Source organism: Neorickettsia sp. 179522 (assembly GCF_001593535.1).
Lineage (GTDB): Bacteria > Pseudomonadota > Alphaproteobacteria > Rickettsiales > Anaplasmataceae > Neorickettsia > Neorickettsia findlayensis.
The window spans coordinates 64,167-525,539 of record NZ_LNGI01000001.1 but is presented as its reverse complement, the minus strand read 5'-3'; the positions used below and the strand labels follow the sequence as shown (position 1 = coordinate 525,539).

Below are 461,373 nucleotides of genomic sequence, written 5' to 3'. Positions count from 1 at the left end.
GATACGATGACTTGGAATGTTTCCAGCAGTGAACTTATTGCACTTTGTATGTCTCTTTCAGGATCATTTGCCGTGCCTATTTCTGCGCTAAACTCCCTGTTGAATAAATTTTCTGCTTCTTGCAATTGCAGCGCCATGGATTTTAGTTTCGCTTGTTGCTCTTTTAGAGGCAGATTTAGTTCAAGTATTGTATCCAAGGCGCAAATATCAGTTTGGATGAGGGTTTCTACAAGATTTTTAAATTTATGGTCCAGCATATGTAGATAAGTATATACAAGGATATTATCTATATCTTTTAATTAGAATATTATTAAATATCTATATTAAATATAGCAAATATACTTATCATGTACTAGCCAATAGAAAGAACTTACTTCATTGGTAAAATTATTAAGGAATCTGGGGGCTCGAGTTTTACAAGCTTGAGTTCAGGTGAGTGAATCGAGAAGAGCTGGAGTGGCCTTTAGGAGGTGAATCTTCAGAAATTGCTAGATATGGTGGCAATAATAAAAGAGTCCAGATCGCCATCAAGAATTGAGGTGATGTTTCCTACCTCATGTCCAGTACGAAGGTCTTTTATCATCTGATACGGGTGTAGTACGTATGATCTGATCTGGTAGCCCCACCCAATGGAATCTTCTACATTACGTGCAGCGTTGAGTTTCTCTTCTTTTTTACGAAGCTCTATCTCATATAGTCTGGACTTTAGCATTTGCATTGCTTCCGCCTTGTTCTGGTGCTGTGACCTGCTGCTCTGTGATTGTACAACTATTTTACTCGGCAAATGAGTAATTCTGACGGCGCTTTCAGTTTTATTTACATGCTGTCCACCTGCCCCGGAAGCTCTGTAAGTGTCAATCTTGAGATCTTTTTCATCTATATTGATGTTTATTTCACCTTCAATGCACGGCGAAACAAAAACTTTAGCAAAACTTGTGTGGCGCTTCGCATTCGCGTCAAACGGGGAAATTCTTACCAACCTATGTACTCCAGTTTCTGTTCTAGCCCAGCCGTAAGCATTCTTTCCCATTACCTTAAGCGTGCAGGATTTTATTCCAGTCTCCTCTCCTTCAACTTTATCTACAATCTGTACCTGAAATTTGTGGTAAATTTCTGCCCATCTCGTATACATTCTCAGCAACATCATTGCCCAATCGTTACTCTCTGTTCCACCTGCGCCGGATTGTATTTCCAAAAGGCAATCATTACCGTCTGCCTCGCCCGAAAAAAGGCACTCTATTTCTTTTTTTTGTATTTTTTCTTTGAGTGACAGAAGATCTCTTTCGAGATCTTTCATTGCTCCCTCTTCACCCTCTTTCGACGCGAGCTCAATCATCTCAATGAGATCATCAAGCTGAATTGAGAGTTCTTTGAATTCTTTTAGGCTTGTTTCTATTTGTGATTTCTCTTTTAGTAAGAGTTGCGCACTGGATTGATCTTCCCAGAGTGTAGGGGAATCAACGAGAGCTTGAATCTCTTCCAAGCGAGCATGCTTCTTTTCGATGTCAAAGCTGCCTCCTGATTACCTCGATGGACTTCTTTAAATTATGCAGTACTACTTGTGTTTCAAAATCCATTGTTTTTTTTATCGTACGAAACGATTGTACTTCAGGTGTTTCTCAAGTCAAAGGGTGGTTTTGTTGTGTGTTGTTTTATCCGAAATACCTTATCCTAGAAGATGATACTTTACAGCAGTTACCTATTTTTGTTTCCTATACATGCCGTTAAGTCACGAGTTTTGCATTTGAAAGAAAGAGCTTTTGCTCAAGAATATGGAAAATTCTCGTGTTATTCTGAGCGTATTCAGTTAGTTGTGGAAGAGGGTGATTTAATAGTTCTCCTTTCTTGGATAACATGAAAGAAAGAGAGGCAAATTCAGGGTGATGGCAAAGCTGGCAAATAGGTATAACTTTTCTCAGATCGAATGTGACTGTAAGACGAGATGGAAGGAAAAACAGATATACAAGTTTTCTCCGCAATGTAAGGATATTTTCTCAATAGATACACCTCCACCTACCATTTCTGGCTCTCTACATATTGGGCATGTGTTTAGCTATTGTCATACCGATTTTATAGCTCGATACCAGAGAATGCGGGGCAAAAATGTCTTTTACTCTTTGGGATTCGATAATAATGGTCTTCCAACGGAGAGACTTGTTGAAAAGTCCTGCAAAGTCAAAGCTTATAAGTCTGATAGAACGGAATTTATAGGTCTGTGTGAGACCATCTCAGTAGAAAAGATTAAAGAATTCAAAGAGCTTTTTGATAGCATAGGCTTAAGTATTGATTGGGATTTTAGTTATCAAACAAACAGTGAAGACTGTAAGCGTCTATCACAAGAGTCCTTTCTGTATCTATATGGGAAAGGCTTGCTCTACAGAAAGAAGATGCCAATACTTTGGGATGTAATAGATCAGACAGCAATTGCGCAAGCCGAAGTTGAGGAGAAAGAATTTGACTCCAAGATGAACTACATTCTTTTCCTGTGTGAGGAGAATGGAGACGTTAACATAGAATCCGATATTCATAGTAAGTGCGAGGTTGCAATTAAAACTTCGGAGAAGACAAGTGGTAATGTTTCCGCTGTCGTTGGTAACCCTGATGACAATGCTTTAGAAGTCAATGAGGCGTGCAAAGGTGATTTTACCCGAGCCAATTCCCATGAGCAGAGATGCTCCAGTATGCTGTCATCCTGTACAAATTCGAGAAAACTTGAGGTTGGTACAACAAGACCAGAACTTCTTCCTGCATGTGTAGCGCTTCTCTATAATCCTTCTGACGAGCGCTATAAAAATCTCGAAGGCAAGTATGCTATTACTCCAATCTTCAACAAAAGAGTTCCTATTATCCCTGATCCAGACGTTATAGTTGAAAAGGGAACGGGTCTTGTAATGTGCTGCACTTTTGGTGACGAAATGGATATCAAGTGGTGGCAAAAATATGACCTTCCTTTAGTCGAGGTAATTGATAGATACGGTAGAATAGACCTACTTGATGGTAAAAAAGTCGAAGATGCACGTGAGTATGTCTTGGAAAAGTTAATGGAAGAAGGTCTTTTAACAAGACAGGAAGACATCACTCATCGTGTGAAGTGTGCAGAAAGATCGGGTGGAAAGTTGGAGATTATCTCGACATATCAATGGTACATTGAAATCCTAAAGCATAAGGAAGAGCTGAAAAATAAGGTCCAAGAGATTGATTGGTTACCTGAGAAAATGCGAATCAAAATAGAGCAGTGGATTGAGGGGCTCAAATGGGATTGGTGTATTTCCAGGCAAAGGTATCTTGGTGTGCGGGTTCCAGTTTATTACGAAAAAGAAACAGGCAGTATCCTGCTACCTGAATTCTCTGAATTACCTGTGGAGAGTGATGTAATTTTTAGGGATGGAAAAACGTATATACAGGATAAAGATGTCTTAGATACGTGGGCAACTAGCTCTCTTTCGCCGCAAATTAATTACTCGCTACTTATGAAGAGTATGCGTAACTCAAGAGGAGTAAACCAAATGAATACTGTTCCAGTAACAGAGGTGTGCTCAACATTACTGGACGAAAAACGACCACAGTTTCACCCCATGTCACTGAGGCCGCAGGCACATGAAATAATACGTACTTGGGCCTTCTATACAATTCTCCGATCATTTCTAGAGTATCGAACAGTTCCATGGAGAAGAGTCATGGTCAGTGGTTGGTGCCTTGCAAGCGACAAAAGCAAAATGAGTAAGTCGAAGGGTAATGCGCTTGATCCAGTAAAGCTTATCGCTGAGCATGGTGCTGACGTTGTTCGGTACTGGAGTGCTAGTGCAGGACTCGGCTGTGATACATGTTTTAGTGAGAACGTCTTCCTTATAGGTAAAAAGCTTGTTAATAAGATATGGAGCGCTGCTAGGTTCATCGAGCAGTTCCTTGTAAGTGATCCAGAACTGTTCAAGGTAAGTTACGTAACTGATTTATGGATTCTTAGTAGGTTATCCGAGGTAGTAAAGGGTGTCGAGCTCGCGCTTGAAAGCTGTGATTATTTCCACGCAAAAGCCCTAATAGAAAGGTTCTTCTTGCACGAGTACTGTGATAATTACTTGGAGCTTGTCAAATCTCGGGCATATAATGATGTCCTTGGGCGGGAAAGCGTTCTGCATGCACTAAGTATATCTCTGGCAGTGATTTTAAAACTTTTTGCGCCTTTTCTCCCATATGTGACAGATGCAATATATTCGACACTCTTTCCAGGTGCTGTATCCTTACATAGCGGTTTTACTTGGCCTGATGAAATCTCTTTAGGTCGTAAGATAACTTTTGCTGGTAGTGATTTTATAAAAATTCTTGCGAAAGTCAGAGAATTTAAATCAGAACACTCCATTTCTATGAAGAAAGAGGTTAGCTTGGTCGAGATAAAAACCGCTGCAGTTGAGATGATGGAAGCAGAATACGACATTAAGGCAGCCACGAATAGCGCGCGTATTGCATGGATAATAGATGATGTGCCAAATGGATTGGAAGTGAAAATTTTTCTATAGTCTGCTTTGCTATCTTTTGTGCAGCTTGGGGAATAGTGTATTTCACAGACTGTAGACCATTGTCTGTGATGTTTATGAGGGTTACTGGTACAGTTTGTTGTTATGGTCACGCGGATTTTATGTATTAATCACAACCCAGATCGTGTGCAGTAGATTTCTTATGTCTTTTTGAGGCTGGGTTGCAAGTTGATTCTCCTACGTAAGGTGCTCGAGTAATGTGTTATTAGCGGATTCTATTAAGTACAGATGAGGTCTTATATCAAGAATTTTATTAGGGAACAGGGATCCATCTCATTCTCAAAATTCATTGAGCTGAGCATGTATCATCCAACCAAAGGATACTATATGACAAGAAACCCAATAGGTAAAAATGGGGATTACATTACTGCGCCAGAAATCTCGTCTCTTTTTGGAAAGACGGTGGCAGTATGGCTACTTGAGCAGTGGGAAAAGCTGGGGAAACCACGTGACATAGCACTCGTGGAATTGGGTCCTGGGAGCGGAATGATGATGTTTGATATTCTTAATACTATAAGAGGTATCAAGCCTTTTTATGATGCAGTTACTGTTTACATGGTAGAGATAAGTCCGTTTCTCAGAAGTATACAGATGGAAAAATTATCTTCTCATATCTGTAAGATTCGTTGGTGTAGTAGTATAGATGAGATCCCGAAAGGTGAAATAGTGATTTTGGCGAATGAGTTCTTTGATGCACTTCCGATAGATCAATTTATTTTTTCAGGGGGAAATTTTTTTGAACGAAAAATAACTGAGGATTTTCAAATAGATGAAGAAGAAACTCAAAAAGAATTTAGTGGTGAATTTAGTGATGGCGATATAATAGAGATAAGTTCCCTCGGGAGACAGATTGCCTCATCAATACTTGCTAGAATTGCAAAATATGGTGGAAGTGGTTTAGTAATCGATTACGGACATGCAACTTGTACGCGAAGGAACACAGTCCAAGCAGTAAAGGGGCATAGATTTATTGATATTTTCGAAAACATAGGCGAATCAGACATAACCCATGAAGTTGATTTTTCTTCTTTATTTCCCAGCTTCAAACTGATAACACAAGGAGATTTTTTATCCCTCTACGGTATATTTGAAATTGCAAAGAGGTCTTACATTACCGATACTGCTGTAGTTGAGCAAACGCTTTCCAGGCTTATAGACCAAGACAAAATGGGCAGATTGTTTAAGTGTGCAATCATTTAAATTGACATCAATCAGCCTCACTTAAGCTGAGATTTGCTAGTCACAATTGCTCTGAGAGAGTAGGTATAAGAAAGACTCGAGCACAGAGTTCATCGCGAGTCAAAATAGGAGGCCTATCATGAGCCAGAACACAAGCCAACTGAGCTCTCAATGTTTTAAGGTTTTAGCAGGTTGCGCACCTTATTGAACCGGGTATTTAGTGCTTTTGTTCCAAAAAAGACTCTCTGAGTACATGTTTCAGTATATTGCCAACCTTTATATAATTCATCTCCTTTTCTGTTGTAACCATCAGGGTAAGGGCTAAGCGCCGTGTTAGAGCTGCTTTATTGGTAATTTTGCACACCATCTCGCACATTGGTGAAGGGTTGCCTTCCAATTCTATACTGACGATTTCCTCGCCGGTGAGTGCTAAGCGACTGTATTCTTCAGGATCGGAATAAACAAGCGGAAGAACACCCATGCCAACCAGATTGCTTCTGTGGATGCGTTCGAAACTTTCTGCTATCACTGCCTCGACGCCAAGCAGGTATGTGCCCTTTGCTGCCCAATCACGACTTGAGCCGGTACCATATTCCTTGCCTGCAAAAATAACAAGACTGGTTCCAGAGGATTTGTAGCGCATCGCTGCTTCGTAGATGCTAACCATCTCTCCTTTGTTATTAGAATCGAAATGAAGAGTATATCCTCCCTCGATATTCTTGAGCATCTTGTTTTTGATCCTTGTGTTCGCAAAGGTGCCACGTATCATGATTTCGTGATTACCTCGTCTTGCCCCATAAGAATTGAATTGCTGCGGAGTTACGCCTAATGCCTTTAGGTACTCCCCCGCGGGGCTTCTTACTGGAATCGTCCCAGCCGGAGAGATGTGATCAGTTGTGATACTATCCCCGAAGACAGCAAGTATTCGTGCAGCACTTACCGATATATCAAATGTTGCAGAGTGGTGATCTGCTTTTTCATCGATTTTAGGAGGCATATCATGAAAACTGACCTGGTCATCACTACCAAAAAATGGCGGCCTTTTGATGTAGGTACAGTTTTGATCCCATTTATACGTGACGGAGCTGGTACACTCCAATTCTTGCCAGTTCCTGTCACCTAAGAAAACATCCTGATATTTTGATAAGAATATCTCCTTTCTGAGAAAGCGACGAACATAAGTATCAATTTCATCATCTGAAGGGGTGATATCTCTTAGATATATTTCCTTACCGGTTTTGTCGTGTCCAATAGGTTGAGATTCTAGGTTTACGTTTATGTTTCCGGCAATGCTATAAGCAACCACAAGCATGGGTGAAGCGAGGTAATTTGCTTTTACTTTTGGATGAATTCTTCCTTCAAAGTTACGGTTACCTGACAGGACGGATACTACTATCAGGTCTTTTTTATCAATTTCTTCAGAGATTTCCTCTTTTAATTCACCTGAATTACCTATACAAGTTGTGCAACCAAAGCCTACTATATTAAAACCCAGCTGGTCGAGATACTCTTGTAGTCCAGACTGCTTTAAATATTCCGAGACAACTTGAGATCCGGGCGCAAGAGATGTCTTCACCCAGTTCTTTACCCTCAGCCCCGATTGTACGGCTCTTTTTGCCAATAGACCGGCTGCGATCATTCCAGATGGGTTAGAAGTATTTGTACAACTCGTGATTGCTGCAATCACTATGGATCCATTCTCAAGCCTAGGCAAATCCGCATACAGATTCGCCTCTTTCTCTATAGAGGTTTGCGGTACTTGAATATGGTTTTCATTAGGCGCAGGAGTCTTAACCTTTGTTTCGTAATGGAGGCATATCTCATTAAAGGTCTCTGGTACTAAGTGGAGAGATATCTTGTCTTGGGGTCTTTTTGGTCCTGCAAGGGTTGTACGAACCTCAGAGAGGTCCAGGTTAATCACGTCCACGAAATCTGTTACACGTGCGTAATCTGCCCACATCGTTTGACTTTTTGTGTAATCTTCCACTAGGTCAATTTGCTCTTGCGTTTTTCCTGTAAGGTCGAGGTAATCCAGTGTTTTTTGGTCCGGTGCGAAGAAATTGCATGTAGAACCGCATTCAGGTGCCATGTTTGCTATTGTTGCTCGGTCTGCGACAGAAAGGTTCCTTACACCTTCACCAAAGACTTCAACGAATTTTCCTACGACTTTGTGCTTTCGAAGTAAGTGCGTAATGTGTAAAACCAGGTCAGTTGCAGTAAGACCAGCTTTTAATTTTCCTTCAAGTTTTAACCCAATTACCTCAGGAATTACCATCGAAATAGGTTCACCTAATACCACTGATTCAGCTTCTATTCCACCGACACCCCATCCAAGCACGGAGAGACCCCCGCTCATAGTAGTATGGCTATCTGTACCCACAAGGGTATCTGGATATGCCAATATCTCCGTCTCTTGTAGTTCTGTACACACGACTTGCGCCAAGTACTCTAGATTGACTTGATGGCAAATTCCCGTTCCTGGTGGAACTACTCTAAAATTTTGAAAGGACTTTTGTGCCCACTTCAAGAGTTTGTATCGTTCTATGTTTTTTTGAAATTCAATTGTCTTATTTTCCGTAGCTGAGCTTGCTTTGCCGTAAGAATTAACCTGAATTGAGTGATCTATAATAAGATCCACCGGGATTTTTGGATTTACATCTCTTGGGTCTCCATGTTTTTCAAAAACGGCATCACGTAATGCTGCTAAATCCACTACGGCAGGTACGCCGGTGAAATCCTGCATTAGCACACGAGAGGGATAGTAATCCACAGTGAGCTTTCCAATGTGCTGTTTGTAATTGCACAATGCCCTCACAATCGAATCTTTCTGTCCATTTCTCAGTGCATTCTCTATCAGGATTTTAATGACACAGGGAAGACTAGCGATACCCTCTTCAAGCTTTATATCGAAATAGCTTATTTCAGATTTTAGTTTCTTCTTCATTTTCTCTGTATTTACGAGTCCAGACTAACGTGCAAAACTGAAGGAAAAGTATCGTGCAAAGGTAGTTTTATTCTCCGCATGTATGGATAAAATGCAAGCCGGATGTTGTTTCTTAGCATGTGTACTTCCTTTTTGTGTGCAGAAGTCCCAAATGCATCAACAGGTAATGCGGTAAATTATTGAATTACAGCCATTGAGTGTGCTAATTGAACGAAGTGCTTGTGTTGCTTTTTTAAGTTAGCTTTGATTTGTGCTAATGGGTTTATAATCAAAACGGCTAGGGTTCAAGCACGCTTCTAATGTTCCGAATGGAATGATACTTCTCTATGACGTGAGTATGTTGATGAAGCAATGCAAATTCCGTGTTAGCACTTTTCCATATTGTCATCTTAGTCGGTATTAGCAATGCGTTTTGAGGATTCATGGGCTGAAGAATACATCATTTCCAAGTTACCGGTGGAATGTCAGTTGATGAAAAAGATTAGGGAGGAAACTTTTTCTGATGAGAGGCGGTTTATTCAAATTGGGCGGATAGAAGGAGCAATTCTAGCACTTCTCATAAGAATGAATCGGGTAAAGACTGTCGTTGAGGTCGGAACATTAGGTGGTTATTCAGCGATTTGCATTGCAAAGGCGGTTGGAAATGACGGTAAAGTATACACAATTGAAAAGAATCCTGAATACGCGCAAATTGCATTACAAAATTTTTCCACTTTTCCACAGATAGAGCTTTTCACAGGTGATGCAAAGGTGAAGCTTTTAGAACTTAGCTCTTCTGGTCCTTTTGATATGCTGTTTATTGATGCAGAAAAGTCGGGGTATCCAACTTATCTCGAATGGGGAGAGACAAATATAAGAGCTGGCGGACTCATTATAGCTGATAATACACTTAGCTTTGGAAAAAATAATCCCTCTAGCAATAGTAGAGCTTGGCAATTTATGGAGCGGTTCAACACAATGATTAGTAATCCAGATAAGTACGATTCTGTTATTCTACCAACCGCGAACGGTCTCACTGTTGCTATAAAGAAGTAAGCTGGCGGAGTTGGAAGAGGAGATATGTTTCTATCCTTTCCAACTGAGGTGGGTCTTGTTGTTTATATTGTAACGAGTGTCTCATTTTCTGATTTCTGAATGGAGGAAAAAGTCCTTCAGGGGTTATTACCTGCACTGTTTTCAGCAATAGAAGCCTAGTTATTTATTCTTTTTCATTTGAAAAAAAGTTAGCCTTTTCGTTCGGCGAAGTAATGCCTATTAACGCATAATTAGCAATACTCTATTTTAAATCTTGATAGCTGTCACATATAGCATGTAGCTAATCGTAGGCAGAGTATTTTGTTTTTATTACTTGAGAAGTAAGTGTGTTATGCATAATGGAGCAGTTGTTGAGGTGGAGTTGAAAGGTTCCAGCTCTTTGGTTGGTTATCGGCCTTTTTATGAAGGTGTTCTACAGGGAATTCATAATCTATTGGTTTTTGACAAAACTAATCCCACGTATTTGGTCAACAAGCTCTGGCGGAATGGTCCAGAATCTATAGAACCATATAGCGCAGCGATAAAGGAGAGGGTTGCGATAGATGGGAACGTGTACAAAGGTGTTGTACGAAAGACTTCTCATGAGGCCAAAAAAATTAGAGATGCAAACCGGTTAATGTGCAATCTCTGCATTGTAGATGAGCAAAGCAGGGACCTCTTTATTGAGCTTTTTGAATATCAACTCTGTGAATTTATCTCAGACTGCGAAAAGCGCAGTTTACTCCTAGGATCAGGCAGCATAGCAACAGTGGTAGAAGGGTTTAAAGAGTTTTTCGATAAGCGTCCCATCTACATGAGCATAAATGCGATAATGGGCGCGGATGCAATAAGGGTCGGTGCACCGAAAGAAGGATACTCTGAAGGGGATCCAAGTGGTTCCTGTATGCGCTTTCATTCCGTTTTCTTTCGCTTCAAGAAAGAAATTCCACAGAAGAGAGAGATTAACACAACAATGTTGCTCTTGTTCTTGTCATCTTTAATGGACTTCTTTTCCGTTCTGGTTGTGACTAAAGAGAGCCTTTTTAGGCGTGGAGGTGTGAAAGTATCTTACGAAGGTCTGCGTCTCACAGAACGTAATGCTCCGGTTGCCAGCGCCTATGCAAGCGAATATAAGAAGGAAAAAATGTTGTACATTGCCAGGGAATTTTTGGCTAGTAGTGCAGCAACAAGGTGGGATGTTGACCTGAGTGATGTTGAGTTTGTTGCTGAGGAAGAACTTGTTTATTCTCCTAAACGTACCGTGGGTTCGAGTCTCACTGGATGGAGAAGATATCATACAACATCGAGTGCAGATGGCTCTTGTCATGAGAGAAAAGGGTCTGGTGCAGGAGAAGTTTCTCCAGATGTGTGTGAAACTCGATTGTCGGCTTTTTCATCGGAGAGGGTTACACGTCCAGAAGTTAGTTCGCGTGCGGGAGTATTGACGGATGCAGTTGTTTCTGCGGGGAATAGAAGTGCTGGTCTCACAAGAAATAATTCAACTTCTTCTAGAACTAATTGTCTAATCCGTGAGTCTGCTTCAGTTGCCTCCGCTCATTCTTCCTTAGAATGTGTTCCGAGCCTGGTGGAGGAGTCTACAGTTGTTGAAGCTGGTGCAAACGTTTTTCTTCCTATGTAGCATGCCTGGATTTCTGAATGACAGGTTGAATTAGGGTTTTGTTTGGGGCACCCTTTTGTTGGTTGCCCCATGCAAGAGGTTTTGTGCCCAGCAGTTTTATTACACCGCACAGGTATGGGTTCATTTTTGTTTCGGATTAGGGGAGACTGTTTTTCTGAACGACACTTGCTGAATTGTTTGGGGTGATTTATTTCTTTATCTGAAGCACCGCGTTGTTTCTGAGTTTTTGTTATTTTCATTCATAAAAAGTCTCTTAGAGATGAATGTCCTCATAGTAGAATCACCCACTAAAGGTAAGGCCATTGCCCAATATTTAGGTAAAGACTTTAGGGTACTGTCGTCCTTTGGTCACGTGCGAGCTCTTCCCAATAAAAAGGGATCTGTAAATGTAACGGACTCATTCGAGATGATCTATAAGCTTACCGATACCGGTGAAACGGTGGTGCCTCAGTTAATTAAGGATGTAAAAAACGCGACAGCACTCTACCTTGCTACGGACCCTGATAGAGAAGGAGAAGCAATTTCCTGGCACCTTGTCGAGGTGTTCAGGGAGAACAATGTGCTTCCTAAAGATGTACACAGAGTTGTGTTTCACGAAATTACGAAAACCGCTGTGCAAAATGCTATCGCCTCTCCGAGGAAAATAGATGAAAATCTTGTTCGTGCGCAAAGGCTAAGGCAGGCACTTGACTATCTTGTTGGGTTTAGTATTTCTCCGGTTTTGTGGAAAAAAGTACCTGGAAGTAAATCTGCCGGTAGAGTTCAATCTGTTGCTCTCAGGATCTTATGCGATAGAGAAAATGAGATAGGCCTGTTTACACCAGAGGAATATTGGACTGTGACTGTCAATATGATCGATGGTGAAAGTCTTGTCATTCCTACTCAACTTTCACACATAAATGGTGAAAAACTCGAGAGAATGTCCATAAGAGGGGCGGAGGAGGCTGAAAAGATTGTTGAGGAAATTAGGGCACTTCCATTCCTTGTTGAAGAAATTAAGAAGAAGGAATTCAAGCAGAAGCCTAGTCCACCGTTTATTACATCCACTATGCAACAAACGGCTTCGACTGTGCTTGGGTTTAGTGTAAAGAAAACGATGAGTCTAGCACAAAAGCTGTATGAGGGTATCGAGATAGGTGGTGTAATTGAGGGGCTCATTACCTATATGAGGACAGATTCTACTCATCTTTCTGTTGAGAGTGTTGATGCAGTAAGAGAATTTATTCATAAAAATTTTGGGCAAGAGTATTTGCCTGAGTCTCCTGTTTTATTCAAGAAAAAAGTGAAAAACGCTCAGGAAGCGCATGAAGCTATTCGGCCGACAAGTATCTTTCGTACGCCTGAAGAAATTGAGTCTTATCTCACACCAGATCAATACAAGCTTTACAGACTCATATGGGAGAGAACACTTGGCTGTCAAATGAGTGACGCCGTTATGAGTAGTCAGAGCATTACATTTGTTTCTAAAAACGAGAAGTTTAAAACTTCTGCGTCGGCATCGCTGCTTGTTTTTGACGGTTTTAATGCTGCGTTTTCACATGGTAAGAACAAAAATAAAAATCAGGATGTTATAGATTTCATGAACAAGCAGACAAAAGGCACTCAGGTGAAAGTAGGTGGTGTGTTGCCTCTGCAGAATTTTACCGAGCCGCCCCATCGCTACTCAGAAGCAGGGTTGGTAAAACATCTCGAGGAGCTTGGTATAGGGCGTCCTTCAACTTATGCTACCGTAGTTTCTGTTTTACAGGAGAGAGGATATGCTTCTATTGTCAACAAGTCGTTTGTTCCAGAGAACAGGGGAAGGTTAGTTTCTGAGTTTTTGGTGCATTTCTTCAGCAAATATGTTGAGTACCATTTTACTGCTGAACTAGAAGATAGACTCGACAAAGTCGCAGATGGAACAGTTTTTTGGCTAGATGTAATTCGCGATTTCTGGGACAGCTTTCATTCTAATGTAGAAGAGGTGGAAAAAATTCCGATTACTGAGGTTTTAGCATTTGTAAACGGTGCCCTTGCAAAACAAAAGCTCGTATCAGGAGAAGTGAAGGTGGGTGATAAGTGTCCAAAATGTGAAAAAGGGTATATGCACTTGAATGTAAGTCGTTATGGAGTTTTCCTTGGTTGTACAGATTATCCGGTTTGTAGATTTATAGTGAACAGTTACAGCAATGATGATGCTGAATATCCTAAGCAAATTGCTCAGGATATCAGTCTGCATAAAGGTCCTTACGGTATCTACCTTAAATACAAGGGCAAAAATAGTAGCATACCAAAAGATGTCGACCCCGTTTCTATAGACGAAGAATTTGCTCATAAAATTGCTTCTTTACCAAAAATACTTGGTAAACACCCGGCAGATGGTAAAGAAATCAAAATGGGGCTTGGCCCATATGGTCTATATCTTTTCTGGAATGCAAAGTACTACAACCTGCAGTTTTCCCAAATGGATGAAATGACACTAGATAAAGCCGTCCATTTCATACAGGATTATGTTATTCATGACAAGAGTTTACTCCGCGTTCTTGGCTCTTATGAAGGTGAAGAGATACAGATTCGTAATGGGAGGTACGGTCCGTATATTAAGTGTGGTAAGATGAACGTTCCAGTGCCAAAGGGAGAAAGTCCGGAATCGTTATCTCTTGAAGCGGCGATCCTTCTAATTGAGAAAAAGAAAACTACCTCTAAATCTACGAAGAAGGTAACAACAAAAAGAAAGGTCTCCACAAAAAGGAAGAAATAGCGCTTTTTATATGCATTTCGAGATTAACGACAAGATGAATACAACAGTTGTTAGAGTGTAGTTTCTCGTTTCCTCGGAAGTATATTTTTGGCTTACGCGCGCTATTTATGCCTGTTTAATAATTTGTGTGCTGTGACTTCTGATAATTGTGATAATGTGTGTCGTAAAGGGAGCATTGGATTTCTGTTGCTTGGTGTTTATCCAAACAATATTTCGTATTTCTCATGAGTCTAATCATGGTGGTCATCTCTTCAATGGGTTAGAGTGAATTTGCCCAATTTTTGGATTTCGGGTAACCTTCCTGGAGTGTGTCTGCGATGAGTAATTAATATGCTGCATTCATATGTTTTAGAGTTTTTATCTGTAGCACAGAGAACTGCGATTTCTTCATATGACATGGCTGGTCTTGGTGATAGTAAAGAGGCAGATCGTGTCGCTGTAGAGGTGATGCGGAATGCTCTGAATGAGGTCAATGCAACTATTAACGTTATGATAGGCGAAGGCGAAAGAGATTGTGCGCCAATGTTACATGTAGGAGAAGTGCTAGGTAAGGGAGGACCACTCTTAGACCTAGCTGTGGATCCATTAGAGGGAACCGATGTTTGCGCATCTTTTATGGATGGTTCGCTTGTTGTGCTTGGTTTCGGTAAGCCCGGAAGCATAATTTCTGCTCCGGATGTTTATATGGAAAAGATATACACGCCTTATGACTGTGATATAAGTTTTGACAATACGGTTGCTGAAAATTTGAAGAAAATTGCTTCTGCTAAGGGAGTCAAAGGACCCGAAGAGCTTGTTGTTGTAATCCTCAAGCGAGAACGTAATCAGAAGCTCATTACCGAAGTTAGGGATGTTGGTGCAAGGGTTCAACTGGTGACCGATGGAGATATTTCAGCTATTGTCTCAATGGTGATTGGAAATGCTGGAGATGCATACATGGGCAGTGGGGGTGCTCCAGAAGGTGTCTTATCAGCTATAGCTGTACGCAATCTTGGAGGACGAATGGTTGGTAGACTGCTCTTTAAGAATGGTGAGCAGAGGGAGCGTGCACGAAAAATTGGGATTACAGATTTTGAGAGGTCTTATTCACATGACGAGCTCATAAGGCAGGATGCGATACTTATTCTAACTGGCGTCACAGAAGGGAAGTTGTTGGGTGGTGTCAAGAAAGGTAGTTCTAAACACCCAGCTTATTGTGAGTCGCTAGTTATATTGCCCGGGTCGTTTAGTAAAGTGTGTTCTACCATTCATATCGGCAAGTAGAATGGGTACAGGGAAACTCTGGTTATCCCGTGCACTCGCAGGTCTACTTCCGTATAAAGCATGCGGTCTACTGTGAAACTACTGTACAACGGGTTCTTTGCTAATTTTCTCCATCAGAGTGACCGTCTCGGACGTTTTCTATTATTGGATCAGTTGAGTATATGACCGTATTGGCACATTCGCTTTTACAAAATGGCAAGCTTGGCAGGATTTTTGTTAGAGTTTTACTACTGTCAAGAGTCTGCCCTATGCCTTTTGCAATACTGCAGTCTGCGCCCCCACTTGGAACAGTCGTGACTTGCGTGTCCCTACCTCCTTCCGTGGAAGGAATGCTTTCTTGAATCTCTTCCTTTGCTTCATCGCTTTTGCTGCAATTAGAGGAGTCACATGGATCGATAGCAGAATCATTTCGTTGAGACACGTTCTCCTCTGCGGCAAGTGTGTTGTTCTGATGCATACAGCTACAAGAAGGGATACAGTCACAAAAACCAACGACAGGATCGTCTTGTTGTTGTGCCACATTCTCTGTTTTTGCATTCAGCGTGGATTCAGCTTGTGGAGTTGGATTTTCGTACTGAGTACCTTTAGCTGTTTTACTTTCTTTATCATCCATGCTTTCTGAGTAAGACAATCCGGCTGGACTCGAATCCTCTGTTTTTGCGTTCAGTGTGGATGTATCACCGGAGACCGAATCTTTTGCATCTGTTATTGCATTCGGCTTGAGAGTATTTTGCTGGGATGCTCTTTCTCCGTAACTCTCTTGATTTGTTATGATTCCGTGGTTGAGTTTATCATGATCAAGTTTCTCTTTTACAAGGTCGTCACCACGATTGTTTGGATCTAAGTTTTCCTCCTTGTTGGTAACTATCTGCTCTTCCTGCAGAGCATCTGCGCTACTTCCTTCTGTTTTACTTTCATCTACTTCAGGTAGCTCCACAAGCGAGGCTTCCGGAAGCTCACCAATGTTTTTAGCATTTTGCTCGCTTTTTGGATCAATGTTTTCAAAAGCTGCGCCGCTTTCCTGTGTGCTATCTTGGATTAAATCGTCGGTTTCTGTTTCTTTAGTGGTATCTGCTATTTCTGGAATACTCTGATTGTTCTTTGCTTTAGTTGATCTGGCTTGAGAAGTGGTGCTTCGGAAGGTGCTTTTAGCGCGCTTACCAGCACGCTTTTTGGCACGACCATCGGGTTGTTCGGGAAGCGACTTTTTTGTTACGTTTATGACTGCATCAAACGACTCCTTTGCCTGTTTGAAAGTGTCCGCGACATTGCTTTTCAAGGTATCCAAATTATCGGTAAGGAACTCTTCAAATTCTGTTTTTCCCGGAGGGATTTTTTCGACTTCCCAGCCTGCATCAACGGGGTCAAACTCTTCTAATTCTTCAACACTGTCCAACTCGAATATGCTTGCACTTTCTCCCGCATTTTTCTGATCTTTTGCGACGCCCATATATCTCATGTAAGCTGATACAAAGTCAGGATCGCCTTCAAAATCTATTCCTTGAGGGTTCTGGAGTGGATAAGATGCAAAGTCCCTTCTTTTTTTCCCGCAGGATGGCAAACAGAGAAGTAGTATTATAGAGAGTACAACAAAACGGATCCGCAACATTTATCCTATAACTTCGCAAACTAAAAGTCCGCTGCTTGGAATATGGCAGCAGAGATTGCTAAGATATCACGATATTTGTTTTATTTCTATGAACCTTGCGTAACGCGAAGTATAAGCTGAAAGAAGTTGAATTAAGTAGGTATACTCGGCTCAGAGTTGGCGGTAAGGGCAAGTTACTTTGTGCGACCAATACAAATGAACTTGTGCATTTCATTAAGAATAACGATTTTCACGTTATAGGTGCTGGGTCCAATATTCTTGCATGCCAAGTACTAGATAAGCCTATTCTGAAACTGGGTAGGGGTTTCGAGTACATATCATACGCAGATGGGAAAGTAAAAGTCGGAGCAGCAGTACTGAAATCGACTCTGGCGAGATTTGCGCTTGATAATGAGATTGGTGCTTTTGAGTTTTTTGCGGTTATGCACGGTACTATCGGAAGTGCCATTGCAATGAATGCAAGTACTTATAATCGAAGGAGCGCAGATCTTTTAGTGGCTGCAACTTTTCTTTGTGAGAACGGAGAGATGCTCACACTTTCCCGCGAGGAAATAGGTTTTGAAAATGGAGGCAATTCACTGCCAAAGAATTACATCTGTGTTGAAGCAGTTTTTGATGCTAGCTGTAGGATGGAGAAGGAGAAAATAAAATTGCTAACGCTCGAGATGTTAAGAAAAAGCCAGGATTTCCAACCTGCATTTTCTGAAGCAGCTTGTGCAGTTTTTCAAGATCTGCCGGAACAAAAAGCCTGTGAGCTTGTTGCCAAGGCTGGATATGCAGGGTTTTCTGTAGGGTGTGCAAGAATTTCCGAGAAGTACAACAACTTCATCATAAATGGAGGGTGCAAAACAGCTGATCCACTTATAGAACTTTGTTACGTTGTAAGAAATGGGGTGAAAAATAGATTGGGAGTTACCTTGGATTTTTCGGTAGTTTTTATATGAGATGTTACTCATGAACAGATGATAAGCACGTATAGGGAAAAAGTTCATCTACGTAATTCCGTTCCACATAGCGATGAATGTAAGATGTGCTCAGTGTACGTTGTTTTAGACGTTTTGTTTAACGTGAAAAAATGTGCGCTTTAGCTAAGTGATGGGTATGCAGTACGTGTGAGTAGCGGAAGATTCATTTGACGTACAGAATCATGCATTTAACTAAATTTCATAAGTGCTGAAAAGTACGTAGGTTGCCTTGGTTTTACTATCTTTCATAGAAACGTACAGAAATGTGAAAGTTAGTTGCTCAGCCTTTCGTGATTTTACTGGTTTTCTGTCTTTGTGAAAGTGAGACCGAATGTTATTTTGAGCACCTTCATGAACAATCTAGCAATGGAAAAGGAGAAAAGGTTTATTCCTTTGGTGTTTAAAAAATCCACGGAGCTGCTATGATTCTATAGGCCTAGTGCTTATTTTTGTATCGTCAAGTGTCAAATCTGAAAAGCCTTTTACTCCGAATTAACAGTGTAAATTCTACGAAAAAGATTACCAGAGTGATGCAAATGATTGCCACTTCGAAGCTAAAGCAGGCAAGAACTTCGCTGGTAGCTGCGCGCCGTTATAGAGACGAGGTACTGCGGTCTTTGGAGATATTTGGCAAATTTCGTGAAGAAGTATCTTCTTCGGATGTTCCAGCGCAAGGAGATGTGTTGGTTGCTTTCTCCGCGGACAGAGGGTTATGTGGGGGCTATAATTCTTCGCTGATTAGGCATTTACGTAGTCTTGCTAATGAATTTAAGGATAGCGGCGCTACGTTTTGTTTCATCGGAAAGAAAATTTCTTTTTTTGCTGAGCAGTTTCGATCTGCCCGCACAAATACTTCAGGCAGCGATGATGTGGATTTCTGCTTTTTCAATAAGCTGGTAACCAGCTTAGGTAGTAACGCTGTTTTTCGTTGCCTTTATACCAAGTGTGAGAGTGTGATGAATATGCATTCTGTGTTACTTAGGATACCTGCTGCTAGTGATTTTCTCTTTCATGATGTGTGTACTTCACATCTTGAGCCGGAAAATAAGAAGTTATTTACCTCTCTTTACGTCCAGTATGTGTGTACGCAGCTTTATGTCTGCCTGAGGGAAGCGAAGGTAAGTGAGAATATGAGTAGAATGCTTGCAATGGATGGTGCAACTAAGAATGCCCAGGAAGTAGGCGATAAACTCAGACGTCGCTATAACAGCGCAAGGCAAGAGAAGATTACAAAGGAATTGATAGAGGTTATCAGTGGTGCAGAAGTTATCTGAAGGCGATGTTAAAGATTTTTTCGATGTCGGGGTAGGTGAGACTGACCACCTAGGACTGCGCGGCGCGTCACACTTACTTCTTAAGATACTTGCAAACTATTTCTCTGGTTACGCATGCAGTGACTTCTCTTCTCTTATTATGAGAATGGAGAATCCTGATGAGGGTGAATCTTTGCTGGTGCTAAAAAGGACTCCCTTTCTCTCTTTTTGTGAACACCACATTCTACCTATTTCTGGATATATTTCTATTGGATATATCCCGGATAAGACTATCACAACTCTCGGGAGTCTCGGAAGAGTGGTAAGTGCTTGTACCAAAAGATTGCAGTTACAAGAGAGGATTTGTGCTCAGATTGCACTCGCAATTGAGGAATCTCTGTCCCCAAAGGGAGTAATAGTATATGCTTCGGCCAGGCATGCCTGTGTAGCTCATAGTACATCAATTTTTGAGTCCGTAGCAAAAAGAGGCGCTTTTGCTGCTAACACCAAAGGAGAAGTTCAAGAATTTTTTTCTATCTTAAAATAGATTCTCAGGCCTGTTAATTGGAAATTTTTGAGGATGATACTTTCTGAATTGTGTTGCATCACACTCAAAATTAAGTTGTGCATCTTTTGATAGGGTTGCAGAGGTATTTTAAGGTAATTTGTCATCTGTGGCATTACACTTTTTTTGCTCTCTGCTCACGAATGGATTTTCATATTCTTTAGTGCTTTGTCCGTCTATATTTTTCATCTAGGAGTCGTCATCTAATTGATTTTTAGTATCATGTTGCGGTTTTTCGTTGAGGGGATCTCGGATTTATGTAAGTTGATTAAAATCTTTCGGCTACATTTTTTTTGCGCAACTCTGACAGCAGTTTTATCCCTTTGTTTAAACTTTTTGCTTCGATTTTCAAGAAGTTGCGGAAACGTTCCCTTTCCTGCGGAGTTTTTAACGGAATGACTGTAACTAGATCATCAGCTATGACGCTCTCATCGTTTAACAGTGCAAGCGGTTTATACTCCTCTACAATGATAATGATCGTATCGGGTAATTTTCTTATTACAGATGCTTTGGCAGCCCATTTTTCTTGAAGAACTTTACTTCTTATTTCCGTAAGTGGGACTGAGAGTATATTCCTACCTTCATATGGTTCAACAAATGAGAATATCTGTTGTTTATCCACATAATTACAACCTCTAGTCTCCACTTTACTCACGGTGTATCCGTTCTCTATCAGCAGAGTATCAAAGAAGTACCTTAATCTATAGGTAAGGTTTATTCCTCCGAATATACAAATCAAAGAAAAAAGCAAACAAGATAGCAAAATAAAGGATTTTCTAATTCTTTTACTCATAGCACTTTGAGTACCGGAACCAATCCTGGCAGGCATATAAAATGAACAAGGTTAGTAATGCTCATTCAATTAAATCAAATCAAAAAAGAATCTCCTCGGCACACTTCCTTAGAGAAAGTGTATAGACAATATCTTGCTTTTGTATAGCCACATGATTTTCGTTCCTTTGATATCTCGATCCTCATGACTGTAAGTGCATTTCTACGAGACAGATCATAGTACTACTTTGCTCAGATCTTTCGTATTTTATCGATCACTACAAGATTGTGTCCTCTTTAGTCAGAGAAATATTCGTTTCTTTGTTGCTCAAAAGGTCGTGACATGTTAGAAGTAACTGGTGATTTTATACGACCATGACAACTACGATAAGAAGAAAGTTCAGGGTAAGCAGGCAGATGAAAGCAAGTCTCTGGGGGTCGCAGAAGGATCCAGTTCATAAAAGGAATTATGGTCCGGGACAACATGGGAGAGCTCCAGTAAAAAAGATTTCGGATTTTTATAAGCAGAACGCTGCCCAGCGTGCTTTTAGAACTTACTATGTTATTGGAAAAAAGCAGTTCGCGAACGTATTCGGTAAGGCTTATAGAGGTAAGGGCAACACGAATGATAATTTAATTTCTCTTCTTGAGAGCCGTGTTAGCTCAGTTTTATACAGGTCCGGTATGGTTCCGACGATTTTTGCTGCCAGGCAGTTGGTGTCGCATAAGCACGTTACCGTGAATGGGGAAATAGTAAACATTTGCAGCTTCACGTTGAAGGAAGGAGATGTTGTCCAGATAAGGGATAGGGCTAGTAATATTCCTTGTGTTGTTGCTGCACTTGCTTCAAATTCCGAAACTCCACACTATTTGGAAGTGAATAGAGAAAAGAGATCTGTTAAATTGCTGGTTTTGCCGAAGTTTGAGGATGTCCCGTATCCTGTTGTAATGGAGCCGAACTTGGTAACCGAATATTTTTCCAGTAAGATGTAAGGTTCTTCTGCCCATGTGACGGAATGGTAGACGTAGCGGACTTAAAATCCGTGGGCCTTTTGGCCTTGGGAGTTCAACTCTCCCCATGGGTATTCCATGAGTTTATTTTGTATGGTGGCTCTGATGTTTTTCAGTGCTTCCTTTTGGTGAGCGGGGTTGTGTGCTTGTCAGTGGGTTTGGTGAATATTCTGTCTTCCGTAAGTAGGAATGCTTCAAAATAACCTGTATTAAGCCTGTTGTAAGGCGGGCCTGCGCGCGCTACAATCTGGGCCGGTGTTTGGAACTTGTGGGATTAAGTATACTGTCTCTAGTGCAGGTTCTGTTATTTTTGTTTTGTTGAATGAAATGGAACGATTTTGAGGATATAGCGAGCGCCCTGGAGTTGCGTTATCCCGATAAAGATAATGTTAATATTCGATTTACTGATTTGCGCGAATGGATTCTCTCACTAGAGGGTTTTGAAGATCATCCCAATGCTTGTAATGAGCGAATACTAGAATCCATACAGGCAGCTTGGATATCTGAACGGGAAGATCGGGAATGAAGATTACGGTTTTGGGTTGTGGCAATTCTTCAGGTGTGCCGGTATTAGGTTGTGCATGTTCGGTATGTTTGTCAAGTAATCCACTTGATAAAAGAACAAGGTGTTCTGTTCTTGTAGAGACTTCTTCTACATGCTTACTCATAGACGCGTCACCGGATTTGCGGGCCCAGGCAATGCGGGAAGGATTTTCAAGTGTAGATCAGGTTTTTTACACACACATACACTTCGATCATCATGCTGGAACTCATGAGCTTTCTTCCTTTGCCACCTCAGAGGGAAATTGTATTCACGTGTTCAGTGACGAATTTACTATCTCTCATATAGAGACTCTTTATGGATATCTTTTCAAGTCAGGACATTTAAGTAATGCAATGTGGAAAAGATGCTACCTTAGTGCAAGGGTTGTTCCATACTATAAAGAGTTTGCTGTTGGGGATATGTTTTGCATGATCTTCCCTCAGACACATGGCAACATAAATAGCTGTGGAATTATTCTAAATGGAAAGTTTGCATATTGTACGGATGTTCGTTTAATACCGACTCGTGCTCTTGATATTCTGCACTCCCTCCAGCTAGAGGTTTTTATTATTGAGTGCTTTGATTATGAAAGTTCCTATGCTCATTCTAATTTTGCCGAAGCTCTGGAATATATAAATCTCATACGACCAAAAAGTGCCTTCTTCACCCATATGACCCATAAATTAGCGTATGACGATCTGGTTGCCAGGCTAGAAGTCAGTGGTGTTAATCATGTGAGGCCAGCATACGATGGTCTCTCTTTGGAGATATGATCTTTGAGACGGTTAGTTTTCTACGCGTTGGTGGAATTGTTATCTTCCCAACTGAGACCGTGTACGCACTCGCTTGTGATGCATCAAATTATCGTGCCATGTCGCGGATATATGATATTAAGCAAAGAAATATCAAAAAGAATTTACCTGTTATGGTGGCAGGTATTACACATTTGGAAAACTTTACGTTATTCAATAAATCTCAGGCAAATCTGATAAAGAAATGTTGTCCCGGTCCAGTGACGTTCATAGTTAGGCGTAAGAAAAGCGTTCATTTCAGGTTCCGGTTTCCGGAGAAAGTTGCAGTGAGAATTCCGGACTCGAAGGTGGCGCTTAAAATCCTTAGAATGTTCAAACGACCAGTTTTTGCGACTAGTGTAAATCTTTCAGGTAGACCAGCGGTGAGCAATTTTACTCAAATAGGGAACTACGTAAAGAAAAGGGTCAGTCACATTATATGTGATAATCGCGGGGTTAAAGGTATCGTTTCATCTATTATTGATATTTCTGGGGAAAGACCAGTTTTAGTGCGAAAGGGCGCCTTTAGCATGCGGTTTGTTGGAAATTCTGAGTTTATAGAATAGAGTGTTTTACACTTCTCAGACCCTTCTTATGATATAGACTCCGCATTTGTTCGTTGAGAGTCTTAGGAATGTAGAAGATTTCACTGAATGAAATTCTATTTGGTGTATTCATTCACCAAAAATATTGCTCACCTTTAAAAGTTATAGTCTAATATCAGACTGGGGTGGCATCTCTAGGGTGCATAAAAAGAAAGTCCATGAAAGTCGCAGATGATGAGTTATTGAAAAAAGTTCGCCAAGCCTATCTTGATAGTCCGAATTCTGTTGATCCAAGTTGGAGAGCTTTCTTCAGCTCAGTAGATTGTACAAAGTGTTCTGAGAGTCAAAATGTGTTCTCGAATGTATCATTTGTCCAGAAAGATAAGGGGGCTGTTGGAGGAATTACGGTTAATAAGCAGTTTCTACTTGATGTAAAAATCAGAGACTTGCAGGATGCTTACCGAAGGTTTGGCTATCTCGCTGCTGATTTAGATCTTCTTGGGCTGGTTGAGCCAGTAGTGAGGTCAGAACTTCATCCCGAATTTCATGGATTGAGTGATGTATCGTGTGTTCTTCCAAGTGGGCTGACAGTCGAACAGGTCACACGTGAAATGCATGCTGTTTATTGTGGACATATTGGGGTGCAGTTTATGCATCTAAGCGATAATAATGAGGTTACTTGGCTGAAAGAGAAGCTTGAAGGGAGACCATTTTGTCGCATAGCTTTGGATACATCACATAAGCTTGCTCTTCTAAATGTCCTGATAAAGGTAAATGGGCTCGAGGAATTTGTTAACACCAAGTTTAGAGGTGTTAAACGCTTTTCTGTTGAGGGATGTGATACTGCTCTAGTTGCACTAGAGTCCATAATAGAAGCTGCAGCTAATGCTGGGTGTACGGATGTCACAGTCGGGATGTCTCACAGGGGGAGGCTGAATGCCTTGGTTAATACATTCGGGAAAAAGTATCGGGCTCTATTCAATGGTTTTGAGGGTAAGTCACCCTTTCCGGAAGAATGTAAAGTTCATGGTGATGTGAAATATCATTATGGTTCTTCTTGTGAGCGGAAGTCTTTCCTGAGCGAAAAGACTATATTTGTGAGGTTATTGCATAATCCATCGCATCTAGATGCTGTTGACCCGGTGCTTATTGGTGCTGCGCGTGGTTCTAGAGATTTCGGTGCGGTAGTCTTCCCTGTGCTTTTACATGGTGACGCTGCATTTTCTGGGCAGGGAGTGGTATATGAATCCATGCTCTTGGAGGAGTTACCTAATTATGAGTCAGGAGGTGTGATCCACATTATACTTAATAATCAAATAGGTTTTACTACTCCACCACGGGATGCAAGAAAGCAACGTTACCCTTCCTTTATTGGAGAGGCGTTTGATATTCCTATTTTTCATGTCAATGGAGATGATCCGGAAGCAGTGTTCTATGTCACCTTGCTTGCTGCGGAGTTTAGAAATGCATTCAATAAAAGCGCTATAATTGATATAGTCTCTTACCGTCGTTATGGACATAATGAGATAGACGAACCAAAGTTCACTCAGCCAGAAATGTACGACGTGATTGAGAGGCATAAGCGGTCGGTTGATATATACGGTGAGCAGCTTATAAAGGAAGGTGTTATTTCACAAGATAAATTTGTAGAGCTTACTCAAAATTTCAGAGGTCTTCTTGATAGAGAGCTGAAGGAAGCTAAGACTTATAAACCTAGCTATGAGGGTTTGATCCAGAAAGGTTGGGAACGATATGTTGGGCAAGAAGGTAGTGATGAGCCTCGAGTGGAAACGAAAGTGCCTAAGGAAGTTCTTCTTTCTCTTTCTGAAAGACTTAACCATATTCCTGAAGGGTTTGATGTTAATTCCAAGGTACTGAGGTTGCTCGTGCGGAGGAAAGAAACCATTATGGCTGAATGTGATATAGATTGGGGAAATGGAGAGAATCTTGCTTTTGCGACGATACTGCATGATGGGATGTCAGTAAGGCTTGCTGGACAGGATTGTAAAAGGGGTACTTTTTCGCATAGGCATGCTGTTCTCACATCTCAGTCTACAGGGGAGGAGCTGTGCCTGCTGAATAACATTTCCGACGTAGCAAAAATGCAAGTAGTTGCTACTCCATTATCTGAGTATGCTGCATTGGGGTTTGAATATGGCTATAGCCTTATTAATCCAAAGACACTCGTTTTATGGGAAGCGCAATTTGGTGATTTTGCAAACGGCGCTCAGATTATTATAGATCAATTTATTTCCTCTGCTGAGTCAAAATGGCTCAGTAGGAGTGGTTTGGTTATGCTGCTTCCACATGGGTATGAAGGTCAAGGGCCTGAGCACTCATCCGCAAGAATTGAACGGTTCTTACAACTTGCTGCTGACAACAATATGCGTGTAGTTAACTGTACAACCCCAGCGAATTTTTTTCATGTTCTGCGCAGACAAGTGCTTAGTGAAGTAGTAAGGCCTTTGATAGTTTTCAGTCCTAAGTCACTTCTTAGACACAAAATGGCTGTTTCAAAATTGGAAGAATTCTATGAAGGGAGTTTCAGGCCCGTAATTAGTGATTGTGTTGATGCTAAGACTAAGACAATCCGTCGGGTAGTTTTCTGTAGTGGTAAGGTTTATTATGATCTTCGGGCAGAACTGGAGTCAGAGGAAATATTACTCGTGAGAGTAGAACAACTTTACCCAGTTCCGGATCAGGAAATCCGTGATGTTTTAAATGCGTACAGGGATGCAGAGTTCGTATGGTGTCAAGAGGAGCCCAAAAATATGGGTGGCTGGTCTTTCATGTTCCAGGTATTTGAGGAGCGCTATTCCAAGAAATTAAGGTATATTGGCCGGGATTACTATCCGGTTCCGTCAGAAGGTTTCATGGACAATCATCTAGTTAACCAAGCTGCTCTAGTGAGGGAAGCTATTACCCTTTAGGAGAAGTAAAGACAGTTTTTAGTTGAGTGTTCATGGCTTGGTGGTTGGTCTAACTGCAGTTTACAGACACAGTTTTACTCATACGCGAGCTCTTTTATTGTAATGGGGGTCTCTTGTCTAGACCTTTTCTAAGAAGAACCCCGAATGCGTTATTTACGCTCGCGGAACAAAACCAAGGATATGTTTGTACTTCATACTGATCCTTTTGCCAGGGCGACCTTAGTGGGTTCATTGTTCAACAAGTGGTCTAATGCTTTTTTAGTTAAACGGCGGCCGCGTTGTGTACGATTCAGAAAGCCTATTTTTATCAGGTATGGTTCTATTAACTCTTCTATTGAATCCTCTTTTTCTGAGATTGCTGCAGCAATAGTCTTTACACCCACTGGATTATCAGAATAATTTTTTGCTATGAAGTTCATGTAGGCGTAGTCCAACTTATCTAGACCAAAGTGGTCTATCTCCATCTTGTTCAGCGCAAGGTCTGCAAATTCGGGAGTGATTACGTCAGAATCGCTGACTTCAAGGAAGTCGCGCATCCTTTTAAGTAATCTAAGAGCGATTCTCGGTGTTCCTCTAGAGCGTTTTGCGAGCTCTATGATGGCAGCATTTTCTATATTAATGGACAACCTTTCTGCTGCTTGTTGAAGAAGTTGAAGCAGTTCACTTATAGTATAAAAGTCAAGCCTAAGCGTAATACCAAATCTATCCCTAAGCGGATTGGAGAGCATCCCTATGCGTGTGGTTGCTGCTATTAGTGTGAATTTAGCCAGATTTATTCTAATACTCTTTGCTGCTGCTCCATCCCCGATAATGACATCAAGATGATAGTCCTCCATAGCAGGGTAGAGAACCTCTTCTACAGCTGAAGGTAATCTATGTATTTCATCTATGAAGAGGATGTCATTTTTGTGCAAGTTTGTAAGTATTGCCGCAATATCACCTGCCTTTGAAAGCAGTGGTCCAGCGGTTGTATGTATTCTACTTTCCAGTTCGTTGCTTATAATATGCGCTAATGTCGTTTTTCCAAGACCCGGTGGACCGCAGAAAAGGACATGATCGAGAGAGTCATTTCTTTTGTGCGCGGAGTCTATAAAAACCTGTAGATTTTCTATGACGCGCTCCTGTCCAACAAAATTTTTAATAGACTTCGGTCTGATGGACAGGTCCTGTAAAGTCTCCTCTTGCTCAAATGTACTATTACGCACTTGTTTCTTTGTTAGGCCCAGCAGCTAACGTAACTTTACTATAATTTCCATCAGCAACATAGTAGTGATGGTAGTCTTATTTTGCTTGAATTTCTGATATGTTTGGCTGGATTAGCATGTATTAAGGCATCTTTCGATATCACTATGGCACCTTAGTGTAATATATCAATGATACTGAGCTAAACTAACTCCAATTGAATTTTTCGTCGGCGGCTACCATTCTTTTTTGCAATGAAATTGTGTTACTAATTTGCTGAGCGGGATTATATTTTGCGCTGTATCATTAAAGTCAGGGGGACATTTTTCTCTCCAAGCATCTTATCCATTGCTTTTGTTGAAGGCGGTGCAGTTCGATAAGAGTTGCAGGTGGCTTGGTTGTACAAAGGCTACAGCATTTTGAGTGCTAGTGTTATTAGTTCAGCTATTTCAATTGTAGGTTGGTTCATTATAATCTCCATGACAACCTTGTGGGAGGGTTTGTGTTGAAAACCCAGCTTTACTAGTGCGGATACGGCCTCGCTTGCTCTATGTACATTTGCGGAGGAAACAGTTCCAGGAATGTATGTGTCTAACTTCGAGAAGTCTTCATATGTTTCCGTGATTATGCGTTTTACTAGCTTTTCTCCTATACCTCTGATTTTTAACCGAGATTCATCTTTATTTTGAATTGCGAGGATCAGTTCTCCTAGTTCGAGATGATTTAGCAGACTCAGAGCAATCTTATAGTTTATTCCCTTTACTTTACTCAGCATTCTCGCTACTTCTTGCGATTTCTTGCACTCAAATCCGTAAAGTTTGTTTACGTTTTCCGAGAAATAATGCTCTATGTATAAAGATAAGTTTTGTCCAGTCTGAAGACTGTCAATGAGTCTACGTGTCGTAAAGACATTGTATCCCACTCCACCTACTTCTAAGATAAGAGATTCTTGATATAAGTCTGCTACCACACCTGTGAGTTTACCTATCATATGCGAAGAAAAGATTTCAGTAGCGAGATGAGAAACGTGGTCCTATAGAGAGTAAACTTACCATTAGATTAAGTGTAGAAGCTGCTTACTCTGCTTCTCGAACCTGAAAGGTACCCATAGTGCCAATAACGATACACGGGGACTGTACCTACAAGTTCTAAACATGTTGTCGATTCTATTTGTTTGAACAATAAAAGACAAGTGATAAAGCAGATTTCCTGTTTTAAGGATCTTGGCTCTGAAAAATAATAGTATAAAACATATGATAATTGAATGATAAATTCATATTTTGAGAGTAAAATCAAAACTTTGCTGAGGATATAGAGGACATAGATAACGCTTGTAGATTTATAGAAAGCTTAATCTCCATGTGTGCAATGAAGATTAATAGCTCTGCTATTTATCTCCTATCATAGTGCTTTAGTAGCTATACATACTTGCCGCACGGGGTAGAAGATGGCTCTATGGAGTTATTTTCTTGTAAATATGCTATAACTAATCTAACGGGTGTTCAGGAGCTGCGGGTTTCCTTCCGCTTGCTCTTTGCAGTTGGCACTACAACCAAATTTTAAATCTCTTCGCTGGAGAGCTAAGGGGTCTTTCTTTTAGACTGTAGTCTGTGTCTGTTATGTTGTGTAGTAATCCGACTTGGATTTTCACCCTTTCCCATACTGTCTGTTTTCTGGTTAGTTAATTTACCTTCCTTTCATTGGAGAGTTTTGATGTTTAGTGATAGTAGAAAAAAGAAGAGTAAATATAAGCGTCTTCAGAGTACTCAGTCTACTGAATTACTTTCTCAGTACGTAAAGATAAAAAAAGCTGAAGCGGTTGTTGCAGTTTCCGCTGTTGTTCAGAGTGTAGCTTCTCTTATATTTGTCTCATTTGTATCGGCACTAAATCAGCGGGGTTTATTTAGAAGTGATCTGAAGGGTAAAATCTGGACCTTTGTTGAGTTTGCAGCACTCATATTAGTGCTCACATCACTTATTCTTGGTGCTGTATCTTTTGCGTATACCGGTCGTAAAAAGGCAAAGTTACGCGAGCTATTAGAAAACTCCCATGAAAAGATCGCTGATACAGAACTTTCCCGTGCAGTAAGGCATTGTGCTGAGGGTACTTCTTCAATTGTTAATGGGAGCTTTGCATTGGAAATTCTTGCAACTTCAATTTTCCTTGCTAGCCAGGTTCTTATAGTTGTTGAGATATTTCATCCTTACGGTTTCAGAACGCTCCATAAATCTTGGGGAATGCCTTTCAGCGCCCAATGTCTCATAGATCTTGTAGCTCTGGCCATATTGCTTGCTGCCTCCGTCTTGAGGATAATTGTAGCCGACGAAAGGCGCCGCAAAGATCTCACTACCAGTAGTCAAAAGTCGCAACACAAAGCTGCGGGTGTGTTTTCATACATCTCTCTTCCTCTGTTCTCACTTTTTATAGGGATCTGTTCTACAGTTGCTAAAGTGCTTCAAGGTATGGAGGGAAATGCCGTAATCGAGATTGATAAAGATCCTCATGGTACTTTTCCCCTCGGGTTTACTATTAAAGCAGTATGTGTTGCCCTTGTCATTTGTCTTGGTGTTCATAAAGCTGTTTCCGCTGTTATTGAATATGTGAATGTAAAAACTCGGTTTGAGATCGAAAACGGTGATGTTAGACGTGCTATCGAGAAGTGTGATTGTGCCGAAACTCTTGGAGTGCAATCGATTGCAGATCAGTGAGTTAGTAACTTGTGTGTCGTCCCCAATATAATGAGCGCTAGTCCCAGCCAGATTAGCTGTATTTTGTCTCTATAATAAATTTCTACTGCGAGTCCTAGGGTTTCGTCTACGCCAGTTATTAGGATTTGTATATCACTCAATAGGTGGTGAAAGGTGTCTGACTCCGCGTTAAGAGTGTTTTGATGCTTATAAAATCGCAATTCTGGTTCCAATTTAGCTCTTCCGTTAATGGTAAAAGCAGCCCTTATACCGGAAAAAAGATCGTTGTTAATTTTGCTGCAATCTATGAGCTTTATAACATGTTTTTTTACTACAAGCTGTTCTCCAACCTGAAAGTATTGTTTTTTTTCCAGTGAATTTGATCCAAATCCGGCTACTGCGTAAAGAAATAGTCCAAAACCAAAGTGTGTCAGAAAGAAAGCATTCCTTTTTGTTGTGAAGAATCCTCTTATGCTACGCTCTTGCTGTAGGTCTTTTACATGTTTGCTCAGTATACTAAGCATTGTCATCATTCCTGAAACCGAGAGAGAAGCAGTAAGAATGTCTACGAAATTTCCTAATGAAAGCGCTATAGCAGCCAAGGTTAACACGATGAATTTTGTGTACCTTTCCTTACTTTTCAATATGATAAACAGGCAAACGCAGACCGCTAAGGTTCCAGCAACTTCTCCGGAAACAGTGTTGTAAAAAGATTGCATTATGTAAACGGAATCGTAGCCAAATGTCTTAGAGAACTTTGGTGCAAATGTTGCCAAAAGTAACACTATAAATAATCCAAAACACAGAATAGTCTGTGCTGACATTAAGTAGTCTCTTGACTCTGTATCGATGTTGCTGCTTGGGCCACTGTTACCAAGAGTACGGAATTTTACAATGAAAATAATTGCTGAGATTAGCGATAATAGACTAGTTACTATCAGTAAGTACATTCCACTTTCTGTACTTGTGTTAAATGTGTGAAGAGAATCTGTAAGGTCCATTCTAGTGATAAAGGTACCGAATGTTGCTGTAACAAACCCAAGGATTGAAAGTCCTACAGAAAGAGCGTGAGATTTCCCTTTTTTGATTGATAGAAATGATGAATGTATTGCACCTAACATAAGTAACCATGGGAATAGTGATATATTTTCTACCGGGTCCCAAGACCAAAACCCTCCCCATCCGAGTTCTCTGTATGACCACCATCCACCGAGTGCTATACCAAATGTCAAAAAGGTGAATGCAAGTAGAAGAAAGAAGTTCAACAGTTTAAACTCTTCTTTTCCGGATTTTCCCGTCAATAAGATTGCTATTGCAATTGAAAAACAGATTGAAGTTCCAACATATCCAAGATAGAGAATCGGTGGATGGACCATGAGAGCTGTATCTTGTAGAATCGGGTTTAGCCCAGCGCCTTCAGATGGGGCAAGAATGAAGAGTGTGAATGGATTACTTGAGTAAATTGTGAATAACAGGAATATAGATACAATGTAAGATTGTACTGTTATGACGGTTTTGTAGATTTCTGAATCCCTATATTTTCTCGAAAATACAAATAGATATAGTGAAAGTGCCCAGATCCATAGGATCATGGATCCCTCATGGGTCGCCCAGCCTGCTACGAGTTTATAAGAAAATGGAAGGTTTGTATGGGAGCTTGAGTATACGCTCTGAAGGAGGAAATTATCTGATAAATGTGCATGAAAAAGAGTGATGAAAGTAAGTGAATTCAAGAGAAATAATATCCCGGGTTTTCTCATGAGACTTGATAGGAAACCGAGGAAAAGTAATGTTGTTCCGAGATAGTAGTGGATTGTTGTCAGCATCAATGTGAACGATGGGGTATTCGTTATGAATTATACATGACGCGTTTACGTTGTTTAACTAAAATGGTTGACCAGCTGTTAAAAAAAGATAAGTTATTTTGCGTGGAGGTCTAGCGGCTTTTTTGAGATGCGTTGGTTGCTATAGTAAAGCATTCTCTATTAGAATAAAGAGAATTTCTAGTTTATTCAATATTAACTTATGTTATTTAAGGTATTACCGAAGATTTGTACGGACCCCTACTCTTTCCCGCACCCCTCTGCGTTTTATAGGAGTGGGTTTTGGTTTGTTGGTGTCTTTTGGGTACTCTCAATATTTTTGATAATGGTTGTTTTCTTAATTATTAAATTAATCTAATTAAATAGATGTTTGCATTCATGAGATAATATGCTTTTATTATAATAAAGTGTACCCTTTATATTTTTGTATTTGATCGTAGGAATAGTATGAATGAAGAAGTAGGTTTCGAAGAGGATTATTCGATAAGACAGGCTTTCAGGAACAAATTGCAGGAGATGTACTACAATGCTGTTGTTCTTGGTGACCAAGATATGTTGATTGACAGTAATGATCAGGTTATTTTGTTTGAATCTAAGTTGATCATGAGGAAGTATTTTTGGAATCGCAGGACTCAGGCCTTTGAGAAGATTCCTACTGGTGTGATGCGTGGTGTGAGAAGGAACAAAGGAGATTCTCATCAGGAAGAGTGTGACTCTGAGGAAGAGATTCAGCAGAAGGAAGAAGAGCTGGTGCAGTAGGAATTGCTTTGCCTATGCCCAATACAAGTCGGAGGGTTCTCGTTCTTACAGGTCCCACTTCTTCTGGGAAGACTTCTGTTGCGTGTGCTCTCAGTCAGGTGTCAGATAGGCTTGTAGTTGTTAATGCTGATTCAAAACAGGTTTATAGGGAGTTGCCCGTTTTAACAAGCCAGGCTTCTTGCGGTATGCTTTACGGGTACTTGTCAGTTTTTGATGACTTTGTTCCATCAGTCGCTTCTTGGATGCGTGATTGTGCCGCTTGTCTCCAAAGTATCTGGGCGCAGAAAGGTGTACCTTTGATTGTTGGTGGGACACCAATGTATGTGTATTCCTTGATGCATGGAATTAGTCTTCTCCCTTCATTGCCTGATTCTCTTGTACAGGATCTTTCTATGGAGCTTGATGCCCTTGGTCCCTCTGGTTTTCTTGAGCGTTTTGTTGGTAAAGCAGGGAGGGATTTATCGGAGTTTTCATGCGATTCATACAAGATGGTGAGAGATGTTGCATACTTTCTGTACACTGGTAAGACGATTCAGGAGTTGTATCGAGAGTCTTCCGTATACAAGATCCCGTATGATTCCATTGATGTTATATCCGTTGTTCCGTCAGATAGAGAGTCTCTTTACTTCAAAATAAATAAGAGGTTTCTCGAAGCAGTGAATTCAGGCGCGATAGATGAGGTGGCTTCAGTTATTGAAAATGAGGCGGTTTACAAAAATCGTGCGGTAACAACCATATGTGGGTTTAGAGAGATAGCTTCCTATTTAAGGAGTGAAATCACTTTCGAGCGCATGGTTGCAATGAGTCAGCAGAGCATTCGTAATTATGCTAAAAGGCAGTTAACCTGGTTTAGGAATAAGTTTAGTGGAATTAAGGTTTTTAACCAGCCTCAGGATGCTGAGAGATACATTTTAAGAGAAATACTTTCCTAGCGTCTAGCAATAGTTCACCGGACTAAATAAGAGAATTGTTGAGAAAAGTTGTTTCCCATGGAAACAGCCACTTGAGTGTCTTATTCGAACTTTCCTAGTGGTTTGTTGCGGTTTTCTGAGTTCTAAGTTGTTAAAAGAAGTGCTGTGTTACTGTACATCGTATCCGAAGAGTACAAAGTGACTACGTTAAGCTGTATATTCTCATTGAGTTGCACAGACAAACGAATAATGAATGATCTCGAATATATAATCTCTAATCCGCAAGGGTTTACTGAAACAATGAAGAGGCGTGGCCTAAGGTTTGATCCTTCACCTATAGTTACGCTGTATGAAGAACGAAAAAGTTGTCTAACTTCACTTAATAACCTCCAAGCAAGCAAAAACGAATTGACGAGATCTTTTCAGCTTATTCAGCAGGACAAAAATGAGCTCTGTGAAAAGGCCAAAGTGATAGATAAGGAAATTCTGAAGGTTAAGGAGGATCTCCAAAAAATTTGTGAGCAGCTTGAATTGATGATGTTAGATTTACCTAACATTTTGGCTGAGGACGTCCCAATAGGTGAAGATGAGAGCTCTAATGTTGTAGTAAAGTCATGGGGTGTGGTTAGGGAGCTTGGGTTTGAACCCAAAGCCCATGATGAACTTGGTGTTGCTCTGGGAATATTGGATTTTTCGAACGTTGCTAAGGTTTCAGGAGCAAGGTTTTCTGGATTCATTGGCAAAGGGGCGAGATTGTTTAGAGTGCTCAAAGATTTCATGCTCGAGCACAATATAGAGCATGGTCACCGTGAATATTTTCTACCGTACCTAATAAAAGAAGATGCTATGTATAAAGCTGGGCAGTTACCGAAGTTTTCCCAAGAGTCATTTAAGGTGGATGGCGGGATGCGATTGGTTCCAACAAGCGAAGTTACTCTGCTAAACTTTGTGTCTGACCATTTTTTTGGGGAGGCTGAACTACCACTTAGGATGACTTCCTACAGTGAATGTTTCCGTTCTGAGGCAGGGAGCAGTGGCAAGGATACTAAAGGTATAATAAGGCAACATCAGTTTGGCAAGGTAGAGCTTTTGTCGGTAACAGAACCAGAAAAATCGGATGAGGAACTCGAGCGAATGCTATGCATAGCTGAGGGTCTATTACAGAAGCTGAAACTACCATACCGAGTTGTCAATTTATGTTCGGGTGATATCGGCTTCTGCGCAAAAAAAACATATGACATAGAAGTTTGGATTCCATCTCAAGGCTGTTACAGAGAGATTTCTAGTTGTTCCAACTGTGGAGATTTTCAATCTAGAAGGTTAGCAATTAAGTATAAATTCAAGAAGAAAAAGGGCTTTTTGCACACATTGAACGCGAGCTCTCTTGCTATTGGTAGAACTATCGTTGCAATTTTGGAGAATTATCAGATGCATGATGGTTCTATTGAAGTTCCAGAAGTGTTGAGAAGCAGTTTCGGTGCTGATTTTATCAGGTAGGTAAGTTGTTCGCTGTAATACTTGCTTGTGAGATGAGGAGCGCATTTTCAATTTGTTAATGTTATTGAGATGCGGCGTTCAGAGATAGCTGGGTGGTGATTTACTTTTTTTGTGGCTCCAAAGGTGGCGTCGATGCAAGTCGTATTTTCCTTTTCACGCGATTTGCAAAGCTTTGCGAGAGAAAGTACTCTCCCTGCTGAGTCTATCTAGATCCGCTTGAAATAGGGTATCTTTTTTGTGGCTCCAAAGGTGGCGTCGATGCAAGTCGTATTTTCCTTTTCACGCGATTTGCAAAGCTTTGCGAGAGAAAGTACTCTCCCTGCTGAGTCTATCAGATCCGCTTGAAATAGGGTATCTGGGATGTGTGTATGTTTCTGTCATTTTTTTTCGGTCTGCTCTTATTAGTTTTCTATACTCGCAGATCAAACGAGAGCAGTCATTTGTACTTCTTATCTGAAAAGAAGGAATTGTTTAGCTTTACAAAAATCCAGTCGAATAAAGTGCGTTTCATGTGGTTTGGATATTTGATCAGAAACGTGTTCTCACACTTATGGATGTGGAGCAAAGTCCTGAAATACGTTTTGCATTTCCTCTTGTTTCAACATGGCTTTTATAGTAGAATCCCTGGAGTTTCCTCGGTAGCTCAGTTGGTAGAGCATGTGGCTGTTAACCACAGGGTCGCTGGTTCGAGCCCGGCCCGAGGAGCGTCTGATTCTGCTGGTTTCGAGCTACGGTTGGTATCCGGGTTACACAGTGCCCTTTCTTTTTCATATTTGTATTAGGTATGACCGTAATAAAGGAGCTTAACTTTGGGCCTCAGCACCCGGCTGCGCATGGGGTGCTGCGTCTGATTATGCAGCTTGATGGAGAAACGGTTGAACGCCTTGATCCGCACATTGGTTTTTTGCACAGGGGAACTGAGAAGCTGATAGAGCATAAAACATATCTTCAGGCTTTACCGTATTTTGATAGGCTGGATTACGTTTCGCCGATGGCGCAGGAGCATGCCTATTCGCTTTGCGTGGAAAAACTGCTCGGCATTACTGTACCTCCTAGAGCACAGTATCTAAGGGTAATCTTTGTTGAGATAACCCGCATTTTGAATCACCTGTTGAACGTCACTACTCACGCACTCGATGTAGGTGCTATGAATCCCTTGTTTTGGATGTTCGAGGAGCGTGAAAAGATGCTTTCCTTCTATGAAAAGGCTTCTGGGGCGAGGTTCCATGCTGCGTATATACGTCCTGGGGGACTTGCTGCGGATATACCGGATGGTCTCGATGAGGAGATAATCTCCTTTTTAGAAAGTTTCCCACATAAGCTTGATGATGTGGCGGATGTTCTTACAGATAATCCAATTTTTAAGCAACGCTTAGTTGATATAGGTAAAGTAAGTAAAAAGGAAGCAGTTGCGCTTGGTTTCTCTGGACCAGTTTTGCGTGCTTCTGGTATACCTTGGGATCTACGCAGAAGTCAGCCATACGAGGTGTATGAGTCATTGGATTTTGCAATTCCAGTAGGAAATTGCGGTGATTCGTACGATAGATATTTGGTGAGAATGGCTGAGATGTATGAGTCAGTTAAAATTATCAAACAGTGTATAGATAGGCTTCCAGAAGGGCCAGTTGTCGTGGATGATAGGAAAATTGCCCCACCGAGTCGTGCTGAGATGAAAACTTCTATGGAGGCTCTTATTCATCACTTCAAACTTTATTCGGAGGGTTATCATGTTCCAGAGGGAGAGACGTATTTTGCAGTAGAGTCTCCGAAGGGGGAGTTTGGAGTCTACATTGTTTCTGATGGCACGAATAGACCTTATCGTTGTAGGATCCGTGCACCTGGGTTTGTTCATTTACAAGCTCTTGATACCCTTTCTCGGAAACATCTTCTTGCTGATGTACCTGCTATTCTTGGGTCCTTGGATATTGTTTTCGGTGAGGTGGATAGATGATCGATTGGTACGGCATGATTTTTGAGAGAAGCAAAAGTTTTTATTTGGTGTCTCTAGTGCTTTTTGTGTGTGCTATTGGCCTGAGTAGTTTTGCTCTATATAAACATTTTGACAAAGCTCCAGCGCTGAGGGAAAGTATACTGCTTTACAATGCTCTCAGCACAGAAAATCTGCATGATTTGAAAGGAAAACTACAGAGTATCGTGGCTGCAAAGCATCAGCCCTATGCAAGTATCGCTGCTATCCACCTTGCTAAGCTTCCACGTGAGTATTTAGATGATTCGAAGAGGAAAGAGTTGTACAACTTTGTTTGCCTCAATTCGCCTTATGTGTACATTCGTGAGTTTTCTAAGTTGAACCTCGAATTGCTCAATCGGCATGTCGAGAATCATCTTATCTATACCTCTACCTCACAGTTTTTGGATGCGGTTATACAATTTTTAGATGGTAAAGTGGATAATGCGGAGATGTCTTTAGGTAACCTAGGAGCATCTGTTGATGTGAATCTGTATCTCAGGAGCCTTTCTAATAGACTTTTAGACGCTCTTTCTTATCAGCGTTCTGTATCTGATTCGTGACCCTGTTTTTCTTCACTTGTATTCGGTGGGTTTGTATTTCTTGGAGTAGTGTTGTTACTCATTCCTTGCAGATGCTGATCTGCATGTCTGTTTTTGTGTGATGAATGCGTTGATGGTGCATCAGAAAGATAAGAGCGTGTTTCATTGAGTGTTCTACTACGCTCGTTCTCATTGTTTACGCTCTTTTTCCCTGTAGGTGTATCTTGCTTTATACGATATTGCGCACACTTATATAGTAGCTTTTTCAGTATTTGTGGTTTTAGAGTTTTCAGGTATTGTTTTCCACTTTTTCTGAGCTTTCTTATTGTTGTTTTGGCTATTTTTTTTACGCACTTCCAACTCAAATAAGGTGTAGTAAATGAAACAAGTGTATAAAAAAAGTGCTCAAGGCTGATATGTCTCTTATTGAGCCAAATCCATTTAAGGTACCCAAGTAGATAGTGAAGGCTCTCACCTGGATTCAGAATTGCATATTTAGTAGTGGAAATACTAGCTGTAAGAAATGCAATAAGTATCACACTTGAGAAAAAAAGGTATGCTACTGTCAGTATCAACTTTGGGATTAATGTAAGTAGTGCATCGATAAGATACGAAAATAAAAGTACCCTGTAAAAAAGCATCTTGTTGTTTAAGTAACCGAAATCATATAACCACCTGGTTAAATGAATATTTACAGCTACTCGGTAGAAGGTCTTGATGTTTATTTTGCTGTTGCATAAGCACTGTTGTTTTTAAAGAAGTTTGTATATAAAAAGAACGACACAGATACTTCCAGTAAAAAAATATGACAGGGCAAGCGGGTCCAATTTCTGTCTAGTCGGAGTATTCCGCGTAGTAGGGGCTACTATAGGTTCACAGAAAAATGCATTGAAGATAATCGGTAGAAAGTATCCGCAATTGAGGGCAGTGCTTATAACTAAGGTGACAATGAGTATGTAGTTACATTGTGCCAATGCCTCTGATAAAATGTCGGCCTTGCATAGAAGAGTTGCAGTAGGTGGGAGTCCTATCATTGTAAGTGCTCCTATTGAAAATGAGGACATCGCCACAGGCATCTCTCTTCCTATTCCATGAAGTTGTTTTGTGCTTGTCTTCCCGGTTCTTGCGTATATAGCTCCTGCAGTAAAAAAAAGGGTTATTTTTGCAAAGGCATGTAGAACCATATATAAAATCGCGTAATGGAATGCGTTTTCAGTGAATATACTTAAAGTAATTCCAATATACGAGAGTTGACTCACAGTAGAATAAGCTAAGATTTCCTTCAGGGAGTGTTTTTTCAGCGCAACGACAGATGCGAAGATAATTGTAAAGGCATAAATACAAGTTATTGGTGTCATGAGAATCACATTTGCTGGGTCGGATATTATGAAAACGTATTTCGTCACCTTCAGCATGCAAAATATTCCAGCTTTGACAACTGCAACGGCGTGTAACAGCGCGCTTACAGGAGTTGGTGCAACCATTGCTTTTGGTAACCAACCATGTAAAGGAAAGATGGCAGTTTTTGCTGTTCCGTACGCGAACATCAAGAATAATGCTAGCCTTGGGAGCCCAACAATGCTGATATGTAAGCTTTCATCAAAGGTGAAACTGCCGGTAATTTTGTATGTTATGAGAATTGCAGGTAGTAGTAATCCGACTGATGGAAGAACTAAATAAGCTAGGTAGATTCGTGCAGCTCTGAGGCTATTTTCTGTGTTGTCATGCTTTACAAGTGTGTAGGTCGCGAGGGTGAGTAGCTCATAGAAAATAAACATTGTCAGCAAGTTTCCTGAGAATGCTAAAAGCATAGTAATGGCAAGTGAAAGGTGAATCCGCGCGAAAAATCTAGCCTTTCTTTTTCCTTTGATTGCATACATATAACTGATTGCGTATATTGTCGCTGGTATGCTAAGTAGCGAGCATAAAAGGGCAAACATCAGTGTAATTTTGTCCAACCCGAAGGTTATTCCTACGTGACGTGTGACTTGAAATACTTCAACAATAAGTGGCTTACCTTTCATTGCTAGCACTGCTGCTGCAATAAAACTTAATATCGCGGTGAGGGTGCTAATTGTATAATAAAAAACGGGCTTCTGGCGTCCTGCTGTGGAATATAGCAAAAATGCGAACAAGTGTGCCAGCACAGCAACCCATAAAAAACACGATTCGCTCATTTCTCGCTTGTAACTTATCTATTTGTTTAAGCATATGGAAATTTTGTGAATTGCCTACTGTAAGGTAGGTTTTGTGTAAAGAGCAAATAAGATTATGTGGCGAAATTACCACAAATAGAAAAGGTTATGTAGCACATTTTTGAACGATTGACAGTTTTGTTGTTCCCTTATAATGCTGTTCACTTTGTTTGAAGTTATTCTGTTGCTTTTTAGTCCGTAGTTTCAAAGCGTTCTTTGGTAATGGATGTAGGCGAAATGATTGTGTTCAATAAATCACTTTCCTTTGCATGCAATTTTTTTAAGCCGCGAAAGCGAAAAATAGTAGATGAATATGCTTGATGTACAGACGATTACTAAAGAAGCCAGCCTTAGCGGATAGATTGTTGATATGCCCGGATGGCTCTCTATGAATGCTTCGCAAATCTGTATGAAGAAAATTGTTATAGAAGCCGGAAGAAAAATCGTAGTTAGTAAATATGGAATTTTCTCCCTCAGGATAAATATTTGCTTTCTCCTTAAGTAAAGGACGATTAAAAGCGTATTTAGCCATGTTGAGGTACACAAGGCTATTCCTATTCCAATATACGAATAGTACGGTACTAGGAGTATGTTCATAATGGTGTTTAAAACCACTGAAGCAATTATAAAGCTCATTGGAGCTCTTAGTTTATTAAGAGCAAGAAATGGTTCTAAGAAGATTTTATTCAAAAGATGTGCCGGAATAGCAAAAGCAAGTATCTGTAACAGATGCGTCGTGTATTTTGCAGATTGAATGTCAAATTTTCCTCTAAGTAAAAACAATGATGTAGTAATATGTTCTGCCATGAAAACTAATATGATTGTCACGAGGATGCATGTGGCAATCCTCGTTTTAAAGGTTTTATTCTGTATTTCTAGTAGTTCCTTGATATTTTGTGTGCGTACTGAGGAGTAAGTTATTTTCTGAAGTGATGTATTTGTGAGAATGAAAAACAGCTGAATTATTCCCTCTGCGTAACATAGCGAGGAGATTGCTTGTGGAATCTTACTGGCAAAAAAAATGCCAACTAAAGCATTTATTTGATGTGCTTCTGATGCAAGTGCTGAGGGGATAAAGCATTTGAAAAAGCTCCTTACATTCTTACTCAGTGAAAATTGTTTAAAAACGGGGATGAGATCACTTTTTTCAAGTTGATATAAAAAGATAAGCATCTGTATCATCCCGGATAATGCGATAGCACAGCCCATATTGTGTAAGAGAAGGACATTATTGTTCCCTGTGAAAAGGATTACTGAAATTAAGATGGTATTTGTTATAAGCGTGTATAGGGTTATGAAGGGAAAATTTCTTCGTGCACATAGCATTGAGTGGTAAAGTGACGTAAGCGGGATAAAAAGAATGAGTGGAAAGGCAATTTTCGCAGTTGTAATAAAGGCATCTCTTACAGAAGAAGAAAGCATTCCTGGCATCAAACAAAACAAAACTTTCTCTGTAAATATCTCTATAGCTATAAATAGAACAGCTCCTATGAAAGCAAGTATCAATTGAATTTCATGTGAAAATTGCAATGCTGAATTACGATCCTCTTTCAAGAGCTGCGAAAAGATCGGAGAAAAAACTGTAGAGAAAACACCATTTGCAAATAGAGAGGTTGTTAGACTTAGGATTTTTGATATTCCAAAGAAAGCATCTGCAAGAAGTGAAGTTCCCAAGACTACTGCGATGAGCATATCCCTAATCAAGTGCAAGGCCTTCGATAGGAAAATTACAATACCTGGAATTGAAAAATATTTTCTCATAATTTATTTTGAGTGGACGAAAATCTTTTTTCAAAAGAAAGAAGATAACGTACGTAGGAAATTGTTCAATTTTCTTTTGTCCTTTTAACAGGCGAACTTTTTAAGAAAAAGGTGATGAACTATTTCTTTATCTCTGTACACAAAAATATGTGTAGCATTTGATATGTTAAATTACACTACTGTTGCATTGAGGCCAGTTTTGTTGCAAGATACGCTGGTATGCGCATATGTTTTGCGTGTTCCAGCGGGTGTTTTTGTACAAATTCATCTAATTCTTCGATGCGCGATTGATGGTTTAGTAGAGTATCGCGAGTAAAGTATAGTAGTGTACAAAAGTGTTGTGGGTTTCTTGATTCATCAGGCCCGACCCCTTTGGTTGTCAAAAAGAGCGTTTTAGCACTAGTTATGAAAAAAACTTTGTCCATTCTCAAGCCAGACGTTATTTCCAGGAATATAATAGGTGAGGTTAATGCCCGTATTGAGGCTGCGGGTCTACAGATCATCGCGATGAAGCAACTTCATCTGACGCGTGCGCAGGCCGAAGCTTTTTATGTGATCCATAAGGGTAGGCCTTTTTTCGATGACCTGGTTAACTTTATGACATCTGCTCCTGTTGTGGTTCAAGTATTATCTGGAGATGATGCAGTTAATCGCTATAGAGAGCTTATGGGCGAGACAGATCCAAAGAAGGCTGCAAAGGGAACAATTCGTGGTGACTTTGCTGACAGTATAGATGTAAACTGCGTTCACGGCTCGGACAGTGAGGAGAATGCTGAAGCTGAAATTGCATTCTTTTTTAGTCGGTGCGAGATCTTCGAAAGGTGATATCACGATTGTTCTGAGTGATATTTCTATTTTGAGTGCAATGTGTTGAGTGCAATGTGGTGTGCGTCCGCATTACTACTGTGTGAAACAAAAAACTTTTGGGATACTTTAAGCCTCATTGTAAATGGTATACAATCCACTTCTTATAGGTGGTCTTATTGATATGTCTACTTTAGTTGGTAAGAAAGCGTTTGATTTCACAGCAAAAGCTGTACTCAAGAATGGTTCCTTTTGTGATGATTTCAATCTTCAGCGTGAATTGTCTGGTAAATATGGGGTGCTATTCTTTTATCCATTGGATTTTACTTTTGTCTGTCCAACAGAAATTATTGCTTTCAGTAATAGGATTCCTGCGTTTATCGAGAGAAACGCGGTTGTCATAGGTGTTAGCGTTGATTCTCATTTTTCGCACTTTGCATGGCGCAGCCTACCTGTAAAAGATGGGGGAATAGGGAGTATTGGTTACACTCTGGTTTCAGACATAACTAAGTCTATTTCCCGTGACTACCAAGTTTTGCTAGACGATGCAGTTGCTCTTCGTGGTACATTTATTATAGATCCAAATTTTGTTATCAGAGTTGCTCATGTTAATGACCTGAACGTGGGGCGGAACGTAGATGAGGTTCTTCGTACTTTGGATGCGCTCAAGTATAGTGACGAAAATGGTGAGGTCTGTCCGGCAGGTTGGAGCAAGGGCAAGGAAGCGATAAAGGCAACGCATGAGAGTGTTTCTGATTATCTGGCTTCCAATAGGGATGAGCTTTGAGTAGAGATGCGTGATGTTCTTGAAAGCGATGTATTAATAATCGGGTCTGGTCCAGCCGGATGTACGGCTGGAATATATGCGGCACGTGCATCAGTTAATGTCATTGTCGTCAGCGGAAACGAATCAGGCGGGCAACTTAGCACAACAACTGAAGTCGAAAATTATCCGGGTTTTGCTTTACCCGTACAAGGACCTTGGCTCATGGAGCAAATGCAGCAGCAAGCTACGAATGTTGGGTGCCGTTTTGTTAATGATCACATCTCACAAATCGAGGCTCCATACACTTCTCCATTTATTCTTCGGGGGGAGAGCGGAAATCAATATCGTGCTAGAAGTATTATAGTCGCGACTGGTGCGCAGGCTAAGTGGCTCGGTCTCGAAAGCGAAAAGAAATACCAGGGTTATGGTGTTTCTGGATGTGCGACGTGTGATGGCTTTTTTTTTCGCGATCAGGACGTACTTGTTGTTGGTGGGGGAAATACCGCTGTAGAAGAGGCACTCTATCTTACAAGGCATGCTAAAAAGGTTTACCTACTTCACCGTAGGGACCGTCTTAGAGCAGAGGCTGTTCTCCAGGAGCGCCTTTTTGCAAATGCAAAGGTAGAGTTAATTTGGAATTCTGTTCTTGATGAAGTCCTTGGACGCGATTCGCCACCTGAGGTAACGGGTGTGCGTGTCCGCTCATTGATAGATGGTGCTTTTAAGGAGATACCTGTTTCTGGAGTATTTGTTGCCATTGGTCATGCACCAAATACCGCACTGTTCAGTGGTATTCTAGAAATGGATTCTGTTGGGTACATCAAGACGTCCGGTTCAGATACTTCCACTAGTGTGTCCGGTATTTTTGCATGTGGCGATGTTCAGGACCCCATCTATAGACAAGCTGTTACCGCAGCTGGCACCGGTTGTATGGCTGCCATTGATGCCATAAAGTTTCTCGACTGCGTATAGTTTTGTGTCCCTTGTGCATTAACTTGTAAGGTATGTATGCAAGCCGTGGAGCCATGTCTATGTTTTTGTCTTTAGCGTGTCTGCTTTTTGAGTAGCATTGTAGTCCTTTGGGTGGTAATTCAGTTTGGTGAAAAGTTTTATTGTCGAAAATGATTGTCGACGATTAGATAAATATCTAAGAAGTGTATTCGGTCCGTTTCCTCAGTCTGCGCTTCAAAAAGCATTGAGAAAGAAAGCAGTCAAGCTCAATGATACTGTGGTTAAAGCTTCTGCTGCTGTTTTAAAAGGCGATTCACTGACTCTTAGTGCTAATTTTCTGCAAATTTTATCTTCACCCAGAGAAATACCAGGTGATAACCCAAATGTAGTTGATGGTAAGTTTGTCGAGTTTATTGCGTCACGTGTGTTATACGAGGACGAAAATGTATTAGCCATAGATAAGCCATTTGGATTTCCTGTTCAGTCAGGTCGCGGGATTACAGCAAGCATAGATAATGCAATGAAATCTATCAATCCTGAATATCGTGTTGTTCATAGGCTTGATAAATATACTACTGGCGTACTTATATTCGCAAAGACGGTGGATGCAGCTAGAGAGTTATGGCGATTGTTCTCGAATAGGCTCGTCAAAAAAAGGTACCTTGCTATAGTGATCGGGGAGTTGAAAGAAAAAAGAGGTGAAGTTGATTGCTACATAAACAAAGTCCTTTTTAAGGGTGAAGAAGTGATGCAGTGCAACAATATTGGCAAAGGTGAACATGCTATTACACAGTTTCGCGTGATCGAAAAATTCAAAAATGCATCACTAGTGGAACTCTTTCCTTTAACTGGAAGAAAACACCAAATTAGAAGCCAAATGGCAAGTATTGGGCATCCGGTATTGAATGATGGAAAATATGGAAGAAGAGAAGCATTCTTAGGGTGCTCTGTGAATAAGAAACTATGTCTCCATGCATGCGAGATAGAGTTTGAAATTTTTGGAAAAGTTATCAAAGTAACCGCAGAGCTGCCAGTTCATTTTGCCGAAAATCTCACGACAATGTGACACATATATATGTCGTATTCGTATATTTGGAGATCTTCACTTAAAACACCTTTTATGGTAGTTGACCCTGAAAGGATCCCATAACGGGTAAGCATTCTTCACGGCGTGCGTAGAGCAATAACAATATCGCGCAAAAATAGAGTGGAAACGTCCGTTGTAAGCGCGCACTTCTATGAAAGCGGTTATGCATAACGACGATGCTAATCGCAATCTACAGGAATACGATTCACGTGATTTGCTTACCTTGAGAAAGTTCTTCAATTAAAATGATGCTTTTCTTATACACGCGCAATTGTGATTGAAAAAAAAGTTATTTTCGACATTGATACAAAGAACCTCAACGAAGAAGGTGTTTTTTATGGTTACGCTAGTGTCTTTGATGTAGTTGATGAACAAGGAGATATTATCAGTGGTGGTGCTTTTGACTTGACGAAGTGTGTACCACTTTTGTGGCAGCACAGGCAAGATCAGCCTATTGGGAAAGTTCTTGAAATGCAGGAAACTGAGAAAGGACTTTATTTAAAAGGTCATATAATTATGGAGGTAAATCAGGGGTATGAAGCGTACAAGTTACTCAAGGCAGGAGTACTGAACGGACTGTCAATTGGATACATACCACAAAAATATAAGATGGATAAGCACACGGGAGCGAGGATTATAACGGCTGTGAAACTCATGGAGGTAAGTCTTGTGACGTTCCCGGCAAACAAGTATGCAAGGGTAAGCTCTGTGAAAAGTCGACATGACGGGCATCAGTTGCTAAAGGCAAGATTAGTAAGACTAATAGAAACAACAAGAAATAAATTTGCCTAAAACGTCGTTATTGTCTCCACATGTCGCTCTTTTGGCTTTACGCTTTATGCTTTTAAGCAAGTGAACTCTTCAAGAAGTGTTTATGAGGGAACACAAAAAGGTGTATCAACAATGTCTGTCAATTATCCGAAAAAAGCGCTAGATCATCAAAAACTGTAGTTGACTGATCGAAGAAAAGTAGGGCGGTCCCAACTGGACCGTTCCTTTGTTTTGCTATTATTATCTCGGCTTTGTTTCTTACTTCATCCATCTTGAATTGCCAATTCTCATAATTTTCATCATCACTTGGAGGTTGTTTGCGCATCATATAGTAGGCTTCGCGAAAAACAAACATTACAACGTCTGCGTCTTGTTCTATTGAGCCCGACTCTCTCAAGTCAGAAAGTTGCGGACGCTTGTCTTCTCTCTGTTCAACCAGGCGAGAGAGCTGCGATAGGGCAATAATCGGCACATTGAGTTCCTTAGCGATTAATTTTAGTCCCTTGGTGATTTCGGAGACTTCTTGTACTCTATTGAACTCCGTACCTTTAGAGCCTCTCAAAAGTTGTAAATAATCTACGAAGACAGCTCCAAGTTTTGCCTTTCTATGCAGTCTGCGTAATTTTGTGCGCAGTGCTGAAATTGATACAGAAGCAGTATCATCTATGAAAAGGGGTAACTCCGATAACTCTTTGCTACTTTCAATAACTTTCTTCAGTGATTCTTCAGAAAACTTTTTACCTGTTCTAATACTGAATGCATCGACTCCGGAATGCACAGATAGCATTCTAGAAGCAATTTGATCAGCTGACATTTCTAAAGAGAAAAAGCACGCCGACATTCCTTGTTTCTGTAGCTCTCTAGTTACCCTCAGAGCCATACTTATGGCTAAAGATGTCTTACCCATAGATGGACGTCCTGCGATTATTAAGAGGTCTGAATTTTGCAGCCCGCCTAAAAGGTTATCTATGTCTCTGAAACCAGTGGAAGTATTCTGAAACGGAGCCTTTGCTTTAAAAGTAATTTTTGCTCGTTCGACTGCGATTTCAATCGGTTTAGAAATATGTAAGCAGGATGGATCAAGTTCACCTGAGCTTGCAAGTTGAAACAAAGAACGTTCAGCTTCTTCTATCTGCTCATTTGTGGTTGTACTGCTCTGTTCACCTGTGGCACTAGAAATCATTTTTTGTGCCAAAATGATTAATTGTCTTCTTATATAAAGCTCTTGTATCACACGTGCCAAGCTTGATACGTCCACTACGATACTGGCTTTTTCAATGATATTGAGCAGATATTCTTGACCACCAATGGCGCTCAATTCATTACTCGATTCGAGATAATTCTTTAGTGTTACAGGATTGGCGACAAGTTCTTTTGATCTAAGATGAAGCACAATTTCAAAGATCTTTCTATGTACTGGAGCATAAAAAGAAGATGATGAAATGACCTCTTCTATTTCGTCGCAAGCATCATTGTTAGTGAGTAGAGCGCCGAGTATAAGCTGTTCTGCTTCAATATTGTTAGGAAGTTCAGCGGAAAGATTACTCAATGCTTCTCAATAATACAGAAAAGTGTCGGAGTGGAGGGATTCGAACCCCCGACCTCTTGGTCCCAAACCAAGCACACTAACCAGGCTGTGCTACACTCCGCACACAGCTCGAGATTCTAAATCAAAGCTTATTTATAGTCAATTCAGTAGCTCGTACATTAATTTCATCGACCAATTCAAAAACCCAGTTATTGGAAGGATGAAATGGATAACTGTGTCACACATAGAAGTTCAACTAGCTATGTAACCACTTTAACTATGCCTGAGTGAATCATTTAGTATAGTGACTCACAAATGCAAGTAGTTCATCCTCGCTACGAGGTGATATATGACTGATATAACGACCATCTAATCCCATGAGATAGATAAGGGCTGAATGATTAAATTTTTCAGGATCTTCATCTGCTGCCACATAAACTTTGTAGTCACTGACAACTTTTTCTATCATGTCATTTGTGCCTGTAAGCATGAGTATTCGCTTATGAAACGACTGACTGAATTTGTTTAGCGCTTCCACTGTATCGTTTGTGGGATCTAGAGTAATAAAAAGTGCTTGAAGTTTTGGAAACGCATCAAGCGTTTTTTCCAGAAGAGCTAATTGTCCAGGACAAATGTGTGGGCATCTACTAAAGCCAAAAAGTACGAGGGTGTATTTTCCTTTTAGTATATCACTTCTGACTTGATGGCCATTCTGGTCAGTTAGTTTGAAAGTTCCACCTATTTCTATTTGTGAGGTCGTAATTTCTTTTGTGAATGCTTTTGCTTGATATGAGGTTCCCAGAAGCAGGGTAAAGCTCAGCAATTTAAAAATAAAGTCGATTTTACTGCTCATTTTTTTATTGTCATACGTATGTAGATTATTTCTTTTATAGCTGAGATTTTTCTCAAAGTAAAAAAATATTGGCAGTATTGATAATACAGGTGAAAAGGGGCTTTGTTTGAGCATGTTAAAGTAATGCATTAAAGCATTATCGCATGAATCTTCACGATTAAAGTGTTGCTTTAATTATGAGGATAAATATCCCTGAGAGATCAAGCTCTCCAAGCATCGGGATATCGAATAGTCTCAACTAGAAAGTAAAGATAAAACCCCATTTGTAAATGGGGTTTTAAAAGACCTACTTTAAAATAGGGTTTTAAAAGGCCTATTTTAAAGTAGTAGATGCTTTTATTTCATGTTCCACTGATGGACATAAACCCAAGATACAGTGAAGGTGAATTTGCTCTACCAAAAAACTTTATATTATCGGCCGCGATAATTTCTTTAAAAATATCTTTTAGTTGCCCAGCAATGGTAATCTCGCTCACAGGAAAGGAAAGTTCCCCATTTTCAATCCATAGTCCTTGGACTCCTTGGCTATAGTCACCAGTTATTGGGTTGACCCCACAGCTAAATAAACCTGTTACGTACAATCCTTCTTTGATTTTACTTATCAGCTCCTTTTCAGAATATGTATCGCTACTTTCTAAGTAGACGTTTGTTGTTGAAGGAAAGATACTTCCGCTCAAGGTGCGTTTCGCAAAACCGTTTGCTTTCAAGCCGAGCTTGTTGGCGTTGTACTGATCGAGTATCCAGTTTTTCAATATACCTCTTTCTATTAATGGAAGGCGCTTAGTCGTGCAGTTTCCCTCATCATCAAAGGCTGCTGTCTCGATTTTACAGTTTGTGCCTTCTGGGTTATTCAATACGCTTATACTACGTGGAAGTATTTCCTTACCCATCTCGTCTTTTAAGAAAGTTGCTGATTGGATAACAGACTTACCACTTAGAAAGCTGTTAAAATTGTCGAGGAAACTCGAAGCGCACCTTGCATCGAATATTACTTCTCGTTTGCATGTCGGTACTTTTCGTGGTCTTAGACCTTCTATAGCTCTTTTTTCTGCTTCAGCTGCTAAGTCCGTTGGGATGAGGTCCTGAAGTGAGTTGCTTGTAATATATGAGTAGCCTGAATTCAGGTTGCCTTCATTTTCTGCAACTACGCTTACTACGGCAGAGAATAGTTGATTTTCGAAGGTTCCAAAAAACCCATTTGTATTTGCGACTATCTTTTTTATAATTTTCTTCCCAAATTCAATGGTCTCTGTGGTTTTTAGCTTCCCATTTGAGTGAGCTATTTGCTCAGTTTCGATTGCCAACTCCTTTAATTTATCGGGAAAATTGTAGTCAGTATGGGTGCTATGAATATCATCGATCACTGCTACGTTTTTTGGTAGTGAAACATATTCGTCTTCTGGAATATGTGCTAATACATCGTATGCTTGCGAAATTAATCGTCGTATGTCTGCAGAAGGATCACATCTTACAGAAGTTGTCTTTTTATCTTTTATTAGTCTAAACGTAACGCTCGAAAATAAAGATTCCTCCAGTTTTTCTATCTCGAAGTTTCTTGCATTTACAGTTGTGTTTTGGGTTTGAGTTACTAACAAATCTGCTTGGCAGTTTCGTTTTTGCGCTTCGCTTAGTATGAGTTCTATACAATTCATAACCTTCATTTTGGTATTTTTGAGATCTTAAGTATCTTGCCTGCAATTCTCAATGCGTCACTATTACATATGCTGATGTTTTATAGGTTTTATTACATTTATAATGTTCAATGGGCAGCATTACCAATGTAATAATTTTGCTCCCTCCATCACTTATGTAATGTGGAAATGAAAATGAAAATAGTAAAAGCTATGTCCATTCAGATAGAGTGGGTTTATAATTGAACACGAGTCCTGGTATAGACATTTAAATTTGTACTAACTAAACCATGAAAAAAGTTCTCGTCCCAAGAATGGGTGAATCGATTGCGGAAGCATCCGTTGTGAAAATTACTAAAAATATTGGTGACTCTGTAAGAGAGGACGAGTTACTTTTTGAGCTTGAAACGGATAAAGCCGCTGTAGAGGTATCTGCTCCTGTTTCTGGAGTCCTAAGCAAAATCAATGTTGAGGTAGGTCAAGCAGTAAAAGTAGACGATGTGCTTGGGTTGATTGATGAAAATATTATTGTTCCCAAGGGTGGTGGCCCAGTTTTATCCCGGATTGATGGTGGTAGTGTTGTTCCACCGTCTGTTGCCATTGCAGGTGGAATAGGAGTGGGCGTAGACATAGGAAAGAGTATTTCATCAATAGAATCTTCTGAGCCGCTATATACAAGACAGGATGCGCCATCTGCACGGATTCTGATGGAAGAGAAGTTGTTATCTCCAAGTGATATTGTTGGTACGGGAAAAGATAATAGGATAAGGAAAGTTGATGTACTAAGTCGACTGTTTTCTGGCGATCCGGTCCAAAAACAAGGTTCAGAATCAGAGCAACTCGCGGTTGCTGGTAGTGCTATGGGTCCTAAATTTCCCGAAAGGATCGTGCCGATGTCTAAATTAAGACAAAGAATCGCGTCAAGGTTGAAAGAATCGCAAAATACAGCTGCAATTTTAACGACTTTTAATGAAGTAGACATGGAGAATGTCATTCAAATAAGAAAGCGTCATAAAGACTTATTTGAGAAGGCCCATGGCTTAAAACTTGGTTTTATGTCGTTTTTTGTACAGGCTGTTATTTGTGGGCTTGAGGCTTTTCCGGAAATTAACGCTGAAATTCGTGGAAAGGAAATAATTTATAAGGATTACTATAACATCGGGGTTGCTGTTGGCACAAAGAATGGGCTCGTTGTGCCAGTAATAAAAAATGCACAGAATCTCTCCTTCGCAGAAATTGAAAGACAAATACTTGAATATGGAAAAAAAGCCAGAGACGGCAAAATAGAGCCAGATGATATGCAGGGCGGTACTTTTACGATTTCTAATGGCGGTATTTATGGTTCGCTCATGTCAACGCCGATTATTAATCCTCCGCAATCTGGCATACTTGGGATGCATGCGATAAAAGAAAGGCCTGTTGTTGTTGATGGTGCGATTGTTGTGAGGCCGATGATGTACCTTGCTCTTTCTTACGACCACCGTATAGTTGATGGTAGGGAGGCGGTTAGCTTCCTTGTTCGCGTGAAAGAGTGTTTGGAAAATCCTGAGAGGTTGTTGCTCAAGATCTAGTGGTGTTTCCAACGGTGGTTCAAGTTGTACTTGAGCTTTTTCCTCGGAAGGGTTTGTTTTAGTTTGGTTACTTGGCTATATTCCGTTTTCTTGGGAAAGGTAGGGTTTCTTAGCTGCACCAAGACTTTGGATGTAGTATGCGAGAGTGTCCCCTTCTAGAAGTGTGTGCTCAAGGAGATTTGTTTTCTTGTGTGAATTTATACTAGTGGTGTGTTTATAGTATTCGAAGGGATTGACGGGTCTGGTAAGAGTACACAAGTTAAACTTCTAAGTAAGTTTCTTACGAAGAATGGTTATGCTTGTGTTGTAACTAGGGAACCTGGTGGTACCCCATTTGCCGAAAGTTTGAGGCCTATGATACTCCATGATCTTATGGAGACTATGTCGCGGTTGTTACTTATAGTCAGCGCACGTGTTGATCATTGCAATAAGGTGATACTGCCAGCGCTGAAAGAAGGTAAGATTGTCATTTGCGACAGGTTCATTTATTCGACTTTAGCATATCAGGGATATGGGGAGAAAATTGACCTCCAGACAATTTTAAATTTGCACAGGCTTTCCGGCTGTCTAGTTGAACCTGATTTAACGTTCCTTCTTTTTGGATCTGGTCGTAAAAAATTAGGTCGTGATAATTTTGAAAGTATGTCCGAAGAGTGCCTTTTGGAAATATGTATGGGATACGAGAAGATTGCGCATACATATTCGAATGTTCATACTATTAAACGCATGGGAGTAGGGCGTACGAGTAATGAGATTATTAGGATAGTGCAAGGCAAAATAGGTGAAAAACAAACTTCGTCGTGTAAGTAGACGCACTGCTTCTTCAAGTCGGTGGCTTTATAGGCACGTTAATGATCCTTTTGTTAAAAAGGCAAAAATTGAGCAATATAGGTCGAGAGCGGCGTATAAACTTCTGGAGATAAATAAGAAGTTTAATCTCATTCAAGAAGGTTCAGTTGTGCTTGATCTTGGAAGTGCACCTGGTGGTTGGAGTCAAGTAATCGCAAATACTTTGAATGGTACCGGTCGTGTAATTGCAGTTGATTTAGCTGATATGGACCCCATTCCTGGGGTTGAGGTCGTAAAATTGGATATAGAGTTGCAGTGTAAAGAGTTGTATGAATACATTGGTGGTGTTGAGTTAGATGTTATTGTTTCGGATCTTGCACCAAGCACTTCTGGAAGCAGGGCTACAGATAGTATTTCATCTATAAGATTGGCTGAGCTAGTTCTTCAGTATGCAAAAAGCAGTTTGAAGAAGTGTGGTGCAGTAGTAATCAAGATTCTTAGAGGTAGTGAAGACGAATATAGATTTGTTGATTTATTAAAGAGAGAGTTTAAAAAAGTCGAGTATTTTAAACCGGATGCCAGTAGGAAGGCTTCTCGGGAAATATACCTTATTTTACTTAGTAAGCTTACTTAGCCTGTCTCTATATAAGTGAAATGTCTTTTTTAATGGGTAAAATGGGATTCCTACTATTCGATTGCGGGCCACAAAAATCTATAGATTTTTTTTTTGCAACCCCGCTTTGTGGTAACAAATTTTTTCAAGACGCAGTCTTTACTTCAAGCAAAGCATCTACAAACTCTGAAGGAGAGAATTCTTCCAGATCAGTGATTTTTTCTCCTGTTCCAATAAAGTATATACCAAGGTTAGGATACTTCTCGGCTATAGCCACAATTACTCCTCCTTTGGACGTGCCGTCTAGCTTTGTCACGACCAATCCAGTGAGATTAACCGCATCTTTAAAAACTTGCACTTGATTGAGAGCATTTTGCCCAGTACTAGCGTCCAGAGCTAGTATGACCTCGTTAGGTGCTGAGGGCACAAGCTTCGAAAGTACCCTGCATATTTTTTTAAGTTCTTCCATGAGGTCATTCTGTGTGTGTAACCTGCCGGAAGTATCTATTATGAGCACATCAACTTTATCTTCTAGAGCTTTTTCTAAGGCTTTATAAGCAGTACTAGAGGCATTTTTACTTGTCTCACTTGAGAAAAACGTTGCAGATGCTCGCTCCGCCCAGAAACGCAGTTGTTCTATTGCGGCTGCTCTGAAAAGATCGCATGCAGCAATCATGACTGTTTTATTCTCTTTGATAAATTTATATGCCAATTTCCCTATAGTGGTCGTCTTACCATTGCCATTCACACCACAAAAGACGATTACTTGTGGTCCAATCTGTGGGAAAGTTAATTTTTTTGAGGTGGGGTCGAGTACTTTTTTTATCTGTTCGTGTGTAACTCTTTTCACTTGTTCAAGTGACTCGCCATCTCTTACCTTAATTTTTTTGACTGCTTTAATGATTCTCTCTGTCACAGTAGGACCAATATCAGCGGAAAGAAGTAATTCTTCCAACTCTTCAATGGTGGATTCAGTTATTTTCTCTTTTGTAAAAATATTATCAATTCCACTTGATAAGTAATCTCTACTCTTTGTGATTGAGTTTCTAATTGATGAAAAGACACTCTTGAACACGGTTATAACTTTAATTTACTTTATGAAACTTCACTCTAACATAGAAACTTCTGCATAAGGATATTTTTTTTTCCGAGATTCAGAAACAGCAGCTCCTCTTCAAGTAGTCAGTGAAGTGTGTTTTGTTGGTATTGCAATACCTAAGGTGTTATAGGAGAATTTGCGCACGTAAAGACAGAAATTCGGTTTATGTTTTCCCCTATAGACTGCTGGAACCGTGGTAAGGAATTTCTTGGTACTAGCTATTCCATTATGGGAGGGGCGATGAGTTGGATTTCTGAGCACCGCTTGGTTTCTTCTATTTCCAATGCTGGTGCTTTTGGTGTACTAGCTTGCTCTGCGATGTCCCCAGATCAGCTGGAACGAGAAATATCTCTTACAAAGGAACTCGTTGGTTCTAATCCTTTCGGTGTGAATATCGTTTTAATGCATCCCCAGTTGCCTGGGCTTATTGATGTGTGTATTCGTTCTGGTGTTACACATCTGATCTTAGCGGGTGGTATTCCCTCGAAACAGATTTTAAGCCTTGTTTTAAATCATGGGATTAAGGTTATTGTATTTGCACCTTCTCTCTCGATTGCGAAAAAAATGTGTAGAATCGGTGCAAGTGCGCTGATAATAGAAGGTAGAGAGGCTGGGGGCCATATTACTAGGGTGAGTACATCTGTGCTTGCTCAGGAAATTTTGCCGGAGATTCGCGACATTCCCATTTTTGTTGCCGGGGGAATAGGTACTGGTGCTATTGTTAAAAGTTACCTAGAAATGGGAGCTGCTGGTTGTCAAGTTGGGACACTTTTTGCCTGTGCAAAAGAATCCATCGCGCACCCAAGATTTAAAGCAAAGTGTATAGCAGCCTCTTCTCATGATGCGGTTGTTTCAGAACAGCTGGATCCTAGGCTTGCCGTTATTCCAGTTCGCCTGCTCAAGAATGATGCGACTGAAGAATTTAAAGTTTTTCAAAGAGAAATAATTAAGCAGCTTGATTCTGCTCATATTTCTAAGGAAGAAGCACAGCTTGCCGTAGAAAAATTTTGGGCTGGAAGTCTGCGCAGGGCTGTAATAGAAGGTGATACGGAACGTGGCTCAGTGATGGCAGGTGAGGTTGTAGGATTAGTCAAGGGTGAACGTCCGGTAAAAGAGATATTGGATGATCTAATCAGTTATGTGTGAATGGAATGTATGTAGGAAATTTCTCTGGTAAACTAATAGTTAAGTCTTCCTTGCATTAATAGCCCTTGTGGAGAAATGTTTTTCCTGTATTTTATTTTTAGTTTAGCTTCTTTGAATATTTGGTTCGGTGTTTAATTCGTTTCTTCTCTTCCTGTCCCGGATCTACCAGGAGATTTCTGATTTATTCGCGCGGTTTTGTAGTCTCTTTGGAGAGAAAGAGAAGGTCTACGAAGTCATCAAAGATAACCTTCATTCTTCTTCCAATTTCAGGGAGTTTTATAAGAATAATGTCTCTCTAGGTCTTTACCACTTCTATAGAGGTAATATTAGTGATGCCAAGTTTCGTTTTAAGATGCTTAATGGTTTGTACCGGAATAAACCATTAATTCCATATAATCTGGCTAGATGCTTTTTGCTCTCCGGAGAAACAAAGAAAGCCAGGGCTATGTTTGATGCCATTATCTCGCAAGGAAGAGAGTATGAGGAAGTGAGGTTCTTCTTGAATTTTCTTAATGGTCAAAAAATATCTAGGATCCCGAATTTTATCGTCAAAGAAAGATATGAACACTTGGCACAGGAATATGTTGAAAGGTTCCTTATAGGCAGAAGGTATATCGGACATAAGCTTGTTTTTGAAGGGTTAAAAGCGATTATCGGGGCTAAGCTTACTTCTGATGAGCTTTCAATTCTGGATCTTGGTTGTGGAACAGGTGTTTGCACGCATTTTCTAAAATTGAATGGCGTGGTAGGAGAAGCAACAGGTGTTGATATCTCAGAAAACATGTTAGAAATCGCAAAACGATGTTTAGTTGATGGAAAGCCGGTTTTTGATTCGGTTGTATGTGAGGACATAAGGTCATTTCTTCTTTCTCAAGAGAATAAGTGCGACCTTGTGATTGCGGCTGATTCTTTCTCTTATCTTGGTGACTTATCGGATATTATACCGAGTTGTATCACTCTCTTGAAAGATGGCGGTGTTCTAGCACTTTTGGTCCGTGCAGCCAAACAGCAAGGGGTCCATGACTATGCCTTTGATGTTAATAAATCTCTGTTCCATTATTCTTACGACTATGTGAAAAATCTAGGTGAAGATCTTGCTCTAAAAAATTGCATAGTCAGAAAGTGTACTTTCAAAAGTGCGTGCAGCGGAATCATGGCTTTCTATGTCAAGGGTGATTGTGCTACTTCTTAAGCTATTATGAATAAGCTTTTTTCATTATTGCCTGGTGTCATAAAATCAATCTTTGATTTTCCTCATAGGCTTTTTTCTTTTCCTCACAAAAACAAGACCGATAGCCGTGGAGTCATTTACGCTAGTCAATTTAAACGCTCTGTCAGTACCATTACGGACCTTCTTTTTTGTGTTCTGATATTGAAGGTTAGTGGGTACTTCCTTTCTTTCTTAGTTGATTTACAGTTTCCAGTCGAAGTTCTTGAGAGATACAGATTTGGTCTTCCTATAAGTCAGGCGGAAAAGGCTCTTACTATAGAGTTCTATAAGAGTGTTCTGGTAGTACAAGTGTTTCAGCTGATACTTTTAGCAACACTATTTGTTACATGTTGGCACAGATTTGGTTGTACGCCAGGTAAGTGGATTTTAAGGTTAAGGCTTCTTGATGACGAGACCTTGGAAAAGCCTTCGGTCTCTGCGTGTATAAAGAGATTGATTATATTGCCTTTTTCTTTGCTTATTTTTTTCCTTGGCATATTCTGGAGCCTTTTTGATAGAAAAAGTAGAACCTGGCATGATATTTTTGCTGGAACCGTTGTTGTATCGAAGAGTGCTGAGATTTTTAGAAAAGACGCTTATAGTCACACAACTTACCAACACAAAACCGAAGGTGCAACTCGTGTAACGGATTGAAGGGCTCTTTCTCTGTGGAAAGACGGTTTAGTAAATCCTTTTTCCCTGGTACTATCTAGGGATGCTTCTGTGGTGTCTGATACTGTGAGCAGTTTCTTTTTTCTTTTTCCAGCTTCTGTTTTTTTCTGCATCTGTGCATTTTTTTTCTTTAAGCTGAACACTTTCGAAAAAGTTAGTATCATATTAATTTTAATTGTTTGTCTTTTCGCATTTTTTCAGAACAACTTATTTTATATTTTACTGAGCCTTGAGACTCTTTCGCTGATATACTCGACATTGATTGCTTCAAAAGGCAATGTCAAAGGAGCTGTTGCATATGCAGCATGCAGTTTTGCCGTCGCTACTGCCATGGCTGCTCTCATACCTCACGAGCTTTCTTTTACGGCAGATAACATTGATTTTTTCCATGTTGATGATTTAAGAGGGAAGTTATTCGGAATCTTACTTTTTCTATATGCTGTGGGATTTGTCATGGCACCAGTAATGGAGGGTGCGTATGCAAGTGCTGGACCACTCTTTCTTCCATTTTTTGCTATCTTCACATACACATTGCCGTTGGCCTTAATTGGAAAACTTGGCGTTGGCCACAGTGAGTTTTTATTCGTCTTAAGTTTTTTCATGTTGCTATACGCATTTTATCGGATGGCAATCGAGAGGAAGCTACTCAATGCACTTATAGCAAGTCAAATAGGGCAGGTGGGTTTAATAGGTATCATACTGCACTGTTCTATGAGTGGCGCATATCATTATGTGTATATATCTGCTGTTTACCAGCTAGTGATGTATTTTATTTGTTCAGTTTTTTTGAAGTCGGGTGTAGATACATTTACAAAAGTGACAAAATCTGGCTTTATTTTGCCAGCTCCTTTATTTGCATCTGCATCTTTTATTATAATTTCCACGAGTTTTATTTCTCTTCTGAGCTCTGATTTTCTCTTTTTGCAGCTCTCTGGATACGGGGCAAAAATCATAGTGTTCTTTTTACAAGCCCTTTTCATTTCTATGATACCAGCGAGATTATTATACTGTTGCTATGCTACCAATAATGGAAGGGTTGATAACAAAACTTTCGAAGCTTCCTTAGGTGAAAGGCTTTGTACTGCATGTATTTGTGTCTATTGTTTTCTTTCGTTCGCTACTTGGCTTAATAATCTTGTTGAGTTTTTTGTAGTGCTAGCGGTGGTTCTTAGTACTGCTGTCTTGTATTTTTTTTTCTTAGATAAGATAGGTACGTCACTTCTGGTACTGGATGCACTGATACGATCGGGTTTACTGGTACTTAATCGACTTATTTTGAGAATGAAAAAGCGTTTGTTTTTTCTTTGGAACTTTGTTCTTCGAGGACTGTATGCTTTATTTGGATCAGTGATTCCGATTGCCTGTGGTTGTTTAGATTCCTTGTCACTCAGTATTGTGATTTTTTTAATGGGCATTGTTGTTGTATTGTTTCTCTTTGCGGGGGTTTGATTTGTTATGTTTGATTCACTTTCTAAAAAAATTGGTAGTGCACTGGATGGGATAAAGAACAGAGGGGTGATTACAGAAAAGGAATTTGACGATTTTGTTCGGAAATTGCGTCTTACGTTCCTCGAAGCAGATGTCAGTCTTCCTGTAACTAAACAGTTTATTGCAAATGTGAAAGAATCGGTTATTGGAAAGTCACGTCTAAAAGGGATCTCGACACCAGCGATAATCGGAAGTGTTGTAAAAGAAGAATTAATCAAAATTTTGGGAGGTGAATCGCAAAAATTTGAGTTCCCGAAATGTGGAAAACAGATATTTATGTTTGTTGGATTACAAGGAGTTGGGAAGACAACAACCGCAGCAAAGTTAGCTCTACTGATTCGGAAAAAATTTAAGAAAAATATTCTTTTATCTTCTTTAGATATCTACAGGCCTGCAGCGAGGAAACAGCTTGAAATTCTTGCAAAGCAAATTGACGTTGATAGTATCCCTATAGTTGAGGGCGAGAATATCGATGCAATTTTAAAGAAAACATTGGATTTATTCAATAATAGTAATGAGAACTATGATGTACTCATAGTTGATACTGCCGGACGCTCGCAAATTGATTCTGTCCTTATGGAAGAGCTGAGAGTGATTAAGAATCGCTTGCAGCCCTCTGAAATATTTCAGGTTCTAGATGCAATGATGGGGCAGGATTCACTTAATGTTGCAAAGACATTTCACTCAGAGATCGGTACAACTGGTGTAATAGTGAGTAGACTAGACAGCGATGCGCGTGTTGGTTCGGTGCTTTCAGTAAGGCAAGCTGTTGGTCTTCCTATTAGGTTTTGTGGTGCTGGAGAAAGGGTTAACGATTTGGAAGAATTTCACCCGGAACGTATGGCTGGGAGAATAATGGGCTCTGGAGACATTGCTTCTCTACTTGAATATGCTTCGTCTGAGGTTGGTGAAGAAAGAATAGATTCTATGAAGAAAAGAATCGAAGCTGGTAAATTTGACTATGATGATCTTGTGCTACAGCTGAAGAGTATCGATAAGCTTGGTGGGATAGCCAAGCTTTTACGTTTTATCCCTGGAATTAATAAGGTCCCATCAGAGCAGTTTGTAGATGATTCGACCTTGAAGAGAAATCTGGCCATGATAAATAGTATGACAAAAAGAGAAAGGGCCTGTCTCGATTCTATTAATCAGTCACGCAAATCACGCATAGCCAGCGGGGCTGGAGTCAAGGTCTATGAAGTGAATAAGCTAATAAAAAACTTTGAAAAAGCCCGTCTGCTTGCTCTGAGGATGGGGAAAATAGGTGCAACCAACGACGAATCTATGTATGATCTCAACGAATTGCTCAAAAAATAGCAGAAACAAGCAAAAAAGAGGAGGGGGCCTGTCGGCCCCCTAGAAACGCGCATCAATCCCTACAAACAAGGAACCAGGAAAAGTGAATTACCCCGTTTCACCTACGTACTACAGGGAAGCAACTAGTTATTGTCGAACCAGCGGCCATATTAGATGCCGGTTTGTTGCGTGACAGCTTCTCCTCATCTTCAGTATGTGGTCTTTTACTAGCTGGTGGATTGTCATTGGAGCTACACCCGCGTGAAGAAGTTTCGGTACCAGGTGTAGCAGTAGAAGCTGAAGATTCTTTACCGCCGAAAACCCATGACCGTACTTGTTTGAAAGTACAGTTCCTCTCTAAATAGATAAGTAAGCTACTTAACATTTCCGGGGCAGCAAAACACTTTGACTCATCTTGAAAGTCTGAAAACTTACCATGTGAAAGTAGTATTCCACGCTCGTTTATGAAATACTGTATGTCCTTGCTATCAAAACCCAGATAAGCGCCAGGAATCTTGAATCTGTAGTGCACGTGCGCATTACGTTCAGTTGAGTGCATTTTTTTGACAGTGCAGACGCATTCCGGTGATCCTGGTGTCTTTGTGACATCTATTGCAGCTTCTGAGACGCTCCATATGGAAAACCTCCCATCAACTGTAGGGGAGCGGACGGCTCCTGATAAACAAAGAGAGAGCGTACCATCAAGGACATGATAATTAAGATGTGTAACACCGTAATTGACGCTTTGAAAAAGAGCGCCAAGGTAACCGAGAAAAGAAGTAGGACGAAATGGTCTTCCCTGACTTATCAGAGCTACAGTAGTACCATCATAGAAAAGTATGGAAGCATAACTGTTGCCCAAGCGAATATTTTCTTCAACTTTTATAAGAATCTTGCCGGTAGCAACAGCGCTACTGCTATTATTCTCGACTGCTACAACCAGGTGTTCATCATCGGTATTTGTGAACTCCGTACTTAAAGTGCCGCGCTTTTGAGACCAGTTCAACAACTTAAAATTCCATTTTTCTCTGTGGGATTTGCGCAACTTAAAGAGCGAGGTTTCTAATTTTTGTATTTCTTGTAGATCCATATATTTATCAGCATTATTAAAACATACTAATCTTCTAAACTAACACTAATATTATTTCTAGCCTACTCTAGCTGTCTACACACATAATTTTGTTTATGGAAAATAAATAACAGATCCCTACACAGACCAAGATTTTTGACTAGAGTTGTTCAGTGTTCGCAAGTTAATTGAGATTATTAGAACCCGGCTTTATGCAAGGAACATTGCTCAATTCTTTCGGGATATTTGTTGCATCAAATGTGATACAACTTAACTTCACGACACTAAGAAACTCGCAACCATACTTCTCAAAACGTTTTTTTGCGGTTCCTTCAGATCTGTCTATTATCGAAGCTGCGAAGAGCACTTTTGCACCACGGTCGTGAACTTTTTGTATAACATCTATAGAAGAACCAGCCGTTGTGACCACGTCCTCTATGAGCAGGATGTTTTGTCCATTCTTTACTTGAAAACTGCGTCTTAGAGTGAGTTCTCCATTGAACCTCTCAAAAAACACAAAATCTTTATTCAATAAGCGTGCCACCTCATATCCAATGATTAATCCACCAAGCGCCGGCGCGACAACTAAATTGATTGCGCTCTTTATTTTTTCAGGAATAAGTTGCACTAAGGCCGATGCGAATCTAAAGGCACGCTGTGGATTTTGTAGCAGAAGAGCGCACTGAACATATGTATCACTTCGTAGTCCGGAAGAAAGGTGAAAATGCCCCTTCAATATGGCACCAGAGGCGTAAAGCTCATCAAGTAATACTTTTTCTTCCACCTGGCTTTTCTTAGACACCTCAATTGCCACTATGCCCGCACGTGCTATTCTCCCTCATTATACCAATTTTTATTTCCTGGGAAACATCTTCAACAAATGAACAATTAGAAAAATCATTTGATCTGTCTGCAATTATTTGGCTTGCATATGTAGATGATGTTATTGCGCTTTTGAATTGCCCAATTGTAATGAGGTATTCTGCTGGAGCATATATTTTGATTATCACTTTCTCTTTTATTGTTAGACCAGCTGATTTTCTAGCTTGTTGTATCATGCGTACTATGTCTCGAAATCTTCCCTCAGATATTAATTCTTCGTCTAGTTTTAGATTCAACCTTACAGCCAAGCAAAACGAACCAATCTGTCCAGTATCATTCTCTTCAGACACCACTGAGGTTTCGTATTCATCATTTTTCAAAAGTCTATTGCCGAGGTATACCTCACCAGAGGGTAGACTTTTCCAGTTTCCGCTTTTGAGTTCATTGATCATGTGTTTTACTTCTTGCGGGTATCTTCTGCCTAAAACAGGGAAGTTTAGCTTAAGCGATTGTCTTACTTGAGGATCACTTTCCTTAAAGGTGATGCATTTCACGTTCGCCTCATCCTTTAGGATAGAGAGCAGTTCAGTATTTTCCATAAATGTTGGGCTGACCCTACCTATGACCTCGAGATGTCTTAATGGTTGCCTTATTCTAACGGTATTTTTATTCCTTATTGAAAGCGCTGTATTACATATTTCTCTTGCTAATTGCATTGTTTGTATGATTTCTTCATCTTCAGGCAAGGTTTTGGCCTCTGGATATCTTTCTAGATGTATAGATGTGCTTTTGTCATTATGTAACGCCATCCAAATCTTTTCTGCAGTCATTGGAAGGAGCGGCGCGATTATCTTAAGTACTTCTGAAAGCACAAAATACAATACTTCGAACGCTTGCCGTTCTCCTGCCACGAACCTTTCTCTAGAGCGTCTAATGTACCAATTATTGAGTGTATCAATGAAACTAAGTACATTTTTGCAAGCAGACTGTATATGATACCCATCCAGCGCATTTCTCATTTTTCGCGAGAACACTATGTATTCTGAGAAGATGTACTTATCGAGCAAATTAGTAGACTCGCCCATTCCATGTAGGGTACATATTGAGTGATAATTTGCATACGTCGCAAAAAAGTTGTATGCGCTGTAGAGTGGCTTTAGGAGGAGTCTAACAACATCCTTGATTATCTCACCACCTTTGTCTATCAACAGAGTACCGCCATTCATCACTGAAGAAGATAACATCAGGAAGCGCAATGCATCAGCTCCATACTCATCGAATAATTCTTTTGGATCTTTGTAATTATTCAGTCTTTTAGAGAGTTTTTTCCCGTCCTTGTCTAATATCACCCCGTGGGCAAGGCAATTTTTAAATGGCACGCTGTCAAAAAGGGCTACGGAAAGGACCATAAGCGTATAAAACCAACCACGTGTCTGCGCAACATATTCTGTGATGAAATCTGACGGGAAATTTTTTTCAAACCATTCTTTGTTCTCAAAAGGATAGTGCACTTGCGCAAAAGGCATTGAACCCGATTCAAACCAGCAGTCTAGAACCGATTCCACTCTTACCATAGATGACTTCCCTGTAGGATCATCCGGATTTTTTCTTGTCAACGTATCTATGAAAGGTCTATGCAGATCGGTAATTTTTACACCGAAGTCTTTTTCAAGCTCAGTTATGCTTCCGTACACATCAACTCTTGGATAAGAGGGATCCGTGGATTTCCATATTGGTACGGGTGTTCCCCAGAATCTATTTCTTGAAATTGCCCAATCCTTTGCATTTTCTAGCCACTTACCTACTAAGCCTTCTTTAAGGTGTGAAGGGATCCAATTAATACCTTCATTAAGTTCGAGCATCCGCTCCTTTATTTTGCTGACACACAAATACCATGATGGAACCACCTTATATATAAGTGGTGTATCGGTACGCCAGCAGTGTGGATAACTGTGAATATACTCTTCAATTTTAATTAGCTGTTTTTTTTCTTTGAGTATGAGGATGATATCCTCATTTGTTTCAAAGACGTGCCTCCCGGCAAATTGTGCTACCTCAGATGTAAATCTACCTCCATCATCGACGGGACAAACAACTGTTATCCCGTGTTGCTTTGCCAATTCAAAGTCTTCCTCACCGAATCCAGGTGCTATATGTACTATTCCAGTTCCATCTTCATCTGTTACAAAGTCTGCATACTGTACAACAAAGGCACCGTTTTCTTTTTCGTGCGCAAAGAATTCGAAGAGTGGCTTATATCTTTTACCAACCAGGAGTTCATTTGGAACGATTATTCCAGCTACTTCCTTGTTTGAAGCTTTAGAGGAGATATAGTACTTACCATCCTTTTCAACGCGGGTATAGACAACATGCTTCGATATACCAAGCATCATATTTGAAGGTAGGGTCCAAGGCGTTGTGGTCCATGCCAGCAGATAGGATGTTTTGCCATCACCAAATAAATCGCCTTCCAATTCAAAAGCGACTGTCACAGACTTACTTTTTTTCTCCCTATAGGCATTATCGAGGCGTGTCTCGAAATTTGATAACGGTGTCTGGCATGCCCAGCTATAAGGAACTACCTTTACGGATTCATAAATTAAACCTTTTTTATACAATTCCCTAAATGCCCAAATTACGGATTCCATAAAGGAAAGGTCCATGGTTTTGTAGTCGTTGTGAAAATCAACCCATCTGCCTTGTCTAGTGACGTAGTATTCCCATTCAGATGAAAAAAGTAAAACTGATTTTTTGCACTCTGCGTTGAATTTATCTATTCCAAAATTTTTTATCGCTTCTTTTCCTGAGATCTTAAGTATTTTTTCGGTGTACATCTCTGCTGGCAAACCGTGACAATCCCATCCAAATCTTCTTTCCACTTTTTTGCCGAGCATTGTTTGATATCTGGCTACGGTATCCTTAATGAAACCGGTAAGTAGGTGTCCGTAATGTGGTAATCCATTTGCAAAAGGTGGTCCATCATAAGAAACGAACTCTCCATTATCCGTTTTTGATGAGACAGAATGAGCAAAAACTCTATTTTTCTCCCAAAATTGCAGAATCTGTTCTTCTATCTTGGCAAAAGAAAGATCTTGGGAAATTTCTGGGTAAGAAGAGTTACTCATTTTGACTAGTAATGCTTGCATAGAATTCTAGCTAATTGGTTGTAGCAGCACAATTAGGCTGTACTACTAGAAGATCGCTCTCTTTGATAATCTCTGGAACGTGGACTTCACATTTAAAACGTTTATGGTCGCTTATATTCCATTCATAACGTATTTACCTTGATCATTTTCAGAGAGCTGGTGTTGTGCAGTGTCTTTGTTTGAAAAGCATGTTTGCATGAAACGGATCTTAGTTTCTTTTACTTGAGTTTATGAATGCAGTTCTTTCTGTGCTTAGTGTATCTTTATTTTTCGCTTGTGTTTTTCCTCACTCACTAAAAGTTCTATAATCCTAAGTGGTTGATTGGGAAAACGTTATCTTTTGTCAGTGAGTTTAATTATGGTCTGCAGAACAGATGAGATAATCCTTAGAGAGATTTAATAAATATTCTACGGATTATTTCAAAGCACGGTACTTGTAATGACCAGTTGAGATTCCTGAGGGACGTACATTACTATGCCATTCGGTGGTGTTATATGTGTAGTTAGAGCCTCTTGTCTGACCACCCTCTCCTTCTTTGAGCTTTATTCGGCTATATTGCTATTTAGATGTATTCCATACAAAGTGACATCTACTGTTCCTCCTTATTGTCTTTAACATGCAGTCTACCTTTAAAGTTTCCATAGTTGGAAAGGCAAATGTTGGTAAATCAACGTTATTCAATAAGATGGCCAAGCAAAGATGTTCAATTACCATGGACAGAAAAGGAGTCACTCGTGATGTGGTTAGCAGAAGAATTTTACTAAACGACAGAAAATCATTTTTTCTACTTGATACTGCTGGCTTCAATCCGCAACATCCAGAAACGATTGAAAGGACTGAGTACGCAATAAAAGAAAGCGATATGGTTCTTTTTGTGATTGATAACAAAATCGATTCCGAGGACATGCTTTTTGCCAGTTGGATTAGAAAGAATGCTGGAAACAGTAAAATACTTCTGGTTTGCAACAAAAGTGACCGGAAAGATAGAGATGATTGCTCACTTTTTGGGTTTCGAGATATTTTTCCAATATCTGCTGAGCATTCGGTAGGTCTCAGGGAACTCATTTCTTATATCGAGTCATTTGTACCGGAGCAATTGGATGTTCCGAAAAGTGATTCTGAACAACAAAGAAGAATTAGAGTTGCTATTTTAGGTCAGCCAAATGTTGGCAAGTCTAGTTTAATGAATAAGTTTATAGGTAAAGATCGTGTCCTTGTGCTACCAATAGCAGGTACTACAAGGGATCCAATAAGTGATGAGTTTCAATGGAAATGTACAACCTTCGAGCTTGTTGACACTGCTGGTTTGAGAAAAAAACAAAGAGTCACTGATGGATTAGAAAAAATATGTAATTCAAGTGCGCTACGCACTTCAGCAGAGAGCGATGTGGTGCTTTTCATGTGTGATATATCCAATTTCACGCTAGAGCGACAGGATTTTCTTCTTATGAATAGGATCCTAGAACAAGGTAAACCGATAATACTTGTCGGAAACAAGAAAGATGCAGTCAATGCGACCGAACTTGAAAGCGTCAAGGAGTTTATTAGTCTGCAAGCGCAAAAATTAATTGCTTCGCAGATACCGATATTTTTTATTTCCTGTCTCCATGAGAGTGACTTTTCCTTTATACTGGACGAATGTGTGAGGCTGTATGACGACTCAAAACGAAACATTCCGACACATCGATTGAATACGTGGCTCCAAGAAGTTGTACGTCGTCATCCGCACCCCATGGTGAACTCGAAGCCAGTAAAGCTTAAGTATATAAAAAAACTCTTACATAAATTTGTTTTTGTGCTAAGTGCAAATCATCCTGAACTCGTTGCCGAATCATATTTAAATTACATAAGGAACTCTCTTATTAGAAATTTTCGGATTTATGGTATTCCAGTAACCCTTATTTTGAAAAAGAACGATAACCCATATGTAGGAAGTGGGTCTTCGAAACCAAAGAACACACAATCAATAGCCAAAAGAGGATCGACGTCTAGCTCTAATAAATCCAATCACCGTAGGAGCAGCGTAGGAAAGTTTTCGTAAGTACGTGATCGCTAAGACAAGAGATTTGTACGATAGCATCGGGTGATCGATAGAGCACTAAACTGGTCTAAAATTTTCTTAGAGGCCAAACATAGAGCGAATCTTGCTAAAGAATTTCTCAGATTTTGGGCTACATCCGAGTGATTCTTTCTCGAATTCTTCCAGTATTTCTCTCTGTTTTTTCGTTAGTTTTACTGGTGTCTCTACGGTGAGCCGAACATACATATCACCCCTGTATTCAGAGTTAAGAAGATACATACCTCTCCCTTTAAGTTTAAGTTTATCACCTGTTTGGGATCCCTCTGGGAGTTTGATCTTGAACTTTTTGCCTTCTAGTGATGGAACTTCTAGTTCTCCGCCTAAGGCTGCTAGAGACATCCTTATTGGAACTTCGCAATAAAGATCATTATTTTTACGTGTAAAAAACTCGTCTTGCCTAATATGGACAATCATATACAAGTCACCTGGTTTGCCTCCTCTGGAGCCTGCTTCTCCTTGACCTCTAAGTAATACTTTTGCACCGTCACTTATTCCACGTGGTATTTTTGCACAAGTGGTCACATTTTTCCTAATGCGTCCTGTGCCTCCACATTTTTTGCACGGATTTTCAATAATCATCCCGCTGCCGTTACAGGTGCTGCAGCTTCTTTCTACCGTAAAAAAGCCCTGCTGTGACCTGATTGAGCCCGCACCATTACATGTACTGCATTGTACCGGTTTGATTTTTCCTTCACATCCCGTGTTGCCACACTGCTCACATTCCGCCAGTTTTGTGTAGGAGACTGCTACTTCTTTACCTTCAAACGCTTCCCTTAGAGTGATCGAGACATCATATCGCAAATCTGAGCCATCTTCCTTGATGACTTCATTGAAGTCGGCCTTTGTTCTACGTGCTCTTCCTCCTCCGAAGAGATCATTGAAAATATCTGAGAAGTCCATACCAGAGAAGTCTGCGGAGAAACCTCCTGCTCCTCCAAAACCGCCTCCATTGAACGCCGAGTGTCCATATTGATCATAGGATGCCTTTTTCTCCGGATTACTTAAGATACTGTATGCTTCACCAATTTCTTTGAACTTTTCTGCTGCCTCCTTGTCACCTTTATTACGGTCTGGGTGATACTGAAGTGCAAGCTTTTTGTAAGCCTTCCTTATTTCCTCAGTGGAAGCATTTCTACTAACGCCGAGTGTTTCATAGTAATCTTTTTTCTTTTCTGGCATTCTAAGAAGACCTATTAGTGTAAACAGCAACCTTACAATAGGTAAGGATAGTAATGAGAAAAAACAAGATGAAAAGCAAAAGCGAGCTCATGAGTTTTGTATTGTATTTCCCAAAAATGTTAAAGCGAAAAATGCATCAGCATCCTAATCCATACGGTTGTGTAAACTGTACATAACCATGATGACCCTACTTTTCAAATCGCGCTTTGTTTACCTGTTTCTGATAAAATGTTAGGATCTTGTTCAGATTCATCACTTTTTATAGCATGGCACAGTTTAGGCTACCCGAGAACTCACGTGTTGTTGAGGGAAGAGTTCACAATTCTCCCTCTGCTGATGCAAGAAAGTTAGTCATATACAGGTTTTCTCCTGGTGATGATAATCCAAGGAGGGATACCTATTACGTAGATCCGAAGGACTGCTCCCCTATGGTCTTAGATGCTCTTATAAAAGTGAAAGATGAAGTGGATCCTACGTTAACCTTCAGACGCTCTTGTAGAGAGGGGGTTTGTGGTTCATGTGCTATGAATATTGATGGGCGTAACACGCTTGCGTGCACAAAACGCATGGATGAGATCAGTGGTGAAATTCGAATTTATCCTCTTCCTCATATGAGGGTGTTAAGGGATTTAGTTACCGACCTTACTGTGTTTTTTCAGCATTATCATTCCATAAAGCCTTGGTTGCATTCTGAAAAGAATAATGATGGGAGAGAACATCTTCAGACTCCTGAGGAAAGGCAAAAGCTGACTGGGCTGCATGATTGCATTTTATGTGCCTGCTGTTCAACAAGTTGTCCAAGTTTTTGGTGGAATGGTAACAAGTATCTTGGTCCTGCCGCTTTACTACAGGCTTATCGTTGGTTGGTTGATAATAGAGATTCAAAAAAGAAGGAGAGACTTGAGTTTTTAGCGGACTCATTTAAGTTATATCGTTGTCACACGATCATGAATTGCGCACAGGCATGTCCTAAAGGCCTGAATCCAGCCAAGGCGATCGCAGAAATAAAGAAGATGATTGTTTTAGGTTAATCTCCGATAGCCTATTTTCATTGTATTAGCGTCGTCTAGCTTTGTGGCGTCGATAGTATAGCGGCTGTCTCTGTTGTTTTTCGGTGAAAGACAGAGAACACGATGGGTTAGGGTTTTTGTTTTCTTCCATATCATGAGGTTAGTCCCGGGCAAGCTTTTGTTGTCCGTGACATAGTTTCTGTTTTTGAGACCTGTGTTTCCTAATAGCTATTCTTATCTGTCATAGCAAGGCTAGCGTGTTTGACGTCAAACTCTGTAGCTATTAAAGGAAGGTTTACACGCCAAGCAGCGGCGGAAGAAAAGGGATTCGAACCCTTGTCAGATGGTTTACACCTGAACACGCTTTCCAAGCGTGCGCCTTCAACCACTCGGCCACTCTTCCGCGTAGATTGTATAATACCTTTGTACATTTTGCTATTCGCGCTGTAGGGATGGGTTAATTTTCCGCCTGCTTTTGCTTGAAGGTAATTGTGGTTTTCGTTCCTTTTCCAACTTGAGAGTATATTTCAAGAGAACCGTTGTTGAGATGAATGATATTTCTTGATAATAACAACCCTATTCCCAAACCATCTGCCTTCTTCGTGAGTGAATTTTCTAACTGTGGCACACCATTGACAACTTTCATACCACTTCCTGAGTCTTCAATTGTGATGGAAATACTTCCTTCCTCACAATTTTGACACGCCCTTATTGAAACGGTTGCACCATTTTCGCTAAATTTAATTGCATTACTTAGGATATTAGTAATAGCCTTTTTGACCTGCTCACGGTCTAAAAAAACTTCTGGAAGATCTGCATCAATACTTTTACAAAGAGAAATTTCTTTTGTTGATGCAAAGGTTTTACAATTTCTTACGGCTTCCGCTATTATTTGTTGAACACCCACATAATCCTTTTTTGGAATCATGAGCATGCTATTTGATTTCGTTATATCTATTATGTTATCAACGGTTCTGAGTAAGCTAGTTCCAAATTTATAGATTTCCTGTCCGTAGCATACGTACTTTTTATTTGTAATGTTTCCAAGACACTCGTCTTTTATCATCTCCGAAAATGCGATTATCACATTTAGAGGTGTGCGTAATTCATGCGTGATGCAAGAAATAAAATGACTTGAATTCGTTGCTATTTGATCCAGGATTGAAGGATCCTTGGTGCCCTGCCTGGTTGAACCAAGTGGCTTGCTATTTATAAATGCAAACTCGAGCCTTTTTAGAAAGATAAATATCCAGAGAACAATGCACAAAGGCAGTAGGATACTAATAACCCTTGCAATGACACTGCCAAATGTTACGTGACTAGGCCCGTATTGACAAAAGTACAGCTCGTTATCTAATGAAGAATAAATGCTTCTGCATTCTCTTATGCTCTTATCTTGAATAGTGTGAGCCGGTCGATATATCTCGTTGTAGTTTTTGTCTACAATAGAGAAATTCTGTTTTCCTTCAAGTCCTATTAATACTTCTTTTAGTTTTTCTAGAAGAGCCCCAGCAGGGAGATAATATACCATACGACGTACTTCACCATCTAATTGATCAAAATTTTTATGCTGAAGACTCGAAGAGCCTTTCAAGGAAATATTCTCGATTGTAACTAACTCACCTGGCATGTCTTTAAAGAGTTCCGCCTGTATTGAACCAACCTCACAGTTAGTTGCCTTACCCTCTTCACCAAGTTTGATGAATTCACCATATTGAAGAAGCGTGCTTAAGTACTTGCTATCTGTGCCGATAGGCGCTCCGCTTTCAACAAAGAAGCGAACGATAGAAATCTCGTTCTGTACCGCCGAATAGAAATTTTCTATTGTATTCTGTGCAACACTAAATATGACAGAGGATTCAATGGAACGGATTGTATTATAGTTTGTGATGGCGTCTTTATTGTGGTTCAAAGAAAAATAAAAACTGACTACTGCAAGAGCCGAAAGAAGGAATTTAACGTACCGAATGCATCTTTCAGGTTTAATGTCATGTTTGTGAAAGATCATTTTGTATACACTGCATATGGTGCTTCCTCTGCTTATAATAACCAAATGTAATGAAAAATATAGATAGTTTGCTAAATTATGTAGTTTAGAGATCTAGCGGAGTAAAAAAGATTCATGTACTGATGTTGGTGTAATCATATGTCATTGTTCCTAGTCAAATTGTGTCATACAATGTCTTGGATTAGAGGGTTATGAACCGGTTTTAATGGACAGAGAAAGTGCGCTTAAGGGAGTTGTAGCTCAGATTGAAAAAATGTTTGGGAAGGGTTCTATAATGACTTTTAGTCAGGAGCCAGCTTCAGTAGAGTGCATTTCCACAGGTTCTATAGGATTGGACAGTGCTCTTGGTGGTGGTATACCGAAGGGGCGAATTGTTGAGGTTTTTGGGCCAGAAAGTTCCGGAAAGACAACGCTTACGCTTCACGTGATAGCTGAAGCTCAAAAAAACGGCGGGACATGTGCCTTTGTTGATGCTGAGCATGCTTTGGACCCCGTCTATGCAAAAAGGTTGGGTGTCAAAATTGAGGAGCTATTGATTTCGCAGCCTGATACTGGTGAGCAAGCTTTAGAGATAGTAGACAGCCTCATTAAATCTGGTGCAGTTGATGTTATAGTTGTCGATTCTGTTGCTGCTCTTACTCCAAAAGCAGAGATAGAAGGAGAAATGGGAGATCTACATGTTGGGCTTCAAGCTAGGCTGCTCAGTCAGGCACTGCGAAAAATCACAGCTTCCGTGTCACGTAGTAACTGTATTGTGATCTTTATTAACCAGATCCGGATGAAAATCGGTGTCATGTTTGGTAGTCCCGAGACAACGACCGGAGGTAATGCACTGAAATTCTACTCATCTATTAGGATTGATATTCGTAAAATTGGTTCAATTAAGGACAAAGAGGATGTTGTAGGTAATCAGACACGTGTGAAGGTCGTCAAAAATAAGGTGGCACCTCCATTTAAACAAGCTGAATTTGATATCATTTATACCGAAGGTATTTCAAAGCTTGGGGAGATAATCGAGATCGGGGTGCGCAATAAGATAATAGAAAAGGCAGGTTCGTATTATTCATACGGGGACATTAAACTTGGTCAAGGTAAGGAAAATGTGAAGCAATTCCTAAAAGAGAATAAGGATTTAGCAGCGGAATTAGAGAGAAAAGTGAGAGATTCTATGCTACTTATTGCAACGTAGCATATAGTGGTGATTTTTGTATTTTAGTTTTTTTTAGCGAACGTGAACAAGTACTATATCTATGAGGGTGATGTGCCCGCTGACTTCGCTGCATCTGGCGCAATTGCAATTGACACAGAGTCTATGGGACTCGTAAATCGAAGAGACAGACTGTGTCTTGTGCAATTGTCTACGGGTGATGGTACAGCTCATCTGGTGAGGTTTAATGGTACAGACTATTCTGCTCCGCGGCTCAAAAGTTTAATTACTGATCCTGCGGTGGTCAAAATTTTCCATTTTGCAAGGTTTGATATAGCGATTTTACGCCACTACCTTGGTGTTTTGACGAATAATTGTTACTGCACAAAGATAGCTTCCAGGCTTGTTAGGACATATACAGATCATCATAGCCTCAAAGAGCTTTGCTCAGATCTATTGGGCGTGAGGCTGAACAAGGGTAAACAGAGTTCGGATTGGGGTTCGACTTCTTTAACGAGAGAACAAATGAGCTATGCTGCCTCTGATGTGCTGTATTTACATGCAATAAAAGACGCTCTGGATGTGATGTTGAAGAGAGAAAAGAGGGTTGAGCTCGCACAAGCGTGCTTCCAGTTTTTACCCTATAGAGCGGAACTGGATTTACTTGGGTGGGAGAATCAGGATATATTCAGCCATAAAGTTTGAGGTTTATATGTTTTGTCATGACGCGCTTGTTGGTGTTGATAATGCAGGAAATCGTTATTACAAGCGTGGTAACCGCAGGTTTGTTCGGTATGCGGCGGGCATGTGTGATCCAAGTCGGATTGCCGTTGAGTGGCATCTTTGGCTCCACCATGCTGTTGATTGTGTTCCGGATGGCTCATGCTCTACTGAAGTATCACGGTCCCGTGACTTAAATGAGGTTTCAGCAAAAAACGAAAGAGATACTTTGCCCTATATAGCATGGAAGCCGGAGTAGTGTTGCTCATAGTATGGATGTAAGGTTTTTTTCAGGGACGCTTGTTCTTTTGATCTCAGCTCTTATTTTTGTTTTCCTGAGTGGTGACTTCTCTCTTCTAAAAAGGGATCCTTGTTATGAATTGAATGCCACGTTTGATAATGCAATGGGTCTTTCAATTGGTAGCGATGTTTTCCTTTCTGGCGTAAAGATTGGTAGGGTTACTAGAATCTCGATAGAGGATTCATTTAGGGTGCACGTGAGGATGTGTGTTAGTGAAAAGGTCCGCCTACCACGTGATAGTATAGCAATGGTTTCAGCGGGAAACATCTTGTCTGCCACAAAGCATATTAACATAGACCCAGGCATCAGCGACGAGATACTCCCACCAGACGGAGCATTTGAGACTACACGCTCCGCACTGGATGTGGAAAAAATCCTGAGGTCGATAATAAATCTAAAGCTTAAATCTTAGGTAGATGCTTACCTCTGCACGTGAGCAGGACAACTAATATCGTTGCCAGCTAGAATGTCAATCTCGGAGGGCACTCTTATATTGTACGGTTTCTCGTGAGCACGACCAAGTGTACGTAGCTCTACTGTCTCTACCTGGTGGTATTGGTATGGGTATACCTTATACACTACCGGCAGAACTATGCTCAGAGCTAACGAAAGGACAAAAAGTGTAGATAACACTGCTACGTGACTCTTTGTCATGGTTACACTATCTGCCGTGTAAATACCAAGTGTTGTCAATGCAACAGGCAAAGCTGAGAATCCAGCAATCACAATTGTGCGCGCACCGTAGACTTTTGCAACTTGGACCTGGTTGTTCAGATGATGTGTGTTATCGTCTGTTTTAAAAAGCTTTGCTTCTTGAAAATATCTACCTATGATGGCGAATATTACGACAACAGCGAGAGCTTGAAGTACTGCGCAAGTGATATAAGCAACACTGTTATCCTGACTTACTGCACAATGAAGAACAAACGCTGCAAGTGGTAAAACCTGAATAGCACCGATCAAACTAAAAAGCTTTATATTATCAGAAATATCAGAGATCGAATTTGCAGAGTTGGATGTATTAACACAGGCTGTTCCAAATCGAGGGATGACACCATGCATATGTGCGACCATTTCTTGGATATTATTGGAACGAGGAAAATATTCTCTCATTTTATTTAATTGAAATCTGTTGGTGTACAGTTCATCAGCTTTCAAGCAAAAGACTGTAGAAGTATCCTTGATGTTGAATAAAATAGCCTCAACTTCTCGAGAAAGTGTATTTAAATAGCTGAGCCTTTCGTCATTAACTGGTTGAGCGCCAGCCTCTAAAAGACAGAAAGTTCTAAGCTTCTTTAGGTGTCTAAGCATCTCTTGAAGTGCATGGACAGCGTGTCCACGATTCCTATTCTTAATACCATCGCTCAACTCTGTAAATGCACTGAATACACGATTTACGTAGAGCGAATTCCCACTGAATGATGTAAATACTGCATCTGCAGCAGCTGAAAGATTATCGGCTGTATCCTCTAGGTGTATCAGTGTATTACTTGCGCTTGAAACAAAGGTTTGGATGTCTAGTAGCACTACGTTTGCATTTTCTGCAGCTTGAGCGACGTTCTTATAGGTTCTTGTGGGTTCAGGAAAAGTTTCATTAAGGGCAGCCCGTACGGTTGACGAGAGCGCACTACTTCCAGTTTTGAGGACTCTATTTGTCATATTATGAACAATACCGCTCAGGTAAGAATGAGACTGCTGACTTAGAACAGATTGAACATTTTCAAGCGGGATGAGCACTTCAGGTTCTTCGTTTGTGCCAGTGTTCCCTTCATCAACAGGAGTGTTGTTAGCAGGAGCGAAACTGGTGTAAAGGTAGTTTCCTGCTCTATATAAGGCACTTGAAGTACCTTGCATTAAGCTATAAGAAGAGGATTGTATGCAATCTCTTATTTTATGCAGCGCAGCAGAAGTATTCTGCGTTGTGCTGTAAAAGACATTACTTAGATAAGAATGAGACTGCTGACTTGGAACAGATTGAACGTTATCAGCCTGGACGATCGCTGCAGGTTCTTCGTTTGTGCCAGTGTTCCCTTCATCAACAGGAGTGTTATTAGCAGGAGCGAAACTGGTGTAAAGGTAGTTTCCTGCGCTATATAAGGTACTTGAAGTACCTTGCATTAAGCTATAAGAAGAGGATTGTATGCAATCTCTTATTTTATGCAGCGCGGCAGAAGTACTCTGCGTTATGCTGTAAAAGACATCACTTAGATAAGAATGAGGTTGCTGACTTGGAACAGATTGAACCTTTTCAAGCGGGATGAGCACTTCAGGTTCTTCGTTTGTATCAGTGCCTTCTTCATCAGCAGGAGGATGAGTGCTTTGAAACTCTAAATTTGAATTAAGGGTGTTTTGTGAAGTGGTTACATTACTAAACGGGTACGTAATTTGTTGCGCATAAGGATCATCTAATAGCTCTTGCGAATCTTGAAGAGAATAGAAGCCAAATAGTGATTCTGTATCTTGATCATCAAATTCAGCAACTTCTAGAGAGTCAGGCACTGTTTCAGTAATTCCATTGCCATTGGACGGCCTTACAGTTGGGGTTAAAAGCCTGTTATTATTGAATGAATTAGGCACAAGGATCAATTGTATATTGTATACTATACATTATATATAGCATATATAGAAAAGCGAAAAATATACTTCTAGCATTTTCTTTATCCTACTACAAGTAACCTATAGCATACTTATCAGGACAACCTAATGATAGGCATGTTAATTATATGCAATACAGCCGCAAATTATATAGTATAAAAATCTTTAATATAATATAAAAACGCGCACCAAAGAAAGCTACGCTAAAATACCGTCAAATGCTTTATTCAGTGAGTTTTCGAGTAATTAGGAGACTCGTGAGTGATGACGATGTCGTGTGGATGTCCTTCGCTATTTGAAGCGGTGGTTATGTGAATGAAACTACAATTATTCCTCATTTCGTAGATATCCTTGCAGCCAGTATATCCCATCGAGGATCTGACACCACCGACAAGTTGATAGACTGTTTCGCTGAGTGCCCCCTTAAGAGGTACTAGTCCTTCGACCCCTTCAGGTACAAGCTTCATTGAGGAATTCTGGAAATACCTATCTGAGGAGCCAGTACTCATAGCACCTACAGAGCCCATTCCTCTGTAGCTTTTGTATGAACGTCCTTTATATAATACCACTTCTCCTGGAGATTCATCAGTCCCAGCAAATAAGGAGCCAATCATCACGCAATCTGCTCCAGCTGCAAGCGCCTTAGCGATATCACCTGAATAGCGTATACCACCATCTGCAATGACCTTGACATCTGTTTTTTTACATACATTCGCGACATTCAGAATGGCTGTAAACTGAGGGATTCCGATACCTGTAACTACACGTGTGGTACATATTGATCCAGGACCGATACCAACCTTGACTCCATTCACGCCCATTTCAATCAAGTATTCTGCTGCTGCGGCAGTTGCAATGTTTCCAGCAATAAGCTGTATATTTCCAAAGTGGCTTCTTATTTGTTTTATTGCATCCCCAACAATTTTTGTATGTGCATGGGCCGTATCTATCACAACGACATCCACATTTTCCTTTACTAATAAATCCACTCTTTCCAAGAAGCTGCCTGTCACACCAACCGCTGCACCCACTCTCAACCTACTCTTGGAATCCTTGCAAGCATTTGGATGGGCATTAGTATTAGCGATATCTTTGACTGTTATTAAGCCAACACACCTAAATTCCTCATCAACTACGATCAGTCTTTCTATTTTGTGTCTATGAAACAACAACCTAGCCTCATCATAGGTTATTCCTTCTTTTACTGTGATCAGATTTTTTGTTGTCATCAGCTCCGAGACTTTTCTGGAACCATCTTCAACAAAACGTACGTCTCTATTTGTTAGTATTCCTATAAGCTTGTTTTTTTCATCTACAACAGGCAAACCAGAGTAGCCATGCTGCCTTTTAAGTGCTGAGATCTTTTCCAATCTATCATCTGGGGAAATTGTTACAGGGTCAGAAACAATCCAGCTTTCATACTTCTTTACCTTACGAATTTCCAGAGCCTGAGCTTCCGGAGTCATATTTCGGTGAATTATCCCAATCCCCCCATGTTTCGCTAGGCATATCGCAAGACGAGCCTCCGTTACCATATCCATCGCAGATGAGACAATAGGCACACCAAGCCTTATCTCTTGCGTGAGATAGGTCTCTGTGCTTACATCTCGCGGCAGAACTTCTGAATATTTAGGGACGAGCAGTATGTCATCGAATGTGTATCCCTGTTCCATTACTAACTCCTAGCATTTTTATCAAAAAAATAAAAGCGTAGTTACTTCACTTTTTCGGTATTATCTTACAGTTCAAATACATGATAGTTTCATGAATAGGGCTCCTAAAGCAATTTTGCTTCAAAAATGTTTTTCTTGTATTGGATTTCTCTTCCCATTAATTGAGCTGAGTGGTTCTAGTGATTTCATCTGGTTAATTTAGTTTTTCATTATATTGCTAAGGAAATCAAACCTTCCGGAAAGATATATTTGTGCTAGCGTCTTTAACTTTGTGTGTGTCTCCGCTATTGTTTCCTCTGGTGATTGAAGTTTTTTCACAATCACTTTCTCGGTTGAGGGTTTGCAATACATCATTGCACTGAATCTTACGTTTCTATTTTTTTCTAATATCACTCCCTGAAGAGGAAGTTGTGGTTTTACAAGACTGCTCATCTCCTTAAAAGTTGGTAGGGTACCGGTTTTGAATTCTACGATGTTTACTGTGCCATCTTTTAAGGATTCTATCCTATCAAATCTACAGAAAAGTTCTAATCCATCTGTAATGAAAATGCTTAGTTCTTTTTCGCTCTCTAGTTTATCGATCTCTTCTAATCTTTCATTATGAAAAGTAGCGAATTGTTCGAGAATTTTTAATCCCCTTGGTAGCCATAAATTTTTTACATATCGGTACCGCGTCGAATATATTTTGAGTTCGTCTTCTAGGATTCTTGTATATTCTTCTTTAGAAAAGTAATTTTTATTTGCAGCCTGAAAGACTTTATGCATGATATAGCCAAATTCCTTATGGCCTGGCTTCACTAACATTGAGTTTGTTTCTTTGATTGCCAATATGTAGCGTAGATAAAATTTATAAGGGTCATTGATGAGTAACTCTATCATAGTCGGAGAAAGCTTTTTAGGAAGCATTTCTATAGGTACGAAAAGTTTTTCTTTTACAATTACTGCTACTGTTTCTTTTGGTTGAGTTGCTTCTTTTTTTACCTCACAATTATCGACGCATGAGTGCCGAATTTGTAGAAATAGCCTTGAGAGCGGTTTTTCTTTGTTAAAAATAACAATACTCTTCTTCGTGCTAAGCGTGTAAAATATGTTTAGCATAATTAGTGGATCTCTTATCTGAAAATCCTCTTCAGTACAATCCAGTAGAACTATATTCCTATATGCTAGAAATGATGCTTCTTTTGGTGAGAAAACATTAACGATCCGTTTATTATCTGTGAGTGGGTAAAAATACTGTCTTTCCAGAAAAAATAACAATATTTGTCTATACTCATATATGTCAGTAAACCTTGGTGAATGTTTCTTTATAAATTCGAGGATTCTTTTTCCTTCAGAAGTAAGACGATTTGTAATTGCATTTGACCACTTGATGTGATACTCGGCAAAGTTTTTTGCATGGTGAAAGCCTTTGCTCCATCTCTTTATGTTTTCTAAGAAAAGACGTGCTTCTTGAGTGATTTGCTTACTTTTTGTCGTTCTTATAATGGAATCTTCTATGCAATCAATGATATCGCTGTTTTCTTCATAGATATAAGGATGTTTCAACAGTGCAATAAAGCTGATATCAGTTTCACCAAGTATTGCTGTGTCTAAAAGTGTTAAGAGAAAAATTCCATCCGGATGTGCTGTGTATTTTTCTTTAAATATGAGGTCGATATTTTCCTTGCTCAGCATTGCTCCAACCTTTTTAAGTAAGCAATAATTGGCCGTCACAAGTGCGACATCTGGGTAGAAATCTGCTAAGTATGTCACAGCGGATTCTACCATATGATGTTCATTACTCATTTCACAGAAGCGTAGATCGTATCTGACTTGAGGTTTTTGCTTCCTCTCTTTTGTTCCAGGGAAAAAGTTTGGATCTGGATTAGTATTCAGTTGTGATATCGCTCTGTCTTTCCCTAAGGGGATGATTTCAAGATCCTTTTCTTTTTGAAATTTTAAGGTTTGGTAGAGAAAATGTTCTGGTGCAGCCTCGTAGGTTGGTTCTAAACCATAAATAAAAATTGGACAATTATTTGCTACCGCTTTTTCGTAAATATACTTGGAGATTTCATCGGTGATATATATTCCTGCGACTATCACCTCTTTATAATCCCGGAAAGTCAGATCTAGTGCGCGCTCTTGGAACTCCTTATATTCGTGATAATGGGTGAACTTTTTGTGGATTTCGTTGTGAATGAAATTATTATGTTCCACCTCACTTTGCTGAAAGTGAGTAAAAAGGAACATAGCCTCATCTATTGAACAGTGCTTCTCGTTCTTTATCAGATTGTACAGTGTTAGAACTGCTTTTTTGCTAAAATTCAGATATTCAAAGTAGCTATTTTTAATTGCAAAGTCTCGAAAAATAGTATCGAGACTGACTATTTTAGGCAAAATAGACGGCTTGGAAAAAGACTTCTTTAGTGAATAGGAAAACGAATAATTTGGTGTCAAAACCAAGCAGTGCGAGTAATCACCTGGATTATTCTCTCGTGAGCAGAGGTAACTAACTATTGCATCATAGATGCTACTCTTGAGATGCAGGTTGTAAAGCATCAAGAGACGTTCTTATGCTAACAAAATTGAGCTTCGGTGTATTGCGCATCTCAATAGACTTTCCTAATTTTGCTCTTATACCATTTTCGATATAACATGATTCCGGAGCCCCACTAAACAGTCGAAGCGACACCATCGCAAGTCTAGAATTGTTTGTTATTTCCACACTCGATACTGCAGCAACCGGGCCAAAGGTTTTATTAATAATTTCAGTTATTTTCCTTCTCAGCAAAGATTCAACACGCAATTTTTTGATTGGGTTCATATAGGCTCCTATTCCTCATTCGAAAGCAATCCAAATGACTCTAAGACATCACCAACCTTAATCTCGCTATAGCCATTAAGCAAGATTCCGCATTCGTAACCAGACTTTACCTCTTTTACTTCTTCCCTGAAGCGCTTTAGTGATTTTATCGAAAGATCTTTTATATTTTCTCCGTTTCTCACAAGTCTTATAGAAGCAGATTTTTTTATTACCCCAGACTTTACTTGGCATCCTGCAACATTAGATTTATCTGAAAGCGTAAAGACTTCTTTGATTACAGCAGAACCTAAGATAACCTCTCGGGTCTTCGGTGAAACGAGTAGTTCGATCATTTCCTGAACTTTCTTTATTACATCATATATGATCGATTGAAAAATAATCTTTGGGTAATCCTTGACAGTTTTTTCTGTCTTAACCCTGAACCCTATAATGTATGCACCAGAAACTTGTGCAAGCAACACATCAGAGTCACTTATATCACCGATAGCAGTGTGTATGATAGCAACATCAACCTCTGGATGAGAAAGCCCACTTATTGACTGCACAAGTGCTTCCACAGAACCGTTGACATCGGCCTTGATTATGAAATTCAGCTTGTGCTTATCGCTTTCAAATGAATCACGCAAAGGCCTTTTATAGAGATCTTGTTTTATATGCTCATGGCTATTAACAACCATTTTTGCTTCTTTTTCGCTATTAACAACGAAAAATGATGTGCCTGGCTCTGGGGCTTCACTTAAACCCATCACCTCAACCGGAGTTCCTGCCACCGCGATTCCAACAACTTCCCCTGAAGAGGTCATCATGCTTCTTATTTTCCCATAAAAAGACCCAAGGACAGCTACCTGTCCTGTCTTCAGCTCACCTTCTTTTACTATCAAAGTAGAGAAAGCGCCGCGCTTTCTATCAACCCTAGATTCAATAATCACACCTTCTGCATGTTGTTTAGGATCATATTTTAAGTCAAGAAATTCGGCTTGAATTAAGATCAACTCTTTCAATTTATCCAGATTGATATGATTTTTTGCAGAGATGTTGACACTCATAACATCGCCATGCATTTCTTCGACTATCACTCCATGCTGTGCGAGCTCAGTTAAAACTTTCGGAATGTTGGCAGCTTCTTTATCAATCTTATTTATCGCAACAATTATTGGCACCTCTGCTGCTTTTGCATGCTTAATTGCTTCGACAGTTTGCTCGTTCACACCATCATCTGCTGCGACCACAAGCACCACTATGTCGGTAACTTTTGCACCTCTCATTCTCATCGAAGTGAAAGCAGCGTGCCCCGGTGTGTCTATAAAAGTAATGCTTTTATCACCTACTTGGACCTGGTAAGCTCCTATGTGTTGGGTTATGCCACCACTTTCGGTTGCTGTGAGGCTTGTATTTCTGAGTGCATCGAGTAATGTTGTCTTCCCATGGTCGATATGTCCCATGACAGTCACTACTGGAACTCTTGGCTTCAGATCAGATTCATTAGTATTTCTTCTTGTTGCAGCAATGATCTCAGCTGTAGAGGGTTTATACCTTATTTCATGACCAAGCTCGAGCGCCAATAATTCAACAGTTTCCTGCTTAAGATGATCATCTTCTCCGGAACTCTCACCCATTTTCTTGAGGATCATCCTCATCTTTGCCATAGGTTCAGAGAGTAAGACAGAAAGCTCTCGCAGTGTTATTAAACGTTTATCTATCGTTATGAGTTGCCCACGCTTTGGACTCACGTTTGTTCGTGAAGCATAGGAACCTTTAGATGTCCTTTTTCTCGGGCTTGGCTGCCTGGAAAGAGTCTTCTCAACACGATCCTTCCCATCAATGTTCTGCAAGTCTATTTCTGGCTCTAATGGATCCTTCCGCTTTTTCACCTGTTGGTTTTTCCATCCGTCCTTGTGCTGTGAAGCCTTATGTCCTTTTTTATCTTTTTTCAAAGAGGAGCTATTATTATTGTTACTATTATTTTCTGGCCCATCTAATTGTAAAACCGATAGAGGGCCTTCCTGTGCATTTTGCTGTATCTGTGCTTTTGGTGAACGCGGCTCACTAATTCGGGTCGAAGATACTTTTGCCTCATCTGGTGAAATTGGAGCAGCTTCTGTAGATGTCTCTACTACCTCTTTCTCTTTCGCGGAATTTTCTTGCGCAGCCAGTTCTATATTTGCTTTCCGATATCTGTGAAGCGCATCCAACCTATTTCGCTCCTCTTGCCTAGTCAGATGACTTGTGCGATTCTCACCGCCTCCCCCAGATGGAGCACCGCTACTAGTAGCAGATTTGTTTATAAACTCCCTCAGCGCCCTGCGCGACAATTCCTCTTTTCCGTTTTTTAAATTCAAGCTGAGCCTTTTTTTAGTATCCATACGTCTGCCCTACAACCACCCCAGGATTTCCCTTGATCTGATGATAAGCTGTTCTAGCAACGGCACAGCAAATCTATTATTTCCGATAACCTCTTTTAATTCATCAGAAGACAACTCGGCAACCTTTTCAAGATCTGTCAGTCCAGATGAGAAAAGTACTTCAAGCAATTCCGTGTCAAAGCCTGAAAGGGCAAGCATATCCGGATTTGCTTTATACTTTTCTAACAAGGCTTGAACTCTTTTAGGTTGCTCATTCACATATTCAACTGCCCTACTCCTTATCTCTTCAGCTATATCCTCATCAAATCCCTCAATAAATGCTAGTCTTGATGTATTGCAGTCAGCAATTTCTTCAACCGTCGAAAACCCCTCAGTAACCAATAGCTGAGCTATTACCTCTTCGACATTTAAAGCTTCTACAAAGCGTGCGGTTCCCGAGATGAACTCTTCCATTTTCTTTTTGGAAACTTCAGCCTCACTGAGTACCTCTACACGATATCCAAGAAGAGAAGATAATAGGTATATATTCTGCCCACCGCGTCCTATGACGAGGCTGACACTTTCGTCAGGAACAACCAATTCTACTTTCTTCACTTCTTCATTTACAGTGATTTTAACTGGTCTAATTGGTTTAAGAGCATTGGCCAGAAAGGTGGCAGTGTCACTCGAATATTCAACTACATCTATCTTTTCCCCATGCAACTCGTTCACCACGGCGTTTATTCTGCTTCCTCCCATACCAATACACGCCCCAACTGGATCTATGTTTCTATCTGATGAAAAAACAGCAACCTTGCTTCTAGAACCAGCATCCCTAGCAACTTTTTTTATTTCCACTACACGATCGTATATTTCTGGCACCTGCTGGGCAAAAAGCTGAGCAACAAAACTGCCGCTGGACCTAGAGAGTAGAATTTGAGGCCTGACGATTGAATATTCAACTTTTTGTATCACACATTTGACTCTTTCACCGGGCCTAAAACTCTCGCCCTTTACTAATGACGAATAAGGCAAGAGGCCTTCCACTCCTGCGATATCGACGATGATACTCCTACTACCAGCCTTAAAGTCGATAGATTTTTTCACAATGCCCGTAACAATCTCTCCAACCCTGCTTTTGTAGCAGTGGTACTGCTTTTCCCTTACTAAGGATGTAATGAGGCGCTCAAGCTTTGCCTTCATGACCTTAGCAATTATGTATCCAGAAGAAAATGAAGGTAAACGTTCTGTGATTATATCACCCGCTTTATGTTCGACATCCGGGTATTTAAGCCTTGCAGTCGAGAGATCGATCACACCATCATAGTGAATCTTCTCTTGTACAGCAAATGATGAAGGCGAATCAGGGGATTCTTCAGTAGCCATTTCCAGCTGCTCAAGCATATGAGCTTTATCAGAATCTTCAACTACAAGAAGTCGCTTTGATACAATTATCTCGCCATTTTTTTTGTCTATCTCAACAAAAATCCTATGGTCGCCATACTGCCTTTTTCCTATTTCATGTGCTAACTCAATTCCTATCGCGCGAAACAGAGTATCAGGATTGAGTCCTTCTTTTTCTGCAACAGAATTTATGGATTCCACAATTTGGAGATTACTGGGTCCATTACCGAAAAAAGACATAACTGACTAAAATTTGCCTAATGTATTCAAACGAAAGACTGATACCAGGATAGAAGCTCTTACACCCCGAGTAAGACATGGTACGCTTAAACACTTTAAAAGGCAATATGAACTGCCGTAGCGGTTTACAGTGTCACCTGAATTGGCAATTTTTATTGAGCACATGATCCCTTGAATTTTATGGATCAATTTGAGACAATCAGACTCCTCCTTTCTTCCCTTATTTGAGGTGTGATATGTCTCTCCTAGAGCCCCGTCTCTCGTACAAACCGTTTCAGTACGATTGGGCGTACCGAGCTTGGGAAATACAACAGCAGATCCATTGGTTGCCGGAAGAGATTCCTATGGCCGATGATGTCCAGGATTGGCATCACAAGATATGTAGTACGGAGAAAAATTTACTAACTCAGATTTTTCGTTTTTTTACTCAAGCAGATGTTGAAGTTCATGACTGTTATATGAGGCATTATGCTGGTGTTTTTAAGCCGCCGGAAATCTGTATGATGCTTACTGCTTTTGCAAATATGGAAACCATACATATAGCTGCTTATGCACACTTACTGGATACGGTTGGTATGCCAGAAACAGAATATCTTGCCTTCACAAAGTACAGACAAATGAAGGAAAAATGTGAGTATCTGAAGGCTTTCAAGATGGATACTCCAACTGAAATAGCAAAGACGCTTGCTGTATATGGTGCATTTACTGAAGGACTTCAATTATTTGCATCATTTGCGATTTTGTTAAACTTTCCACGCTTCAATAAGATGAAGGGCATGGGCCAAATTATTGCCTATTCTGTTCGTGATGAAACACTGCATTCTAACTCGATTACTAAACTTTTTCGTACCTTTCTGCTTGAGAATGATATCGACAAGTCAAAATTAGAGACAGAGATAAGAGAGATATGCGATGCTATGGTTCATCATGAAGATGCATTCATAGATCTTGCTTTTGAGATGGGGGACGTAGAAGGTTTAAAGGCATCTGAAGTAAAGGAGTACATCAGATACATTGCAAATCTACGGCTGAAGCAGTTAGGTTTTTCGGAGATATACGAGCAAAAAGTTAATCCTTTACTCTGGTTGGAGGCAGTGTTGAATACGGTCGAGCACACCAACTTTTTTGAAAATAAATCTACTGAATACTCTAAAGCTGCAACAAAGGGTACATGGGATGAGGCGTTCAATTTTAGTGATGCGTAGCATGTTACCGATACTTTCTCTGGTTGCATTCTGGCTGATTATTTCGGGTCAAAAATCGATATTTCTTTTTGTTCTTGGATTATCTGCTGCAGCGCTTTCTTATGCTTCTTATTTCTTTTTCTTGCGATCTTCATTGGATTTCTCCGTTGTTTTTTCTTTTCGCTTCTTGAGATATGTGTTGTGGCTCATAGCACAGATCTTTTTGTCATCCTTCTCACTTCTGAAGCTTGTTTACTCCAAGCATATACCGCATCTTAATTACAGTAGACAATTCGTTACTGAGGAGGAGTTATTCGAGAGTGATGTAATGAACGTCATTTTTGGACTTTCTGTTACGCTTACTCCAGGCACAGTGACGGTTATGATGGATAATCAGCGTATTTGTTTTCATTGTTTCAGCAAAGAATTTACTTCTGGGATATCTGAGATGAAGCAACGTATTTCCAATTCTCTTCTCAGATGATTACCCGTTTTGCACCAAGTCCCACTGGACTCATTCATTTAGGAAATGCAAGAACAGCACTAATTGCATACTTTACGGCTCGATCTTCTGGAGGCAAATTTATTTTGAGAATCGATGATACGGATGTCACAAGAATCAAGAGTGAATACGTAGACAAGATTTTTACAGACTTGTTATGGCTTGGGATTGAGGAAGATCTCTGTATCAAACAATCTGAGCGATGTGAGCTTTATGCAAATGCAGTAGTTAAGCTCAAAGAAAGTGGCAGGATTTATGCCTGTTATGAGACACCTGAAGAGCTTGAAATAGAACGTAGAGCACTTTTAGCTCGCGGTCTTCCACCCGTATACAGAAAAAAAACTGAACCTAAGCATTCAACCCGGCCTCCATACTATCGTTTTGAACTCAATCCTGGTCAGGTGGTTACGTGGGAGGATAAGCTTCGAGGAAGAATAGTAATAGATTTACATAGCACGAGTGATCCAATTGTTATAAGGGAAAATGGTACTTATACATATATGTTGCCTTCGGTTGTTGACGATATTGAGTGCAGAATTAGTACTATTATTCGGGGTGAGGATCATATTTCTAACACTGCTGTGCAGATACAGATTTTTGAAGCACTGGGGTGCACTGAAATTCCAAGTTTTGCTCATATGCCACTGCTTAAAATGCGTACTGGGAAGATGTCTAAAAGAGCTGGCGGTAACGAAATACAAGCATTTAGAGAAAATCACATAGAGCCTGAGGTGGTATGCCTATACTTGTTAAATCTGGGCGCCAAGTCTCAAGGTACTTTTGAGAATTTTAAGAATTATAGCAATTTTAATCTGGAAAATTATTCTTCGTCTTCATCCGTGACTGTTTTAGAAGATGAAATCTATGCTCTTAATGCTGATTTTTTGCGTCTTTCTACCTATGAAGATCTTGCAAAACGTTTGGGAGGTGTATCGAAGCCTTTCTGGGATGCTGTTAAAAATAACGTAAAATTTATTTCTGATGTAAATTATTGGTGGGAAATATGTACTACTGAGGATAAAGTTTGCTCTGGTACCGAGTGCAATGCACAACTTATCAGAGATGCTATATTGCTACTTCCTCAGGAAGAAGTCTCTTCCGAGACATATAGACGGTGGGTTGATCTAATCGTGGAAAGGTGCGGATATAATAGGAAAGAGGTTCATATCAATCTGAGACTTGCATTAACTGGAAAAGGAGGTGGTCCAGAAATGGCAAATATTCTTCCGTTCATAGGTAGAAAGAGAATATTGATCAGACTGAACGATTCACTTAGTTGATGCTTGAGTTAATAATACTATCCATTTTATTGGTTGTACTCTTTCAAAGTAGTAAGATAAAGCTTCGTGCGAAAAGTAAGGACTCTTTTACTGATTGTTTAGTCAAAAGTTGCGATAACTTTTATATCCGGGACTCTGCATCTGACACGGAGATTTTCAAGCTTGAACTAGATAAACAACAATACTATTCACTGGCAGAATTTTTACAAAATTTTACGAATGGTGATGCGCTTCAGAAAGCGCTTGGAAAGCACGTAGAAAGTGGGAAATTCTTTTTGAGAAGCAAAAAAAATGATGAGATCTCTATGATTGCTGTTCTATGTAAAGTAGAAGGAGGTAAGAGCGCGATATTATTCTTAGATCTTTCTGTGAGTTTGCAAAGTGTTAGTAAGTTGGAAAAAGAAAATACATATCTCACCAAGAAGGTGGAGTGTACGCAGCAGATGCTTGATTGCTCGCCCTTTTTATTATACTGGAAGAGCGCAGCTCATGAGGTTTACAATAAAGAATATTTGAACTGGAAGGAGTTCATTACTTTACCGAGTAAAAGTTGCGTTTTCGAAGTTGAAAGGGATACTAAATCTCTGCTTATTGATGCCAGGATCAATAGCGACGTGATTGCATTCTTTGGGCAGGATAATACAAGTCTTAGAACAAGTAGTGCCGTTGTTGAGCTTTATAACAAAAGGACAGAGATTATATTGAAGAATACGTCGGAGAAGATCGTGATACTTGATCATAATATGCGCAAGATAGCGTGTTCTAGGGCGTATCTGAAGGAAAAGATGCTCGATAAAGCAATCAATAAACAGAAACCCGAGCTCAAGGATGTAGTTACCCCAAAAACAATAAGGATGGATCTAGGTGACTGCTCAGTGAGTGTAGAGGTCATACCGTATATGAAAGAGACCATTCTTATATTTAGATAGGCAGCTATAAAGTGCAGATCTAAAGATAAATAAGAAAAAAAGCGAACCCAACTCCGTATTAGCCAGGACAAAGAAAGAGATTAGCCAATTACTTTCGGGACGACAAAATATCCGTGCTCAGTCTTAACGTGCGAGCGTATTTCATCACAGTGAGACTCCTCTTCAAAGCTGAATGTAAAGAGCTTCTCTTTCATTAACTTTACTCCAGGAACACACTCTCTCTGCTTTGCCATTTTTGAAATTCCCTTTTCCCAAACAAGAAGACTTTCTATTTGCGGTGAGAATTCTTTTAAGTCATCTTCTGAAAGAACAACCCCAGCAAGAGCTCCGCTCTTAAGAAGAATGTCGTCCTGCATAACTAAAACTTCATCTTACCTAAACCCGGGCGGATTATAACATTGGTTTGTAAAAAAAGACAATCCAAAATGAGCAACTTAACTATATCATGCTGGAGTTTAGAATATTTTTCGTTTGAGTATAAGAGAAAATATAAGCCTCGTTTTTACAACCAAAAATAAACAAAAGTTGTGCTACAATGACGTAGTTCGGTTCGCAGCCATCAGAGTAACATGGAAAAAAACACATATTCGCAATTTATCGCAACCATAGTCTCGAGTGTCGAGAATGGGTTATCCGAAAATTTCGTATCATTTGTGGAACAGTTTTATGCAACACTACCAACCGAAAAGTATGCAGAAGTAAAGTTGTTTTCTGAGATTGCAAATGAGGCTTACAGTTTTTTGAAGGAACGTTTGCCGCATCAAAGGAAAATTGAGATTTTTACCCTATCGAAAGTACCGGATATTTTACAGAAGGACCGGGTAGCAATATTCATTTTAAATCCTGATATTCCATTTTTAGTCGACTCTTTTACCGAAGAAATTAAGGCGAATGGTTTTACTGTATACAGACGGTTGAACGTTGTTTTATCAGTCGAAAGAAACCAAGACGGAAAATTAACAAAAATACATAAAAAGGAGAGTCCTGCTAACTTTGGGAATGAGTCTTTCATTTACTTTCTTGTCAGTTCTGCATCGCCTGAAAAAATCTCCGAACTACAGAAAAAGCTTGAAGATGTAAGTAGGCTTGTTGCAAATGTAGTTGCTGATTGGGGAAGAATGCTTACTGTTTTGGAAAATGAGATTCAGAGAATTGATTCTTCTGATCCTGTAAAGCAAAAAAATCCAAGCTGTTCACTCAGTGATGAGGTTACTGCGTTTCTTAAATGGTTGAACGACGATAATTTCATTTTCCTAGGTTACGACGAATATAGATTGGTGGGTAAAAAACTTGAAAAAGAGCCTACTTTTTCTCTTGGTATTTCAAAATTTGAAACAGAGCTCGGCGGTGACGATAAGTTTAGAGAGTACAAGGGAGTTCTACATATTGGCAGATCTAGGTATGTTTCTCGTGTCCATAGGCGCGTCAATGCCGATTGTGTGAGAATCAAGTGTCTCTCAGAAAATGGAGAAGTAATTGGAGAAAAGAGATTTCTCGGTCTATTTACGTCTCTAGCACACTATAGAGATGTCAGGCTGATACCTATCTTGCGTAGGAAAATAGAGAATATCGAAAGAATGTCAGGTTTTGTGAAGGGTGGGCATAATCATAAATCCCTCCTAGCATTAATGCAGGGCATGTCAAAAGGGGAGCTGTTTCAGACTTCAAGTGAAGAACTCCACAAGATCTGCAAAGGTATGATCTCTTTGGCTGTTAAGCCAAGTCTGAGGGTTTTCATCAGAAGAGATGAAGTTGGGATGTTTATTTATTGTGTTGTTTTTGTTCCAAATGCACAGTTTAGTATGAAACTGCGCTATAAGATCAGAGATTTCCTCACAAAAACCTTTAATGGTACTCTAGCAGATGAGTATGTTGTAATTGGCGAGTCTGGGCTTGTTAGACTGCAATTTGTTCTCAATGTCGGTTCTTTTGTTTCCTCGTGCACGGATGAAGAAATAGAAGAAAGGCTGACCTTGATGGCGAAGGACTGGGAAGATGAGCTTGGAGAATTGATTACAGATTCTGTGCTTGAAAAAGAGGAAAAATTAAAATACAGGGAGTACGTTGGAAAATTTCCAGAAAGTTATAAAGAATCTTTTGATGTCGCCTCGGCTTATGCGGATATTGGAAAAATATGCAATGTCACGCGAGAGAAACTTATAGAAGTTAAACTATATGAAGAAGGAAAACATCGCTATTTAAAGATATATTTTCCTGAAGGGAAATTAGAACTCTACCAGCTGATATTAGTTATCGAAAATATGGCAATGGAGGTGGTGGAGCATAACTGCTATAGGATTAAATGCACACCTAGAGTGATGATGCACCATTTTCTCCTAAAAAGCGGTGACGAGATGCTTTTTCCTCTCTCTCAAATAAAAGATAAGTTTGAGGATTCACTGCTAAGAATTCTTAATGAACAGCTGGAAAATGATGGTTACAATGCTCTGGTAGTCTTGGCAGGTTTATCTTGGCGTGAAGTTGTTCTATTACGTGTTTTTGCTGGATACCTGAAGCAGGTATCTTTTAAGTATAATCCCGCGTATATACAAGCAGCACTGTCGCATGTTCCAGAAGCTGCAGTGTTGATTATTAAGATGTTTCACATGCGTTTTTCACAGGAAATAGACGACGCTGTGAGAAATGAAGAAATCAAAATGCTGAAGGCAAAGCTTGAAGAGCTTTTGTCGTCGGTGACTAACATAATTTATGACAATATCATTAGGGCCCTTGCAGGACTATGCTTCGCGATACTGCGGACAAATTATTACATGAACAAAGAGTATATCTCAATTAAAGTTTCCTCCAAGGAAGTTTCTGATATGCCTCTTCCTAAGCCCTTTGTAGAGATTTTTGTTTACCACAGTCAATTCGAAGCGATACATCTGAGAGGCGGAAAGGTTGCACGTGGTGGCATCAGATGGTCCGATAGAATTCAAGATTTCCGTGTTGAAATTCTCGGGCTTATGAAAGCTCAGATGGCAAAAAATACTGCTATTATCCCTGTTGGTTCAAAGGGAGGCTTCGTTATCAAGAAAAGCATAGAAGATAGGAAGCTTATGGCTGAGATGGCAGTTCGATATTATCAGGATTTTTTGAGGGGTCTGCTCGATCTTACAGATAATATTGTCGACGGAAAGTGTCAAAAAGTGAAGGATATTATCGCTTACGATGGGGATGACTGCTATCTTGTAGTTGCTGCAGATAAGGGGACAGCTAATTTTTCAAATTACGCAAACGATGTTTCTGCAGAGTATAGTTTCTGGCTCGGTGATGCTTTTGCTTCGGGTGGTTCACATGGATATGATCATAAAAAGTTGGGAATTACTGCGCGTGGTGCATGGATCTCTCTTGAGATGGCTTTCTGGGAGAAGTTTGGTGAGTTAAAGAAAAAAGAGTTCACAGTTGTCGGTATAGGTGATATGTCTGGCGACGTATTTGGAAACGGGATGCTGCTCTCAGACGAACTGAAGCTCGTTGCTGCATTTAACCACGTGCATATTTTTGTGGATCCGAATCCAGTTAATCCAAAGGCCTCTTTCGAGGAAAGGAAACGGCTTTTCAATATGCCTACATCAACCTGGGAAGACTATAACCCTTCCCTTATCTCACGAGGTGGAGGTGTTTTTTTGCGTAGTGAAAAATCCATACGGATCAGTAGCGAAATGAAGGAGTTTTTCGAGATATCCGAGGATGTCCTTACCCCAGATGAGTTGATTAGGTATATTCTTCAGGCAGATGTAGATGTTATTTGGAATGGTGGAGTAGGAACGTATGTTAAGTCTTCTCAAGAAAGTAACGATGTAGTCGGAGATAAGTCTAACGATAATGTAAGGGTCGATGGGAAAAATATTAGAGCTTCGATCTTTATTGAAGGTGGAAACTTGGGTTGCACGCAGTTCGGTAGGATAGAATACGCTGCGAATGGTGGCATTATAAACACAGACTTTATAGATAACTGTGCTGGTGTGTCGTGTTCCGATATGGAGGTCAATATAAAAATTGCCCTTTCCAGCGCTGTTAAATCGAAGAAGATTACGCTTGAAGAACGGGATACTGTGCTGGTAGCAATAGAGCCAGAAGTAGTTAAATTAATACTTCTGAATATAAACAGGGTTCAGTCTCTTATGATGGCGATGGAGATAATGAGATCCGGTAGACAACTTGAACAGTATCAGAATTTGCTAAACAAGCTAGTTAAAGTAGGTCTTTTAGATAGAAAGGTAGAGTTTTTACCGTCCGATGACGAAATAAAACGCCTGTTCGCAGAAGGTAAAAGTTTCGAGCGACCTCAGTTAGCTGTTTTATCAGCTTACAGCAAGATGTATATCTATGAAAAAATTATAACTTCTAACTTGCCGGATGAAAAGATTTTGAATCGCTATCTCATCGGTTATTTTCCAACCCTAATGCGGGAAAGATTCATGGATGAGATCTTAAATCATCCTCTTAGACGTGAGATCATTGCAACGAAGCTTGCTAACGACATTATTAACAGATTTGGATGTACGTTTGTCCAAAACATAGTGCAGAACACTGGTTTCTCATCTAAAGAGGTAATCTATGTGCTTGTTGCAGTTATGGAAATATATGAACTTTCCCCAATTTTTGATGAGCTGGAGAATTTTATTGGGAAAGTAGATATCCATTCTTTCCATGGTATTGATTCGATCTTTGTGCAATTTTTAAACCGTTCAGTGCATTGGTTGCTCAAAAATTGTCCGAATCCAATAAACATTATCTCAATTGTAGAAGATTTCTCTCAAGAAATTAGAGAAATAACTCAAAGATTAGTGGAAATCCTCGACGCTGCTTCCCTTAAAAAATATCAAGACTCGCTTTGCGCATTCGAAGCCATTGGTCTGCCAACTGAACTGAGTGCCAAATTAGCAAGCTTGGGATTTATTGAAGCTGCTTTGGGAATTGTACAGACCCGTAAGATCATTCTTGAGAATGATGATCACAAAATAGATTGTCTGACTGTTGGACGGATTTATTTTAATATAGGTGCAGCTTTATCTCTTTCCTCTTTAAGGGAAATGGCATGTGAAAAGTTCGAAAATGGCTCTTACTGGCAAAGAATGTCCGTGTACTGTCTGCTAGACGAACTCTGCAAAGAACAGTTTGCGTTTACTCGTGAAATTGCAAAGTATGTCACCGAAGATGTTGACTACAGTGCATCAGTTGAAGAGTGGAGTAGTCAGTACTCTGCAAAACTTGAGCGCTATAAGTCATTTTATAACGAGGTTGCCTCCTCTGGAGAACTTGATATGAATAAGTTCATGGTCCTTGTAAAGCGTTTACGTTCAATGCTGTTGAAGGAGTATTAGTGTCATGTTAGGGGTGGGCTTTTTTGAGCTCCTTGTCATTCTTGGAATAGCAGTTTTTTTCTTGGACAAGGAGTCCATAAGAGAAATTTTTGGGACCCTTAGAAGTCTTAATGAGCGCTTTGAGCTACTAAAAAAAGAATGGATAGATTATCTTCATCGACCTGTATCTTCTAAATCTATTACTGGGGATGATGAGCAGATATACGAAGCTTATGAATCCCCACGGGATTTGCAAGAAGAAGAAAAAGATGCAGAGAAAATCGAAAAGAAGGATTGCGAGTAATAATAGAGTAACAATATAGTACTATACGTCATTTTGCTCCCTAAACGTAAACAACAATGACCGCATTAGTTTTAGTTGTGGATGATATCCCAAGCAACATTAAGATATTAGAAATCAAATTAACAGCAAAGTATTATCAAGTGATTACGGCTTCTTCTGGAATTGCTGCAATAGAGCTCGCTAGGCGGCATCAGCCAGATGTAATTTTGCTGGACGTGATGATGCCAGAAATGGATGGATTTGAAACGTGTAGACGTCTGAAAAGTGATTACTCCACCATGCACGTCCCAGTGATCATTGTTACTGCGCTCAACGATATTGAAAATAAAGTTGAAGGTCTGAATAGTGGAGCTGACGATTTTCTTGTCAAACCAGCGAAAGATTTTACCCTTTTCATAAGAATAAAGTCTCTATTGCGATTCAAAACTGTTCTGGATGAGGTGCGTCTCAGAATAAGCACTAAGTCTCAAATTACCAGCGGTACGGAGAGTAAAATTATAAATTATGTGGAAGATGTATCATCTGGAGTGATTGCAATAGTTGATCAACAGTATTCTGAATCCAAAGAGCTAGAGGAAATACTCAAGCCAACATTTCCACATGTACTTTATCTTACTGAAAAGGAAGCAGAATATACGCCCTTTGATGTCTTGATAGTAAATATCAGTGTATCTAAGGACCTGCTTAGACTTTGTTCTGCAATCAAAAGTCAACTCAAAACGAGGTCTATACCGATTGTAGCAATAGTTGATGATGAAGATGATGAAAGTTTAATCACTGAGATAACAGAACTTGGAATCAATGATTATATATGTGTTCCTATTAACAAAAGCGAGTTCATTGCCAGAGTAACTACGCAGGTCAAGCGAAAAAAATACCAAGATATCATCGAGAAAAATGTAGAAGATAGTCTTAAGATGGCCATCATAGACCCACTCACATCGTTGTATAACAGGTACTATTTTGAAAAATACATGGATGAGCTTCTAGCAACTGTAACAAAGTCACAAAATAAGACCTTTTCTCTGATGATGATAGATATTGATTACTTTAAAAAGATCAATGATGTTTGTGGACATCTTTCTGGTGACCTCGTATTAAAGCAACTTGCTGCATGCTTGAAAGGGTGTCTCAGGCTTAATGACTTGGTGGCTAAATTTGGAGGAGAGGAAATAGTAGTTGTTCTTGTAGATGTCGGGCTTAAAGAGGCTTTTTCTACCGCTGAACGGATCAGAAAAACTGTCGAGGAAACTGAATTTAGCACTATCAACGACGAAGTAAAGGTTCCGTTGACTGTTAGTATAGGAGTATCCGAATATCAATCTCGAGATACTGCAAAAACCTTAATAGGAAGGGCTGATGCAAACCTCTACATTGCAAAGGAGAAAGGTAGAAATCGAGTGGTCATGTCTGATCATTGTCATAAATGAATCTCTTATTATTGAGGTAGTGCATTTGACTTTCCTGGCATCAAATAGGGAAGGTTTTGCCTTCCGGGCTGATGGAACCTCGCCCTGCCCGCTGGTCTACAGAGAGAAACTTTTAGCGTATGTGGAGCAATACTGAGTGCTTATATGTGTTTCGGTCATCTACCTGTAGTATAGCTCTAAATATCAGAGTTATATATTTATCAGCATTACAGATAATCGTTTTTCTGCTGTGCATAAGTAAAGGTGAGACAAGATGTTTGATATTGCTGCTCTCTTTTGTGGTGATAAAAAATTTTCTAATTTTTAAAATGAGTCACATTTTCGATTCTCTATTTCCACTCCTACGCTCGCGTTCTGTTCTTGTTTCTTCCAACGGGCCAGGCATTTCATCATCGGAAATATCCTCATCGGAATTATGGAACTCTTCCATGCTGAGTTGTGGAAAGTTATTTTCTAAAAGAGATCTCATTCTGGCTCTTCTCTGATATACAAGGTATACGAGATACAGGAATCCAAACAATAGAAAAAGAAATATACCTACAGCCACAGTAGCCAATGCGATAACGCCCGTATTGGGAGCTGCACCCGTAGTTGAGTTGTTTCCTCTTGGAACAGTAGTAGTATTACTAATCCATCGCTCAGCACTTCGCATATGAAAAGCGCTTGAGCTATCCGCTACAGTTGAAATAACTACTTGAGGGGACGTCTCTGCAATTCTAGTCGTTCCTCTTCTCTCCCTGGTGATTCTTGGTTTAGCCCTTGTACTATTGCCAGTGCGAGAAGTAATGCTTTTTCCTCTCACTGTGACGGGCGCGGTTGCTTTCTGAGTGGGTGCAGCTGTTACTTTGGTCGTGCTTGTAGATTTTCGTCTTGCTTGATCTGTTGGTGTAGTCTTTCTCTCTTTTGTAATAGTAACGTCACTACTTTTCTCACATTGATTTCCACTAATGGCGAAAGTACCACTTGTAATCTCACCTTTGCTATTAGTGACAAAGATATTAAATCTCGATACGCTACTACCACTATCGTATTCTGGGTCTACACTCAAGTTTATAGCATCACTTGAGGTGTCCATAACCTCAGTCGCGGTACTACTGAGATTATTACCATTGGATTTTAAATAATATAGTTTTCCATCTGTGCAACTTACAATTGCACAAGCTTTGCTTTCTTTGCAGGCATTGACAATAATTTTGTCTACCTTGTTCCCACTTAATCCACCAGTCGGTGTAAATGTGGACATGGCAATATTACTTCCTGTAGAACTACCCTTTTTCAAGGTAGTGCCATCCTTTGCGAGCACTACAATACGATGCCCTGTCCCTACTTCTGCGGCAGAAACCGCTGTCACTGCAGTACTATCCAAGCCACTTACTGTCTTTGGAGCAACACTGCTTGTAATAATACCTGTATCACTATTGACAGAAAGGACCTGAACTTTTACAACGTTCGATTCTTCATATACTGCACAGAGTTTTTCCCGATTTACCGGGCCACAGGCATTTATATTTAAAAGCTTTCCACTGTGCTCATATCCACTACCCTGCTCCGTCAATTTAGCGCTGCTACTATCGACTGAATAAATGCAGCTCTTAAATTGTCCAGAAATCTTTTTGAATGTCAGTGCAACTTGAGCTGTATCACTTTTGGAGAGTGGATCAAGTTTTGGTGCAAATGATGAGCAATCAACCCCACTTATGCTTGTGATAGCTTCTTGGCCAGATGGATTTTTGACTTCTAAAGTTAGATTCATCCCGTTTTTAACTAACTTATATGTACATCCCCTATGGGTAAGATAAGCCATAAGGTGAGTCTCTTGCGCCTGCATAAAGAATTTGTAAATTATTTAATAAATTATAACGATAAACGTAGTGATTTTGCAGATGTAAAATAATTTATATTTCTAAAATTTTTAATAAAAATTTACAAAACTCCTAATCGGGAAGGAAATAGCAGTTATAGTGATAGCGAGATTGAGTTGTAGGAATTCTGAAATTTTCTCTTCATCGATAGACTGCGAGCCTTTCGAACTCTAGTTCAGGCGATGTAGAAGATACTTTAAGAGCAAAGCATATTAGAATTCATTCGTATTATCGCTACATTAGGCAATAAGAACCACTGCATTCAATGTTTCACGGAGACCTCAATGAATTGCAGCATAAGAAGCGTTCTACAATCGTATAAAACGCGGAGAACTAGAAAAATCCACCCTAGAAGGATAGCACTTGCTGGAACCTTTTATGTTGTATGTTCACGACATTACCCATGACTGGAGCTAAAGCGAACTCATTATAGTAACCCAGAGAGGCATCCACACTACTCCAAAGTTATTCTTCTTGATAGCGAAAGGCACTAACTTTTGATGAGAAAGTTCAATACAGCTGCCCTCACAAATTGAGAATTTCTGACCTGTGTCAATATTACATTTCTAGAGTCGTCAAGGACAGCATTTGAAATCTCACAATTTCTATGAACGGGTCCCGGATGCATGATGAGCACGTCACGACCCAAATCTTTCAAGATATTTTCATCAAGACAAAAAGGGGCCGTAGTGCCAGCCAATACTTTTTGCCCTGTACGTTCGGTCTGAGTGCGCAGCATTATTATAACATCAGCAGATTTAGCCGCTGCGGAAAAGTTGCTGTGGTAAACAATTTCTTCTACTTGGATTAGAGGCATGAAACTCAATGGTCCAGAAATCGCAACGGTTGCTCCAAGTCTTTGAAGTATGGGTATAGTAGAATGAGCAACTCTACTCCTTATGATGTCTCCACAGACAAGTACGTTCAAACCCTCTATCTTTTCCTTTAGTAGAAGAATGGTAAAGGCATCTATTAACCCCTGTGTTGGATGTTCGTTTGTCCCGTCGCCTGCATTAACAATACAACAATCGGTATATTTTTCTAAGAGGTGAAGAATACCACTTTGACTGTGTCGTACTACGAATGCGTTAGGTGAAAGAGCATTTAAGGAAGCAAAAAAATCGATTAAGTGCTCGCCTTTTTTTAGTGCGACGGTTTCCACGTTTACTTTTTCAACTATGCAGCCAAGCTTATTTGCGGCAAGCGAAAAAGAAGTCTCAGTACGTGTTGAGCTTTCAAAGAAAAGTGAAAAAATCACTTTTCCAGCCAGATCACTTTTAATTCCATTCTTCAAATAGAAAGCAGCCAGATCGAAGATCTCATAAATCTCATCAACAGTAATGTCGCTATTACTCAGTAGGTTTCTCATACAAAAGCAGCTTCTCTATTTTCTTTAAGCTCACGACCGCACGGGCATTAAAGTACCATAATACTAGCGCCAACACAAAGGATGCCAGAAACATCAATAATAAAGGCATAAGCATTGATGCATGAATCGATATACCACCACTTCTTATAAAACTAGATTTCTGATGCAATGTTGCCCACAAATAAACCGAAAGTTTAATAACGGGGACATTTGCTAAACCAACCAGGTTAAGTATAGCAGCTAATTTGATGTTACACTCTTTATAGTCCCAGAGTATGTAATAACCCAAATATAAAAAAAAGAGGACCAACATTGATGTCAATCTGGCGTCCCATACCCAAAATGCTCCCCATATTGGTTTTCCCCAAAGACTTCCGGTGATTAAACAGATTAATGAGAAAACCATACCGATCGGTGCTAATGCATAGGCAATTACGCCAAGCCTCAATAGAGAAAAGGACAAATATAGCAAGTTTAGTAGCCCAATGACACAGTACAAGCCTACACCGAGCCAAGCTGCAGGAACATGAATGTACATGATTCGCACTAAATTACCGTGTAATTGGTCAATAGGAGACGAAAATACAAAATAAAAAGCGAATGGATATAAAACGCATAAAGCGAATATCAAGCCAAAAATACACTTTTTTGATATACTAGTACTAGGAAAAAATTTTTTCATCGTGCAGTGCAATTGCTAGATTAATTGAATAGAACTAAATGTTGGTGCCCATTAAGCCTCAAATAAGGATTACTATGTTTCTGCTTAAAGTTGAGAATTTGCATCTATTTTAATAAATAATTGTGAATAATTGTACAAAAAAGATTGTGCACAATTTTAAATTGTGATACATCCACGATATATTTTTTTGATTGAGCAGCAGACATGACAAAAATCGCTGACCAGATAACAAACGTAATGGCATACAAAATCAGGAAGCGGATGGGAGAGATCGGCATCAATGCAAGAGAACTCGCTGAAAGAGCTGGGGTTGGAAAATCATTTGTATACGACATATTAAATGGTAAGTCAAAGAACCCTACTTCAAAAAAGCTTAACTCCATTTCAAGGGAATTAGGTATCTCGATCTCTTATCTTATCAATGTATCACCAGATTCAATAGATTACGAAAATTATCTACCCGTACACAGTTTAGATAATCATCTCGGTGTTAGCTTTCTTTTGAACAGGGCTTTTTGCGAAGAACACATAAGCGAAGCACGCGAACTATACTCCTGCACTATGTATGACGACAGCATGTTACCAAGCATAATGCCGAATGAAACTTTAATAATTAAAAAGTTTGTCCAGGGTGATAGAATGAAGTCCGGGGTCTTTCTTATACGCGATAAGTTCAACAGTATAGTGCGAAGCGTTGAACATATCTTTGGAAGCCAAGATGTTAAGATAACCCCGGATAACGAGAAATACTCGACCTACATCAAACACTTTGATGAAATTGACATAATAGGTAAAGTAATCTTTACGCTCAGAAGATTGTAACACTTTAAGTTTCTTATAGAACAGTCTGACTGCTCTGTAAGAAACAGGATTTATGAATAGTACGGTGTAACAGTATGGTGTTATTTTTTTTCCTCATCGCAATTTCGTATGCACACTGTTTTTGCTATTACTTCACCACCGCAGTTCGTGTGACATAGTCGGTGATTGTGGTTACAAGAGTTCTGGCATCTTTCATATCTCGCCTCTTCTTTCATTTCTCTGCGGTACTCTGCCATCTCTCGCTTATGGTATTCGTCGAATTCATCGAAGAAATCATGTTTTCCTTTTTTTTCTTCTTTTCCTATATTTATGAGGATATTTGCCGTCCGTGTATTATGAATCTTCTCACAAGAACTCTGACACATTTGTTTCGCAAGCAGACACTTGTTTACGCATTCTCTTCCACCCGGACTTTTTGGAGGAATAAAGCTATATGATGTCCTATACACCGGGTTAAAGGTCATACAGCCAGACAGTATGGTCCCGACTATAAGGCAAGTTATGATTCTATTAATATCAAAGTTCTTCATATTAATTCTCTATTTTTATATAAAAAATATTACAATATTGCTTAAATTTGGATATAAAGAAACGCTACAAGGTAAAACAATAGAAGACAATTAACATATATCTGTACTGTGTCATGTAAGTTGTCTTGTGCTAGAATCCCGTTCAGACTGTTTACGGTTGGACTACATGTCAAGTTACGATTTTAAAAAAATAGAACAATTTGCTCAATCTTTGTGGAACTTTTCCAGTTGTAACTTCCAAAGAGAAAAGTACTACGTTTTGAGTATGTTTCCATACCCGTCAGGGAAGCTACACATGGGACATCTGAGAAATTATGTCATCGGAGACGTCTTAGCGCGCTATAAAAGAAGTCAGGGATACGATGTACTACACCCTATCGGTTGGGATGCATTTGGTCTGCCTGCTGAAAAAGCCGCGATAAATAGCAACATTCACCCAAGACTATGGACAGAAAAAAATATTGCAAAAATGCGAATCTCTCTCAAGAGTATAGGCCTATCGTATGATTGGAGCAGAGAACTTTCAACGTGCTCTCCGGAGTATTATAAACACGAACAAAAATTTTTTTTGGCCTTTCTAAAAGCTGGTTTGGCATATAGAAAAAATTCCGAAGTAAATTGGGACCCTATCGACAAAACAGTCCTTGCAAATGAACAGGTCATTGATGGGCGTGGTTGGAGATCGGGTGCGGTTGTTGTGAAGAGAAAGATTCCGCAATGGTTCCTTAGAATTAGCGACTTTTCCGAAGAACTCCTGAAGGGATTAGATACACTTACTGGCTGGCCAGAAAAGGTTAAAATTATGCAGGCAAATTGGATAGGAAAATCCGAAGGAGCACTGATAAAATTTCGTATAAGCGGATACGAGGGAAGATGCATTGAAGTGTTCAGTACTAGACCCGAGACGATCTTTGGAGTCTCATTTTGTGCTATTGCGGTGGATCATCCTTTGGTCAATGAACTGGATTTATTGACCAATGCAGAAAAAGAAACACTATGCACCCAAACTACCTATGAGCCAGATCATTGCACTGATAACAAAAATTTTTCCGGAAAGGCAAATTTTGAGAAGGTTCACGAACAAAAGCTTGGCATTCTAACAAAAATAAGCGTGGAACACCCCTTTTCTGGCGATGAGCTTCCTTTATATGTCGCAAATTTTGTGTTTGCAGAATACGGTTCCGGTGCAATATTTGGTTGTCCAGCTCATGATACACGAGATTTTGAATTCGCACAGAAACATAATCTACCTTGCTTAAGGGTCATCTCACCAAAATGTACAAACACTACCCTACCCTACCTCCTAGAAGAAGGAGTAATGTGTAATTCAAATTTCTTAGACGGGATGGAGGTAATAGAAGCACGAAAATTTGTCATTAAAAAAATTTCTTCGATTGGTATCGGTGAAGCAAAGAACTCATACAAATTGCGAGATTGGGGAATATCAAGGCAACGATATTGGGGGTGTCCGATTCCGGTTGTGTACTGTGAAAAATGTTCAATGCAGCCAGTAAAAGTTGAAGATCTGCCTGTCATCCTTCCAGAAGAAGTAGAATTTGCGGTACAGGGTAATCCACTGGAACACCATCCAACATGGAAACATACAAATTGCCCAAAATGTGGTGGTCCTGCACTTAGAGACACAGATACTTTTGATACATTTTTTGAATCTTCTTGGTATTTCGCGGCTTTTTGTAGCAAAGATGGAGGAATAGATAAGAAGTCTTGCAGACATTTTCTTCCCGTTGATATGTATATTGGGGGAATAGAACATGCAATATTACACTTGCTTTATTCTAGATTCTTTATGCGTGCCCTGAACAAGTGTGGATACATAGAGATAATGGAGCCATTTCGTAATTTACTCACACAAGGCATGGTCTGTCATGAAAGTTATCAAAACTCTTCCGGTGAGTATCTATACCCTGAGGAAGCAAAATTACTACTGGAAAAAGGTGAAAAAGTTCTGGTTGGTAAAATGGAGAAGATGAGCAAATCTAAAAAGAACATTGTGGACCTCGAAGAAATAGTCTCAACATATGGTGCGGATGCAGCGAGGTTCTTCATTCTTTCTGATAATCCTCCAGAGAACAGTTTTGGATGGTCGGATAGGGGTATAAAAGCGTCGTTTAAATTTTTGCAGAGAATCAAAAACCTTGTCGAAAGGTACCTATCTAATGAAAGCAGTGGTAAAGTCGAAACAGACCGGGAAATTGAAATCCAGATTAACAGGATTATCTATGAGATGACAAAATACATGGATGAAATAAAATTGAATTGTGCGGTTGCAAAGATTCACGAGTTGGTCAACTTGTTAAGTGCGTCCGGGGCATTATCTAGAGAAACAATTTACATTCTTTTAAGGATACTTGAACCATTTGCACCGCACTTAGCCGAGTATTTGGCTTCAAAACTCGAAGGAGATATCCTTTTGTATAGTTCACCGTGGGTCACTTACAGTGAAGCACTTCTTAGAAGCGATACAATTAAATTGATGGTTCGGAAGAACGGAAAATTTATAGAATCATTGGAGGTGAGTGAAGATTCTTCTGAAGAGGAGATAATTTCCCTAGCAAAAAGATTGATCAAGAATGCTGTAGTTGATAAAGTGATATATGTTCCTGGTAAGATGGTTAATTTTCTTTGCAGTAATCCTGGTTAACCAAATGTTTAGAACGTTAAATTTAAGATGCTTTATAGTATATTCTGCTGTGCAGAATTACAGTTGAGTTTCACTATGGTGGTTTACTGATTATGGCTTCGCCTTTAATGCGCAAAGCAGTCGCTGTCTGGTTGGTAGATAAGACAGCTCTGACTTTTGAACAAATTGCACAAGCTTGTGGTTTGCACGTTCTGGAAGTGGAAGGTATCGCAGATGGTACTGTTGCACATGGTCTAATAGGGTGTGATCCCCGTATTACAGGAGAGGTGGAACAAGCTGATATAGAAGCTTGTGAAAACGATCCAAATAGGAAGTTGTCTATTAAGTCTATTGTCGATAAACGTAAGAGAAAAGGCAGGGCGTATACCCCAGTTGTCAAACGTAGGGTTAAGTCGGATGCTGCTCTGTGGCTTATCAACAAGTATCCTGAGTTAAGTGATGCACAAATAGTATCCCTCATAGGGACTACAGCGAAAATTGTAAAATCTATCAGAGATAGGACTTATTGGAATTATGAAAACTTAAAACCTCGTGATCCGATTTTGTTCAATCTCTACTCGCAGGAGGATTTGGATGAAGCCTTGCTGAAAGTAAAGATTTCAGAGCAAAGTGAACAGCGCCTTCGTGAGATCGAGGAAAGTATGCAAGACTCCATATAGTGTGAATACTTCAGCTGCTTTCTTCTCATTGCACGATTACGGTTTGTCTGTAGAGAGCTTCCTTAAATGTGGTCGCGAGTGTATGCACTGTTTGCCCATTTGATTTTTGGGCAGGCGGGCTCAGTTATTTTGGCCTCTTTATTTGGTTAAAATATTTATTCATTGTCGATCCTGCTGGTTTTGGTATATGGGACGCAATATTGATAGTAAGATATACCCTATACCAGAAGGTTCTTGGCCTCGTGTGCTTGGTCTTTAAGAAGAGTGGTTTATAGGGCGCTTTAATGAAAGATATCGAAGGAGCAATCAGGCCTACTAACGTGTGTCGTATGGTCTTTCGGTACTCGGATGGAACCGAGCATGTGGTAGAACCGACCCCGGAAGAACTAGCCGCGATTACTCGCGACGGCGGTGAGTGCCATACTGAAATTTATGGTTTTTTGGGTTTTGATTTTTTGGAGTGGCCCAGTTTTATTGCTGAAACTTCTTTACTCGGTTAGAATATTACTCCGTTGGTCATCCAAACACTTTTAGCTCATGAAAAAAAATATCCATCCAGAAACATATGATGTCATCCTTGAGTTTACTAACGGAATAAAACTCAAAGTAAAGTCGACTATGGGTAAAAAGGGTGAGGTTGTTACTCACAATGCCGGCGATTGGCCTCCTGAAACTCACCAGGCTTGGACAAAGTCCGCTTCTACGAGTATCAGGTCCACTAGTAAAGTCAATAAGTTCAAGGAGAAGTTCGGGGAAGACTTCATGTGATTTGCTTGAGGATGGACAAGAATTTATCATACGATAGCTGTCTTGCTTTTGCCGGTGGCGAGCGTTTTTTTGGGTTTTCATATGGTAGAAGAGGCATTGCAGTTGGTGAAATCTGTTTTACGACTGCGATGACGGGCTACCAGCACGTCATCACCGATCCGTCTTTCTCCGGTCAGATTATCCTTTTTGCTTTTCCCCATGTTGGGAATGTTGCAGTTAATTCTTGCGACAACGAGTCTTCCCGCGTTCTTGCTAGGGGACTGATTTTTCGAGAAAAGCCGCAGGATTTCTTGCATCACTTACGGATAAAGGATTTTTCTAGCTGGCTAGAAGATAATGGTATCGCAGCAATATACGGAGTTGATACGCGTGCAATTACTCGGTTGGTTCGCCTAAAGGGTAACCAGAGCGGTATTATTTTTCCCGTTAATGACATGGGGATAAATGAAGCTCTCTCGGTTCTGAGAGAAGCTGTGGATATGGATGGAAATGAGTTGGCTACATCTGCAAGTGGAAATGCACGATGCTTACCCTGCCCTGCTGGCGATAAGAGAAGAAGGATATGTGTGGTTGACTTTGGTATAAAGGATGGCATCCTCAGAAATCTGGAAAAATATTTCGCAGTTGTGGTAGTAGATGGAAAGAAAGGATTTTCGTCTGCTCTAGAGTCAGGGAACTTTTCTGGCGTTGTTCTATCGAATGGTCCGGGTGATCCATCTGCAACATATTTACAATTGCGTGAGGATTTTTCAAAAATTCTTGCATCTAATTTGCCAGTCTTAGGCATCTGTCTAGGGCACCAATTACTCCTTCTTGCATTTGGGTGTAAAACAAAAAAGATGCTTGTAGGTCATAGAGGAACTAACCATCCTGTTGTCAATCTCGAGACACAAAAAGTAGAAATCACTAGTCAGAATCACGGTTTTGTATTAGATGAGTCCACGTTAAATAATAAAGATATTATCGTTACACACAGATCTTTGTTTGACGGTTCTGTAGAGGGAATTAGGGTAAAAAATAGAAAAATCTTTTCTGTTCAATATCATCCTGAAGGTTCACCAGGGACACATGATTCCCACTACATTTTTACTAAATTTTTCGATGAAATTAATTCTCAATAGAGTCGCTCTACACACAGGATTAGGAATCCGAGCCTGGGAAAGGGTTGTGAAAAGAACGGTCTTACTTGATGTTGTTCTTCAGTCGGATGAGTTGATTAATTATAGTGTGGTTCTTGAACGCCTCAGGTTGTCCGTTACTGATGTGCACTTCGAGTATATTGAGGACCTAGCAAAGACCCTCGCTGCAACACTGATTAGTTGTTTTGCTCCAATTAAATTATCACTTGAAGTAAAGAAACCGTCTTTCTTCAAAGTACTTGAGTCTGCCTCCGTGCAAGTTGAATATGATAGTGAAAGCGATTCTTAAAAGCACCACGTTCGATGAAAGTAGAAAAAGAAATTCAAGAGCTTTACGAGAAGCTTCTGCAACATAACAAGAAGTACTATCAAGATGATAGTCCGGAAATAACGGATGCTGAGTATGATTCAATTAAGAACCGTTATCTTAAGCTTTTAGATGCAAATCCGGGACTTGGATTTCCAGTAGTTGTTGGTCACCCTCCTTCTGAGAAATTCCAAAAAGTCGAACACTTATCTCCTATGCTTTCGTTACGCAACATCTTCTCAGAAAAAGAGTTGATAGAATATATCGAAAGAACAAAGAGATTCCTGAATCTAAAAGATGACCTTGAATTTTTATGTGAACCTAAAATAGATGGCGTTTCATTTTCTGCACGTTACGTCAATGGGAAACTGTGCTCTTGTGCAACAAGAGGAGACGGGAAAGTAGGAGAAAATGTTCTTGATAACATGAAAGTCATCAGTGGTTTCCCCATAGAAATTGAGGATGTACCAGATCTTTTGGAAGTACGCGGAGAAGTTTTTCTTGACCATGACGCCTTTCGAACTCTTGAAGGCTTTTCAAATCCGCGTAATGCTGCTGCGGGATCACTTAGGCAACTTAATCCTGAAATAACAAAGGAACGCAATTTGCAATACTTCGCTTATAGCGCCAGCAAAATCGATGGAATAGAACATCAAGAAGATGTGTTGCACTTTCTGAGTGAGCGCGGTTTTATGACAAATCCATTAAGACTATCTTCATCAAAAGTTCCAGAAATCATAGGTTTTTATGATTCAGTTTATCGTAGACGCTCACAAATCAAGTACGATATAGATGGGCTAGTTTATAAGGTAAATAGCCTCAAGTTACACACAAGGTTGGGCACGCTATCAGATGCACCTAGATGGGCCATAGCACATAAATTTCCCTCACATCGAGGAAAGACTATACTTGAAAAAATCAAGCTCAGTGTTGGACGTACTGGTATCATCACACCGGTTGCTCACTTAAAACCGATTACCATAGGCGGAGTTGTCATATCAAGGGCAAGCCTATATAACGAAGATGAACTAAAAAGAAAAGACATCCGCGAAGGAGATCTGGTAACAATAGAAAGAGCTGGAGACGTCATTCCAAAAGTGCTTGAAGTGGACACCTCGTACAGAACTAATCAGAAGAAGTTTACCTTTCCTGATAAATGTCCCTCTTGTTCTTCGACACTGATAAGAAAAAATAACGAAGCGGTGATTCGCTGCAATAATCGGAAAAAATGTTCTGAACAGCTAATACAGCAAATAAAACATCTTGTCTCAGCACAAGCATTCGATATAGATGGTATAGGAACATCACATATTGCTTTTTTCATCGAGAAGGAATTTATTTCAGAACCGGCAGATATTTTTCGCTTAGATAAGCACAGAGATGAAATAAAAAAATATGATGGTTGGGGAGAAAAGTCGGTAGAGAATATTCTCAAAAACATTGAGAACTCTAGAAAAATAAGTTTGGAAAAGTTCATTTTTAGCCTTGGAATAAAAAATATAGGTGAAAAAACTGCTTATGCGCTTGCACAGCAGTTCAAAAGTTTTGCCAACTGGTTTGATAAAATGTCTACGCTCAAAGACGACGTTCAAACCACAAATGAAATCAGAAACCTTGATGGTATGGGAAGTTGCGTCTGTGACTCTTTAGTGGATTTTTTCAGTGATCCAGATAACTGCGATATGATGAAAAGTTTGTCTGATCACGTTATGATAAGTGATCACAGCGTTAGTATGGGTGGTCTACTTAGCGGGAAAAAATTTGTTTTCACGGGTACACTCCTCTCAATTAGTAGGGAAGAAGCAAAAGAGATCGTAAAAAAAGCCGGCGGTATAGTGGTGAATAGTATTTCCAAGCAAGTCGACTATGTTGTAGCTGGAGAAAAGGCAGGCTCAAAACTAGCAAAAGCCAATGAACTTGGTATTACAATCATAGAAGAAAAAACCTTCATGGAATTGGCTATAAACAACGCACCTGCTCTTAAGATAGATACAAACTCCGACTCAAATATAAAATGATTTTTTCAAAGTAAGGTAATTACAGACTCGCCAAAACAGTATTGAATCTTTCAGAATTATCGTTGGAAAAAAACTCCACCGATTCGCCATGAATTTTTATTTCGTTGGTTTTTCTTAATTTAATAAACTTCAAGGGATGATCGAAATTCAAACGACTGCAACAACCCAGTGCATCATCACCGGCAACTTTATTGGCTCTAAACCAGATAATCTGGTCGTATAAATTTTCAGTTACAAACGATGAAAATAGTTTGCTTCCGCACTCTACGAGCACACTATTAATACCCATCGTTCCGAGTTGCTGCAACACGTCTTCCAGATCCAATATTTCGCCGTTTAGATTAGCTTCAAAATTAAAGAAGTTTTTATGTTTGAATGTATTTTTTTTACCGAATGACCACACAATACCGTCATTGAAGATTTTAAAATGAGGAGAACAAATCTCACCTCGAGTATCAAGTACAACTTTAATCGACTCTTTTTTCACGCCCGGCAGTCTACAGCTAAGCTGCGGATCGTCATGTTTAAGAGTCGAATAGCCAATCATAATGGAGGAAGAGGTACATCTTAGCATGTGAGCTGTTTTCCTCGTAGCAGGACTTGTAATACAAGTGCTTTTTCCATTAGAACAAGCAATTTTTCCATCAAGGGTAGTTGCAGTCTTAAGAGTAACAAATGGTCTACCAAAAACTTGACGGTAAAAATATCCTATGTTGCTAAGACAGCACTCCCTTTTTAAAATTCCGGTAGTAACAACAATTCCACTTTCCCGAAGCTTTTGTATACCTTTACCATTAACTCTAATGTCTGGATCCCTAGCTCCAATAAAGACATTTTTTATACCGGATTCAATAATTAGATCTGTGCAAGGTGGCGTTCTCCCGTAATGTACGCATGGCTCAAGTGTTGTGTACAAGTCGGCACCCTTTGCCCTTATGCCCGCAACTTTGAGAGCAACTGCTTCCGCATGAGGGGAGCCATTCATCCCGGTGACACCTTTTCCCACTACCTCATCATCCTTCACAATAATGCATCCAACAGAGGGATTATCAGAAGTAAGACCTTGTCCAAAACGTGAGGCATTTACTGCTGCTTCCATGTAATATACAATACGGCCGTGTGTTTTGGGGAAACTCATGTAATTAGCGGAATTACAGCAACAAAGCTATCATCTATCTCTTTGCAGAACAACGATTTTTAGTATTTTATTTGCTAACTTTAATCCTGAAACAGCGTATTTCTGTGAATATTCTTTAGTTTTATCCTTGGTTCCAAGTATGGTTTCTTACCGCTTTCCTAAGATTGTCGTTTTTTTTCTTTTAATGATAATTTTATGCTTTCTTGGTGGATTTGTTATAAAACTTAATGCTGATAAAAGAGGATATCTTGATGAAATCAGCCATCTATTTGGGGGCAATATTGAGGTTCATGGCGATATATCCATCAGTTTTTTAAGTCCAGGGCTGAAAATCACATCTTTAAGTTTTCTTCATCATGCCTCGGGGTCACGGTATGCATTCGAAGAACTTGATATAGACCTCGAACTCAGCTCACTCATTTTCAGCAAACCTCGGATTTCAAAAATTGGACTTAAAAATGGGAAAGTCGTACTGCGGAATGCAAATGAATTTCCTGTACTGAAATTTCACAATTTACATTTTCAAAATACAGAGCTCATTGTTCCTGATTATGCAATTAGCACTTACATAAAAAACGGGATGTTCTCTGCTTCAGAGAAAGAGTTTCTCTTTTCTGGTAAAGTTGGTAGAACTGATAAAGTGCCTTACGACATTCTCATACGCTTAGACAAAAGGAAAAACCAATCGCTTGTAAAACTCTCAAGTAAAAAAGAGAAATTACAAATACTTCTTTCAGAAAAAGAAAAGCATATTTCGGGTAGTGGGAAAGATCTCCTTAGACTTTTCTCTACATTCACAGATATTGCATACCAACCAAGAGAAGATAGTCACTTTGTTATTGGTAGTCATTATGACCAGAGCAAAAATAGCTATTCGGTAACTATTGATTCGGACTTAGTGAAGTCAGTAGTCAATATTTCCAAAGATCACGAAAACAATAAAGTTGAGATAAATAGTAGCTATATTGACCTGAGCCGTGTAACAAATGGTTCCCTCGAAGGGACCTTTTTAGCACTTCTAAATATCCAAAGAGAGCTTCTTGGAAAAGAAAAGTTCAAATTCATTGCGCACAGAATTAAGCTCAGAGGAGACGAAACCGCAAAAGTCCAGTTTGATTTCCTTGATCAAGGTAAGTTCTCTTATATTGATAATTTCTCTGCTCAATCAAAAAATGGGACGTTCACTGCAAAAGGTATTGTTGAAAGAAATTTGAGAGGACATCCTATTTTACGTGCAGAGGCAAATTGTGTTGGCACGGTTCCCGAATGGATCACTGTCACACCACTATCGACAAAGTATATAGATATTACAAATTTAATAGGGAAGCAGTTCAACTTTTCAGTTAATTTTGTTTTTGGACCAGATATGTTCCTAATTAATAGTGGTAGATTTCTCACAGATGAAATCGCAATTGATGGAACAATTCAATATAACCGACCCCTAAAGAAAGTAAGGACTGATTTCAAAGCCAGCTCGTTGGAATTAAAAACCCTTACCAAAGACAATGTTCATTCACTTCTGGATCGCTTTTCTGATTTGGATGCGGCAGTCAGGTTCGAGCTAGACAATACAAAAGTTGGGAAGAATGAAATCTCCCATATTGATTTTGTTCACCACATAAAACAGAGGAACAACGCTTCGTATATATCTGTAGACTCAGATAGAATGAGCTTTACAGGAAGGATAAGATTTGTTCAGGATTCAAATATTCTAGAAATAGATCTTGATGGAAATAAATTTGACAAAAGCATCATTGAGCTCCCGAGCCTGTTTAACGTTTTCAAAGAAAACAACAAAGATTTCAAAATACAATGGAACGAGGATGTTTTCCCTTATATTCCTAGTAGTCTCAGTGGAAAATTCAATGTTACGTGTAAGAATATTTTTGATACAAATAACAAAGAGCCCTATTTGAATCTTGCGATTTCAGGGGAAACAGAAAATAGAATACTTAAACTAACTAAGTTCTCTATCAAAAAAGAAGATTTACTTTTTGAAATGGTTGCAAATCTCACTTTTGCCCAAGGACAAAATAGCATCATTGCATCAATATCAGCCGTCAACCTAGATCTCGGGGAAATTTTTAAAAAATATTTTAAAATTGATTATATTTCTGGCAAAGCAAGCGTACAGGGTAATCTTTCCTCTAAGGGTTTCAGTATTGCTCAAATAGTCAAAAATCTGAATGGCAAAATCACTTTTAACTCGCCTAATATTTTCCTAGAGGGCGGCGATATAGATGGACTTCCACTAAAGCTAGTTGAAGTAAATTCAATAAAAGACTTAGATGAGGTTATCAGAGTCAGTTTCTTTGAAAAGAACACTCCTCTATTTCAAATTGACGGTTCAGGAAACATTACTAACGGCATTATAGGTACATCACTTAGTTTTATGACTAAGGCGACTAGTGGCGTTTTTTCTTCACATTTCAGTCTTGTTGATATGAAAAATTCGTCTATTGCACGTGTTTTCTTTAATCTTCACAACGCTCCAATTGCGGTTGACATTAATCTTGAAGGTAGCCTGTGGAAACCAAGAATCTTTTTTGACAATAAAACAGTATTCGAGACTCTAAAGGGGACAAAAGCAAATTACACATGAAGGTATCAGAAAAATACTTACCAATACTCCTTGGAGTGTGTATGACGCTTGGGTTTGCACCCTTTCACTTGACGTTCGTTCTTATTTTTGCACTTGCACTCGTATATAAACAACTAAGGCTGTCTTCCTCTATAAGAAAAACCTTCTTGTTTTCTATCTATTTTGGAAGTGCCTTTTTCCTGACTTCTTTATATTGGATTGCTTTTGCATTAGCGACAGATATACAAAATTTATGGTGGCTAATCATACCAGTTCCTATTGTACTCTCCATTTTTCTTTCTCTTTATTTTACCTGCGCCTTTATTCTGTTTAAGGCGATCAAAATACAAAACCCACTCACCTTCTCTCTCATAATAACAGGATCCGAATACCTAAGAGAAGTGTGTTTCAGTGGTTTCCCATGGAATTTAATCGGTTATTCATGGGATCATATAGAGTTTCTTCAGCTAGCATCACTTTTTGGTATTTTTGGACTTACAGCATTTACAACATTTCTTTCTGGCTCGATTGGAGAACTTCTTTTCAAGGATTCAAAAAAAGCCAGAATCTACTTTACTTGTTCAATTATTTTATTCATATCGGTTTTTTGCTTTGGTCTTAGACGTTTGAGCACTTACCCAACACAATACTCCTCAAAAATCGTCAGGATAGTACAGGCAAATATCTCTCATCAGCAAGTTTGGACAACCGAATTTCAAAAGATGATACTCAAGAAGTACATTCAATTAAGTATCTCTAGACCTTCGACCAAAATCACCTATTTCGTTTGGCCGGAATCATCATTGCCGTTCCTTTTCTCGAGACCTGAAACAGACATAACGCTTTATGTGAGCCAAGTTCTTGGAAAACCTCTAATAGCTGCCGGGACACGTAGAGATAATAATTCATTATTTAATTCAATTTTTGTACTTCGCAACGGGGTCATCGCAGAGTATTACGATAAAGTCAAACTTATCCCATTTGGAGAGTATGTACCTCTTGAAAATATAATACCGATAAAAAAGATTGTTAATGGAATGAGCAGTTTTACTCCGGGTCACGATAATACTAAAGTGCTAGATAGCATCGAGGCAGCACCAATACTTTGTTATGAAAGTATTTTTAGCACTTTCATTGCTCGCAAAAAGCCTGCTGAATGGATAGTCAACCTCACAAATGATAGTTGGTTTGGAAACAGCACTGCACGGTACCAGCATCTACAAATGGCACGTATCAGGGCAATAGAATATGGACTTCCACTTATCAGATCAACCACTACTGGTATTTCTGCAGTTATCGACCCATATGGAAGAATACTGGAAAAAATAGATTATTCCTCAGAAGGGGTGCTAGACATTGCGATACCTAAGAAACATCCAAAAAAGACACTTTATAGTACACTCGTCCACAGCCTTACTGGATTTTGTTCTTGATAATTATGATTTTTAGTTACAGCAAACGATCTAATATCACCCTATGTATGCAAAATGCCACACTTTCTTTGGCTACGGTAAACAGTATTTTATTTTGCTCAGTAGTAACTTTGATTTCACAACAAATGAATGCCCAGCAAAGTGGATAACACTATCAAATAGGCATCAAAAAACGAACAATTTTTAAAAGCGCGACGGAAAAATAAGACAAAAGCGCAATCTCGGCAACCATATAAGGAGCAGAAATCTCGAATAACAACCCTTCAAACAAAACCCTACTCTTACATATTCTACTTCTTATTTAGAATAACGAGTTCAGCAGGCTCGAGAAGCTAGTTCCATACGGCAATGCGCAGTCAAAGATATCACTTCCCCTTTTCACGCAAGAAGGCTTGTATGCTCTGTCATGTACAACACACTACACTATCTACTCTAGACATTTTCATATATCGCTCCTGCGCTCAGGAGTTTGCTGTGTTCCACCAGTCGGTACCTGTCCCTGATGGGCATGAACATCTTCCGCACCTGAAGCACCAGCCTCTTTCAAAGCTTTTGCCGCATCATGAAGTCCTCGGGATACCATAGGTTTTTTAGGTCCTGAACCAATGGCTTTTTCAAGTAACACAGCATTGACGTATACACCTGAAGAAGACAAATCAAGATCACCCTCCCTAAGGAGAGAAGCATACTTATCAGCATTTTTTTTAGAAGCAAAAGAAACAGAACCATCACTACTGAGGAGTATGTCAACTTTTCTATAAGTCCCTTTTATCGCCGCCTCAACCGAGACAATAACACTCCCCTTTTGAGGAACATAGTTTGTCAAACCATTTGCTCTTCTTTCTACCTTAACGACGTTCCTACCCTGATCGAACGATAAACTACTGCACCGTATCCCGTGGGACTTTGCAGAAGAAAAAAGTCGATCAATATCAACAGCGGCATTACCATCAATCTTGACACACAACAGACCTCCAATGATGCTTGCAGTACTCTTTTCTTTCGGTAATCTGAATGGAGCACCTACAACTGACCTGAGACTATTGATAAGGGTACTGGTACTTGCTGTATATAGAGCACTCGCAACCTTCTTGCTTATCTCTTTATTAACTTGTTCCCGCTCGAGCTCAGCCTGAAGAAGAATTTGACAGTAATCATTCCCCAATTGCGCATTCATTAGAAAGCGCAGTTCGGTATAATCGTCCTGGCAGAGGTCAGTCTTATTCATTAGAACAGCTAAACGAGCGCGGAACGCATCTCTTTTTCGCTCAAACTTCTCGAATCGTTCTAAAGTAGTCAAACCTCCACTAGAATGCATCAAATCTACACCTCTACTTACAAGGAAAGACACCATCTCAGGACTAGGTGGACTACCTGTCTCGAAAGAACGATCGAGTATCTTATCAACAAAATTGCGACCACAAGAATCGACCGTATTTATTTCCGCACCATATTCAAGGAGAAGCTTGCACATAGGAACATTATTGTTTAGGATGGCGCAGTCAAGACTAGAAAAACCGTCTTCATCTTCAGCATTAATATCTAATAGTGGTCCTTGATGATGTTCCAAAAACTCTCTCGTTTCCCATGAATCTGCCCCAAGCACAGAAAGCATTAACATTCTTGGAAAGCTGATTTTGTCTTCAAAATTTGGATTGGCTTGCCTAATAATAGTTAAAAGTTGCCCGGCTCCCCTCGTGCTTGCCAATACATCCAAAGCTGAAACACCGTAATAATTTTTTTCCAGTAACAACTCAGGAGAGAAATGACTATTGGCAAGGATAGCACTAAGAGCATCACGCACCTCGGGAAGAGCTGAGGGAGCACTTCTAAGCACCTTAAACAACATGTGCAAAACTGTATCCCCATTCTCTGGGCTTCTCTCTCCAAAGTATGAAACCCCCTTCAAGAGATAGCAAAGCAAAGCAAAACGTTTTGTAAGCAAAGTGTGCTCACCATGCAGCTGTTCACTAGATATTTGTGAAAATATCTGCGAAAGAATAGGAAAATGATAACCTGTGGAGAAAGAATTCATTTCCCCTAGCAATAAGGAAGCTGCACGCGACTTCTCACCGACATTTGCGGATTGCAGAACATCTTCCAAAGAATGCATGAGAGCGCTTGTTTTAGTACTTTCTTCCTCATAAGTACTTCTTAATTCTGCTGCAAGGGTAGGATTTCTCGCTTCTAGCAGTTGAAAGGAAGTTGTCCCTTCACCTGAAACTTCAGCAATACTATAACCAGTTGCCATACATTCGGTGACCAATTCCCCTAATATTTCATCACTAGCTCCCTTTATAATACAATCGAGCAAGTTGTCACCATTAGAATTCCTTATGAACTTATTCGAACTCTGCACGGCAATCTTAGCCAAGTGCACATTGTTGGATTGCAGTATTGCAGCTATAATTTCGTCTCTCTTCTCTGAAGAGTCGATAAGACCCGGATGTAAACGTAGGCTAGCAATGGCAGCATCCTCCCTACCACTCGTAATATCGTCTTTTAAGGATGCAGCCCTCTTGTTGTACCCTCGTTGAAAGTCAGAAAGAACGCTACTGTGCGTGTGACAAGACCGCTTCTTAAATACTTTGGATTCAGATTCTGCACAATGGCGCACTTGAGCCATAATCTCCCCTATTTCTTTGTCGCTTTTGACTTCCACAGCAGGAGTTGACCTCGAAGGAAGAGCTTCTTTTAAATGTCTTGCACGCTCAGCAAGAAGCGTACTCGCCTCCTCTGTACTCAATTTGACACATTTAATTAATTCCTTTAACTCATTCTCATCAAAGCTGGCTGGGAGAGCTAAAATTGCATTTTTGACACTCTGCACATTCATTTGCAGTCCAGCACTTTGCATCACTCTCACAGCAGAAAGATTTCCCATTTCGACAGCAAGAGCAAACGGATCCCTACCTCGTGGATCTTTTTGATTCTCTAGTAAGAGCAGCTGCTCTGGAGCGGTAATCGCATTAAGCATTTTTTGTATGCCTACAATCAGCTTAAGCATCGGATCATTGTTCGTCGCCACAGCAGCGTGTAAAAGACGAGATCGAAGAAGTAGGCTAGTAGCAGCATCTACTCCGTGGTGTGCTAAAACACTCGTAAGTATTGTTTTAAGCGCTGGAGCATTATTCATATAAACAGCAAGCTCTAAAACAGTCCTACCACTCCCATCACGTTGATTCAATGCGGAAAAAGTAAGAGTGCTTACAGAGGCAGCATGTGCCAGAATCGATTCTATTGCCTCGTCTTCTTTACATCTAACAGCAGTGTGCAAAATATTCTCTCCATTCGCATTTGGAATAAAAAGATCATCTAAATAATTCTGCACCAAATAATCGAAAAAAAATGCCCTCCTTCTTTTTTCCACGGCACTGCTTGCGAAGTGCTTCGCCATAAGCGCAACCTGTAAGGGACTGCCTATATCAGCAGACACGTTTACTGCAGGAGAAACACCACCACTATCTGCAGCCTTTAGCTTGCTATACTTGTTTGCGTAGGCTTGCCATTGTGCAACGCTACCAAAGGCCGCAATAAGGGTGCCCATATTATGACCATCTGGGCTACATACCGAAACAAGCGCTCTGTCTCCATCTTCAAAGCCACTCAATTTATCTTTTATGTTATCTGCGTCAGGTGTATCCATAGAGATAGCATGGGCATATGTAAGCAAAGCACCTTTCCCTCCAAACTTTGAGGTAACCTTTCTTCTAAGAATATTCATTTCCTCACGCACAAGCGCAGCATTTGCTGTTGAAGAATCAAACTCTGCCTTAGACTTTCCAAGATCCTTAGTGGGTGTATATTCAGCATCATATAGGCCAGCTGATCCAAAGCCATACTTTAAAAGTCCATCAACATCTCCCTTTTCGATAAGATTATTCTTGAGGTCATCATTTACGCATTCTTTGGCCTCTGACAATATTTTCTCTGCAACAGAGTTGTTACCACTTTGTACAGCTGTAACTATCGGATTCGCACCACTATCCAAAAGTGTTGCAACAAGCGTTTCTTCATGTAAATCAGCACTAGCTATCACCTCTTGATGCCAATCTTGCGGTTCCTGTACACTAAGCACCCTCAATACCGTCGCATTAGCATAGTTACGCATTGCATCAGATCTAGCACGCTGCATTCCCTCTTGGAGGACCCTTTCAGTTTCCAGATTATCGACTGTTGCTTGCATTTCAGGAATCTGGAGAGCTGTCATTTTTTCAACTTCAGCTTTAATTTCCTCACATTGGGCCTTACTTTTTTCCTGCAATTTTTTATGTTCCAGAAGAATAAACTTTACCAAATCCGGCCTACCGCTTTCAGCAGCCACTTCAAGAATGCTCTTCGTACCATCAACAGTATCTAGACATTTGTATACATTGGATTCATCTTGCAAAAACAGCTCTTGTAGGACACTCTTATCTCCATCGGCGATTTTTTTGTGAAGTATGACACTCTCTTCTAAATCACTTATCTGACTCGCTGTTACTCCTGCAACCGACATCCCGTATTTCTGCTTACACAAAGGTTCATAAAGAACGTCTAGATTGTTGTTATGGTGGACTGGCAGGAGTCCCTTTCGATCCTTAGCACTCAACAACGCCTCAGGATTGGAAGATAAGTTCAAAACTGGACCACTCAGATGCGGAGCTTTTTCAGCAACAAAGTGCAAAACCGTTTTTCCAGATTCCTTACTGCTCCTTAAGAGAAGCCTATCTATACACATCTGAGCAGCGTCGGTTTCCTCTTGAGTCCTTGCAGCCGCTAACGCATCTGCTAAGCTTTGACAAATCGCAGCAACACAAGCAGCGTCACCATTGTCAATAGCGACCTCCAACGGAGTACGCCCCTCCTCATTTTCAGACTCCCAAAGCTGGATCGAACCATGCCGAGCAACATCAGGAATTCTGTCCGGATCACAGTTTTCAACTACCGCATGCAAGACATCCTTAACACTGAGCCTACCTTCTTCGATAAATTTTAGGAAGCTAGGGAAAGCGATGTTTGATTACGAAAACAATAAATGATTGTTCAAGAACAGCACCATCACGTCTTTCATAAAAATCGCAAAGTTTTTTCAAAAAAGCATGATTAGAGCAAGTATCAAAAAATCTTGCACATATAGGCTCTGGAGCACAACGTAACATTGCATCAGCAAGGTTAATTAATCCAGATGGATCCGCCCCACCGTCAACTATTTCCGCAAGAGAGACGTAAGCATCTCCTGTACTGCTTTTAATCATTGCATTTGTAGCAAACCCTTCAGCATTGTGGGAAGGTATATTGCTCACTATAAATTCCGTTGGAGTAAGGCTTCCGCATGGCATATTGAATATCACATCTGCTGCACCTACTGCTTTCCTTCTACGAACAAACTTATCATTTGCATGACGGGCGCTTTGCAAAATTTGTGTTTTGCATTTACTTGAAAGATTTAGACCATTCAGGAGCTCCTGCGCCTCTTCAATGAGCGGTTTCTCTGATAAAAGAAGCTTATTTAACCATCGCAAAGCTTCACTATCATTTTTTTGAAGCATCATATGATATATGTTTTCTCCCTTGCAGTTTGAGGATACCAACACTGCTAATGCTTCTTCATAGTTCAGTTCAAGAGAACGGAAATAGTTGCGTAAGTCAGCTACTACCTGCTTCTCTGTCTTACCCGTCGTAGCCAACCACTTAACATTAGCCGTACCACGAGCAACTGCTTTCAACATTTCCACAGAGTTCCCAGCATGGGCGCAATTCAGCGCTTTCATGAACAAAGTACAACCAGGAACTCCATCGATATCACACTTAGCTGTCCTCAGCGCACCATTCGCGAATAATTCATTTGCAACAACAATATCATTAGCATCCAAAGCAACGTGCAGCGGTGTGAGGCCAGTTTTAAAATCTGCAAAATTTATCAAGCTGTTTACACGAAGGTGCCTACATAAATCCGCAAAAATTTCTTTTCTACCGCTTATTCTTCCCCTTAATCCTGCAATCGCAGCGGCTGATTCTCGTGTCTGTATAGCAGACAAATCGGTAATGCTTTGCTCATCTTTTGGAGTTTCTACACAAATAGCAGAAGTTACCGCATGAAAAAGAGACATTGCATCATAAGCAACCCCCGAATAATCAAAGTGAACGCGTTGAGTGAGTTGAGCAAAAAGAGCGTGGTTGCCACCACTGATAGCATCCAAAAGTTTATTGTATAGACCCTGCATAGCTCACCATAAAGCAAAAAAATCGCCTGGATACGAAAAACAAAACACCAAATCAGCCCAACACGTCTCTCTCCAGAAGGAAACGGCAATCCAGAAGGTAAAGTGCTATTATACTTAAAATAGCTTAAAAAAATGCTACCAAGAAACTCAGTATCTAACAGCTCATACTGAACTATACTCGCAAAGCGGCCACCTCATTTTAGGTCATCAAAAGCAGCTTGTTTAGGGCCTTAGACATTCTCATGGGACTACTCACCTCTTCACCTTGTAGAATGCATGCCTGATCATAGAGGAGAAATATTAATTCCTCTACTTCAGGAAGATCGACTTTCCCAATTACTTTTGCAATCACAGGGTGAGAAGTATTGATCTCCAAAATTTTCTTAGCCTTAGAATGAAGCTGCTTCTGCTCAAGCATAAATTTCTCCATTCTTATATCCATTGCGCCATCTGGAACAGCAAGACACACAGGACTCTCAGTGAGCCTCTTCGAAATTCTCACAGACTCAACTTCATCTTTCAAGACTTCTTGCATTTTTGCTATCAAACGATCTATCTCCTTATCATGATGCTGTTGAACTTCCTGTTCTGCCTTTTCGAGTTCAGCGAAGGCATCAAGATCAATGCTAGATCTAGTAATTGATTTAATATCATGCGATTTATACTCATGAGAAACACTCACCCAAAAATCATCTACCGGGTCAGTAAAAAACAACACATCCAACCCACGACTAACAAAGCCTTCGAGCTGAGGGCTATTCTTAGCACTCTCCAAGCTTGCACTACCTAGACAGTAAATCTCTTTCTGTTCCGGGTGCATATCCTGTATATACTCATCTAAACTGATAAGCTTCTCTTTTTTTAGGGAATAGAAACGACACAAACCAAATAAGCGCTCCCTTTCATCCGTTGGCATAGCTTCGCAGAGGCCTTCCTTTAAAACAGCACCAAAATTGTTCCAAAACCCAGAGATATACTCATCAGGATCACTGTCTGCTCTTTTTCTAAGCTCATTAAGCACTCTATTGGTCAAGGACTTCTTTATCTTAATAAGTGCATTATTATATTGAAGAGTTTCCCTGCTTATATTGAGCGGGAGGTCAGCACAGTCCACCACGCCCTTTAAAAACCGCAAGTATTGAGGAATTAACTGTACATTCTCTTCGGTTATGAAAACCTTTTTTATGTATAGCTTTACGGAAGTTCTCCTATCGGGATTATAAAGATCAAACGGCTTTATCGACGGTACGTAGAGCAAGTTTATATACTCAATGCTCCCCTCATTTTTATTATGGATGATCATCCATGGCTTTCCTCCAACATGCGCAACATCGCGGAAGAAGTTTTGATGTTCTTCATCAGTAATTTCAGTTTTGTTCTTCGTCCATATAGCACTCGCAGAATTAATCTGATCTTTCTCACCCTTCTCATCAATCAGGTATATTGGAAACGCAATGTGATTGGAATTTGTTACAATAACGTGCTCTAGCTTGAACTTATCCAAGAATTCTTCAGAATTCTCTTTAAGATAGATTCTGATTTTTGTCCCCCTAGGAACCTCTCCATTAAGTTCATCAACATAGAAGCTGTCTCTTCCACGGGATCCCCAAATATAACCTTTTTTTGTACCTGCCTTTCTTGTCTCCACTTCAACCTTATCTGCCACCATGAAGACTGAATAAAATCCAACTCCAAACTGCCCTATTAAATCGACTTTTTTGTCTTTAAGTGATGCCAAGAACTTCTCAGTCCCAGATCTAGCTACTGTCCCCAAGTTTTCTACAAGTTCTTTTTCGTCCATTCCGACCCCGTTATCCGAGATCTCTAATATTTTTTTCTCTTTATCAAAAGAGACAAGAATCTCAAGCTCAGGATTATCTTCAAGTAATTCCTGGTCGAAATAAGATGCTTCACGCAGTTTATTCAGAGCATCAGATGCATTGGAGATGAGCTCTCTAAGAAAAACATCCTTATGCCTGTAAAGAGAATGTATGACCAAATTTAAAACCTTCGATGCGTCTGCACCAAAGGAATAAGTGTTCTTATGCTCTGTTTTCTCCATGAGTTAGCTATAAAGTCCCAAGTCTACTGGAGAAGATATAAGTGTCTTATTTCACAATTTCAATCCCAAACAGGTTACCATGAGATCAAAAACACAAGACAATAAAGGAGGCTTTATACTACAGTACAGCACCAGGATAGTAGCTTTGATTGAGATTTTTTGCAGTCAGAGGATCTTTATACTACACAAATCGTATACTCGAAAATGCGGCTATGCGTCTAATTCATACGTAGTTGACTGTTAATCCCTTCTCTGATGCTAGGTAAGCACTTTCAAAGAGTTTAATATTATGTTTTACTTCTGCTTGTACCTTTTTCTATCCTCCAATGTTTGCAAGAGAATTAGAATCTAAATCCCTGCTGAAACACTGTTTTTATCAAGCTTGGGAAAGAGGTGAGTTGTCTAAAAGAGATCTACAGGAATACGCTTGCCAGTACTTTAATCACGTCAATGAGACACCTAGATACCTCAGCACTCTTCACTCAAAATGTTCTGATATAGAGACTAGGCAAGTATTGCTTGATAATTTGATTGATGAGGAAAAGGGAGAGGAAAATCACCCAAAATTATGGTTAGATTTTTGTTCCTTCATCGGATTGAACAGTGAAAAAGTCAAAAATGCAAAGTTGCTTGAGACAACCAGGGACTTAAGTAGGACATTTTTTAGATTGTCAAATAGCTCTTTAGCAGAAGGTGTAGGCGCCTTGTATGCGTATGAAAGGCAAATCCCCGAAGTAGCTCGTGTAAAAATAGCCAGTCTGAAGAAATTCCATTCTGTGGATGATAAAAGGGCGCTGAAGTTCTTCTCCGTGCATGAAGAAGCCGATAAATGGCACTCTCAAGAATGTGAAGATCTTATCAAAAAAATGGACGAACACGAGAGAGAGGCAGCAAAAAAAGGCGCTCTCGAACTTGCTTCTGCTTTGTGGAGATTCCTAGATGGTATGGAAGAAATCAGGTTGAAAGGTGGGCATCTGAACGTTTGAGTTTGCGGTCTTGTTCATCTCCAAGGAAAAGCGCTGCCGCATCTAAATTTGGTGTGGTCTTGGTTACTTTCTCCTCAAGATGAATATTTCTGTCTCTTTACTGTAGTTCAGCCGAATCTAATTTTGGACACATCCGGTAATGACTTTCAATCGTTGCATAGGCATTGTTTTTCCGTATATTGTTTGTACTAGGTCTACCTCGCCGTTCAGATGGGTTATATAGGACTTGCAAACAAATATAGGCCGCGCCTACTTAATGAAATTGTTGGACAAGATTTTTTGGTCAAGTGCCTTTCCGCATCAATAGCGAAGGATGAAGTTGCTGGTGCCATTTTGCTTTCAGGGCCTTATGGAACAGGAAAGACAACAACCGCAAGAGCAGTGACGCTTTCTCTTCTGTGCTTAAACCGGACAGATGTTCTGCCTTGTTTAAAATGTGATTCCTGCTTATCGGTAATGAACGGATCCCATCCGGACGTTTTAGAAATTGATGCAGCAAGCAATACAGGCGTTGAAGACGTTCGAATGTTAATAGAAGGTGCACTTTATAAACCACTTCTCTCGCAATGCAAGAGTTATATAGTTGATGAAGTTCATATGCTTTCTCAAAGTGCCTTTAACGCACTATTAAAGCTACTTGAAGAACCACCACAATATGTAAAATTTTTTCTTGCAACCACAGAGTTGCAAAAAATCCCTGCGACTATTATCTCAAGATGTCAACATTATCGACTCTCGAGGCTTAGTATGAGCATAATCACCGAAAGACTCGCCCAAGTTGCCGAGAAAGAACAAATTGGAATCACTCAAGATGCAGTAAAATTCATTGCAGAAAAATCAGATGGCTCACTTAGAGATGCTTTATCTCTTTTAGAACAAGTTGCCCTTCATCCCTCTGAAGAAAAAATCACGATACACGTTTTGAGAAACAAAATGGGCCTCGCAGATCTATCTGAAGTAAATAGTTTGTTGGACTCCATCATCGCTGGTAATTGCAAAACCTCGCTTGATAAACTAAATGATATGTACTCTAGAGGACACGAGGTGCTTACCATTTTTATGGAGCTTTTAGCACTAATAAACCAAAAGATCCAAGATAAACTTACCGCCAAAGATGATAGTCAGTCCAGCTTTTTTTGCAGACTTGCACAATGCATGCTTTCCAGCATTGAGGAAGTTAAATCTTTTAATTGCGATCACAATGTTGCCGAGCTTGCTGTGATCAGAATGTCATACATGGCTGACTTACCTTCTCCAGGGGAGATTATAAAGATTTTCTCAAATGAGACATGTACAACAGCACCTACCGACTCTGGAATATCTAAAAGCAGCGATGCAAATCCCTCTGAGTTGGTCAGCTATATACTGAAAGAGTTTGATAGTTCAAAATTGTTAGACTAATAACACAGTATAGAAGTTGCAACCTTCAAGTCTATGAGTAAATAAATCAGTATCTACACTGTCCGACTATGAAAAAATCAGCCGGACAGTCTTCTAGAGGAGACGGATAAAACCATGTGTATGGCAATCACGGAATGGTATGACTAAGACAGAAAGCTTACAACAACTTTCTCTACGGCTTGCACAATGATTGGATAGATCGCTCTCCCAGTAGGAACCTCCACAATAAAACTAGGGTACTTGCCAATAGTCCTTATGTATTAGGCAGCCTTATTCATGCTTCAAATGCATTACTCTCTAACAAAACACAAAGCTGGCAAAATTAAAAAATGAATGCTACCATCGCCCCAGAGGAAGAGTGATCACTATTACGGGGTAATTTGCATGGATATTCAGGGAATGATCAAAGGAATGCAGAAAAAAATGAGCGATATCAAAGAAAAAAAAGATAGTGCTCGTTACACAGGTGAGTCTGCTGGTGGAATGGTCAAGGTTACAATCGATGGACACTTTGACCTTAAAGAAGTGATAATAGATGAAAACCTGCAAGAAGATATGTGTATCCTCTCAGAGCTTATAATCGTTGCCTATAATCACGCAAAAGAAATCGCTACCAAAGATGACGCATCTCTTGAAGAGAATTTGCTCAAGGGCTTTCCGCTGCCTTTCGATCTAAAAAAGCCACCTTTTTGAATTTTTCAAGATTGCAGCAGTGCATTGCCCGAAGTGCGATAGCATAAAGTTTATCAAAAGCGGTAAAACCAAAGAAAAACAGCGATATAAGTGCTTGGGTTGTGGGTGTCAGTTTACTAGGAATGAGAAATACGGGGCACAGCTGCGCCTAAAAATGCATGCTGTGCAGCTTTATCTTTCTGGCGTTTCAATGAACTCTGTTGCAGGGGTATTCTCAGTATCTCCACCGACGATAATGCGGTGGGTTCATCAATTCAGTGAATTATTTGGCAAGAATTTTCCCAGGAAAGTCTCAGGTGCTTCAGAAAGAAGCAATCTAGAGATAGTGTGCGCGGACTTAGGCAGCGAGACAGAGGTCATACTCACAAACATCACTGAAGAACTAATCTGTGTCACGGTACGCAAGCCAATTGGCAGGAAATGAGATCAACTTACTTCCTCTTTTACCTTTTTCAGTCTCTCTTGTATTACAGGAACTAGATCAAGATCTTCCCATTTGAAAGACATATCCATAGGACTATATGAATGACCAAAATGTCCCATTAGAGATGTTTTTAGATAGATCGGCCTATCTAAATGAAGAAGCATAGATATCCCTAAAGGAGAAAAATCCACTCTATCGCTGACCAAAGAAAGAATCTGTTCCTTTTCGTGGGTAGTAACTCCAGGTATAGAAATTTGCGCACTTAATGGAGCGTCCATACCAATTGCATAACACAACTGTACAACACATTTGCTTGCTGCACCTGAAAAAACTATATTTTTTGCAATGTAGCGTGCAAGATAAGCTGCAGAACGATCAACTTTTGTTGCATCCTTACCAGAAAATGCACCACCACCGTTCGGAACCATACCTCCATAAGTGTCCGCGACTATTTTTCTCCCAGTCAGGCCACAATCGCCTTTAGGACCACCTATTGTAAACGGACCAGCAGGATTAATAATGACCTTATCTGCTGATAAAGACCAGTCTTTAGGTAAAGCAGAAATTATTTTCTCCAACAATATATTTCTAACATCTTTTGTTGACATCCCTGCTGGATGCTGTACTGATACAATCACATTAGCAACATCAACCGGTCTCCCATAACAATCATATTCAAGAGTAATCTGACTTTTTCCATCTGGCCCAAAGAGAGGATTTTCTCTTACAACACGAACGATTTCTCTCGCATAATACACTGGGGCCGGCATACCAACTGATGTCTCATCAGTTGCGTATCCAAACATGATACCCTGATCACCAGCACCTAACTTAGCTGAACGTCGAAGACCCGCAGAAATTTCAGGAGACTGTTCATGTAAAAGGTTGACTATTTCCAAAGATTCCCAGTCCAGCAAATGTTTTTCGTATCCTATATTTTTTAAAAACAAGCGAATCTTTTCCTCCAGTTCTGCAGCGGTAACTTCTGGAGCATAAACTTCACCCGCTACGATAATCTTGTCTGGAGTCACCATTGTCTCAGCTGCTACCCTAGACGAAGGATCTTTTTGAAGATAGGTGTCCAAAACCAAATCTGAGATCTGGTCAGCTATCTTATCAGGATGACCAGGTAAAACCGCCTCACTGCTAAAATATCTGAACCCAAAGTGCATAAAAATATAGAAAAATCTTTCATATTTCAAGGACGCATTATACAATACCGCTCTGCGCTTTTCCATCATGATCCACTGATGACACTTCAGGGAAATTTAGTGGTACTCGGTCTGGGTTCAAATATAGGGGATACAAAAAAGAATATCCTAGATGCAGTAAAAAGATTGCCCGTAACAAGAAAAATACTTTCTTCAATAATTAAAACGAAAGCACTTCTCACAAAAAATGCCCCTAAAGAATGGAACATGGACTATCATAATGCTGTTGTTATTGGAAGAGCGCTCTTCGGGCCATTCGAGACACTAAATCGTCTCAAAAAGATAGAAAAGCAGATGAAAAGGATCAAATTAGGTAAGTATTCTCCCAGAATTATAGATATAGACATCTTGTTTTGGGGCAAAGCTATCCTGCTCGAAAAGCAACTCAGGATCCCGCACAAAGAAATTCTGAATCGCTACTTTACGCTCAAACCAGCAGCAGAAATAGTGCCATTTCTGCTTCATCCGATCTACAAAATAAACGTGAGGCAGGCTTTGCTTAATCACAATAGAACAACTAGAAGGAATTTTACTTAGTTAAGATCATGTTAATCGATAAATTGAAGATGCAACGTTTATACATCGGTTAAAAGAATATTAATTTTAGCATATATAACGTTGTCATATCCTTAGAATCTTCAAGTTTACTATCACAGTAGTAATTCACTTCACTTATCCAAATATTTTACCTCAATAAAGCATAGACATAGTTATAATTATGACTAATCTGAATCTGTAATTTTTTTTTGCTCGACGAAGCACAATTGTTGATTCAACTCGATCAGAACATATAAAATTAGGACTCTTAGTGGGGTTTTTGCATTGTAATTTGGGGTGGTGAGATCAAAAATCGTTGGAACTTTAAACATTACTCCGGATTCATTCTTTGACGGAGGAAAATTTTTTGAGAAGGATAACGCTATAAGGCACGCACTGCACATGATACGAAATGGTGCTGATATAATAGAGATGGGTGCGGAGTCAACAAGGCCCGATGCAGAACCAATTTCACAGAGGGAAGAAATAAACCGTCTGGACGGAATTTTGCAGGAAGTAGTAGCGCTGTGTAAGAAACATGGTACCGTCGCAGCAATTGATAGTTACAATCCAGAAACGGTGGAATTTGCTGTAGAAAACGGCGTTACATTTGTTAACAGTCAGAAAAACGTTGAGGAAGTAGCAAAACTACTCGTTAAAAAGGACAAGGTAGATTTTCCACTGGTGCTCGCTCATGCATTAACTATCCCGGTAAAAAGGGATCTCAACCTTCCAGATAATGTGGATGTCATTGAGACTTTAAAAATATGGTTTGAAGAAAAATTAGCACTTTTAGAATCGATAGGTATACCAAGGAAAAGCATCTTACTTGACCCGGGTCTAGGCTTTGGGAAAACGAATCAGCAGTGCTATACCATTGTGAAGAATATAGAAAGTCTAAGATGTTTCGTCTTGCCAATTTTTGTTGGTCACTCAAACAAGAGACTTGTTAAGTACCTAAATGATCAATGTCCCGGTGTGAATTTCACACTTCCTATATCTGCTATCTTATTTGCAAAACAAGTTGAATACATAAGGGTTCACCTAGTCAAAGAGCATCACGTGCTGCGTTCGCATTTTTTTTGAATCGTTGCATTAAAACCCTTGCCTAATGAAGGCCGCTCCAAAAAAGGTGTACTGGAATGAAAGAGCCGTCGCTTTTGCAAAAATAGCAGGGCGAAATACATCAAAATCATTAATGCTCTGGATCGAAAGTTGATGGTAGATCATTCCATGCAATGTTTTGAGGGGCAATGCACCAATTTCACCATTCAAAGAACCTCAAATCCTTTTCTGGATAACAAGGGATACGTCCAACAAGCAATTCAAACTACAGCTGAGCTGTCTGATGAGGGAGAAGCAAATTGTTGAAGTGGTATCCTGCCAGCTAGGTAACCTAACCTGCCAGCACGAACAGCATATTTCATTGCCTTTGCCATCTGAACTGGAAAACGCGCTTTTGCTATTGAAGTATTTATAAGAACCCCATCACAACCAGCTTCCATTGCTATTACAGCGTCTGATGGAGTACCGACCCCAGCATCGACTATTACTGGAACATTAGATTGCCTTACAATAACCTTCAAATTAAAAAGGTTCTGTATCCCCAAACCGGAGCCTATCGGCGCTGCAAGCGGCATAATCGCAACCGCACCACTTTCTTCTAGCCTTTTACACATTATAGGATCATCATTACAGTACGGCATAACATGAAATCCTTCTCTAGCCAAAATTTTGACTGCTTTTAGTGTTTCCTGCATATCTGGATAAAGAAACTCTTTCTCCGAAAAAACCTCTACTTTAACAAGGTTCCAGCCACCTATTTCTCTTGCCAGAGCTAGATGTCGAAGTGCTTCTTCCGCAGTAAAACAGAACGCGGTATTAGGAAGATAAGTATATTTTTTAGGGTCGAGATGATCTTGTAAACTTTCACGTTTACTATCAGTAATGTTCACCCTTTTTAGGGCAACCGTGACCACCTCAGCACCAGAAGCCTCTATTGCCTCAACAGTTTCACTGAAGCTCTTGTACTTACCAGTACCAACGATCAAACGAGAAGCGAAACTTCTTCCCGCAATTTCCAAATGGTCAGACATAAACGCTAGGACCTCAAGCCAATTTAGTCAACTTAGTGATTTCACAAGATTATCAACTAAATGAGATCTAAGACAAGCTTTTTCAAGACCTAGCTACTTAGAATAAGCTAGAGCAGGCAACTTTACAGCGAATGAAAAATGAACAACCCGCTAACCGGCATCCGCAAACTAAACGGTTCGAATACAAGAAACAACTGCAACCAATCAAGCAATAAACAGCACCGGTCGCAAAAAGTCCAAACTTATTTTGGGGTGGCAAAGCAAAAGTCGCCTTGCCACCAGAATAAAAACGAAAGACGCTAACGTTCCGCTTTTTTCTCAGAATCTTTCAACTCTTCTCTTAGCGTCCTAAGTCCTCTACCTACGTCTGAGATGACCTGAGGCAACTTTCCAGCTCCAAAAAGAACAAGGATTATAAGAAAAACAAGCAATATCTGCCAGGGCCCTAATGACATACAACCTCCTTATCAATCAAAAAAAATTAGACCTTTATGATCTAATTGGAGAAAGATTTTATCATACTTTTTTGGCAAAATATCAACGGAGCCCTGTACCCAGTAATTTTTTCCAGATAATTCAACATTGAACATTTTAGAAAAACTTCTTACCTTACAGACTGTTGCCTCACGCCCTTCTCCGGACAAACACACTCTTATACCGCATGGTCTGATATAAGCATTTTTTCTTTCAATATCAGGAAATTCTCCTTTTAATTGATAACTTCCAAAATCACAGCAAAACCTATTTTTAATAATTTGCCCTTCTACCACATTAATGATACCAAAGAATTCGGCCGTCTTTTTATCCGTCGGACTATTGTACACTTCTTCAGCGACACCCTGCATAACCACCCTTCCTTTATCCATCACAACTATGCTGTCAGAAATTTCTAACGCTTCATAGGGATCATGTGTCACGATAACGGTGGTAAGATTTTGGCTACTGATTAGAGAAATCATATCTTCTCTTATTTTTGCCCGTAGAGTGGTATCCAAATTCGAAAATGGTTCGTCCAACAAAAGAACGTCAGGAAACTGTGCAAAAGCTCTAGCCAGTGTGACAAGTTGCTGCTGTCCCCCTGAGATTTGAAAAGGCAATGCACCACTGTACCTTGTCATTCCAACTAACTCAATCATTTCTTCAGCGACCCTACCCTTCCCCGTCTTTTTTAAAGCAAAACGGACATTCTCAAGTACAGTCTTATTTGGAAAAAGCGAAGAGTGTTGAAAAATCATTGCAATATTTCTATCCTCAGTCGGGACAGAAATTCTCCCCACGTGATCAAAGACTGTTCTGTTTAAAATCTTTATGACACCAAAAGAAGGATTTTCCAGACCAGCTATTAACCGTAAAAGCGTTGACTTCCCACTTCCTGATTCACCAACCAAACAAATGATTTTCCCCCTAGAACATTCAAAACAAACTTTCTTTATGGAAAAATGCTCATAGGAATGCGAAATGTCTTTCAGAGACAAACTCATAGTATTAGTGGAAATCGTAATGAAATACCTTTTTAATAAAGTGAACCATAAAGTTCAGCATCAGAAGCAAAAGTAAAAGCACAAGCACCATAATGGAAGTCTTTTCGTTAGTTGAAACATCAGGACTAGTTGCCCATATATAGATCTGCACTGCAAAAACATTTGCTGGCTCCCTGATACTTTCTGGAATGCTACCTACAAACGCAACCATTCCTATCATCAATAAAGGTGCGGACTCACCTAAAATTCTCGCAATTCCTAAGATGGTTCCAGTCATTATACCTGGCATTGAAAGCGGTAACACGTGATGTAGGATGACTTGAACTTTTGATGCACCTAAAGCAAACGCGGCTTGCTTTATATTACCAGGTACGCTCCTGATCGCATGCAAAGAAGAAGTCACTATAATAGGAAACATTATGAATGCTAATGTCAGTCCTCCAACTAGAGAGGAAGATCGAGGCAAACCAAGAAAATTGATGTAAAATGTTAGGCCGAGTATACCAAATACAATCGGCGGAGTAGATGAAAGATTATTAATACTCACTTCAAGAACTCTCGTGATATTGCTTCTACTGCTGTATTCACCAAGCCATAAAGCCGTTAGAACTCCAATAAGGAAAGAAACCACCAAGCTCACAAACACGGTATACAAAGACCCGATTAGTGCACCTACTATGCCAGCTTGGCTACTGTCTCTAGAATCAGGATTAATGAAAAGTTTATAATTGAACACCTTTTTTAAAAGTCCGTGCTCAGCAAAATACTGGACAACCTTTTTCATTCCCGGACTACCGGAACGTCCATATTTATGCACTGTATCCGCTTCACCTGAGATTGTTGTCCAAACCTTTTTTTCCCCAATATTTAATGCTCCTAGCACTTCGTCTACCGCGTAGTGACTAAAAAAATTCATTACTACAAAAGGGTCTTCTTCCCAGGGAAGCTGCTCTTTTAAATATCTTACGAGCTTTTCCCGTATCTCGTAACGCAAGTCACCATATGCAATGCCTACCTTCTCTATGTCAATTTCGAACTTTGTCTGCTGAAGAGCTTTGTACGCTCCCGAAAAAGTATTAAAGAGGAGTACAAAGAGAAAAACTACTGGCAGAAAAGCGCAAAAAACGCATACAAACGAGAAAAACTTGTTGATAAAACTACGCGTATTAAGCCTCAAACGAAGGTAATTTATGTTCATTACAGACAAATTTTTCTGGAACTTCCATTATAGCTTTACAAACGAAATGAACTCAAATTTAATCAACAAAAAACAGGTGATACCACCTTTCCAAAGTACATAAAATAAATATTCCTAATAAAATTGATATATTATGCCTTTGATTCTATATTTAAGTGAGTTTATTGTGTAAATATTATGTTAAATATAAAAAAAATAAATGATTTTGCTTTACTTTTATCGCAAAATACCTAATATCTGCTACCAGTACGTGACCAATAGGTACTGCTTATGTTATTAACTGCGGATCTCATTAGAAGCATTCTAAAGGCAGAGCTGATTTGTGAATACCAAGCAAAAATTGATATCTCAAGAAGCAAGTTTTCAGTGGATTATGAGAAAATTGGAAAGGACGAAATATTTATTGCGACAGACACAAAGAACCAGGATACCCACCGTCTTATAGAGACCGCATATTTGAATGGAGCATTGGCAATAATTACGAGAAAGGATACCGTATGCCCAAAAGTTCCGATTCCTATCATTAAAGTTGATGACCCGTTGCGAGCAATGGAAAAATTAGCTGCAATTCTAGTAAGAAATTATCAACCAATTGTTATAGGCATCACTGGCAGTAGCGGTAAAACCTTAACAAAAAACATGGTCGTCGCACTACTCAACAACTACGGCAAAACCTGCTACAACAAAGATGGTGCTGGAGATTTTCCGGGTTTCACTTTAGGTATATTAAACGCAGATTTCCCGTGTAAGTTTTTAGTTTTGGAAGTTAATACAATTCAAAGTGGAAACGTTGATCTGTTTAATCAAATCACACTTCCAAAAGTAGGAGTAATCACCGACATCAGATGCCACACAGCTAGGTCGATAGATTTGAAAAGCTCCACTATAAGAGAAAAAGCAAAAATTTTCCAAAACGGGTGTGCAGCTGTGATTAACTTCGATGCTCCTTACACCGAATTACTCATCCAGGAAGCAAGAAAAAGCAAATCAACAATCATCTCGTTTGGGAGAAAGGAAAATTGCGATGTCAGATTGCTTGACTATTCAAATCATACTGCTGCAGTGAAGATAGGTAAGTCACAAAAAATATATAAACTATTCGATTATAGCCAACATCTTATAGGCGCTATACTTCCTGCAATAGGCGTAATGAAGGCTTTAAAAGTAAAGGTTAGTCACAATGTTCTAAATAATACTCTCTCTGTTTTTCAATCCAAAGACGTATTAGAAACGACATGATCGCTCTATGGATGAAATAGACAGCTGCCATTTCAATAGCACTGGAAACACAAACTATGACCCAGTCACATCTCTAATAGATTCCCTAAAGGGAATATACTAGCAAAAACTGTTGTTGCAACAAAAATCAGACAAACAACAAAAGAAGTATATAAGAAGCTTGCTGGATATATTGAAAGAGTGAAACAATTTTACCTTGCTCGGCAGTAAGTGTTATCGATAATGACCTTGTATAGAGCACTCTCTTTCATAGAAGCAAAAGAAAAACTAAGGAGAATCTTGTGACTGCAACAATATAGTCACAATTGCTAGTTTTTAAGACTCTAATCTGGGTAGCCTGGCAAAAATGCTTTTGAAACAGCAAGAAGAGCAGAACCAGCAAGCCAGCTGATTTAATAAGAAACCAAAAAAGAAAGTACATTCCTGTACTTCCGTGTCTGGTTAAAATACCCGGTGTTAGTACGTCACTACTCTACCAATTTGATCCCACACTCAAGTAACCTTTCTGTCTCTACAGGAGAAGGAGCCCTCATGAGTTGGTCTTCACACCTCTGGTTCATTGGGAATGCAATTACCTCTCTTATATTTTCCTCTTCTGCAATAAGCATAACCATTCTATCTATTCCAGGTGCTATCCCAGCATGTGGCGGCACGCCATACTGAAACGATTCAATTAAAGCACCGAAAACACGATTTACATATTCCCTATCCAGGCCAAGCATCTCAAAAGCACGGTACATTATCTCTGGCTTATGATTTCTCACAGCACCACTTGATAATTCCACCCCATTGCAAACGATATCATACTGCTGTGACACAATTTTCAGCGGATCTCCATTAAGAGCTTCCAGACCACCTTTGGGCATAGAAAAAGGATTATGAGAAAAATCTAATTTCCCAGTTGTCTCATTCAGCTCAAAATACGGAAAATCAACAATCCAACAAAACCTGTACTCCTCATTATTAACCAAAGAAAGTTCTAGCCCTAGCTTTTTCCTAATAGCACCAGAAATTCTTGTAGCTGCTTGTTCAACATCACATACGAAAAAAATTGCATCACCTCTGCTAAGACAAGCCTTTTTGGCAATCTCACTTATTTCCGCAGAAGATAAAAACTTCGCAATTGGTCCTCTAGGATTTTCCTCATCAAAACAGATATACGCTAACCCACGAGCACCAATCTCTTTGGTAGCATATTGTATCATTTCATCGAAGAACCTTCTTGGGTTATTTCCGCAATTTGGAGCGGGAATCCCACGAACAACAGCTCCTTTTTTTATTTGCTCTGCGAAAATTGCAAGTCCAGATTCCTTGAAGACAGAAGTAAAATCAGCAATTTTTATTGGATTCCTAAGATCAGGCTTATCCGTCCCATACAAAAGCATCGACTCTCTATATGGAATACGCTCAAAAGTTTCAGAAACTTTTTTGTTTGAGTACTTCGAGAAGATGTGCTTTAAAAGCCGCTCCATCAATTCGAACACTTCCTCTTGTCCCACGAAGGACATCTCGACATCCAATTGGTAAAACTCTCCAGGAGACCTATCTGCTCGAGAATCTTCATCGCGAAAGCATGGTGCTATCTGAAAGTATCGATCAAAACCAGCAACCATAAGCAACTGCTTAAATTGCTGCGGTGCCTGAGGTAAAGCATAAAACTTACCTTTGTGAATCCTACTGGGAACGATATAATCACGGGCCCCTTCCGGTGAGGTAGCAGTGAGTATTGGCGTTTGAAATTCTGTAAAACCTTCAGCTTCCATGAAGCTCCGTATTTCGGAAATAATCTTTGAACGAAGTATGATATTCTTCCTGAGTTTATCCCTCCTAAGATCTAGATACCTGTACCTCAAGCGTGTTTCCTCGGGATAAGAAAACTCAGAATCTACTTGAAGCGGTAAGGAAGCGGCATAAGAATTTACACTCCAAGATCTGACAATAACCTCTATTTTGCCATTTTGAAGCGAATCATTTATCGTTTCAGGCGATCTCGCCGAAACCACACCTTGAACTGTGATCACACTTTCACAGGAAACACATTTAAGCTGTTCAAATCCATCAATATTTTCTGAGACAACAAGTTGTATCACACCATAAACGTCCCTAAGATCAATGAAAAGAATCGCACCATGATCCCTTTTTCTAAAAACCCATCCAGCAAGCTTGACAACCTTGCCAACGTGGTTCTCTGATATTTCACCAATTCCACAATCTCTATAACTTGACTTCAGCAATCCAATCTCCATATGAAAGGCTCTTATCATCTCCTGCTGCAGGAACTGAAATACCTACACGAGTACAAAAATACTCTATTTTGTCCACCAAGGCACAGCCTAGAAGATTATATCTTCTTCCCAATGAAACTCAATCTCAAAGCCGGATCCCGGCAAGGTTTGTGTGATACTTCTGCGGTTAAATAAGAGACCCTCACCTGAATAATTACGTCAATACACAAAGCATACACTGCTGCAGCGCATTTGATCCCAGGCACCCATGGCATCGAAGTTATATGAAAATGCAGTTTGCTATGCAAAAGATGTTAAAGTATAATCCTCACTTGCTGTGACGTGCACTGTGGCGGACGTAGCTCAGTTGGTAGAGCGCCAGTTTGTGGTACTGGATGTCGCCAGTTCGAATCTGGTCGTTCGCCCGCCCTTTTTTTGGAGCTCTGCGCTTTTCTTTTTTCTAGGAGTTTTTATGGAAGTAGTTTTTTTGAGTCCGGTAGAGGTAATGCAAAGTGAGCCAGTCCTATTCAGCGGACTGTATGAGAATTCTGAGTTCTTTGGAAGAATTTCCATTTTAGATCAACAAAGCTCAACATTTATCTCCAAAAGCGTTGCTTCGAGCTCATTCACTGGGAAAATCGGCGAGAACGTTTGCATTTTTCTTAGTGATCTTGTTGAAGGTTATCCAAAGTTGCAACAACTGTGTCTCATTGGGCTTGGTAAACAAAAGGATTTTGATGCTCAAACCGCAGAGAAAATTGGTGCACAGATTGCTTCGCTCATGAAGAAGAATCATATCTCTTCTGCAACAGTGCTCTTAGACGGTTTGAAAGATGACTATGCATTGGATCTGGCTTTCGGTGCAAAAGTAAAGGACTACTCATTCGATAAATATAAAACGAAAAAAGCCGATGATAAAAGCGTAACACTGGAGCAACTTGTCATTGGAATTGAGAACTATGAGCATATCTCTTCCATTTTCAGGGATAAAGTCGAGCCACTGATCGAGTCAATTAAGTTAACCAGGGATCTGGTAAACGAGCCCGCAAACCATCTCAATCCAGAAACTTACGCTAATGCCGTGAAAGAAATTACTAAAACGGCTCCAAACTTAAAAGTTGAAATCCTCGATGAAAAGATCATGCAGAAGTTGGGCATGAACGCACTTTTAGGTGTTGGTCAAGGAAGCACATACCCATCAAAACTAGCGGTTGTGAAATACAATGGTGCAGATAAGGAAGAACCTTATGTTGCACTTGTTGGAAAAGGTGTTACCTTCGACAGTGGTGGAATTTCGCTTAAGCCAGCACGGGGAATGTGGCATATGATATCTGATATGGCTGGCTCTGCGACAGTTTTAGGTGCAATCCATGCTGTAGCAAAAAAAGGTGTAAAAGCCAATGTTGCAGCTGTACTCGGAATCGTTGAGAATGCAGTTTCAGGAATTGCACAACGCCCAGGAGATATAGTAAGGTCGGCCTGTGGGAAAACAATTGAGGTACTCAACACAGACGCAGAAGGTAGGTTGGTGCTCGCAGATGCACTCTGGTATGCACAAGAACACTTAAAAGCAAACCAAGTAATAGACGTAGCTACACTCACAGGAGCAATAGTCGTTGCTTTAGGACATGATCATGCTGGATTATTCTCGAATGATGATGTACTTGCAGAAAACCTTGTCAACATTGGAAAAAAGGTTGGTGAGAGACTGTGGAGAATGCCTATGTCAAAAAATTACGATGATCTCATGAATTCCGAAGTCGCAGACGTGAAGAACATCTCCACAGAAAATCATGGTGCAGACAGCATAACAGCAGCTCAGTTCCTAAAACGATTTATAAACGACGGAACAAAGTGGGCTCACCTTGATATTGCCGGCGTTGCATGGAATAACAGTACTTCTCATTTTTCTACCACTGGAGCTTCAGGGTTTGGTGTACGACTCCTAACAGAATTTATATCAGAATCAGCTAAAGAGCCTTCTCAGTGAACCTTTGCTGTGGCTACATCCCCGTAAAGGAAAATAAAGCTCTGTGTTTTTAGGGTTGAATGAAAAAGAAGGTCGCCATTTTCATTTCAGGCAGGGGTTCAAACATGAAATCCCTGCTGGATTTTTCGAAAAATGAAGGAAAGGAAATTTTCTCTGTTAATCTTGTCATTTCAAATAAGTCCGATGCCGGTGGCATAAGCATAGCCAATGCTTATGGCATAGAAACTCGAATTTGCACCTCAGAAGAAGAAATACTCACTGTATTGTCATATGCAAAGGTCGACCTTATATGTTTGGCTGGGTTCATGAAAATATTGAGTAAGGAGTTCATATCAAGCGTTGGGTGTAACATCATCAATATTCACCCTTCTCTACTACCATCATTCAAAGGATTAAATGCCCAAGCAAAAGCACTGGCAGCAGGAGTAAAGATCACTGGATGCACCGTACACTATGTGACCCCCGAGGTTGACGCAGGAAAGATAATTATCCAAGGTGCTGTTCCGGTGTTTGAAAATGACACCGTCGACTCACTAAGCAAGAGAATACTAAAAGCTGAGCATAAATGCTTTCCGATTGCTGTTGAAAATGTGCTGACTGACAATATGCGGGCAGACTTCATTTTTTTACAAGAATGAAATGCAAATGAAGAAATAAAACTACAAATTGTCTTATAAAAAGAATGCAAAACCTGGCTTTGTACCCATTGAAGAAATGTGGTTAATTCGTGTATCATTTCAACACGCGATACGCCTGTTGTCATCATTTTTCTTTATGAAAGATCTAGAATTTAATAAGCTTTTTGCATCTGTACTGCTGTTTGGAATAACAATTCTATCCGTAAGTAACATAGTGGACATTCTCTACCACCCCAAAGAAGTTGCGCATTACCAATATGTAGTTGCGAATGCTGAAACTCTAGACTCACAAACAAACAAATTTGATCCAGCAACCGTTGATATGGCTACTTTCTTTAAAGATGCGAATCTAGAAGAAGGTAAAAAATTATCTAAAAAGTGCGTCGCCTGTCACACCTTCGAAAAAGGTGGACACAATAAAGTTGGTCCTAATCTTTGGGATATTTTGGGAAAAAATAAAGCTCACCTGGGAGATGCATTTAAGTATTCTAAAGCTTTACTAGAAAAAGGTGGTACCTGGGATTATGGCTCAATGATATATCTACTATACAAACCATCTTCGTACATCAAGGGGACTAAAATGTCCTTTGCAGGACTTTCCAACCCTCAGGATATAGCAAATTTAATAATGTACCTGCGTACTCTCTCTGATTCACCTGTTCCCCTACCAGAGTAAACATAAAGGTTCTTTCCGAATTTTTATGTTATTGAGGGTTGAGTGGTGTGTTTTCGAGCCCTTTTGCATTTCCTATGCATGAACTCGAAACAAGAAGTTGGTAGTGTCACGGTTCTGCTCCTTTGTTGTTTTCTTTCTGCAAAAGACACGTTAAAATTACGCAGTTCTTGCAGATCGAGTATTTGATGTCTACACAGTATTTGTCTACACCAACTGGAAAAATAGCCTACCAAACCTTTGCAGGGCGCTCTGAGGATGGAATTCTTTTCATGTGCGGTCGTGCGTCAGATATGACGAGCACTAAGTCCGAGCATCTAAGACTTTTTTGCAAAGAAAATGGAATTACTTTTACTAGATTTGATTACTTTGGCCACGGGCTATCAGATGGAGACTTCCAAGATGGCAGCATAAGTATCTGGACTCAAAACGCACTTGAGGTGCTAAAAAATGTGACCGTTGGTAAGCAGATTCTCATCGGCTCGAGCATGAGTGGTTGGATGATGTTTGCGTTGGCTAAGTCCCTGCCTGAAAGAGTCAAGGGTCTAATTGGGGTTGCTGCTGCACCTGATTTTACTGAAGATCTCGATAGACAATTCACCCCCGAAACGCGTCAGAAGCTCATAGAACAAGGTTATTTTGTTTTTTCGTTTGATACTGGCAGGGAACTCCTAGTCACAAGGGCATTTTTAGAGGATGGTAAAAAAAATCTCATATTAGACAAGGAATTAAGTATTTTTTGTCCTGTTATTCTTTTACACGGTCTTGCTGATGACATTGTTTCATATCAGCAATCTATCAGGCTAATTGAGCACTTAGATGCTCCATACGGAGAGGTGCGCTTGCTTCGTGGTGCTGACCATAGGATGAATGACCCTGTTAGCCTAGCTGTTTTAGAGGAGGCGATAAGTCAGATGCGTAAGCCCGATTCTTTTCATCCTCAAAAAAGCACCATTAGCAAAAAATAGGAAGCTGTGCAGCATCATGGGCATAACTTGTTCTTTTCTGATGTGCTGTTCAGACCTTTTCAAAAAAAAGGACTAAGAGTGATGCGTCTTTCTCACTAGATTTGAATAATCTTCCAGCCATTGTGATTCACAATCGGAGAGCATGTCATGCAGTATTAGCTTCTCATCAAAATTAACAAGGGTAAGGGGAGTGAAACTTAAAAACCCATCTCCAGTGTCTTTTACATACATAAGATTCTCCAGCCTTATGCCATATTTCCCTTCGAAATAGAGACCAGGTTCATTTGAGATAATCATACCTGCTTTTAACGGAACATCACTTCCAAATGAATGAGGCCCTTCATGAACATTAAGGAAGCTTCCAACACCATGACCGGTACCATGAGCATAATCAAGCTTGTAACTCCACAAGTGAGATCTAGCCAGTGCATCCAACTGTCTGCCAGTAGTGCCAGCTGGAAATACAGCTTTAGCAAGCCCAATATGGGCCTTTAGCACAATAGTATAATGAAACTTTTGTTCTTCAGTGGGCTCACCTATTGCAATAGTACGTGTTACGTCCGTGGTACCATCAAGGTACTGAGCACCGGAGTCTACCAAATACAGATTGCCTGGCACAAACCGCAGATTGCTCTTTTTGGAAGGAGTATAGTGCACTATTGCACCGTGCGGACCAAATGCAGAAATCGTAGGAAAACTGAGCGAAAAGAACAGATCTTGCTCTTTTCTAAAACTTAGCAATACCTCTGCTGATGTTAATTCATCTGAGGAGTCATTTACTTTTAGCCAGTTTAAGAAGTTTGTTAGAGCCAAACCATCTCTTTTATGAGCTGCTATACTACCTTCAAGTTCCGTACCGTTTTTGCAAGCTCTCATAATAATCGATGGATCCTGCAAATCAGTAATTTGCACACCGCTCATTAAGTTTAAATAGTAAATATTTACGCTCTGCACATCCAGAGCTACCGATTTTAACTGGGTCAAGTAAAACTTTAATTCTTCCAAGCGCAAAACCTCTATATGGCTTTCTAACGAAGGTAGATCGTCTACCGGGCCCCGTAGAAAGATTCTAAGCAACCCATTCGAATAAAGAATAGCTCTACAACAAACTACAGGTGTATATTCAAGATCCGAACCACGTATATTTGCTAACCAGCACACAGATTCTGAATTAGAAAAAAAATAGTCATTGCCACCTATTGCGTCGATAATTTGTTTGCACTTTTCTTGACTAGACAACCCTGCATAACAAAGCGGGTGAGCCATAACCTTTCCAACAGTCGCTGTCTCTCTATCCCAGAGAAAATCAATTGGATTCCAATCCAAAGGCTGCATCTGACTCGGGAAGAACCTCAACATAATACGGTTAAGTGATCTTGAATCGTAATAAATTCTTTGAATACGATTCTCATTTATCACGCGCTCAATTTCACCCAAACTAAACTGTAGGCACGTATATATTTCAGAAACTTCAAGCTTAACCTGAATCAAATACCTGGAATCAGTAAAAAAATATGCCTTATCGCATGTAACAAGAGCTAGGGCAAATGATCCACAGAATCCAGTAAGCCATTTAAGGCGGTTATTACAAGGAAGAGGAGATTCAAGTAAAAATTCATCGGTAATAGTTATAAGAAGACCTTCTATTCCGTTATCTTCCATTATTCTCCTTAGAGCAGAGAGTTTTTCCTCGGGCGTTATCACACTAATCACAGAAAATTAAACTATGTGTTTTAGCATTACCATCCATTCTTGGATATGCACGTCATAGAAACTAATACCGTCTTGTTAAAAAGAAAATAACTCTAGACCATTTTTCAGGAGATCATAACAGACAAGGTCCGTACCAATAAACAAGTAGCGTGCATAGTCAAGAAATCTTCCTTTCAGCAGGCCCCTTTCAATAGAGGAGTCCTACTCTTCTAGCAAAATCTCGTCCCAAAGAGGATTTTTAAGACGCTTGATAAGTTCACCATGCGCAAGCGACTCTTCAGGGGTAATGATGAGCTTCTCACGTTCTTTGAGCGTTTTTTTCTCAGAACCTGCACCAGATCCATCTAAAAAGCTCATACTAACCTGACTACCCTTACTCAATTCTATGTAAACACGCGCTAAAAGCTGTGCATCCAGCAAGGCTCCATGAAATTCACGTTGCTCTAGTGAAATTTTAAATCTCTTGCATAATGCATCTAACGAAGCCGGAGAACCGGGAAATATCTTTCTTGCCATAGCAAGCGTATCTATAACATTTTCCGGTTTGATCAATCTTCTTTGCCTTGCACGCATTAACTCCGAATTGAGAAAACGTACATCAAAACTTGCATTGTGAGCAACTATATCTGATGAATCTACAAATTTCAGAAAATCATCCGCTATATCAATAAACCTTGGACTATCAGCAAGTTGTTCCAAAGTGATACCGTGTACACGAGTTGCCTCTTTTGAAATCTCACGCTCAGGATTCAGATAAATATGAAAGATTTCGCCCGTAAGACGAAAATCTACCATCTCAACACAGCCAATTTCAATTACACGATCCCCATTCTTCATATCAAGACCTGTGGTCTCAGTATCTAGAATAATCTTACGTTTCTGTGTCATCAGCTGTACCTCTGTGAACGAATATAGCACCACAGTAAGGGCAAGTAACGCGTCCATCCCTTTGCAGATCTAGATAAACAAGTGGATGCATTGAATTTTCTTCTGCGCGGCATGCAACTCTAGTGCTCGATGTATAGTGAACAATTTTCTCCATATTTAATTCCCTTTTACAACAAATGATTTCATCATTCCTACAGCACATACAATAAAGAACGAATTTCAATTGTAAAACAAGAACATATCAATTGGCTGTTAAGCAAGATCCTGATCCTGTTATAATGACCCGTTAAGTATTTGTGAAATTTAATGCAAGACCTCGTAGAAATTATCCCAGGAAGGGCATCTAATGACGTGAAAGTAATGGTTGCTATGTCAGGTGGTGTGGATAGCTCAACCGTTGCAGCTTATCTGCATAAGGCTGGCTACAAGGTCATAGGCGTGACACTACAACTTCATAGTAGTTTTACTTCCACGCAAACAAATAAAAAAACTTGCTGTGCAGGTTCGGACATATTTGATGCAAAACGGGTAGCAGCCCAATTCGGCTTTTTACACTACGTGGTCAATATGGAGGAAACTTTCAGAAAAGAAGTAATAGAAGACTTCGCAGATTCATATCTTAGAGGAGAGACTCCTATACCATGCATAAAGTGCAATCAGACAGTAAAGTTTAGGGACCTAATGAAAATCGCTAAAGATCTGTCTGTCGATGCACTTGTAACGGGTCACTATGTAAGGCGAGTATCAACAGAAAATGGTCTAGAACTGCATAGAGGAGCTGATCCCATAAAAGATCAAAGCTATTTTCTTTTCAACACTACACGTGAACAATTAGAATTTCTCCGTTTCCCCTTAGGAAATCTTAAAAAAAGCGAAACAAGAGACTTGGCCAGAAAACTAAGTGTGGATATTTCCGAAAAACCGGAAAGTCAGGATATTTGTTTCGTAAATGGAAAGTCTTATGCGGATGTGATAAAAAAATTCAGGCCAGATGCACAGAAACCAGGACAAATACTCTCAACTAGTGGAGAAGTCCTTGGCACACATAATGGAACAATTCATTACACCATTGGACAAAGACACGGCTTGCAATTATCTTCTCCTACGCCACTATACGTTGTAAAAATTGATGCTCGGAATAACATCATAATCGTTGGTACACGTGATAAATTGCAACAACGCTCACTTTACGTGAAAGAAGTAAATTGGCTTGATGCAAAGGAATTAACAACTGGACTAGAATGTGAGGTGAAGTTGCGTTCTGGGACCGATACAGTGAAAGGGTGTCTCTATCCAAGTGGTGACCTAGTAAAAGTCACCTTAGCTGAGGAACCCCAATGTGCTATAGCACCTGGACAAGCTTGCGTTATGTATCATGGAAGTAAAGTCTTAGGTGGTGGTTGGATTGTATGATCGCATCTCGCATCAAGATTCTTTTTATATTGTTTGTTAGCTATGATATGTTCCTCGAAGCTCTGTCACGATTATCTAAACGTATTGGTTGCATAGCTATCACGAATGATAGAAAAAGTTACTGATCCTCATTTTTCAATCTGGATCAATTCATCTGCCGGTTGTGGCAAGACCGCGTTACTTGTAAAGAGAGCTGTATCATTATTGGTTAACAAAGAGAAGAATATACTGTGCATAACCTTTACAAAGATAGCAACAGCGGAAATGCACAACCGCATTTTCGCCATACTAGGAGAGCTCTCTGTAATGAACGATACAGAGATGGACAAGTATTTGCTTTCCACGATTAACAGAACAGTAAAAGATCGGGATTATGTCCGGAAACTGGTATACACAGCTGACACACTTATCCAAATACAGACACTACACTCGTTCTGCTGGCAATCAATCAAAATGTGTGACCCACAACATCTTTCGAAAAAAATATATGAGGAGAACCAACACACATTCTGCAGACTGCTAGCACAATTTATTTGGGAAAGATGTCAACTTTCCATGAAAACTGCAGAAAACACAACCGAGAGAAAATTGTATGAAATGCTAGCATCATTACTAAGTAACTTTCACCTAGATTACAGACAAATTATCAAGAAACTTAAGAACGATCCACTTGAACAATTAGCAACGGAGAGCATAGATGTATTATCGGCATTCGCTGAATTTTTAGAAAGTAATCAAAACATTCCAAGGTATTATATTTCCCATAATGGAATCATAGAAACTGCGATAAACATAGAAATATGGAATACTTATGAAGTTGCTACAAAAATAAATCACATCCTGCTCGATGAAGCACAAGATAACAACCTCAAACAGTGGTATATCATCTCTCATCTTTGTAGGGATTTTCTTATAGACGAAACAAATAATAAGAGCATTTTCGTAGTTGGTGACTACAAACAGTCCATTTATGGCTTTCAGGGCGCGAGTCCCGATATATATCTTGCGTTTTACGACATACTGAAACAAAGAGATCCACAAAATAAGCTTATCCAAATTACGACATCAAAGTCCTATAGATCATCTGCAGCTATTCTACAATTCGTTGATAGCGTCTTTGAAAATGTCCAACTGTGCGCAACATCCCATGAGAGAATTAGCCATACTACGAATAGGGCTGAAGCGCCAGGCTATATAGAAGTGCTACCATTGCTACAAGGAGAAGAAATTGATGCAGAACTTCAGCTGGCAATTTCTATCAGGAAAACTATACAAAATTGGCTTCAAACTGGCAGAATACTCAAAGCAAAGTGCAGACCCGTAAAAGGAAGTGACATACTGATCCTCGTTGCGCACAGAACAAATTTAGTGGATCACATTTACACACAACTTAACGCTGCTAACATCCCAGTCAACTTTACCGGTAAATTCGCAGTAAAGAACAACCCTCTGTTTGAGCTTTTCATAAATCTGGGGAAGTTTCTGATCTATAAACACGATGATGAGGCTCTGATTGCACTTTTAAAATCTCCTATCTTTGCCTGGAACGACAATGCTCTGTTAAAGCTCAAAACCGAGAAAAAAAAGGAACGGATCTTCGAACAGATTTGCGATACAAATGCAGGAAAAGTACTCAAGAAATGGCTTAAACTATATGGCACGACTTTTGACATATATTCACAAATCCTTGATGCAAGGACTATCACTACATTATCCAAATACTATGGAAGCGAAACCCCGTATTATATTGACATCTTTTTAGACAACACGCTCGAACACGAACGTATCCATAATTTTGTTTATATTTTTTCTGGGGAAGACGCGAGTCTAAAAATCAAAAGCAACAACGAAAACGGGGTTACTATCTCAACCGTTCATGGAAGCAAAGGTACACAATCACCCATTGTGTTTATAGTGGATAGCAATTACGTACCACAAAATCGTGATATTTTCTTCTTTACCGAAGATGGAATACCTCTTCTCTCATCAGAAAACCATGTTAGAGTCGTGCAAGAAATTAGAAATGTGAAGAAGGAATCGATTCGATATGAACATCTGAGACTGCTCTATGTTGCCTTAACACGTGCAGAGGATGAATTATATATCATGGGTATCGGCAAACAGAGTAAAAAAAATTCTTGGTATGAAGCATGCAGTAATGGAATCGCAAAAATAGGCTCCCAAGATCAAGATGGATCGTATTACTATACAGATGATCTCTCGTATCCAATGGAGATAAAGGAAAGGGTAAATAAATTCTACGAAGATGACAGGCTGAGTAGAGGAACAAACAATTACACAGAGAAAAGCATAAAAGCAGTAAAAAATGAGCAACCCAATTCAGAAAACTCAAATGAACTTTATTACGAAGAAAAGGAAAAACTGGGGGAAATGATACTAGAAGATTATGCGACAAAAATCTCTGAGAGGACGTTTCAGATTATCCGCGGTGAATTAATACACAAGATTCTCGAATACATTTCGAAAATTGAAAAAACTGAAAAATGGATAGATTTGTTCCTCGAAGAATACTCCCCAGAATTATTAAACGAGCAAAAAAATGAAATCAAAAGAACGGTTTTGCTTTTTCTTAAAAAAAATCGCAACATGGGCGGCAAAAACGAAGTGGAAGTCTATTTCGATGGCAAGCTACTCAGAATGGATAATGTGGAGTTCGGAAAAGACACAATAATAATTAGGGATTATAAAACTGGAGAAGATAAGCAAGTTAGTTCCAGCATAGAAAAACAAATGCGTCTATATAAGGAAGCTATGCAAGCAATCTATCCAGAAAAAAATATAATCACTGAAATAATTTGGCTTTAAAAAGGCATAAAAAATCTTCCGAAGGACTTCTTAAACACCACCACTGCTGCAATAAGTTCTCTAACTTACAAGCATGGCTTTTGACTGTGGGAATCCAATTCCTATGTAGTAATAATGTTCTGCTTCCTCATAAGTGGCTAAAAGAAATAAACTGAATTTTTAATTCATAAATAACTCAATGGATACAACAGTAGATAATTTACTTCTAAGCCTCGAAACAGAAATAAAATCTTTTAAAGAGAAAGAAAGCGAGAGATTGGAGAACTATGAAAAAAGATTGAAAAATCTAGAAGATAGTTATGACTTGTCTGTAAAACGACCTTTTACTTCAACCAAACTCGCTGAAGACTGCCTGTACAAGAAGCAACTCGATAGTTATCTCAAAAAAGGATTGACGAGCTCCATTGAAATAAAGAGTAATGGCTTTCCACTTACAGATACTTTGATCAATTTGCTCCATGAAGAAATGAAGAAGCTCTCTCCAATGAGGCAAATAGCGTCTGTTGATACGATCTCAACAGACTGCATAACCTATATTAGCAATGGCGATGCATTAGAGGCACAATGGGTTTCTGAGGATGAGATAAGTAACAGCGATGCAAAAGAACATATAATCACAACAGAGATAAATACCTATGAACTCTATACACAACCAAGAACTACTCAAAAAGTCCTTGATGACCCGTCTATAGATGTAGAAAGGTGGTTAATTGAACAGGCTGCTTTGGCATTTACACAACTCGAAAACGAAACTTTCATTACCGGTAATGGAGATGGTAAACCACATGGAATACTTCAACATAATACGGATTCTAATAGAGCCCAGATTTGTAAGATCACAAGCAAGGAAAAAGACAGAATAACCCCTGAAGACATTCTGAATCTGTATTATGCCCTACAAAGAGAGTTTTCCGTCAATGGAACATTTCTTATGCACAGTGCAAGTATCCAGTTAATAAGAGGTCTAAAGTACGAACAGACGGGAAATTATATGTTCCAACCAGGAATTTCAATAGGTCAACCCGACACATTGATGGGAATACCTGTTATTGAATGTTCAGAAATGCCCATAATAGCTACATCTGATAAATCTCAGAGCTCGACAAAGAAATATCCAATTATTTTTGGAGATTTTAAACGTGGATATCAGATTGTCGATAGAAGCGAAATGCGCGTTTTAAGAGATCCATATTCCGCAAAACCATATGTTTCATTCTATATTACTAAGAGGGTTGGCGCAAAGGTAATCAACCCAAAGGCTTTCGTTTTATTGGAAATGAAATCCTAACTAAACACTTGACTATCCTGCTTAGCTTACCGGAAACTGAATTTTATTAAACCAAAACTCGATGTGTACACCAAGTATAGTATTGGTGTACACTTTCTTCTGGGCGTGGACGCTCTAAGATTCATTAATAGATAAGCTTTTTTAGAGAATTCTGGTGTAAATGTTAAGCAGATGACTGATACTATCCCTCTTATCCTAAAGAAGCTTACTGAGGAAATATCTGAGCAAGATAGGGTGCAGAATCAAAAAGAACTCATAGATGCATTTATAAATGCAAAGAGTGAGATTCAAGAACACTTCATGCACAAGCACTTAGTTCATCACACTTATATTTTGGCGGAGATACCAACTGAGTTATTGAGAAGAATAGTCGAAACAGTTGGCGTCCGAGGATTCGCACAAATTATTACCTCTCTTCCGGTAGATGAAATAGTTGATATACTTGAGGAAATCGAGCAGGACTTAGTAAAAAAAATCGTTGGATTTTTCCCATCAAAACTGGGAAAAGTAATCAAAGAAATTCTTGCCTATCCTGAAGAAAGCGCAGGAAGATTGATCCATAAGGACTTTATCGTTATCCCAAGAGACTGGAGCATAGAACAAGTTTTACAGTTTATTCGTATTCAAAAGCAGCTGCCAAAATATATAAGCGAAATCTTTGTTGTAGACGAGGAAAACCACCCAATAGGCAGTATCTCTCTTAATGATATCTTATGTGCAAAGAGCAGATCCTTGGTAAGAATACTAATGCAGACCAATATAAAAACTGTAGAGACAGGTCAAGATCAGGAAGAAGTAGCTCGCCTTTTTAGGGATCATTCCTTACGTTCAATCGCTGTAGTCGATAAAAAGCAAAGAATTGTCGGTGTAATCTCAATAGATGATGTAGTTGACGTAATCTCTGAAGAAGCAGAAGAAGATATATTACATGCTGGTAAAGTCTCAGAATCAGACATCAATTCAGATGTTGCAAACACAGTAATGCGTAGAATTAAGTGGCTCATAGTTACTTTCTTAAGCATTAACTTTTCTTCTTACATAATTGGCTTTTTCCAGCTAACATTACAACAACACGTGGAGCTCGCAATTCTTATGCCCATAATTGCCGCAATGGGTGGAAACGCAGGCATACAAGCATCTACGGTCGCAGTTAGAGCCCTAATTACAAAGAGATTTTGTCAAGGTAATGCCATGCGTCTTTTTGTAAAAGAGTTGATTGTAGGCCTGTGCAACGGTCTTGTAATGTCGGCACTAATGGTAGTAATAATAGCCGTACGCTTTCACAATCTGGCTTTGGAATCGACTTTTCTTATCTCTATCACCCTCGTGTTTGCACTTGCCACATCTTTTGGTGCTGCAATCCCGTTTATAATCGAGAGATTTGGTGGTGACCCCGCTCTTTCGTCTTCGATCATCACTAGCTCCTTTACGGATATTTTGGCATTTGTAGTGCTCCTTTCAACTGCGAGCATTATCCTTGTCTAATTAATAATGCGAGTATTTCTTTGTCTCAATAAAAAACAGAGTGGTGCGATTTTTACAAACCCTCTATTTCCAATAACCATCTCACCTACTTAAAGAAATTGTAAAATTTCTACATTCTCTACTAACAACGATTTAGAATCGCGTAATATTAATAAACGCTAGCACCCACACACAGCTCTTATAGCGTTATAATTTGCAACACTGACGGAGTTATAAGAAAGACTTTAAAGATTCTCTCAAAGCGGTAGTACAACTCAAACTCGGTACAAAAAATCTCAGAAGCTGGATACATCTTTTCCATACGAGCGTAATCAACCATGGTTTCAACCGCCTGCAGCGAGCTCCGAAATTTCACCTCTGCAAAAAGTAGAACTTCATGCTTGGCACAGACTAAATCAAGTTCACAATACGGATTCCTATAACGCCTACACAAGAGCATATATCCCTTAATCGAGAGATGCAGTGCCACTATCATCTCCGCCAAACGTCCCACTAAATCATTTAATGACCTACGATAAGACCTTTTTAACATTCACTTTATATGTAAAAAACCCCACTTTCTGAAAAGAGAGCTGACACACCCACTGCAGAAAACAGAAAATTACCTTTTACGAATGAACTTCCTCATTATCTGCCGCTAGTACTGCCTCGTACATCATCTCAGAAACAGTCGGGTGGGGAAAAATAACAGCCTTCAAACTTTCAATTGTTGCTTCCGAAGCTTTTGCAATAATGTAACCATTGACAATTTCCGTCGCTTCATAACCAATTATATGGGCTCCTAAAAGTTCTCCTGTTTTGCTATCAAAGACCGTTTTGACCAGGCCTTTATCCTTACCAAGGACAACTGACTTGCCGTTCCCTTCAGCTCTTGCGCGGCCTATTTTCACGTTATAACCCATTCTCAGAGCAGCTTCTTCTGTTAACCCAATACTTGCAATTGAAGGAAAAGAATAAATACAACTAGGAATGCTATTCCTGTCTAAAGGAATGGGGTCTTTTCCAGCTATTTTTGCCGTACAAACATACGCATCGTACATTGCCTTGTGGGCGACACAAGGGAAACCCCTTAAGTCACCAATTGCATATACACCAGCCTCACCTGTTTGGCAGTACTCATCAACAGAAACAAAGCCCTTATTCATCTTTATTGTGGGAATCTGTTCAAGACCAAGATTCTGAGAGTTCGCCTCTACACCACCTGCAACTAAAATTCTTTCAACCACTAGGTTAGTCCCATCACTTAATGTGACAAGGAGCCTCTCTTTATCCTTCTTCAAGGATTGAATAGTGGTACCCTTCCGTATAGTGATTCCACTCTCTTTAAACGCAACTTCAGCAAGATTACTGATTTCAGCGTCCTCAGATGGAAGAATTTGGTTTTGCATTTCTATGACAGTCACTTTACTGCCAAATGCATTATAAACACATGCAAACTCGACACCTATCGCACCAGCTCCGACTACTAACAACGATTCAGGAATCTTACTTGCCGTTATTGCATCATTATAATTCCAAATTAGCTCATGATCACATTCTAGACCTGCAATCTCTCTTGGAGTGCTCCCGGTTGCAAGAATGATGTTTTTTGCACTTATAGTCCTGTCTAAATCCTCTAACTCGATCCTTTTACCAGGCAAAATCCTTGCACTGGAGTAAAAAACCTCTACTTTATGTTTCTTCATAAGGTAGGAAACGCCAGAAGCAAGTTTTTTAATTCTCTCCTGAGCATACGCGATTACACTACTAAAGGTAAGAGAAACACCAGAAACATTTATACCTAGTTCAGCTGCTCCAGTTTTTATAAAGTGATACTTCTCTGCGACATGTAAAAGCGCTTTAGTTGGAATGCACCCATAATTAAGACACACTCCCCCCAACTTATTTTTCTCGACAAGTGCAACCTTAAGACCAATTTTACTCGCCCGAATCGCTGCAGGATACCCGGACGGACCGCCACCAACTACTATAACATCGTACATAGAGAGTCAAAACCAACTTTAAATCATGCCACCCAGCTTATCTAAAAGCCAAATCCAACCGACACAAGACAACTCGATTTTTTATGTCAGGCGCAGGCCTAACCGAATACAGAGAGGGCAAATAAGACAAAGCAAAAAGCCGCACAACCTCATATCTTCTCACTCACAAAGGGAGGATAGCCTGACGGAGGATGTACATAGTCCCACGCACCGACAATCGATAAATCTACGCAGAAGCTACTTTTTCTTCAACATACCAGTAATATCTATTATCTTCCCCTGTTGCTCCCACTTAGTACCGGTCTCAGAAACATAAGTACTACCAGCATCACAAGAATCAACTTCATCTACATCACCCCCGCTGGCCAAATCATGAAACTCCAAAGCAAAATTGCACTCCCTATCAAGAAAGTACAAAATTGACGAAAAGGGTACGGTAATACACTCTTCGACACCAGAGAAACTGAGCACCACGCTGAACTTCTCATAAGAAACTTGCAAATCCCTAAATTGATTTTGCAAAATAATACTCATCTCACGTGGATATTTTTTCTTCAGACCATCCGACAAAGAGGCATTTTGTGTAGAAAAAGTAATGAAAAAATTCGCTGCTTCTCCAGCAGAGATATCGTTCATCACAGAGCGAACAACACCGAGCATCGCGGCGTTTACCAATGCTTTATACTTAATCTCTTTCATAAACAAAACTGGGGCGTTCTGTTGACCGGCCGCCCCAAGCCGCGCTGTACTACCTATAAACTAGGCAGCTAATGCTTCTTCAGCAAAACCAGCTTCAAAATTGTCGTTTGCACTTATAAAAAGTGTTGTGAATCACGGGATCACTCAACCGAACAAAAGTTTAGCTTTTAATACCTGTCGAAACTAATACACCCCCGCAAAACGGTGGAGGTGCCGAATTCTGCCTTCGGGTCCAAGATACTTATTATGAAAAACCATTTATTGTCATAGCGCAAAATGACGCGCCGTGTATTGTATCAAACAAACGCAACAACTTCAACTATTAACTTCTGCCTTGTCGTATAACCAGCGCTCTTCTTATAATAACCCTTCTTACTGAAGATATATCCCCCTATTAGAAGCACCTACAATTACAAAATGCACCTTGTTTATATTCCTACGCATCCCTCTGCACAACTCTGTATGACTGCCAGAAAAAAATGTTCATACACAGTCCAAGACAGACTTCCTATGATACGGCAGGTCCAAATGTAGTAAGAAAAACAGGAATGTCCGAAGAAAAAAAGTTGTCACTCTTATACAATCCGAGAACTCTTCCTGAGATATCTCATCTTCTATCGATAGGCCGTTGGCAATCTTATGTAGTGATGGTGGCAAGAGAAGTAGTTTATCTTTATATGCTTCACCGACCGCTTTCGTAACAGCTCTGCCAGTCTTTGGGGAAATATAAAATAAATCTTTTGTTTCTCCAGTTACCGCACAACGAGACAAATCCAATTGAAACCCCAAATGCCGTAATATTGATAACTCCATTTCTATGTACCTCCTGTAGTAACAAAGAGTGTTTGACTTAAATGCCTGCAACAATTGGATAAATATCTTATAAATTTCCCTTTGCGGTTCATTTTCCGGAAGAACCCTAAGCAAAATACTTAAAACTGCATTGAGGAGCTTTAGCTTTTTGTAATCGGTGAACAAAAACGGCGAAATTATCTCTTTTGCCTCCACTCTGAAGTATCCCAACTGTGCTTCCAACCGAGCACTCCATCTACAGTAAACTACGTTCCCTAGATCAACTGTTGTTTTCCTGCTACATAGACCGCGTTTTAACCCATAGTCCTTGGTGAATAAAGTAATTACGGCTTTGTTTTCAACGAGCCTTTTATTCGATAAAACTACACCTTCATTCTCCCACTGCATTGATTTATCACGCACTACTAACTAGAAATTGTTACCTATTTAGCGAAAAAAATCAGTAATCCCGCTCTAGGACACATGTACTGAAGAATTGTTTGTGTTCTCTCATTGCAGAGCTATCAGTTAAATTTGCAATAAAGTCACATACTAACTGAGCTTTTTTATTCATAGAGTCAGCTACACGAAATCTTTCGTAGTAATCTTTCTGCAAGCACTGAGGATCATGAAAAAAAACTTCAAATAATTCTTTCACTATTCTCTTAAGTTTTACCCTGCTCTTTCTTATACTGTAGTAGAAGTAGAGGTTGTTATAGAGAAACGCTTTAATTTCCTTCATCTCATTGCCAACTTTCTCTGAGAAGTTCGCAGCCGGGAATCCTAACTCTCTTATGTCGTCTACACTTTTTAGCAGATAACGTTTTATATTTTCCCGCGCTACACCAACTACATCATGAATCAAAAACCTTATCATTCGTCTCCGGGCCTTATACATCACCTGACTCTTACTTGCTTCAGGAAAAGCCTTTTCGAATTTTAAAATATTCTCGCCGATGATAGGCAAATGTCGTAAATCTTGGTAAGTGATCACACCAGATAAAAGCCCATCATCTATATCATGCGAGCTATAAGCGATATCATCAGCTAACGATACTATTTGGGCCTCCAAAGAAGGTTGCTTCTCAAGCTCTAGATTAAGCAAGTCATCATACTCTTCTATGATTTGGTGTGGCTTTTGTATCGGGCCATTATGCTTTGCTAAACCTTCTATCGTTTCCCAAGTGAGATTGAGCCCATTAAAATCCATATACTGATGCTCGAATTCTCCTAAGATCCTCAGAACCTGAGCATTATGCTCAAATCTGTAGTGTTCAGCCGCAACTTCCTGAAGGGCCTCTTCACCTACATGAGCAAATGGTGGATGCCCTATATCATGAGCCAGTGCGATGGTTTCCGTTAAATCTTCATTAATCCCAAGCAGCCTAGCCATGGAGCGCGCAATTTGTGAAACCTCAAGACTATGCGTAAGACGGGTCCTATAGTGATCATCACCACAATAGCTGAAAACCTGGGTTTTATACATCAAGCGCCTGAAAGCGGAAGAATGTATCACCCTATCCCTGTCCCTCTGATAACAATCTCGTTGAGGATCTTCTTTTTCTAGAAATAACCTTCCCTTAGACCTTTCTGGGAATGACGAATATGAAGACAACATTCTGCTTATGGAACCAAACTAATTAAATTAACTACCCAGCTAAGGGAACCTTCATATAGCTACAGCAAAAGATATTGCTTCTCAATAGATAACATCCTGCTTATGGAACCAAACTAATTAAATTAACTACCCAGCTAAGGAAATCTTCATATAGCTACAGCAAGAGATATTGCTTCTCAATAGATAAAATTCTGCTTATGGAACCACACCAACTAAATTAACTACCCAGCTAAGGGAACCTTCATATAGATTTATTTGATAAGTTCCTCTCATCGTGACTCATACAAAACCATGTGCGAATTACTCGGAACTATCACTTTTAAAAAAATTTTGGCTTAAAACTCTGAATAAGATAAGCTTCACCTTGCAAGCAAAAAAAAATGTTATACTTAGATCTTTCAAATAATGTACATTCATCCTTCTAGTGAAAACGGAAAAAAAAATTTCACTCACTGATGCAGCACTGAAAAGAATACTAGAGATTACAGAAAATGCAGAGTGCTTGAGCATAACCGTTGAGCCCGGTGGTTGTAATGGTTTTGAATATAAATTTGAGGTCAGGAGGTGCGACAACGCAATGTTGTGTCCGGATCACAACATTCTCAAGGAAAATGGCACTTTAAATACTTTCGATCCTATAACCCACGAGCAAAACATTATCTCCAAACATGATATGGGAACAGCTCAGAGCACAATGAGTTGTTCTCAAAACAAGAGTGACGCATACTCCGACCAAAATTCTGCAGGTGCTGCTCAAGATGAGATGATTCACACGAGTAAAGAAGGAAAATACTATATCACCTGGAACGGAAGAATTATCTTGGAGATAGATAACACATCACTCGAACTGATGCGCTCTGCGCAACTTGACTATGTAAGAGAACTCGTCGGGGAAAAATTTGTTATAAAAAATCCTAATTCGCAATCCACCTGCAGCTGCGGGAATAGCTTTGGCATCTAAAAAACTTTCATTAAACGATGAATTTGCAAGGTAACTGATCTCAAAGTGGAAGAAGCACGGCGCTTGCTTCATAGAATTCAGTCATTCCATAAAAGCCTAGGGACCAAAGAATCACTAATCCAAGAAGCAAACTCGAAAACCAAAGTCTTATGACTCAACCAATCTTTCCTAGATCTGCGGTTTTCCCGGCACTTGGATTAGCATATCTTATCCCCCTTGACTGCTAAGCTGGGCTTTCATTCTAGTACATCGCTGAACAAACCTGACCTATCCTAACTTGTAGTTGCAACACTTAACTAGCTTTAGCATCAGAAGGAGAATTTGCTTGCTCTGCTGCTTTTTGTTTTGCCTCAATTGACGGCTTCGTATCTATTTTGATCTTACCTGCAAGTGTGACATCAAGTTTGCCCATCTTATCTAGATCACCGGCAAAGAGAGCTTTAAAATCATCCTTCGCTGGATTCTTTGGATCATGCACAACTTTAGGTAATTTTATATATACATCTTTTAGAAAATAGCTTACACCCGGTTTTCCGTCTTGAACATCATTCTTTGTTGAATAGAATGCAGACTTCAATTTGTCATGCGAGAATTCTAATGCAGAATTGAATATGCGCACATTTTTATCATCCTGGAACGGATGCTCTTTATCACTTTTGATAAAGCTTGAATTGAACACGACATCCGTCAGAGTATATTTGCTAGGATCACCTAAATCCACTGTCGCACCATTTATCATTGAATCTGAGACCTTTCCACCCGCCTCATCAACTTTGAATTTAAGCGTCCTCTTACTCTTAGGAATGAGATAATCTACTATTTTTTCTCCACCTTGGTATGCTACGTGCATTTTCAATAAGGTTTCATCTGAAATTATTACAGACTTAAGCTCTTTCGGTAGAGTTATGTCAGCAGTCTCTTCAGCACCTTTCTCTTTAGTACTTTTCTCTTCAGTACTTTTCTCTTCAACATCTTTGATAATGTACAACTTTCTTAGCGGCACAATTTTCAGAGTCTTTGTATCCGTACTGCTACTAGCAGAAGAAGCATCTGAGCTTGCTTGCGTCTGCACTTGCACTTGCACTTCAGTGGTAGGATTCTCAGCGGTTTTTATTTCATCCCCCTTAGAAACTTCAACTATCTCCTCAACTTTATGCTCTGTCTCTCCACTCAAGAAAACCGCATTAACATCATAAGAATTATCAGTATCAAACAGGACTATATCTTTATCTCTCCTGACATGCCCCAACAATTGTGTGTACTCCTTACCAACTGGTAAATCAAACCCAACATTTATTGAGAATGAGTTCTTCTTACTATCAGTCACAAATTCTGGTGATACCAATACACTGAAGCGATCGTTCAGGTAAAGAGAAAAATCTATTCCAGCCCTATAACCCGAAAACTTTTCTTCTTTGTTATGAGGACTATTGAATAAAAATGCATCACCACGAACGCGAATGTATTCATTAAGAGTCAAACCAAAACCTAAATCATAACCGTTACCGGCAATCCTCTCATGAAGCACAACAGTTGACTTCCCTAAGCTTTTAGGATTTAAATCCAGCTTCCTAACAATCGAAAGATTACCTCTTTTATTTGAATGGTAATAGTTAGCATTTAAAGAGAAAGATTTGAAAAATATCTCCCCACCCAGTGAATACCATCTATAATTACCCTCAGGCAAAAAGCGTACATCTGTAAAAAGGTTTATACCTCCTGTAAGGGAAGGAGACATTTTCCTCCGAAAAACAACTCCTGTACTAATCTCACTTGCTTTGGCATCGTACAGCTTCGATTTAAGATCAATGTAAATAAGGCCATCTTCTCTAGATAATAGCGGTAAAAGAGCACCAAACTCGGACATCCTTACGGCCCGTTCACCAGAATCACTAAACTCGTGAGTCAGTGTAAAGCGCGCACCACCCGCATAACGACTTTGATTGCTCAGACTATTTTGTCTTGCTACCCTTTCCGGCCCAAAGACATTTGCTCGAGTATTCACCTTTAGTCCTTCCGCTTTAGGTAAATTCTTTATCAGTTTTGACAAACCACCTCGTGAACTGTCTGCTTGGCCCTTTGATTGAAAAGAATCTCCTTCCAAATCAGGTGCTTCACAATTGAACCGAATATTATTACCCTCTCTGTCGACAAAGCGTTTCTCATGACTAATCTTGGAATTTTTTAATTCACTGAAAGTCGCACCTATACTGTTTAAAAGCCCTGTAGTATTAACCCTCTTGTCATACACCTCCTGCCCATTCAAGGAACCAGCCTTAGTCACGATTTCATTATGACTTTCCAGATCCGACGCTTTCAGCTGAGTAGGAATTGCACAACAAAAACCAGAGAGGAAAAACAACAACCTTGCCTTAGAAACACTTCTGAAATTTTTCATTAATAACGGCACTACAAGAAATTTCGCACATTCTTTCAGGAAAGTTTTAATTTTCAGCAAATCTCTTAATGCATAAATGAATCTTCTTTGAATCCTAAAAGAGACCTACACCAAATTAGAAATAATCCCGAGACGAGAGTAATACAATTTGCTGATTTTTACTAGATAATAAGAAAGTTATTTCTGCAGCAAAAATAAGGTATCTTTTTTTATAAAAAAATCAAAATGCCTCAAGCATGACATCCCCAATAAAGACTGTTCCTGCTCTTTCACTTCCGAAACACTTACTTCTAGATGAGGAATGTGATAACCCTTCAGGTAGACATCTCTCAAGATCACAGGAGCTGCCCTTATCTTTCCATTAGCGGTACTATACTCTTTGCTGTAGTCGAGAACACTAGGATCGATCCCTAGTTTCACAGCATCTTTTTGTGATAAAATCGTGTCCGAAGCGCCTGTATCGAGCAGACATTTTAGCTTCACACGACCAACGATAATGTCGACATAAAAGTGCCCATCTCTCGCTTTTTTAAAACCAACCCGCTCACTTGATATTCCACTTTGAACTTTCTTATAAATTTCATCAAGCAGCTTGTTTTCAAGAATCATACCCCCAACATTGTACATGTAGGCCACCACACATATCACGATGCCCCAAACAAGGAGAGTTACTAATCCACCAGCACTTAACCTGCTTGAAGTCCGCCGATAAATAAAGAAAAAAACAGCGAGAATAACAAGCAGGTAAACAAACTCCATATATCAGACCAAACTACCCTACGAAAGGATAATAAAGCACTCTTAAAAATCTCTCCACTCTACCGCAGGAGGTAAAGACATTAGGATTGCCTTCACATTACCACCCGTCTTAAGACCAAACTCGGTACCTCTATCATATAGAAGATTAAACTCAACATACCTACCCCTCTTGAGAAGCTGAAACTGCCTCTGTTCATTTGTATAAGAGAGGTGCATATTTTTCCTCACTATCTTTGGATACACGGAAAGGAAGCCCTTACCAACATCTTTCGTAAAAGCAAAATCCTTCTCCCAATCATCTGTTCTTAAGTAATCGTAGAATATTCCCCCTATGCCTCGAGGTTCATTTCTATGCTTTATGTAGAAATATTCATCCGCCCATTTGCTGAATTTATCGTAATAGTTACCATCATGTTTATTACACACCTCTTTAAACTCGGCGTGGAAGGTCTTTGCATCCTCCTCGTTGTAATACATAGGAGTCAAGTCTGCACCACCACCAAACCAGTATTTATCGGTAACTATCATCCGCGTATTCATGTGCACCGCAGGAACAAGGGGGGAACTCATATGCGCCACCAGTGAAATGCCACTTGCCCAGAACTTTCTTCCACTTTCTGCGGCACCAGGAATTTTGGATGCAAACTCTTCGCTAAGGAGACCATGCACGGTTGATATATTCACACCTATCTTTTCAAATACACTACCGTACATGAGGCTCATTTCGCCGCCCCCGCCACCTTCTCGCTCCCAAGACTCCACTGTAAAGCCCGACTGAAAATTCGGATCAAACTCTCTTTCTATAGCAACAAATTCATCTCTGATACGATCTCTCAGCTCTCTAAACCAGGCAGCTGCGATATTTTTTTTCTCACTTAACACACAGACCTCCAACTATGAACATTGTCCAAACAACAATGATACATTAGTCCCACCGAAGCCAAAAGAATTTGAGAGTACATACCGCAGAATTTTCTCTTGAGGCGTGTGTGGCACTAAATTAAATCCACTAGTACAATCGTCAGGTTTATCCAAATTAATAGTTGGGGGCATTACCGAATCACGCATAGCGAGTACACAGAGAACCGCTTCTATACCACCAGCAGCACCCAAAGCATGACCTATAGATGATTTCGTTGAAGACACACCCATTCCCAAAGAATTACCAAACAAACGCCTTAGAGCATTCAGCTCAGCAGCATCACCATTAGGTGTGGATGTTCCGTGCGCATTAATATAATCGATCTCGTTTAGTCCGACCCCAGACATTTTTATTGCAGACGTCATCGCAGCAAGTGCACCATCTCCACTCGGATTAGGAGCGGCGACATGGTAAGCATCTCCAGAAACGCCAAAACCTACTAATTCAGCATAAATTCGCGCTCCACGTTTTTTTGCATGGCTATATTCTTCGAGCACCATAACCCCAGCACCATCACTCATTACGAAACCGTCCCTATCAACGTCCCACGGCCTAGATGCCTTCTCTGGCTCATCATTACGTCTAGAAAGGGCTTTCATATTTGCAAACCCAGCTATCCCGACTCGACATAAAGCCCCTTCAGAAGCGCCAGCTATCATAACATCAGCTTCGTCATTCGCAATTATGCGCCAAGAGTTAACTATCGCGTGAGCACCTGTTGCACATGCAGTGACCAATGCATCATTTGGCCCTGTAAATCCATTTTCAATTGCAACATTGCCTGAAGTAAGATTGATTAAACTTGCCGGAATAAAAAACGGACTTACTTTTCGTATACCCTCTTCACGGAGAAGAATCGAGTTTTTCTCGATAAGTGGTAACCCTCCTATGCCGGAACCTATCGATACACCGACCCTTCTCTTGTCTAAGGAAGGATACTCCAGTAACTGCGAATGTCGTATTGCCTCTCTAGACGCAGCTATACCGTACAGTATATAGCGATCGTGTTTTCGGGGATCACCAAATTTTTTACACTCGAAGCAATCCTCTCCATTCTCCAACACCTCCCCTCCTATAGTGACAGGAAGGCCCTCTGTTTCCACAGTAGAGAGCGTCCTCACGCCAGACTTTGACTCAAGGATTAGAGCCCAAGAGCCCTCTCTACTGCTGGACAGACAAGTAAGCAACCCTAATCCGGTTACTACAACTCTCTTTCGCATCTACTTTATTGAAGTGGAAGTAAGCATAGAGACGAGATCACTCATGCTGGAGACGTTCTCAAGCGTAGAAAGCTCACAATCAAACGACTCAGAAATATTAGCCAAAAATTTACCAAAAAAAGTATCCTTCTTGCTGAAATCGATTAACTTATCCAACGGCTTAGTACAGTGTTCAAGAACATAATCATAAATGTGCTTAACCGTATTTGCCTTCCTCGCATAATCTTCAGGAATCTCCTCGAGATCATGATCTTCCTCAACACGCATAATTATTTCAGCAGCATCGAGGCTATCTATACCAAGCTCTGAGCCAAGGTCTGTTTCCAACTTTATTTCGTCATACTTCTCATCCGAAAGGCTCAAAGCACGCATAACAGAGACCTTAACTGTGTGCTCAAGAACGATCCTCCTAAATTTTTCCTGTGTTGCTTCCATTAAAACAAAACGCTAGATCCAGGACAAATATATCTTAATGAAAATCCTACTGCAATCATTCCTATTTTCTTTTTTACAGGACCTTCATTATTTTGCCAAAGTAAGGTTTTCCCTTTAGCATGTCAAAGTTTGATAAATTTTTTTTAAAAATTAATTCATAAAGAAAGCTTGAAGTTTACTCTATCGTGTGAACATGAAACAAAATTCTGTGTTAAAATTCGGCATAAATGCTTTGCCTCAGTCCGATCTGCATCACACTTTCACTGGGACAGATAAAACCAACAATCCCTTCACCGAGTGACAACTAGGCTATGCACTTGCTTCTATCACATTAGAAATAAAAAAATTTACAAATAAACTGTAGAAAGTATAACCTTACTGTTTCACTCTCCAGGAGATTAGTACTGCTGGTAGGTTTTCGTCGTGATCCAGATGAACGATAAGTATATCGATGTTATCAGATGCAAAAAATGAATAAACTAGAAATGCAAGACACGCAACAAGGAGAACAGCCTCAAGGACAGGAAAGCACACAGTCAAATGCGGCTACTCAGCAGGATGCACCGGATTCACAACAAGGAGAACAGCCTCAAGGAACACGAAAAAAGATGTTTCAACGTTGGTCACAGACTCTTACAGCCAGCGGTAGTGCACTAAAGAAAAAGGCCAAAGCAAGCATTAAGAAAGCAAGTCAAAAACTTGACCTAATACTTCCGGGGGAGAATACAGAGCAACTCAGACTAAGGCTTCTAAAAGCTGAAGAAGCTAGCACCCTAAAAGAGGAAATCCAGCCTGGCATGGAGCTGGCAGAGATGTATGAAGCAGAAGTAGCTGATGTCTTTGGGTTGCAAAACGTGAATGTCACACCACCAAGTGATGGGGAAAACGGACTAACTGTCAGAGCATGCTATTTGGATGGGGCTAAAGCGTTTGTAAATCGTATCAATGATGCAGGCAAACCAAAACCTGAGAATATGCCCATACATAGCATTACATTCGGCACTGCCAGAGCCCTACATGAGTGGATAGCTGCGGGAAGAGCTCCACATGCATGGATAACAACGATCCTAGCTAGAGCAATAATGAACGTTACTGGAACAACTCCATCAGTGATTCCGGTAACTTCAATCCCTATTGAGAAAGGCGCTGTAGCTAGTTGTTCTGTAGAAACAAGTGGCATAGTACAAGGTGCTGCAGCGTCATCGGTTGGTCAGATTAGCGTACCCACACACCCTACCTACAAGATAGAGGGTCTAACACAAAGTCAAGTAGATACTTTGCGTGCATTTTGCGCAAGTTTGACATCTCCTACAGAACCGAGATTACGCGTACCTTACCAAAAAGTAGAAGTAGAAGGGAATGGTGGTGAGACATTTCTAGTGCTACGTAATTTCCCTAGCGGACAGAGTGCGTGCTACCCTTTCATTCAAGAAGTATGCGCACTTTCGCTGGAATGTACAGTACCCTTCAAAAAGGCCAATGACTTACTCGCGAAAATCATAGAGCAAACTACTCACTCACCTTTAGCAGCAGCTCCACCACAGTTCACAGTATTATTCGATCCAGTATCAAGGAAATGTTATCTACAATTTCCGACTAACTTGCTTGGACACACTTGGACTAGATCCTTAGCACACCATCTATGCAGCAACTTAAAAGCTACAGCCTGTTTAGTCGGCACGCTTTCCCCTGAGAGCAAATGTTGCGCTAGGAACCGGCAGGACACCCAGGAGCTTAGCTACCACGAAATATGCAAATCAGCTACAGAAGGAAGAGGCAACATGGCTATTTGCATGCCTAATCCGAGACACCTCTTCCCACATCTGGTAGAAGTTTTACAAGCAGCACTAAATGCATACCAATGCTCAGATAAGTTTTGCAGACTCGTTCCAGGTGCTGCAATACAAACGCATCTTGGATCATTCTGCAGTGCAAATATAGGAAACGACAACACAGGAATAATCTCCTTGGCAACAATGGTACTCAATGCAGAAACCGCAGGTGTACTTCCAGCTCAGCCAATCTTCACAAGGGTAGATCACGTCACAGAGGGACAGTCGAGTTGTACTATCAGTTCTGAGAAACTTGTAAAATTAACAGAAGAAGGACTACGCAGTGTAGCAAGAGCAGCAACTCGGTTCCAAGAAATTCAGCAAAACATAATCGCAGTCACCGAAGCAATCCTAGCTACGTTACCGGTGCAAGAACGAGATGGAAATCCTTTCTCGATCTTAACAGCCTCTCAAACTACTATCCTGATGAAAGACGTAAATAAGCGTGTAGCAGCAGTAAAACTTTCATGGGGTAAAGCATTTCTTGAAGGTACGCTCAGACCTAAACTATTAAAACCCGTTCGCGTAAATAATATACACTGCTCTGATAGTTCAATAGTACTCCCATTAGCACTGTTCACTGAGAGTATTGATATAGTCATAATCACAGCGGCGGAAATAAGATGTGAATTAGAAGTCACCGTAGAGGAAAAAGTTCCTGAACCAGATCCCTCACAAAGTGTCTCAAGCAAACCTGATGCAAAAAAAGATGCACCTGACGATAAAACTGCCGTAGTAAAAGTGGAACCAGGAGCAGTGCAAAAACTCTTAAAGAACGTTGGTTCGGTTTTCGCACGAAGTAAAAGTAAAAGTCCAACAGCACCAAAGAAAACTGAACAACCACTGTCTACACGTCTGAGAAATATGTTCATTGCCGTAGCTGCATCTGTGGTGCTGGCAGCTATAATCTATCTGCTGCTTCCACTAATACCAAGATTTGAAAGTATGCCTATAGCACTACAAGCTGTTGGTAGTATCATAACTGGTGCACTCATATCCTGTATTGCCTATACATGCGTTACTAGCATTCAAAGCAATTCCCGATAACGGGAGTGAAGAGAATGATATTGGATATTTCGACATGTATTTTACACGTGAGTGTGTTACACTACGGTTCAAGGTTTTGAAAAAAAGATGGCTAGTGTACTTGTGCTGTCTGGGTATGGGCTTAACTGCGAGGACGAGACACTTCGTGCCTTTGAGCTCTCCGGTTTTACGGGAAGCATCTTGCATCTGAATGATTTGCTCAGCAACCCTGACAAACTTCGCAATTACCAAGTTCTGGCCATTCCTGGTGGTTTCTCTTTTGCTGATAATACAGGCGCGGGAAACGCGTTCGCGTGTAAAACTGCTCCCTTACTAGAAAAAGTAGAGAACTTTCTCGAAGAAGATAAACTAGTCATAGGCATATGCAACGGTGCACAGATACTTGTACGTTTGATCACAGCTCTAGAGGTCACTTTTGAAGCAAATACCTCGAACCAGTATCAATGTGAGTGGCAAGACATTGAAGTGCCTGAAAGTGCTTCTATTTGGATGAGGGGTATTCATAGAATCCGTTTACCAATTGCTCATGGCGAGGGGAAATTGGTACCCTTAGATATGGGCAATTTGAAAGTCGATGTCGCCATGCGGTACACGCAGGATGTGAATGGTTCTTACGACAGGATTGCTGCTGTTACTGCATATGACGGGAAGATGCTAATCACTATGCCCCATCCAGAGAGGGCGGTTTCTCTCGTACAAACTGACGACTACTATATGGTTCGAGAGAAGTGCAGAAGAGAGTGTTTACCAATCCCTGAAAATGGGCCTGGGATGCAAATTTTTAAAAACGCGTACGATTACTTTCATTGACCTATCTATCTTGGTTTTGTTACTTCGACGTCTCAGTGTCTCAAAGCATTGGCTTGTCTTCGTGCTTTTGCATCTCTCACAGCCAAACAACGACTGAGGCATATGTTTCCATATTATCGCACTCGAAAAACCTCTTTACTCCCCCACATCAACCGCTCAAAAGTGTAGAACACTAAAATAGAAGCACACTCATTGTGGTTAACTCTACGGCAATCAAGCTCCTCCTAGATAGGGCTCAGTCATCCCTATCTCTTATAGAGAATTGCCTATACTTTTCCATGAGTGACTCAGCATTCAGTTTTGCATAGATCTCAGTGCTCGCAAGTGAGGCGTGCCCTAACAATTCTTGTATTTTACGAACACCAATACCTTCCTGGAGTAGATGTGTAGCAAAGCTGTGTCTAAGCGCATGTGGCGTGGTATGCTCCGGAAGATTGAATCGTCTACGAAGTGAGAGGAAAGCCCCTGCTACAGCAGTCCTACACAGCTTATTTCCGTTCCGATCCAAAAAAAGAAAACTTCCCTCATCCAACTCGAATGGACACAAAGCGATATAATCTTCCAATGCAACACGTACTATAGGCAATAAACGAATCATTCTTTCCCTACCACCTTTACCCACTATTTTGATCTCACTATGAGCAAGATCATCAACTCTTAGACTCAACGCTTCACTAATCCTCAAACCAGAACCATATAACAAATAGCATAGCGCAATGTTCCTCTTTACTATCCAACTTATCTTCAAGGAAGAAAATTTTTCAATTAATTCCATTATTTCCTTGAAAGTCAAAGAACGTGGCAGCGCCTTCGGCTTAAACCTCAATACAACACTTAAGACATCTTCATTGACAACTTCCTTATGTTTCGCAAGGTATCTAAAAAAGCTCTTTACTGAAGACAAAGCTCTTGCATTCGCGCGGAAAGAAATAGAATTTTTTCTTCTACTAGCAAGCCAGGCGCGTAAATCTTTATTGTCTATGCACTTCAGGCTAGCACAACACACAGATCCGCCTCTGAAAGTAGAAAGGAAATCCAAAAAAGCAATAGCATCCCTATTGTAGGCAACCAATGTATTACTAGAAAAGCACTTTACACCACCTAACCATTTTGTCCACTCATCAAGAATGGCGTAAACCGAGGGATCAATTCTATACTCCACAATTCATAGAAAAAACTTCCATCACTGACACACTTTTAAAAAGAGCAAAGAGCTTTTAAGTAGAAGCTCAATTTGAGCAAGACTAGTATTTAAATTTAACTATAAGAGACATAATGTTTTCTACCAGAAATCTTATAGTGTGCTGAACTCAACTGAAGGAAAAGTTCCGCACATTCAGGCTGAGGTTCCGCAGCAATACCCTCTTCGTATCCTTCTAAGGCAACCATGTTTACGCACATACCATAATTTAGAACATCATTGGCATATCCTTTCATAAGCTGCGCAAGAGCTGCATTGCTTGCAACATACGGGGAAAAATACAAAGGGTTTTTTCCAACAATTTTCTCAAGAGAAAGAAAAATTACCCTACCATGCTCAGAACGTTTCAAAAGCCCATCAAAATTTCTTAGCATATACCAATTTAAAGAAAAATTTTCTTCTACTATTCTTCTCCACTCATCAACTTCATAATCTACTAGGAGATTAGGCTCACTGGTATAAAAATGCGCAGAGATGAGAACATCTAACTTTTTTGAGGTACCTGAGATAGCATCCTTAAGCGATTCCATCTGAAAAACATCCAGCACATCTGCTTGCACAAGAACTGACTCTCCTCCCAATTTTTTTATATCTTGATTTAACTCATCAAGATCCGATAGATCTGCTGCAGGCAAAACAAGAGAAGCCCCTTCCGAAGCAAATCTTCGCGCTATAGATGCGCCGATCCTGTTACACACACCAGTTACTAAGACTATTTTTCCCTGCATCATAAAAGTCTCTTCAAAAAAAAGCTCGTACAAGATCTTATAATAGGGACCGTGGCTTTGTACAATGGACTACTACATGTATAAGAGCCATGCTGCTCCACAATCCCGAGTTATACTCCTTGCAAAATTATAAAAAGAATATTCTTCTAAAACCTATACCATTTGTCTTATCAAATCGAAAAAAGTCACCTCATTACATAGAGCGGAGTTCACTCTCATTGTCTTATGTAAAAATTTTTTGTACTTATCCTTACTCAATCAAGAAAAGTCCCTTCATTAGACATATTAGACAGAATGAACGAGCCTTGTTTACATCTGTAGGTGGAATCATTGTGTGCTTAGGCAGCAAAACAAATTTTGTAACATTTAAATAGACAGCAATTATCACTTCACATACCTAGAAAAAGCGCTATTTACCTTTTTGAGCTATATTTAGGTAAAAGCGAAAATTACTATACAATGAACCTGACAGAAGACAATTTTCAAAATACAACCGATATAGAAAACACACCTTAAATTTAAATGGAGAGTGAAATTTGAAATTCATAGACGAAGTAAAAGTTTTTTTAAAGGCAGGAAACGGTGGAGACGGCTGTTCAAGCTTTCGAAGAGAGAAGTTTGTTGAGTTTGGTGGACCAGATGGTGGTTGCGGAGGAAATGGAGGAGACGTGGTCTTTGTCACAGACGAGAATCTCAATACATTACTGGATTACCGGCATAGGGCCCACCTCAAAGCTAAAAATGGGAAACCCGGCAGAAAATCTAATAAACGTGGTGAAAGTGGTTCTGACCTGGTTTGCAAGGTACCTGTAGGCACCCAGATACTTACACAGGATGGAGTACTCTTATCTGATTTGGAACAGCCTAAACAAAGCTTCATTTCTGCTTTCGGTGGAAAAGGTGGTCGGGGTAATGCAACATTTAAAAATTCATTAAACCGGGCCGCAACCGAGTTTACCTATGGTGAACCTGGCGAAGAAAAGACCGTAATTTTAAATTTAAAAATATTAGCAGATATTGGCTTAGTCGGACTCCCGAACGCAGGAAAATCTACGTTTTTATCTAGGTGTTCGAATGCTAAACCAAAAATCGCCGACTATCCTTTTTCAACGCTTGAGCCAATTGTAGGAATAGCGGAAATAAACAACCGTGAAATAGTCATAGCGGATATTCCTGGTATTATCCAAGGAGCTCATAAAAACCTCGGATTAGGATTCAAATTTTTGAAACATATAGAACGCTGCAAGGCATTGATATATCTTGTAGACGGAACAGAAAAGGACATTTACTCAGTTTATACACTCTTATTGGAGGAACTCTCTCTCTATAGTAAGAATCTAGAAACAAAAGAGCACTTTATTCTTCTTACAAAGTCCGATCTACTTACCAAAGATGAAGTACAAGAAAAGTGCAAATATATTCAGGAAAGAAGCGGAAAGCTTACATTGCACACAGGGACTGATCAGGAAATTGAGCCTCCTTTGAAGGCTGCTCAAAAACTTGTTGAACTCCACAAATCGAACCACAAATCACCTGGCAAGTATGACCCATTAAAAGTATAGCTTTCCTGCCCTTAGTATACGAGGCAATAACTTGTCAGAGCCCTCGCGTGGACTGCTAGAGGATAAAAAGCACGTAGCGCGTTCTATATACAAAAAAAGTTAGTCAATCCTGCACTCATGAGCGCTTATAGGATAGGGTCAATCGGTTTTGCTGCAATAAAAAGATACGTTGGAAAATCAGTAGGTACAAACATCTACAGCACAAGTTTACACGCCTGATACTAACGGATGATACTTCTTGGAAAATGAGTCACTGTTGTCACTCTTACATACACACTGAGCCTTATCATAAATAGAAAAGACGTCACCAATGTTCTTAACATCAGCTTTATTGTATTGAAATTTGTCCAACCCAGAGGAAATGAAGTCCGGTATACTATGAAAATCTAGTTTCCCAGCAAGAAAATCTTCTACAGCAAGATCATTTACCGCACTCAGCACAATTTCTTGATCAGTTTTAAGAAATTTTAGTGCTCGAAATTCCTCCTCTTTTGCGGCATAGAATGTCAATTTTCTCGTTGCCAAAGGAACCTTACCGTAGGCATAGGTGTTCTCATAACCACCTTCAACCAATCCGGCAAGCGCATTATTTATCCCAACTCTCATATCTGGTAGGGATATAAAAGCGTGCTGAGAACCGTCTAAAAAATCAACCATTCCGTGTATTAGAGCTTCCGGATGTATCAGAACAGAAATTTTTTCTTTAGGTATTCGGAAAAGGTAGTGTGCTTCTATGACCTCCAAAACTTTATTCATCATAGTGGCAGAATCCACTGAATTTTTCTTACCCATCTTCCAAATTGGATGAGCAAGAGCACAAGCAACCGTAACATTTCTCTTTCCCTTACGAAAAAACGGTCCACCACTAGCAGTTAAAGTAATTCCTGAGACAAACGCGGGAGGTTTGGAATGCAATAACCTCGCTATAGCATGATGCTCGGAGTCCAAAGGAATGATCTTATCAACAAAGGGTAAGAGTAGACTACCTCCACACACAAGGCTTTCCTTATTGGAAGTCGCAACTTTAATCCCTCGACTTATCGCGCTATATATCGGGTTTAAGGCAGCGATTCCAGAAATGCTTACAATAAGCATATCATTGTCACAAAGTGCATTGCCTATTTCGATCTCTCGATCAAGTATGACTTCTATATTCTGTGAACATAACGCAGTTTTAACTTCCCTATAAGAAGACTCATCAGCGACAAAAACCCTTTGTGGAGATAATAAACGCGCCTGCTGTATTAACAATGCGTGGTTACTATTACAGCTCAGTGCGTCAACTTTAATTGCATCTCTATAGAAACGAGAGACCACATCAACAGATTGACAACCAACCGAACCAGTAGAACCCAAAATGGAGATTTTCTTCATGCACTTACAGAATTTTTTAGCTCCGAACTGGCCTCGTATAGATAGTTACCCTGCATATATCTGATTCCTAATTCCTTAAACAAATCAAAGACACTTTTGTCTTCAACAAACTCCGCAACTACCTTAATGTTCAAGTTATTTGCAATCTCAAGAATACTTTTAATAAAGATAGAAGCATTCTTACTAGTTTTAATTTCCCCAGCGAACTCTCTATCAAGCTTAAGATAATCTATCGGTAATTTCTCAAGCTGCGAGAAAGGGAGATAGAAATTCCTTCCGAAATCATCTAGAGCTATACCACATCCAAGGGATTTTAATTTAAAGATAAAGTCGAACATCTTGTCTGTATTGGACAATAATATTCCCTCCGTAATCTCTACAACTAGCCTTTTTGCAACAAATTGCAGCGTAGCAAAGGATTTTAAAAATCCCTCTATCTGTAACTCGTCACTTGCACTTAGCATGGAAAGATTAAATGACAATCTTAGATCACTATGACGCTCAAGAAGCTCAATAACGCGCTTGAAAACAAATTTATCTACTACAGAAATCAAATGCGTTTTTTCTGCTGCAACTATACAACTCCTGATACTTTCTTCGCCCTTAACCCTCAATAGGAACTCACTAAAAATTACACGTGAAGTCTCTATATCAACAATTGGCTGAAAGACGTTTAGTAACTCGTTGTTTCTCAGTGCACTGTGCAACACCGTAGCTTTTGCAACTGCATTCGAGAATTCTTGTAACTGCGAAGTACAGCTTGCATAATCGACAATCCCACTACCCTCTTTTTCACCAAAAGAAACAGCTGCGAAGGCTTTTCTTATCACTTCACTTGGTGCCTCAAACGAAAAAACATAGTAACCTACAGCAAAGCTCACGTACTCGAGAAATATGGAAGAAGCAATCTCTGTTATCTTTTCATATATACTCCACACGGAACTTGCACTACTCTCAAGAATCAGAATAACTGGTGGCTTAAACGCTACGATATTTAAACCAGCCGCAAGCATTCGTTTTTCTAACTCGAGCAGATACCCCTCACATTTCCTTTGATCATAAGAAAAAACTTTGTAAGAAAGCGGATTCGATATTTTCGCAACAAGAAAAGTACCCGATTTAGACTGCAAGATCTTTTTCTTTACCAAATAATCACACCCCTCAAACATTGCAAAAATCCCTTAAACACAACCACCTGTCTATACAGTAAAACAAGCGACCACACACCATCTCACAAACCTACAGTAAGTATAACTCTAGTGAGTTAAGTTTTCCGCTCAACATAGTAATGCCTTTCTATTACATCAACAAGAGCATCCAAAGTGGGCACACTAGATACGTAAACTGTATCACAACTCAAAGTAGATGCTATCCTGGAACTCATAACAAAGTAAGAAAAAAAACTTGGACTTATGCCATATTTAAGAAATAGTGATTTGCATAAAACCGCAGCCTGCCTGGAAAGCAAGATTACACCACTAATGCTTTTTCTCATTAACGCATCATAGACATTACTAGAAAACTCTTTCACCGGACACATCATATAGCAGATTCGACGCTCTACTGATTTGAAACCCCTTTCTAAACATGAAGAAACAATATCCCTTGTTATCTCCGCTCCAGAAAGATAAATAACTCTCTCATCTTTGCTAAAGTGGGAAAGTACATAAGCCTCTAGTTCCTTAGCTGTACCACAACCACAGGAAACAACATTAGAAAATCTACTAAAAATTGCAAACTCAGCAATATTGTCACTCATCGTATACAATTGTAAATCTCTACTTGCCCTAGCCCAAGCGAGAGCTCTAATGGCATTTTTACTACTAACAACAATCTTTGCAGCAATGAGGTCGGCAACATCAAACCAAAGCGGCTGCAGAACAAAGAGTGGTTCCACAAGACTTTCTATGTTCAAACTTTTTAGCCGCTGCTGCAGATATATCGCATCCTCGACCGGCCTAGTTATCAAGATCATAGCGACAAGACTATCTTGATTGCACAGTCAATTTTAGCACATAACTTTATGCGTTCCTCCAATTCCTCGATGCAGTGGCGAAGTTTCACTGCGTTTCCGGAGTTTCTTGCACGCACGTAAACTGTAATGATATTCCCAGTACCGCTATATGAAACTTGCTTGACCGTTAAACCATTAAATCTCTCATCTTCACCGATGATTTCCCCCCAATGATAATAGATAAGGAATCTAGCACCGCCGTATTGCAGAATCAAATCCCGATCAAACTGACACAGCGCCGTCCCAAACTTTTTCATTTGATAGAAGAATCCTCAAAGATACACTGCTAACAGCACTAAAAAGGCATCCGAGTCAAGTATATCTCTGTTTGAAACATTCACAAAGCCGGCCAAAGAATTTTACTTGGAGCATAATAATGCTAATACTAAAATGTACAGAGACCCTGTAAGAATTGACAAATTCCTTGCTGAGTGCTACCGGGTACACAGGCCATCGCTGTAAAGAAGAAACTAAGATGCAAATATTTATTGCCTCCCCCAGAGGCTTCTGCGCAGGTGTTGAACGTGCAATAGAAACAGTGGAGATAGCAATAAGAAGGTATCCAGAAAAAAAAATTTTCGTCTACCATGAAATAGTTCACAACTCCAGTGTTGTCCAGAATTTCGAAGCACAGGGTGTGACTTTTATAGAAGACATCACTAAAGTAAAACCAGAGTCAGTACTGATTTTCAGCGCACACGGTGTCTCTGAAGAGATTGAAAAATACGCACAGTCACTAGACTTAGTACTCGTAAATGCAACCTGTCCTCTGGTCTCAAAAATACATCGTGAGGTTCAGAGATTTGAAAAAGAAGGCTTTACTATTCTAGTTATAGGAAACAGAAATCATGCTGAAATAATCGGAACAGTCGGAAGAACCAGGGCACAAACTTACATTGTCCAAGAGCCCGAAGATATAGATAATCTCCCCACAATAGCTGGGAAATTAGCATACGTCACACAGAGCACACTTGCGCTTGAGTACGTGTCAACAATGATAAACAAGATAAAGAAAAAATTCCCAAATGTGGTGGGGCAGTCCGATGTATGCTACGCAACTCAAAACAGACAAGAAACTGTAAAAGCACTTGCAAAAAAAGTAGACCTAATGTTGATAATTGGCTCTACCAACAGTTCTAATTCAAGGAATCTAATGCGTGTTTCATCGAAAATATGCCAAAAAGCATTTCTCATAGATAATTACAATGAAGTCCAACTCGATTGGTTTAAAGGAGTGGGTAAAATAGGAATTAGCTCAGGCGCTTCAGCTCCAGAAATACTTGTGCAAGATCTTGTGTCATTTTTGAAAAAAAGCTTTCCTTCTACGGAAGTTTCAGACTTTAAATTCAAAAAAGAGAGAGTACAATTCAAGCTCCCGCATATATAGAGAAATGAGATGAAACTTCAACTCCTATCTGATTTATAGCGCTCCCGCCTTTGTTATCCTATATAACTTTATGCTTCCTATATACGTCCTCTTTCCAATTAACCAAGGTTATAGACCGTCTTGATGGCTTTTATCCCAGGAAGTGTACCCTCCTCCTGAAATTTAAGAAAAGCACCCCCAGATGTAGAAATATAGGAAAAACATGGCTCCTGAAGTGACTTAATTGCAGCTAAAGTATCGCCTCCTCCTATTATACTCTTGATATTCGCATTCTTTGTTAGGAAAGAAATAAATTGAGCTAACTCATTTGTACCAGCACAAAACGGTTCAAATTCAAAAGCACCAATTGGACCATTCCATAAAATCTTCTCTGCTTTTGAAAGGATGCTCTTCATTGCAATGAGCGATGCCGGCCCTATATCCAAAATCATTTCATCTTTAGGGATCATCCTGGCATCACTAATGTGGAAATTTCGATCCTCAACCCCACGTGAGGTAACGAAATCAAATGGTATAAAAAGTTCAGATAATGAAATATCACAGTGACAATCCTCACATACGGATCTACCTATGCTATACCCCCTAGAACGCAATATCACATTTACTAGAGCACCACCTAATATTACCATTTTTACTTTTTTCAGAAGACCTCGTATTAATGGAAGCTTCGTTGAAATTTTGCTACCACCAATCACTGCAACAGTACTCCTTGTAGCTGCACTGTCTAGCTCTTGATACTCCCGTAAAAATGCCAAACCCATAGCAGATGGAAGAAATTGTGGTAGTCCCACTATGGATGCGTGTTCCCTGTGCGAAACAGAAAAAGCATCATTTACATACACATCACCGTGTCTTGCAATGAGCATTGCAAATTTAGAATCGTTCTCCACCTCACCAGCAAAGAATCTTATGTTTTCTAAGAGTACAATCTCCCCACGTTTGAGCAGAAGTTCATCACTTGGATCCGGTACAACACGTATATTCAAGCCAGTAAACCGACAAATCTGTCCAATGATTCTCTCAAATGAGAATTTCTCCTTAGTAGCAGCAGTTGGTTTACCAAAATGAGAGAGCAATAATATACTGCAACCATTTTTTAAAAGTAGATTTATAGTTGGCAAAACCACCGCAATCCTAGAAAAATCAATTATTGAACCCTCTTGATTAACTGGAACATTAAAATCGACCCGAAGAACTACTCTGCAGTCTTTTACATCTTCTATATCAATCATTTACAGATAACTTGAAAACATTCATTACTATTTTGCGTCAGATAGTCATGTCACCTCTGCAGTGCTAAATGCAACTGCAATATTCCCATTGAAGAAAAGCAACCCATGCAATTACACCCACAAACCGTTCCCGTCAACATAACGAATTTTGACGCTGTAATACAGTATGTGACTTTCCAATCCAAACTAACTACATAAAAAGTATAGACACCAAAGTACCTGGAAGTATAAAAAAGATCTTTTTGCTACACCAGCGTACAGTAAAACCCATACTATTTCGCGAATTGCTGGAACAAAGATACAATAACCTTATAAGTGAGTACTAATAAATCTAGCTACATCTAACATACGTGCAGAAAAACCCCACTCGTTATCATACCAGGCACTCAAACGTAGCAACCCATCGCCGACAACATAAGTACCAGTAAGATCAACTATCGCACTATGGGAATCTTTATTAAAATCCACTGACACTAGTGGTTCAGCACAAGTTGAGAGAACACCACTTAAATAAGAAGATTCTGCTTTGATAAATGCATTGTTTACTTCATCAACAGTAACCGATCTAGAAGTAGTAACTGTCAAATCCACCATTGAAACATTGGGTGTCGGTACCCTGACTGCAACGCCATCAATTTTTCCATCCAAATCAGGGAATATTTTCCCTATAATCTTTGTCACCCCCGTTGTAGTCGGAATAATTGATGTCGCACAAGCCCTACCACGACGCAAATCCCTGTGACTATTGTCAACAACATTTTGGTCGTTCGTATATGAGTGTATGGTAGTCATAAAAGCAGCTTCAACACCAAAATTTTTATGTACTACTTCGATTAGCGGTACGAGACAATTAGTGGTACACGAACCGACTGAAATTATTCTGTCAGAAGGAGTGAAAGAATGATGATTCACCCCATAAATTATTATAGAATCAGCATCTGAAACAGGTGCAGAAACTAAAACAGCTTTAGCACCAGCTCGAAGATGACCCGACGCTTTAGCGTGAGAATTAAAAACCCCACTACATTCTAAAACGATGTCAACACCTATAGCATGCCAATCAAGAAGCGATATATCCGTCTGTCTAGAAAATCGAACTGGTACACCATTTAACATAGCGACATTGTCGCCAACTAAAGACATCGAACACTCAAATTTTCCGTGTACAGAATCATATCTCAAGAGGTGCAGACAATTCTCAACGGGGCTAGGCGTGTTTACTGCTACTATTTCTAATTCACCGCACGGAGAACCTATCAATATCCTCAAAATCGCTCTACCTATGCGACCAAAACCATTAATTGCTATTCTCATTTGTTCAACTGAGGTACAAAATCACGGAGCCAGGCGAAAAATCACAAAATAAAAAGGTCAGAAAATCCTGAAAAACTCTAAATACCCTTGACTGGATTTGAACCAGCACATCCGCGAGGATAGCAGATTTTGAGTCTGCCGCGTCTACCGTTCCGCCACAAGGGCACATAACTACTCTTTTTTCCCATCAAGTGGGAGATTTAAGTGGCCCGCTCCTTCCCATGGAGTAAGAGAATCGAACGACCTATAATCTTGAGAAAGATCAACCTTCTCATAAACAACTTCCTTCGACTCAAGATCGTACCTCACCTCCTTATAACCGGTAAGAGGAAAGTCCTTCAACATCGGAAAACCTTCAAAACCGTAGTCTGTAAGTATCCTACGAAGATCGGGATGACTTTCGAAAACCACACCATACATGTCATAAACCTCCCTTTCGAACCAATTCGCGACTGAAAAAATACCACAACATGTAGGAACCTTCTCAGAGACTGGATCTACACATACCTTCACGCAACACCTTCTGTTATTCTTTAAATCGAGCAAAAGGTAAACAACTTCAATTCTTTTTTCTCGCTCCAAGTAATCTATCCCAAAAATATCAACCAGCTGCTCAAAGCCACAGGAAGACAAATAAGAGATAAGCTCAACCAGGGACTCCAGGGAGGAACTAATAACACACTGCCCAGGTGCATTAATTAGAGCATCAACTTTACTTGTGTCAATAGCCATATTCGGTAAATCGGTTTATCTCCTGATAAAGTTTCTCTGACGGTTTATCTTTTTCTGAAGGCATAAAACACCATACAAAAGCGCTTCTGCGGTAGGTGGACAACCAGGAACATATACATCCACGGGTACAATCCTATCACAACCTCTCACGACGGAATAGGAGTAATGATAGTATCCTCCACCATTAGCACAACTTCCCATTGAGATTACATACTTGGGCTCAGCCATTTGATCGTACACCCTGCGAAGCGCTGGTGCCATCTTATTAGTCAGGGTACCAGCAACGATCATGACATCAGACTGCCTCGGACTCGGCCTGAAAATCATTCCGAATCTATCCATGTCATATCGACTAGCAGTAAAATGCATCATCTCAACCGCACAGCACGCCAAACCAAAAGTCATCGGCCACAAAGAACCGGATCTGGCCCAATTTATAAGGTCATCAAGTTTAGCAACGAGATAACCACTATTGTCCATACTAGGAAGAGTACCTACATCACTCAAACTATTTTTCATAATCTATCAAGTAATTAAGCAAAAACAGTCTAGCTTACTTTCACAAACTACTAAAACTGACGCAACTCCACCAGGAAAACAAAAACGACACTTACTCACGGCAAAATTACTAACATCAAAGCGCTACACAAGACGAACGAAAAAATCTCTGCACATAAAAAGATCTACCAACACAATAAATCTTTCAACCAGAGCATCTACCTCCAATCTAGTGCACCCGAAATAAACTCGTAAACAAAACCAACGGTCAGAATAGCAAGAAAGACTACCACTGAAACAAAAGCTGTAGGACCGAGCTCTCTAGCACTTACAGCCCATGGGAAAAGAAAAATTATCTCCAGATCAAAGACAATAAACAGTATCCCCACTAAATAAAATCGGACATTAAACCTTTCACCAGTGGAACTTAATTTGTCAAAGCCGCACTCGTAGCTATCGCCCTTATGCCTCTCATGCGAAGAAGGTGCAATAAAAACCGGCAAAATAAGCATCACACAGCTAATAAAGCACGCTACAACAAAAAAGAGGCCAATGAAGATATAGCCTTCCATTATCCACTTCCTTACGCCAACAGCTAAGGATTCTAACATCTTTGCAAGCACATAAATAGGGCCAGACAGTATACGTTTACGCTGTGCAACGGCAATTACATACAATTTGTTCACTACTCATTAAAGTGTGAACAGGATCGAACTCTCTTGCTTTAATGGAGAAATAGGTATATAATTTCCGCCATTAGTCTTATGCTTCTTAAGATTGGACTCCAAAACGCGATTTTTTTTTAGCATCCTCAGATGCGTGCCGGTCGTTCTTGAAGAGTATTTTGTCCCACTACTGGTTTTGACTATAAGGCTCTGGATGGTTGGGGTTTTTTTCTATTGCAGTCTCTCCGGATTGTCAAGCTTGTTGTCTCGCTTTCTGCTTGCTTTGTGTGAGTACAAATTTTCACTGTTAGGAAGTGTTCTATGGGCGGTTTTATGCACGGCGAGCGACTTTGTATCAGCGCTTTTAGTTGGCCTTGGGCTCCTAAGCAGAGTGGCCTCCTTTCACATGCTTGTTGCAACCACTATTGTTTATCTCTCCTATAGCTGTCTTTCGGAGTATTTTCATTTGCTGGTGGCCGGAAGCGTTCTTGCGCTTTTTGGATCTAGTTTTTCCCAGTTGCTTCTCTCAAGAGAAAAAGAAGCGGAACGCAGTTGTTTACTTCCGTAGACGCTATTTGCTCTTCGCAAAGTGGGTGATGTAAGCTCTGCTCAGCAGTTCGGGCAGTGTGCACCCCACGTGCAGATATAATGTTTATTCCTGGAACGGGTATCATACACCAAAATATGCGGCAATTCAGATCCTTACCACTATTTAACAACCTCTTGCGACAAACGTACGCAGGAAAAACCTCATATACCACTCATCATTAAACGTACAAAGCGTAAGGTCTAGATGAATTTGCCAAAAAATTATATAACGTGGTATCGCAGCATTAAGCGCAACCGATGCATGTAAATTCGCACTGGGAAAATGTAATACCCACTACTAGTCACCTTTAAGGTAAAAGGCGTTTAAAATTCTTCTTATATAACCCACCGATTTCTTTTCCAATGCTTCCTTGCGCAAATCAAGAATCATTGTTGCCAAACCAAAAATAGCACTGTATTCAGGCCCATAATGGGTATTACGCGCTTTCGTATTTCCATGAGTACGCACCTTTTTTGAGAAAACTTTTTCTGCTATGTGCTTAATATTCCCTATTTTACTACCGCCTCCAGTAAGCACAACTGTAGAAAAATTAACGTCTTTAACTTTCTCGTTGAGCAGCTCAAAAGTCTCCTCCAAACGGGGGATCACCATATCTGCAATTTCACGCATGCTAATTTCTTTAAGGTGTGAAACATCAGAAAAAAGAGAAAGATCTACGCGATTGTTCTCATTATTTTTATCCAAAAAAAGAGCTGCTCGGTCCTTTTTTAGTAGCTCTGCGCTTGAAACACCAATATTCAGTCCAAAAGCTATATCCTTACTAACGTGCGATCCACCAATAGGAACACCAGCAACATGACACACACGACCATCTTTGAAAACAGCACTAGTCGTTGAAACTGCACCCATATCGACGACAAGTGCACCAACTTCCTTCTCGTCATTGGATAACACAGAATAACCACCCGAATATGGAGCAAATGAGCACCCTAAAAATCTCAAATTGCACTGAGATATAAGATTCTCCAAATTGAGCATCATAGTTTTAATGCCACTCACAACATAAAACGACGCACTTAAGCATCTGCCATACATTCCAACTGGATTAGAAACACTCTGTACTCCATCTATAAAGCACTCTTGTTGGGACATGTGTATTATTGGAGTGCTCACTCTATCAGCAATTTTTTTCTTAATAAGCTCTACATCTGCAACAGAAATCTTCTTATCCTTGATTTCGATTTTTTCTCCATAATGCCTTCCAGCGATACTGGTGTCAGAAGTAATAACATACACATCATCTATTGCTTCATCTGACACTCTCTCAGCCGCCTCCAAAACATCTGTTATAGAGCGCTTCGCCTTTTCTATGTTGATTACAGCACCTCCCCTTATACCAACCGTAGGTACTTCGGCAGCACCAACCAGATCGAGCTCCCCGGAATTTGTGAACTTAAACGTCGCACATTTAAGCCTATCACTACCCAAATCAAGAATCGTAAAGCGCGCTCCATCGTGCAATGACTGCAATCTTATTTCCATACTCTACTAAAATTTATCTCAGAACCCCTGGTACCATATTTGAATTAACTTTACACTTAAGCTGCTCGAGGTATTCAACAACTCAAACGCAAGGTTCCTGAAAAGTTTTCCCCTATAAAACGTATAATTTGATCGCTGAGATCTTTGATTTCTTCCTGGGATAAACCATGTATTTGGTTTTCCATACTTACGAGAAAGGCTAATGATAACATCCGTTTTCCCTTGAAATCACCTTCATACTTATCAAAGAGAGTCACATTTTTGATGGAACCACTGATCAGGTGTAAACCCCTCTCAATATCACCCCAAAGTGGCACTTTGTCTAGATCAAATACGAAGGAAAAGTCCCTTTCGACAATCGGAAATCTGCTAAAAGTGTTTTCCTTCAATTGAAGACTGCAGGCAAGTTTGGCTAAAAATAACTCAAACACGATAATTTGCCTATTTGAAGCAACCCTTGGATGCAATTCACCTACAAAACCAACTTCTCTATCTTTAACTTTCACATTAGCCACTTTCCCAGGATGATATAAGGACGGCCCATCGCATTTTTCGAAAGAGTATCTCCCCTCTAAATCCAAAGAAGTTAGAAGTGCTTCTACATCGGCTTTTGCATCAAAAAAATCCATTTTATGGGCTTTTTCATGCACATTTCTCGGAAATGAGTCGCCACACACTAGTCCCACAACCATCATTTCCTCACGGATAGTTGAATAAATGTTACCTATCTCAAAAATCTTGATGATTTGAACCCCGTTTTTGATATTTCTTTGCGCAACTTCAACCAAGTTGGGAATGATACTAGGTCGCATAACATTGAACTCAGCACCTAGCGGATTTTTGATAAGCAAGACGTTTTCATCAGCAGAACACTTCTTCTCTGCCATGAACGGCCATGTTACCACCTCAGAAAATCCCCTGTTCAGTAATACTTCCCTAATTCTATCTTCCTTGGAAGTCTCGAAAATTACTGGAATCTTACTTTTCAGAGGGACACTGCGCAGTTGAGCATAACCATATACTCTAAGAAGCTCTTCAACTATACACGCCTGAGTGGTAATATCGTTGCGCCAACTAGGAGGAACAACTCTGAAAATCTGTAAATCCTCTTTTGAACCAATCCCAGACTCATCAGTTGGCATATTGGTGTCGCGCACAGACTCTTCAATAGCTAAGCTTTTTTTATTTCTAAGATCAGGATTTTCATAGTACAGTTCTTTTTGCATGCACTGATCCAGTATATGCACTGCAAATCCAAGTCTTTTAAGAATCTGAACTGCCTTATCTGAGTCGATCTCTATACCAGTAAGTTTGGTGAAAAATGATAAAGAAAAATCTATGAATTTTCTCTCATCTTTAGTGAAAAAACTCTCCATTTTCCCTTTTTTTCCGGCACAAACATCGGATATCAGCTGAGCAGCAAGTCCTAGTGCTTTTTCCGTAAAATCTGGATCTACGCCACGTTCAAATCGATAAGCAGATTCTGTACTGATTTTCATAGCCCTTTTTGTAGAAGCAACCATTACTGGATCAAATACCGCTGCTTCGATAAAAATATTGCGTGTCGATAATGTACAAGAGCTTAATTTACTTCCTATGATTCCGGCAACTGCCTGTAATTGCATATCTCGGTCCCTAATGATTATGGACCCAGCTGGTACTCGATACTCTTTATCATTTAAGGCAACAAAGTGGTATTCCTCATCTGATACAGATACTTGTAGAGTCTCACCAGCAATTTTATCCAGATCGTAAATGTGCAGCGGCAACCCATATGAGATCATTATATAGTTCGCTATATCTACGAGGGCGGAAATCGATTTTACACCTATTCTTTCCAGCTTACTCCTAAGCCACTCTGGAGAGATACAATTCGTTACATTTCTGACCACTAGTCCAGAAAATCTTCGGCAGGCAGTGGGGTTACAAACATTAAATAGAGTATCTGCATTACTTTCCGCATTCGTACTCTTCTTGAAGAGATTGTTAGCTAACTCGTCAATCATTGCATTGCTCTGAAGATCAACTATACGAGAATTAGACACGGTCCTATCGTGATTAGCTGTAACGTTCATTGCCTTACCAGAGTCCTGGCACACGTTTTCATAGTTAAATTCCGTATACAAGTCGTCAAAGGATGCTTTACACGTGTTAATGAGAACGCCATATCCTCCTGCAGCTAATTCCCTTGCTATGCCATGTACGCTTAATACATCGCCCCTATTAGGTGTAACAGCAATTTCAATGAGTGGATCGATTGTGAAAGTATCCCCCACTCTGTAATCATCAGAGAGCTCAATAATGCCCCCATTATCCTCGCCAGGGAGTCCTAACTCCCCAAGAGAACAGAGCATTCCTAGACTCTCGCATCCTCTGATTTTGCTCTTCTTAATTTTCATCATATTAGACGGTAGAACCGCACCGACCTGCGCAAGTACAACTTTAAGACCACCCCTCACATTTGGTGCACCGCAAACAATTTGTAGTTCTTGCACACCATCAAAAACCTTACAGAGACTCAATCTATCTGCCCCTGGATGCCTATTACACTCAGTAACTTGTGCTACGATAAAACCTCTCCCTATCGAATGACAATTTTCCACCTCAAAACCCAAAGATATCAGTGCTTCAACAATTTGCTCTAAAGAAAGTGTCGTATCTAGATGCTCTAATAACCATCCAAAAGTGAATTTCATAAACGGGAAAGGATAATAGAGCTATTAAGATAGCATGATATTGACACATTTATGAAAGGGTTTTTATGTCAAATATCACTCCATTGGACATACCGATCTGAAAAGTAGCCCTCTTTGTATGGAGAAATTGCTATAACACCAAAATTGACTATCACCCAAATCGATAAAGTTGCTTTGCACGTACAACTGCAGAGATTACGAGGAAAACCACGACACCAGTACAATTGATAAATAAGAGAAAAATTTTATAATCAGTGTTACGCCTTCCTTTTTAAGCCGAAAACTCGATGAAAAAATTTTTAGAAAACCTTTCTCTCTGGATGGGGATAATAATCCTTGTAACTCTTCTATTTGGACAGGTCGCACTGAACTTTGGTTTTGGAGTCAGAAACGAAAAAATTCAGTTTTCGGAATTTTTGGACCTCGTAGAGAAAGGAGAAGTACAAAAAATAGTAATAGAAGGCTATGACATATCGGGCGTATTAAAGAGTGGGACGCGTTTTTATACTAAGGCTACGCAGTACACCGAACTGATTCCACTTCTAAGAAAAAATAATGTTGACTTTCAGGTAGCTTCTGGAGACAGCTTCTTGGGTTTACTGTTCAACATTCTCATATCCTGGTTTCCAATGCTTCTTCTCATCGGTGTGTGGATCTTCTTTATGAAGCAGATGCAAGCCGGAGGTAACAAGACCATGACTTTTGGAAAATCAAAGGCAAGACTTCTTAGTGACAGGAGCAACAAAGTAACTTTCCATGATGTCGCAGGGATAGACGAAGCAAAAGAAGAGCTCGCCGAGATTGTTGAGTTTTTAAGAGAACCAAAGAAATTTCAAAAGTTAGGTGGAAAAATCCCTAAAGGATGTCTGCTAATAGGACCTCCAGGTACTGGAAAAACATTGCTAGCAAAAGCAATTGCTGGAGAAGCGAAGGTTCCATTTTTCAGCATCTCTGGTTCAGATTTCGTTGAGATGTTTGTCGGTGTTGGCGCAAGTAGGGTCAGAGATATGTTCGAGCAGGGTAAAAAAAATGCCCCATGCCTGATATTCATAGACGAGATTGATGCAGTTGGACGTCACCGCGGAGTTGGATTCGGTGGCGGCAATGATGAACGCGAACAAACTCTGAATCAGCTCTTAGTCGAAATGGATGGTTTTGAAGCAAATGAAGGCGTAATCATTATCGCTGCCACAAATAGACCAGATGTGCTTGACCCCGCGCTATTACGCCCAGGTAGATTCGACAGACAAATAACAATTTCTATTCCTGACATAGCAGGAAGACAAAAAATATTGGAAGTTCACTTGAAAAAGATTCCGACCGCGCCAAATGTTGAGGTTTCAATTATAGCGCGAGGTACACCTGGCTTCTCTGGCGCGGATCTTGCAAATCTAGTCAATGAGTCGGCTCTTATCGCAGCTCGCAGGAACAAGAAAGTGGTAACCAATGACGACTTTGAGTACGCAAGAGATAAAATACTCATGGGAATGGAGAGAAAATCTCTTGTCATGAGAGAAGAAGAAAAGTTACTGACTGCCTATCACGAAGCAGGACACGCTGTTACTAGCTTGAAACTTGAGGCATCAGATCCAATACACAAAGCAACTATTATCCCTCGCGGACGAGCTCTGGGACTCGTAATGCGACTTCCTGAACATGATCGTGTTTCCTTCACCAGAGCAAAGATGCATGCTGATTTAATTGTTGCAATGGGTGGAAGAGCTGCTGAACAGGTAATTTTCGGAGATGATAAAACAACCAGCGGTGCTGCTTCAGATATAAAACAAGCAACTAACCTAGCAAGATCAATGGTTACAAAGTGGGGAATGAGTGAAAAAGTCGGTCCACTTCTTTATGGTGAACAGAATGATCCAAATAATCATATCCTTTCAATTGAGATGTCTAATCTCATTGATAATGAGGTTAAACAACTTGTGACAGACGCCCTTAAAGAAGCTACTAGACTTCTCAATGAGAATTTAGACTCGCTCCATCGGATAGCGAAAGCATTGCTTGAATATGAAACCCTTACAGGAGAGGAATTATCAACCCTACTTGAAGGAAAGCCATTCCTCAAAAAGGCTTCTGATGATAAAAAGGTTGTTTCTAAATCCTCATTAGACGTTGAAGATGACAACGTAGACAGGGAAACACTAGAAAAATTGGAGTCAGATCTTGATACTGAAAACAAGGAATGAAGGCATTTTACGTTTACCATAAAATAAAGTCTAAAGCCTTGCTTCCAGAAAAGGCAGAGTTTGTTTACCTGAGCTCATCGTTTTCGTTTTCGGCATTTTTTTTCTCACATTTTTGGCTTGCTTTTCATCGGATGTGGGGTTTCCTGGCAATCTTCATGTTATTCGAGGTATTGGTGTACAAGATTTCAATGGTACTGGAACCATCAGCATCTTTTGTTTTGACAGGAATCCCCTCTTTCTTTTTAGGAACTTTTGCTCACCAAATAAGGGAGAAGCATTTACTAAGAAGTGGTTATAAATTGTACGCAATACTCATGGCAGAAAATATAACCGTCGCTCAGTTAAGACTTTTTAGAGAGATGGGACATTTTATTTAGATAAAAAAAGTCTCACCTATTCTCTCGAATAACCATTCCCCCAGAGGTGAGACAGACATTTATCATAGAAAAAACACGAAAAAGAACCGAAAGCGATGGGATCTTGTACCTACTGATTTTCCAATGTGTCTTTCTATTGCAGCAAAACCGGTTGACCTTATCCTATAAGCGCTCATGTGTTATGCGTAGTCAACTCTATAAGCCCGCAAATAAAGATCGACTTATAGGGAATTTGTCTTCGCAGCAATCAGAGCAAGATTTAGAATATCTGTAGCATCATTAGATGAACGCACTATCTGCACGGATCTTTTCAATCCAAATAATAGAGGCCCAATGACGCTTGTTCCCATAACTCCCCTGGAGAACTTACACACTGCATCAACAACTTCCACATTTTGAATGATAAGAACATTGGCGCGATCTGTAAGCCTAGAAAAAGAATAACGCTTTCTAGATTTTCCGTTTAAAGCTACATCAAGGTCCATCTCACCTTCGTATTCAAACGAAACACCAAAATCATCCAGTATCTCAATTGCTTCACGTGCTATTAGTGCACTCGTACTATCTACACTCCCAAAATTCGAATTTGCAATCACAGCAATCCTCGGAACACATCCCATACTTTTGACTATTTCGGCAGCCTTTATAGCTACTTCGGCAATATCCTCTGCATTTGGTGCATTATTAATACCAGCATCGCAGATAAAAAGGGTACCTGTATCAGTGACAATAATCGACATTTCAAAAACAACACCTGCAGCACCAACGATTGGCATAATACCCTTAAGACGATCCTCAGCATTACTGCATGTCAGGCCGGTGATCATTGCATCTCCATCATCAAGTGCAAGCATACAAGCGGCAAACACATCATTATTTGTGTTCACATCACTGACACATCTTTCATATGGAAAGCCCTTCCTTTTTAAGGTGCTATACATGTACTCCACGTACTCACCACTTCTCTGTGAAACAACTGCATTTGTCACTTCAAAACCTTCACGATTGCGAAGATTCATTTCATCCATTTTTGCCTCTATAACACTGCTTCTTCCGACAAGAATAGGGGTACCATACCCCATATCACGCCACTGAAGCGCAGCTCGAATGCTTTTAAGTTCCTCACCCTCTGCAAAAATGACGCGTTTTTTATTCTCCCTGAGCACACTGCTCACAACCCCGAAAAGGGTCGTTGCACCTGAAGCTAACCGTCTGATTAAATCATCCCTGTACGCATCAAAATCATGAATTGGTTTCTTTGCAACACCTGTCTCAACTGCTGCACGTGCAACTGCCGGAGCAATTTCGGCAATAAGGCGCTGATCGAAAGGTTTTGGAAGTATATACTCCTTACTGTACTGCATATGAGAATTCCCATAAGCATCCATCACTTCCATCGATATTGGTTTTTTTGCTATTGCAGCAATCGCATGCACAGCAGCAAGCTTCATTTCAGTATTGAATTTTCTCGCACCAACATCAAGCGCTCCCCTAAACAGATATGGGAAACACATAACGTTATTAATTTGATTATCGTAATCCGATCTGCCAGTTGCTATTATTGCATCCGGACGCGCCTTTTTTGCTAACTCGGGCTTTATCTCAGGATCCGGATTAGCCAAAGCAAAAATTATCGGATCCACATTCATTCCAGTTAACCACTCCGGCTTCAGAACGTCTGCAGCGGATAAACCAATGAATACATCTGCACCAACCAGCGCCTCCTCAAGCGTGTTCGCATCTACGTCAACAGCATAAAAAGCTTTTCGGTCACCTTCATGAAAATCTCTGTCTTTTTTAATAACACCACTTTGGTCACAGACCACTATGTCACTAACTCCGATCTTCCTCATTAACTCGATGCATGCTATACCCGCTGCGCCACAGCCGTTTACGACTACCTTAAGCTCTTCTACCTTTCTTTTTGTAATGTCGGCAGCATTTATAAGACCCGCACACACGATAATTGCCGTACCGTGCTGATCATCATGAAAAACTGGAACATCTAGCATTGCCGCTAGACGCTCCTCTATTTCGAAACATTCTGGTGACTTAATATCTTCGAGATTGATACCACCAAAAGTGGAAGCTATGTTCCTCACTGTAAGGATAAACTCCTCTATATTCTGGGTATCAACCTCAATATCGATTGAGTCTATATCAGCGAACTTTTTGAATAGTACAGCCTTCCCCTCCATGACAGGTTTAGAGGCCATCGCTCCAAGATTTCCCAAACCAAGAACAGCCGTTCCGTTTGAAACAACTGCAACCAAATTACCCTTAGAAGTGTACTTATATGCATCCAGAGAATTTTTCTTTATCTCCAAACATGGATAAGCCACCCCAGGGGAGTAGGCAAGCGATAAATCTTCCTGCGTAAGAAGAGGCTTTGTGGCATGAACCCCTAATTTACCAGGCCTGCCCTTAGAGTGATACCGCAACGCTTGTATACCAAGATCGTCTCTTTCCTCTTCCATAGCTCAATGTACATAGATCACACCAATTTATAGCATACAAGATATTCTCTTGGAATAAAGAAAGCGTTCTGTATACCTCAAATGGAACGCATCTTTTACTATAGGAATTACATTACATTCTAGAGAAAACTCCACCGCATCAAAAGCTAAATTTAGCTTCACGGATAAAACGAATATATCTGGTCCATCCAAAATCTGGGATACAAAGATAAATCATATGAAGTTAAAAACGGGATAAAATCTAAGCATCTGTTTTTAGACACTGAATCAGATACGCACTGTCACATGAATGAGAGAACACAAGCAAAAAAAGGTGAGGCAAAGCGCAACATCTCAACCAAAATCTTAAATAAGAACTGTACTATTGAACCGGAAGTTTCATCACATTCTTAGATTGGCATAAACAAGCAGAGCACTAATTCGATTTAGGTGAGGCAAGATTTTCATTATGTGCGCCTAACGTAGCGTGAATTTGCAATTTGAACACATCGGTAATAGTATTTCTGTTTTTGGATATTGTAGGTGAGATTCATCATAAGCAGCCTCTTAGATGAATGCAGTTTTGACTTTGCTAGGTATAAGAAGGTCGCCTTCTTCATAAGTTCGATTCTGCTTGTGTCAACATTCATATCTCTTGAAACGAAAGGCTTGAGCTTTGGCATTGATTTCACGGGTGGGATGGTTCTCGAAGTATATTCTGAGAAAAGCATTGATATAACACAGCTCAGGGATGATTTCTCGCAAAATCAGAGTTTACCTACAGCATCTATGCATTATTTAGAAGACCAAAATCACTTAATGATAAAAGTGCGGTCGCAAGATTTTCAGGATGGCCTAGCGAAAATAAAAGCCTTTCTCAAACCGTATAACTTTCGCTACGACAAAATAGATTGTGTGGGCCCACAAATAAGCAAGTCTTTAATATACAGGAGTGGTATAGCAATTGTATTGTCGGTGCTTGCGATGTTTGTATATTTGTTTTTTAGGTTTACCCCTGCTTTTGCGCTATCCGGTGTGCTGACGACGTTGCACGATATTGCTTTACTTGTATGCCTCTATTCTGCTTGCGAATTGGAGTTCAATACTTCTTCAGTGGCTGCAGTGCTCGCGATAGTTGGATATTCTATAAATGACTCCGTGGTTATTTTCGATAAGTTACGTGAGAACACTGGCATAAAAAACATAACCAAGCGCATTAATGTAAGCGTTAATACTACACTATCTAGAACAATCCTCACATCTGCAACGACAATGCTTGCAATAGCTCCGGTAGCATTCCTCTCTAGTGGAGATATACAAGTTTTTTCCTTAATAATACTGGCTGGTATAGCTATAGGTACTTATTCCTCGATTTTCATTGCGGCACCGCTAGCACTTCTAGGAAAGAATGCACGTGAAGTGACTCATGAGAATGCGTAACTCTAGATATAATGAACTCTGCGTAGCTCGCTGTATTAGGCTGGAAAAGTCGGCATCTTATAAATAAATTTTCATTACGACACCGCTAGCACTTCTAGGAAAGAATGCACGTGAAGTGACTCATGAGAATGCGTAACTCTAGATATAATGAACTCTGCGTAGCTCGCTGTATTAGGCTGGAAAAGTCGGCATCTTATCAATAAAGATAGCGGGCCAAGTGCTGTACATGTGAGACTATTTTCAACGCAATCAGCTGAAGTAGATTCTTGCCTTTATAATAATTTCTTAAACAATAAAGGAAGGCTTTAAGAGACTCATATTACTGTTATAAGCTATGAAACTCTTTAGTGAACGGTTCTTGCTTATCTTGAGCAACCTATACAAAAACCAACGATTGATCTCAAAACAAAATAGCTTTAAAAAAGCTCTGAGAGTAATAGAATCCACTTTTAAAAGCTTTCTTGCATTTCTTTTCCCAGATTGCTGCATAATCTGTTCCAGCAAAGAAGAACTGGCAGAATATGGTATGTGTAAACCTTGTAGAAACGAAGTTCATCTCTTGAAGAATCACTTACACTGCTATTGTTGCGGTAGAAAGATGAAGACTTCAAATTTATGTATCACATGTGCCGCATCAAAACCTAAGTTTGACGAAGCAAAAGCTGTATTTGTCTATAATGCTTACATTTCAGTGTTCATACAAAAAATAAAATTTCATGATGGGACATTTATAGCAAAATCTTTGGCAAAAATGATCCTGCAGCATTTTAAGGAAGATCTCGAAAAATGTGATTTTATCATACCGGTACCGATACACCGCGCTAGATTGCTTCAAAGACAGTACAATCAATCAGCATTGATCGCTATGCAACTGGCAAAGTTAATACACGTAAAAGTGCGACTAGATGTCCTCCACAAAATAAGAAACACACCACCACAACTTAACCTTTCTACATATCGACGAAAAACAAATCTACAGGACGCATTTAGAATAGGAAACCATGCTGCCCTCAAGGATGCGTCCATCATCTTACTTGATGACGTTATAACTACGGGTGCTACAGTTTCGTGTTGTGCAGAGGCGCTTTTGGAATATCATCCCAGAAAAATAGTGGTTATTGCCATAGCAAGGTCGATCCTGCATTAGGAAATATCTAAAGGACATAGGGTTTCCAATTACCCTACAAAAATCATTCCTTGATAGCAAAAAGTTCACCTGCTTGCGCCACATAAAAACAAAGCGCAGAACTCCATAAAAAGTGTTTATTCAGTTTACGAAAAAACAAATCGCTACTTATTAAAACAATGCTAAAAATGACTCTGGCTATATTTCTCAGAACCCATCAAGGACACACACCACAGGAACATGATCAGAAGGCCTTGCTATGTGACGTAGTTCTTTCAATATATAGCAATCTAAAAGATGATCCATACCTTCGGCAGAAGCAAGAATATGATCTATCCTCATTCCTTCATTTTTCTGTAATCCACCATTCTCAGAACCCATCAAGGACACACACCACAGGAACATGATCAGAAGGCCTTGCTATGTGACGTAGTTCTTTCAATATATAGCAATCTAAAAGATGATCCACACCTTCAGCAGAAGCAAGAATATGGTCTATCCTCATTCCTTCATTTTTCTGTAATCCACCACCTCTGTAGTCCCACCAACTAAACTCTTGTTTAGTTGGGTATTTCATTCTAAACGTATCAAATAGTCCAAGATTGAGTAACTCCCTGAGTTTGCTACGCTCCTCAATATGGAAGCCTGTACATCCATCGAGCTTAACAGAATCATACACATCTATATCTTCTGGTGCGGCATTCATGTCACCGCCTAAGAGTAGGATCTCACTATTCCCTAAAAGGTAGCCGTGGATCCTTTTAGCAAGTGCATCATGGAATTGCATTTTGTATTCGAAGCGCGGTGAACCTGCTGCTTGGGCATTAGGTACATACACACTTATTAACCTTACACACTTACCACAAAAACTTATCACTCCTTCTATATATCGCGCTTCATCATCCTTATAAATCTCATCCGAGATCTTGGTAATTGGCAATCTAGACGCTATCGCAACCCCGTTATAGCCCTTTTGACACTTTAAGATCACGTTATAGGAAAGATCGTGAAAAATGTGTAATGGAAAATCACTCTCCTGACACTTAAGCTCCTGTAGAAGAAGCACATCAAGATCCTCTGAAACAAGAAAGGCTGAGACAGCCCCGGCACGTTGCCTTATAGAATTAACATTCCAGGTAGCAACTTTCAGTATCCTATGAATATTCAAAGGCGGAATAAGAGACAAAGAAAGTCAAGATTGTACATGAGCCTTGCAAATGCAGCAACTAGACCGGTTTACCACCCGGCAAACTAAACCTTGCAGCTTTACAATCACCGCAACTATTGCAAATGACACCACCAAGAACAAATCAGGCAAAGCTACTAAAAGCAACTTTCTATGTTTTTATTTTTAAAAGAATCGCCTAACCCGGCACCTGAAAAATGTGCGGATTGAGAAAATTTAGGTGGCTCCATATCATGAGTAGCTAAGCTACATCAGACATTTGCTTGCCAGCCAAAATATGCACATGAAAGTGTTTTACTATTTGACCGCCATCTTCACCATGATTTGTAACAAGTCTGTATCCAGCTTTCTTCACACCTAAAAGGTCAGTAACATGAGCAACCTTCGAAAAAAAAGAAGCAACCCCAACTGGCGACGCCGATATAAAATCATCAAAAGAAATGAACTGCCCTTTCGGTATTACAAGGACATGTATTGGAGCCTTAGGAAATGCATCATAGAAAGCAAGAACCTCATCATCTTCATAGACAACCCTGCAAGGTAACTCCCGACGCAATATCTTCGCGAAAACATTCTGTTGATCGTACATATACCCAAAACGAAAGAGAGGAACGATTTAGCTACTATGGGAAAAAATAGCTAGACTTCTAAGGAAACAAGTTGCGGAAGCTGGATTTGAACCAGCGACCTTCAGGTTATGAGCCTGACGAGCTACCAAACTGCTCCATTCCGCGGTAGTGCACATCACGGCGATTATCTCTCATAAGTGATTAGATTGTCAACAGTAATAACTATTCTTCAATAATAATTTTTGCGTAGCACATCAATCAATTTTCCTTTAGACACACTGCTTATTTAAGCTCAAATTGCTAATCTTTATAGAAGAAAGAAACAAAATAGTTTGATATGTGCGTCGCTTCAGATGACAAACACACTCTCATGCTACTAATTTTTCATGCTTACCCGATATTGATTTCCATTATAAATATGGTAGGATTTGTCGATCCTTTCACTATATGTAGACTTTATGACCATGTACGTCGTTACGGAACTGGTCTGGGGAAATGATGTCACCTCGTATGAACAAAGAAGTTAAAACACTAGATTCTTCTGTACTTTCTCGTTGTAATCATGGTGCTCCAGACGAGAAAAAAGTCCGTGTAATGCCCTCAAGGGATTCTTTTCTTACAGATTTCGGAAAAGCAGTTCTCAAAGATAGGTATTTACAGAATGGTGAAAGTTATCAGGACCTTTTTGCAAGAGTAGCTCAATATTACTCTGATGACCAAAAACATGCATCTAGATTGTATGACTATATAAGCAACTTATGGTTCATGCCTGCTACACCTATTCTTAGTAATGGTGGTACAAGTCGTGGGCTCCCTGTTTCGTGCTTCCTCAATGAAACTGAAGACTCATTAGAGGGAATTGTCGGGCTTTGGAATGAAAATGTGTGGCTCGCATCACATGGTGGTGGAGTTGGAAGTTATTGGGGGAACTTACGCTCAATAGGAGAAAGAGTGAAATGTAGTGGCAAGACTTCGGGAATTATTCCGTTTATTGTTGTACAAAATGCACTAACTCTTGCGATATCGCAAGGTTCACTTAGACGCGGAAGTTCAGCCGTTTACTTACCAGTAAACCATCCGGAAATCGTTGAATTTATAGATCTTAGAAAGCCAACGGGTGGCGATCCGAATAGAAAAGCACTTAACTTGCATCATGCAGTCGTCATAAATGACGATTTCATGAAAGCTGTCCTTGAGGATAAAGAGTGGAATCTTGTCAGTCCAAAGGATGGTTCCGTTATAGCAACGGTCGGAGCAAGGGGTATATGGATAAGAATACTCACAGCCCGTCTCGAAACCGGTGAGCCGTACATTCTCTTTATTGACACGGTCCAAAAACTAAGGCCTGACGTGTACAAAACTCTTAATCTTGACGTCAAAATGTCAAATCTGTGCAGCGAGATAACACTTACAACTGGTAAAGATCACCTCGATAATCATAGAACTGCTATTTGTTGTCTTTCTTCCCTAAATCTAGAAAAATTCGATGAATGGGAGCATGATGACCAGTTCATACGCGATGTGATGCATTTCCTGGACAACGTCCTGGAGGACTTTATTAGAAAAGCACCTGATTGTATGCACAGAGCAAAATATTCTGCTATGCGAGAAAGAAGTATAGGCTTGGGTGTAATGGGATTCCACTCCTTCCTACAAAGTAAGAGTATTCCTTTCGAATCGGCAATTGCAAAAAGTGTTAACTTGAAAATTTTTAAAAAAATCAAACACGAAACAGATAAGATTTCAAAGGAAATGGCGCTAGAAAAGGGTCCTTGCAAAGATGCAATGGATTGCGACGTGATGGAGCGATTTGTCCATAAGATGGCCGTTGCACCGACTGCATCCATTTCGATCATTGCGGGCAATACTTCTCCAGGTATTGAACCATACGCAGCAAATGTTTTCACACAAAAAACTCTAAGCGGGTCTTTCGTTGTCAAGAATAAGAATCTAGTTGCCTTGCTCCGACGCAAGGGTAAGGACACGGATGGCGTATGGTCTTCTATTATTTCTAATGAGGGCTCTGTACAGCACTTAGACTTTCTCGATGAAAACGAAAAGATGGTTTTCCGAACAGCATATGAAATGGATCAACGGTGGATTATTGAACTCGCCGCTGACCGTACACCTTACATATGCCAATCCCAATCGGTAAATCTGTTTTTACACTCTGATATACACAAAAAAGAACTAAGTAATCTACACTTCCTCGGATGGAAAAAAGGCCTAAAAAGCCTCTACTACTGCCGGTCGAAGTCCATACAACGTACATATAAAATATCACAGGAATATAAACATAAAAGTGATAGTTCTTCTCCTGTTGGTGGACCAGATGATTGCATAGCGTGCCAATAGCTCACGCTATAGAGACCCCTATCTAAAAGAAGATAATTACCTCAAGGTTGGGCTTTTTTTGTGCACATAAAAGCTACTCTTCCGCCATCTGCTTATAAAACGTGTTGCTGGCAAGAAGTTCATCGTGTGTTCCCACAGCGGTCGCCTTTCCATTTTCTATAACAATTATCTTATCCGCACATTTAATGCTGGAGAATCTATGCGCGACAATAATCACTGTCTTATCACGTGACGTATTCGAAATGACGGCTTCTATCGCCTTTTCATTTTGTGTATCTAAAGAAGATGTTGCTTCGTCAAGTAAAATTACCTGCCTGTCAGCAAACAGTGCTCTAGCAATATTAATACGCTGTCTTTGTCCCCTAGAAAGGTCTGTAACATGTGTATCTTTAGGTAATTGATGGATATTTGCAGCCATACACACACCTTTATATCGGGCTTCTTCTTTCTGCTCTATTGAAGTTTGCATACAAATATTTTCCATGAGATTTCCGGAAACTATGCTTAACTCTTGTGGAACCCATGCAAAAAGTCCTCGAACAGAAGCAATAGATAATTCAGAAACCGGAATATCATTAATGCGTATGCTGCCACTACAAGCAGTATAAAACCTTAAAATAAGAGAAAAAATTGTACTTTTTCCTTTTCCAGAAGCACCTATAACGGCTACTTTTTCCCCGCGATTTATAGTGAAATTAAGCCCTTTAAAAACAGCATCTGTGCCATCAGCGGTGTACGAAAAGCCCACATCTTTAAATTCGAGCTTTTCAAAACGCTTCAATTTCTTTCCGACTTCCTCTTCCTCACTTGAAGCAAGAATGGTGCTATATAAATTCTCAACCCTGGTGCGTACATTAAAGAACTGTCGTAGATCCGGATAAAGCTCCATGATCCTCCCTATAGAACTAGATCCAAATAACGCATAAAAAACGAATTCAGAAAGAGTAACAATGTTTATTTCACCTGAATAGACGGACCCTAGACCAAAATTCATAAAAAATACGGTTCCTAGGAAGGCAAGCGCAACAACGATACCTACAAGAAAAGAACGTGTGATCACATACTGAATGAAGCTACCTGAACATCCCTTAGATAAACCCTTCAATCTTTCCAAGAAGAATGCTTCTTTTAAAAAGGACTTTATCATTTGAATATTAGTGATATTTTCTCTGAGCTCAGCATAAAAATTATCAGTTTTATCTGCGGAAAGAGAAGATAATTTCTTTGCTCTTGCACCAACCAATAAGAGCGGCACTAGAAGAACAGGAATAGCCAGAATGAGATATACGAAAAGCTGCCTCTCTGTATAGAAAAGCGCAATGAGTGATCCAAGAAAAGTAATTAGATTCCTTAGTAAAACCGGCGCTGCAGAACCAAAAAAATTCTGCAAAAATGTCATGTCAGAACCGAGAATGATTGGAATCTGGACAGAATTAGATTTAATTGTCTCAATCTTTGCCCCCAAGAGGGCTTCATATAAATCAAGTAGCACACCCTGTACCACTTTCATTCCAAGCAACCCGGAAAAAATACTACGAAGTGCAACCGTTAAAGAAAGAAAAAGTGCAAAGAGGATAACTCCAAGAGATAGCGTACTAGGAACCTGCTCCACTGCAAAAAGCTGAACGAAATGCCCAATAACCTTTCCCAAACCAAGAGCAGCACATCCAGATACAAAAACCATGAAGAAAGATAAAAAAAGCAGAAAACCCGCTTTTTTCAAATGAAACCACAAGATACCACTATGCATAACTTAAATGAAATGTAGAAACGACAAAATCAATATAAACAGAAAAGCAGGAAGTAGCAGGTAAAGAGAAACCAAGCTAACTGTAGGCACCCTGAAAAACAGCAAGAAGCCCTGGGGAATACAAGTAACGGAAAAACTCATTTAAAACAGAAAGATAAGAAGATTGAGGAATATCATTCACACGAAAACTCCTACTTGAGATAAATCCAAGATCACGTATTTTCCCCGTAATCCCTCTCTCCTTTAGCCACGCTATTGCATCTCTCTCGTCACCTATCTTGTCAATGAGCGCAAACTCAAGCGCTTCCTTGCCAGTGAAAATCTTTCCTGTCGCAATCTCTGACATCACGCGCGCGTCTGTAATCTTTCTACGCTCCCGTACCATAGACAAAAAGTGTTCGTTAGCGACGCTGATAGAGTGCTCCATCGCTGATCGCGCCTCTTTCGTGAATTCTTCTAAAACAGATGGGAAAGCTTTCAACCTTCCAGAGCGAACAACATCCATTTTTACCCCAATTTTTTTTCCGACTTCATAAAAATTCGGGGCTTGTAATATCATACCGATCGAACCAATAATGCTGGAATTATATGCAATGATGTATTCAGCACCCATTGCTACCATGTATGCACCAGAGGCCATTATTCCGTTTGCCACAACCACAACTGGTTTGAGCTCAGACACACTCTTGACGACGTTGTAAAGTGCTTCAGAAGGAACAGCTCCTCCACCTCCACTGTCTATATGCAGGATCACCGCTTTTATTTTAGGATTGCTTGCAAAAGAGGCGAACTGGCTATTTCTTACAGTGTCCTGATCGATAATCCCAGAAAAAACTACCCTTGCTATGTATGGAGTAGAAAAACTATCGAAAAAGCCACCACGAAAAGAAGAACCTAGAACAACTAGAAGGGCACCAACCACCACAAACGTGATTACCTTCCAAAAAGTCAATCTCTTCCTCAGGCTAAGATTCTCGACAAACGCATCACCCAAAAAATTCATGTACTAACGACCACCCCTCACTCTTCTTCTCCAGAAGGAGCTCCACTAGCCTTCTCATCTGTGATAATCTCCAGCTTAACCGAATAACGATCTTTACTACACACGACAAAGGAAACGTGCTGCCCGACAGTAAGACGACTTACGTCAGACTGCGCCGTGAAGAACTCCAAACCTTCTCTGACCTCGATATAAATACCATCATCCTCTACTCGTATTACTTTTGCATTAATTATATCACCTTCATTCACCCTAGAGACGAATTCTTCAAAAGGATCGTACTCGACATATTTGATGTTAAACATCACACGACCACGATCGGGATTTACATGTACCAGCTTCGCATCGACTTCATCGCCGATAGTAAACCGCTTCAATTCTTTTCTAGGATTTTGTGACCAACTAATGTTCGCAAGCCTCACATATCCCCTGACGTATGAGTATCCAGAATCAAGAAGTGTTAGCACTATTCCAGAATCAGTTATCTCGACAACCTTACATTTCACGACAACACCCAGGCCATATGCATCCAAGAACCTCTTCCACGGGTTCTCACTACATTGCTTCACGCTAAGTGCAATCTTATGACCCTCTTCATCAACTGAGAGGAGCATAACGTTCACCTTGCTATTGGGTAAGAATAACGGCTTTTCCCTAGTCCAAGAGATTTCACCACTATGCACCAATCCTTCTACACCCTCCTCTAACCTGACGAAAATACCGTAATCCTCAACAGAAGTCACAACTCCAGGATACACGTTCCCCGGAGTATACTTTTTAGAAATATCCTTCCATGGATTCTCAGTAAGTTGCTTCACACCAAGCGATATACGACCCTTTTCGGCATCTACAGCAATCACCTTCACACGGACCTCTTGCCCAACAGAGTAGATCGAAGACGGATGAGTGACACGCGCCCAAGAAATATCATTCACATAAAGAAGACCATCAACGACACCAACTTTGTCAGACTCGTGTATCTGTACAAAAACACCATAGCTTGCAATGCTCTTAACACGGCCATCGATGATATCACCTTCTTTGATTGTCAAAATATACTCTAAACGAGCGGCTTCATGTACTGCGCCAAGCGCTTTTTTCCTAGAGACAAAAATCTTTCCAGTTTTTGGATCCATTTTCAGAATCCTAAACTTCAACTTCACTCCCACGAGAGTTGCCGGATCAGAGACCGGTCTTACATCTAGGTGGCTGTTTGGTAAAAAAGCATTCAGCCCTTCAACTTCAACAATGCAACCACTTTTGATCGTATACAGGATCACTCCCGTTATATCTTCATCGGAGCCACTGAGGTACATTTCGTAAAGCCTGTCCCAGACCTTTTGTTTTAGTGCTTTGGTATAACTCAGGACAAGGTTACCACTACCAGTCTCTGTCTTTTCAACGTACACAACAATTTTAGAACCCACCTCCAGTGTACACAAATCGTGGAACTGCTGGACAGGAATTTTTCCCTCTGATTTAAGACCTAGGTTTACTAAAACAAAGTGCGGACTTATGGATTTCACTATGCCCTCAACCATGTCGCCCTCTTTTATCAGAGAATCCGAGAACCGCTCTTCGAGAACTGTAGTAAAATCTTCCTCATTGTAATCAGGAACCTCTGAGTAAAATCTTTTTTCAGACGCTTTATTGGTGGTAATGTAGAATTGCTGTTTATTCATGGCTGAGTGTATACTACTTCGCTCCTGGAGGGTAAAGCTTGATGATAATACAAAAGACTCCAAAGAGAAATAACCAAATATGCAACTGGAACCTTTTCACTTAATTCTTTTGCAGTCCTCGAAGGTGTTTGTTCTCACTTTTCAAAAGGCGTTTTGTATTGCCTTCTATTGTATCTCGTAGCATCTGCAGAAACTCATCGTCCCTCAGGCCTGGCATAATTGGAGGCAATATTTGGACCACAGCCTTGCCATTTCGTTTATTACTGAAATAGCCAACTGGCCAAATTTGGCCAACATTTAACGCAATCGGCAACACAGGAAGATTTAGATGTTTATACAGGGCTAGTATACCTCTTTTATATTCCACTTCCTCACCAACTTTAGTTCTTCCTCCTTCCGGGTACAGAATTATCGTCCTATTTTTAGAAAGCACTTTGGCCTGCCTGAGCATTTTTCTCAGTACATCTAAACCATTTGACTTGCCTGAATAGGAAACTGTAATCATCTTTGTCGCAATCATGTACAGCCCAAAGATTGGAATAAAGATGAGACTTCTTTTCAGTACGAAGGCAGGCTTCTGAAAAAGATCAGCCAATAAAACCACATCCAAAGGAGAATGGTGTTTAGATGCAACTATGAACTGTTTGTGTAGTTGCATATTCTCGCTGCCCCTTATCTCGAACTCGACATTGAAAAAAAATCTCAGGAGAACAAAAATTCCTTTGATCCAGACCCTACGGACTTCTATTATATCTTCTGGAGGCAAAAAAAGCGCAGGTAGCATGACCACACCATATAAAGCAGTCCACAGAACAATAGAAACATTAAACAGAAAATTCGCGATCACGTATGCCGCTGCAGTAAAGAAACCTTTATTTCCCATTATTCTTCCTCATTTTTCGAGAACATAACGAACAACAAAAAAGATCCACCCGAACGGCTGTTCAAAAACTACATTCACTGGAACAAGTCCCATTGCAAGACAGATTTTAAGAACACTCAAGACTTATCTTCGTTGAAACCTGCCTCAACGCCAGCTAACATGCGAGCTTCATTTTCCCTCATAAGCGCATCGATGATTGGCTCCAGTTCGCCTTCCTTTACCGTTTCATTAATCCTGTAAGTAGTCAAATTGATCCTGTGATCAGTTATCCTACCCTGTGGGAAATTGTACGTCCTGGTTTTTTCAGACCGTTCACCCGACCCAATCTGTGACTTTCTCATCGATGAAATCTCTCGTTGAACTTTATTACGCTCTATTTCATACAATCTTATTTTGAGCACCTTCATTGCCTTAGCGCGGTTCTTGTGTTGGGACTTCTCATCTTGTTGTATCACTACTATACCAGTTGGAATATGCGTAATACGAACTGCACTGTCAGTTGTATTAACAGACTGTCCTCCAGGACCACTAGAACGATACACATCGATCCGTAAATCCTTATCGTTGATTTTTATATCCACATCTTCAGGTTCTGGCAGCACGGCAACAGTTGCTGTTGAAGTATGTATACGTCCAGCACTTTCCGTTTCTGGAACGCGCTGAACCCTGTGCACACCAGACTCGAACTTTAATTTTGCAAAGACATCAGACCCACTAATGCTAGCGTTCGCTTCTTTGTATCCACCTATCTCGTTATGCGAAATACTAATGATCTCGAACCGCCACTTCATACGCTCCGCATATTTCTGGTACATATGGAAGAGACTCGCCGCAAAAAGCGCGGCTTCATCACCGCCGGTACCGGCCCTTACTTCCAGCATCACATTCAAAGCGTCATCTTTATCCTTTGGAAGCAGCATCCTTCTTATTTCCAACTCGAGCTTTGGAATAATATCTTGAATTGCTTGCAGATCGGACTTCGCTATTTCGCGTATCTCCTGATCCTCTAGTGGATTTTTTACCAACAGTTCTAGATAAGCCTGTTCTTCCTTTAACTTTTTATATCTAGCAATTAATTCAACTTTCGGCTTAAGCTCTGCATACTCCTTAGAAAGCTTTGAAAAATCCTGGGAAGCTATATTTTCCGGATAGCGTAACCTATCTGCAAGGTACGTGTATCTGTTTAGAATCTCTTCCAGAACTCCACAAAGATTATCCATAAATCTCCTTAAGATTTGCTAGCCCTACAAAGTTATAACACTCTAAACTAAATCCTTTCATTGGCAGTTTTAAAGTTATAACACGCACAAAATTTATTTTCACACACCATCAAGACAACAGAATGGATACATCGATACTATAAAACTTTTCTTTCACACTTGCGTGCGAACGTTCATCACTCATGCTTTCTCAAACGTCTTTTACTCTTCTAACTTTTACAGAAATGAGTTTGTTATTCCTCGTTTTGAGAATTTCAAGCGTGCAACCGAACATTTCAAACACCTCACCCTCATTCGGAATGCGTTCTATCTCATCAATTATCATTCCCGCAAACGTGCGGTTGTGGTCTGTTGGAAAATTGAAACCCATCTTTTTATTAAGATCCCTTATTGGGATCCTTCCGTTTATTATATATCCGCCATCTCCACTGTCTTTTATATCTTTATAATTATGGGTATAAATCGCCTCGCCAATGATCTCCTCAATAATATCAAAGAAAGTCACTATTCCTATTGCGTTGCCATATTCATCAATGACAATCGAAAAATCTGCTTTGTCCACCTTAAAATTGTGCAATTGAACACTCACAAGGGTTGTTTCAGGAATGAAAGAAGGGTCAGTCAGATAGTCTTCTATCTTAATTTCCCGATCATTTGCACAAGCAATCCTGAGTTGGGCGGCATTAAGAACCTTGACAAAATTATCATCTCTTTCCTCCCATAAAGGTATCCACCTATATGTCGTTCCAAGCACCAAGTGGATGAGCTCATCTTTCGGAAGATTTACGTTCAAAGAGTAGACATCTCTACGGTGCGTCATAATTTTATCAACATGCAGTTCTGTAAGATCCAGCATGTTATTAATGACCTCCAAATTTTTTTGCGTATTCTGCTGCACATACGATTTTTTATGCAACATTATCAAACCACGAATGGCATCATACGGAGAAAAAACCTTAGTTGAGTCACTCGATGGAGCACACCACTTCACTAAAACACCTACTACTAAGTTCACGTACTTAACAAGTGATCCAAAGAGCTTAACCAGAATGACCATGAACGGGGCAAGATACATGCCAAGTGCTTCAGGGTGGTTAATTGCATAAGTCTTTGGAAATATCTCACCAAGAATCACTATTATTATGCTCATGACAAAAGTGGAAACTAATACACCAATGCTCCCAAAGAAATTGATCACGAGAAAAGCTGATATAGATGAGGCTAGTATGTTTACGACATTGTTACATAACAATATCGTACTGATGACACGTTCTCTATCGTTGTGTAGATCAATCAATAGCGCAACTCTTCTGTCGTTTTTACCCCTGAGTTGAATCAACTTAGCTGGGTTCACCACTGTTATAGCGGTCTCACCACCCGAAAATACACAGGACAAAAGAAGAGATAAGAAAAGCAGTGCAGCAAGCAACGCAAGCAATAAACCAGACATCAAGAACTAACACCGCGCATAGAACAGTTCAAAGAGCAAGAGTGAAGAAAGAAAGCATGGATACGCTCATACAAACAAAAATCCCAATTTGAATACGCATACCAACGGAAGTCTCATAGAAGCAGCTACGGACACAAGCAGGCTTATTTTCTCCAGTCTACCCTCTCAGGGACAGTCTTATTTATATATAGCGAGAAAGTTTCTAGATGTCGAGTGTTTTTGTGTTATCATCACTACTTGAACATCATTCATCAACATCCTTAATGCAGCAAACATACAATGTTTTCATAGCAACTCTATTGTCGTTTCTCGTAATCATCGGATGGAACCTCGTATTCTATAATCCCGCACAAAGGGAAAGTTCGCATGAAGTCCAAGAAAGAGAAAATGTTAAGGTGTATGAGTCTTTAGAAAGCACCTTGAGTGCAGAACGAATCAAAATTAGCAGTAATAAGCTCGAGGGAAGTATCCAATTAACTGGTCTTGCTCTCGATGATCTAATCCTCAAAGATTATAAATCTGATGACTTAGAAAATCAGTATCGACTCCTTTATCCAAACAAAACAAAAGGTACATATTTCGTTAATCCAGGCTGGACAATACCGGGTGATTCTGGCCTTAAGACTCCATCTGCCAAAACAAAATGGAAGGCTGATTCTGAAATTTTGACTCCAAACAATCCGGTCACTTTCTCTTGGGACAACGGGTCCGGTCTGCTTTTTAAAGTAGTCGTGAGTCTCGACGATAACTATATGTTTACATTCAAGCAAATCGTTGAGAACAAATCACAAAATGATCTCAGTGTTGGCTCACATTTCACAATTACCAAGAGGCTTCCTGAAACAAATAAGAGCATGCTTATAATGCACGAAGGACCTGTGGGAGTAATAAAAGATCGACTAATAGAACTCAAGTACTCAAAAATAGCGAAAAAGAACAAGAGTATAGCACTCGATGAGGAAACCCAGAACCGACGCGGATGGTTTGGTTTTTCAGATAAGTATTGGTTTGTATCTCAGATTTTCGAAAATTCATCGGATGGAAAAGTCTACGTCAGCCACGTCGAAGACAAAAGTGACGACGTCTTCCGCATTACGAATTTTGACACACAAAAAATAGTGCGTGGCGGTGGTTCTATTGCGAAGGAAACTATGCTCTTCGCTGGGCCAAAAAAGCTATCCCTATTGGAAAAGTATGCACAAAACATGAGAATTTACCTCTTTGATAGAGCTGTAGACTTTGGTGTTTTGTATTTTATAACAAAACCCATTTCAAAATTGCTACAGATTTTTTATCAACTCGTTGGGAATTTCGGTGTTGCAATCATACTGTTAACCTTGTTCATTAGAGTGCTAATGTTGCCGCTATCAATTAAGTCCGGCATCTCGATGTTTAAAATCAAGGAGTTACAACCTGAAATCTTGAAGATTAAATCAATATATCAAAATGATAAGGACGCCCTAAACAGAGCAAGTGTCGAGCTGTTTAGAAAGCACAGAGTCACACCGATGTCCGGCTGTTTACCAACTCTGTTGCAAGTTCCAGTGTTTTTTGCCCTCTACAAGGTAATCTTTATAACTATAGAAATGCGACAAGCACCGTTTTTTCTATGGATTACTGATCTCTCGCTGCCAGATCCTACAAACCTATTTACTCTATTTGGCTTGATTAATTGGAACTGTCCGGATCTTCTCTCAATAGGAATACTACCTATAATACTTGGATTGACTATGGTCATTCAACAGAAGCTCAGCCCTTCGCACTATGAGGACGGCACACAGGCTTTTATGATTAAGGCTATGCCCTATGTTTTTATGATATTATTCGCAAGCTTTCCTTCAGGTTTAGTGCTTTATTGGGTGTTCAACAATATTCTCTCGCTAATACAGCAGTTTATGATAGGTAGATATCTAATTACTAAAAAGTTGAATGCTGTAGCGGAAACCCAAGAGAGCCTTCCTTGAGGCAATTTTAACATTAGGGAAACGATCCCATAATACACATGTGGTTCTTATCACCTCTTGTGTCAGGAAATCACTTTTCTCATGGCATTTCTAATGTTTGGCCTTGGGCTCCGTACCAAAGTCTACTTCGCTTTCGTTTGTGGCTGATCAATGCTAGAATCGCGTGATCTCTTGATTTATCACTAACTATACAATGCAAAAAAAGATCTTAATAATTTGCAGCAAGGTCAACCCTGACATCTGCAAGGTGTTGTGTCAAACAGCGGTAAAACACCTTAAACAGAAAGAAATAGCTTATAAATCTGTTTACGTACCAGGCGCATTCGAGTTGCCCACTGCACTTAATATTTTGCATTCTAAAGATTTTGCTGGTTACGTCCTCTTAGGATGCATCGTTAAATCTGCTACCCCACATTTCGATTATGTTTCATCCACGGTCTGTCACGGGATTATGGATGTCGCCATCAAGAATAACCTTGCCATAGGCTTTGGCGTTATAACGGCAAATAACATGGAGCAAGCAAATGAGCGATCTGTTTCTTATGGAACTGCCGCTGTAAATGCCTGCATGGCAATGATTAAGTTGAAAGAAAGAAGCTCAACACTGTTGGAGGAAGATTTCTTCGAAGATACAGATCTATAAGTACTTTTTTCCTTTTCAGGAACTAGATTTGTTCTCTCACTACGTTTGCTGGGATCACTTGCTAAAAATTCAGGGTGCACTGACTTGCAACGGAACAGCAATCGTAGAGACTTCATTCACCTTATACGTGTACGGGGGTTTTGTATCTATCATAGAGATATCAGAACCGCTAAAGTTGAAGAAGTCTCTCAATCCAGCTAACTATCTCTTCGCCACTTCTATTGACAAAGCATCCGCTGTCTAAATAAAAACGTTCAGCACCTATAGCTAAGCCGGATACCCATATCTCACCAAGATCCGCTTTTTCAATAATCAGCAACGCACCCTGACGAAGAAACAACTCAACTACTCCCTCGTTACAATCATATTCATCGCAGAGAGGAGACTGCCCGGCAAGTTCCACTATTCTATCGAAGACAAGTGCGGAAAGCTTTGAAAAAGAAATCTCATTGTTCATTGCAAGGAGGAATATCCATGGAAAGCTTCTCAACCATGTGTAACACCAATGCTTCATGCTCCGCTTTCTCAAGCGATTTTCCGCCAAAGCCCGCCAAACATTGGAATACCCCATCCAATACTGAGAGCTTCACCTTCATCATGAGATCTCGGTTATCTCTTTCAATACGAGCACGCACCCTATCAACTGCAACTGACAAGTCCTCTTCTGCTTTGCATTTACCCTCTTCATATACCTTTGCAGCACGTGCTTTCGCATCGGCGATAATTCGCTCTACTTCATTATTAAGACATGAATTACGCTTCATCGCGGTCGCAAGCAAATCTTTGGTTCTCAAAAGGTCTTCTTCGACCGAGGATATCTCATCCTCTATTTTACCCGAATGACACGCAAGGGAGCGCATAAACGCGCCAACAACAGGTTTAGCAAGGACACCAAACGCAGTAAAAAACGCGAAACCTATAACTACACTTTCTACCGACATCCCCTTAATCTCTCATAAAGACAGGCAAAATCCTCTAGCGCTTTTTTACGCACAGATCCCACATGAACACCAGCAGAACCAACTACGAACGGAGCATAGATTACCACGTAATAGTCTTCCACTAGCTTTACAAACAACTCTTCAAGCTCAAGCAACTTCTGAGCAAAAAAGGCGTCAATTAGGGCCTCATTCTCCTTTCTTAACTCACTGTTTAAAACAGCTAAGCGTTCGGCAACACCACTTCTTAACTCTTCAACAGAGATAACTGCATCACGAAGGATATTTTCAGCAGCAAAGCGGGCATCCGAGAGAGCAGCATTCCACACGGTCTCTAAACGCTCTAGGTCCTCTTTCATTCTAGCTATCAACTTGCGATTCTCTTTCAATACAGAAGCTCGCACATTTAGCAAGGCATTAAACCTAGGAACGAAGACGAACCTGACAAAGCAGTATAAAAACAGAAAGGAAATAGAAAACCAAAATACCTGCCCAAAATAGGTAGATATATCAAACTGAGGCATCTACGCAACAAAAATCAGTAGCAATGCTAAAACGAATGAGAAAAGCCCCATTGCTTCCGTCAAAGCAGCACCTGCATAGACGTATTTCTTCAATTTTTCTTCGGACTCAGGGTTTCTAGCGATACCATTAAGCATCATGGAGAATATATTACTCACGCCAATAGCAGCTCCCAACATACCAACGACAGAGAGACCAATTCCCAAAAATTTCAGACCTTCTAACTCCATATACCGTTACAAAATAACCACGTTAGTGTTTCACCAGTGAGTCATTCAAATAGACACAGGTCAACATGACAAAAATATAAGCCTGCAACATGGCTATGAACACCTCAAACACTATTAGTACCACCACAAACAAAAAAGATAAAGGGCTTATCAATACAGAGACCGGATATACAAATCCAGCAATGACCTTAAGTATTGTGTGACCAGCAATCATATTCGCAGTCAGTCGGATGGCAAGACTAATTGGCCTAAAGAGATAGGTACACACCTCAAGAAATATCATCAGCGGAGCTATCCAATTAGGAGTTCCATCAGGAAGAAACATGGAAAAGAAACCCATGCCTTGCTTTTTTAATCCAACGAGGGTCACAAAAACGAAGACGACCATTGCAAGTGCAAGTGTCACAACTATGTGACTTGTCACTGTGAAGCTCATAGGAAGCGGTAACATTCCAACAAGGTTTGCAAACAGGACATACAAGAACACTGATAGAATCAAAGGGAAATAGTCCGAACCGGCCTTTCCACAACTACCCTTAATGATTCCCAACACAAAACTACACACTACTTCAACAAAGGACTGCATTGGTCCTGGTATCACCTTACCTCTGAAAACACCGGCAAAAAGGAAGAGAGAGGCAAATACAACTGTAAGTATCATGTATAATGAGGAGTTGGTGAAACTGACATCCCAACCGAAAAATTCTGGGAGTCGAATTAATGGAAAAACCTCAAATTGTTTTAAAGGACTCATATAACGAGGCAGCTCTTACAATCGGATATTCTTTCACAATTATAGAAATGTCAAATAATATGGCTAGTATTGATACTTGTCGCTTGTGCAATTACAAAGCTCGTAAAAAATGAAGCGAATTCTCGCGGTATTAAAAATCTCATTGTACAACATGCTGTATCATGGCGGCTCGGAGTATGCTGGATACCTATCGTTCTTACTACTTCTGTCGATCTTTCCATTTTTATTTTTCTTCACTGCTGTAGCAGGTCAAATAGCAAACATAATAGGAGCTTCTTCGTATGAAATAACGAGAAAACTGCTGTCGTTTTTCATAGAGAACGTGCCAGAAAACATCATCGAAGGTATAATGCCGTATATCAAGGAGATCCTTGAGGGTCCTACACATGGTCTTCTCACGCTGACCATTCTCGGCGCAGTATGGACAGCCTCGTCTATTGTAGAAGGGCTAAAGGCAGCAGTAAACAAAGCCTATAACTTTGGAACTGAAGCTCTAGTTTCAGAGTACATACTCAGGCGTTTTGTCAGCGTCATACAATTTCTCTTAATTTCCGTTATCATACTTGCTTTTCTTCTTTTTCCGACGATATATCCGCTCTTAACAAAGAATGTATCTTTCCTTCACGCACTGAAGAGACCAAATTGGCTACCATATAGCGCCATCACGACGTGCTGCGTCTTTTGTTTTGTATCGGCTTTGTATATTTTTTTCCCAAAAGAGAAGCAAGGATTTTGCGATGTTATTCCTGGAAGTATAATGGTCGTGTCACTCTGGATTCTTACCTCAATTGCGTTTTCGTTCTACTTACATTCTTTTGCACAGATGAACATAATTTATGGAAGTATTGCAGGAATAATCGTAGTGATGTTGTATTTTTACTTGCTCAATCTGTGTTTCATATATGGAGCAGAGATCAACGCTTTGAATAAACGAATTAGTCAGAAATAGGAAAATCTTTATTCTCAATTGGAGAATTCCTGTCCGTTACATATCGACATAATTTTCTCGCTGATAGTTTGGTTTTACTTACAAAGACCGCACCAATGTGAAGTAAGAGACGACTCAAGAGGAAGGCTCTTACCGATCGTGTCACCTGCTCGATTCACACTTTGATTCCCGAAATAATGAAACAGACCGAAAGAATAGCTACGATACTAGATATTTTGCAACCTCAACAGCAGCATATGTGACTATCCCGGTTGCACCTGCCCTTCTCATTGCAATGAGCGACTCCAACAACACTTCAGGTCCTCCATATTGAACTAGCATTCTGTATTCACCACTAACCTGATATGCAAAAATGGGCACACAAAACCGATCTACTGCCATCCTTATTATGTCAAGGTAGAAATTAGCCGGCTTGATCATCACGATGTCAGCACCCTCATTAACATCGGCTTCTATTTCTCGCATGGCTTCTTTCGCATTCCTATAGTCCATTTGATAAGATCGCTTGTCCAGCACGATATTCGTAGAACCTAATGCGTCTCGGAAAGGTGCGTAGAAATTTGAAGCATATTTAGCAGAGTACGATATAATCGGGACCTCACAAAATTGAGCGAGATCGAGAGCATTTCTGATTGCAAGAATTCTTCCGTCCATCATATCCGACGGAGCAAGCATATCGCTTCCAGCTGCAGCCTGAACTAAGGCTTGCTTTATCAAGAGCTCTAATGTTTCGTCATTAAGAATTTTTCCGTCTCTGTAAAACCCATCGTGGCCATCAATCGTATACGGATCGGCTGCGACATCAGTAATCACAACAAGATCACCTCCAAAATCTCTTTTGAGTTCTCTAACCGCGCGACAGATCAAATTTTCTGGATTATAAGCTTCTTCTGCTTCAGAACTTCTCTTATCCGGATCCCGAGGAAAAAGCATGATACTCCTGACACCAACCGTTATTGCGCTCTCTACTACTTTTTTCAATACATCGATAGAATATGCACACACATTCGGCATCTCATTCACTTGCAACTCAATGTTTGAACCATTTACAACAAACAGTGGCAATATAAGCTGCGAAGGGGAAAGTGCAGTCTCAGCAACTAAGTCTCGGATAATTTTATTTCCACGAGTCCTTCTAAGACGGACAAAAGAATCGGATTGCATCCTCGATACCTTGGATTTACAAGGGGAATATTACCATCATACGAAATTATGCTCAAATTAATTCGCGTATCGTATGACTCAGTAAATACAATACTTCTTATAACTGATTGATTACACAAGTGACTACCACTCGATATCAAACACAATTTTTTAAAGGTAGGATCGCAGCTTCTTTACATCCACTCAAGAAAAAATATACAATGTAGACCGTTGGGTGGTTAGCTCAGTTGGTAGAGCATCTCGTTTACACCGAGGAGGTCAGCGGTTCGAGCCCGTTACTACCCACCATTTTCCCTTCTTCTTTGTTGCTCCTTTGGTTTTGCTATAGCAAGTCCTGGGTGGGATTTCGTCTACGCTGCAGAGTTCCGCTTCTTTATTTTAGCTGCCTTTTTTGTTGCAAGATCACGTTTTAGCTTCGACAGATGCGACACATATAATTTTCCATTCAGGTGATCCACCTCATGTTGTATGCAGCGCGCCAGCCAGCCATTTGCCTTAAGTAGGCACTCTTGTCCGTTGTAGTCCAGATATTTAACTACTATTGTATCCGGGCGCATTACCTCATAATCCTGTTCTGGAAGCGAAAGACACCCTTCATCAGCAAAAACTAAGTTTTGTGAGAACTCTATGATTTCGGGGTTAACAAAATAGTGTGGACCTCCTGAGCTTTCATATCCTACATGATTAAGAGGACTTGAATTCCATTCTTTATCTCGTGGAACATCCACAACAATCATTCTCTCAAGTACACCCACTTGAACTGCAGCTAATCCCATACCACCATAGTGGTACATCGTCTCTAGCATATCACGGAGGAACTCTCTTTTTTCATCTGACACACCAATTACGGTTTCTGAAACTTCATGCAATATCGGGTCAGGTTCTATGACCAACTTAAGTAACGCCATTTGCAAAAAGAGTAAAAACAACAAGCCTTAGATCTAGCAGAGCAAACGCTCTTTCACAAGCTATCCTTTTATATATGCTTTTAATAGTATTACAATTCCCTAAAAAGAAGAAAGGCAATGTTATGAAACAAGTATATAAGCACACTAATACGACTTCTGAAAAAAACTCCAATAGTACGCAAAAACAACCAAGAAAAAGCTCAATAACCGCCACTCTTTCCTCTCATAATGAACAGTGCGTTTGAGATACCCTTTCAGAGATGCAGATTTCAAGAATATCACAGATAAACATCATACACATTAGACGTCATCTCCTAACTTTCATACGTTGACAAACCAGAGTAATAAAAGGAAGCGTTATCTAATAACAGGTACCCCTCTGCTAATGCCGTTGACAATAAAAATTCGCTAGCTTAAGCTCTAGCATGTGTCTTTCATTTTCAGGCTCCTTCGTCTAGCGGTCTAGGACATCACCCTTTCACGGTGGAAACACGGGTTCGATTCCCGTAGGAGTCATTTGCGTGTCTTTGATTGAGATGGATGTTTTCCTACCCACGGAACCCATCGCGGCGCAAGTCTGTTGCTTCGTACACCCGGAACTATCACTGAGAGTATTTTAAATAGGTGGTCTTGATAGCTATTACGTGACCTTTTAACAAAAGAATGGTACTCCCCTCATTACCTAGTATACTTTACAGTTTATTGCACAAATCACGGAAATCACGTCGTTTCCATCTTCACTTAAAGGGAGAACACACTGCCTAAACCTGACTTCTTCCTGATTACCATTAACGACTTCGCCAGAATCCGTAAGAGGTTCCTTAGTCTGAAAGACTTCGTCTATGTACTCCTGGAAAGTATCCGTGCTCGGAGAGACAAACTGGATAAACGTTTCGTAAAAGATACCACTCTCTTCAAACTGTTTCACTTTGAATCCAACATAACTGGGGGTGTATTTAATTCTTCCATCTTCCTGGTTTGCGTCGACAATCACACAATAAGGCATTATGTGAGCTATCTCATCAACATCTATATCAGCTTTCTTTGGAACCTTATTTCCACCTTGGATACCTTTCCAATACTCGCACAGCTGACCCATTATACGCCTTTCTACAAAATTCTGCTCCATATTCAATATTACCCCCAGGTAGATATTAGTTTTAGCCTATAGCAATTAAAAAGAGCCTAACTACCAACATTACATCCACGGTTTACATCACAGGCGCGATGTAATAGAAATATCTTATGATAATTAAGAATTTATCTAAAAGTGAACTGCTGTTCTGGCTACAGTTGTCCAGGACAGTTGGGGAAGTGACTTTTCACTCATTAATTAGCCTATATGGAACAGCGGAAAACGCTCTAGGACATCTTGCCGCTATTAAAACAGGTACGAAAAAGATAAGATCTTTCTCTAAGGCCGATGCACTCAAAGAACTTGAGCTAACCGAAAAATTTAACGCCAGTATTCTTTCCTCCTGCGAAAAAAAATACAGTAAGAACCTAAGACTCATCAGAGATCCGCCCCCAGTACTTACAGTAAAAGGAAATATAGAACTACTTAACACTCCTTCCATAGCAATAGTAGGCTCAAGGAATGCCACAATTAATAGCTGCAACTTTGCTTACTCACTTGCGCGTGAACTAGCAGAAGAAGGATATACAATCATTTCAGGCTTGGCTGTAGGAGTAGACACAGCAGCGTTGAAAATCACTGATAGCACACTACCAACCATCGCCATAATAGGAACTGGTATAGATCAGTATTATCCTGCCGAAAATCAAAGGTTACAAGACAAAATAATCGAAAGAGGTGGCTTGGTGGCTACGGAAGTTCCTTTCGGTAAGAGAGGACAATCTGCTCATTTTGCACGTAGGAACAGAATAATTTCGGGTCTTTCCGAGTGCGTTATCATCATCGAAGCCTCAGAGAACTCTGGCTCTTTACTTACTGCCCAGTACGCATTGGCACAAGGCAAGTATCTTTTTGCCTCACCTGGAGCACCATACGACAAAAGATTCTCGGGAAGTAACAGACTCCTAAAACAGGGTGCCATGCTGATCGAAAATGCCCTAGATGTGATACAGAGCCTTAACAAAAAAAAACGTAACGATTTTGCTTATAAGACCCTTTTGGATGTCGAAGACAAAGAGTTTATACCCTTCTCCATACTTAATTATGACTCTGACCAAATAAACCATATCAAAGCTCAGATCCTCAAAAAAATTGATAGTACATCTATCCCGATAAATCAGTTAGCACATGAGCTTAACATCCCGGAAAAGACTCTCCTGTTGGCAATAGTCGAACTTGAAATAGAGGGAAAAATAACAAGAACAATAGGAAATGAAGTTTCCTTACTTTGTAATCAGTTTATTTAACTTACTTGGTAAGTAAAATGACTCCCAATAGACTCTTTATAATCACACGTATTAAGAAAGTGTCCCTGTGACATATTAAGAAAGTGTCCCTGTGACTTAGCACAGTGCATATTTGTAGAAAAGCTGATCCCAAAGTGAAATCTCAGAAATATATGACTTCTTTTTTACTATCAAAGTACGTACTCCCAATCAGAATGCAGCGTAGAATCGATTAAATTAACAAAGGGAAAACACCAAAATTAGAGATAAAGACATGTATTGCTTTTCCTCTTATCCTGTGAAAAACTAGCCTTGGCCTGGGCCATGCGTAGAAGATATCAAAACTTTGAGCTACAGAAGAACTTGAAGGAGGCTAAAACGTCCATACTCGGCGTAGTTTGGATGGATGCTGTCTCCACCTGCACAAACGGGTCTCAAGTTTCTAGATATCAAAAACGGTGGTTTGGGTCTTGGTTGGTTTGGTTATGAAAAAGATCACTGTTTTTGGTGGCAGTGGATTTATCGGTTCCTATGTAGTAAGAGAACTGGTAAAGTCCGGCTACCAGGTTACCGTTGTTTCCGGCTCATTCTCGTGCGAGAAAAAACTGAAGCTCTCTGGAAATCTAGGCCAGATCTCAGTGGTGTATGGTGATATAAGGTGTACCGCTGATATCATTAGAGGCATCGGAAATTCTGAGATCGTGATAAACATGGTTGGTATTCTAAGAGAAACACCAAGCGCTTCTTTTGACACAATCAATCATGTAGCATGCGCACGGGTTGCACAAATAGCTGCGGAACGTGGCGTACGGCGTTTTATTCATTTTTCTGCACTACTAGGTTGTAAGGGTGCAACCAAGTATGGTAGAAGCAAGATCAATGGGGAAGAAGCGGTAAGGTCAGCTTTCCCAGAAAGCATAATAATTAGACCAGGAGTTGTTTTCGGAGAGGAGGACAACTTCATAAATCTTTTCGTTAAACTGAGCAAAAAATTACGCATTTTGTTTCTGCCTGCCTGCAAAACTGCATCAATACAACCAGTCTATGTTGGCGACCTGGCTCTCCTTGTCACCAAAATATTGCAGGACGAAACATTGGAAGGTGCAACCTACCGAGTAGTCGGAGCAAAAAGATATACACTAAATGAGATTTGCTCGCTCGTTAGCAGACTTCTTGGCATAACTGTGATATGTGTACCAATTCCTTATTGGATGGCACTCTGCGAAGCTGCAGTTCTTGAATGCTTTTTACTAAAACCTATAAATAAGTTTATCTCAGGTAGAACCGCACCGATTATAACACGCGAGCAAGTTAAGATGCTGAAGTACGGCAGTGTCTCAGATGAAAACGCTTTACAGGAGTTTGATGTTCCTGTAACTAGCCTTGAAGAGAAACTTTGCTCCTACATCAAAACAATTTAAATGCTTCTCTTTCAAAAATTGAGCTTATTACCTTCTCGCTCTGAAATACATGTAGCTTGTTCGATAAGTTCCCATTTACAAGAGTAAAGCTTTTATTGAGTTTAAAAAATTGCTTCGCTATTTAGAGGATTGCAAAATGAATATCGGTTATTGACTGCACTCTCACAAAACAACCAGAAACGTTCCAAAAATTACAAAATCTGATAATTTTTCAGCAAAACTCGCACGCAAAGTAGTATAAAAAATCTATTCCATGCACTAACACTTGGCATCACTTGACGAATAGGAATAGCTCTGACAAACACATTCTCCCGGAAAATCACTCAGAACAATAAGAATGACAACGCTCGCAAAGATGAGTTCTCAAAAAATACGAAGATAATATTTTACATGCGCAAAAGCGCGAGAGCAGCGCTTCTACCAATTTGTCTCGCATGCAAACAGGATCCAGAAGTCCTAAAATAACGTGGAATTCTATCTCTACCAAGCATCCCTGTGAAATGTAAAGTATTGGTTTTCACTACAGCGAGTGCACCTAAAGCAGTTTTGCAATCACCATTTATCTCTTCGAGAAAAGCCCGCTCAGCTGCGGTACAAATCATAGTTTCTCTATCAGAAATTTTCAGAATCAATTCTCTAAGGAAACGATCTTTTTTCCTAAACTCAACACAAAGCGCACCCTGAGCTACACCTGGTATCATAATACTTGGATCTATAACCTCTGAAATCATGGTATGCAGACCGAGTCTTTCCAAACCACAGAAGGCAAGGATTATTCCGTCTAAGTTTTTAGCTTTTTCTATTCTGGTAGCAATATTACCCCTCAAAGGAACAACTCGAAATCTTTGATTTAGCTGTATCACCCTACGTGGAGCACAAGTTCCAATCACTGCACCATTCGGCAGAGACAACATATTCGGGTATCGGAAAGAGACAAAAACGTCGTTAGGAATAGCCCTCTTTAGCACAGGAAGAACTTCAAGATCACCGTGATAAAACGCGGGTACATCTTTCATCGAATGGACTGCTATGTCTATTTCCCCTGTGAGAAGTCTTTCTTCCAGCTCCTTAAGAAAAAGAGCTTTACCACCCACCTCAGTTAAAGGAACGTCACTGACTATATCGCCAGAGGTTCTCACTCCAATCAAATCGATTTTCGCACAATAGGGCGCAAGCGCTCTCTCGACAAGACGTGCCTGAGCCAGTGCCAATGGCGAACAACGCGTCCCAACCCTTAGAGACAACATATTCCCTCGATTACTACAGACCTTTTCCGGCAGCACGCTCCATGAAAAAACGTTTCAACCGAGTACTCGATTCTATTACATCCAATACGAAGCTTCTAGCAGCACGTAACGAAGGCGAAGCACAAGAAAAAGATTTAACAAGAAAATGAGTGAAAGCAACCATAGCAAGAGCACTGCGTTTTCTCCTTTTCAAATATGCGTCAGCCAACTCATCGAAATTGTCTAACCCATACTTATTCAACACGTCATGGAGATCTTTTAGATCATATATAGCCAAATTAAATCCTTGACCGGCCACTGGGTGTATCCCGTGTGCTGAATCGCCTATTAGCATAACTGGCCCCTTACGTGGATTCATACAAAAGTTTAACACAATAGGATAAACCATCCGCGGCGTGAGAATTTTCTCGAACTCAATATCTGAGATTTTTTGCACCTCCGCAAGAAATTCCTTCTCATCAATTTTTGCAAGTGTATCACCAAAAGGAAACTTAACCGTCCAGATAAGAGAAAATTCAGTACCTTTACGCAACGGCAACAACGCAAACGGACCACCTTCTAAGAACAGCTCCACCGCAACATTGGAGTGCTCTCTACCAGTGCTTCGCAAATTGCATATTATACAACTCTGTCTGTAGCTCGACCGTATCATCTTGAAGCCCAGTAGTCCTGCGGTATTAGAGTATCTACCTTCTGCAACAAGCATGTACCTTCCTTCGATCACTTTATCTGGGAAATCCACACGCACCCTATCATGGGAATGACATACATTTTTATATGCACAACCGTAATTAATATCGATTCCTTTATATAAAACATCCTGGAGCACTAGATTTGGTACTACATAACTCATTGAGAAATCCAGAGCAGCATTGTCACCCTCAAAATGCAGAAAGGAGCCACTTTTCTCCTGGAAAGTGTATATATCGTTTATAGGTACAGCGAATGACTCCATCATCTGCCATAGACCAAGCGTCTCAAAGAAACGCACGGACTCACAACTAATAGCGCTAGTTCTAAAGTCGACACAGGCTTCGCTGCTTTTATCGAAGATATAATAAGATAAACCAAGATTCTTCAATAAATGCGCCGCCAAAACTCCGGATAGACCTGCACCAGAAATTATAAAATCGTAAAATTTAGTCATTGAAAATTATCCGCGTATGACTTTGGTCTTATTTTCACCTGCTGCGGCATAATAACAGTATAGTCAATACCATTTCTTTTAGCATAAGCCTCTGCCATTTCTTGACTGCTAAACTTAAGCACCAGCTGGGTGGTTGTATCACGACTACCTATCCAACCCATTAATGGCTCTACATATTTCGGTTCATCAGAATAAAACTTGAGCACCCACTTTTGATCACTATACCCAGACTGAGTAACAGCCCTGGTGGGTTTGTATATTACGGCTCGTTTGTTTGTAATAGACAAAATTTCAGACTACAGTAAAAGCAACACCCATTTTATACTATAAAAGCAAAGAGAACTCCAACCTGTATGTTCGAATGTGGACAGTGGAATAAAATGAAATAGCAGACACCCACCCATTTGAACTTGTGCTAACGCAATAGGACAAACAGAGTTTACAAGTTGTACGTCCTTCTACGAATACCACACAAATAGAGCAGCACTTGTATACCTACGACATTAGCGTCCAACCGGAACAACAGTGGTGGGACATGTAATATGAAAGCTCCTTTTTAAGACAGCACAGGAAAGGCCCTAAAACAACTTTTTCTAGATTGAGTGAGTCCACGCGTGAGCTAGAATAAAAACCACACCACTTAAAAGATAACGACAGATGCACCACTTACGTTACCAGCTTCAATCTGCCTGTGTGCCTCTGGTATCTCATCCAAGCCTCTGCACCGAAGAGCAATATTAGGTACTACTTTTTTGATTCGCATGTAATGAAAAACCTCAGCAACTGCAAGCACCGAATCCACATGATTGCGTGCATAATGAAACAAAGAAGGATGCGTAAAAAATAAAGAACGCGCACGAAAAGCCTTCCAAGATATAGGAGGAATCTCACCAGATCTCTGTTCATAGAGCACATATATGCCAAATCGTGCAAGAGAGTTCAAGGAGAGCAGATAGGTATCCTTCCCAATGCAGTCATAGACGGCATTTACACCATATCCACGGGTAAATTTATGTACTTTCTCCCTAAGAACTTCTGGATCCTCACAATAGTTCAGTAACAACTCACAGCGTATATCTTTAAGTAGTTCTAATTTTCTCATCGAACCAACGGTACCAATTATCCTGCACCCAGGAGCCCGCGCCTTAATCCATTGGCACAACATATCTCCCATATCTGTGTCTACAGCGTGAACCATCACTGTAAAATCATTCATCACAAGATAGGCCCTACACGTAAGATAGAAGGATACCATCCCACTGTATAAGCATGCCGCCACGTCAATATCAGAAAGAAAATCTGGAATTTTATGGAGATATTTCAGCTTTATTACACGTTCTTCAGAGTAAGCACCATATGGTATCGTGGCGTAGCAGACTCTATCCCCAGGCTGGACATCCACAACCGCACCCTCACCCAACTCCTTTATCACACCAACTCCCTGACATCCTACAATCGCCGGCAACTTCCGTCTGCTAGTATTCTCATGCAGATTGTAAAAGCCACTTCTTTGTTCGATATCTATGTAGTTTATTCCAATAGCTGTGTGTCTAATAAGAGCTTCATCACTTCTGGGTACCCTAAAATTGATGTCCACCGATTTAAAAACCTCTGGACCACCTGTCTTCTCTATAAGAAGCGCTTTTGTCATAGAATCATCTAGATTTTTGAGGAGATTCTACATCAGCATACTTTAATAAACTACTAGCAAATAAGTATGCACCACACCTAAAGTATGCACCACACGAACAAAGACTACTTTTAGCAACTAACTTATTCCTCATATAGCAACCTAAACTTCTCAAATTGTATCAAAGCATTAAACGCAATCTCAGACTGGATTAGACAAGTTGCCTTGACAAGACATGGACTAATAACAATATTGTATAGAATTCGAGTCTTTAGTCCCCTACCGTTCCCACATGTACAAGGCTCAAAAAAAGGTTCTACTATCTGGGTACCAAAAGTCTCGTGCGTGGCTTCTTACCGGCCCCAGCTTAGACGACATCTTTGGGATCGCGGTTAAATATGCAAAGTGGATCCTTAAATCTGACAAAGCGATTGGGGATTTAATGATCATTCAAGAAAAATCCATCAAAGTTGCTCACATACAGAGAATAAATGAATTTCTGAATCTAACCAGTAATTTCTCTAATCAGAAGATTATCATCATCAGTCATTTTGAGATAATGACAGCCGGTGCAACAAATGCCCTATTGAAAGTACTAGAGGAAGGAAGACAGACAGCAACACTCATGCTTATAACCGGACACTTACAGCAGATTGCAACCACAGTTCGCTCGCGTTGCTTTCACATCTATTTTCCTCCCTTGAAAGAAAATATGGAAATAGACAAATTAATTGCACAGTATAGAAATCTCTTAGAGAAATCTATGGAAGAAGAAACAAAAGGTTCTTTTCCAAACAACTGCATACTAAGTCAGGGTCCAACAAAACAATTCCAGATAGCAGAAAAATTTCCTGAAGCGTCATTAAAGAAACTACTGTGTTTTACATTCAACCGGATCATTAAATTTCATCATGGAGTTCTGGAAGAAGAAAGCTTCTTTGGTGAAAAAATTCTATTAGAGAAATTAGGACAATCGGCTATTTTCTGGCATAACAGATGGTTACAAATGAGCAAAGTCCTCTCAACACCTGAGGAGCTTTACGTAGAGAAAAAATACCTACTAAGAATCGCTTTAACTACAAAAGAGCTTTAGCTTCTTCCCTATTAAATTAGCAAATAGCAAACATACGAAACGACATTCGGGAGAGGCACCCAACCCAACAAAACTACCCATAAAACCCCGCATGTGAGCAGAAAACAGCCTAATAGATCCTCTTTTCAGGAGGAAATGACCTTATTTCATCAGTCATTGGCTGTAGACGTACTGGCCTGTAAGCAAACTTTGCCTCGTTACTGTCCGGTAAGAACCAAAACAACGTGTGACAGAGCCAGTTCTCATCATCTCTTTCGGGATAATCTTCCCTAGCATGACTACCTCTACTTTCTTTCCTATTTGCAGCCGATTCTATTGTCGCAACGGCCTGACACACCATATTATCGAGCTCAAGTGTTTCGACTAGATCAGTATTCCAGATAAGTGAACGGTCAGTCACACTGATCTCATCCATTTCATGGAGGAGCTCCTGCATTTTTCTACACCCTTCATCTAGGACCTCCTGAGTTCTAAAAACAGCAGCATGCTCCTGCATGATCAACTGCATTTTTTTTCTTAACATGGCCGTAGGAAGCCCCCCGTCTGCATAACGAAACCTATCAAAGCGCGCTAGAACACGCTCTGTTAACTCCCCATCGATAGGAGAGTGCTTTGCACCAGCCTTTATGATCTCTCTAGCCCTAATAGCAGCTGTTCTACCAAAAACAATGAGGTCCAACAAAGAATTGGAGCCAAGTCTATTCGCGCCATGCACTGAAATACAAGCAGCTTCACCTATGGCCATCAAGCCCGGAACAACTTTCTCTACATTCTCAGCATCCATAGTAAGGACCTCTCCACGATAATTTGTTGGGATCCCGCCCATGTTATAGTGAACAGTTGGAAGTACCGGAATAGGTTCTTTCGTTACATCCACGTTAGCAAAGATACGTGCAGTTTCACTTATACCAGGAAGCCGCTGTTCTATAACCTCGGAACCCAAGTGTGAAACTTGAAGGTAGATATGATCTTTCTTTGGACCCACACCCTTACCAGCACGGATTTCCATAGCGATTGCACGACTCACAACATCTCTGGATGCAAGATCTTTCGCAGAAGGAGCATACTTAGACATAAATCTTTCCCCTTCTGAATTTATCAGATAGCCCCCTTCACCACGAACCGCCTCACTTATCAAACAACCAGCCCCATAAATACCAGTTGGATGAAATTGCACAAATTCCATATCCTGGAGCGGCAGGCCTGCCCTCAGAACAAATGCATTACCATCACCAGTACAGGTATGTGCACCTGTGGCCGAAAAGTAAATACGACCATAGCCACCAGTTGCTATCACTACGATGTGCGCCCTGAACCTGTGTAATGAGCCATCTTTTAGGTCCCAGGCAATAACTCCCTTACAACCCTCATCATCCATGAGTAAATCAAGGACTATATATTCCACAAAAAATTCCGTATTCAGCTTTATAGACTGTTGATAGAGAGCGTGTAGTATCGCGTGGCCCGTTTTATCCTCAGCAGCACATGTCCGGATAGCACGACCCTTCCCATAATGGGTCGTCATACCACCAAATGGACGTTGATAAATTTTACCTTCGGATGTCCGTGAAAATGGCACACCAAAATTCTCTAATTCTATTACTGCACTGGAAGCATTTTTACACATGTATTCAATTGCGTCCTGGTCACCAAGCCAATCGGAACCCTTGACAGTATCATAGGCATGCCATCTCCAATCGTCTTCACTGACATTCCCTAATGCAGCACTGATTCCTCCTTGAGCTGCTACAGTGTGACTTCTAGTTGGAAAAACCTTGGAAAGACACGCAACCTGCAAACCTTGACCTGCCATACCTAAAGTGGCTCTCAGTCCAGAACCACCGGCTCCTACAACAACAACATCATATTCATGTTCAACAATTGGATAACTATGGAGAGTCATAAACCACGTGCGAAAGACACAACGATCAAGCTCAAATTGTAGTCCAGGCGACCGAGGAAATCCATTACCTCATTTACAAATAGTGTCTGCACATATTAACTGAATAACGCTATCAATACCTGAAACAAAGCACGGTATAAGGAGATTAGTTAACTTACAATATTCATTGATCCACAAGTCATCAACAAAAGAGCGTGATTATAGGATTCAAATATCACTCGCGAAGTGGCTTCTGTTTAAAGATCAGCAAAATTTGATTATGAAGATATGGGAGCTATTTGCTGAACTAACACAATTGTATACACTTAGGAATCACATAGAGCGACTAAAACTGCTAGAATGCGTGCACTTATAACAAACGATGATGGATTTGATTCACCAGGACTGAAACTTCTCAGGGAATTTGTCCTAGGCATTGGCTTTCTGGATACCGTCACGGTCGTACCCAGAACAAATAGGAGCGCGTCTAGTCATGCCGTAAGCCTCGGTAGAAAGCTGAAAATTGAAGAAATTGCTGAAAACGTATTCTCGGTTGATGGAACCCCGGCAGATTGCGTTATAACAGCTTTCTATGAACCCAGGCTTACGAAAAGTGGTATACCGGATGTTGTATTCTCTGGTGTAAATATTGGTGCAAACTTAGGAATAGACACTCTATACTCGGGAACTATAGCCGCGGCCATGCAGGGCATGCTATTTGGAACAGCTGCATTTGCTTTTAGCCAGTTTTATTCTTCGACTCCCAGCACTATGACCTGGAACATAGACAGTCAACACATAAAAAAATACATACTTTTAATGCTTGAAAAAGTTGACATCCTAAAAAATTGCGTGCTGAACATAAACATCCCCGAATGCAAGGTTATAGGCGTAAAACACGTGCCGCAATATAGGAATATCAATGTCCTAAACAAAAAGGAATCTGTAATTAAAACTAGACCACATGAAGAAGGTAACGAAAAGTATATTACGATCGAAACAACGTCTTCTCCGCAGTTTTGCCAATTCCTCAAAAGTGGTTACGTAACAGTGACCCCAGTTGGTTGCGACCTCACAAACTATGCAGCATTGAAGCTTCTTGATAGCTCGTCTTAGCTTCACATAGTATTTTTCGTGTGGACAAATGCAATCAAGAACATTCAGAATACTTAAAGCAGAAGAGGGTTCGAGGTCTCTATTGCATTTTCGAACGTTAGCGCCAGAATGACGTCTCTAGTATAAAAGAGCAAATTGAACAGCTGTATACAAAATTAATTGGTGAATTTGCTAATCTTATCATTTTAGGGAAAATCAATGAAACTCAACCTGACCAATAACGTAAGCATTGACAACGTAATTCTAGCACCCATGTCTGGCGTAACTGATATGCCCTACAGGGATCTTGTGAAAAGCTTTGGCGCGGGACTTGTGGTGTCTGAGATGATCGCAAGCAGAGCTATGATACTACAAACAAAAGATGCAATGAAAAAAGTTTCTTTATCTCCTAGAGAAGATATCACTGCTATCCAATTAGCCGGATTCGAACCAGAAGTAATGGCGGAAGCAGCGAAAATCAATGAAGATATGGGCGCCAAAATTATTGACATTAATTTCGGATGTCCTGTTAAAAAAGTGGTCAACGGATATGCTGGTTCCTACCTAATGAAAGATGAATGTCACGCAGCAAAAATCCTCGAAGCAACAGTAAATGCGGTTAAAATACCAGTGACACTAAAAATGCGCACCGGTTGGGATGAAAATAATAGGAATGCTCCAAAATTAGCAAAAATCGCGGAGGACCTTGGAATAAAAATGATCACCATACATGGACGAACGCGAGCACAAATGTATAAAGGAAAGTCGGATTGGCAATTCATTCGGACAGTAAAAAATACTGTTAAGATCCCGGTAATAGCAAACGGTGATATAAAAACGTATGAAGATGCCGAAAGAGCTTTGGCAGAGTCCGGCGCAGACGGCATTATGATCGGCCGCGGAGCCTACGGAAAACCGTGGTCTATAAGAAATATGTTGCACTTCCTCCAAACAAGCGAAAGATTACAAGAACCTACACCACAGGAAAAACTTCCGATAATACTGAAACATATTCACTCAATATTTTCTCACTATGGCACTGAAACAGGCATAGGAATCGCAAGGAAGCATATTCTCTGGTATAGCGCAAATTATAAAAACTCCACCGAATTCCGGCAACAAATATGCCAAGAAACATGCACAAAAAAACTTCTCAGAAGGGTGGAAGAGTTCTTTCATTCAGCTTGCTGCACCACCAAACTATCGCAACAGTAACTTACACCTCATCAAAAATGTCAATGACGCCAATAAAAAAGAATAACTGTATTCGGTAGACCACCCCTACAAGTACACCACATGCGTCATTACTTCTATTCATAACTAGATGAACAGTAAAGAAAATTACCAAATACCCTTAATCCAGTTAGTACAATATCTGACACCATACATAAACAACTGAGAACCGGGGATTCTGTGCAAAAAGTTTGTTGTTCCACTGAGCAATGTAGAACTGTGCAACGTACTTAACATGCCGTTCTCATAACATAGATAGAATTCCTGTAAAGATATGGATCCCTCCCTAATAGCTTCGTACAACTTAGTCAAGTTGTTTAGCGTACCGGTATAATCGAATCCTTCAGAGGTATCAACAGCATCTTGGTATCTTGATAGTTGACTCAATACCTTAAAACAAATTTGCACGGGAGCTTCTTTATCATTAGATGCACCAGCGCTTGTTGGGTCATCTCCCAAGACAACATTAAACAACTCAGCAAAACTACGAACTTTTTTATGCGGAACCACACCCACAGGAGGAAGAAAAAATTCTTCGGCAACAAGCTTAAGGAGACCCTTAAAAAGATATTTCTCTTTCCCCACAAAAAATCCCTCATTCTTGGGCCCTGCATAATTCAGCACTGTCACGGAGAAAACATCACAAACACCATTTTTCTGCTCTACAAAAACATCGGCAAAAAGGAGGAGAAAAATCGCATTTACACTCTCATCATTCTCTTCAATTGCTAACTTCTCAACTACATCATCTTTAATGAAAACGTAGTCACTGAAAAGTTGTAGCAGATTCGGATGACCCAGAAATTGAATAATCTTACCCTTCTCTCTTTCACTAAAGACACGCGGCATAAACCGACAATTCCAATCGTAAGCTCAAGGCTAAGACAAGGAACTTAAAAAAGGCTAAATCTAAGATAGATTATATATGCTTATGTATATCAGGATTATAGACTTAAACTAACATAAGATAGACTGTACCAAACAGGGCGGTTATGTCACATAAATTGAATTGCCCAGCGTATACACGGAAACAGATCACAGCATCCTGCAAAAAATGTCAATGGAACGATCTAGCCTATCTCGCATAGCCATTGACATTGGTTTGTATATATCTTTGCGGTTCGGATAAAGAAGTCTTAATCCATAACACCCTACTTTACCATCAACACAAGGTATATAAGTGACTCAGTTGCGTTTGCAACTTCCCTTTTTTATGAAAATTTCCTTGCGTGAAAAAGTAATGTATGATTCCTGCATCACGATTAATGTATAGTGAGCTTGGTAAGCTTTTTAATGGATGCAGATCCAATCACACAGTTTTTGCTATGGCAAAAGGATGCTGATGCTTATGATAGAACTGCTGCCGTGCTTGCAACATGTACGAATAATATTCCTTATGCGAGGACGGTTTTAGTCAAGGATGTTACCGCAGACGGATTTACATTCTACACTAACGCCAATAGCACCAAAGGTAAAAACCTGTTCGATAATCCAAAAGCAGCGCTCGTGTTTTACTGGAACGAAAGACAGGTTATCGGGCGTGGAGAGGTCTTCCTTGTCGATGAAAAAGAAGCAGACACAAACTTTGCCTATCGCCCGCGAAAAAGTAGAGCTGTCACTACAATTTCTAAGCAGTCTCAAGAATTAGTAAGTGAAACACTCTTTCTCAGTGAGGTGGAAAAGTTAGAAAACTCAAGTGATCCGATAAAACGACCAAAACACTGGGTAGGGTTCCGTTTAAAGCCTCACACTATGGAGTTTTTTCTTGCCGGCGAACATAGGTTGAACAAAAGGTACCTATATCTTCTTCAATCGGATGGAAGGTGGAAAATTTCTAGGCTGTATCCATAGCTGTTTCAGATATAGACAGGTACCTATATCTTCTTCAATCGGATGGAAAGTGGAAAATGTCTAGGTTGTATCCATAGCTGTTTCAGATATAGAAGGATATACACTGAGAAATTGACGTTAGGTAAGGAGCTGCGTCCACAGCGAGAGTCACTTGGCAAGAAAGGAGTGCATTGACCAGGAAACGTGCAATCTAGGTCAGTTCCACTCCTCTTATGTGCTAAGCGTGGTAATTAACAAAATTGAAAAATCGCTATTTTCCGCAAGACCCAACTAAGGAATCTAATTGTTTTGCTTTGTCTTGATGGAATGCTGTGCAGCCGCGACTTTCGCAACCGGAACCCTATAAGGTGAACAAGAAACATAGTCCACACCAGAAGATGCGAAAAACTCTACAGAATATGGGTCACCACCATGTTCACCACAGATACCTACCTTGAGTGTTTTGTTCGCACTCTTACCCTTTTTGATAGCTTCCCTGATCAAGAAACCAACACTATCAACCTGAATAGAGATAAACGGATCTTCCTTGAACAAACCCTTTTCCTTATAGATATTCATAAACATTCCGCAATCATCTCTCGAAATGCCCAAAGTCGTTTGAGTGAGATCATTAGTTCCAAAACTAAAAAAGTCTGAATTCTCGGCTATCTTGTCGGCAAGAATTGCAGCGGAAGGCAACTCAATCATGTTCCCTAATAAATAATCAGCCGAATACCCCTGCGCAACCGACGTAACAAGCTGTTTTATGGCACACAGTTCATCTGCGTTCATGATAAACGGAATCATAATCTCCAGTTTTACACCACCAACTTCTTGTGCCGCCCCAAAAATCGCATGAAGCTGCATCTCATATATCTCAGGATGAGATATCGCTAGCCTACACCCACGATGTCCCAGCATCGGATTCTCTTCTTTAAGTGCCTTTATCCTTCTTTGTATGAAAGACTCTTCAAGAGCAGAATGCTTCCTAAAACTCTCTAAGCTTGCCTCATCAGCTGGCAAAAATTCATGTAACGGTGGATCAAGTAGTCTCACTGTGACGCACTTACCATGCATTTCACGAAAGATTGCCGTAAAACAGTCCTGTTGAATAGGAAGCAACTTTTTTAGAGCTACACTTCTCTGCCGTGGATCCTCCGCAACAATCATATCGCGGACTATATGAATCCTATCCTCGGAGAAAAACATATGCTCAGTTCTGCAGAGCCCTATCCCATCCGCTCCAAACTTTAACGCTACTTCGACATCTTCTTTCGTTTCAGCATTTGCCCTCACAGATATTTGCCTAAACTCATCAACCCAACCCATGAAGACGCTAAATTCATCAGAAAAACTAAACTCAGAAGTACTTGCATTTCCTAAGATGACATTACCACTCGCCCCATCAATTGTAATTTCATCTCCTTTGTTCAAAGTAACACCTGGAGCAATACGCAGAATCTGAGAGTATTGGTCGATGCTTCCGCCGGAAAGAGCACAAATACAAGGCTTGCCCATTCCTCTTGCAACAACGGCTGCATGCGAAGTCATACCACCCCTAGTCGTAAGAATTGCAACTGCAGCATGCATACCTGCGATATCCTCTGGACTGGTCTCACTTTTGACAAGAATCACCTTCTCGCCAGCTTGAGCCCGCTTTACTGCCTCTTCAGTGGAGAAAATTATTTTTCCGGAGGCAGCACCTGGTGATGCGGGTAGACCACTACCTATTATTTGATGATTTACTTCATCATCAATTCTAGGATGAAGTAAGCTTTCTAGCGATTTTGGGCTGATTCTGAGAACAGCTTCTTCCTTTGTTATCAATCCCTCATTTACCATATCGACAACAACCTTTATTGCCGCTTCTACAGAACGCTTTGCACTCCTCGTTTGAAGTATATATAACGCACCATTCTCAATAGTAAATTCGATATCTTGCACATCCCTATAGTGCTTTTCCAAGCTTTGACAAATTGTTTCAAGTTGTTCATACAATCTTGGATTCTCAGACTTCAATTCGGTAATAGGTTTAGGCGTTCTAACACCGGAAACAATATCTTCTCCTTGTACACACTTCATGTACTCACCGAACATCACTTTGTGACCACTGGAAGGATTCCTTGTAAATAGAACACCAGAACCAGAACACTCATTGAAATTCCCAAAGACCATACTTTGGATATTAACTGCAGTACCCACACTCTCTGGAATAGCATGAATTCTCCTATACGTCTTTGCACGCTCATTTCCCCAGGACTGAAAAACAGCCTCTATGCAAGCCATGACCTGTACATAAACATCCTCCGGTAAAGAAGCATGAGAATGCCGTTTTACAACTTCGTGAAAAACTTCTATTAGCTCGTGCAGGTCGCTTGTGCTGAGATCACTATCGCTTAAGATACCCCTGGCGTTCTTGTAGTTGTACAGCGCCTCTTCGAAATGATAGGACTCCACTTTTAAAACCACATCCCCATACATCTGAATGAGCCTTCTGTAGCTATCAAGGATAAACCTGTTACCACAAGAGCGAACGATCTCACTGTTTAGCCCTACATTAAGAATGGTATCGAGCATCCCTGGCATAGAAAACTTGCTGCCTGAGCGCACTGAAACCAAGAGCGGTCTTACTTTTGATCCAAATACCTTACCAGTAGAAGCCTCAAGTACTCGCAAGGATTTGCGCACTTCCTCTTCTAAAATCTTGCGGAAGAGACCCTTATCGCGGTGATAAAGCTCACAAGCACCCGAAGAAATTGTAAATCCTGGCGGCACCGGCAACCCCATGTTGCACATCTGCGCAAGATTCGCACCCTTGCCGCCGAGCACATCCAACATTGAGGCATCCCCGTCCGTATTAGAAGAGGAAAAATGATATATAAGCTTCTCTGACATCGGGAAGTCCTAGAATCACCTAGAAAGACAATAGGAAAGGCCACCCACATATATTAAAAACAAGAGGCAACATATGCAATATCTAGCGAGATTTAGACTATGGAAAATTTTCACACATTCAAGCCTTGCACAACAGACACATCACTTTGACTTTCAATACCCTTCACTTTTTCCACGCAAAAACATGAAGATGGAAAAAGTGTTGCCTGCCTGTGATAAAGCAGGTTCTGAAGCGCACCGGAGAACATAATACCCAAAGTTGCGGTTAGTATACCAACAACTATCGAAATACCAACAACAATTTCTGTTTTATGCTGTTCGAGATCAGAGAAAAGTTCTCTTATTCCCTTAATTGCAACGTATTGAACAAAACAAAGAAAACCTGCAGTTAAAAGGGAGATAGAATAGTAACACAGGTTTACAACAAGGTTATCTGGACTTGTGAAATTCTTCCACCACTTCTGAACAGCATTTCCTTCTCCTTGCGGTGGTTCTGTCTCCTCATACCTTGATAGATCCAAAGCCTTTAGCACTCTTATATTTCTTACGCTGTTGCTAAGTACGCAACCAAGAATTGGAAATACTAGACACAGAGCAAACACATACATCACCACCCTTGCTGCCAATTCATTTGTATTAGAGAACCACTCTTTTGATATTACGGGAATACCAACTTTTACAAAGAAACCAATAGCAGCAGCAACCCCTGAAAAAAGAAACGGTAACGTAATTTCTTTCAAAGCAGCTCTTTTTCTTAAGTACGCATTCTCACTCTTTAACAAGCGGGTAGATACTAGCAAAAGCTGCATTTCTTCATTTCCAGATGTATTCACACAATTGCTCCATCAAATATGCACCTCTATGTATGACTAAAAAACGAGATAAGCTCATTAAAATTGCGGTTTTCTCTCTTTGAATCAAGACGAAACTTCAACTCAACTGTCCCATCGACAAGAGCATTTTTCCCGACAATTATCTGGAAAGGCACTCCAATTAAGTCCATCCTGGCAAACTTCACACCTTGACTGTCATTTGTATCATCGTATATGACGCTATCCAATTTAGAAAAAATCTCGCTAGCAAAACCATAAGATTCCTCATGCAAATTAATGAGGCCAACCTTAAATGGTGTGACGGACTCTGGCCAAATAATGCCTTTGTCGTCGGAATGTACTTCAATGATCGCAGCAAGTAATCTTGAAATTCCAATACCATAGGACCCCATATAAAAATTTTTTTTGTTTCCACTTCTATCAGAGAAGCGAGCCTGCATAGGAGCGGAGTATTTTTCCCCGAATAGAAAAATATGCCCAACCTCTATCCCTTGCGCTGTGGAGATCCTACTGTTATTTTCCGCACTAGAGCTACTGCACTCTTCAGTAAAACAATCCAATTTCTGTAATCTCTCTATTATAGCAGATATTGCATGCTCATCGGAAGGATCAATTTTGCAAAACGTATCTACGAGCTCTTTCATCTCCTCCGGATAAAAAATTTTACCTTCTCCCCCTTCAGTCGTAGTAATGTGAAATTCGTGATTCAGACTACCACCTATCACTCCAGCATTTGCTCTACAGGGAATTGGATTGAGCCCAAGCCTCTTAAAAATGCGCAAATAAGACTGATATACTTTGTTGTAAGAGAGTCTAGCAGATTGCTGATCTATATCAAAACTATAGGCATCCTTCATAAGAAACTCACGTGCACGCATCAGGCCAAATCTTGGCCTGATCTCATCCCTAAATTTCCACTGAATGTGATAAAGAATCTTAGGCAATTGCTTATAGCTAGCAAGATCGTCTCTAACTATCGCTGTAATGACTTCTTCATTCGTTGGACCAAAAAGAAGCTCGTTGTCATGTCTATCCTTAAACTTCAACAGCTCCTTACCATAATCCGAATACCTTCCGGACTCTTCCCAGAGCTTAGCCAATTGAATGCAAGGCATTAGCATTTCATGCATTCCCATATAATCAAGCTCTTGCCTGATTATATTTTCGATATTTCTTAGTACCTTGAGACCCAAAGGTAGCCAACTATACAGACCGGCCCCACACTGCTTTACAAGTCCAGCACGCAAGGAATATTTGTGCGAGCGCAACTTAACTTCACTCGACACATTTTTCATAAGGGGTAAATAGTACTCGGATACTCTTACTTTATTTTTCATGCATTCTAACCCCTACCTTCAGTTAAGCTTATAACTTTAGAAATCAATTCATTAATCCCGAAAGGCTTCGCTATAAAAACCTCATCACGATTTTTACTGTCTAAATGCAACTTGTCACGCGTATACCCAGACATGAAAAGAACTTTTAGGTCCGCTTTCTGCTTTCTCATCTCCTTAACCATTTCCGGACCATCAATACCTGGCATTACGACATCTGTAATGAGTAGAGCAGCGGTATCTTTTTCTTCTTCAAATTTTTCAAGAGCTGACTTACTACTTTCATATTCGACGACACTAAAACCCTGACGACTTAAAGCTTTCACTAAAAAATTCTTGACAATTTTGTCATCCTCAACCAGAAGTATCTTCGCACCTCTACTTTTCTCTGAAGGAATTAAATCTTCATCAACCTTTCTTACATCACTAGTGACATCTTCGTATGAAACAGGGATCAACAGTGTAAAAGCAGAACCCTTACCTTCGGTACTTTCTACATTTATGTAACCCTTCATCTGTTTCATTATGCCATAAACAGTTGAGAGACCTAAACCTGTGCCTTTATCTACACTTTTTGTTGAAAAGAAAGGATTAAAAATTTTCGACAGTATTTCCTCGTTCATTCCACAACCATTGTCTCGCACTACAAGGCTTATGTACTCTCCCTTTAAAACAACCTCCTCATTTTGAGTGCCGCGAAGAACTGCATATTTTCTGTTTACTAAAGTTTCTGCAATTTCAACAGTAATTTCCCCACAAGTTTCTATTGCATCACGCGCATTGACTATTAAATTGATAAGACTTTGCTCTATCTCTGTCCTGTCGACCCTTACATTTTTCAGGCCCGATCTAATGACAAAAGTCAGTTTGATATTCTCTGGGACAAGCCTTTCTATAAACTGCCTCATACTTTTCACAACTTCTGCCATACTCAGAACCTCGGGATGTAGAGTTTGTTTTCGAGAGAAAGCCAAAATTTTCTTCACCAAATCTCTACCTTTTTTTGCGCTATACCTTATCTGAGCAATATTGTAGTAGTGCTTACTTTCCAGTCGAATATCTTCAAGTAAGATCTCTGCGAAACCCATTATAGCGGTGAGAATATTATTAAAATCGTGAGCTATACCACCACTCAACTCACCCAAAGAAACTATCTTCTGAGAATGCTGAAATTTTTTCTGCAAGTCACTTAACTCACTTAGATCAACAAGAAAACCTGCATTAAGAGTTCCATAACTTGAAAGGTAAAGTCGTGCACTATCACCGTTCTCCATTGAGAAGTTAAATATAGACGGCCTATCTCCACATTTAAAATCACTCAATCTATCGCGAAGAAACTGCTTTATCTGATCTCCCTTCTCGAATATGTCAAAAAAAGCATTATTTGCACTAATTATCTCTAAGTCATTGCTCATCAAAACAATACCAATGGATGCATTGTCCGCTAGTTCTCTAATTTCTTTCAACTTTGGCACTAAAACTCCATAATGTGTGTCGTTGAAATACCTTCTGTAATTTTGCAGGAAGAGACCTTTACGGTTTTGTTCTGTTAAATGAACTTCTGTTAGTGCGTAAAGCTTGTCCTCAAGAAAAGTTTTTCTGTAACTTGCCTCTTCAAAATAGCAAGCGCCTCTGAACTTCAATGAGTCACCTTTAACGCTATATAAGGAGATCCCTGCTTCTTGTAGAAGTACATCATAAATTTCCCTTGCACCAACTCTCCTGGCCGCAGCAATGAAATACCCTTTTGGACGAATCATAGGGATAATTTCTATCACCTGACCATCGCAAGGAAAATGGTGATACAGCACCCCTTCCTTGATATCAGAAATGAACTTCGCATATTTTTCTCCTAAAAGAGATTGTAGATTTTTTATCTTTGTTCTCTCATCTCTGTATACCACCTCGCCATCATTGGTGATAATCAAGTAGAATTCGGTCAGTGCCTTTGCAGCATTCGAGTAGAACATATTTTGAAATTCCGCTGCTGCAAGTACTAAGTGAAGCTTCTTTAAGTTGTAGGTAAGGAGAAGAAATACAATAATCCCGAATGCATAAACAAGCCCCCTAATTTCGCAAATACCTAACAGATCTAGCGAATTGAATCCAAAAACAATCGGAGCACCGCACAGAAACTGCAGTAACATCAAAATGAAAACTAAGAAAAATCTTCTCGGATACCTGATGACAAAGTTTAACTTGTTCTTTTTGATACCATCTATGTATCTACTTTTCATTTTCCTTCACTTTTCGCTTTAGATAATCTATCTTCTCTTCCGACACCATCTTATCTATAAGCAAAATCTCTTTTTCTGCTGCCAATTCATCTATAGTTGCATTCATGTTTGCCCTTTCAAAGGCATAGATATTGTTTAACTCTTTCAACTTATTGTTTTCGTTCGTACATTGTGCCACCTTATTTTTGCCCTTTTCAACTTCCCCCAAAAGAAAATTTATACCAGCATACACTTCACAGAGTTCGCGTATGTAGAAATGATATACCGTATCTTTGCCTGCGATGCTATTCAATAATTTTGAGATCTCCTTCCACAGAAAAAAACAGCAGCAAAACGAAAGACATAACCAAGCAGAGAATAAAAGAGCAAAATCGACAAAATTTATGATCGAGAACATGTTCACATCACTTCTATAAAAATAACATATTCTAATTGGAGCCATTTCGCTCGCCCTCATAAAACCATGCGAATACTGACCTTTTATAAGATTGAGAAAATTAGAAAACCTTTTATTTTTTAAATCGTAAAATTCAACCTTCCGATCAAGATTAACAGAAAGTAACACTTCATCATTCTCCTTTAAGATGGCTATTTGCATATGTGGATCTCCTTTCACCAAATCTTTCATTGCTGCAAACAAGTCATTAAGGGACAAGTAAAACAATAACCGCCCAGTGTTTTTAGGACTCTTAACAATAACTGTGATCGGCAAAACTGGTTCCCCTCTAGAAGAACCAAAATCTCTTTGGAGCAGCGATCTACCTATTGAAATAGCAGGAAACAAATCACTTCCTACTTGATTGGTCACTTCTTCCGTTTTATCACTCCTGGACCAGTACGCATATATCTTCTCATTCTTTTGATTGAAATCCTCAATTTCCCTTTCCACTAAGTCACTGTTAATTATTTTGTTACAAAGGTCTGTGATTTTTTGATACGCCCACTCAGTGGAGTGATTGAGTAGGACTTCCATTTTTGCTGCATACCCTTCCATTACAACCTGTACCCGGGACGCCTCAACCGCCTCACGTGATAAAGAAAAGATTACAACGCAAAAAATAGCACTTAGGATTAAATAGAGGCCGCTATACAGTGAAAAAGATGGTATTTGCAATGTAGTCTGGCATAATCAACTGCAAGATAATAGCAGAAAATAATATAAATCCTCAAACTAGAATGATTTTATATAAAAATTTGCAAGTAGTAAGTTGCATCTTTAATAGAATTGCACATTTATCCAAAAATAACCCTTGGTCTATCAAAAAAGAAAGTTGAGATTACGCATCAATTCACCCAACAATCAAGAAAGGAGATTTGCAAAAAATAGGCAAACAAATAGGAATCGTGTTTTGCTCCGCGCAAATTACTCCGGCTATACTGTGAATAGCGAACTCATTGATCAGAACAAGGAAAAAAGGTGCGACAATACAATAAACTGCTTGGACAACACTTTATTTACGATAAGAAATTGCTCGACAAAATAGTCAACACGGCAACGTCAGTAAAGGGTGAACACATCTTCGAAGTAGGTGCTGGACTAGGGACACTGTCTGCCGCAATACTTCTTAGAGAACCAGCTTCACTCATATCAGTCGAGAAAGATAAGAGATTTGCAGAGCCACTATCTTCACTAATGACACAGCATAAGAACTATAAATACACTTTAGGTGATGCTCTACTCATTCGACTAAGCGATTTGTATAAACAAGAAAAGGTCACCATAATCGCAAATTTGCCGTACAACATTGCGACACATCTGTTGCTAAGCTGGATAAATGAAGTAGAGTACGTCCGTGAGATGGTACTAATGTTTCAAAAAGAAGTGGCAGACCGTATCTGTGCGCAACCTAAAAACAAAAACTATGGCGCTCTATCTGTTTTGGTGCAACTTAAATGCGAAGTAGAACCACAATTTACACTCGCACCAGAAATCTTTACACCACCACCAAAGGTAACATCTACCGTTGTAAAGCTGACGCCACTAGAAGAAAAATGGCCACAAAATAAATCTGTTTTAGAAAAGATCCTGGTCGAAGGTTTTTCTCAACGAAGGAAAATGATCAAAAAAAGCCTATCGAGAGTTTTTAAAGATTCCGAAGCATTACATTCAGCACTAGCGCAAGTAGGAGCTAGTCCTGAAATGAGAATAGAAGAACTTAACCCCGAGCAACTTTCCAAGCTTTCTTGTATAGCGGGTATAGACTAACTTTAAGGAAGCGACGCGTCTTTAGAATTCGTAGGAAAAAGTTAACTTTAACAAATCCGACTCCTTCCTGTAGAGTGTGCAGGATACACAGACAATAAAATCGCACAGCAAACGCTCTTTTTGTCTACAATGAAAAAAATCACTGTAGAAACAGAGCACATCAAATACCCAAACAAAAACCAAGCTAAGCAAATACCCTGGTAGCAAAACGAATGAATAATCCGATCATGCTCTAGGAAAACTCGCATACAACCCAGCTATTGTGGGGCGACTTCAATGATCTTTCAAATACCCATTTATCCTCTATCACTTCTATTGTGTCGCGGTCCCCAGACAGTATGTGGCCAGTATCATCGCGTACAACATTAATTTGCTCGGAAACAAACCGTACGGTCGCGTACAAAACACCTTTTATCACACTAAGCTTAATCAAATTCTTCGACCGCAAAGCAACTAAAGTCCTCTCAAGAGTATTACCACGGATCTTGCGCTGTGCTACTTTCTCAGAGACAACGCTAAAGGCTTTTTTGGAAAGCAACTTTGATAAAACCTTTAGGTCGCAATCAGCAAAAGCCTTGGTGAACATTTCAAAAGCACGCTCAGCCCCTTCCATAAATCGATCTGTCGAAAAATCTTGTTTCCATAAAGATTCGATCTCTTTTTTCGCAGACACAATACCCTGAAGATCACCTGGAGCAACATAAGTAAATTGATCGACCGTCTTAACCTTCTTTTCGAGAATTTCTTTTACTTCTGCGGCCTTGAAACCAAGCTCGCGTTCGACAGAGACCTTACCAAAAGATGCATAAAGCCTGTTGAAGATAAAAAAAACCAATATCGCGTACAATATTAACTCCATAAACCACCAAAGAGACTCATACAAAAATAGTACTACTAAACCAAAACATGAAACAGGTGGACAAAAGGTCACACTTACTCTAAGCTACATCTACAGTATCACTTATATTTGTAAAGAATACAAAAATGCCCAACAAAGACGAAATTACCAACGATGAGGTACAATCTGATAGCGAAGGAAGCCTGCCATTAGCACGACCTGAGGGTCAGTTCATGAAGTCAATAGCTCTCGATACACCTAACTCTCCGGAAGTGTTTAGCATCATGAAAAATCCTCCGGAAGTCGATGTACAGTGCAATATAGATAGCAGAATAATAGACGAGAGAAATGATATATATGAAGTAATCCTTGATTTGAAAACTGAAGCGCGCATAAAAGATAAGGACTCTTCAGATGAAACACGGGTTGCGTTCGTTTGTAAGTTGAAGTACTGCGGTGTCTTTACGATAAAGAATCTCACTCAGGAACAACTGAGGCAGACATTACTTGTCGAAGCACCTACGCTGCTTTTCCCATTTGCGAGAAGAATCATAGCTACAGCGACAACTGATGCGGGTTTTCCGCCTCTGATGCTTGCACCTATAAATTTTGCTCAAAAATACGCTGAGAGCCAAAAGAGTTAACTCTTTTTCCGAGTTTGCGTTCTGCTTCCATGCATTTCAATATGTTATTTTGTTTCAGTTGTGCTGGGTGCAGATTCGCATAGCGGTGCTCTACAAAATTGTATGCGCTGCTCTTCCTTGCTTTCTTTGCACGCCTTTCGTCTGCCTCATAGTTGAAGTTTGATGTGTATCTCGTGAACGATTTTGCCTCTAAGTTTCCCCTTATGCCTTACCCGCATCACTACTCTCCCGATCATGATACCTGAAGCTTTTAGATCCATTTTCTAAATCAGATTGCCAAATGATTTTCGATTCGCATTGCCATCTCCTTTTCTACAAAAAAGAAGAAATAAAAGATATCGTCGAAGAGGCAAAAAGAAACGGCGTAGGAGTCTTGCATAATATCGCAACCAACTTAAGTGAAGTTGAAGATCTGCTTTCACTTTCTGAGCAATTCTCCAATGTCTACTGCTCCGTAGGTGTACACCCAAATCACGTCGCAGAATGTGAGTCCCTAAGAGAAACACTCATATCATTGGCAAAACACGAAAAAGTGATAAGCATAGGCGAAACAGGATTAGATTACCATTACGACTACACTACAAAAGAGGCTCAGCAGGAATCATTTAGAGAGCATATAAGGGCAGCATTGGAATCAAACCTACCACTTATAGTTCATTCGAGAAATGCTGAAACTGATACAGCACATATACTGGAAACTGAGTTGAGCAATAGTAAAACATCAGTAATCCTGCATAGTTTCGCTTCATCTAGAGATCTTTTCGAAGCGGCAATAAGAAATTCTTGGTACGTATCATTTTCCGGAATCGTAACGTTTAAAAACGCTACAGAAGTACAAAAAATAGCCTCCGAAGTACCATTAGAGAGAATGCTCATAGAAACCGATGCACCGTATCTTTCTCCTGTCCCGTTTAGAGGCAAAACAAACTATCCCTCGTATGTTGTGCACGTACTGAAGTACATAAGCGAACTTAGAGGCATTGAAAGTGAGGAATTGTCGACAAAGCTAATGGAGAATTTTCTCAGGGCATTTCCAAAGGTCGTTCGACCAACATGATATGCCGCTTGACGCATAACTCGGAGTAGCATCCCATTTGAAGAGACACTTAGGCAAACAAAGTGCAGTACCACTAAAAAAGCATGTAGAAGAAAAGAATATGTGGTACGATCTGGGCACATTGTACAACCAACAATTATGAATCTGAACTATGAGCAAAGACTTGCCGTAGAAACCGTAGATGGTCCTGTCTTGATACTCGCTGGTGCGGGAACAGGTAAGACAAAGACGTTGGTACATAGAATAGCCCACTTGATTAAGTCAGGGTATGCGCACCCAAATCAAATTATGGCCGTTACCTTCGCGAATAAAGCTGCAAATGAAATGATCCAGCGCATCAACGAGATCGTTGGAGAAATGAAGTTCCACTGGATTGGGACATTTCATGCAGCAGCAGCTAAGATCCTAAGAATAGAAGCGGAAAAACTTGGTTTTAAACCTGACTTTACAATACTAGACGTAGATGACCAAGTCAGAATGCTTCAGAAAGTTGCACAAGAAAAGAAAATCGAAGCAGATAAAGCTCTACTCAAGAAGTACCTAAGCCTGATCTCGGCATGGAAAGATAAAGCCTTCACTCCAAGTAGGGTGAGATTCAACAATGCGGCAAACACATGGTTCGAAAAACAAGCACTCTCCATATATGATGCTTACCAAGAAAAACTCAAGGAAAACAATAGCATGGACTTTGGGGATTTACTCATGCACAACGTTACCCTTTTCAACAAAGACGCGGAAACCTTAGAAAAATACAAAGAAAAATTCAGATACATCATGGTGGATGAGTATCAAGATACGAATTTATGTCAATATCTATGGCTGAGGCTATTAGCACAGAAGCACTCAAACATCTGTTGCGTTGGAGACGATGATCAATCAATTTATGGGTGGCGCGGCGCAGAAGTAGGTAACATCTTGAGGTTCGCAAAAGATTTTGAAGGAGCAAAAGTTATCAAGCTGGAACAAAATTACCGCTCGACGAATAAAATTCTAACTGCCGCGCACAATATCATAAAAAATAATCAGTCCAGACTAACAAAAAAGCTGTGGACAGCATACCCGAGTGGTGAGGAAATACAGATTGTTACCTACATGGACAGCGAACAGGAAGCAAGAGCAATTATCAGAAAGATAAAGGAAAGAAAATTAGTGTGTCCCTACAGCGATACGGCCATCCTTGTTAGGGCAGGTTTTCAGACGAGAGCCTTCGAGGAAGCAGCCATTCACGAAAACGTTCCCTACCGCGTCGTGGGAGGACTAAAGTTCTACGAGAGAAAAGAAGTAAGAGATATTATTGCTTATTTAAGACTCGTTACCAATCCAAATGATAACCTAGCCTTTGAAAGGATAATAAACACTCCGAAAAGGGGTCTAGGGCAAGCATCCATGAACAAGATATATAACTACTCACTTGAACAAGGTTGCTCGATGTTTGAAGCAGCTAGAAAACTTGAGGAAAACGAAAAACTTAAGAGCACAGCGCTTCTGACATTTGTGAAACAAGTTAAAAAATGGCAAGAAGACTCTCTTAATCACAGTTTGCATGACTTGCTAAAAAAAATTACACTGGAGTCCGGGTACATATCCGCATTAAAAGAGCAAGATGAGAGCAGGATCGAAAATGTTGACGAACTTTTCAGAGTAATCCAGGAATTCGACGATGCCACGGATTTTTTACAACATGTGTCACTTTTGACAGAAAGCGATACACAAATAAATAATAGCGATGCTGTCAATGTGATGACCTTGCATGCTTCTAAAGGACTGGAATTTGAACAAGTATTTCTTCCAGGTTGGGAAGATGGAACGTTTCCGCATGCAAGGTCGCTATTTAGCACTGAGCAAATTGAGGAAGAGCGTCGTTTAGCCTATGTGGGAATAACAAGGGCTAAGAGGTTTTTAACAATAACGAGCGCTAATCGAAGGCTAATAAGAAACTCTTGGCAAAACACTGTAAAATCGAGATTCATATTAGAGTTAGCAGAAAAATAAAATAACAGCTCAGTTCGCAGGTAGGCAGAAGTGAATTTATACCCTGGCCAAAGATAAACCCTGCACTCAGCAAGCATAAAAAGCAGACCACCAGCTTCCTACTTAGGTGCAAGACTTAATCTCCAACGTATGACCTTATGCAAGAAAACATCATGAGCAAATCAGAAATGCTTTTCACAATTCCAAGTGATAAAAATCCCCATTCTTAGGTAAATACGAAAAAGCATTGCAGTTGTTTTCTTCACATGCTAAAGCCACCTAGCTAGGAAGTGATACTGCCTATTACCCGAATAAAATCTTCTTCGTTCTCAAAGTTCATATAAACGGACGCAAACCGAATAAAAGCAACTTTGTCGAGAGTAGCAAGCTGTTCCATAATCAGTTCTCCAATAAGCTTTGCAGTTATCTTCGCATCATGAATGCGTTCAATCTTATAAATGACGCAATTCATTAATTCATCTACTCTTTCTCGTGTAACAGGTCTTTTACGTAATGCAATTTCCACCGAACGCACCGCCTTTTCTCTGTCAAAACTTTCACAACTACCGTTCTTTTTAATAACCTTTATTTCTTTGAGTTGTATAGTTTCAAAAGTAGTAAACTTAGCACCACATTCGCCACAAAAACGCCTTCTTTTTATGAAGGCACCTTTATTCACAGAACGTGAATCTCTGACATTAGTATCTCGATTACCACAGAATGGACATTTCATATAAATCGAATGGAAAATGTAAAATGAACTCTCGCGCCACTAGTTATTAAAAACGATCAGCTCTAAGAGCTAATCGCATAGAATACAGATTTACCCAAACAAGGTAAAGACAATTTCGGTAGGATCACTTGCGTTATCAATCAAATAGCTTATGTTGTTAACCAAAGACTTTTCTCAAAAGCACCTTAGAAGAAACTCAAAAACAGATTGCACAATCGATGAACGAATAATACAATTACCGTTGGTTTTTTTACTACACAAGTGACAAATAACAGAGCTGCCTCTATACTGGAGTTCGCTGCTAAAAATGAGATCAGACTTATTGATTTCAGATTTACTTCGACCACCGGAAAATTCTTGCACATCACGCTTCACAGCGATAGTGTTACTACAGACATTCTTACACATGGTATTTCATGCGACAGTTCGCTGATTCAGGGCTGGCATGACATGCATAAATCCGATGTGGTGCTCGTACCAGATCTTGAGTTGGGCAGTTCTTTCTTAGACCCCTTTGCTGCACAGCCAACATTGTGCCTTATCTGTGACATCATGGAACCACGCGGATGTAGTTCTTATGAACATAGTCCACGCGCAACAACGAAGAGAGCAATGGAATTTTTACGCAGCACCGGAATAGCTGAAAGGGCTTTTTTTAGTCTCGAAATGGAATTTTTCGTACTGGATGATGCGAGGTTTGCCGTCAAAGAAAACGGTGCCTTTTTTGAGCTAGATTCATCAGAAGGGATCTACAATTCTGGCAGACGGTACGAGTATAATAATCACGCTCACAGAGAAGGCAGCAGAAACTGTTATCTGACAAGTCAACCTTCAGATTCTGTAAACGACATAAGGGCAGAAATTCTGGAAACACTCAGAGAGGTAAAAGTAAAACCATTGATGCACCATCATGAAGCTGCATCGTCGCAATGCAGAATAGGCTTTTACCACGGAGAAGCTTTAGAGACTTCTGACAGTGTGCAAAAATGCAAGTACATTACACGTAACGTAGCTAGTTCTTATGGTAAATCGGCTACTTTCATGCCTCAGCCGTTCAAGGACTACAATGGCAGCGGGATGCACTTTCACATATCGCTCTGGAAAAATGAGCAAAATTTGTTTGTACCTCAGGATCCAGGAGAGGAAGTTTCACAATTATGCAAATACTACATTGGCGGAATAATAAAGCATAGGAAAGCGCTAAATGCCATTTTGAACCCGCTAACTAATAGCTATAAACGCCTGGCAAACATCGATGATGCAGCTTATGGGCCGAATCATTTGCTTGGAAACCGTCTAACAACAGTGAGGATTCCACACTGTAGGGAGGGTGATTCTTCCGGAAAGAGAATAGAGGTTAACTTTCCTGATGCGGGTACTAATCCATACATCGGAACCGCTGCTTTAATTATGGCAGGTATAGCAGGTATACAGGAGAAACTACTACCGGGAGCTGCTGTGGAACTCGAAAAATCCTCAGAAGTTTCTCTGTCTAAGTCTTTAGAAGAGGCACTCTTTGCACTCGAAACCGATCGACAATTTTTGACACAGGGTGGTGTGTTCACGAATGATCAGCTTGATACCTATGTAAAGCTTCTACGTGATGACTCCGAGGAGGTATCAAAACATCCTGTACCAATTGAATTTATAAAGTACTATAACGTCTAGAATCGTATGAGTATTGGAACCGATTGGATGGAGGCGCTTCATATCATTGTTGTCACAATGTGGATGGCAGGCCTTTTTTACCTACCTAGAATCATGGTCTATCACGCTGACGTGGATGTTGGCACTGAAACCGATTCTGTTTTTCGTGTGATGGAAAAACGTCTCCTCTGCTATATTATGACACCCGCTATGATAGTAACTATTACGCTTGGCTTGCTGTTGGCGGTCGATACAGGTCACATTCTAAGTGCATGGCTACATCTAAAATTACTCTTTGTGGCTGCACTGGTGTCTTTGCACATATTCTTTTGGCGATGTTCCGTCGCTTTTAGTAGAGGGTGTAATAAATACTCAAGCACATTTTTTAAGTTTGCAAATGAAGGAGTCACAATTGCTTTTATTGCAGTTGTTATACTGGCAGTGATAAAACCATTTTAATGTTCTTCAAGCGCTACGCACACCTTTTTAGATGGTTATTTGTGATCGAGAGAGGACATTCGCTGTCTGAAGTTCCGTTTGTCTTGAAACAGCTGCCTCTGGGAAGTCTCGTTATGCTGCGGTGTTACGAGCATTTACAAAGAAAAAGCTTGGCACACTGGCTTTCAAGAATGTGTAGGAAGTTGCGTTTGACCTTTCTCGTTGCTGGCGATCCATTTATCGCACTTCTAACACGTGCATCAGGATTACATGTAAGGGAGTCAAGTTTTAGCAAGATGAGAAAGTGGCGGTACTTCAAAAAGCAGTGGTTTATAAGTTGTGCATCACATAGTGTAAAACAAAATCTAAAAATACAAGCAGCTGGTTTTGATGCGGCACTTTTCTCCCCAGTTTTTCACAACAAGAAAACTAACTCCAATGCGATGGGAGCTGTAAAATTCCTTAAATACCAAGCTTTCACAAGAAAAATTAACGTTTTTGCATTGGGAGGCATAACAAAAGCGAACATATGGAAACTGAGAGAAGCTGGGCAAAAAGTTGGTATTGCAGGAATTAATTTGTATAATGACCGTCTGTGAGCTTGAATACAAAATTCTAGCACCCATATATCATGTAAGGGAATGCATTTTTTATGTCAGAAGAAGAGCTGAATAATCGTGACGCAGATTCAAAACAAGAGCATGATGCAGATAATTCTCAGTTTGAATCCGGGCCGGCGCACCTAAATTTACCCGTCCTACCTCTTAGGGAGGTCATTTTCTTTCCCGGTGATTACCTTCCAATATTTATGGGAAGGAAGGGGTCAATACAAGCAATGGATAAAGCACTGGCAGAGACGTCTGAAAATAGTGGAAGAATGCTCTTGGTTGCACAGAGGAATCCAAAGAAAGAAACCCCTGAAGGTAAAGACTTGTACGAAGTTGGTGTCATAGCAAAGATCGCCGAACCGAAGATTAATCTTCAGGATGGTGGTGTCAAACTTATGGTAATCGTGGAGTGCCGTGCGCGCGCTGTAAATTTCAGAAAAATCGATGGAGTACTCGAAGCAGATGTCTTTCCAATAGAAGAGGAAGAAAGCGATGACGTAAACATAGAGGCATATAGAAGATCAGTTGTTCAGAATTTCGAAAAGTGCGTCAAGTTAAGCGAAACAATTCCAGATGAAATCACTGGACTCCTCTCACAAATAGATTCGACTAGCAGGATAGCCGACTTGGTGGCCGCAAGTATAAACCTCAAGCTCAGTGAAAAACAAGAAATACTCGAAACTGTAAACCTCTTAGAGAGGATGAAAAAAGTCCATGCATTCCTAGAGAAAGAGCTTGGAGTGTTGCAGATAAAACAGCAGATTAAAGAAAAAACAGAGAGTCAGATTAAGAAATCACATAAGGTATACTTACTCAATGAACAACTAAAAGCAATTACCAAGGAACTATACGAGAAGGAAGGTGAAGAGTATGATGAACTTGTTGACCTAGAGAAAAAAATAGGGACTAGCAAGCTCTCTGCAGAAGCAAAAGAAAAAGTTTCAAAGGAACTGAAAAAACTCAAAAATATGGTGCCCATGTCTGCTGAAGCAACTGTAGTTCGTAACTACATAGACTGGGTGATTTCTCTTCCTTGGAAAAAGAAGGGCAAGATGATTACCGACATCGCAGCATCAGAGCGGATTCTAAAGGCGAGCCATTACGGCATAGAAAAGGTCAAAGAGCGCATTATCGAATACTTGGCCGTGCAAAACCGTACAAAATCCTTTAAAGGCTCCATACTATGTTTACTTGGTCCTCCAGGTGTCGGAAAGACCTCCCTTGCCAGTGCAATAGCAGAAGCTACTGGCAGACCATTCGTTAGGATGTCACTCGGTGGAATAAAAGATGAGTCTGAAATTAAAGGTCATAGAAGGACTTATATAGGCGCAATGCCGGGAAAGATAATCCAGCACATGAAGAAAGCAAAATTATCTAATCCCGTCTTCCTCCTGGACGAAATAGATAAAATGTCTTCGGATTTCAGAAGTGATCCTGCTTTTGCACTTTTGGAAGTTCTTGATCCTGAGCAGAACTCACGCTTTGTGGACCACTACTTAGAGGTTGAGTATGACCTGAGTGATGTGATGTTTGTTGCAACTGCAAATAGCTTGAATATGATTCCAGCACTGTTGGATCGGTTAGAAGTAATACGTCTGGAAGCCTACTCAGAAGAGGAAAAATTGCAGATAGCAGAGCATTATCTAATCGGAAAATTAAGGAAAGAACATGGTTTGAAAAAAAACGAGTGGAGTATTTCCAAAGAAGCGTTAAAGTTGCTTATACGTCGTTACACTCGTGAGAGTGGAGTACGGAGCTTGAAGAGGGAGCTGGCAAATTTGATGAGGAAAGCAGTCAAAAAGTTGGGTGTGCAGTCCGGCGTCAAATCTATAGAGATTTCAGTTAAAAATCTCAAAAAGTATGCTGGCGTGGAAAAATGTACCTTCGGTACTGCAGAACCAGAAAATTTAGTGGGTATGACTACAGGTCTGGCTTACACGCAGACCGGCGGAGATTTAATCATGATAGAAGCAGTCTTGCTCCCAGGAAAAGGCGAGATTCGTTCTACAGGAAAGCTTGGAGAGGTAATGCAAGAGTCCGTCCAGGCTGCCTATAGCTTTGTCTGCTCAAATTGCAATAAATTTGGTTTCACATCGAAGTTCTTTAAAAGTAAAGATGTGCACGTTCATGTACCTGAGGGTGCAACTTCAAAAGATGGCCCATCTGCAGGGGTTGCAATATGCACTTCTATTGTCTCGGTGATGACTGGAATACCAGTTTGCTCAAGCGTTGCGATGACCGGAGAAGTGAGTCTTAGGGGAAAAGTAATGGAAATTGGTGGTCTGAAGGAAAAGCTTCTAGCAGCTGTGAGGGGTGGTATAAAAACCGTCCTAATACCGATAAGCAACAAAAAAGATTTAGAGGACATTCCAAAATCAGTGAAAAACGCAGTGAAGATCATTCCTGTTGCCACTGTATCAGAAGCACTAATGTTCACTCTGGCCAAGCAACCAACGCCACTCGCAGTCGACGTGTGGCCAGATGTTCCGTTGTCCACGACACAACAATCAGAACAAAGAGTATAGTTTCTAGGACGGACTTCTTTTGTGATATTTGACTTCTTTTGGAGCATTTTGTTTTGTTGTTTTGTACACTTATCTTTTTGTTAGTTGAGTGTTAATAGGTGAGCTTTAGTTGATGTAAATTTATTCTTTTAAGTATTTGCATGTCTTTGTTATTCTCCCTTGAGGTACTCCCAGACTAGAAAGATTTGGACTTTTCTACTACAATTGCCACTAGTATCATCATCCAGGTGCCCATGACAAATTTTTCTCCAATAGAAAGGTTGAATGAAGCCTTAGAAAGCGAATTATTAGCAATAAATCAGTATTTTGTTCACTCCAAAGTTTTAAAGGATATGGGTCTCCTTAATCTATCCGAGGCTTTGAGGAGTCGTTCTATTGGAGAAATGCACCACGCTGATGCGCTACTTGAGAGAATATTCTCCTGTAAAGGGAATCCGAGAGTTGGTTATAAAGACATGGGCACGTGCCCAAGAAGTGTAGAAAAAATCTTTGAAAGAGACCGCGATCTTGAATTGAAAGCCCTTTCCTCATACAGGAAGTCAATCGTAGAATTCGAGCAAAACGAGGATTTTGTAAGTTCAAGTCTGATGAGATCTCTTCTACAAGACGAAGAAAAGCACCTAGAGTGGTTGGAGCAGCAGTTATCGCTAATTCAGAGCTTGGGAATCCAACAGTATTTAGTAAAGCACGGTTGAAAGCTCGGCTCTCCTGGCTATGCTGAAAATAATTGAGGAAAGGGGGTACTTCCTCCAGTGTACAAATAGAAAAGCGTTAGAGCATCGTTTGGATTCTGGTGAGAAGCTTGTCTTCTATTTAGGTTTTGATTGCACAGCGCCTGCTATACATCTAGGGCATCTGGTGCCATTGATGCTAATGCGCTTGGTAAAGAGTTATGGACACGAAGTCATAATACTGCTCGGTGGTGGTACTACTCTTATAGGCGACCCGTCTGGAAAAGACGAATCCCGCAAAATGCTTTCCAAAGAGGAAATAAATAAGAATATCAGCACCATCAGCGAAATCGTGAAGCGCATCATAGGAAGTGTATTGTTCGTTAATAATGCTGACTGGTTAGAAAACATTAAGTACATAGACTTTCTCCGAAACGTGGGACGTCACTTTTCTGTCAATAGGATGCTCACCTTTGATAGTGTAAAAAGTCGGCTAGAACGTGAATCCCACCTCAGTTTTTTAGAATTCAATTATATGATACTTCAGGCTTACGATTTTGTTGAATTAAATCGCCTGTATAACTGCAATGTACAAATAGGAGGAGGAGATCAATGGGGCAACATAGTCAATGGTGTAGAATTGGGAAGAAAATTGAGAAATACAGAGATATTTGGTTTGACCGTACCATTGATCACGACCGCTTCCGGAAAAAAAATGGGCAAAACTGAAGCAGGAGCCGTTTGGTTAGACCCGAATCTGTACTCGCCATATGACTATTGGCAATACTTCAGAAATACCGAAGATGCAGATGTAGAAAGGTTTTTGTGTCTTTTTACCGAGCTTCCAATGGAGGAGATCAAAGCTCTTTCAGCATTTAGTGATACTCGAATAAATGAAGCAAAAAAGATACTCGCCACCGAGGCAACCAAAATATGTCACGGCAGCGCAATTGCAGAAAAGATCAGCGAAAGTATAGTCAAGGCATTTGAAGAAAATGATCCGTCTCAGTTACCAGAAATAGAGATCCCACACGGTGCAGACATAATTGATGTAATCATTCGGATCGAAGCCGCTTCTTCCAGAACTCAAGCGAAAAGACTGATAGAATCAGGAGCAGTGAAAATAGACCAGCAGAAGGTCTTCAGCTACAGCATTGAACTGCCTAAGCAGTTCAGCGTGAGCGTTGGAAAAAAACAACGCAATATATCCATGAAGTAGCACGCTTCCTCCTCTAAAGAGAACAGCACCTGTGCGCACACTTAGTCCGCTTTCGGCCATCTCTTCGGCGGTGCGACCCCATCATACGATAGGACAGAAGGTACTGAGCAAACCCAACCTTGATGTGGAGCAACACAGCTTATTAGCAGCTCTACTCTTTTAAGACTATTGACCCATACAAAAAGAAGAGATGCATCTCGCTCTCGACAATTCAATAAACGACATACAATCCAGGCCGCTCAATACCCTATCACAACAATCAGTCTGCTTCCTTAAATTCCTGGTTTGTATCGAGAAGAACGATAGTCTCTTTTGTACTATCTTCTTTATGAATTATATTTAGCTTATTTGTTTCAAGGTTAATAAAAACAAAAGCCGGGAGTGCCATAAGGTCCATATGCATTATGGCCTCCTCTAGTGAAAGCTGTCTAAGATGAATTTTCTCCTCCTTAACCAAAATCGCCCTCGGACCTTGCGTTTTGTACTCATGATGATGTAGGGCAAATTTCATGCTGCACTTGGCCTCAGATTTATGCTCCTTTAATCTATCTTTGTACCGCCGCAACTTTAACGATATCTTTGAAAAGGCATTATCAAAAGCCAGATACGGATCACTAGATTCACCACTTGCTTTGATTAACGATATAGGACTATTTACAATTACATCTACATGAAAAAAGCGTCCTTCCTTAGAAAGTGAAACACGAGCACCTAAAGCCTGTGTGAGATACTTTTGCACACCCAGAAGAACCCGGTCAGTGATATACTCAGATAGGCTAGAACCCAAATCAAAACCATGCCCAGAAACTGTTACTTTCATCTTTAAAAACACTCAACCCAAATGGTAAGGTTAGCAAAAAGATCACATTACGGAAACTGAGCAAAAGCACATTTGGAATCTCTCCGCACATAAAAAAGTAATAGTTTAAATACAAAGAAAAAGTGCGTCAGGGACGCACACACCACGCAAGAGTTTTCTCCTTGAGTTATCACAAACACTAGAAAATTGGATGCACCACAAAAGAAAATAAAATTTCTTCAAAAAAACAAAGAAGTAGTGCAAACCAGGAGAGTAGCATTCAACAAAACTGCAAAAACGAACCTCACAAAACACGACTAGAACACGCGAGAAAAAATCAAGATTTCTTCTTTACCCTGCGGATAAAAGCCGGAATCTCAAGCAACTCCATCTTTTTTTGTTCGTCAGACTTTTCCTCTCTCCACCCAGAAAAACCTTCTTCACCTAGATCCCCTGCTTCGCTCAACTCTCCGTGATCTGGCGAAATGCCAGTAGCAACAACAGAGACCCTAACAACGTTACTCATAGACTCTGAACAAGTGGAGCCAAAAATTATATTAACATTCTCATTAGCTTTCTCCCTGACACAATTTGCAGCTGCATCCACTTCAAAAAGCGTCATATCTGGACCGCCAGTAATATTAATTAAAATACCTTTTGCATCCTGCACCGAAAGATTATCCAGCAACGGATTCGCTATAGAATTCTCAGCTGCTTTGACCGCCCTATTCTCACCTGAAGCTTCACTTGTCCCCATAAGGGCCTTGCCCATCTTGCTCATGACTGAACGGACATCTGCAAAATCAAGGTTAATGTACCCTGGATTCACCATCAAGCTACTTATTTCTCTAACATGAAAATAGAGAATCTTATCAACCTCTTTAAATGCATCTGCAAATGTTGTTTTTTCATTCGCTATCCTGAAAAGATTTTGGTTATTAATAACTATGTAGGTATCAACTACTCTTCTTAACGCTTCAAGCCCAACCTCAGCTACTTTAGCTCTACGGGCGCCCTCAAAATAAAAAGGTTTTGTGACAACTGCCACAACGAGAACTTTCCGCTCCATAGCCATTCTAGCTATCACCGTTGCTGCACCTGTACCGGTACCACCACCCATACCGGCAGTTATAAACAGCATATCAGCATCTTCTATAGCCTCGGCAAGTTCATTAATGGACTCTTCTGCTGCTTGCCTACCGATTTCAGGTATGGACCCAGCTCCCAACCCCTTTGTAAGATTGGCACCCAATTGAATCTTCACATCAGCAAGAGAATGCTCAAGCGCTTGTGCATCAGTATTCGCGGCGATAAATTTGACACCGCGAAGACCGGAATTAATCATATTATTAATCGCGTTACCACCTGCCCCGCCGACTCCGATAACCGCTATTTTTGGGCAGAGCAAGCTCTGATGTTGATTTTGTTCCAATGGTACAGATAAACGCAAGGTCATGTTCGATTATACTATCCCAAGTTTTCTTCCATGCTCTTCTACATACTCTGTCACTTTCTTCATCGCCCGAGCATGTATTTGTCTCACCCTTTCTTGAGAAATGGAAAATCTCTCACCAAGTTCTTTAAGTGTCCTAGGAACTACATTCAAGCTTCTAGCAACAAAAATCTCCTTATGGCGCCCTTCAAGTGATTCAACTGCCTCGTAAAGCAAGCGATTTTTCATCTGTCTCTCCTGTGTTTCTGAAAGCGTAACCTCGTAACTTACTTCTGAAACAGGAATGACATCGTGAATTTCTGAGCTACCATCCTCGCCCAACTGCATATTCAAAGAAACATCTCGAGCATTCAAGATTCTTTCCATCTCTTCTACATCCTTTTTTGACACCTCAAGCATTTCTGAAATCTTCCCCACCGCCTGGTGCTTATCGAGGCCGGCAACACTACCGGAATTCTTTAACTTGCGCAAATTAAAGAAGAGTTTACGCTGAGCAGCTGTTGTGCCAATTTTCACTATAGACCAAGACTTTATGACATACTCATTTATCGCAGCTTTTATCCACCATATAGCATAAGTTGCGATTCCATGCCCGAGCGTCGGGTCAAAATTTTTGATAGCCTTCATCAGACCGATGTTTCCCTCGGAAGCAAGATCCATCAGAGGAAGCCCATAATTTCTAAACCGCACAGTCACCTTCACTACCAGCCTCAGATAAGCTTCAACAAGCCTCTGAGCCGCCGAGATATCCCGATGAACAAACCATCTCTCTATAAGGTGGCGTTCTTCTTCCTCCTGCAGTATCGGAATTGCTAAGATCTTCCGCGCATAGGCATCAAACTCAGAATTATCAACGGGTAATGAGAGCTCTTTCATGCAAACAACAGTAAAAACTAAGAGATTATAGCATACCTACTTCATGATTACATTCTGCTTATCATGGATTTTCTCTTCGTTGAGAAAAATGGGAGCGCGCATAACTTAGATTGATCACAACAGTACCGGATGATCTACATATCCCATGTGCAACCTACCTTGGCACAACATTGAGCATGTTTTTATTCCGCTGAAGGCGTGCATTTTTCGTAGAAAAGCAAGAACAGCGTCATTAAATTTGAACAGTGGTCTTTGTTGTAAACCGGGCTTAGATATACGCAACATCTGTTTAAGCAGTGCCCGTTATGAAGTAAGCTAACAGACATAGGTCAAGCATCATGCACCATACTATGATGCAATATTGACTATCTAATGTTATTATGAGGCTTGGTTTCCTTAATCTTCTAAGGTGCAGTAGGTGTATCTTGTTTAAGACTTTGGCAAACCGATAAGCATTTTAGCTTAATCTTTAAACCAAAATACATGTAGTGTGTCAAAATTAATGTACATGTAGTATATTAGAGTAATGTATAGGTGTCTCCTATCTCCTGCCAGATTGGTTGCGATTACACTTCTTGTGCCTTCTTTGCTAGCACTTCTCCTAGCTGTAATCTTGCAATATGGATTTCATTATTATCCCTGCACCCTTTGCATATATGAGAGGTGGCCCTACTTCATTAGTACACTAATAGCCATCGGACTTCTTTTAATGGAAAATGGGAATCGGTTTCTCATCTACTTTGCCGTAGCATCACTCTTTTCAGGAGCACTGATAACGCTCTACCACATAGGAGTAGAAATGCACCTCTTTACCATGCCAGAAAATTGTGCAATTACGTACAGAGAGACACTTAATATTACAAATCTATACGAACAAATTACCACAAATGAAATAGTGCGTTGTGATGATCCACAAAAATTACTGGGAATACGTCTTACTTATTTAAATCTGTTGTATTCTCTAGGGAGTGCGTTTTTAGTAATTTTCGCGTGTGTTAGAAATGAGAACCGATCCGCTAATTGACAGAATATTAAGGGTCAACCATGCAGGTGAATCAGCTGCTGTCTACATTTACAGAGGCCAACTGCGTGGCCTTCAAAATAATCTAGAAAAAAGAGAATTGATATACGAAATGATGAAAACTGAACAAAAGCATCTACAGTTTTTTCATTCTCAAATTGTTCAATTAAGGGCTAGACCAACTATTCTACTAGGACTTTGTAAGGGCATCGCTTTTGGAGTGGGGTACCTGGGCGCAAAGGCGGGCGTTCAAGTTGCAATGTCTTGTACCACTGCAATTGAAGATACAATAGATAGACACTACCAAAAACAAATAAAGTTTCTCAGCAAGGCTAAACCACATGAACATCAACTCTTAAACAAGATTGTCCAATTCCGACAAGAAGAACTTGAACATAAAGATATAGGATTGGCAAATGAGGCAAATAAAGCACCATTTCATTCCATCATTACAAAAGTTGTAGGCTTAGGTTGCACACTCGGGATCTTTATCGCAGAAAAATTTTAGGTATATTCCTTTGAGGTTATGTATTCCTCTTTCAATTGGGCACTTCTACTACGGCGAGATTTATAAAGGCACTACAATGCTTTGCGTTACACATCAGTTGAGCACGCTGTTCTATACTTATGCCGGGTAGTAAAGAAAGGTCAAGACTTTGGTGCATAATTATGAACTAACAGAAACTACAATCGAAAAAAGATCTACCAAGCTTATGGTTACAAACATTAAAATACACTCAGAAGAAGATTTCGAATCCATGCGAAAGGCTGGATACCTAGCTGCAAAAGTATTGGACTACATCACCGATTACGTAAAACCAGGTGTCACGACTGATGAACTAAACGGTTTGTGTCACGAATTTATAGTTGCTGCAGGTGCTATTCCAGCACCGTTACATTACAAAGGCTTTCCAAAATCAATATGCACCTCCAAGAACAACGTGGTCTGTCACGGCATTCCTGATGCAGTACCTTTAAAGGACGGGGACATACTCAATATAGATGTCACAGTCATTCTGAACGGCTGGCATGGTGATACAAGTCGGATGTACTTCGTTGGAACACCTTCGGTCAAAGCAGCGAGACTGTGCAAGGCCACTTATGAAGCAATGATGGCCGGCATTGCAGTAGTTAAACCGGGCGTCCCATTTAATGCAATTGGTCATGCAATAGACTCACACATTTCGCAATATGAATACTCAATAGTCTATCAGTACTGTGGACATGGTATAGGACAAACGTTTCACGCACCACCCAATGTTGTACATTACGCGTCAAATGAAAATAGTAATCTTATTATGGCACCCGGAATGTTTTTCACTATTGAGCCAATGATCAATGCTGGTAGGGCTGATGTAATACTCGACAGGAGGGATGGATGGACTGTTAGAACTAAGGATTTGTCCTTGTCAGCACAATTCGAACACACTATCGGAGTAACTCAAACCGGATATGAGATCTTCACTCTTTCACCAGCTGGGTTACATACCCCAAAATTTTAGAACCATAGCACGATTACACACTCAATACATTTCGCGTTCCACCGGTATACAACACACCATATCAGAACGCAGCTCTTAGAATAACGTGCGCGCACTGGTGTAGAAAGGATGTTTTAAGGTCAAAACATGTAAACTCCAATACAGATTAAAATCATGCAAGTGAACGCAGTAAAGCAATCTTAGCGCCAAGATCTTTTCTATCAGGACAAAAAAGATACGACCCTGTAACAAGGGTTTCAGCACCGGCAGAGACTACCAGGCTTGCTGTTTTGGCATTTATTCCACCATCGACAGCAATGGTTACATTAACGCCAAGTTCAGCTATGCGACGTCGTACTAAACTCACTTTCTCAAGCTGGGATGTAAGAAAAACCTGAGATGCAAAGCCCGGATTCACAGTCATGATCAAAACTTCATCTATCGAAGTGTACAGATACCTTAATATATCCTCAGAAGTGGCTGGGTTTAACGCAACACCCACTTTAACATCATGACTTTTTACCGCATTAACCATCCTATCCAAGTGGAAACAGGCTTCACTATGTACAAAAATGGTATCTGCTCCTGCATTGATATAGTCCTGAAAAGTCTGCTCAGCATTCAGGATCATTAAATGTACTTCAATAGGAATTGATGTGATTCTTTTTATTTGTTCTATTATCACAGGCCCAAAAGTCAAATTCGGTACAAAGTGCCCATCCATCACATCAATGTGAATCGAGTCAGCCCCTGATTCTTCTAGCAGTTTCACATCAGAATATAGATTTAAAAAATCAGCTGACAGTAAGGAAGGAGAGATCTTGACCATCTAATGCAAAGCGATTAACCAATGTGGATCCTAAAATGTATAGCAGGAAAAGCCCAATTTCAAACTTGAATGGTCATTGTATCAATGCTACTGTGCAGAACTCGCTATTGTGTTTATGCGACACAATAACCACAAAAGAAAGAGAAACTGTTTCAATATTGTGCCTCGTCGCACATGATACGTGAACAACACCTTCTTCGAGTTAGCGACCTAGATAATACTACACGCTCACCAGTGACCCACACTGATTCAAGAGAAATTCAACAACAGATTATAGGTACTATCCCTCACTGGTGTTTTACTCTAACCCTTTCATTAGAAAGAGAACCTTCCACACTAGAATTCTTTTCCTTTGCTATTTCGGTTGCGCGACGAATAATTGACTCAGGAATACCAGAAAGCATTGCTGTATGTATACCATACGACTTGTCACCCCGCCCAGGAACAACTTTATACATCAGAAGAATCTCATCTCTCCAATGTTTTACTTCAACTGAGTAACACTTCATTCGTGAAAGTTTACCTTCAAGATCACAAAGTTCATTGTAATGAGTTGCAAAAATGGTCTTGCAGTTTACTGAGTCGTGCAAATACTCAAGAACAGCTTGCGCGATTGAGATACCATCCAGAGTAGAGGTACCTCTCCCAACCTCATCTAAAATTACAAGAGACCTGCACGTTGCATTATTAACTATATTTGCTGTCTCCATCATTTCTACCATAAACGTGGACTTACCTCTGGCAATATTATCAGACGCACCAATGCGACTAAAAACTCTATCTACAACACCGATGTGAGCAGAATCAGCTGGTACAAACGACCCCATTTGAGCCAGCACAGTTATCAATGCATTTTGACGCAAATAAGTGCTTTTTCCAGCCATATTAGGTCCTGTTAACACACATACGCGCTCTTCCGTAGTAAAAGTTAGATCATTTGGCACAAACGCATTCACTTGTTCTACAAATGGGTGTCTACCCCCAGAAATGCGCAGTTCGTTACTATCATCAACATGTGGACGCACATATTTTCTTTGGACAGCAATCTCGGCAAGGGAAACTATAACATCCAGCTCTGCTATTGCTGCAATCATTTCTTTGAGCGGTCCCTCAGATATAAGAATCCTTGCACACAACTCCCTAAAAAGTTCTAATTCTAACTTTCTGTAGTTCTCGTTTGCTTTTGTTATCTGTGCCTCCAAGTTCTGCAACTCGAGCGTTGTATAGCGTATATTATTCGACAAGGACTGTCTGTGGATAAAAATTGCACTATCGAGAATTGGCGCAGACTTGGGAACCTCAATATAGTAGCCTATGAGGTTGTTCTTACCCAATTTCATAGAGTTAATCCCAGTATTCCTCCTATATGTCAGTAACAAATCATTTATCACCACATCAGCATTGGTGGATAACATATTGAGTTCTAGAAGTTTTGGATGATGTGCAGGATCAAGAAATGAACCATCTACTTTTCTATTAGAATTTGGTAGAAATGCAGTACGCAAGGTCTCCATTAACTCATCATCCGGTGCACATTTGTCATATATACTTCTGATATAATCATTCCTTAAAAAAGTGGAAAAGTGCTCAGCAAGTAACAGTGATGCTTTCATACAGGAAAGTACAGCGAGACAATCAATTGGCTCTCCACGATTCAGTGCAATACGCGACAGTGCTCGCTCCGCATCCGGAATATTAGAAAGTGCAGCACGCACCTTTTCTCGCAATTCTTGCTGCACAAAGAAAAATTCTACTTTATCTTGACGGATTTGAATTTCTTCAACCGATACTAGAGGGGAAATGACATAACTCTTTAGAAGCCTTTTGCCTCCGGCTGTACAAGTCTGATCAATTACTTGTAGCAGACTATTCTTCTCACCTGGTGTTTGCGATTCTACTAGCTCCAAACCACGGATAGTTGATGCATCCAGCTCAAGATAGTGGCCCCTCTCATACCGTTTGGGAAATTCCAACTGTTTTAGCTCTCCCATTTGCGTTGCACGTGCATAAGCAATCAGAGCACCACAAGCCACAATTTCACATGGAGATCTCGCATCCATAAAACCTAATTGAAGAACATTATAAAATCCCTTCAATTCGTTTTCGGCATACTCAAACTGAAAAAGATTATTAGGACGTCTCGTTATGTGGATGTTTTGTTGTTCTATAAATTTTCTCAGTTCCGAGTCAACCGTATCTGGAAGTAATACCTCCTTAGGCTCAACTTTAACGAGATAACTCTCTAAAGAGTTTAGACTGGCATTTGTGAATATAATCTTCTTTGTAGAGATATCCAACCATGCGATACCAATTTCCTTTTTTCCAGGAGCGACACAAAATAAATAATTGTTCTCCCCACTTACAAGGAGACTATCCTCAGTCAGTGTTCCAGGAGTCACCAACCGAACCACATCTCTAAGGACTATAGCCGTGGTACCCCGTTTTTTTGCTTCTTCTGCTGTTTCCAATTGCTCACAGATAGCAACTTTACGACCCAGCTTTACTAATTTATTTATATAAACTTCACAAGAAGAAACCGGTACCCCACACATCGGGATATCTTTCCCTTTGTATGTACCCTTCCGTGTAAGATGCAACCCCAACAGCGCAGACACCTCGCGTGCATCTTCGAAAAACATTTCGTAAAAATCACCTACTCTGTAGAAAATAACCGCATCCGGATATTGGCATCGGACTTCCAAATACCGCTTCATCGCGGGTGGGAATTCTTCTGACATAAGTAAATGAGATTAGCCCAAAAGGAACAATTCTCTCTCACTAAGGCAAAGATTACCAGAAGCAGCGAGGACAAACAAAGCAGAGGATGAACAAAAACCCAGACGGAACGACGAACCGCAAACCAAGGAAAGGAGGGAAAAAAAAGCTAGAGCGCAAAAGAAACCCTATCCTCTCTCCCTTCCATTCTCTTGAGAATTGGGCAAAACATCACACTGCCGAATAGTTCCAACAGCCTCAACTACACCACCAGAGATACCAAGGTCCCTGCCCGCTTGCAAGAGAGTACTCTGACTTGCAACAGCAGCATCAGCATCAGCCGGAAGAATGGGGGAATAGCATAACAAATCTTGTGGCATACGAGTAGTATATGCTTAAAACCTACAGGAGGATCAAATATATAGTATATCGCACTCCTATACAAAGTACAATACTGTTGCAAAAGCAAAGCTAGTATTAAAGAGACACCCAATCTGTAGGTGCATACTTGTGATCCCTGATTAGAACTCCAATTTTAGCCAAAGCAGAGCGAATCTCATCTGCTTCCACGAAGTTCTTTCGCAGCTTACATTCGGCACGCCTCTGCAGTTGCGAACGGATAAAATCTTCGGATACTCTGGACTGCTTTACTCCTAAGTCTATACCCAAGAAGATCAATAAATTGTAAAGAAGATATGCCAAGTTATTCACTTTTCTCATACCAACGAGACGAATCTTATCACTAAGTCTGTGCAAAACAGCGATAGCACCAGGGGTATTAAAGTCATCTAGTATACAGTCAAAAAACTCTCTCGTGTAAGTACTGCAATCGCCACCAAAACTCTCGAACCTATCAAAAATTTCCTTTATTTTTTCCGAGAAATTGTTGGCCTTCCGCTCAGTTTGTGCAACGACAACTTCAGATGTGCAACTTCTGAGATCGATCTCTACATTCTCGGCATTACACTCGTCGTTATAAACCTCTCTGTTTAGGCTGCTTATGCAGCTTCCACTTTTAGACAGAACGCCATTATCCAAAAGAGTAAGTTTAAATTTCATTAAGGAGTTCACTGCTTCTTCTACCAGGGCATTGTTCCAGTCTAATGGCTTGCTGTAGTGAGTGCTAATAAGAACAAAACGGATTACGTTTGGTGTAACACCTGACTCAACTAGCGTATCGACGTTAACAACATTTCCCAGGGACTTACTCATTTTTTCCCCATTCACTGTGAGAAAGCCGTTATGAATCCAGTAGCGGGCAAATTTAGAACCAGGGTTGGCACACATACTCTGAGCCCTTTCATTCTCGTGATGTGGAAACTTCAAATCCGCGCCACCACCATGTATATCAAAATCCGCACCTAACGTTGCTAACGTCATAGCAGAACACTCTATATGCCATCCTGGTCGGCCATTACCCCACGGACTTGGCCAATATACATGATCATCACTTTTCCACAATATGAAATCCCCCGGATGCTTTTTATTTGCATCCTCTTCTATGCGCACACCGTAGACCAATTGCTCTTTTTTTCTTTTAGAAAGCGCTCCATATTCAGCAAACGAGCTCACATCGAAATAGACATTCTTCCCAGCAGAATAAGCATTCCCACTGTCTATAAGTGCCTGAATCATGGAAATCATTTGATCTATGCTTTGCGTAGCTCTAGGCTCGATAGTCGGCGCAAGGCAATTGAGCAAGACCAAATGTTCGTGAAAAATATGTTCGTAATGAAGGGCAATCTCATCACATTTAACACCCTGGACGGATGCAGCTGTTATAATCTTGTCGTCTACGTCAGTGATATTACGCACATAAACAACTTCAGGAAAGAGCTTAAGTAGGACCCTATATACAATGTCATACACTACAGAAGCCCTAATATTCCCTATATGTGGAATGTCGTATACAGTCGGTCCACATACGTACATACGCACCACCTTGCTGCTTAAAGGAAGAAATTCTTCCTTTGAGCCAGAAAGTGTGTTATGAACCCTTAGTTTCATTTCACTAACCTAGAAGTGTAACCACACGTTCGCACAAAGTCTTGAAAAAGGAAGAGCACACCACACATAGGAGAAAGTAGCGAGTGTTACCCAATTTCACATCCACAACTAGAAAAATCAGCTGTACTCCTCTTCAATTTTTTTCTTAATGTCTTCAGGAGGGTCCTCGCCCCAACCAGAATATAATATTTCCCCGTAATCCTTGACATCTATTGAGCCACTTTTTGCGGCAGCAAGAAACATCTCCTTCTTAACCTTATCCACGAGAACGTAGTGCCAAGCCGCCCTATTTTTATCCTTACCACGAACAAGATATACACAATCACTACGCTTCTTTCGGACACTTTCGGCAAAACCTGCGGCATCTTTCCTGCTTTTCTGGACACCCTTCTGAGAAGCAAAACCACCACTAGGTTTTGCTGCAGAAAACTTTTCAGAAAAGGCATTACTGCCTTGTGAGGCTCTTTGAGTAAAACGAGAGGCAAACCCTCCCCCTCCATCTCCGCCACCATCCACAGGTTTTTTCTTTTTCAGCCGATCAAGAAACGACCCACTATTACCAGAACTCATACGACCAAACGAAGCAACTCCCTAGCTATTCTCTATACCATTTTCTTTACTTTCTGTCTGCTTTATATAGCAAATTTTATTCGGAACTTCAGCCCATTTCTCTGCTCCATCCAAAGGCTCCTTTTTTGTAACTATCGAAGGCAGTTCAGCTGCTCTCACACGATTGAAAACCACCATGAATCTCGCATCAAGCTGCTTTTTAGTAAGCAGAGAAGTCTCCGACACAGAAATGATTTCCCCTAGACTTTTTCCATCGATATACGTTTCGTCATTAACTATCGCCTCTATTGGACATTCAGGGACACAAACACCACAATCTATGCAGACATCTGGGTCTATCACTAAATACTCTCCAGCCTCGCGAAAGCAGTCCACAGGACAAACCTCGACGCAGTCCGTATACTTACATTTCAAGCATTTCTCCGTGACAACATGTGGCATACAGGCGCTTAAACAGGTAACTCATATAGTCTAACCGACATACCAATACTTAGCAAATTCACAAAAGGTTTCATAAAAGATTCTTTGTGTAAAACAAAAGAACGAAGGCAGGAATGCACTTTATCAACTCCGTGCAAGCGAAACAACCACTTGTGTTCAGTAGAGAACAGCAGGAAAGGCAACACTTCCTTCTAACCTATTTGCCTTGTCCATGCACAACATGTCCCGCGCTTTCCGGAGTATGAGAGGGAGCATGCTCTAGATTCTGCGCCTCGTCTATATCACATATTGGCATACCAGAAGTCGCACTCAAAAGCGCCCCAGCAAGCGAAGATTGAAAAGGAGACTGCACCGGCGCAACACTGCAATGACTTGCTAAAGAAGGAAGAGTTGCAATCGCACAGACTAAATCTTCAACAGCTTTCACTGCGGATTCATGGACCTTAATCTGGTCTGTCGTTGCTTGCGGCAGTGGATCCACACTGCTTCCCTGACCATCACAATCACCACGTTCCAAGTCTGAAATTTTTCGCTGACAATCTACCTTGAACGCCTGTAATTTCGCTACTAGGTCCCTGGCCATAGCGGCTCTCTGACTATCCGAAAGGTCTAAAGCACCACTGGACCTCATCTCTCCTACAACGCGCTTACAATTATCTAAATCCTCCTCTGTGAGGCCACCCTGCACATCTAGATTCCTATATTTTAGCATCTCTGAAAGACAAGCTGCAGCATTAACGATTGCAGTCTTTTCATGAGTTGCAACTGGTCTTAGCCTTACTGCCTGAATAGCCTCTTGCAGATTACTCACAGACTGTGATTTAGTCGGAGGTGTAGGCGTTTCCCTTTCTACCATGTGGAGATTAGGCATACTACTTGCCTTGCTTGGTCTTTCAGAGCTAACCGGATCATATATGTTCTGAGGTCTAGGAGAATCATAAACCTCCTCACGACTGACTGAATCATAAGGATTAACATGTTCAGGAGAATGCTCATGATCACAATGTGTAGCATCATTGTTTTTGCTAAAGCCTGCGTCTTGTGGCTTCCATAACCTTTCAGTAGCCTCGTCAACCGAGTATGAATCCTCTATTCCCGCGGCTTTTATAGCTTTTGCAACTCGCTGCCGAAATTCTTCTTTGCTTGCGCACAGTGGAATTTTGATCACAAGCTCAGCTTGGTTGTTTCTACTATTCTCTCTAACTTCTACACCGCCACCCAGCTCAATAAACTCTGCATGAAGAAGATACAGAGAATTCCCTTGATTTCTCTCTCGTGCTTCTGCTATCCCCTCACCATTTGCAACAGCATTCAGATAACCTTCAAAAGCATGTATCTTATCCTCCGGCACCAGAGCCCTTGGCACATTGAACGCAACATCTTTTGCTCCATCCAAAGTCTTTGTATGGCTGGCCCAATCTGCTCCTAAGGCTTTCTTGGTAAAACGATTAGTATTAGCTTTATGTAAGACTTCCCAGTCCCTGGCACCACTGATGAAACCACCAAATCTCTCTGCGATACCCAGTTTCATCTTACGTGGAGTCGCAAGAAGAACGGTCTTGCCAGTATTCACCACAGCACTACCGACCCTTCTGCCCATACGAATTGCAGTTAGCGCGAACTGGCCTATTTTACCTTGCATTCAACCCTCCAAGTTAATCGCACTCTATCTCACTATTATAATACTAATGCGAGAATGACACATCATAGAAAAAAGGCTGTGTACAAGAATTGATAATCAGAGGACACGCCGGACTAGCTCACGACGCGAGAAGCATCAACTAAAACTACGCCAATCCTTTTATTATCTGCGTCTAAGATCGTAAATTCCACTCCCTCAGGAGAAGATATAACGTCCCCAACCAAGGGAACTTTTCCAGCAATACTCAATATGTAACCGCCTAAAGTCCTGGAACCATGACCTGCTTCTAATTCTAGGCCAGATTTATCAAGAAATTCTTTCATCTCAATTTCAGTCGAGACTTTAAATTTACCACTACCAACACAGAGAAAAAACGGCTCAGCATCAACTCCATGTTCGTCCTGAATATCTCCAAATATTTGCTCAACAATGTCCTTCATTGTAACAACACCAACGGTTGCACCAAATTCGTCTACAACTACCGCTAAATGAACACGAGCAGCTTTCATCTCTACCAGCAATCCAGAAACCTTCATCGAAGGGGGAACACAGATAATTTTGCGCAAAACACCCCTTACATCAAAAACGGTGCCTACACGATTCAACACATCTTTTAGATGAATAAATCCAATTATTTTGTCTAGATTACCTTCAAAGACTGGCAGACGGCTGTGACTAATATTTTTCAGGACTTCCAGCAATTCTTCACTCTTTGCAGAAACGTCAAGCGCAACAATCTTAGAACGCTCAACCATTATGTCCTCTACGTATATACTGTCTAACTTTGCAAGGAAAGAACCATCCTGAGCAGTCACATCCCTCCGTTTCCCTGCAACGAACTTTTTTAGAAAACTAAATATAGGACGAAAGAAGGCACACAAACGAGAGCCCATTGTAATCTAAAAAAAAGGCTTTGTAAATCCAGGAAACCGAGCAATTCATCTAAAGCAGAAATAGCCCAGTCCATGCCTGTACGAGATTAAATAAAAATTATCAACAAGTGGTGAACAGGCTATCCCAACATCCCTGAAAAAGACATAAGTACTCAAGTGAAAACTTTAAAACAGAATCACAACACGAGATTAATAAACTGCATACACAGTAACCTCTGTAAGATCGCAAACACTTCTTCTAAGGTCAAGGTACATAAAAGACAAGTCCTGAGATAGTAAATAGAGCAACAACGAGACTGTTTCCAAAGACGGCTAAATCACTCGAATATAAAAAACTAAGGTCACCAAATAGTGGAAGATAGGCTAGATAAATAAAAGTGCAAGCCAAAACAATATGGTCTGCGCCCTAGAGGAATCGAACCTCTGACCCACAGCTTAGAAGGCTGTTGCTCTATCCTGCTGAGCTAAGGGCGCGTAAAATCTGGTAACTGATAGCCGGAACAGCGCGTGGAACTAGACGGAAAGTATAAATCAACAACGACAATGAAACAACTGAATGTACATTTAATTTCGGACTATGGAGTGGATGCATTAATTGCGGTCTCGAGGGCATCTTTAGAAAGATTCGAACATCTGGTCTCCGCAGAACACCATCTATGGCCGTCTACGACAAACATTGAGAAATTACAACAGGTCCTTTCACATATTGGGAGAAATTCCTTTGTACTCTACTCAGTAAGGGAACGGGTAATACGAGACACATTAAAAGATTTCTGCCAGAAGAGAAAAATCCCCTGTATAGCAGTGCTTTCACGCGTAATAAGGGAACTTTCTTCATATTTAGGAATCGAACCAATAGATGCAAGTAAAGAAGAATATCAAACTTTTAACGAGGACTACTTCGCTAGGATTGATGCAATGAACTACGTCCTAATGCATGATGATGGTCAAAACACGTGGGATCTTGATGATGCAAACATCATAATAGTGGGCCCCTCACGTACCTCAAAATCTCCAACCAGTGTTTACTTGTCACATCTTGGCTATAGAGTCGCGAATATTCCATTTGTGAACAATATACCCTTACCAGGGAAACTCACTACTCTAGAAAATGTCCTCATAGTAGGGCTAATCATAAACCCAGATAGACTGGTAGAAATAAGAAAAGCAAGACTCTCTGTGTCACAAAACTACGATAACCCAGTTTATGCCGACAGAGAACAAATCTTGGAAGAACTTACAAATGCACGTAAAACATTCGTCAGAAATAACTGGCCAGTTATAGATGTCACACACAGATCCGTTGAGGAAATTGCCGCAGCAATAATGAAGGAGTACACAATGAGAAAATACTAAATTTCATACCGAGTAACTTGTACGCAAAATTCTCAAGACTATCCTATTATGAATCCTGTCGTGAGGCAGAAGCTCGTTCCTTGATACTATGAACGATTCTTTACTTATCACTCTGAGATGATTCGTATGAATTTACTACTGTCCTGCACCTTTGCTCAAACGCTTCTATTATTCTTTTCTGGGCAGCATTATACATAAACCTAACCATAGAATTTATAAGCCTCGATCTCAATGCATACTCTATATAGAATGATACCTTTGAAGAGCTTCCTTGTGGATAAAATTCCCACAGGGTATATAGGTGCTTAAATACACCTTCGGTCGATCTGACTTCTATGCGGCCACCCTTCTCAGATGTTGGAGGCAAGAATTTTATTACAGAAATATAGCTTGAGCGCATTCCTTTAAACGAAATCATCACTTCAGCACGAATCGTATCTTCCTCCTTAGAAATAATCCGTATCTCTTCGCACCAAGGTATAAACTCCGGATAACGTACCACGTCAAGGACAATCGCAAAGGCGTGATAGGCGCTAAAAGGGAGAATTTTGCAATCACGATATGAATACCGTCCAGACATTTCTCAACACATCAATAACGGAAAAGTCTTACCAACACTGCTTTTGCCATCTAGATCGTATTCTGAGCACTTAAACAACGTAACTCTAAACAATGCATTGCAGAGATAACTTTAAATGCAAACTTATGTATAGTACAAAACCGTAGCTTGCCATGTAATTTAGACCAACTTTGCCAAAGACATAGCTCTAGCATTTTTTAGGCGCAAAAAATCTTCATCCGCATGATAGGAAGAACGCGTCAAAGCACTTGACGCAACCATAAGAAATCCGCGTGCGTACGCAGCTTCCTTATAATATTGAAATTCCTCATCTGTTGCATAGTGCTGCACTTCTATGTGCTTCTTGCTTGGTTGCAAATATTGACCAATGGTCAAAAAGTCGATCCCAGCCACGCGCATGTCATCCATTACCTGTAAAACCTCACCTTTTTCCTCACCGAGTCCCAGCATTAGGCCAGACTTCGTAAAAATCCGCGGATCTTTTCTTTTGACCTCCTCCAATAAGGAAAGGCTATTAAAGTATTTTGCCTTAACTCTTATTTTAGGATGCAAACGTGGCACAGTCTCTATATTATGATTGAAAACATCCGGTGCTGCAGCTGTTATAATGTCCCTGGCACCTACTTTACCAAGAAAGTCCGGTGTAAGAACTTCTATAGTCGTACCAGGTGAAGTTTCTCTAATTTTTCTTATGCAGTCTGCAAAATGCGCCGCACCTCCATCGTCAAGGTCATCCCTATCAACAGAAGTTATCACAACATGCCTCAAGCCAAGCTTAGCTACCGCCAACGCAAGCTTCTCCGGCTCGTGTGGATCGAGTAACTCAGGCTTGCCGGTCGCAACATTACAAAACTTACAAGCCCTCGTGCAGACAGAACCCAAGATCATCACGGTGACATGTTTATTGCCCCAGCACTCAGCAATGTTCGGGCAAGCAGCCTCCTGACAAACAGTGTTTAACCCAGACGCACTGACAAGCCTAGAAGTCTCGAGAAAAGCACGACTGTCCGCAGAAATACGAATCCTAGGCTTTTCTATCGTCCGTCCCATCACCCGACACCTTCTTCATGATACGCTTTTTCAAAGCTAGTGCCGACTTGCTTAATTTCGCATTCTTAGTGTTTCTAAGAAAATCATCTAAGCCACCCTTAAAATCTATGGTCCTGATAGTCTTGGCAGAAACTTTAAACCTAAATTTTTGCTCTAGGACATCGCTAAAAACTGTAACTCTCTGAAGATTTGGCATAAAGCGTTTTTTGGTCTTTCTATTCGAATGGGAAACCATATTACCATTCTGCCACCCGTGGCCCGTTAGATCACAAGAATTACTCATCGACGCTCAGAAAAACTACTACAGCTATAGTTTTATACCACATAGATTAATGAAATGGCAGACATTATTTCATCCCCTAGCAATAGAAACATACTTTCTCAAGGTCCTTGAGAAACCCTGTAAGAATGATTCGACTATAAGCGCATGCCCTATGGAAATCTCATCTGGTTTTATCTTATTTATTACAGTCGAAATATTTACCAGGCTGAGGTCATGACCTAAATTCACTTTCAGTCCAAGATTTCTCGCCTCTAGTGCAGCAAAATGAAGTCTCTTGATTTCTTCGGACTCACGATGAGTACAAAATGCACGCGCATACCACTTAGCATGAAGCTCAACGGCATCACAACCAACCTCAGCAGCATACTTCACAGATGCAGGTTCTGGTTCTATAAAAAGACTTATGCGCACACCTCTTTTCTTCTTAATCTCGTCTATAGTTGACCTAAGAAGTGCCTCTTTTTCTCCAACAGAAAAACCTCTTTCCGTAGTCCTCTCACCTTCTCTAACTGGGACAATCGTAAACTGATGTATAGGACTGCTTGCCACGAGTTCTATTATTTCGGGTCTTAGATCACCTTCCACATTGCACTCTACTTCTCCGCAAGCAACTTCGCTCAAACCGAGGATTGTCTGCACATCTTCAACTAAAGCGTGTCTCTTATCTGCCCTGGGATGCAAAGTAATTCCGTTGCAACCACTCATAATGCCGAGATTCGCAACATATTTGATATCGGGACTTCCAGTACTTCTTGAATTTCTAAGGAGTGCAACCTTATCCAAATTAATACTTACTCTCGTCATTACTCCAATATACCCCTATCTCTTCTCTGAAATAAAATTCTTCAAAATCTTCACTATCACCCCTTCAGCTATCTGAAGATGCACCATGTCATTTTTTTCATCTATCCTCGCAACTGTACCGCTAATTCCACTGGTCGTAATAACAAGATCCCCAACTTTTAACGATTTAAGCATGCTCTGATGATCCCTTATTTTTTTGCTTTGCGGACGTATAACAAATACGTAGAACACAAAAAAAACAATCCCCAGCGGGAGCAAGCTCATTAATATGGAATCAGAACCGGTGCTAGTACTGGTAAAGATCTGCGAAAAAGACATAAAAACATCCAAGCCAAACAATCAGAATATAACACACCCCACTCACCTTTTCTGCCTGGACCAGGAAACATGAAGAATGCAACACTGATCGACAAAACCTACAATGCAAGCCAGCACAAGTGGCAAAATACGAAAACCAAGTGCTAACAAGTAACGATAAATTAACCTGCACCAACACCAGACTCTACTGATTTAGATAAAATTTTACAAGTATCAAAACGAAAATATTATAATATTAGCGTTTTGGTTGCCATAATATCATATTTTTAACCAAAAAAAAGTAGATCTCATTTCTTTACACCAGAATTGCGATTGGTTTGCCGGATTCTTGTTTAATGCCTGCGCGCCGTTCTAGTACATACTTTGGTAACACTGCTAATCCCTGATTCTTGCAACACGAACTGAAACACCCAACTATGTCATCACCTAGATATATCTTATCACCCTCTTCGATACCTGCTCCTTCTTCTACCTGAAGACAGAATAAGGCTCTCTCAATAGAATTTCTCACCCTAAACCTGGAAATTACCTCCTGTCCAACGTAGCAGCCCTTATTAAAATCAAAAGCGTAATCCATTGCATACTCCAACGGAAAGATATTGGGCTTCAACTCCTTTCCAGCCTCCGAAATCTTGTTCATGATTCTTATTCGCTGGTATTCTTCGTAACAACTTTCCGATACCGGAAACTCAGAACCTGATAAAACAATCCGAAAGCCTAAGTTTATATTTCTTGGATCACGCACACAGAACAAACATTCCTTAATGAGTCTCAACTGTGTTTTCGTTTCACTTGTTCCTTCGAACACTTCCAGAAACTCGCATATATCTTGTATTGCGCCCGTTGACTCTTTTGTTCTAGGACCCCTACATGTATATTGATTACCTTCTTCAGGTTGAGCAACACGTGTATCAGCACCTTTGGGAATCCCTACATACGAAAAGTAGGCTTTTTCTTGGATGGTGATGCCCCTCTTGAAATTGTATAGATCCAGCATCCTCAAGAGTGCTTCCGTATTACAGCGGTTGGTTTCTAATAAAAGTTCAGTTTCTGTCGAACATCTGTACACAAACAGATCACAAACAAGCCTGCCCTTTGGGGTCAGTATCAACCCATAAATACAGTCTTCTAGTGTTTCTACATTGCAGGTAACGATCCCTTGTAAAAAAGCTCTCACCTTCTCGCCACTAACAGAATAAAAACTGGTCTTGTCCTGAAAAAAGTGCATTCACTCACAGATAAGTATGTTCCCAGCGGTCGATTATCACCTGAAATCTACTATGAAACTACCGCGATAACCCTCGCTATTTATGAGTGGGTGCAACAAAATAGTTAACAATTGATAATTTAGAAAGAAATCTTGATTGCAAAGAATCAAATAAATCTCTTCCTGTGGACCCCCTTCCTATTGAGCATCGGGATTATACTTTTCTTCGAAGCTACTTTTTACCCAAAAGCATATCATTTGGTATGCACAATATTTGGACTAGGGGTACAGCTATGCTTGGCTTATATAGTTAGAAAAGCCAGAACCGCCTTACTTGTAAGTGGCATAATTTCCGCGGGATTTATCAGCGCAGAAATTCGAACGCTGGTTTCTTATACAGAGATGATCAAAACACCTCAATACCTTCAAAACGCGACAGGTATAGTGCAAAGTCTTTCACCCAGAAAAACTGGCATACTAATCACGATTAGACATGCTGGGAGTTCTTTAAAGCTCTATTCCACAAAAAGTCTACCGGATCTACGCTCGGGCGACGTAGTAAACTTTTCAGCATATATACTGCCAGTACAAGGTGCTGCAACACCGTCAGGCTATGACTTTGCCATGTTTCAATATTTCAGTGGCGTAAGGGCTACAGGAAGACTCATCGGAAAAATCACAATAGTAAAATCAACAGGTCACCAATCTATTTTTCCACGTATTAGAAAAGTCATTCATGAAAAGTTCAAATACAACTTGGCGGAAATACCTTCCGAAATAGCCCTAGCACTGACAATAGGCAAAAGAGATGGAATAGATCCAAAAATAAACGAGCTATTTAGAAAATCAGGAACGTCTCATTTATTAGCAATTTCTGGGTTGCACATGGGGTTAGTAGGGCTATTTTTCTTTTCCCTTATGAGAAGAGCTTGCGCATTTTCTGAACACCTAACACTCAAGTACGACATAAAAAAGATTTCCGTTATCGCTGGAGTAGCATCGAGTATTTTTTATTTGCAACTTTCTGGAATGCAAACATCTGCTCAGAGAGCCTGCATAATGATCTGCACTTTTTTCCTTTCAATACTGTTAGATAGAAAAGCAGATACATTACGTTCTATCATCTTTGCAGCAACCGTTCTAATCACTTTATACCCCGAAAGTATATTTAAGCCGAGTTTTCAAATGTCATTCTTCGCTGTACTTGGAATATGCTTCTGTAATAGAAAGTCATCCTTGTACACACATGCAGAATTTACTCCCCTCTTTATGGGAAAGTCAAAATTCGAAATGCAGGAGTTAAGCGCGGTAATACAACCTGAAATCACTCTAATACCAAAACATCAGACCAAACCCCGGAACAATACTACGCGACGATCTTTTCTCTGTTTGTGGAAATTCTTCACTGATTCATTTCACAAAGGCCAAACAAAATCGTTCTGCAAGAGCATACTCAAACCGCTCACATACCTATCAGGAGTGATAAAAACCTCTCTTTTTGCGACTGTCGCTACTACCCCTTTCGTTTTATATCACTTTCACTCTCTTTCTGTGATCGGAGTGGCCGCAAATACTATAGCGATACCGTTCACATCTTTCTTAATCATACCGACACTTGCTGGAATACTACTCCTAATGCCTTTATATGATTCCGAGTTTTTATACACTCTTCTTTCCGTTGAAATAAAAATACTACTAAGACTCATGGAATCGTTTAATCACTTACACATAGGCTACTTTGAAGTGCAAGGCTTTTCTGGAATAACATTGCTTGTAATGGTCACTGGAACCTTATTGCTTCTTGTAGGTACAACATGGAAGCGATACCTAGGTATAATCCCAATTGCGATTGGAGTTGCGATGATACAATTCTCACCGCTACCAGACATCTTCATCTCAGAGAAGAATATCGCGATACGATCACAGGACAACAACCTGTACTTTCTTAATGCCTCAAGAATCCCACAAAATTTCATCGCAAAGAAATGGCTACAGTACTCAGGATGCAAGGCAAGCACAATATCCAACACTCTCAATAGCGGAATAGAAAAACGAGAAGGCTCGTATGTGTACACAAAAAATGGCAAAGCAATCACCATCACTTTTGCAAAGAACCCAAAAAACAGAACACGCAATAACTTTTCTGTTCACATGGATAAACCACTGACAGACAACAAAAAGACATATGCCTCACTAGAAATAATAGAAAATCAAAATACGTTTATCTCTATACAGAATAATGGAATAAAAACGACAAGGGGAAGAAATTGGCCTCAAGAGATCCTCACATCAAAACGACATCACAGCGATAAGTACAGTAGAGACACAATAAATTCTATACAGAACTGATCAAAGAACGATTCAAAGCATTAGCTCACGCAAACAAGACATACTCTAATATAACGTGCACCAACTCCCTCCTAAAAAGTAAGAAATTGTGGCATTACACCTCCTCGGAATCATATTCCAATCAGGTTGGTATTTTCCTTCAAAAGAGGAGCATAGATAGATAAAACAACCAAGAACATAGGTAATAAGCAAGACAAGAAGAACTACGCTCACTTTTGACACTTTCCAACTAAAACAATATCGGATGCTCATCAAAACAATGTGAAAGTTGCTAAAGAACAAAAGTGCAAACACCAGCTTTCGTCACATGTAGTAACATAGGCACACAATGACGCCCAACCATTTGGTATTCTTTGGTGACCTAATTTAGCAATCTAAGTGATCCAAAAGAAGCTTTATTCATTTGCGATATAGTCCGTAATATTGATCTTTGCTTGCAACAGCAACATCATTGAACGTCGAACCTCTACCTTATTGCATGTCAGAGTTAGCACTGGAGTTCTGTGATGTTTCAAAATTCTTCAGAGACAAAACACAGCATGAAATCCCAATACTGCGTAACACAAATCTGCAGATTTACGCGGGAGAAATTGTCGCATTGATCGGCGCCTCTGGTGTTGGAAAAACTACCACTCTACAAATTGCAGGATTGCTGGACAAGCAGGATTTCGGTAAGGTGAAAATCTGCGGGAAAGAGGCTCCTTACTTAGACACTGCACTCCGTAGAAAAAAAATAGGTTTTATATATCAGTTCCATCATTTGCTCAGCGAGCTCAATGTCTTGGAAAACGTCATGCTACCACTTCTCATATCTGGAACACCAAAAGCGGTTGCACAAAAAAAAGCAAAGAACCTGCTTGAGCTCCTAAAATTAGAGAAAACCGCATACCAATCGGTCGACACACTTTCAGGTGGACAGAGACAGCGTGTAGCGGTCGCAAGGGCAGTGATAAAAAAACCAGCACTAATAATAGCAGATGAACCAACTGGCAATCTTGATCCAAATACTGCGAAAGACGTCTTCGATTTGATTTGTCGTTCTGCTAAAGAAAATTGCAGTGCGGTATTTCTTGCAACTCATGATCCATCATTTCTGCAAAAAGCCGACAGAGTACTTGAAATTTTTAATTCTTCTTTGATCAGCTCTATATAGGATTTTTTTTACCTATTTTGCGTAGAATCTCAGTGAATTGATGCAGGATATTCGGGCTTTGCGCTTATGATAAACAAAAAAAAACAGGGTTGGTGTTTTGATGAATCTGAAGTTGTTGAAATAAAGCCATCCTTGTACAGGGTGTTTGTTAAAAAAGCCTCTACGAGCGTCGATCTGAAACGAGTTAGAAGTTTAGGCACTGAAACTCTGAAATTAAAACAAAATGATGTAGAAGCATTGTGTGAGTCGCTAATGCAGCAGGGCGAATGGTTTCTTGGAACATATCACTCTGACCTTGCGGAAACAATCATGCAGGATTTAGGTCCATCTGTTCGTTCACACGGACTGGAACTGGGCATTTCGCCCCTTAAAGAATAGTTCCTTTTTTTGTCTCCTTTCACACAATGATCTCACCTAGTCTAGAGAATACGCTCCAGAACGCCCTTGTCCTGGCACGGAGTTTTTCACATTCTTACGTCACGTTGGAACATCTTCTTCTTGCACTCACAGAAGATGAAGAAGTTTCCAGAATTGCCCTCAACTCAAGTATGAATTTCGCTAAGTTGAGGGACTTGCTCATTCATTTTCTTAACACAGCACAGTTCTTTGCACGCTTTTCTAATGGATGTGTTGATGTTACACAGATAAAGCCGACGCTTGGACTAAGACGCGTCATACAGAGAACTAAAATCCACGCGAACATAGCGGAATTGGGACAAATCACAGGTTTACATGTTTTGATCGAACTGTTCTGTGAACAAGATTCCTATGCATTCTCCTTTCTCACGGAAAGCAACATAACACTCGTAGAGCTCATGTCCCATATGATGAAGTCCCAGAAAAGCCGCTCTACCGAAAGTAGGAGCACTACGAATGCAGATATACTCAGAAGTGCTGACCTTGATAATTTAAAGGAATACTGCACGGATATGAACGAGCTAGCTATTCAAGGGAAGATTGACAAATTAATTGATAGAAAAAAAGAAATTGATAGGACAATAGAGATTCTTTTACGGAGGACTAAAAACAACCCTATTTACGTTGGTGAACCTGGAGTCGGAAAGACCGCTATAGTAGAAGGACTAGTACATGCAATAGTCAGCGGTAATGTTCCTCAGAAACTGAGAAATACACGCGTATACGCACTCAAGATAGGCTCTTTACTTGCTGGTACACGGTACAGGGGCGATTTTGAAGAGCGTATTAGAACAGTCATGAATGAAATATCCAGCAATAAAAATACAATACTTTTTATAGACGAAATACATACGATTGTCGGTGCGGGTTCAACAAGCAACGGCTCTATTGATGCAGGAAACCTTCTAAAGCCATTTCTGACAAAGGGTCCTCTCAGATGTATTGGCGCTACAACTTATAGAGAATACTCTACACACTTTGAAAAAGATGCAGCCCTTGATAGGAGATTTCAGCGTGTAGAAGTGGAAGAACCATCTATTAGTGACACACTGAACATAATTGATGGAACAAAGTCATATTACGAGGATTTTCACAGGGTACATTATACGAAGGCATCCCTCAATGAGATAGTAAACCTAGCGCACAGATACATACCAAGTAGGGCCTTCCCCGATAAAGCTATAGATTTAATGGATGATTTGGGCGCATCGTACAATGCAGAGTTATTCAATGTCAAAAAAAGGCGCGATAGAAAAATAGACACTAAGTATGTCAGGGAGACACTCGCAAAGCGTTTCAATATTCCTGTTGCACAGTTAAATTATACTGTGGAGGAGATACTCACTTCACTCGAGAAAAACCTTAAGGCAACAATTTTCGATCAAGACAATGTTATAGAGCAGGTCGTGTACTCACTGAGGCCTGGATTACTTGGATTAAAAGGGGAAAAACCTTTAGCTTCGTGCCTGTTTGGTGGTTCTACAGGCATCGGCAAAACAGAGCTTGCTAAACAAATTGCAAAAAATTTATGCATGCAGTTTGTGAGAATTGACATGTCCGAATATATGGAAGGTCACGCCGTCTCCAAACTAATAGGCGCACCTCCAGGATATGTAGGACATGATAAAGGGAGCTTTATAGCTGAAATACTTTTTAAACAAGGCAGTGCACTTATCCTGTTTGATGAAATAGAAAAGGCACATGCTGATTTTCAAAATATTCTTCTCCAGATTCTTGATTATGGTTGCATAACAGATAGCACTGGGAAAAAGAGCAAGTTCAAGAACTGTATCATAGTCTGTACAACAAATATCGGAGGTAGTTTTATCGAGAATAATTCTCTTGGTTTTACTCAAAATGGCAAGAAGACTACCAAGGAAGCTCAATTTGCAAACTTCTTCAACAAGGAGTTACTTGATAGATTAGATCTTGCAATAGTTTTCAATGCACTTGACAAAAATAGCGTGGAAAAAATAATAAATAAGTCCACAAGTGAGATTCGTACCCTACTTGAAGAAAGAGGAATCAAGCTTACACTTACGGATGAGGTGGTAAAATCCCTCGTTGCTAGGCACTCATCTGGTAAAATAAGTGCCAGAACTATAGAAAGAACCATCAGGAATGATATAATGCAGGCGGTTTCGGATAGGATGTTGCGTTCTAAAGCTAGCGAAATAGAGTTGATCATCAAAGACGGCTGTTTGGTGTAGGTACCTTCCTTGATTTTTGCAATTTTTTTTAGTCTTCACCAGTATTTTCGTCCCACTTGCGCGTTCCTGTGTGCGTGTGGGACGTTTTGTGTTTATAGCGTATGATAAAAGGTTACAGTTCTAAGTTTCATCAAGTTGTTAAAGCCCTGATCACCAAAGGAGTAAAAAGAGGTTTCGTAACATACGGTGAGTTGAGTGATTCATTTTCAGATGAGGACTTTGAAAATTTGAATTGCATAGAAGAAGCAATAAGCAAGCTGGAAGAATCAGGCATAGGCATCTTAGAGAAAGATGAAGAGGATGAGCTCAGTGAGGAAGTCAAGGAAGAAGATGAAGAAGAGGACGAAACCGCTGATATACTAGGTCACACGGACGATCCGGTAAGGCTATACCTTCGTGAGATGAGCTACGTTAAGCTCCTTTCTAGGGATGACGAGGTGGAAATAGCAAAGGCTATTGTAGCAGAAAAATTCGAGTCGCTTTCTGCAGTTTTGCTCTTCCCTTCAGTAATGAAAGGTATAATAGACCTCGGAACAAAACTCAAAGAAGGCACGATCTCGCTGCGTGAAGTGATAGAATCGGACTCAGGATTAAAGAGTGAGCTTACTGAGGAAACAAGCAAAGGAGATGAGTTCTTTGAAGGCATAGACGGCAAACCGGAAGAAGTAAACCAGATGTCTGACGAAGAGCTCATGGAGAAGGTCTTAGAAATCTTTGGAGAGCTCGGGGGAATCATCACATCCGCGCTCGATAAAGTGAAAGAAGGGCAGATGGTAAACATTGTAGATGGTGAGGTGATACTCGACCCAGGATACGGAGAGCTACACACTCTTGCAGTAAACCACCTAAACCAAGTTAAGCTCAACCCAAAGCTTCTTGCTGAGTTTTTTGAGAGTACTCGAAGAAAGAACGAGCTTATTCTCGAAAAGAAGAAGGTACTCCTCACATTCCTAGAGGAACACGGAGTGGATAGAACAACCCTCATCAAAAGTAAAGTACACATCTTGAATACTGAGGTCCTGTCCGAACTCCTGAAGAAGCACAATATTTGCGACGCGCATTTCTCCCTCGAAGAATTCCTCTCTCCAGTCAGAGAGCTAGAGAAAAGTGAAGGAATGGACTACGAGAGTATCAGCTTTCTAAGTAGGAAGGTTGCTACTCACCTGGATAATGCAAATGCGGCAAAACATAGAATGGTAGAAGCCAATCTAAGGTTAGTGATCTCAATTGCTAAGAAGTACACCAATAGAGGCATGCCATTCCCTGATCTGATTCAAGAAGGAAATATCGGACTGATGAAAGCAGTAGATAAGTTCGATCATAGAAGGGGACATAAATTTTCTACATACGCAACTTGGTGGTGCAGACAAGCTATAACCCGTGCTATAGCAGATTGTGGAAGTATAGTAAGAAAACCTGTACACATCCACGAGACTGCAAATAAGGTAATGCGCACGAGGAGGAGACTATACAACCTCAATGGCAGAGAACCTACCGTCGAGGAGATTGCAAATCTACTCAAGATTTCTCCGGATAAGGTTAAGAAGTCACTCAAGGTGAATCAAGATCCGATCAGTCTGGAATCACCTGTCGGCGATGACAGTAATAGCGGTTCTTTTGGCGACTTTATAGAAGATAAGAACGCAGTAAGTCAAGTGGATGTAGTTCTCTCAAAAAACTTGAGGAAAGTTCTGGATGAAGCACTTGCAATGCTCTCCCCAAGAGAAGAAAAAATCCTGAGATATAGGTTTGGACTATGTAATAGTGTGCACAGTCCCGAAGATGAGCACTACTTAAAGTCTCTAAAAATTGACCTTAATAGGGGAACAAATCTCACTCTAGAACAAGTAGGTATACTGTACAATGTAACAAGAGAAAGAATCAGACAAATTGAATCAAAGTCGTTAAGGAAAATGAGAAGCCCGAGTCGATCTATAAAATTAAGAACTTTCCTTAAATACTAGGAGTTGTGTACCTATTTTTGATTTTACTCTTAGTTACTTTTCTTGTTCTGGTTGGCGGAGTTTTGTCTGTACTCGCGAGCAATAAAAAATTAGGAAATACTCTAATGTTCCTTAGGGTAGTTTTGCAGTTTTTAACGATCGTTTCACTATTCGCGTTATCTATCCCGAAATAGTATGTCGTATTGCTTGCGTGTGCATTGGTAAATAATCTCCATGTACACTCAAATCGACATAGCGATGCCTTTGCACTCATTAACTTTAAAGGTAAATACTTTTGGCATTTCTCTGTTGATGCAGTGTGAATCTTTGAGTCAGTGATAATCCATAAATTTTGAGGATACGCGCTATCAGCACATTTCCGAAATCACTCTGTTGATATATCGTGTAACCCTTACTTAGTAGTAATCGGCAACCTTAAAGTTCCTAAAAAAGCTCGTCAACATGCATGTACAAACCAGAAAACCTAAAAAAGCTTGATATTCCTATCATGTGAGCTTATAAATGCCACAATATATCATCACGGTCACACTATGAATCATGAGACTGTAATATACGTGAAGGAGTCTTGTCCTTACTGTACCAAGGCAAAGGAACTACTCAACAGGAAAGGTATCTCATACGCAGTGGTGGACATTACCAATAAGCCAGATCTAGCTGCAGTTGTGGTAAAAAAATCCGGTGGAAGGAAAACTGTTCCCCAGATTTTTATTAATGACGTGTGTATAGGTGGCTTTGATGATCTAAAAGCTCTAGACGAGAGCGGCAAGCTCAATGACCTCTTATTGTTAAACGATCAATAAAGGTGTTTTATTCTTCTTCTGGCTCAGAAAAGGCAAAATCCGTTGCCGCATTTCTTGATTCACGTTACGGAATAAAATGCATTGATTCTCCAGAGGCAGCGAACCCATCAATGATTCTCGCTCTAGGTGGTGATGGATTCATGCTTGACACTTTGCGTAGCACAATCGAGAACCAGATACCTGTTTATGGGATAAATTGTGGGAACGTTGGCTTTCTACTGAATAAATTTCATCCAGACCGCTTACTCGAAGATGTAGAGAGTGCAATTATGTACACCCTACCCGTTCTAAATGCGGAGTTTTTCGGTGAAAACGTCAGCAGTGTTGTGAATGCAATAAATGATTGTTATTTCCTTAGGAGCCACACAAAAGCAGCAAAGCTTGGGATAATGGTAGATGGAAAAACTCTTACCGAAAATTTTGTCGGAGACGGATTGATCGTCTCGACCCCAGTAGGAAGTACAGCATATAACTCAGCTGTGGGTGGAGCAGTATTATCGCTCAACTCACATTGCATTGTTCTGACCGGAATTAATTCATTTATACCAAAAGGGTTTAAGAGTCTCGTGCTACCAAGAGATAGTGTAATAGAAATCAAGGTCCACCACCATGATAAAAGGCCTGTGATTGCTGCAGGAGATGCACAAATCTTTTTAGAAGTAGAAAGAGCAAGAATCTCTGTAGACAAGAAGAAGACTGTTTCCGCGTTGTTTGCAGCCAGCGAGAGTCTATATGACAAGATTATAAGGACCCAGTTCCGTTGATGAAAGCTATCGGTGTTACAGGAAGAATGGCTTCGGGCAAGACATATTTTTCGTCGATTTTGTCCCGTCTACTGCGCTGTACAGTATTTGACGCAGATAAAGTTGTCCATACACTTTATAAGGAAAACGTCACATTGATAAGAACAATAAATGACATTCTTGGATGTAGAAACAATCAAAGAGAAGTAAATCGGACGCAGCTTCTTTCTTGTATTATTGAACAACCCAATCTACTAGAAAAGATTGAACAGATTGTTCATCCAATAGTTAGAGAAAAAATGTACGCGTTCATTAAGCTCTGTAGAAGGAGAAGAATGAGTACAGTTATCCTGGACCTTCCACTCTTATTCAAAATCGGCGCAGATAAACTTTGCGAGAGTATCTTCTTTCTGCAAACAAGTGATGGCATTAGATCAACCCGCCTGAAACAACGGTGTCATCACTCAACAAAATTGGATGCATTATGTAAGATCAAATTTCTACAACGAGACAAGTATAGTAGAAGAGTGATTGTAATTTCATCTGGTCTAGCAAAATATGAACTCTACAAGTACACTCAATTCGTACGGACAAAAAGAAAACCTACCACATTAGAACAATGGTGTTCTTAAGTTTCGCTCAGAAAGCCTGTTTGTCAGGCAGGGTGGCCCTAGGAAAGTTTTCCAGAGTAAGAATGTTATTTTACACAGGTGAAAATCCATGCTAGAATCACTTCCTCCCTTTTTACACAATTGCTTCGCGACATAATAAATCCCTAAAGGAGCACTCTTCTCAATGGATAGATATTTCTCAAGAGTTTCTGCGAATATAGAGGAAATCCATCAGTGGTGCCGCAGTAGAATTAGTGGAGGGTTGTTGTATCTCTCAGCAGACATAAGGAGTGCTAGATTTAAACTTGCCCCGGTAGATGTAAACGTTTTTCCAGCTGGATTTCACCTACTCAATAAGGAAAGCCGGGCACTTGCAACAAGGCTGATTTATAAGCGCTATACAGGAAAGACAATTTTACTGATCATAGAGACGCATACTCGGAATATACACTACTTAAGTAACGTTCGTGCACTGAAGGAACTGTTTGAGGATGCAAAAAATACCGTCATTCTGGGAAATCCTAGTGACCAGAAAATAGAAAACATAAACACAGAAACTTTTTATATGAAGGATAAAAGAATCATCACGGAAAGTGGTGTGATTCCAGATTTAATAGTGCTGAACAATGATATGATTTCACTTGACCCATCTATGCTCTTGGGAGTGATGCAGCCGTGTCTTCCTTCCCCACTATTAGGTTGGTGGAAAAGAACAAAAAGTCAGTATTTCCCATATTATGAAAAAACAGTAGAGGAATTCTCCAACACTTTTGAGTTAGACCCATGGTTATTGTGTGCTTATTCAGAAGCTTGTAATGACATCAACTTCGACACTCAAGAAAGCCTTATAAGACTCGCAAATGTTGTAGATGGAATAATTCAAAAGATCCAGAAAAACTACGAGAAGTATGAGATATCGTCGAAACCATTTGTTTTTATTAAAGCAAATAGCGGCAGTTACGGCATGGGGATTCTTACAGCAAGCAGTGGCAAAGAAATCCTCTCCATGAACAAAAACAAACGTAAAAAGTTAGGAATTACTAAAGGCAATACTGCAATTACAAGTGTTATAGTCCAGGAAGGCATAGAAACCGAAGAATATTATCTCAATTACCCTGCAGAAACCCTTATGTACTCGGTTTTAGGGGAAAAAATTGCGTTTGCAACACGTTATAATACGGAACACGACGCACGACAAAACTTAAACAGCTCTGGAATGCATTTCGTTGATCACACCGCTGCAAAAATGACCGACACACAATTACAAGTTGTGAGTAACCTCATTATTATCGCGGCAGAAAAGGAGGCCCAAGCTGTAGACAATAAAAATATCGTTGCAGCACTCGAATCAAGCACTTTCAGACTAGAGGAGAAAAGCGCAACGGACGGATAATAGTACCCACTCAGACTCGTACGGAGAAGTATGTCACGCTATTTTTTCGGACTATTCTTTGTTGACCGTGACATTATATTCATTAAGGAACTTCTCTTTGTGCATAGTAATATTACTTAAAAGAAGAGGAAGATTTGCACCAATAAATCTAAACGCCTTATTCAAACGCTCCAACTCTAGCACAGTGAAACGCGACAAAACATATTCAGCCGGATCACCCATACCTCTTCCCACACCAAAGCGAAACCTCCAATAGTCTGTACCCAAGTTGGCATCAAGAGATTTTAATCCATTATGACCTCCAGAGCCCCCACCCTTTTTTATCTTCACTTTAGCAAAATCAAGATCGATATCGTCATGAAAGACAACTACATTTTCGAGCTCGACTTTATAAAAGTTTACTAGCTGCACAAGTGGCCTACCGGAATTATTCATAAAGGTCACTGGCTTGAACAAGTGTAAAAAAGAGGAAGAAACCCGCCCTGAAGATAAAAGGCCAGAAAATCTGGGAAGAAACTCCGGGAAAGAAAAGGTACACCTAATATGATCAAGCAGCATGAACCCAAGGTTATGCCGCGTCTGCACATACCGCGATCCTGGATTACCTAGACCACACAAAATAAGTGTGCGAAACTCCGACATTATGCGGTAGCAGTCGCAGTACCAGCCTTAGCTTTCTTACCCACAACCGTCGCAACAACCGAGTTTGCATCCTTCGCAAGCGGCACAACCCCATCAGGAAAAATCAGATCAGAGAACTTGATTGAGTCACCCACCCTAGCATTCTCTACATCTACAGGAATACTTTTAGGAAGATTGGCCGCCGTACACCTGACAAGAACGGTACGCTTGACTATATTGAGCATTGCACCAAGCCTTATCGCTTCGGACTTTCCAGAGTTTATAAAATTGAGCGGAACTTGAAACTTCGAAGCATGTTCACCAGCAAAAACAAAATCTAAATGCAACACAACAGAAGAAACCGGGTGGAGTTCATACGCTTTAGGAACTACCTTATACACTTCCCCCTCGCAAGATAACTCTATAATTCCGCTACCTGACAAAGCTGTAAAATATCGGCTCACATCTCTAGCAGAAATGGCAACGTTTATATTTTCTCGGTCCTTCCCATAGATAACAGCCGGCACGAATCCAGATTTGCGCAAAACACCAGCACTGCGTCCACCAAAACTGGTTCTAGGAATACACTCAATCGAAACAACCATTCTTACCTAAGCAAACATCGCAGAAACACCCGATTTTAGATCGTTTTTTCAGATTACGCAAATCTCCAGCGTATGTACTGCGCGTAAGAAACCAAGTTATTACAATACATATAGCCGTCATTATGAGTGCTGGCATTGCAGCATCTTCATATCTTTCATCCATGACAAGCTCGTACACACGGGTGGACATTGTTTCAAAATTGAAAGGTCTCACAAGCAAAGTCAACGGCAGTTCTTTAAGCGTATCAAGAAAAATAAGCATAGCAGCACTAACCAAAGACCCAACCAACATCGGCGAATAAACACGCACTGTATCGATGAAACCGCTTTTCCCTATAAGCATCATAGTCCAAGGAATTTCGTTGGGTATTTTTTCCATGCCAGATTTTATACTGTTAGAACCCAGGGCAAGAAAGCGAAAGACATATGCATAAATCAGGGCTGTGAACGTCCCAATCGTAAAAATGTGCAACCCTGGTAGTGGTACATATGACAGAAATGACGAACCGCTAGCAAAAAAGTTTATTATGCCCATTCCCACAACCAACCCAGGAACCGAGTAGCCTAAGTTGGACAGCTGAAAGGCAGTCGCCCCTATCTTTTTCTTTTTCTCCATATAAACAAAAAAAGATGCGACCAGAATTGTAAAAAAGGAGACTATTAAGGCAATCTGGATACTCTTAAAAGTAAGAGACAAGAGCTTATAATCCGGAACAGCATCAATGCTTAGAACCGCGAGTGAAACTATTGGAAAAACTAAACCAGAAAGTGGAAGTAAAGACAGCAAAAGCGGAACAAGGACGGCTTTGTAGCCCTTAAGGTGCCAACAACAGTCTAAACGAGGGTCCCCTATCACATTAGAATAAAGAGCACCTTGTCTTAGAAGTTTCTCAAGAAAAATCATTCCTACAACAAACAGTAGCAAAAATAGAATCAACCTCGATGCACCGATGACATCATTCAGTAGGAACCACTTCCTATATATACCCGTTACAAAGGTCTGCAGACCAAAAAATTGCATTATCCCAAAGTCCGAAATCACTTCCATCAATACAAGTGTGATCCCACCAACTATAGCTGGCCTCGCTATTGGAATCACAACTTCCAACATACTGGAAAGAAAAGATTTTCCACAGCTTCTTGATATTGCTATTGCCCCACCAATAGAAGAAATCCTAGCTAAGCACAGTATGTAGACATATGGGTAAAACGCGACACTCATAACAAAAATTGCCCCATACAAAGAGTTAATTCTCAACAAGTGCTGCACACCAAAAACATCTCTCAAAAAAGTTGAAAACTCAGACGAAAACCCAAAGAACTGCACATAGGAAAGTGCCATTATGTAACCTGGAACAGCAATCGGGAAAAATAACAGCATTCTCAACAATCTCCTACCCGGGAAACTCAAAAATGTCACGGCACAAGCAGAACCAACCCCAAAAACAAAAGTCAAAAAGCCCACCCCAGAAAGTAGTGCAAGAGTGTTGAGTAGATATTCACCGAATAACCAGCAAGAAGAACAAACAAACCCGTATGGGCTAAACGATGGTAGAATCAATGAAAGCGTGGGAGCAAAAAATAGAAGAATCAGTCCATTGAGTAGTACCTTTTGCATTACAAGCTCCGCCAAGCATACAAAGAGATGATAAGAAATATGCACGTCTCATTCAACGTTAAAGGTGGGCTCCGATTTTTAGCAAAATCATTTACACTTGTCCCAAGGAGACTTTAGCAAACAAAGCTGCTTCCACGCAGGAAATGAGGAGATCGCTCAAAAGCAGAAACATACCTCCTCAGTGGTACCTCATACTACTGATACAACTCATCATTTTTCTTGTAAGAAGAAATTAAATTACGAATGTCATACTGATTGATAGGTATTTGATAGTGCACTGTATAGCAAAGGCATGTTAGAATCGTGGTTATTCTATAACCCCTGTCTAGAGGAAAATGGCTCGCTATGCTCACAGCTAAAACAAGATATGCGATTGTGGCATCTATTGATATTGCGTTGCACTCAACCAATAAAAAATATGTAAAAACCTCGGAGATTGCATCAAGACAAAAGATATCTGAGAAATTCCTTGAGTTGATTTTACCACCCCTGAAAAAACAAGGAATTTTAGACTCTCTGCTCGGTCCTGGAGGCGGTTATAGACTTGCTAAAAAACCCGATACAATCTTCTTGATGCAAATCCTCAAGGCCGTAGCTGACACTCCAAAAATAACTCGTTGTGGTGATGGACAGCAAACCTGTACGGGAGAAACGAAGAAATGCTATACCCATAATTTATGGGTTGTTTTAGAGAAAAGATTCAACAATTTTTTTGAGTCCATCACACTTCAGGACATCATCTCAGATGATATTCTGAGACAAGAAAAGAACATACAAAACGGATCGATACTGGAATCTTATCAGGAAGACATCATATATATGGATAATAATGCCACAGCTACTCCTTTCCGATATGCAGTGGAAAAAGCATGTACTCTCTTAAAACATCCATATAATGCGTCCTCAATTCACAGACGTGGACAAGAAGCCAGAGAAGTTATTGAAGAAGCCCGTAGGCTGATAAAAAAAAATCTCAACCTAGAAGAATATGACCTTATATTCACTGCTTCTGGAACAGAAGCAAATAACATGCTTTTTCATAATGCAAGCGATTACCACCATATAGTTTGCAGTACAGACCACAGTTCGACGCTTAAGGTTGCCAATAACCCCATCAAAGTCGATGTTGACGAGAACGGCATTATCAAGCTCGAAAGTCTAGAAAAAGCTCTATTGGAAAACCCCGGTTGTAAATTAGTGTCGGTGTGTCTAGCAAATAGCGAAACTGGAGTTATACAACCACTGGACCTAATAATGGAAATTGCAAAAGAGCATAAGGCGCTTGTACATACGGACGCTACACAAGCTATTTCCAGAATTCATTGTAGATTTAATGAGACGCAGCCAGATTTCATTACTTTCTCTGCACACAAAATGGGAGGCATTATTGGCACTGGATGCCTCGCTTGTAAAAAAGATCTTTTGCAAGAACTAAAACCACTCATCTTGGGAGGAGGACAAGAAAGAAACCTAAGAAGCGGAACAGAAAATCTTGCCGCAATAGCTGCATGTGGAAGCGCATCAACATTTATTAATGCCTCTATAAAAAATATGAAAAATGTAGGATCTTTAAGAGATTACATGGAAGATGAGATATCAAAACGCATGAAGTCGGCTGTAATAGTAGGCCAGAAAGCTCAAAGACTTCCCAATACGAGTTGTATCATCATCCCAGAAGTTGATGGGACAACTCAACTAATGCATTTTGATATGCATGGAATATGTGTCAGCAATGGATCAGCATGTTCATCCGGACAGCTAGAAGCATCTCATGTACTACTTGCAATGGGCTTTGACAATGAGATGGCTAAGTCAGCAATTAGAATAAGTTTGGGGATTTCAAATACAAAAGAAGAGGTGAAAAAGCTTGTATCAACATGGGAGATATTATACAACATTAGGGTATAGAATGATTATTACATAGTTCCAACTAGGAAAATGAAAAATGAAGTTACCAATATTCCTTGATAATCAATCCACAACTCAACCTGATAGGGAAGTCGTTGAGGCAATGGTCAGTTTCTTTGACCGCCCTTGCAACCCGCATTCAAGAACACATTCATACGGGTGGCATGCTGAGGCTGCTGTGGAAAATGCACGTGAAAAGATTGCACACCTTATTGGCGCTTCTCCTAAAGACATCATTTTTACATCTGGTGCAACAGAATCAAATAATTTAGCTATTAAAGGAGTGGCTAATTTTTATCGGTCAAATGAGAAAAATCACATAATTACTCTTTCTACAGAGCATAAATGCGTCCTGGATAGCTGTAGAAACTTGGAAACAAGTGGAATCGCAATCACTTACCTTCCAGTAGAGAAAAACGGCATTGTAAATTTAGACGTACTCAAAAAGGCTATAAAACCATCAACTATGATGGTGTCTATCATGGCCGCAAATAACGAAATAGGTGTCCTGCAACCACTCAAAGAGATCGGACAAATATGCAGGGAAGCGGAGATAATCTTTCACACAGACGCAGCGCAAGCCTTTGGTAAAATCCCACTCAATGTGGAAGAAATGCAGATCTCGCTTATGAGCATTTCTGGTCACAAGATATACGGCCCAATGGGTGTTGGCGCACTTTATATTCGTAGGAAAAACCCTCGTATAAGGTTGACACCGTTGTTCAGCGGAGGTGGTCAGGAAAGAGGTATTCGCTCCGGCACACTTCCTACTCCGTTGATTGTTGGTTTCGGAAAAGCAGCGGAAGTTGCCGCAAGGGTAATGGAAGAAGAACACAAAAGAGTGAAGTTCTTAGCAAATAAGCTGTACAAAATAATCAAGGCAGGAATACCAGACGTCGTTTTAAACGGGGATCCCTCAGCAAGGCTACCTGGCAATCTCAACATCAGTTTCCCTTATGTTGAAGGAGAATCAATAATTATGGCAATCCCCGAAATATCTGTTAGCTCCGGATCTGCGTGTACATCAGCATCTTTAGAGCCATCCTATGTTCTGAAAGCACTTGGAGTCGCAGAAGACCTTGCTCACTCATCAATACGCTTTTCGGTTGGTAGGTATAATACAGAAGAAGAAATAACTATGGCTGGTGAGTTGCTTGTGAAAAAAGTTATTCGTCTGCGTGAGATGAGCCCTCTATGGGAAATGGCTCAAGAAGGGATAGATCTTAACGCGATAAAATGGGATGCGAGCTAGGCAAATGGTTTGTAAAATAGGTAATATTAATATTTAGTTTAGGAGGAGGACGTTTATGGCTTATAGTGATTCCGTATTAAATCATTACAACAACCCGAGAAATGTTGGTACGATTGATAAGAACAAAAAAAACGTAGGAACCGGTTTAGTAGGTGCTCCGGCCTGTGGAGATGTGATGAGGTTACAGATTGAAGTTGATGATAACGGTTGTATTGTAGATGCAAAGTTTAAAACCTTCGGTTGTGGCTCAGCAATAGCATCAAGCTCTTTAGCGACAGAATACCTAATCGGGAAGAGTATCGAGGAAGCAGAACAAATTAAGAACACCGAGATCGCATCTACTTTATGTCTCCCGCCAATAAAGATGCATTGCTCCATGCTGGCAGAGGACGCAATTAAGGCTGCAATCAAAGATTTTAAAGAGAAACAGGGTGCTTCTAATACTGAGGAGCCAGCAGATAAAAAAGGCTAAAGTAAAGTTCTCCATATCTAGATTCAGATGAACTCAACTGGACCACCCATCACAGTAAGCGCTTTGGCGTTTCAAAAGTTTGTTGAGCTAATTGACGAAAGAAAAAGAAAGGGTAAATCGACTCTGGGAATAAGAATAAAATTACTTTCCAAGGGGTGCGGCGGAAATGAATACGGCATGGAGTACGTCGAAGAGGCAGCACTATATGATGAGATGATAGAGTTGGTACAAGCGCCAGATGGAAAGGTAGTATTATTTGTTGATCCAAAAACGATGCTTAGAATTCTTGGAACCAAAATAGAGTATGAAGAAACAAAATTCAAAAGTGGATTCGTTTTTAAAAATCCCAAGGAGAAAGGAAGATGTGGATGTGGCAAGAGTTTTTACTATTGAGTAGGTGAGCACGATACTAAATTGAGTGAAACGGGTGCGACACTAAACTTCCCACCAAGGAAAGTGGGTGTGCATTTATCCTTGTTTGAAACATAGTTGGATTAGTTAACCACGTGAGATGCAAAAAAAAAATTATTTCAGGGTCCTGGAGTTAGAAGAAAAGTTTACTCTAGACCCTGCAGATTCCTTAGAGAAATCCTATCTCACTCTGCAGAAAGAATTGAGAACCACATCTCATTCAATTCAGGAAGATTCTGTTGTCTATGGGAAAGTTCAATTGGTCAACAAAGCGTACCATTTTTTGAAGGATCCGGTTAACAGAGCACAGCATTTATTAGAATTATCTGGTTACACCAACCTCTCGGACAGATGCCGTCCAGAACTGCTTATGCAAATCATCGAATTGGAGGAAAAAGTGGAAAACGGAGGAGCCACAGAGGTACTACCGTTAGTAGAGGAAATGTACACCAATGCTTTGCAACAAATGGAAGAAGCTTTTAATTGCAAAAATTACGACTTGGCAAGCTCGCACTGTGTAGGACTCAAATATTTAGAAAAAATAAAACAAAGGATCTATGCAAGTGATAACAATCGGTGAACCGAGACAAAGACTTGATCGCGAAGTCATCATAGGTATAGATTTTGGAACGACCAATTCTCTTGTTTCTGTATTCGAGAGCGGCAAATGTGTTGTTATTCCTCAGGAGGATGGTAGCATCATTCTTCCGTCCACTATCGGTGTAAAAGGCAAGGACATAATTGTCGGAAAGGAAGCAAGAAAATGTAAAGGTTACATTCTCTCAATAAAGAGAATAATTGCAAAAAAAGCCGGCATTCCGGGAAGTATACGCGACAATCCCCAAGAGATGTGCGCTCTCTCAATAGGGTATGCATCCAGAATTTTTGCATCTCTAAAAAGGGCAGCTGAAAAATATCTTGGACACTGTGTGAACATGGCTGTAGTAACAGTCCCGGCATACTTTGACAACGCTTCTCGCACGGCAATTAAGGATGCAGCAACGATTGCTGGACTAAATGTTGTGCGTCTGTTGAGCGAACCAACTGCAGCAGCACTATTCTACGGAATTGACGAGAAAAAAGAAAAAGGCAGATACATCGTCTACGACCTGGGTGGTGGAACTTTTGATGTTTCAATTCTGGAATTCCACAAAGGTATTTTTAAGGTTTCCTGTAGCGATGGTGACGATTACCTCGGTGGGGATAATTTCGATCAGGAACTGTTAGAACATCTCTCGAAGAAGCATGCACTCGAAACCACAGATGAGGAAAAAGCAGTCTTACTCGCGATTTGCGTGAAGATCAAAGAGGAACTGAGTCACCGAAACAGAGTAACAGAGTACTTTGACTACCGAGGGCAAAATATATGTTTTGACGTCACGTTGGATGAATTTGAAAAAGTCATAGAAAAAGATGTAGAGAAAACAATCAACATAGTGAAACGCGCTCTTAGAGCAAGCAACCTTTCCGTAGAAGATATTGATGGTCTTCTTCTTGTTGGTGGGTCAACGAGAGTCCCAATGATAAAAAGCAGAGTTTCCGCCTTTTTTGGGGAAGAAAAAGTAGTAACCGGAGTTAATCCAGAAACAATTGTTGCTTGCGGCGCAGCACTAATGGGGAGCTTTCTGAACAATAAAAATCCTAAAAGGGTACTTTTATTAGATGTTCTACCGCTCTCGTTAGGAATAGAGACTCTTGATGGTACGATGGAGAAAATCATCATGAAAGATACCCCAATTCCAGTCACACAGTCACAAGTACTCACCAACGCGGTTGATAATCAAACCTCTTTTAAGATACGTGTCTTACAAGGGGAAAGAGAATTCGCTTGTGATAATAGGTACTTAGCAGAGTTTACACTTAACAACCTACCCCCGCTTCCAATGGGTAAGGCAAGAATAGAGATTACCTTTGGTATAAATGAAGATGGAATATTGAAGGTAAGTGCAACTGAATTGTTCACAGGAAAAGCACAAACAATTGAAATAAACCCACATTATGGATTAAAAAGGGAAACGGTGGAGAAAATGGTAGAAGATTCCCTAATTAACCTCAGAGAGGATGTAGAAAGAAGGTCAGTAACAGATGCGCAGAAACACGCCGAACGTATTTTACAGGTTTTAAAGAAAGCCTTGGTCGAGAACGCACCTTTACTCTGCGACGGTGAAAAAGAAATAATCGATAGACATATGCAACTTATAGAAAGAAGTATACAAAAATGTGATAGCATCGAAATTAGGAAAGCAACCAAAGAATTGGAACAAGTCTCGGAACCGTTCTTAAAGCGTAGGTTGGACTTTCTTTTTAAGAAGATGAAAATAGACCTAAATAAAACCTAATATGTCGAAGGCGCTAAAAATAACTTTCGTTGAACCGGATGGCAAAGAGCATTGTTGTACTGCTCATGAAGGGGAAACTATTCTCACGGTGGCACACAGAAACGGTATTGACTTAGAGGGCGCATGTGAAGGTTCTCTTGCGTGTTCTACTTGCCACGTGATAGTTGAACCACAATGGTTCGACAAGCTGCCCCCTATCTCGGACGATGAAGATGACATGCTAGACCTTGCGTTCGGGCTATCTGCTACGTCAAGATTGGGCTGCCAAGTCGTAATGAATGAGGGTATAGATGGGATTAAAGTTAAGCTTCCAAGCGCAACAAGAAATATAAAGTAAGGGGTTTGTTACCAAGACATGAGTAAGGTTCGCTTTTTTTTCTACTGCTGCTTGCTTGTTGTGCTCTTTGCTTTCTGTGCTACGGGGTTTTGGTTTTATAAAACGCAGTCTCTCAAGAACAGCATTTTCTCTACGCTTAACCACTTCTCGCTTTTTGAATATTCAGGCTACCAACTTGAAGGATTTTTTGAGTACAAATCCAGAGTTTCCTTCACGAAGCCAGTTCTCAAAATAGAAGGCCTGGAGAAGCCGCTCCTTGTGAAGTTCGATAAGCTTATATTCACTGGTGTCCCATGGAAGAACGAAATAGAAGTAAAGAATCCAACTACGACAGTTATTATTTCTGCAGCTGATGGACAGTTTCACTGCAAAAACCTAGATGAGGCATCTATATCAAGTATGCCAGCTGGGCAAAATGGTCTTACCCTTTCGATTGAGAAAGACAGCCTAGAGTGTTATCTACAAAACAAAGGCATTAGGGGTGACACGATTATCTTTGATCTCGCCTTGAGCATTAGTCATCTACAGAAAAGCTCACTGGAAAGTAAGACCGACGTAATTCTCAGCACTAGTGGAGGTGCAAAAAAAATCGAAACTGATATGACACTAGTAAATCTATATGAGAGACCTCCCACTTATACGTTAGATGTAAAAAAGCTTGATATCTCAACACCGGAACACAAGTCTGACGTAACTGGAAGGATAGCACTTTCAGCAGGTTATATATCTTTTGCCAAAGGTAAAATATGCTTAACTGTACAGGGGGCAAATTCTTTGCTATCAGCAGTTGAGAAAAGCTTAGACAGTGGCGTCACAGCGCAGAAGGTATATGGATTTTTCGCGAAGATGCGTCAATTTGTGGATGAGAACCATGATACTCTGCACGTATGTGTGCAAGACAAAAATGAAGAGTTGGTAATTGGAACCCAACAAAATATGATTCCCCTACTAAAGATGTTCTGAAATTGCCCTCTTTTCCCATATTATAATTGATTCTTTCATCCTTTCATTGTAGAATCTCGGTCAGTTGATCTCGTAGCTCAGTCGGCAGAGCATTTGACTTTTAATCAAAGGGTCGTGCGTTCGAATCGCACCGAGATCACGGGTTATGAGAGTTTCTTAGGAGCATTTTTTTTGGATCCTGTGTTCGCGGTGCTGCTTTTGCTTGAGAGTCACTTTTGGGGTGTATCGTGTTAACCGTAACTCTTCTGTCCTCTTCTCTAACCGCACCCTTTGGTGAAACTGTTGGGTCTGTAATCTCTGCTTTTGATGCTGGAGTTTTTTCTAGGACAGTTGCAGCTTCGGTAAATGGTGTCAGTGTTGATCTCTCTTACCGTCTCGAATGTGATGCACACATAGAGCCCATTCTAGTCGAAAGCGAAGCAGGAATCGAAATACTAAGGCACGATTGCGCTCATGTCATGGCACAAGCAGTACAGGAGCTATATCCAGAAACAAAATTAGGAACAGGACCAGTCATTGATGATGGTTTTTATTACGATTTTTCTACTCCCACACCTTTCTCTGATAGTGATTTCGAAAAGATAGAGGAGAAAATTAAAGAAATTATCCAGAAAAACTACCGAATAACACGCGAAGAATGGAATAGAGACGATGCAGTTTCATTTTTCCAAAAAAAGGGCGAAAAATACAAAGTTGAACTTATCGGTAAGATTCCACCTGAAGAAAAAATTTCTGTATACAAGCAGGGTGATTTTATTGACTTGTGTCGTGGTCCGCACGCACCATCGACAGGTTGGTTGAAACATTTCAAATTACTAAAAGTATCAACTGCTTACTGGCTTGGTAACGCAAAAAATGACTCCTTGCAACGTATATATGGTACTGCATGGGCAACAAAAGACGAATTGAACAATTATCTTTCCTTCCTACATGAAGCAAAAAAGAGGGATCATCGTGCTATTGGTAAAACAATGGAACTCTTTCATCTACAGGAAGAAGCCCAAGGACAGGTTTTCTGGCACGAGAATGGATTTATCCTGTACAGAGTATTAGAGAATTACATTCGCAGTAAGCTCAGAGTGCATGGTTATCGCGAGATAAAAACACCAATTGTATACAGCAGGTCCATATGGGAAAGATCAGGACATTGGGCTAAGTTCAGAGAGAATATGTTCGTTATAAGTTCCGATGATGGCGAGTTTTCACTCAAACCAATGAGCTGCCCAGCACATATTGAGGTCTTTAAACAGTCTCTAAAAAGTTATAGGGATCTGCCACTGCGGCTAGCAGAATTTGGTATGTGTCACAGAAATGAAGCTTCTGGAGCATTGCATGGTCTCATGAGGGTCAGAGGCTTTGTTCAGGATGACGCGCATATTTTCTGCACACCTGAACAAATCTGTGATGAGACTACTGCGTTTTGTGAATTACTAAAAGAGGTCTACAGAGATCTTGGATTCACAGCAGTAGAAGTACGCTTTTCAGATCGACCTGAGGTGCGTCTTGGAGACGATGAAACCTGGGACAAAGCAGAAATTGCACTAAAGTCTGCAATAGATAAAGTGGGATTGACTTATACACTTAATCCCGGAGAAGGAGCATTCTATGGCCCAAAAATAGAATTCGTACTTGTAGATGCGTTAAAGAGAAAATGGCAGTGTGGTACTCTACAGGTCGATTTTGTATTGCCAAAGCGCCTAAATGCAACTTATATAGATCATGAAGGACAAAAACAGCATCCAGTAATGCTGCACAGAGCAATTTTGGGTACATTTGAGCGTTTCTTAGGTATCTTAATTGAGCATTATGATGGCAAATTTCCATTGTGGCTCGCTCCCACACAGGTGGCAGTCCTCACCATTACGGAAAAGGTTGAGGAATATGCACAGTCAATTGTGAGTCATCTATCCAAAGCAAATGTGCGTGCTGCTGTTGACCTCAGTAATCAAAGAATTGATTACAAAGTCAGGTATCATACAATAAGAAGGGTCCCAATTTTGTGGATCATCGGTAAAATTGAAGAAAAAAGTAATAGTGTTGCGGTACGAAGAATGGGTTCGAATGAATCTGAAGTGAAAACAGTTGACGCAGCCCTTGAAGACATATTAAGAGAGTTAAATGTTCGACAAATCAAGTAGCACTGATATAAGAAGAATTTGAGGTTTAATAAATTTGAAGAATAAAGAAAAGAATTTCGCTGGCCGCTATCCAAATAGGTCTAATACAGACAAAAGAATTGTCTGGAGTTATGCAAACGCGAACAACGAAGTAAGAGTGATAGACGTGAACGATAAGTTCATGGGAGTGATGAAGATTGCTGAAGCATTACAGCTAGCCAAAAGTAGAAATTTGGACTTAGTAGAGGTATCTTCAGCTGTGGTTCCACCGATATGTAAAATATTGGACTACGGAAAATACAAATATGAGGCAAAGAAGGAATCTAACCTCAAACGAAGGAAACAAAAGTCTGCCACGGTGAAAGAGGTCCAGTTACGCCAATCCATAGGAGCAGGCGACCTGAATACGAAACTCAAAAAAATTAGGGAGTTTTTGCAAGAGGAAGACAAAGTGAAAGTTGTGGTGAGGCTTCGTGGTAGAGAAATGACTAACAAAAACCTTGCTATCAACTTACTGAACAAAGTTGTAGAGGAGGTCGGATCCGAGGTTGGGAAATTGGAAAAAGAAGTTGTGCAGAATAACAATAATTTTTTTATCATCCTTGCTCCTAATGGAAAGTCCTGAGAAGAAACAGCAGGATGTATTGGTAAAATGTGCAACATGCTTTGGTATCGGTTACCTTTCGGCGTTACCTGGTACGCTGGGTAGCGCACTTGCGTTTGTTTTTCTCCCGTTGATTATATTTTTTCCGGTCTCTATTACATATGTTGTCTTAATCTCATCATGCTTGTTCCTAATCGGTATATGGAGCTGTGATAAATATGAATCAACCTACTCATTGGAAGACCCGAAGGAAGTTATAATAGACGAACTGGTCGCACAAGTAATTTTGTTTTTGTGCATTAGTTGTACATTTGGAAATAGCTTTGGGCCTTTTGTGATGTTGCTTCTGTGCATCACATCATTTGGGCTGTTCAGGTTCTTAGATATAGTAAAACCCTGGCCTATAAGTTTCGTGCAAAAAAACGTGCACAGAGGTTTTGGAGTAATGCTTGATGACTTACTCGCAGCAATTATTGCTTTCTTAATAATTTTGATTATTCCGTATGTTTTGCTTTGAAAAAGGAAAACTATATTATTCAATACGTGAGGTCGCCAAAATTATAGGTCTAAAAGAATATGTATTGAGATACTGGGAAACTCAGTTTCCTGAAACACTTAAACCAAAAAGACAATCTGGAAAAAGACTTTATACACAGAGCGATATAAAGGCAATACAGAAAATACAAGAACTGCTTCACAAAAGAGGAATGACAATCAGGGGTGCACGGTCAGCGCTGGAAGGAGATCCAAACCAAACAGAACTCGAGATGGCAACGGAGCACCTTAGATCGCTTAGAGATTTTCTTACAAAATTCGCTAGAGATTAAGAAAGCGTAAGTGAACCCTTATACAAACTCTATGATAGCCATTGGGGCAGCATCGCCAACTCTGTACCCTGTCCTTATGATCCTACAGTAACCACCTGGACGATCTACATAACGTCGTGCAACCTCATTGATGAGTTTTGTAACCGCAGACTCATTCTTAATACGAGAGAGTAAAAGTCTTCTCACAGACAACGATTCCGACACCCTAGCTTTAGTCACTAATTTTTCAATAAACGGCCTTAGAGCCCTCGCCTTAGCCAAAGTAGTTTGTACTCGCCCATGCTCTATTATCGAGACGGAAAGATTGCACATAAGCGACATCCTATGCGAAGAATTCCTTGATAATCTATGCTTCTTTAACCTGTGCTTCATAATAAATTCCCATAAAGTTTAACCATGGTTATCGAGATCCATACCAAGACTTAATCCCTTGCTAAACAGCTCCTTTTTGACTTCTTCTAAAGAACGCCTACCGAAGTTTGGTGCTTTCAACAAATCAGCCTCAGTTCTGGAAACCAAATCCCTTATATAAACTATATTCTCACCATTCAGACATTTCCTTGCTCTTGCAGACAAATACAAACGATCAATGCGTGCGGATAAAAGATCACTAGCCTCACTCCTATCAGAAGTGGAAACACTAGAAGAAACTCCCTGAACTCGATGTTCGGGGTCTGCAATATTAAGAAAACACCTCGCTTGAGCCGACAGTATCTTACTCGCCTCAAGAACAGCATTCTTTGGATCAATAGCACCATTCGTCTCAACACAAAGAATCAACTTGTCGTGCCCAACAAAGCTGCCAGCACTAGTAGGCTTCACTGTAAAATTCACAGCACGGACAGGATTATAAATTGCATCTATTGGAACGGCACCTTCAAGGTCGTATTCATCCTTTCTGACAGAGACAGACGACACATATCCAAAACCGCTATTCACCTTCATTTCCATCTCTAATGAAACTCCTTCAGCAACATTGCATATCAGTAAATCCCCATTAACAACTTCGAAATCGCGACTAGGAGAAATCATACTAGAGAAAACAGCACCTCCACCCGTAACAGAAAGATGCAAACTTCCAGATGTAGCGCCAGAAATACTTCTTAAAACCACCTTTTTCAAGTTGAGCGCAAGGTCGGCAAAGTCCTCACGCACCCCAGGTATACAAGTAAATTCGTGCGTTAAACCCTTAATCCCAACAGCACTTATAGCAAAACCACTAAGAGACGAAAGAAGAACCCTACGCATTGCATTACCAATTGTCAGTCCAAACCCCACACGCAAGGGCTCAACGATGAACTCAGCAGAGTACCCTTCCCGAATTTGGTTCAAAACAACAGATGGAGAAGAAAAAACATCGACTAAAGAACCCTTACTTACGACAACACTCATAACAAACTACACAACGTCAAAAATCATATATAAAAGAAAGGACTAAACCCTACGCCTCCTTCTCAGCCTTACTCCATTATGTGGGACAGGGGTCATGTCCTGAAGGGAGATAATCACAATCCCGGAATTGCGAATTGCGCGAAGTGCAGCCTCCCTAATTGGATTAGAACCACTTAAATGCACATTAAGAATCTTCAGTCCAATGCGCTTCAGCTTTGTCATCAAGGTTGTTGCAACGGACTGCGCAGCGTATGCGGTAGACTTCTTATTACCCTTAAAGCCAACCGAGCCAGAACTGGCCCAGCCTTGTACATTCCCCTGATGATCGGTGACAGTAATATAGACATTATTAAACGTCACAATAACGTGCGCATTACCCGAAACGATACTTTTTTTCTCTTTCATGTATATCGAATACTAAACTCTTTTCTTAGCTGCAATAGGAACCCTAACCTTACCCTTTCTAGTACGGGCATTCGTCCTAGTTCTCTGTCCCCTAACAGGCAGATTTTTTCTATGTCTGACCCCTCTATAGCACTTGATATCCACTAAGTGCTTAATCGAAAAGGCAACAGATTTCCTTAACTCTCCTTCAAACGGAACACTGTTCTTGATGTATGCCATAATAGAACTTAGCTGTTCCTGCCCTAAGTCTAGCAATTTGGCAGATTCATCTATAGCAAGACTAGAACAAATTTTCCTCGCGGTAGGCAGGCCTATCCCATATACATACGTTAAAGCAATGACAACCGCCTTATTATCCGGCAAGTTTACCCCTAAAAACCTCATACACTCAAATACATCATATAAACATCAAAAGTTGCGTCCTAAGATCAGCTGCAACCTCGTCCACGGAACGGCCTGCATCTATGCTCAACACTTTTATAGACCTAGACCTGAACAAGTGTACAATATCCCGCTCAACAGCGCTATATAGCATCAATCTCTTTTTTATAGACTCAACTTTGAGATCATCACTACGCCTTTCATATTCAACGCTACCACAGGAAATACACCTGCCCAAAACAACATCATGAAGGCCACCACACGCCTTACACACGAACCTCTCCAAAAGCCGCGCAAAAACTTCTTTCTCAGAAACTTCAAATTTCACAAGGCACGAAATCTCAAACTCCAGTTCAGAAGCCATTTCAAATAGTGCATGACACTGAACTACACTCCGCGGAAAACCATCGAGAATAAAATTATCCCCGACTTCTATCAGCTCTTTCAATTTCTCTTTTATAACACCTACCACCAGTTCATCCGGAAGGAGCTTTCCAGCTTTAAGATCCTCAGATTGACTCATAGTGAGAGCAGCCGTCCTCAAAAGCTTACCACAGTCAATCACAGAAGCTGAAACATACGAACAAATCTGCAAGGACTGTGTACCCTTGCCAGAGCCAGGCGGACCAAATATTACTAAATTCATCGCTTGTTAAAAATCACCCCTCCCTTTTTCAAAAAAGAAGAATAATGAGAACTAAAAAGGTGCACCTGGATCTGAGAAAGCAGATCTGTTATGACATTTATGATTATTAACAAACTCGTGCCGCTAATAATAGCATCAAAACCAAAGTGGCTGCGAAAAATCTCAGGTACCACACAGATACAAACAAGATATGCAGCTCCAACAACCGTAACACGCGTAAGCACATAATCAAGATATTTTTTCGTTGATACACCAGGTCTTCTACCAGCAACAATTGCCTCACCCTTCTTCAGCGAGTCAGAAATCTCAGTTGTGTTAAAAACAAAATCACTATAAAAAAAACAGAAAAATACCAGTAAACAAGAGTGCAATAAAAAATATAGCGGCTGCCCCACAGAAAAGTATCTAATAATCAACTCGCCAAGATAGCTATCCGCAGAAAAATTCGCTAAGGTCAGAGGAAATAAAATCAGCGCATTAGCAAAAATTGGAGGTATAACACCCGAAACATTAATCTTTACGGGTATATTAGAAACAGCATCTCCATGTGTACTACCCCAAGTCCTGCGACGGGGATAATGAACAGGAATGTTCCTGGAAGCACGCTCAACAAGAACAACCAAAAAAACAACAAAAAAGAGTAAGGACAAACTCACAAAAACACCAAGAATACCTGAACTTGGAGATCCAATGCCAGAAAAGAGATTGCCAAAGATGGCCGGCATTTCTGCAACTATCCCCGCAAAAATTATCAACGATATACCATTTCCTATACCCCTAGAATTAATTTGCTGGCCAAGCCAAATCAAAGAGAACGTCCCGCACACCAAAGTTAAAACTGAGGTATACTTCAACAAGGAATAAAATTCTTCGTTACCCCCAACAAACGCCTTTGTTCGTTCGAGACCAACAACAATAACAAAACCCTGAAAGAAAGCGAGAAAAAGTGCAACCAATTTTGAGTAAAACGACAACCTGGACTCGTTCATAAATTCTGCGCTCACCTTCCCTTCACTCTTAAGCATCGAGAAAAACACCTGCACCCCAATCGACGAAACTATATAGGGCATCACATTGAGCGCAAACAGTGTCATTCTCCCAAGAGCACCGCCTGAAAAAGTGTTAAACATTCCTATTATGCCAGAGGAAAGATTGGCACCGAAGACCTCTGACACATGCGCGGGATTGACACTAGGAAGAGTTATAAAAGTACCAAACCTGTAAACCAAAAGAGCCACCAACAAGAAACATAGTCGGTGGAACAGATCCTTAGATGAAAAAAGTAATCCAAAGTTCGATTGATTCATTCAGGCAACCCAAAAGCACGCTTAGCAGAAACAGAAATTTTGTCGTACTCACAGGAAGAAATCTTAAGATCAACAAGCGAGACACCAACAGAAGCTAAAACCTTCACCAGCGAATTTTTCTTGATCAGGCCACATTTGAGCATCAACTCCTTTGAAATATGGATCTCCCCAGAGGAAAAAACGCCAGACTCCACAAGGGAAGCAATTTGCGCAACGCTAACAAGAGAATAAACCTTTTTTGCCAGGGGCCTTTGCCCACGTTTAGGCAACGCACGAAGGAAAGACTGCTGTCCCCCCTCCATACGAGAAAGGGCTACGCCAGTCCTAGAACCTTGCCCATTGAAACCCCTACCACAGGTTTTACCTTTACCACTACCTATACCCCTACCACGACGTTTCGAACGACGAGTCACAAGGGAGAGCAAAATATCATTCACTTTAATCATTGGGTGACAGATCCACTAACAAATTTTGACTTCTTTCTATTTCTCTTACCAGCAATATACTCAGGAGAACACACCAGCGAAAACGCCTTAATAGCATTTCGTATAACTATACCAGAAGTGGAGGAACCATAGGACTTGGCAATAATATCCGACACACCTAACATTTCACAGAACTTTCGCATGGCACCACCGGCAACTATTCCAGTACCTTCAGGAGCAGGTTTTATAAACAGTTTGCTAGCACCAAGCTTCGAGAAACAATCATGATGAATAGTTCTGCCTTCTTTCAGCGGAAAACGAATCATAGCACCTTTTGCCTTTCTCACAGCCTTACTGCGTGCATCAAGCATCTCATCGTGCTTTGCAGTAGCATAGCCAACTGAGCCCTTCTTGTCTCCAACCAGCGCAGCAACCCTAAACGAAAATTGACGACCACCTTTCGTAACTTTACTTACTCTTGCTATGTCAACAACGCTCTCAAAAAGATCCACATTTCTATGATCGACGTTCTTCATTTTCTGACAAAAGACCTCAAAACTCTAAACACGCTCTTACCTTTTCTGCAAAAAGCGCTACTAATCCGTGGTAGGCAGACGCACCACTATCAAACACAACCTTAGATCCCTTCAAAGATTCTGGTATTCTAGATACAAAATACTCAGCTAGATCACCCACAACAGATGAATTAAGGACACCACCATTTCTCACAAAATCTCTACTCAAAGTAGAAACATGATACACCGTATTCGCACTTGTATCATCTATAATTTGCGCGTGAAAATTGCGATTCTTACGCGAAACCACGAGACGTAAAGGCAGTTTTCCTCTTTTCCGATAGTGAGCCCTGAAGGCCCGTCTGTCACGCTTGTTTAACTTTAAAGACATTCACAATACAAAACAACCACTATTTTTTCTTTGCCTCTTTTCTAGGCATTACAACATCACTCGGGAAAATACCTTTTCCTTTGTAAGGATCGTACTTCCTAAGAGAACACAGGTCCGAAACAACTAAACCTAACACATGCTTATCCGAACTTTCAATAAGCAGCTCAGTTGGCTTAACAGCTGTAATAGAAACCGCTTCAAAAATAAAATACTTAATATTATGCGTATATCCTAAATAAAGAATAAGGTACCTACCCCTCACTTCAGCTTTATAGCCAACACCATTAAGCACAAGCCTACGCTGGAACTTTTTTTTCAAACCGCAAGCAATATTATTAAGCAGACTCCTGTGCAGGCCGAGCAACATCGACATCGAATCACTCTCCGCACTTAGCTGAATGCGTTCCGCACTAACCTCGCAAGAGATACCGCTAGGCAGGGCATGATTCACGCTCACTCCCCCAGACGAAAATCTCACTATACCAGTAGCCTGATCAAAGGAACAGGTCAGACCTGCAATATCAATACTGCTCTCCCCTACCCTGGACATCTAATACACCCCAAATAACAATTCACCACCGCAATTGCTGCTTACAGCCTTATAGGAGGGCAAAATGCCCTTAGAAGTAGAAAGAACCGAAATACCCAGCTCTCCATAAAACCTCGGAATCTCACGTGCGCGTGAATAAATCCTCTTTCCCGGCCTCGAAAAGAGCTTCAACTTACTTATAACCGGCTTCCCACAGTAATACTTTAACTTAATTATTATCCTCTTTACAGAAGGCCTAATCTCAACCACCTCATAACCAGCAATATAACCTTCTTCCTTGAGAAGGGCAGCTATTTCAACCAGAATACGAGAATGATATATGATGACTTCCCGAAGCTTAGCCATTTGTCCATTCCTAATTCTCGTAACAGCATCTGCAATCAAGCTATTCGGCACGTAACACCCTCCAACAAAACTACCAACTAGATTTTACAACACCAGGCAACTTCCCCCAGTTAGCCAAGACACGCAACTGTATCCTAGAGATACCAAACTTGCGATAATAACCCCGGGGTCTTCCAGTTATCGAGCACCTATTCTTACTCCTCACAGGAGAACTATTTCTAGGAAGAGAATTAAGCTTCGCCTGAATCGCAATTCTCTCTTTGAGCGAAATACTTTTATCGTTCCTCATACTGCGAACGATGGACCTCCTTTCTCTAGAACGGCACGCAAGTGCTTTTTTCCTTTCGTCTTTTACTACCAAAGCTTTTTTTGCCATACAAAAAATTCCAAATACTAATCCCTAAACGGAAACCCGTAGCAAGATAACAAAATTCGTGCTAACCGATCAGTAGGAGCCGTGGTAACAACAACCACATTCATCCCAATGACTCGGTAAGTTTTGTCAAAATCTATTTCAGGAAAAACGATGTGTTCCGTTAAACCAAAAGCCATATTACCGTGTCCGTCAAAATTTTTGGCTGTAAACCCTTTAAAATCCTTTTGATCAGGTAAAGCCACATACAATAGCCTGTTTATAAAATCGAACATCTTTTGCTTGCGCAGAGTAACCCGGCAACCAACTGGAAAGCCCTTACGCAATTTGAAAGAAGATATAGACTTCTTCGCAACCGTTACCACAGCTCTCTGCCCAGCGATGAGAGATAAATCTTCCACAGCAGAAGCCAAGAGCTTACTGTCACTACTGGCACTACCCAATCCAACACTGAGACACACCTTCTCAAATCTCGGAGCTTTTACGGCGGAATCTACCCCGACCTCTTTCATCACTTTTGCCAACGCACTTTTATGATATTCACTTCCAAGCATCTTAAAATACCCAAACTAGACAAACTCAGCAGTCCTTTTGAAGATCCGCCTTTTCGCACCGTCCTTTAATTTAAAGCCAACCTTTGAGATAAAACCATCCCCCGTAAGCAGAGCAATGTTGGAAACTGCAATCGGGTAAGGCCTAGTATCAAACTTCTTCCCCGCTTGAGTTTTCTTGATAAACCTACGAACATTCACGTCAGATATAATGACGCGTACTTCTTTTTTTCCTCCAACAGAGGAATAAAGAACTTTCCGCACGATGCCTACCTTACCAGCTTCACTGCCCGAAATAACCCTTACTTGATCACCGGACACAATCTTTCTCATTGAAAAACCTCCTGCGACAGAGAAGAAATCTTTGCGAAACCTTTATTACGGCGTAATAAACTATCCGTAGGCCCAAAAACCCTTGTCCCTATCATTTCATTCTGCTTATTGAGAAGCACAACAGCATTATCACCAAAAACCACCACACTGGAAGTAGATCTCTTCTTGACCCGTACAACAACCGCCTTATGCACAGAACCAGCAGAAACCTTACCCACAGGAACGCACTTCTTCACTGAGACAGTTATTACATCACCAATTGAAGCCGTCTTCTTCGAACCTGAGATACCGATACACAAAACCTTTTTAGCACCTGAATTGTCAGCTACATCTAACACAGTTTCTTTTTTTATCATAAAGCCAAGACAATCACCTAAACCACTAACCACGCCTTTCGAGCAGATATAGGCCTAACAGCTTGAATCCTAACCACCTGTCCGGCCCGTACAACATTCGCTTCATCATGCGCCAAATAAGATTTTGAAAGATGCAAAACCTTCTTATATTTTGGATGAGACACCTTGCGAGTGACCCTAACCTTAACCGTCTTAGACAAAGAATCTCTAACGGCAACACCCTCTAATATCAACGCGGACATCTTAACTCCCTTTACTTTCTCGCAAACATGTCAATATTCGTGCAATATCCCTACGGATAAACCTTTTAGAAGTGGACCTGACTCCAGGCTCAGAAGAGGAAACTTTGAGATGAATAGTAAACAACTCAGCTCTCATAGAGGAAAGCAACTCCATCAGTTCTTTACTAGACCTAGCTCTAATATCAGACATTCTCATAGCTCAGACGACACTCTCTCAACAAATTTCGCAGCAAAAGGAAGCTTAGCAGATGCCTTGCACAGAGCAAGCTTAGCCCTTTCCCTGTCTACACCACCCAACTCAAAAAGCACCCTACCTGGAGAAATAGCGAAAATGTAAGAGTCGACAGAACCCTTACCACCACCCATCCGAACATCAGTGGGTTTACGCGTCAGAGGAATTCCTGGAAAAACATTTATCCAAAGCTTTCCTGTTTTTGAAACAATCCTGGTTATCACTCTACGTGCAGATTCTATTTGCCTCCCATTGAGTCTAGCACTCCCAATTGCCTTGAGACCAAACTCCCCGAAAGCTAACTCAGAACCCCTAGCACTCGCCTCTGAAAACCTAACTTTTCTAAACTTCTTGTGCTTTAATTTCTTCGGTGCAAGCATAACAAGCCAAAACCACTATACCCTAAATATGTTACCTCTGTAGATCCAAACCTTTACACCTATCACACCGTACGTCGTGTGAGCTTCAGCGACCCAATAGTCAATATCAGCCCTCATAGTGTGCAGAGGAACGGAACCCTCCTTAAAAACTTCTGTACGAGCAATCTCAGCTCCGGACAGCCTGCCAGAACAAGCAACCTTCACACCCCTCACATCGCTCTCTCTCATCACAGTAGCTATGGCCTTTTTTATCACCCTTCTAAAAGAAGAACGTTTCTCAAGTTGAAAAGCAATACTCTTTGCCACCAATACCGCACTGCTGTTGGGCTTCTTCACCTCAACTATATTTAGATTTGGAATAAAACCAAACTTTTTATTCAACTTAAGCTTGAAAGATTCAAGATCGGCACCCTTTCTTCCAATTATCAGACCAGGTTTTACACAATAAAGTGTAATGTCACAGGCTGTACCCTTCCGTTTTATAATCACTTTGGATATACCAACATGAGCAAAGCTACTTTCCACATACTTGGTAATAAAATAATCTTCGGTAACAGTCCTAGCATAATCGCAAGGCTTACTATACCAAATAGAAGCATGCGAACCGTGCGTCCACAACCTAAAACCAACAGGATTAACCTTTTGACCCATCCAAAACCCCTAATAATATAGATACATTCGAGTAGTGCTTTCTAATAGAAGCAGATCTACCACGTGCGCGAGCAGCAAACCTTTTCAGAGACATTCCCTTACCCACAAAAACTTCCTTCACATACAAATTATCTGGATCGACGCCAAAGTTATTTTGAGCATTTGCAACAGACGACATCAAAACCTTAGAAAGTGGCCTAGCCAAAGCCTTTTTCAAAAACAACAGCTGTGATCTTGCAGCACCGACACTCTTACCGCGAATTATATCAGCAACCAGATTTATCTTCTGGACGCTCGATTTCATATTTTTGTACTCAGCCCTCATTTTTTGTTCACCTTTCTATCTCCACTATGTCCGTTAAATGTCCTAGTCGGAGAGAATTCACCAAACTTGTGACCAACCATGTTCTCATTCACTTTAACAGGAATAAACACCTTGCCATTGTAGACTCCAAAAGTATAGCCAACAAAAGCAGGAAGTATAACAGACCTTCTCGACCTTATCTTGATCAGAGCATTAGGATTGCCTCTAGCTCTTCTCGCTAACTTTATAACATAGTTATCGCAGAATGGACCCTTCCAGACAGACCTAGGCATATAAAACACTACCTCTTCTTCGACTTAATAAACTTCGAGCTCAACTTATTGGGATTCCTAGTTTTCTTACCCTTGCTAGAGAAGCCCCAAGGAGAAACAGGGTGACGTCCACCTGAAGTTTTTCCTTCTCCTCCACCCATAGGATGATCTACCGGGTTCATCGCAACACCTCTCACGGAGGGTCTTCTACCAAGCCATCTAGACCTTCCAGCCTTACCCAGCTTAGTATTCTCTCTATCCGCGTTGGAAACCGTGCCAATCGTAGCACGACAGGTTGACAGAATCAACCGCTTCTCCCCGGAAGGCAAACTAACAAGTGTGTAATTCCCGTCCCTGGCAATCACACGCGCACTACTACCTGCAGAACGAACAAGCTGTCCTCCAGCACCGGGTTTCAACTCAATATTGTGTACAGCCGTACCCAGAGGTACCTTTTCTAACGGCATACACGATCCCGGAGCAATATCATCAAAAACATCTGTTGAAAGTACATCACCTTTTTTCAGACCCTCTGGAGCAATAATGTACGAACGCAGACCAGTCTTGGAATCACGAACTAAAGCAATAAATGCCGTTCTATTGGGATCATACTCAATCCTTTCAACAACCGCCTTTGTGAAAAGCGGAGCACCAGATGAAAAACGACTAAAACTGATCAACCTATACCTTACTTTACCTCTACCACCCCTATGCCTAACGGTAATCCGACCAGCATTATTCCTTCCAGAACCTGATCTCTTAGGAACAAGCAATTTTTTCTCGGGCGACCCACGCCAGACTCCAGAATAATCAATCAAGACTGCACCCCTGGAGGAGGCATTAAAAGGCTTTAAATTCTTAACCGGCATAACCCCTACAACCTACCTAAATCAAGCTGGGAACCACCATCTATAGTAAGGATAAACTTCTTCCTATCAGAGCGTTTACCTGATTTACCCTTAAAACGCTTACTCTTCCCATGAGTAAGGACAGAATTAACTGCAAGAATCTTTATGTCCTTAAACTTTTTCAAGAAAAGGGACTTAACTTGCTGCTTGGTCGCAGAGACAGGCGCGAAAACCGAAACCTTTCCCAACGAATCCTTCAGCAAACATGACTTCTCAGTGACCACTAAAGGGCCTATTACATCGAGCCTCATTTCAGCAACCTCTCAACTAATACATCAACAGATGCCTTTTCGAGCAGCACGAAGTCATGCAAGACTATATCGTATACATTAGCAGACGATCCCCATAAGACCTTAACCCAATGCAAATTTGAAGCCGCCCTGAGCAGACTTTCGTTTTTTTCCTCTGTTACAATAAGAAATTTCTTACCTGCAGATAACTCGGTATTTGAAGTAAGCCATCTCAGTAACGCAGCAGCCTTATACTCACCCAACTTACAACTCTCGAGCACAAACAAGCGACCCTCAGCAAATCTCATTGATAAAGCTGAACGAAGGGCAAGAGATCTAACCTTTTTATTGACAGAGAAACCATGCTGTCTAACTACTGGTCCAAATACAATTCCACCCTTACGAAACTGAGGAGCACGTAAACTACCTTGTCTTGCCCTACCGGTACCCTTCTGTCTATACGGTTTTCTAGTGGTACCACTAACCTCAGAGATACCCTTCGTCTTGTGAGTGCCAGCACGTCTTTTTGCAAGCTGCCAATTTATTACAAGACTCAGCAGATCAGGGCGAAACGGCACCTCTATAAGTGCACGATCAACCGCGATACTCCCCGCCAGACTGCTGGCACTAAAATCCAAAACTCCCACCTCTAGACTACTCATCACGCAAACTCACCTTTTTTCAACGCATCTCTTAATAAAACGTAGGAATTCTTGCAACCAGGAACGCTCCCGCGCACACCTATGAGGCGGTTCTCCACATCTACCAACTGAACTAGCAGATTCTGTATGGTAACTCTCGCATTACCCATATGCCCCGCCATTTTTTTTCCTTTAAAAACCTTTCCAGGATCTTGACACTGCCCTGTAGACCCACCTGATCTATGCGATATAGAAACACCGTGAGAAGCACGTAAACCAGCAAAATTATGCCTTTTCATGACACCAGCGAAACCTTTTCCTATACTTGTCCCAACGGCATCAACATACTGGCCAGGACGAAAATGCTCTACCGTAAGCGATTTGAGCGGCTCTGGCACAAAACGAGGCGAAACACGAAATTCGACAACCCTACCACCTTTTTCTAGACCAAGCTTCTTCAAGTACACCAGCTGTGGCTTTTTGAGCTTCTTCGTCCCAAACGAGACCTTTGCGACAACAAAACCATCCTTCTCTTCAGTAGAAAGGACAACGTTCTCCTCTAATTGAAGAAGCGTAACCGGAATCAAAGACAATCGATCGTCGTAAACCGAGGTACAGCCAATTTTCTTCAGCAACAAACCAACCCTACTCATCTCTCACCTCAACACTTATATCAACTCCAGCTGGCAACTGAAAATTCGTAAAGGTGCTCAAAAGATGGGCGTTAAAACTCGACAGCTCCAGAAGGCATTTGTGCACCGCAAGCTGGAATTGCTCACGGGATTTTTTATCAACATGGGGAGACTTATTCACCGTATAACGGCTCACCCTAGTCGGCAAAGGTATTGGCCCCGAAACTAGAGCACCGTTACGCTTAGCTGCCATGACAATCTCCTTTGTCGAACGGTGCAGAACCCCGCTGTCGAATGACTTAAGCTTTATCCTAATTTTCTTCATACTAGATACATTCTACCCAAAACTCGAACAATTAAAAGGCCCAATCACCGCAAAAGCGCCCAAATCACTACAATAAAAAGGAAACAGAGAGCGGATGATGGGAATCGAACCCACACAACCAGCTTGGAAGGCTGATATTCTACCATTGAATTACACCCGCACAAAACCTGGAGGGAGAAGGATTTGAACCTACGTAGACTCACGTCGGCAGATTTACAGTCTGCTGCTTTTGACCACTCAGCCATCCCTCCTAATACAACACTGTAACGCGCAAAGTTTTTTTGCTAAGATCAGTCGTCGTGATATTCTAACACTCTATCAAGCAAGTGCAACAGGAGAAAGTAGTAATATTTGGGAAACATGCTGCCGTGGCAGCAATAAAAAATCCTGAGAGAAATATCTTATCCATCTTCATCGCTAGAGAAAAAAAGGCTGTTTACTTACCATTGCTCGAACGATCTAGATTGCCTAATATTTCCTTTTGTGACAATACGGAAATTACGAAGATTTGCGGAAGGGACGCACTTCACCAAGGAATAGCAGTAATAACTGGAAAACTCTCACAACCCGAGCTAAGGAATGTACTAAAAAGCATCCGAAAAAGATCACTGATTATGATACTGGATGGAATCACTGACCCATTCAACGTTGGTAACATACTAAGGTCGTCCAAAGCCTTTGGGGTAGACGCAATTGTGGTGAAAGAACGACATTCGCCAAGTGAAACTTCTGTTATCGCGAAAGCAGCCAGCGGCGCATTGGAGAGTATACCAGTCTGCACAATAGCAAACCTTACAAATGCAATAAAGATTCTTCAAGAGAATGGCTATTTTTGCTATGCTCTGGATGGAGGAGCGAGTTCTAAGTTAACAGAAATAATATTCCCGGATAAAGTCGCCTTTATACTTGGCTCAGAAGGAAAAGGCGTCTCACATCTCCTCAAAAACAGATGTGATCAAACACTCTCTATACCAATGTACACTGATAAAAACTTCGACAGCATTAATGTTTCCAACGCGGCTGCCATAGCAATGTTTCAGTTTTGCAGTAGTGAGTAAACCCTTCATAGAATTAACTTAAAGCCCGGCAAGCTAGTTCATTTGAAGTAATCACTCGCGCGTCGTGTTTGACGATAGAAAGAAATCGACAATGAATGGTTCGCACTTAAACTTTACAAACAGACAACCTATGTATGAATGAGATGGAAATATAATCTCCTTTCTGGTAGAAGGGAGCACACATAACAGAACACCAACCCAAGCAACCTTTCCCATAACACCAAGCCAGAAACCAAATATAGAATGCTATTTCCAACCGTGTACACTGGATAGAAGATCATAAATATGGAGAAGATTCAGCGCACCACCTTTCCTCAAGTTATCTGCAACCACCCACATAGACAACATACGTGGAGAATGGAACCTCAACCGTGAAACAAAAACATCATCATACCCCACAACTTCCGGCTGACACTTATAGCTTTTCCTTAAGAAAGCTACCCCTTCAGTATCTGAAAGCATTTCATAAACATCACCTTCGGAAATGTTTTCCTTAAACTCCACGGTTATACTCTGCGCATGACCAACAAAAACTGGAACCCGTACACATGTGGGAAACACCTCTACCGAACGGTCTTCCAAAACCTTCCTGGTTTCTCTCATAAGACTTATTTCTTCGTCACAGAAGTTTTGCTCGTCCAACTCTCCCACCTGCGGAACACAATTAAATTCTATATTTCTCGGGAATACACATGGCTTCTCCTGAGCAAAAGCAAATCTACGTTTTGTACTCTCATATAGCTCATCCATTCCTGCCTCTCCAGCATCCGAAACCGACTGATAGGTGCTAACCCATATCCTGGAAATTTTCGCTAAGTCATGCAAAGGCTTCAAAGGTAATAACATCTGCGTCGTGAGTGAGCTAGGACTAGCAATAATTCTCGCATCAGGAAGAGAGTTTAAGACATGTGGATTTACTTCGGGAATGACAAGCGGTACATCATCCCTCATCCTAAAACAAGAGCTACTATCCAAGACAATACATCCAGACGTTGCAGCAAGTTCGGCAATATTATGAGCAACCCCACGCCCACCGACAAAAAAAGCCAAACGAGCCTTGGAGAAGTCATATGTACCTACATCTTGCACAGCGACGTCACTGCTTTCACCAAAACCGATATGCACCCCTGCATGCTCCCTAGAGACAAGAAAAGAAATGGCTTCCTTTTTCATCTCTCTATAAGCAAGTAACTTGACCAATTCTCTCCCAATAATTTCGGTCGCACCGACAATAGCCAAATGAGAACTCACCGCAAGACCAAACCTAGACAATAAACCTTTAAACTATTCTATCAATAAAACTGACAATCTCGGCAACTACGTCAACCTTTTTGTGAGTATCCTGACATCCTCAGCGACTCTTGCGTCATTCTTAATCAAAACCTCGATTTTTCTCACGGAATGTATCACCGTAGCGTGATCTCTGCCCCCAAGGAACTTCCCTATATCGATGAGACTCCTCTGAGTAAGTGTCTTAGCAAGGAACATACACATTTGTCTTGCATACGCAACATCCTTAACTCTTCTTTGTGACTTAAGATCTGAAATCTTAATACTAAAATATTCCGACACCTTAGCAAGAATGTTTTCCAAAGTGACCGCAACACTATTCGTCCGCAATATGTCGGCCAACAAATCTTTAGCAGAGTCAACTGTGACGATACTCCCAGTAATTTCTGAGTGAGCTATAACTTTATTAAGTGCACCTTCCAACTCACGTACATTCGACACTATATTTCTTGCCATGAACTCCACAACTTTCTTTGGAACAACAACCTCAGACTTCATTTGTTCCAATTTGGACTCCAAAATACCAACACGCAATTCAAATGTCGTCTGATTAATATCTGCAACGAGTCCCCAAGACAAACGCGACTGTATACGCTCCTCAACCCCTTGCAAATCACTAGGAGACCTATCAGCTGAAATAACAAGCTGCTTATTTTGCTCTATAAGAGCATTAAACGTGTGAAAAAACTCCTCCTGGGTGCTTTCCTTGCCACTGATAAATTGCACATCGTCAACCATCAAGACATCTACCGATCTAAAAATCTGCTTGAATGACATCATGTCCTTGTTCTTCAATGCAGTAATGTACTTGTGCATGAATTTTTCCGCTGATAGGTAAATAACTCTACGGTTTTCGTAATTCTCTTTTATATGCCAGACAATCGCATGCATTAGATGTGTTTTTCCAAGCCCCACACCACCGTATAAAAACAGAGGGTTGCTACCTGGAATTGGTAACTCAACAGCTTCTGCGACACGCTTGGATGCTGTAAACGCAAGCTCATTCGACTTACCAACAACAAAGCTATCAAATGTCCTACTTCGATCTATGCTGCTACTTAAATTTTCAGAAAAACTTTTTCTATCAAACCGACTCTCTTCACTACTGATTTTAGATTTTACAAACGGTGCAACTAACTCTTCACGGTCTGATTCGAGACACTTATCATGCTCTTTATTCACACATATTTCTATTGAGATGACTGCAGGATCCTCATTCCGTAAAAACCCAAGAATGTTACTCAAATAATTCACGGTGATCCACTCTTTTATGAACCCTGTCGGAACAGAAAGAAAAACCTGACCACACTTCATCTCCTTAAAGGATATGAACTTTAACCAGCTTCCGTAAATCTTTTCACCGTAAAATTTACGCAACTTTTTCGTTACCCTATCCCACTCCGTTGGACCAATACCATCAATGCACTTACTGTGTTGCTCCACTAGTAACACTTCATCTGGGGAATATGCATCTGCGACACCATTAACGCATTGTCTGTCGTAGTACATACCATTCTCGCAACCCGTACCTAAAAAGTCATTCGTCATACCACTTTGGACTTCCCGCCGACCATGATCCATAACCTCAGCCTCAGAAGTACAATCACGAGCTGCCCGTTGAAACAATTCTTGTGTAGGAGACCTCACATGAACCATATTTACCTCAAAAGAGCTCGTCTGCGTGGTCCCCAACGTGGATCCCGTCAATACAAAATCACCATTGCATGACCGAGAGTTATGTTCTAACACTGGTTCGAGCGCCTTTTTTTTAGGAGACGGAAGTGCATCCAAAAATGCATTGATGAACCTATTGTTAATAATACCCATGATAAACTGAGGGCCTAAAAAGTATAAACGTGAAGGACTGCTATATTGTATCAGGATAGCGCTTTCCCAGCAAACAAGGGGAACAAGACGATTCTTGTACTTGCGATACGACATTTCGTCTTTTTCTCACCACAGCTCAATATGTTGTGTTCAATTCTAGAAAAACCGAAAACATTTTTACTTAAGATGCGTTAGGTGACATAAAATTTATTTTAGCCATCCTGCGTTATATTCCGCATACCTAAAAAAAGTATATGATAAGGTGAATGTCTTTATTTCATCCATTTGGCGATCTTTCTCGATCTCCGGATCAATAAAAAATGATACGGGCATTACCAGTCTTTTCCTTGGTGGGAGTATCTGCTTTTCAAAACAAAAGCACGCAACCTTATTGAAATACTTAGCAGCCTTATAGGGTGTGACATTATAAATTGCGATCGCTTCAATTGGCTCATCTGTAATATTTTCAACTGCATAGAATATCAGTGCATTCTGTCCTGGTTTAACCACTACTGGATGATCTTGGACAAAAAAACGTACCGGCAAATTCTTGCTTACGTCCGTGTTGAATCTCACAACTATATCGCGAGAACCAATTGGTAAGTCAAAACGGCGCTCTGACCTCTTAACGGTACCGGCATAGCCAGTCGCTTTGCAGAAAAGACTATAAAGTGGAACAGAAGCAAACGAAAGGAACAGCATGAAGATCGGTATCAAGACAAGCAGCGGCAGGAGTCGTGTCTTTCTACCGAACATGTATAACCAAAAGAATTACTTACTCAGTTTGGCTTCCTTGAAAAGCACGTGCTTGCGCACAACGGGATCATATTTTCTAAACGAGTACTTTTCCTGCTTATTCTTGAGATTACGGCACACAAGATAAAAAAACCCGGTACCTTCAGTACTGACCACCTTAAAGAGAGTGACACCTTTTTTCTTTGCTTTTGCCATAAACACAGTATCCAGACTGACTGGTATTATAACTTTCGACTGCAAAAAATAAAAGACAGCACACCCGAATACCAAATTCCCTTATTGTGCAACTTCCTTTGAAAGAGCATTTTGTAAAGCTAGAGCAACATTCAAGAGCAACTCTTCAGCAAAATAATTTGCCGTAAGATGCATACCCAGTGGCATCTCATCTTCAGATAGGCCCACAGGAATCGAAATACACGGTAGCTTAGCGACACTTGTTGGAACAGTGAAAATATCATTCATATACATCTCCAATGGTTCCAATTTTCCATCGATAGGAAATGCATCATTCGGCGCAGTAGGATTGAGTATCACATCAACTTTTTCAAACACCGCAGAATATTCCCTGACAATCTCTTCTTGCAGTTCTTTAGCTGCTGCGTAGTAATCCGAGTAGCCAGAAGAAGAGAGCACGTGCGTACCCATAAACAACCTACGTTTCACTTCTCTACCAAAAGAAACCGAACGGTATTTCTCATACAATTCCGAAATAGTAGATGCACTAATTGAAGGATCAGGAGAATAGCGTATACCATCATAGCGCGCCAACTGAGAGGACGCTTCGGCAGAACATATGATGTAATACACCATCAAAGAATACTCTACACATGGGAGCGACACATCAATTACTTCTGCCCCAAGTTGCCTCAATATATCAGCAGTACCTTCCCATAATTTCACTATTTGTGGGTTTAGACCGCTGACCTTACACTCCTTGGGTATACCAACCCTTATGTGGCGCATATCCGGGTTTTTGTTATACTTGAATGGCTCCAGTTTAGCACACGTAGAATCTTTGCGATCGTAGCCTGAAATCACTTCAAAAACTGCTGCATTGTCTTCAACGTTTCTACTGAATATGCCAGCTTGGTCTAAGGAATTTGCTAGTGGAATCATTCCCCAACGCGAACAGCGACCGTAAGTCGGTCTCAGACCAATAAGACCGCAGAAAGAAGCGGGTTGCCGTACGGAACCACCTGTATCACTACCAAGCGAGAATGGGGAATAATAATCTGCAACCGCTGCAGCGGAACCACCAGACGAACCCCCAGGAACAAGATCAACTCCCTTCTTTCCCTTAAGCGGATTCTTAACTGGCCCAAAGTAACTAGAGGTATTGGAAGAACCCATAGCAAATTCGTCCATATTAGCTTTGCCAAGCATCACTGCGCCAGCATCAATCAACTTACTTGTTACCGTAGACTCATATGTCGGCACAAAATTTTTCAAGGCACGCGATGCAGCAGTGGTTCTGACACCCTTAGTGCAATACATGTCTTTAATAACACATGGTATACCCGTAAGTACATTTACACTCTCCCCTTTTCTTAGACGCTCATCCGCAAGTTTTGCCCTTAGTCTGGCTTCTTCCTCTGTTACGAGTATTAACGCATTGGTATAAGGATTTCGCTCCCTTATCCGCGATAGATGAGCCTCAATCAGTTCTAGAGAAGAAATCTCTCTACGCACTAATGCACGATGCATCTCTGCAACACTCAATTTAGTTAGATCGTTCACTACCACTACTCACACCTTAGAAAACGGGAAAACGTTTACCACTATAGAACACGTATTGCAAACAAACCAACCCCCCGAAGGAAGAAGTGGGCCATTCAAGTCATTCACTAAAGGCAATCAACCTCATCCTGCACACCACTTTTCGAAAGGTTTACTCAGCTAGAATGTGCGTTCCGTCCACAGGCCGAACACATTACTCTACCCCTAGGAACGTTTTTTAAATCATCCGTGTTCACAACGCAGTTACATCCTAAACACTTAAGCTGTATGGGTTCAAGATCCACGTTCACCGCAACTCTATCATCGAACACAAAACAATCCCCAACCCACACACCATCTCTGTTCTTGGTTTTTAGAAAGTAGTTTAGTATCCCACCTCTGAGGTGGTAGACTTTTTTGAAGCCAATCTTCTTCATGTATGCAGTGGATTTCTCACACCTTACACCGCCAGTGCAATACATTGCTATTTTCTGCTCAGTACTAACATTATTTTCATCCACCCATCTTTTTGCCCATTCCTGAAAATCTGCAAAATTGATCGTCTCTGGGTCTATAGAATGCTTAAACCTACCAAGCTTGGTTTCATATAAATTACGAGTGTCAATAGTTTTCACGTCTTCACGCGTTATCAGATTAGCCCAATCTTTAGGCTCCACGTGCTCACCAGTTTCACATATTTCCATATTTTCTAGCTCAGGATACCTGAGCGCAACGATTTCTTTCTTTAGGCGAACCTTCATTTCTTGGAACGGCTGAAAACTAGCATAACTCTCTTTCCATTCTAAACTGCAGAGCCTGTCATCTCTCCGCACAAAATCAAGGAAATCACGTACACTGCCATCGTGCCCACTAACCGTGCCATTAATTCCTTCTAAGGCAAGCAAAACTGTGCCCTTTAACCCCTTTTCAATGCAATACGAAAGGAGTTCGTCTCGCATGTCTTCGTAGTTCTCCAACTGTGCAAAATGATAGAAAGTGACGAGCGTAAACCTCTCCATAAAAAGTTCGACAAAGAATATCTACCAGCGCGGAATAGCCTAGCACAAAACCGATTCAAATCCAACTCAAAGAAGGGCCAACACCCTAGGATCAAAACCGATGTGCAACCTCACATATCTTGATAAAGCTATCTGGATCTAAGCTTGCACCACCCACAAGCACTCCACCAAGATTCTTTACAGAAAAGATCTCTGCGCAATTAGCCGGAGAAACAGAACCCCCATAAAGCACTGGTACAGCATCCCCAACAGCGTCTTTAATTAAACAGACCGCCTCCTCAATCTCTGCGTTCGAAGGCACAATACCCGTTCCTATTGCGTAGACCGGCTCATAAGCTACTATGAAGTCGTGGCTATTCATTGGAATTGAATCTCTACATTGCTTAGTCAGAGTCTCCCTGTTTATGGGTCTGTTATTCTGCCCTACACAGATAATCGGTATAAGTCGACCGCGCAAGCCAGAATTGGCCTTCATACCAACTACTTTACTCGATTCACAGTGCAAAGTCCTCCTCTCTGAATGTCCCACAATGACATACCTCGCACCAACCTCCTTAAACATCCTAGAACTTATATCGCCAGTGCTAGGAGCATTATCACCTGAAGCACAATCTTGCGCTCCGAGAGCCAAGGGTAAACCAGAAGACATTATGGCACTTCTCATATGAGACAAATAGACAGCTGGAGGCGCAATTACAATTTCAACCCCAGGGTTGAAATTAAAATCAGAAAAGCGACTCACAAAAACATCACACAACTGCTGGCTGCCATTCATTTTCCAGTTTGCAACCACAAAACGTTGTACGTACGTCTCCATACTCTCCAATATATCCATGCGGGAATCCATAATATCAATTTCAATACACAAAAAAAAGCCTTTATCGGAAAGCCCTGAAGTTGCCAACTCACTAATATCGGACGTATATGACTCAAGAAGCCAATCCCGAGTTGCATGAACTATTTTCTTTCCTACAAAAATACTTACTACACAGTTTAACGGTGTACAAAACCCGGACTGCCAAAAGAAATCTCTCTTCCAGATAGATCAAGCACTTTCACCTCACCTAAACCTTCTGAAACAAAGCCAATCACAGGGTATTTTCTTGTCACAGGATGTTTTTGGGGAACAGTAAAAAGTAACTGGTAATCATCACCCGCTGTTATGAGTTTTCTACGAATTTCTGGTTTTTTAGACAGCACGACACGTGCCTCATCAGAAATAGGAAGCTTATCGAGGAAAATCGTGATGGAAACAGAAGAATTTCTGGCCAGGTGTTGAGCCTCACTTAGCAAACCATCAGAAATATCGATACAAGAAGTCACACTAGAAATGATATCCCTACTGACATCAAGACGTGGTTCCGGTAAATCGTACTTATTACGCAAGTATGAACTTTCTTGCAATTCACCTCGATACGAAAGCAATCCCAAATACGAGTCACCTATCGGCCCACTGACGCAGAGCTCATCTCCGGATTCTGCACCGGAACGAGTGAGAACACGCTCCCCTTTTTTTCCAATCATCGTAACACTTATGAGAAGCGGCCCAGAATGAGTAACTATATCGCCCCCAAAAAGTTTAACTCTGTAGTACTGCTGATCATCAAGAAGACCCTCAGCAAACCTATTCAGCCATGTCGAATTTTTATGCTTTTCACCTAAGACAAGTCCAAGGAAATAACCGATTGGTTCTGCACCCATTGCAGCAAGGTCAGATAAATTAACTCTTAAAGCTTTCTTCGCAAGTGTATACGGTTCCGCAAAAGGGAAGAAATGGACACCCTCTGCCAAGAGATCTTTCGTAATAACAAAATTGTCTAGGACAAACGCATCGTTCAGAAGAGCAAATGGTTCCGCAATCCTAGAAATAATCTCAGAAAGAATCTGGTGCTCGTCCATAAAGAAGGAAATAGCGAAAGTGGGACTCGAACCCACGACCTACGGATTATGATTCCGCCGCTCTAACCAACTGAGCTACATCGCCATGTGAGACCGTAATTGTACGCTTTGTGCGACATAAAAACAACAAGCGCAAATTTTAACATAACTCATTAAGATAAGTCTGCCGGAATAATCGTTACGTTATGTCACTGCTGTTTACATCCGAGGTTTCCATAAAAACAAAGTCGTCATGTTAACGGTCTAGGTTGTTTGGGCAAATCTTACGTGTTAAATAGGTACTCAACTATGTGAAAAATCTTTCAGGATAAGTGCACAAATGAACATTCATGAGTACCAGGCAAAGGAAATACTGCAGGTCTATGGCGTGCCCACGCCTACAGGGTTTTTAGTCCAAGAGAATACAGAAACCTCAGAAATCGCAAAAAACCTAGCTCGACTAGGTGGTGAGGTATTTGCAGTAAAGGCTCAAATACATGCAGGAGGAAGAGGTAAAGCAGGTGGTGTCGTGATTTGTCGTTCTGTTGAAGAGGCGATAGATAACACGAAAAAAATGCTTGGCATGAACCTGGTAACTCATCAAACTTCTCCGGCAGGACAAAAAGTACGAAAAGTCTATATTGAGGCTGGACAGTCGATTTTGAAGGAATACTACCTAAGCATGGTGGTTGATAGAGAGAGCGCAAAGGTGGCCATAATCGCATCAGAAGAAGGGGGCATGGAGATAGAAGAAGTTGCAAAATCGAGCCCTGAAAAAATCAAGAAAGTCTTCGTTGATCCAAGTATTGGCATATCAGACTTTCACACAAGGAAGATAGGATTTGAACTGGGACTCAGTCTTGCTCAAATTAAGCATTTCACGCCACTTGTGAAGAAATTGTACGCTCTATTTGTCACGAGGGATGCTTCACAACTCGAAATAAACCCATTGATCGCGAATAATAGGGGTGAGTTCGTAGCTTTAGATGCAAAAATTAACTTTGACGATAATGCGCTTTATCGTCACCCAGATACGCTAGAGCTAAGGGATTTGTATGAAGAGGACCCCCAAGAAATCGAAGCATCAAAATACAACCTCAACTACATCAAAATGGAAGGCGATATAGGTTGTATGGTGAACGGGGCTGGACTCGCGATGGCAACAATGGATATCATAAAGTACTACGGTGCTAGTCCGGCAAATTTCCTAGATGTTGGAGGTGGAGCCAACCTAGAGCAAGTCACGAATGCATTCAAAATAATTTCATCTGACAAACATGTTGCTGGCATATTAGTGAACATTTTTGGAGGTATTATGCGTTGCGATATCATCGCGGAGGGCATAGTTGCAGCAACCAAAGATGTGGGTCTCACTATGCCTTTGGTCGTTCGTCTTTCCGGAACTAACTACTCTGCTGGAATGAAGATTATTGAGGACTCAGGAATGAATATTGTAATCGCCTCCGAACTTGGTGATGCAGCACAAAAGATCGTAAAAATGACAAGGAAGGAAATTTAATGGCAATCTTAGTTAACAAAGAGACACGAGTTATTTGTCAGGGATTTACAGGCCAACAGGGTACTTTCCACTCTGAACAGGCTATTGAATACGGCACAAAAATGGTCGGTGGCGTAACACCCGGTAAGGGAGGTCAAACGCATCTTGGGCTACCAGTTTTTAACACCGTGTACCATGCAAAAAAGGAGACTGGAGCAAATGCAACCGTAATGTACGTTCCAGCGCCATTTGCGATGGATGCAATTCTTGAAGCAATTGATGCGGAGATAGAGCTGATCGTCTGCATAACAGAGGGAATTCCTGTTCAAGACATGATGCGCGTGAAGAGTGCATTAAGCAACTCTAGAAGTCTTTTGATAGGTCCAAACTGTCCAGGCATCATAACACCTGGTGAATGCAAAATTGGTATAATGCCCGGATACATACATAAGCGTGGAAAAGTAGGAATTATCTCTCGCTCCGGGACACTTACCTATGAAGCGGTCGCACAAACAACACAAATGGGCTTAGGACAATCCACATGTATTGGCATAGGTGGTGATCCAGTAAAAGGTCTTGGTTTTGCGGATTGCATGAAGATGTTCTTGGATGATCCAGAAACTGAAGTGATTGTCATGATCGGTGAAATTGGCGGTTCAGCTGAGGAAAAAGCTTGTGCGTTGCTGAAATCATCACACACTAAAAAGCCAACAGTCGGTTTCATTGCAGGTGTTACTGCTCCTCCTGGAAAAAGAATGGGACACGCTGGGGCAATTATTTCGAGTAGTGATGAGTCTGCAGAGAGTAAGATAAGGGTAATGAAGGATGCTGGAGTCGTAATTGCGCCAACCCCGGCTCTGATAGGCAAAACAGTTGCAGATCTCATAGCATAAGAGTTTTTAGTAGCAACAGATATTGAGGCAGTTTTTCTGTACTTTTATTTCGTTAAGATAACTCCGAGTTATTCTAGATAGGGCATTTCTGTTTATTTTGGACTGTTTCTAATTTTGTCAAAGTATTGAATTTTGCATATAATTAGGTAAAATTATTAATTTTTATGTCAACTGCGATATCTGTTATATTGGTATGCTAGAAATTCGAATCATGGATCCACGTTGGGCAAAAAAGGTAAATAATATCGATACCTTACTACAGAAGGCCTTTGAATGCTGTCTGGAAGCAAAGAAAGCTGAATTTTCTGTCGTCTTAACGGATGACGAATTTATGAGAGCCTTGAACAAAAATTATAGGGGAAAAGATGCTCCAACTAATGTTTTATCCTTCAACTATACAAACGAACAAATTGGAGTTGGAATCATAGGAGAGGTAATACTTTCTTTCGACAGACTGGTCATCGAAGCCCTGGAAAATGAAATAAAATTTGAAGACCACTTGTTGCATATGTTCATCCATGGCGTGTTACATGTACTAGGTTATGATCACTCCTCCGACGAGGAGACATTGACCATGGAAAAAAAAGAAGAAGAAATTCTGGAAAAATTAGCGCTTCTCGGGTAATTGCAAAATGAATTTTGATGTAGTACTGAATTGAGAGTACCTGGAAAAGGATTTTTATATTCGCGTCGTGACTAAATTTTCACTTCATAAAGAAGGCTTGCTTACTATCAGTGTTGCCTTGGCCTGCACAGCGGTAGCGTTTTTTTTTGTTCCCGCATTAGGCCTGTGTGGAATTTGTGTTACTGCGTTAGTCGTTTACTTCTTCAGGGATCCGCAGCGCGCAATAGCAGTATCAAAAGATTTTGTACTTAGTCCAGCAGATGGATTAGTCTGCAAAATCGAAAGTGCTTTGCCACCGCAAAGTAGTGAGCTAGTCGAGGAAATGCAGAAAGTGAGTATTTACTTAAGCCCCTTGAATGTACATGTTAATCGTATACCGGTTGATGGCACAGTGAGAAAACTGCATTATGTGCCTGGAAAGAATTTGCGTGCTGACTATGATAGCTCCGAAGATGAAAATGAGAGACAGGAAACCATGATAGAGATGGTGGACGGTAGGAAAGTGGTAGTTGTCCAACAGACAGGTTTCCTTGCACGGCGTGTGGTTTGTGATTTGAAAAAAGACCAGCAGGTTTTTGCAGGAAAGCGGTTTGGCATTATCAAATTTGGGAGCAGAGTTACTATATACATACCAAAAAGCATGCCTCTTCTTGTTTCTGAAGGACAAACTGTTGTTGCTGGTGAAACGATTGTGGCATTGCTTAATGAAACGGCATCTTTTGTGACTGAGCGTTTTCTCGACTGATAGATTGTGAAGAGTCGTCCTGTTCCAATAACGAGGTTTTTCCCTAATTTTATTACATTTTGTAGTTTGTGCCTTGGGCTTACTTCGATAAGGCTTTCGCTGATAGGTCGCTGGGAACTTGCTATTGGAACGATTGTAGTCGCAGCTATTATGGACGGGATAGATGGCCGTATAGCTAGAATGTTTGACTCGAGTTCCGCTTTTGGCGCAGAACTTGATTCTTTAGCTGACATGGTAAGTTTTGGCGTAGCACCTGCATTCATGTTGTACCTGTGGGAGTTACACAACATCAGAGTCTTTGGCTGGGGAATCACGATGGTATTTGTCGTCTGTATGGCCGTCCGTCTCGCACGATTTAACACCACTGCTATGTCAAGCGGGACAAGTAGTGAGCTACAAAATAGTTTCTTTTATGGTATTCCTGCTCCAGCTGGAGGAATCTTAGCTTTACTTCCAGTAATACTGATATTCGCCTCCAACGATTGCGGCTTTGTTGTGCTATTTGCAATGAACCATTATTTTTTGCTCGGTTATCTTGCAGTGATCTCAATGCTCACTGTAAGTAGCATACCAACTTTTTCATTGAAAAATATTGTCGTTCCACATTATCTGGAGTCTGCACTGATGTTTATCTCGGTCACCATTGCAGTTGCTTTGATACTTAAACCGTGGCTCACGATATCAGTTTTGGCGCTGTGTTACATCTGCTCGATGCCAATTTCTTGTTTTACATATTCGAAAAGGTAGTGTGAAACATAGGACAGCAAAGGTAGTAAGTTGCACAGTTTCCTTCACAGGTTTTACCCCTCTATAGCTTGTGATGGAAAAGACATATCCTTCTTATTCACTGGTGGTTGAAATCCTAGACAGGTTTCAGAGACAAATGCCAGAGCCTAAAATCGAGTTAGAATATGTCAATAAATTTACACTTATCATAGCGGTGTTGCTATCCGCACAGTCCACAGATGTTAGTGTGAACAAAGTAACAAAAGATCTATTTCGTTTTGCATACGAACCAGAACATTATGCAAAAATGGACCTTGCAAAACTAAAGGACTGCATAAAAACGATTGGTTTATACAACAATAAAGCAAAAAATATCATTGCTCTAGCAAAGAAACTGATTGCGGATAAACAGACTGACATACCTAATAATTTCCAATATCTACAATCCCTTCCAGGAATAGGGAGGAAGTCAGCGAACGTAATATTGTGTACACTCTTTGGAGACAAAAGAATTGCTGTAGATACACATGTTTTCAGAGTAAGCAATAGAATAGGACTAGTGCATGCAAGAAATGTTTTAGAAACAGAAAAACAATTACTTGAACGCATTCCACAAGCCTTTCTTCCACAAGCACACCTATGGCTCGTATTGCATGGAAGATACATTTGCAAAGCACGGAAACCAAAATGTGAAAACTGCATTATCAACGACTTATGCAACTTTAAGTTGGGTATAAAATAAGCGCCAAATAAGGTAAATTTGCTGTATAGAATCCTGCTTCAGATAGGGTGAACTCATCGCAGAAGATGGAGTAAATTTAGAGGAGGAAGAAGATGGCTGCGCTATACGAGCAAATTTGCCTAGAAATATCAAATGGAAGGATCAAGAACATTACTTCGGATCCTCAAAAAGTTGGGAGAGATTCCCTATTTTATGCTCCATCAAAAAGGGAACACGCACACATCCGGGAGGCAATCAATCGCGGCGCAAAGAGCATACTAACAAATCAAGAATATGAAGAAGAACACCTCGAACAAGGGGTTAATGTCTTTGTACACACTCAGCCACAGCAGATATATCATGGAATATGCTCTTTCATGTGGAAGAAACAGCCAACATACGTATGCGCAGTAACTGGTACAACTGGAAGAAGAAGTGTTGGGCATTTTTTCTCTCAGGTATGCACACTAGCCGGAAAAAAGGCCGTAACTTTAACTGTCTCGAATGAACCAATGGAAACTCTTGAGCTGTGGCAAGGGAAAGATCGTATGATATCAGACGCGGCGAACATGCATAGCATTCTTGACGATCTAGCGGATAAAAAGACCGAATATTGTTGCTTAGCAGTTTCAGGTGCAGCAATCGAAAACAGGATGATAGATAGCGTCCATTTAAAGGCGGCCGCTTTCAGTAATCTGCTACGCGATGATTTAACACAACCGGAAGATGCAGAGAAACGCTTTCAGATGAAAGCAAGGCTGCTCTCAGAGATATTACCTGATAATGGTACTATGGTACTACCAGTCGCTAGTGAGTACACGACAAGGATAATGCAATGCTGCCCGAATAAAAAGGTTTGTACATATGGAAGAGCAGCAAGCGATATACAATTGATCTCTCAATTGCCAACACAAAAAGGACAAATACTAACGATGAAAGTCCTTGGGAAAGAAGTCGTTGTTCGTACAAATATACTTGGCAAGTTCCAAGGAAGTAATCTTGTAACGGCAATGGGATTAGCTATATCATGCGGAATAGATCCATCCAGGATTGAACATGAACAAATTAGCCCATTAGCTGGGTATATGGAATTCCTAGAATGCTACGGAGAGGACCGCAAAATTATGACAGATTGCGCAGAAACTCCGAGTGAACTGCAGGATCTTCTACTCTCTATGAAGTGGCACTTTCCATATAACGATGTCACCCTTGTGCTCAGGTGCAGCGAGGATTGTGAAGGAAAGAATACACTAAAGATGGCCAAAGTCGCAGCAAAAATGGTGAACAGGATAATTTTTACTGGTGATAGCAATGGCAGTAAATTAAGCGAAAGAACTCGGCGCGAACTGATGTTTTGCTGCCCAAAAGCAATTGAAATTGAGGACAGAAGAAAAGCCATGGAATACGCAATAAATAACTGCAAACCGTCCGAGATCATTGTGATACAAGGGGTGAGATCACCAACAGACAAAAGCCATATTGTAAACAACGCGGACGCAATGCTAAAAGCAGTAGTTACTTCTCACTAAGCTTTCCGCAAAGCTCATCATTTATGCGTTGGCATACCATCTGTATATGCTTGAGAATACAATGGCTACATTTTCATCAGCGGCTTCGTTCGTTCTTTTTTGTCTTGCACGCAAGGTGTGATAACAAGTGCGTATTCCTCGGTTGTCCTATTGCGTTATGCCTATCAGAGAGACTCGAGTCTCTTTCTGTATCTGGTCGGGTGTTTTGCCTCAACGAAACCCCCTAATAGCTGAAATGCTTAGTACTTGGTGCTGGACTTTTTGAGAATTAAGCTGTATCTTCAGGAAGTATTGCAGTTTCTCTGTTTACGAAAACGTATTATCCATGTAACATTCGGAGAGAAGGGTTCGCTATTTATTACGCTCGTAGAGGCATGACCTGGATGGAAACGTTTTTATGTTATTTTTTACTAGAAGCTTATGTATAAACTTAGCAAGATATTATTTTTGACGTTGGCGCTAACCAACGTCGCAGGCGCGTCCGAGGCGCCTTTGACAGGGGATACAGTTCCGGCTGTTGAAAAAACGACATCAAATAGAATGTGTGTCTGCAATAAAACAGGCCCTAATCAGGTCAAGGCTCGATTAAGTAAATTTGCGGACCGTTGTTCAGCTGGGGGAACGGGCTCCCCTGGATGTCATTGTAATGGTTCGTCTAACCAAAGTGAAACCGATAACTGCGATGCAGTGAATTTCGTGTTCAAGGTAAAGGGTAGTAATGATTTCTCATTCGGTTACGGAAGAAATAAGGGTTTCTTTGAATTAGCAAAAGGTCTTCCAAAGATTAATGTCCTTGTAGATTCAAATGGTAACAATGTTGAAGCGTCTTATAGTGGGAATGGGACTGATAGCAGCAGTGTGAATGGTGTGAAGCCGCTGTCTGATGGTGGTATTCTAGGCAACTACACACGCAACACCGCTTTATTTAACAAACACAAGCTATCAATAGAAGCTAGACGTGCACTAGGTAACTTCGCTTATGGTGGTTTCCTAGAAGCAGAATTCAGTACAAAGGATGCGATTGCTGCTGACAATGCATATGTTTTCTTTGAAACTGGTTACGGAAGGTTCGAAATGGGCCGCGTCAGTGACAACGCTGTGAAACCGATCAAAATCGATGCGTCTTCAGTCGCTGCTGTTGGTGGTGGTTTTGATGATCTGAATTGGACAACACTTGCTAACCTAGAAGGACGCCCAATAGATGCTACACATACCAATGGAAGCAATGACACCTCTACTAAAACATCTACACGCCACAAGGATGCACAACATCCTTTCTTGGTACACACAAATTACTATACCCAATATAATAACCCTCTAAGGGCTAACTTCATTACTACTGGGCTGGGCAATTTGCGGATGGCGCTGGGTTATACAAACTCAACTGCAGATGGTACTTACCATGATATCCTCGATTTAGGTGCTGCCTATGCTGGACAAAAAGGAAATCTGAAATATGGTATCTCTTTCAGTGGTCAGGCTGGTCTTAGTACTCCAACCGGTGGTCTTCATCATCCACTCAGACGATTTGAGGTCGGTGCAGTTGCTCAGATTCAGACTATAAAGCTTGCTGGTTCATGGGGTAGCACGTATCTTTCTGGAGTTGAAAAAAAGAAAGATATGCAGCTTGACTTGAACAAGGCCTTTACTGATAGCAGCCAAACTAAAACGACAGATGGAGACAGTTCTTACATGACTTTCGGTGCTGCATATGAAGAAGGTCCTGTAGCATTTAGCCTTAATTATATGGAAAGTTATAACACCTTCGTTAAAAGTGTTGGTGTAAATACGCTCCGAGTTGTTTCTCTTGGTACGCATTATCGCATCACTGGAAGCACGTATGAGCTAACACCTTACATTAATACTAAGTGCTTCATGGCTCAGGAAGCTGGAATTAAATCTGAAGACAACAACAAAGGTTTTGTTCTAACTTCTGGTGTGAAGGTATCATACTAATTTAGTATTTTCATGATGTGATGCTAGGTCCACGAAGATAGCATTTGTGGGCCTAGCTTTCCGTTGTTTTCGTCGTTTCGGCACCCTGTGCTGTTTTGGTTCTCCAGGTTTTTGTTAGGGCAGTTTTAGCCCTTCTCCTTTACTTTTCTCCTTTACTTTTGAGTAAGGTTCTTGCTGTCCGTGGCAATATGAACCCAGCCCATCCTATAACCAATGCACCGGTAGTTGCGGCCAATGCATAAAATAGTGGACGTGAATGACTTAATTCAAAAATACGTCCATCCAAGCCTGTTTTTACTATCAAGAGTGGCATTACTTCGATCCCAATGATTCTGTTTTCCCTTAGTGCCAGAACTTCGACAACATACTGTCCTTTTGGTACATTACTTGGGAGAAAGATATTTCCACGAAAGAGACGGTCATTGATTAACTCAATCTTATTATCGAATTGATACAGAGACTCACGTATCCTACTCTCAGCAAATGCACTCGTTTCTCTACTGGAGCTCAAGAGATGTGAAAATGGCGTAAATTCTCCATGAAATACCCTATCAATTTCATCGTATCTCTGATTTGAGGAGGAAAAAGAAAAAAACAGAGGCACCATCTTTATCTCGACCTTAGCTCCATTTGTCCACAAACCAAAAATTCGGATTTTTTTGTGTACGGCAATATCTTTTTTGGGACCATGAACGATAACTATAATATTGTCGGCCTTTTCCATAATTGCCCCAAAAACTAATATTTTTTTCCCAGTAAACTTGGAATGTATTTCAACCCTGTTGGGGGAAAGATCGGCTATAACAGAAAAACCACTCACCTTACACGGCAGTAGACAAAATACAGCAAAAACAAAAAATCTTTTTATTGTCACTATCAAATAGTAGAAAAAGAATATGGATTTTCAGGTGTCACAAGCAATGTAAACAACAACCTAAGTACACCAGAAAACATCACGAAGGCAAGCAATAATCTAATCAGCACTGGGTGCAAAATTAGATTTAATTTTGCTCCAAAAGTCACTCCACAAATCGCACCAATACTCAATAAGAACCCCAAAAGCATATCAACTGTACCCAACGTAATTGCATGAAAAAAAACAGTGACAACTGAAACAAGTACAGATTGAGCAAGCGACGTTCCTATTGCGATGCGCACAGGAAGATTGAAAACATACATGAGTACGGGAACAAGAATATATCCCCCACCAATTCCCGCTATAGACAAAATCAAACCTACGACCGCTCCAAAAAGAAAAAGAGCAACCAGACTTATGTCACCCTTTGCACTATGAAAGTAGCGGCGAAAAGGGAGCTTATTCACAAGTTTTACGAAGTGACCTTTATGAGACTTTTCTGTATGTTCAGCAAGTCCTGTTTTATTGCGCAATAAAAACAGTAATTTACGAATGCTATCAAATGCCATGATGCATCCCGTACTACTAAGCATCAGAACATACACAAGAAAGATTGCAATATCTACATTTCCTTTATCGCGTAGATACATTAACAATAATGACCCCAATGTTATCCCAAACAGCCCACTAAGGGAAAGATAAAGGGCTATGGATAAGTCTGCATTTCCCTGTTTTAATTGGTTCAAGAAGCTAGCAAACCCAGACGCAATTGTCTGATTTACAGCACTAGAGACTGCTACTGCTGGCGCAACACCCATAAAAATCAAGGTAGGGATAATGATAATATTTCCGCCAATACCGAAAAGTCCGGCCATAATTCCCGAAATCAGACCTAAACCAATGATCACATATAAAGATATTGCAGCTTCAGCTATTGGAAAATAAACCTGGGCCATAACAAAAAATTTGACAAATACGATTACCTAGCACGAAACTTTAATATCTCCCAAAAGAGAAAATCCAACAACAGCTACGCAATGAACGGATTGTCTATCGCAAAACCTTCTATAACATGCATTTTCCAACATTAGCATCAGTGTTACACAAATTCTAATTAATTTAATATGGCCTTTCGACAGCGTACCTGAGAAAAGTCTTCATTGTGAATAAACTTGCACTGTTTTCAAATATTGAGAGTTTTTCTTCCGCCTTACTAAGATAGTCGCGTGCAACCTTCATCGCTTTCGCGAGGGCATCCACCTCATACATAAAAAACCGTGCTTCTTCTATATCTTTTTCCTCTGTAAAAAATACCTCACGCCAAAATTTCTTCGCAGCCTCGGATTTTGCGTCTCTGTATGCAATGACGCATGGCAAGGTGAATTTACACTCTCGAAAATCGTTGCCAACATTCTTGCCAACTTCCTTTAACTCTCCATAGTCAAGAACATCATCAACAATTTGAAATGCCATACCTATTAGAAATCCTATTTCCCTAAGGACGACAATACACTCATGTTTATTAGTTAGTATTGCCGCAATTTCTGCAGCAGCAGAAAACAAAACAGCCGTCTTTCTTGCGATAATCTCCAAATACTCAGATTCACTAACAATCTCACCAATATTCTGAAGCTGGAGTATTTCACCTTCAGAGAGCTGCTTTGCCGTTTTCGAAAGTAACAACACTACACTGAGATTCTTACATTCTAAAATAATCTCGAACGCCACACTTAGAAGAAAGTCACCTGTGAGAACGCTTATTCTATTTCCATAGATACTTTTTATATTAGGCTTACCACGGCGAATATAGTTGTCATCTACAACATCATCATGCATGAGTGTAGCATTATGAATTAATTCAATTGTTGCAGCAGCACGAATCTCTACATCGGTATCGAAATTTTCACAAAGAGCAAAAGAAAGCAAGGATAATAAAGCACGTATCCTTTTACCACTGGAAAGCATTTTCTTAGCATCCTCTATGCTCCTAAGTTTCGTAAGAGTGGCCATAGAGTTATATAACATCTCTTCTACAGAGCGCAGTTTTTCGGAAAAAAATGCGTTCAAAAAATCGTAAGCGGTCACATTCATAGAGATTATGATACGCTACCAGAGGGGCAGAGACCACATGAAAATAGGAACTACCGATCTCGAACAGCAAACAAAGAATAAACCACATGCATGGCAATAGCAAAACCAAAAATCAAGAAATCATTTTGGAAAATACGTTACTAGGACGCTATTGGTGCCACAGCACCAAAAGGAAAAGTACTGAAGGAGTTCCGTGTACTCGAGTCCATTTGTATTCGTTATTGTTGTTAAATATAATTGAACCGAGAACGCTGTAGAGGTTTTAGATGTTAAATTTTCGCTCCAATCTGGCGATGCTCTTCTTTCTATCGGTGCTCTTGAACCATGCAGTTGGTGAGGAACGCTACTTCATGAGAGTGGGTACGGGTTCTATCTCTGGGGTATACTATGCAACTGGCAATGCGATATGCAGGTTCATCAAGAAACACTCGATAAGTGATAACGCACTCGATGTATATTGTTCGGTCCAGTCTACACCGGGTACTATGTACAATTTGAACGCACTCAGAAATGGTGACTTAGAACTTGCAGCAGCACAAGGAGATTGGGCCTATGATGCGTATAATGGCACGGGACTATTTAGCTCCATGCAACCTATGTCCTCACTTCGTTCACTTTTTTCGACGCATAAAGAGGCCTTTACCGTTCTTGTACGAAAAGAGTTAGGAATAAAAAGCTTTGATGAAATCAAAGATAAGATCGTTAACATCGGTGCACCCGGCACCGGTGTAAGAGGAACGATGGAAAAAATCATGAGAGCCAAGGGATGGACAAGTGCTGACTTTAAACTTACAACGGAGTTGAATTCGTCTGAGCAGGTGCGTGCTCTTTGTGATGGTAAAATTGATGTAATGACAATGGTTATAGGTCACCCGAGTGGGCTTTTTCAGGAAGCTTCTGCGACCTGCAATGTGCAGCTCGTGTCATTAGATGATGAAACAAGAAAGAAGTTACTTCTGGATCATCCGTATTATTACTCTTATGATATTCCCGCTGCTCTTTATCCAGGATTAGCTGAAAAAGAAATAAAAACTATTGCGGTAAAGTCAGGGTTTTATGTCCTTGAGGATTTTTCTGATGATAAAGCATATAAGTTGGTGAGTAGTGTATTCTCGAATTTTGCCATTTTGCAGAGCACACACCCCGCTTTTTCGCACATAACAAAGGTTGATCTCATTCCAGAAGCTGGGAATGTACCAATTCATTCAGGCGCAAAACAGTTTTACAAACAAATCGGACTCCTCCAGGATTCTAAAGAGAACTCTTACCCTGAATGAACAATCATTTAATTTTAGGCATAGAGACAAGTTGCGATGAAACTTCAGTCGCCATTGTTTCTGAAGAACGAAAGATTTACTTTCACGAAATTTTCACCCAGGATCATAGCAAATATAATGGAGTCTACCCAGAATTTGCATCCAGAGAGCATTTAAAAATTTTACCTCAGATACTACAAAGGGCAGCTAAGGCCCATGATCTTGAAAAATTGACAGCCATTGCTTGTACCGTTGGTCCAGGATTGGTTGGATCGCTGATAGTTGGAGTGATGATGGCCCGTGGTCTTGCATTTTTGCTTAAAAAACCTGTTCTCGGAATAAACCACCTAGAAGGACACTTACTCGCTGCAAGACTGACGAAGAAAATAGATTTCCCATTTGTTTGTCTCGTGATCTCAGGAGGACATTCTCAACTTATCAACGCAAAAAAGGTAGGTGATTATCTTCTTCTTGGGGAAACACTCGATGATGCATTTGGCGAGGCATTTGACAAGCTAGCAACTATGCTGGGGTTTACATATCCCGGAGGAAAAATTGTAGAAAAGTTCGCAAGCAAAGGCGACTCCGAACGTTTTCGTTTACCAGCAGCAATGATAAATCAACCTGGTTGTAATTTTTCTCTATCAGGGATAAAAACAGCCCTAAAAAAAATAATTACTTCATTGCCCCAAATAACAGAACAAGATAAGGCCGACATTTGTGCATCGTTCCAGGCATGCGTAGCAAGAATCGTGGTCAGTAAGTTAGAACAAGCCGTGAAGATCTGTGGCCATTCTAGGATCGTATTAGCTGGAGGGGTTGCCTCCAATCGTTACGTAAGAAAAATATTAGAAGAATTTGCAAAAAATCATGACTTATCTCTACACTTTCCAGAAGGTATTCTATGTACAGATAACGCAGCAATGATAGCCTGGGCGGCTATAGAGAGAATTACAGCAGGCTGTGCGGAACTACCTCTAGAGCCACAACCAAGACTATGCTGGTAGAGGTTTTACCTCCCTAAAATCATGACTGAGAGTGAATGTGTAAAAACAGGTTTGTGTATATAAATCTGGACCTGATCATCCAATTTGATTCGTGATACTTCTTTGGGAACAACAGCATATGCATATTGAGTACTTTCATGGATGAATTAGAATTCTATGTATTGTTGAGATGGTGAGAATGAGTTCTAAAAAGATAGCGGTAGTAATGGGTAGTACGTCTGACTATTCTACTATGCAGTATGCGGAAAAAATACTCGAAGAGCTAATTGTACAATATGAGACTTACGTGATATCAGCACACAGAACTCCAGCAAGGTTGTATGAGTTTTCGAAAAGCGCAGCAGACAATGGAATTGGCACAATAATAGCAGGCGCTGGAGGAGCAGCCCATTTGCCAGGAATGATCGCAGCCATAAGCGATATTCCAGTCTTAGGAGTACCAGTAGAAAGTAAAACACTCAACGGTCTAGATAGCTTGCTTTCGATATGCCAGATGCCTGCAGGCACGCCAGTCGGTACTCTCTCTATAGGAAAGGCAGGTGCAGAAAACGCAGCACTCTTGGCCTGCAGAATACTTGCCCTACAAGACAAAGAGTTGCAACACAGACTACGAATCTGGATCAGAAAGCAAACAGAAGCTGTACCTGAAAGACCTTAAGAGCCTAAGTAGAAGGACGCGAATGCCCCTTTCCAGGACGAGAAAAATAGTGAAGCCGTACTGGGCGCGCCCCACCCAGTAATGCAACCGCTTACTTAGGTGGTACTTTTCTGGAGCTCATGCCCAGCAGCTGCAGGAGCATGCTCATCAGCAGAAATAGCTCTAGATTTTTTCACGCTACTCCTTATTGGGGGAACATTCTCATTCAACGTGTACCCTCTTCCCCAAACTGTCTCTATGTAGCTCACACCATCGTTATACGCAGCTAGCTTGCTACGTAATTTGCAAGCAAAAACATCAATGATTTTTTGCTCCGTCGGCTCATTATTAGAATAAAGATGACTTATAAACTTATCTTTGGATATGATAGCTCCCCTACCATGAAGACACATCAGCTCTAACATTGAGTATTCCTTGTTTGTCAGCTGAACAACTTTACCACGCATCTTACAAACCTGCATGTGAAAGTCCACCAACATGTTACCAAGTTTGAATTTCGAAAAGTGATGGCTAAAGCACCTTCTCAGAACAGCCCTTATACGAGCAAGAAACTCACCCTTATGCAGCTCACTCTTCGCAATGAAATCATCGGCGCCAAAATCAAAAGCCTTAATCCTGTTCTCATAAGATGAGAGAGCAGAGAAAAAAATCACGGGAGTCTTTATGTTCTTACAACGCAAATTTAAGATCATATCCAAGCCATCCCCGTCTGGGAGAACCCTGTCCAGGATAATAAGATCATACTGATAATCGCCTTTGCTGGAATTAATCAGTGCTGAAGCATCACGGCAACAAGAAGCCGTGTCACAAACATACCCAACAGAGGTAATAATACCCTTCACATAATCTGTTACCTTCTGCTCGTCATCGACTACTAATATACGCATCTCAACTCCACCCTACGGCAAAAAAATCAAATGAGGCACAAGAAAAACGCCCCGAAACCAGGCACCACTCACACCATAAAAATATAAAAGACCACTAAGTGCGGTTACTTATACATCATAGTTCGTAAATTTTCGATTAACTATATGTTAATCAAGATCAACGTCTTACCCAACACAAACCTTGGACATTTAGGTTCCACGCACGACTCGAAAACTTTGACGTCCCAAGTACCACCCAAAAACGCCATTCCGATTATAGCATCTTCTTAGAATGTTTTCCACATGTATAACCTTTTTGTAGAATATTCCCTTGAAAATATCACTTTCTGGTAGCATTAAGACAATACTGAAATAAATTCATGTGTAAACTTCATCACTCTAGAATAAAACAAAAAAATATATCCTCTTGAGGCACATATTTGCTAATCTTCAAACAAGAGCATAAAATATCGACCTGTATATGGTAACGCTCTCCAGGCAAGATGCTAGATTTAGTGCGCAAAATCTTTGACTCTCGAAATCGAAAGATTAAGGGAAAGCTAAAAAGTGGTGTAGAGCAAGTCAACGCTCTTGAGGCTAGGGTTCGTGAACTCTCAAGTGACGAACTTAGAAACAAAACTAGCGAATTCAAAGAAAGACTGTTCAAGCAAAGCGCTTCACTAGATGAAATACTACCTGAAGCATATGCATGTGTTAGAGAGGCTTCGGTTAGGACGCTCGGTATGCGGCATTTCGATGTGCAAATCATGGGAGGAATGGTGCTGCACTGGGGAATGATAAGTGAAATGCATACAGGCGAAGGGAAAACGCTTGTCGCAACTCTAGCAGCTTACTTGAACGCTCTCCCTGAAAAAGGTGTGCACATAGTAACGGTGAACGACTACTTAGCTCGAAGAGATACCGAGTGGATGAAACAGATATATAGATATCTAGGATTACAGGTTTCTTGCGTTACTTCAGATATGCGTGATCCAGAAAGAGCACATGCATATAGAGCAGATATCACCTATGCCACAAACAACGAGCTGGGCTTTGATTATCTTCGGGATAACATGAAGTTTTCCAAAGGAGAAATGGTGCAGCGGGGCCTTCACTATGCAATCGTGGATGAAGTTGACTCAATATTGATCGATGAGGCACGTACACCACTCATAATCTCCGGTATGACGGGTGGTGCCTCATACCTATACGCAAGCATAAATAAGCTTGCAGAAAAGCTCGACAGCAGTTTGTACACAGTTGATGAAAAAGCAAGAACCGTTTCTCTCACAGAGGAAGGGCAAGAAGCAGTAGAAAAACTACTAATGGATGAAAAATTCATAGAGAGTGGTTCATCGCTCTACGAACCACAAAACCTGCAACTTGTGCACTGTTTGAATCAGTCTCTCAAGGCAATCAATCTCTTCCAAAAAAACAAGGATTACATCGTCAAAGATGGCCAAATAGTTTTAATAGATGAGTTTACTGGGCGTATGATGCATGGGAGACGGTATTCAGAGGGGCTACATCAAGCACTTGAAGCCAAAGAAAATCTCAAGATCCAAAATGAGAATCAAACACTTGCATCCATTACATTCCAAAACTACTTCAGGATGTACAACAAGCTTGCGGGCATGACAGGAACAGCCGCAACAGAAAGGGAGGAATTCTCGACAATATACGGGCTGGGAGTCATACAAATACCCTCACATCTGCCAGTACGCAGAATTGATCACGATGATGAAATATACGCCTCAAAAAAGGAGAAATACGAAGCTATTCTAACACTCGCAAAAGAATGTCATGAAAAACTGCAACCCATCCTGATTGGAACAACGAGTATAGAAAATTCTGAAGAACTCTCACGTGAACTGAAAAAGGCAAAGCTAAAGCACTCCGTATTGAATGCAAAACAGCACGCTTTTGAAGCAGAAATTATTGCACAAGCGGGTAAACCCGGCGCTATAACTATAGCCACAAATATGGCTGGGAGAGGAACAGATATCCAGTTGGGGGGCAACTTTAATTTTAACGTTTCAGCAAACGATGAAACTGAAAAAGAGCATGCAAAAAACGAAGAGATAGTTCGAAAAGCTGGAGGACTTTATGTGATTGGTACTGAAAGACACGAAAGCCGCCGTATTGATAATCAACTCAGAGGAAGATCAGGTAGACAAGGTGATCCAGGTGAATCAAAGTTTTTTCTCTCACTCGACGATGATCTCTTACGTATTTTCGGTACACCGGGAATACGTAATATGCTAAAAAAGCAGCTTTCCAATAATGGCGCCATAAAACATTCGTACATAACACGTTCACTAGAAAAGGCGCAAAAGAAAGTAGAGAGCCGTAATTATGAGATCAGAAAAAACCTTATTAAGTTCGATGACGTGATAAATGAACAAAGGAAAGTCGTCTTCAGCCACCGAAACAATATCATGGAAAGTAGTGATATAGATCTCCTACCAATAGTGTCAGATGTAAACGCCAAAACTCTTGAAAATGCGCGATCTAAGAGTTTTTATGATATTCCAACTCTGGTCCACAGTATGCAATCAATATACAACGAGGACTTTGAAGAACTACACAAAACCGAAGATATCGAAGGCTTTATAGACTCCAAAACAAAAAACATCATTGCAGAAAAGGAACGTGCGAACGTGGAACTTCTTTTGGAAATAAAAAAGCGCATAATGATAGCAATACTAGACCAGCTATGGAAAGAGCATTTGCAGTTTCTAGAGAATCTTAGATTAAGCATAAACCTCAAGGCCGTCGCACAGAAAAATCCGCTTATCGAATTTAAACATGAAGCATTCCACGCTTTCCAGAGGCTCTCAGAGCGGTGGCATGAAAATATTATAGCGTCTTTCGTCCGGGTAAAACTTGTTGAACGAATGCATATGAAAGTCATTTAGCATCTCTTCAAATGGATCTTTTCTTTCAGTTTTTCTGATTAACATTAGGAAGTATCGGACATTCGCACAGATTATCTTGACTAATTGATGGTTCTATTGGTATAATCCCATGCGATGGTGTTTCCTGCTATGCGCGATTGGCTTGCCTTAGCTTTTTGTAGAGAAAATAGGATTTATCATATTAGTATTGTTAACAATGCCAATATGATTGTTGTTGTTTATCTACCGGTTAGGAGTTAGCATAATACTTTGCGTTTATTCACGGTACAGTGTTTTTATATGCCTAAAATCTCTGAGAATTTTAAGAAACGTGCGGAAACTGACGTGATGATTGGAAAGCAGATTCGTAGGCTTAGGACCCTTAAAGGTTATAGCCAGGCTGCCATAGCCAAGGAAATTGGTGTAACCTTCCAGCAGCTTCAGAAGTACGAATGCGGTGCGAACCGCCTTTGTGTAAGTAGGCTGCTTGACATATGTAAGTTTTGTAAAGTTTCGCCCTCCTATTTCTTTGCTTCGCTAAACAAGGGACAAGAGGGAGATACGTTATATGATTCTGAAAACAGCATAGAGTTTGAGCATGAGAATGAATATAACAAGGAGCTTCTGGTTTTGGTTCGTGCATTCAAGGCTATTACGGAAGCTTCAGTAAGAAGTAAAGTTCTCTCATTGGTGAAAACCATGTCTCAGGCTTATGGCAAAGAAAAAGACAAGTAAGATAGGTGGCGCAAGGTGTAAAAACCGCGGAATGCTCTAGTTCAATAGAATTTAATTTTCTGTTTATCTGATTCTAGCGATGAGCAGGGTGTCGAGCTGACTATGAAAAAGTTGGGACAAAAAGATGTGGAGGTTGTACCTGAGTCATTGCATAAAGGGCATAGGCTCAGGCTTCGGCGGCGCATAATAGACAGTACGGGTGATACTATATCGGAGTTGGAATTGCTGGAGTATCTGCTCTTTGCAACCCATCCAAGGATGGATGTGAAGCCTCTAGCCAAATCTCTGCTAAAAGAGTTTGGAGATTTCAAGAAACTTTTCGCTGCTGATCATGACGAATTGAAGAGTTTGGACGGCGTCAATGACGCTGTTGTTGCACTAATTAAAACCGTGCGCGAAAGCATGAAAACAATTCTCAGAAAGGACCTAAAATCCGGAACCCCCTTAAAATCGTGGAAATCAGTTGTAGACTACTTACGTTTAAGTATCGGGAATAACCCAGTCGAGACAGTACGCGTCCTTTTTCTTAATAAGAAGTACACCCTGATCAGAGAGTATGTTCAGGAACTTGGGGCCGCAGACCATACGCCGCTTTGTATGAGAGAAATTATCAAAAAATGCCTAACCTGCGGCGCAAGTGCAATGGTCATCGCACATAATCATCCCAGCGGCAATCCCCTACCCTCCCAGGAGGACTTACGCATAACTGGGAAGTTGAAGAAGATCTGTCAGAAAGTGGACGTACAGCTTGTGGATCACTTCATCGTAACACCACATGATCATTTCAGCTTTGTCGTTAACGGGCTTCTGTGATGACAGATAGGTAGCTTTGATGTACCATTCTATCGACAATCTAGTATGGGCTCATGGACTCAGTCGTTATTGGTGGAGGGGCATGGGGAACTGCAATCGCGAACCTTCTTGCGTTCAACAGCCGCCATGTGACAATTCTTTGCAGGAATACAGGAGTTATCGATAGTATAAATGAGAGGCATGTTAACGCTAAATATCTACCCACTTTTCCGCTAAACAGGAACATCTATGCTACAAGCAATTGGGATGTCTTGAAAAACGCAGAGTTGATCTTCATAGCTGTTCCATCTCAGAGCATGCGAGAACTCCTCCAAAAAGTCAGGGAAAATATCGAAGAAAGTGTTCAAATTATACTGTGTAATAAGGGAATCGAAAAAGGATCTTTGCTTTTAATGAGTGAGGTCGTTCATGAAGAACTCCCTAAAAATGATGTCTTCGTTCTTTCTGGACCAAATTTTGCACATGAGATACTTGCCAAGAAACCTTCCTTTAGCAACTTGGCTGGAAGCAACAAAGCCATTTATCACAAGATAGCAAGTGCACTCTCAACGGAAACATTCTTCACAAAGTATATCGCTGACATTAACGGCACTCAAATACTTGGATCTTTCAAGAACGTTATAGCAATAATCTGTGGTTTGTTGGTTCGCATAGGTGCAGGTTCGAATACTCTGTCAGCACTTATGAGTCTAGCACTGGAGGAAGCTCGCTCTTTTATAACAATAAAGGGTGGGGATCCAGCCACCATAATGGAATTTTGTGGAATCGGGGATCTTGTTCTCACATGCTTTTCAGATAAATCACGCAATTTTAGATACGGTTACAGACTTATCGATAGCTACAATGACAACGTACTAGTTGAAGGAAAATCAACGCTGGAATCATTGTACGAGTTAGCTCGTGTACATAACATAAACTGTGTGCTAACGAAAATGCTATACACTATAACTCGATTGAATCTACACGGCATGGACTCTTTTGAACAAGATATCAAACAAGAGCTCAACTCAGCTTTTATGAGCCTATTAGGTCGCACGAAAAATCCTTAAAGTTTGATGGAGTAGGTGTTCTAGAATAAGGATCGTAATGATGTTACGACAACTATACAAAATAGTGTTTCTGACATATCCCGCAGCTATGTTAATATAAAATTATTTATTCTGTTAAATAATTAATAACGACTTTGCAATACGAATGCTATGGACCTGATTACAGAATTAAGCGCAACAGACCGGGTGACACTCGAAGAGGGGCAGCTTGGCGTAGTAGAATTTTACCTTCCAACATGTAAAGCGTGTAACAATTTCGCACCCACGTACGAACAAGTCGCACAAGAGAACCAAGACACAAAATTTTATAAGATGAATGTCACCAGTAGTGACGGCAAGAGCCCAAGCCAGATGTGGAACATAAAAGCGGTCCCGACTACGGCAATTTTCACAGAGCGTATATCACCGGGCAACGAACTCGCAAGAATGCTAGGCAACAAACCTCCAGAAATTGTACAAGCACTACTTGAAAAGTATAAGCCTTCATGAGGAGGAAGTATTAAAAGAATACGCTCCTCCACCTCCTAGATAATGTGTGTGAGAACTACCTGTAAAACACACACCACGGAGGTGCAGCGCGCTGCTTTTCATTTATCCATTACAAGTACACCCAGGGAATCCCTCTGTTAAGAAAGACCCCCGAAAAGACTTGTGTATAGAACTCAACAACATCAACGAGCAAGAGGTTGAATAGTATGAAATTGAGTGCGTAAAACAAGGCAGAAGCATATATGGCATTGCAAAAGCCTTCAATCATATTGCTAAAAGCATTGTTGTAGTCTCTTTCGATCCAATACGATGGCCAAGGCTTCACTATATCTATTAATCTGAAAACAAAATATGGAACCAACGTCGTTATAAAGTAAGTTGAACACCTCAAAAACCACTCTGCGCAATTCAAGAAGTGAGCACATATGAAGGAATTAAACAGAAAAATCTGAGTTAAAGTCTTAATAACTGCAGGGACAGAAAGCGCAAGCATAAGACACTGCCCGAATGCAACGTGTATTGTGATTTCATACCTGCTCTCAGAAAACACAGTCTTTTGGAAGAGATATATACCAATCAACCCAAAAAACAACAGCACCAGAGAGAAGATAAGCAAAACCTGAGCTGCAAGCACTGCAGGCACGGAAAACCCAACCGTAAAGTACAGAACCAGCAAAGCTAACGGTATCGAAAAAAAAGCGGTCCAATGGCTTTGCCACTCAGGAAGATATCCAATCCAAAAAAAAGTTGTTATCATCCTGGACGGTACAATAGCGCCAACAATCTTTCTTATACTTGAAACACTGAACATAAGATCGCAATCTCTACCCTATAGGACACTCATAAAGTAATCCCTACTAACTCTCTTGCAATATGAGAATAACGACATTTGATTTCCGTATTACCTATGGAGAACCTGGGTCCTCTCAGGGCCATTAGAAACCATAGTAACTGGAAGATCAAGACATTTTTCAATTGTCTCTACAAAACTTTTTGCTTCATCCGGAAGATCGCAAAAAGAAGCAACCCCAACAGTTGACGACCTCCAGCCTTTCATTACTATGTACTGCGCTTTGTACTCACTATAGCAAAGTTTACTAGGGCTACAAATTTCAATCAACTTACCTTCTTTACCTTTGTAAGCACAACATAAAAAGATTTCATTAAAAGAGTCTAAAACATCAAGTTTTGTTATCACAATTTCTGTTACTCCTGCGACAGCATTGACATACCTCACTAAGGGAAGGTCACACCAACCACATCTTCTGACTCTTCCGCTTACTGTACCAACCTCTTTTCCCAGTTTCTGTAACTCGCTACCAAATGCATTATCTTGCTCAGTCGGGAAAATACCCTCTCCAACTCGGGTAACATAACCCTTCATAACCCCTATAACTCTATTCACACGTCCGAGCGCAGCACCGTTCATCACCTGACCCAATCCTGAAGAGCCTGACGTTACAAATGGATACGTACCATGATCTATGTCGAGTAGCATCCCCTGGGCTCCTTCATAAAGTTTACTTTTACCAGATAAAACATCCCTCAATTCACATGGGGAAACTGCATAACAGAGTAGCTTATCCCTCATTGCAAAGAGCGAAGAAAAGAGACTCTCTTGACAAATCTCCTGCAGTCCAGCCCCTTTACGTACGATGTTATGATAGTATGAAAGCGCTGCCAAAGTCTTTCTTAACTGCCCTTCGGATCGCAAATCACATAAGCGTATACCTCGCCTAGCAACTTTATCCTGGTAACAAGGACCAATACCACATTTAGTGGTTCCTAGTTTCTGTTTCTCTTCGAACAGAACATCCAACTCTTTATGTATTGGAAGAACAAGATGACAGTTATCCGCAATCAACAGCTTACCTGGATGTATTTGGACACCTTCCTGTCTCAGTAGATGAATTTCCTCTAGTAGACCTTGTGGATCAAGAACAACTCCATTGCCAATAACGGAAATAACATCCTCTCTCAAAATGCCCGATGGTAATACTCTAAGCTTATAGGTTCTCTCATCTACAATGACTGTATGCCCAGCATTATTGCCGCCATTAAAACGGACAACACTGTCGAAGTCACTAGCAAGATAATCTACAATTTTACCCTTACCTTCATCACCCCACTGTAAGCCAATAACTGCAGCGTCCATACAGTCCCCCAAACACACCGAAGACCACGGATTGTAACACGAGGGAATGTAATAAGAAAAGCTTATAAGATAGGATAAACAGGAAATTAAGCAGTCCCACCAACGGTAATTTTATCCACACAAATGGTTGGCTGGCCAACACACACAGGCATCGACTGCCCATCTTTACCGCAAGTACCGATCCCATCGTCAAGTTTGAGATCATTTCCAACAGCTGAAATTCTTTTCAAGATCGTGGGACCATCACCAATAAGCGTAACCTCTTTAACGGGTACTGTGACCTCACCATCCTCTATTAAGTACGCTTCAGATGCTGAAAATACAAATTTTCCAGATGTTATATCAACCTGACCACCTGAAAAATCGACAGCGTAAATACCGTTTTTAACACTTTTTATTATTTCATCCGGAGTTTTATCACCCGGCAACATATACGTATTTGTCATACGTGGCAGCGGAATGTTCATATAGCTCTCGCGACGCCCATTACCAGTAGAATGTTTACCCATCAACTTAGCGTTCATGAGATCAAACATATAGCCCTTAAGGATTCCATCCTTTATTAGAACATTATACGAGGATCGTGTACCTTCATCATCAACATTAATGGAACCCCTGGCCTCATTGATCCTACCGTTATCAACGACACTAACAACATCAGAAGCAACTCTCTTACCAATCAGACCAGAAAAAGCAGAAACCCCTTTACGATTAAAATCAGCTTCTAGTCCATGACCTATAGCTTCGTGTAACAATACACCCGGCCATCCGCTCCCTAAAACCACTGTCATTTCACCAGAAGGGCAAGGTACAGCACGTAAAGCAACCTCAGCCTTGTGAAATGCACGATCAACAACTACGTGCCAGTCTTTCATCAACTCAGAAAACCCGAATCTCCCCCCTTTGCCTGAAGTACCCCCTTGAGCTCCACCTTTCTCGTCCTTCAACACAACCGAAAACCCTAAACGCACCATTGGCTGCTCATCAGTTACGGTTTCTCCAGTATTTTTAATAATCCCAATTCTCCGGACAAACCGCATAAGCGTTACAGAAGCACTAGCTATGTTTTCACTCTTTGACAAGGCATAGTCGTAAACCCGACGTAGAAAGGCGACCTTGCTATCAAACGAGAAGGAATCATCCTGTACTTCAACCTTATAAAGAGAATCCTCACATGGAATCTCGTGCATTACCGCTGCTGTCATAGCTGCGCCATCTGCTAGACGGTTTTTCCGGATAAAATCACTAGCCTCAAAAATACTAGCATCGCTCAAGCGTGATGAGTGTGTATAAAGCACCTTATCACCGTAAAACGCACGGAGACCAAATCCAGAGGAATCGGCATAACTACTCTCAGCAAGTACACCATCCTGGAACCTCAGAACCTCCGAAAGAGAGTACTCAACAAACAGCTCTCCCCCATCAGCACCATGAAGAGCTGATACAACAACAGGAACAAATTTTTTGAAATCCAACATATAAATCGGTGGGCTTGAGAAGACTTGAACTTCCGACCTCACGCTTATCAGGCGTGTACTCTAACCAGCTGAGCTACAAGCCCACATTCCAAAAACAGGCAGGCGCGGCACATTGTAACACAAGCTGTACATAGAAACAAACATCGCAGACAAGAAACAAGGCCAAAACGAATGTCATAGAACAAACCAAGCAGGGAAGGAATAAAACAACTCAATCAACCCCGCACTAAAAAAGCAACGACCTACAAAAGTGTATCGGAGCGTGACTTCAAAGCATCAGTTTTGCACATAGGAGAGCTGATAAACTGGCAGCTTGCACTTAACAATTTTCTTTATACCCCTTACCAAAGCCAGAGCAGAATGAATATTTGTACAACATGGTATCTGATTAATAATAGAGCTAGATCTGATACTCATGCTGTCTTTCACGGACTCTAATACGTGGGAAGAGGTATTTATGACCAAACTGATCTCACTGTTCATGATCATGTCTACAACGTGTGGAGAACCTTCTTTTACCTTGTTCACAGTTACTGCATCAATATTATGCTTCTTGAGAAAGGCAGCACTGCCCTTCGTCGCAAGAATTGTAAACTGCAATTCTGATAATATCTTTGCAACCTCAACAGACTTAAGCTTATCTTCGTCTCTGATGGAGAAAAATACCTTCCCTGATGTCGGAAGTTTCCTCATACTGGCCATACAAACCTTTGCAAAGGCGGTATCGAAATCATCACCGACACCCATTACTTCACCTGTTGACTTCATTTCTGGCCCTAAAAGAACATCAGATTCTGGAAACTTCTCAAACGAGAAAACAGGTTGTTTGACAAAAACATGTTGCAAATAGTCTTCGTATCTCTTCAGATGGAAATCACTGAGCCTCATACCAAGCATGACTTTAGTTGCGATCTTAGCAATTGGTACCCCAAGTGCCTTGGCAACAAACGGCACGGTTCGACTCGAACGCGGATTTACTTCTAACACGTATACATCACTTCCACTGATTGCGAACTGAATATTGAGAAATCCTACTACATTGAGTGCAATCGCTACCTTTCTGGTACAACTCTTAATTCTCTCGAGTATTTCTTCGGATAACTTTTGAGGAGGAAAAACAAAGGCAGAATCACCAGAATGCACACCTGCTTCCTCTATATGCTCCATTATACCGGCAATATACACATCTTCACCATCGGAAATTGCATCGACATCAAGCTCCAGAGCATTTACTAAAAACCTATCTAATAATAACGAAGAACCGTTGAAGAGCTGCGGGTGCCTTTCCAAATAATTTTCAAGCATTGCATCATCATAGATAATCTGCATTGATTCACCGCCAAGTACGTAGGAAGGTCGGACTATCAATGGAAAACCAAATTTTTTCACATTTTCGGCTATCTCTTCTCGTGCGAAGACAATCGCATTTTCTGGCTGAAGCATTTCTAATTCTTCCACCAGGCTATTGAAACTTTTCCTATCCTCAGCAGCATTGATTGACGCAAAACTTGTTCCGATTACTTTGACATCATTCTCACTCATCGCTTTTGCAAGTTTAAGTGGGGTCTGTCCACCACACTGCAGGACCACACCAAGTAGCTCTCCTTTCTCAGACTCCTTCTCTACAATATCAAGAACCGATTCAACATTCATCGGACTAAAATAAAGTTTATCTGAAATATCATAATCCGTTGAGACCGTTTCCGGATTACAATTTACCATGATTGCTTCATAGCCGAGTTCCTTTATCGCAGAAACCGCATGTACACATGTATAATCAAATTCTATCCCCTGTCCAATTCTGTTTGGACCACTACCTAGAACAATTACTTTCTTTTTGCCTGAAGGATAGGCTTCGCATTCAGGTTGAGTGACGGTATCACCCTCATAAGTGGAATAGAGATAGTTTATACTGCTTTCAAATTCTGCAGCACACGTATCTACCCGTTTAAATACAGGCTTTATACCCATGCTCTTACGGATATTTCTTACAAAAGCTTCATCGCAACCCTTCAGAGACGCTATCCTAGAATCTGAGAATCCTTTCTTCTTCCAAACCAGAAGCCTATTCGGGGAAAAGTCAACGCTTTTAATTTCGTTTTCTAAATTTACTAGCTCGCCAATCTGCAAAAGAAACCACTCATTATATTTGCTCAGATGAGCAATCTCTTTGATATCAAAACCAGCTCTAATGGCATCTGCAATAATAAGAATTTTATTCGGTATAAGAGAGCATAGCTTTCTATTAATAACCTCACGAGAAACACTCGAACCAAGTACAGTATTGAGACCATCCAGACCTTGCTCCAAAGAACTGAAAGCTTTTTGCAAAGCCTCCTGAAAGCATCTCCCAATTGCCATTGTAGTCCCTACAGATTTCATGGAACTAGAAAGCCTCTCTTCAGCATGGAAAAACTTCTCAAAATTGAAGCGAGGTATTTTGACAACCACGTAGTCCATTGCTGGCTCAAAAGACGCAGGAATTGTTGGAACTGCATCGTTGTAAACTTCTGGCAGAGTAAACCCAGTAGCCAGTTGCGCCGCAACCTTTGCAATTGGATACCCAGTTGCCTTCGAGGCAAGCGCCGATGACCGCGAAACCCTGGGATTCATTTCGATTACACGTAATTCGCCATTCTCCGGATTCAAAGCAAACTGCACATTTGCACCACCGGTGGTAACACCTATGTAATCCAAAACCTTAAAGGCTGCGTCCCTCATCTCCTGATATTCTTCGTCTCTGAGTGTTAGAATAGGTGAGACTGTTACACTGTCACCAGTATGAACACCCATTGGGTCAGTGTTTTCTATTGAACAGACAACAATCGAATTACCAACAGAATCACGAACAACCTCAAGCTCAAACTCCTGCCATCCTAAGACTGACTCATCGACTTGCACCTCACTAACCGGTGAAAATTTAAGACCGTTATTAATGATTGTAAAAAAGTCAAACTTTGTAGTTGCAACACCTCCACCCAGTCCACCAAGGGTAAAAGATGGTCTTATTATTGCGGGAATACCGATAAATTCAAAAGCCTTCTCTATTTCATTGACATGGGTAACCACAGTATTCTTCGGGACTTGTAAACCAATCTCGCCCATGATTTGATTGAAGACACTTCTTTTCTCTGCGTTTTCGATTACACGCTTAGAGGCCCCTATTAGTTCAACGCCGTACTTAGAAAGTATCCCACTATCGAACAACTCAATTGCTATATTGAGAGCTGTCTGACCTCCAACAGTCGGCAACAGCTTATCAGGTTTTTCCTTAGCAATTATGCTCTCTATTATCTCAATGTTGATTGGCTCTATGTAGACGACGTCAGCTGTATCGGGATCTGTCATTATAGTCGCCGGGTTGGGATTTATTAGGACCACTTTGTACCCGCGTTTCCTCAGGATCCTACACGCCTGTGTACCAGAGTAATCAAATTCACACGCCTGTCCTATTACTATCGGACCAGCACCTATCACAAGTATAGTAGACTTCTTCTCCTGCATCCTTCATTGAAAGCTCTCTGTGATTGTAGCCTAATATCGGGAAAGTTTGTACAACAGTCTTATAAAAGCAACGAAGTAGAAAGGGGTAAATGATTTAATATAGCATTCCCGTGTAGCTCTACGAACAGGATTCAACACTTTTACCGCTCTTAGCACCGATCCTGATCAAACTACAATTTTTATCCATATAGTGACCTTTCATAATACTTACCTGTTTCCACAAGTGCTGCAAATTTCTCATAGGGGGATTCTCCACTCCATAAGTAATCCGAAAAAGCAACAATATTGGCACCGTTTCTCAGAAGTTGTATAAAGTTCTTTTTATTGATCCCGCCAATACACACACAAGGAACTTCGGAAATTACATTTTTCCACTTGGCAAGTGTTGCCAAACTCGCTTTAGCTGGAGGATTGTTTTTTGTCTGACTCTCGAAGAAACATCCGAAAGACACATAATCAGCTAAGAGATTCTTTTTTGCCCGCTCAATGTCGTCATAACAACTTACACCTACGATTTTTCCTTTTGGTAGGAGATACCGACACTGCTCTAGGGTATTGTCCTCCGCACCTACATGAACACCATCTGTCTCAAACCTCAATGCCAAATCAATAAAATCGTTTATTATCAAGGGAATTTTGTACTCACAACAAAGGTGACTCAAACGTGGTATCTCTTTTTCCAATAAACTCCTATCCTTGATGCGCAGCTGGAATGCATACACATATGCGAAAAAATCTCGAAAGAGTCTTGCTAGATCAACATATTCAAGAGCAGTAATTTGCCTATCTGGTGATAGTATATAGAAGGCCTTATCCAACAACATATACGCACAACATACATTTATAGATTTTACAGTCGGAGAACGAGTGTATGAAGTTATTCAACTTCAAGTTGTTTATATCTTCTTAATACTCACCTTGTACGATTGATTAATTTTAAAAATATATACTTTTTATGTCTGAATTTACTGATTTAATCGATGCTGGAAATTACTTATTCGACCTAATGCCCTCTACTAACATAACTGAAGATGCATCCACAGACCCCACACCCCCAGAAGAGAAAACGTACCTAGACGCGCTTTGCGACATAAATGCCAAAGATGCTATAAATATCAAATCTCTCTGTCCTCTAGCCTGCAAAGCCCTTTTCGATCTTGTGGAATTCATCAAGCACCGTGGTGAATGAGACTAACCACTCTTACACGTTGTAAAAGTTGAACTTGCTTGTGAGGTCCGAGACTATTGCAGCCGCACTATCCGTGCTGATTTTTTCCTCAAGTAAGTCAGCAATCAACCCTCCAATATGCGTGAATTCTGATTCACGCATTCCCCGAGTGGTTTCAGCTGGGCTACCAAATCGCAGACCAGACGTCACAAATGGCTTCTCCTCATCGAACGGAATAGCATTCTTGTTGCAGATTATTCCAGCACTTTCAAGTTTTGAGGCACTCACATTACCCTTAAGATTAAGCTTCCTCAAGTCAATCATGACGATATGAGTATCAGTACCACCAGAAAGAACATCTAAACCTCTCTCTCTTAAAACGTTTGAAAGAGTCTTCGCATTCCTCACAACAGCCCTAATGTAGTCTCTAAACTCCGTAGTAAGAGCTTCACCAAAAGCAACAGCTCTGGCAGCTATTGCGTGCATCTGAGGACCACCCTGCAACCCTGGGAATATGGCAGAATTTATTTTCCTTATGAGTTCCTCACTATTTGTAAGAATGATTGCACCACGTGGACCACGCAAAGTTTTATGGGTTGTAGACGTCATAACATCCACATAAGGAAAGGGAGACGGATACTCACCTGCAGCTATCAAACCAGCGTAATGTGCCAAGTCACCCAGTAGATAAGCCCCAACCTCATCCGCTATTTCGCGAAAGCTCTTAAAATCTATATATCTCGAGTACGCCGATGCACCTGCAATGATCATTCTTGGAGAATGTTTTTTTGCTAGATCACGGACCTCATCCATGTCTATCTCGAAATTATCCCTTCTTACATCATAGTGAACTGCATTAAACCATTTACCAGAAAGATTCACACCTGCACCATGAGTAAGGTGACCTCCTGACGCGAGAGAAAAACCAAGGACCGTGTCACCAGGCTTTAGAAGTGCCAAAAATACGGCCTGATTTGCCTGAGAACCAGAGTGTGGTTGCACATTAGCATAAGAACACCCAAATAACTTACAGACCCTCTCTATTGCAAGACTCTCAACCTGATCTGCATATTCACATCCACAATAGTAGCGTTTACCCGGATAACCTTCCGCATATTTGTTTGTGAATGCCGATCCCTGCGCTTCCAGGACCGCAGCACTTGCAAAGTTTTCGGAAGCAATCAACTGCAGATGTTTACGCTGCCTACTAACTTCACCATCAATAATCCTAGCAACAGTAGGATCAACTTCAGAGATTTTAGATTTGAAAAACACTATTCCCCTTCCTCGTCAATTTTTTCTATCCTTTTTTTGTGACGCTCTTCACAACTAAATTTACTATTTACAAATGCCTCAACTATCTCAAGACACTCTGACACATTTAAAGCCCTTCCCGCAAGACATAAGACATTTGCGTCATTATGTTCCCTAGCCATCTTCGCTGCTTGCACGTCGTAACACAGGGCAGCCCGGATTTTTTTGTACCTGTTAGCAGTTATACTCATCCCGATACCAGAACCGCATATTAAAATGCCAAAGTCCGCCCTTCCACCCAAGACGTCTAAGGAAACAGATTTAGCAAAATCAGGATAATCAGAAACAGCTGAGCAATACGCACCCCTATCCACCGGAAAGTAGCCCCGTGCACTAAAGAAGTCTATTAAAACCGCTTTAAGTGCGAATCCTGCATGATCAGCACCTATGGAAACCTTCATCCAAGCTAAAATTATCTTACAGCAAAAATACCACGATCAGCTTACTTTCCACCTCAAATCATTTGAATAAAGGCTTCGCAAGTCATGAATATCATAATGCAGTACCGCCAGTCTTTCCAACCCGGCACCAAAGGCAAAACCTCTATATTTATCAGGTGACACACCAACATTACGTAAAACATTTGGGTGCACCATGCCACACCCCATCACCTCGAGCCATTTACCATCTCGACCTCTTATATCGATCTCAGCAGAGGGCTCCGTAAAAGGAAAATAACTTGGCCTCATCCTCATTTTGGCACATCCAAAGAGATTGTCTAGAAAGAAACCAACACAATACCGCATATGTGACATATTTATATCAACGTCGACACATAGAACCTCCACCTGATGGAACATAGGAGTATGTGTAGCATCCCAATCGTTTCGATAGACTTTACCCAGCGAGAAAATATAGAAAGGAGGCTCGCGTTCCTCCATTACCCGAATCTGTACAGAAGACGTGTGCGTACGTAAAAGCTTACCTGCCTCAAAGAGATAGAAGCTATCCTGCATTTGCCGCGATGGGTGATGTGCAGGTGTGTTTAAAGCATCGAACACATGATATTCATCTTCCACTTCCGGACCGTCTACATACTCCAATCCAAGAGAAGTAAGAATTCTTCTGGTGTCCTCAATAACTCTGGTAAGAGGGTGCTTCAATCCCACCCTAAAAGGCCTGGCAGGATAGGACACGTCCACTGCCTCAGAAGCAAGTTTTTCATTTGATTCCTTTTCACGTATAAACTCTAGTCTACGCGCTAGCGCCAAATTGAATTCCTTCAATAGGCTAGTCCATTCACCCAGCTGTTCCGACTCCGTACCCTGCTGGATGAGTGTAGCCAGAACACTTCTAACCAGGCCACCCTTGTTAGACAAGTACTCAAACCGAAGCTTATTAAGCTCTTCAACAGAGAACACAGAGCCAAGACGTGAATAAAAGCGGTCTCTGACTTCCCCAGAATCGACAGTCACAGCGCAGCCTTAGCTTTTTCCACTATCTCACCAAAAGCACTAGGCTGGCTTATTGCAAGCTCAGAAAGCACCTTCCTATTCATATCGACCCCAGCGGCTTTCAAACCCTTCATGAAGACAGAATAAACCAAGCCAAACGACCTCACAGCCGCATTGATTCTTTGAATCCACAAACTGCGAAAATCGCGCTTTCTAACCTTTCTGTCACGGTACGCATACTGCCAGGACTTCTCTAGTCTGCGGAGAGCTATTCTATAGCAGTTCTTCGACCTTCCATGAAAACCCTTAGCTTGCTTAATCACCTTCTTGTGACGCTGCCTAACCTGTACACCCCTCTTTACACGTGCCATTTTGTTCCTCCAACTAAAAACTGTAAGGCATCACACTCCTCATCAGACGCATCTTGCTCTTACTGATGAGGGTATATCCCTTCTGAACAAGAAGCATCCTCTTATTTCTCTTACGCATGTTATGACGCTTACCAGACTGCGTCACCATAACCTTTCCGGTGGAAGTCACCTTAAATCGCTTCTTAGCGCTGGAATTAGTCTTTAACTTAGGCATCTTGAAAACCTCGGAAGGAATAGTAACATCTATTCCTTCTCACAGCAACAAATCGAAAATATACGTGATCAAATGAGCTGCATAAGCTGTTTTATGCGTATCAGGTTTGCACGAGCTATCTCTCTCATCGCCTCAGCAGAATCAGCAAGCATCCTTTTCACTGCATCCCTCTCAAGATTCTTCCTTTTCTCCTGTATTGGCAGAAGCTTTGCAAGAAGAAGATCGATAAGCATAGATTTTAGTTCGGAAAAATTACTTACCTCGCTGCAGAGTTGCTCCACTTTTTTGCCACTAAGACAAGCCGCTATATTGAGCAAGTTAGATGCCTCAGGTCTCTCTTGCAGTCCTTCAGGTGAGAAGCCCAATATCGAGTCTGTCTTAGCAGATAATATCTTCTTTTCAATCAACTCTTTTGGGTCGGACAAATTTATTCTAGAAAAATCCGAAGGATCAGATTTGCTCATTTTTTTGGTTGGATCCGTGAGGCTCATTATCCTGGTGGCTTCCTTCTTTTTGAGAATCATAGGTAACTTGAAGTACTCACCATACCGTTGATTAAAACGTAGCACCACATCCCTTGCCAATTCAACGTGTTGGGTTTGATCATCACCCACCGGCACAACTTCCGCATTGTACAGGAGTATATCAGCCACCATTAGGACCGGATATGAATATAAAGAAAGCATCGGGGTAACACCTGCTCTGTTCGACTTATCCTTAAACTGGGTCATCCTGTTGAGTAGGCCCATAGGAGTGATGCAACCAAGCAACCAACAGAGCTCTGCATGCTGAGGAATATGGGACTGCACAAATATACGACAATCATTTGGATCTATACCGCACGCTATATAGGTACAAGCCATCTCTACAGAAGCGTCCGCCAGACCTAATGTTCCCCCATCGAGGGAATGCAGATCAGCCATGAAAAAAAACTTCCTTTTATACCGAGACTGTATTTCTACCCATACGTCTACGGCACCAAGCAAGTTTCCAAGCTGCACATACCCAGTTGGCTGTATCCCAGACAGAACAATCTTATCATCTACCATAGATCGTATTATTAAACTATTTACCTTGAAACGACGAATTTTATTCGAAATTATCTACTACTACAACAACTGCTGGACGCAGAAGGCGTCCTTTAATTGTATAGCCATCCTGTAGAACCTCGAAAACCGTGTTGTTAGGCAAATCTGCAGCTTTGACCGTGCTTACTGCCTGGTGCAGATCGTGGTCAAACCGCGCTCCTTTGGCTTCGATCTTCTCTATACCACTTTTCTTTAGAGCAGAAAAAATCGCGTCAAGAGTAAGCTTTGAACCTTCAAATACGGGCCCTTCAACATTATGCTCAAGCATATGCGCCACTGCCTTCTCAAGACTTTCAACACTCACTAGAATCTCTTTGACAAGATCTAAAATGGCAAAATCTCGCACCTTCTCTATTTCCTTTTGAGCACTCTTTTTGAGATTCTCCTGCTCAGCAAGTGCGTATGCTAGTTTCTTCTTCCACTGTTCCCTTTCCTTGTTGAACTCTTCCTTAGAAATGAAACCACCGTTCAAAAGGCTCTCTTGAACATCCTTCTTTGAATCAGCACTTTGCTTGTCCCCTACTTTTTTATGTTTTTCTGGTTGTTTCTCAGTCATATCTCTCACACGAACTTTTGCCAGTTAACCCTATTATCATATACGCTCAGTATAGGTTATATTATCGAATCCGATAAATTAAAACTTTCTCATGCACGAACGAGATTTAAAGGAAGCTCTTGTTGAAGGAGGCAGATACCACGAGGAAGGCCTTTCGTGGCACTGCACAAAGAACTACTACATCTTCGTGGAACGTGTTTGGTTGCTTATGTTTCTAGCGCTCCTTTTTTCCACGCTCTGTGTGATGGGACTAAACATGTACTCTATGTTACCACTAAAAACAACAACCAACTTTCTTCGTTACACAGACAGCATAGACACGGATAATGTAAAAACTATCAGGCTGTACGACCTGTACAAAAAAAACAACGACTTGCAGACGGTCGTAGATCAATATTTGCTGTCAAAGTACATAGAGGTATGGGAAAAAGAGACAGGACAGCAAGACAAGTTTATACAACTCAATTCCTCTCATATGATTTATGAGAAGTTTCTTCAGTCTAGATCCAGGATTGCAAGTTCGGTAAACAGACGTATCGAAATAATTGACTTACAGATTCATAAAGATACTAAAACTAGTGGAAAAGTAGCAACAGCAAAGGTAAGGTCCTATGGAGATGGTAAGAACCAAGAAAAGATGGTAAAGATTGCTTTCAGGACAACAGATGTTATTTTGGCGCATAGAAACATCACACCATTAGAATTAATAGTAAGCGGTTATGAAGAGATCATATAATTTTGTCATCTTGCTCATGCTATATCTTGCGCTGTGTTTGCCAGCGTTTGCTGATCAAAAAGCCCACTCGTTGGCTTCTACTCCACATATAAAAGAGATTATTTACAATCCAAATGGCATTCACACGTATACCGGATTCTTTGGCTACCAATCCAGCATAGTTTTCGAGGATGGAGAGGTGATAAGCACTATCTCTATGGGTGACTCAACTGGTTGGCAACTTGATGCTCAGGGCAACAGACTTTTCCTTAAACCCATCGAGGACGAGGCAACAACGAACGTCACGATTCTTACAAGTAAGCGGGTTTATCATTTCGTTTTTACCGCCAGGGAAGCGCGTGATGTGTATGACCCAGAGCTGGCATACGAAGTACGTTTCCGGTATCCTTCAAATGCTGTCAGCATACAAAACACTGGTGTCACGAGCGTGCAGAACAGAGACGTGGAAAGCACCGAGCTTGATATCGGCAAAAAAGCATATCTAAATTTCGACTATAAACTTTCTGGATATGACGCAATAAAGCCAATCAAGGTTTTTGATGATGGACGCTTTACTTATATGCAGTTCCCAAGTGTAAATGCAAATCTGCCGGCTGTTTTTCGAGTGGATTCGCAGGGGTACGAGGCTTTAGTGAATTACCATATTTCGGGCAAATATCTGGTGGTGCAAGAGGTTGCACCACTGTTCACATTGCGTCATGGACATGATCACGTCTGTGTTTTCAACATGAAAACTGCCCTTAAAAGAAGAAAGGGCGGTTCCAAGGTTTTTACAAATGGATAAGGACCAAAACACCTCCGATGTGTTGGAATCAGTTGTCGTACATGGTGTAACAGACTCTATTACACTGTTTGAAATAAAGCACGCCCTGCACGAGCGTGGGTTCGCGCTACTGCTTCTTCTTTTTTCGCTACCGCTTTCAATACCCTTGCCCGTGCCACCCGGCTACACAACTGTTCTCTCAATCCCTATATTGTTTTTTTCTGTGCAGATCATTCTTGGATGCGATTCTCCATGGTTACCAAAATTTCTTGGGGAAAAATCAATGAAGCGCAAAAGTCTCGCTTTCTTAATTGAGAAGACGGTGCCAATACTGCGCAAAGTGGAGAAATTCACGCGTCCTAGATTCCCTATTTTGAACAACACTTTTGGTGAGAGGATTTACGGTGTTATTTCTCTTATGTGTGCCATCTCGATTGCAATTCCGTTACCGTTAACAAATTTCATCCCGGCAGGTGGAATTGTACTAATGTCGCTCGGGGTATTAAACAGGGATGGAATAATCAGTATACTGGGGGTAGTAACATCATTTGCAGGGCTCTTTATTTCAGCCTTGGTGATCATCCTAGGACAAAAAATGGTTATTGAGCTCCTTTCTATCCTAGGAGTAAAATTGTGATCCTTTTATGGAAGGACATCCATCATTACAGGCACAACACGGGCACTCACACTCACATCATCAAGGTCGGACTCAATGAGGTCCTCCTGTGTTCTGCATGTCAAGTATATGTCAAGCAGACACAACAACACAGCAAATAAAAGACCGAGACGTAGCACGCCATCCGGTATCTGTATTGACACAACGCCGGTACCCTCCAAGCCTCTAAGGATTCTATTCCCCATGGACAAGACACCAACACCGAAGAATACCCACAGTACATTTGGGCCCCTTTGCAGAAACGGCTTGTTTTCTGTTTGTATACGATCCGTGCTGCCCGCAGTCTTATTCTGCTGCTGTACGTAGTATGAGTAGATATACAGTGATGTGCATAACAATCCAACCACCGTAAATAGTAACTCCAGCAGGTCATCCAGCGTGAAGAAAAAGTTTCCATGTGCTTTTTTCAGCCCGAAATCGTGATACAGATCGATGACAAGAAGAATCTCAAGCACTAAAGCACCAAGAAGAGTACAAAATCGGAGAAAAGTAGCTATTCTAGCGGGCTTAGCAGGTTGAGAAGGTTTACAATCGTCCCTTATTGCGCAGATAACGTCGGATACCCGTTGCCCTCTTGGAATAAGCGCTTCTTCACAGAAAGCAATACGAGCCTCTATCCTTGCACGCACCTTAGGCAGAGCAAGACGCCTTAAAAGAAAAATTATAAAAAGAGCAGCAGTACCACACAGAAAAAGTATCTCCACTGCTTTCTCCAGTGCGCCGCTCATAAATAACTTAGGCCGCAGTAACGCTGTAAAAATAGCCACGCTACCACCCGTGAATACACATAGCGCAGCCAATTCTACAAGAACAAAACCTCTCTGCAGCTTCTTAAGCCTCATATAGCTCACTACAACTTTGCCAAGCTCTCTATCTACAGCATCCACCACGATAGGTATCTCATCCTCAGGTAGTACACCCACATTTTGCGTAAGAAGAGCATTGCGTGCCTTAGTAAGTTTCATATAGGTAGCAAGACACTTCTCCAACCCCCGATCGATATCATCTAATAAGGAAGGAGACGCATGTTTAACGCCACTTTTAAGTTTAGATGGAGTTTTCATATTTACAGTCCAAGATAGAAAAGAAGATAAGAATTTGCTACAAAAGCATGCACAAGAATCCCTAAAAGGAAAGCACTATAACCAAGTACAAAGCAAACAAATGAGCAGCTGCCCTACAGATAAAAACATCAGTACACAAAAATAGGGTACATCAGGATAGCGAATTCTATAGTTCATGTAAACTATTTTACTATCTAGAACTCACAAAAAACACAGGGGGTCCACATCAATTTGTACTCCCACCTTTTTTTCCGCGGTAAATCCGACAAGCAAATTCGTTAAAATTGTACGAGAAGAAAATTTTTTGGGAACAACAACAAGAATTCTATACCTAAATTGATTTTTTTTCACCCCTATTGCAGCAGGACAAGGCCCAAAAACATTTATTTCTCTAACCGAAACAATAGTCTTCGCTATTTTCCTTGCACATATGATGACTTCCCTTTCCATCAATCCAGAAATAATAATGCTGATGAGCCTACTAAAAGGAGGCATTTCCTCAGTTCGCCTCATTTTGAGCTCCTCTTCGTAGAAAGTTTGTCTATCGTTATTTTTTAAAGCCTCTATTACGACACTATCTGGCGAATAACTCTGCATCACTACTTTACCCGGATATATTTTTCTCCTTCCGACCCGTCCTATAGCTTGCTGCAATATCTGAAAACTCTTTTCCGAGTTACGCAAATCACCTGCATGCATGGAAACATCACTGTCAATGATCGCCAAAAGAGTGAGCCTAGGAAAATCGTAACCCTTCGCAATGATCTGTGTACCAATCACTACATCGACATCACCCTTTTCTATTTTTCTGATGTTCTCGGTAAGCTTGGTATCACTACTCATGATCACTACTCTTTTACTTGGAAAAAGTTCACCGATTTCCTCCGCAATTTTTTCCACCCCAGGACCAAATGATATTATTGTGTCCGATGAACATTTCTCGCACTTCGTTATCATAGCGCGTTTGAAACCACACAAGTGACATAAAAGTGTGTTGTTTTGTTTATGTTCAACTAACCATGCAACACAGTCTGGACACTTCATTCTATGACCACAACTCGAACATATTATGATCGACGCATAGCCTCGTTTGTTGAGAAACAAAAGGCTCTGCATACCAGCATCGAGAGTAGAGTTCAATTCTTCATACAACTCATGAGAGATATGCTGACTCACTTTTTGGGCTTTGCGCATATCCACCACTTTCACATCTGGAAGCTGAGCTCCGCCAAATCTGTGCTCCAATTTAAGATGGACAAACCCTTTTTTTTGCACATTATAATAGCTTTCCAAAGACGGCGTGGCTGACGACAAAATTACCGGAATATCAAATAGCTTACCTCTCATTATGGCTAGATCCCTTGCATTATATGTGAAATCCCCTTGATCCTGTTTGAAGGATTGATCATGTTCTTCGTCCACAACAATCATTCGTAAATTTGGCATTGGAAGTAAGACCGCTGACCTTGCTCCGATAACCAATCTGGCTTTATTTGTCACAACTTTATGCCAGTTCTTTCTCCTAAGTGCAGGAGAGAGTTCCGAATGCCATTCTATAATTTCAACCATCCCGAGAAAACTTTTCTTGACTCGCTCAAAAATATAAGAAGCAAGAGCTATCTCGGAAAAAAGCATTACAACTTGAGCTTCTGCATCCCCCTGTAGTAGCTCAAGTACGGCTGAAAGATACACTAATGTCTTACCCGAACCTGTAACACCATCCAAAAGATATACAGTAAACCCATCCATACAGATTTTGTTTCTAGCAGCACTCTGCTCATCCGAAAGCTTGAACTCAAGTTTTTTTAGCTCCTCAGACACAGTCTTTACCTCACTAATTGATGCATGAACACGCTCTATTGCACCAACATCGATAAGTTTCTGCACTGTTTTCTTTTGAACCCTTGCTGCGTCCAATATGTCCGAAGTAATATGTTGATTGCCCCCAAATAATGCAAGCACACGGCACATTGCTTGGGTTAAATTAGATCTTTTAATATCATCGCCAGTCATAACGTATACAGCACTATCAGGAATATCCCTAATCAGTGCAGAACGTAGTACCAGACCAACCTTGGTGAAATTGTAACATGCAACCCAAGAGAGAAATTGTACATACTCAGATGAAAAAGGCGGTATCTGTTCTACCGCCAAGATTTCTTTTACAACGTACTCGTGATCATTCTCCGGTACTACGGATGTGACAAGCCCTGTTATTTTTCTCCCACGGAAATCAACTTTAACAAGACTCCCCACATACGCATCAAAATGTCCAGAAGAGTACAGAAACCCACTATCCAATGGGAGCGGAAGCACGACATTCAGGTGCATCTAAGTATAGAAATCAATGCAAACGATAGTAACATTCGAGAAACGCGTTTAAATAGTTGCACACACCAACTAAGGTATAAACGAAATTTCTTCAGCAGAGACTGATGCTCCGTTCAACTTTAGAGACAAACACGGCACATACAAGGAGGCTATGACTCAATAAAATGGAGAAGTAAATATCTCGCTGCGTCGACACTGCTCAATAATTTCTCCGGCAGCTCATGTATCTTTTCTGGCGTAAATTCAAGCAAGAAACTCTCTATATGGGGCTGAAAATAAAAATTTCCGTATTGATCTTCAACAATTTCAACAACACCATCTTCGGCAAAGCCAACCACATTGTAACCAGACTCTCTTAGGAGCTTGAGATTATCCTTATTGAGCGCAACGCCCTCCGAGTGAAGCTCTGGGATATAAAGTATCAACCAACCATTCGCTGTGACCTCAAGAGGTACCTGTGAAATAATCTCAGCTACTTTGCTTGCAGGATTGACCATAACTTTTCTGATCAACCTCTCCGGATATGGGCCTGCAAGATTGCCCACATTCGGATCTTTTTCCTTCTTATGAAGTTCTGCAATATCCATTTGCGATAGATTCAGTATGCGAATACCATCCGCATTAAAGAATTGCTGCATACCTCCACAGATTCCAAGGATGGAGACCTTACTTTGTTTTACAAGTCCAAGCAACGCTTTGTACATGCGCCTCTTTGTAGAGGTCGGATGTAAGGGAGACATATGCACATTGTACACATCACCTGGTAGGATTAGGTGTTTTACTCCCTGCATTTCCAGTCTGTTCTCAAGCACCTTTTCCAACGGAACTTTTTTATTCTTCTTTAGGTAATCGGAATGGATCAAGTTATAATCCACCATCACAACTTCGAATTCACGCCCGAGAGCTTCTGGAAGTTTAAAAAATTTTTCCACCCCAAGGGCTTCGCGCTCGTAAACATATAAGTCCGTAGAGAAAATCCCAATTCTTGGCACGGCCAACGCAGGAACCAAAAGAAGCGCAAAGTAAACAAGCGAAAAAGTGAATTTCCCTATAAACCTGAGATGAAAAACACCGGTGGAACGAAACATCAACTACAATTCTTTGAAGAAACGCGCTAAAATTTATAATAACCTATAACACTTTTTAACCCAGAAACAAGCAGTACAACTTTACTGACTCAGGCACACATTTCGTATACCTTTATACTGTTCATATCCGCTATTCACCAATGTAATGAGTAGGCTATTTTCGTGTACAAATGCTAGTCAAAATTACTAGAAAAAACACAAGAAGTGTGTAAGTCTTAAAGTGGAGAAGCCGTCGTGATTTCGTGGATAGTACAAGTCGTGCAGTTAGACTAAATACAGCCTTGATGCTACTTGTGTCTGCAGTATTAGCTTTTTCCGTTAATAGTACCTTTATTTTCTTTTTAGGTATTTTTTTCGCTCTTTTGCTTTGGTCAAAGAGAACGTTTGCTTTGTGTGCTTCGGTTGCATTAATTGCGACGTCGATGGTCACAGCCTTAATCATCTTATCTCTCGTGACACAAACGGTTTCGTTCTTCCGTGTAGTTTCCCCAATGGATTTCTTTTTTGGAACCGTCTGGGCACCGAACGGAACAATTATAGACGGACAAGTCGAAAAACTCTTCGGCATATTACCACTGCTTTTTGGCACAACAATGGTGGCGTTGATTGGTAGCACAGTTGGCACACCTATAGGTATAGGAGCGGCTATAGCATTGACCTACTTCATACCGAAGAAAGTCAGGAATGTTATTAAACCGATAATAGAAATAATGGCTGGCATACCGACCGTAATATACGGCTACTTTTCCCTAGCATTCGTGCCAGCGCTGGTGCAAAAACTCGGACATCTGTTACACCTTAACATTTCGACTGAAAGTGCCTTATCTGCTGGGATAGTAATAGGTATTATGATCATTCCTCTTGTTACATCCCTTACTGACGACCTTTTGCGGACAACACCGAAGAGCTTATATTACGGTGCCGCGGCACTTGGCAGTACACAGACCGAAATTATATTGAGAGCAGTCTTGCCAAACTGCCTACCTGGGATAGTCGCAATCGTTCTTTTAGGTTTCTCAAGGGCAGTGGGTGAAACGATGGTGGTGCTCATGCTAACAGGAATTTCGGCAAACATCGATTACAACATATTCCACACGATTACCACGGTGACTGTACAGATTGTGACAATCCTGACAGGTGACCAAACTCTGAATACCGAGGAAAGTCTATCTGCGTATGCGCTAGGCATGACGCTCTTCATATTGACTTGGATATTAAACGCCGTTTCAATGTCTATGTCCAAAAGACATGCACATCAAACCCTGTGAATAAGAATAACCCAACGAAGAGAGAACCTTGCACTCTCTTGAGGGTATTCACAATTGAGCCAGATACAGCTACTTAGCTAGCCAAGTTATTCTCAAAAAGAGTTTTTAGTTCTCCGCTCTCGTACATCTCCCTGACAATGTCGCATCCACCGATGAATTTACCTTTCACATACAACTGCGGGATGGTCGGCCAATCTGCAAACTTCTTTATTCCTTCCCTTAACTCAGGATCCTCTAAGATATTCACCCCATGAAAGGTGATACCTAAAGTTCTAAGAATGTTCACAACAGCACCCGAAAACCCACACATTGGCATCTCAGACGTACCCTTCATAAAAAGCACGACATCATTCTGGCTAATTATTCTCTCTATTTCCGTAAAAATATCTTTCATGATAAACGCACTGCGTATTTTTTAAGTCTTAATCTTGGTCTCAATAGAAATCGAGTGGAGCCTTTCCTTAAGAATTTCTCCTAAAGCTGAAACTACTAATCTATGGCGCTCTACCGCTGATTTTCCAGCAAAAGATGCAGAGCGGATTTTAAGATAGTAATGATCTTGATCACCAACAGTGTCAACAAGCTGGATATCAGCCTCAGGATCCACATCGGGAAACGCATCTAAAAGCAACCTTGTGATCTCCTTCTCTTCGACGGGCACAACCACTCCGACCGTATCAAACAACCACCAAGGGTTAACACAAAGAGTACAAGTAATCAATTCTCATATTAATCCTCATACGATCCCGCATTGGCTGAACCTCGTTATTCGCGAACAAAAGCTAAATCTATGAGGACAAAGAGTACTCAAGTTTCTACTCTTTTAGCGGCAAATCATGGCCTATATAAACGAATGTCAGCAACTCGGACATCCCATATCTTCTTGAATCAATCAACTCAAAAGCATGGTGATTTAATTTGAATATCTCTTTCTTGTGTTTCTCCAGAATGACAATACTTCCAGCACAAAGCCAACCACGTTCATGAAGCCCTGCAAAGCTCTTCTCAGTTATCTGAGATGCACGATATTTAGGTGTTTTCTCATTATATGGGGGATCCATGAATACAACATCGTATTGTTTGCCCGACTCCTCTAGCTTTACTACATCCCTACTAATGACAGTGATTTCATCATGGATAGCCATTTTTTCGAGATTGGCATATATGCACCGTGTATCAATATCAACCGCTGTCACACTTGCAAAACCTCGCGAAAGCGCTTCTATACTAACAGAACCCGTACCTGTAAAGAGATCAAGGAAGTGAATCTCTTCTGGTACTTTTGTCACAAAACGCGCGTGCAAGATGATGTTAAAAAGCGCTTCGCGCACCTTCCCCATGGTAGGTCTAATGTCGACACCTTTTATGAGACCTATTTTCCTTTCTTTGTACTTACCCGCAATAACACGCATCTAGCTAAGGATGAACGACCAGCGTAAGTTTAGCACAAATAGTCAGTGCTTTCCTCAGATTTTCGAGTCAGAATAGCTTTACACAAAAGAAGTCCCTTTTTACATAAGCATACTTTTGCTTAAGACAATCAGCTCAACAAGATCCTCCAGCGCCTATTACATATTCCATTTCTCTCAGTAGAAACAACGCTGAAATACGATTTATATCTATAAATGTGAGTAGAACGACGTTTAATGCTAAGCAACCGCAAACGAGAACTTCTCATCACAACAAACCAATGAAAGACAATCGCTAAGGATAAGTGGCTAACTTTTTCAGATAGGCCCTCATACAGTTAGATCTCTTGTAACAAACACTACTGATCGAAATAGAATACCCATAACACAGTTCATTACTCTCTTCAGTACTCACTAGCACGATACAGTAGGACCAACCTGTACATTCAGCATCACAATAGATGTTCCGAGACCAATCTCACTACTGAACCTGAATAGTCTGTATTACATCTGCAAACTGCACAAACTTGCTGTTGTCGAGATCACTGAAAAAAAACTGACAATTTTTCTTAGTTACCTCCGAAAGGAAGGCTGAAGAATTTTGCGGATCTAGATGAGCAAAAATATCATCTAACAGTATTATGTCTATTAGTTCACCAGCAGCGAGTATTATCCCCAAGATAAGCAATTTTTGCTCCCCTGTAGAATAACATCTAGCGGTATTTTCTCCTTGCCGTGCTGTAGCAAGAAAGTCCGTTCGGTGTACACCAAACTGCATCTTTCCAGTGACAGTATCCGCAGCTCTACTTCTTTCAAGAGCGGACTGAATACACTCCATCTGCTCAGACGGACCCACCTTATCAATCGAACCTGCAACAGGACAGAGCAACTTGATTTCTAGGGAACCAAAACCGCTAGGAGGAAAATTGCTCATCAATTGTCGGATAAAATTCACTCTGGCATCAGTGATAGATATACATAATTCTGCTAGTTTTTTTTCATTAACCTCTAACCATATCTTGGATTCACGTGCACCAAGAATTTTTAGGCGTTCCGACTTAAAACGCTCGTACATCACAAGATTCTCGAGGTGCTGAGGCTCATAAAGTGCAACCATACGGTCAAAAAACCTTCTCCTGACAGACTTATCAGTAGTAAACACATTACACATCTGCGGAGTGAGCCACATCACCTTGACAAGATCAATTACCTTCTTAAAGCACTGAACAGGCTTCCCATTTACTCTGGTAACTCTCTTATCCTCACAATAGCCCATCCCGACTTCTCTTAAGTCAGCACCACCGGCAAATTTCAGACTTACCTCCCAGGAAAGAGTCCCAGATCGAATCATCTCGGTATTACTCGCAGACCTGAGTCCCAATCCAGGAGATAATTTTGATATAGCTTCAAGTATACTTGTTTTGCCAGCGCCGTTTTTCCCGCAAAGCAAGATATGCTTACTTTCAAATGACGCTGTCCAAAAAACATGATTACGAAAATCCTTAAGTAAGACTCCCGTAATATAGGGCTTCATTTGTCAACCGTGGCCGTTTTTTCACTTTTATACAGCTTACTGAAAAAAATAGCGAAAGCACCATTACCGAAAATGTTAAGCACCGTCTGAAAGGGATCAAAAATGACATACAAAGTGGTAATGAGGGTCAACATTTCTGGCGTGAACCCAAGACGCGAAGCAAAGAAAGGTAACAAAATTATTATCCCTCCGCCCGGAATACCCACGGTAGCAAACCGGTAAATTATGAAGAAAAAGATGTACACACATAGATCATATATGCCCAGCATCTCACCTGTAAAAGTAAAGAGAATAGCCATTAAAGTGATCGTAATGTTAAATGTATCACCCATAACGTGGAAGTTCACCGCTGGAGGTAAGATAGCACTTGCCACATGCGAATCATCAGTATTTTTCTTTGTTGCAACCAACAAAGCTGGCAAAGTTACAGCACTCGACATGGTCGTAAATGCTGTAATCAGTGCAGGTGCAACATTCAAGATAGCAGAACCTACTTTTTTCCCGGTTAAAATCAAATACCAAAACAAGGAATATGAAATAGAGCTAATCAGTATGACAAGTAACATTACTGAATAGTGATCTATCACTGGCTGTAGCATCTTATCACTTGCAATTTTAACCGCTAGACCGCCGATAAAGATCGGTATTACGAGCATAATGATCTTGTTTAGTAGAAAATTACAGATACTGCACAATTGATCGTTCAAGAAGTTCACCCTATCACCGAATACCATAAGCAGTGTAGTTCCGATCATAATACTCAACGGCATTGCATACTCTGTGCGTATTAATTGAGGAAGATAGTATCTCCACATGGGCATGAGAACAGCGGCGGATTCATCAACAACGTTTTGAACGTCCGGTAAAAAGATACGTCCAACCAAATAGGCAAGACAGATCGCGACCACATTAGATGCTGTAACGAAAAAAATAAAAGAAACGAACAAACCCGATGCCTTTGCTCTCATTCTTACTATCAGGTCAAGTAGAGCGCTGAAGATAACAAAAGGCAAGATTACCAAAATTACATCCTGAATGGTCAAACTGACCGCATACATAGCTGAACGGATGTTCAGAGGGATGTGATCTACCCATAGAAAGACTGCTATGATTATTAAAACCGTAGCGATGTTGAAAATACGCATGATAAACCCAGGAAACTAACCTTCTACGGATTCTACAATCGCGTGGGTAGATTGTACATGTCTAGCTTAAAACTGCTCATACGATAAATGCAAATTCCGCACTAACCAAAACCCACTACACGTAGGAAGCATCTTTTAATCTTCACTCATATCAAGTAAACATGATACTTAGTGTGGCTTGCTGCGGTGTCTACTTGTCAGTGTATTTCCTAAAAAAATCTCATGTCCGTTTCCTTGCTTTAAGTTTTTGAATTAACAAACTATGCTTGACCTCTCTAAAAAAAAGTTCGCTGCGTGTGTGTGTCTTTTATTGTTTCTTTCGGCTTGTGCACAAAAAACGATTATACACGGCTACCTAGTTGAGAACCCAATTAAGCTTGGAGAACGCAAAGAAGTGGTTAGAATAATGTCGGGTGATCCTACGCTAATAGACGGTGAAACCTGGTATTACGTAAGAATAACTACACGCTCTGATTCCGTTGGGGTCAGGAAAAGTTACTCTGCAAATGTGATAAAAGTCGTTTTTGTGAACGATGTGGTCAGCGATATTCAAAAAGCAGACATACCAAAAGAAAAGGTTCTTAAAATGGCAAAGAAAAAATTGACTCAAGAGGAAAGTAGTTAGCTCACAAAATTGGAAGATGTTCTCACTAGTACGCCCTCATCAGAGCCGCACCTATACCTTTCGCGATGCTCGTGTTGTGCCCTGCACAATTGAAAACACATCTAATATAAGCTACAATTCTCACCTGTTTTCTTGTACCTGTTCGCCGTGTCACAAAAAATCCTTGGAAACGATATCAGGGTTGGCAATGTTCTCGAGTACAGAAGTTCTCTGTACCAGGTTTTAAAAAGAGAACATGTGAAGCCCGGTAAGGGCGGGGCCTTCGTTAATGTCGAGATGAAAAGTATCGATGGAGGGAGTAAGGTCAATCATAGGTTTAGATCTGACGAGGTCGTTTTCAAAGCTTTCTTGGAAGAAGAGGAATACCACTACCTTTTCAGGGAGGGGGATGCTATCGTTCTGATGAACCTTGAGACTTATGAGCAGGTTTCCGTTGGTGCCGACCTTTTCGTAGATATAGAGAAGTATCTAAAGGAAGAGGTTGTTGTAAAACTTCTCAAGCATGGTGACAAAACTGTTGGAGTAAAAGTACAGGATAATTTGACATACACGGTTGAGGAAACCGAGCCTTACATGAAAGGTCAAACTGTTACGTCATCCTATAAACCTGCCACATTGAATGGTGGGTTGTTAAAGGTGATGGTGCCACCGTTTATCAAGGTCGGGGATCAAATCGTTGTTAAAACGGAAGATGGAACATATGTTGAGAGGGCCGAAAAATGACACAAGGAATATTTTTTTTTCAATTTGATGATACTGGTCTACTAGACATCTTTGATGTTACGAGTTGTGAGTGTGCTATACCAGTGATGGAGAGGCTCCAAATGAGTGGTTTGCTCATGGGTGTTAGTGAACCGACTTTGACAATTCTTGAACCAACTCAGACTGTTGAGCAAACTCAAACTACTGAGCAAACTGTTGAGCAAACTGTTGAGCAAACTCAAACTGTTGAGCCAGATGAAGAGCCAGATGAAGAGCCAGATGAAGAGCCAGTTGAATTCACTGAAATAGCTGCGGGGGGTGAAAATGTTACGTGCTTCCTCACTACGGAGCAAGATGGGGGTGTCAAGGTACCACTAGAGCCTCAGGATTCTGATGACAGTCAAGGTGTGGGAGAAGTCTATGTCAAATGCCTTCAAACCCATGCTTAGGCGTGGGTTTCTCCTGCACTTTGAGAGAGAGTAGGTCATGGTGTCACAATGTGAGTCTAGACGGCTCACGGAGAAGTGTGGTGTTATAGCTGTTGTTGGTGCGCCCAATGCTGTCGAGCTTTCTCTTTTTGGGCTCCATGGGCTGCAGCATAGAGGACACGAAGCCTTTGGTGTTGCATTTTTGCGTAACGGTTGTATAAGTACCGTCCACCGCTTTGGTAGGGTTATGGGGGTCGGCTCAGGTGATCTCTCCATCCCTTCTGCTGATACGGTTATTGGACACGTTAGGTATTCGACAAGCGGGAGCTCAGACTTTGCCCAACCGATATACTTGAAATCTCCCTCCTGCGAGATAGCAGTGGCACATAACGGTAATCTTACTAACGCTGCTGAGATAAGATCTAGGCTTGAGGGTGAAGGTTGCATTTTCGAATCTGAAGTTGATACCGAGGTCATAGCACATTTAATAGCGCGCTCTCCTGGAAAAACTCCGACAGAAAAAATTGTGGACGCGCTACAACAAGTTGAAGGAGCTTATTCATTGCTATTATTTGTTGGTGAGGAGGTCTTTGCTGTAAGAGATCCCTACGGAATAAGACCGCTTAGTCTTGGCAAACTTGTTGATGGAATGGTTGTAGCATCTGAGACATGTGCATTGGACATGCTCAAGGCAACTTTCGTCAGGGATATAGCACCCGGTGAACTGCTGCAAATAAAAGACGGCAACCTTTTATCTCTGTTCCCGTTTAAGAAAATGGAACAGAAGTTTTGTATTTTTGAGCATGTATATTTCTCCAGACCGGATAGTGTTTTGGAAGGACGTAGCGTGTACGCTTCAAGAAAAGAAATAGGCAAAGAACTTGCTCGCGAGAGTGGAATCCAAGCCAATATGGTAGTACCAGTGCTTGATTCTGGTATGGCAGCAGCCCTCGGTTACGCAGAAGAGTCGGGCTTACCACTCGAGCTTGCAATCACGAGGAATCATTATTCAAGTAGGAGCTTTATAGAACCCACACCAGAGCGAAGAAACATAAAGGTCAAATTGAAACACAATGCAAATAGATTCTTGCTCAAGGGAAAGAAGATAGTTCTTGTAGATGATAGCATAGTAAGGGGAACCACACTCAAGCAGTTAATCACGATGTTGTGGGAAGTTGGGACAAGTGAAATACATGTAAGAATATCAAGCCCACGTATTCTTAATCCGTGCTATTACGGAGTTGACACACCTAATAAAAGGGATCTAATCTCCGCAAACATGTCTTTAGAAGTCATGAGGGAGTATTTAGGTGCAACGAGTTTGTATTTTCTTACACTTGAAGGACTATATAGAGCTGTATCTGGGAGCAAAAAACGTGTAGGTTTTTGTGACGCCTGTTTTACCGGTGATTACCCGATAGAGTGCATTGGGACTTCCCAAGACGCATGACTTACTCGACATTTGTGCAGTTTTGTTTGTACACAGAAAAATGTATATAAGGGCCTTCTATTCCGTAGATTTGGTCTTGCTCTACGGTTTTCTCTTGGATGTACTTTTAGCTGGCGCATGTAAAACTACTTGTGGTATCTTCATAACAGATGGGATTAGCGTTATCGGGTGATCTCTTTTTGAGAATGAACTTGTGATGCTGTTTTAGGGGTATATAACCCTTGTTTTAATTTACGTAATGCTTGATTTCTTTTTGGAGCGCAACAAAGCTGTTTTGGTTCTTTGGTTCATTCTGATTGCTTCTGGCGTTTACTCGTGTTTTGTCATCTCGAAGGAACAAACTCCGAATATGGAAATACCATATATACTTGTAAACACAGTCCTAACAGGAGTATCGGCTGAAGATAGCACAAGATTTTTATCAAAGGAACTCGAAGATGCTCTACAGTCTGTCGAGCATCTGAAGAGCATTACCTCACAGTCCTTTGAGAATGCGTCATCCATACTGATGGAGTTTGAAGTTGGATTTGATAGTGCAAAAGCCTTAGCCAGTATCAGAGATAAATTAGACCAAGTTGTCAGTAAACTTCCAAAAGACACATTGAGACCCACTGTTGAACAGGTTACTACAGCCCTTATTCCCGCAGTTGTGGTTACAGTCTCAAGCGATTTAGGAGTGGAAGAAGCACAAAGGGTTGCGACCCAACTACGCACCAAACTAAACGCCCTACCAAATGTTCTTTCGACAAACATAATCGGAAAACGAAAAAAGGTTGTAGAAATTGCAATCGACCCAAAGATGTTTCCCAGGTACAACATTGGTCTGCATAATATCGTAAACACATTGCACCGGAATAATATACTCATTCTTTCAGGCAGCCTACCTGGTAGTGAGTATCCTGTTTCTACAAATGGACTTGTAACTCACCTCAATAAACTCAAGGAACTTCCTATATCACTAAACAACGGAAACATACTAACTCTGAAGGACATCGCAGATGTAAATGCTGTTTTTGAAAAGGAAAAAGCTATCTCAAGAATAGGTGGAGTGGATACCGTAGTGATTGAAGTATCAAAGGCAAGTGGAAAGAACCTTTTGGAAACAGTCAGGCAAGTACGAGAGGAAGTCTCCAGAATGCAGGCAACTCTTCCTGACGGATTCTCCTTATCTACAGAATTTGACACTTCAACAGAGGTTAAAGAAGTCCTCACAGATCTCAAGAATAGTATTGTGCTAACCATTATAATGGTTGTCGCCATCATGGTGATCTACATAGGATGGAAGATGGCACTTATGACAGCCTGCACGGTACCTGGTTCGATATTTATAGCAATCTTACTTCTATATGTAGGTGGGTTTACGATGAATATCGTAGTTCTATTCAGTTTGATCATGTCGGTTGGAATGATTGTAGATGCAGCAGTCATAGTAAATGAGTATGCAGATAGAAGAATGCTTATGGGCTCTTCCGCAAGAGAAGCTTACACTTTGTCAGCAAAGAAGATGTTTTGGCCCGTTCTGTCTTCAACCGCAACTACGTTGATTGTTTTGGTTCCTTTACTATTCTGGCCTGGACTTGCGGGTGAATTTATGAAATTCCTCCCAATCACACTTATTTTCACCCTTTCCGCATCGGTGTTGATGTCAGTTGTTTTTACTCCGGTTATCGGAAGTATGATTGGAACACCATCGACATCTGACCCAGTGGAAGTTTCTAAGATCTTTGCAATAGATCAAGCGGACCCTTCAGCAATGGGAAAAATTTCCGGAAAATATTGTCGACTACTAGAAAAGCTCCTCGACCACCCAAAAGCCGTAATTGCAGGAATATTTATATTCCTTGTACTGAGCACCGGAGGCTATTATGTTTTCGGTAAAGGACTGCAGTTTTTGCCAAACGTAGAACCTAAAAGTTCTACCATCTTAATTAAGGCAGTTGAAAATCTCACTCTCGCACAAAAAAGGACAATAGTTGAAACGGCAGAAAGAACAATCTGTGAGACACCGGAAATTAGAACCTGCTATACGAAGATCGGGACACTAGGCAATGATGTGATAGGAAGCATTCAAGTCGAGTTTGCACATTGGAAAAAACGTAGAAAAATTCCCGCAATTAATGACGACATAGAGAGAAGAATGCAGTCTATTAAGGGTATCCAGTTTGAGCTTTTCACACAAGAAGATGGACCAATACAAGAAAAACCTATCAAGATCGTCATAAGCGGTACGTCATATGGAGAAGTTGCGCAAGCTGCAGCATCAATTGAAGAAATGCTCAGCAAAATCAATGGTACAAAGAGTATCAGTGACGATACGTCAGCGCAGAAGCTAACCTGGGAGGGACTTATAGACAGAAACAAGGCTGCACTCTATGGAGTCGATGTGGCAACGGTTGGACAATATATAGCTCTTGCAACCAGTGGTATAACAATCGGTGAATACAGAGGGGATGACCATGAAGAAAAATTAGACATCGTACTTACACTTCCAGAAGAAAGAAAAAGTGTTTCTTCAATTCTAGGGATGACAATTCCGTCTCAAAAAGGGATGATTCGACTATCATCCTTGATGAGGATAGAACCGGTAGCAAAGACCACCACAGTAAAACGGTTTAACTCTGAACCAACTATACACGTGTATTCAGATGTACAACCGGGATTCCTTTCGCACAATATAGTCAAATCGCTTAGAAAAGAAATTGAGAAACACAAAGAACTATCTCAGTTAAAGATCAGTTTTAAGGGAGAACAACAAGATCAAAGTGAGACAACACGGTTTCTGGTAGTTGCATTTTTTGTATCTACACTTTGCATGGTACTGATCTTACTTCTGCAGTTTAATAGTTTCTCTCAGGTTCTGATCATTTTAACTGCCGTTGCACTATCGACAGGAGGTGTGACATTCGGATTACTTATAACGCATCAACCATTCATTGTTGTGATGAGCGGTATAGGAATCATCTCATTAGCTGGAATAGTAGTGAATAACAATATACTACTCATTGATGCTTATAACGATTACATTAGTGAATCCACTGATAAAAAGCGCGCAATCATAAGAGCTGCGATATCCAGATTCAGGCCAATACTTCTCACTTCAGGGACAACTATACTGGGACTTTTACCGATGGTTTTTTGCATAACCATAGACCTAGTAAACTTTACGATATCGTACGGAGCTCCAGCGACACAGTGGTGGCAAAGTTTGGCAACCACTGTTGCCGGAGGGTTGTCGTTCACAACGCTTTTGACACTCATTCTAACTCCGGCACTACTGATGCTTTCACCTACACCAAGACTAAATACCGGAACTTGAATCTCACATACACTGGAGAAAATGGTGGACACAAAGGAATGAATGATTTACATCTTAAGAGGTTGATGTATAAACTTGCCTAGGTTTTCTTGTTGTATCCCAATGCTTTTTTCTTTCGCATTCTCATTTATTCTTGCGTATTTTTTAAATCGCTCTACGACAAGGCTTGCAGATCTTATTGGATCTAGAGGTATTGCATCACTGCTTGTTGTTACTTTTCTTAGCATACTTGTCGTCCTTGTTTTCGCGCTAGCCATACCTCTACTTTATCATCAATTAATTCTCTTTCTTAAAGGAGCACCACAACTCATTGCATATATAGAAAACTCCATCAAAATCTCTTCTCCGGGTCTGCATAGTTTTCTCGAAGAAAAAGGAATGTCTTCATTATTCGAGTATATCTTATCTCTTGTACCGCAACTCTCGACTAAAATTACGCAACATTTATGGAATTCAACACTTGTTTTAGCAAATGTTGTGGTCTTACTCATTTTCACTCCTGTAATACTTTTCTATCTCCTTCAGGACTGGCCAAAAATGACGAACGCAATAAAAGAAATTGTACCTATAAGATACAGAACTACCTTCAACGACCAGATCACATTGATGAATGCAAGCATTTCCGGATATGTGCTCGGACAAATGAAAATTTCATTTATTTTGGGAGTGTTATATACAGTGCTACTCTTTTTTGCAGGTATGCCATATTATTTCCTGATTGGTGTCTCTACTGGAGTGCTGACGATTATCCCATATTTTGGAAACATAACAGGCCTTATAACGAGCCACCTAGTCGCATTGTCTCGTGCTTCAAGTATTCTGGATGTATTACCAATCACACTGATCTTCATCATTTGTGGCGCAATGGAGGGCATGTTCCTATCGCCGAGACTTCTAAGTAAGAGTGTGAACCTACATCCACTATGGGTAATCTTTTCTATGACGATCGGGGGTATGGTGTTTGGATTGGCAGGAATATTACTGGCCGTTCCTGTCGCAGCGATCATTGCGGGATTTATACGACTAGGTATTTCTTACTACAGGGATAGCTCCTATTACAAGAATGAAGCAACTAATCCTAATTGATAACCAAGTTAGGGAGAACACTTATTCTGCTGCAGATTATTTTGTCTCAGAAAGTAATCTGTACATTTACAAATCGTTAGTCGAAACACCGTCTAACAAGAAACCGATCGTACTAAAAGGTCATTCGAAGTCCGGTAAGACGCATATTGGCAGAGTATGGGCATCGAAACATGGCGCTGATATTTTGTCTAATCTCCCAGACCAAGCACACCTTGCGATTCACAATCACTGTTTCATAGATGATATAGACAAACTAACCACCCAAGAGGAAATCGAAGCACTGCTTCACATTTATAACAGCGCTGTAGAGAATGGAAAAATTCTCCTTATGACGACAAGGAGTCTAGACTTTTCAGATGTTCTACCTGACTTAAGTTCGAGACTGAGATCAAGCATTACGTATTCCATCCCTCCCCCAGATGATGAACTGCTTCGGGTAGTGACAAGAAAACAGTTTTACCTCTATCAAACCAGAGTGTCTGAGAACGTAGTGAACCTTGTACTTCAGCGAGTTGATAGATCACTAGAAGCAGTAGTAGACTTTGTCGCTCTTTTGAACAGGGAAGCGCTACACAAAGGGAAACCAATTTCCGCGCGCCTTTTCCGCGAGACAAGCGCTTCTGCGAGCAAAGAAAGACAATCTCAACAGTGATTCACAAGTAAGTCACGAACATGGGCAGGTTCAGTGAACCGAGTGGATCTCTCAATGCGTACCTTCCACGTAAAGCTACGTGATACATTGACCCAAAAACACACTCTATTGACAAGAAAGCAGTAAAAACCTTCTCATACACGGATAAAGCAGAGCCACCACTATAAACTACCTTCACTCACCAGCAAGGATCTTCTCGACCAGCTCTTTCACACTTGGCATGTAACCATTCCTATACAAAGGATCTATGGAAAACCTATACGCATTATGTCCAGCAAAAGCCAACTCTGTCTCAGGATCGGCTCCGTACACTATGTTCTGAAGTGTTTTCTGTATACAAAAGCTTCTAGGATCTGGCAATTTACCCGTTGTATAATCATCATGGTCTTTCCAATTGCTGAACTTACAATGGCTAAGGCAGCCCATACAATTCATCTGATCTGCACGGATTGACGCAAACTCATCCGGTGTAAGAAACACAATAGAATGATCAGGAGTCTTAACAACCTCTGTGTATCCAGAAGAAAGCCACCCTTGCACTAAAGACTCATCGGAATTTTTTATGAAGACCTGCCGTTTACGCGGACCATACTCGAAAGATAGCGCAAACTCGCCTTCCATGGATTCGGAGTAGGGAATCTGCCTTTTAGAACGATCTATAAGAACCTGTATGAATTCATTTTTTAGAGCAGATGAATAAAATCCAGTAGGACTAAACTTATGTAATAGGACATCACCTTTTTTTGCCTGCAACAATTTTTGTTTCCACGCAGCGGGAATCGGGCTTTCCTTTGTCACAAGAGGACGCGTACCAAACTGAAACGCAACTACACCCACCTCATCATTATCTATGAAACGCTTCCATTCTGAGAGTGACCATACACCTCCTGCCATAACTATGGGAACCTGATTCAGCCCATTCTCATTCATAAAAGAACGCAATTCAACGACTCTTGGATAAGGATCTTGCATATCATCTGGTCTATCAGAATTACTAAGTCCGTTGTGCCCACCAGCAAGCCACGGATCTTCGTAAACAACACCACCAAGAAACTCACTAAACTTTCTGTACGAACGCTTCCACAGAATTCTAAAAGCCTTAACAGAAGAAATAATTGGATAGTAATATAGTCTATAGCGTGATGCTATTTCGGCGAGCTTATAAGGCATACCTGCACCACAAGTGATCCCGTGAATTAATCCACTGACCTTTGACAGAACGCCGTCCAGCACCCTTTCAACTCCGCCCATTTCCCATAACACATTCATGTGGATTCTTCCTTCCCCTTTTGAACACTCATGGGCTATCCTGGCCTGACTTATTGCACTCTTGATGCTGTACTCCATCAGCTCGTCATGGCGCCCTCTTCGGGTTTTGCTATGGTACTCAAGCGGGACAATTTCCCCATTATGATCTATAAGCTTTGCGTTAACAGCAGAAAAGGTACCCACACAACCTGCAGCAGCAAAAGCACCAGATGAAACCCCATCACTTACAGCTACACCTTTGCCACCTTCTATTATAGGCCAAACGGGCCATCCCGAAATAGCCAGTTTTTTTACAACGCTCAACTTGGATTCACTAAGACACGCATCCCAAGAGTATAACATATCGTCCATCCATGCAAACTAACATTCGGAATACTCTAAAGACACACTTTATGCATAGAGCAAACAACGAAGACGATCGTAAGCAGGTCCAAGTACTTTAGCGTGAAGTCTGATCCTTTTCCCACTCCGATTACCAAGGTCAAGCACCCCCTCTACCCTCACTTAGCAGGTTACTTGTTTGCAAAAATGAGCATAGAACAACAGAATGGTCTGAATATCAGAAATGACTGTATAAAAAGTATCGCTCCAGCCAAGTAGAAAGCTTGATCACCTCCGTTGCTCTCAATATCCATCGCGGTGGCCCAAAGACCACTCAAACCCATTTTTCGTACAATTAGGAAATGGCACAACTAATACATGTCATTGTATTCAACAGAATACATAGCAAAGATCGTCTGGAAGAATCCCCCAGTAGTGACAAAACATGACACCAATTGATATCGTAGACACACTTAATTCCCTGCTGGAATAATCATACCTGCAAGTATGATTCGATATGTAATATTTCTGTATAGTTGCCTCTACTTAAGCTGAATATGTATGAAAAACCGTGTACGTAACACATAGGAATAAATCAAAAGGTTGAACACAAGCCATATATTCAAAATCTGTCAAGTTAGAAAGTTCATATGTGCTACACTCTTCCTATGGACATACGCATTTGCAATGGAGATACAGAAGCTCTTTGTTTGATTCACAAATTGAGATAGACTGCAAAAAATACTCGCACATTACCATGAAAACAGGAGTACAGATACTTGAGCTTGATGCACCTGGAAAAAGCACTGCCTATCTAGTCGAGGAAGCTCTGGAAAGAGAGTGCAGTGTCTTTATTTACCCTGTCAAAACTCTATGCATTTGTGGTGGTCGTGTTTTTGCTCGTGGGAAGTATGTGGAGGACTGTCATAAAGGTACGATCACGCTATCTAAGGAAGAAATAGAAGTAAATTTAGATACACTAGATCTGCTCTTAATGAGAAACGACCCTCCGTTCGACATGAACTATATAACCGCAACATATATGTTGGAAAGAAGCGGTACTCTAGTCATAAACGATCCAGTGGCAGTGCGCAATTTTCCTGAAAAATTTGTGGATTACTATGAGGACACATTTCCAACTCTCATATCCCGCGATATATGGAATATCAAACTTTTCATTGAACAACATGGAGAGGTGGTAGTGAAGCCGCTCTATGCGTTTGCTGGAATCGATGTGACAAAAATATCGGATACAAACGAGAGTAATCTTGCTCATGTTCAGAGCTTAATTGAAAAAACTGGAACTCCGGTGGTAATACAAAAATACGACAAATCTGTCATTGAGCACGGTGATAAAAGAGTTGTAGTACTCAATGGAGGACTGCTGGGCTGTCTAAAGCGACATAACAAAAACAGTTTCATCACAAATTTGCACCAGGGAGGTGAATTCTTCTCATGTACCCTTACCTCAATAGAAGAAGAAAGGTGCTACAAGATTGCCTCAGACCTAAAAGAATCAGGAATCATACTTGCAGGAATAGATCTCGTTGCAGGGAAGATAACCGAAATCAATGTCACTTCCACAGCTTGTATAGCGGAGCTGAATGAACTCTACCACATAAACACTGCTGCTAGGTGCTTTGACGTCTTCGAGGAAATGGTGTGGTCCTATAGGCGTTAAGTAAGCAGACTTTCTTTGAATAAAAATAGCAGGGAATCAATTCATTGCCGAATTCTAGACAAGAAACAGCAAAGATGCTAACATCCGCCTGTGCGCCATGGGCGCTATTCTGCGCTTTGCCTGTGCTATAAAATAACCCAGTACTGTTTCCGATTTGCATTTAAGGTTTTGGGCTCGGCGCCATGTGTGTTTTTGACTTGAAAGACTGAGATGATAAAAAGGGCACTTATATCCGTTTACGATAAGACGGATCTTTTACCTCTGGCGTACAAATTGCAGGCTGCGAATGTGGAAATCATTGCAACTGGAAAGACACATCAATATCTTCTAGCAAATCAAATCAGAGCCACCAGTTTATCTGATTATACACATCAACCAGAAGTACTAGGTGGTAGAGTGAAAACATTGCATCCCGCAATACATGCAGGACTGCTAGCAGATCCATCTTTACACGGACCTGAAATGCAAACACTTGCAATACAGCAAATAGATCTGGTAGTTGTGAATCTCTACCCATTTGAAAAGTGCGTAAATAGTGGCGCCCCGGAAAACGAAATCATAGAAAATGTGGATATTGGCGGTGTTTCGTTATTGAGGTCCGCAGCCAAGAATTTTAAAAATGTTTGTGTTCTCTCTGACCCAAGTGATTACAGCACATTCGATGTAAATCCAACTTTATCTTTCAGAAGTAAAATGGCGAGAAAAGCATTTGCACGAGTGGCAAGATATGACTGTAAGATAGCAGAATGGTTCGCCTCCTCTACTTCTTCGCCAGAGGCACTAAACTTATCTGTCATGAAAAAAAATGACTTCAGGTACGGTGAAAATCCTCATCAGAATGCATCTTTCTACTCTGATGGAGAGTTTCCACTTACAAAACTTCAGGGTAAAGAACTAAGTTACAATAATCTGCTCGACCTCGACAGCGCATTATCGATTGTGATGAATTTCACTGAACCTACTTGTGCAATCATCAAACACACTAATCCCTGTGGTGTAGCGTCGCACAAATCCAGTCTGGAACAGGCATACGAGAAAGCACTTGCTGCAGATTCGTTGAGTGCTTTTGGTGGTGTAGTTGCACTGAATCAAATTGTTACTAGGAACGTGGCAGAAAAGCTATTAGCTACCTTCTTTGAAGTCATAGTTGCCCCCGGAATCACGCAGGACGCTATTTCTCTCTTCTCAAATAAACCAAATTTACGCGTCCTTACATACAAGAGTTATGCTGTACCAGAAAAACATATGCTCAGTTTGCTTGGGGGATTCTTAGTACAATCTGGAAATACAAAATTGTTTCAGGACTTCGATATTGTCACAAAAAGAGAACCAACAAATGAAGAGGTTAATCAACTTATTTTTGCCTGGAAAGTCTGCAAATATGTCAAGTCAAATGCAATAGTGACTGCCCATGATTACACGACTGTAGGCATAGGTGCTGGTCAAATGAGCCGTGTTAAGAGTGTAGAAATAGCACTCGAAAAAAGCAAGATTGGACAGCCACTTGCAATGGCGTCGGATGCATTCTTCCCATTTGCGGATAGTATAGAACTAGCAGCAAAGAAGGGAGTAGCGTCAATTATTCAACCAGGTGGCTCAATCAGAGATAAAGAAGTAATAGAAGCAGCCAATCATCATAATATTGCAATGATATTTACACGAATGAGGCATTTCAGGCATTAACACTGCCTTCTTAGAAGCCGTAAGACCCATAAGACTTCTTAAATATTCTTGCATTGAGATTTCTGTTGTTGTAAAGACTTCTGCTTTTGGGTATAGAAAGACAGAAATTACCTTTCGGGTGGTTTGCTAGATGGCTGTAACTCCATACTGAGGCTGTACGGCACATATATTGGGAAGATCATGTGACTAAAAGAAAGTAACCTGCTGTTAGATACATTCGCCTGCAAAGGTTGCGGGAATATTTTTCACCACTTAGCACTCACATAGCATAGCATTCGTGTAAACCTCTTTGGCATATAACATATGTTTGTAAAAAACTGCGCATGTGCCGCTCCTGTAGCCATTATGCCATGCAATCACCATCAATGCTGAAGTGACAATTGAGATAAAGGCAACATAGAGCACAGCTGTGCTCCACAAAAATAGGTATTAAGAATAAATAATGATACCTATCCTTGACCACAAGAATCGACATCTAGGTTCTTGCATATTATGATTAAAAGCGTTTTGTGGCCACGTTAGGTGGTTCGGAGTTTGGTAGTATTGCTCTTGCGTGTGGAATGAGCTAGTTTCTATCCTCCAACTTTATTCTTTGGCACTCTGATTTCTTTTAATGCTTCTGGTCGTTTTGGCTGTCTTGCTTTCTAGTATGCTTCTCTTGACCTTCTGTGTGGTTTTCTTCAAGGCGAAACATGAAAAGATTTTAGCAGCGAATTCTCTAAACACTCATGTGGTAGTCCTTTCATGTCTGTATGCAACCCTCGTATTAGATAACAATTTCCTTGATATTGCTTACATTTACTCCTTTATGGGTTTTATAGGTCTGGTAGCAATTATAAACTTCATACTCTATAACAACTCAGGGCATCGTTGAGAGATGTCTACGACGTACCACCGGAAAAGCTGTGCAACACATCTTGTATCTCGCGTCTTTCTTAGCAAGCTAGAAACTGTTATAGCTATAGTCCTGCTGGGCGTTTACAACTGCATAACTAGGGGTAGTTGTTTCAAATGAAATTTAAAATACTCGTATTATTATTCTTTCTTGCTATTCTTTCACCATTTTTGCTGTACAAATACAACAGAAACCTATCAAAGCAATTTGTTGAGTACTACATAAACAGCCGTTTCCATCGGCTCAACCCTGGACTTAGTATCTCTTTTGCAGATTTTGAGCTGGAGAAATCTAATGACTCGAAAAGACTTGTTTTAAACGGAATTATAGCCACGTTGAATTCGAAGAAAGTTGCTCTAATAGGAAAGGTCAGCCTCCTATTCAGCTGGAACTTCCCATTTACAAAGCTTCACCCAATAAGTGCAACTATATACGACGCAGAGTTATACGTAGAGATGGGAGCACCAAAAAGAAATGTTAGCATACCTGGAAGCACGGAAATTGATAGCGTCTTTTCGCTAATCGGACTCCTAAACACAGATCTCTTTGTAGAAAGACTGAGCTTTAACGGCCACAGAATAAATGAGGGATTCATGCGGATAAACAAAATGAATCACAAAAAGGTTTTACAAGTTGGTATACACGAAGAAAATGCGGAAATAGAGTTAGAAATAGTCCAGTCCCAATACGATACCATCGCAATGAGAGTAAAAAATCTCGACTCCAATAATAGTGTTTTCTCGCCTTTAATAAAGGAGCTAGCTAATCTGCAAATCTCAGATGACAATTTCACTTTCAGTGGACATGCACTGCTCAACTTGAATGAAAAGAAGATCAGCGGAGCAGTAAATGATCTGCATGGCTCAATAAAAAGAAATGGGACGAGCTTCAATTTCCGTGATGGAAGATTTGTAGTAACGGGCACATCAAATCAAATAGAGCTTGACGACGTAGGGATCAACATCGACGGAACACAGTTTAATGGTACCATCTTTTTCAGTGATGGCATTTCTCTTTTAGGAAGAATTAGCAACCTATCATCAGAAGACGTACTAAAGTATTGGAGTGGCTCTAGTAGTGCAAGAGAGTGGTACAAGAACAATATAAAGCACGGCACCATAAAAGGGGCAACTATAAAACTGGATAGCAAAACTGGGGACTTTGAAATTCGAGATGCGAGTTTCGTAGATACAACGGGAGAAATAGAGATTTCCTATGACACGGACGAAGCAAAGCGCTTTATTAACTTAGAGCAATTTGCAGGCACGCTCAATCTCATAGGGGGTAGTTTGTACATCAAAGCTGATTCTGGAGAAATAGACGGTCTGTCATGTCAAAACTGTGAAGCAATTATTGATATAGCAAAAACAAGATTATCAGGCACCCTTACAGGAGAACTCAGTGAACTTATCTTGCTGGGAGAAAAAGCAAACCCAGATAGCATAAACGAGATATCAAAAGTGACTAACCTAAAGGGACTTAATGGGAATGGTAACGCGGATGTAGTATTGCATATATCGCATACCGATGAAGGACAGATGAGCACTAAACTTCACGTCGAAGCCAATAATCTTCGCGCAGATAAATTTTATCGCGACTTTTCGATCATCTCAGGTATAGCGGAACTTAAGATGAATGATGATACAGCCGAAATTGACGCAAGTTTAATTTCTTCAGATGGAAAAATCGATATGAAGCTTTTGAGAGATTTCCGTACCCAAGTGACAGATTTCATCTTCGAAGGCACGAGCTCTATCGAAACAATGAAGAACTCTGCTTTCTTACCCAGTTTCCTACCATTTAATGGAAAAGTTCATGGGAAAGTAGAAGTACGACTTCTCCAAGATGGAAACCTGGATTTGCATGGAAGCCTTAACATGCAAGATGTGCATGAAGAAGTCTTTCAACTTTTTGGATGGGAAAAGGATCCCGATGCCGTTTTCAACTTTAGTATCGATTCTGTTGGAGAGCAATATAATTTCAAGAAACTTGATCTTACTGGAAAACATTTAGAATTGCGCCTAAGCGGAAGCAGTGACGCAAAAAACACCATCATAAATAGTCGAGTAGTCAGCATCAATGATGCTAGCCTTGCATTTCAATTTCATTATTCACTGGAAGAGGATACATCAAACTTAATCGTTAACTCTGAAACACTAGACGTATCGAATGCACAAACATTCACTCCTGTACTAAATTTTGGCGTGGCAGGCAAAACAAAAAGTAATGTAGAGATAGATATAGGTACACTCAAATTAAAAAACTCACTTTCGCTTTCAGACCTAAAGGTCAACCTCAAAAATGGGGACGGTAATCTCTCTGGAATCTTCAACGATGGTACAATTCTAGGCGCAAGCTTCAGTAGACATGGGGGTGTGATTGTGGACAGCACGAATGTAGGAACACTACTCAAAAGTCTTGGTATTAAGAGCGGAATAATGGGAGGAAGAGCTTCATTTTACCTAGGTACAAAGGATACACGGAGTAACGACGGGATTCTGGTAGTGGAAAACTTTTACATGCAAGACGCTCCTACACTGGCACGCATTCTTTCCTTATCTTCTCTATACGGAATAATGAACATTCTTAATGGAGAAGGTATTTTCTTTGAAAGATTCTTTTCACAGTTCAAATATGCAGACGGTATTTTTTATATCTCAGAGTCATTTCTAGAAGCAGCGCCAGTAGGACTAAGCGTGATGGGAATCCTCAGTCTAAAACAAAACGAAGCAATCATTCACGGAAGCGTTGTACCACTGTATAAGCTCAACAAATTGATCTCGAAGGTACCAATAATAGGAACATTGGTAACAGGCGGAAAGAACCGTGGTATCATAGCTGCAGAATACACATTGACAAGGAAAATGAATAAGTCCACGGTCTCAGTGAACACACTCACAACATTTACTCCAACCATTCTGCATAAGTTTTTCAAAGTTTTTAACTAAGTGCTAAAGAACAATTCTTTTCATTTTCGCCATATTGTTCACTAATACACGTGGATTAGATAGGCAGAAACAAATATTAAACCCAACATACATGTTTACCCCCTTATCTCGTTAAAGTAGAACATTGCTTTTCAGGTGTATGTAATGGTTCTATACTTATCCCCGGTGTTGAATTCACCCCACGTAGAATTTATATCACTTAATTTTGCTATACTCTCTGCTCCGGGAAAAAATTATGGATGGCAAAGTCTGCGAAATAGAAAAAATTCCACCAATGCAGGGAACTTATAGTGTGCCACCCGATGTATCAATGCTGCAAAGCAGCATTTTCGCACTTGCACACGCAATGGGTAGGTCTACCGTGTCACCTTTTTTTGCTTACACCTGCATCACTCACACAATCAATTGCTTAGAACAACTTGGTGTAAGAATAAAAAAAGTAGAAGACTCGTCAAAAATAGAAATATACGGCGTTGGGTTGAGAGGCTTACGTGCTCCTGGAAACATTTTAAACATCGGCAACTCAGATATGGGACTTCATCTATTACTTGGTGCGGTCGCGACTTACCCTTTCCAGACAATCATCACTGACCTCCAGCATCAAATTAGCAAACTTAAGATCAAGTGCGCACAACACTTTGCTGATATAGGTATAGAGATAGTTCCGCAAACTCTACCAACGGTTATCAAAGGTTACCAATACTGCATCCCGCATGAACATATACTACAACACTCCTGTTCACAGAGTAAAAGTGCGTTGTTAATGGCCGGATTGAATATGCTAGGTACCACGAAAATTATAGAACCCTTTTCCGGTAGTAGAGATCATGTTACTGGCATCCTGAAATACTTGGGTGCTGATATCAAGGTAATAAAAACCAGGGAAAATACAACAACCGTTGTGCACGGAGGTAAGGAATTCGCATCACGGAATATTACGATTCCTGGTGACCCTTCAATGGCTTTGTTCTTGGTTATTGCAGCAACTTTGGTCGCTGGCTCTGCGATTATAATCAGAAATGTCTACCTAGATAAGGCACGCTTTGAAATATACAAATTCCTCAAGAAAATGGGAGCTAATATTGAGTTTAAGGTTAATACAACATCTTTCAATGTAAGAATAGGTGAGATTCATGTTAAAAGTGCCAGTCTCAACGGTGTAACAATCAATGAGAATGATGCCAATGCAGAGAATCTCAGGACCTTACTCTTTCTCCTATGTATAGCAAAAGGGAAAAGTTCCATAGAGAACGCAAAGGGCCTAAGAATTACAAAAGATAAAAGGTTCATGGATTTCGTAGCAATAATGCAAAAGCTGGGTGCAACGATCAAACTCAAGAATGACAGGATAGATGTAGAAGGCACATCACTAAAAGGGAACAACTCCGTAAGCGCATCTTACGACCATCAGCTTGGGAACCTCCTTACTCTCGCAGGTTTCATTACCAGAGAGACAATTACAGTATCCAGATACCACCCAGAGTGGCTTCAACTATACTATAATTTTGGAAAGCCAACCGATTATACAGCCAAGCAAGACTCTTAGGGCCTCTGCATATGAACTCAGAGACAAACCACCGGTGTAGCATGCAAAACACCGATAACAGAGACAGCGTCCAGAATAGAAAGATGTACGGGAAACAATGATTACACTAGCAGTACATATCAAGTTTCACATGAAAAAACTCTCCACCTATCACAAAATTTATACGTGAAGAGTAAAAACGAAACTTAAAATTACGCATCTAGACCTATAGCCTCACTTACAGAAGAAAAACCGTCAGCTTTAAGTCTCTGAACTAAACCCATTTTGATCTCGTTCAGAAGACCAAAACCATGATAGGTAAAACCCGTATAAGCCTGAATCAAAGCGGCACCACTTCTAATTTTCGCATAAGCTGTTTCTGCATCTGAGATGCCTCCACAACCTATGAAAACTAGCTCCCCATTTGCACACCTATACATTTTTCTCAATAAAGCCGTAGAAAGCTTGAACAATGGCTTACCGCTTAACCCACCATATTCGACTTTATGTTTACTATGAAGGCTTTCCCTGCACCCAATAGTAGTGTTACTTACTATGATTCCGGCTACTTTGTGCTTCAAAGCAAGCGAAACAATACTCACTTCTGCTCCCTCAGCAAGGTCCGGAGCAACCTTGATAAAAATTCGTACGTCACTTCCAACTGCTGCCTTTACAGCAATAAGAAGCTCTTCAAGGATTTCTACTTTTTGCATATCCCTGAGACTGGCAGTATTCGGAGAAGAGACATTTAGCGTGATATAGTCAGCAACCGGAGATACATGAGCAGCCAAGCGTGCATAATCGGAAACAGCATCCCTTGAAACAGCATTTTTACCGATATTAATTCCCAGAGGTGGTAAATCCGTCTGTACCATAGCTTTTTTAAGCGATTTGAGGAAATACCCTACCCCCTTATTATTAAATCCAAGTCGATTGATTACAGCACCGTCCTGCGGCAATCTAAACAATCTAGGACTAGGATTTCCCTTTTGTGGTTTAAGGGTGACTGTTCCGAGCTCAATGAAGCCAAACCCCACTCTCTTGAGGGCATTAACGCATTCAGCATTTTTGTCAAACCCAGCTGCAATGCCAATTGGGTTCTTAAAGTGCAAACCACACACCCTACTTTCCAGCATTGGGTCCTCGAAAGAATTTTCACCTACAAGCCCAGGAAAGTGCTTGAGCGCCACACGAGTAATCGTATGTGCAAACGACGGGCTCAAATACTGCAAAAGAGCCACTAAGAGCTTTTCATACATTTTACTTAGAAAAGCGAGAGACGTGCGAATTGTGTGCCACTTTCCGAAAATTTTCAAGATGGAATAGAAAAATAAAACACAGGACGTGAAAATGGCACTTTCACTAATGGTCTCGAGCTAAGAGAAAATCGGCAAACTTCAAGTCAAAAGGATGGGTAATCTTAAGATTACTGCTGTCACCCGGAATACATTTCACCTCTATACCGTGAGCACGTGCTAGACTTCCATCATCTGTATACTTCTTCGAAGGACGCATAAAGTGCTCCTTATATGCTGCAAAAATCTCACAAAAATCGAATCCTTGTGGCGTCTGCACTACGCTCAACTCATCCCTATTTACATCTGTTATCGTGCCTTTAGATTCTTTTTTTATGATAGTATCCTGTACTGGCACAATTGGCACAACACCCTTACAACCCTGCAAGAGACTCTTAATCACTGCATCAATCACTTTAGGCGTCGTAAAAGGCCTAGCTGCATCCTGTATCAGTACGTAGCTAGGATTTAGGCATTCCAAGGCCTTTAGCCCTGAAAAAACTGAATCCGTTCGAGTGTCACCAGCTTCTGACAATGAAACCACGTACCCACTCAAATTGCGCAAAATTGGCAAATAATGCACCTCGTACCTTGAATCAACAACAAGGTGCACACACTCGACTTTCGGGTGAGCAAAAAGAGCTTCGACCGCGTACTGCAAAATTGCTTTGCCATGGATCTCCAAGTACTGCTTTGGAAGCACCGAACCTATTATCCTCGAGCCTCCTCCTCCTGCAACCACTAGACCGGCAATTTTGCCCATGTTTACAGAATAAACTTCGACAAATCCAACTTCTTGATGATAGTTTGCAGATGTTTATCTACATACTCACGGTCAATTGAAAAAGTTTTTCCTACATTATCATTGGCCTCAAAGTTAATTTCTTCAAGCAGTGTCTCCATTATTGTATGGAGGCGCCTTGCACCGATATTTTCAACTTCATTATTAACGGTTATTGCAGCTTCAGCGATCGCACGCACACCATCTTTTGTAAATTCAAGAGAAACACCTTCTGTCTCCAACAATGCACAGTACTGCTTTAACAGGCTAGACTCAGTTTCGGTGAGGATACGGATCATATCTTCCACGTCAAGCGAGTCAAGTTCTACTCTTATCGGCAAACGTCCCTGTAATTCTGGTAGTAAGTCCGACGGTTTAGCAAAGTGAAACGCCCCAGAACCGACGAAAAGAATATGATCTGTTTTCACAACACCATACTTTGTCACTACTGTGGTTCCCTCTAGAAGGGGTAATAAATCCCTCTGAACACCTTCTCTATTCACCTCACCTCTAACCTCTGTTCGAGCACAGATTTTATCTATCTCATCAATAAAAACCATACCCCTATTTGTCACTAGGTCTAGTGCTTCTTTGATTATCGCGTCTTCATCAAAAAGATCCTCGACCTCTGCATCTGCGAGGATTTTTCTAGCATCTTTGATTTTGACCCTTTTTCTTTTGAACTTCTTACTCGCACCAAAGACCTTACTCATCATGTCCCCGATGTTCATCATACCAATCTGCGTGCCCGGCATACCTGGAACATCCATTGTAGGAAAAACATTTTGGGGAACCTCACGAACATTTATTTCGATTTCCGCATCATCTAATTTCCCTTCATCGAGCTTCTTCTCAAAAATAGCTCTTGCATCATGTCTTTCATCCCCATCGCTAGGAAGATCCTCATCTTCAGCATCTTTTTTACCAACCAGTGCATCAAGGATCTTCTCCTTGGCAGATTCTTCGGCTCCCTTCAAAAACTGCTTCCTCTTCTGATCTTTGACCTGCGCAACAGCACTATCAACAAGATCCCGAATTATTGATTCGACATCTCGACCAACATAGCCGACCTCAGTGAACTTCGTTGCCTCAACCTTAATAAACGGTGCTCCTGAAAGTTTCGCCACGCGTCTAGCAATTTCTGTTTTTCCAACACCAGTTGGCCCTATCATAAGTATATTTTTTGGAATGATCTCATCATGAAGTGGCTTTGGAACATTATTTCTCCTCCAGCGATTTCTTATTGCAATCGCAATTTTTTTCTTGGCCAACTTCTGTCCAACAACAAATCTGTCCAGATAACTTACAAGCGCCTTTGGAGCGGCAGAATAAGCATCTTCTAAGATATGTTCGGGATCCTGTCCAACTACAGCTGAATACTTAAAGACTCTCTCTGTACCCATATAATACTCTCACTAACTTCAACTACACTCTTTTGAAGTACAATCAATGACTTCAACCGTAAAATTCTCATTTGTAAAAACACAGATCTTAGCAGCTATTTTCATAGCTGCCTCAGCAATCTGAAAAGCATCAAGATCACTGGCGTGGGCTACAAGCGCTTTAGCAGCAGCGAGAGCATAGTTGCCCCCAGATCCAATTGCAGCAACACTATCCTCAGGTTCTATCACATCACCAGCACCATTCAGAATGAACGTACCCCTAGCATCAGCCACAATCATCATCGCCTCTAATCGACGAAGAAATTTGTCTGTACGCCAATCCTTCGCAAGCTCCACGCACGCACGCAAAAGTTGACCTGGATGGGCTTCTAATTTTGACTCTAGCCGCTCAAATAACGTGAATGCATCCGCAGTTGATCCGGCAAATCCTGATATTATCTTTCCACCAGAAAGACGCTTCACCTTCTGCGCAGTCGATTTTACAACGACTGCGTTTCCCATAGTCACTTGTCCATCACCTATCATGACGACCTTATCATCCTTTCTAATCGAAAGAATAGTAGTCCCATGGAACTCAGTACTCATTTTATATCTCCAAAAGCTAAACTAAATTGGTCATACAAACGAATGCTACAGTGCCTCTGCTAACACTCTACATTCATCCAACATACCTTTTGCACCAATTAATGCAAGGCTCAAGCGCTTATCCTGCAACATAAACTCTGCAATCGAGGCAACATCGTCGACCCCAATAGTATCAATGACCTCGATTAGCTCAGCTCCATCCGTGTATCTACCAAAATAATGAATTGACCTACCTATATGGGATGCACGAGATTCATTACTTTCCAGACTCATTAAAATCGATGACTTAATTTGCTGTTTCGCTCTTTCCACTTCCTCAGTTGTGAGAGTATTCTGAAGCTTAGACAGCTCACCAAGGACTACTGTAACCAGCTCTTTTAGTCTCTTTGGATCCGTAGAAGAGTAAATACCCATGATTGCCGAAGTCTCACTTGGTGCATGAAAAGCAGTTATAGAATATGCTAGACCACGTTTTTCTCGCACTTCCTGAAATAATCTAGACGACATGCTACCACCCAAGAGTATAGCAAGAACCTTAGCGGAATATATCTGAGAGATGCTGTGTGAATAAGAAACACACGGCAATCCTAGAATGAGGTGAGTTTGCTCCAATTTACGCTCTTCTCTGTACTCAGCAGGAACATACTGTGCTGGAGACCTATCCGCAGCACGTACACCTACTGACTTTATACATCCGAAGTACTTCTCTGCTAGTGAGATGAACCTCTCGGAATCCACTTTACCGGATGCAATAAGCATCATATTCTCAGAATAATAGTGTTGAGATATGAAAGAGGTAATATCATCTCTTGTAAAGCGTCTAACGTTCTCCCTAGAACCAAGAATAGGTCTCCCGTAGGCTTGATTCGGGTATATACTCTCAAAAAAACGGTCGAAAATAATGTCGTCGGGTGCGTCCTCAGTTTGAGAAATCTCCTCCAGGACAACCATCTTTTCGCGTTCGAGTTCTTCTTTTGGGAAGATCGAATTGTTGAGCACATCAGAAAGGATCTCCATCCCTTTATCCAAGTGTTCTTCCAACAGCTTCACATAGTAGACTGTGTAACCTCTACTGGTACACGCATTGAAATAACCTCCAAGCCGATCAAAATCCGCTGCTATTTGTTCTGCACTTCGTGTACTTGTACCCTTGAAGATCATATGTTCAAGAAAGTGCGCCAACCCATTATTTTCTTGAGTCTCACACTCACTCCCGGCTCTAACCCAAATCTTTATTGAAATAGAATAATGCCCCGGTATACTATCCACAAAGACGGGTAGATTGTTTCCAAGGCGTCTTTGGATTAGGCGCTGCACTTCTTCTGGTGGAAAGATCTAGGGGTCGATTCTAGCACCTAGAGTGCGGGAAATCAACTTGAGAACGAACGCATTCTCGGCGGAAAAAAGGCACGACGCACCCAGATCCGTTTGTTACATTCCACAAGTAAAGAATTGTTTCGTAGTGGATGATTTAAAATTCATATCTTACCCACTTTTCAGCACTGAGTGGTAACTGTTTCTTACCCTGGCTCTCTTGCAACCATCCAATGATACAGGTCACATTTTTTTGATTACAGATGACTAATCGAAATTTAAAACTTTCTCAAACTGGCAAATCAGAATTTTGTGTACATCACCAAAATAGGAAATCACTTTATGAAATTTAAAAAAAGAACTTCACCACCAAAGGAATGTACACCATGCCTGTAAGCGTACTTATGAGGACAACAACTGCAATCTTCTCCGCTGGATAATTGAAAACACAACCTAATAGCATGGTACTCACAGAAATTGGTACCACAGAAAGAATCAACATAGCATTGTACACTTTGTCGTTATCAAAAATGTGCAAGAAAGAGGCATCAAGATAGACAAGACTAAGCATTAGAACCGGCCAAAGAAAGTACTTTACAAACATCGTGATTCCAATGCACTTCCAGTCCACTTCGAACTTTTTTATAGTTCCCAGACCAAGACCAATGGTACTCATACCAAGTGTCACATAGGTACTTCGTAGATTCGCAAAAAATGGATCCAAAAATTCAGGAAAGTGTAAACACAAAAGCTTCATGGAAAATGCTACCACTATTCCGTGTAGCGGAGGCAGGCTTAGCGTCTTTTTTATACAGTACATTGGAGAAAAGGCTCCTTTAGATGCAATATAGAAACCATATGTATTCTCAAAAAGGATGATTCCACTGTATGCAAGTATATATATCCCGACAGTTTCGGCATCAACTATCATAAGTGCTACGGGGAGACCAAATTGGCCCGTGTTGAAGCTACCTGAACTAAATGCAATTATGTTTCTGAGACTGTCATTATAAAAAAGCTTGGTGGCCGTATATACAAGCCAGCACATGAAACAACTCGTTAAAAAAACAATGACAGGGAGAAGTAATAGTTTCTGCATATTGTCCACACCGAGTAACCCGCTTAAGATAACTAGCGGTGAGAGCAGATATAAAAGAAGAGTTGCGATGGTATTGCGATCAGTATTGAGCGTTCTTCCGGCAATGTAGCCCAACAGTATCATTAGATAAAGGGGGAATATCTTCCCCAAGACCACAAGAAACACCGGATTTTGCTAACAAGACAACTCTCCACTATAATAACGGCAGTTTTTTGTAAAATAAAAGAAGTACAGTATACGGAAGGATAATATGCCTAAGTTGACGGTAGCCTATGGCGACGGAGTCGGACCGGAAATAATGACATCAGTGCTCGAAATTATTTTTGAGGCTGGTGCAGAAATACAGATTGATACAGTCGAAATTGGACAGAAGATTTATGAAAAAGGCTGGCCTTCTGGGATTTCTGACTCCGGATGGGAAACCCTGAAGAGGAATAAAGTGCTCCTAAAAGCACCGATAACAACTCCTCGTGGCGGAGGTGTAAGAAGTCTAAACGTAACACTCAGAAAAAAGCTGGGGCTATTCGCAAATGTTAGGCCTTGTGCCTCGTACCTAGAATGGCAAAACCCTAAAATGGATATTGTCATTATCCGAGAAAATGAGGAAGACCTCTACTCAGGGATAGAATATAGACAGACCCTTGATACATACAACTGCACTAAGGTTATTACAGAAAGTGCGTCTGAACGGATTTGCAGATATGCTTTTGAGTACGCGCGCAATAACGGTAGGAAGAAAGTCACTGTAATGGTGAAAGATAATATCATGAAACTGACTGATGGAATCTTCCACAAACTGTTTAAGAAGGTCGCGCTTGAGTATCCAGATATTGAAAGTGAAAACTACATTATAGACATTGGCACAGCAAGGATAGCAAAAAATCCTGAAAAATTTGATGTAATCGTGACCCTTAACCTATATGGAGATATTATTTCGGACGTTGCGGCAGAAATGTCAGGCTCAGTTGGTCTTGGAGGTAGCATCAACATAGGAGAAGAGTACGCAATGTTCGAGGCTGTGCATGGTTCTGCACCTGATATAGCAGGCCAAGACATTGCAAATCCCTCCGGTCTTCTGAATGCTGCAATGTACATGCTTAGCTACGTGGGACAAAAAGAAATTGCACAGAAGATTTATTCTGCGTGGTTGAAGACACTAAAATCAGGTGTACATACCGCAGATATTTATGATCCTTTGCATAGCAAGCTCAAGGTTGGCACTAGAAAATTCACAGAACACATAATTAACAACATCGACAGAAAAAGTCTGGTAGCTTTCTCATGTCATAGCCTAGTTAAAGGTACACTCCTCAAACCTCAATATCAGAGCAAAAAAGAAAAGCTTCTAATCGGAGTAGATCTCTTTATAAGTTGGGATAGCACAAATTTAGCATCACTTTTGGCTGCTTTAAAAAAAATAAAAGTGGACGATGCAATCATCCTGGGTAGCATAAGCGTCAAAGGCGTCTTGATTTGGCCAGAAGAAACCGCAGTCATGCCGTATAGTGACACTCTTTGTTGCAGATTTTTGGCAGAACCCAACAAGAGTCTAGCAACGACAGTTATCTATGCCCTAATGAACGAACTAGAAAATTCAACGATAGAGGTCACTAGAATGGAGAAACTCTACTCTTTTGGGGATGAAGCAGGGTTCTCAAATGTCTAGGTAGACACTGATACCTCAAATCTGTAACAGAACTTATTGAGAACTTCAGCTCCGGAAAGGAAGGTATTAGGCACTTCAACCCAATATGACGAGATCGAAAACCTACAATACAAAGCAGATTACATGGAGTTTAAACCAAGAAATACTGCATCGCGTGGCCCGAACCGGACTCGAACCAGTGACACAAGGATTTTCAGTCCTTTGCTCTACCAACTGAGCTACCGGGCCAACAGGAGAATTCTAATCTTTAGGGTTAGCTTTGTAAACATGCTTCTTGATAAGAAGAACAAGGGGTACAAAGCCCAATACAAAAATATCTAGAAAGCCATTGGCATAACAATATACAAAGCACTCTCATCACCCTGAAACAAAACCTGAGAAGTTGCATTGTTAAACTTCATTATCACCTCTTTATTATCCAGAGCCGAGAGTATATCCAGGAGGTAGGCATGATTGAAATAAATACTGAGCTCTTCGTTCACTTCTTCATTTAATTCCAATAATTCTCGCCCAAAACTCGCATCAGAATTACTCGCATCAAGGTAAAGCTGCTTGCCCTTAATGCTAATACTAATCGCACGACTTTGATCAGGCGAAACAAGGCCAACTCTTTCTATACTGGTCGCTAAACCCTTTCTATCAAATGTTAGAGAAGACTTGAAACTCTGCGGAATGACAGCAGCGAAATTTGGGAATGTACCAGCTATCAACTTCGAATTTAAACGAATACCCCCGAAAACCATCCTTATCCTACTGACATACTCCTTCCCATGAAGAAAGAGGTCAACTTCCTTACTCGAAGAAAGCTTAATCATCTCTGACACAGTTTTCTTCGGAATTATGCAAGAAAACTTGAGACCTGTCTTTTTTGTAAGTGTGGCTACTGCAAGCCTGTGTACATCAGTTGCAGCAACGGTTATTTTTTCACCATCTGATTCAAAATATACACCGTTCAGATGTTGCCTTGTAGACTCAGTGGAAGTGGCAAACCGCACTTTATTGAAGAGACTCCTTATTTCATCCCCTGCAAAGCTAATTTGTCCCCTTTTTTCCTCTTCACTTATCAATGGGAAATGTTTTGCATCTAAATATGGTAATGAGAACTCTATCCTTTTGCTGCGAACAACTAAATTATTCTTTTCAATCGAGAAAATAATCCCAACATCGGTTGGCAGACGCCTGACTATCTCGTACAACTTGAATGCATCTACTGAGATTACTGCATCAATTGCACCTTCAATTCCCTGTAACGAATCTGTGAGTGAAAGCTCATTATCAGTTGTGGTGAACTCCACCGAATTACCAGCGAAACACACCCTAACATGCGACAAATAAGCTATAGTGCTTTTCCTTGTTGATACACTAACAAGATTCGCAAGAATTCTTGTCAATGCATCTTGTTGCACAGTGATGGAAGAGTGCATGTTTTCTTTCATTCTAGCAGAGAGAAACAGCAAGGATTATAGCAACTTATCTGTATAGTGTGAACCTGAAGCTCCATATACACAGGTTGTATAGGATTAGACTAGTATGTTACTGTTCTGGTATTTCCAAGAAGCGAAGCAGATGCGTAAGAGATCCGTTTTTAGGATAGCTTTACCTTCATTCGATAGGCATAATACCAACATAATAGAGCATTCTTTTCTTTGTAATGTCCCACTCGAAGGAGACCCTCTGACAAACATCAGAAGTTTTACCCATATGGAATTGCAAGGGAAAGCATACGTTTTACCCAAACAATCACAATCTAGTGTGTGCATATTTGCAGACAGTCCAAGCACCGGTTTCCTAAAATGCAACGCGCTTGTAACGAACAGGCCTAACCTATTTCTCGTGATAAAGACAATAGACTCTATCCCTTTACTACTTTCTGATCACATAAACCGTGTTATAGGAATCGCAAATGTAGATCTCAGTAGTCCAAACGAATTAATACGAAATACGGTTCTCAAGATGTTGGAGTCTGGCGCTGAAATAAGACATATAAACGCTGTCCTCGGGCCATATATAGATGACAACACAAAAGACAGATTCTTCAGCGATCGTACAAACCAGGAATCCGCACAACACCATCCACCGAAATACACTACCAATTTACACGACCATTTCATAGAATTATTAGAGAAGGTGGGAATACAAAGTGTACATGGCATCAACACGTATACTCACTTGATCAGAAAAGAAATTACTTGGCACAAATCGGGTACATCCAGAGAAGATGATAGAACCTGCAACATAAGTATGATTTCTATCAGTACTACAGAAAATTCTCACATGAGTACACAGCATGAAAATCCAACAGACTGGGACAGCTTTATAAGGAGCGTCACTAAGGTTTCAGACAAATTTGCCCACCCATATTGTCATAACCTAACAAAACCTCCGAGAGGTCCCACACCAAATACAAAAGACAAAGTCGTGACATACAATAAACCAAGTAACTCGAACACAAGTGGGCTTGATTTCGCTAAGAATGCAGATCCTGATTTTTTGCGAAAAATCAAACGCGGAAAGATTAATATAGACAAGACACTAGACCTGCATGGTGAAACCGTGGAAAGCGCCTATCAGAAAACTATCGAATTCATTTTAGAAAATTACGTGAGTGGTTTTCGTTATCTCCTAATCATTGTTGGAAAAGGAAGGACTGGCGATGCAGTTATCAAGACAAGTCTTGTGTCATGGTTAGAAAACAATGCCGAGACCCGAGGTCTGATTAAATTCGTAGCAGAGGCACTACCACATCATGGGGGTGAAGGAGCGTACTACGTATTTCTTAGAAGGAAAAGACCCTTCGATGAGTAGAAACGTAAAACAATAATCCTGAAAGCTGGGATGGCAGGATTCGAACCTGCGCGTCACGATACCAAAAACCGTTGCCTTACCGCTTGGCTACATCCCAAGAACGTCGTAGAGTGTAACACACTTAGACGAAGTATTAAATTGCTACGGCATCAACAATTTCAAGCACACTACAAACAAGGACGAATAATCTCACAGTACTCGCACGATACTCATCCGTTAATGGAGCGCACTCTGTGCTTGAGAATCTGCACACCCTCAATCAATGCAAGCTTTTCAATGGCAAGCTCAAAATCATGCCCCAAAACAATCCTCGTGTACTGTGAATCATTACGCACAACAAGTGTAACCTCACATTTACCACCACGCCTTAGAGCGTCCTTCAATGCGGTAACCTGTTCTTTGCGGTTTACGAGAATTGCAAATCTTCTCTTATAATCCGCAAAGATAAATTCGTGTAATTCAGCCACATTACTACATACATAGCCGTTATCACTCTTTAAGAGGGTCAGCACGACCTTTACACCAACTACAAAAAGCTCACGTCTGGAGTCAATGACTTCAGACTCGTAAAACACGACAGTGTATATATCGCTTACTGTCGAAACATGCATCACAGCAAACTTTCTATTGCCCCTCGACCTTATTCTCAATTCAGTTATCACACCAGCAATCTGATTCGGTGAAAGCTTTAAAAACTTTTGATATGGAGAAAGAGGGTGATCATAAAGAAAAAAGCCAAGCGCATCAAATTCACACTGTGTTTTTTCAAAAAAATTCCACGGCGCAAACACTTTTTCTGGTTTAACAACAGAGATATCAAATAATGCCATCTGTGCACTATTATCCTCTTTTCCCACTAATTCGTTCATACAAGAATAAAGTCTACTCCTCTCAGGAGAGAGTACATCCAGAGAACCCGACTTTATAAGACTTTCAACAGCTTTTCTATGAACTATTTTTCCATCCAAGCATCTTTGAAGTTCCGCAATTGTTTGGAATGGGCTTCCTTTTTGTATTGCTGAAGCTGCAGCTTCTCCAACATTCTTCAAAGCTGCGAGCGAGTACCTTATTGCATTACCCTCAATAGAGAAGAAAATTTTTGACTTATTTATATCTGGTGGCAAAATTGTGATACCACAGTTTTTTGCATCTTGTATTAGAATTGCAAGCTTGTCCGTATGGTGCAGTTCGAGATTAAGGGCAGCCGTGGTAAACTCAATTGGAAAGTTAGCCTTGAGAAAGGCCGTTTGGTATGAGATGAGTGCATATGCAGCGGCATGTGACTTATTAAAACCATAGCCAGCAAACTTTTCTACCATCTCGAAGATTTCTCGAGCTTTTTCCGCATCAATACCGTTACGTTTTGCACCCTCGACAAATTTCTCGGTTTGCTCTGACATTTCCGCACGTATCTTCTTACCCATAACACGCCGGAGTATATCTGCTTCAGCGAGTGTATACCCAGCAAGAAGCCGAACCATTTCCATTACCTGCTCTTGATAGATAACAACACCAAAAGTTTCTTTTAATGAAGATTCAAGTAGTGGATGTGGATATTTAACTGTTTCTTTTCCGTGTTTCCTTGCTATGTACGTTGGAATGTTCGCCATAGGACCAGGCCTGTTAAGCGAGATCAGGGCAATTATGTCTTCAAAACAGTCTGGATGCAGGCGTTTTAGCGTTTCACACATGTACGCATTATCCAGCTGAAACACACCTATCGCATTTCCCGCTGAAAGAAGCTCATACGTCCTTTTATCGTCAAGAGGAATAGAATCCATATCGAAATTAGGATCTTTTAGTCGTACTAATGAGCATGCCTGATTGATTACTGTTAATGTTTTCAAACCTAGAAAATCAAACTTTATGAGTCCTGCTTTTTCAACATATTTCATCGAATACTGAGTAACCGGAATTTCTGATTCCTTATCATGGTAAATAGGCAGATAATCCTCTATTGGAGTATCACTAATAACTATTCCAGCAGCGTGAGTCGATGCATGTCTTAGTGTTCCTTCCAGCTTAAGAGCAAGATCAAGCAACTTTGCTATCGATTCATCATTTTCACTTTCTTTTTGAAGATCTTTGTCGAGATTTATTGCCTCCTGCAAAGAAATCGGATTGGCTGGATTATTGGGAATCATTTTACAGATCCTATCTACTCGCCCATAAGGCAGCTGAAGGACCCTTCCAACATCTCGCAATGCAGCCCTGGGCTGGAGAGTACCAAAGGTCATTATTTGAGCAACGTGACCATATTTTTTCCTCACGTACTCTATCACAAGATGGCGTCTTTCCTGGCAAAAGTCCACATCAAAATCCGGCATTGATACACGAACCGGATTCAGGAACCTTTCAAAAAAAAGAGCAAATTTCAGTGGATCTAAACCAGTAATACCAAGACACCATGCAACTATTGATCCGACTCCAGATCCTCTTCCAGGACCAACAACAATATCATTGGCCTTACTCCAACGTATGAAATCAGCCACTATCAAAAAGTAGCCAGAATAATTCATGTCAATGATAATACCAAGCTCATACTCGAGCCTATCAAAATAATTTTGTGGAACATCATCCCCCATCCTTCTTTGCAAACCAGCATAGCTGAGACGCCTCAACTCATCGTTTTCGTTTATTTCGCATTCAAACTTTGGCAGAATAGGACTCCTCACTTCTGGCATGAAGCTACAACGACGCGCTATCAAAACAGTGTTGTGCAACGCTTCCTTCAAATCAGAGAAAAGTGCAAACATTTCTTCTGCACTTTTAAAATACGATTCTGGAGAGTAATGTACGCGGTTTATATCACTGACATATGTAAGACCACCGATGCATGTCAATACGTCATGTGCCTCCCTGAAATCCCTATTCGGAAAAAGAACATCGTTTGTCGCAACAAAAGGAATATTACACTCATATCCAAGTTGAATAAGTTTTTCCTCTGCAGATTGATTGCCCAGACGTTGTATTTCAATAAAAAGGTCCTTGTCGAAGACTTGCTTTATATCGGATACCAGAGTTTCCGCGTTAATCGAATAACTATTGATAGCATCAAGAAAGAACTCTCCTAACAGCAGAATTAGACCCTTGCTATAGGTAAAAACCTCATTTAACGCAACTCTTCTAGAAGAAACTACCCTAGAGAGCTTAATCATATTGTGAAAGCCCTCTTCGTTTTTTGCGATCAGGAGTACACGTGAGTCAACATGATTGTGTGAAATTGCAAGATCAATTCCAATAATCGGCTGAATACCAGAGCTCTTAGCATACTCAGCAAACTCAAGCGCACCTGCCATTGTATCAATGTCAGTGAGCGCAACGGCTGGCATGCCAGCAGCACGCGCTAGATCAACAATTTTTCTAGGTTTGGTAACTGCCCGTAAGAGCGAATAATCGCTTCGTACTCTAAGATGTACGAATGTCTGCCGCCGCATTAGAGGTGGAACTAGTCATCTAAGCTTACAGCAGCAAAAACCGTTTGCTTCCCGCGATTTATCAGCATTAGGAGGGACCTCTGCCCCTTTTTCTTTGCTTCGTCTATATGCTGTTTAAATTCTTGGACAGTCGAAATCTGTCTATTGGTACCAACCCCGACAATTATATCTCCGGCCTTAAGAAAACTCTCCTTATCTGGATCGACAGCCAAGACAACTACACCTTCAATGCTTGCACCAAGTCCAAACGAATTCCGAATCGTATCGGTCAGATTGGAGACCACCAATCCTATGACCTCCAACTGCGAGGCCCCATCATCGTCTGTATATCTTTGTGGTGTTTTCTCAATCTTTATTTTCAAAGATACCGTCTCCTTACTTTTAAGGGCATCCCTAACTACAGATAGTACTATCGTATCACCTATCTTGCGCCCAGAAACTTCCCTTACTAATTTCCTCGAACCACTAATTTTCTCCCCGTTTACCGCCGTAATGACATCACCGACCCTCATCCCAGCTTTGTATGCAGGTCCGTCTTTTTCAATACTCGCGACCAGGACACCAGATAAGTCTCCACCAAGCGAATCTTTTGTTTCATTTGTGATTTCCTGTATAACAATTCCTATCCACCCACGCTGGATTTGCTTACCCTTAGCCAGAGCTTCTATAACTGGTTTGGCAACATTCGAGGGCACGGCAAAACCAATTCCTGCGCTTCCACCATTAGAGTACACAGCAGCTGTATTTACACCAATTACTTCACCCTCTGCATTACAAAGCGGTCCTCCCGAATTACCAGAATTAAGCACAACATCTGTCTGGATAAAATCGCTGTTCTGCGACAAACCGATTTCTCTACTAATAGCCGAGACAATTCCTGCACTGACAGAACCCCCCAAACCAAAAGGATTACCAACTGCTATCACCCAGTCCCCGGGTCTCATCTTAGATGAGTCGCCAAAACGCAAATATGGTAGGCCCTTTACTCCAGAAATTTTTAGCGCGGCAAGGTCGGTCTTTTTGTCATACCCAATCACTGTGGCCTCATACTGTTGGCACGCTTCACTACACTGACTCAAAACAACCTTGATTTTGTCGGCGTTCGCAATAACGTGATAATTCGTAACTATAAGCCCATCATCAGAAATCAAAAAACCAGAACCTAAGGATGTACCATATTTCTTACCTGGATTCTTGTTACGAAAAAATGGCTTGAGGCGCTCACAAAACTCAGAAAACTCTTCCAAAATAGCCGGGTTACCACACAGACCCTGGTTATCCATCCTCAACCTGTATTCGCTAGAAATGTTCACAACTGCAGGAGCAAGCCTTGAGACAACATCGGAAAAACCCTCAGCTGGCACAGTTCCAGAAGCCAAAGAAGAGCTCAAAAGCACCACTAAGAGAAATATCTTATAAAACCTATTTTTTCTCACTAACATCCTTTAATGTAGACAAAAACTTATCATTTGAGTTGATAATAAACTTTGTATTACCCCGATCAAAAGCCTTCCTGTACGCAATGATCGTCCTGTAAAACTTGTAGAAATCTTGATCAACCGCATATGCCTTCGCATATAGTCTGGCAGCCTCAGCATCACCTTCACCTTTGATCGATTGCGCCTTCGCATATGCTTCAGTGAGGATAACTTTCTTCTCTCTGTCAGCATTGGCGATTATTTTCTGCGCTTCCTGGTAACCCTGTGCCCTTATTTCACGTGCTTCTTTTTCACGTTCTGTTTGCATTCTTTTAAAGATCGCACCACTGTTTTCTTCTGGAAGGTCGGTCCTCTTTATACGCACATCTACCACAGCGACCCCAAAGTCTGAGGCAACATTTCCTGAATGCAACTTTATTTTGCTCATTACATCTGCCCTCTCCTCAGTCAGAATGCTGACAAGAGGTACCAGACCTATCTGTTCCCTCATATTTGCCTCAACCACTGGACCTAACCTACTCTCAAGATTGGCTATATTCCTAGTAGACCGATAAAATTGCACAGGATCTATGATCTTATATTTCGCGTAGTAACTAACTATTAATCTCTTTTGATCAGCGGCAATGACTTCCCTAGAATCAGATGATAGATCTTGTATCCTCGTATCCATCACTATGACTTTATTAATGAACGGGATCTTAAAATGCAAACCTGGCTCAAGGGGGCTTTCAGTTATCACCTCACCAAACTGCAAGACTATGGCACTATGCCCCTCGGGGACCACAAAGACACTAAGATTTAAGAGCAAGAAAAAGCCCAAAATAGCAGCTAAAACACCCTTCATTTGACACCACCCTTCTGTAAATCAAAGAACTTGAATATGCCGCTATCATCAGCAACGATTTTCTCGGTGTTTCTATAAACATCTTCGAGCATTTCAATTCGCATTCTCACTCTCGTTATCTCGGGGTTAATTTTATACTGGTTGTACACCTCAGTGAACCTTGTTGTGTCACCCAATGCCCGATTTATAACTTCTATCTTGTAGGCTTGCGCACCTTGTAAAGCAACTTCAGCCTCCCCACGAGCTCTAGGTAAAGCGTCGTTCCTATAAGAGTAGGCTTGGTTGATTTCTCTCTCCTTATCAGCACGAGCACTCTGCACATCACGGAAAGCATCTATTACTTTCTCAGGAGGATCAACTTTCTTCATTTGGATCGAAAGCACTTCGACGCCCATATCATATCCATCAAGGATCTCTTGCAATTGTTTTTTGGTATCTGAGGCAATTTTTGCTCTGCCTTCACCTCTTAAAATAAATGATATCTTATTTTGCCCAATTGCATCCCTCATGGCACTTTCCGCAGCACCTTTAACACTCAACCCAAAGCCATAATCCCTAACTTTATACAGAAATTTATAGGCATCCTTTATCCGCCATTGAACCTCAAAATTTGCATTGACAATATTCTCATCACCTGTGAGCATTATACCCTCACCTTCCCCCTTTTTGCCCGGAGAATAACCTATTTCGTTACGATTTATGACAGCTACTTTCACCTTATCGACATGACCAATTGGAAAAGGAAAATGATACCTGAGACCCGGGTCTGCCATCCCAGCATACTTACCGAATGTAAGCTTCACTGCCTGTTCTTCTGGGTTCACAATATAAAAGCCTGACAAAACCCAAAAGACGCCAAACAAACCAAGGAGAAAAAAGATCAACCACCAGCTGAACCTGGGCCCGCTACGACGAAAAAATCTACCACGCATAGAAAGTAAAATTCCTTCTATATCGTAGACGTTTCTATTATTTACTCTCGTTCTCCGCAGTGGCTCGTCATCAGAACCCCAAGGGTTGTCATATCTAGCTAACGCCATCCTTATATTTTCTCCCTAGACCACTACAACCAGTTAAATCTAATTGATTTTCACTCATGCTTCAAGGACAGAAAGGTTATAGCCCCACTTTGAAGAAGCCTCATAAACCTAGCCTCTCTATTTTTTTCCCGCTCCAGTGAGCATTTCAGTTACTTCAGTAAATTCGCGAGCACCAATTCCATATCTTTCCCTTTCGGAAGAAAGTGTCTCTTTGAGATTATCGCGTACATACTCGATTGCACTCCTAGAGAGGGTTTGTGCATGTTTTTCATATTCTAAAAAGGCTTCGTACGCCATCGGGACCCATGAACTTACGATTTCTTCCATTATCTCGGCGTATCTGCGAATCTCGTACTGTGCCCTTTGATGTGAGCGTAATTTCAAAAAGTGAAACAGATTATGCAAATCCACCTTCCAATACATTTCCGTGTAGGTGTTTAAAGGCATTGCAATACGCGCAATCTCACGAGCTAAGCCTTTCTCTATGAAGCGCGTGTATTCATCGTATGTAGACTTATCACTTCTTGTGAGAAAATCACGAAACTCTTGTGCAACTTCCTGCTCAAGTTCATCTCCCCTTCCCTGAGAATTGGTAGTGGACTGATAACAAATTTTGTCAATCTCCGGGATATAAAACTCTTCTTCAACGATTGAGTAGCGTGCTGAGTATTCATTAACGTTAGCCGTCCTATGCCTAATCCACTGTCTGGCAACAAAGATGGGCATTTTCACGTGAAACTTGATTTCACACATTTCGAATGGCGTAGTATGGCCATGCCGCATCAAATAGTGTATTAAACCACGATCTTGATTTACTGTTTTTGTTCCCTTTCCATAGGAAACCCGAGCGGCTTGAACAATTGCCTGATCGTTTCCCATGTAATCGACAACACGCACAAAGCCCCTATCGAGAACCTGGTAAGACTCGCCAAGCTTTTCCTCCAGACTTTCAGAGACAACCCTCTTAGTTTTATTGAGATTTTCGCTATCCACTAAATCAGACCAAATAAAAGGACATGGGGACTATTCTGCACTCATGTTCTACAGTTGTCAAAACCAGAGAACAAAAATATCACCCTTCCTCATTATTTACGCTTCCAGAGGACTTGAGAAAACGATTTTTCTTATCGAGTCTTTCTTGAACATCAACACAGTACCTGGCTGTGGGCTCAAGATCTAATCTACCAAAGCCTATCTCGTCACCTGTCTCCTCGCAGTAACCATACACGCCTTGCTCTATGCGTTCAATTGCATCGTCTATCTCGCTTAACAACAAGTTGCGCTTTTGTGTAGACATTATGATGTCGTCAGCCTCATATGAGTTTGCACACCTACTTAGCACATCTTTCACAACCTTCCCTTGATTCAACAAAGCACTTCTAAGGGTGATCAACTTTTCACGAAAGTACGCGAGCATCCTTTCTCCCATATACTCGGCAGTTTTTATATCATCAGAAGACATCGGGTAAAAGAAAAAAAGACCCACACCGGCGAAACCTTAACATCATAAACTTAAATAACTATTATGTTATACTTGCCGCCAAAGAAAGAACCATATATGTTTCGTGGTAAGTCGTCAATAGTACTATTAGCATTTTTATTGATCAACTTTTTCCAGTTACTTCTCTATAGACAAATCTTAAACTGCCAAATGGACGGCCTGGTGTTATGGGTGACCACAAACATCCTGCACTTAGTCTCGGTTAGCGGAATTTTTTCACAATATTGGACTACTGGGAGTCTCGAACAACTAGTTACGTTTACTCCAAGCATCAAGAGCTTCATAACAAAGACTGTCTTAGAATTATGGATTAGACAAGGGCTTTTGTTAACGTTCTTTGCTACAGCTTTGTTTTACCTTCTAATCACCGACAAGATGTGTATCCAAACTATAGTTTCATTTGCTGGTTCCCTTTGCTACTCAACAGCAATGCTATCCTTCACTGGTGCGCTCTGCAGTAGTTTAAGTATTCGCTCGGATCGCATCATACCGATTATTCTTGCCGCCCCAATTTCGATTCCCGGGATCATAACAGCGCTTGCACTTTTCAAATGGGATATAAACAGTCCAGGGATTTTCACAGCACTATTTTTTGTGAACGTTATCATAGTGTCATTGTTCCCACTAGTGATGGAAATCGCACTCAGAGAAACCTTGGAAAACTTATGATCCGAAGACAGAAGCACCTAACAGATACTTAACAGAGAGGATAATTGCGCAAGCAGTACGCGCAACAAGAAAGAAACGTGCGGTCGAGAAGACTTGAACTTCCAAGGCCGTTTAATTAGCCACAGCGACCTCAACGCTGCGTGTCTACCAATTCCACCACGACCGCAGAACAATCCCGAATTGTACGCCTAAAACATACAGTGTTCAATGAGTACTAACACCTTCCAGTTAGAAACAAAAGCTTCTCAGTTGCAATCTCAACCAGGAAAGCAATCACTGACCCGGTGCTCATCCAAAGTGGACGCTATGAAAGAGATCTAGCTCAGAAAAAAGGTACAAATAAGCAACGTAGCCAAACAAAACAACCACATTAAGAGGAAAACCGAACTTCAAATAATCAGAATATTTGTATTTTCCTGCTTCCATAACGATAAGATTCACCTGATATCCAAACGGTGTGGCAAAAGCACTATTGGATGCAAAGATAAGTGTCCACAATAGATACTTTGGTTCTACTCCCATCATGTAACTGAGTTTTAGCACAACAGGCGTAAAAATTAATCCCACTGCATTATTACTCATGACTTCATTTAATAAAGTCACTATAGTAAAGAGCGCACAGATTATCCCAATAACCGATAACGCACTAGTGTACCGATAAAGAAGCTGAACAAAATCTTCTAGTAAACCCGTCATTTCTAGTGAACTCCCTATAATAAGGGAGTAAATAAGCATTAGGAACAGCTTTATTTCGAGAAATCTGAAAATCTCCCTCACATCGACGGCACCTAAAATAACTAGCAGTGCAAGACCAGAAAAAGCAGTAAGAGCAAGTGGTATTTTCAAAGCTCCAGATAAAAGAACCATACCAACAAAGGTGCATATTACCTTTATGCTATTAGCATGACTCAGAATGTACGATTTGTCTTTCGTGAAAACCACTTCTCCCTTCTCATGATGAGAACTTACCGCTTTACGAACAACTATTAGCCTAGACCCAGAAACTACTTTTCCTGAAGTACGTGCTATGCCAATAGCAGATGCGTTAAAGTAACTCGCAACATCATCAGACAGCACGTCACGACCTATCAATTCAGATTTTTCCGTAACCACAATCTCGTCCAATACCAGGTTATTGCCAAATGCGTGATTATGTAAAATATTTTTTATCTCACGTGTCCCAACCGAAGAGAAAATCAATCTTCCTGACTGAGGCGAATCCAAAACAAAAAGGAATCTCCTAAAATCATCTTCTGCAGGTTTTCTTATTGGAAGTATCAATGTGAGAAAAATTACATAAATGATCCCAAAAATGCCTACGAAGAGAGCTGGTAAGAAAAATCCAAAGAACCCCAATTCAACACCAAGCTCCTCAGCTTTTGAGTAGATAAGTAGATTTGTACTGCTTCCAAGAACTGTAAGCATCCCACCAAGGGATGCAGAAAAAGCGATTGGGAGCATCATTTTGGAATTAGCAATACCTACTTGCTTGCTAAATATGGAAACAAGCGAAATAAGAAGCACCACCATAGGCGTATTGTTAACAAAGGCGCTCAGGACGTAGCACACAAGTATCAAAATTACTGGTATGAAGGTCTTATGTTTGACTTTTACTATGAGACCTGCAGCTCTGTTAACGACACTAGTGCAAGCAACTAATCTTCCCATGACGGCCAAACCAAGTATGGCAATGATGGGTGCAATCATGAGACTTTCTAAAAAAGCCAACGGTTTTGGGAGAGTAAAACTCTGATAAACTATGAGTAGCGCAATTGAAACAAACGTTATTTTCTCCGTATTAAAGCTACTAGTCACGAGTAAGTAGGTACTCACAATCAGAACAGACACTACATAAAGAGGCGCTAGATCTACTAGTAATTGATTGAGCACTGCAAACAAAAAGACATGGCTATGGATGGTCGCAGAATATTGTAAATTAAGCCTTTCTCCTAATAATAAAAATGGGAACTCTGTACAGGCAGCATTACCTTTGGGAAAGTGGACTTGATAAACAGCTCTATAGCTTCAATATTGTGCAGGAGTAACGCAAATTCTAAACGTTACAAGCGCTCTAGCCGTAAGAACTTGTAGGAAAATTGACTGTACTTTACTTTCAAGACCCGGAAACATAACATTTACGTTTGTGTCCTGTGCATTGGGCTGCTTCATGATAGACGGACTCAGAAAAAGATTTATAGATTTCTTTGTCAAAAACGGACACATAAACCTCCCTTCAGCGTCTTTAGTACCAAAAGAAGATCCTTCACTGATGTTCGTCAACGCAGGTATGGTGCCATTTAAGGAGTATTTCGCAGATGTCAGAAAGGCACCATTCTCGAGCATTGTAACAGCACAAAAATGCGTTAGGGCTGGAGGTAAACACAATGACTTGGAAAACGTCGGATTTACGAAACGGCACCACACTTTTTTTGAAATGCTGGGAAATTTTAGCTTCGGCTGCTATTTCAAGGAAAGGGCAATAGAATTGGCTTGGAAGTTCGTTACCGAAGAACTGAAATTAAGTAAGGAAAGACTATATATCACGGTCTACCACGAAGATGATGAAGCGTTCGAGATTTGGGATAAATTAACTGGTTTCGGGAAAAGAAAAATCAAGAGAATTAGCACAAGTGATAATTTCTGGCAGATGGGTGATATTGGTCCATGTGGTCCCTGCTCAGAGATCTTTTACGACCATGGAGAGCACTTATCCGGTGACATACCTGAAGATAACAAGGATCCCGGCGAAAGATACGTCGAGATATGGAACCTCGTTTTCATGCAGTACATAAGAGAACGAAGTGGGAAACTAATGCACATGGAGTGTCCGTGTATAGATACAGGAATGGGACTGGAAAGAGTGACCGCAATCCTGGAAGGTACGGATGATAACTACCAAACACAATTGTTCCAAGACATTGTAAAAGAATCACAAAAGATTACTGGCAACAAAGACAATCAGGCTGCGCATAAAGTAATTGCCGACCATTTGCGTTCTGCTAGTTTTCTTATAGCAGATGGTGTTTTACCCGGTAACACCGGGCGCGAGTATGTCCTGAGGAGGATAATACGCAGAGCAGTGCGGTACTCGCATACACTCGGCTTCGATGCAGTGTTGTTACCAAAGCTTTGCTGGGTACTCGAGAAACACATGGGAGCTTATTACCAGGAACTCACAAGAGCTAAGAATCTCATTTTGAATACATTAACACTAGAAGAGGAATCGTTTCGAAATACACTGAAGTCAGGAATGAAATTACTCGAGGAGGTTTCAAGCTCTATGAGGGAGGGCGATACCTTATCTGGGGACGTAGCATTCACACTATATGACACTCACGGATTCCCATTAGATATAACCATAGATATCTTAAAAGAGAAAAAAATTTCAGTCGACGAAGCACGTTTCACTGAAAGAATGAAAATGCAAAGACTCCTTGCTCAGGCTTCCCGTACGCAGGATATAGCTCGAATTTCAAATGATGAAGTCGAAGAAGTGTTCCTGGAACATGGAAAGACGCCATTTACTGGTTATGAAAGCTTCGCAGGCTCGGCTATCGTCTTAGCGGTAACAGAAAAAGATGCATCTAATGAACTGACAATTATACTTAACCAAACGATTTTCTACCCAGAATCAGGTGGACAAGAGAGCGATCAAGGCGTAATAGAAGGAGAAAATGCTACGCTGAAAGTAGAAAAAGTCTACAAATCTGCTGAAGGAGTTATCCTCCATGAATGCAAAATCATTGGGGGTCAAGCGGTGAGTAAAGGCGAAAAAGTAAACCTCAGGATCGACATAGATCGCAGAAACGGCCTAGCTAGGAACCACTCGGCAACACATATATTACACCATGTTTTGAGAAAAATACTCGGTGTGCATGTTTCACAACGTGGCTCGCTTGTGGCACCAAATAGGTTGCGTTTCGATTTCAGTCACAGCCAATCTATTACGGAGGAAGAGCTTTCTAAAATAGAAGACTGTGTAAATCTTATGATCTGGGATGATTATTCTGTAAAAACGGAAATCAAAAAAACTGATGACGCGATAAGAGATGGCGCCATTGGATTGTTCGGAGAAAAGTACGACGATACGGTTCGTGTTGTCTCAATAGGGGAAGCGGTGGAGCTATGTGGAGGTACACATGTCAAAAAAAGCTCAAGCATTGGATTAATAAAAATTTTATCAGCGTCATCTGTAGCTCACTGTGTACGCAGGATAGAAGCAGTAACACACATTACCGCTTTACAATACATGCGAGAAGAAAAACAAGCACAACTGCAGCAGCTTAATGAAAATCAATTAAGATTCAGAGCGATGCAAAAGAGTCATCAGAAAGAGATCACTAGCGTGTACTATTCACTGATCACAAATGCGGAAGCCCAAACAGAAAGATACGGATCAGTAGAGATAGTAGTTAAGAAGATTCAGGGTATAGCAAGAGAAACACTGTTAAATTCTGTCTCAAGAATAAGACCTAAAACAGGAATACTAATTATCTGCACAGAACTAGATAAAGTCCCCTATTTGCTCATCATACTCGATAAGGAGATTTGCAAGAACATAAGTTTCATAGATTCTACGAAAGAGATGATTTCTAAATCACAGGGAAAAGTCACCCCTTCTGTACCATATGTCATTCAGGCCACACTTCGTGAAAAAGAGGCCCTGGATCTCTGTCTAAAAAGTTTATCTAAATTGGTAGCGTCTACTTTTTAAAATCGCGCAAATTCTACCCTTTTCCGCATGGGATTTCCAAAAAGCTTCGCGTAAAACTGCCTTCGTAATCAGAATCTACTAGACAGCAATGCCAGTGAAAGCTTCTCCTGTACATTCACTCATACTGCATCCATACAAGATAATATTTAAAAAGTCCGCGAAAACCAATGCAGCATCGAGACCTCATAAGAAAACGATACCGATAGGAATTTTCTCACATATCCATATACACTGTATCTCCACCAACAATAGTACGTAAAACTTTACCCTTGGTCTTACGCCCTCCAAAAGGTGAATTCTTAGATTTACTTGCAAACTGTTTTGTATCTATCCTTACCTCTGAATCAAGATCTAGTAAAACAAGGTCCGCAGGACTTCCCACCTTTATTCTTCCAGCTTCAGAACCAATAATCTTTGCAGGATTGCACGTTAGTTTTGCAAGCAAGGAATGCAGCCCTAAAATTCCAGAGTGGTATAATTCCAGTGATAGTGGCAGTATTGTTTCCAATCCAACGATCCCAAATGCAGCCTCTTTGAGTGGGAGCTCTTTATAAACCTCATTGTGAGGTGCATGATCTGAAGCAATAACATCGATGGTACCGTCTTTAAGCGCCCCGATCATACAAAGACGATCCTCTTCTGTTCGCAGAGGAGGGTTCATTTTGGCAGCGGTGTTATATCCATCTACAGCCTCTTCGGTTAAAAGAAAGTGGTGTGGTGTTACTTCACAGGTCACTTTCATTCCTCTATCTTTTGCCGCTCTGACTATCTCAACTGTCTTCTTCGTTGAAACGTGTAACACGTGGTAATGTGCGTTAAGTTGCTCCAAAAGCAATACGTCTCTGGCTACCATGACAGATTCAGCAAGATGCGTGATTCCCGGGACATTTAACTTATGAGACATCACTCCTTCATTTATGCAGCCACCATCAGAAAGGTTTAGATCCTCTGCATGCTGTGCTACTGGCACCTTCAGAAAAGCAGCATTCAGAAAAGCCTGTCTCATGAAAAGCGAGTTCATAACCGGAAGACCATCATCTGTAAAACCGACCGCTCCTGCTTTATGCAAGGCAAACATGTCAGTGAGATCCCTCCCTCCCCTTGTAATCGATGCGTAACATAGGACGTTTACAAAACCAACTTTTTTTGCCTTATCTTGTATGTATGCCAGGGTTTCAACTGTATCAATCGGAGGATCAGTGTTAGGTTGACAAACAACTGTGGTCACACCACCAGCAGCTGCAGACTTAGTACCAGAATGTATATCCTCATTTTGCAACTGCCCTGGATCCCTTAAGTGAACGTGTATATCTATGATACCTGGTATCAGAAGATGCCCAGCACAATTTATAACTTCATCGAAGGGCTTAAGTTCAACATCACTAAGGAGAGATTCCCCAAAATCACTGATTCGTCCCTCATGAACAACAAGATCCCCAAGGATTTCTAATCCGCTTTCTGGATCAACGATTCTAGCATCAACGAAGGCAACTTTTCTGTCACTACCAGCTGGCAGGTTCCATTTTTTCATCCAAAAACAAGAAGAGAAGTCGCTCTCAGAATAGCAAACACATCTAATCTAGTAAACTCACAATTCTCAAACACTATTATTGGTTTCGTGCACGACACCTCCTGCGAGAAACACCATCCCTATTAAATTCGTCACGAGCATAACCGCAGAAGTAAAGTCAACTATCCTCCATAGAAAATACACCTCCGATAGCGCACCCAAGGGCAATACGAGAACGAAAAAAATTTTCCACAATTTGAGTGCTTTGGTACTATAATTCGTGAGATATTCAAGCGCACACTGTGCACAAAAAGACCATGTCAGTACTGTTGTAAAGGCAAAACAGAATAACACAACAATAAGTGAGTACCCCACAGCATCACTTTCAGCACCAACCTTGAAGGCCTCAAAGCACATATTGGTACTTTCAAAAGGACCCCATGCAACACCTGTTACCATAAGCACCAAGGCTGTAACAAAACAGACCAGCAACACAATAAATGGTGAAATCACACCTATCAAACCTTGCTCTATCTCCAATGGCAACTTATGACCTTCTTCCTGTTTCACGTTTGCATGAAGTATACCCTCTAGCCCAAACCCGATGTCAGAAGCAAATATTCCTCTGGAAATACCCATTTGCATTGTAGTCAAAAACTGCGCCCACGCGAATCCAACAATCCCACCTTGTATGTCTGTTCTGCTCCAAATCGACGTTAACATAAGTGAAAGTGCATTTGGGATTCTATCCGCGTGCAAAACAAGTATGTAAAGTGAGACAGCCAGATATCCGATGGCCATAAAGGGCACTATAAATGAAACTACCTGAGTAAAGACCCGAAGCCTACCAAAAGTCACAAGCGCAACTAGGACTGTGAAAACTAAACCCCCATAGATCCTCGGTATGTGGAGATAATCCATCGGCAAAGCAAGAGAGTTCACTTGAACTAAGCCACCGCCAATAGTCGCTGTACAAATCAATCCTATACAGAACAAGAGCGACAAAACTTTAGATTTAAGCCCATCTCGAAGAAAATACATAGGACCACCGATGAAGCGTGTACCTCTCTTCGTCCTGTAAACCAGACTTAAGTAACAAGTGACGTACTTGATCGAAGCAGTGAAAAGAATGATCAGAATCATCCATACAATCGAGCCGGGACCCCCAGTAGCAAGCGCAATCGCGGTACCAGAAAGATTACCAACTCCAAGATTTCCACCCAATATAGCTGAAAAAGCCGAAAAAGAGGAAATGTTTTTTCTGCAACCCTTAGCCGGAACAAAGAGACATTTCAAAGCAACCGGTAGCTTGAGAATATGTATCCACCCCATTTTGCAAGAGACCCAGAAACCCACACAAATGAGCATCGGTATGACAAGAAACTGCAGAAAATAACCCTGGAAAGTAAAAAAAACATCCAACACAAGAAAACCGTGCCCCGCCACCACTAGCAAAATTAGTAACCAAAAAATGAAGAAAAAGAAACCCAGCTTAGTTCGCTTTAAGTCCCCGGCATCCTGGAAAGCCTCCCACCAGCAACAACGACCTCTATCTGTCCCCTGGCTGCGTTCTGCTGTATCCAAAAATTCTCACCTTCTTCTTCCACTATCTCTACTCTGATAGGCTGAAGCAAACCATCTTTTAGGATCTCCATGGCAATCTTCCCATCTTTCCCTAATAAAAGCGCACTACCAGGTACTTTATAGAGGAATCTTTTATCCACAACTATCCTTGTATCGACCACCATCCCAACTGGTACACGATTTTCGCCTAATTCTTTCCGCTCAACCCCAACTTCAACAAGAAACGTCCCTGTAGGATCATTTGGAACGAGTGAAACGAACCTTGTTCTTCCCTTTATAGTACCAACTTCGGGAAGAATAACTTCAGCTTCCAGACCTTCTTTCAAATACAAAATATCTACCTCTGAGACGTTCATTCGCACAATATAGTCCCCGAACGGGATCAATTCTGCTATAAGCGTTACTCCTGGTGATACCACATCCCCAACGGCAACATTTACCTTCCCAATTATGCCTGAAACTGGGGCCTGAATTGTATGTTTTTCCATTTGTCTTTCTAACGCTTTCAAATCTGCTTCAGCCTTTTTGAGACCAACCAGCGCAGCTGAAAGCTTTACTTCGGATAAGTACCCATTCTCCTTAAGCTCTTTAGCAGCTTGGTACTCCATTTTTCTTTCTTCTAGCAGAGCTTTCAAACTTTGCAATTGAGCTTCACATACATCATTATTAAGGCGGAGCAACGTATCACCCTCTTTCAAGACCTGCCCGTCCCTAGCGAGCTTTTCTATGACCTCCCCGGGCACCTGCGAGTACAAAAGGTGACGCTGTGCAGCATCAACAGTTCCATAACCACTTACAACAATCGCACGCAATACCGGTTCGACAAGTATAGTGCGCAATGAACGCACCTCTGCACCTACTTTTTCATTCTCAGAATGAACACTGCTCCCTATGAACTTGAACGTCAGCACCAGAAGTACCAGTCCGAGCAAGACCGTCGGGAAAACGAACTTCATACCAAAAACTCAAAAGAAGCTACAAACAAAGATGCCCCAAAGGACAAATATGGAAGTAGTAAACACAACAGGAAAGGCCGGAGCCGGAATCGAACCGACCTAAAAGGATTTGCAGTCCTCCGCATAACCAATCTGCCATCCAGCCTTAATATCCACTCATTTTACAACAATACGATAAGACTATCCACCTCGAATAGATTCACGCATTTTCCAACAACTCTTCCTACACGGGAAAAATGGGAACTCAAGAAACACCTACATCTATCCTTTTATTGATAAAAACAGAAGGAAAACTCGGTCTTTGATACTTCAAAGTGCTGCGTTTCTACAGAGTTCGTCAGCGCTAATCCATCGATTTCGACAATATCGTGAGTAAAAAATGCTTTTACCTTGAGAGGATCCTGGCTGAGAGCATCAGACATGCCTCACCTAAAATGCCAACAGTAAAAAATCACCGATGAATTCCACTTACTTGCAATAACGCAAAAGAAAAACTGTACGGATGCGGCCTGCATATAGTTTGGCTTATATTGCTTTTCGAATGACTACGATATTTAGATCTTTACATGACAAAGCACGACGCATAATGCGTATGAGCTAAAAGTCTTGTAACCAACAAAACAGGAAAAGCATCCGGTAAATAAATTAGTCATTACGGGAATTTAATTACTGCTTAGCTTCAATTCTACTGAGGTTATATTTTTAACTAATCGAACCAACCCTGATCGATAAAAAACTCGGCAAATATTTACTCTTCTGAGAACAAAAGAGTGCAACACAACGAACAACTTAGACCATTATGGAAATTGTCTAAATACGGATAATGGTTTACAGCAAGGTTGAACAGCACTGGTATATATGGTAAATAGAATTAATAAATATAGTAAATAGACTTACACTTTGTAGGCAATTACCCCGATACTAGTGATAGTTCACAGCAAGTTTAAGGAGTACTGCTGGCATTTCACAATAGTATTAGCAACGCATACTTATACTGGTTGAAATAGATGCGGCACTGCTTTCTCGATAGCAGAACCAATAAATTTAGGTACTCGGGCCTTATCCTGTTTTGCAGTGTTTGGGTTATGCCTCTCTACAAAATTTAAAACTTGTAATAAAAACATATGTACTCTTGCTCTGAAATTTATAATGGAGACGCATACTCCTTAGTCCGGAACGATAGCATTTCTACACAGTATTCTAGGAGTGCTGTGTCTAGAGTGTACACACTTTCCGGGAAAAGAGTCTTATGCGTTTTTGTATTACTATTTGTCGCTGTTACATTAACAGTGAACCTGATGTTAGTATGCGGCGCGGAGACTGTTCCTAACGGAAAGACAGTGTTGGCATTGAACATCGTAGCTGCATCATTAGCATTGCTTTTTTTCCTGTACCGTACCGCAATTGAAATTGCTAAGTGCACCGGATTGCAAAGAGAAGTAGAAACACCGAAAAGTCTAGACCTTACAGATCTTGTTTCCGGCCAGCCTCTTTACGTACCGGAAAACACAGAAATACGCAAGCTTTCTATATGCGGATCGGTAGGACTGCTAGAACTCGCGAATCAGATTGTTGAGAAAGCAGTTGCAGAGGGACTACAGGAAATTGAAGATAGACAAAGACAAGAAAAAACCTCTCCTGACCGTGCACCAACTAGCACACCATTTCCTACTGCTCCTGAAAACCCAGTGATATCAAATGTATTACAGGAACCTCCGGGTAAAACAACAGCAGCGGCAAATTTGAATGACTATGTATTAAATGATGCAGCAGCCAATGTCATTTCTCGTACCGTGCGGGCTACAAAATAGGCACAATAAGTGGAATAAGCTCATGGGTACGCAGCCCAAAAACATCGTTAGATCTGCACACCTTTCGAGCATATCATTCCCTCCCCTGGAAACTGATCGAGCACATTACACAGCTGGAACATGGGGCTATATCTCTGCCCTGGCCCCTAAATGGAAAAATATCGCGATACTGTACAAAAAACCATCGGTGAAAACACTCGCGTTAATCCGCCTAATCAGATGAAAAGGCAACGCAACACACTTTTCAAAATTTAAAACGCACAATACAAATAGGTCATTGGTACAGACTCCAAACGGGGACAGGTCCCAATGAACCAACTATAAGTACGCCGTAAGTTTCACTGCTTATACAACGAGATAACTTCCGAAAGCATTGCAAGAGATTCTCTATAAGACCTCTGAAATGCATTCCTACCTATTATGGAGCCGTTGCCACCACCCTTCCTGATTGCTCTAACCTCTTCATAGAGCGCAGGCAACTCCTTACTTTGCCCACCAGAAAAAAGCACTAACCTCTTACCGGTAAAGCAGGACCTCACTATTACCTTCACTCTTTCCGAAAGCTCCTCCACTGAGGAAAGATGACTCTTCTTGTTAGCAAGATTAGAAGTAGGTAACTTCACTTTAACAATGTCAGCACCAAGGAGGCACGCCATGTGCGCTGCATACGAAACAACATCCAAAGCGGTTTCGTCCTTAGTAGAAAGCTCACCACCACGTGGATAGGACCATACTACAACAACAAGACCAAACGCCTTAGCCTGTGCTACAACTTTTGCAGCCTCAGTAAGCATTGAACAATAACTCTCAGAGCCAGGATAAATAGTCAACCCTACACCAACACAACCTAACCTGATAGCGTCCTCCGGCGTACTGATGAAAGCCTGGTTAGGCGAACAACTCTTTGGAAAGAGCTTACTAGCAGTATTGAGCTTCAAAATTAGCGGCACATGGTTGGGATACTTATGTGCCACATCCTGCAGCATTGAGAATGGAGCAGCATACGCGCTCAAGCCAGCATCGACTGCTAATTTAATATGATATTCGGGATCATAGGCCAGGGGATTATTGTAAAAACTCTCGTCTGGACCATGTTCAAATCCTTGGTCTACAGGTAAGATTAATAGCTTGCCTGTACCACCAAGACGACCGTATTCCAATATCCGTGCAAGGTTTGTTCTAGAACCAGGAGAGTTATGAGAATATGCTGCCAGTATCTTATCGAGACTCATTCGTAAAACCTACTTCAACCCTGGGATTGTAAAAATTTATCTCAAGGAAATCAACTCTACGACGCCTGGATTGTCCACGAATAAGGGTGCTCTTTTCAGTATCGATATTGCAATAATAGCAACTATGAAACCTATAGTGGGAAACATACTAATTGTTTTTCAACTGGGCATGAGGTATGGAGTTCTAGAGGCATAATCCCTCAACCAAGTTTGGATTCAATGAAATCATCGCGTCGGAAAAAAGCTCACGAATTGGAACTACACAATAAATTGGAACTCACAAAGTAATCTTTTCTCAAAGTAAGGCTGTTATTACTGAACAGGCATTTGAAATTTTCTTCGGTAGATGCTGTGCTATCGTGGAGCTTTTCACAGAAAAAGTGCGGCAAGCTGACTATATAACTCACTGCGGGACTGATGTATGCAAGCAAGTGATTGCAAATATGTGGAACAGTTTCTTGAAAAGATCCTGGTCGAGAGAAACGCCACACTTAACACGATCAGCAGCTACCGGACCGACCTTAGGCTGTTAAGTGCCTTTTTCAAAAACAAGGGTCTACAAAACGCATCGAAAGAGGATTTGTATGGATACATCGCCAACTTGCGAGCTCAGCAGCTCTCCAATGCAACAATACGAAGAAAAATAGCGACTTTTAGACAATTTTTCTCATTTTTATACTCCGAAAAAATCTCCAGCAGCAATCCAGCTCAAACTCTTGAGCTTCCCAAAAAAACGTTGGTACTTCCCAGGTACCTAACCAAAGAAGAGGTTCTCTCACTACTCACTTTCTTAGAAACAGGACAGCCTACCACCCTACGATTGTATACAATCCTAGAAATCTTATATTCCTCTGGTATGAGGGTTTCCGAGCTTATAAACCTGAAAATTTCCGACATACGACCACTTCTCAATGGACAACAACATATCATCATCACCGGCAAGGGCAGAAAGGAAAGGATATTGCCCTTCTCTAAGAAAGCGATACAGGTGCTCAGATTATATCTAACTTCCTACCAAAGTAATTCCCCTTGGCTTTTTCCAGGTGCAGGAAGAAAAGACAGACCGATTTCAAGGCAAAGGCTGGGACAGTTGTTGAAGGAACTTGCATTAAAGTGCAACATTGATCCGAAACGAATTTCCCCACATGTTATTCGCCACTCGTTTGCAACACATCTACTAGATAATGGAATGGACATCAAGGTCGTACAAGATTTACTGGGACATGCGCAGATTACAACCACCCAAATTTACACCCACATTTCGCAAAACAAGCTCCGAAAGGAAATCGAAAGCAAACATCCACTTTCCTTAAAAAAAATCGGACAAACACCTTCTAGTGAGAAATAAACACACTAACTGACCAATATATCCACGCTGAGAATCAGCACGGCATTAGAATATAAGGTTATGCGCGAGTTTATATAATCTTGAATATTTATTAGAGCAATATTAAGCTATCTTTGATGGCGTATGTATATTTTTTGTTTTCCTGCGTCATCGTGTTTTACTCCTAGCTCTGTGCCTTCACACTGGCTCCTGTCGCCGTTGTGGATGGTGAAAGGGTGAGATTTGTTATTAAGAGGTACAAATATATGACAAGGAACTTCCCTGTACATAGTGCATATCCGGAGAGCAAAAAAGGGACATCTCCGTTGGTGCTCTCTGCGTTTATTTTAGCTTCAGCAGCTGCCCTTGCAGCTCTTTCATTCTGTGCGGTGCGTTTGCACCAACAAGTTGTTAATGGGGAACCTCTAAAGGAACTTGCGCAAAACATTGCCCTAGTCGCAGTGTGCTTCGTGATGTTACTGGCACTAGTTGTGACCTTTGCCGTACGTGTGCGACGTCCGGCTGAGAGACTAGCCGTACCGGAAGCAGTTGGAACAGACTACAATGCTCCTAACATGGAAGGTACTCAAGCAATGGGCCCGGAACCGCGTTTCACTCCTCGTTCTATAGACACATCTGTCAGTGCTCCTTCTTCTCCTTCTCTAGCGTCTGATGCCGCAAAAGGTACACTACGTCGTAGTTGCAGTCCCGCGCGTTAAACTGCGTGGCCATCGCTTATGTTGCTAGCGGTCTTCTTTTAGGTTAGCCTTCGTGGAGAATACGACCCATGAAGGTGCAGCGCTTTGTACAGATGTATCGTAGCTGAATGTGATGCAGGAAGTCGTTTAGATGTTTTCCTGCATCGCTGTTTGCCCTTGTTTTCTCGCACTTTTATTAAGCACTGCATAAAAGGTGGGAGGGTTGAAACCAATGGAAAGGTTCAGGTGGAACCCTCCAGGCGCGTTTTAGCAGGTGAGGAATATCGCTTACTGGACCTACCTTTAGAACAAAAACCAAGACGCGCGTTTGTACAACCTCTAGATGTAAGATACGAAGATGATTCTTTGCTCGTGGTTTATAAACCTGCTGGTCTTGTTGTCCACCCAGGAATAGGTAACAGAGAACAAACACTTGTTAACATCCTCGAGCACCACTACCCAATAACACAACTCAGCACTCTTGATTCCTCGCGCCCAGGAATAGTACACCGACTAGATAAGGATACCGCTGGTTTCCTTATTGTAGCAAAAACTAATCATGCACATGTGCGCCTTTGCGAGATGATCAAAGAAGGAGTCATTCGGCGTGAATATCTTGCACTTGTCCACTCAGTTCCAGCGTCCTTGTGCGGAGAGATAAAAAAACCAATAAAAAGGGGACAAAGGAAAATGATGCTAGGAAAGTGTAGTGGAAAACCCGCTTTGACTTACTACAATGTCCTTGCGCGTACGGTTGACAGAAAATATAGCCTTGTTCATTGCAGATTAGGGAGCGGAAGAACACATCAAATCAGGTTGCATATGAAATCCATAGGTTGCCCTGTTGTTGGAGATAAGTTGTATGGACTCAATAGAGATGCCGATCTTTGTGCTGCACACCATGCTCTATGGGCTTATTCTCTTCAATTTAAGCATCCATTCACAGACAAGAATATGATCTTCTACGTCGAGCCAGCTGGTATAATTCAGTCCTTTTTGGAAAAAATTCCTATCAGCTAAGGTCTATTCGCGATATCTCGAGAAGAAAGAGGTGTTACACAACCAGCGTAGTCCTAAAGTGCATTAGAAATAGCGTGAATTCTGCAATCGTCCTGCACCTCACGCTGAGTGGAATTTAGTATGACTAGAAGCACCACCCATCCACGTGAGAAACAGAGACAGAAAGTGCATTAGAAATAGCGTGAATTCTGCAATCGTCCTGCACCTCACGCTGAGTGGAATTTAGTATTACTAGAAGTACCAATCCACGTGAGAAACAGAGACAGAAATTATTCGCACGAAGCAAATTGCACCATGATCTTACTGGAAAATCATCTAAGGTAAACCTCAGCGCAAAATAGCCCCAGGACTCTGTTTCGATGCTTTATAAGCTGGTGGAATGGTCGCAAAGAATGTTATTAGAATTGTTGATAGAGCTATCAATCCTATACTTGCAGGGTCGAGCAAAACTGGTATTTTATCGACAAAATAGACGGACGGATCAAAAATAGTCTCTCCAGTAAGCCACTCTATAAAAAACCTCAACCTGTTAATATTCACGGCTATCAACAGACCAAACATCACCCCCAGACCAGTGCCGACTACTCCTATTATGGAGCCACAGAAAATAAAGATCCTCACAATGCTTGTTTCTGTCATGCCCATGGTACGCAAAATAGCAACAGATTGTTTCTTCTCATCCACTAACATGAATAACCCAGAGACGATATTAAATGCCGCCACAAGCACAATCATCAATAAAACGATCGACATCACTGCTTTTTCAACCTTCAGGGCACGGAAGTAAGGGTTACCAACAGCTTGCCAGTTAGTTACATGCAAATCCGGAAACTTTTGTTTTATGAGCTCTGATACATCAGAAGCAAAATAGGGATCGTCCAGGTAGATACTTGCCGTGTTCATTTCAGAACGGAAAAGAATTGATGCAACATTAAACGGCATGTATGCAAACGCACTGTCGTATTCAACAAGCCCAAGAGCAAAGATGGCTGCTACTTTCAGATGCTTTATCCTGGGTATTAGACCAAGCATCGTATTGGTATATGACGCAGATAAAAACTTCACCTCATCGCCTACACTTACTCCTAGCTCTTCTGCCATCCTTGCACCAATCACGATACCATCTTCGAAATCTGCAACCTTCCCTTGGATAATTTTCTCGGTAACAAGTGATTCCCTCGCAAAATCGTTTAACTCCATTCCTCTAACAAGGACACCTACGTTTGTCAGCTCATTTGAAATGATAGCTCTTGCCTCAAGAGCCGGAACTACCCTCACAATATGTGGAATTTCAGTCACGAGTGAACGTAGACGCATCACATCTTCATTTGTGCCCTTCTGAAACCAAATGTTCACATGACCACTTACGCCCACAATATTTGAAATAAGCTCTGCCTTGAAACCGTCCATGACAGACGTGACAACTATTAAAGAGGCAACTCCAATTGTTACTCCAACAAGAGAAAGAAACGTTACAAGTCCCCTGAAGCTCTTGGAGATCAAATAATTATACGCAAGCTCAAGCTCCAGCTTTATAATAAACATTTGGAAAAGGCGGTGCCGCTATCAAGAATCGAACTTGAGACCTCTTCATTACCAATGAAGCGCGCTACCACTGAGCCATAGCGGCAAAACGAGAAACGATCTCACACATAATACCCTTTGACTTACCATTCCACAACTGTGGCACTTCTTTGAGTTGTAAGGATTACCTATGTCAAAATGCTCACTTGAACACACCAAGCACAACACAATGGATTTCAGACGCAAATAGACCAGGTGCTATCGGGAATAGGAAGAAAGAAAACATTTTCTTTTTCTAAGAATTCGTGTTAGGAATCTGTCACTCCTGATACACCATTCAGCCTTGCTATGTACCGTATTGGATTTGGGTATGATGTCCACAAAATAGAGAAACCTATAAAGATCAGCGATACGCACGTTGTCCTATGCGGAGTGTCTGTGCCCTGCGAGTACATCGTCATTGCACACTCGGACGGTGATGTTGCACTGCACGCATTGGTTGATGCACTACTCGGTGCAGCGTGTATAGAAGGTGCAAATGATATCGGTATGCTTTTTCCTGACACAGATGAAAAATGGCGTGGAAAGTCATCATCTTACTTTGTAGAGCATGTAGTCACACTCGTTCAAAGAGCTGGATACATGGTGAATAATGCGGATCTCACAATAGTGTGTGAAACACCGAGAATTCAGCAATACAGAAACAAGATGCAGCAAAAAGTAGCGGACCTACTCTGTGCTAGAAAAGACCAAGTTAATGTCAAAGCAACAACAACCGAAAAATTAGGCCCTGAAGGACGTAAGGAAGGAATCTCAGCATATGCGATTGTTTCACTAGCCGGGAAAAAACCATAGACTACCTTTCGACGTATTTTTAAAAGTTCATCAGTGGGACAATTCATTCAAAAAGACGTTATTCATGATTGAAGATAAAGCGCGGTTACGCGAGAAATATCGCAAAATAAGGAAAAGCATTGCAAACAGAGAGTTGATTGACAGGCTCACAGTGGAAAATCTCCTTAAAACGTTGGACTTCAAGCACTACAAAACCATCGGACTCTATTTGCCAATTGATGGAGAAGTTGATCCGACACCGCTTCTGGATGAATTGGATGATAAAGTCTTTTCTCTCCCATGCATTTTGAGTAATCAAGGAATGTGTTTCAGAACATGGAAAAAAGGTGATATCTTAGTGAAACACGATAAACTCAACATCCGTTATCCTGCGGGGGACGAAAGTATTATACCTGAATTAGTATTTGTTCCCTTAGTAGCCTTTAATTGTGATCGTCATAGATTAGGTTTTGGTATGGGATTTTTTGATAGATTCATTAGTCACTCGAGATCGAACGGCGACAATACACTATACGTTGGGTTAGCATATGACAAACAACTCTGCCATGATCTAGTAATTGAAGCACATGATCAAGCTCTTGACTCAATTGTTACATCAACAACAGTGTACTAGATGTTCTGTATCCTAAAAAATAACACGTTGGGTTAGCATATGACAAACAACTCTGCCATGATCTAGTAATTGAAGCACATGATCAAGCTCTTGACTTAATTGTTACATCAACAACAGTGTACTAGATGTTCTGTATCCTAAAAAATAACTTGTGCAAAGTAAAAAGAGGTACAGTCGGATTTGCAAAAATGCTCAAGCTGTAAGAGAATGTGCCTGTGTGGTCGTACAGTAGAGTAAATGCAACAGTATATAGCCGGTAGGTATGCACAGTCCCTGTACGCAGTGTGTGGTCCCAGGTTGGAGAGTGATGTAAATAAATTCCTGAGTTTGCTCAGTGAAAGTAACTTTCTTTCTTTCGCAAGGATAAAGACCAGCACTAAGGTATATGTACTTGACAGATTGGATCTCCCGTGCGAACTCAGGAATCTGTGTAGAATCTTGCTTGCAAATCACCGTGGTTTTCTTTGTACTAAGGTACTGCTGGAGTACATAGAAATAGTGAAAAGAAATAGAAAAGAGGCGGATGCAAGGGTGGAGTCATATAGTCGCTTAAGTGCTACAGCTAAAAAGAAAGTTGCAGGTGCACTGCTTCTGAGGTTCCCTTATCTGAAAAAGATTAACATCGCCCAGAAAGTGAACCACTCACTTCTAGGTGGACTAACAATCAAAATAAATTCCATAATGATAGACCTTTCCATCGCCGGAAGGTTAGCACAGTGTAAAAGTATGGGACAAAGTACAATTCTCAAGACATTTCAATAGGAAGGAAAAAAATGAGTTTAGACGTCAATGCATCCGAAGTTTTAAGGATAATAAAGGAAAAAATCGAAGATTTTGATCAGCAGCTTTTTTCCGAAGAAGTAGGCGAAGTGATCTCGGTCAAGGACGGTGTTGTAATAGCTTGCGGTCTTGAAAATGCGGAGTTTAACGAAAAGGTTGTTTTCCCAAATGGTGAAATTGGGCTCATACAAAGCATAGAATACGATCACGTAGGGATAGTGATCTTAACTAATACACAAGACATAAAAGAAGGTGATACAGTTAGACGTACAAAAGAACCTTTGCGCATCCCGGTAGGAAAAAAGTTACTTGGTAGAGTTATCGATCCTTTGGGTAATCCTCTGGATGGTGGTGGACAAATCTTCGCAGATGCGTATTCTCCAATCGAGGTAAAAGCACCAGGAATTCTAGACCGTCAGCCCGTAAAAGAGCCCCTTCAAACAGGAATAAAGGTAATTGACTTACTTATTCCTATTGGTCGCGGCCAGAGGGAGCTTATAATTGGAGATAGACAAACAGGAAAGACAACTATCGCATTAGACAGCATAATTAATCAGAGAGATATTAATAAGAATCTCCCTGATGAGCAAAAATTATACTGTGTTTACGTGGCGATTGGTCAAAAGTGTTCAACAGTCGCAAGAATCATGAAGACTTTGCAGGAACAAGGTGCCATGGAGTACACTACTATTGTATTAGCAGGAGCATCTGATTCCGCACAGTCCCAGTTCCTAGCTCCGTACGCGGGTTGTTCTATAGGAGAATACTTCCGTGACAACGGTATGCATTGCCTCATTGTATACGACGACCTTTCTAAACATGCCGTTGCATACAGGCAAATGTCCTTGCTCTTAAGACGTCCACCTGGTCGCGAAGCCTATCCCGGCGATGTATTTTACATTCATTCAAGGTTGCTTGAGCGTGCTGCAAAAATGTCTGATAAAAACGGTGCAGGTTCGCTTACGGCTCTCCCAATCATAGAAACACAAGCTGGAGATGTGTCTGCGTACATTCCGACTAACGTAATCTCCATTACTGATGGACAGATTTTTCTGGAAAGTGAGTTATTCAATAAAGGCGTGAAACCAGCTGTGAATGTTGGTCTCTCTGTATCCCGTGTTGGTTCAGCTGCGCAGATCAAGGCAATAAAGCAGGTCGCCAGATCTATCAAATTAGAGCTAGCTCAGTACAGAGAAATGGAAGCGTTTGCACAATTTGGCGCAGACCTCGATGAAACAACGCAGGCATTGTTAGAAAAAGGCAGAAAGCTTACTGAGCTCTTGAAACAAAATCAGCATGAAACCTTACCAGTAGAAGAACAAGTAGTCCTCATTTTCGCTGCAAACGAAGGTTACTTTGATAATATCGACGTAACGGGAATAAGTGCCGCCGCAAAGAATTTATTAGGATCTTTTCGTGTATATCACCAAGATTTATTGGAAGACATTAGGGAAAAAGCTGTCATTGGAGATCCAGCTTTGCTCTCGAGTGCACTGCAACACTGCAAAGACCACTAGTGCCTAGTCAAACTTGGCTTTACGAACTTTGTCGTTGTGTTGCACATTCTTGGTTCATAGGTATATTTGATTCCCTCATTTTTAGACGAGGTAGATTGTGGATAATAGGCGGCCTTTTGCTTTGCTATATGTGTAAGAACACATATAATTTAGGACCTAAATAAAATTAATATCATAATGCGGAACATTGTTAGAATTTCAGTAATTATTTTATCGTATAACATCCAGCTTGGGTAAAACTGATAGGCACTATGCAAAGCCTCACTACACATCTTAAGCGCATCTCCGGTGCACCAATCTTCCATACAAACATGAAAGAGGCGCTGTTGAGTAAAAATGCTTTCTACTACGACAGGGTTGTTTATTACGCAAGATATTTCAGGTTAGCAACAAGACGAGGTTTGGCTACTTTTGAGGCACAAAGGCAGGTCTTCGGGAGAGTTTTAGGAGATCCAAACAGTGTGGAAGTACAGGCCATTATGTTAGTTTTCCTCAGGGACCATTTTGAATCTTCTCACCAGACTCGTTCTCTTACGAAAGAGAGTAGAGAGAGTCTTATAAGGATTGGAGAAGCTATCGGCTTGGCTCTACTTACTAAGTACTATGGTGGAAGCACGCGTAGCGTCCTGAACAAACTGAGAGCCTTAAGAACAGCAGCATCCATTATTTTTCTCTTGATTACTTTGGGACTCGTGGTATTGTTTGCGCTGCACCTCGCAAATAAAGTGCAGGATGTATGCAACAACTCAGGTGGGGCGGCCGCAAAGATTGCTCTGATGGTTGCAATTGGCGTAATGGCACTAGCTAGTACACTTCTGTACCTTTGGGAAACAGTAAGGCCTAGGGACTTTGACCCTTACAAAATTACCGATCGCTCAAAGGCTGCACTACTGGACAAACTGAGTCCGCATATTATGCGCAACCCCGACGCACTATACATATTCTCACTTGCCACAGTTGTGCTTATGGCCTGCTTGTGCGCAGCGGGAGAGATCGTGGCGTCGAAAGGAGGGCTGAAAGCGGAACTTGCTGTTACGATCACACTAGCAGTTTTAGCAACGACGCTTTTGTGCATCATGGCGGCCGGATGGTGTACTTCGACCATAATACCATTCTCTAGCAGATCTCGAGTACCTCCAGAGCTATACGAGTGCGATGTCGCTAACCTTAACGGGCTACCAGAGTACCGCGGTCCGTAGGATAGCGGGGTAGTACTTCTTACTACCGTACTACAAACAAAAAAGGACCTCCAAAGACCTTATTCACCTGTACCAGGGTCAAATTTTACAATTAAACATGGACAAATCTCAACAGAAGAGTCACCTTCAGGCGGTACACAGTGACACTTCCCAATTTCCAACATCATTAGGCTTAAATCCATCACTTGCTATAAAATTATATCAACACGCGCGCGATTTTATCATCACTTTTTCAAAAAGTACACTTTTTTAAAAAATATATTTTGGAATGTATTTTTTAGCTACTTGATAGCAGAATGAAATGAAAAGCGAGATCAACAAATCACACTTAAATGTTTTGCGATAAACTTATCTCAAAACGAGAACACGTTCCGCTCCCGATAAGTCACGATATCTTTCAACAATTTTAAAAGGACAGTCGGCCGACACTATTGAATCTCTCCAGCTGCTGCCAATTTCTAGAAAAATTTCTCCACCCGGACACAGTATCTTGCTTGCAAGCCTCAAGATAGAGAAATAGGGCAATATACCATTGAACCCTCCATCCAATGCAATGCGAGGCTCATTTTGTACTTCTGGCTGGAGATAGGGAATTTCACTGCGTCTTATGTAAGGGGGATTGCTAACAATTACATCTACTTTGCATGAAAGGACCCTCGTTGCGGTGTTAAAGTCGAGCCTATATAGCTTCAAACGAGCACACAAACCATATTTAAGCATGTTACGCACGCTGAGATGAAACGCAGCCCTTGATTTTTCAAAACCAAACCCCAACGCATTTCTGAACTCCTTCAGTATCGAAATGATAACACAACCACTTCCAGTACCTAACTCCACTATTTTTAAAGGTCGATTAAGCTTTTGATAGCGAGACAAAAGAGCTACTAGTATAGTTTCTGTATCCGGACGCGGGATTAAAACATCCTTATTAACGGCAAAGCTGTACTTCCAGAATTCCTTTTCACCGACAATGGCCGCAACAGAATGACTTTTTCTAAGTTCCAACAACCTTCTAAAGTCCATTGCTTGTGGTTCTGTTACCTCCGCATTGTAATGCAGTATCAGCTGCTCACGCTTCAAAGATAATACATGAGCAAGTAAAAGCTCTGCATCGAGATGTGGAGTAGAGGACCAGTTTGCAAGATACCTGCTCCCTGTCATTAGTAGAGCTCTGATCCCCATATCTGAATTACAATTCTTCTCTTTCATCTGAGGTACCATAGATTAAGTCCATGCCCAGATTATGGCACCTAGAACACCTACCATAATCACAACGTTAAAAACATTGTTCCTATTCTTCCGAATTCTCTTTACTTTCCTTCTCAAGCGCCGTCCTCTTTTTACTGACATATCTGCAACTGAAAATTGAAAGCTCATACAAAAATAGCATTGGAATTGCCAATCCTATCTGACTAAGCACGTCTGGAGGTGTAAGAACAGCTGCAGCAATAAATATCAAAACAATCGACAACCTACGTTTTTTTACCAAGAGATTATGATCAAGCAACCCCATATGAGACAATAAAGTTAGGATAGCAGGCAACTGGAACGCTATACCGAAGGCAAACATGAATTGGACAACAAGGTCAAGATATTCGGAAACAGATGGCATGAACTCTATTGGCAGAGTTCCAGGTTTACTGCCGTCATACTCAAAACTTACAAAGAACCTCCAAGCAAGCGGGAAAACATAGTAATACACTACTGCACATCCAAGAATGAAAAGGACTGGTGCTGCTACTAAATAAGGAAGAAATGCCTTTTTCTCACCAGGATATAAGCCGGGCGCGATAAACATATACACCTGCCATATGAAGAATGGAGAAGAAACTAAAAGCGCACCCAAGAAAGCAACCTTAAGATAAACGACAAATGTTTCTGTTAAACCAGTATAAATAAGGGTAAAACTACTATTTAAACCTTCTATGCGCTCTGGCTGATTTGCTACTTCAGCGAGTGGCTTGAGCAGAAACTTATATATCTCCTCGGAAAAATAGTAGCAGAAGCAGAAAGTAGTAAGAAAAAAAATTACGGATACTATCATTCTGTACCTTAATTCAGAGAGGTGACTATCAAAAGTCATATTTCTAATTCACCGAGTTAACATTAATCCAAGGTCACACGACCTGCTAAAGACCCAATTGGGAGATTACAAATTATAGTATATCCCAGGAGCGTATAACATTGAAAAAAACCAGTTGTTTATGGCAAAAAAATACGAAAGATAATTTATTTAAACTTAATCAAGCTAATGTAACATCTCTAGCTGGAGTTTCTAAGTCACGATTGTGGAAACATTGGCTGCACGGAGAAAAGGGGATCTTGTCGTGTCGATTGTTCATGGAAATGACAACGACACAGCTCTCATATCTGGTGCAAATAATGCTATGCTCTCGTTGCTATCTTATGATTATTACGAGCTTGAAGGAAAGCCGTTTCTTGATATCTTAGAGAGTACAGATAGAAAGAAAATCGCTGAACATCTCGAGTACGAAGATTACAACATCGATATCGGAACTGTACTTGCAAGAACTAGGCAACTCCATTTCAAAACTAAGCATGGAGGAGCTATAAAACTGAAGATAAAAATCTTCCCTTCTAGTAGCACATCCAGCAGAGAGAAGAGGTACGAGATATTGGCAAGAGAGCATTCGTGCTTGGACCATCTTACGGAATTTAGAAGGGCAAGACATCACTATGAGTATTCAATGGATGAAGTTCTCAGGATAATGGACCCACTCTCAACTGGAGAAGAATTCGTCCTCCTTTCACATTTTTGCCAGCAACATCGAGAAAATTGTGTAGCAGGACTTTTACAGCTCTCTGACACCTCAGTGACAGTGATGCGTAACGTCATAGATGCCGTTAAAGGAACAATTAGATACGGAGACCAGGTTGGTATCGTTGGAAAAGTTTTGGTAATTTTCACTATCGGATGCAGTCCAGAGCTTGCAGACCGCCCCATGTCTCGGATAGCAGGAGTGGTAAGGAGAATAGATAGCAAAGCAACACTTAGATACTTCAACCTACTCGAGCACCCAGTTTTTGATTTTAAGACCGACCTACTTCAACAGAAAAGAATCTTTGCCAAAACGGTTCACCTAGCACAGTATTAGTCACCGTTCAGGCTACGCTTATCACTCTGACTTCAAACACAGACGATCTTCATTGATTTCCTTATTAGTTTGGACTCCCATACCTTTTAAGTCCTCTGCCCTACTGAGTAGGCTACCCCTTCCATCTCTAAGCTTATTCATAGCGCTTCTATAAAGTCTGTCAGAATTTGCAATAGAGTGCCCAATCTTAACTAACTCATCCACGAATAAAACAAATTTATCGTACATAGCACCTGCCTTTTTAGCTATTTCATTCGCGTTTTTATTTTGATCAACTATTTTCCATACAGAAGACACAGCTTGTAGCATCGCTACAAGTGAGTTCGGTGAAACAATCATTACCCTACTTCTTAGGGCCAATTCTTTTAATTCAAGATCACTAGAAAGGGCCAGTGCATAAGCGCTCTCGACCGGAACAAACATAAATACAAAACCTGGAGTAAAAAGTTCCTGTGCAGAGTGGTATTCTTTTCCTGAAAGATTTTTTACGTGGTTTCTCACGGATTTTAAGAAATTCTCTAGGTGTCCCTTTTCATGAGTGTTGATGTACAGGTCATAATGCTTAAGAGGGGTTTTTGCATCAACTACGAGGTGCTTACCATCAGGAAGATTGATGATCACGTCCGGAATAGTATCGTTTTCAAGCTTCTGCTGAAGCATGTAGTCTCGCCCTTTTTGCAGACCCGAATACTCAAGTATCTTGCTTAATACAAGTTCCCCCCACGAACCTTGGGTCTTACTGTCACCTCGCAAACTCCTTCCCAACTTGTTTGCCTCTTCAATCATTTTATCGGTCTGTGAAGCCATGCGTGCAATTTCTTTCGCCAGAGAATATCTTTCTTTGATATCAGCATGAAATGATTCCTCTATTCGCTTTTCGAATTCAGCTATCTTGAGTTTAAGTGGCTCTAAGAGACCACCTATATCACTAACAGACTGCTCCTTAAGGCGAATTGCACTACTTTCAAGGATCTTGCTAGCCATGGTTTCAAACTCGGCATACATGGCTTTTTGGGAATATTCAAAACTTTTTTTCTCCGACTCAAGTTGGACAACCTGTTTCATAAGGTTAGTCTTCTCTTCTTCCTGCTTTCTACAGATAGATTCAAACTCAGACAACTCGAGAAGAGCTTTATCGAGTTTTTCCTGTTCATTCTCTAAAATGATACCCGTGCGCACCTTAACATAAAGCAGGTAAAGAGATATCAACACTAGTAGGACGTTGGTTAGTCCAAGAAACAGCAACATGGCAACTATATCTCTTGAGGGAACACAACCTCTACACGCTCTTTATTCAAATCAATGTCTGCCACACATGCGCTAGTGAAAGGTATCATGACTTTTTTACCGGACAGAAGAACAATCTCAAGCACCTCAGCTGCCGCACCAAAATCATACAACATCGAGACATAACCGACATGTTCCTCGGAAGCATACACGGCTAGACCTACTAGATCCCCACAGTAATACTCACCTACTTGTAATGTGGGAAGCAACGACTTAGACAAAAAGACATCGAGTCCTACCAGCTTTTCGGCCTCACATGCGCTACCAATACGTGACAGGGTAAGGACAAGCATAGGGAACCTTTGGCTAAACGCGCCACACACGGTATAAGAAATACCGCCAATGGACAGATCGATTCCCGGAAATTTAAAATTAGCACTCATGTAGGAACGGAAGCGCACACAACCCCTTACGCCATGCGTAGAAGTGACCCGCCCCGCACAAACCATGTCATTCAAACGGAGGTAACAAACTTAGCAACCCTCTCAGTAGGCTTTGCACCAACACTGGTCCAGTACCGGATACGTTCTACATCCAAACAAACACGCAGAGGATCATCCTTCGACAAAAGGGGATTATAACTGCCAACTTGTTCCAAAAACTTTCCATCCCTTGGAGAAGAACTATTCGCAACCACAATCTTATAGTACGGACGCTTTTTTCTCCCGAATCTTGCTAGCCTTATTTTGAGCATAAACACTAAGTAATACATCAGGTGATTCTAACCAACTACGGGGAAGATTTCAATTATCAAAGAGGGAGCTTCCGGCTTCAGAACTTCATAATTCAAAGCAGAAGAACACAAAAAATCTTTTAGTACACCCCAAGAGACATTCCTTGCAAATCAGAGCCTTGCTTTTATATCGATACCAATATCTGCACTGATGATAGAATGCGTTAACATTCCCACCGAGATAAAATCTACACCTGTTTCAGCGATTTCTTTCACTGTGGCAAGAGTAACACCCCCGGAAGCATCAATTTTCACACGCGGTGATGCATTTCTTATATATCTAACACAATCAACAATTTCCTTAACCGACATATTATCTAAAAGGATTGAGTCAACGTCCACAGATAATGCTTCTTTCACCTGATCAAATGTGTCACACTCGGCGGTGATATAAACATCCCCAAGCGACTCCTTCAAATTGCATACAGCAGCGGTCATGCTACCACAAATTGCTATATGATTATCTTTCAACAAGACCATATCATTTAGTGAGTTACGGTAGCTTTCTCCTCCACCGACCTTAACAGCATATCTTTCCACACAGCGCATACCTGGCGTCGTTTTCCGCGTATCTCGTATTTTTACTTTTGTGTGAGACACCGCGTTGACAAATTGCTTTGTTGCAGCTGCGACTGCGCAACTCCTTTGAATGAAATTGAGAAACACACGTTCTATTCTAAGTAGCAGACGGGCACTACAACATCCTCGGATAATACACTCCCCAGGAAGAACACGGTCGCCATCTTCCTTATTGAGAAAGTATTCTATCCCTGATTGAGCAAAAATTACTTTTGCCAAGGGTTCCACACATACTACCGTTTCCTTGCGTGCATTCACCTCGAAAGACACAACTAAATCACGGGGAAGTGTATTCTCAGTTGTTATATCACAACCGAGACTTAGATCCTCATCGAGCGCAAATTCAACTATTTTTTCCAAAGCTTCGTAATCCATAGAAATAACAGTAAGCTATAGAGTCGAAGAGTATACTACGGTTTCTAGGTGCCATGCTATCTTACTAATGCATCTGGAACACCGAAATTATTAGGAAAACTCTTTGTATCATGAACTCGCATTCAATTGTGAGCAGCAAACCTATTTACTAATCGGCCGGACTAATTCTATACCCTTTTGTGAAGAGTGATATCTTCCGTCTAGTTAATTTCGGTGCTATACACAGGAGTTGTCCTTTTTACGTCTGTTATGAAGCAGAGATGGCTCTCTCTCGGTATCCTAGCTTTGGGCCTATCAGGGATTTTCTCCCTATTTGTCGTACTACTGAGGTTACCATTCTTCGTTGGTTTACTCCCAAATATTTTTGATGTTTCACTCGTCGTACATGTGACACTCGGAATCAACGCGTGGATGCTAGCTATTACGGCTGCTACCACAGTAGGCGATGGGCATTTTCAAAAATTCAGCTACAAGTTGTGTTTGCTAGGAGTGATTTTCATTTTTCTTGCAGGCTTTATCCCGGAGACGGACGTATTAAAAAACAACTACATTCCCTTCTTGAACAATCTACCTTACGCTTTAGGGCTATCACTACTCTTATTTGGACTTTCTGTAAGCGCCATCAACACGCTGTGCAGTAGGACCACAGGGGAATGTGAACGAATCACCGCGCTAATTTTTTTAATCTCACAACTGTGCATTTGTCTTGCGTACATGAGGACGACAAGTGGCATCACATTATATAACTTTTATGAGTATCTCTTCTGGGGAGGCGGACACATACTGCAGTTCGTCTTTTGCCAAGCACTGATGCTAGTATACGCAACGCTCCTAGGTATAAGTACGTCTGATAGGACCTTGCGCGGACTGTCTTTATTTAACTTACTAGCTGTTTTGCCAACTCCAGTATTATATTTCTTTTTCTCCTCTGATAGCGAAATTCTCATGCAGATTTTCACTTATCACATGCGTGTTCTAGGTAGTGTCGCGCCAATCATTTTTACTTTTTACCTACTTTCTCTTCCAAAACAAAAAGTGGATTGGCCTAATATTGCTGCTTTTGCTTTCTCAGCATGCCTTTTCATCTATGGTGGACTTTTAGGCTTTCTCATCAGGGAAAGCAATGTCGTTATCCCGGCTCACTACCACGGTTCAATCATTGGGATCACTCTTGCTTTCATGGCATTTGCTTACCATATTACAGGAACATTATCTTCAAAACTCTCTATTGCACAGCTTACTACATATAGCATTGGGCAATTTGCACACATTACCGGCCTACTTCTCATGGGTGGATACGGTGCACTCAGAAAAAGCGCTGGAATGGTAGGAGAAAGTACCACATTGTTTAAAGGTATCTTTTTCGTCGGAGGTAGCCTTAGTATTTTGTCTGGTGGATTGTTCGTAGTACTGCTTACATCGACCCTCCTTAAGCACAAAAGAAAGGATCAAGCCTCTTGAATACAGGGACTTCTTACAGCCCTGTGAGCTTCTTTATCCAAGATGCAAGCCACGATCTCCTAGATTCCAGTTTTACCACAGCACTTCCTTTTTTGACTGTCTGTTCATCCGCCTGCTCTTCCACAGTGGTTACAGCGCGATCTTCCTCTACTATCTGTACATCATCCTTTTCGTGAAAGACAATCTCGAAGCCCTTTGCAAGCCCGAGTTTTTCATCAATCTTGAAAACTATGCTTCCTCCCACAACTTCTTCTGCTTGAGCTAGCATCTTGCGATAACCATTGAATATGGCTATCGCTAATTCAGGATTGGCGGTCACAATAACTTCCCTGCAGCGAGGTGCTGCGTATATAGCTGAAAAAACCTTACGAACCTGATGCTCAAGCTTTAGTACTTTACCCTTACCTTCGCAGTGAGGGCATTTCACAGTGTGAGAGTCAAGAATGTTGTGTTTAGTCCTCTGTTTAGAAAGCGCAATAAGTCCAAATTTATTAATTGGGGCAATCTGCACCCTAGCCCTATATCTTTTGAAAGCATCCTGCAATGCCCTTTCAACATTCAACATGTATTTGGAATTATTCATGTCAATGAAATCGATCACGACAATGCCAGCAATTCCTCTAAGCTCAAGATGGCGAACAATCTCAGCAACTGCTTCCATATTCACCTTATAAGCAGTCTCCTCGATATTGCTCTCTTTCTTCATCCTCCCGGAGTTTACATCTACCGCTGTGAGAGCTTCAGTACCGTTGATGACGATATAACCACCGTTTCTCAGATAAATTGTCTCTTCATATAAACTTTCAACTTGAGGTTCAACTTTGTACTTATCAAATACAGGGAAAGTATCTGAATAGAGTGTGATATTAGGATTTTCAAAGTGAAGAGAATTCTGTATGTAATCCTTTGCTTCTTGGTAGACATCACCGTGATTAACGATGACCTCCCCTACACTTCCGTCATATGAATCTCTCAAGAATTTTTTCACAAGATTGGCTTCACGGAAAACGAGTCTTGGTGCCTTGCTTTTATCACTCTGCAAAACTACCTTCTCCCACTCGGAAAGCAACGAACAGTAGTCCCCCAAAACATTTTTTTTATCAGCATTTGCGCAATACGACTTGAATACAACACCGTATTTCCTATCTGCCATCTCTTCCTCAGCAAAACGTGTTAGCCTACTGACGGCTTGCTCGTCCACAATTTGCTTAGACAGGATCAAATCCTTCAAAAATGGCATCAAGACGCAATACCTACCAGGCAGTTTTACATATGCTGTCAAAGTAACATCTTTGGCCCTTCTCTTCTCCTTTGTAACTTGCACGAAAAGAACAAGTCCTTTTTTGACTACCTCGGTCGCATTAAAATGCTTGTATAAGTTGACGTGCTTGCCCTCAGCTATCGCATTTGCTTTAACTTCTTCAAGCAGGTCAAAGTAAACTACTGGAATTTCAGAAAATGGCAAAAAGCCGTATTCACCAGGTAAATACTCAACAAAAGCAGCTTGTAGAGAATCATCAACCTTAAAAATTACTCCCAGGTATACATTTCCCTTTTGAGGCAAATTAGTAGTATGCTCACAATCGTACCCAACAAGGAGACCACCCCTAAGAATAGCAAGCCTGGTTTCACCTTCTCTTGAGTCTATCAGTATTTTCTTCAAGTCACTTCCCTTAAAACGCTAGACGATCCCTCCATTCTACCTAACCTGTATAGTTTCAGCAATCAATGAGCAAAGAGTCTACCTTAGAATAGCAAAATGGAAACCGGTAAGCCATATATATAATATCTCATGAGGACTTTAGCGCTCATGTCCATGAGTGTACAACTGAATGAACAAGCAGACACTTCTGCAAAACCATCCACCAATATATGCGGGAAATTCCCCGAAACAGAATACATTAGCTTCTACATTACTGCGGTTGGTTAGTCTGAAAAAGTTACCATCCACTAACTAATGAAAATGCCAAATTTATGCTTATATATACTATGGGCTATTTACTATGCGCATGCGGTTCGACAAATTCACAGATAATTCAGCATCGATCATTCAAAACGCACAACTAGACGCAGTAAGCATGGGTCACCAGACGCTTACATCGCTTCACATACTGAGAGCGCTGCTGAAGAATACCAATGGTATTATCAACCAACTGCTAGAACAATGTGGTGCAAATCTAGAAGTGATTCTAAATAGTGTAGACCTGGCACTGAGAAAACTGCCATCCGTAAGTGGTCAAGGTGCAGGACACATTCATCTAACGCCAGATGCAGCACAGACAATACAGACATCAATTGAAATAGCTGGAAGGTCACAAGACAGTTTCGTCACTGTAGAAAGACTCTTGCAAGGTGTAGCAGCAACAGAATCTGAAGCATCTAAAATTCTAAAAGAACAAGGTGTAGACGCAGCAAAGTTACAACAGGTCATTGATGCAAATAGGGGAAGTAGGAGGGCTGATTCTGCAAATGCGGAGAGCAACTTCAATGCTCTTAGACGCTATACAAAAGACCTAACTGAGATTGCGCGCTCGGGAAAACTTGACCCAGTTATCGGCAGAGACGAAGAAATCCGAAGGGTGATGCAGGTCCTTTCTAGACGAACAAAGAACAATCCGGTACTTATTGGTGATCCAGGCGTTGGTAAGACAGCAATAGTTGAAGGTCTTGCAATGCGGATGGTTGCAAAAGATGTCCCACAAAATTTGGCAAGCGCTTCTCTACTTTCACTTGACTTAGGTGCATTAATAGCAGGTTCGAAGTACAGAGGTGAATTCGAGGAAAGATTAAAATCAGTAATCAACGAACTTGCAGATTCTGGAGGTAGCGTCGTTCTGTTTATAGATGAGCTCCATACTCTCGTAGGTGCGGGTGCAACAGAAGGTGCAATGGACGCTTCGAATTTATTAAAACCAGCACTTGCCCGAGGAGAAATACACTGCATAGGTGCAACTACACTGGACGAGTACAAGAAACACATAGAAAAGGATGCCGCGCTAGCAAGGAGATTTCAGCCGATTTTCGTTGGACAGCCTACGGAAGAGGATACCATTTCAATACTGCGCGGCATAAAAGAGAAGTATGAAGTCCACCATGGAATAAGAATTGCTGACAGCGCAGTTGTCTCCGCTGCAGTTCTCTCAAATCGGTATATCACAGACAGATTCCTTCCAGATAAGGCTATAGACTTAATGGACGAGGCCGCAAGTAAGATCAGGATTGAATCTGACAGTAAACCTGAGGTAATAGATGAACTCGACAGGAAAATCGTACAACTAAAAATAGAAGCAGAAGCACTGAAAAAAGAAAAAGATGCTAATTCTATTGGCAGGTTGGAAAAAATAAAGCAGGATCTAGAAGGGCTTGAAAAAAAACAAGCGGATCTCGAAAGCTCCTGGCAAGCTGAAAAGTCAAAGCTTAAGGAGATACAAAAATTAAAAGAGGAACTCAACGAAGCAAGGTATTCGCTTGAGATTGCACAGAGAAACGGTGATCTTGCAACCGCAGGAAAGATCCTATACGGTACCATTCCAGACTTGGAAAATAGATTGACCAATGAAGAAAAACAAGTGGGCGGTACACTTCTAAAGAGAGAGGTCACAGAGGACGACATAGCAAACATCGTTGCCAAATGGACAGGAATCCCTGTTGAAAAAATGATGGGGAGTGAACAACAAAGACTTTTAAAAATAGCAGATGAACTGAAAAAACACGTCATAGGACAAGATGAAGCCGTAGAAGCAGTCAGCAGTGCGGTAAGACGCTCTAGAGCTGGTGTCCAAGATGCGAATCGTCCGCTTGGATCCTTCATGTTTTTAGGTTCAACAGGTGTTGGAAAAACAGAGCTAAGCAAAGCACTAGCAAAGTTCCTTTTCGATGATGAAACAGCACTGCTTCGCATTGATATGTCCGAATATATGGAAAAACATGCCGTAGCACGATTGATAGGCGCACCTCCTGGATATGTCGGGTATGAGGAAGGTGGAATACTTACCGAAGCAGTAAGACGACGTCCATATCAAGTAATCCTATTCGACGAAGTAGAAAAAGCACATCACGATGTGTTTAATATATTGCTTCAAGTATTAGACGAGGGCAGACTAACCGATACTCAAGGTCATGTCGTTGATTTTAAAAATACAATATTAATTCTTACATCAAACTTGGGATCGGATGTTTTATCGGAAGCTACACAGATCACTGAGGTTGAGAAAACTAAAATACTAGAGATAGTCAGGCAATTCTTCCGTCCTGAGTTCCTGAACCGTCTTGACGAGATCCTTTTCTTCAATCGCTTGAGCAAAGAAAACATAGAACAGATACTGGAGATTCAATTACGCAAACTACAGGAACGAATAAAAAGCAAGAACCTCCACCTTTCCTTTACTCAGGAAGCCAAGAAGTGGCTGTGTGAACAGGGATATCATCCAGTATACGGTGCTCGACCATTAAAACGTGTGGTTCAGCAATACGTTCATAATCCACTAGCACAAGCAATCCTCTCGGGTAGCCTACCTGAAAATGGCGAGATTACATTCGATAAAATTGGTGACAAGCTAGAAATCCAGTCTTAGCAAGAATTGGATATAAAAACATTTGGCACGTTAGGAAGAATAGGATCGCAGACGTGCGTATTATATGAACGCCGCGGTTCTATTCTACGTGTCAACACCTCAGCCAAATATACACATGGGATACCTAATATAGGCTAAAGCTTCTTTTTAAAAGCAAAAAAGTGCACTCACCATAGTATAGATCTCCTTAACCACAGTTCAATCAAAAGCACTAAGGTAGAACGGCATTCTAAGTAAAGCATTCAACCATAGGGCTGTTTGCATAGGTTGCACCACCCACGAAGATAATATTTCTGGAGAAAGAAACCCTAAACTGCGCACAACAGGACAGATGCTTGAAAATAACCGATTCAAAAGACGGACACGGGGAGCTTCTCATATACAAAAGCTGACCCCCAATTTACCGCCGGGGAAAACCAGAGACAACCCCTCCACGGTGCCCCAAGCACTAATTCCTTAATGGGCCTCGTACATCACAAGAGGGTCCAGATGCACAAAAAAGCTCCTGCGCACAGCAAGGCTCTATCGCATCAACCATTGTAGGATCAGCCAAAGCAGCAAGGGTGCGCCAACAATTGACAAAATGACACTGAAACTCCGGATTAGGGACTAAAACCCTTACTTTCCCAGATTCTAAAATACTACCCGTTTGCCTCAGAGGCTGCATCCACTCAAAGAGCCCTCTAGCCCACGCACTCGCCGCAATATGTGAGGATGGCACTACAGGAGCATTCTCTGAATATCCAAACCGAGTCACTCCAGCTGCGAAAATTCTTGGATCACACACTACACATAAGCCGTTGTCCAAAGCAGACTGTAGAAGGGTTCCTTGATTGGGTTCTGTAACATGCGCAACAGCCTGCCTAACAGTAGCAGCCAAACGCGAAGATATACCCTCCACTTGACTGACAAACGGAACACGTAGATCGATACTACCATTCTCCACAAGCCCTTCTACGGTAGAGGGAGCTACAAGAGCAGGTGAGACGGTATTCGTTAGTACAGTGACAGGTTCTCCGGTAAGTCTAGCAACAGTTGAACACACTTTACCACATGGATCAATAAACGTGCATTCCTTAAATTGATCAAGAAGAGCCGAGCTGACACCACGAGCTGGATCGACACTGGGCTCACTGACCGTACTCTGTGGTACAAAAACAATATATGCTGGTACCCGTTGCGCCTGAGAACGTGCTTCTTCATTTGCCTCGCAACAGCTACACAGTATACATGTCATAAGCACAGTAAACAGGATGAAAAGTATTATAGATATAAAGATACATAATGCTTTTTCCTGATCTGGTGAAAGGTTGGGAAAGAAAGAAGACGACATTACAAATAGAAAAAACAATCCAAATACAATACGTTCTGAAAACCGACCAGCAGCTTACAACCGGTAAAACCCAAGAGACAGCACATTGATAGACGAATTCGGGTGAACACTACACTGTCCTCCCACACATAATATGTAGTACCGCACTCTCTCCAAGTAGGGCTACATAAAACATTTCACCAAGGCATCACTACCACTGCCGATACACACCTACCTACACAGCTTTATCGTGCAGGATCACAACAACGCGACAGGGTACAGTCTAGCAATTCTTTTTTAAAAAATAAACTGTTTTGTAGAAAGATATAAAATAATTTATTATTTTAGGGACTGTACTCGCCAGACCGTCGAACTGTTGGGCTGTTGTTAAATGCACGGACAAGCATTTGAAACACACTGGGATCTACACAGCATACTCTTATCTCCTCTAAAGCCAATGCACAAACCAACTCTTCAGAACCAGAACACGATACAGAGGCAAGAGCTAATCCATTGGCGAATGCTGAGGCATATGCATCAGATACTTCTACACTCCCTAGAGGCTGTATTGGAAAAGGAATGTATAACGTTGCTCCATTCGTCACACCAGAGAATGCTCCCTGTGTTGCTATAGTTGTAAAAACATCCGTGAAAAACTGTTCAAACGCACCTGACGACACTCCAGGCTGAAGAACCCCTCGTACCACCATAGTACTAGCATCCTGTTTAAACCCACCCTGTGAAGAACACTCTTCTTCGACTACTTCCGCAACAATTCTTTTCTTACCTGAAGATTTTTTACCCAGATTGCAAGAAGCTTCTATCTCTTCTTGCGATATTATGCAACCACTTAATTTCCCAAGAAGAGAAATCGGAAAAGCTGGTTGGCAACCTTGAACAACAAGATTACTTGGAGCAGATGGTTGAGTATTCGGTTCCCCTTCAGATTGCGCTGTTGAAGATGCTCTTTCTACTAACGGTACGTTAGTTTGTTCCTTAAATTTCCGTTTTTTTGAGATAATCTTGTGCGAAAAGTAAAACGCAACAATGGATAAAAGCACCACTGCTGCCAGGCAAGATATAAGAACACCATTTCTATCGGCAGGGAACATAACTTACGTGCGTAATAGTAAAGACAATGGAGCAAAACCCAACACTATCCTTTTATGACATAAGCCAAAATCATTCAAACATTTTAGCTGTATGTTTCAAGAAAGAGGGAGAAAAAAGGCATGCAACTACAACTTACATCCCAGCGCTTTACACTATATGATGCCCCATATTTGTAGTATAGCATTACAGTTCTATAATATAACAGGAAACTTAATTTTTTTATTATACCCTAGGCTAACTAATTTCTGTTTTGAGTGGGTTTATCTATGTGCGACTTGTTTATTCCCAGCCATACATATCTCTTCGAGCACCAAACAATAATTTGACCCGACTCCCAGAACAAACAAGTATCTTATACACACCTAGCACTTCGGATGAGATTCAGGCAGAGGATGTTTATCCTACAAAGGTCCGCCAAAACAGAAAACATTATCACCATACGGTGAGAACTCGCACCCGCTGATACTATGGTCGATCACTCTAGAAATATACCTATCAAAATACTTTTGAGAACACGCTTCTACACTATTGTTTGAATTAACTTGGAAGCACATGCTACCTGTAATTTGTTCTATAAAACACAAACATCAGGAGTCATGACAGACAACGCGTCCCATAAGTCAAAACCAAGAAATAGAACTGCTGCACCAATCTCCAAAATCTAGTTCCTCTGCTACTAGCACATTTCTCATTCGAGTTGCTAAAGCACCCGGGTAATACAATTTTTTAATGCAGCTTCCGCAATCGAGCAATGAGGTTGAACGTCACGCTCGAATGCTAACTCCAACATATCTCGCATAGCAAGACTTCCACAACAAATCCTTATATCAGGTATATTTATGAACTCGGATAAAGATGCGGTAGTTTTACGTAAAAGCTCGTCTACTGCTGAATTAAACGCATCTGCGAATAACTCTATATACACTGCCCTCTCACTAGCAGTAAAATCTTCTACATTATGCAAAAATGGGATGTACATGTTCGTAATTTTACTTGCATAAGAATGACTCTGCTCCTTTGCTAACCGCAAGATTAGTAGAAATCGCTTTTTAAGCACCTTGCATGCGGATGAATACTCTCCTGGACTACGGGAAAGAGGTATATATAGAGGCCCAGAGTGCAGCAGAAAAACTCGCGAAGTATAAGTTTCAAAGTAAATTGATGATAGAGCCGCACCGCACTTTAACAAGTAATCCCTACTTACATAATAATGAAAAGGCTTATGCCCAAAGATTCCCAGACTGTTGTACATCTTCCCAAAAATATCTGATCCATCATACTTTTCATGTGAAACAATTCTTGTATTTGGATCAACAACTATTACACTTTGGCCCCATAGTGGATAAGCCGATTCATCAGTATTGTCACGACCCAACAGATTCTTCGAAGATAGGAAGCATCCGCGCATTCTGGGACCCTCCATACACAATAACTCGGCATCGATCTGCCTAAAAAATGACCGAGGCGGCTCGACATGAACAGCGTCTTTTCCACGCTTCAAAAGAATCTTATAAGTACATACTATGAAAGATAGCAGAAAGGAGAATAACAAAAACGCTGCACTTAGCAGCAAAGCGACACACAAGCGCCTCCACCACATGATATTCTCCTTCGCAAGTTATACTTAATCAGAGGGGTTATCCAACTTTTTATTGTAGGATTAGCATATACTTTCTAGATTAATAAGGGATTAACAACACACAAACCGTAACCAAACCATGATTGAGAAGATGAGATTCACACACCTAAACCCTGCAGCTCACCACATAAATGCTGCGACCCCATCACTTGAACGCTACACTAACTCGCTGATGTAGCGTCCATACCTGTTTGCTGAACTATCGTTTTAGCTAAAACACGAAATATCGGATAGCTACTATAACCCTCTCGCATCTTGTAAAGGCGCATCTTGTGAACGCTCTCGTACAGCATCTCTCACTCCCTCGAGAGCAGCAGCCCGAAGCACTTCATATCCACAACAAACGTTAACTGGCGCATTGATAAGGGGCAGAATACCACGCTCCTCCACACCAGGCTGAGAAGCAAGGCACTTAGCAAAATGACGTATCTGCCTAAACCATGGTAGAACAGTGCGTGCTGACAACGGAGGTTCTAGAAAAATAGTGGGCACATGACCTGGACCCAAAAACCGTTGCATTTCCTCATTAACATATTCGGCAAACTCCTCACTGGAGAGAACCTCTGACATAGTCTGAAGAACGGCCTTAATTCCTTCTTCCTTAGAAGAATGATCAAACTTCGAATAAACAGCATGCACAATCATCCAGCTACGTCCCTCAGCAGTGCGACCTCGTGGACCGCAGAAAACTTGAACATCATCAATCGTGATCTCTTTGGATCTGCAAATCCAAGTACCAGCAATTCCGAGACCGGCATATAAACAATACCGAGAGTACTTACGACTGATGAGTACATCTGGATTTGGATCCACAATTACTACATCAGTATCCCATCTTGGTCGAGCTGGTCCAGGCGGACCTAAAAGCCCATCTGTGCTAAAGCAACCTTCCAGAGCAGCAAGAGTGCCAACTTTTACTTCTTCAAGACGAGGAAGCGGAGATTCTTCCGGTAAAAGCTGCGCGCGCTCCTCCTCTTCGGCAGCTCTTAATGCAGCACGTCTCCTACATAACCAACGGAAACAACAGAGTATATTTAGTAAGAGTAGCAAGCCTAACATACCTGCAACTACTACTAATGCTATCGTTAGATTTTTGTCCATAAACCACCTAACTAGCTATAATTAAAGACTCAATTGTTTTATTGTTTTTATTAAATATTATAACGTGAAACAATAAATCCTGAGAGATCTTGGAAGATTTCCTTAAAATGTTTACTTAAAGAAAAGACCGCTGAATTATCGTTTTAGCTAAAACACGAAATATCGAATGGCTACTATCACCTTCTCGCACCTTGTGAAGACACATCTTGTGAGCGCTCTCGTACAGCATCTCTCACTCCCTCGAGAGCAGCATTACACATATTTTGAGCGTAACAACAAACCTTAACTGGCGCATTCATATGTGGCAGAATACCACGCTCCTCCACACCAGGCTGAGAAGCAAGGCCCTTAGCAAAATAACGTATTTGCTCATTGAAATCTACGAACATACTGTCTACCTCGACAGTGAACGGAGCACCGTCACCCCAATGCCGTCGCACCTCCCTCTGAACACATCTGGCAAAATCCTCACTGGAGAGAGCCCCTGCCAAATCCCGAGTAATAGCCCTAGCTCCTCTTCCCCCTGCATAAACACGCCAAAACTCCGGATGAAGAACATGCATAAGGATCCAGCGATGTCCCTCTGGAGTACGACCTCGTGGACCGCAGAAAACTTGAACATTATTAGTCGTGACCGGTGCGGATTTGTCAATCGGAGCACCAACAATTCCGAGAGCGTGGTATAAAGCGTAGGACTGGTATGTCTCAAAAGAACTTAGACCTGGCCTCATCTCCACAATTACTACATCACCCTTCAAGTCTGGTTTAGTCCCCTCCGCATCTAATATCCCATCTGTGCTAAAGCAACCTTCGAGAGCAGCAAGAGTGCCAACTTTTACTTCTTCAAGACAAGGAACCGGAGATTCTTCCGGTAAAAGCTTCTTCGTTTCCTCCTCTTCGGCAGCTCTTAACGCAGCACGTCTCTTGCATAACCAATAGAGCAAGATTGCTGATACTATCAGCAGCGCCACAACAACACAGGCTATAATTGTTCCTTTAATCGCTTCTGTCATATACTCCTCGTTAGTTAAGTACGACTAAGGTAATCTATTCTTAATCGTAGATGAAACCTCTAATATTGAGTATATAAAAATTAACAAAATAGATCCAAAAGGGAATATGAAAGCGCTATACCTTCACAGGTTGAACACTGGACTAATCAAATACACTATCTCTGCCTGCACCACCTTGTTGGGCCATTACTTCAGCTAAAGCAAGTTGTATATCCCTGTTACCACAACAAATCTTCACATTCTTGACACCTAAAGCCTCGGACAAAGGTTTATACAAACCCTTACTGGCAATATCCAGAAATGCTTCAGCAAAAACTTTCAGCCGATCAGATTTCAACAAATGTTTGCCGCGCTCTGGCAAATCCATCACCGGTATTAAAAGGGTGGCTTCAATAGCAAAATTGCGCAATCTGGCTTTAATGCAATACAATATATCCACGAAAGTGCAAGAAAAGAGCGTGCAAGGCACCCCTAAATTTTCTGCAATACTGTGGTTCAGAGGACGTACATCCGGAGGAGCAATATGTAAAACACGGGCCTTCCAGTTTTGACCACTAAAAACCCTTGGATTGACATATGAACTTTTGTATAGAAACTGCAATGCTTTCTTCATACACTCCTCGATTGGACCATTACAGATTCCAAGAACTTCATACAACCTTCTTGAATCACCTGTTCTACTGTAGCAGTAATCCTGTATTACACTTGCAGATGGGTCAACAATTATCACGTTACCACGCCAGTTGGGTTGAATTTCTTCACCTTCAGCACCTAAAATGCCATCTGAACTTAAAAAACAACCTTTCAGACCAGGAACTTGAATATCTTGCGAAAATACTGACTCACTGAACACAGAATTCGGAGCGTTTAGCTGTCCGTAAGAATCCACGTGCTCTTCACTATACCACTCTCCCTCTTTTCGCACTGTTGGCTTTAACTGACTAGGGAGAATCTCCTCTGATGGATATTTGCGTTTACTACGTTTTGTAGACACTATAAGGGTTGATAGTACAGCTATAAGAAACACTAAGCCGCCAACTATCACACCTATTTTGACACGAAGGTCCATACTATTTATTTAATTATTGATTAATATCTATTCTAAAATAAAATAGAATAAAGTTCCACACGAAAGTGGATAAATCCCGGCATATTCTTGGTGCATAGGAAATGGAAAAGTTTATTTACACCTTGATCAGTTCATCATTTTGGCACCCTAACCCATTCTCATGGGAAAAAGCTGAAACATATTTGGATGGGTAAACACCTAAACGTGTTCCAGTACATCAAGGAGCTCAACCGTTTTATATATATTCTTTCCAGATTACTACCCATAATTGTGACTAAGCAAAGACAGTGACATAAGGAGAAAAACCTATCAAAACAGCAAACACCGCCTTTTTAATATTCTGAATAGAAGAAATGAAAAACAACCTTGGCGAAGATCAACCTGCTTCCCACCTGGTTAGATAAGACTTACATGTTTCAGGAATCACGTATTCAACAACCAATACTTGTACCGCAAAGAAACTTCAATTGCCCGAACATACACCAATTCGTTCGTCGATTCACGCAGCTCTTTTAGTACTGGAGATTTCCCTCTTTGTACACATAAGATATGCAGAGAAATCGCTAATTGGCACATAGTAACATTACAACAACTCGTAAAAGATATATCCGTGTCATAAAAAATCAGCACCGGAAGGCAAGTCATTATGCGGTACAAGGACGTACGAAACTAGAAACATCAGTGCGTACTACCAGGCATGCAAGACAAAGTGTACACCAGATATGCAAGATGAAGAGTACAATTACCTGCTTCAGCATAATAATTCGGGCAGTCCAAACACACCACGCGAGACTAATATCGGACCACCCGATGCAAATAGAGCACAAAGCAGATAAACTAGTACAGTACACTGAACACATCACGCTAAAAGAACCCTACTTATACTGAGCGATCCAAACTCAGTAACACTGAGCAATTCAACAGATGTCTTCAGTTTTTCTGACTCACTAGTATCACTCAAAGGAGGAAGTATCGTACCAAAGCAGGATAATCCACCCGACGCATACGCTAAACTACAATCAAAACAGTCCATTAACTCCTCAAAAACCTTGTCCAATGAACTCAGGAAAGAACCCTAAGCTTCAGCAGAATCTGGTAACCCACAATTGGGTTCGACAGAATGACCCACGTTAACTGTACGAAACGATCCATAAATACCTAAGTCACAACAACCCGATCCAAGTACGATGTGAGGTATTTCCGAACATTGTACTTGGACTCATATTGCTTAACCTTGCTAGCACCACCTGTACTCGGCATAAAGCTTGCGAACACAGGATCCTCCATAGAGTTTACCTTCAAAACATCCGCCTTGAACATGTCTGCTAATGGATCTTACGAGCTACCCAAAGGACAATCACGTACGAAACGAGCCTTGCTAGATACCGCCGATATTTGTTGAGCATTGTTGCAGCCGTCTGCTTTTAGGCGTTCAGAGACATTGAGGGTGCGATTATACCTTTTCAGCTCACCACTTCTCTGAGTGATAATGACGCTTTACGTTCTAACTGTCTAGCAAGCATGCGCTCGTGAAGGGACATTTTCCCATCAGGATCCGCAATATCATAAAGCATGTCCGATAATGACGCTTTACGTTCTAACTGTCTAATAAGCATGCGCTCGTAAATGGCTATTTTCTCATCAGGATCCGCGATATCATAAAGTATGTCCGATAATGACGCTTCACGTTCTAACTGTTTAACAAGCATGCGCTCGTAAGCGGCTATTCTCTTGACAGCATCCACAGTGCCATAAACCGCGTTTGATAATGACGCTCCATGTTTTAGCTGTTCCACAAGCATGTGTTCGTAAAAAGGTATTTTCTCAGCAGCGCCTGCAGCATCATGAACCGCTCTCAATACGTCATGACCATTTTGCATCCAGTGAGTTTGGCATAAAGGGTTTGCATGCCGCATGCTAGCTTTTTGATCGAAAGACATATCTGGACTCATCGCAAGATAGAGATCTAATTTTCCATAAAAATCCTCAACCCGCTTTTTAAGTGTCCTAATTTCCGCTTTGACCCTTCTCACAGAAACAATCCACATGATAAAAAGAACAAGTATGGATAAAAACCCTAATACAGCGACAAAAAACATGGAAAGCGAATACTTTGGCTCACATAAACCCACAGCTGACATTTTCAACCTCCAATACTTACAAGAAAATAGTAAAATGGTTAGACTCAGTCCTATATCTCCCGGACGAATGGCCACAACTGAAACAGAATAAGCAAGCCAAACCCTCAGAGTAAACGATCGAAGCAGCATTCTCTCCAGAGGGATACACAAGAAAAAACAGCACCGAACAATATGGCATTGTAATACTTTTCTGTATATACGCACAATTCTCTCCTATAGCATTTTCGAAGCATACCAGTCTCTAAGTGATACCTCCTTCAATGACAACGGACCCCTCTTTTAAGGGAAACACTCTATTTGCAAGAACAAACGAAAAAATCACAAATCACTTGCCCCTTAGTAAAGAGGAAATATAACCGTCTTACCATGGTAAAAGCTCACGTTATAGAAGCAGAACCACCTATAAAAATAGGTCAATTTCTTGACTATACCTAAGAAAGGCACTATACTTAGAGGTGTAGCTTTGCTACGGTAGGTGGATCGCATGGATACCAACAAAATTTTGCTGCTTTGTGCTTTTGGTTGCTTGACTCTTTTTGTAGCGGTCGCCGTTGCACTTTTCGCACGCTTGAGCTCCTTGGATATGGGAACGTCGCCTCGGGCTTTGGATGCGCCTGCTGCACACGGAAACCAGAACGGAGCGCTTAGCTAAGCGCCTTGAATGGAGCACCCGGTGGGACTATATGCTCATTTGTAATTTCTGAAAGTTTCTTTCCACTGGTGATGTCGAACACACCTGACTTTGTTCTACGTATCCTACTAACAAATGCCAGTGAACCTAGTCTGTGTGCAATATCTCGGGCGATCGCCCTGACGTAAGTTCCTTTACTACATGATACTCTTAGAACTGATTGCCCGGATGAGTGGTTTATACACTCGATACTGTGTATAACGATTCTCCTGGGCTGCATTTGAAACTCCATACCAGCTCGAGCAAGCAAATAGGCTCTGGTGCCATTCACGTGGATAGCTGAAAACCTGGGTGGGACTTGTAATTGCTCCCCAAGAAAAGACGGTAAAACTCCAAGAATTGCATTCATACTTGGTATGAGACCACCGCTTCGGAGTACTGTACCCTCCGAATCTAGTGTATCTGTTTCTGTACCCCATTCGATTGTAAATTCGTATTCTTTTAAAGAATCATCAAACTGCGGGATAAGCTTTGTTGTCCTACCAAGAGCAATAATCAAAACTCCTGTTGCAATAGGGTCCAATGTGCCTACATAGCCGGCTTTCTTGACACCGAGCTTACGTTTTAAAAGTTTCAATGCACCAAAGGAGGAGATTCCCCTTTCCTTATCTAAGTTAAGCCAACCTTCAATGGTATCTAACTTCACGTCCAACGCCATGGCATTCTTACTTACTCGCCAAAGATTTTTATAAATGATTTTTTAAAGTATCTATCAAATGCATCGAAACTCTTTATTTCTATACCTACTTCCTTTACAGAAGTTACACCAAAATTCTTGATTCCACACGGAATTATCCCATCATAGTGGCTCAGATCCGGATACAAATTAACAGCGATACCATGATAACTCACCCACTTACTCACTCTTACACCAATTGCGGCAATTTTTTTTAGCAGCTGACAGCTTGTTTCAACCCAGACTCCAGTATGTCCATCTTTTCTGTGACTATTAATCCCAAAGTTATCGAGCGTCATAATTACTACTTCTTCCAATAAATAAATATATTTATGAAGATCACATATATTACGGCTTCTTAAATTGAGTATTGGATAGATCACACGCTGTCCAGGACCATGATAAGTATACTTTCCGCCTCTTCCCGCGTTAAAAACTGGGAAAAGATCCGGATTGCGTAGATCCTGTGGATCCGCGCTTGTACCACTTGTGTAGAGCGCTTCATATTGCAACAACCACACCAACTCATCGCCTGAACCATTAATAATCTGCTTTACCCGCTCTTGCATAAACATGAGTGACATTTGGTAATCGAGACAGTCTTTATCAACTTTCCATTCCATCACAACCCATTTACACAGACACGCTTGAGGTCATTAAACAAATCAATAATATCAACATTGCACAAAACTCGTTGCTTTTAGGAGATCGAACATCAAGACACGCTTGATATTCAGAACTTACTGAAACAACTTTCGAAGCTAATGCACTTGAGGTACAACTCTACGAAATTTTTTGAATCCAACAAATTAACGCAGTCTGAAAATTCTAACAGCCTCTACTCATGGAAACAAACTTTTCTCCTAGAATTGAGTATGAGGGCTGGAATATCTTTCTAGTCAAATAGAGAGATTCTTAAATGTAAACCACAAATTTACAAATACCATATTTGAAGAATCATGCGTTGTTAGCAAATACTTTTCTCCTAGAATTGAGTATGAGGGCTGGAATATCTTTCTAGTCAAATAGAGAGATTCTCAAATATAAACCACAAGTTTACAGATACCATACTTGAAGAATCATGCGTTGTTAGTAAATACTTCGGTCACACAGTAAAATACGGCACAGAATGCTAATTAGGGACTTTCATGTAGATCCTAGATGCGAATACAATCTACGCACCCTATAGCGAGTTCTTCCGGAAAATACAATTGGACTCCTTTACCTCACACAAAGTAAAGGTTATTTGTAACACTTATATGCGGGGACATCACCACGAATTGAGAAAATACTATTTATTTGTACTTCACGAACTAAGAAAGTATTTAGAGAATGCAGACACATTAGACGTAATCGTTGGACTTTCTGGAGGAATAGATTCGGCCCTAGTCGCAACAATCGCAACTGACGCATTTGGTAGTAATCGCGTGCAAACTGTGATGATGCCTTCTCCTTACACAAGCACTAATAGTATTGATGATGCACTAGAGGTCGCTTATAGGTTGGGCGTGGCGCATATGGTTATCCGTATAGATGGATTGCTTCAGTCATTCAAAGAGGTTTTTTCGCAGTGCATGACTTGGGAAGAACAGGATATTACAGAGCAGAACTTGCAATCACGCATACGCGCTGTCATCTTAATGGGACTTTCAAATAAAACCAATAGTCTTGTACTTTCGACCAGTAACAGGTCTGAGATTCTTACAGGTTACTTTACTCTCTATGGTGATTCATCTGGGGGGTACGCACCTATTTCACCATTCTTAAAAACACAAGTTTACAAACTTGCACAATGGCGCAACAGCAACATACCAGAAAGTAGTATGCTGCAAAAAAAAAATGTTATCCCAGACTCAGTATTAAGAAAGGCTCCAACCGCTGAGCTAAAGTATAACCAAAAAGATTGTGATACACTTCCTGAATATGACATACTCGACCAAATTTTAACCGCCATTTCATGTAAACAAGACTTAACAACTCTCAGTATAGATGAAGGAATAGTCTCAATGGTTGTTGAACGCGTTAGAAAATCTGAATACAAGAGAAGATACTTACCTATTGGACCTGACTTACTTGAGATGAATTAGAATCTTAGGCTTTTATTTAAATTGAGCATATATTGCAACTATTCCTTAATTTCTACCCAATAACATCAACTATGCATTGATGCTGCATTATATGCTGCGAGGCAACATATTTTCTTTCCTCCCTGGGTATAAAGTTGCCTTGCAAAAATTTTCTCAACCAATAGCACCATCTCATGAAGAAAAAGCCATACAAAGTCTACAAAATTGTAATGTTTAAGGATTCTTGGTAGAATCTCATTCTTCGGGGCTATAGCTCAGTCGGTTAGAGCACTCCGCTTATAACGGAGAGGTCGCTGGTTCAAGTCCAGTTAGCCCTACTGAATGGTTCTAGTTTGTTTCGGACTCAGTGAAGATACTTTTTATGGGATCGTCGGCGTTTGCGGTTCCGACGCTTTTGAACCTTATATCGGACCCGCAATTCGAGGTGTTAGAAGTCTATACCAAACCTCCAAGACCTAAGGGCCGAGGCCTCTTAACATCTATGACTCCGGTACATTCGAAGGCTTTAGAATATGGCTTTCCTGTAAAAACACCTTTTTCTTTAAAAGGAGAAAAACTCACTCCTTGTGATGTCATTGTTGTTGTTTCTTATGGTCTTATCATACCAGATCATTTACTATCGCATCCGAAGTTGGCACCTCTTAACATTCATCCGTCCCTTTTACCAAGATGGCGCGGTCCTTCACCAATTCAATATACAATCTTGGAGGGAGATAAAGAGGCAGGCGTGTCTATAATACGTATCACATCTGAACTAGATGCTGGAGCGGTATATGACCAAAAAGCTATCCCTCTCGATGGAACCGAGACATACTCCAACTTACATGATCAGCTTGCTAACCTTGGTGCCTCAATGTTGCATGGTGTATTAAAAACTTTAGATGCAATCAAACCTGTACCGCAAGCGGAAGAAAACGCAACATATTCAAAGAAACTTCCTAATTCAGTGAGCATTGATTTCTCTGAAGGAATAGAACCATTCTTGAGAAAGCTCAGAGTTTTTGGGGCCATTTCAATTGAGCTATTCGGCAAACATGTAAAAGTAATAGAAGCTTGTAGGACTGCAGATTCACCAACTACTAAGGTAGGCATTATACAAAACTCCAACAAGATCTTCCTACAATTTAAAGATGGGTGTGCAACTGTAAAAATTGTGAAACCAGAGAATAAAAAGGAAATGTCCACGGAAGATTTCCTCAATGGAATACGAAACAAATGTATCACTTAGGCTGACTCATCCATTTCCACAGACTGTGGAAAAGAACATTAATCTAGTTCATTGCCTTAGCAGCAAGGCTTTAATCTTCCGATAGAGTTTCACACCGAACGGAGGGGTCTTTTTCACTATAATGATGCGTGACTTTAAGCAGCTTTTTCACGGCAACAGTTGCAAAACCAGCAAAAGACAGATTGTCGCGTACACCACTTAAAAAGGATTAGATCCTACAAGCCCATCCAATTAAAGTAACTTCAAGAATCGCAGATACCAGTCATAAACCAAAACTCAAAATGCAGCACCCCATAACCATGGCACTAACCGGTTTCTACCATATTTTTTATCAGCTGAAGAGGCACACAGCCACCGCAATGTTAGTACCTACCATAGAGTTTCCGCATAGCTACAAAATTTCCTTCATAGCAAGTGCAATTTTATGATACAGAAAGTGCTGCTCGACTTTCCTCAGAAGCCCAACACTTGTTCATCTCAACGGTATAAACGCGCAACTTCCTAGAGTAATCAAGGTCATAAACTACCTGACTGACTTGAAATGTGTCACACAAAAGGTAAAGCAATGCTACAGCAACAGCCGCACTCACGCACACTGTTTCAGCTATTACCCATGGTCCAGGAGTGCCTTTCGTGATTTCCTGGTTAGCATGATATGCAAGAAACACGCACGCAGACACAAGCACAAATACAGATAGCACACACAGCACCACGATACCAGACAGCGCGTCTTTTACTGGTCTTGGAATGCCATTTTCATGCTTATAAAATGCATCCACATCAGTCGGCGGGTGCATACCTTTTAGAAGTTTTGCATCAAGAACCGCTGCAACAACAAGAGTAAGAAGAGCGGGCACCCAAAGACACATAATAATCTTTGAACTATCAAATTTGAGCTTTAGCCTAGCAACAATATGAAAAGCAAGCATAGCAGCCATCATCGGCGAAACTATAAGCACATAAGGTAAGACAGACATAAAGACTGGTTTTCTAGATCTAGTTGGCCTTTTAGGTCTAGATGGTTTATCAGATGTAACTGACTTATCAGGAGCTACTATTTCTTCAACAGTCACGATATAAGTGATTGATATAATTGAGAGATAATTATAACGTATGCCAATACTATTGCTGTATACTAGTACTATTACTCAATATCCATAAGGTGATTAGTAAAAAGATTTGATAATGTACAGTAAATAACGCACTACCAGATCCTAATTACCCCTAATCAAACAGTGAGGATGATTGGATTCCCGTTGATTGGGTAGCCACAGCTGATGAGATACCAATAGACTCCAGTTGTCCTGAGTGAAATAGTCAAAATAACCCACTAAAGTAACCAATAAATAAGTCTTTCTAGGTGAAAATGGAGGTGAATATCATTAATTAAGTAAACAATTAACAAGATACCAGCAACATTTAGCCTCTCAGATTTGGAGCCAGTAAATAAAAACATAAGAAACAGTAGAACGACCATAAAGAGATAGGTAAGCAAAAACTGTCATACTGTTTATACTCATCTTTGAGCAAAGCACTCTAAGAAGTACATGAGTAACAAAAACTCTATCATGCAACCCATTTTTTCATCTGTCTTCGCAGAGGTAAGAAAAAATAGATATCTAAGCAAATCATGCGCTTCTTGGTAAAGTTCAAAAACGTGTTACAAGAACTTGGCTGAGTATGAGGACTACTTTACCTCAAAAACGGACTCGTTATTGTACCGGATATGGAGTATGTGCATGCTTAACCACAGCTTATTCATTATCGCAATACGGTGCAAACGAGAAACCACGGGAAACTTTAATTTCTTAAAATACGGAAAAAACCAGATAAAAGCTCCTTAGCCTCATCCTCCATAAGACCTTCGTATATCATTGGTACGTGGAAATAAGTCCCCGTACCAAGACAACCATTTGAAATAGCACCACGTTTCTCGTCGTACGCAGCAAAACAAAGTGTGCCAACCCTGCTTAAAGACATCGCATACATACACATCGGACATGGCTCCAATGTTACATACAGTTCGAAATCCGTAAGAAACTTCACACCCAGCTTCTGGATTGCTTCTCTTATGACGAGCATTTCCGCGTGTGCTGTAGGATCAGAATCTTGAAAAACGCGATTACCAGATGAAGAAATAACAGCACCCTGCCTAACTAGGACAGCTCCAACAGGCACTTCACAATCAGACTGACGAGCAACACTAATTGCTAGCTCCATAAACTTCTTATCCATTCTGCACGCGACGCCTCTCGAGTTCCTCAAGTAAGACCTTGTTGACCAAATGGGGACTTGCATTCCCATTACTCTTCTTGATCACTTGTCCGACCAAAAAGGCAAGTATTTTCTCTTTACCCATGAGATACTCTCTAAGCTTTGCGGGATTTTCATCTAATATCTCTTTTACATACCCGAGAATAACCTTATCGTCCGTGACTTGCCGTAAGCTTTCGCGTTCCACAATTTCCTTCGGCGAACCCATACCTTCAAAGCTTTTTCTCAGAACCTCTTTTGCCGTTCGCTCTGATATTTCCCCGCTATGCACAAGTCTCAGGAGTTCATCCATCAGAGCTGGAGTCACAGGACTTTCCACGATTTTGATACCACGCTTATTAAGCAAACCGAAAAGCTCAACAGTGATCCATCTCGCAGCAAGTTTTGGTTGATGACCAATTTCCAAGAGGGAATCGAAATATCGAGAGGCATCGACATTTGAAACAAGCACGTTCGCATCATATGGAGATAAGTTAAGGTCTCTCACATATCTATTTTCCCTCTCGTCAGGTAACTCAGGCATCGAAGCCTTAATATCCTCTATATACTTTTCCTCCAAAACAAGAGGAAGCAAGTCAGGATCCGCAAAATAACGGTATTCGGTTGCAGATTCCTTGGACCTAGTGGCAATAGTACTTGAGGTATTCACATCAAAAAGTTTTGTTTCGACCGCAATCGTACCACCACTTTCAAGAACTTCTACTTGTCTTCTAGCTTCATGCTCTATGGCCTGAGCCAGGCTTTTAGTCGAGTTGAGATTTTTTATCTCACATCTTGCACCTAATCCCGGTTCACCTATTCTTCGAACTGAAACATTTGCATCACAACGGAACTCACCTTTTTCCATATTAGCATTTGAAGCACAAACATACTGCAGAATGAGCTTCAACTTATCTACATAAGCAACTGCCTCAGCTGGAGATGACATATCGGGCTCGGAGACTATTTCCATCAATGGGATTCCGGCCCTATTGAGGTCTATGTATGTTTTATCAGGTGAGAGATCATGTATACTTTTACCTGCATCCTGTTCGATGTGTATGCGATTTATCCTAATGACTTTATCGGGATTTCTTATTTGCACACATCCACCAGTTATGAGCGGATAGCTATTTTGGGTAATCTGGTAGCCATGTGGGAGATCGGGATAAAAGTAGTGTTTCCTCTCGAATACCGAATATAAATTAATTCTTCCACCAAGACCCAAACCAGCTCTAATAGCTTTTTCAACACAGTTAAAATTCAAAACTGGCAAGACTCCTGGCATCGCAGCATCAAAAAGAGTCACCGCCGTGTTAGGCCCTTTCGTGGAATCACATGGGGCATCAGAAAACAATTTATTTTTGGAGAGAATCTGTGCATGCACCTCCAGCCCGATAACAACCTCCCATTTAGCAGTCTTTCCATCTATACAATACATGACCTCAAATAACCTCCAAGTGGATCATTCTATGCAAACCACGACCAAAGGTACACCCCCTTTCCATGATATGCAAAATGCAGATACCACACCACCAATAAATCTCCAATTCATGAATAACTTAGTTTAGAACATTACAAAGAAAAATAGGAGGATTTATTGACAATAGGATATGCGGAATATTACTTTCACTCCTACATCGGTGAAGATCACAAAACATTTACAGAAACATGGCTTATCCATCAATAGAAGGAAAACTGTTTTCGTCGCTAAGAAGTACACAAGAAAACGCTCGATCTCGGAATTGGGTTAAAACGACGAGACAGGCACCTGCTTATTGTTTCGATTATTATCAACAACTAACCTACAAGGTCCCGCACGATCATATGTAAAATGTTTGACCGTTATGGTCCTAAACCCTCAAAAACAATCCGAACATAAATGGACAACATACGGAACCCTAATCAATTATCTCAACTATTACTCTCATACGCACAATAACGCTAGTTATATCCGTCACCCCCATTGCAAATAACTGAGGTTATCAATGTTTCTTAGTTGAGATACCTTGAGACCAAACATGAGAACTATCTAAACCCTATATGTTGGCGAACCAGAACGTACAGGAGCAAAGAGGAAAAGCTTAGATTTTTGCTATGGCTCTACTAAATCAGCACATGCAAGAACTAAATGTGCAATTTACTCATCTAGGTGTGCTCACCTAGATAACACATCCTAGAACATAGCACTTCATCGTATCACATCTCATCTGCATATTGATTTTTCTACTTCATCTGTTTGGAGTGCAGTTCTATTCAACTTATATGCAATCCATAATACAGTCATCTTAATATCAGTATAATGGTGTTATGTTAATATGGTGAAGAATAATTTTTTCTAGATTGGAGTTGAATTTGTTCAAGATGCAGAAACACTCTTCGCAATATTCCAAATTAAATTACATCCTTATCCCTTTGGTTGCCTTACAGTTCGCATACTGTGTGATCTCAACTGTGGCTCTTATAAACGCTTCAACACGTGACAAAAATGTCGATATAGGGAAGATTTCATCCATTTTGTTCTTCAATAGCGTTTTCATAATGTTGATCATTCTGCAGTGGACCATACAACAGAGTTACCTTTCCAAAGCATTGGAAGAGTGTGCAGTAGGAAGAATCGCGTGGAAAAACAAGGCACCCACAATAGGGGAGAGAGAATTAGCCAGAAACCTGAATCAATTATCAGTTGAGAATATGAATTGGGACTATCTAGAGATGTATCCAGACACCAGTATAAACTGGAGTACGTTTATAGAAGAAGATAGCTTTGCAAACACAAGACTATCTGACTTTCTGACCTCAAATCGAAATGTCAATAGCAATGGCGATTTTTACCAAATTGAAGGGCTCCCTCACAATTTGGATAGAAGATTGGTTTCAGAGAGACACAGACTTTTGAGTGACATTCCCGATGAAATAGAATCTACCTCGCAGAGCATAGAAAGGTATGAGTCACCCACCCGTAACGAACTCGCTCAGAGCAGGCACAGCTCATCAACGGTTTCGCATTTCTTTGAAGAGAATCGTGGCCCGTGTGGACCTATCAGATGTTACAATTTGACCTGTGTGTATCTAGTTCAAAACGGAACTATTATAGAGCAATGCGAACAAGTCACATGCTCAGTTTTTTTACCGGACATTAATGGAGGACCAGCTCTGTAGGAACTTACTACATCAGTTGATTCGCATTTACCTAAGTCATGCACACAAGTTAGGTAAAAGGTTTTACAGCTGCAAATGGTAATCTGATCCTAAAGTATCAATCAAGGTACTTTGGCGTGAAAGCTGCTTTGAGCAAGCACCACAAACCTCCCGATTACCCGAAACAGCAGAGATAGTCCTATCTTGAGATAAATAAAAGTTGACAAATTTAATAAAAGTATGATATACTTACCGTATATTTTCGTCTCCCTCCAATTTGTGGTGCTGTACTTACTGATATGAAAAATTTTTCATCTATTCTCTTTAAGCCGGTTTCTCCTTCTGCGGAAAAGTTGAGACGGGCTATTTTGCATCCAAGTTCATCAAAAACCGTTATCCTTGTAACCGCTTTGTGGGTCTGTATCATCCTGTCATACTGTATTCTGCAGGCACCGCAGTATGGGCGGGTCAGGCCATTTGGTGAATCCATGTCGATTCTTTTGATCCCTATCATCGGGGCAGCTGTGTTTTCTTTTTTTGCGTTAAGCAGACTTCCTTCAATTAGTGAGAAAAATACCGCTCTTGCAAAAACAATATCGGAAATTCATGCCCAGGGCGGCTACCAAGCATTACATTCTGCTGCTGTTGAACTACAGCAGATCAAAAAACCTTCAATCGCCTCTGTTGGTGCTTGTGCGTTTTTTTTCAGTATTGCATTCATAGTAGTAGGTGTTTCTCTTGGAGCTGCAGCCGGAACAAGTGCATATGGCCCACTTCTCTGCCTAGAAATAGCACTTGTAGTAGCAGCTTGTGCTGGTCTCGTTGCATTCTTGATACCGCGTCAGCAATCCAGGATGGCTAAAGCCGTGCTCGAGCTTTCAGAAGAGCAAGTCAAAGGGATCGTGCAGACTGTTCGCCTTGAACAATTAGCTACTAATGCTCGAGCTCCAAATAAGGCCTAATCTCATACACCCACCAGTTTGTTGGGTGTCGATCTGCGCGGTCTCTGTTTCGAGGTCTTTAGCTCTTTCTGTTCAGCAGTAAGACACTCGGACAAGCGCCGTGTTGCTGAGTCTTCCCATGCGTTCCACCATCTAGTGTGGATTGCTGTGTGGGGCAAAGCACTTTCACACAATCTGAACCATAGCTGTTCTTGTGCAGAGTCTGTGCAACGAATCCATACAGCTCGCACATAAGCTTCTCAGATCATTGGCTTACTTTAATCATCCAACAACGAGAAATCCTCAAAACACACACTCCAGCCACAACGACAAAATGCGGTCCTACACCGCCAATGCACAGAACATAAACAGTAACCATCTCAAAGCAAAAGCCCCAAAACGGCCTCTACACGATGTACGCCGTTGATGCTCAGAAATGAGTCCTATATCTCAACTTAGTTACGGAAATTGTCTTTGATTCTACTAGAACTTATATTGTCATCAAAATCCAATGCCATTAAACTGAAGTGTTTGTATTGCGAATATACTAATTTCTTGACATAAGACTAGAAAAATGATTACTATTGCAGTAGTTTATTTGCAGTTTTATCGATTGACTTATGATCAGAGATAATCAAAAGGGCATCATAGACAAGGCTATGCGTGGAGGGCCGTTCTACCTGCGGTTTATACTGCTTGTAAGTGCTTGGGTGATAGCCTTGGCAGGGTATGGCTTTGTGCTATTTGTCGGTAATGGTGTGAGCAGCAAAGTATGTGGCAGCGATAGTAATGGTGGGCATGTTGCACGTGCTTGTCTTGCTGCGTTCTTCCTGTTTGCGGCTCTTGTAACATTTATAGTTGGGTCTAAAGCTAAAAACCAAGACACCGCCATGATACAACTAGAGAAGCTGCCTAGGACACATGATGTCAAGGCTTATCTTGAAGAGCGGGTAAGGCAAGATACATCAAAGTCTAGATCAATAGCTGCGGCTTCTGCTGCATCTGCGGTAGGACTCGTGGCGATGATGCTTTGGCCACTAATGTTGCACTTCGCTGGTGTCACTGAGTCAGACAGCAAGCTTACTTTCAAGATAGGCGAGTTCGTTATATGTTGTCTAGCTGTCTTCTCGCTACTTTGTTTGGCGTATATGTCGCTAGTGGAAACTAGGGCTGTGACTGTGTACAGTGCTGCTGGTAAAGTTGGACTCCTCGATCCGGAGCCGTCTGACCAGGTGGGAGCAGCAGAGGTAGAGTGTGTTCAGCGTTCGCGCCGCCACAGCGCAGGCTAAGCACAAGATGGGCTTCTGTCTAGCCCAAAGCAATATTTGTAGGCAGTACATTCTTTATTTGTCACTACGGATCTTTGCTATTCCGTAGTGCTTTCATCGGGTAGAGCTGAGTTTCTAATAACTCTTTTACCAAGTGTCTCGTTTGGTGTCTTTTTGTTATGTTTTTTTGAGTATAGTAAAACCCACAATAAAAGTTTTACGATCATGCAAAAAAACGATTTAGAGCTACTCAAAAGGGGATTACTCGATAAAAGGACTGTTGCTCTGTTTTCCGTAATGACCTTCCTCTCTGCGTTTGCAGTTGGAGCACACATATTCTTCAGATTCCCCTGGAAAAACAACACTATAACGCATGGCCGATGTGTTTGGCTTTACCTCTTTCCTCCAATACTTGCAGTGACTTTAATAGGGGCATTTAAGCTCATTCAAGGAGTAGATCTAACTTCTACAACGCTTCGCTCGGCAGTGCAAGAAATGTACGATAATGGAAGACGGAACGGAACAATAAGCAACTGTGCAGATAAGCGAACATCAGAAATAATGCAAAAAATAAATGGGACAGCATACTCCTTAGAACAGTCATTTAAACCAAGAAAAGAAGAATTGTTTGTTATCTCCGCTATACTCTCGGTTGCCTGTATCACTGTTGCGGGCTGTTTGGATAAGACAACATGTCCTGTAAAGATGCAAACCCTAGCAGTTATCGAATCTATCCTCTTGGCTAGTACTCTTCTTAGCTCACTTGCTCTATGGATCGCTTTATATTTCACTCAGGCAGGGAAATCCCTACAATCTAATCAGCCTCAAGGAAAGAAAGAGGTTTTTAGACTCGTGGAAACACTTCGACTCTCAGATCCTCTAGAATGTTTGGCTCCGTTCTCATATTAAGATATATGAACACAATCTACTAAAATCCTATATATGAAATACGTCTATCAACACACAGTGCACTATCAAGAAGACTGAAGAAGACGTATTTCTGCTAACAGGTAAGAAGTCCCTCTTTATTGAATAATCTTAAAAGAAAGAAAAACACTCAGGTTTAATAGAAATGAGGTGAACCGTTCATTCAGCTTTTCGTATGTCATACCCACATGCGTGTAGGCAATTCACCAAAAATGATATCATCCGTTGAAAACTAGGACTTTACGAATTTCTCGCGAATGAGAATAAAAGTCATTATAATCTGCAGACCCTATTTTTGACCACAAAGACTGGAATACTACCAACTTGAATCTCAAGGATTCCGAAAAGCGTAACACCTAAACATAAGTATAAAAGAATCCTTTCGTTTGAGATTTCATATTTTCGTGCAACACCAGGAAGAGTGTCCCATTGTAAAATAATGCGACATCTGAGGCACTGATAATTTTGATAAAAATAGCACGCAACTGCATATCTTGGACCTCTAGTTACAACAATAATCTCAACCCAAGAACACAGTTTCAACAGAAAATCAGCAGAATCCAATTAACGGGTCATATTGTTCCACCTGTAGTAAAATACCTGGTATAGCTTAATATCGTCAAAACGAGGCAAAAAGCACCTACACCGGAGCTCACAAGACTAAACCGTCACCACCCCCGAAAGCTTAACCATTCCTTAAGTACATGAAATGAATCCTGATCCCTCAAATCTAATTTGGATTACCCATTTAATGGACAGCATATTGAACAACTGCGTCTTTTTGGCAATCAACTCTATCCAACTCAAAAGCATATGTTACTTGATCTCTGTATAGGAGCAGTGCTGTAACTGTGAGAATTGAACCGCATGAGATAGCTAGTAGTGTGCTTTGCAAGGCAATTAAGCATCCTGGATCCATATTATGGAATAGACCACTCACAGAAAAACACTCTAGAACAATAAATGCAGTCATAGAGACAACAAAAAGAACTCCTCCCACAACAAGCATCATATTGCAAAAAGAAAAATGGGGCTGGACAATTATCGATATCACCTCAATCGGATCCCATACATCCACCTTTTTATAACGAAGAAATTCTTTGATACGGCACCTCAGTTTATACACCTTTTCTCTACAGACCGAGTTAAAGGGAAAAACAAAGTCAAACATTACCGCCCTCATCAGCGAGAGAACGCAAAGAAAAAGAGAGGGAGCCAATAGGTAGGATATACGCAAATTCAGAGAGGAACTCTTTTTCAAGATAGCAATCCGTTCGACAGCAACGTGCGCTGCTATTATTGCCAGCCAAGCAGCCCCAAGAAATACAAATTGAAGATTCGTCTGCCAATTAAAGATACATTTACGTATCTCAGTAGGCAGCTTTTGCCAGACAAGTCTCTGGCTTGAATGATTTTCACTTCCAGTTTGATTATAACTATCTGCGGCATGAAAGTGAGCCTCTCCCTCTGGACTACTGCTTTCACTTTCAATACACTCGCAGGTTCGAAGCTCATCTGGTAAACTTATTTTGAAACTTCTGACATCATTTCTCGAGTTTCTCCTCATATTTTTAGCAGTCATGTACCATGTGTGACTGCATATTTATATCTTAAAAATTAAAAGAATACCAAATACCAAAGAAATAATATTTCTTAAAAAGTATTGAATTTTATTTCAATTATACTCCTGAAAAATTCACTTTATTTCTGAAGCAACGCAAATACCAATGCTTTCAAACGCCAAGCGGACAAAATAAATCAGAATACCCAACAACAATTAATCAACCGTAGCCTGAGGGAGAACAGTTGAAATTCACTTCAAGACGCATGGGCTCTTCTCCACAAATAATCTGGGTGAAAACAAGAACAAATATGCCAAAAAACTGCAAAGACAGATGTAACAATTCATTCCAAAGTGGTTTGTCCTATGCACCGACCCAATAATATTGGAAATATGTATGAAAACCTAATACTCAAAAATCATGGAGAATGGAAAACTCACTAAAAAAACTTCGAAACTGTTAACAGCAATAACACATGACTTTTCAACAGTCTGCTTCAGTCACCCAGACATACTTAAGTAACAATAACAAAGCTGCACATCATGACAAACTCCTGAATCAAGCCGTGAAAAGCGTATGAGACAAAACACAGAAAAATCCTTTCAGATAAGGAACACAACTGCTTCAAATGCACTGCCTGAGTGCGATCGTACACCCACTACTCAGAAAATTTACCCCTTTACCCATAAGTACACGCTATAAACGAACATGTGAGCACAAAACTTACTAATCTAGACTCAAACGCCTATCCTCAGCACACTGCAATCCTTCTACAGAGACGACAACAAAGACACATCGTCTGAAACTTCCATAAACGACTCATCACATCCTCCTTCAAGTGCTTGCTGTTCCGGACCTTCTGCTTCCACAAGTGAAGAGCTCGGTCTATCTCCGGCCCATCTTCTCATCCCCTCAAGATCACCATGAGCTACTTTTAGTACAACTTCTACACCCTCAAATTCGGGATTATCTACTCTATTTATCCCGAGATCCGCGATTACATTAGCACCTGGAGTAAATGGATCAGAGCCCTCAAAGCTGAACTGATTCGTTGCAAGGGTACTCCTACTAGACTCATCGACGAGACGACGCCCACAATAGGACAATGATGCACCATCTAAAATACGAGAGGCTATTGCTAGTCCCACATCCATAACACTACCCCCAACTGAAGGCCGAATATCACCCGTAAGTAAAGGTACAGTATCACTAGGAGAATCACTAGGAGAAGCTGTTGGAACAGTCTTTTTAGCGCGGGCTGCATAAAAAGACTGGTATACTACCAACAAAAGAGAGAAAAACAACAAGCTACACTCTACCCCGGCAAGCACTTTCTGTGTAGTTAAGCTAAGGTCACGAACGCTGTCCACAACTATAGCAACTATGAGGAATCCAAGGAAAAGCACTCCCAAAACGCATGGGAGAATAACGGACTTGAGACTTTTTTTAGTCATGCGAGCACTCTCCTTACGAGACAAGGCTGCTAGCCCTGAATCAACAGAACGAACATGTCTCTCAAGCATGACGAGCAAGCCCCGTGACACAAGAGCGAAAGCCATACAGATGGCGACTCCGTGAAGATATACAAGACACCACCAGCTCCCTGTAACTGGGCGACCACCCCAAGGTACACGTTTTGCTATCCAAACGGCAAAAATAGTCGCACAGGAAGCAACAACACAAACAAGGGTAGCGACTCTCGCAATTCTAGCTACTTTCTGATAGCCATGGCGAAGCCTCTGAATACTATCCAACATATATCACAACTTGAACCTTTACAAATTTAAACACAAACTAAACCACACCACCTCCCCAAGCTCTACGTAACTCAAGAGGTGCACCATTAGCAAATACCAAGCAAAGCACGGTACACAGCAAATAATTTTCGCATCTTACGATCAACGAAAGCCACCGTAGCTCCGAACTTCCCATAGATCATGCTATTATTCCCGAAACCAGCACAGCAAAAGCATGCACTCAGAAAGGCCTAGCTGATAAAAACAAGGCTTCTCGCGTTAGTTAAACTATCAAGATTGATTGAATCCGCACCCTTGTTAACTCACTAGATAAGGCGCTGTATTAGTGAACGATCCCATCAGCAAGCTAGCAAAATCAGACTATATTTGCAACAACCAAAGTGTAACCAGAAAAGCAAAAACAATCAGAGCGAGTAAAGATACAAAACTAATTTAAGCAATCCATGCTTGCTGAGGGTAATACGTCTAACTTTTAAATGGCATTCACGCTCAGCCTTTGAAAGCGCTCGATTCTGTTTTCCCTCAGGTTTCATATCTTTCAACTCCTCGACCTATTACCGACATGATATTAACACAACCGTCGGTAGCACTTGTGCTACGATCTAAAGCACTGCAGATATAAGATCTACATCACTCATTTTACACGAAAAATACTGCATCTGTAAAATAATTTACTTATTTGTAAACCCAGTCCTAATACCTAGTATCGGTATAACTGGCCTACAAAGACACTTCTACACACCAGATTTCAGCATACTAGCTGCAGTTTATTCCGAGAAAAATCAGCTCTGTTAGGTGAACTTTTTTTCACTAACTTATGCGCACTGACGTCTACATTCTTGTAGCTCTGCACCTGCATATCCAGCCTCTTCCAGCTGGGTACCAGGGTTCAGACCACCAGACGGAACTCCTGAACTCTGCCTGGTTCCATCTGCCACCACGTTTTCTGCGCTTCCAGGAACACGCACACAATGTAGTATTGCGATGAACAAAACTGCTGCCAGAAATGCACATTCTATACCTGCCAACAGTGTTTTCTCAGTCGAAGACAAGTTCGATGTGTGGTCCAAGAAGCACGCAACGGCACCCAATCCCACAAGCAGAATACAGCACACAATAAAAGCGAACAATGTGTCATCCGCTCTTCGCAGGCCTTTTTGAGCACCAGGAACTGCTTCATCCATCATCGCCATGATAGAACGTTCTCCTTTCCTAAATTCGCAATACGTACAAACAGCAAAAAGGAGGAGGGCAGCCGGCAGAACGTATAGCGCACACCACCAACTCTTTGTTACCGTAGCCCCCGTCCCAGATATCCTTGTTGTTGCGTGAACAACAATAATAACCAGAGCGAGTACATGTGCTACACAAGCTGCACACCATAATTCTGCAGCAGTAGCACGTCTGATCTTTAAACGACCTCGTCTTCCCGAAGCTCTTGCAGCATGTTGATTCTGTTCTTCTTCAGGCCCCTCAAGCGGTTGACCTTGTTCTCCCCCAGCTCCTGCAGCATGCTGATTCTGTTCTTCTTCAGGCTCTACAGGTGGTTGATCTTGTTCTTCTACAGCTTCTGCAGCCTGTTGATTCTGTTCTTCTTCAGGCTCTACAGGCGGTTGATCTTGTTCTTCTGCAGCTTCTGCAGCCTGTTGATTCTGTTCTTCTTCAGGCTCTACAGGTGGTTGATCTTGTTCTCCCCCAGCTCCTGCAGCATGCTGATTCTGTTCTTCTTCAGGCTCTACAGGCGGTTGATCTTGTTCTTCTGCAGCTTCTGCAGCCTGTTGATTCTGTTCTTCTTCAGGCTCTACAGGTGGTTGATCTTGTTCTCCCGCAGCTTCTGCAGCCTGTTGATTCTGTTCTTCTTCAGGCTCTACAGGTGGTTGATCTTGTTCTCCCGCAGCTTCTGCAGCCTGTTGATTCTGTTCTTCTTCAGGCTCTACAGGTGGTTGATCTTGTTCTCCCGCAGCTTCTGCAGCCTGTTGATT

404 protein-coding genes, 21 tRNA genes, 1 other RNA gene and 1 pseudogene (1 of these 427 cut by a window edge) are annotated in these 461,373 nt (G+C 40.8%); 190 read left to right on the top strand and 237 right to left on the bottom strand.

Annotated features, from left to right (window positions below):
- On the bottom strand, positions 1-257 hold the beginning of the coding sequence (locus AS219_RS02450) for a hypothetical protein (RefSeq protein ID WP_067979643.1). Its footprint begins 1,213 nt before the window's first position; only the first 257 of its 1,470 coding nucleotides appear in the window; its start codon is at positions 255-257; the stop codon falls past the left edge of the window.
- A 221-nt stretch (positions 258-478) separates the two neighbouring features.
- Positions 479-1,577 (bottom strand): peptide chain release factor 2 gene (prfB, locus tag AS219_RS02445; protein ID WP_156469316.1). Its coding sequence is split into 2 segments (ribosomal slippage): positions 479-1,507 and positions 1,509-1,577, totalling 1,098 coding nucleotides; the frame shifts between segments, so codons are not numbered across the junction.
- 306 nt (positions 1,578-1,883) lie between these two features.
- On the opposite strand from prfB, the gene AS219_RS02435 reads away from it, so the two are divergent.
- Together AS219_RS02435 and AS219_RS02430 are read left to right on the top strand one after the other, a co-directional pair.
- On the top strand, positions 1,884-4,514 hold the full coding sequence (locus AS219_RS02435) for a valine--tRNA ligase (RefSeq protein WP_067980506.1): 2,631 nt from the start codon (positions 1,884-1,886) through the stop codon (positions 4,512-4,514).
- Between the two features lie 246 nt (positions 4,515-4,760).
- Positions 4,761-5,732 (top strand): class I SAM-dependent methyltransferase, encoded by a 972-nt coding sequence (locus tag AS219_RS02430; protein ID WP_067979639.1) that lies wholly within the window; start codon positions 4,761-4,763, stop codon positions 5,730-5,732.
- Between the two features lie 196 nt (positions 5,733-5,928).
- Here AS219_RS02430 and acnA read toward each other — a convergent pair whose 3' ends face one another.
- Positions 5,929-8,655 carry an aconitate hydratase AcnA gene (acnA, locus tag AS219_RS02425; protein ID WP_067979637.1) on the bottom strand — a complete coding sequence of 909 codons (2,727 nt, stop codon included), beginning with the start codon at positions 8,653-8,655 and terminating at the stop codon, positions 5,929-5,931.
- A 471-nt stretch (positions 8,656-9,126) separates the two neighbouring features.
- Between acnA and AS219_RS02420 the strand changes: the two genes are divergently transcribed.
- The 4 genes from AS219_RS02420 (at position 9,127) to AS219_RS02405 (ending at position 15,311) form a co-directional block, all read left to right on the top strand.
- Positions 9,127-9,690 carry an O-methyltransferase gene (locus AS219_RS02420; RefSeq protein WP_231861840.1) on the top strand — a complete coding sequence of 188 codons (564 nt, stop codon included), beginning with the start codon at positions 9,127-9,129 and terminating at the stop codon, positions 9,688-9,690.
- Between the two features lie 331 nt (positions 9,691-10,021).
- Positions 10,022-11,308, top strand: a complete 1,287-nt coding sequence (locus tag AS219_RS02415) for a hypothetical protein (protein WP_067979618.1) — start codon at positions 10,022-10,024, stop codon at positions 11,306-11,308.
- Positions 11,309-11,567: 259 nt separating this feature from the next.
- Positions 11,568-14,048: a type I DNA topoisomerase gene (gene topA, locus AS219_RS02410; RefSeq protein WP_067979615.1), complete on the top strand. Its 2,481-nt coding sequence runs from the start codon at positions 11,568-11,570 to the stop codon at positions 14,046-14,048.
- A 330-nt stretch (positions 14,049-14,378) separates the two neighbouring features.
- Positions 14,379-15,311: a fructose-bisphosphatase class II family protein gene (locus tag AS219_RS02405; RefSeq protein WP_067979612.1), complete on the top strand. Its 933-nt coding sequence runs from the start codon at positions 14,379-14,381 to the stop codon at positions 15,309-15,311.
- Positions 15,312-15,411: 100 nt separating this feature from the next.
- Here AS219_RS02405 and AS219_RS02400 read toward each other — a convergent pair whose 3' ends face one another.
- Entirely contained in the window at positions 15,412-16,920 is a 1,509-nt protein-coding gene (locus tag AS219_RS02400) for a hypothetical protein (protein WP_231861839.1), read from the bottom strand.
- Positions 16,921-17,015: 95 nt separating this feature from the next.
- On the opposite strand from AS219_RS02400, the gene AS219_RS02395 reads away from it, so the two are divergent.
- From AS219_RS02395 to AS219_RS02385, 3 genes are all read left to right on the top strand, one after another.
- Positions 17,016-17,864 (top strand): FAD-binding protein, encoded by an 849-nt coding sequence (locus AS219_RS02395; protein WP_067979595.1) that lies wholly within the window; start codon positions 17,016-17,018, stop codon positions 17,862-17,864.
- A gap of 482 nt (positions 17,865-18,346) precedes the next feature.
- Positions 18,347-19,159 (top strand): F0F1 ATP synthase subunit gamma, encoded by an 813-nt coding sequence (locus tag AS219_RS02390; protein WP_082784588.1) that lies wholly within the window; start codon positions 18,347-18,349, stop codon positions 19,157-19,159.
- The gene (locus AS219_RS02385; RefSeq protein ID WP_231861838.1) at positions 19,140-19,685 is read left to right on the top strand and encodes a GTP cyclohydrolase I; all 546 of its coding nucleotides are present in this window, start codon (positions 19,140-19,142) and stop codon (positions 19,683-19,685) included. Before AS219_RS02390 ends, AS219_RS02385 begins: the two co-directional genes overlap by 20 nt.
- Before the next feature lie 286 nt (positions 19,686-19,971).
- Here the strand turns inward: AS219_RS02385 and AS219_RS02380 are convergent, their stop codons facing one another.
- Positions 19,972-20,496, bottom strand: a complete 525-nt coding sequence (locus AS219_RS02380; RefSeq protein ID WP_231861837.1) for a cell division protein FtsQ/DivIB — start codon at positions 20,494-20,496, stop codon at positions 19,972-19,974.
- Positions 20,497-20,849: 353 nt separating this feature from the next.
- Here AS219_RS02380 and rpsD point away from each other — a divergent pair, with 353 nt between their 5' ends.
- The 6 genes from rpsD to AS219_RS02350 all read left to right on the top strand — a co-directional run bounded on the left by rpsD (position 20,850) and on the right by AS219_RS02350 (position 26,295).
- The gene (rpsD, locus tag AS219_RS02375) at positions 20,850-21,467 is read left to right on the top strand and encodes a 30S ribosomal protein S4 (protein WP_067979593.1); all 618 of its coding nucleotides are present in this window, start codon (positions 20,850-20,852) and stop codon (positions 21,465-21,467) included.
- A 9-nt stretch (positions 21,468-21,476) separates the two neighbouring features.
- A tRNA-Leu gene (locus AS219_RS02370) sits at positions 21,477-21,559 on the top strand.
- Between the two features lie 248 nt (positions 21,560-21,807).
- The gene (gene iscX / locus AS219_RS02365; RefSeq protein WP_067979591.1) at positions 21,808-22,011 is read left to right on the top strand and encodes a Fe-S cluster assembly protein IscX; all 204 of its coding nucleotides are present in this window, start codon (positions 21,808-21,810) and stop codon (positions 22,009-22,011) included.
- Positions 22,008-22,802, top strand: coding sequence for an MBL fold metallo-hydrolase (locus AS219_RS02360; RefSeq protein WP_067979589.1), 795 nt, complete (start codon positions 22,008-22,010; stop codon positions 22,800-22,802). The genes iscX and AS219_RS02360 overlap by 4 nt, the downstream gene beginning before the upstream one ends.
- Positions 22,799-23,386, top strand: coding sequence for an L-threonylcarbamoyladenylate synthase (locus tag AS219_RS02355; RefSeq protein WP_067979586.1), 588 nt, complete (start codon positions 22,799-22,801; stop codon positions 23,384-23,386). Before AS219_RS02360 ends, AS219_RS02355 begins: the two co-directional genes overlap by 4 nt.
- Before the next feature lie 197 nt (positions 23,387-23,583).
- The gene (locus AS219_RS02350; RefSeq protein WP_067980492.1) at positions 23,584-26,295 is read left to right on the top strand and encodes a 2-oxoglutarate dehydrogenase E1 component; all 2,712 of its coding nucleotides are present in this window, start codon (positions 23,584-23,586) and stop codon (positions 26,293-26,295) included.
- A 191-nt stretch (positions 26,296-26,486) separates the two neighbouring features.
- Here AS219_RS02350 and ruvB read toward each other — a convergent pair whose 3' ends face one another.
- Both ruvB and ruvA read right to left on the bottom strand, forming a co-directional pair.
- Positions 26,487-27,500 (bottom strand): Holliday junction branch migration DNA helicase RuvB, encoded by a 1,014-nt coding sequence (gene ruvB, locus AS219_RS02345; protein ID WP_067979582.1) that lies wholly within the window; start codon positions 27,498-27,500, stop codon positions 26,487-26,489.
- A gap of 386 nt (positions 27,501-27,886) precedes the next feature.
- A complete protein-coding gene (gene ruvA / locus AS219_RS02340; RefSeq protein WP_067979579.1) occupies positions 27,887-28,468 on the bottom strand; it encodes a Holliday junction branch migration protein RuvA in 582 nt (193 codons plus the stop codon).
- Positions 28,469-29,190: 722 nt separating this feature from the next.
- On the opposite strand from ruvA, the gene AS219_RS02335 reads away from it, so the two are divergent.
- A complete protein-coding gene (locus AS219_RS02335) occupies positions 29,191-30,186 on the top strand; it encodes a hypothetical protein (protein WP_067979577.1) in 996 nt (331 codons plus the stop codon).
- On the opposite strand, the gene ccsA (AS219_RS02330) is transcribed toward AS219_RS02335, so the two are convergent.
- A complete protein-coding gene (gene ccsA / locus AS219_RS02330) occupies positions 30,180-31,925 on the bottom strand; it encodes a cytochrome c biogenesis protein CcsA (protein WP_082784587.1) in 1,746 nt (581 codons plus the stop codon). The two genes, AS219_RS02335 and ccsA (AS219_RS02330), sit on opposite strands and share 7 nt — an antisense overlap.
- Positions 31,926-32,435: 510 nt before the next feature.
- Here ccsA (AS219_RS02330) and AS219_RS02325 point away from each other — a divergent pair.
- The 6 genes from AS219_RS02325 to AS219_RS02300 all read left to right on the top strand — a co-directional run bounded on the left by AS219_RS02325 (position 32,436) and on the right by AS219_RS02300 (position 37,684).
- Positions 32,436-32,747 (top strand): hypothetical protein, encoded by a 312-nt coding sequence (locus AS219_RS02325; protein WP_067979575.1) that lies wholly within the window; start codon positions 32,436-32,438, stop codon positions 32,745-32,747.
- Positions 32,748-32,761: 14 nt separating this feature from the next.
- Positions 32,762-33,679 (top strand): tRNA (adenosine(37)-N6)-dimethylallyltransferase, encoded by a 918-nt coding sequence (locus tag AS219_RS02320; RefSeq protein ID WP_067979573.1) that lies wholly within the window; start codon positions 32,762-32,764, stop codon positions 33,677-33,679.
- 228 nt (positions 33,680-33,907) lie between these two features.
- Positions 33,908-35,155 carry a serine--tRNA ligase gene (gene serS / locus AS219_RS02315; RefSeq protein ID WP_067979571.1) on the top strand — a complete coding sequence of 416 codons (1,248 nt, stop codon included), beginning with the start codon at positions 33,908-33,910 and terminating at the stop codon, positions 35,153-35,155.
- Positions 35,156-35,787: 632 nt separating this feature from the next.
- Positions 35,788-35,860 (top strand) — tRNA-Asn (locus tag AS219_RS02310).
- 79 nt (positions 35,861-35,939) lie between these two features.
- Positions 35,940-37,106 (top strand): NADH-quinone oxidoreductase subunit D, encoded by a 1,167-nt coding sequence (locus AS219_RS02305; protein WP_067979569.1) that lies wholly within the window; start codon positions 35,940-35,942, stop codon positions 37,104-37,106.
- Positions 37,103-37,684 carry a hypothetical protein gene (locus AS219_RS02300; RefSeq protein WP_067979568.1) on the top strand — a complete coding sequence of 194 codons (582 nt, stop codon included), beginning with the start codon at positions 37,103-37,105 and terminating at the stop codon, positions 37,682-37,684. Before AS219_RS02305 ends, AS219_RS02300 begins: the two co-directional genes overlap by 4 nt.
- Here the strand turns inward: AS219_RS02300 and AS219_RS02295 are convergent.
- The 3 genes from AS219_RS02295 to murJ all read right to left on the bottom strand — a co-directional run bounded on the left by AS219_RS02295 (position 37,660) and on the right by murJ (position 41,619).
- On the bottom strand, positions 37,660-38,304 hold the full coding sequence (locus AS219_RS02295) for a hypothetical protein (RefSeq protein WP_067979565.1): 645 nt from the start codon (positions 38,302-38,304) through the stop codon (positions 37,660-37,662). The two genes, AS219_RS02300 and AS219_RS02295, sit on opposite strands and share 25 nt — an antisense overlap.
- A 111-nt stretch (positions 38,305-38,415) precedes the next feature.
- Positions 38,416-39,810, bottom strand: a complete 1,395-nt coding sequence (locus AS219_RS02290; protein WP_231861836.1) for a proton-conducting transporter membrane subunit — start codon at positions 39,808-39,810, stop codon at positions 38,416-38,418.
- Between the two features lie 303 nt (positions 39,811-40,113).
- Complete coding sequence (murJ, locus tag AS219_RS02285; RefSeq protein WP_067979559.1) at positions 40,114-41,619, bottom strand: murein biosynthesis integral membrane protein MurJ; 1,506 nt, start codon at positions 41,617-41,619, stop codon at positions 40,114-40,116.
- A 405-nt stretch (positions 41,620-42,024) separates the two neighbouring features.
- Between murJ and ndk the strand changes: the two genes are divergently transcribed.
- The 5 genes from ndk to AS219_RS02255 all read left to right on the top strand — a co-directional run bounded on the left by ndk (position 42,025) and on the right by AS219_RS02255 (position 46,019).
- Positions 42,025-42,444: a nucleoside-diphosphate kinase gene (ndk, locus tag AS219_RS02275; RefSeq protein WP_067979553.1), complete on the top strand. Its 420-nt coding sequence runs from the start codon at positions 42,025-42,027 to the stop codon at positions 42,442-42,444.
- A gap of 163 nt (positions 42,445-42,607) precedes the next feature.
- The gene (locus tag AS219_RS02270; protein ID WP_067980487.1) at positions 42,608-43,210 is read left to right on the top strand and encodes a peroxiredoxin; all 603 of its coding nucleotides are present in this window, start codon (positions 42,608-42,610) and stop codon (positions 43,208-43,210) included.
- A gap of 6 nt (positions 43,211-43,216) precedes the next feature.
- On the top strand, positions 43,217-44,161 hold the full coding sequence (trxB, locus tag AS219_RS02265) for a thioredoxin-disulfide reductase (protein ID WP_067979550.1): 945 nt from the start codon (positions 43,217-43,219) through the stop codon (positions 44,159-44,161).
- A 127-nt stretch (positions 44,162-44,288) separates the two neighbouring features.
- The gene (locus AS219_RS02260) at positions 44,289-45,206 is read left to right on the top strand and encodes an RluA family pseudouridine synthase (RefSeq protein WP_067979532.1); all 918 of its coding nucleotides are present in this window, start codon (positions 44,289-44,291) and stop codon (positions 45,204-45,206) included.
- A 294-nt stretch (positions 45,207-45,500) separates the two neighbouring features.
- The gene (locus AS219_RS02255) at positions 45,501-46,019 is read left to right on the top strand and encodes an HK97 family phage prohead protease (protein WP_067979530.1); all 519 of its coding nucleotides are present in this window, start codon (positions 45,501-45,503) and stop codon (positions 46,017-46,019) included.
- A 118-nt stretch (positions 46,020-46,137) separates the two neighbouring features.
- Here AS219_RS02255 and AS219_RS02250 read toward each other — a convergent pair whose 3' ends face one another.
- The 4 genes from AS219_RS02250 to AS219_RS02235 all read right to left on the bottom strand — a co-directional run bounded on the left by AS219_RS02250 (position 46,138) and on the right by AS219_RS02235 (position 50,040).
- Positions 46,138-47,547 (bottom strand): replicative DNA helicase, encoded by a 1,410-nt coding sequence (locus AS219_RS02250; protein WP_067979528.1) that lies wholly within the window; start codon positions 47,545-47,547, stop codon positions 46,138-46,140.
- A 25-nt stretch (positions 47,548-47,572) separates the two neighbouring features.
- Positions 47,573-47,647 (bottom strand) — tRNA-Pro (locus AS219_RS02245).
- A gap of 171 nt (positions 47,648-47,818) precedes the next feature.
- Complete coding sequence (locus AS219_RS02240) at positions 47,819-48,493, bottom strand: SCO family protein (protein ID WP_231861835.1); 675 nt, start codon at positions 48,491-48,493, stop codon at positions 47,819-47,821.
- Positions 48,494-48,720: 227 nt separating this feature from the next.
- A complete protein-coding gene (locus AS219_RS02235) occupies positions 48,721-50,040 on the bottom strand; it encodes a TldD/PmbA family protein (protein ID WP_231861834.1) in 1,320 nt (439 codons plus the stop codon).
- 260 nt (positions 50,041-50,300) lie between these two features.
- Here AS219_RS02235 and odhB point away from each other — a divergent pair, with 260 nt between their 5' ends.
- From odhB to AS219_RS02220, 3 genes are all read left to right on the top strand, one after another.
- Positions 50,301-51,581 carry a 2-oxoglutarate dehydrogenase complex dihydrolipoyllysine-residue succinyltransferase gene (odhB, locus tag AS219_RS02230; protein ID WP_067979526.1) on the top strand — a complete coding sequence of 427 codons (1,281 nt, stop codon included), beginning with the start codon at positions 50,301-50,303 and terminating at the stop codon, positions 51,579-51,581.
- Between the two features lie 210 nt (positions 51,582-51,791).
- The gene (gene tmk / locus AS219_RS02225; RefSeq protein WP_067979524.1) at positions 51,792-52,391 is read left to right on the top strand and encodes a dTMP kinase; all 600 of its coding nucleotides are present in this window, start codon (positions 51,792-51,794) and stop codon (positions 52,389-52,391) included.
- Complete coding sequence (locus AS219_RS02220; protein ID WP_067979522.1) at positions 52,363-53,004, top strand: RlmE family RNA methyltransferase; 642 nt, start codon at positions 52,363-52,365, stop codon at positions 53,002-53,004. Before tmk ends, AS219_RS02220 begins: the two co-directional genes overlap by 29 nt.
- A 124-nt stretch (positions 53,005-53,128) precedes the next feature.
- Here the strand turns inward: AS219_RS02220 and ftsY are convergent, their stop codons facing one another.
- Positions 53,129-54,058 carry a signal recognition particle-docking protein FtsY gene (gene ftsY / locus AS219_RS02215; RefSeq protein WP_067979519.1) on the bottom strand — a complete coding sequence of 310 codons (930 nt, stop codon included), beginning with the start codon at positions 54,056-54,058 and terminating at the stop codon, positions 53,129-53,131.
- Between the two features lie 189 nt (positions 54,059-54,247).
- On the opposite strand from ftsY, the gene AS219_RS02210 reads away from it, so the two are divergent.
- The 5 genes from AS219_RS02210 (at position 54,248) to AS219_RS02190 (ending at position 59,915) form a co-directional block, all read left to right on the top strand.
- Complete coding sequence (locus AS219_RS02210; RefSeq protein ID WP_067979516.1) at positions 54,248-55,228, top strand: NAD(P)H-dependent flavin oxidoreductase; 981 nt, start codon at positions 54,248-54,250, stop codon at positions 55,226-55,228.
- 127 nt (positions 55,229-55,355) lie between these two features.
- On the top strand, positions 55,356-56,420 hold the full coding sequence (locus tag AS219_RS02205) for a methyltransferase domain-containing protein (protein ID WP_067979513.1): 1,065 nt from the start codon (positions 55,356-55,358) through the stop codon (positions 56,418-56,420).
- A 6-nt stretch (positions 56,421-56,426) separates the two neighbouring features.
- A complete protein-coding gene (locus tag AS219_RS02200) occupies positions 56,427-57,092 on the top strand; it encodes an RDD family protein (RefSeq protein ID WP_067979510.1) in 666 nt (221 codons plus the stop codon).
- 69 nt (positions 57,093-57,161) lie between these two features.
- Positions 57,162-58,559, top strand: a complete 1,398-nt coding sequence (locus tag AS219_RS02195) for a hypothetical protein (RefSeq protein WP_067979504.1) — start codon at positions 57,162-57,164, stop codon at positions 58,557-58,559.
- A 6-nt stretch (positions 58,560-58,565) separates the two neighbouring features.
- Entirely contained in the window at positions 58,566-59,915 is a 1,350-nt protein-coding gene (locus AS219_RS02190; RefSeq protein WP_067979501.1) for a signal recognition particle protein, read from the top strand.
- A 97-nt stretch (positions 59,916-60,012) separates the two neighbouring features.
- On the opposite strand, the gene AS219_RS02185 is transcribed toward AS219_RS02190, so the two are convergent.
- From AS219_RS02185 to ileS, 3 genes are all read right to left on the bottom strand, one after another.
- A complete protein-coding gene (locus tag AS219_RS02185) occupies positions 60,013-60,984 on the bottom strand; it encodes a hypothetical protein (protein ID WP_067979498.1) in 972 nt (323 codons plus the stop codon).
- Positions 60,985-61,147: 163 nt separating this feature from the next.
- Complete coding sequence (gene pyrE / locus AS219_RS02180; protein WP_231861833.1) at positions 61,148-61,765, bottom strand: orotate phosphoribosyltransferase; 618 nt, start codon at positions 61,763-61,765, stop codon at positions 61,148-61,150.
- Position 61,766: 1 nt separating this feature from the next.
- On the bottom strand, positions 61,767-64,910 hold the full coding sequence (gene ileS, locus AS219_RS02175; RefSeq protein WP_067980477.1) for an isoleucine--tRNA ligase: 3,144 nt from the start codon (positions 64,908-64,910) through the stop codon (positions 61,767-61,769).
- 638 nt (positions 64,911-65,548) lie between these two features.
- Here ileS and der point away from each other — a divergent pair.
- Positions 65,549-66,973, top strand: a complete 1,425-nt coding sequence (gene der / locus AS219_RS02170; RefSeq protein WP_067979496.1) for a ribosome biogenesis GTPase Der — start codon at positions 65,549-65,551, stop codon at positions 66,971-66,973.
- 78 nt (positions 66,974-67,051) lie between these two features.
- On the opposite strand, the gene dnaJ is transcribed toward der, so the two are convergent.
- Positions 67,052-68,191: a molecular chaperone DnaJ gene (dnaJ, locus tag AS219_RS02165; RefSeq protein WP_067979495.1), complete on the bottom strand. Its 1,140-nt coding sequence runs from the start codon at positions 68,189-68,191 to the stop codon at positions 67,052-67,054.
- A 266-nt stretch (positions 68,192-68,457) separates the two neighbouring features.
- Here dnaJ and AS219_RS02160 point away from each other — a divergent pair, with 266 nt between their 5' ends.
- The gene (locus AS219_RS02160; RefSeq protein ID WP_067979488.1) at positions 68,458-69,222 is read left to right on the top strand and encodes a succinate dehydrogenase iron-sulfur subunit; all 765 of its coding nucleotides are present in this window, start codon (positions 68,458-68,460) and stop codon (positions 69,220-69,222) included.
- 292 nt (positions 69,223-69,514) lie between these two features.
- Here AS219_RS02160 and AS219_RS02155 read toward each other — a convergent pair.
- Positions 69,515-69,604: transfer RNA gene (locus AS219_RS02155), tRNA-Ser, on the bottom strand.
- Between the two features lie 54 nt (positions 69,605-69,658).
- Positions 69,659-71,209 (bottom strand): sensor histidine kinase, encoded by a 1,551-nt coding sequence (locus AS219_RS02150; RefSeq protein WP_067979479.1) that lies wholly within the window; start codon positions 71,207-71,209, stop codon positions 69,659-69,661.
- A gap of 205 nt (positions 71,210-71,414) precedes the next feature.
- Here AS219_RS02150 and recA point away from each other — a divergent pair, with 205 nt between their 5' ends.
- The 4 genes from recA to AS219_RS02130 are packed head-to-tail and all read left to right on the top strand — an operon-like array spanning position 71,415 to position 73,789.
- Positions 71,415-72,398 carry a recombinase RecA gene (gene recA, locus AS219_RS02145; protein ID WP_067979476.1) on the top strand — a complete coding sequence of 328 codons (984 nt, stop codon included), beginning with the start codon at positions 71,415-71,417 and terminating at the stop codon, positions 72,396-72,398.
- A 42-nt stretch (positions 72,399-72,440) separates the two neighbouring features.
- Positions 72,441-73,061 carry a ribonuclease D gene (locus AS219_RS02140; RefSeq protein WP_067979472.1) on the top strand — a complete coding sequence of 207 codons (621 nt, stop codon included), beginning with the start codon at positions 72,441-72,443 and terminating at the stop codon, positions 73,059-73,061.
- Between the two features lie 7 nt (positions 73,062-73,068).
- Entirely contained in the window at positions 73,069-73,335 is a 267-nt protein-coding gene (locus AS219_RS02135; RefSeq protein WP_067979469.1) for an NADH-ubiquinone oxidoreductase subunit NDUFA12 family protein, read from the top strand.
- Between the two features lie 13 nt (positions 73,336-73,348).
- The gene (locus AS219_RS02130) at positions 73,349-73,789 is read left to right on the top strand and encodes an MlaD family protein (protein ID WP_067979466.1); all 441 of its coding nucleotides are present in this window, start codon (positions 73,349-73,351) and stop codon (positions 73,787-73,789) included.
- A gap of 8 nt (positions 73,790-73,797) precedes the next feature.
- Here AS219_RS02130 and AS219_RS02125 read toward each other — a convergent pair whose 3' ends face one another.
- The 6 genes from AS219_RS02125 to nusA all read right to left on the bottom strand — a co-directional run bounded on the left by AS219_RS02125 (position 73,798) and on the right by nusA (position 84,395).
- Positions 73,798-75,954 carry a hypothetical protein gene (locus AS219_RS02125; protein WP_067979464.1) on the bottom strand — a complete coding sequence of 719 codons (2,157 nt, stop codon included), beginning with the start codon at positions 75,952-75,954 and terminating at the stop codon, positions 73,798-73,800.
- A gap of 245 nt (positions 75,955-76,199) precedes the next feature.
- The gene (gene guaB, locus AS219_RS02120) at positions 76,200-77,645 is read right to left on the bottom strand and encodes an IMP dehydrogenase (RefSeq protein ID WP_067979462.1); all 1,446 of its coding nucleotides are present in this window, start codon (positions 77,643-77,645) and stop codon (positions 76,200-76,202) included.
- A 198-nt stretch (positions 77,646-77,843) separates the two neighbouring features.
- Entirely contained in the window at positions 77,844-80,183 is a 2,340-nt protein-coding gene (locus AS219_RS02115; protein ID WP_067979459.1) for a PD-(D/E)XK nuclease family protein, read from the bottom strand.
- A complete protein-coding gene (locus tag AS219_RS02110) occupies positions 80,155-80,448 on the bottom strand; it encodes a ribosome-binding factor A (protein WP_067979457.1) in 294 nt (97 codons plus the stop codon). Before AS219_RS02110 ends, AS219_RS02115 begins: the two co-directional genes overlap by 29 nt.
- An 8-nt stretch (positions 80,449-80,456) precedes the next feature.
- Positions 80,457-82,811 (bottom strand): translation initiation factor IF-2, encoded by a 2,355-nt coding sequence (gene infB / locus AS219_RS02105; protein WP_067979456.1) that lies wholly within the window; start codon positions 82,809-82,811, stop codon positions 80,457-80,459.
- Positions 82,812-82,820: 9 nt separating this feature from the next.
- A complete protein-coding gene (gene nusA, locus AS219_RS02100) occupies positions 82,821-84,395 on the bottom strand; it encodes a transcription termination factor NusA (protein WP_231861831.1) in 1,575 nt (524 codons plus the stop codon).
- 275 nt (positions 84,396-84,670) lie between these two features.
- Between nusA and AS219_RS02095 the strand changes: the two genes are divergently transcribed.
- From AS219_RS02095 to AS219_RS02080, 4 genes are read left to right on the top strand one after another with little or no spacing between them, the layout of a single operon-like run.
- The gene (locus AS219_RS02095) at positions 84,671-85,639 is read left to right on the top strand and encodes a ribonucleotide-diphosphate reductase subunit beta (protein ID WP_067979451.1); all 969 of its coding nucleotides are present in this window, start codon (positions 84,671-84,673) and stop codon (positions 85,637-85,639) included.
- Positions 85,611-86,102: a Na+/H+ antiporter subunit E gene (locus AS219_RS02090; protein WP_231861830.1), complete on the top strand. Its 492-nt coding sequence runs from the start codon at positions 85,611-85,613 to the stop codon at positions 86,100-86,102. Before AS219_RS02095 ends, AS219_RS02090 begins: the two co-directional genes overlap by 29 nt.
- Positions 86,099-87,400 carry a glutamate--tRNA ligase gene (locus AS219_RS02085; RefSeq protein ID WP_067979448.1) on the top strand — a complete coding sequence of 434 codons (1,302 nt, stop codon included), beginning with the start codon at positions 86,099-86,101 and terminating at the stop codon, positions 87,398-87,400. Before AS219_RS02090 ends, AS219_RS02085 begins: the two co-directional genes overlap by 4 nt.
- Positions 87,400-88,329, top strand: a complete 930-nt coding sequence (locus tag AS219_RS02080) for a hypothetical protein (RefSeq protein WP_067979446.1) — start codon at positions 87,400-87,402, stop codon at positions 88,327-88,329. Before AS219_RS02085 ends, AS219_RS02080 begins: the two co-directional genes overlap by 1 nt.
- Positions 88,330-88,409: 80 nt before the next feature.
- Here AS219_RS02080 and AS219_RS02075 read toward each other — a convergent pair whose 3' ends face one another.
- Positions 88,410-88,685, bottom strand: coding sequence for a glutamyl-tRNA amidotransferase (locus tag AS219_RS02075; protein WP_067979444.1), 276 nt, complete (start codon positions 88,683-88,685; stop codon positions 88,410-88,412).
- A gap of 213 nt (positions 88,686-88,898) precedes the next feature.
- On the opposite strand from AS219_RS02075, the gene AS219_RS02070 reads away from it, so the two are divergent.
- From AS219_RS02070 to AS219_RS02060, 3 genes are read left to right on the top strand one after another with little or no spacing between them, the layout of a single operon-like run.
- Positions 88,899-93,659 carry an NAD-glutamate dehydrogenase gene (locus AS219_RS02070; protein ID WP_067979441.1) on the top strand — a complete coding sequence of 1,587 codons (4,761 nt, stop codon included), beginning with the start codon at positions 88,899-88,901 and terminating at the stop codon, positions 93,657-93,659.
- Positions 93,660-93,663: 4 nt separating this feature from the next.
- Positions 93,664-93,942 (top strand): hypothetical protein, encoded by a 279-nt coding sequence (locus tag AS219_RS02065; protein ID WP_067979440.1) that lies wholly within the window; start codon positions 93,664-93,666, stop codon positions 93,940-93,942.
- Positions 93,943-93,998: 56 nt separating this feature from the next.
- The gene (locus AS219_RS02060; RefSeq protein ID WP_067979438.1) at positions 93,999-95,372 is read left to right on the top strand and encodes a PleD family two-component system response regulator; all 1,374 of its coding nucleotides are present in this window, start codon (positions 93,999-94,001) and stop codon (positions 95,370-95,372) included.
- A gap of 313 nt (positions 95,373-95,685) precedes the next feature.
- On the opposite strand, the gene AS219_RS02055 is transcribed toward AS219_RS02060, so the two are convergent.
- The 3 genes from AS219_RS02055 to ccsA (AS219_RS02045) all read right to left on the bottom strand — a co-directional run bounded on the left by AS219_RS02055 (position 95,686) and on the right by ccsA (AS219_RS02045) (position 99,285).
- The gene (locus AS219_RS02055) at positions 95,686-97,200 is read right to left on the bottom strand and encodes a hypothetical protein (protein WP_067979435.1); all 1,515 of its coding nucleotides are present in this window, start codon (positions 97,198-97,200) and stop codon (positions 95,686-95,688) included.
- 524 nt (positions 97,201-97,724) lie between these two features.
- Positions 97,725-98,603 carry an aspartate carbamoyltransferase catalytic subunit gene (locus tag AS219_RS02050; protein WP_067979433.1) on the bottom strand — a complete coding sequence of 293 codons (879 nt, stop codon included), beginning with the start codon at positions 98,601-98,603 and terminating at the stop codon, positions 97,725-97,727.
- Positions 98,584-99,285, bottom strand: a complete 702-nt coding sequence (gene ccsA / locus AS219_RS02045; protein WP_067979431.1) for a cytochrome c biogenesis protein CcsA — start codon at positions 99,283-99,285, stop codon at positions 98,584-98,586. The genes AS219_RS02050 and ccsA (AS219_RS02045) overlap by 20 nt, the downstream gene beginning before the upstream one ends.
- Positions 99,286-99,489: 204 nt before the next feature.
- Here ccsA (AS219_RS02045) and AS219_RS02040 point away from each other — a divergent pair, with 204 nt between their 5' ends.
- The gene (locus AS219_RS02040) at positions 99,490-100,107 is read left to right on the top strand and encodes a helix-turn-helix domain-containing protein (RefSeq protein WP_067979429.1); all 618 of its coding nucleotides are present in this window, start codon (positions 99,490-99,492) and stop codon (positions 100,105-100,107) included.
- Positions 100,108-100,187: 80 nt separating this feature from the next.
- Here the strand turns inward: AS219_RS02040 and AS219_RS02035 are convergent, their stop codons facing one another.
- Positions 100,188-100,637, bottom strand: coding sequence for a hypothetical protein (locus tag AS219_RS02035; RefSeq protein ID WP_082784585.1), 450 nt, complete (start codon positions 100,635-100,637; stop codon positions 100,188-100,190).
- A 166-nt stretch (positions 100,638-100,803) separates the two neighbouring features.
- Between AS219_RS02035 and leuS the strand changes: the two genes are divergently transcribed.
- The 7 genes from leuS (at position 100,804) to ligA (ending at position 108,190) form a co-directional block, all read left to right on the top strand.
- On the top strand, positions 100,804-103,299 hold the full coding sequence (gene leuS / locus AS219_RS02030; RefSeq protein ID WP_067979424.1) for a leucine--tRNA ligase: 2,496 nt from the start codon (positions 100,804-100,806) through the stop codon (positions 103,297-103,299).
- Between the two features lie 92 nt (positions 103,300-103,391).
- A complete protein-coding gene (locus tag AS219_RS02025) occupies positions 103,392-103,958 on the top strand; it encodes a DUF1013 domain-containing protein (RefSeq protein ID WP_082784584.1) in 567 nt (188 codons plus the stop codon).
- Positions 103,959-104,242: 284 nt separating this feature from the next.
- Complete coding sequence (locus AS219_RS02015) at positions 104,243-104,458, top strand: hypothetical protein (RefSeq protein ID WP_067979419.1); 216 nt, start codon at positions 104,243-104,245, stop codon at positions 104,456-104,458.
- A gap of 37 nt (positions 104,459-104,495) precedes the next feature.
- A complete protein-coding gene (gene rpmE, locus AS219_RS02010; RefSeq protein WP_067979415.1) occupies positions 104,496-104,726 on the top strand; it encodes a 50S ribosomal protein L31 in 231 nt (76 codons plus the stop codon).
- An 11-nt stretch (positions 104,727-104,737) separates the two neighbouring features.
- Positions 104,738-105,847: a glutamine-hydrolyzing carbamoyl-phosphate synthase small subunit gene (gene carA, locus AS219_RS02005; RefSeq protein WP_067979413.1), complete on the top strand. Its 1,110-nt coding sequence runs from the start codon at positions 104,738-104,740 to the stop codon at positions 105,845-105,847.
- Positions 105,828-106,154: a dihydroneopterin aldolase gene (locus tag AS219_RS02000; RefSeq protein ID WP_067979411.1), complete on the top strand. Its 327-nt coding sequence runs from the start codon at positions 105,828-105,830 to the stop codon at positions 106,152-106,154. The genes carA and AS219_RS02000 overlap by 20 nt, the downstream gene beginning before the upstream one ends.
- Before the next feature lie 14 nt (positions 106,155-106,168).
- Positions 106,169-108,190, top strand: a complete 2,022-nt coding sequence (gene ligA / locus AS219_RS01995) for an NAD-dependent DNA ligase LigA (protein ID WP_067979408.1) — start codon at positions 106,169-106,171, stop codon at positions 108,188-108,190.
- 19 nt (positions 108,191-108,209) lie between these two features.
- On the opposite strand, the gene ribD is transcribed toward ligA, so the two are convergent.
- Positions 108,210-109,289 (bottom strand): bifunctional diaminohydroxyphosphoribosylaminopyrimidine deaminase/5-amino-6-(5-phosphoribosylamino)uracil reductase RibD, encoded by a 1,080-nt coding sequence (gene ribD / locus AS219_RS01990; protein WP_082784583.1) that lies wholly within the window; start codon positions 109,287-109,289, stop codon positions 108,210-108,212.
- A gap of 178 nt (positions 109,290-109,467) precedes the next feature.
- Between ribD and AS219_RS01985 the strand changes: the two genes are divergently transcribed.
- Together AS219_RS01985 and lnt are read left to right on the top strand one after the other, a co-directional pair.
- The gene (locus AS219_RS01985) at positions 109,468-111,930 is read left to right on the top strand and encodes an AsmA-like C-terminal region-containing protein (RefSeq protein WP_067979401.1); all 2,463 of its coding nucleotides are present in this window, start codon (positions 109,468-109,470) and stop codon (positions 111,928-111,930) included.
- The gene (gene lnt, locus AS219_RS01980; RefSeq protein WP_067979398.1) at positions 111,927-113,342 is read left to right on the top strand and encodes an apolipoprotein N-acyltransferase; all 1,416 of its coding nucleotides are present in this window, start codon (positions 111,927-111,929) and stop codon (positions 113,340-113,342) included. Before AS219_RS01985 ends, lnt begins: the two co-directional genes overlap by 4 nt.
- Positions 113,343-113,784: 442 nt before the next feature.
- Here the strand turns inward: lnt and AS219_RS01975 are convergent, their stop codons facing one another.
- From AS219_RS01975 to htpG, 3 genes are all read right to left on the bottom strand, one after another.
- Complete coding sequence (locus AS219_RS01975) at positions 113,785-118,278, bottom strand: ankyrin repeat domain-containing protein (protein ID WP_231861829.1); 4,494 nt, start codon at positions 118,276-118,278, stop codon at positions 113,785-113,787.
- Between the two features lie 46 nt (positions 118,279-118,324).
- A complete protein-coding gene (locus AS219_RS01970; RefSeq protein WP_067979396.1) occupies positions 118,325-119,548 on the bottom strand; it encodes a hypothetical protein in 1,224 nt (407 codons plus the stop codon).
- Between the two features lie 199 nt (positions 119,549-119,747).
- The gene (htpG, locus tag AS219_RS01965; protein ID WP_067979393.1) at positions 119,748-121,610 is read right to left on the bottom strand and encodes a molecular chaperone HtpG; all 1,863 of its coding nucleotides are present in this window, start codon (positions 121,608-121,610) and stop codon (positions 119,748-119,750) included.
- A 326-nt stretch (positions 121,611-121,936) separates the two neighbouring features.
- Between htpG and AS219_RS01960 the strand changes: the two genes are divergently transcribed.
- The 4 genes from AS219_RS01960 (at position 121,937) to AS219_RS01945 (ending at position 125,114) form a co-directional block, all read left to right on the top strand.
- Positions 121,937-122,596, top strand: coding sequence for a CADD family putative folate metabolism protein (locus AS219_RS01960; RefSeq protein WP_067979390.1), 660 nt, complete (start codon positions 121,937-121,939; stop codon positions 122,594-122,596).
- Positions 122,597-122,806: 210 nt separating this feature from the next.
- Positions 122,807-123,997 (top strand): DNA polymerase III subunit gamma/tau, encoded by a 1,191-nt coding sequence (gene dnaX, locus AS219_RS01955; RefSeq protein ID WP_067979386.1) that lies wholly within the window; start codon positions 122,807-122,809, stop codon positions 123,995-123,997.
- A gap of 333 nt (positions 123,998-124,330) precedes the next feature.
- The gene (locus tag AS219_RS01950) at positions 124,331-124,690 is read left to right on the top strand and encodes a YbaB/EbfC family nucleoid-associated protein (protein ID WP_231861828.1); all 360 of its coding nucleotides are present in this window, start codon (positions 124,331-124,333) and stop codon (positions 124,688-124,690) included.
- A gap of 19 nt (positions 124,691-124,709) precedes the next feature.
- Complete coding sequence (locus AS219_RS01945; RefSeq protein WP_067979380.1) at positions 124,710-125,114, top strand: helix-turn-helix domain-containing protein; 405 nt, start codon at positions 124,710-124,712, stop codon at positions 125,112-125,114.
- 2 nt (positions 125,115-125,116) lie between these two features.
- Here AS219_RS01945 and metK read toward each other — a convergent pair whose 3' ends face one another.
- Positions 125,117-126,355, bottom strand: a complete 1,239-nt coding sequence (metK, locus tag AS219_RS01940) for a methionine adenosyltransferase (protein WP_231861827.1) — start codon at positions 126,353-126,355, stop codon at positions 125,117-125,119.
- A 9-nt stretch (positions 126,356-126,364) separates the two neighbouring features.
- Here metK and folK point away from each other — a divergent pair, with 9 nt between their 5' ends.
- Positions 126,365-126,862, top strand: coding sequence for a 2-amino-4-hydroxy-6-hydroxymethyldihydropteridine diphosphokinase (folK, locus tag AS219_RS01935; protein WP_231861826.1), 498 nt, complete (start codon positions 126,365-126,367; stop codon positions 126,860-126,862).
- Positions 126,863-127,159: 297 nt separating this feature from the next.
- On the top strand, positions 127,160-127,948 hold the full coding sequence (gene folP, locus AS219_RS01930) for a dihydropteroate synthase (RefSeq protein WP_231861825.1): 789 nt from the start codon (positions 127,160-127,162) through the stop codon (positions 127,946-127,948).
- A 239-nt stretch (positions 127,949-128,187) separates the two neighbouring features.
- Here folP and AS219_RS01920 read toward each other — a convergent pair whose 3' ends face one another.
- The 4 genes from AS219_RS01920 to pstA all read right to left on the bottom strand — a co-directional run bounded on the left by AS219_RS01920 (position 128,188) and on the right by pstA (position 131,637).
- Positions 128,188-128,958 carry a thiazole synthase gene (locus AS219_RS01920; RefSeq protein ID WP_067979375.1) on the bottom strand — a complete coding sequence of 257 codons (771 nt, stop codon included), beginning with the start codon at positions 128,956-128,958 and terminating at the stop codon, positions 128,188-128,190.
- Between the two features lie 299 nt (positions 128,959-129,257).
- A complete protein-coding gene (tatA, locus tag AS219_RS01915; RefSeq protein WP_067979372.1) occupies positions 129,258-129,413 on the bottom strand; it encodes a twin-arginine translocase TatA/TatE family subunit in 156 nt (51 codons plus the stop codon).
- A gap of 12 nt (positions 129,414-129,425) precedes the next feature.
- On the bottom strand, positions 129,426-130,439 hold the full coding sequence (locus AS219_RS01910; protein ID WP_067979369.1) for an ABC transporter ATP-binding protein: 1,014 nt from the start codon (positions 130,437-130,439) through the stop codon (positions 129,426-129,428).
- Between the two features lie 4 nt (positions 130,440-130,443).
- Positions 130,444-131,637, bottom strand: coding sequence for a phosphate ABC transporter permease PstA (gene pstA / locus AS219_RS01905; RefSeq protein ID WP_067979366.1), 1,194 nt, complete (start codon positions 131,635-131,637; stop codon positions 130,444-130,446).
- Between the two features lie 270 nt (positions 131,638-131,907).
- Between pstA and AS219_RS01900 the strand changes: the two genes are divergently transcribed.
- Positions 131,908-132,876 (top strand): Mur ligase family protein, encoded by a 969-nt coding sequence (locus AS219_RS01900; RefSeq protein WP_067979363.1) that lies wholly within the window; start codon positions 131,908-131,910, stop codon positions 132,874-132,876.
- A 467-nt stretch (positions 132,877-133,343) separates the two neighbouring features.
- Here the strand turns inward: AS219_RS01900 and aspS are convergent, their stop codons facing one another.
- Positions 133,344-135,140: an aspartate--tRNA ligase gene (aspS, locus tag AS219_RS01895; RefSeq protein WP_067979360.1), complete on the bottom strand. Its 1,797-nt coding sequence runs from the start codon at positions 135,138-135,140 to the stop codon at positions 133,344-133,346.
- A gap of 313 nt (positions 135,141-135,453) precedes the next feature.
- On the opposite strand from aspS, the gene AS219_RS01890 reads away from it, so the two are divergent.
- From AS219_RS01890 to AS219_RS01870, 5 genes are all read left to right on the top strand, one after another.
- Positions 135,454-135,526 (top strand) — tRNA-His (locus AS219_RS01890).
- A gap of 47 nt (positions 135,527-135,573) precedes the next feature.
- The gene (locus AS219_RS01885) at positions 135,574-137,091 is read left to right on the top strand and encodes a leucyl aminopeptidase (RefSeq protein ID WP_067979357.1); all 1,518 of its coding nucleotides are present in this window, start codon (positions 135,574-135,576) and stop codon (positions 137,089-137,091) included.
- Positions 137,092-137,150: 59 nt separating this feature from the next.
- Complete coding sequence (purN, locus tag AS219_RS01880; RefSeq protein WP_067979353.1) at positions 137,151-137,729, top strand: phosphoribosylglycinamide formyltransferase; 579 nt, start codon at positions 137,151-137,153, stop codon at positions 137,727-137,729.
- A 136-nt stretch (positions 137,730-137,865) separates the two neighbouring features.
- Positions 137,866-138,405, top strand: coding sequence for a c-type cytochrome (locus AS219_RS01875; RefSeq protein ID WP_067979350.1), 540 nt, complete (start codon positions 137,866-137,868; stop codon positions 138,403-138,405).
- Between the two features lie 185 nt (positions 138,406-138,590).
- Positions 138,591-139,370 (top strand): alpha/beta hydrolase, encoded by a 780-nt coding sequence (locus AS219_RS01870; protein WP_067979348.1) that lies wholly within the window; start codon positions 138,591-138,593, stop codon positions 139,368-139,370.
- Positions 139,371-139,442: 72 nt separating this feature from the next.
- Here AS219_RS01870 and AS219_RS01865 read toward each other — a convergent pair whose 3' ends face one another.
- From AS219_RS01865 to AS219_RS04075, 3 genes are all read right to left on the bottom strand, one after another.
- Entirely contained in the window at positions 139,443-141,083 is a 1,641-nt protein-coding gene (locus AS219_RS01865) for an aminopeptidase P family protein (protein ID WP_231861824.1), read from the bottom strand.
- A gap of 201 nt (positions 141,084-141,284) precedes the next feature.
- Positions 141,285-141,971 (bottom strand): DNA polymerase III subunit epsilon, encoded by a 687-nt coding sequence (gene dnaQ, locus AS219_RS01860; RefSeq protein ID WP_067979345.1) that lies wholly within the window; start codon positions 141,969-141,971, stop codon positions 141,285-141,287.
- Complete coding sequence (locus AS219_RS04075) at positions 141,955-142,062, bottom strand: zinc-finger domain-containing protein (RefSeq protein WP_231861876.1); 108 nt, start codon at positions 142,060-142,062, stop codon at positions 141,955-141,957. The genes dnaQ and AS219_RS04075 overlap by 17 nt, the downstream gene beginning before the upstream one ends.
- A 215-nt stretch (positions 142,063-142,277) precedes the next feature.
- Here AS219_RS04075 and mnmA point away from each other — a divergent pair, with 215 nt between their 5' ends.
- The 4 genes from mnmA (at position 142,278) to mgtE (ending at position 148,983) form a co-directional block, all read left to right on the top strand.
- Entirely contained in the window at positions 142,278-143,384 is a 1,107-nt protein-coding gene (gene mnmA, locus AS219_RS01850; RefSeq protein ID WP_067979338.1) for a tRNA 2-thiouridine(34) synthase MnmA, read from the top strand.
- A gap of 105 nt (positions 143,385-143,489) precedes the next feature.
- Positions 143,490-146,210 (top strand): UvrD-helicase domain-containing protein, encoded by a 2,721-nt coding sequence (locus tag AS219_RS01845; RefSeq protein WP_067979335.1) that lies wholly within the window; start codon positions 143,490-143,492, stop codon positions 146,208-146,210.
- 178 nt (positions 146,211-146,388) lie between these two features.
- Entirely contained in the window at positions 146,389-147,498 is a 1,110-nt protein-coding gene (locus AS219_RS01840; RefSeq protein ID WP_067979332.1) for a phage major capsid protein, read from the top strand.
- 171 nt (positions 147,499-147,669) lie between these two features.
- Positions 147,670-148,983 (top strand): magnesium transporter, encoded by a 1,314-nt coding sequence (gene mgtE, locus AS219_RS01835; protein ID WP_067979329.1) that lies wholly within the window; start codon positions 147,670-147,672, stop codon positions 148,981-148,983.
- 178 nt (positions 148,984-149,161) lie between these two features.
- Here mgtE and AS219_RS01830 read toward each other — a convergent pair whose 3' ends face one another.
- The 6 genes from AS219_RS01830 to AS219_RS01805 all read right to left on the bottom strand — a co-directional run bounded on the left by AS219_RS01830 (position 149,162) and on the right by AS219_RS01805 (position 154,074).
- Complete coding sequence (locus AS219_RS01830) at positions 149,162-149,515, bottom strand: YraN family protein (RefSeq protein WP_067979327.1); 354 nt, start codon at positions 149,513-149,515, stop codon at positions 149,162-149,164.
- A 76-nt stretch (positions 149,516-149,591) separates the two neighbouring features.
- Positions 149,592-150,965 (bottom strand): dihydrolipoyl dehydrogenase, encoded by a 1,374-nt coding sequence (lpdA, locus tag AS219_RS01825; protein ID WP_067979324.1) that lies wholly within the window; start codon positions 150,963-150,965, stop codon positions 149,592-149,594.
- Between the two features lie 237 nt (positions 150,966-151,202).
- On the bottom strand, positions 151,203-151,664 hold the full coding sequence (locus AS219_RS01820; RefSeq protein WP_067979322.1) for a ClpXP protease specificity-enhancing factor SspB: 462 nt from the start codon (positions 151,662-151,664) through the stop codon (positions 151,203-151,205).
- Between the two features lie 7 nt (positions 151,665-151,671).
- Positions 151,672-151,987, bottom strand: a transfer-messenger RNA (tmRNA) gene (gene ssrA / locus AS219_RS01815).
- 160 nt (positions 151,988-152,147) lie between these two features.
- Positions 152,148-152,864 (bottom strand): DNA repair protein RecO, encoded by a 717-nt coding sequence (gene recO, locus AS219_RS01810; protein ID WP_067979318.1) that lies wholly within the window; start codon positions 152,862-152,864, stop codon positions 152,148-152,150.
- Between the two features lie 52 nt (positions 152,865-152,916).
- Positions 152,917-154,074 (bottom strand): deoxyguanosinetriphosphate triphosphohydrolase, encoded by a 1,158-nt coding sequence (locus AS219_RS01805; protein ID WP_067979314.1) that lies wholly within the window; start codon positions 154,072-154,074, stop codon positions 152,917-152,919.
- 424 nt (positions 154,075-154,498) lie between these two features.
- Here AS219_RS01805 and AS219_RS01800 point away from each other — a divergent pair, with 424 nt between their 5' ends.
- Positions 154,499-155,035: a HesB/IscA family protein gene (locus AS219_RS01800; protein WP_067979311.1), complete on the top strand. Its 537-nt coding sequence runs from the start codon at positions 154,499-154,501 to the stop codon at positions 155,033-155,035.
- A gap of 292 nt (positions 155,036-155,327) precedes the next feature.
- On the opposite strand, the gene AS219_RS01795 is transcribed toward AS219_RS01800, so the two are convergent.
- The 5 genes from AS219_RS01795 to AS219_RS01775 form a co-directional block, all read right to left on the bottom strand.
- Complete coding sequence (locus tag AS219_RS01795; protein ID WP_067979308.1) at positions 155,328-157,433, bottom strand: inverse autotransporter beta domain-containing protein; 2,106 nt, start codon at positions 157,431-157,433, stop codon at positions 155,328-155,330.
- Positions 157,434-157,610: 177 nt separating this feature from the next.
- Entirely contained in the window at positions 157,611-158,192 is a 582-nt protein-coding gene (locus AS219_RS01790; RefSeq protein ID WP_067979304.1) for a TIGR02281 family clan AA aspartic protease, read from the bottom strand.
- A 42-nt stretch (positions 158,193-158,234) separates the two neighbouring features.
- Positions 158,235-159,074: an oxygen-dependent coproporphyrinogen oxidase gene (gene hemF / locus AS219_RS01785; protein WP_067980457.1), complete on the bottom strand. Its 840-nt coding sequence runs from the start codon at positions 159,072-159,074 to the stop codon at positions 158,235-158,237.
- A 12-nt stretch (positions 159,075-159,086) separates the two neighbouring features.
- A complete protein-coding gene (gene fabF / locus AS219_RS01780; RefSeq protein ID WP_067979301.1) occupies positions 159,087-160,334 on the bottom strand; it encodes a beta-ketoacyl-ACP synthase II in 1,248 nt (415 codons plus the stop codon).
- On the bottom strand, positions 160,335-160,769 hold the full coding sequence (locus AS219_RS01775; RefSeq protein ID WP_067979298.1) for an acyl carrier protein: 435 nt from the start codon (positions 160,767-160,769) through the stop codon (positions 160,335-160,337).
- Between the two features lie 461 nt (positions 160,770-161,230).
- Between AS219_RS01775 and AS219_RS01770 the strand changes: the two genes are divergently transcribed.
- Positions 161,231-163,648 carry a hypothetical protein gene (locus AS219_RS01770; protein ID WP_067979295.1) on the top strand — a complete coding sequence of 806 codons (2,418 nt, stop codon included), beginning with the start codon at positions 161,231-161,233 and terminating at the stop codon, positions 163,646-163,648.
- Between the two features lie 87 nt (positions 163,649-163,735).
- Positions 163,736-164,458 carry a phosphoribosylformylglycinamidine synthase subunit PurQ gene (locus tag AS219_RS01765; protein ID WP_067979292.1) on the top strand — a complete coding sequence of 241 codons (723 nt, stop codon included), beginning with the start codon at positions 163,736-163,738 and terminating at the stop codon, positions 164,456-164,458.
- A 235-nt stretch (positions 164,459-164,693) separates the two neighbouring features.
- Here AS219_RS01765 and AS219_RS01760 read toward each other — a convergent pair whose 3' ends face one another.
- Positions 164,694-165,620: a tyrosine-type recombinase/integrase gene (locus AS219_RS01760; protein ID WP_067979288.1), complete on the bottom strand. Its 927-nt coding sequence runs from the start codon at positions 165,618-165,620 to the stop codon at positions 164,694-164,696.
- Positions 165,621-165,715: 95 nt separating this feature from the next.
- Complete coding sequence (locus tag AS219_RS01755; RefSeq protein ID WP_067979285.1) at positions 165,716-166,390, bottom strand: SDR family NAD(P)-dependent oxidoreductase; 675 nt, start codon at positions 166,388-166,390, stop codon at positions 165,716-165,718.
- A 533-nt stretch (positions 166,391-166,923) separates the two neighbouring features.
- On the opposite strand from AS219_RS01755, the gene obgE reads away from it, so the two are divergent.
- Entirely contained in the window at positions 166,924-167,949 is a 1,026-nt protein-coding gene (gene obgE / locus AS219_RS01750; protein WP_067979282.1) for a GTPase ObgE, read from the top strand.
- A gap of 207 nt (positions 167,950-168,156) precedes the next feature.
- On the opposite strand, the gene AS219_RS01745 is transcribed toward obgE, so the two are convergent.
- The 4 genes from AS219_RS01745 to AS219_RS01730 all read right to left on the bottom strand — a co-directional run bounded on the left by AS219_RS01745 (position 168,157) and on the right by AS219_RS01730 (position 171,594).
- Positions 168,157-169,323, bottom strand: coding sequence for a 1-deoxy-D-xylulose-5-phosphate reductoisomerase (locus AS219_RS01745; protein WP_067979279.1), 1,167 nt, complete (start codon positions 169,321-169,323; stop codon positions 168,157-168,159).
- Positions 169,320-170,492: an EAL domain-containing protein gene (locus tag AS219_RS01740; RefSeq protein WP_067979275.1), complete on the bottom strand. Its 1,173-nt coding sequence runs from the start codon at positions 170,490-170,492 to the stop codon at positions 169,320-169,322. Before AS219_RS01740 ends, AS219_RS01745 begins: the two co-directional genes overlap by 4 nt.
- 95 nt (positions 170,493-170,587) lie before the next feature.
- Complete coding sequence (locus AS219_RS01735; protein ID WP_067979273.1) at positions 170,588-171,298, bottom strand: uroporphyrinogen-III synthase; 711 nt, start codon at positions 171,296-171,298, stop codon at positions 170,588-170,590.
- On the bottom strand, positions 171,295-171,594 hold the full coding sequence (locus tag AS219_RS01730) for a hypothetical protein (protein ID WP_067979270.1): 300 nt from the start codon (positions 171,592-171,594) through the stop codon (positions 171,295-171,297). The genes AS219_RS01735 and AS219_RS01730 overlap by 4 nt, the downstream gene beginning before the upstream one ends.
- A gap of 218 nt (positions 171,595-171,812) precedes the next feature.
- On the opposite strand from AS219_RS01730, the gene ispH reads away from it, so the two are divergent.
- Positions 171,813-172,724: a 4-hydroxy-3-methylbut-2-enyl diphosphate reductase gene (gene ispH, locus AS219_RS01725; protein WP_067979267.1), complete on the top strand. Its 912-nt coding sequence runs from the start codon at positions 171,813-171,815 to the stop codon at positions 172,722-172,724.
- Positions 172,725-172,822: 98 nt separating this feature from the next.
- Here ispH and AS219_RS01720 read toward each other — a convergent pair whose 3' ends face one another.
- The 6 genes from AS219_RS01720 to AS219_RS01695 form a co-directional block, all read right to left on the bottom strand.
- Positions 172,823-173,956 (bottom strand): phosphoglycerate kinase, encoded by a 1,134-nt coding sequence (locus AS219_RS01720; protein WP_067979264.1) that lies wholly within the window; start codon positions 173,954-173,956, stop codon positions 172,823-172,825.
- 309 nt (positions 173,957-174,265) lie between these two features.
- Positions 174,266-175,270: a type I glyceraldehyde-3-phosphate dehydrogenase gene (gene gap / locus AS219_RS01715; protein WP_067979261.1), complete on the bottom strand. Its 1,005-nt coding sequence runs from the start codon at positions 175,268-175,270 to the stop codon at positions 174,266-174,268.
- Positions 175,271-175,352: 82 nt separating this feature from the next.
- A tRNA-Leu gene (locus tag AS219_RS01710) sits at positions 175,353-175,435 on the bottom strand.
- Positions 175,436-175,441: 6 nt separating this feature from the next.
- Positions 175,442-176,002, bottom strand: coding sequence for an NADH-quinone oxidoreductase subunit C (locus tag AS219_RS01705; protein WP_067979259.1), 561 nt, complete (start codon positions 176,000-176,002; stop codon positions 175,442-175,444).
- 15 nt (positions 176,003-176,017) lie between these two features.
- Positions 176,018-176,482 (bottom strand): NuoB/complex I 20 kDa subunit family protein, encoded by a 465-nt coding sequence (locus tag AS219_RS01700; protein ID WP_231861875.1) that lies wholly within the window; start codon positions 176,480-176,482, stop codon positions 176,018-176,020.
- A 236-nt stretch (positions 176,483-176,718) separates the two neighbouring features.
- Positions 176,719-177,186, bottom strand: a complete 468-nt coding sequence (locus AS219_RS01695; RefSeq protein ID WP_231861823.1) for an NADH-quinone oxidoreductase subunit A — start codon at positions 177,184-177,186, stop codon at positions 176,719-176,721.
- A gap of 133 nt (positions 177,187-177,319) precedes the next feature.
- Between AS219_RS01695 and AS219_RS01690 the strand changes: the two genes are divergently transcribed.
- Positions 177,320-177,733, top strand: coding sequence for a hypothetical protein (locus tag AS219_RS01690; RefSeq protein ID WP_231861822.1), 414 nt, complete (start codon positions 177,320-177,322; stop codon positions 177,731-177,733).
- Positions 177,734-178,051: 318 nt separating this feature from the next.
- On the opposite strand, the gene ftsA is transcribed toward AS219_RS01690, so the two are convergent.
- Positions 178,052-179,257 (bottom strand): cell division protein FtsA, encoded by a 1,206-nt coding sequence (gene ftsA / locus AS219_RS01685; RefSeq protein ID WP_067979249.1) that lies wholly within the window; start codon positions 179,255-179,257, stop codon positions 178,052-178,054.
- 74 nt (positions 179,258-179,331) lie between these two features.
- Entirely contained in the window at positions 179,332-181,953 is a 2,622-nt protein-coding gene (ytpR, locus tag AS219_RS01680; RefSeq protein ID WP_067979244.1) for a YtpR family tRNA-binding protein, read from the bottom strand.
- Between the two features lie 287 nt (positions 181,954-182,240).
- On the opposite strand from ytpR, the gene ftsH reads away from it, so the two are divergent.
- Positions 182,241-184,151 carry an ATP-dependent zinc metalloprotease FtsH gene (gene ftsH, locus AS219_RS01675; protein WP_067979241.1) on the top strand — a complete coding sequence of 637 codons (1,911 nt, stop codon included), beginning with the start codon at positions 182,241-182,243 and terminating at the stop codon, positions 184,149-184,151.
- Complete coding sequence (locus tag AS219_RS01670; protein ID WP_067979238.1) at positions 184,148-184,528, top strand: DUF2628 domain-containing protein; 381 nt, start codon at positions 184,148-184,150, stop codon at positions 184,526-184,528. The genes ftsH and AS219_RS01670 overlap by 4 nt, the downstream gene beginning before the upstream one ends.
- Before the next feature lie 221 nt (positions 184,529-184,749).
- Here the strand turns inward: AS219_RS01670 and AS219_RS01665 are convergent, their stop codons facing one another.
- A complete protein-coding gene (locus AS219_RS01665) occupies positions 184,750-187,005 on the bottom strand; it encodes an NADP-dependent malic enzyme (protein ID WP_067979234.1) in 2,256 nt (751 codons plus the stop codon).
- Positions 187,006-187,527: 522 nt separating this feature from the next.
- Between AS219_RS01665 and secF the strand changes: the two genes are divergently transcribed.
- Both secF and AS219_RS01655 read left to right on the top strand, forming a co-directional pair.
- Positions 187,528-188,424, top strand: coding sequence for a protein translocase subunit SecF (secF, locus tag AS219_RS01660; protein WP_067979232.1), 897 nt, complete (start codon positions 187,528-187,530; stop codon positions 188,422-188,424).
- 334 nt (positions 188,425-188,758) lie between these two features.
- Positions 188,759-189,571, top strand: coding sequence for a ComF family protein (locus AS219_RS01655; protein WP_067979230.1), 813 nt, complete (start codon positions 188,759-188,761; stop codon positions 189,569-189,571).
- A 186-nt stretch (positions 189,572-189,757) separates the two neighbouring features.
- Here the strand turns inward: AS219_RS01655 and AS219_RS04035 are convergent, their stop codons facing one another.
- The 4 genes from AS219_RS04035 to AS219_RS01640 all read right to left on the bottom strand — a co-directional run bounded on the left by AS219_RS04035 (position 189,758) and on the right by AS219_RS01640 (position 191,470).
- Positions 189,758-189,931, bottom strand: a complete 174-nt coding sequence (locus AS219_RS04035; protein WP_231861820.1) for a hypothetical protein — start codon at positions 189,929-189,931, stop codon at positions 189,758-189,760.
- Positions 189,921-190,718, bottom strand: a complete 798-nt coding sequence (locus AS219_RS01650) for an exodeoxyribonuclease III (protein WP_067980451.1) — start codon at positions 190,716-190,718, stop codon at positions 189,921-189,923. The genes AS219_RS04035 and AS219_RS01650 overlap by 11 nt, the downstream gene beginning before the upstream one ends.
- 259 nt (positions 190,719-190,977) lie before the next feature.
- Positions 190,978-191,325 (bottom strand): histidine triad nucleotide-binding protein, encoded by a 348-nt coding sequence (locus AS219_RS01645; protein ID WP_067979227.1) that lies wholly within the window; start codon positions 191,323-191,325, stop codon positions 190,978-190,980.
- Positions 191,326-191,396: 71 nt separating this feature from the next.
- Positions 191,397-191,470, bottom strand: a tRNA-Met gene (locus AS219_RS01640).
- A gap of 345 nt (positions 191,471-191,815) precedes the next feature.
- On the opposite strand from AS219_RS01640, the gene AS219_RS01635 reads away from it, so the two are divergent.
- Positions 191,816-193,660, top strand: a complete 1,845-nt coding sequence (locus tag AS219_RS01635) for a ribonucleoside-diphosphate reductase subunit alpha (protein WP_082784578.1) — start codon at positions 191,816-191,818, stop codon at positions 193,658-193,660.
- Between the two features lie 73 nt (positions 193,661-193,733).
- Here AS219_RS01635 and AS219_RS01630 read toward each other — a convergent pair whose 3' ends face one another.
- From AS219_RS01630 to AS219_RS01605, 6 genes are all read right to left on the bottom strand, one after another.
- The gene (locus tag AS219_RS01630; protein WP_067979224.1) at positions 193,734-195,410 is read right to left on the bottom strand and encodes an ABC transporter ATP-binding protein; all 1,677 of its coding nucleotides are present in this window, start codon (positions 195,408-195,410) and stop codon (positions 193,734-193,736) included.
- A 76-nt stretch (positions 195,411-195,486) separates the two neighbouring features.
- On the bottom strand, positions 195,487-196,413 hold the full coding sequence (gene sppA, locus AS219_RS01625) for a signal peptide peptidase SppA (protein WP_067979222.1): 927 nt from the start codon (positions 196,411-196,413) through the stop codon (positions 195,487-195,489).
- A 17-nt stretch (positions 196,414-196,430) separates the two neighbouring features.
- Entirely contained in the window at positions 196,431-198,155 is a 1,725-nt protein-coding gene (locus AS219_RS01620; protein WP_231861819.1) for a S1 RNA-binding domain-containing protein, read from the bottom strand.
- A gap of 37 nt (positions 198,156-198,192) precedes the next feature.
- Positions 198,193-198,975, bottom strand: a complete 783-nt coding sequence (locus tag AS219_RS01615) for a lysophospholipid acyltransferase family protein (RefSeq protein WP_067979215.1) — start codon at positions 198,973-198,975, stop codon at positions 198,193-198,195.
- A gap of 116 nt (positions 198,976-199,091) precedes the next feature.
- Complete coding sequence (prfA, locus tag AS219_RS01610) at positions 199,092-200,195, bottom strand: peptide chain release factor 1 (protein WP_067979213.1); 1,104 nt, start codon at positions 200,193-200,195, stop codon at positions 199,092-199,094.
- A 190-nt stretch (positions 200,196-200,385) separates the two neighbouring features.
- Complete coding sequence (locus AS219_RS01605) at positions 200,386-201,645, bottom strand: CNNM domain-containing protein (RefSeq protein WP_067979210.1); 1,260 nt, start codon at positions 201,643-201,645, stop codon at positions 200,386-200,388.
- Positions 201,646-201,851: 206 nt separating this feature from the next.
- Between AS219_RS01605 and yidC the strand changes: the two genes are divergently transcribed.
- Complete coding sequence (gene yidC, locus AS219_RS01600) at positions 201,852-203,609, top strand: membrane protein insertase YidC (protein ID WP_067979207.1); 1,758 nt, start codon at positions 201,852-201,854, stop codon at positions 203,607-203,609.
- Between the two features lie 193 nt (positions 203,610-203,802).
- Entirely contained in the window at positions 203,803-204,252 is a 450-nt protein-coding gene (gene ribH / locus AS219_RS01595; protein WP_067979204.1) for a 6,7-dimethyl-8-ribityllumazine synthase, read from the top strand.
- A 169-nt stretch (positions 204,253-204,421) separates the two neighbouring features.
- On the opposite strand, the gene AS219_RS01590 is transcribed toward ribH, so the two are convergent.
- Genes AS219_RS01590 through AS219_RS01570 form a run of 5 tightly spaced genes read right to left on the bottom strand, consistent with a single transcriptional unit; the run spans position 204,422 to position 206,696 of the window.
- Positions 204,422-204,709, bottom strand: coding sequence for a frataxin domain-containing protein (locus AS219_RS01590; RefSeq protein WP_231861818.1), 288 nt, complete (start codon positions 204,707-204,709; stop codon positions 204,422-204,424).
- Positions 204,699-205,193, bottom strand: a complete 495-nt coding sequence (locus AS219_RS01585; protein WP_067979199.1) for an ATPase — start codon at positions 205,191-205,193, stop codon at positions 204,699-204,701. The genes AS219_RS01590 and AS219_RS01585 overlap by 11 nt, the downstream gene beginning before the upstream one ends.
- Positions 205,184-205,714 (bottom strand): hypothetical protein, encoded by a 531-nt coding sequence (locus AS219_RS01580; RefSeq protein WP_067979196.1) that lies wholly within the window; start codon positions 205,712-205,714, stop codon positions 205,184-205,186. The genes AS219_RS01585 and AS219_RS01580 overlap by 10 nt, the downstream gene beginning before the upstream one ends.
- Entirely contained in the window at positions 205,715-205,942 is a 228-nt protein-coding gene (locus AS219_RS01575; protein WP_011451790.1) for a F0F1 ATP synthase subunit C, read from the bottom strand.
- 22 nt (positions 205,943-205,964) lie between these two features.
- Positions 205,965-206,696 (bottom strand): F0F1 ATP synthase subunit A, encoded by a 732-nt coding sequence (locus AS219_RS01570; protein WP_067979193.1) that lies wholly within the window; start codon positions 206,694-206,696, stop codon positions 205,965-205,967.
- A 109-nt stretch (positions 206,697-206,805) separates the two neighbouring features.
- On the opposite strand from AS219_RS01570, the gene AS219_RS01565 reads away from it, so the two are divergent.
- A complete protein-coding gene (locus AS219_RS01565; RefSeq protein WP_067979191.1) occupies positions 206,806-207,645 on the top strand; it encodes a YihY/virulence factor BrkB family protein in 840 nt (279 codons plus the stop codon).
- 198 nt (positions 207,646-207,843) lie between these two features.
- On the opposite strand, the gene hemB is transcribed toward AS219_RS01565, so the two are convergent.
- Complete coding sequence (hemB, locus tag AS219_RS01560) at positions 207,844-208,809, bottom strand: porphobilinogen synthase (protein ID WP_067979188.1); 966 nt, start codon at positions 208,807-208,809, stop codon at positions 207,844-207,846.
- Between the two features lie 212 nt (positions 208,810-209,021).
- Between hemB and AS219_RS01555 the strand changes: the two genes are divergently transcribed.
- Positions 209,022-209,097 (top strand) — tRNA-Val (locus AS219_RS01555).
- A 62-nt stretch (positions 209,098-209,159) separates the two neighbouring features.
- Here the strand turns inward: AS219_RS01555 and def are convergent.
- Positions 209,160-209,717: a peptide deformylase gene (gene def, locus AS219_RS01550; protein WP_067979185.1), complete on the bottom strand. Its 558-nt coding sequence runs from the start codon at positions 209,715-209,717 to the stop codon at positions 209,160-209,162.
- Between the two features lie 443 nt (positions 209,718-210,160).
- On the opposite strand from def, the gene AS219_RS01540 reads away from it, so the two are divergent.
- Positions 210,161-210,233 (top strand) — tRNA-Glu (locus AS219_RS01540).
- Between the two features lie 166 nt (positions 210,234-210,399).
- Here AS219_RS01540 and AS219_RS01535 read toward each other — a convergent pair.
- A complete protein-coding gene (locus AS219_RS01535; RefSeq protein WP_067979178.1) occupies positions 210,400-210,846 on the bottom strand; it encodes a PAS domain-containing protein in 447 nt (148 codons plus the stop codon).
- 116 nt (positions 210,847-210,962) lie between these two features.
- Here AS219_RS01535 and dprA point away from each other — a divergent pair, with 116 nt between their 5' ends.
- On the top strand, positions 210,963-212,099 hold the full coding sequence (gene dprA / locus AS219_RS01530; protein WP_067979175.1) for a DNA-processing protein DprA: 1,137 nt from the start codon (positions 210,963-210,965) through the stop codon (positions 212,097-212,099).
- Positions 212,100-212,563: 464 nt separating this feature from the next.
- Positions 212,564-213,499 (top strand): complex I NDUFA9 subunit family protein, encoded by a 936-nt coding sequence (locus AS219_RS01525; protein WP_067980445.1) that lies wholly within the window; start codon positions 212,564-212,566, stop codon positions 213,497-213,499.
- Between the two features lie 386 nt (positions 213,500-213,885).
- Here AS219_RS01525 and hemC read toward each other — a convergent pair whose 3' ends face one another.
- From hemC to AS219_RS01505, 4 genes are all read right to left on the bottom strand, one after another.
- Positions 213,886-214,746 carry a hydroxymethylbilane synthase gene (gene hemC, locus AS219_RS01520; protein WP_067979172.1) on the bottom strand — a complete coding sequence of 287 codons (861 nt, stop codon included), beginning with the start codon at positions 214,744-214,746 and terminating at the stop codon, positions 213,886-213,888.
- Between the two features lie 13 nt (positions 214,747-214,759).
- Complete coding sequence (locus AS219_RS01515) at positions 214,760-215,893, bottom strand: FAD-dependent monooxygenase (RefSeq protein WP_067979168.1); 1,134 nt, start codon at positions 215,891-215,893, stop codon at positions 214,760-214,762.
- Entirely contained in the window at positions 215,890-216,099 is a 210-nt protein-coding gene (locus AS219_RS01510) for an NADH dehydrogenase ubiquinone Fe-S protein 4 (protein WP_369814141.1), read from the bottom strand. The genes AS219_RS01515 and AS219_RS01510 overlap by 4 nt, the downstream gene beginning before the upstream one ends.
- Before the next feature lie 434 nt (positions 216,100-216,533).
- Complete coding sequence (locus tag AS219_RS01505; protein ID WP_067979161.1) at positions 216,534-217,544, bottom strand: quinone oxidoreductase family protein; 1,011 nt, start codon at positions 217,542-217,544, stop codon at positions 216,534-216,536.
- A 271-nt stretch (positions 217,545-217,815) separates the two neighbouring features.
- Here AS219_RS01505 and AS219_RS01500 point away from each other — a divergent pair, with 271 nt between their 5' ends.
- Complete coding sequence (locus AS219_RS01500) at positions 217,816-218,616, top strand: hypothetical protein (protein ID WP_067979158.1); 801 nt, start codon at positions 217,816-217,818, stop codon at positions 218,614-218,616.
- A gap of 109 nt (positions 218,617-218,725) precedes the next feature.
- Here AS219_RS01500 and sdhA read toward each other — a convergent pair whose 3' ends face one another.
- Positions 218,726-220,519 (bottom strand): succinate dehydrogenase flavoprotein subunit, encoded by a 1,794-nt coding sequence (gene sdhA, locus AS219_RS01495; protein ID WP_067979155.1) that lies wholly within the window; start codon positions 220,517-220,519, stop codon positions 218,726-218,728.
- A gap of 339 nt (positions 220,520-220,858) precedes the next feature.
- On the opposite strand from sdhA, the gene surE reads away from it, so the two are divergent.
- Together surE and dusB are read left to right on the top strand one after the other, a co-directional pair.
- Complete coding sequence (gene surE / locus AS219_RS01490) at positions 220,859-221,614, top strand: 5'/3'-nucleotidase SurE (RefSeq protein WP_067979152.1); 756 nt, start codon at positions 220,859-220,861, stop codon at positions 221,612-221,614.
- Positions 221,615-221,812: 198 nt separating this feature from the next.
- Entirely contained in the window at positions 221,813-222,808 is a 996-nt protein-coding gene (gene dusB, locus AS219_RS01485) for a tRNA dihydrouridine synthase DusB (RefSeq protein WP_067979149.1), read from the top strand.
- A gap of 126 nt (positions 222,809-222,934) precedes the next feature.
- Here dusB and AS219_RS01480 read toward each other — a convergent pair whose 3' ends face one another.
- Positions 222,935-223,675: a hypothetical protein gene (locus AS219_RS01480; protein ID WP_067979146.1), complete on the bottom strand. Its 741-nt coding sequence runs from the start codon at positions 223,673-223,675 to the stop codon at positions 222,935-222,937.
- A 423-nt stretch (positions 223,676-224,098) separates the two neighbouring features.
- On the opposite strand from AS219_RS01480, the gene AS219_RS01475 reads away from it, so the two are divergent.
- Entirely contained in the window at positions 224,099-224,677 is a 579-nt protein-coding gene (locus AS219_RS01475) for a pyridoxal 5'-phosphate synthase (protein ID WP_231861817.1), read from the top strand.
- A 279-nt stretch (positions 224,678-224,956) separates the two neighbouring features.
- Here the strand turns inward: AS219_RS01475 and ppdK are convergent, their stop codons facing one another.
- From ppdK to AS219_RS01450, 5 genes are all read right to left on the bottom strand, one after another.
- The gene (gene ppdK, locus AS219_RS01470) at positions 224,957-227,551 is read right to left on the bottom strand and encodes a pyruvate, phosphate dikinase (RefSeq protein WP_067979140.1); all 2,595 of its coding nucleotides are present in this window, start codon (positions 227,549-227,551) and stop codon (positions 224,957-224,959) included.
- 110 nt (positions 227,552-227,661) lie between these two features.
- Positions 227,662-228,333 carry a hypothetical protein gene (locus AS219_RS01465; protein WP_231861816.1) on the bottom strand — a complete coding sequence of 224 codons (672 nt, stop codon included), beginning with the start codon at positions 228,331-228,333 and terminating at the stop codon, positions 227,662-227,664.
- 77 nt (positions 228,334-228,410) lie between these two features.
- Complete coding sequence (gene proS / locus AS219_RS01460; RefSeq protein ID WP_067979135.1) at positions 228,411-229,721, bottom strand: proline--tRNA ligase; 1,311 nt, start codon at positions 229,719-229,721, stop codon at positions 228,411-228,413.
- Between the two features lie 5 nt (positions 229,722-229,726).
- Positions 229,727-231,955 (bottom strand): ATP-binding protein, encoded by a 2,229-nt coding sequence (locus AS219_RS01455; protein ID WP_067979132.1) that lies wholly within the window; start codon positions 231,953-231,955, stop codon positions 229,727-229,729.
- Positions 231,945-232,949, bottom strand: a complete 1,005-nt coding sequence (locus tag AS219_RS01450; protein WP_231861815.1) for a hypothetical protein — start codon at positions 232,947-232,949, stop codon at positions 231,945-231,947. Before AS219_RS01450 ends, AS219_RS01455 begins: the two co-directional genes overlap by 11 nt.
- Positions 232,950-233,372: 423 nt before the next feature.
- Between AS219_RS01450 and rsmA the strand changes: the two genes are divergently transcribed.
- Positions 233,373-234,161 carry a 16S rRNA (adenine(1518)-N(6)/adenine(1519)-N(6))-dimethyltransferase RsmA gene (rsmA, locus tag AS219_RS01445; protein WP_067979125.1) on the top strand — a complete coding sequence of 263 codons (789 nt, stop codon included), beginning with the start codon at positions 233,373-233,375 and terminating at the stop codon, positions 234,159-234,161.
- A gap of 232 nt (positions 234,162-234,393) precedes the next feature.
- Here rsmA and AS219_RS01440 read toward each other — a convergent pair whose 3' ends face one another.
- Positions 234,394-235,020 carry a Tim44/TimA family putative adaptor protein gene (locus AS219_RS01440; RefSeq protein WP_067979122.1) on the bottom strand — a complete coding sequence of 209 codons (627 nt, stop codon included), beginning with the start codon at positions 235,018-235,020 and terminating at the stop codon, positions 234,394-234,396.
- A gap of 125 nt (positions 235,021-235,145) precedes the next feature.
- On the opposite strand from AS219_RS01440, the gene secB reads away from it, so the two are divergent.
- The 3 genes from secB (at position 235,146) to AS219_RS01425 (ending at position 238,692) form a co-directional block, all read left to right on the top strand.
- Positions 235,146-235,643 carry a protein-export chaperone SecB gene (gene secB / locus AS219_RS01435; RefSeq protein WP_067979120.1) on the top strand — a complete coding sequence of 166 codons (498 nt, stop codon included), beginning with the start codon at positions 235,146-235,148 and terminating at the stop codon, positions 235,641-235,643.
- A gap of 280 nt (positions 235,644-235,923) precedes the next feature.
- Complete coding sequence (locus AS219_RS01430; protein ID WP_067979118.1) at positions 235,924-236,700, top strand: TatD family hydrolase; 777 nt, start codon at positions 235,924-235,926, stop codon at positions 236,698-236,700.
- 138 nt (positions 236,701-236,838) lie between these two features.
- Entirely contained in the window at positions 236,839-238,692 is a 1,854-nt protein-coding gene (locus AS219_RS01425) for an ATP-dependent helicase (RefSeq protein ID WP_067979111.1), read from the top strand.
- A gap of 262 nt (positions 238,693-238,954) precedes the next feature.
- Here the strand turns inward: AS219_RS01425 and nrdR are convergent, their stop codons facing one another.
- Positions 238,955-239,404: a transcriptional regulator NrdR gene (gene nrdR / locus AS219_RS01420; RefSeq protein ID WP_067979108.1), complete on the bottom strand. Its 450-nt coding sequence runs from the start codon at positions 239,402-239,404 to the stop codon at positions 238,955-238,957.
- 261 nt (positions 239,405-239,665) lie between these two features.
- Here nrdR and AS219_RS01415 point away from each other — a divergent pair, with 261 nt between their 5' ends.
- The 6 genes from AS219_RS01415 (at position 239,666) to tyrS (ending at position 246,512) form a co-directional block, all read left to right on the top strand.
- Positions 239,666-241,072: a glutamine synthetase beta-grasp domain-containing protein gene (locus AS219_RS01415; RefSeq protein ID WP_067979104.1), complete on the top strand. Its 1,407-nt coding sequence runs from the start codon at positions 239,666-239,668 to the stop codon at positions 241,070-241,072.
- A gap of 6 nt (positions 241,073-241,078) precedes the next feature.
- Positions 241,079-241,510 carry a protoporphyrinogen oxidase HemJ gene (gene hemJ, locus AS219_RS01410; protein WP_067979101.1) on the top strand — a complete coding sequence of 144 codons (432 nt, stop codon included), beginning with the start codon at positions 241,079-241,081 and terminating at the stop codon, positions 241,508-241,510.
- On the top strand, positions 241,510-242,088 hold the full coding sequence (locus AS219_RS01405; RefSeq protein WP_067979099.1) for a thiamine phosphate synthase: 579 nt from the start codon (positions 241,510-241,512) through the stop codon (positions 242,086-242,088). The genes hemJ and AS219_RS01405 overlap by 1 nt, the downstream gene beginning before the upstream one ends.
- 53 nt (positions 242,089-242,141) lie before the next feature.
- Entirely contained in the window at positions 242,142-244,622 is a 2,481-nt protein-coding gene (gene lon, locus AS219_RS01400; RefSeq protein ID WP_067979096.1) for an endopeptidase La, read from the top strand.
- A gap of 233 nt (positions 244,623-244,855) precedes the next feature.
- Positions 244,856-245,317 (top strand): bacterioferritin, encoded by a 462-nt coding sequence (gene bfr, locus AS219_RS01395; protein WP_067979094.1) that lies wholly within the window; start codon positions 244,856-244,858, stop codon positions 245,315-245,317.
- A gap of 19 nt (positions 245,318-245,336) precedes the next feature.
- On the top strand, positions 245,337-246,512 hold the full coding sequence (gene tyrS / locus AS219_RS01390) for a tyrosine--tRNA ligase (protein WP_067979092.1): 1,176 nt from the start codon (positions 245,337-245,339) through the stop codon (positions 246,510-246,512).
- Positions 246,513-246,771: 259 nt separating this feature from the next.
- On the opposite strand, the gene hpf is transcribed toward tyrS, so the two are convergent.
- From hpf to AS219_RS01370, 3 genes are all read right to left on the bottom strand, one after another.
- A complete protein-coding gene (gene hpf / locus AS219_RS01385; RefSeq protein WP_067979090.1) occupies positions 246,772-247,332 on the bottom strand; it encodes a ribosome hibernation-promoting factor, HPF/YfiA family in 561 nt (186 codons plus the stop codon).
- A gap of 316 nt (positions 247,333-247,648) precedes the next feature.
- Entirely contained in the window at positions 247,649-248,767 is a 1,119-nt protein-coding gene (ftsZ, locus tag AS219_RS01375) for a cell division protein FtsZ (RefSeq protein ID WP_067979084.1), read from the bottom strand.
- 6 nt (positions 248,768-248,773) lie between these two features.
- Positions 248,774-249,640: an RNA polymerase factor sigma-32 gene (locus AS219_RS01370; protein ID WP_067979081.1), complete on the bottom strand. Its 867-nt coding sequence runs from the start codon at positions 249,638-249,640 to the stop codon at positions 248,774-248,776.
- Positions 249,641-250,166: 526 nt separating this feature from the next.
- On the opposite strand from AS219_RS01370, the gene AS219_RS01365 reads away from it, so the two are divergent.
- The 3 genes from AS219_RS01365 to map all read left to right on the top strand — a co-directional run bounded on the left by AS219_RS01365 (position 250,167) and on the right by map (position 252,163).
- Positions 250,167-250,664, top strand: a complete 498-nt coding sequence (locus AS219_RS01365; protein WP_067979078.1) for a disulfide bond formation protein B — start codon at positions 250,167-250,169, stop codon at positions 250,662-250,664.
- Positions 250,642-251,169 carry a demethoxyubiquinone hydroxylase family protein gene (locus AS219_RS01360; RefSeq protein WP_067979075.1) on the top strand — a complete coding sequence of 176 codons (528 nt, stop codon included), beginning with the start codon at positions 250,642-250,644 and terminating at the stop codon, positions 251,167-251,169. The genes AS219_RS01365 and AS219_RS01360 overlap by 23 nt, the downstream gene beginning before the upstream one ends.
- A 181-nt stretch (positions 251,170-251,350) precedes the next feature.
- Positions 251,351-252,163 carry a type I methionyl aminopeptidase gene (gene map, locus AS219_RS01355; protein ID WP_255353756.1) on the top strand — a complete coding sequence of 271 codons (813 nt, stop codon included), beginning with the start codon at positions 251,351-251,353 and terminating at the stop codon, positions 252,161-252,163.
- Positions 252,164-252,314: 151 nt separating this feature from the next.
- Here map and rpe read toward each other — a convergent pair whose 3' ends face one another.
- The 9 genes from rpe to AS219_RS01310 form a co-directional block, all read right to left on the bottom strand.
- Positions 252,315-252,971: a ribulose-phosphate 3-epimerase gene (rpe, locus tag AS219_RS01350; RefSeq protein ID WP_067979069.1), complete on the bottom strand. Its 657-nt coding sequence runs from the start codon at positions 252,969-252,971 to the stop codon at positions 252,315-252,317.
- 287 nt (positions 252,972-253,258) lie between these two features.
- Complete coding sequence (mutS, locus tag AS219_RS01345; RefSeq protein WP_231861814.1) at positions 253,259-255,685, bottom strand: DNA mismatch repair protein MutS; 2,427 nt, start codon at positions 255,683-255,685, stop codon at positions 253,259-253,261.
- 189 nt (positions 255,686-255,874) lie between these two features.
- Positions 255,875-256,066, bottom strand: coding sequence for a hypothetical protein (locus AS219_RS01340; RefSeq protein ID WP_067979062.1), 192 nt, complete (start codon positions 256,064-256,066; stop codon positions 255,875-255,877).
- Positions 256,067-256,163: 97 nt separating this feature from the next.
- Complete coding sequence (gene cysS, locus AS219_RS01335; protein ID WP_067979060.1) at positions 256,164-257,693, bottom strand: cysteine--tRNA ligase; 1,530 nt, start codon at positions 257,691-257,693, stop codon at positions 256,164-256,166.
- Positions 257,694-257,810: 117 nt separating this feature from the next.
- Positions 257,811-258,263 (bottom strand): hypothetical protein, encoded by a 453-nt coding sequence (locus AS219_RS01330; RefSeq protein ID WP_067979057.1) that lies wholly within the window; start codon positions 258,261-258,263, stop codon positions 257,811-257,813.
- 21 nt (positions 258,264-258,284) lie between these two features.
- Positions 258,285-258,704: a ferredoxin family protein gene (locus AS219_RS01325; protein ID WP_067979052.1), complete on the bottom strand. Its 420-nt coding sequence runs from the start codon at positions 258,702-258,704 to the stop codon at positions 258,285-258,287.
- Positions 258,705-258,900: 196 nt separating this feature from the next.
- Entirely contained in the window at positions 258,901-260,346 is a 1,446-nt protein-coding gene (locus AS219_RS01320) for a hypothetical protein (RefSeq protein ID WP_067979047.1), read from the bottom strand.
- Between the two features lie 113 nt (positions 260,347-260,459).
- Positions 260,460-261,239 (bottom strand): CBS domain-containing protein, encoded by a 780-nt coding sequence (locus AS219_RS01315; RefSeq protein ID WP_231861813.1) that lies wholly within the window; start codon positions 261,237-261,239, stop codon positions 260,460-260,462.
- Positions 261,240-261,639: 400 nt separating this feature from the next.
- Positions 261,640-261,713, bottom strand: a tRNA-Arg gene (locus AS219_RS01310).
- A 69-nt stretch (positions 261,714-261,782) separates the two neighbouring features.
- On the opposite strand from AS219_RS01310, the gene AS219_RS01305 reads away from it, so the two are divergent.
- On the top strand, positions 261,783-262,595 hold the full coding sequence (locus tag AS219_RS01305) for a pyruvate, water dikinase regulatory protein (RefSeq protein WP_067980440.1): 813 nt from the start codon (positions 261,783-261,785) through the stop codon (positions 262,593-262,595).
- A 100-nt stretch (positions 262,596-262,695) separates the two neighbouring features.
- Here AS219_RS01305 and AS219_RS01300 read toward each other — a convergent pair whose 3' ends face one another.
- The 6 genes from AS219_RS01300 to AS219_RS01275 all read right to left on the bottom strand — a co-directional run bounded on the left by AS219_RS01300 (position 262,696) and on the right by AS219_RS01275 (position 266,858).
- Positions 262,696-263,175 (bottom strand): type II toxin-antitoxin system RatA family toxin, encoded by a 480-nt coding sequence (locus AS219_RS01300; protein WP_067979044.1) that lies wholly within the window; start codon positions 263,173-263,175, stop codon positions 262,696-262,698.
- 159 nt (positions 263,176-263,334) lie between these two features.
- On the bottom strand, positions 263,335-264,225 hold the full coding sequence (gene lipA / locus AS219_RS01295) for a lipoyl synthase (protein WP_067979041.1): 891 nt from the start codon (positions 264,223-264,225) through the stop codon (positions 263,335-263,337).
- On the bottom strand, positions 264,200-264,508 hold the full coding sequence (gene rpmB, locus AS219_RS01290; RefSeq protein ID WP_067979038.1) for a 50S ribosomal protein L28: 309 nt from the start codon (positions 264,506-264,508) through the stop codon (positions 264,200-264,202). The genes lipA and rpmB overlap by 26 nt, the downstream gene beginning before the upstream one ends.
- 69 nt (positions 264,509-264,577) lie before the next feature.
- Positions 264,578-265,312, bottom strand: coding sequence for a pyridoxine 5'-phosphate synthase (locus AS219_RS01285; protein ID WP_067979035.1), 735 nt, complete (start codon positions 265,310-265,312; stop codon positions 264,578-264,580).
- Between the two features lie 15 nt (positions 265,313-265,327).
- Positions 265,328-265,630, bottom strand: a complete 303-nt coding sequence (yajC, locus tag AS219_RS01280) for a preprotein translocase subunit YajC (protein WP_067979031.1) — start codon at positions 265,628-265,630, stop codon at positions 265,328-265,330.
- Between the two features lie 295 nt (positions 265,631-265,925).
- On the bottom strand, positions 265,926-266,858 hold the full coding sequence (locus AS219_RS01275; protein WP_067979028.1) for an aminomethyltransferase: 933 nt from the start codon (positions 266,856-266,858) through the stop codon (positions 265,926-265,928).
- 381 nt (positions 266,859-267,239) lie between these two features.
- Here AS219_RS01275 and AS219_RS01270 point away from each other — a divergent pair, with 381 nt between their 5' ends.
- The 10 genes from AS219_RS01270 to gshA all read left to right on the top strand — a co-directional run bounded on the left by AS219_RS01270 (position 267,240) and on the right by gshA (position 278,477).
- Positions 267,240-269,186 (top strand): ComEC/Rec2 family competence protein, encoded by a 1,947-nt coding sequence (locus AS219_RS01270; RefSeq protein ID WP_231861812.1) that lies wholly within the window; start codon positions 267,240-267,242, stop codon positions 269,184-269,186.
- Positions 269,187-269,664: 478 nt separating this feature from the next.
- Entirely contained in the window at positions 269,665-270,339 is a 675-nt protein-coding gene (locus tag AS219_RS01265) for an ABC transporter ATP-binding protein (RefSeq protein WP_067979021.1), read from the top strand.
- A gap of 66 nt (positions 270,340-270,405) precedes the next feature.
- Entirely contained in the window at positions 270,406-270,717 is a 312-nt protein-coding gene (locus AS219_RS01260; RefSeq protein ID WP_067979018.1) for a hypothetical protein, read from the top strand.
- Between the two features lie 26 nt (positions 270,718-270,743).
- Complete coding sequence (locus tag AS219_RS01255; RefSeq protein ID WP_067979015.1) at positions 270,744-272,966, top strand: AAA family ATPase; 2,223 nt, start codon at positions 270,744-270,746, stop codon at positions 272,964-272,966.
- Between the two features lie 101 nt (positions 272,967-273,067).
- The gene (locus AS219_RS01250; RefSeq protein WP_067979009.1) at positions 273,068-274,930 is read left to right on the top strand and encodes a sigma-70 family RNA polymerase sigma factor; all 1,863 of its coding nucleotides are present in this window, start codon (positions 273,068-273,070) and stop codon (positions 274,928-274,930) included.
- 5 nt (positions 274,931-274,935) lie between these two features.
- A complete protein-coding gene (locus AS219_RS04095) occupies positions 274,936-275,103 on the top strand; it encodes an HIG1 domain-containing protein (protein WP_369814140.1) in 168 nt (55 codons plus the stop codon).
- A 357-nt stretch (positions 275,104-275,460) separates the two neighbouring features.
- Positions 275,461-275,730 (top strand): glutaredoxin 3, encoded by a 270-nt coding sequence (gene grxC / locus AS219_RS01245; RefSeq protein ID WP_067979006.1) that lies wholly within the window; start codon positions 275,461-275,463, stop codon positions 275,728-275,730.
- Between the two features lie 2 nt (positions 275,731-275,732).
- Positions 275,733-276,494 (top strand): NAD kinase, encoded by a 762-nt coding sequence (locus AS219_RS01240; protein WP_067979003.1) that lies wholly within the window; start codon positions 275,733-275,735, stop codon positions 276,492-276,494.
- Positions 276,494-277,105, top strand: a complete 612-nt coding sequence (gene coaE / locus AS219_RS01235; protein ID WP_067979000.1) for a dephospho-CoA kinase — start codon at positions 276,494-276,496, stop codon at positions 277,103-277,105. The genes AS219_RS01240 and coaE overlap by 1 nt, the downstream gene beginning before the upstream one ends.
- A gap of 163 nt (positions 277,106-277,268) precedes the next feature.
- Positions 277,269-278,477 (top strand): glutamate--cysteine ligase, encoded by a 1,209-nt coding sequence (gene gshA / locus AS219_RS01230; RefSeq protein ID WP_067978998.1) that lies wholly within the window; start codon positions 277,269-277,271, stop codon positions 278,475-278,477.
- Positions 278,478-278,528: 51 nt separating this feature from the next.
- Here gshA and pth read toward each other — a convergent pair whose 3' ends face one another.
- Genes pth through AS219_RS01215 form a run of 3 tightly spaced genes read right to left on the bottom strand, consistent with a single transcriptional unit; the run spans position 278,529 to position 281,321 of the window.
- A complete protein-coding gene (gene pth / locus AS219_RS01225) occupies positions 278,529-279,119 on the bottom strand; it encodes an aminoacyl-tRNA hydrolase (RefSeq protein ID WP_067978996.1) in 591 nt (196 codons plus the stop codon).
- The gene (locus AS219_RS01220) at positions 279,119-279,703 is read right to left on the bottom strand and encodes a 50S ribosomal protein L25 (protein ID WP_067978993.1); all 585 of its coding nucleotides are present in this window, start codon (positions 279,701-279,703) and stop codon (positions 279,119-279,121) included. Before AS219_RS01220 ends, pth begins: the two co-directional genes overlap by 1 nt.
- Entirely contained in the window at positions 279,687-281,321 is a 1,635-nt protein-coding gene (locus tag AS219_RS01215; RefSeq protein ID WP_067978988.1) for an ABC transporter permease, read from the bottom strand. Before AS219_RS01215 ends, AS219_RS01220 begins: the two co-directional genes overlap by 17 nt.
- 345 nt (positions 281,322-281,666) lie before the next feature.
- Between AS219_RS01215 and AS219_RS01210 the strand changes: the two genes are divergently transcribed.
- The 13 genes from AS219_RS01210 (at position 281,667) to AS219_RS01150 (ending at position 292,551) form a co-directional block, all read left to right on the top strand.
- Positions 281,667-283,229, top strand: coding sequence for an aminotransferase class V-fold PLP-dependent enzyme (locus AS219_RS01210; protein WP_067978986.1), 1,563 nt, complete (start codon positions 281,667-281,669; stop codon positions 283,227-283,229).
- Between the two features lie 37 nt (positions 283,230-283,266).
- The gene (locus AS219_RS01205; protein WP_067978983.1) at positions 283,267-284,481 is read left to right on the top strand and encodes an IscS subfamily cysteine desulfurase; all 1,215 of its coding nucleotides are present in this window, start codon (positions 283,267-283,269) and stop codon (positions 284,479-284,481) included.
- A gap of 55 nt (positions 284,482-284,536) precedes the next feature.
- Positions 284,537-284,953, top strand: coding sequence for a Fe-S cluster assembly scaffold IscU (iscU, locus tag AS219_RS01200; RefSeq protein ID WP_067978980.1), 417 nt, complete (start codon positions 284,537-284,539; stop codon positions 284,951-284,953).
- A 27-nt stretch (positions 284,954-284,980) separates the two neighbouring features.
- Positions 284,981-285,346, top strand: coding sequence for a HesB/IscA family protein (locus AS219_RS01195; protein WP_067978977.1), 366 nt, complete (start codon positions 284,981-284,983; stop codon positions 285,344-285,346).
- A 118-nt stretch (positions 285,347-285,464) separates the two neighbouring features.
- Positions 285,465-285,944, top strand: coding sequence for a Fe-S protein assembly co-chaperone HscB (hscB, locus tag AS219_RS01190; RefSeq protein WP_067978975.1), 480 nt, complete (start codon positions 285,465-285,467; stop codon positions 285,942-285,944).
- Positions 285,922-287,703 (top strand): Hsp70 family protein, encoded by a 1,782-nt coding sequence (locus AS219_RS01185; RefSeq protein WP_067978972.1) that lies wholly within the window; start codon positions 285,922-285,924, stop codon positions 287,701-287,703. Before hscB ends, AS219_RS01185 begins: the two co-directional genes overlap by 23 nt.
- 1 nt (position 287,704) lies before the next feature.
- Positions 287,705-288,040 (top strand): ferredoxin family 2Fe-2S iron-sulfur cluster binding protein, encoded by a 336-nt coding sequence (locus tag AS219_RS01180; protein ID WP_067978969.1) that lies wholly within the window; start codon positions 287,705-287,707, stop codon positions 288,038-288,040.
- Between the two features lie 18 nt (positions 288,041-288,058).
- Positions 288,059-289,003 (top strand): hypothetical protein, encoded by a 945-nt coding sequence (locus AS219_RS01175; RefSeq protein ID WP_067978967.1) that lies wholly within the window; start codon positions 288,059-288,061, stop codon positions 289,001-289,003.
- A 66-nt stretch (positions 289,004-289,069) separates the two neighbouring features.
- Positions 289,070-289,142: transfer RNA gene (locus AS219_RS01170), tRNA-Lys, on the top strand.
- A gap of 88 nt (positions 289,143-289,230) precedes the next feature.
- The gene (thrS, locus tag AS219_RS01165; RefSeq protein WP_067978964.1) at positions 289,231-291,141 is read left to right on the top strand and encodes a threonine--tRNA ligase; all 1,911 of its coding nucleotides are present in this window, start codon (positions 289,231-289,233) and stop codon (positions 291,139-291,141) included.
- A 34-nt stretch (positions 291,142-291,175) separates the two neighbouring features.
- A complete protein-coding gene (gene infC, locus AS219_RS01160; RefSeq protein ID WP_067978961.1) occupies positions 291,176-291,745 on the top strand; it encodes a translation initiation factor IF-3 in 570 nt (189 codons plus the stop codon).
- Complete coding sequence (locus tag AS219_RS01155) at positions 291,732-292,241, top strand: phosphatidylglycerophosphatase A (RefSeq protein WP_067978958.1); 510 nt, start codon at positions 291,732-291,734, stop codon at positions 292,239-292,241. The genes infC and AS219_RS01155 overlap by 14 nt, the downstream gene beginning before the upstream one ends.
- A complete protein-coding gene (locus tag AS219_RS01150) occupies positions 292,228-292,551 on the top strand; it encodes a MerR family transcriptional regulator (RefSeq protein WP_067978956.1) in 324 nt (107 codons plus the stop codon). Before AS219_RS01155 ends, AS219_RS01150 begins: the two co-directional genes overlap by 14 nt.
- Before the next feature lie 18 nt (positions 292,552-292,569).
- Here AS219_RS01150 and rplQ read toward each other — a convergent pair whose 3' ends face one another.
- The 28 genes from rplQ to AS219_RS01010 all read right to left on the bottom strand — a co-directional run bounded on the left by rplQ (position 292,570) and on the right by AS219_RS01010 (position 305,589).
- Positions 292,570-292,923 (bottom strand): 50S ribosomal protein L17, encoded by a 354-nt coding sequence (rplQ, locus tag AS219_RS01145; protein ID WP_067978953.1) that lies wholly within the window; start codon positions 292,921-292,923, stop codon positions 292,570-292,572.
- Between the two features lie 18 nt (positions 292,924-292,941).
- Positions 292,942-293,943 carry a DNA-directed RNA polymerase subunit alpha gene (locus tag AS219_RS01140; protein ID WP_067978950.1) on the bottom strand — a complete coding sequence of 334 codons (1,002 nt, stop codon included), beginning with the start codon at positions 293,941-293,943 and terminating at the stop codon, positions 292,942-292,944.
- 42 nt (positions 293,944-293,985) lie between these two features.
- Positions 293,986-294,348 (bottom strand): 30S ribosomal protein S11, encoded by a 363-nt coding sequence (gene rpsK, locus AS219_RS01135; protein ID WP_067978947.1) that lies wholly within the window; start codon positions 294,346-294,348, stop codon positions 293,986-293,988.
- Between the two features lie 12 nt (positions 294,349-294,360).
- On the bottom strand, positions 294,361-294,732 hold the full coding sequence (gene rpsM / locus AS219_RS01130) for a 30S ribosomal protein S13 (RefSeq protein WP_067978944.1): 372 nt from the start codon (positions 294,730-294,732) through the stop codon (positions 294,361-294,363).
- 13 nt (positions 294,733-294,745) lie between these two features.
- On the bottom strand, positions 294,746-295,375 hold the full coding sequence (locus AS219_RS01125) for an adenylate kinase family protein (RefSeq protein ID WP_067978941.1): 630 nt from the start codon (positions 295,373-295,375) through the stop codon (positions 294,746-294,748).
- Positions 295,372-296,682 (bottom strand): preprotein translocase subunit SecY, encoded by a 1,311-nt coding sequence (gene secY / locus AS219_RS01120; RefSeq protein ID WP_067978938.1) that lies wholly within the window; start codon positions 296,680-296,682, stop codon positions 295,372-295,374. The genes AS219_RS01125 and secY overlap by 4 nt, the downstream gene beginning before the upstream one ends.
- Positions 296,679-297,128, bottom strand: coding sequence for a 50S ribosomal protein L15 (gene rplO, locus AS219_RS01115; RefSeq protein ID WP_067978933.1), 450 nt, complete (start codon positions 297,126-297,128; stop codon positions 296,679-296,681). Before rplO ends, secY begins: the two co-directional genes overlap by 4 nt.
- Positions 297,125-297,643, bottom strand: a complete 519-nt coding sequence (locus AS219_RS01110) for a 30S ribosomal protein S5 (RefSeq protein WP_067978931.1) — start codon at positions 297,641-297,643, stop codon at positions 297,125-297,127. Before AS219_RS01110 ends, rplO begins: the two co-directional genes overlap by 4 nt.
- A gap of 16 nt (positions 297,644-297,659) precedes the next feature.
- Positions 297,660-298,013, bottom strand: coding sequence for a 50S ribosomal protein L18 (locus AS219_RS01105; RefSeq protein WP_067978928.1), 354 nt, complete (start codon positions 298,011-298,013; stop codon positions 297,660-297,662).
- Between the two features lie 19 nt (positions 298,014-298,032).
- Complete coding sequence (gene rplF, locus AS219_RS01100; RefSeq protein WP_067978927.1) at positions 298,033-298,563, bottom strand: 50S ribosomal protein L6; 531 nt, start codon at positions 298,561-298,563, stop codon at positions 298,033-298,035.
- Entirely contained in the window at positions 298,564-298,959 is a 396-nt protein-coding gene (gene rpsH, locus AS219_RS01095) for a 30S ribosomal protein S8 (RefSeq protein ID WP_067978924.1), read from the bottom strand.
- A 19-nt stretch (positions 298,960-298,978) separates the two neighbouring features.
- Complete coding sequence (rpsN, locus tag AS219_RS01090; protein ID WP_067978922.1) at positions 298,979-299,284, bottom strand: 30S ribosomal protein S14; 306 nt, start codon at positions 299,282-299,284, stop codon at positions 298,979-298,981.
- Between the two features lie 17 nt (positions 299,285-299,301).
- Positions 299,302-299,835 carry a 50S ribosomal protein L5 gene (rplE, locus tag AS219_RS01085; RefSeq protein WP_067978920.1) on the bottom strand — a complete coding sequence of 178 codons (534 nt, stop codon included), beginning with the start codon at positions 299,833-299,835 and terminating at the stop codon, positions 299,302-299,304.
- Between the two features lie 15 nt (positions 299,836-299,850).
- A complete protein-coding gene (gene rplX / locus AS219_RS01080; protein ID WP_067978918.1) occupies positions 299,851-300,165 on the bottom strand; it encodes a 50S ribosomal protein L24 in 315 nt (104 codons plus the stop codon).
- Positions 300,162-300,521: a 50S ribosomal protein L14 gene (gene rplN, locus AS219_RS01075; RefSeq protein WP_067978915.1), complete on the bottom strand. Its 360-nt coding sequence runs from the start codon at positions 300,519-300,521 to the stop codon at positions 300,162-300,164. The genes rplX and rplN overlap by 4 nt, the downstream gene beginning before the upstream one ends.
- Positions 300,522-300,538: 17 nt before the next feature.
- Positions 300,539-300,763: a 30S ribosomal protein S17 gene (gene rpsQ, locus AS219_RS01070; RefSeq protein WP_067978913.1), complete on the bottom strand. Its 225-nt coding sequence runs from the start codon at positions 300,761-300,763 to the stop codon at positions 300,539-300,541.
- 1 nt (position 300,764) lies between these two features.
- A complete protein-coding gene (gene rpmC, locus AS219_RS01065) occupies positions 300,765-300,953 on the bottom strand; it encodes a 50S ribosomal protein L29 (protein WP_231861810.1) in 189 nt (62 codons plus the stop codon).
- A 2-nt stretch (positions 300,954-300,955) separates the two neighbouring features.
- Positions 300,956-301,375 carry a 50S ribosomal protein L16 gene (gene rplP, locus AS219_RS01060; RefSeq protein WP_067978908.1) on the bottom strand — a complete coding sequence of 140 codons (420 nt, stop codon included), beginning with the start codon at positions 301,373-301,375 and terminating at the stop codon, positions 300,956-300,958.
- Between the two features lie 15 nt (positions 301,376-301,390).
- The gene (rpsC, locus tag AS219_RS01055) at positions 301,391-302,026 is read right to left on the bottom strand and encodes a 30S ribosomal protein S3 (protein ID WP_067978905.1); all 636 of its coding nucleotides are present in this window, start codon (positions 302,024-302,026) and stop codon (positions 301,391-301,393) included.
- Positions 302,010-302,351 (bottom strand): 50S ribosomal protein L22, encoded by a 342-nt coding sequence (rplV, locus tag AS219_RS01050; RefSeq protein WP_067978902.1) that lies wholly within the window; start codon positions 302,349-302,351, stop codon positions 302,010-302,012. Before rplV ends, rpsC begins: the two co-directional genes overlap by 17 nt.
- On the bottom strand, positions 302,348-302,623 hold the full coding sequence (gene rpsS / locus AS219_RS01045; protein WP_067978900.1) for a 30S ribosomal protein S19: 276 nt from the start codon (positions 302,621-302,623) through the stop codon (positions 302,348-302,350). The genes rplV and rpsS overlap by 4 nt, the downstream gene beginning before the upstream one ends.
- A gap of 8 nt (positions 302,624-302,631) precedes the next feature.
- Positions 302,632-303,471 (bottom strand): 50S ribosomal protein L2, encoded by an 840-nt coding sequence (gene rplB, locus AS219_RS01040; protein WP_067978896.1) that lies wholly within the window; start codon positions 303,469-303,471, stop codon positions 302,632-302,634.
- 5 nt (positions 303,472-303,476) lie between these two features.
- Positions 303,477-303,761, bottom strand: a complete 285-nt coding sequence (locus tag AS219_RS01035) for a 50S ribosomal protein L23 (RefSeq protein WP_067978888.1) — start codon at positions 303,759-303,761, stop codon at positions 303,477-303,479.
- The gene (rplD, locus tag AS219_RS01030; RefSeq protein WP_067978884.1) at positions 303,758-304,402 is read right to left on the bottom strand and encodes a 50S ribosomal protein L4; all 645 of its coding nucleotides are present in this window, start codon (positions 304,400-304,402) and stop codon (positions 303,758-303,760) included. The genes AS219_RS01035 and rplD overlap by 4 nt, the downstream gene beginning before the upstream one ends.
- A complete protein-coding gene (gene rplC / locus AS219_RS01025; RefSeq protein ID WP_067978879.1) occupies positions 304,402-305,034 on the bottom strand; it encodes a 50S ribosomal protein L3 in 633 nt (210 codons plus the stop codon). Before rplC ends, rplD begins: the two co-directional genes overlap by 1 nt.
- The gene (rpsJ, locus tag AS219_RS01020) at positions 305,027-305,338 is read right to left on the bottom strand and encodes a 30S ribosomal protein S10 (protein ID WP_067978876.1); all 312 of its coding nucleotides are present in this window, start codon (positions 305,336-305,338) and stop codon (positions 305,027-305,029) included. Before rpsJ ends, rplC begins: the two co-directional genes overlap by 8 nt.
- Before the next feature lie 89 nt (positions 305,339-305,427).
- Positions 305,428-305,498, bottom strand: a tRNA-Gly gene (locus AS219_RS01015).
- Between the two features lie 8 nt (positions 305,499-305,506).
- A tRNA-Tyr gene (locus tag AS219_RS01010) sits at positions 305,507-305,589 on the bottom strand.
- Positions 305,590-305,664: 75 nt separating this feature from the next.
- Here AS219_RS01010 and rlmB point away from each other — a divergent pair.
- Positions 305,665-306,396, top strand: coding sequence for a 23S rRNA (guanosine(2251)-2'-O)-methyltransferase RlmB (rlmB, locus tag AS219_RS01005; RefSeq protein ID WP_067978873.1), 732 nt, complete (start codon positions 305,665-305,667; stop codon positions 306,394-306,396).
- Positions 306,397-306,642: 246 nt separating this feature from the next.
- Here the strand turns inward: rlmB and AS219_RS01000 are convergent, their stop codons facing one another.
- The 9 genes from AS219_RS01000 to AS219_RS00960 all read right to left on the bottom strand — a co-directional run bounded on the left by AS219_RS01000 (position 306,643) and on the right by AS219_RS00960 (position 314,988).
- Positions 306,643-307,647, bottom strand: coding sequence for an aspartate-semialdehyde dehydrogenase (locus tag AS219_RS01000; protein WP_067978872.1), 1,005 nt, complete (start codon positions 307,645-307,647; stop codon positions 306,643-306,645).
- A gap of 66 nt (positions 307,648-307,713) precedes the next feature.
- Positions 307,714-309,195 carry a chromosomal replication initiator protein DnaA gene (gene dnaA, locus AS219_RS00995; RefSeq protein WP_369814146.1) on the bottom strand — a complete coding sequence of 494 codons (1,482 nt, stop codon included), beginning with the start codon at positions 309,193-309,195 and terminating at the stop codon, positions 307,714-307,716.
- 525 nt (positions 309,196-309,720) lie between these two features.
- The gene (locus tag AS219_RS00990; protein ID WP_067978870.1) at positions 309,721-310,269 is read right to left on the bottom strand and encodes a cytochrome c oxidase assembly protein; all 549 of its coding nucleotides are present in this window, start codon (positions 310,267-310,269) and stop codon (positions 309,721-309,723) included.
- A gap of 15 nt (positions 310,270-310,284) precedes the next feature.
- Positions 310,285-310,464: a 50S ribosomal protein L33 gene (gene rpmG, locus AS219_RS00985; RefSeq protein WP_067980434.1), complete on the bottom strand. Its 180-nt coding sequence runs from the start codon at positions 310,462-310,464 to the stop codon at positions 310,285-310,287.
- A gap of 81 nt (positions 310,465-310,545) precedes the next feature.
- Positions 310,546-312,006: an Asp-tRNA(Asn)/Glu-tRNA(Gln) amidotransferase subunit GatA gene (gene gatA, locus AS219_RS00980; RefSeq protein ID WP_067980431.1), complete on the bottom strand. Its 1,461-nt coding sequence runs from the start codon at positions 312,004-312,006 to the stop codon at positions 310,546-310,548.
- 155 nt (positions 312,007-312,161) lie between these two features.
- Positions 312,162-313,004 carry a rhodanese-related sulfurtransferase gene (locus AS219_RS00975; protein ID WP_067978869.1) on the bottom strand — a complete coding sequence of 281 codons (843 nt, stop codon included), beginning with the start codon at positions 313,002-313,004 and terminating at the stop codon, positions 312,162-312,164.
- A 91-nt stretch (positions 313,005-313,095) separates the two neighbouring features.
- A complete protein-coding gene (tpiA, locus tag AS219_RS00970) occupies positions 313,096-313,821 on the bottom strand; it encodes a triose-phosphate isomerase (RefSeq protein ID WP_067980428.1) in 726 nt (241 codons plus the stop codon).
- Positions 313,822-313,997: 176 nt separating this feature from the next.
- Positions 313,998-314,903: a thiamine-phosphate kinase gene (gene thiL / locus AS219_RS00965; protein WP_067978867.1), complete on the bottom strand. Its 906-nt coding sequence runs from the start codon at positions 314,901-314,903 to the stop codon at positions 313,998-314,000.
- An 11-nt stretch (positions 314,904-314,914) separates the two neighbouring features.
- Positions 314,915-314,988, bottom strand: a tRNA-Met gene (locus AS219_RS00960).
- Between the two features lie 234 nt (positions 314,989-315,222).
- Here AS219_RS00960 and sucC point away from each other — a divergent pair.
- The 8 genes from sucC (at position 315,223) to AS219_RS00920 (ending at position 323,575) form a co-directional block, all read left to right on the top strand.
- On the top strand, positions 315,223-316,401 hold the full coding sequence (gene sucC, locus AS219_RS00955; protein ID WP_067978864.1) for an ADP-forming succinate--CoA ligase subunit beta: 1,179 nt from the start codon (positions 315,223-315,225) through the stop codon (positions 316,399-316,401).
- The gene (sucD, locus tag AS219_RS00950) at positions 316,401-317,273 is read left to right on the top strand and encodes a succinate--CoA ligase subunit alpha (RefSeq protein ID WP_067978857.1); all 873 of its coding nucleotides are present in this window, start codon (positions 316,401-316,403) and stop codon (positions 317,271-317,273) included. The genes sucC and sucD overlap by 1 nt, the downstream gene beginning before the upstream one ends.
- A 211-nt stretch (positions 317,274-317,484) precedes the next feature.
- Positions 317,485-317,898, top strand: a complete 414-nt coding sequence (ybeY, locus tag AS219_RS00945; protein WP_231861809.1) for an rRNA maturation RNase YbeY — start codon at positions 317,485-317,487, stop codon at positions 317,896-317,898.
- Between the two features lie 67 nt (positions 317,899-317,965).
- Complete coding sequence (locus AS219_RS00940; RefSeq protein WP_067978849.1) at positions 317,966-318,643, top strand: phosphatidylserine decarboxylase; 678 nt, start codon at positions 317,966-317,968, stop codon at positions 318,641-318,643.
- A gap of 6 nt (positions 318,644-318,649) precedes the next feature.
- The gene (locus AS219_RS00935) at positions 318,650-319,390 is read left to right on the top strand and encodes a CDP-alcohol phosphatidyltransferase family protein (protein WP_067978846.1); all 741 of its coding nucleotides are present in this window, start codon (positions 318,650-318,652) and stop codon (positions 319,388-319,390) included.
- A 73-nt stretch (positions 319,391-319,463) separates the two neighbouring features.
- Complete coding sequence (nth, locus tag AS219_RS00930; RefSeq protein WP_067978841.1) at positions 319,464-320,111, top strand: endonuclease III; 648 nt, start codon at positions 319,464-319,466, stop codon at positions 320,109-320,111.
- Between the two features lie 92 nt (positions 320,112-320,203).
- Positions 320,204-321,619 carry a Mur ligase family protein gene (locus AS219_RS00925; RefSeq protein WP_067978838.1) on the top strand — a complete coding sequence of 472 codons (1,416 nt, stop codon included), beginning with the start codon at positions 320,204-320,206 and terminating at the stop codon, positions 321,617-321,619.
- Positions 321,620-322,039: 420 nt separating this feature from the next.
- Positions 322,040-323,575 (top strand): hypothetical protein, encoded by a 1,536-nt coding sequence (locus AS219_RS00920; protein WP_067978837.1) that lies wholly within the window; start codon positions 322,040-322,042, stop codon positions 323,573-323,575.
- A gap of 139 nt (positions 323,576-323,714) precedes the next feature.
- On the opposite strand, the gene AS219_RS00915 is transcribed toward AS219_RS00920, so the two are convergent.
- The 3 genes from AS219_RS00915 to AS219_RS00905 form a co-directional block, all read right to left on the bottom strand.
- Entirely contained in the window at positions 323,715-324,395 is a 681-nt protein-coding gene (locus AS219_RS00915) for a TIGR02186 family protein (RefSeq protein WP_231861808.1), read from the bottom strand.
- A 56-nt stretch (positions 324,396-324,451) separates the two neighbouring features.
- Positions 324,452-325,387, bottom strand: coding sequence for a sulfite exporter TauE/SafE family protein (locus AS219_RS00910; RefSeq protein WP_067978832.1), 936 nt, complete (start codon positions 325,385-325,387; stop codon positions 324,452-324,454).
- A gap of 163 nt (positions 325,388-325,550) precedes the next feature.
- Complete coding sequence (locus AS219_RS00905) at positions 325,551-326,522, bottom strand: polyprenyl synthetase family protein (protein WP_067978831.1); 972 nt, start codon at positions 326,520-326,522, stop codon at positions 325,551-325,553.
- 266 nt (positions 326,523-326,788) lie between these two features.
- On the opposite strand from AS219_RS00905, the gene AS219_RS00900 reads away from it, so the two are divergent.
- From AS219_RS00900 to purE, 3 genes are all read left to right on the top strand, one after another.
- The gene (locus AS219_RS00900) at positions 326,789-327,799 is read left to right on the top strand and encodes a TAXI family TRAP transporter solute-binding subunit (RefSeq protein ID WP_067978829.1); all 1,011 of its coding nucleotides are present in this window, start codon (positions 326,789-326,791) and stop codon (positions 327,797-327,799) included.
- Positions 327,796-328,785: a tRNA (adenosine(37)-N6)-threonylcarbamoyltransferase complex transferase subunit TsaD gene (gene tsaD, locus AS219_RS00895; RefSeq protein WP_067978827.1), complete on the top strand. Its 990-nt coding sequence runs from the start codon at positions 327,796-327,798 to the stop codon at positions 328,783-328,785. The genes AS219_RS00900 and tsaD overlap by 4 nt, the downstream gene beginning before the upstream one ends.
- Positions 328,786-328,963: 178 nt before the next feature.
- Positions 328,964-329,443, top strand: a complete 480-nt coding sequence (gene purE, locus AS219_RS00890) for a 5-(carboxyamino)imidazole ribonucleotide mutase (RefSeq protein ID WP_067980425.1) — start codon at positions 328,964-328,966, stop codon at positions 329,441-329,443.
- Positions 329,444-329,538: 95 nt separating this feature from the next.
- Here purE and AS219_RS00885 read toward each other — a convergent pair whose 3' ends face one another.
- Entirely contained in the window at positions 329,539-330,330 is a 792-nt protein-coding gene (locus tag AS219_RS00885; RefSeq protein ID WP_067978825.1) for a response regulator transcription factor, read from the bottom strand.
- Positions 330,331-330,812: 482 nt separating this feature from the next.
- Between AS219_RS00885 and secA the strand changes: the two genes are divergently transcribed.
- The 5 genes from secA to AS219_RS00860 all read left to right on the top strand — a co-directional run bounded on the left by secA (position 330,813) and on the right by AS219_RS00860 (position 336,292).
- Positions 330,813-333,227: a preprotein translocase subunit SecA gene (gene secA / locus AS219_RS00880; RefSeq protein ID WP_067978823.1), complete on the top strand. Its 2,415-nt coding sequence runs from the start codon at positions 330,813-330,815 to the stop codon at positions 333,225-333,227.
- A gap of 279 nt (positions 333,228-333,506) precedes the next feature.
- The gene (locus AS219_RS00875; RefSeq protein ID WP_067978820.1) at positions 333,507-333,941 is read left to right on the top strand and encodes a helix-turn-helix domain-containing protein; all 435 of its coding nucleotides are present in this window, start codon (positions 333,507-333,509) and stop codon (positions 333,939-333,941) included.
- Between the two features lie 102 nt (positions 333,942-334,043).
- On the top strand, positions 334,044-334,754 hold the full coding sequence (radC, locus tag AS219_RS00870; RefSeq protein ID WP_067978818.1) for a RadC family protein: 711 nt from the start codon (positions 334,044-334,046) through the stop codon (positions 334,752-334,754).
- Between the two features lie 53 nt (positions 334,755-334,807).
- Positions 334,808-335,803, top strand: a complete 996-nt coding sequence (locus AS219_RS00865; protein WP_067978815.1) for an NAD(P)H-dependent glycerol-3-phosphate dehydrogenase — start codon at positions 334,808-334,810, stop codon at positions 335,801-335,803.
- Positions 335,804-335,953: 150 nt separating this feature from the next.
- A complete protein-coding gene (locus AS219_RS00860) occupies positions 335,954-336,292 on the top strand; it encodes a thioredoxin family protein (protein WP_067978812.1) in 339 nt (112 codons plus the stop codon).
- A gap of 109 nt (positions 336,293-336,401) precedes the next feature.
- On the opposite strand, the gene AS219_RS00855 is transcribed toward AS219_RS00860, so the two are convergent.
- The 6 genes from AS219_RS00855 to AS219_RS00830 form a co-directional block, all read right to left on the bottom strand.
- A complete protein-coding gene (locus tag AS219_RS00855) occupies positions 336,402-337,103 on the bottom strand; it encodes a phosphatidylglycerophosphatase A (protein WP_067978806.1) in 702 nt (233 codons plus the stop codon).
- 90 nt (positions 337,104-337,193) lie between these two features.
- Positions 337,194-338,447 (bottom strand): adenylosuccinate synthase, encoded by a 1,254-nt coding sequence (locus AS219_RS00850; protein WP_067978802.1) that lies wholly within the window; start codon positions 338,445-338,447, stop codon positions 337,194-337,196.
- 86 nt (positions 338,448-338,533) lie between these two features.
- The gene (locus AS219_RS00845; RefSeq protein ID WP_231861807.1) at positions 338,534-339,967 is read right to left on the bottom strand and encodes a TldD/PmbA family protein; all 1,434 of its coding nucleotides are present in this window, start codon (positions 339,965-339,967) and stop codon (positions 338,534-338,536) included.
- Positions 339,935-340,008, bottom strand: a tRNA-Ile gene (locus tag AS219_RS00840). The genes AS219_RS00845 and AS219_RS00840 overlap by 33 nt, the downstream gene beginning before the upstream one ends.
- 193 nt (positions 340,009-340,201) lie before the next feature.
- Positions 340,202-343,429, bottom strand: a complete 3,228-nt coding sequence (gene carB / locus AS219_RS00835; protein ID WP_067978796.1) for a carbamoyl-phosphate synthase large subunit — start codon at positions 343,427-343,429, stop codon at positions 340,202-340,204.
- 179 nt (positions 343,430-343,608) lie between these two features.
- Positions 343,609-344,253, bottom strand: a complete 645-nt coding sequence (locus AS219_RS00830; RefSeq protein WP_067978793.1) for a thiamine phosphate synthase — start codon at positions 344,251-344,253, stop codon at positions 343,609-343,611.
- A gap of 131 nt (positions 344,254-344,384) precedes the next feature.
- On the opposite strand from AS219_RS00830, the gene AS219_RS00825 reads away from it, so the two are divergent.
- Positions 344,385-344,618, top strand: coding sequence for a hypothetical protein (locus tag AS219_RS00825; RefSeq protein WP_067978790.1), 234 nt, complete (start codon positions 344,385-344,387; stop codon positions 344,616-344,618).
- Between the two features lie 12 nt (positions 344,619-344,630).
- Here AS219_RS00825 and glyA read toward each other — a convergent pair whose 3' ends face one another.
- The 7 genes from glyA to AS219_RS00790 all read right to left on the bottom strand — a co-directional run bounded on the left by glyA (position 344,631) and on the right by AS219_RS00790 (position 349,534).
- Positions 344,631-345,872, bottom strand: coding sequence for a serine hydroxymethyltransferase (gene glyA / locus AS219_RS00820; RefSeq protein ID WP_067978788.1), 1,242 nt, complete (start codon positions 345,870-345,872; stop codon positions 344,631-344,633).
- Positions 345,872-346,312, bottom strand: coding sequence for a ribose 5-phosphate isomerase B (gene rpiB / locus AS219_RS00815; RefSeq protein WP_067978785.1), 441 nt, complete (start codon positions 346,310-346,312; stop codon positions 345,872-345,874). The genes glyA and rpiB overlap by 1 nt, the downstream gene beginning before the upstream one ends.
- Positions 346,313-346,348: 36 nt before the next feature.
- Positions 346,349-347,326: a phenylalanine--tRNA ligase subunit alpha gene (gene pheS / locus AS219_RS00810; protein WP_067978782.1), complete on the bottom strand. Its 978-nt coding sequence runs from the start codon at positions 347,324-347,326 to the stop codon at positions 346,349-346,351.
- Positions 347,323-347,676, bottom strand: a complete 354-nt coding sequence (rplT, locus tag AS219_RS00805) for a 50S ribosomal protein L20 (RefSeq protein WP_067978778.1) — start codon at positions 347,674-347,676, stop codon at positions 347,323-347,325. Before rplT ends, pheS begins: the two co-directional genes overlap by 4 nt.
- 13 nt (positions 347,677-347,689) lie before the next feature.
- The gene (locus AS219_RS00800) at positions 347,690-347,890 is read right to left on the bottom strand and encodes a 50S ribosomal protein L35 (protein ID WP_041351575.1); all 201 of its coding nucleotides are present in this window, start codon (positions 347,888-347,890) and stop codon (positions 347,690-347,692) included.
- Positions 347,891-347,958: 68 nt separating this feature from the next.
- Positions 347,959-348,939: a tryptophan--tRNA ligase gene (gene trpS, locus AS219_RS00795; RefSeq protein WP_082784575.1), complete on the bottom strand. Its 981-nt coding sequence runs from the start codon at positions 348,937-348,939 to the stop codon at positions 347,959-347,961.
- Between the two features lie 40 nt (positions 348,940-348,979).
- Positions 348,980-349,534: a nucleotide exchange factor GrpE gene (locus tag AS219_RS00790; protein WP_067978775.1), complete on the bottom strand. Its 555-nt coding sequence runs from the start codon at positions 349,532-349,534 to the stop codon at positions 348,980-348,982.
- Between the two features lie 91 nt (positions 349,535-349,625).
- Here AS219_RS00790 and AS219_RS00785 point away from each other — a divergent pair, with 91 nt between their 5' ends.
- The 3 genes from AS219_RS00785 to AS219_RS00775 are packed head-to-tail and all read left to right on the top strand — an operon-like array spanning position 349,626 to position 351,670.
- Positions 349,626-350,270, top strand: a complete 645-nt coding sequence (locus tag AS219_RS00785; protein WP_067978772.1) for a conjugal transfer protein TraJ — start codon at positions 349,626-349,628, stop codon at positions 350,268-350,270.
- Positions 350,254-351,054: a TrbG/VirB9 family P-type conjugative transfer protein gene (locus AS219_RS00780; protein WP_067978769.1), complete on the top strand. Its 801-nt coding sequence runs from the start codon at positions 350,254-350,256 to the stop codon at positions 351,052-351,054. The genes AS219_RS00785 and AS219_RS00780 overlap by 17 nt, the downstream gene beginning before the upstream one ends.
- Entirely contained in the window at positions 351,047-351,670 is a 624-nt protein-coding gene (locus tag AS219_RS00775; protein ID WP_067978765.1) for an exopolysaccharide biosynthesis protein, read from the top strand. Before AS219_RS00780 ends, AS219_RS00775 begins: the two co-directional genes overlap by 8 nt.
- 5 nt (positions 351,671-351,675) lie before the next feature.
- Here the strand turns inward: AS219_RS00775 and AS219_RS00770 are convergent, their stop codons facing one another.
- From AS219_RS00770 to AS219_RS00760, 3 genes are all read right to left on the bottom strand, one after another.
- On the bottom strand, positions 351,676-352,773 hold the full coding sequence (locus tag AS219_RS00770; protein WP_067978761.1) for a hypothetical protein: 1,098 nt from the start codon (positions 352,771-352,773) through the stop codon (positions 351,676-351,678).
- Positions 352,774-352,974: 201 nt separating this feature from the next.
- Positions 352,975-355,104, bottom strand: a complete 2,130-nt coding sequence (gene priA / locus AS219_RS00765; protein WP_067978758.1) for a primosomal protein N' — start codon at positions 355,102-355,104, stop codon at positions 352,975-352,977.
- Between the two features lie 149 nt (positions 355,105-355,253).
- The gene (locus tag AS219_RS00760; protein ID WP_067978755.1) at positions 355,254-356,192 is read right to left on the bottom strand and encodes a hypothetical protein; all 939 of its coding nucleotides are present in this window, start codon (positions 356,190-356,192) and stop codon (positions 355,254-355,256) included.
- A gap of 284 nt (positions 356,193-356,476) precedes the next feature.
- Between AS219_RS00760 and pstC the strand changes: the two genes are divergently transcribed.
- The gene (gene pstC / locus AS219_RS00755; RefSeq protein ID WP_231861806.1) at positions 356,477-357,460 is read left to right on the top strand and encodes a phosphate ABC transporter permease subunit PstC; all 984 of its coding nucleotides are present in this window, start codon (positions 356,477-356,479) and stop codon (positions 357,458-357,460) included.
- Between the two features lie 73 nt (positions 357,461-357,533).
- Here the strand turns inward: pstC and grxD are convergent, their stop codons facing one another.
- From grxD to AS219_RS00730, 5 genes are all read right to left on the bottom strand, one after another.
- A complete protein-coding gene (grxD, locus tag AS219_RS00750; RefSeq protein WP_067978749.1) occupies positions 357,534-357,854 on the bottom strand; it encodes a Grx4 family monothiol glutaredoxin in 321 nt (106 codons plus the stop codon).
- A 21-nt stretch (positions 357,855-357,875) separates the two neighbouring features.
- Positions 357,876-358,121: a BolA/IbaG family iron-sulfur metabolism protein gene (locus AS219_RS00745; RefSeq protein ID WP_067980420.1), complete on the bottom strand. Its 246-nt coding sequence runs from the start codon at positions 358,119-358,121 to the stop codon at positions 357,876-357,878.
- 154 nt (positions 358,122-358,275) lie between these two features.
- Positions 358,276-358,872, bottom strand: coding sequence for a 16S rRNA (guanine(966)-N(2))-methyltransferase RsmD (gene rsmD / locus AS219_RS00740; protein ID WP_067978747.1), 597 nt, complete (start codon positions 358,870-358,872; stop codon positions 358,276-358,278).
- Between the two features lie 478 nt (positions 358,873-359,350).
- The gene (gene recF / locus AS219_RS00735; RefSeq protein WP_067978745.1) at positions 359,351-360,403 is read right to left on the bottom strand and encodes a DNA replication/repair protein RecF; all 1,053 of its coding nucleotides are present in this window, start codon (positions 360,401-360,403) and stop codon (positions 359,351-359,353) included.
- Entirely contained in the window at positions 360,400-361,548 is a 1,149-nt protein-coding gene (locus tag AS219_RS00730) for a cation:dicarboxylate symporter family transporter (RefSeq protein WP_067978743.1), read from the bottom strand. The genes recF and AS219_RS00730 overlap by 4 nt, the downstream gene beginning before the upstream one ends.
- Positions 361,549-361,810: 262 nt before the next feature.
- On the opposite strand from AS219_RS00730, the gene AS219_RS00725 reads away from it, so the two are divergent.
- From AS219_RS00725 to AS219_RS00695, 7 genes are all read left to right on the top strand, one after another.
- A complete protein-coding gene (locus tag AS219_RS00725; protein ID WP_067978740.1) occupies positions 361,811-362,173 on the top strand; it encodes a hypothetical protein in 363 nt (120 codons plus the stop codon).
- A 147-nt stretch (positions 362,174-362,320) separates the two neighbouring features.
- Complete coding sequence (efp, locus tag AS219_RS00720; RefSeq protein ID WP_067978737.1) at positions 362,321-362,896, top strand: elongation factor P; 576 nt, start codon at positions 362,321-362,323, stop codon at positions 362,894-362,896.
- Positions 362,893-363,324 carry a hypothetical protein gene (locus tag AS219_RS00715; protein ID WP_067978733.1) on the top strand — a complete coding sequence of 144 codons (432 nt, stop codon included), beginning with the start codon at positions 362,893-362,895 and terminating at the stop codon, positions 363,322-363,324. The genes efp and AS219_RS00715 overlap by 4 nt, the downstream gene beginning before the upstream one ends.
- Positions 363,325-363,361: 37 nt before the next feature.
- Positions 363,362-364,753: an amidophosphoribosyltransferase gene (gene purF, locus AS219_RS00710; protein WP_067978730.1), complete on the top strand. Its 1,392-nt coding sequence runs from the start codon at positions 363,362-363,364 to the stop codon at positions 364,751-364,753.
- Between the two features lie 238 nt (positions 364,754-364,991).
- Positions 364,992-368,069, top strand: a complete 3,078-nt coding sequence (locus tag AS219_RS00705; protein ID WP_067978722.1) for an efflux RND transporter permease subunit — start codon at positions 364,992-364,994, stop codon at positions 368,067-368,069.
- Between the two features lie 102 nt (positions 368,070-368,171).
- Positions 368,172-369,155 (top strand): AI-2E family transporter, encoded by a 984-nt coding sequence (locus AS219_RS00700; RefSeq protein WP_067978717.1) that lies wholly within the window; start codon positions 368,172-368,174, stop codon positions 369,153-369,155.
- Positions 369,133-369,807 (top strand): DnaA ATPase domain-containing protein, encoded by a 675-nt coding sequence (locus AS219_RS00695; RefSeq protein WP_067978712.1) that lies wholly within the window; start codon positions 369,133-369,135, stop codon positions 369,805-369,807. Before AS219_RS00700 ends, AS219_RS00695 begins: the two co-directional genes overlap by 23 nt.
- A 1-nt stretch (position 369,808) precedes the next feature.
- Here AS219_RS00695 and AS219_RS04030 read toward each other — a convergent pair whose 3' ends face one another.
- Together AS219_RS04030 and AS219_RS00690 are read right to left on the bottom strand one after the other, a co-directional pair.
- Positions 369,809-369,985, bottom strand: a complete 177-nt coding sequence (locus AS219_RS04030) for a hypothetical protein (RefSeq protein WP_156469313.1) — start codon at positions 369,983-369,985, stop codon at positions 369,809-369,811.
- Positions 369,982-371,427, bottom strand: coding sequence for an NAD(P)H-dependent flavin oxidoreductase (locus tag AS219_RS00690; RefSeq protein ID WP_082784574.1), 1,446 nt, complete (start codon positions 371,425-371,427; stop codon positions 369,982-369,984). Before AS219_RS00690 ends, AS219_RS04030 begins: the two co-directional genes overlap by 4 nt.
- A 727-nt stretch (positions 371,428-372,154) precedes the next feature.
- On the opposite strand from AS219_RS00690, the gene AS219_RS00685 reads away from it, so the two are divergent.
- From AS219_RS00685 to AS219_RS00665, 5 genes are all read left to right on the top strand, one after another.
- A complete protein-coding gene (locus AS219_RS00685) occupies positions 372,155-373,078 on the top strand; it encodes a glutathione synthetase (protein WP_067978705.1) in 924 nt (307 codons plus the stop codon).
- A gap of 210 nt (positions 373,079-373,288) precedes the next feature.
- Complete coding sequence (gene purH, locus AS219_RS00680; protein WP_067978701.1) at positions 373,289-374,761, top strand: bifunctional phosphoribosylaminoimidazolecarboxamide formyltransferase/IMP cyclohydrolase; 1,473 nt, start codon at positions 373,289-373,291, stop codon at positions 374,759-374,761.
- A gap of 613 nt (positions 374,762-375,374) precedes the next feature.
- Complete coding sequence (locus AS219_RS00675) at positions 375,375-375,635, top strand: monovalent cation/H+ antiporter complex subunit F (protein ID WP_067978698.1); 261 nt, start codon at positions 375,375-375,377, stop codon at positions 375,633-375,635.
- Positions 375,636-375,772: 137 nt separating this feature from the next.
- Positions 375,773-378,604, top strand: a complete 2,832-nt coding sequence (locus AS219_RS00670) for an AsmA-like C-terminal domain-containing protein (protein WP_067978695.1) — start codon at positions 375,773-375,775, stop codon at positions 378,602-378,604.
- A gap of 235 nt (positions 378,605-378,839) precedes the next feature.
- The gene (locus tag AS219_RS00665; protein WP_067978692.1) at positions 378,840-380,150 is read left to right on the top strand and encodes a 3-phosphoshikimate 1-carboxyvinyltransferase; all 1,311 of its coding nucleotides are present in this window, start codon (positions 378,840-378,842) and stop codon (positions 380,148-380,150) included.
- A gap of 191 nt (positions 380,151-380,341) precedes the next feature.
- Here AS219_RS00665 and AS219_RS00660 read toward each other — a convergent pair whose 3' ends face one another.
- From AS219_RS00660 to AS219_RS00635, 6 genes are all read right to left on the bottom strand, one after another.
- Positions 380,342-381,388 carry a quinone-dependent dihydroorotate dehydrogenase gene (locus tag AS219_RS00660; RefSeq protein ID WP_067978689.1) on the bottom strand — a complete coding sequence of 349 codons (1,047 nt, stop codon included), beginning with the start codon at positions 381,386-381,388 and terminating at the stop codon, positions 380,342-380,344.
- Positions 381,389-381,491: 103 nt separating this feature from the next.
- Positions 381,492-382,187, bottom strand: coding sequence for a 2-C-methyl-D-erythritol 4-phosphate cytidylyltransferase (ispD, locus tag AS219_RS00655; RefSeq protein WP_067978686.1), 696 nt, complete (start codon positions 382,185-382,187; stop codon positions 381,492-381,494).
- 2 nt (positions 382,188-382,189) lie between these two features.
- Positions 382,190-383,608, bottom strand: coding sequence for an ATP-dependent protease ATPase subunit HslU (gene hslU / locus AS219_RS00650; RefSeq protein WP_067978683.1), 1,419 nt, complete (start codon positions 383,606-383,608; stop codon positions 382,190-382,192).
- An 18-nt stretch (positions 383,609-383,626) separates the two neighbouring features.
- The gene (hslV, locus tag AS219_RS00645) at positions 383,627-384,193 is read right to left on the bottom strand and encodes an ATP-dependent protease subunit HslV (RefSeq protein ID WP_067978680.1); all 567 of its coding nucleotides are present in this window, start codon (positions 384,191-384,193) and stop codon (positions 383,627-383,629) included.
- 45 nt (positions 384,194-384,238) lie between these two features.
- Entirely contained in the window at positions 384,239-385,510 is a 1,272-nt protein-coding gene (locus tag AS219_RS00640; RefSeq protein WP_067978677.1) for a M16 family metallopeptidase, read from the bottom strand.
- Between the two features lie 346 nt (positions 385,511-385,856).
- Positions 385,857-386,762, bottom strand: a complete 906-nt coding sequence (locus AS219_RS00635) for an AEC family transporter (protein WP_067980414.1) — start codon at positions 386,760-386,762, stop codon at positions 385,857-385,859.
- Between the two features lie 94 nt (positions 386,763-386,856).
- On the opposite strand from AS219_RS00635, the gene icd reads away from it, so the two are divergent.
- The gene (gene icd, locus AS219_RS00630) at positions 386,857-388,272 is read left to right on the top strand and encodes an isocitrate dehydrogenase (protein ID WP_067978674.1); all 1,416 of its coding nucleotides are present in this window, start codon (positions 386,857-386,859) and stop codon (positions 388,270-388,272) included.
- A gap of 155 nt (positions 388,273-388,427) precedes the next feature.
- Here the strand turns inward: icd and AS219_RS00625 are convergent.
- Positions 388,428-388,500: transfer RNA gene (locus tag AS219_RS00625), tRNA-Phe, on the bottom strand.
- An 89-nt stretch (positions 388,501-388,589) separates the two neighbouring features.
- Entirely contained in the window at positions 388,590-389,708 is a 1,119-nt protein-coding gene (dnaN, locus tag AS219_RS00620; protein ID WP_067978671.1) for a DNA polymerase III subunit beta, read from the bottom strand.
- Positions 389,709-389,838: 130 nt separating this feature from the next.
- Here dnaN and AS219_RS00615 point away from each other — a divergent pair, with 130 nt between their 5' ends.
- Positions 389,839-391,077 (top strand): Smr/MutS family protein, encoded by a 1,239-nt coding sequence (locus tag AS219_RS00615; protein WP_231861803.1) that lies wholly within the window; start codon positions 389,839-389,841, stop codon positions 391,075-391,077.
- A 25-nt stretch (positions 391,078-391,102) separates the two neighbouring features.
- Here AS219_RS00615 and AS219_RS00610 read toward each other — a convergent pair.
- The 7 genes from AS219_RS00610 to AS219_RS00580 form a co-directional block, all read right to left on the bottom strand.
- A tRNA-Gln gene (locus AS219_RS00610) sits at positions 391,103-391,174 on the bottom strand.
- 112 nt (positions 391,175-391,286) lie between these two features.
- On the bottom strand, positions 391,287-394,514 hold the full coding sequence (gene dnaE, locus AS219_RS00605) for a DNA polymerase III subunit alpha (RefSeq protein WP_067978665.1): 3,228 nt from the start codon (positions 394,512-394,514) through the stop codon (positions 391,287-391,289).
- Positions 394,515-394,525: 11 nt separating this feature from the next.
- Entirely contained in the window at positions 394,526-395,956 is a 1,431-nt protein-coding gene (locus tag AS219_RS00600) for a Do family serine endopeptidase (RefSeq protein WP_231861802.1), read from the bottom strand.
- Positions 395,937-396,797, bottom strand: coding sequence for a protease modulator HflC (gene hflC, locus AS219_RS00595; RefSeq protein WP_067978662.1), 861 nt, complete (start codon positions 396,795-396,797; stop codon positions 395,937-395,939). Before hflC ends, AS219_RS00600 begins: the two co-directional genes overlap by 20 nt.
- Positions 396,794-397,837 carry an FtsH protease activity modulator HflK gene (hflK, locus tag AS219_RS00590; protein WP_067978659.1) on the bottom strand — a complete coding sequence of 348 codons (1,044 nt, stop codon included), beginning with the start codon at positions 397,835-397,837 and terminating at the stop codon, positions 396,794-396,796. The genes hflC and hflK overlap by 4 nt, the downstream gene beginning before the upstream one ends.
- 117 nt (positions 397,838-397,954) lie before the next feature.
- Positions 397,955-398,830: an FAD-dependent thymidylate synthase gene (thyX, locus tag AS219_RS00585; RefSeq protein WP_067978656.1), complete on the bottom strand. Its 876-nt coding sequence runs from the start codon at positions 398,828-398,830 to the stop codon at positions 397,955-397,957.
- A gap of 79 nt (positions 398,831-398,909) precedes the next feature.
- Complete coding sequence (locus AS219_RS00580) at positions 398,910-399,299, bottom strand: TraR/DksA family transcriptional regulator (RefSeq protein ID WP_067978653.1); 390 nt, start codon at positions 399,297-399,299, stop codon at positions 398,910-398,912.
- A 96-nt stretch (positions 399,300-399,395) separates the two neighbouring features.
- Here AS219_RS00580 and AS219_RS03980 point away from each other — a divergent pair, with 96 nt between their 5' ends.
- Positions 399,396-400,007, top strand: a complete 612-nt coding sequence (locus AS219_RS03980; protein ID WP_082784573.1) for a heme exporter protein CcmB — start codon at positions 399,396-399,398, stop codon at positions 400,005-400,007.
- A gap of 78 nt (positions 400,008-400,085) precedes the next feature.
- Here AS219_RS03980 and AS219_RS00570 read toward each other — a convergent pair.
- Positions 400,086-400,173, bottom strand: a tRNA-Leu gene (locus AS219_RS00570).
- 122 nt (positions 400,174-400,295) lie between these two features.
- Positions 400,296-401,840 carry an SLC13 family permease gene (locus AS219_RS00565; RefSeq protein ID WP_231861801.1) on the bottom strand — a complete coding sequence of 515 codons (1,545 nt, stop codon included), beginning with the start codon at positions 401,838-401,840 and terminating at the stop codon, positions 400,296-400,298.
- Positions 401,841-402,174: 334 nt separating this feature from the next.
- Here AS219_RS00565 and alaS point away from each other — a divergent pair, with 334 nt between their 5' ends.
- On the top strand, positions 402,175-404,721 hold the full coding sequence (gene alaS / locus AS219_RS00560; RefSeq protein ID WP_067978645.1) for an alanine--tRNA ligase: 2,547 nt from the start codon (positions 402,175-402,177) through the stop codon (positions 404,719-404,721).
- 214 nt (positions 404,722-404,935) lie between these two features.
- Here the strand turns inward: alaS and AS219_RS00555 are convergent, their stop codons facing one another.
- The 5 genes from AS219_RS00555 to AS219_RS04025 form a co-directional block, all read right to left on the bottom strand.
- Entirely contained in the window at positions 404,936-406,252 is a 1,317-nt protein-coding gene (locus AS219_RS00555; protein ID WP_067978642.1) for a dihydroorotase, read from the bottom strand.
- A gap of 66 nt (positions 406,253-406,318) precedes the next feature.
- Positions 406,319-407,656: an alanine/glycine:cation symporter family protein gene (locus AS219_RS00550; RefSeq protein WP_231861800.1), complete on the bottom strand. Its 1,338-nt coding sequence runs from the start codon at positions 407,654-407,656 to the stop codon at positions 406,319-406,321.
- A 77-nt stretch (positions 407,657-407,733) separates the two neighbouring features.
- Entirely contained in the window at positions 407,734-408,771 is a 1,038-nt protein-coding gene (locus tag AS219_RS00545) for an efflux RND transporter periplasmic adaptor subunit (RefSeq protein WP_067978639.1), read from the bottom strand.
- A 74-nt stretch (positions 408,772-408,845) separates the two neighbouring features.
- A tRNA-Cys gene (locus AS219_RS00540) sits at positions 408,846-408,916 on the bottom strand.
- 124 nt (positions 408,917-409,040) lie between these two features.
- Positions 409,041-409,193 (bottom strand): hypothetical protein, encoded by a 153-nt coding sequence (locus AS219_RS04025; RefSeq protein ID WP_156469312.1) that lies wholly within the window; start codon positions 409,191-409,193, stop codon positions 409,041-409,043.
- Between the two features lie 867 nt (positions 409,194-410,060).
- Between AS219_RS04025 and AS219_RS00535 the strand changes: the two genes are divergently transcribed.
- On the top strand, positions 410,061-410,582 hold the full coding sequence (locus tag AS219_RS00535; protein ID WP_231861799.1) for a hypothetical protein: 522 nt from the start codon (positions 410,061-410,063) through the stop codon (positions 410,580-410,582).
- Positions 410,583-410,920: 338 nt separating this feature from the next.
- On the opposite strand, the gene AS219_RS00530 is transcribed toward AS219_RS00535, so the two are convergent.
- Positions 410,921-411,814 (bottom strand): class I fructose-bisphosphate aldolase, encoded by an 894-nt coding sequence (locus AS219_RS00530; RefSeq protein ID WP_067978634.1) that lies wholly within the window; start codon positions 411,812-411,814, stop codon positions 410,921-410,923.
- 421 nt (positions 411,815-412,235) lie between these two features.
- Between AS219_RS00530 and xerA the strand changes: the two genes are divergently transcribed.
- From xerA to AS219_RS00515, 3 genes are all read left to right on the top strand, one after another.
- Complete coding sequence (xerA, locus tag AS219_RS00525; RefSeq protein WP_067978631.1) at positions 412,236-413,162, top strand: site-specific tyrosine recombinase/integron integrase; 927 nt, start codon at positions 412,236-412,238, stop codon at positions 413,160-413,162.
- Positions 413,163-413,362: 200 nt separating this feature from the next.
- The gene (locus tag AS219_RS00520; RefSeq protein WP_067978630.1) at positions 413,363-413,860 is read left to right on the top strand and encodes a hypothetical protein; all 498 of its coding nucleotides are present in this window, start codon (positions 413,363-413,365) and stop codon (positions 413,858-413,860) included.
- 156 nt (positions 413,861-414,016) lie between these two features.
- Positions 414,017-414,859: an RluA family pseudouridine synthase gene (locus AS219_RS00515; protein WP_067978629.1), complete on the top strand. Its 843-nt coding sequence runs from the start codon at positions 414,017-414,019 to the stop codon at positions 414,857-414,859.
- A 327-nt stretch (positions 414,860-415,186) separates the two neighbouring features.
- Here AS219_RS00515 and AS219_RS00510 read toward each other — a convergent pair whose 3' ends face one another.
- Together AS219_RS00510 and AS219_RS00505 are read right to left on the bottom strand one after the other, a co-directional pair.
- Positions 415,187-416,404 (bottom strand): lipoprotein-releasing ABC transporter permease subunit, encoded by a 1,218-nt coding sequence (locus AS219_RS00510; RefSeq protein ID WP_067978626.1) that lies wholly within the window; start codon positions 416,402-416,404, stop codon positions 415,187-415,189.
- 13 nt (positions 416,405-416,417) lie between these two features.
- Positions 416,418-416,489, bottom strand: a tRNA-Thr gene (locus tag AS219_RS00505).
- Positions 416,490-416,731: 242 nt separating this feature from the next.
- On the opposite strand from AS219_RS00505, the gene ispF reads away from it, so the two are divergent.
- The 5 genes from ispF to AS219_RS00480 all read left to right on the top strand — a co-directional run bounded on the left by ispF (position 416,732) and on the right by AS219_RS00480 (position 421,347).
- A complete protein-coding gene (gene ispF / locus AS219_RS00500) occupies positions 416,732-417,238 on the top strand; it encodes a 2-C-methyl-D-erythritol 2,4-cyclodiphosphate synthase (protein ID WP_067978623.1) in 507 nt (168 codons plus the stop codon).
- 64 nt (positions 417,239-417,302) lie between these two features.
- Positions 417,303-417,851 carry a 5-formyltetrahydrofolate cyclo-ligase gene (locus AS219_RS00495; protein ID WP_067978619.1) on the top strand — a complete coding sequence of 183 codons (549 nt, stop codon included), beginning with the start codon at positions 417,303-417,305 and terminating at the stop codon, positions 417,849-417,851.
- 237 nt (positions 417,852-418,088) lie between these two features.
- Complete coding sequence (gene atpH / locus AS219_RS00490) at positions 418,089-418,613, top strand: ATP synthase F1 subunit delta (protein ID WP_067978615.1); 525 nt, start codon at positions 418,089-418,091, stop codon at positions 418,611-418,613.
- A gap of 11 nt (positions 418,614-418,624) precedes the next feature.
- Entirely contained in the window at positions 418,625-420,148 is a 1,524-nt protein-coding gene (gene atpA / locus AS219_RS00485; RefSeq protein ID WP_067978613.1) for a F0F1 ATP synthase subunit alpha, read from the top strand.
- Between the two features lie 251 nt (positions 420,149-420,399).
- Positions 420,400-421,347, top strand: a complete 948-nt coding sequence (locus tag AS219_RS00480) for a hypothetical protein (protein ID WP_156469309.1) — start codon at positions 420,400-420,402, stop codon at positions 421,345-421,347.
- Positions 421,348-421,695: 348 nt separating this feature from the next.
- On the opposite strand, the gene prmC is transcribed toward AS219_RS00480, so the two are convergent.
- Positions 421,696-422,556 (bottom strand): peptide chain release factor N(5)-glutamine methyltransferase, encoded by an 861-nt coding sequence (gene prmC, locus AS219_RS00475; protein ID WP_231861798.1) that lies wholly within the window; start codon positions 422,554-422,556, stop codon positions 421,696-421,698.
- A gap of 82 nt (positions 422,557-422,638) precedes the next feature.
- A complete protein-coding gene (gene tatC, locus AS219_RS00470; protein ID WP_067978605.1) occupies positions 422,639-423,430 on the bottom strand; it encodes a twin-arginine translocase subunit TatC in 792 nt (263 codons plus the stop codon).
- Positions 423,431-423,635: 205 nt separating this feature from the next.
- Between tatC and AS219_RS00465 the strand changes: the two genes are divergently transcribed.
- Entirely contained in the window at positions 423,636-424,463 is an 828-nt protein-coding gene (locus AS219_RS00465; protein ID WP_231861797.1) for a hypothetical protein, read from the top strand.
- A 21-nt stretch (positions 424,464-424,484) separates the two neighbouring features.
- Here the strand turns inward: AS219_RS00465 and AS219_RS00460 are convergent, their stop codons facing one another.
- The 4 genes and pseudogenes from AS219_RS00460 to nadC all read right to left on the bottom strand — a co-directional run bounded on the left by AS219_RS00460 (position 424,485) and on the right by nadC (position 427,437).
- Positions 424,485-425,711, bottom strand: a complete 1,227-nt coding sequence (locus tag AS219_RS00460) for a DNA recombination protein RmuC (RefSeq protein ID WP_067978602.1) — start codon at positions 425,709-425,711, stop codon at positions 424,485-424,487.
- A 5-nt stretch (positions 425,712-425,716) separates the two neighbouring features.
- A complete protein-coding gene (rimM, locus tag AS219_RS00455) occupies positions 425,717-426,199 on the bottom strand; it encodes a ribosome maturation factor RimM (RefSeq protein WP_231861796.1) in 483 nt (160 codons plus the stop codon).
- Between the two features lie 17 nt (positions 426,200-426,216).
- Positions 426,217-426,444 (bottom strand): annotated as a pseudogene (gene rpsP, locus AS219_RS00450) (30S ribosomal protein S16); the annotation flags it as partial.
- Between the two features lie 150 nt (positions 426,445-426,594).
- Positions 426,595-427,437 (bottom strand): carboxylating nicotinate-nucleotide diphosphorylase, encoded by an 843-nt coding sequence (nadC, locus tag AS219_RS00445; protein WP_067978595.1) that lies wholly within the window; start codon positions 427,435-427,437, stop codon positions 426,595-426,597.
- Positions 427,438-427,686: 249 nt separating this feature from the next.
- Between nadC and AS219_RS00440 the strand changes: the two genes are divergently transcribed.
- Entirely contained in the window at positions 427,687-428,898 is a 1,212-nt protein-coding gene (locus AS219_RS00440) for a hypothetical protein (RefSeq protein ID WP_067978591.1), read from the top strand.
- Positions 428,899-428,911: 13 nt separating this feature from the next.
- Here AS219_RS00440 and AS219_RS00435 read toward each other — a convergent pair whose 3' ends face one another.
- Positions 428,912-430,561 (bottom strand): ribonuclease E/G, encoded by a 1,650-nt coding sequence (locus tag AS219_RS00435; RefSeq protein WP_067978588.1) that lies wholly within the window; start codon positions 430,559-430,561, stop codon positions 428,912-428,914.
- A gap of 346 nt (positions 430,562-430,907) precedes the next feature.
- Here AS219_RS00435 and clpB point away from each other — a divergent pair, with 346 nt between their 5' ends.
- Positions 430,908-433,472, top strand: a complete 2,565-nt coding sequence (gene clpB, locus AS219_RS00430; protein ID WP_067980401.1) for an ATP-dependent chaperone ClpB — start codon at positions 430,908-430,910, stop codon at positions 433,470-433,472.
- Positions 433,473-433,920: 448 nt separating this feature from the next.
- Here the strand turns inward: clpB and AS219_RS00425 are convergent, their stop codons facing one another.
- From AS219_RS00425 to lipB, 11 genes are all read right to left on the bottom strand, one after another.
- Entirely contained in the window at positions 433,921-434,709 is a 789-nt protein-coding gene (locus AS219_RS00425) for a hypothetical protein (protein WP_156469308.1), read from the bottom strand.
- 419 nt (positions 434,710-435,128) lie between these two features.
- The gene (locus tag AS219_RS00420; RefSeq protein WP_067978583.1) at positions 435,129-435,896 is read right to left on the bottom strand and encodes a hypothetical protein; all 768 of its coding nucleotides are present in this window, start codon (positions 435,894-435,896) and stop codon (positions 435,129-435,131) included.
- Between the two features lie 701 nt (positions 435,897-436,597).
- Positions 436,598-437,398: a hypothetical protein gene (locus AS219_RS00415; RefSeq protein WP_231861794.1), complete on the bottom strand. Its 801-nt coding sequence runs from the start codon at positions 437,396-437,398 to the stop codon at positions 436,598-436,600.
- Between the two features lie 375 nt (positions 437,399-437,773).
- Positions 437,774-438,637, bottom strand: coding sequence for a hypothetical protein (locus AS219_RS00410; protein ID WP_067978576.1), 864 nt, complete (start codon positions 438,635-438,637; stop codon positions 437,774-437,776).
- A 176-nt stretch (positions 438,638-438,813) separates the two neighbouring features.
- Positions 438,814-439,650, bottom strand: a complete 837-nt coding sequence (locus AS219_RS00405) for a hypothetical protein (RefSeq protein WP_067978573.1) — start codon at positions 439,648-439,650, stop codon at positions 438,814-438,816.
- 142 nt (positions 439,651-439,792) lie between these two features.
- The gene (locus tag AS219_RS00400; RefSeq protein WP_067978570.1) at positions 439,793-440,719 is read right to left on the bottom strand and encodes a hypothetical protein; all 927 of its coding nucleotides are present in this window, start codon (positions 440,717-440,719) and stop codon (positions 439,793-439,795) included.
- An 859-nt stretch (positions 440,720-441,578) separates the two neighbouring features.
- A complete protein-coding gene (locus tag AS219_RS00395) occupies positions 441,579-441,776 on the bottom strand; it encodes a hypothetical protein (RefSeq protein ID WP_067978567.1) in 198 nt (65 codons plus the stop codon).
- A gap of 101 nt (positions 441,777-441,877) precedes the next feature.
- On the bottom strand, positions 441,878-442,039 hold the full coding sequence (locus tag AS219_RS04070) for a hypothetical protein (protein ID WP_231861793.1): 162 nt from the start codon (positions 442,037-442,039) through the stop codon (positions 441,878-441,880).
- A gap of 143 nt (positions 442,040-442,182) precedes the next feature.
- Complete coding sequence (locus AS219_RS00390) at positions 442,183-442,989, bottom strand: hypothetical protein (protein WP_067978566.1); 807 nt, start codon at positions 442,987-442,989, stop codon at positions 442,183-442,185.
- A gap of 515 nt (positions 442,990-443,504) precedes the next feature.
- Positions 443,505-444,197 (bottom strand): tRNA pseudouridine(55) synthase TruB, encoded by a 693-nt coding sequence (gene truB, locus AS219_RS00385; RefSeq protein ID WP_231861792.1) that lies wholly within the window; start codon positions 444,195-444,197, stop codon positions 443,505-443,507.
- A 23-nt stretch (positions 444,198-444,220) separates the two neighbouring features.
- The gene (lipB, locus tag AS219_RS00380) at positions 444,221-444,850 is read right to left on the bottom strand and encodes a lipoyl(octanoyl) transferase LipB (RefSeq protein WP_067978560.1); all 630 of its coding nucleotides are present in this window, start codon (positions 444,848-444,850) and stop codon (positions 444,221-444,223) included.
- Positions 444,851-445,486: 636 nt separating this feature from the next.
- Here lipB and nadE point away from each other — a divergent pair.
- From nadE to fmt, 3 genes are all read left to right on the top strand, one after another.
- On the top strand, positions 445,487-446,314 hold the full coding sequence (gene nadE, locus AS219_RS00375) for an NAD(+) synthase (protein WP_067978558.1): 828 nt from the start codon (positions 445,487-445,489) through the stop codon (positions 446,312-446,314).
- 243 nt (positions 446,315-446,557) lie between these two features.
- A tRNA-Ile gene (locus AS219_RS00370) sits at positions 446,558-446,631 on the top strand.
- Between the two features lie 29 nt (positions 446,632-446,660).
- On the top strand, positions 446,661-447,542 hold the full coding sequence (gene fmt, locus AS219_RS00365) for a methionyl-tRNA formyltransferase (protein ID WP_231861791.1): 882 nt from the start codon (positions 446,661-446,663) through the stop codon (positions 447,540-447,542).
- Between the two features lie 422 nt (positions 447,543-447,964).
- Here fmt and AS219_RS00360 read toward each other — a convergent pair whose 3' ends face one another.
- The 3 genes from AS219_RS00360 to gatB form a co-directional block, all read right to left on the bottom strand.
- Positions 447,965-448,615 carry a hypothetical protein gene (locus AS219_RS00360; RefSeq protein ID WP_067978550.1) on the bottom strand — a complete coding sequence of 217 codons (651 nt, stop codon included), beginning with the start codon at positions 448,613-448,615 and terminating at the stop codon, positions 447,965-447,967.
- A gap of 727 nt (positions 448,616-449,342) precedes the next feature.
- Entirely contained in the window at positions 449,343-449,777 is a 435-nt protein-coding gene (locus AS219_RS00355; protein WP_082784571.1) for a nucleoside deaminase, read from the bottom strand.
- The gene (gene gatB / locus AS219_RS00350; RefSeq protein ID WP_067978547.1) at positions 449,770-451,236 is read right to left on the bottom strand and encodes an Asp-tRNA(Asn)/Glu-tRNA(Gln) amidotransferase subunit GatB; all 1,467 of its coding nucleotides are present in this window, start codon (positions 451,234-451,236) and stop codon (positions 449,770-449,772) included. Before gatB ends, AS219_RS00355 begins: the two co-directional genes overlap by 8 nt.
- A 923-nt stretch (positions 451,237-452,159) precedes the next feature.
- Here gatB and AS219_RS00345 point away from each other — a divergent pair.
- The 4 genes from AS219_RS00345 to AS219_RS00330 all read left to right on the top strand — a co-directional run bounded on the left by AS219_RS00345 (position 452,160) and on the right by AS219_RS00330 (position 456,054).
- Complete coding sequence (locus AS219_RS00345; RefSeq protein ID WP_067978544.1) at positions 452,160-452,957, top strand: hypothetical protein; 798 nt, start codon at positions 452,160-452,162, stop codon at positions 452,955-452,957.
- Positions 452,958-453,235: 278 nt separating this feature from the next.
- The gene (locus AS219_RS00340; RefSeq protein ID WP_067978541.1) at positions 453,236-453,898 is read left to right on the top strand and encodes a hypothetical protein; all 663 of its coding nucleotides are present in this window, start codon (positions 453,236-453,238) and stop codon (positions 453,896-453,898) included.
- A 599-nt stretch (positions 453,899-454,497) separates the two neighbouring features.
- On the top strand, positions 454,498-455,166 hold the full coding sequence (locus AS219_RS00335) for a hypothetical protein (RefSeq protein WP_067978538.1): 669 nt from the start codon (positions 454,498-454,500) through the stop codon (positions 455,164-455,166).
- 204 nt (positions 455,167-455,370) lie between these two features.
- On the top strand, positions 455,371-456,054 hold the full coding sequence (locus tag AS219_RS00330) for a hypothetical protein (RefSeq protein ID WP_156469306.1): 684 nt from the start codon (positions 455,371-455,373) through the stop codon (positions 456,052-456,054).
- A 766-nt stretch (positions 456,055-456,820) separates the two neighbouring features.
- Here AS219_RS00330 and AS219_RS00320 read toward each other — a convergent pair.
- From AS219_RS00320 to AS219_RS04055, 3 genes are all read right to left on the bottom strand, one after another.
- Positions 456,821-457,639, bottom strand: coding sequence for a hypothetical protein (locus AS219_RS00320; RefSeq protein ID WP_067980395.1), 819 nt, complete (start codon positions 457,637-457,639; stop codon positions 456,821-456,823).
- 765 nt (positions 457,640-458,404) lie between these two features.
- Entirely contained in the window at positions 458,405-459,193 is a 789-nt protein-coding gene (locus AS219_RS00315) for a hypothetical protein (protein ID WP_231861790.1), read from the bottom strand.
- Between the two features lie 1,013 nt (positions 459,194-460,206).
- Positions 460,207-461,373 (bottom strand): hypothetical protein (locus AS219_RS04055; RefSeq protein WP_197456232.1); only part of this gene is annotated, 1,167 nt, incomplete at its 5' end.

Excerpts from the sequence above, each read along its gene's own strand:
- AS219_RS02435 (WP_067980506.1), top strand. The coding sequence starts at position 1,884 with ATGGCAAAGCTGGCAAATAGGTATAACTTTTCTCAGATCGAATGTGAC.
- AS219_RS02430 (WP_067979639.1), top strand. The coding sequence starts at position 4,761 with ATGAGGTCTTATATCAAGAATTTTATTAGGGAACAGGGATCCATCTCA.
- acnA (WP_067979637.1), bottom strand. The coding sequence starts at position 8,655 with ATGAAGAAGAAACTAAAATCTGAAATAAGCTATTTCGATATAAAGCTT.
- AS219_RS02420 (WP_231861840.1), top strand. The coding sequence starts at position 9,127 with ATGAAAAAGATTAGGGAGGAAACTTTTTCTGATGAGAGGCGGTTTATT.
- AS219_RS02415 (WP_067979618.1), top strand. The coding sequence starts at position 10,022 with ATGCATAATGGAGCAGTTGTTGAGGTGGAGTTGAAAGGTTCCAGCTCT.
- topA (WP_067979615.1), top strand. The coding sequence starts at position 11,568 with ATGAATGTCCTCATAGTAGAATCACCCACTAAAGGTAAGGCCATTGCC.
- AS219_RS02405 (WP_067979612.1), top strand. The coding sequence starts at position 14,379 with ATGCTGCATTCATATGTTTTAGAGTTTTTATCTGTAGCACAGAGAACT.
- AS219_RS02400 (WP_231861839.1), bottom strand. The coding sequence starts at position 16,920 with ATGTTGCGGATCCGTTTTGTTGTACTCTCTATAATACTACTTCTCTGT.
- AS219_RS02380 (WP_231861837.1), bottom strand. The coding sequence starts at position 20,496 with ATGAGTAAAAGAATTAGAAAATCCTTTATTTTGCTATCTTGTTTGCTT.
- rpsD (WP_067979593.1), top strand. The coding sequence starts at position 20,850 with ATGACAACTACGATAAGAAGAAAGTTCAGGGTAAGCAGGCAGATGAAA.
- iscX (WP_067979591.1), top strand. The coding sequence starts at position 21,808 with ATGAAATGGAACGATTTTGAGGATATAGCGAGCGCCCTGGAGTTGCGT.
- AS219_RS02360 (WP_067979589.1), top strand. The coding sequence starts at position 22,008 with ATGAAGATTACGGTTTTGGGTTGTGGCAATTCTTCAGGTGTGCCGGTA.
- AS219_RS02355 (WP_067979586.1), top strand. The coding sequence starts at position 22,799 with ATGATCTTTGAGACGGTTAGTTTTCTACGCGTTGGTGGAATTGTTATC.
- AS219_RS02350 (WP_067980492.1), top strand. The coding sequence starts at position 23,584 with ATGAAAGTCGCAGATGATGAGTTATTGAAAAAAGTTCGCCAAGCCTAT.
- ruvA (WP_067979579.1), bottom strand. The coding sequence starts at position 28,468 with ATGATAGGTAAACTCACAGGTGTGGTAGCAGACTTATATCAAGAATCT.
- AS219_RS02335 (WP_067979577.1), top strand. The coding sequence starts at position 29,191 with ATGTTTAGTGATAGTAGAAAAAAGAAGAGTAAATATAAGCGTCTTCAG.
- ccsA (WP_082784587.1), bottom strand. The coding sequence starts at position 31,925 with ATGAGAAAACCCGGGATATTATTTCTCTTGAATTCACTTACTTTCATC.
- AS219_RS02325 (WP_067979575.1), top strand. The coding sequence starts at position 32,436 with ATGAATGAAGAAGTAGGTTTCGAAGAGGATTATTCGATAAGACAGGCT.
- AS219_RS02320 (WP_067979573.1), top strand. The coding sequence starts at position 32,762 with ATGCCCAATACAAGTCGGAGGGTTCTCGTTCTTACAGGTCCCACTTCT.
- serS (WP_067979571.1), top strand. The coding sequence starts at position 33,908 with ATGAATGATCTCGAATATATAATCTCTAATCCGCAAGGGTTTACTGAA.
- AS219_RS02305 (WP_067979569.1), top strand. The coding sequence starts at position 35,940 with ATGACCGTAATAAAGGAGCTTAACTTTGGGCCTCAGCACCCGGCTGCG.
- AS219_RS02300 (WP_067979568.1), top strand. The coding sequence starts at position 37,103 with ATGATCGATTGGTACGGCATGATTTTTGAGAGAAGCAAAAGTTTTTAT.
- AS219_RS02295 (WP_067979565.1), bottom strand. The coding sequence starts at position 38,304 with ATGCTTTTTTACAGGGTACTTTTATTTTCGTATCTTATCGATGCACTA.
- murJ (WP_067979559.1), bottom strand. The coding sequence starts at position 41,619 with ATGAGAAAATATTTTTCAATTCCAGGTATTGTAATTTTCCTATCGAAG.
- ndk (WP_067979553.1), top strand. The coding sequence starts at position 42,025 with ATGAAAAAAACTTTGTCCATTCTCAAGCCAGACGTTATTTCCAGGAAT.
- AS219_RS02270 (WP_067980487.1), top strand. The coding sequence starts at position 42,608 with ATGTCTACTTTAGTTGGTAAGAAAGCGTTTGATTTCACAGCAAAAGCT.
- trxB (WP_067979550.1), top strand. The coding sequence starts at position 43,217 with ATGCGTGATGTTCTTGAAAGCGATGTATTAATAATCGGGTCTGGTCCA.
- AS219_RS02240 (WP_231861835.1), bottom strand. The coding sequence starts at position 48,493 with ATGCTCAAACAAAGCCCCTTTTCACCTGTATTATCAATACTGCCAATA.
- AS219_RS02235 (WP_231861834.1), bottom strand. The coding sequence starts at position 50,040 with ATGAAGGTTATGAATTGTATAGAACTCATACTAAGCGAAGCGCAAAAA.
- odhB (WP_067979526.1), top strand. The coding sequence starts at position 50,301 with ATGAAAAAAGTTCTCGTCCCAAGAATGGGTGAATCGATTGCGGAAGCA.
- AS219_RS02210 (WP_067979516.1), top strand. The coding sequence starts at position 54,248 with ATGTTTTCCCCTATAGACTGCTGGAACCGTGGTAAGGAATTTCTTGGT.
- AS219_RS02200 (WP_067979510.1), top strand. The coding sequence starts at position 56,427 with ATGAATAAGCTTTTTTCATTATTGCCTGGTGTCATAAAATCAATCTTT.
- AS219_RS02190 (WP_067979501.1), top strand. The coding sequence starts at position 58,566 with ATGTTTGATTCACTTTCTAAAAAAATTGGTAGTGCACTGGATGGGATA.
- AS219_RS02185 (WP_067979498.1), bottom strand. The coding sequence starts at position 60,984 with ATGGATCTACAAGAAATACAAAAATTAGAAACCTCGCTCTTTAAGTTG.
- ileS (WP_067980477.1), bottom strand. The coding sequence starts at position 64,910 with ATGAGTAACTCTTCTTACCCAGAAATTTCCCAAGATCTTTCTTTTGCC.
- der (WP_067979496.1), top strand. The coding sequence starts at position 65,549 with ATGCAGTCTACCTTTAAAGTTTCCATAGTTGGAAAGGCAAATGTTGGT.
- dnaJ (WP_067979495.1), bottom strand. The coding sequence starts at position 68,191 with ATGCCAGAAAAGAAAAAAGATTACTATGAAACACTCGGCGTTAGTAGA.
- AS219_RS02160 (WP_067979488.1), top strand. The coding sequence starts at position 68,458 with ATGGCACAGTTTAGGCTACCCGAGAACTCACGTGTTGTTGAGGGAAGA.
- AS219_RS02150 (WP_067979479.1), bottom strand. The coding sequence starts at position 71,209 with ATGATCTTTCACAAACATGACATTAAACCTGAAAGATGCATTCGGTAC.
- recA (WP_067979476.1), top strand. The coding sequence starts at position 71,415 with ATGGACAGAGAAAGTGCGCTTAAGGGAGTTGTAGCTCAGATTGAAAAA.
- AS219_RS02135 (WP_067979469.1), top strand. The coding sequence starts at position 73,069 with ATGTTTTGTCATGACGCGCTTGTTGGTGTTGATAATGCAGGAAATCGT.
- AS219_RS02130 (WP_067979466.1), top strand. The coding sequence starts at position 73,349 with ATGGATGTAAGGTTTTTTTCAGGGACGCTTGTTCTTTTGATCTCAGCT.
- guaB (WP_067979462.1), bottom strand. The coding sequence starts at position 77,645 with ATGGAACAGGGATACACATTCGATGACATACTGCTCGTCCCTAAATAT.
- AS219_RS02115 (WP_067979459.1), bottom strand. The coding sequence starts at position 80,183 with ATGCTTTACAACCTGCATCTCAAGAGTAGCATCTATGATGCAATAGTT.
- AS219_RS02110 (WP_067979457.1), bottom strand. The coding sequence starts at position 80,448 with ATGAACCCAATCAAAAAATTGCGTGTTGAATCTTTGCTGAGAAGGAAA.
- infB (WP_067979456.1), bottom strand. The coding sequence starts at position 82,811 with ATGGATACTAAAAAAAGGCTCAGCTTGAATTTAAAAAACGGAAAAGAG.
- AS219_RS02095 (WP_067979451.1), top strand. The coding sequence starts at position 84,671 with ATGTCTCTCCTAGAGCCCCGTCTCTCGTACAAACCGTTTCAGTACGAT.
- AS219_RS02090 (WP_231861830.1), top strand. The coding sequence starts at position 85,611 with ATGAGGCGTTCAATTTTAGTGATGCGTAGCATGTTACCGATACTTTCT.
- AS219_RS02085 (WP_067979448.1), top strand. The coding sequence starts at position 86,099 with ATGATTACCCGTTTTGCACCAAGTCCCACTGGACTCATTCATTTAGGA.
- AS219_RS02080 (WP_067979446.1), top strand. The coding sequence starts at position 87,400 with ATGCTTGAGTTAATAATACTATCCATTTTATTGGTTGTACTCTTTCAA.
- AS219_RS02075 (WP_067979444.1), bottom strand. The coding sequence starts at position 88,685 with ATGCAGGACGACATTCTTCTTAAGAGCGGAGCTCTTGCTGGGGTTGTT.
- AS219_RS02070 (WP_067979441.1), top strand. The coding sequence starts at position 88,899 with ATGGAAAAAAACACATATTCGCAATTTATCGCAACCATAGTCTCGAGT.
- AS219_RS02065 (WP_067979440.1), top strand. The coding sequence starts at position 93,664 with ATGTTAGGGGTGGGCTTTTTTGAGCTCCTTGTCATTCTTGGAATAGCA.
- AS219_RS02060 (WP_067979438.1), top strand. The coding sequence starts at position 93,999 with ATGACCGCATTAGTTTTAGTTGTGGATGATATCCCAAGCAACATTAAG.
- AS219_RS02055 (WP_067979435.1), bottom strand. The coding sequence starts at position 97,200 with ATGCAGGCGCAAGAGACTCACCTTATGGCTTATCTTACCCATAGGGGA.
- AS219_RS02050 (WP_067979433.1), bottom strand. The coding sequence starts at position 98,603 with ATGAGAAACCTACTGAGTAATAGCGACATTACTGTTGATGAGATTTAT.
- ccsA (WP_067979431.1), bottom strand. The coding sequence starts at position 99,285 with ATGAAAAAATTTTTTCCTAGTACTAGTATATCAAAAAAGTGTATTTTT.
- AS219_RS02040 (WP_067979429.1), top strand. The coding sequence starts at position 99,490 with ATGACAAAAATCGCTGACCAGATAACAAACGTAATGGCATACAAAATC.
- AS219_RS02035 (WP_082784585.1), bottom strand. The coding sequence starts at position 100,637 with ATGAAGAACTTTGATATTAATAGAATCATAACTTGCCTTATAGTCGGG.
- leuS (WP_067979424.1), top strand. The coding sequence starts at position 100,804 with ATGTCAAGTTACGATTTTAAAAAAATAGAACAATTTGCTCAATCTTTG.
- AS219_RS02025 (WP_082784584.1), top strand. The coding sequence starts at position 103,392 with ATGGCTTCGCCTTTAATGCGCAAAGCAGTCGCTGTCTGGTTGGTAGAT.
- AS219_RS02015 (WP_067979419.1), top strand. The coding sequence starts at position 104,243 with ATGAAAGATATCGAAGGAGCAATCAGGCCTACTAACGTGTGTCGTATG.
- rpmE (WP_067979415.1), top strand. The coding sequence starts at position 104,496 with ATGAAAAAAAATATCCATCCAGAAACATATGATGTCATCCTTGAGTTT.
- carA (WP_067979413.1), top strand. The coding sequence starts at position 104,738 with ATGGACAAGAATTTATCATACGATAGCTGTCTTGCTTTTGCCGGTGGC.
- AS219_RS02000 (WP_067979411.1), top strand. The coding sequence starts at position 105,828 with ATGAAATTAATTCTCAATAGAGTCGCTCTACACACAGGATTAGGAATC.
- ligA (WP_067979408.1), top strand. The coding sequence starts at position 106,169 with ATGAAAGTAGAAAAAGAAATTCAAGAGCTTTACGAGAAGCTTCTGCAA.
- ribD (WP_082784583.1), bottom strand. The coding sequence starts at position 109,289 with ATGGAAGCAGCAGTAAATGCCTCACGTTTTGGACAAGGTCTTACTTCT.
- AS219_RS01985 (WP_067979401.1), top strand. The coding sequence starts at position 109,468 with ATGGTTTCTTACCGCTTTCCTAAGATTGTCGTTTTTTTTCTTTTAATG.
- lnt (WP_067979398.1), top strand. The coding sequence starts at position 111,927 with ATGAAGGTATCAGAAAAATACTTACCAATACTCCTTGGAGTGTGTATG.
- AS219_RS01970 (WP_067979396.1), bottom strand. The coding sequence starts at position 119,548 with ATGCAGGGTCTATACAATAAACTTTTGGATGCTATCAGTGGTGGCAAC.
- htpG (WP_067979393.1), bottom strand. The coding sequence starts at position 121,610 with ATGGAGAAAACAGAGCATAAGAACACTTATTCCTTTGGTGCAGACGCA.
- AS219_RS01960 (WP_067979390.1), top strand. The coding sequence starts at position 121,937 with ATGTTTGCAAGAGAATTAGAATCTAAATCCCTGCTGAAACACTGTTTT.
- dnaX (WP_067979386.1), top strand. The coding sequence starts at position 122,807 with ATGGGTTATATAGGACTTGCAAACAAATATAGGCCGCGCCTACTTAAT.
- AS219_RS01950 (WP_231861828.1), top strand. The coding sequence starts at position 124,331 with ATGCTACCATCGCCCCAGAGGAAGAGTGATCACTATTACGGGGTAATT.
- metK (WP_231861827.1), bottom strand. The coding sequence starts at position 126,355 with ATGATGGAAAAGCGCAGAGCGGTATTGTATAATGCGTCCTTGAAATAT.
- folK (WP_231861826.1), top strand. The coding sequence starts at position 126,365 with ATGACACTTCAGGGAAATTTAGTGGTACTCGGTCTGGGTTCAAATATA.
- AS219_RS01920 (WP_067979375.1), bottom strand. The coding sequence starts at position 128,958 with ATGTCTGACCATTTGGAAATTGCGGGAAGAAGTTTCGCTTCTCGTTTG.
- tatA (WP_067979372.1), bottom strand. The coding sequence starts at position 129,413 with ATGTCATTAGGGCCCTGGCAGATATTGCTTGTTTTTCTTATAATCCTT.
- AS219_RS01910 (WP_067979369.1), bottom strand. The coding sequence starts at position 130,439 with ATGAGTTTGTCTCTGAAAGACATTTCGCATTCCTATGAGCATTTTTCC.
- pstA (WP_067979366.1), bottom strand. The coding sequence starts at position 131,637 with ATGAACATAAATTACCTTCGTTTGAGGCTTAATACGCGTAGTTTTATC.
- AS219_RS01900 (WP_067979363.1), top strand. The coding sequence starts at position 131,908 with ATGTTATTAACTGCGGATCTCATTAGAAGCATTCTAAAGGCAGAGCTG.
- aspS (WP_067979360.1), bottom strand. The coding sequence starts at position 135,140 with ATGATAAGAGCCTTTCATATGGAGATTGGATTGCTGAAGTCAAGTTAT.
- AS219_RS01885 (WP_067979357.1), top strand. The coding sequence starts at position 135,574 with ATGGAAGTAGTTTTTTTGAGTCCGGTAGAGGTAATGCAAAGTGAGCCA.
- purN (WP_067979353.1), top strand. The coding sequence starts at position 137,151 with ATGAAAAAGAAGGTCGCCATTTTCATTTCAGGCAGGGGTTCAAACATG.
- AS219_RS01875 (WP_067979350.1), top strand. The coding sequence starts at position 137,866 with ATGAAAGATCTAGAATTTAATAAGCTTTTTGCATCTGTACTGCTGTTT.
- AS219_RS01870 (WP_067979348.1), top strand. The coding sequence starts at position 138,591 with ATGTCTACACAGTATTTGTCTACACCAACTGGAAAAATAGCCTACCAA.
- dnaQ (WP_067979345.1), bottom strand. The coding sequence starts at position 141,971 with ATGACACAGAAACGTAAGATTATTCTAGATACTGAGACCACAGGTCTT.
- AS219_RS04075 (WP_231861876.1), bottom strand. The coding sequence starts at position 142,062 with ATGCATCCACTTGTTTATCTAGATCTGCAAAGGGATGGACGCGTTACT.
- mnmA (WP_067979338.1), top strand. The coding sequence starts at position 142,278 with ATGCAAGACCTCGTAGAAATTATCCCAGGAAGGGCATCTAATGACGTG.
- AS219_RS01845 (WP_067979335.1), top strand. The coding sequence starts at position 143,490 with ATGATAGAAAAAGTTACTGATCCTCATTTTTCAATCTGGATCAATTCA.
- AS219_RS01840 (WP_067979332.1), top strand. The coding sequence starts at position 146,389 with ATGGATACAACAGTAGATAATTTACTTCTAAGCCTCGAAACAGAAATA.
- mgtE (WP_067979329.1), top strand. The coding sequence starts at position 147,670 with ATGACTGATACTATCCCTCTTATCCTAAAGAAGCTTACTGAGGAAATA.
- AS219_RS01830 (WP_067979327.1), bottom strand. The coding sequence starts at position 149,515 with ATGTTAAAAAGGTCTTATCGTAGGTCATTAAATGATTTAGTGGGACGT.
- lpdA (WP_067979324.1), bottom strand. The coding sequence starts at position 150,965 with ATGTACGATGTTATAGTAGTTGGTGGCGGTCCGTCCGGGTATCCTGCA.
- AS219_RS01820 (WP_067979322.1), bottom strand. The coding sequence starts at position 151,664 with ATGAAAGAGATTAAGTATAAAGCATTGGTAAACGCCGCGATGCTCGGT.
- recO (WP_067979318.1), bottom strand. The coding sequence starts at position 152,864 with ATGCAGTGGGAGAATGAAGGTGTAGTTTTATCGAATAAAAGGCTCGTT.
- AS219_RS01805 (WP_067979314.1), bottom strand. The coding sequence starts at position 154,074 with ATGTTGTCTTCATATTCGTCATTCCCAGAAAGGTCTAAGGGAAGGTTA.
- AS219_RS01795 (WP_067979308.1), bottom strand. The coding sequence starts at position 157,433 with ATGAAAAATTTCAGAAGTGTTTCTAAGGCAAGGTTGTTGTTTTTCCTC.
- AS219_RS01790 (WP_067979304.1), bottom strand. The coding sequence starts at position 158,192 with ATGGAGTTTGTTTACCTGCTTGTTATTCTCGCTGTTTTTTTCTTTATT.
- fabF (WP_067979301.1), bottom strand. The coding sequence starts at position 160,334 with ATGCGAAAGAGAGTTGTAGTAACCGGATTAGGGTTGCTTACTTGTCTG.
- AS219_RS01775 (WP_067979298.1), bottom strand. The coding sequence starts at position 160,769 with ATGGAAGCAACACAGGAAAAATTTAGGAGGATCGTTCTTGAGCACACA.
- AS219_RS01770 (WP_067979295.1), top strand. The coding sequence starts at position 161,231 with ATGCAAAAAATGAATAAACTAGAAATGCAAGACACGCAACAAGGAGAA.
- AS219_RS01765 (WP_067979292.1), top strand. The coding sequence starts at position 163,736 with ATGGCTAGTGTACTTGTGCTGTCTGGGTATGGGCTTAACTGCGAGGAC.
- AS219_RS01755 (WP_067979285.1), bottom strand. The coding sequence starts at position 166,390 with ATGATGCAGGGAAAAATAGTCTTAGTAACTGGTGTGTGTAACAGGATC.
- AS219_RS01745 (WP_067979279.1), bottom strand. The coding sequence starts at position 169,323 with ATGAAGAAAATCTCCATTTTGGGTTCTACTGGTTCGGTTGGTTGTCAA.
- AS219_RS01740 (WP_067979275.1), bottom strand. The coding sequence starts at position 170,492 with ATGTTTGAGGGGTGTGATTATTTGGTAAAGAAAAAGATCTTGCAGTCT.
- AS219_RS01735 (WP_067979273.1), bottom strand. The coding sequence starts at position 171,298 with ATGATCTTGATAACTAGGCCGGTCGAGGATGCGATATATCTGCAGCAG.
- AS219_RS01730 (WP_067979270.1), bottom strand. The coding sequence starts at position 171,594 with ATGAAAAAGTTTGGGACGGCGCTGTGTCAGTTTGATCGGGATTTGATT.
- ispH (WP_067979267.1), top strand. The coding sequence starts at position 171,813 with ATGCAAATATTTATTGCCTCCCCCAGAGGCTTCTGCGCAGGTGTTGAA.
- AS219_RS01720 (WP_067979264.1), bottom strand. The coding sequence starts at position 173,956 with ATGATTGATATAGAAGATGTAAAAGACTGCAGAGTAGTTCTTCGGGTC.
- gap (WP_067979261.1), bottom strand. The coding sequence starts at position 175,270 with ATGAGAATAGCAATTAATGGTTTTGGTCGCATAGGTAGAGCGATTTTG.
- AS219_RS01705 (WP_067979259.1), bottom strand. The coding sequence starts at position 176,002 with ATGGCTATTGACACAAGTAAAGTTGATGCTCTAATTAATGCACCTGGG.
- AS219_RS01700 (WP_231861875.1), bottom strand. The coding sequence starts at position 176,482 with ATGGACAATAGTGGTTATCTCGTTGCTAAACTTGATGACCTTATAAAT.
- ftsA (WP_067979249.1), bottom strand. The coding sequence starts at position 179,257 with ATGGAAATAAGATTGCAGTCATTGCACGATGGAGCGCGCTTTACGATT.
- ytpR (WP_067979244.1), bottom strand. The coding sequence starts at position 181,953 with ATGAAATTCACTTTTGGATGGTTATTAGAGCATCTAGATACGACACTT.
- ftsH (WP_067979241.1), top strand. The coding sequence starts at position 182,241 with ATGAAAAAATTTTTAGAAAACCTTTCTCTCTGGATGGGGATAATAATC.
- AS219_RS01670 (WP_067979238.1), top strand. The coding sequence starts at position 184,148 with ATGAAGGCATTTTACGTTTACCATAAAATAAAGTCTAAAGCCTTGCTT.
- AS219_RS01665 (WP_067979234.1), bottom strand. The coding sequence starts at position 187,005 with ATGGAAGAGGAAAGAGACGATCTTGGTATACAAGCGTTGCGGTATCAC.
- AS219_RS01655 (WP_067979230.1), top strand. The coding sequence starts at position 188,759 with ATGAAACTCTTTAGTGAACGGTTCTTGCTTATCTTGAGCAACCTATAC.
- AS219_RS04035 (WP_231861820.1), bottom strand. The coding sequence starts at position 189,931 with ATGGGTTCTGAGAATGGTGGATTACAGAAAAATGAAGGAATGAGGATA.
- AS219_RS01645 (WP_067979227.1), bottom strand. The coding sequence starts at position 191,325 with ATGTACGATCAACAGAATGTTTTCGCGAAGATATTGCGTCGGGAGTTA.
- AS219_RS01635 (WP_082784578.1), top strand. The coding sequence starts at position 191,816 with ATGAACAAAGAAGTTAAAACACTAGATTCTTCTGTACTTTCTCGTTGT.
- AS219_RS01630 (WP_067979224.1), bottom strand. The coding sequence starts at position 195,410 with ATGCATAGTGGTATCTTGTGGTTTCATTTGAAAAAAGCGGGTTTTCTG.
- sppA (WP_067979222.1), bottom strand. The coding sequence starts at position 196,413 with ATGAATTTTTTGGGTGATGCGTTTGTCGAGAATCTTAGCCTGAGGAAG.
- AS219_RS01615 (WP_067979215.1), bottom strand. The coding sequence starts at position 198,975 with ATGGGAAATAAAGGTTTCTTTACTGCAGCGGCATACGTGATCGCGAAT.
- prfA (WP_067979213.1), bottom strand. The coding sequence starts at position 200,195 with ATGGATAATCTTTGTGGAGTTCTGGAAGAGATTCTAAACAGATACACG.
- AS219_RS01605 (WP_067979210.1), bottom strand. The coding sequence starts at position 201,645 with ATGTCTGGTTTATTGCTTGCGTTGCTTGCTGCACTGCTTTTCTTATCT.
- yidC (WP_067979207.1), top strand. The coding sequence starts at position 201,852 with ATGTCGAGTGTTTTTGTGTTATCATCACTACTTGAACATCATTCATCA.
- ribH (WP_067979204.1), top strand. The coding sequence starts at position 203,803 with ATGCAAAAAAAGATCTTAATAATTTGCAGCAAGGTCAACCCTGACATC.
- AS219_RS01590 (WP_231861818.1), bottom strand. The coding sequence starts at position 204,709 with ATGAACAATGAGATTTCTTTTTCAAAGCTTTCCGCACTTGTCTTCGAT.
- AS219_RS01585 (WP_067979199.1), bottom strand. The coding sequence starts at position 205,193 with ATGTCGGTAGAAAGTGTAGTTATAGGTTTCGCGTTTTTTACTGCGTTT.
- AS219_RS01580 (WP_067979196.1), bottom strand. The coding sequence starts at position 205,714 with ATGCCTCAGTTTGATATATCTACCTATTTTGGGCAGGTATTTTGGTTT.
- AS219_RS01575 (WP_011451790.1), bottom strand. The coding sequence starts at position 205,942 with ATGGAGTTAGAAGGTCTGAAATTTTTGGGAATTGGTCTCTCTGTCGTT.
- AS219_RS01570 (WP_067979193.1), bottom strand. The coding sequence starts at position 206,696 with ATGAGTCCTTTAAAACAATTTGAGGTTTTTCCATTAATTCGACTCCCA.
- AS219_RS01565 (WP_067979191.1), top strand. The coding sequence starts at position 206,806 with ATGAAGCGAATTCTCGCGGTATTAAAAATCTCATTGTACAACATGCTG.
- hemB (WP_067979188.1), bottom strand. The coding sequence starts at position 208,809 with ATGCAATCCGATTCTTTTGTCCGTCTTAGAAGGACTCGTGGAAATAAA.
- def (WP_067979185.1), bottom strand. The coding sequence starts at position 209,717 with ATGGCGTTACTTAAGTTGGTCATAGAACCTGACCCGATATTGCATGAA.
- AS219_RS01535 (WP_067979178.1), bottom strand. The coding sequence starts at position 210,846 with ATGGAGCAGAATTTTGTAGAAAGGCGTATAATGGGTCAGCTGTGCGAG.
- dprA (WP_067979175.1), top strand. The coding sequence starts at position 210,963 with ATGATAATTAAGAATTTATCTAAAAGTGAACTGCTGTTCTGGCTACAG.
- AS219_RS01525 (WP_067980445.1), top strand. The coding sequence starts at position 212,564 with ATGAAAAAGATCACTGTTTTTGGTGGCAGTGGATTTATCGGTTCCTAT.
- hemC (WP_067979172.1), bottom strand. The coding sequence starts at position 214,746 with ATGTTGTCTCTAAGGGTTGGGACGCGTTGTTCGCCATTGGCACTGGCT.
- AS219_RS01515 (WP_067979168.1), bottom strand. The coding sequence starts at position 215,893 with ATGACTAAATTTTACGATTTTATAATTTCTGGTGCAGGTCTATCCGGA.
- AS219_RS01505 (WP_067979161.1), bottom strand. The coding sequence starts at position 217,544 with ATGACAAAAGCGCTTCTTATAGAGAAGACAGGTGGTCCAGAGGTTTTT.
- AS219_RS01500 (WP_067979158.1), top strand. The coding sequence starts at position 217,816 with ATGTACAAGGCTCAAAAAAAGGTTCTACTATCTGGGTACCAAAAGTCT.
- sdhA (WP_067979155.1), bottom strand. The coding sequence starts at position 220,519 with ATGACTCTCCATAGTTATCCAATTGTTGAACATGAATATGATGTTGTT.
- surE (WP_067979152.1), top strand. The coding sequence starts at position 220,859 with ATGCGTGCACTTATAACAAACGATGATGGATTTGATTCACCAGGACTG.
- dusB (WP_067979149.1), top strand. The coding sequence starts at position 221,813 with ATGAAACTCAACCTGACCAATAACGTAAGCATTGACAACGTAATTCTA.
- AS219_RS01480 (WP_067979146.1), bottom strand. The coding sequence starts at position 223,675 with ATGCCGCGTGTCTTTAGTGAAAGAGAGAAGGGTAAGATTATTCAATTT.
- ppdK (WP_067979140.1), bottom strand. The coding sequence starts at position 227,551 with ATGTCAGAGAAGCTTATATATCATTTTTCCTCTTCTAATACGGACGGG.
- proS (WP_067979135.1), bottom strand. The coding sequence starts at position 229,721 with ATGAAAAATAAAGTAAGAGTATCCGAGTACTATTTACCCCTTATGAAA.
- AS219_RS01455 (WP_067979132.1), bottom strand. The coding sequence starts at position 231,955 with ATGAAAAGTAGATACATAGATGGTATCAAAAAGAACAAGTTAAACTTT.
- AS219_RS01450 (WP_231861815.1), bottom strand. The coding sequence starts at position 232,949 with ATGGAAGGGTATGCAGCAAAAATGGAAGTCCTACTCAATCACTCCACT.
- AS219_RS01440 (WP_067979122.1), bottom strand. The coding sequence starts at position 235,020 with ATGGAGTTAATATTGTACGCGATATTGGTTTTTTTTATCTTCAACAGG.
- secB (WP_067979120.1), top strand. The coding sequence starts at position 235,146 with ATGCCCAACAAAGACGAAATTACCAACGATGAGGTACAATCTGATAGC.
- AS219_RS01430 (WP_067979118.1), top strand. The coding sequence starts at position 235,924 with ATGATTTTCGATTCGCATTGCCATCTCCTTTTCTACAAAAAAGAAGAA.
- AS219_RS01425 (WP_067979111.1), top strand. The coding sequence starts at position 236,839 with ATGAATCTGAACTATGAGCAAAGACTTGCCGTAGAAACCGTAGATGGT.
- nrdR (WP_067979108.1), bottom strand. The coding sequence starts at position 239,404 with ATGAAATGTCCATTCTGTGGTAATCGAGATACTAATGTCAGAGATTCA.
- hemJ (WP_067979101.1), top strand. The coding sequence starts at position 241,079 with ATGAGTATTGGAACCGATTGGATGGAGGCGCTTCATATCATTGTTGTC.
- AS219_RS01405 (WP_067979099.1), top strand. The coding sequence starts at position 241,510 with ATGTTCTTCAAGCGCTACGCACACCTTTTTAGATGGTTATTTGTGATC.
- lon (WP_067979096.1), top strand. The coding sequence starts at position 242,142 with ATGTCAGAAGAAGAGCTGAATAATCGTGACGCAGATTCAAAACAAGAG.
- bfr (WP_067979094.1), top strand. The coding sequence starts at position 244,856 with ATGACAAATTTTTCTCCAATAGAAAGGTTGAATGAAGCCTTAGAAAGC.
- tyrS (WP_067979092.1), top strand. The coding sequence starts at position 245,337 with ATGCTGAAAATAATTGAGGAAAGGGGGTACTTCCTCCAGTGTACAAAT.
- hpf (WP_067979090.1), bottom strand. The coding sequence starts at position 247,332 with ATGAAAGTAACAGTTTCTGGGCATGGTTTTGATTTGGGTTCTAGCCTA.
- ftsZ (WP_067979084.1), bottom strand. The coding sequence starts at position 248,767 with ATGACCTTGCGTTTATCTGTACCATTGGAACAAAATCAACATCAGAGC.
- AS219_RS01370 (WP_067979081.1), bottom strand. The coding sequence starts at position 249,640 with ATGAAAGAGCTCTCATTACCCGTTGATAATTCTGAGTTTGATGCCTAT.
- AS219_RS01365 (WP_067979078.1), top strand. The coding sequence starts at position 250,167 with ATGTATAGGTGTCTCCTATCTCCTGCCAGATTGGTTGCGATTACACTT.
- AS219_RS01360 (WP_067979075.1), top strand. The coding sequence starts at position 250,642 with ATGAGAACCGATCCGCTAATTGACAGAATATTAAGGGTCAACCATGCA.
- rpe (WP_067979069.1), bottom strand. The coding sequence starts at position 252,971 with ATGGTCAAGATCTCTCCTTCCTTACTGTCAGCTGATTTTTTAAATCTA.
- mutS (WP_231861814.1), bottom strand. The coding sequence starts at position 255,685 with ATGAAGCGGTATTTGGAAGTCCGATGCCAATATCCGGATGCGGTTATT.
- AS219_RS01340 (WP_067979062.1), bottom strand. The coding sequence starts at position 256,066 with ATGCCACAAGATTTGTTATGCTATTCCCCCATTCTTCCGGCTGATGCT.
- cysS (WP_067979060.1), bottom strand. The coding sequence starts at position 257,693 with ATGAAACTAAGGGTTCATAACACACTTTCTGGCTCAAAGGAAGAATTT.
- AS219_RS01330 (WP_067979057.1), bottom strand. The coding sequence starts at position 258,263 with ATGAGTTCTGGTAATAGTGGGTCGTTTCTTGATCGGCTGAAAAAGAAA.
- AS219_RS01325 (WP_067979052.1), bottom strand. The coding sequence starts at position 258,704 with ATGCCACATGTTGTCACGGAGAAATGCTTGAAATGTAAGTATACGGAC.
- AS219_RS01320 (WP_067979047.1), bottom strand. The coding sequence starts at position 260,346 with ATGCAAGGTAAAATAGGCCAGTTCGCGCTAACTGCAATTCGTATGGGC.
- AS219_RS01315 (WP_231861813.1), bottom strand. The coding sequence starts at position 261,239 with ATGGGCTCTCGTTTGTGTGCCTTCTTTCGTCCTATATTTAGTTTTCTA.
- AS219_RS01305 (WP_067980440.1), top strand. The coding sequence starts at position 261,783 with ATGAAACAACTGAATGTACATTTAATTTCGGACTATGGAGTGGATGCA.
- AS219_RS01300 (WP_067979044.1), bottom strand. The coding sequence starts at position 263,175 with ATGTCTGGACGGTATTCATATCGTGATTGCAAAATTCTCCCTTTTAGC.
- lipA (WP_067979041.1), bottom strand. The coding sequence starts at position 264,225 with ATGGGACGGACGATAGAAAAGCCTAGGATTCGTATTTCTGCGGACAGT.
- rpmB (WP_067979038.1), bottom strand. The coding sequence starts at position 264,508 with ATGAGTAATTCTTGTGATCTAACGGGCCACGGGTGGCAGAATGGTAAT.
- AS219_RS01285 (WP_067979035.1), bottom strand. The coding sequence starts at position 265,312 with ATGACGAGAGTAAGTATTAATTTGGATAAGGTTGCACTCCTTAGAAAT.
- yajC (WP_067979031.1), bottom strand. The coding sequence starts at position 265,630 with ATGTCTTTTTCGCAGATCTTTACCAGTACTAGCACCGGTTCTGATTCC.
- AS219_RS01275 (WP_067979028.1), bottom strand. The coding sequence starts at position 266,858 with ATGCACTTTTTTCAGGACAAGACCAGTTTTTATTCTGTTAGTGGCGAG.
- AS219_RS01270 (WP_231861812.1), top strand. The coding sequence starts at position 267,240 with ATGATCAAAACACCTCAATACCTTCAAAACGCGACAGGTATAGTGCAA.
- AS219_RS01265 (WP_067979021.1), top strand. The coding sequence starts at position 269,665 with ATGTCAGAGTTAGCACTGGAGTTCTGTGATGTTTCAAAATTCTTCAGA.
- AS219_RS01260 (WP_067979018.1), top strand. The coding sequence starts at position 270,406 with ATGATAAACAAAAAAAAACAGGGTTGGTGTTTTGATGAATCTGAAGTT.
- AS219_RS01255 (WP_067979015.1), top strand. The coding sequence starts at position 270,744 with ATGATCTCACCTAGTCTAGAGAATACGCTCCAGAACGCCCTTGTCCTG.
- AS219_RS01250 (WP_067979009.1), top strand. The coding sequence starts at position 273,068 with ATGATAAAAGGTTACAGTTCTAAGTTTCATCAAGTTGTTAAAGCCCTG.
- grxC (WP_067979006.1), top strand. The coding sequence starts at position 275,461 with ATGAATCATGAGACTGTAATATACGTGAAGGAGTCTTGTCCTTACTGT.
- coaE (WP_067979000.1), top strand. The coding sequence starts at position 276,494 with ATGAAAGCTATCGGTGTTACAGGAAGAATGGCTTCGGGCAAGACATAT.
- gshA (WP_067978998.1), top strand. The coding sequence starts at position 277,269 with ATGGATAGATATTTCTCAAGAGTTTCTGCGAATATAGAGGAAATCCAT.
- pth (WP_067978996.1), bottom strand. The coding sequence starts at position 279,119 with ATGTCGGAGTTTCGCACACTTATTTTGTGTGGTCTAGGTAATCCAGGA.
- AS219_RS01220 (WP_067978993.1), bottom strand. The coding sequence starts at position 279,703 with ATGGTTGTTTCGATTGAGTGTATTCCTAGAACCAGTTTTGGTGGACGC.
- AS219_RS01215 (WP_067978988.1), bottom strand. The coding sequence starts at position 281,321 with ATGCAAAAGGTACTACTCAATGGACTGATTCTTCTATTTTTTGCTCCC.
- AS219_RS01210 (WP_067978986.1), top strand. The coding sequence starts at position 281,667 with ATGCTCACAGCTAAAACAAGATATGCGATTGTGGCATCTATTGATATT.
- AS219_RS01205 (WP_067978983.1), top strand. The coding sequence starts at position 283,267 with ATGAAGTTACCAATATTCCTTGATAATCAATCCACAACTCAACCTGAT.
- iscU (WP_067978980.1), top strand. The coding sequence starts at position 284,537 with ATGGCTTATAGTGATTCCGTATTAAATCATTACAACAACCCGAGAAAT.
- AS219_RS01195 (WP_067978977.1), top strand. The coding sequence starts at position 284,981 with ATGAACTCAACTGGACCACCCATCACAGTAAGCGCTTTGGCGTTTCAA.
- hscB (WP_067978975.1), top strand. The coding sequence starts at position 285,465 with ATGCAAAAAAAAAATTATTTCAGGGTCCTGGAGTTAGAAGAAAAGTTT.
- AS219_RS01185 (WP_067978972.1), top strand. The coding sequence starts at position 285,922 with ATGCAAGTGATAACAATCGGTGAACCGAGACAAAGACTTGATCGCGAA.
- AS219_RS01180 (WP_067978969.1), top strand. The coding sequence starts at position 287,705 with ATGTCGAAGGCGCTAAAAATAACTTTCGTTGAACCGGATGGCAAAGAG.
- AS219_RS01175 (WP_067978967.1), top strand. The coding sequence starts at position 288,059 with ATGAGTAAGGTTCGCTTTTTTTTCTACTGCTGCTTGCTTGTTGTGCTC.
- AS219_RS01155 (WP_067978958.1), top strand. The coding sequence starts at position 291,732 with ATGGAAAGTCCTGAGAAGAAACAGCAGGATGTATTGGTAAAATGTGCA.
- AS219_RS01150 (WP_067978956.1), top strand. The coding sequence starts at position 292,228 with ATGTTTTGCTTTGAAAAAGGAAAACTATATTATTCAATACGTGAGGTC.
- rplQ (WP_067978953.1), bottom strand. The coding sequence starts at position 292,923 with ATGAAGCACAGGTTAAAGAAGCATAGATTATCAAGGAATTCTTCGCAT.
- AS219_RS01140 (WP_067978950.1), bottom strand. The coding sequence starts at position 293,943 with ATGAGTGTTGTCGTAAGTAAGGGTTCTTTAGTCGATGTTTTTTCTTCT.
- rpsK (WP_067978947.1), bottom strand. The coding sequence starts at position 294,348 with ATGAAAGAGAAAAAAAGTATCGTTTCGGGTAATGCGCACGTTATTGTG.
- rpsM (WP_067978944.1), bottom strand. The coding sequence starts at position 294,732 with ATGAGGTTTTTAGGGGTAAACTTGCCGGATAATAAGGCGGTTGTCATT.
- AS219_RS01125 (WP_067978941.1), bottom strand. The coding sequence starts at position 295,375 with ATGAATTTAGTAATATTTGGTCCGCCTGGCTCTGGCAAGGGTACACAG.
- secY (WP_067978938.1), bottom strand. The coding sequence starts at position 296,682 with ATGAATCAATCGAACTTTGGATTACTTTTTTCATCTAAGGATCTGTTC.
- rplO (WP_067978933.1), bottom strand. The coding sequence starts at position 297,128 with ATGATTAAAGTGAATGATATTTTGCTCTCCCTTGTGACTCGTCGTTCG.
- AS219_RS01110 (WP_067978931.1), bottom strand. The coding sequence starts at position 297,643 with ATGAAGAACGTCGATCATAGAAATGTGGATCTTTTTGAGAGCGTTGTT.
- AS219_RS01105 (WP_067978928.1), bottom strand. The coding sequence starts at position 298,013 with ATGTCTTTAAAGTTAAACAAGCGTGACAGACGGGCCTTCAGGGCTCAC.
- rplF (WP_067978927.1), bottom strand. The coding sequence starts at position 298,563 with ATGTCCAGGGTAGGGGAGAGCAGTATTGATATTGCAGGTCTGACCTGT.
- rpsN (WP_067978922.1), bottom strand. The coding sequence starts at position 299,284 with ATGGCAAAAAAAGCTTTGGTAGTAAAAGACGAAAGGAAAAAAGCACTT.
- rplE (WP_067978920.1), bottom strand. The coding sequence starts at position 299,835 with ATGCTTGGAAGTGAATATCATAAAAGTGCGTTGGCAAAAGTGATGAAA.
- rplX (WP_067978918.1), bottom strand. The coding sequence starts at position 300,165 with ATGAGAAAGATTGTGTCCGGTGATCAAGTAAGGGTTATTTCGGGCAGT.
- rplN (WP_067978915.1), bottom strand. The coding sequence starts at position 300,521 with ATGATAAAAAAAGAAACTGTGTTAGATGTAGCTGACAATTCAGGTGCT.
- rpsQ (WP_067978913.1), bottom strand. The coding sequence starts at position 300,763 with ATGTCCGCGTTGATATTAGAGGGTGTTGCCGTTAGAGATTCTTTGTCT.
- rpmC (WP_231861810.1), bottom strand. The coding sequence starts at position 300,953 with ATGTCTGATATTAGAGCTAGGTCTAGTAAAGAACTGATGGAGTTGCTT.
- rplP (WP_067978908.1), bottom strand. The coding sequence starts at position 301,375 with ATGCTTGCACCGAAGAAATTAAAGCACAAGAAGTTTAGAAAAGTTAGG.
- rpsC (WP_067978905.1), bottom strand. The coding sequence starts at position 302,026 with ATGGGTCAAAAGGTTAATCCTGTTGGTTTTAGGTTGTGGACGCACGGT.
- rplV (WP_067978902.1), bottom strand. The coding sequence starts at position 302,351 with ATGAGGGCTGAGTACAAAAATATGAAATCGAGCGTCCAGAAGATAAAT.
- rpsS (WP_067978900.1), bottom strand. The coding sequence starts at position 302,623 with ATGCCTAGGTCTGTCTGGAAGGGTCCATTCTGCGATAACTATGTTATA.
- rplB (WP_067978896.1), bottom strand. The coding sequence starts at position 303,471 with ATGCCGGTTAAGAATTTAAAGCCTTTTAATGCCTCCTCCAGGGGTGCA.
- AS219_RS01035 (WP_067978888.1), bottom strand. The coding sequence starts at position 303,761 with ATGAGGCTCGATGTAATAGGCCCTTTAGTGGTCACTGAGAAGTCATGT.
- rplD (WP_067978884.1), bottom strand. The coding sequence starts at position 304,402 with ATGAGTAGTCTAGAGGTGGGAGTTTTGGATTTTAGTGCCAGCAGTCTG.
- rplC (WP_067978879.1), bottom strand. The coding sequence starts at position 305,034 with ATGAGTAGGGTTGGTTTGTTGCTGAAGAAAATTGGCTGTACCTCGGTT.
- rpsJ (WP_067978876.1), bottom strand. The coding sequence starts at position 305,338 with ATGAAGAAAATTAGGATAAAGCTTAAGTCATTCGACAGCGGGGTTCTG.
- dnaA (WP_369814146.1), bottom strand. The coding sequence starts at position 309,195 with ATGTACTACGACAGACAATGCGTTAATGGTGTCGCAGATGCATATTCC.
- AS219_RS00990 (WP_067978870.1), bottom strand. The coding sequence starts at position 310,269 with ATGTTCGGTAGAAAGACACGACTCCTGCCGCTGCTTGTCTTGATACCG.
- rpmG (WP_067980434.1), bottom strand. The coding sequence starts at position 310,464 with ATGGCAAAAGCAAAGAAAAAAGGTGTCACTCTCTTTAAGGTGGTCAGT.
- AS219_RS00975 (WP_067978869.1), bottom strand. The coding sequence starts at position 313,004 with ATGGAGAGGTTTACGCTCGTCACTTTCTATCATTTTGCACAGTTGGAG.
- tpiA (WP_067980428.1), bottom strand. The coding sequence starts at position 313,821 with ATGGAGACGTACGTACAACGTTTTGTGGTTGCAAACTGGAAAATGAAT.
- thiL (WP_067978867.1), bottom strand. The coding sequence starts at position 314,903 with ATGGACGAGCACCAGATTCTTTCTGAGATTATTTCTAGGATTGCGGAA.
- sucC (WP_067978864.1), top strand. The coding sequence starts at position 315,223 with ATGAACATTCATGAGTACCAGGCAAAGGAAATACTGCAGGTCTATGGC.
- sucD (WP_067978857.1), top strand. The coding sequence starts at position 316,401 with ATGGCAATCTTAGTTAACAAAGAGACACGAGTTATTTGTCAGGGATTT.
- ybeY (WP_231861809.1), top strand. The coding sequence starts at position 317,485 with ATGGATCCACGTTGGGCAAAAAAGGTAAATAATATCGATACCTTACTA.
- nth (WP_067978841.1), top strand. The coding sequence starts at position 319,464 with ATGGAAAAGACATATCCTTCTTATTCACTGGTGGTTGAAATCCTAGAC.
- AS219_RS00925 (WP_067978838.1), top strand. The coding sequence starts at position 320,204 with ATGGCTGCGCTATACGAGCAAATTTGCCTAGAAATATCAAATGGAAGG.
- AS219_RS00920 (WP_067978837.1), top strand. The coding sequence starts at position 322,040 with ATGTATAAACTTAGCAAGATATTATTTTTGACGTTGGCGCTAACCAAC.
- AS219_RS00910 (WP_067978832.1), bottom strand. The coding sequence starts at position 325,387 with ATGGCCCAGGTTTATTTTCCAATAGCTGAAGCTGCAATATCTTTATAT.
- AS219_RS00905 (WP_067978831.1), bottom strand. The coding sequence starts at position 326,522 with ATGAATGTGACCGCTTACGATTTTTTGAACGCATTTTTTTCCGAAAAA.
- AS219_RS00900 (WP_067978829.1), top strand. The coding sequence starts at position 326,789 with ATGTTAAATTTTCGCTCCAATCTGGCGATGCTCTTCTTTCTATCGGTG.
- tsaD (WP_067978827.1), top strand. The coding sequence starts at position 327,796 with ATGAACAATCATTTAATTTTAGGCATAGAGACAAGTTGCGATGAAACT.
- purE (WP_067980425.1), top strand. The coding sequence starts at position 328,964 with ATGAGTTCTAAAAAGATAGCGGTAGTAATGGGTAGTACGTCTGACTAT.
- AS219_RS00885 (WP_067978825.1), bottom strand. The coding sequence starts at position 330,330 with ATGCGTATATTAGTAGTCGATGACGAGCAGAAGGTAACAGATTATGTG.
- secA (WP_067978823.1), top strand. The coding sequence starts at position 330,813 with ATGCTAGATTTAGTGCGCAAAATCTTTGACTCTCGAAATCGAAAGATT.
- AS219_RS00875 (WP_067978820.1), top strand. The coding sequence starts at position 333,507 with ATGCCTAAAATCTCTGAGAATTTTAAGAAACGTGCGGAAACTGACGTG.
- radC (WP_067978818.1), top strand. The coding sequence starts at position 334,044 with ATGAAAAAGTTGGGACAAAAAGATGTGGAGGTTGTACCTGAGTCATTG.
- AS219_RS00865 (WP_067978815.1), top strand. The coding sequence starts at position 334,808 with ATGGACTCAGTCGTTATTGGTGGAGGGGCATGGGGAACTGCAATCGCG.
- AS219_RS00860 (WP_067978812.1), top strand. The coding sequence starts at position 335,954 with ATGGACCTGATTACAGAATTAAGCGCAACAGACCGGGTGACACTCGAA.
- AS219_RS00855 (WP_067978806.1), bottom strand. The coding sequence starts at position 337,103 with ATGTTCAGTGTTTCAAGTATAAGAAAGATTGTTGGCGCTATTGTACCG.
- AS219_RS00850 (WP_067978802.1), bottom strand. The coding sequence starts at position 338,447 with ATGGACGCTGCAGTTATTGGCTTACAGTGGGGTGATGAAGGTAAGGGT.
- carB (WP_067978796.1), bottom strand. The coding sequence starts at position 343,429 with ATGCAGGAGAAGAAGTCTACTATACTTGTGATAGGTGCTGGTCCGATA.
- AS219_RS00830 (WP_067978793.1), bottom strand. The coding sequence starts at position 344,253 with ATGTTGTTGGATAAGGCCTTCTATATACTATCACCAGATAGGCAAATT.
- AS219_RS00825 (WP_067978790.1), top strand. The coding sequence starts at position 344,385 with ATGTCTGAATTTACTGATTTAATCGATGCTGGAAATTACTTATTCGAC.
- rpiB (WP_067978785.1), bottom strand. The coding sequence starts at position 346,312 with ATGAAGGTTTCCATAGGTGCTGATCATGCAGGATTCGCACTTAAAGCG.
- rplT (WP_067978778.1), bottom strand. The coding sequence starts at position 347,676 with ATGGCACGTGTAAAGAGGGGTGTACAGGTTAGGCAGCGTCACAAGAAG.
- AS219_RS00800 (WP_041351575.1), bottom strand. The coding sequence starts at position 347,890 with ATGCCTAAGTTAAAGACTAATTCCAGCGCTAAGAAGCGATTTAAGGTG.
- trpS (WP_082784575.1), bottom strand. The coding sequence starts at position 348,939 with ATGGTAGATGATAAGATTGTTCTGTCTGGGATACAGCCAACTGGGTAT.
- AS219_RS00790 (WP_067978775.1), bottom strand. The coding sequence starts at position 349,534 with ATGACTGAGAAACAACCAGAAAAACATAAAAAAGTAGGGGACAAGCAA.
- AS219_RS00785 (WP_067978772.1), top strand. The coding sequence starts at position 349,626 with ATGCACGAACGAGATTTAAAGGAAGCTCTTGTTGAAGGAGGCAGATAC.
- AS219_RS00780 (WP_067978769.1), top strand. The coding sequence starts at position 350,254 with ATGAAGAGATCATATAATTTTGTCATCTTGCTCATGCTATATCTTGCG.
- AS219_RS00775 (WP_067978765.1), top strand. The coding sequence starts at position 351,047 with ATGGATAAGGACCAAAACACCTCCGATGTGTTGGAATCAGTTGTCGTA.
- AS219_RS00770 (WP_067978761.1), bottom strand. The coding sequence starts at position 352,773 with ATGAAAACTCCATCTAAACTTAAAAGTGGCGTTAAACATGCGTCTCCT.
- priA (WP_067978758.1), bottom strand. The coding sequence starts at position 355,104 with ATGCACCTGAATGTCGTGCTTCCGCTCCCATTGGATAGTGGGTTTCTG.
- AS219_RS00760 (WP_067978755.1), bottom strand. The coding sequence starts at position 356,192 with ATGTTTCGTTCCACCGGTGTTTTTCATCTCAGGTTTATAGGGAAATTC.
- pstC (WP_231861806.1), top strand. The coding sequence starts at position 356,477 with ATGCTACTTGTGTCTGCAGTATTAGCTTTTTCCGTTAATAGTACCTTT.
- grxD (WP_067978749.1), bottom strand. The coding sequence starts at position 357,854 with ATGAAAGATATTTTTACGGAAATAGAGAGAATAATTAGCCAGAATGAT.
- rsmD (WP_067978747.1), bottom strand. The coding sequence starts at position 358,872 with ATGCGTGTTATTGCGGGTAAGTACAAAGAAAGGAAAATAGGTCTCATA.
- recF (WP_067978745.1), bottom strand. The coding sequence starts at position 360,403 with ATGAAGCCCTATATTACGGGAGTCTTACTTAAGGATTTTCGTAATCAT.
- AS219_RS00730 (WP_067978743.1), bottom strand. The coding sequence starts at position 361,548 with ATGCGTATTTTCAACATCGCTACGGTTTTAATAATCATAGCAGTCTTT.
- AS219_RS00725 (WP_067978740.1), top strand. The coding sequence starts at position 361,811 with ATGCTTGACCTCTCTAAAAAAAAGTTCGCTGCGTGTGTGTGTCTTTTA.
- AS219_RS00715 (WP_067978733.1), top strand. The coding sequence starts at position 362,893 with ATGACACAAGGAATATTTTTTTTTCAATTTGATGATACTGGTCTACTA.
- purF (WP_067978730.1), top strand. The coding sequence starts at position 363,362 with ATGGTGTCACAATGTGAGTCTAGACGGCTCACGGAGAAGTGTGGTGTT.
- AS219_RS00705 (WP_067978722.1), top strand. The coding sequence starts at position 364,992 with ATGCTTGATTTCTTTTTGGAGCGCAACAAAGCTGTTTTGGTTCTTTGG.
- AS219_RS00700 (WP_067978717.1), top strand. The coding sequence starts at position 368,172 with ATGCTTTTTTCTTTCGCATTCTCATTTATTCTTGCGTATTTTTTAAAT.
- AS219_RS00695 (WP_067978712.1), top strand. The coding sequence starts at position 369,133 with ATGAAGCAACTAATCCTAATTGATAACCAAGTTAGGGAGAACACTTAT.
- AS219_RS00690 (WP_082784574.1), bottom strand. The coding sequence starts at position 371,427 with ATGGACGATATGTTATACTCTTGGGATGCGTGTCTTAGTGAATCCAAG.
- AS219_RS00685 (WP_067978705.1), top strand. The coding sequence starts at position 372,155 with ATGAAAACAGGAGTACAGATACTTGAGCTTGATGCACCTGGAAAAAGC.
- purH (WP_067978701.1), top strand. The coding sequence starts at position 373,289 with ATGATAAAAAGGGCACTTATATCCGTTTACGATAAGACGGATCTTTTA.
- AS219_RS00675 (WP_067978698.1), top strand. The coding sequence starts at position 375,375 with ATGCTTCTGGTCGTTTTGGCTGTCTTGCTTTCTAGTATGCTTCTCTTG.
- AS219_RS00670 (WP_067978695.1), top strand. The coding sequence starts at position 375,773 with ATGAAATTTAAAATACTCGTATTATTATTCTTTCTTGCTATTCTTTCA.
- AS219_RS00665 (WP_067978692.1), top strand. The coding sequence starts at position 378,840 with ATGGATGGCAAAGTCTGCGAAATAGAAAAAATTCCACCAATGCAGGGA.
- AS219_RS00660 (WP_067978689.1), bottom strand. The coding sequence starts at position 381,388 with ATGTATGAAAAGCTCTTAGTGGCTCTTTTGCAGTATTTGAGCCCGTCG.
- ispD (WP_067978686.1), bottom strand. The coding sequence starts at position 382,187 with ATGGGCAAAATTGCCGGTCTAGTGGTTGCAGGAGGAGGAGGCTCGAGG.
- hslU (WP_067978683.1), bottom strand. The coding sequence starts at position 383,608 with ATGGGTACAGAGAGAGTCTTTAAGTATTCAGCTGTAGTTGGACAGGAT.
- hslV (WP_067978680.1), bottom strand. The coding sequence starts at position 384,193 with ATGAGTACTGAGTTCCATGGGACTACTATTCTTTCGATTAGAAAGGAT.
- icd (WP_067978674.1), top strand. The coding sequence starts at position 386,857 with ATGCCTAAGTTGACGGTAGCCTATGGCGACGGAGTCGGACCGGAAATA.
- dnaN (WP_067978671.1), bottom strand. The coding sequence starts at position 389,708 with ATGAAAGAAAACATGCACTCTTCCATCACTGTGCAACAAGATGCATTG.
- AS219_RS00615 (WP_231861803.1), top strand. The coding sequence starts at position 389,839 with ATGCGTAAGAGATCCGTTTTTAGGATAGCTTTACCTTCATTCGATAGG.
- dnaE (WP_067978665.1), bottom strand. The coding sequence starts at position 394,514 with ATGCGGCGGCAGACATTCGTACATCTTAGAGTACGAAGCGATTATTCG.
- AS219_RS00600 (WP_231861802.1), bottom strand. The coding sequence starts at position 395,956 with ATGTTAGTGAGAAAAAATAGGTTTTATAAGATATTTCTCTTAGTGGTG.
- hflC (WP_067978662.1), bottom strand. The coding sequence starts at position 396,797 with ATGAAGGGTGTTTTAGCTGCTATTTTGGGCTTTTTCTTGCTCTTAAAT.
- hflK (WP_067978659.1), bottom strand. The coding sequence starts at position 397,837 with ATGGCGTTAGCTAGATATGACAACCCTTGGGGTTCTGATGACGAGCCA.
- AS219_RS00580 (WP_067978653.1), bottom strand. The coding sequence starts at position 399,299 with ATGTCTTCTGATGATATAAAAACTGCCGAGTATATGGGAGAAAGGATG.
- AS219_RS03980 (WP_082784573.1), top strand. The coding sequence starts at position 399,396 with ATGTTTCGTGGTAAGTCGTCAATAGTACTATTAGCATTTTTATTGATC.
- alaS (WP_067978645.1), top strand. The coding sequence starts at position 402,175 with ATGATAGACGGACTCAGAAAAAGATTTATAGATTTCTTTGTCAAAAAC.
- AS219_RS00555 (WP_067978642.1), bottom strand. The coding sequence starts at position 406,252 with ATGAAAAAATGGAACCTGCCAGCTGGTAGTGACAGAAAAGTTGCCTTC.
- AS219_RS00545 (WP_067978639.1), bottom strand. The coding sequence starts at position 408,771 with ATGAAGTTCGTTTTCCCGACGGTCTTGCTCGGACTGGTACTTCTGGTG.
- AS219_RS04025 (WP_156469312.1), bottom strand. The coding sequence starts at position 409,193 with ATGTCTGATGCTCTCAGCCAGGATCCTCTCAAGGTAAAAGCATTTTTT.
- AS219_RS00530 (WP_067978634.1), bottom strand. The coding sequence starts at position 411,814 with ATGAGTCTCGATAAGATACTGGCAGCATATTCTCATAACTCTCCTGGT.
- xerA (WP_067978631.1), top strand. The coding sequence starts at position 412,236 with ATGCAAGCAAGTGATTGCAAATATGTGGAACAGTTTCTTGAAAAGATC.
- AS219_RS00510 (WP_067978626.1), bottom strand. The coding sequence starts at position 416,404 with ATGTTTATTATAAAGCTGGAGCTTGAGCTTGCGTATAATTATTTGATC.
- ispF (WP_067978623.1), top strand. The coding sequence starts at position 416,732 with ATGTACCGTATTGGATTTGGGTATGATGTCCACAAAATAGAGAAACCT.
- AS219_RS00495 (WP_067978619.1), top strand. The coding sequence starts at position 417,303 with ATGATTGAAGATAAAGCGCGGTTACGCGAGAAATATCGCAAAATAAGG.
- atpH (WP_067978615.1), top strand. The coding sequence starts at position 418,089 with ATGCAACAGTATATAGCCGGTAGGTATGCACAGTCCCTGTACGCAGTG.
- atpA (WP_067978613.1), top strand. The coding sequence starts at position 418,625 with ATGAGTTTAGACGTCAATGCATCCGAAGTTTTAAGGATAATAAAGGAA.
- AS219_RS00480 (WP_156469309.1), top strand. The coding sequence starts at position 420,400 with ATGCAAAGCCTCACTACACATCTTAAGCGCATCTCCGGTGCACCAATC.
- prmC (WP_231861798.1), bottom strand. The coding sequence starts at position 422,556 with ATGAAAGAGAAGAATTGTAATTCAGATATGGGGATCAGAGCTCTACTA.
- tatC (WP_067978605.1), bottom strand. The coding sequence starts at position 423,430 with ATGACTTTTGATAGTCACCTCTCTGAATTAAGGTACAGAATGATAGTA.
- AS219_RS00460 (WP_067978602.1), bottom strand. The coding sequence starts at position 425,711 with ATGTTGCTGTTTCTTGGACTAACCAACGTCCTACTAGTGTTGATATCT.
- rimM (WP_231861796.1), bottom strand. The coding sequence starts at position 426,199 with ATGGTTTGTGCGGGGCGGGTCACTTCTACGCATGGCGTAAGGGGTTGT.
- nadC (WP_067978595.1), bottom strand. The coding sequence starts at position 427,437 with ATGGATTACGAAGCTTTGGAAAAAATAGTTGAATTTGCGCTCGATGAG.
- AS219_RS00440 (WP_067978591.1), top strand. The coding sequence starts at position 427,687 with ATGAAGCAGAGATGGCTCTCTCTCGGTATCCTAGCTTTGGGCCTATCA.
- clpB (WP_067980401.1), top strand. The coding sequence starts at position 430,908 with ATGCGGTTCGACAAATTCACAGATAATTCAGCATCGATCATTCAAAAC.
- AS219_RS00425 (WP_156469308.1), bottom strand. The coding sequence starts at position 434,709 with ATGACATGTATACTGTGTAGCTGTTGCGAGGCAAATGAAGAAGCACGT.
- AS219_RS00420 (WP_067978583.1), bottom strand. The coding sequence starts at position 435,896 with ATGTTCCCTGCCGATAGAAATGGTGTTCTTATATCTTGCCTGGCAGCA.
- AS219_RS00410 (WP_067978576.1), bottom strand. The coding sequence starts at position 438,637 with ATGGACAAAAATCTAACGATAGCATTAGTAGTAGTTGCAGGTATGTTA.
- AS219_RS00405 (WP_067978573.1), bottom strand. The coding sequence starts at position 439,650 with ATGACAGAAGCGATTAAAGGAACAATTATAGCCTGTGTTGTTGTGGCG.
- AS219_RS00400 (WP_067978570.1), bottom strand. The coding sequence starts at position 440,719 with ATGGACCTTCGTGTCAAAATAGGTGTGATAGTTGGCGGCTTAGTGTTT.
- AS219_RS04070 (WP_231861793.1), bottom strand. The coding sequence starts at position 442,039 with ATGTTCAAGGCGGATGTTTTGAAGGTAAACTCTATGGAGGATCCTGTG.
- AS219_RS00390 (WP_067978566.1), bottom strand. The coding sequence starts at position 442,989 with ATGCTGCTTCGATCGTTTACTCTGAGGGTTTGGCTTGCTTATTCTGTT.
- lipB (WP_067978560.1), bottom strand. The coding sequence starts at position 444,850 with ATGGAATGGAAAGTTGATAAAGACTGTCTCGATTACCAAATGTCACTC.
- nadE (WP_067978558.1), top strand. The coding sequence starts at position 445,487 with ATGCGGGGACATCACCACGAATTGAGAAAATACTATTTATTTGTACTT.
- AS219_RS00355 (WP_082784571.1), bottom strand. The coding sequence starts at position 449,777 with ATGGATAAGAAGTTTATGGAGCTAGCAATTAGTGTTGCTCGTCAGTCT.
- gatB (WP_067978547.1), bottom strand. The coding sequence starts at position 451,236 with ATGTATTGTATAGATGGAAAGACTGCTAAATGGGAGGTTGTTATCGGG.
- AS219_RS00345 (WP_067978544.1), top strand. The coding sequence starts at position 452,160 with ATGCAGAAACACTCTTCGCAATATTCCAAATTAAATTACATCCTTATC.
- AS219_RS00340 (WP_067978541.1), top strand. The coding sequence starts at position 453,236 with ATGAAAAATTTTTCATCTATTCTCTTTAAGCCGGTTTCTCCTTCTGCG.
- AS219_RS00335 (WP_067978538.1), top strand. The coding sequence starts at position 454,498 with ATGATCAGAGATAATCAAAAGGGCATCATAGACAAGGCTATGCGTGGA.
- AS219_RS00330 (WP_156469306.1), top strand. The coding sequence starts at position 455,371 with ATGCAAAAAAACGATTTAGAGCTACTCAAAAGGGGATTACTCGATAAA.
- AS219_RS00320 (WP_067980395.1), bottom strand. The coding sequence starts at position 457,639 with ATGAGGAGAAACTCGAGAAATGATGTCAGAAGTTTCAAAATAAGTTTA.
- AS219_RS00315 (WP_231861790.1), bottom strand. The coding sequence starts at position 459,193 with ATGGCTTTCGCTCTTGTGTCACGGGGCTTGCTCGTCATGCTTGAGAGA.